A 448,363-nucleotide genomic window follows, 5' to 3' on the forward strand; every position below is an offset into this window, starting at 1 on the left:
AACGCAATCCCCGGGGAGAGACCTGATGAGCACCTTTGATGACCGCGAAAACGCGTTTGAGAACAAGTACGCCCATGACGCGGAAATGCAGTTCAAGGCTGACGCGCGCCGCAACAAGCTGTTGGGCCTGTGGGCGGCAGAATTGATGGGCAAATCCGGCGACGATGCCGCTGATTATGCCAAAGAAGTGGTCAAGTCTGATTTTGAAGAGGCCGGTGACGAAGATGTCTATCGCAAAGTGTCGGGCGATCTGGGATCGTTGGCGGACGAGGCGACAATCCGCGCCAAAATGGCGGCGCTGATGGTCGAAGCCAAGAGCCAACTCATGAAGGAAACCAGCTAAATCAATATTTTGACTGGCCAAATTCAACTGCCCAAACGCGCATGGTTCCGGCTGTGCGCGTTTTTAATTGCTCAAATTGATCACTTAACGCATCGGTCATTTCAGCGTCCTAGAGTGAGGCTCGGGTCAAGGGGGGTCAAAGGGGCGCAGGCGTGGTTGGTAACGGGTTCACGGCGCAGACTGCGCCTCAGATTTGGGCCAGACGTGCTGCGCGTGCCATTGTACCGGCGGCGATTTTATTGTTTTGCGGCTGGGTTCTGTCGCAAAAGCTAAGCGTCGAATTGCTTTTGTCACTGCCTGAACGGCTTGGGGATATCGCCCCATGGCAATGGCTGTGCGCAGCCGTTTTGACAACGCTCAGCCTCTACAGTGTGGGGCGTTACGACGTTCTCGCGCACCGCTTTTTGCGCACCGGCTTGCCGGAACGCAACGCCCGCTGGACCGGCAGCATCGCCATCGCTGTTGGTCAGGCACTTGGGTTTGGCCTGTTCACCGGCGCGTTGGCACGCTGGCGCATGATGCCCGCATTGGGGCCGGTCAAAGCCTTCAGGCTTTCCGTTTTCGTCTCCATCTCTTTCATCATTGCATGGGTTGTGGTGACAAGCGTGGTGAGCCTCGTCCTGCCTGCGCCGACATGGGCCAAATGGGTGGCCGCGCTGGGTTGCGCCTGCGCCTATATTGGCATGATCGCTTTGTTCTTCTGTCCCGAACTGCGCATTCGGAGCCTGCGCCTGCGCTTGCCGGGATGGCGATTGAGCGGTGGGATACTGTTCTGGGCCTTTGTGGACACATTGGCCGCTGCTGGCGCGCTCTACGTGATGCTGCCTGCGGGTACGGTCGGCTTTGCCACGTTCTATCCTGTGTTCCTGATTGCGATGGGGGCCGCCCTTCTGTCGAACACACCCGGCGGGCTCGGTCCGTTCGAGGTGATCATGCTGTCCATCCTGCCCGGTGTCGGGATCGACGTCGCGCTGACCGCGATCCTTGGCTACCGCATTGTGTATTACGCCATACCGGCGGGCCTTGCGGCACTGGCCTTGATACGTCCGTTCCACGATGCAAGGCCCCGGCGCCCGTTCCTCCGGTCCTCTATCGCCACGGCGCCACGCAGCGAAGTGGGCGTTGTGCGCCAAAACGGGGGCGCGCTGCATGACTTTGGCAACACCTCTCTGGCACTGTGGCCAACGGGCCAGACCATGACGCTTGTGGCCGATCCCCTGTCCGGCAAGGTGGAGCACGGCCTTGGCATGTTGATGGAACGGGCGCGCGACACCGCCGCGATTCCGATGGTTTACAAGGGCGGTGCGCGGCTGGCGGCCACCGCCCGGCGCGCGGGCTGGTCCGTGTTGCACATTGCAGATGACGCAATTGTTCCGCTGGACAGGTTCGACGTGAACACGCCCGAGCGTCGTACCTTGCGGCGCAAGCTGCGCGCAGCCGACCGCGTGGGTGTGGAACTGTGCGTCGACCAACCGCTGCCGCACAAGGATCTCGCCTATATCGACGCACATTGGCAGGACCAACATGGTCGGGCACGCGGTGGCAGCATGGGACGCTATTGCCCGAACTACATGGTGGATCAATGGGTTGCGGTGGCGCGGATCAACACGCGATGCGTCGCCTTTGTCACGGCGCACATGGCGCGCGATGAATGGTGTCTTGACCTGATGCGGCACACCGATGACGCGCCTGACGGGACCATGCACGCGCTCGTCCATGCCGCAATCGAAGCCGCGCAGGCGCAAGGGGCCAAGCGGTTCTGTCTGGCGGCAACCCCCGCCTGCCCCGACCCCGGCTCCGCTTTTTGGCGATGGGCGATGATGCAGTTTGTACAGGTCGCGGGTGGGGTTGGATTGCGGCAGTTCAAATCCAACTTTGGCCCGGTCTGGCGGCCCCGCTACGCGGCATCGACGACGCCTTATGGGCTGTTCATCGGGTTGGCCGACATCTTGCGCACCATCCAGTTTCCCGGTCCCGTCACAACTGCCACCACAAACGCAGCTCATGATTTAGATGAGAATTATGAAGTGGCTTCACATCGCGCGGCATGAGACACCCCAACCCTGACATCAAAGAGGCGTCTCATGTCCAATCCCCTGCTCTCCCTGCTCAATGAACGCGGCACGTTGCTGGCGGATGGGGCCACGGGCACCAACCTGTTTGCCATGGGGCTCGAAGCAGGCGATGCGCCCGAACTGTGGAACACCGATGCGCCGGACAAGATCGTCGCGCTCTACCAAGGCGCAGTGGACGCGGGCAGCGACATTTTCCTGACCAATTCCTTTGGTGCGAATGCGTCACGGCTTAAACTGCACGACGCAGGCCACCGGGCATTTGAGTTGAGCAAGGCTGCCGCCGAGATCGGGCGCAATGTGGCCGACAAAGCGCCGCGCACCGTGATCGTTGCGGGATCGGTCGGTCCCACGGGCGAGATCATGGAACCCGTCGGCGCGCTCAGCCACGCGCACGCAGTCGAGATGTTCCACGAGACCGCTGCCGGTCTCAAGGCGGGTGGTGCCGATGTCGGCTGGGTCGAGACGATTTCGGCCCCCGAAGAGTTTGCAGCCGCCGCCGAAGGCTTTGCGCTGGCAGGGCTGGATTGGGTCGGCACCATGAGTTTCGATACCGCAGGGCGCACCATGATGGGTGTCACCAGCACTGATCTTGCCAGCCAAGCCGCGACCCTGCCCAACCCGCCGCTCGCCTTTGGTGCCAATTGCGGCACCGGCGCATCGGACCTGTTGCGCACGGTCTTGGGCTTTGCCGCCACCGGAACCGAACTGCCCATCATCGCCAAGGGCAACGCAGGCATCCCCAAGTTTCACGACGGCCACATCCACTACGATGGTACGCCCGACCTGATGGCTGACTATGCCGAACTGGCGCGCAATTGCGGAGCACGGATCATCGGCGGGTGCTGCGGTACAACGCCGGATCATCTGCGCAAGATGCGCGCCGCGCTCGACACCCGCGCCAAAGGCCCCGCGCCGACATTGGACGAGATTGTGGCGGCACTTGGCCCCTTCAGCTCTGCCAGCGATGGCACCGGCGACGACACGCCTCCGGCGCGCAAACGCCGCGGCCGCCGCGCGGCCTAGAACAGGCTGAGCTGATCGGACGGGGGAACGGGCGGCAAGAACAGATCGGTCCGCATCGGCGGCGCCTCAGTTCGCAGCCCCAACCGTTTGACAGCCAGATTGAACCGATGCGCCACCATCTCTGCATAGCTGCCCGTGCCCCGCATCCGATGCCCCCAGCGGGCATCGTAATCCTTGCCGCCGTGCATCTCGCGCAGTTTGGACATGACCCGACCCGCACGGTCAGGATAATGCGCGGCCAGCCATTCCTGCCAGAGCGGCGACACCTCCTGCGGCAGGCGCAGCATGATCCAGCTTGCCGTGCGCGCACCAACCGCCTTGCCTGCGGCAAGGATCGCCTCAAGCTCGGGATCGGTCAGCGCCGGCACCATGGGCGAGGCCATGATGCGCACCGGCACTCCGGCCGCACTCAACCGTTCGATCATGCGCAACCGGCGTTCGGGCGACGGTGCGCGCGGCTCCATCCGGCGGCACAAATCCGCATCCAGCGTTGTGACCGACACGCCCACCCGCACCAGCCCGCGCCGCGCCATCGCGCCCAAAATGTCCAAGTCCCGCTCGATCAGCGTGCCCTTGGTCACAATCGCGACCGGATGCCCACAGTCCGCCAACACCTCAAGACAGGCGCGCATGATCCCATGCTCTTTCTCGACCGGCTGATAGGGGTCGGTGTTCGTCCCGATGGCCATAGGTGCCACAGTGTAGGTTTTGCGCCCCAGTTCCTTGCGCAGCACCGCGTCGATGCCGGGCCGCGCCACCAGCCGCGTTTCAAAATCAAGCCCCGGCGACAAGCCCAGATAGGCATGTGTCGGACGCGCGAAACAGTAGACGCAGCCATGCTCGCATCCACGATACGGGTTGATCGAACGGTCAAAAGGCAAATCCGGCGACCTGTTGTAAGTGATCGCGCTGCGCGGACGCTCAACACTTACTTGGGTGCGCAAAATCGGCTGTTCCTCGTCCCGGTCCCACCCGTCGCTGTCACCATGGCGCGTCACGGTGCTGTAGCGGCTGTCGGCGTTGCTCACCGCCCCACGCCCGCGCGCCAGCTGAGTCCGAAGGTCCTGTTCCATGGCGCGACAATAGAACACATCGTGAACATACGCCACTATAGACTGCCCATACCCCGCCTTAACATGCCGTGGCATACGAAAGTGACACGCCGCGTCGCCCTTGGTGCGGGCCATGTCGCAATTCGGACAGTCGCACCGCGACAATCTGCCCGATAACCCCGGAAACAAACGGCCTTTTAGCCCGCGCGCCAGCAAAGGAACGCAAAATGTCAGAAGAAGACGACATCGTCCTGTCCGAACTCGACGACGAGGAACTGGTCCAGCAGATGTTCGACGACCTCTATGACGGCCTCAAGGAAGAGATCGAAGAGGGCGTCAACATCCTGCTGGAACGCGGCTGGACCCCGTATGACATCCTGACCAAGGCGCTTGTGGGCGGTATGACAATCGTTGGGCACGATTTCCGCGATGGCATCCTTTTTGTGCCCGAAGTGCTGTTGGCGGCCAATGCCATGAAGGGTGGCATGTTCATTCTCAAGCCGCTGCTGGCCGAAACCGGTGCTCCGCGAGTGGGCAAGATGGTGATCGGCACGGTCAAGGGCGACATCCACGACATTGGCAAAAACCTTGTGTCGATGATGATGGAAGGCGCCGGTTTCGAAGTGGTCGATCTGGGCATCAACAACCCGGTCGAAAACTATCTTGAGGCACTGGAAAAAGAACAGCCTGACATCCTCGGCATGTCGGCCCTGCTGACCACCACCATGCCTTACATGAAGGTCGTGATTGACACGATGGTCGAACAGGGCAAGCGCGACGATTACATCGTGCTGGTGGGCGGCGCGCCCCTTAACGAAGAGTTTGGCAAAGCCATCGGCGCAGACGCCTATTGCCGGGACGCCGCTGTTGCGGTCGAAACGGCCAAGGAATTCGTAGCGCGCAAACACAACCAGATGGCAGGCTGATGTTCCCTGCGGGTTTCGATCCGCAACCGGTACTGACAGGGCGTACGCTACATCTGCGCCCGATGACGACGGACGACCGTGATCCGCTTTTTGCGGCGGCGTCCGATCCTTTGATCTGGGAACAGCATCCGGCGCGCAACCGGCACGAACGCGCTGTGTTCGACCCGTATTTTGACGCGCAACTGGCGCGCGGCTCCGCGCTCGTGGTCGAGCGGCGCACAGACGGGCGCGTGATCGGTACGTCGTGCTACTATGTCACGGACGAGGTGCCGCCCGCGGTTTCCATCGGTTTCACCTTTCTCGAACGCGCGCATTGGGGCGGTGCGACAAACCACGAGATGAAGACGCTGATGCTGGATCATATCTTTGTCAGCCTGGACACCGCATGGCTGCACGTGGGCACGGACAACATCCGGTCTCAAAAGGCGACGGAAAAACTGGGCGCCACCCTGCGCTACCAAGCGGATCTGGATCTGGGCAACGGGCCGGCGCGCTATTTGTGTTATGCTCTGCCGCGTTCGGTCTGGCGCGGCCAATGACCCTGCCTGACGACACAACCCTGACCGAAGCGGGGCTGCGCATCAGCGGGTCGGGCCGCATCCTGCTGATCGCATGTGGCGCGCTTGCGCGCGAAATCCTTGATCTCAAACGCGCCAATGGCTGGGACCATATGGACCTGACCTGTCTGCCGGCCAAACTGCACCTTTATCCCGATCAGATCACCGACGCCGTAAAGGCCGCCGTTGCGCACCACCGTGATGCCTATGACGACATCTTTGTCGTCTACGCCGATTGCGGCACGGGCGGGCAATTGAAAACGGCGTGCGACATGATGGGCGTTGAGATGGTTCCAGGCCCCCATTGCTATAGTTTTTTCGAAGGGAACGAACGCTTTGCGCGACAAAGCGAAAGTGAAATCACCACGTTCTACCTAACGGATTTCCTCGTCCGTCAGTTTGAGGCTTTTGTCATCAAACCCATGGGCCTCGACCGTCACCCCGAACTCCGCGACATGTATTTCGGCAATTATGAAAAACTTGTCTACCAAGCCCAAACCGATGACCCGGCCCTCACGCAAAAGGCCAAGGCAGCAGCAAAAACACTTGGCCTGTCCTTCGAACGTCGTTTCACAGGCTACGGCGATCTCGCCACGGAACTGGCAAAACGCTGATCCTGCCCCGTCTCTGTCCCCAAAAATCCCGGGGAGTTTGAGGGGCAGCGCCCCTCATCCAAAAAATGAATCGCGTCGCGCGGCAGCGCGTCCGTGGGATCACGCCGTGGCGGCGACACTGCGAATACGCTCAATCATTGCCCGCAACCCGTTGGACCGCTGCGCTGACAAATGATCGTTGAGCCCCAACCGCTCCATCTCGGCCCGCGCATCCACATCCAGCACATCTGCGACCGGCAAGTCGTTGTAGAGCTTGCGCAGCACTGCGATCAGCCCGTTCACGATCATCGCGTCGCTTTCGCCATCAAAGCGGAACACCCCGCCCTCAATCTGCGGATGCAGCCACACCTGGCTCGCGCAGCCGTCGACCTTGGTCGCAGGCACCTTCAGCGCGTCAGGCAGCGGGTCCATTGCCTTGCCTGCGTCAATGACAAACCTGTACCGGTCTTCCCAGTCATCCAGAAACGCGAAATCCTCAACGATCTCTTCGAATGCCGCACTTGCCATATTTGCCGCCCCTTCTGCTTGCCAATCCACGTAAGGAGCGGCGCGCCAAAGGTCCAGCCCTGCAAAGGGACGCTTTTCATCGCGCTCCGCATCCGCTACCACTCGTGATCAAAGTCCACAGGGGCAGAGCAGTCCGATGACCAAGCTAACCATCCTTATCCTTGTCGCTGCCATGACATTGGGGGCGTGCAGTACACGGCTGAATCCGTTTAACTGGTTTGGGCGTGGCCAGTCCGAGCCCGTCCAGTCACCACAAGACACCAAAGAGAAAAACCCCTTGATCCCGGAAAGCGAGCGGTTGCGGCTGAACCTTTTTGGGCTGCGCAATGCCGATGACGCCGAATATCCGGGCGGCCCGATTGATCAGGTCAGTGATCTGGTGATCGAACGCGTGCCCGGCGGCGCTGTGATCCGGGTGTCGGGCGTGGCGGATTATCAGGGCGCGTATGGCGTGCGGCTGCAACCCGCGAATGAGGACGAAGTGTCCGAAGACGGCGTGCTGACCTATCGGCTGGAGGTCATCCGGCCAAACAGCGCGCGTGTCGGCGGCCCTGAACGGGTGCGCACGGTAACAGCCGCCCGTCGTGTGACCGACAACCAATTGGTCGGGGTTCGGACCATCCGGGTTGAAGGCCTGCGCAACGCCCAGACGTCGCGGCGCCGCTAGAATCCGGATCTACTCGTCCAGCGGGACGATACGCACGCTTTCGCCCTTGGCCGCCAGCGCGACGCGGCCATCACACAGGCGCAGCGCGTCCTCGCCAAACACTTCTGACCGCCACCCCTTCAGTGCCGCGATATCGCGTTCACCCGCCGCCAAGGCGTCGAGATCGGACGCGGTCGCAATCAGCTTTGCCGCCACACCGGCGCTTTCTGTCTTTGCCTTGAGCAGCACGCGCAGCAAATCCGCCAGCGCCGGGTTCACCTGTAGCTTTTCGCGGCTGCGGTCGGGTTGCGGCATCGCATCGGGTGACATCGACAACCCGGCCTTCACCGCCTTCAGAATGCCGTCGGCAATGTCCCCCTTGCGCGCTTCACGCAGCAACAGCCGGGACCGGCCAAGGTCTTCGAGCGATTTGGGCTTGTTGCTGGCCAGTTCCACAAGGGCATCGTCCTTGTAGACACGGTTGCGGGGGATGTTGCGGTCCTGCGCGTGGCGCTCGCGGAAGGCGGCAAGTTCCTTGACCAGCGCTAGAAACTTTGGCGAATGCGTCCGTGTCTTGACCCGTTTCCACGCATTCTCCGGCTGCACGATGTAGGTGTCACCGCTCAGCAGCGTGGTCAGTTCCTCTTTGACCCAGCGCGCGCGCCCCGTTTCTTCGAGCTTGGCCGCCAAAAATTCGTATATCTGGCGCAGGTGCGTAACGTCGGCCAGCGCGTAGGTCTTTTGTGCATCCGTCAACGGACGCCGCGACCAGTCGGTGAACCGCGATGTTTTGTCCAATGACTGCCGGGCAATCTTGCGCACCAGCGTCTCATATCCGACCTGTTCACCAAAACCGCAGACCATCGCGGCCACCTGTGTGTCAAAAAGCGGATCCGGCAGCACCTGCGCATCCACATAAAAGATCTCAAGGTCCTGCCGTGCCGCATGAAACACCTTGACCACCGATGTATCGCGGAACAGATCATACAGCGGCTCTAGCGACATGTTGCCCGCGAGCGGATCCACCAGCACCGCACCGCTGTCATCGGTGCCGGGCATGGCCAGCTGGATCAGGCACAATTTGGAATAATAGGTCCGTTCGCGCAGAAATTCCGTGTCCACCGTGACGTAGTCATGTCGCGCCGCCTCTGTGCAGAATGCAGCAAGTTCGTCGGTGGTGGTGAGAGTCTTCATCTGCGGTATCTTCTTGTTTTTGGGCGATATGCACCGATCGGTTGTACGGGTCTATACCATTTACGCCCGTCTTGGCTAGAGCATCAGCGGGTCGGTGTTCCTACCCGCAAAGCGGCGCAGCACCGCGGGATAGAGACGGTGCTCCTGCACCAAGACCCGCGCCGCAAGCGTTTCGGGCGTGTCATCGGGATGAACGGCCACACGCGCCTGACCAAGCACAGGACCATCATCAAGCGCGGGCGTGACCAGATGCACGGTGCAGCCATGTTCGGTGTCTCCTGCTTCCAGCGCGCGGGCATGGGTGTGCAGCCCCTTGTATTTTGGCAGCAGCGACGGGTGGATGTTCAGCATCCGGCCTGCCCATGGCGCGACAAATCCTTCGGTCAGCACCCGCATGAACCCGGCAAGGCAAATAATGTCGAGCGCATGTGGTGCCAGCGCCTGTGTAATCGCCGTCTCAAAACTTGCGCGTTCCCTGCCATAGGGACGGTGATCGATGACTTCTGTTGCGATGCCTTGCGCGCGCGCCCACGCGATGCCCCCCGCATCCGCATTGTTCGAGACAACCACAGCGGGCCGTGCCGGATGATCGCCAGTCATATCGTTGACCAGCGCGCGCATGTTCGATCCGCCGCCCGAGACAAAAATGCCGACCCGTTTGGTCAAAGAAGCCGCCCGGAATAGGAAACGCCCTGCCCGGCTGTCACGGTGCCGATGCGCATGACACTTTGGCCTTCGGCCTCCAGCGCGGCGGTCACTGCGGTCTCTTGCGCCGCATCCACCACCACCGTCATGCCAATGCCCGCATTGAACGTCTTGAGCATTTCGGCCTCCGCGATGCCGCCTTGTGCCGCAAGCCAGCCAAAGACGGGCGGCAAGGTCCAGCTGTTCAGGTCAATCTCTGCGCCCAGCCCCTCGGGCAACACACGGGGCAGATTTTCGGTCAATCCACCGCCGGTGATATGCGCAAACCCGTGTACGCCGCCCGCCGCAATGGCTGCCAGTGCGGCTTTGACGTAAAGCCGCGTGGGCGTCAGCAACGCCGCGCCTAATGTACCCGCGCCCCACGGGCAGGCCGCGTCCCAATCAAGGCCCGAAGCCTCCACCACGCGGCGTACCAGCGAATACCCGTTCGAATGAACCCCGTCCGAGGCCAGTCCAAGGATTGCGTCGTCCGCAGCAACGCCATCAGGAAGCGCTGTGCCGCGCTCCATCGCGCCAACAGCGAAACCGGCAAGATCAAAATCTCCCGCCGGGTACATGCCCGGCATCTCTGCCGTTTCGCCACCCAACAGCGCACATCCCGACGCAACACAGCCCGCCGCAATGCCTTCGACAATGCGCGCCGCCTGTTCGACCTCCAGCTTGCCGGTGGCAAAATAGTCGAGGAAAAAGAGCGGTTCGGCACCCTGACACACAAGGTCATTTACGCACATAGCCACCAGATCAATGCCCACGCCGTCCACATGGCCCGTGTCGATGGCAATGCGCAGCTTGGTCCCGACGCCGTCCGTGGCCGCCACCAGAACCGGGTCGCTGAACCCGGTCGCTTTGAGGTCGAACAGGCCACCAAATCCCCCAAGTGCAGAAGCCACGCCAGACCGCTTTGTGCGCGCCGCCGCGGGTTTGATCCGCTCCACCAACGCATTGCCTGCGTCGATATCCACGCCCGCCTGGGCATATGTCAGCCCGTTCTTGCCATCCTGCGTCATTGCGCGCCCCTCGTAAAATGTTGCGCCCCCGTAGCAAGGCGGGCGCGCGGGGTCCAGTGCGCAGCCTAGCGGGCCGCCTTTTCCTGCCGTTTGAGCTCTTGCCGCTGGCCCAGTCCCATAAAGAACCGGGCGATCAAGACGTAGATGACAATGACCCCCACCATAATCGCCCCGAACACCGCCGGATTGAACGCAGAGATCATCGACAGGATCGACACGCCCGTCAGCACCCCCGCAAGGGCAAACAGACCAAAGCCGACCGCCACGTTGAGCAATATGCCCAGCACAGCCAGTTTCCACATCCGTCCGCTGGCCAGCGCTGTTCCGGTCGTCTTTGCATGATATGCGCCGATATAGAGCGCGGGCACAGCCGCCGTGACCGCCGCAACACCGGAATTCAGTGTGTAATCCGCAACCATCAGCAACACGATGTTCAACAGGTAGAGCGCGACAAGTGCGGCGGCGGTTGCAACGGCGTAGCGGCCCAAAAGGGCGAAATCGGTCATCGGGGTGGCCTGTCCTTGGTATGGCATCAACGTCCCAAGCCCTACCGCACAGAATGCGCGTTGCAAACCGCTCTCGCCCTCTTGACCCTTATCGCGCTGCCGCCTACCCATGCCCACATGGCGGGCCTGTAGCTCAATTGGTTAGAGCAGAGCGCTCATAACGCTTTGGTTGCGGGTTCAAGTCCTGCCGGGCCTACCATAACAAACTCAAATTCCCCCGCCGTCCCCGGTGGGACGGCACAAAGGGGCTTTCATGAAAATCGCGCTTGTGTTTTGTGGCCAACCCCGTGCTTGCAGGGAATCCTTTGACTATTTCGACCGCAATCTGTTGCAACACGAAGACGTGGATGTGTTTGGCGCATTCTGGCGCGCGCCTCAGAAACCAGACTTTGGCGATTGGACTTTTGATGATCTGCGCATGGTCGATCCCGCACCTTACGCGGCAGAACGCGCGGCGCTGCTGGAACGCTACACCCACGAACACAGTATTTTTCACCCATCCGAGAACGTGATTGCCATGTTTCAAGGGTTCGCGCTGTGCAACAAGTTTGAGTTTGATGAATATGACGTGGTGATCCGCGCCCGGACGGATTACGCACTGAACCGGCGGTTCGATTTCGAAGCACTGGATATGAACCAGTTGCATATTCCGAACGATGGAAAGGCTGTGGTGACGTTGACGCAAAACGATCAGTTCGGGTTTTCCAAGCCTGAGGTGATGCGCGTCTATTTCAACAGCTTAGACAGCCTGCCGTCGTTCATCGCCGAGAACCGCGTTCTCGTGGCCGAAGCGGTGCTGGATTATCACATGCTGCGCAACGGGTTTGATGCGTCAGACGTGCAGACCCATGATATGAACCTGCCCTTTGCCCCAAAAGGAATGGACAAGGCCTATCACAGCCTCATTCGGACGGATTACCACGACTGGCGCGGTGTCGATATCTCGAACCCAAAGCGTGGGAAGCTGCGCCGCTCTATCGCCAAGCGGGTTGCGAAACTGCGGCAGGTTCTGGTCTGGGAAAAGCCGCGCTGACGGCAAACGCCCCTTTACGCTTTGCGCACGTGCCAGCCGACTTTCATGGTCACCACGGTGTCGCCGTCGCCGTCACGGATGTCCACATCAATGTCAAAGGCGACCTTGCCCTCGTCCTTGAGCGTCTGAAGCAGCGTGGCACCGGGTGCGTCGGTGCGTGCATGTGCGGTTAGCGTGCCTTTGGCGATTTTCACGTAATAGATCGTCGCCCCCGACGCTACGGGCCGCACTTCGAGGATCACGGGCGCAAGCGCACCGGCAAGGGCCGCGCCTGATGCGGCCTCACCCAAGGTGAACATCGCGCCGGCGTGCTGGGTCTGGATGTGGTTCGACGTCTCTGTCCTTTGGTCCAGCGTCGCGGTCGCCGTGCCGTCGGCAATATCGCCCAGCACCACCCCCACATGATTGGCAAAGGGGATGACCGTGCTCAGATGTGTCCGGATCATGTCATAGGGGTTCATCGCGCGGGGCCTTTCGTCGGGAGATGTCGCGACGGATCAAGCCATGGTGCGCCTTACAATGGCAAGCGTGCCGCCACGGCACATGCTCAACGCGCGATCACAATGTCCGCGCGCAAACCGCCCAACCGCTCGCTCTGGCCCAGACGCAACACACCGCCATGCCCGCGCGCGATGTCCGTGGCGATGGCAAGGCCCAGACCGACGCCGCCGCCTTTGTCCTGATTGCGCGCCGGGTCAAGCCGGGTAAAGGGGCGCTGCGCATCCGCGCGCTGATCTTCCGGGATTCCGGGCCCATCATCCTCGACCCGGAACCGCAGGGATTTTTCCGTCAATGCCACCGAAAGCTCCACATTAGAACCGTAGCGAATGCCGTTGCTGATCAGATTGCTGAGCGCCCGGCGCATCGCGACAGGCCGCAACATCACCTCGCCCGCACCCTTGGTGCGTGCCATGCGCACAGGCTGACCCACACGCTGTGCGTCCTCCACCAGTGACTGCGCCAGCGCGATCGGGTCCACCACTTCGGGCTGCCCCTCGCCCTCCCCCTTGGAGAAATCGAGAAAGGCGTCGATCATGTTCTGCATGTCGTCCACCTCAGGCGTGATCATCTTGCGCGCCTCGTCATCCAGCATCGACAGGCTGAGGCGCATCCGGGTCAGCGGCGTGCGCAGATCATGGCTGACCCCCGACAACATCAAGGTCCGCGTTTCCATCTGCCGCTCGATCCGCGCTCGCATATCCACAAAGGCGGTGCCCGCAGCGCGCACTTCGGTCGCACCCGTGGGCGAGTATGGCATATGACGCCCACGCCCAAACGCTTCTGCCGCACGGGCCAGCCGCTTGATCGGGCGCAGCTGATTGCGCAGATAGATAAAGGCGATAAGCGTCGTCAGGATCGAAAAAAAGCCGAGGTAGACCAACAATTGATGCGGATTGCGCGCCGAAATGCGCCGCCGGTCAAAGGTGATCGAAATTGGCCCTGCATCACTGTCCAGCGCGATCCGCACGATCTTGTCCGCCGACAGGTCAAAGGACCTGATCTCGGGCACTTGCGTTCCCAACCTGCGGATGATCACACGGCCCGAGAAATCCTCCCAGCCGCGCAAGTTCGGGGCATCCAGCGCTTCGGGGGCGACGCTGCGCACCACCATGTTCAGCGGCGCGATCAGGCGGGCCACCGCGTCTTCGACGCTCTCGCCCGGCGCGCGCATCTCAAGCGCCGAAAGCACCAGTTCGATCTCGCGCGCGACCGTGTCGGACATCTGCTCGGTCACGTCTTCGAAATGGCGCTGCACAAAGACAATGGCGACCACCACCTGCACCACCACCACGGGCAGCAAAAGGATCAGCGCCGCCCGTCCATAGATGCCGCGCGGCATATAGCGTTTGAGCCAAGCAAAGAACATGCGCTAGACCCTAGCGACGCTTGAACCCGGACGAAAGGCTTGGCCGTGACCCCACCTGACGATTTCGATCCTGCGATCGGCATGGCCGAAATGCTTGAACCGGGGCTGCGTCGGATCGTGGCGCCCAACCCTTCGCCTATGACCTATCGCGGGACGAACACCTATGTGCTGGGCACGTCTGATCTGGCGGTGATTGATCCCGGCCCGCGCGATAAAGCGCATATGGACGTAATCATGTCCGCTGTCGCAGCGGGTCAGAAAATTTCCCACATCTTCGTGACGCACAGCCATCTGGATCACTCTCCGCTGGCGCGCGACCTGTCCAATGCGACCGGGGCACCCGTCTATGCGTTCGGGGATGCACGGGCCGGACGCAGCGCAGTGATGCAGGCGCTGGCCGCGACCGGCTATGGCGCGGGTGGCGAAGGCATTGATGCGGAATTCGCACCGGACAAGGCAGTCGCAGACGGTGAAACGATACGGGGCCGTGATTGGGCATTGGAGGTGATCCATACGCCCGGACATCTGGGCAATCACATCTGTCTGCGTTGGGGTGACGCCTGCCTTACAGCCGATCATGTGATGGGTTGGGCGTCGTCGCTGGTGTCGCCCCCAGACGGTGATCTGACGGATTTCATGGCGTCCTGCGCACGGTTGGCGGGCCATGACTGGCGCGTGTTTTACCCCGGCCACGGCGCACCGATCCATGACCCTAACGCCCGGTTGACCTGGCTGATCGAACACCGCCGCGCGCGGGAGGCTGCAATCCTGACAGCGCTTGCCGCAGGTCCGGCAACGGCGTCAGCGCTGGCGCAAGCCATCTACACGGATACGCCGCCAGCGCTGCTGCCCGCCGCAACCCGAAATGTGCTGGCGCATTTGATCGACCTGACGGGAAAATCGCGCGTCGCACCCACGGGCGACTTGGGCAACGACACCACGTTTTCGCTGGTGTAATCGCCCGGAAAATTTTTCCATATCCCTGCCCCAAACCCTCTGGACGCGCGGAATCGCTGTTGCTATACGGCGCAAACCGTTCCGGCGTAGCTCAGCGGTAGAGCAGTTGACTGTTAATCAATTGGTCGTAGGTTCGATCCCTACCGCCGGAGCCAAAACACCTAATTTATCAACGCCTTACCTGTCAATCAACGCCTTGTCTGCGGCGTTGGGAAACACGTTGGATATCAGTCCGGGTAACGCACAATCCGGCGTGGCTTGCGTTTGGTCTCGTGATTATCGGTCATGGATTCGGTCCGCCGGTGCATGTGTGTTGGTTCAGTCAACTGAACCGGCAGCACGGGTGTCCGCGCTCTCCAAACTGTCCGAACCGGGCATACCTGCTCTGGAGCGGTAGTGAAGCCAGCACAGATATCAAAGGTTGGAAAATCTCGTGCGCATATCTGCTGCGCACTCAGTATCGGGACTTTCTATACCGGGGCGCGTGTCGAGGTCTGAGATGCGGCCAAAGATCACATGAGGGCGGAAGATGCTTTGCCGCCCTAACCCAACCGATCCGTCGCGCATTCGCGTGGACGCTGCAAAGCGGCACCACATGAGTTCCAAAAACTCCAACCCAGAAAACCGGTTATCACCGTTGGCGCAGGCAGAGCACGGGCGTAACGCAGACCGGGACGACTTAGCGGTCAGACGAAAGATGTGTGTCGCCCAAGAGCATCGCCCCGGAAGGTGAAACCCAGCTTACAAATGCGGGCGGGCGGCTGCGTGCGACGCGCTGTCCTGCACCATGTTCCGGTTCTTTGACCCGTGGCGATGAACAAGTTTGTTGATCTTGCCGCGAAATGTCTGGCCAGCTTGCGCCGTCGGGTGCAGCGTCATCTGATCGGCGATGCCTGGGTGCAATGCCGCAATTTCCGCACGATCCTTCTGACTGAGCATATTGAGAGATTCGTCGCCCAGATACATGGTCTCGACAAAAGTGCCGTTCGCGACCACCAATTCATGGGTCCTGCACAAGATATGAACGTAAGTCACACCGGCGTCGGGGAGGTAGTGTTCGACGCCCGGGATGCCGAGCAGCTTCTTGGCCGGGACCATGATTTCAGATTGTCCGGTCATGCGCTCCACGATCTTCGAAGACACAAGCACACGGTGCTGAGGCGAGACGACGAGCGCATGGACGGGTGTACCCGCACCCAAAGCGCCTGCCGCGATCAGGATCGGTCGGGACTGAGGGTGGAGGGCGAGATGCTGGTAGTGCATCGTCCGCGATCCAACCCACACCACCTCTTGCAGACCGTTTTCACGGGTTTGAACCTTGTCACCCGGCCTGATATCCGCCGCCGCGCGTGCCCCTTGGCAGGTGTTGATCAGCGTCCCGGCGGCAAAGCACACATAGAGATCTTCGTATTGTGCCTGTGGCGTTCCGTCGGTGGAAGCAAGGGTATAGGTCTCTCCCTTGATGGGTTCAAAATCGAAGACGAAGGCTTCGATATCCGCAAGATCAGAGTTGTTTTTGGTAATGGCGTACATTTTTCCAACAGTGACGCCGTTGGAATCCTTTATGTTGTACGCGTATTCCGGGTTGACCCACGTTTCGTCGACATTGACACCGTCGATTTCCCCGAAAATCCGGTTGTTCGTGTTGCCGTGGTCGCCAAATTGACCGCTAAATGTGTCGGTGTCGCGGTAGGTGACCAAATCACCGCCACCGTTAAAGGTGAAGGTTTCCCCGACCGGCGTACTCGACGTGCCCGTCTGCGGAACGCCCGGAAATATATCGTTCCACGAGAACACAAGCAGTGTATAGTCTGTCATTAATCTACCCCTAATACCAATTACACCAACGCATGTGATGCGTGCTTTGGCGTAGAGGCCAAGCGTGAAGATCGAGTTTAGGTCCAATGATTGTCGCCCGCCGGGTGCCCGACGCCGCAGGGTTCCGGGCAGAGTTTTATGGAAATCCGAATTGTACCCGGCATCGGAAAAGGGCTGTTGGGGCCGACTGGCGTGCGCCCCACCGCCACAGATCATTGATCTGTATGGGGCTGATTGCAGCGGCTGTTTTTGGCGTTTAAGCGCAAAAAAGCATAGATATAGCAATCCAAAGGACCGCCTAAAATACAAGGCGGTTTTTGGCGGGTTACAATTGGGGGCAACAGGTCAGGCAAACACTGACGCTTAATAGGTTGCAATTATCTCTAAGCTGACATTCATTTCTGAACTTTGGCACCATCTTTGCATCCAACCAACGTCGTCAAACCAATCGCCACAGCCAATTCCCTCATGACGGCATGACCTGTGTCGCGGGCGCGGGCAGAGCGAACAGAGCGCCGGTATCAGCAACACCCACGCTAGGCATCACGAAACTGAAAGCGTAACGTTGTGGCCATGACATCCAATGACACTCCGCCCCCTTATGCCGCCCGGCTCAATGCGTTCAAGATCGGGGCGGCCGCCTATTGGCCAGGCAAGAACACTGTCACAACCGCTGATCTGCTGGGCCGCGCGGCGACAGCCGGTCTGACCGCAGCGGACCTGAACTACCCGGACCATTTTGTCGACGACACTCCGGCAGAGCTACAACAGGCGTTGCAGGACAATGGCATGGTGCTCAACGGGATGGCGATGCGATACTACACCAATCCCGGCTACAAACTCGGTGCATTCACGCACCCGGATGCAACCGTGCGGCGCGGCGCCATTGACGAGACCAAGCGGGGGCTGGATGTGCTGGCCCAAATGGGTGGTCGCCTGATGACCCTCTGGATGGGGCAGGACGGGTTCGATTACTCGTTCCAGATGGACTACGGTCAGGCATGGGATGCCACGCTGGATGCAATGGCCGAAGTCGCGGACCACAATCCCGAAATCGACATCGCCCTTGAATACAAACCCAATGAACCCCGCGCCTTTGCCCTGATGCCGGATGCGGCCACCACGCTGCTTGCCCTGCGCGAGGTAAACCGGCCCAATACGGGTGTGACGCTGGATTTTGCGCATGTTCTGTATGCGGATGAAATGCCCGCCTTTGCCGCGGCTCTGATTGCGCGGCATTCGCGCATCCTTGGGGTGCATCTGAACGACGGCTACGGCAAATGGGACAACGGGTTGATGGTGGGCGCAGTGCATCCGATCCAGACGGTTGAACTGTTGGTGGAACTGACGCGCTCGGGCTACGACGGAGCGATCTATTTCGATACGTTTCCCGACCATTCCGGCCTTGATCCCGTGGCCGAGGCGGAAACGAATATTCAGGTGGTGGATCGTCTGCGCGCCATTGCTGCACGCCTTGTCGGCAACCCTTATCTGGAACATGCCATCTCGCGGCAGGACGCACCCGCGGCCATGCGCATCGTACAGGCGGCGATGCTGGGATGACCATTTTGGTCGCAGGTTCGCTGCACCTTGACGTGGTGCTGCGCGCGCCGCACCTGCCCGCGCTGGATGAGACCGTGACCGGATCCGATGTGCAATATGTGGTTGGCGGCAAAGGGGGCAATCAGGCGATGGCGGCGGCGCGGATGGGGGCGCGTGTCGGATTTGCCGGGCGCGTTGGCAGCGACCAGTTCGGTGGCATGATACGCGCGGCGCTTGTGGCAAGCGGTGTGTCGGATGCGCAGGTGCAACAAGACAGCGGGGCCAGCGGCATGAGCGCTGCCATCGTTGAGGACGGCGGCGAATACGGGGCGGTCATCGTGTCGGCAGCCAATCTGCGGATCGAACCGGACCTGATCCGCATTCCCGCAGGCACGACGCATCTGCTGCTCCAGAACGAAGTGCCGGAGGCCGTGAACGTCGCCGTGGCGCGGCAGGCCCGCGCATCAGGGGCTCGTGTCTGGCTGAACGCGGCACCTGCCCGGACGCTATCGCCCGAACTGATGGACATGGTCGACCTGTTGATCGTGAACCGGATCGAGGCCGCGTTCTACGGCTCTTTCATGCCGCGTATCCTGACGACCTTGGGGGCCGATGGCGTGGCATACGGCGACAACACCTATCCGGCGCACCCCGTAGACGTCGTTTCGGCCCATGGCGCAGGCGATATGTTCGTGGGCGCGCTGGCGGCCCAATCGGCCCGTGGCACGCCAATACCGGAGGCCATCGCCTTTGCTCAGGCCGCTGCGGGCTTGCACGTGTCGACCCGTGTCGACGGGCGCAATGCGCTGACGGCGGCCCGCGTTCGTCAGTTCATGGCAGGTTCGCCCAGCCGGTAAAACGCGGTCGCTGTCCCGCCAAAGATCATGGCCCGTTCCGCATCGGACAGGTGTTCGGTCAGCGCCTGCGCCATGTTGTGCCAATCCGCGTAGTCCGCCTGCAACCGACACACGGGCCAGTCCGACCCCCACATCACCCGCTCCGCGCCAAATGCGTCGAGGACATGGCGGGCAAAGGGGCGGATATCGGCGACAGCCCAGCCGTCATCCGCCTCCGTGACCAAGGCGGAAAACTTGACGCAGCCCGCCGTTTGCTCTGCCAGCGCCGTGATGCCTGCCGCCCAATTGGTGAACGCATCCTCACCCGCCTGCTGATCGCGGATTTGCGGCTTCATGCAATGGTCATAGACAATGCGCAGCTCGGGATAGCGCTGCGCCAGTGTCAGAAAATTCGCGATATGCTGGGGGAACCCCAGCGCATCAAAGCTGAGGTCCAGATCAATGAGCGCCGAATAGGCCCATTGCACGTCGTCGCGCAGCATCCAATTGACGTCCGGAATGTCCTGTATCATGGGCCGCACGCCGCAGAATTTCGGATGCGCGGCAAGGCGGTCCAGATGCGCGCGGTGGTTTTTGTCTTCGAAATCCACCCATCCCACAACGCCCTTGATGGACGGCGTCGCATCCGCGAGGCCCAGCATATACTCCGTCTCGTGAACGCTTGCTGCGGCCTGCACCAAGACGGTGCCGTCAATCCCGTGGCGCGCCAGATGCGGCGCCAGATCACCGGGCCCGTAGACTCGGTTCAGCGTCGCATTGTCCTTGGGCATCCAGTCATAGTCGCCCCGCGCGGGCTGCCAGAAATGCTGGTGCGCATCGATTTTCATGTGGGCGCGTCCTGCCGCATCAACCCTTCGGATTTGAGGTCCGACCACAAGCCTTGAGGAATTTTGGCACGGGCTGCGGCGGCGTTACCCTCCATCTCTGACACGCCTTGACCGCCGGGGATCACCGTCACATGCGCCGGGTGCAGCAGCGGGAACTGGAACGCCGCGTCCACCAACCGCACGCCATGCGCGTCACAAACGCGCTCAATCGCGCTCACCCGGTCCAGCACCTCTTGCGGGGCCACGTCGTAATTGTACCACGCCCCCTGCCGCGCGCCGGTGGCCAGAATGCCCGAATTGTAAGGCCCGCCGCCCACAATCCCGATGCCACGCGCCTCACAAAGCGGCAAAAAGCTGTCGAGCGCGGTCTGCTCCAGCAGCGTGTAGCGCCCTGCCAGCAGGAACAGGTCAAAATCTCCCCGCTCGGCCAGCGTCTGGCACACTTCCCATTCGTTAATCCCGCCACCAATGGCCGTGATCAGCCCCTGATCGCGCAGGGACACCATCGCGTCATAGCCGCGCCCGCCAAAAAACTCCTCGATCCGCATGTCCGACATTTCCTTGGACCCGTGCGAAAAGATGCACAGATCATGGACATAGAGGATGTCGATCCGGTCCACGCCCAGCCGTGAAAACGAATGTTCGAACGACCGCATGACACCGTCATAGGTGTAGTCATACTGCTCGCGCCGCTGCGGCACCTCGAACCACTTGCCTTCGCCCGACCGGTGTTCGGGTGCGCAGTGCTGGATCAACCGCCCGACCTTGGTCGACAGCACGTAATCATCGCGGGGCTTATCGCGCAAAAACGGGTTGAGGCGGGTTTCGGACAGACCCAACCCGTACAGAGGCGCGGTATCGTAGTAACGCACCCCCTTGTCCCAAGCCGCATCAAGGGTTGCGCGTGCGTCCGCATCGCTGATCGCACGGTAGAGGTTGCCCAATGGTGCTGTGCCAAAGCCCAGTTCGGTGAATGTCAGCCCACCATTGCCAATCCGGTCCCAGTGTCGTGTTTTCAAATCCATGGCCGTCTCCCCGATGCGTCAGCTTTGACCTTAGCGCAGTTTCTTTTTGCCTGAACAGCCCGGCGTTCCTAATGTCGGCGGGGGAGGACAGCAGATGACAGAGAATTTTGCCCACGTCTTTGGGGCGGCCAAGCCGGTCATTGGCATGGTCCATATCGGCGCCCTGCCAGGCGCGCCGCTGCACGATGCGTCTTTGGATTTGCTGGCCGCCGCGCGCGCCGATCTGGTGGCATTGCAGGATGCAGGATTTGACGCGGTGATGTTCGGGAATGAAAACGACCGCCCCTACGAATTCAACGTGGACACTGCGTCTGTGGCGACGATGGCGCATTTGATCGGCCAATTGCGGTCGGAAATCACGGTGCCCTTTGGCGTCAACGTGTTGTGGGACCCGATGGCGACCGTGTCCCTTGGGGTGGCCACTGGTGCAGATTTTGTCCGCGAGATTTTCACGGGCAGCTATGCGTCGGACATGGGGCCGTGGACACCGGATGCGGGCAAGGCGATGCGCTACCGCAACCGGCTGGGGCGGCCCGACATGGCAATGTTGTATAATGTGTCGGCGGAGTTTGCGCATTCGCTCGACCAGCGCCCCCTGCCCGACCGGGCGCGCAGCGCAGTGTTTTCGTCCGTGCCGGACGCGGTACTCGTTTCGGGCCAGATCACCGGCGAGGCCGCCGCGATGTCCGATCTTGAGGCGGTCAAAGCCGTGTTGCCGGACACGGCGGTTATGGCCAACACCGGGGTGAAACACGATACGGTGGCGGATGTACTGGCTGTGGCCGATGGGTGCATCGTGGGGTCATCCCTCAAGGTGGACGGTGATACATGGAACGCGGTCGACCCCGAACGCGCCCGCGCCTTTATGGACCTTGTTCTGCAGGCTCGCGGATGAAGGCGCGTCTGAAAACCGATCTAATAGACCTTATGGTCGTGCCGGGGCTGTCAGGGCACGAGGACCGCGTGCGCCGTGCCATCCGCACCCGACTGGACGACATGGAGATCAACAGCACGACCGACCGCCTTGGCAACCTGACAGCGCATTTCCCGGGCACAGGTCCATCGGTCATGCTGTTTACTCACATGGATCAGCTGGGCTTTGTGGTGCGCCGCATCGAGGCGGACGGGCTGTTGCGGCTCGAGCGTCTGGGCGGAGTGCCCGAGCGCGCGCTGGCCGCCCAAGAGGTGCTTGTCTGCGTGGGCGAAGGGCGCGACGTTCCGGGCGTGATCGCCAACAAGAACCACCACGCAACGGCCCCGGATGAGAAATACACCGTCACCCCCTATCGTGATCTCTATGTAGATGTGGGCCTGCGGTCGGCGCAGGAGGTCGCGGGCGCTGGCATTCGCATCGGGGCGCCCGTTGTCTATGCACCACGTGCCGTTGCGCTTGCCAATGACCGGATTGCAGGCACCAGCGTCGACGACCGTGCGGGCTGCGCTGTCCTGCTGGAGGTCGCACGCCACCTCAAGGCACGGGAAACCGGCCCGCCGGTGCATCTGGCCTTTACCGTGCAGGAGGAATTCAACCTGCGTGGGGCCCTGCCCCTCGCCCAGACTATCGAGCCTGACATTGCCATTCAGATCGACCTGATGCTTGCCGCCGACACGCCGGATATGGGGGAGCATGGAGATATCGCATTGGGTGGCGGGCCGGGCATCAGCCTGTATTCGTTTCATGGGCGCGGCACTTTGAACGGGGTCATTCCACATCCGGCCATGGTCGATTTGTTCGAACAGACGGCGCACGCGGAGGCGATCCACCTGCAACGCAGCGCGCAGGTCGGTGTGCTGACGGACCTGTCTTATGTTCAGCTTGTGGGTCAGGGCGTTGCGTCTATCGATGTGGGCTTTCCCATGCGCTACGCGCACTCTGCCCGCGAAATGTGCGACTTGGGTGATTTGGTACACCTGACCCAATTGCTGACAGCGGCGCTGGCACGGATCGGGCCGGATTTTTCACTCGACAGGGATGATTACACCTGATGGCCTACACACTCGGGATCGACATCGGCACCTACGAAACCAAAGGCGTGCTGGTGGACGCGGCAGGTGCCGTTCACGCGCAAGCCTCCCGTGGTCACCAGATGCTGGTGCCGCAACCCGGCTGGGCCGAACACCGCCCCGAGGAAGACTGGTGGGGCGATTTTGTCTATGTCTGCCGCACGTTGTTGCGTGACAGCGGCGTGGACCCGGCTGACATCAAGGCCGTCGCGTGCAGCGCGATTGGTCCCTGCATGTTGCCGGTGGACGCGCAGGGCGCGCCGCTGATGAACGGCGTGCTTTATGGTGTGGATGGCCGGGCCGAGGCGGAAGTGCGCGCGCTCACCGACCGGATCGGCGAGGACACAATCATCGCGCGCTGTGGCAACGCGCTCACCTCGCAGTCGGTGGGTCCAAAAATCCTCTGGCTGAAACATAGTCACCCCGAGATCTATGCCAACACCGCTCATATCCTGACCTCCACCAGCTTTCTGGTGCAGCGCCTCACGGGTGAAGTGGTGATCGACCATTACACAGCGGCCAATTTTTCGCCGCTCTATGATGTCGAAACGCAGGATTGGATAGATGATCTTGCCGATGACATCCTGCCCCTCGACAAGCTGCCGCGCCTGATGTGGTCAAACGAGATTGCGGGACACGTCACCCGGGCCGCTGCCGAGGCAACGGGCCTTGTCCCCGGCACTCCGGTGACCGCGGGCACGATCGACGCCGCAGCAGAGGCGCTGTCAGTCGGAGTGGACCGCCCGGGCGATATGATGATGATGTACGGCTCAACCATCTTCATCATCCTGCGCGCGCAATCAAAGGTCACCGACCCGCGCATCTGGTATGCGCCATGGCTGTTTGCGGGGGAACATGCCTCCATGGCGGGGCTTGCGACCTCGGGCACCCTGACCCATTGGTTCCGCGATCAAGTGGCGCGCGATCTGGACCCCGCAGAGGCGTTTCCCGCCCTCGCAAACGAAGCCGCCGCATCGCCGCCCGGCGCCAATGGATTGCTGATGCTGCCCTATTTCTCGGGCGAACGGACGCCGATCCATAACATCCATGCCAAGGGCGCGCTCTTTGGATTGAACCTCACACACACGCGCGGCGACATGTACCGTGCCCTGATCGAAGGGATTGCCCACGGCACGCGCCACGTGACCGACACCTTCGCGGAACTGGGCCAGTCCCCGACCCGCCTGCTGGCCGTGGGTGGCGGCACCAAGAATGCGCTCTGGCTGCAAGCCACGTCCAATATCACCGGCATCGACCAGATCGTGTGCGAAAAGACCGTAGGCGCCAGCTATGGCGACGCGTTTCTGGCGGCGCTTGCCATCGGCACGGTCGAACGCCCCGAAATCAGCACATGGAACCCCGCCGCGCACAGCATCACGGCCACGCCGTCCGCATCCTATGACGCGGCGCATGACCTGTTTCTGCGGCTCTACGCCCAAACCAAGGACATCGCGCGCGCATTGGGCTGAAGGTCCCACTGGCGTGTATGGGGGCGGTTCAGCGACCAATGGCGCGTTTCGTCCACGATTTTGTCCTGCGACATATGGTGGCGGCTGCGCGCCTGCCCGTTTGCGATCTGGCTTGAATCCAGCGCCCCGACACACCATCCCGGGTCACACAGCACACGCCGCAGGTGTTCACAAAATTTTATTAGATTGCGTGGTTTAGTCCACAAAATGCGCTGTTTTTTGGTCATCCGCGCGTGCGGCGATCCTTACCCGTCGCAAGACCAAGGGATCGCGTTCCCCCCGCTGCGCGCCAAGGAGATCTGAAATGCCCGAGATGCTATGTCCAGTCCTGAGGCAATCGAACGGGTGGCATCTCGCATGGGTTGTGTGAAAGCGCGTTCGGATCATACTGTAGCGCGTAACAATTCGCATTTTAAGCACGAGGAAGTTGTATTGAGCTCGGCAACACGCGACGTTGATATCGACAATGCGCTGAAAAATTGTGCCGAGGAACCCGTTCACATTCCGGGACTGATTCAGTCGCACGGTGCAATCGTGGCTGTCGACAACGAAACACTGCGCCTGACCCACGCCAGCGAGAACCTCGAAGAAGTGACCGGCATCGCACTGAGCGACGCGTTGGGAAGCAGTATCTACGACGTTTTCCCCTCAGGGCTGCGGCACGACATGGTCAACAACCTGCTGCCCACCTACCTCAATCTCGACACGCGGCAGATCGACCCGTTTACACTCAACGGACACGCGTTGCTCGCGGGCAGTTCTCAGGCGGTCGGCAGCACGATTTTTGAGTTTGAACCCGCCGACATCCAAAGCAGCTTTACTGACAATGCCATGCAACAATTGGCCTTTTTGACACAGCAGCTGCACACGGTTCACGACGCGGACACCCTGTTTGCCAAAAGCGTGAAGCTGTTGCAGGTCTTTACCGGCTATCATCGCATCATGATCTACGCCTTTGACGGTGAGGGCAATGGCACTGTCTGCGCCGAGGCGCTCGCCGGGGGGCTGGAGTCACTGCTTGGACTCAATTTTCCGGCGTGGGATATTCCGTCACAAGCCCGCGAAATCATGAAGCGCACGCCCTTTCGTTACATCGCCGATGTGGACACGGCACCGGTGTCCGTCCTTGCCGCAGAGCAAGACAGCGCCCCGCTTGACATGACCCACTCGCATTTGCGCGGCGTGTCAGAAGTGCATCTTCAGTATCTGCGCAATATGGGGACCGCTGGGTCACTTACCCTGAACGTGGTTGCGGGCGACGCGCTCTGGGGCATGATTGCGCTGCATCACGAGACACCCCGCCTGCCCGACCAGCAAACCCGCGAGATTTGCAGAAATTTCGTGCGCTTCTTTGGGCTCAAGCTGGATTCGATCCTGCAACGCGAACGGTTGCAACGCCTGCACCGCGCCGATCAACTCAGCCGGGAGCTGACAGAGACGGCAGCCGCCGGCGACGCGGATATCCGGTTCAACACCAAACTGCTGGAAGGTCTGACAGACGCCATGCGAGCGGACGGGGCGATCCTGTCCAAAGACATGCAACTGCGGACCTGCGGACTGGTGCCCCCCGAGGCTGGCCTCCAGGCGCTGTTGAAATTGGGCCAGACTCTGGACGAGCCGCTGCATTCCTCCGCTCTGCAATCGCAACACCCGGAACTGGCCCGCGCCCTTGGCCCGGACATTGCCGGGCTGCACATGACGCCCATGCGGGGCGACAGCTTTGTCGCGTTCATTCGGCGTGACCGCGAGCGTCAGGTGACATGGGCCGGCGCGCCGACCAAAGACATCGAAGGCCAAGGCGCCAATGCGCGGCTCCGCCCCAGAGGGTCCTTTGAGACCTACAAGGAGACAGTGCGCGGCACGTCCACGCCATGGCAATCCGAGGATCATCAGGTGGCGCGCGACGTGTGGTCCATCCTGATCAACTCAGAACGCAATGCGCTGATCGAAAAGACCTCGCGCCAGCAAAAAATCCTGATCGACGAGTTGAACCACCGGGTGCGCAATATCCTGTCGCTGATCCGCTCCCTGTCGCGGCAATCGCAGCATAGCGCAGACAGTATCGAAGAATACGTCCAAACCCTCGAAGCCCGGATTGAGGCGGTCGCCACAGCGCATTCGCTGGCCGTCGAACAGCCCACAGCCTATGTCAGCATTCGCGATATTCTCGAATTGGAGGCGGAGGCGCACAGTGTCGCGCGCACACGCGTGACGATCACTGGCGAGGATATTGGGCTGAACCCGGAAATGGCTCCGATTTTTGCGCTGGTGATGCACGAGCTGATGACAAACGCGTCGAAATACGGCGCGCTGTCAGATGAACGCGGTCAGGTCGACATCCAACTGGATTTGGATGGTGAGGAACTGATTTTGTCCTGGCGTGAATCCGGCGGCCCAGAGGTCCATCCGCCCACCCGGCAGGGCTTTGGCACGAACCTTCTTCAGAATGCGGTGCGAAACGAACTGCGCGGCACCATCTCGCAGGATTTTGCCAAAGACGGCTTTACCGCGGCGCTCAGATTGCCGGGCGATATGCTCAGCACCATGCGGTATGTCGGGCTCACCAGCAGCAACCAATCCAAACGCAACATCACGCAATCGGACGGCACCACGGCGGCATCGACGCGGGCGGCCCAGACGTGTTTGCTTGTCGAAGACAGCTTTGTTGTGTCGCTCGATACCATGCAGGTCATGAATGCCGTCGGCTTTGACGAGGTGCATACCGCCATGACGATCAGCGACGCGCGCGAGGCTATCGCCCTTGCAAAGCCCGCGTTTGCGATCCTCGACGTCAACCTGTCCGCTGGGCAGACATCCTTTGGCGTTGCGCGCGATCTTAAGGAATTGGGTGTGCCCTTTGTCTTTGTCACCGGATATGGCAGCGAAGGCGTTCCCGCAGACTTATTCCCGGATGTACAGGTTCTGAAAAAGCCATTGCGCAGCGCATCACTGGAACAGGCGCTGCAGGCGCTGGGGCTATGATGCAGGCCGAGCGCATAAATGTCCGAAAACACCTCGCCCATGTGACCGATGATGTGCATCAGGCGCTGCACCATGACCCGTTGCTATCACGTCTGATGAACCCCGGCCTGACCGCCTCCGACTATGCGGATGCACTGGCGGTTTTCCACGGTCTCTACGCGGCGGTAGAGCGGGCGCGGACGCAGATGGACGTGTATCCGGAATTCTCTGTGCACCGAGAGTGCCATAGCTTGGAGCAGGACTTGCGGCACCGTGATGGGCCGTCCTTGGGTTCGCCGCGTTTCCGGCTGGGATGCGAACACGCCGTGCTGGGCGCGCTTTATGTGGCGCATGGCGCAGCGTTTGGCCGCAACAGCATGAGGTCGAACATCCTGCACGCCCTGCCCCAGCGCCGACACCATTTCGTGGGTCTGTCACCATCAGCCGATCTGTGGACGTCCCTCCTGAAAGAACTGGACATGCGCGGACAAGTGAGTGCTGATCTTGTCCGGATCGAACAGGGAGCGGACCGGACTTTTGCCTATGTGTCGCGGTTAAGCCGCAATATTGGACGGGCCTGACGCCAACAGCCAGCAAAGGGTTGTTACTTGACCGCCCCGGCTGCCATTCCCTTGATGATGTACTTTTCTAGGAAGATCGCCACGACAATCAGCGGCAGGATTGCAGCCGAGGACAGCGCCGCCATCGACCACCAATTGATGCCCTGCGAACCGGTTTGGCTCGCCACCATCACCGGAAGGGTCGTGGCATTCGTCGAACTGAGCAGAGCGGCAAAGAAATATTCGTTCCAGCACAGAACAAGGCTCAGGATGAATGCCGCGACCATCCCCGGCAGCGCGATGGGCAGCACAATCTGCAAAAACGCGCCCCAGATGCCCAAACCATCGACCAGTGCCGCCTCCTCCAATTCCACCGGAATGCCCTGAAACTGGTCCCGCATGATCCAGATGACGATGGGCAGCACCATCAGCGTATACAGCAGGATCAGGCCGATCTGACTGTCGAGCAAGTCCAGTGAGCGATAGAGCACGAGGAAAGGCAGGGCCAGCACCACGGGCGGCAGGATCATCTGGCTGAGGAAAAAGAACGAGATGTCCGAATTGCGCATGAACCCAAAACGGTAATTGAACCGCGACAACCCATAAGCGGCAAGTGAGCCCAAGATCACAGCCAGCAAAGAGGCCGATGTCGCAATAATCGTGCTGTTCCAAAACCGTTTCAGAAATTCCTCGCGCACGGTTGAAACCTCGCCAATAAGGCGTGGCGACAGGCCCAGCGACTCCCACCCTTTCCAGCGTGGCGTGTAATCGTACCACGGCACCATGTTGCCGCGCATCACGTCCGGGGCCAGTTTGAACGAGGTGGTGAGCGTCCAGTAGATCGGGAAAAGGCAGATGACCGCCCAAAGGATCAGCGCGCCGTAAATCGCGATCCGGCTGGCCCACCATTTGGTCTGCGCACCGCGGTCGCCCTCGTGATCCTTGAACACGGGCGTCATGCGGGCCGCTCCATCCAGCGGCTCACCAGTTTGAGCAGCAAGGTGACAAAAATGATGATCAGCACAAGATAGACCATCGCCAGCAGCGTCCCGTAGCCGACATTCGACCGGTCACGATATTCGCGAAAGATAAAGCTGGTGACGGAATCCGTTGCCCCACCCGGCCCGCCGGAGGTGACGTTGATGATGATATCGGCCAGCTTCAGTTTAAAGATGATGCGGATCACAATGGCCGTCAACGACACGGGCAACATCAACGGAAAGATCACCTCGCGGAAGCTTTGCCAACCGGTGGCGCCGTCGACCTTGGACGCCTCGATCACCTCACGTGGCAGCGCCTGCAATCCCGCCAGCAGCATGATCATCATGAACGGGATGAAGGTCCACGCGTCCATCGCCATGATCATGAAACGCGCAATCTCGGGACTGCCGAAAAAGCTGGGTTCGAACCCCAACTCGCGCACCACGCGGCTGATGGGGCCAAACCGGACCTCCAGCATGGATTTGCCAATCATCCACGACACAGCCACCGGGCTGAGCATCAGCGGCAACAGGAACACCACGCGAAAGAATTTGCGCGCTCGGATTTGCGCGTTCAGCAAAAGCGCAAGGCCAAAGGCAATCACATATTCCACGCTGACTGCGAGGACGTAATAGACCATGTTTTTCAGCGCGTTCCAGTAGAACTGATCGTTCCACATCTGTACCACGTTGTCCCAGCCATTGGGCTGCGGTCCGTTCACGGATGCAAGGTTCCAATCGGTGAACGAAATATACAGGGCAAAGAGCAGCGGAAACACCACAAGGCTGATCACAAAGAGCGCCGCGGGAAGGACAAACAGCGTCCGTTTGCCCGCCTCACCCCGCACCATCACCTGTGCCGCACACAGCGCCGTCGCCCAAAGCATGTAGGCATAAAGCACCGGTCGCCAGTTGCTGAACCCCGCATCAATGCGCCCGGTTTCATGGGCGAACTGCCAAACTGCGAGCGCAACACACAGCGCCGCCGCGCCCCAAACCATGAGTTTCCCCATACGCTTGCGGGTCTCCGAGATGTCGTCGGCCGTCACCGTATGAAGAAGGTCGCCTTCGGTCGTCATGGCGCGACGTTAACGAGGACGCAACCGGCTGTTAAGTACGAAAGTCAGAAACATGGCGCAGGCCGCAAGTTGCCCGCGATGTACGCCACGCCCGGCAATCAAACGCACTGAAGGGGCGCGGCGGCGAATGGGTCCTTGTCAGGGCACGTTCGGCGGATCAAAAGCCTGAAGATCACCAAAGGAAACAAACGTGAAACCCGAGATTGAATTTGCCCGGCTGCCAAAAATCAAGCCAACGGAGATCGCCGCGCATATGTCTGATCCCCGCCTGGCCGAGCATATGCCTCTTTTGACATTTGACTGGGATGAGGCGACGGCGGCGGGATTTGTTGCAAAAAAGGAAGAACACTGGGCGCGTAACGGCCTTGGACATTGGGCGTTTCTCGCCGATGGTCAATATGTCGGCTGGGGCGGCTTTCAGAAAGAGGGCGATGAGTGGGATTTCGGATTGGTGCTGAAACCCGACCGGTTCGGCCTTGGCATTCGCATTGCACGAAAGGCGCTTGAGTTTGCCGTGGCCGACGAACGCATCCCATTCGTCACATTTCTGCTGCCACCATCCCGGCGGAACATCGGCGCGCTGAAAAGGCTTGGCGCGCGGCACATTGGCGAGGTCAATTACGACGGCGCCAGGTTTCTCAAATTCCGTCTCGAAACAGACCTGACGTAACCTCCCGCATGGCGGATCGTGGCCAATGCAAAGCGCGGCACGTATGCCGCGCTTTGCAGAGTTTTTCTTGCGAGATTACAGGCCCAGAGAGGCCCTGTAGATCGCGATCTGGCTGTCGCGCCCGATCTGGTCCGTGATCTCTTCCCAAGCGGCGGCGATGGCGTCTGCCGTCTCCTGTGCGGAGCCGTATTGACCCGCGTAGCCTTTGGCCAACTCGTCTTCGGCAACCGAATAGTACTGGAAGATACCCGGAATGCGGGGTTCGATGGCAGCGTTCGGGTGGTTGTAGCTGTCTGCGTTGGAGCCGAGGTAATCCTCAATGAACGCGCGGTCATAACCTGCCTCTTCCCACTCTTCGAACTGAAAGTGCGAATTGCGATATGGCTGGAAGCCCGACGGATAAGCCGACGCCCAAAGCGACAGGTCCTTGCCACCCAGATGGGCCGCAGCGGACCAAGCCGCTTTCTTCTTCTTCTCGTCGCCTTCGACCGTGGCCATGACGTATACACCCCAGCCGATATAGGCCATGTTGGGTGCCTCGTTGCGGGTGTCTTCCCATGCGCCGGCTTGTGCGTTGTAGACGCGGTCCGAGGCCGGGTTGATGCCAAAGCCCACAACATCCCCCACCACGGACGTATCCGAAGTGCGCGCGCTTGAGCCGACGTCACCCCACCACATCAGCATGGACCCGGTGCCCGCAAGGAACTGTTGGAAGGCGGTTGTGCCGGGGTCGGCGTTGATCTGATCGGCAGGATATGCGCCCGCCTCAATCAGGTCCATCACGTCCTGAATGGCCTGCACCCAGGCCGGGTTGTTGACCATCGGCGTCATGGTGTCGGGGTCAAACAGCCACGCAGGCGAATTGGGGTGCTTGGCGTAGGCCGCCGCACGGTTTTCGAGGAAATAGAAGCCAAAGCCGCCCCACCCTTTGAGCGGATCAAGATAGCCATGCGCGGGCAGACCGGTCAGCGGGTCTTCCTTGCCGACCAGATCCTTGGAAACCTGATTGATCTCCTGCCATGTGGTGGGCACTTCGGCACCGCCAATGCCGTCGGGACCAAAGTAATCCTTGCGATAGGCAAAGCTGTGACAGTCGCCGTCAATCGACACCCGGTACGTCTTGCCGTCCCATGTGCCCACGGGCGCTTTGAGGTAATCGACATAGTCGTCCATGTCGATCTGTTCCTTGACCCAATCCGGCATCTCGGAAGCGAGGCCCTTACCCAACACGTCCCCTTCGAACGGGGCACCCATCTCGATGATGTCGAAGTCGACCGTGCCCGTGGCAATCGACTGTTGCAGGCGCGCGTTGTAGTCGGCCTGCGCAAGGTCGATCCAGTTGATCTTGGCCCCGGTATACGCCTCCCACGGTTTCAGGAATCCGCGGAACAGGAAGTTGTGCAGGTTTTGGTTGTTCAGCCCCATGAACGTCAGTTCAACCCCGGCAAATTCGCCTTCGGCCACGTTCTCTTTGGTGGCGCCGAGGCACATTTCACCGACCTTCTGCCAATCGCTGTCGGTGGGCGATCCGGCACCCACGCCGGGGATTTTGAGGATTTCGGCGCGGACATTGGCATGTGCCGCCGCCGCGGCCTTGCCCGCAGGCAGCATCGCCGCCGCCCCCAGAGCCGCCGTGCCTTTGAGCATCTGGCGCCGGTTCATCTTCTGCGCGGCTTTGATGCAGTTATACAGGTCCGTCTTCATCTTCATCCTCCCTGGATCGGTGACACATTTCGTCCTTGGGCAGATGATAAAGCGCGTTTTTCTTATAGGTTTTCCGAATGATAGCGCTCCGCACTCCCCCCGCGGAACTTTCACTATGCGTGAGATTTACGTTAAGTCAACAAAAGCGGCCTCAGACACGTGGACAAGGAAAATCCCTTTCACTAGCATCAAGGCTCAATGGGGGGACAGCCGCGCATGGCAGGCGTCAAGATACACGATATCCGCAAATCCTACGGCGCGGTCGAGGTCATTCACGGCGTGAATGTTGACATCGGCGATGGGGAGTTTGTTGCCCTTGTGGGCCCTTCGGGCTGCGGCAAGTCCACGTTGCTGCGTATGATCGCCGGGCTGGAGCCGATCAACGGCGGCACGATCGCCATCGGGGAGCGTGTGGTGAACAACCTGCCGCCCGCGCAGCGCGACATTGCGATGGTGTTCCAGACGTATGCACTATATCCCCACAAATCCGTGGCCGAGAATATGGGCTTTGCGCTCAAGGTCGCCGGGGCTGACAGGGCCGAGATCAAGCGCCGCGTGGCTGAGGCCGCCGAAATCCTCAGCCTGACCGAATATCTCGACCGCAAGCCGCGCCACCTGTCCGGTGGCCAGCGCCAGCGGGTGGCCATGGGGCGCGCCATTGTGCGCGATCCGCAGGTGTTCCTCTTTGACGAGCCGCTGTCGAACCTCGATGCCAAGCTGCGCATCCAGATGCGCACAGAAATCAAGGAACTGCACCAGCGGCTCAAGACCACGACGATCTTTGTCACCCACGACCAGATCGAGGCGATGACACTGGCCGACCGGATCGTTGTGATGCAGGCAGGCAATATCGAACAGATCGGCACCCCGCTCGACCTTTATGACAACCCGGCCAACGAATTCGTTGCGACGTTTATCGGCGCGCCGTCGATGAACCTGCTGGACGCTGAATTGGTGGACGGCCAGATCAGGGTCAGCGGTCAGGTTTTCCCCGGCCCCGCTGGCGCGGGCAAGGTGCGGCTGGGCATCCGGCCCGAACACTTGTCACTGGCAGACACCGGGCTCGAAATGCAGGTCAAGGTGGTAGAACCCACCGGGTCCGAAACGATGGTCTTTCTGACCTGTCAGGGCCAGGACATCACGGCCGTCTTTCGCGAACGCCACGCGTTCGAGCCGGGCCAGACGGTGCACCTGGCCCCCGACACCGAGTACCTGCACGTGTTCAACGCAGACAGCGGCGCGCGTATGTCGTGATTTCGCTTGGGACTGTCAGCTTTGGGGACAAAGCCAACCTTCAATCGAAAGCGCGAATTTCAGCTTTTGGATCACCCGCCAGCCACGATAGGATCACCCGCTCGCTTAACGTCACGCGCCGATCTTTACTCCTTTAAGAAGGACATCGTCCAAGCTCTCACCATGCAGCACAGAGATATCTCCGGTGGCTTCGAGCACAGCGGCGCGAACTTCGCTGAAATGCAGCACATTTGCCTCGCGAAGCTTGGCGATTACGTCACCGCGCGAAGTTCTGGTGCGTGTGAGTGCGGTTTCCAGAAACTCACCGTCGCGCATCAGTAGCGTAGGTGTGTTGTCTATGATGCCCTCCAAGTCATCACGTTCGGCGCGAATGCGAGACACGGCATACTGGACACCTAGGAGGGCTGAAATGGCGATCAGCGCTTGCACCATCGCACTCCAACTCGTGGCTTGCACACATCCCGCGAGAAGCGAACCAATAGCGACGGTGGTGACGAAATCGAATGAAGTCATTTTGGAGAATGCGCGCAGGCCGACGATGCGCACGCTTATCACCACCCATGAAAGGCCGACAAGGGAAAGCAATGTGCCCCGCAGGAATACGTCGAGAGCGGAAATGTCGGTGAACATCAGCTTGCTTTCTGCTGCTTGGAGCGTTGGTAGAAAAGGTGTGCGAGGGTCAAAATGAGCACGAAGGAGACTGCGCCGAGGTAACGCTCGTAAATGCCGTCGATGTCCGTGGGTAAAAAGAAGAACACGGGAGCCGAAACAACCCAGACGATGCCGGTGGCGATCAGGATCGTACGGTAGCGTGGACTGGCCCGTGCCGCTCCGCGTGCCAGAGCAAAGCAAGCGACGGTCATTGCGACGCCCAAGCCGTAGACAAGATAGATATGGATCACCCAGCCATCACTGTCGTTATCGCCGTATTCGTTACGGGCACCGATTAAAAACACCAACAACCCAAAGACAATGAGTGCAATGATCCCGACGCTCCAGTCCCATGCGCCGAGATGAACGTGCGCGGAGGACACAGCGAGGCCAATTAGCGCGGCGGAAAAGGCGTACAGACCGATATCGACGATGAATTCGTAGCGCCCCGCGCCCAGATCGCTGATTGTATCGGCAATCCAGTCATGGTTTGGAACGACAAAGTCTGCGATGAGGATTGAGGCAGCCAGCGCAAGGCAGCCAAAGACCGAAAGAAGGCTAAGGGACAAAAGAAGGAGCGGTTGCTCGTTCACTTCTGGTGGCATCTGTCGGTCGGTTTCGGTGGTCGGCGGCATTTCGGCTCCTGGCACACGGTATGCGCGTTACGTAGTCCGACGTCGGACCTTTGAAACCCAGGCATCGGGAGCGGACATTCGTGCGGCTTTCAGCATTGGTCAAAGAGGGCCCCAAACCCGCCCTTGGGTCTGAACACATCCTCGGCTACCGTGTTCCAAAAGCGGAGGACATTATGCTCAAAGGAATTGCCCCCATCCTGAACGCCGACGTGCTTTATGCTTTGCGCGCCATGGGCCACGGGGATGACCTGATTGTCGCTGACACGAATTTTCCATCCGACAGTGTTGCGCGCGACACGACGCTGGGCGAAGTGCTGCGCATCGACCGGCCTGCGGCCGAGGTGGTGCGCGCGGTCCTGTCCGTTTTTCCCATCGACACATTTGTCGATGATGCCGCTGCACGTATGGAAGTGGTGGGCGAGCCAGAGACCATCCTGCCCGTCATGAAAGAAGTACAGGCCGAGGTTACCGCGGCAGACGGCCCCACCATGATGAGCATCGAGCGTTATGCTTTTTATGATCGCGCAAAACAGGCCTATGCGGTGATCCAGACCGGCGAACGGCGTTTCTACGGCTGCTTTGCCCTGCGCAAGGGCGTGGTTGGGCCGGACGAGGACTGAGCCATGGGAACGGTTGTGATTCTGGGTGTCTTTGTCGCCGATACTGCGTACCGCGCCGCGCGGATGCCTGTGATGGGCGAGACGATCATGGGCACCGCCTTTGCCCTTGGCCCGGGCGGCAAGGGATCCAATCAGGCGGTGGCCTGCGCCCGTCTTGGGGTCGACACGCATTTCATCTCGAACCTCGGTCAGGACGACTTTGCCAAGCTGGCGCTCGACACATGGGCGCAGGCCGGTGTTGTCCCGCACGTGCGCCAGATTGCCGAAAGCTATACTGGCGCCGCCCATATCTTTATCGAAGAGGCCAGCGGCGACAACGCCATCATCGTGGCCCCCGGCGCGGCGGCTCTTATCTCCCCCTCTGATGTTGAGGCGCAGGCGGACCTGATCCAAGGGGCCGACGTTTTTGTCACCCAGCTGGAACAACCGATGGACGCGGCAGTGCGCGCCTTGGAGATTGCGCGCGCCGCGGGCGTCACGACGGTGTTGAACCCTGCCCCTGCCGCTGAATTACCAGAGGGAATGCTGGCCCTTTGCGACTATGTCACCCCGAATGAAACAGAATGCGAAGCGCTCACCGAGATTGCCGTCACGGATGAAAAACAGGCCGAACAGGCCTGCGCTGCCCTGATGACCAAAGGTGTCCGCACCCCGATTATCACCATGGGGCAACAAGGCGCGTACCTTGCCGGTCACGGACTGGTCCCGGCGGTGAAGGCCGGCCCAGTGGTGGAAACGACCGGCGCGGGCGATGCCTTTAACGGTGCCTTTGCCGCGGCACTTGCCGACGGGCAAAGCGCGGTCGATGCGGTGCGGTATGGGTGCGCAACCGCAGGCATATCGGTCACGCGCCCCGGCACCGCGCCCTCCATGCCCACCCGCGACGAGGTTCTGGCCCACCTCTGACCGCACGGACCATCGGCAAGAAACCGGACACCCTCAGCAAAACCGTCGCACAAACGGCACCGTTCTGGCACACTCGGACAAGTTGCACTTGGGAGGGCGCAGAATGCTGGACAATACACTCGACACCGAAATCCAAGGTTTTCTGGACAATTTTGGCGGCGCTTTGGCGCGCGGAGATATCGACGCGGCCGTCGCGATGTTTCAGACAGATTGCTATTGGCGGGACCTCGTCACTTTCACTTGGAACATCCGCACCATGGAAGGTCCGGATCAGGTCCGCGACATGCTGGCAGCGCAGCTTGGCACCACAAAACCCAGCCAATGGCGCATCGCGGACGGCGAGCCGGTCACTGAAGATGGCGGGATCACCACCGCATGGATCACATTCGAAACGGACGTTGCCCGTGGCTATGGCCTGATCCGCCTGCGCGACGGGCTGATCTGGACACTGCTGACATCCATGACCGAACTGAAAGGCCACGAGGAACCTCTGGGCTACGAACGCCCGCTGGGGGCGAAACATGGCGCTGGCAAAGGACGGCTCAGCTGGGCCGAAGAGCGTGAGAAGGAACAGGCCGAACTGGGCTACACCACCCAGCCCTATACCGTGATCATCGGTGGCGGACAGGGCGGCATCGCCTTGGGCGCACGGCTGCGCCAGCTTGGCGTGCCCACGATCATCGTTGAGAAAAACGCACGTCCCGGCGACAGTTGGCGCAAGCGCTACAAATCGCTCTGCCTGCACGACCCGGTCTGGTACGACCACCTGCCCTACCTGCCCTTCCCGCCGAACTGGCCGGTGTTTTCGCCCAAGGACAAGATCGGCGACTGGCTTGAGATGTACACACGGGTCATGGAGCTGAATTACTGGACGCAATCGACCGTGCATCACGCCGAATTCAACGAAAGCACAAAGGAATGGGCCGTCACCGTGGACCGCAACGGCCAAACGGTCACCCTCCGCCCCAAACAGCTGGTCTTTGCCACCGGCATGTCGGGCAAGGCGAATGTCCCCGATTTCCCCGGCATGGATACGTTCAAAGGTGACCAGCACCATTCGTCGCAACACCCCGGCCCGGACAAATACAAGGGCAAGAAGGCCGTCGTGATCGGGTCAAACAATTCCGCCCACGATATCTGCGCCGCACTTTGGGAAAACGATGTGGATGTGACGATGGTCCAGCGGTCGTCGACCCATATCGTGCGGTCCGAACCGCTGATGGAACACGGGCTGGGCGATCTGTATTCCGAACGCGCGGTAGAGGCCGGTGTAACTACGCAAAAGGCCGATCTGATCTTTGCCTCCTTACCATACCGCATCCTGCACGAGTTCCAGATACCGGTTTATGACAAGATCAAGGAGGTCGATGCAGAGTTTTATGCAGGTCTCGAAAATGCAGGCTTTCAGCTGGACTGGGGGGCGGACAATTCGGGTCTCTTTATGAAGTATCTGCGCCGCGGCTCCGGCTACTATATCGACGTCGGTGCCAGCCAGCTTGTCATCGACGGAAAGATCAAATTGCAGGCCGGACAGGTCAGCGAGATTGTACCGGATGGTGTTATCCTTGAGGATGGCACAAAGCTTGAGGCGGACCTGATTGTCTATGCCACCGGCTATGGCTCAATGAATGGCTGGGTGTCGGACCTGATTGATCAGGACACCGCAGACAAGGTTGGCAAGGTCTGGGGATTGGGGTCGGACACGCCCAAGGACCCCGGCCCGTGGGAAGGCGAACAGCGCAACATGTGGAAACCGACCCAGCAGGAGGCGCTGTGGTTCCACGGCGGCAACCTGCACCAGTCGCGCCATTACTCGCAGTTCCTGTCGCTACAGATCAAAGCACGGATGGAAGGCATCAACACGCCTGTTTACGGGCTTCAGGAAACGCATCACCGCGGCTGATGTGATAATATCCAGACCGGGCCGTCCCGTGTGAAAACCACGGTGGAGGCCCGGTCAACCGCAGTGCATTGTCCCGCAGGTCAGACGGCGCAGTGCGGCCATCGCCTTAGCGTGGCATTAAATTACTCATTATATTCAACGCCGTGAACGATTTTCACGGGCGACATGTCACACATCGCCGATGCGGTTCGTCAAAGAGGCATAGGAACACTGCACTCAGGAGACTGACCATGACACCAACGCACGCCATCACATATGAACACGCCATTCCGGACATCCTTCAGGCCATGGCCAATGTACACGGCGTTATCGCCGCCCATGGGCTGGACCCATCACTTTGCCACCTCGTGCGCCTGCGGGCCTCTCAGATCAACCGCTGCGGTTACTGTGTCAAGATGCATACCCGCGACGCCCGTCGCGACGGTGAAACGGCGGATCGGTTGGACCGCGTGATCGTCTGGAACCACGTCAGCGATTTCACCGAGCAGGAACAGGTCGCGCTGGAATGGACCGAGGCGCTGACCCAGATGGATGCCCGGACGGATCTGGGCACCCTGCGTGCCCGGTTGCGCGATCATTTCTCCGATGCTGAAATCGGCGCGCTGACGGCAGAAATTGCCATGATCAACCTGTGGAACCGGATCAATGTCTCAAAACACTGACACCCCGGATGCCGCTTTGTTCGACAGCCTCAGACCGCGGCTGACCGGCCTTGCCTACCGCATCCTTGGCTCGCTCAGCGATGCGGAGGATGTGGTGCAGGACACCTTTGTGAAATGGGCGCGCGCAGACCGTCCGTCTATCGACAATCCAACCGGCTGGCTTGTCACCGCCTGCACGCGGCGTTGCCTCGACGTACGGCGGACAGGCGACCGGGCGCGTGTGGATTATGTCGGGGCGTGGCTGCCAGAACCCATCCAGATATCGACGGACATGGACGCCGAAGCACGGCTGACGCTCAGCTCAAGCCTGTCGATGGCCTTTTTGACGATGCTGGAACGGCTGACGCCAAAGGAACGTGCCGCATTTCTGCTGCACGACATATTCGACCTGCCCCACGCCGACGTGGCGCGGACTCTCGATGTGACTGAGGCCAGCAGTCGCAAGTTGGTGTCCCGCGCGCGCGGCCATGTGGGCCGGTCTGTTGTGCGGCACGACGTGCCGGTGGATCGCCAGATGGCGTTTCTGTCTGCGTTCCAGAACGCTGTGCAGGCCGGCGATGTTGGCAGTCTGTCGTCTATGCTGGCCGCAGATGCGCGGCTGCGTGCGGATGGTGGCGGCAAGGTGCCTGCGGTGCTTGAACCTGTTGTAGGGCGCGCGGCGCTATGCGCCTTTTTGGCCAACGATCTGGGAACCTATTGGGGCGGTCATGACTGGACAGTTGCAGACCTGAACGGCGCACGCGGTATTTTCATCGGCGTGGACGGGCGCATCACTGCCGCCGTGTCCTTTGCCTACGATCAGGATCACAGGGTCGATGACATTTTTATTGTTCGAAACCCTGACAAGCTGACGCGGCGGGACGCAGTTTACATTCACTAGGCCGCGCCCCGCCCCCCCCCTCACCCGACCGCAACGGCGCAGCCTGTTTCCCGCAGGCTGCGCCGCTTTTTGTCTTGCCACAGGGGGTCGATGTGCAACGCAAGCGCGGGGATTGACATTTAGGATGTTGTTCATCATCTATTTAAGAGTATACTCATAATCCAAGAGATATCCATTACACCGAACCACATCACGTTTTACCAACGCGCCCGCTGCCGGGCGCGCACCAATCAACGCGCCTGAGACGGGTGAAAACACCCCCGGACCGCCGCACAGTCCCACATCAAACTGAAAGCCACACCATGACTGACTTCCTCATCTTTTATGTCCGCACCTTCGCAGTCGCCCTGCCCCTGATCGCCCTCGCAATCATGATGATTGGCGCAAGCCGGGCCAACCTGACCGGGCAACAGACCGGCGTGGCTGTTGCTGTGGTGGCCTTTGTTTTTGGGCTTTGGTTTGCGATTGTTGTTCCGCCGTCGGAAAATGATGTGCTGAACGTCCCGCCGACATTGCAGGACCCGCCGGTTGTGCTCGCCTTTCTCTTTGGTGGGGCTGCGCTGGTCTGGGCATTGGCATGGCTCGTTCCGCTGGGGCGGCGCATCACGATGGCCACGCCGCTGGCCGCCATTGCTGCATTTCAGATCCCCCGCATCATGGGCGGCGTGTTCCTGATCGGCTGGCTGGGCGGCAGTATCCCGGCGGAATTCGCTTTGCCTGCTGGTCTTGGCGACATCTGGGCGGGCATCGCGGGCTGGCAGGCCAGCAAGGCGCTGGCAAATGGTGCGCCCAATGCGCGCAAGCTGCTGATGCGGGCCAACATCATCGGCATTCTCGACTTTGTCTTTGCCGTCGCACTTGGCATCATGACGTCCGAAGGGTTTGCGCACCTGCTGTCGCACGACGCGCCCAATATCGTGAACGATCATCCGCTGGCACTGTTTCCCGCGTTTTTCGTACCGATTTTTCTTGGCTTTCACTTTATCTCAATCAGCAAAATTCGGGCGGACCGCGCGGCGATGAACGCGGTCAACCAAGCCCAGCACACTTAGGCGCAGATGTCGCAGGTGCCCGGGAAACCGGGCACCTCAGCCGCGTTTGGCCACCATGCTGGACACCAGAAACTGCCTTAGATGCCGCCGCGCCTTGTCCGCGCTCCAACCGCAATCGCTGGTAAGCAACCCCCAGACCTGAACGCTGGAATGAGCCCAGAACACCTCGCTCGCATCCCGTGCGGTCCAGCCATGGGGCAGAACGCCGTCCGCTTCGAGGGACGTAAACAAAATGGCCAGCCAACTGCGCAGCTCCTGCATCCGGTCCTCCCATGCGGCGGCGGATTCTGCGTCCGTGTCGCGCAGACGGATAAGGTCCTTGGCCACGGGGTAGATTTTGGGGACAAAATCAAGCCAGACATCCAAAGTCCGTTCAAGCCGCGCCTGCGGGTCCGGCAGTGCAAAGGCGTCAAACAGCGCCGTCTTGATGTCGAACCGGTCATCGGCCCTGCGCACCAGCGCGATCAACAACCCGCCGCGCGATCCAAAGTGCAGATAGATCGACTGGCGGCTGATGCCGACCTGCTTTGCAATGTCCGACACGGATACATCCGCGCCACGCCGCGACACCAGATCCCACGCCGCATCCAGTATTTCCGTTTTGGTCTGGGTCGCCACCCGTTTACTTGACACCTGTAAAGCTCCAGCTTACTTGACACATGTAAAGTACAGGAGAAGACCAATGAACACCACAGAAACCACACAGCGCATCACGGAAATCTACGGTGACGGGTCCGATGGCTCCTGTCCCACGCCAGACCAATGGCGCCGCGTGCTTGATCGGGACCCGGACGCGGCGCTGACGCTCATCAATTTTTTCAAGTTCCGGGACGTCGCTGACTACACCGATGACCGCCAAAGTTTTGACGACATGTCAGGCAACGCCGCGTTTCAGCGATACGCGGATGTCAGCATCCCCACCATGGAACGCAGCGGCGGGTCATTCCTGCTGGTGGCCCCGTGTGCGGGTACTTTTCTTGGCGCAGACGAAGACTGGGATCTGATTGCAATCGGGTCCTACCCAAACCAGCAAGCGTTCCTGAACCTGTATCTGGATGACGCTTACATTGCCGCCTTTCCACACCGGGCCGCTGCCGTGGCCGCACAAAAGGTCCTGATCGCGACGCCCTGACCGGACGGCGTGCGCGATGTTGCGCCCGTCATCGTCTCCGCCCCGGTTACGGGCCTTCAAACAACGCTTTGTCGGCCCGTGCGCCTTCGATCATTGCGTCAAACACCGCGCGGACCCGGCGGTTGCGGCGCATGTCCATGTGGCAAACGATCCACAAATCACCAACAGGCGATGCCAGCGCATCGCTCACCCGGCGCAAACCGGGCCAGACCTCACCTAAGATCATCGGCAGCACGGCCCGGTGTCCGCCATTTGCACACATGGACGCGCGCAGTACCAACGAACTGGCAAAGAATTGCGGCCCCTCTGCGCTATTCGGGTCAAAGGCCGGGGCACCGAAAAACGCGGCCAGACGCGGGTCACCCGCATGTCCTATATGATCTTGCTCGGTATCGTCCGTTCGGCCTTCGGCCATGTAGGTGGCCCAACGGATCGTGGCGAATTTCCGGCCAAACAGGGCGTTGGAACACAGGCGCTTGGGCCTGATGGCGACATCCGCCTCGTGCCGGGACAGATCCAGCATTCCGTCACTGCTGACCACCTGCATCCGCAGTTCGGGATGCGCCTGTCCCAGAGCCATGACATGGCGGGCCACAAAGAAGGACGACAGCACCTCGCTTGTCGTGATGGTCACCGATCCGGACAGCGCGCGGTCTTCTCCCTGAAACTGGCGCGAAACGTTTGCCGTTTCCTGCTCCATCCGTTCCGCGGCGGCAATGATCGTGGCCCCGTCATCCGTCGGTGTGTAGCGGCCTCCATCGCGCTGGAACACGGGCATGTTTAGCTGCGCCTCAATCGCGGCAAGGCGACGGAACACGGTGGATGTGGTCACGCGCAGGTCTCGCGCCGCCTCCGGCACACGCCCGTGCCGCGCGATATGCAGCAGCAGCCTGTAGTCGTCCCAGCCCATCATCTCTGTCTCATTTTTGCGAATCGTGGATGCAAATTCGTTCGTATACCCGCGCAAACGCGACTGTTACCCCAAGATGTGCAGCAACGATAGGAAGATCATGCCAAACATCACAATTGCAGGCGGCGGCTTTGCCGGGGTTTGGGCCGCGCTTGCCGCAGCAGCGACGCGTCACCGCAACACCGCGGACGCCATCGACATCACGCTTGTGTCCAAAGACGCCGACCTGTGTATCCGCCCCCGCCTTTACGAAGGCGCAAAGGCAGATATGCGCGTCCCGCTTCGGCCACTGCTCGACACGGTGGGCGTCACGTTCGCGCAACAGGATGTCAGTGGGATTTCGGACAGCGCGGTGCAGACGCGCGCGGGCGGCACGTTGGACTTTGACCGGCTGATCCTTGCCACAGGCAGCCATTTGGCAATGCCCCCGGTGCGCGGAGCGTCAGATCACGGTTTCGCGGTGGATGATTACGTCAGCACGGCCCGCCTGGACGCGCATTTGGACGGGTTGGATATGTCGGTGGCACGCGCCGCAACGGTGGTTGTGGTTGGCGCAAGTTTCAGCGGGCTGGAGATTGCAACGGCCCTGCGCGATCGTCTGGGTCCGGTGGCCCGCATCATCCTGTTGGATCAGGGGGCGGTCGCAGGCCATTCCTTGGGGTCCAACGTGACCAGCGCCATTGCCGAGGCGCTGTCGCGCGCCGATATCACCTTTGTCGGAGAGGAGACCGTTACCGAGGTCACCGCACGCCGCATCACGCTTGGCTCCGGCACCATCATTGAAACGGATACATGTATCTTTGCCACAGGGTTGCGCCCGTCCCCGCTGGTCCATGGTCTTGGCGCGCAGGCGTCAGATGGCCGGCTGCAGGTGGATGCCTTTTTGCGCCTGCCGTCACAACCCACACTGTTTGCCGCGGGCGATGTTGCAGCGGGTCAGGCAGATGCGGATCACATGACGCTCATGTCCTGCCAGCACGCCATGCCGATGGGAGTGGTCGCAGGTCAGAACGCCGTGCTGGACCTGCTGGGACAGCCGCTGATCCGCTATGCCCAGCCGGACTATGCAACCTGCCTGAGCCTTGGTCAGTCGGACGCGATCTTTACCCAAGGGTGGGACCGGACGGTTGTGCTGACCGGCACAGAGGGTGCCGCGATGAAGGCACAGATCAACGAAACATGGATTTATCCCCCCGCCTCCACGCTGGGCCGCGAGGCGATCTTTGACACCATTCTGCCCGTCAGCGCCTAGCGGCAGAAAACACATCTGGAAAAGAGAAAACCAATGACAGACACAAAAACCATCCTGATCACCGGTGCCAGTCGTGGTATCGGTCTGCTGGCCGCTCATGCGCTTGCCGCCAAGGGCCACCGTGTCTTTGCCGGTATGCGTGACATCGCCGGTCGCAACGCCGACGCGGCAAAGGCTATGCGCTTATCCGCGCTGGAAAACGGCTATGACCTCACGCCGATTGCGCTTGACGTAACTGACGATGCTGCCTGTCAGGCGGCCGTCGATGCGGTTGAGGCAACCGGCGCGCTTGACGTGCTGGTCAACAATGCGGGCGTTATGCCTGTCGGCCTGACCGAAGGTTTTTCAATGGAACAGACCGAAGCCGTCTTTGACGTGAACGTCTACGGGCTGATGCGCATGACACGCGCGGCACTGCCCGCGATGCGGCGTCGGGCGTCCGGTCTGGTGATCCACCTCAGTTCCTCTGCCGGGCGGTTCGGAATGCCGTTTTTTGGAATTTACTGTGCCAGCAAATGGGCAGTCGAAGCCTATAGCGAGGCGCTCCACAATGAGCTTGAGACCTTTGGCGTCGACAACGTCCTGATCGAACCCAGCGGTCATGGCACGGACCTTGTCGTCACCGCACCTGCGCCTGCGGACCAGGTGCGGATGGCCGAATACGGCGATCTTGCACATGGACGGGACAGGTTACTGGGTATGTTTGGACAAATGTTCGAGACGGACACAACTGGGACCGACGCCAACAACGTTGCCACAGTGATCGTCGATCTGGTCGAGATGACAGACCCACGCCCGATCCGCGTCCAAGTGGGGCATGACATGGGTGTCAGCGCCGTCAATAATGCGGTTGCGCCAATCCAGGCCAATCTGATCGACATGCTGAAACCAGTCTATACCGGGGTCGCGTCCGATGCCTGATCCGGGTGATCTGTTCCTGTTTGCCACAATCCGGCCAAAGCCCGCGCATTTCGACGATGCGCGGGCCGCGCTGGACAGTTTGGTGCCGCTGACACTGGCCGAACCCGGCTGCCGCGTCTTTGCCGCGTTTCAAAGCGGTGATGCAGGGCACCGTGTGTTGCACCTGTTCGAACGGTTCCGCGATCAAGCAGCGCTCGATTTGCATTACGCACAGCCTTACACGCGGGCGGTTTTTGCAAAATACGAGATGTGGCTGAGCGCCCCGGTGGACATCGTGCGGCTCAACCCGATCTCGCTTCAGGCATCGGCGCAGTTTCCGTGATGCCGTGCCCCGCGACCAGATCTGGCCCCACATGCCAGAGATACGGCCCAATTGTGAAACTTGTGACCGTGACTTTGGCCCGATATCACCGGGCGCTTGATCCGCGGGTATGACTGCACGTATTGCGTTGACGCATATCGGTGGCATGACTGACCGAGACGCGGCGCACGTCCAACCACGAGCAACCAACCCCCAAAACAGTATGGCAACCGGACCGCTCGCGGGGCCGCGATCAGCCTGCCTGCGCGGCACCTTGTGCAATCAACGCCTTGTAAGCCGCCCGCAGACGCAGAAAGACCGGCCCCGCCTGCCCCGCCCCGATCCTGCGGCCATCAATTTCGAACACGGGTGTCTGTGCGCCGAACGTGCCGGTCAAAAACGCCTCGTCCGCGCTGTAGGTGTCGACCAGCGAATAGTTGCGCTCGAACACCGGGATACCTTCGGCGCGGCACAGGTCGATGACCTTTTGCCGCGTGATGCCGTTCATGCAGTAATCCCCGGTCGAGGTCCAAACCGCCCCCTTTTTGACGATAAAAAAGTTGCAGGCGTTGGTGGTGTTCACAAATCCGAACGGGTCCAGCATCAACGCCTCGTCCGCGCCCGCGCGCACCGCATGGTTCAGCGCGATGATGCAATTGAGCTTGGAATGAGAATTCAGCTTGGCATCCTGCGTCAGCGGCAGACCACGATGGTGCGGTACGGTGTGCAGGGTGATGCCGCGGGTCAGGACGCTGTCGTCAGGCACGGAATGTTCCGCGATGATGACGATGGTCGCGCCCCACAAGCTGAGATGCGGATGCTGGAACGGCTTGGCCTTGCGCCCGCGCGTGACCATCAGGCGGATATGGGCATCTGTGGTCATACCATTGGCAGCCAGCGTGTCCCACACCGCAGTTGTCAGTGCAGTGCGGTCAAGGCCGATGTCGATTTCGGTATAGGCCGCCGCCTCGAACAGCCGATCAAGGTGGTCGTCAAAAAACGGGATATGCCCATCATAAAGCCGCAAACCCTCCCAGATGCCGTCGCCCAGCATGAACCCGCTGTCATAGACCGAAACCATGGCTTCGGCCTTGGGCACGATCTGACCATCCACGTAAATCAGGATGGCATCATTGCGGTCATCAGCGCTGGCGTCGTGGGTCGAAATGGGCATGGCGGCATCCGTTCTTTTCGCCATGAGCACGCGGCCAGTCCGGATCGTCAAGGCCAAAGGTTTGCACCCGCGCGGCACCTGCGCCACTGTCGCGCCATGACGGAGACCTACACCATATCCTCGGATCGCCTGACGGCCCTTTTTGACCCAATTGGCGCGCGCATACGGGCGCTGCATCTGGATGGCGGGCCGAACCTGATCCTTGATGCAGATGCGCCGGAATTTGTCGCCGCATATGGCGGTGTGCTTGTCGGCCCGGTGGCGAACCGGGTGCGGGATAGTCGGGTGCAGATCGGCGGTCACAGCTACCAGATGCCCCAGAACGAAGGGTCCACATGTCTGCACAGCGGCCCCGACGGGGTGCATGTACAAAGGTGGTCTGTCACGGCCCGAGGACCCGAACATCTGATCCTGTCACTGGTATTGGAAGACGGCGCATGTGGTTTGCCCGGCGGGCGGCAAATTACAGCCGCATTCACTGTCATTGGCCCGACCATGCAACTGAGCCTTCATGCGGTCACAGACGCGGCGACCCCAATGGCGCTGGCGCATCACCCCTATTGGGCATTGGGCGGACCTCCGGTGCTGCGCTGCGCGGCAGTGCATTACCTGCCCACGGATGCCGCGAACCTGCCCACGGGTCAGATTGCCCCGGTGGCAGGCACGCCCTTCGATTTCCGCGACGGGCGGTCTTTGCCGCCTGAGATTGATCACAACCTCTGTCTTGCCTCCGCACGGCGGGACAAGCCGGAGATCGTTGCCACGCTGACCGGGGACAAAGCGAGCCTGACAATCGAAAGCACCGAACCGGGCCTGCAAGTCTATTCCGGCGCGGGGTTGCCAGACATCCCCGGCACAGACATTGCCCCATACGCCGGGTGCGCATTGGAGCCGCAGGACTGGCCCGACGCTGTCAACACGCCAACCTTTCCACCGGTTTTGATCACACCCGATTCACCATACCGTCAGATCACACGCTATACCTTGCAGCCCGCCACATAATTGCCACATTTCAGCCATGCGCACGGCACAGTCCCGTGCTGAGGTTAATCTACCGCATCCATGCGGGCAGCAATAAACGAAAGGGCGTTGGTATGCCCAAGGATTCAAAGCAGCAACCGCCGAAACCGCAACCGTCGAAAGAGCCGCGGCCGACGCCGGTCATCACAGACTTCGCCAGCATCTGATCGACGCCGCATCGTGCGCCGGACCGTGACAGCGGGTCTTGCGCTGCGTAGACTTGGCGCATGAGCACCCCTGTTTCCAGCATCCGCAACCTCGGGCCCGCAATGGACGCTGCCTGCGCCAAGGCGGGCATTCCTGACGCCGAAACGCTGCGTGTGCTTGGGGCAGACGAAACCTATCGCCGCCTGCTGCGCTCGGGCGTGCGTCCGCATTTCATCGGCTATTACGTACTGGTCATGGGTCTTCAGGGCCGTCCGTGGAACGACTGCAAGGGCGACGAGAAAAAAGCGCTGAGGGCCCGTTTCGACGCCATCAAGGCCGAGGCGTTCGACAGCGGTCGGTCCGCCTTTGAAAAGGCGCTGGACGAGATTGGCGTGATCGAACGCCCCTAGCGGGTCATCCGGTAAATCGCACCGTTCCCAACGGAGATGAACAGGATGCTGCCATCGGGCGCCTCTATGATGTCGCGCACGCGCTCTGTTTCATCACCTTGTATCTGTTCCACCTCACGCGCGGTGTCACCGGAGATATCCAGCCGCGAGATATAGCCGAACTTGAGTGATCCCACGAACATATCGCCCCGCCAGTCGGGAAACATATCACCCTGATAAATCATCAGGCCCGAGGGCGCGATGGACGGGTCCCAATAATGTGCGGGCTGCTCCATCCCCGGTTTGGAGGTGCCTTCGCCGATCTCCTCACCCGAGTAATGCACGCCGTAAGAGATCACCGGCCAACCGAAATTGGCACCCTTGCGCACCCGGTTCACTTCGTCGCCGCCGCGCGCGCCGTGTTCCGCCGTCCAAAGCGTGCCATTTGCATCAAGGCCAGCACCCTGCGGGTTGCGGTGGCCATAGGACCAGATGTGCGGTTGCACGTCCGCCTGCCCCACAAACGGATTGTCGGCAGGCACCGTGCCGTCACGGGTCACACGCACGATAGCACCGTTGTGATTGCTGCGATCCTGCGCGGAAGGTCGGTCGCCACGATCACCGATGGTGACATAAAGCGTGCCATCGGTGGCCTCGACCACGCGGCTGCCGAAATGCCGCCCGCCGCTGAACCCGGGTGCCGCCACAAAAAGGTCGCGCAGATTTTCCAGACGGCGGCCATCCGCGCTCAGCTCCGCTGCGGCCAATGCGGTGCCCGCCCCGCCTTGTTGTCGCTTGGCATAGGTCAGAAACACCGTTCGGCTGGTGGCAAAGTCGCGCGCCAGCGTCACGTCCAGCAGGCCGCCCTGCCCCCGCGAGGCGACGCGCGGTGCACCATTAACACGCTGCGCACGACCCTCCACCACGCGCAACAGCACGCCGTCCCGTTCGGTCACAAGAAGGCTGCCGTCCGGCAATTCGGCCACGCCCCATGGCTGGTCCAACCCCGTCACAACAGGCGTCACAGTGACCGCCCCGCCGCCCGTATCCAGCGCAAGGGCCGCCACCGGCCACATCAGAAGCAGTGAAAGAACGGGCATACGCATCATGAATTCTCCTGTCAGGCATCTGTGTCAGAGGTAAGCACGGTTGACCCTGCGTCCACTTACAATCCCGTGTTCACGCAGGACTATTGCCACTTTTCTTTTGCGACAGGCCCGCCTAGGTTTCGGGCTAGGAAAATATTCCACAGGGAGAAAATCACATGAAACACCTGTTGATGGCCACAGCGGCCACGGCACTGATGGCGGGCGCAGCTGTTGCTGGCGGCCACGCAAAAGAAGTCAAAATCGGCGTCATCCTCGGCTTTACCGGCCCGATTGAATCGCTGACGCCCTCTATGGCGGACGGCGCTGAACTGGCGATGAAAGAAGTCACCGACAGCGGCCTGCTGCTCGACAGCGCCACCGTGACATCGGTGCGCGCAGATTCCACTTGCGTCGACGCAGGTGCAGCCACTGCCGCGGCAGAGCGTCTTGTGACCTCTGACAAGGTTGATGCGATCATGGGCGCGGACTGTTCCGGCGTCACTGGTGCGATCCTGAACAATGTGGCTGTGGCCAACGGTGTGGTGATGATCTCGCCCTCTGCCACATCGCCCGGCCTGTCGCACAATGACAACGAAGACAACGGTCTCTTCTTCCGCACCGCGCCGTCGGACGCCCGCCAAGGCGTCGTGATGACCGAAGTGCTGATGGAAGAAGGCATCAAGGAAGTCGCAGTCACCTACACCAACAACGACTATGGCAAGGGTCTGGCAGACAGCTTCCAAGCCGCGTTTGAGGCCGCAGGTGGCACCGTGACCATCAACGCCGCCCACGAAGACGGCAAGGCCGACTATTCGGCCGAAGTGGGCGCACTGGCCTCGGCTGGTGGTGACCGTCTGGTCGTCGCGGGCTATGTGGATCAGGGCGGTTCGGGCATCGTGCGCGCGGCTCTCGATTCCGGTGCGTTCGACACGTTCCACTTCCCCGACGGGATGATCGGCGCCAAGCTGCAGGAAAACTTCGGTGACGAGATCGAAGGCTCCACCGGCCAGCACCCCGGCACCGACAGCGAAGGCGCGGCGATGTTCACCGAGATGGTCGGCGATGCGTTTGACGCCACCTCGCCCTTTACGCCCGAAAGTTACGATGCTGCGGCGCTGATCATGCTGGCGATGCAGGCCGCAAACTCCAAGGACAGCAACGACTTTAAAGATCATGTGATGGATGTGGCCAATGCGCCCGGTGAACAGATCTTCCCCGGTCAGCTGGCCAAAGCGTTGCAGATCATCAAAGACGGCGGCGACATCGACTATGTGGGTGCGACAGCGGTTGAACTGATCGGCCCCGGCGAAAGCGCTGGCAACTATCGCCAGATCGTCGTCGAAGGCGGCGAGATCACGACAGCCAAGTACCGCTAAGCGATCCTGAATAGGACCAGAGCAGCCCGGGTTTTTCCCGGGCTGTTTCAATATCTTGAAGATCGCTCTTAAAGCGGCACGGGGATACATATGATCGTCGTTGACGATATTCACAAGCATTTCGGCGGCTTTCACGCCGTTGATGGCGCGTCGCTGTCGATTGACGCGGGGTCCATCACCGGGTTGATCGGCCCCAACGGTGCCGGAAAAACGACACTTTTCAACGTGATTGCTGGCGTTCTTAAACCTACTTCTGGCCGTGTGACCATGGACGGAGAGGACATCACGGGACTGCCGCCACATACGCTTTTTCACAAGGGACTGCTGCGCACCTTTCAGATTGCGCACGAGTTTTCGTCGATGAGTTGCCGCGAAAACCTGATGATGGTGCCGGATGCCCAATCGGGCGAAACGCTGTGGAACACGTGGTTCGGACGTCGCCGCATCGCGGACGAGGAACGCGCACTGCGCGCCAAGGCCGACGAGGTGCTTGAATTTCTGACCATCGAGCATCTGGCAGACCACAAGGCAGGGCAAGTGTCCGGCGGGCAGAAAAAGCTGCTGGAACTGGGCCGCACCATGATGGTCGATGCCAAGATCGTGTTTCTGGACGAGGTGGGTGCGGGCGTGAACCGGACGCTGCTGAACACCATCGGCGACGCGATCCTGCGGCTGAATGCCGAGCGCAACTATACCTTTGTCGTGATCGAGCATGACATGGATTTCATCGGTAAGATTTGTGGCCCGGTGATCTGCATGGCCGAAGGCCGCGTTCTGGCCGAAGGGTCGCTGGCCGAGATCAAAGCGAATGAACAGGTGATCGAGGCCTATCTGGGCACGGGCCTGAAGAACAAAGACAAGGTGGGCGCATGAACGGCGTGTGTGCGTGGGGGCCAGCCCCCACACCCCCGTGGTATTTTTGGTCAGAAGAAGCCGGGGGCGTACATGTCTGAGCCGTTTTTGATCGGGGATACGATGACGGGCGGCTACGGCGCGGGTCCGGACATTTTGCACGATTGCACAGTGGCCGTGGACCCCGGCGAGATTGCCGTGATCGTTGGACCAAACGGGGCTGGCAAATCCACGGCGATGAAGGCTGTGTTCGGGATGCTGGACGTGCGGCAAGGGTCGGTGCGGCTGGATGGCGAAGACATCACGGCCCTGTCGCCGCAGGACCGGGTTGCGCGTGGCATGGGCTTTGTGCCGCAGACGTCGAACATCTTTACCTCCATGACGGTGGAAGAGAACCTTGAGATGGGTGCCTTTATCCGGCGCGACGACTTTTCGGACACGATGCGCCAAGTCTATGACCTGTTCCCGATCCTGAAGGAAAAGCGCCGTCAGGCGGCGGGTGAATTGTCGGGGGGTCAACGGCAGCAGGTGGCCGTGGGACGGGCGCTGATGACCCAGCCCAAGGTGCTGATGCTGGACGAGCCGACGGCGGGGGTTTCGCCGATTGTTATGGACGAGCTGTTTGACCGGATCATCGAGGTGGCGCGCACCGGCATCCCGATCCTGATGGTGGAGCAGAACGCGCGCCAAGCGCTGGAGATCGCCGACAAGGGCTATGTTCTGGTGCAGGGCCGCAACGCGTATACGGGGACGGGCAAGGAATTGTTGGCCGATCCCGAAGTGCGCAAAAGCTTTTTGGGGGGATAACGATGTTGCGCCACATCCTCTTTCTCATCGTAGCCCTGTCGCCGTTTCCGGCAGCAGCAGATGGCCTTCAACGCATTGCGTGCAGTTTCACCGTGGAATGCGTGGATACCGAGCCGTGCGGCGAAACCGATTACGAGATTTCCGCGGTTTATATGCCTGATCCGTCGGGAAAGAGATTTCGTGCGGCCAATCCGACCGAGACGCCGCCGGACGCGTTCACTGTCGAGGTGTCGGATGTGGCGGGCGATTTTAAGGCGGCGCCGATCACAGCGGGTGGATTTGGCCATCCGATGACGGGTTTCGTGGCGTTCAACGCGCAGGCCACCCAGCGTTTGCTGACCATTGCAGAAGGCAAGGGCCGCTATTCGATCCACATGCGCGCGCAAGGTATGTCCTTGTATTACGAGGGCACCTGCGTGGAGGTAACGAACTGATGGACTTGCTCAACGCCTTTGTGGCGCTCTCCAATTTCGTCCTGATCCCCGCGATTGCTTATGGATCGCAGTTGGCGCTTGGCGCGCTTGGGGTCACGCTCATTTACGGCATCCTGCGGTTTTCGAACTTTGCCCATGGCGACACCATGGCCTTTGGCACGATGGCCACGATCCTGATCACTTGGGGTTTTCAGGCAATTGGTATCAGTGCGGGGCCGCTGCCGACCGCCCTGCTTGCCCTGCCCTTTGGGATCGCCGTGTGCGCCGGTCTTATCCTTTTGACGGATCGCGGGGTTTACCGGTTTTATCGAACACAAAAGGCCAAGCCGATCATCTTTGTCATGGTCTCCTTGGGCGTCATGTTCATCATGAACGGGCTTGTGCGGTTTATCATCGGCCCGAATGATCAACGCTTTGCCGATGGGGAGCGGTTCATCATTTCCGTCCGCGAATTCAAGGCACTGACCGGCCTCAAGGAAGGGCTGGCGTTCAAGACCACCCAAGGGATTACCGTGCTGACGGCGGTGATTGTGGTCGCGGCCCTGTTCTACTTCTTGAACCGCACGCGCACGGGCAAATCCATGCGCGCCTATTCCGACAACGAAGACCTCGCCCTGCTGTCGGGCATCAACCCGGAACGGGTTGTCATGGTCACATGGCTGATCGTGGCCGCACTCGCCACCATCGCAGGCGTGCTTTACGGCCTCGACAAATCGTTCAAGCCGTTTGTCTATTTCCAGCTGCTGCTGCCCATCTTTGCCTCTGCCATCGTGGGAGGTCTTGGCAGTCCATTGGGGGCGATTGCGGGCGGGTTCACCATCGCCTTTTCCGAAGTGATGATCACCTATGCATGGAAGAAGGTCGCCAACTACGCGCTGCCCGAGGCGCTGGCGCCCGATGGTCTCGCGCAGCTATTGTCCACAGACTACAAATTCGCCGTCAGCTTTGTCATCCTGCTGATCGTGCTGTTGTTCCGGCCCACGGGCCTCTTTGCGGGGAAATCAGTATGAGCGATACGGCACGCAATGTCCTCTACTTTGGCTTTGTCGCCCTGCTGATCATCGGCACCGGCTTTGTACAAAGCTGGAACTCGGCCCTGTTTGTCCTGAACTTTGGTTTGATTTCGGCAATCATGGCATTGGGGGTGAACCTGCAATGGGGGTTTGCGGGGCTGTTCAATGTGGGGATCATGGGGTTTGTCGCCCTGGGTGGTCTCGCCACTGTGTTGATTTCCATGCCACCTGTGGGCGAGGCTTGGGCCGCGGGGGGCTTGCGCGTCGTGCTGGCGCTTGTCCTCGGCGCTGCGACAATCGTTGGCGCGATCCTCGCCTATGGCGCGCTGCCACGGGGACGCGTGCGGGCCATCGGCATGATCGCGATCCTGATCATCGGGTTTTTCGTCTACCGCGCTGTATTCGACGGTGGTGTCGCCGCGGTGGAGGCCGTGAACCCCGCCAATGCGGGGTATCTGGGCGGGCTGGGCCTGCCTGTGCTGGTGGCGTGGCCTGTGGGTGGGCTGCTCGCTGCGGGGGCTGCATGGATCATCGGCAAGACGGCTTTGGGGCTGCGGTCTGACTATCTGGCCATTGCCACGCTTGGCATTGCCGAAATCATCATTGCCGTGCTCAAGAACGAAGACTGGCTGGCGCGCGGGGTCAAGAACGTGGTGGGCCTGCCCCGCCCCGCCCCCTACGAAATCGACCTGCAAAACTCGCCCGACTTTGTCGAACGCGTGTCAGGCTGGGGTCTTGATCCGGTGAAGGCATCGACCTTGTGGGTCAAGCTGATCTATGCCGGGCTTTTTGCCGCCGTCCTCGTGGTGCTGTTCGTTCTGGCGCAGCGCGCGTTGCACAGCCCATGGGGCCGCATGATGCGCGCCATCCGCGACAACGAGGTCGCATCGGAAGCGATGGGCAAAGACGTCAAGGCCCGGCATTTGCAGGTGTTTGTGTTGGGCTCCGCCATCTGCGGCATTGCCGGCGCGATGATGACAACGTTGGACGGGCAACTGACACCGGGCACCTACCAGCCGCTGCGCTTTACCTTTCTGGTCTGGGTCATGGTGATCGTGGGCGGGTCGGGCAACAATCTGGGTGCGGTGCTGGGCGGCTTCCTGATCTGGTGGCTGTGGGTCATGGTGGAGCCGATCGGCCTTGGCCTGATGCAATTGATCACGGCCGGTATGGCCGACGGCTATTGGCTGCGCGACCACCTGCTGGATTCGGCGGCACATATGCGGCTGTTGACCATGGGGTTGGTTTTGCTGCTGGTCCTGCGGTTCAGCCCGCGCGGTCTGATCCCCGAGAGATAACGGCATTGACTAAAATTTGAAGAAAACCGGGGTGATGGTTTTTCGCCTCTGTTAACGACTGTCGCTTATACACGGCACGCTGTGTTGTGCAGGGCGCGGGTTCATGTCTGGCTACTTTTCGGAAATCGACTATTTCGGCACAGACGCGGATGAATTCATTGAAATCGCAGTGCCGACTGGCACGGATATATCCAGCTATTCCGTTCTGCTTTACGGCTCTACCGGCGAGGTCCTGTACACCTTTGGCCTGGGCGCTGTTCAAACCACGATCAACGGGCATGATGTCTATGTCATCGACGCCAGCAATCCGGCCTTCGACTCCGGCGGCGATGCGACCGGGGTGATGTATCCAAACGATGCGCTGGCGCTTGTGGATGGCAGCAACACGGTGCTGCAATTCGTCTCTTGGAGCGGGAACACCCTTACGGCGACCCAAGGGGCCGCCAACGGGATGACCAGCACCAATGCAGGCAATGCAGAGGCGGCGAACCAGTCACTGCAAAGCGACGATGGCGGCAGCAGCTACTACGCCCAGACCTCGACGAACAAAGGGACAATTCCCGCCTGCTATGCGCGGGGTACGTTGATTGAAACGCCGCGCGGTGCCACGCGTATCGAATTTTTGCGACCGGGGGATCATGTTTGCACAGCCAACGGGGGTGCACAGGTGTTGCGGTGGGTCTGGACCCGAAAACAGATGTTTGCCAAAGGCGATGCAGCCCCGCCGATCTGCCTGCAAGCGGGATGCCTCGGGCCGGGCGTGCCCGCGCGCGATCTGGTCGTGTCTCGGCAGCACCGCATCGCCATCGGGGTGCAGGGACAGATCGACGTTGGCCCCCCTGCCCTTGCTCCGGCGCAGGCCTTGGTCGATCTGCCGGGTGTGCACGCAATGGCTGGCCGCCGTCAGATACAGTGGTGGCACCTGATCTGCGACCGGCACTGTCTGATCCGTGCAAACGGCGTTCTGTCGGAAACGATGTTGCTGGGACCGCACGCATACCGCGCGTTCAGCCGTGCAGAACGCGCGTCACTGCGGCAGGCCATGGGCCGGTCGTTCATATTTGGAGCGATGGCACCGGCCCTGCCCTGTCCTTCGGTCCGCGTGGCGCGCGACCGGCTGTCCAAAGCGCCGCTCAACGCCCTTTGAACAGCCCTCCAAGCACGCCGCGCACGATGCGACGACCGGTGGTGCCCGTCAGTTCCTTGACCACCATCTTGGTCATGGCCTCGCCAAAACTGGCCCCGCGCCGCGTCGATTTCGAGGTTGATCGGGACACGCGCGCGCCCGAAAACCGTCGGGCCGCGTTGAATTCGCGCAGAACGGGCTGCATCTCTTCTGCTTTTTCCTCGGCCTCCGCCGCCTCTGTCGCGGCCTTGTCCGCTCGCGCCTTGAGGATTTCAAACGCCGATTTCCGGTCCAGCCGCTCGTCATATTTTCCCGACATGTCGGACGCCGCCATGTGCGCGGTGCGCTCTGATTTGGTGATCGGCCCCAGTTGCGATGATGGCGGGCGGATCAAGGTTCGCTCCACGATCCCCGGCACGCCCTTTTTCATCAACATGGACGTCACCGCCTCGCCCACGCCGACTTCGCGGATTGCCGCTTCGGTGTCGAAGCGGGGATTTTCGCGGTAGGTTTCGGCGGCAAGGCGCAATTCCTTGCGGTCCTTGGCCGTAAAGGCGCGCAGCGCGTGCTGGATGCGGTTGCCCAACTGACCAAGTATATCCTCGGGCACATCCGCCGGGTTCTGGGTGATAAAGTAGACGCCGACACCCTTTGACCGGATCAGGCGCGCGACCTGTTCGACCTTATCCACCAGCGCCTTGGGCGCGTCATCAAAAAGCAGATGGGCCTCGTCAAAGAAGAAGACCAGCTTGGGTTTGTCCGGATCACCCACCTCGGGCAGTTCTTCAAAGAGTTCGGACAAAAGCCACAACAGGAAGGTCGCATAAAGTTTGGGGGAGGCCATGAGTTTATCGGCGGCCAGAATGTTGACCATGCCGCGCCCGTCCGCGTCAGTGCGCATCAGGTCCGACAGCGCCAGCGCCGGTTCGCCAAACAGCCCCGCGCCGCCTTGGTTTTCCAGCACCAGCAGCCTGCGCTGGATCGCACCGATGGAAGCAGAGGACACGTTGCCATAGCGCAGCGATAGCGATTTGCCGTTCTCGCCAATCCACACAAGCAGCGCTTGGAGGTCCTTGAGATCAAGCAGCGGCAGCCCCTCTTCATCTGCAAGACGGAAAGCGATGTTCAAGATGCCTTCCTGCGCTTCGGTCAGATCAAGAAGGCGCGCCAGCAACAGCGGCCCCATCTCGGACACCGTTGTGCGCACCGGATGGCCCTGTTCGCCAAACAGGTCCCAAAACGTCACCGGACAGGCGTGATACGTGTAATCGTCAAAACCGATCTTTTGCGCACGATCCGTGAACGGAACATGCAACTTGTGGGTTTCGGTGCCCGGTTTGGCGAGGCCGGACAGGTCGCCTTTGACGTCCGACAGGATCACCGGGACGCCTGCATTGGAAAATCCTTCGGCGAGGATCTGAAGCGTCACGGTTTTGCCGGTGCCGGTTGCACCTGCCACTAATCCGTGCCGGTTGGCGTACTTTAGCGTCAGTTCCTGACGCTGAGCGTAATCCACGCCCCCGCCGCCTATGAATAGCTTGTCGTTCATCATGTTAACTCTTTGTCCATGCACGGTTTCGCGACGACCATACAAAGTTAACCTTTTGACGCCATAGTGATCTTCGTTCCCGCCTACATGTCCTCCTGGCGCGGAACACTTCCTCCCTGTCAGACTGGCCGCGCCTTGTGCGCGGCCTTTTTTTATTTGTGCGCCCGACGTTTACCGACACGATATTAGCGGTTGACCGACGACTCACGCTTTCGTAACGTCTGCCCCATAAGTCGGCCAGTCCGACGGGGAGAGAAGAAGACGTGGGAAAAGGGGGCCGTTTGGTTCCCTTTTTCTGTTTTGGACAAGGCATTTATCTGCCAACCTGTGGGATCGTGAATTTCTTGACCGTTTCGCGCTGACATGGCCCGCGCGGCATGTTAGCTACGCTCGAAACGCAACACCTACAGGGAATATCATGCGCACTTCACTGTTTGCTCTCAGCCTTGCCCTTTTGGTCCCGTTCGGGGCATGGGCACAGTCCACGGACACCGAAGCCGCAGACACGGACACCCAGACCGAAGAAACCCAACAGGGTGACACGGGAATCGAGGACCAGCTGAGCCTCGGCGAGCCGGCCAATACCGAACCGCAAGTGGGCCAAACCTATATTCAGGAAAAGAATGGCGACTGGGAAATGCGCTGCATCCGGACCGAGGATGGCAACGATCCCTGTCAGATGTACCAGTTGATGACTGACAGCGAAGGCACACCGGTTGCGGAAATTTCGATCTTCCGCCTGCCCGAAGGTGGCCGCGCGGTTGCCGGGGCGACGATCATCGTGCCGCTGGAAACCTCGCTGCCGGAACAGCTGACCATGCGTGTGGACGCCGGTCAGGCGCGCCGCTATCCATTCGCCTTCTGCAACACGGTCGGGTGCTATTCCCGCGTGGGTCTGGTGCAGGAAGAGGTCAATTCCTTCCGCCGTGGCAATGCAGCGACCGTGACGATCGTGCCTGCGCTGGCGCCGGATCAGAAGGTTGAACTGAAGCTGTCGCTGTCGGGCTTTACCGCATCGTTCGAAAAGACTTCCGTCGCGCAACAATAAACTGCACGGACGGACCATGACAGGGCCGCGGTTGGCAACGCCGCGGCCTTTGCCGTTTCAGGGCGCCCGCTCCAGCGTGATACCGTCCATGGCCGCAATGCGGTCCAGATCGCGCGCATAGGTGTCGGCCCAATGTGTCACTTCCTCTGCGGCAAAGCTGGCAAAGCCGCGGGGTTCGCGGTCGTCGGCATGGGCTGCCACGACGCTTTGCCATTCGGTGCGCGTGATAGCCTCGTCCTTGGCATAGCGCGCCTGCAAAGCCACCAGCGCCGCTTCGGTCGCGCTGACGTTCATGTTTCGCACAGGCTCCTTGAGCGTCTCCGACGCCAGTACCGGCACCAAGCGCGCCAAAAGGGACGCGCTGGTGCCGCGCGCGGCGTAGGGCACCACCGTTAACCGTTCGGGCCGAAGCACATCCCGCAAAATGCCCACCAATTCCGGCCAACCGCGGTCCATCCGCATGTAATTCGGACGCAGCACGTCAAAGGGTGGCACCGGATTGTCTTCGGCCCGTTTACGAAACCCGGACACGAACAGCTGATCATAGGGCCGCACAACCAGCATCACATGCGCTATGGGGCCCGGCCACGCCTCGCGCAGCACGGCACAGCGTTTTTCGGCAGCCGGGTAAAACTGTCCCTTGATGAAATGCATCATACGGCCCGGTACATTCTCTTCGGACAGGATCAAGGGCAGTCCGCCCGAATGCGTCGACAGCAACCGCGTGGTCCGGATCGTCACCCGGCCCAGCTTGCTGTCACGTGGGCGCGGCAGCCGCAGCGCCAATGTGCCAGAAGGAATGTCATCGCGTGGGGGATAGGCCAGCGCATATCCGCGCGCCTGCACCAGCGCACGATTCTCGTGCAGGCACATCTGGAAAGATGACGTGCCCGTGCGGTGCGCGCCCGCATGAATATAAAGCGGCTGATCACTCATGGACCCGAGGGTTAAGCACAGGGCCCGGCACGCGCAAGGAATTGCGCAAGCGGGCGCGTCTGTTCTGGACATCAGGTGCCAAACTGGCCACGGTGCCGCGACATCAGAATGAGGCCCGAATGCCCCCGCGCAAAATCATCATTGATACCGATCCAGGACAGGACGACGCCGTCGCCATTCTGCTGGCGCTGGCCAGCCCGGACGAGATCGACGTGCTGGGTATTACGGCTGTGGCGGGCAATGTACCATTGGACCTCACGGCAAAAAATGCGCGCATTATCTGCGAGTTGGCGGGCAAAACGGATGTGCCTGTCTTTGCCGGATGTGATCGCCCGTTGGGCCGTGATCTGGTGACAGCCGAACATGTGCATGGCAAGACCGGGCTGGACGGACCGAACCTTCCTGACCCGACCATGCCGCTGTCCGATGGTCACGCGGTCGACTTTATCATCGACACGCTGCGCCGCGAAGAACCAGGCACCGTGACATTGTGCCCGCTGGGCCCGCTCAGCAATATCGCCACGGCGCTGCAACGCGCGCCCGAGATCGCCGAACGCGTGCAGCAGATCGTGCTGATGGGCGGGGCCTATTTCGAGGTGGGCAACATCACACCCACGGCTGAATTCAACATCTACGTCGACCCGGATGCAGCTGAAATCGTTATGAAATCCGGAATCGACATTGTGATCATGCCGCTGGATGTCACGCACAAAGCGCTGGTGACGCAAGCGCGCAACGACGCCTTTCGCGCCCTTGGCACACCCGTCGGCGTCGCAGTCGCCGAGATGACCGATTTCTTTGAGCGGTTTGACAAGGAAAAATACGGCTCCGCTGGCGCGCCGCTGCACGATCCTTGCGTCACGGCCTACCTGATCCGGCCCGACCTGTTCACGGGACGCCATGTGAATGTTGAGATCGAAACAGGTTCGGAACTGACGATGGGCATGACCGTGGCCGATTGGTGGCGCGTGTCGGACCGCCCGGCCAACGCGACGTTCATGGGTGATATCGACGCTGACGGCTTTTTTGCGCTGCTCACTGACCGGCTGGCGCGGCTGTGAGCGCCGCCCTCACCCTTGCGCTGCCCGAGCATTTTGACCGGCTCGACGCGCTGGTCGCAGCCTTTCACGCCGAAGAAGGCATCACGCTGAACGCCGAGGCGCGCGCGGCAGGTTTGAAACCGCTGCTTGACGGTATTCCGCACGGTGCGGCCTATCTGATTGGTCCGCCGCGCGCACCCATCGGCTATGTCATCGTGACCTTTGGCTGGTCCGTGGAATTCGGCGGCATGGACGGCTTTGTGGACGAGATCTTTGTCAGGCCCGGTGTGCGCGGTCGCGGTGTTGCCAGCGAAGTACTGTTGGCCCTGCCCCGCGCCCTTGCCGGTGCGGGGGTCAAGGCATTGCATCTTGAGGTCGCACAGGACAACGAGGCGGCGCAGCGCCTTTATGCGCGCTCCGGCTTTGGCTTGCGCAGCGGCTACCACCTGATGACCCGCAAGCTCTAGTCACCGATGAGCTGCACGCTTATGTGTGGGCCATGACCCTGCATATCCCCTTTGACAACAGCTATGCCGCGCTGCCCGATGCGTTTTACACGCGGTTGAACCCGACACCGGTCCGCGCCGCTGATACGCTCGCATGGAACGACGCGCTGGCGGGCGAATTGGGCATCTCCGGTCAGGACGCCGCCGTGTTCGCGGGCAATGTCGTGCCGGACGGGGCAGCACCACTGGCGCAGCTTTACGCCGGGCACCAGTTCGGCAACTACAACCCGCAGCTGGGGGACGGGCGCGCGATCCTGCTGGGTGAGGTGGTCGATGTGAACGGCGTGCGCCGGGACATTCAGCTCAAGGGGTCCGGCCCTACGCCTTACAGTCGCATGGGCGATGGACGGTCCTGGCTGGGTCCGGTGCTGCGCGAATACGTGGTGAGCGAGGCGATGCACGCGCTTGGCATTCCGACCACCCGGGCGCTGGCGGCTGTGGCGACGGGCGAGCCTGTGTTGCGCGAACAAGGGCCCTTACCCGGTGCCGTGCTGACCCGTGTGGCGTCCAGTCACCTGCGTGTGGGCACGTTCCAGATCTTTGCCCATCGCGGCCACATTGATGAGCTGCGTACGCTGACCGACTACGCCATCGCCCGCCACCACCCAGATGCGGACGGCCCGTTGGGCCTGTTGGCGGCGGTGTGCGCCGCACAGGCGGAACTGGTTGCGGCGTGGATGTCCGTAGGTTTCATCCACGGGGTGATGAACACCGACAATTGCACCATCTCGGGCGAGACAATTGATTACGGTCCCTGCGCCTTTATGGACGGCTATCACGAGGGGCGCGTCTACAGTTCCATTGATCAACAGGGCCGCTATGCGTTTGGCAACCAACCGCGCATCGCGGTCTGGAATATGGCGCAGCTTGCCACGTCCCTGATCCAGCTCTTTGACGACAAGGACGCCGCCATCGAACAGGCGACAGCCATCGTGCACGCCATGCCCGAGCAGGTACAGGCGGCATGGCTGCGCCGGTATGGGGCCAAGATCGGGCTGAGTGATGCCACGGCAGAGGATCAACCACTGATCGAGGACTTGCTTGCGCTGATGCAGGCGCAGGGGGCGGATTTCACCAACACGTTTGCGGCACTGGGCACCGACACCGCGCGGGACCAGTTCACTGACCGGGACGCCTTTGATACGTGGCAGGTCAGGTGGCGCGACCGGAACCCCGATATGTCCGTCATGGCGCAGGCCAACCCACAGATCATCCCGCGCAACCACCGGATCGAGGCGATGATCGAGGCCGCCGTCGCGGGCGACATGGACCCGTTCCAACGCCTGATGACGGCGCTGGCGCAGCCCTATGACGTGGCGGCTGCGTTCGACGATCTGCGCCGCCCACCCACCGACGACGAGATTGTGCCTGCCACCTTCTGCGGCACCTAACGGCGGTTAATCAGGACAAGGCCCACCGCAACAAGCGCCAGCGCCAGCCAGATGCGCAGCCCCGTCTCTTCGCCCAGCAACGCCCAGCCAAGGGCAACGGCAAAGACTGGCGACAGAAAGCTGAAGGAGGCGACGCCGGAGGCGGGATAAATCTTCATCAGCCAGAACCAGAACAGAAAACCAAAGCTGGCGATAAACACCATTTGGTAGCCAAGGCTGACCCAGTGGATCAGCGCCAGATCACGCACCAGCGGGCCGAAACCGGGTGCCAGTACGATCAAAACGGGAGCCGAAACCAAAAGCTGCCAGAAGAGCTGTTGTTCCGCCGGGATACGCGACAACGGCGTGACCCGCACGCACAGCGCAATGCCCGCCCAACACAGTGCCGCGCCCAACGCCATCAGGTCGCCCAACAGATTGCCCGGCCCCGACCCGCGATCCGCCAGCGCGATCACGACACCTGCCATGGCCAGGATAAGGCCGACGCCCCGCAGGGCGGTCAGACGCTCTCCGGGCAGTACAAAATGGGCAGCCAGCGCCAGCCAGACCGGCATGGAATAAAACACGATGGATGCGCGGGCCACGGTCGTGAGATCCAGCGCCGAGAACAGGAACATGAACTCAATCGCAAAGAGCAGACCGGCAATGATCCCGGCCATCCGCCCCTCGGACGGCAGGCGCAACGGCACGCCCCGCGCCCACATCCACAGTCCAAGCAAAACCAGCGCCCCGGCAGACCGCAGCCCGGCCATGAACACAGGTTGAAACCCGCCATTGGCAAACTTGATCACCACCTGATTAAACCCAAGGTTCAGCGAAAACAGCGTCAGCGCCACGATGCCGAACAGATCGATATGGGATTTGCGCTCCATGAGCGGGACTTGGCCGGGAGCGCGTCCAAAATGTCAATGCGCCGCAAATATTCCCCGCCCATGAGGGCCGCCCCTGTGCAAGGCTGGTGCCAATCGATTCTGAACGCGGGGGAAAGCGATATGAGCTTGATGAAAACATTGGCCAAAGTGGCCATCGGCGTAGCGGTGGCCAAGGGGGCCAGTGCCATGATGAACCGGTCGGGTGGCAGCGGTGGCGGCGCCGGGCTTGGTGGCTTGCTTGGCGGATTGCAAAGCGGTGGCGCTGGTGGTGCTGGTGGGATGCAGAACATGCTGGGCGGTCTGATGGGGGGGGCTGGTGGCAGTGGCGGCGGTCTCGGCGGCTTGCTCGAAGGGTTGAACGGATCACAAGGCGGCGGCGGTTTGCAGGGTATGCTGGGCGGTTTGGCCGCGGGCGGCGGTGCTGCAGGCCTGATGGGTGCGCTGGGCGGGCGTGCCGCGGCGCGACCTGCGGACAACGGCGCGAGCTTTGGGCAGGTGCTGAATTCGCAATTCGCCGAAACGCCCGAGCCCGAGATTGAACCCACCGCAGATCAGGAGGCCGCTGCGGCGCTGATGCTGCGTGCGATGATCCAAGCGGCGAAGTCCGACGGTCAACTGGATCAAGGCGAAGAAGACAAACTAATGAAGCAGTTGGGCGGCGATATTGATGCGGATGAGGCGGCATTCCTGCGCGCCGAGATGGGCAAGCCCGTCGATGTGGACGCGTTGGTCGCGGACGTGCCGCGCGGGTTGGGGCCGCAGGTCTACGCCATGTCCCTGCTGGCCATTGACCTCGACAATCAGGCCGAGGCTCAGTACTTGCATTCCCTCGCGCAAGGCATTGGAATGGATGCTGAAAACGTCAACGGTATCCACGGGCAACTGGGTGTGCCGTCGCTTTATGCCTGACCGCGCAGCGCCCTGCGTCACATGCGGCGCAGGGCGATGACCGCGTTCATGCCGCCAAAGGCAAAGGCGTTGCTGATGGCCACATTGACCTTGGCCTCGCGCGCCTCGTTCGGGACGACGTCCAGCGCGCATTCGGGATCAGGTTCCTCGTAGCCTATGGTGGGCGCGATCACACCGTCGCGTAGGGCCATGATGCAGGCGAGCAATTCCACCGCACCGGTGCCGCCGATCAGGTGGCCGTGCATGGATTTCGTGGACGAGATCATCAGGCTGTCGGCATGGGGGCCGAACACGTCCGCCACGGCGGCGCATTCCGTCTTGTCATTGGCGGCCGTGCCGGTGCCGTGGGCGTTGATATAGCAAACATCGGAGCGGTCGACCTTGGCATCTGCCAACGCGCCGGACATGGCCCGCGCGGCCCCGTTTTTGGACGGCATCACGATGTCAGAGGCATCCGACGACATGGCAAAGCCGATGACTTCGCACAGGATGTCCGCCCCGCGCGCGCGCGCGTGTTCGTATTCCTCGAACACGAAAATCCCGGCGCCCTCGCCTTGCACCATGCCGTTGCGGTTGGCTGAAAACGGGCGGCAGGCGTCCTTGGACATCACGCGCAGCCCTTCCCACGCCTTGACCCCGCCGAAACACAACATGGATTCAGACCCGCCTGTGATCATCACCGGGGCCATGCCGCTGCGCACCATCTGAAAGGCCTGTGCCATGGCGTGGTTGGACGAGGCACAAGCCGTCGCCACGGTAAAGGACGGCCCTTTGAGGTTGAACTCCATCGACACGTGGCTGGCGGCGGCGTTGTTCATCAGCTTGGGCACAACAAAGGGGTGCACCCGGTTCTTCCCCTCTTCGTAGACCAGACGGTAATTCTGGTCCCACGTGCTGACCCCGCCTGCGGCAGTGCCCAGAATAACGCCCGAGCGCGCAGCCTCGTCCCCCGAAAAGGTCAGGCCGGATTGCGCAATGGCTTCTTTGGCTGCGGCAAGCGTGAATTGGGTGAACCGGTCGTAGAGGCTCATTTGCTGACGGTTGTAGCGTCCCTCCGCCTCAAACCCCCGCACCTGCCCGCCGATCTTGACCGCGAGGCGATCCACGTCCTGAAATTCCAGCTCGCCGATGCCACAGCGCCCCTCGCGCATGGCTTCGAGCGTTTCGGGCACATCGTGGCCCAAGGCGTTGACCGTGCCCGCCCCCGTAATGACAACGCGGTGCATCAGGCTTTTTGCGCGGTGATCAGCGCCTCGATCCCGGTGATGATCGATTGCACGTTGGTGATGTCAAAGTCGCTTTCAGTCGGTTCGTTCGCGTTGAACGGGACCGAGATGTCAAACTCTTCCTCAATGGCAAAGATGCTTTCCACGAGGCCCAGCGAGTCGATGCCCAAATCTTCCAGCGAGCTGTCCATCGTGACATCGCCGGGTTCCAGAACCGCCTGCTCCGCGATGATCTCGATCACCTTGTCCTTGACGCTCATGTGCCTGCCCCTCTGCCGCTCACGGGTGTGATTTAGTCACTGGAGCCTGCGTTGAAAACCGCTTTCTTCAACGCCGTGACGTCCGCAAGCAGACGCGGCAGCCGGCGGACGTTCTTGAACGAGGACAGATGCGTCTTCATCTCGACCGCGGGGTATCCCAGCATAACCTTGCCATCGCGGACCGAGCTAAGCACCTTGGACGCCGCGCCACAGACCACACGGTCTCCGATGGTGATATTGTCCGACAGACCCACCTGCCCGGCAAAGACACAGAAATTCCCCACCGTGGTCGAGCCTGCGATGCCCACCTGACCGCAAATGAGGTTGTCATCGCCAATGACCACGTTGTGGGCAATATGCACAAGGTTGTCGATCTTGGTCCGGTGGCCAATGCGCGTGGGGCGAATGGTGCCGTTGTCGATGGCACTGTTTGTGCCCAATTCGACATCGTCGCCAATCTCGACGGCACCAAGGCTTGCGATGCGCGCCCAAGGCTGGCCCTGCGCGGCCCCCTGATCACCAAGGCTTTCGCGGACCTCTTCGACGCCACTTTTTTCGGGTGTGACAAAGGAAAACCCGTCGCCCCCCACCCGTGCGCCCGGCTGCGCAATGAACCTTGCGCCGATCCGGACCTGAGCACCGATGCTGGTGTGTTCGCGCAGATAGGCGTTTGGGCCCAGTTCCGCGCCCCATCCGACATAGCACAGCGGACCGATGGTGCTGCCCGTGCCAATGCGCGCCTCCGGTCCAATCACAGCCCCCGCCGCGATGGTGACACCGTCCCCGATGTCCGCCGTGGGGTCGACCGATGCGCCGGGGTGAATGCCAGACCCAAAGCCCTGACCAGGATCTGCGATGGCGGTCAGGCCCGACAGGGCAAAACGTGGCCGTGCAGGCCGAATGGCCGCCCGCAGACCCAATGCTTTCCAATCAGCGTCAGCCCAGAGCAAGGCCGCCTGCGCGGCCCCTGCCCCAATGGCATCGGCGTATTTCGGGTTACTGGCCAGCGCCAGATCGTCCGGACCGGCATCGCCCGGCTCAGAAAGGCCGGTGATCACGATATCCGGGTCACCCACCACATCCAGATGCAGGGCCGCCGCAATCTCGCCAATTGTGTATCGCATCTGCGTCCCCTTTGCCGTCAGGGGATGGATTTACCCCTGAACGGCGCGCAGGGCCACCCCGGCATTGCTGAGCGCGCGCCAGACCTTGGCGTCACGGCCATAGATGTCGCGGCGATACTGGGTGTGCCCCTTGGGCGTGGTGAACGCCGTGCGGTAGATGATGTGCACCGGCACTGGCGATTTCAGGTCCACCCGCGTTTCCTTGCCCGTAGCCAGCACGGACTGGAAATACTGTTCAGGATTCGACTGCTGTTTGGCCAGCAGCGTGTAGGCAAAGTCGAACGGGTCCGCCAGACGCACGCAGCCGTGGCTGTAGGCGCGCACCTCGCGGCCAAACAGATTCTTGGCGGGCGTGTCATGCAGGTAGATGTTGTGCACGTTGGGGAACATGAACTTGACCAGACCCAGCGCGTTGCCCTTGGAGGGCGGCTGGCGCATGGCAAAGGGGAACGTCTTTTCCGTGTATTGCGCAAAGTTCACGGCGCCGCGGTTTACCTTGCGGCCCCGGCTGTCCGTAATCTCGATATGTTTGACCGCGTTACGGTTGCGCTTGAGGGCGGGCAGATATTCCTTGGTCACGATCGAGCGTGGGACATACCAGCTTGGATTGATGACCATGAACTCCATCACGTCCGAAAACTCGGGCGTCGGGCGGTCATCCTTGTTGGCACCCACAACCGAGCGGGTCTGAAATGTCACTTTGCCGTTGTCGACAACCTTGGCCGAAAAGTCCGGAATGTTCACGAGGACGTGGCGCTTGCCGCGTTCCTGATTGACCCAGCGCTCCCGCTCCATTGCGACAATGATGGACTGCAAACGCGTCTGCACGTCCTTGTTCAGCTCGGTCATTGTCCCGGGACCAGCCACACCATCGGCCGCAAGGCCATGTGCAAGCTGAAACTGCTGCACGGCGGACTGAATGTTTGCGTCATAGGTCTGTGTGTTTGTCCGTTTGAGGAACCCCATGGCGATCAGCCGGTTGCGCATGATCGCCACCGCGTCGCCTGATTGACCGGGCTTGAGCGATTTGGCGGGCACCGTCTGGCCCCAGCCGCCTTTGGCCAGCAGCCGCTCCATGCGCAGCTTTTCCTTCATCAGGGCGTTGTATTCAGTGGTCTTCGGTGACAGCGCCTTGAAGAAACCCGAAGGCGAGGATTTCGTGAAATTCACCAGATAGGACGTCCGGTCACGGTAGGGCACCTGCCGCACGATGGCGCGGTCCACGCGGCTGGGCACCAGAACACCGGTTTGCAGATCGCGCGAGAATTGCAGGAAGGTACGGCTGATCTCGACCTCAACCTGACCACGGTCACGCGGCGTTTTCGCAGCTTTCATCTTGGCCTGAAGACCCGCCGCATCATAGCGGGCCGTGGGCAGGCCGTGATTGCCCGACTGGCTAAGCGCCTTGAAAAGAGCGACGCGACGTTGCCGTTCGCGCCCGCTTTTGCCGGTCCAAATGCTCTTGTACCCGTTGGCCTGATAGAAGGCTGCGATGTCAGCGTCACGCGCGGCAGCTTCGGCCACCGCCTGTTTGAATGCGGTCACCTGCGCGGTTGCAGCGGTGGGCAGGCTCAGGGTCAGCGCCGCAGCCATCGCAACGAGCGCAAACACCCATGCGCGGAAAATCGTCACTGTCATTGTGGTCCCTCATTATTCTGATGTGGCGAGCATCTTTCACTTATCCTAAACGCGCCGCGCGGCTGTCTATTCACAACTGAAAGAGCGTGCCGTCTTCGTCCGCCCGTGATGCAGTGATGCACCGGGTTCAAGAGGAATTCACGGTTTTTGCAACATCTTGGCAAAATTCTGCGCAACACTCTTGCGACAATAAAAATCCGGATTCAGCCCTTGGTAAACGAATCGCGTTATGCCATAAGAATGTTGCATCTGGGGATGAGATAGCAAAACCCGTGTAACATCACGGGTGGCAGGCGTACGGGACGGCGTAGAAATATGACGGATTATACCTCTCCGGGTTTGACCCGCCGGGCTTTGCTTGGTGCATTTGCAGCAACAAGCGTCGTGGCAGCTCCAACTTACTCCAAGGCCGCAGGTTTCTTGCGTGGATCGGGCGACATCCGCCGGTTGCGCATGTATTCAGGGCGCACTGGTGAACGGATCGACATGATTTACTGGCTCGAGGGCAAGTACATCAAAGACTCCGTCAAAGAGATCAATCACTTCATGCGGGACTGGCGCACCAATCAGGTCAAATCCATTGACCTGCGCACCGTCGATATCATGGCCGCCGCACACAACCTTCTGGACGCGGAAGAGCCTTATATGCTGCTGTCGGGCTATCGCAGCCCGCAAACCAACGCCATGTTGCGCTCGCGCAGTGGCGGTGTGGCCAAAAATTCGTTGCACATGAAAGGTCAGGCCGCCGACCTGCGCCTGTCCACACGGTCCGTCAGCCAGATGGCCCGCGCCGCAGCGGCCTGCCGTGGTGGTGGTGTCGGTAAGTATTCCGGCTCGAACTTTGTCCACATGGATTGCGGCGTCGTCCGCAGTTGGGGCCGCTAAGCCCTTACTGACAGTCCGACACCAGATCAAAGCGCTCTTCCGGGCGCTTTTTTTGTGTTGCGGTAAGGATGGCGGACCCTAGAGGATTCGAACCTCTGGCCTCTGCCTTCGGAGGGCAGCGCTCTATCCAGCTGAGCTAAGGGTCCAGTGATTTGCCTATACCCGGCGTGCCGATGCGCTGCAATTGCAAATCGCGCAGCCCGGGTCAGCCAAAGAGATCGTGTGCCAGTTCCAGCGCGTCGACCAGCGCATCGACCTCGGCCTTGGTGTTGTACATGCCAAAGGAGGCGCGACAGGTGGCGGTCAGTCCCATATGTTCCATCAACGGCCCGGTGCAGTGCTGGCCCGCACGCACCGCCACCCCCTTTTTGTCAAGGATCGTGGATATGTCATGCGCGTGCCCGGCCCCGTCAAGCGTGAAGGAAAAGATCGCGCCTTTGTCCGGCGTTGTGCCCTGTACCTGCAACCAGTTCAGCCCACCCAGCCGGTCAACGGTATAGTCGCGCAGCGACGCCTCATGCGCGGCGATGGCGTCCATCCCGTGGCCCATCATATAGTCCAGTGCCACGCCCAGACCGATCATCTGCACGATGCCGGGCGTACCGGCCTCGAACTTCATCGGTGGGTCGTTATAGACAACGGTGTCCTTGAACACGTCCTTGATCATGTCGCCGCCGCCGATAAAGGGCTGCATTTCCGCCATGCGCTCAGACGTGACGTAGATCGCGCCAGATCCCGACGGACCATAAAGCTTGTGCCCCGTGATCGCGTAGAAATCCGCGCCCAGATCCTGCACGTCTACCGGCATGTGGACGGCCGCCTGACTGCCGTCGACCAGCACGGGCACGCCGCGCGCATGGGCCGCCTCGCAGATTGTCTTGATGTCGACCACGGTGCCCAGCACGTTGGACATATGTGTGATCGCCACCAGCTTGGTCTGTGGGCCAATGGCGTCGATTACCTTTTGCGGGTCCAGCGCACCGGTGCTGTCCACATCGACCCATTTCAATTGCACGCCCTGCCGTTCGCGCAAGAAATGCCACGGCACGATATTGGCGTGGTGCTCCATCACCGACAGAACGATCTCATCACCCGCCTGCATCCGCGGCATGGCCCAGCCATAAGCCACCATATTGATGCCCTCGGTGGTGCCCGAGTTCATTACGATCTCATCCTCGGACCCTGCGTTCAGGAACCGCGCCAACTTGCCCCGGACGCTTTCGTAATTCTCGGTCGCGAGGTTTGACAGAAAGTGCAGGCCCCGGTGCACGTTGGCGTATTCCTCGGAATAGGCTTTGGTGATCGCGTCGATCACGACTTGCGGTTTCTGCGCCGACGCCCCGTTGTCGAGATAGACCAGCGGCTTGCCGTTCACCTCGCGGCTCAGGATCGGAAAATCGGCGCGGATCGCGTCAACGTCATACATTGCTCACCCCTCCTGCGAGGCCAAATAGTGTGATAATCAGCATCAGGCCCAACAGCAGACCCGCACTGACCGCAATCAGAATGCCAAAGGCACGCAACAGCGAGGCAAGGTGCAGGGCCGCGCTGATAAAGTGCAGCATGAGCCAAAAGGCGACGATCATCACAACCAGCGCCAAAAGCCCGGCCACGCCGGGCACCAGCATACTCAACGTCAGGATGACCAGTTGCGCCGCCACGCGCAGCGCTTGCAGCCACGCCATCAGCGCAATGAGATCGCCCAGATCACCCCTGCCCCCCATGGCGTTGCCCGCCCAATACAGCGCATGGACCATCACAATCAGCCCGCCCGCGGTCAGCACAAACAGCGCCAGCGGCCGCTGAAACAGTGCAAGCACCGGCACCGCTTCCAGCAATTGGGGGTCTGCGGGTGGTCCAAGGGTTGATACCGTGCCCACGATCAACGCGGTCAGCGCCGAGACCGCCAGCAGCGCGATGTACAATTCGGTGCGCGGCACCTGCCAGCTCATGATCCGCGCGGCGGCATCCTGCGGATTGCGCAAGGTGTCCACGGCAAGATCGGCCCAAAATTTCATGGCGTACGCTCCATCGCGATGCTGCCGCCGATCCAGAACCACATGAATATGCAGAACCAGATCAGCCCAACGCCCTGCAATTCGATCCCCGGCCCGACAAAACCCGCCGTCAGCCCGTGCAACAGCAAGAGCGGCGACGAGGCCAACAGCGCCCAGAACAACGCCAGCCGCGCGCCGTAGGCCGTGCCCTTGCCGCCCAGCACCCGCCCCACGATACGCGCCAAAAAGGCGATGCCGTAAAACAGGAGCGGCGCAATAAAGATCCACGCCATCAGGCTGCCGCCCAGCAACATGTTCAGTTCCTGTCCTGTCAGGTGCGCCTCACGCGCAAGGCGCGGCAGTTGCGCCACAAAGAACAGCGCGCAGGCCCCCATGATATAGGCCAGCGCGCGATCTTCGCGTGGCCCCATCGCAAGCAGACGGCGGATCACCGCGCCCGGCCCGCGATAGGTGGCGACGATATTGCGAGAAATGGACATGCTCAGCCGCGATGACGCTCCAGCCAGCCCTGCAAGCGGTCCACAAGTGCGTCGCGCAGGGCTTCGTCCTCAATCTCTTCGACCGCTTCGGCAAGAAAGGCCAGCGTCAGCAGGTCCGTCGCCTCGCTTTCCGGCACACCGCGCGACCGCAGGTAAAACAGCGCCTCTTCGTCGATCGCACCAGAGGTCGAGCCATGCGAACAGGCCACGTCGTCAGCATAAATCTCAAGCTCGGGCTTGGCGAGGAACTGGCTGTCATCGTCCAGCAGCAGCGATTGACTGATCTGGTAACCATCCGTTTTTTGCGCACCTTCCTTGACCAGAATTTTGCCTTGGAACACGCCCACGGCACCGTTGCGCAGAACCTTTTTAAAGACCTGACGGCTTTCGCAGCCGACCGCGTCATGAGTCACGAACACGGTGTCGTCGTGATGGAAATCACCGTCACCAACACACGCCCCCGCCACATGCGCAATCGCGTCGTCACCTGTCAATGTGATCACGCATTCGTTGCGCGTCAGCCGCCCATTCACCGTGAGGGTAAAGGATTTGAAGGTGGATTCCTTGCCCAACCGGGCAAAGCTGTGGGTGACCGCACGCCGTTCATGGTCGCGCCCCTGCGCCCGCACGTGGTGGAACGTGGCACCATCGGCCACATCAACCTCCATGCATTTGTTGAACCGTGCCGCGGCGGGACCGGTTTCAAGCAACGTCATCTCGGCGTCCGCATCCAGCTTGATCAGATGATGCAGGATCGCATCCGACGTCTCATCCTGATGCAAATATATGAAATTGATCGGCTTTTCCGCCTTGCCCGTCACGTGAATCAGCACGCCGTCGCTGGCATAGGCGGTGTTCAGGGCCGCCAGCGGGCGCGGCACGTAATGACCATCCGCCTCAAGCGAGCCATAGAGATCAGCCGCCCAATGGATGTCCGCGGGCTCTGCCAGCCGATCAATGCGCACGCCCGCCATCTCCAGATCGTCGGAGGCGTCTGGGTCAAACACGCCGTCGACAAAGACGACCTTGAGCCGGTCCATTTCGTCAAAAAGCGGGCCCTCGTCATTGTGAAACAGGGCCGCGTGCGGCGCGTCAGGTTGCACCAGCGTGTCGGGACGAGTGTATTTCCAATACTCGTCGCGCCGCTCGGGCAGTTGCATGTCCACCACGCGCTTGGCCGCAGCGTCACGTGCACTGTGCGACCACGCTGCGGCGTCCGGCTTGGCAATCGCTGCCAGCCGCGCGTCGGTTGCGTTTGTCTTGGGGGCCGGGTTCGCCATCTCAGGCCACCTCGGCCAGGATGTCGGCATAGCCGTTGTTCTCGACCTCGAGCGCCAGCTCGGGCCCGCCGGTTTTCACAATCTTGCCGTCCGCCATGATGTGCACGACGTCGGGTTTGATATGATCCAGAAGCCGCTGGTAGTGGGTGATCACCAGAAAACCCCGCCCTTCGGAGCGCAGCGCGTTCACACCTTCGGCCACCAGCTTCATCGCGTCCACGTCAAGGCCCGAGTCAGTTTCGTCGAGAATACACATCTTTGGCTCAAGCATCGCCATCTGTAGAATTTCGTTGCGCTTTTTCTCACCGCCCGAAAAGCCCACATTTACAGGTCGTTTGAGCATGTCAGCGTCGATCTTGAGATCTTTGGCCTTGGCGCGGATGTCTTTCAGGAAATCGGCGGCGCTGATTTCGTCTTGGCCGCGCGCCTTGCGCTGTGCGTTCACGGCCGTGCGCAGGAACGTCATGTTGCCCACACCGGGAATCTCGACAGGGTACTGGAACGCAAGGAACAGACCGGCTGCGGCCCGCTCTTCCGGCTCCATCTCCAGCAGGTCCGCGCCATCCAGCGTGGCAGCGCCACCCGTCACCTCGTAGCCGTCGCGGCCCGACAGGACATAGGACAGCGTGGATTTTCCGGACCCGTTTGGCCCCATAATCGCATGGACCTTGCCCGCCTCGACCTCCAGATCGACGCCCTTGAGGATCTGCTTGCCCTCTTCTTCCAGTTGCACGTGCAAATCGTTGATCTTCAGCATGATGTCCTCACATAGCAAAAGCCGGCCAGACAAATGCCTGACCCGCTGCATTACGGTTCGATTGATATTGTGTGCCTACTGCGGCACAGTCACGTATCCGGCCTGCGCAAGCGTCAGTGTCACATAGTCCGGTGTGTAGATGAGCGACCACAGCCAAGGCAGCGCGGCCATCATTTGCAGTTCGTAGCACGCCACGAGGACCGTGCTGAGTACGAACAAAAGCAGCGCGATCCACTGCTTGTTGAGAAACAGAACCAACGCCACAGCCGCCGAAGCGCATCCCGCCAGACCGCTGCGCCCCAACAAGGATTCGATCACGGCGAGGTCGTATGCACTTACGTCCCGGTTCTGCTCTATATAGTGAAACAGCGCCGCGTCCGTCCCGACATAGACGGCGATGGCCAGCAGGATCACCAGCGGATAGATCAACAGGCCGCGCGCGATCATCACGTCCAGCCGCACCGTGCGGCGTAGCTTGGCCGGAATTTCGGTGGTCACGGTCACGCCCTGCGCGGCATGATCCGTTGCAATCTTGGACAGGCGATCCTGAAAATTGGTGTGTGACACGGGCATATGGCCTTTGCGGAACTGATGCCGCACAGGAAACTGGCGAAACCTGACAAAAACGTGGCCTGTCAGGTGCCATTTCGGGACATATGCGCGTCACGGTGGGTCGCATCAGTCCAGCACCACCGCTGTGCCCGACACGCTGACCATCAACATGCTGTCGCCCACCACTTCGTAGTCGAGGTCGATGCCCACAACCGCATTGGCGCCCTGTGCCCGAGCGCGGTCCTGCAACTCGGCCATCGCCGTGTCGCGGGCGTCCTGCAACTTTGCCTCATACGCGCCTGACCGGCCCCCGACGATGTCGGTGATCCCGGCAAAGAAATCGCGGACCACGTTGGCCCCCATGATCGCCTCACCCACGACAATGCCTTTGTAGGCGGTGATCTTGTGCCCTTCGACGCTAGAGGTGGTGGTCAAGATCATGCCTCTTCCTCCGTTGCGGTCGAAAACAGCTGTTGCACGCCCAATGCAATGACCACTGCAAGCATCAACAGCGCAAACCACACCCAGAACGAGGTGAGCGCTCCGGGAGCCAACGTCGCCGCGACAATCATTCCGGACAGAACGGAGATGACAAAAGCCAGCCCGCCCTGCTGCGTGCCATCCATGTCGGACACAACACGTGTGCGGTACAGACGCTGCCGCGCAATTTCATCGTCGCCATGGACCGCCGTTTCATTGCTCATTTTTCATGGCTCCGAGTGTCTGCAACCGCCTGCCGCACCTCTTCTTCGGTGCGGGAATTGCCGTTGGTGTGTTCATCCGGCGCTGGCTCGACGACAAACAAGATCCAAGCCGTCCGAGCGGCGAAGGCGAACATTGTGCCGCCAATGAACCCCGCAAAGCCAAATCCCCAGATCGCGCCGACACATGCCCCTAAAACGCCGCCGAACGCCGCAAAGAACAACGTCTGTAACAGGCGTGTCGCGGAAGATGTCCGCTCGCGCGAACAACCTGGCGCATCCACGGCCGCTTTGGGATGGGTAGAGGTGCGCCCAACCAGACTGTTATCCTCAGTGCCGCCGTCCACGATTCAGCCCACTGACCCCTCAAGGGAGATTGCCACAAGCTGTTGCGCTTCCATGGCGAATTCCATGGGCAATGCCTGCAACACGTCCTTGCAGAACCCGTTGACGACCAGCGCCACAGCCTCTTCTTCATCCATACCGCGCGAGCGGCAGTAGAACAGTTGATCGTCGTCAACCTTGGACGTCGTCGCCTCGTGTTCCACGCGGCTCGAATTGTTCTTTACTTCGATATACGGAACCGTATGCGCGCCGCATTTGTCGCCGATCAACAGCGAGTCGCACTGCGTGTAGTTGCGCGAATTCTTTGCCTTGGGGTGCATCGACACAAGGCCACGATAGGTGTTCTGGGCCTTGCCCGCGCTGATCCCCTTGGAGACGATCCGGCTCTTGGTGTTCTTACCCAGATGCACCATCTTGGTGCCCGTATCGGCCTGCTGCATGTTGTTGGCGATGGCGATAGAGTAAAACTCGCCCTGACTGTCATCGCCGCGCAGAATGCAGGACGGGTATTTCCACGTCACAGCCGACCCGGTTTCGACCTGCGTCCACATCACCTTGGCCCGGTCGCCCCGGCAATCGGCCCGCTTGGTGACAAAGTTGTAAATGCCGCCCTTGCCGTTCTCGTCGCCCGGATACCAGTTCTGCACGGTGGAGTACTTCACTTCGGCATCTTCCATGATCACGATCTCGACCACGGCCGCGTGCAACTGGCTGGTGTCGCGCTGCGGGGCTGTGCAGCCTTCGAGGTAGGACACATAGCTGCCCTTGTCTGCGATGATCAACGTACGCTCAAACTGGCCTGTGTTCTCCGCGTTGATGCGGAAATAGGTCGACAGTTCCATCGGGCAGCGCACGCCCGGCGGCACATAGACAAAGGACCCGTCCGAGAACACGGCAGAGTTCAGCGTGGCATAGAAGTTGTCCGATACGGGCACGACCGAGCCGAGGTATGTCTTGACCAGTTCGGGATGTTCCTTGATCGCCTCGGAGATCGAGCAAAAGATCACGCCCGCCTTCTTCAACTCTGCCTGAAACGTCGTGCCCACGGACACGGAATCAAACACCGCGTCCACAGCCACCTTGCGGCCTTCGGCAGGTGCATCCTCGGCCCCTTCGACACCGGCCAGGATCATCTGTTCCTTCAGCGGAATGCCCAGTTTTTCGTATGTGGCCAGCAGCTTGGGGTCCACCTCGTCCAGCGACTTGGGCTTGACCTCCATCGATTTGGGCCGCGCGTAATAATACTGGTCCTGAAAGTCGATCTCAGGATAGTCGACCATCGCCCAATTGGGCTCTTTCATCTGCAACCAGCGCTCATAGGCCGCCAGCCGCCACTCGGTCATCCATTCGGGTTCTTCGTTTTTTTCCGAGATCAGGCGCACGATGTCCGGCGTCAGCCCCTTGGGGGCGTATTCCATCTCGATGTCCGTTTCCCAGCCATATTTGTAGGTGCTTACGTCCCGCACCGCGTCAACCGTCTCCTGATCAACACCGTCCTTGACCACAACATCGTCCACAACATTGTCCATATCAGACATTCCCTCTCGTGCTTGGGGGCTCAGGCCGCCCGCGCCTCGTGTTTCTTCAACTTTTGCGCCCATACATCGGCAAAGCGCAAAACATCCCGTTCCGTCGTTTCCAACCCCAGCGACACGCGCACTGCGCTTGCTGCATCTGCCTCCGAATATCCCATCGCGATGAGAACCCGGCTTGGCTTGACCTTGCCAGAGGAGCAGGCCGATCCCGCCGAAATGGCAAAACCGGCAAGGTCCATCTGCATGACCTGCGTCTCACCCTTCCAACCGGGTGTGATGAAACAGGACGTGTTGGGCAATCGTGACGACTCTTTCCCGACAAAAATAGTAGTATTCGAGGCGTCAGCAAGGGCACTTTCTAGAATATTTCTAAGTTTCTCGACCCGGTCCCATTTTCCATCGGCCAAATCTTGTTGTGCGGCCTGTGCCGCGGCACCAAATCCGGCAATGCCAATGACGTTCTCGGTGCCGGAGCGTCGCCCCATTTCCTGCCCGCCGCCCCTGATCTGTGCCGCCACGTCCAGCCCCTGCCGCAGCACCAGCGCACCGATGCCCTTTGGCCCACCCAGCTTATGCGCGGAAATCAGGCCCATCTCCGCACCCGATGCATCAAAACGGAACGGGATCTTGCCAAATCCCTGCGTCAGATCGCTTAGCGCGAGACCGCGGGGCAGCTCCTGCACAATTCCTGTTTCTGAGTTGGCCAGTTGCAAGGTAGAGGCCGCAGCCGTGTCCACAACGACACCGCCACCGGCGCGCACCGGCAGGGCTTCGGACACCCACGCGCCCACCGCGTCATGCTCAATCGCAGCCCCGTGCAACGACCGCCCGGCGCAGGCAAGGGCTGCGGCTTCTGTTGCGCTGGAGGTAAAAACAATGTCAGCACCCGCAGCCCCCAATGCATCCGATATCTGGGCACGCGCCTTCTCGACAATGGCTTTGGCCGCCCGACCTTCCGCATGGACCGACGACGGATTGCCCACCGCATCCATAGCGTCCAGCATCGCGTTGCGCGCCTCGACCCGCAACGGCGTGGTCGCATTGTGATCCAGATACACCCGGTTCATACTTCTTCTGACCAAAAATACCACGGGGGTCTGGGGGCTGGCCCCCAGTCGACATCAGCCATCATCGACCACCGCAAAAAGGTTGGGCACCGCCGGACAGGGCGCAAGCTCATTTTCCACCACGTCCGACAGCCGCGTTTGATGCAGGAACACGTAGACATGGGCGCTCAGGCCTTCCCATAGCCGGTTGGTCAGCGATTGCGCCCGCGACCCCGAAGCCGCACCGGACGCCCCTGCCCCTTTGTGCATCGCATCAACCGTCTCATCGACCGCCGCCAGAATCTCCGCCACGCGGATTTGCGATGCCGGTCGGGCCAGCCGGTAGCCGCCCCCCGGACCACGCACCGACGTCACCAGATCGGCCCGGCGCAGCTTGACAAACAGCTGTTCCAGATAGGGCAACGAAATATCCTGCCGCCCAGAGATATCACCCAAGCTCACCAGCGTATCTGTCGACTGCAACGCGATGTCGGCCAGTGCGACCATCGCGTACCTGCCCTTTGTCGATAGTTTCATCGCGCACGCCCCCGATTGACGTCACAGCCCGCAGGCCATACATGCTTTGCCACCGCAGGAATTGCGTCCTGCCCAGAAATTTAGAACCGTTCTAAGGTCCCTGACCCATTTCGTCAAGAAATCAGGACACCAAAAGACGCGACGAGGACAAAAATCGCACATGCCCGAGGTCATTTTCCCTGGACCCGAAGGTCGTCTCGAAGGCCGCTACCATCCACAAAAAGAGCGTGACGCGCCCATCGCCATCATTCTGCACCCGCACCCGCAGTTTGGCGGTACGATGAACCACAAGGTGGTGCACGCGCTGCACTACGCATTCTTCAAAATGGGTTTTACCGTGTTGCGGTTCAATTTCCGCGGCGTGGGGCGCAGCCAGGGTGAATACGATCAGGGCATCGGCGAGCTGAGCGATGCCGCCTCGGCCCTCGACTACCTGCAATCCATGAACAACAATTCCAAGCATTGCTGGGTTGCGGGGTTCTCGTTTGGTGCTTGGATCGGGATGCAGCTTTTGATGCGGCGCCCCGAGATCACTGGGTTTATCTCTGTCTCGCCGCCTGCGAATATGTACGACTTTTCGTTCCTCGCGCCCTGCCCGTCCTCCGGTCTGATCATCAACGGTGCCGCCGACCGTGTGGCCCCGCCCGCCGATACTGAGGCGCTGGTGGGCAAACTGCACGAACAAAAAGGTATCACGATCACCCACACCCAGATCGAAGGCGCGGGCCATTTCTTTGAGGAACCGCATCTCGACACGATGATCGGGCACACAACGGATTACGTCAAACGCCGCCTGACGGAGACGTCGCGTTAATGGCCGATCCCGTTGTCACGGAAATGGCCAACAAGCTGGCCGAAGAATGCCTCGCTGTTCAGAAAGAGGTGGATGACGACCGGTTGTTCATGAAGGTCGGCGAGGTGCTTGGCGCTTCGTCCCAGACGCTCGAAGAGGCTTTCGTGACGGCGATCCGCACACGTATGGCCAATGACGCAGGCCGCCGCTTTCTTGCGCAACAACTCAAATCACACCGCGCGCAGACGCCAGAGTGAGCAGGCTCGACCGGCAAATCGCCTTTCTGGTCGAGGCGGACCGGCTCAAATCCGTAAACCGCGCAACCACCTTGGCCGATGCCTCGCGCGTTGAAAACAGTGCCGAACATTCGTGGCACCTGTCGCTTTATGCGCTCGTCCTTGCGGATCATGCGGGACCCGACGTCGATATCGACCGGGTCATCCGAATGCTTATCCTGCATGATCTGGTCGAGATCGACGCAGGCGATGTGCCGATCTTTGCCGATGTGGACGCCGCGGCCCTTGCCGCGCGGGAACAGGCGGCAGCGGACCGCATCTTTGGCCTTTTGCCGCAAGACCAATGTGACCGATTGCGCGCCGTGTGGGATGAATTCGAGGCGGCAGAAACACCGTCAGCCCAATTTGCCAAGGCGCTCGACCGGTTTCAGCCGCCCATGCAGAACCTTGCATCCGGCGGCGGCAGTTGGACAGCATTCAACGTCACACCGGACAAGATCGAAGCACGGGTGGCCCCCGCCATCAAACGCGCGGCGCCGCGCCTGTGGACCTATGCCAAAGCGCGGATAGACGCGTTCTTTGCGCTCAGGTGATCACGTTCATGGCAGCCGATGCCGCGATACGGATCGGGCGCATCACCAGATCCAGAATGTAGCGCAGGAAGCTGACGGTCAGGTCTGCAATGGTCAGCGCACCACGGATCGCGGCCCCGGCGAATTTCAGCGCCAGCTTGGCAAAACGCACCAGATAATCGCCAATCTTCGCGGCAAAGCGCGCGCCGCTGCGGATCAGTTCGATCAGCACATCCGCAAGCGTGAACCCGATGGTGATCGTGGCCGAGATGATGTGCGCTCCGGCATAGAGAATGGCCTTGAGCGCTTTGGCGAGAAAGAAATACCCAAGGCTCGACCCGATACTGCCCACTTGGCCCTCGGCCTGTGTCAGCCAATAACCGGGGTCGGATTTCGAGGACATGCGCGATTCCGGCGGCCAGCCGGTCATCGGCATTTTCGGGATGTAATTGTCCCTCATGCTGTGGGCCTGCCCCGAGAACGCCTTGTTGTCGTCCACAAACCCTGTTGATCCAGGCCCCACATGGCAAAACGGCGACAGCGGGATCATCGGCACCGGGTCCGAGATCGAATAGACGCGCTTGAGCCGTTCACGCCCGATCATGCGCACCACATCCGACCCAAGGCCCAAGGATCCCACGCGCGGCGCACCAAAGGTATAAAGGTGCGAAGTGGCTGTGCCATTCTGTGCGAAATCTATCGCCGCCAGAGTTGCCAGTGCCCCGCCCAGAGAATGGCCGACAAAATGGATGCGGCTGGGGTTGGCACCGGTGATCATCCGCTGCACATCCGACCGCATGGCGGAATAAATGTCCATGAACCCCGAATGCACGAGCGATCCGGTGGGGCCCCGTGTCATCCCGATCTGGTAGTTCGAAATCCAGTCCTTGGAGGTGCCCATCTGCCCTGTCGTGCCGCGCATGGCGAAAATGTATTCGCCCTTTTGGCCGCCATGCCGCTCCAGCAATACGCCAAAGCCCGCCTTTTCCTTGACGATGCCGCCCGACTGGCTGACGACCGCCTCCATCGGGGTGACGTCAACGCTCAGCTTTGGGTCATCGGTTTCCGCATTTGCGTCGAACGCCTGTTCACGTTGCGCGAAGAGGTCGGCGTCTGCCTTCACATCTCTGGACGTGCTGGCCTTGGCCGCGGCCACGGCATAGGCACCTTCGGCAATAATGGCCGCGTTGCGACCGTGCATGTTGAAACTCATAAGAAAACCGTCCCCAGGTCTTTGGCCCGTCTAAAAGCTCAGTTCAATTGGCACTGTCCCCAACCAAGTGGCGTGTTGCCCGGCGCATTGCGCAAATCGCAGGTCACGGCGAATGTGGCCCCGCCGGTTTCATGCAGCGGATTGAGGCTGCGCGAGTTGATATAGAGGATTTCGACCTCCTCGCCGCCGACATCTGCATAGTATCGCTGAAGCACGACAGGTGTGGACAGACCCGAAAACCACCGCTTGCGCGGCGCTGGCACCGCGTCAAAACCAAAGCGGCCCGCGTCGTCGGTCCGCACCGTGTCACTTTGGGATTTGTCGTTGTAGCTCCATTCGCGGCGCACCGACGCGCCCGCCACCGGTGCCCCGTCAGATCCGATCAAAACCCCGGACATGGGCGAACAGATATATTGTTCGGCTGCGTTGGACATGGTTCCTCCGACAATGGCCCCGATCAGGACAACAGCACTGACAAGTATGGCGATGCGGCGCATGACAGCCCGTCCCGTTCCCCTGTGATTGCCTGCCAGCCTACGCAATCGTCTGCACAATCGCTATGGGGGATTTGCCTACCCCAAACGGAAACGGGCACCGCGATGGGTGCCCGTCTGTAGTCAGATGCGTTTGAACCTAAGCTAGCCGATGATCGCGTTCAGCGTGGCCGAGGGCCGCATGACGGCTGCGCACAGCCCGTCGTCGTTGCGAAAGTAACCGCCCGTGTCGGCAGGACGGCCCGCATGTGCGCCCAGTTCCGTCAGAATGGACTCTTCCTTTTCGGCAAGGGTTGCCGCGACAGGCGCAAACTCGGCTGCAAGATCGGGATCGTCGGACTGTTCGGCCAATGCTTCGGCCCAGTAACGGGCGAACCAGTAATGCGAGGCGCGGTTGTCCGGGAGGCCGACTTTGCGTCCGGGCGAGCGGTCGTGATCAAGGATACCTTGGGTTGCCGCCTCTGCCGCCGCGCCAAGCACGGCAGCCTTGGCGTTGCCCTTTGCATCGGCAAGGAAGTTGAGAGACTCGCCCAAAGCGCAGAATTCACCCATCGAATCCCAGCGCAGGTGATTTTCGGCGTGCAATTGCTGCACGTGTTTGGGTGCAGAGCCGCCCGCACCCGTTTCGAACAGACCGCCCCCCTGCATCAGTTTGACAATCGACAGCATCTTGGCCGACGTGCCCAGTTCAAGGATCGGGAACAGGTCCGTCAGGTAGTCCCGCAACACGTTGCCGGTGATAGCGATGCTGTCGCGGCCCGCAGTGATGGTTTCCAGCGACTGGCGCGTCGCCTCGCGCGGGGCCATGATCATGAATTTGTCCGCGACACCAGCCGCGTCCAGCGCGGGTTTGACATAGGCGATCAATTCGGCGTCATGGGCGCGGTTCGCGTCCAGCCAGAAAATCGCCTCCGACCCGGTCAGACGCTGGCGATCCATGGCCAGCTGAATCCAGTTCTCGATCGGTGCTTTCTTGACCGTGCAGGACCGCCAGATGTCGCCCGCTTCGACGCTGTGCGAATGCAGCGTGTCGCCATTTGCCAGCACGATGCGCATCGTGCCCGTGGCCGGGGCTTCGAAGGTGGTGGGGTGCGAGCCGTATTCCTCGGCCTTTTGGGCCATCAGGCCCACATTTGCCACCGCACCGGCTGTGGTCACATCCAGCGCGCCGTTGGCTTTGAAAAAGTTGATCGTTTCGTCATAGATCGTGGAATAGCAGCGGTCGGGGATCACGCAGTTGGTGTCACCATTGGCCCCGGTTTCATCCCACCCTTTGCCGCCTGCACGGATCACGGCGGGCATGGAGGCGTCGATGATCACGTCCGACGGGACGTGCAGGTTGGTGATGCCCTTGTCGCTGTCGACCATATACATCGACGGACGCTCCAGCGCGGCAATCTCCGCCTTGACCGCGTCCGCGTTGTCCATCGTGTCGATAGCCGCCAGCACGTCCCCGAGACCCGCATTCGGGTTGCCGCCCGCGGCCTTGATCGCGTCACCGTGATTGTCCCAAACCGGACCCAGCCAAGCCTTGACCGCGTGGCCAAAAATGATCGGGTCCGACACTTTCATCATTGTGGCCTTCATGTGCAACGAGAACATGGTGCCGTCCGACATGGTGTCCTTGATGGCGTCGCCAAGGAAGGACGACAACGCGGATGCGGACATAAAGGTCGCGTCAGCCACTGTCCCCTCTTCCAAAGGCCACGTCTCTTTCAGAACGGTCACTGTGCCGTCCGTCGCTTCGAATTCGATGCGCGCGTCACCGGCCTGTGCCGCTGTAATAGTCGTGGACACTTCGTTTGCGTAAAAATCCTGACCCGGCATCGACGACACTTTGGTCTTGCTCGACGCCTCCCACGTGCCCATGGAATGGGGGTTGGCTTGGGCAAAATTCTTGACCGCACGCGCAGCGCGGCGGTCCGAATTGCCCTCGCGCAGGACTGGGTTCACCGCCGAGCCCTTGATGCTGTCATAGCGGGCGCGAATGTCTTTTTCGGCGTCTGTCTGCGGGTCTTCGGGGTAGTCGGGCAGCGCATAGCCCTTGGCCTGCAACTCCTGCACCGCCGCCACCAATTGCGGCACCGAGGCCGAGATGTTGGGCAGCTTGATCACGTTGGCGCCGGGCGTTTTGACCAGTTGACCCAGTTCCGCAAGGTGGTCGTCCTGCCGCTGCGCCTCGGTCAGGTGGTCGGGAAAGGTCGCGATGATGCGACCCGCGAGGCTGATATCCTTCACCCCGACTTCGACACCGGCAGCCTGCGCAAAGCGGCGGATGATCGGCAGGAACGATGCGCTGGCCAGTTCCGGCGCCTCGTCAACCTTGGTGTAGATGATATCGGGGGAATTGGTCATGACGCACCTCGTTTTTCACAGGATTGGGACATGCGCACGGGCGGCGCACCGTTGCGCCGGGGCCTACCGAAGCCACGCGCCGAGGTCAATGCATACGAATGTATACAGACTGCGGCTTTTTGTGCCATCCCTGCCCCGGGAAATCTGTTAGAGACGCCGCAACAATACACAAAGGAGCCAGCCCATGTCCAAGATCAAGGTCGAAAACCCCATCGTCGAAATGGACGGGGATGAGATGACGCGCATCATGTGGGCCTTTATCAAGGACAAGCTGATCCTGCCTTATCTCGACATCGACCTGCTCTACTACGATCTGGGCATCGAGGCCCGCGACGCGACCGAGGATCAGATCACCATCGACGCCGCCGAAAAGACCAAGGAGGTGGGCGTCGCCGTGAAATGCGCCACCATCACACCGGACGAGGCGCGGGTCGAGGAATTTGGCCTCAAGAAGATGTGGCGCAGCCCGAACGGGACGATCCGCAATATCTTGGGCGGCGTGATCTTTCGCCAGCCGATCATCTGCAAGAATGTGCCGCGCCTTGTGCCGGGCTGGACCGATCCGATCGTGGTGGGCCGCCATGCCTTTGGCGACCAGTACAAAGCCACCGACATGAAGTTCCCCGGCGCAGGGACGCTAACGATGAAATTCGTGGGCGAAGACGGCGCGGTGATCGAACACGAGGTCTACAAATCCGATGGGCCGGGCGTGTTTATGTCGATGTATAACATCGACAAGTCGATTTATGACTTTGCCCGCGCCTCTTTCAACTATGGACTGAACATCGGCTGGCCGGTCTATCTGTCGACCAAGAATACGATCCTCAAACAATATGACGGGCGGTTCCTCGAGATTTTTCAGGAGGTGTACGACGCCGAATTCCGCGACCAGTTCGAGGCCAAGGATATCTGGTACGAACACCGGCTGATCGACGACATGGTCGCCTGCGCGATCAAGTGGAACGGCAAGTTTGTCTGGGCCTGCAAGAACTATGACGGTGACGTGCAGTCGGACGTGGTCGCGCAGGGGTTCGGCAGCTTGGGCATGATGACCTCGCAACTGATGACCCCCGATGGCAAGATCGTTGAGGCAGAGGCCGCACACGGCACCGTCACCCGCCATTACCGGCAGCATCAGGAGGGGCAATCGACCTCCACCAACTCGATCGCGTCAATCTATGCGTGGACCGGCGGGCTCAAGCACCGGGCCAAACTTGATGACAATGCGCAACTGATGGCATTCGCGGAGACCTTGGAAAAGGTGATCGTGGACACCGTGGAAAGCGGCCACATGACCAAGGACCTCGCCCTGCTGGTGGGACCGGATCAGGGATGGCTGACGACGATGGGCTTTCTCGAAAAGCTGGACGAGAACCTGCAAAAGGCACTGTGATGGCCTGCATGTGGCGTCGGTTGCCCGGCACGTCCCGGGGCCGCCGACCACCTGCGCCGCACCCTGCCCGACAAAGGATGCCCCCATGCCGCTGCACTACATCTATCTGATCGTTGCCGTTGCCGCCGAAACCATTGGCACAACCGCACTGCAAGCCAGCAATCAATTCACCCGCGCCGGTCCGACAGTGGTGGTTGTTCTGGCCTATGGCGTTGCGTTCTATTGTCTTGGCATCGCGCTCAAGCACATCCCCGTGGGCATTGCATATGCGTTATGGTCCGGCCTTGGCATCGTGCTGATCGCGCTGATCGGCTTTTCCATATTTGGCCAGACACTGGACGCCGCCGCCATCGTTGGTCTGGCCCTGATCATTGCGGGGATCATCGTGATCCAGCTGTTTTCGGACACGGCAACACATTGACCCTGCCCCGCCCCAAACTTGCAAGACAGCTCCTTCGCGGCTTTTATAGTGGCATTATCTCGCACAGGAGCGGCCATGCCTTATCAAAAAACATATACCACCGACGAAGCCCGGTTCATGCTTCAGGTCTACGAAGGTGCCCACGCATTCCGGGGTAGCAATGCTACCCACCAGATTCAGCGCCACGGCGCTGCGGCCCACGCATCGCTGCACGGTGGCGCGGGCTTTGATGCGCAGCGTGCGCGCGTCAACACGCCGGGACAACCCCGGACCACCGGCACATTCCATACCAAGGACGACCAAGTGGCCGCCCTCACTCACGCCCTGAACAGCGTGCCCGGCCAGACCGCCCTTGGGCAACTGGACGCCAATCCGGGCCAGCGCGAAATCAAATTTAACACCGGTCTGCCGCCGGGGCGGTTCCGGATGACCAACCACGCTGATGTCTCTTCGAACCTGGATGCGCACGGCAACGCGCTGCCGGGACATGTCGCCAAAAACAACGCCGCACGCATCGGTGCCGGGTCGACCCAGACAAGTGCGGCCGCGACAGGCATTTTTGTCTTTGCCATGCGTGCACCGGGCGGCAAGCTACAGATCCAGACCTGCTATCCAACCTGATCAAACCACCGGATCGACGGTCGTCCCCGTGTGATCCGGTGCCGCGTTCCTGCAGGGGGCGTTAGGGCTTTCTTTCTGCAACGCAGCGCTATATGGGCCGCATCAAAGCACCAATGAGGCCCGTCATGGATCTGCGCAACATCGCCATTATCGCCCACGTCGACCACGGCAAGACAACGCTGGTGGACGAACTGCTCAAGCAGTCGGGCACCTACCGCGAAAATCAGGCCACGACCGAGCGGGCGATGGACAGCAACGATCTGGAACGCGAGCGCGGGATCACCATTCTGGCCAAGGCGACCAGCGTCGAATGGAAAGACACGCGCATCAACATCGTGGACACCCCCGGACACGCCGATTTCGGTGGCGAGGTGGAGCGTATCCTGTCTATGGTGGACGGCGTGGTTTTGCTTGTGGATGCCGCCGAAGGGCCAATGCCGCAGACCAAGTTCGTGACGTCCAAGGCGCTGGCGCTTGGACTGCGCCCGATCGTCGTGCTGAACAAGGTCGACAAGCCCGACGCAGAGCCGGACCGGGCGCTGGACGAGTGCTTTGACCTCTTTGCCAACCTCGGCGCGGACGACGACCAGCTTGATTTCCCGGCCATGTATGCCTCGGGCCGCAGCGGCTGGGCGGACATGGAACTGGACGGCCCGCGCGCGGACCTGTCGGCGCTGTTCGACTTGATCGTGGATCACGTCCCTGCGCCCGCCCAGATCGCGGCACGGGACGAACCGTTCCGGATGTTGGCCACAACGCTTGGGTCCGACCCGTTCATCGGACGCATCCTTACGGGCCGCGTGGAAAGCGGCACGCTCAAGGCCGGGGAAACGGTCAAGGCCCTGTCGCGCGACGGCGCGCTGGTCGAAAACTTCCGCTGCACCAAAATTCTTGCGTTCCGGGGGCTGGGCCAGCAACCCATTGATCTTGCCGAAGCAGGCGACATCGTGACCCTAGCGGGCATGTCCAAGGCGACCGTGGCCGACAGCATTGTCGCCCCATCCGTGACCGAGGCGCTGCCCGCCCAGCCCATCGACCCGCCGACCATCACTGTGACCTTCGGCATCAACGACTCACCGCTGGCGGGGCGCGACGGCAAAAAAGTGCAGTCCCGCGTGATCCGTGACCGCCTGATGAAAGAGGCCGAAAGCAACGTGGCCATCAAAATCAGCGACACCCCCGGCGGTGACGCGTTTGAGGTCGCGGGTCGCGGCGAACTCCAGATGGGCGTGCTGATTGAGAACATGCGCCGCGAGGGGTTCGAACTGAGCATTTCGCGCCCGCAGGTCCTGTTTCGCGAGATCGACGGCGTGCGCCACGAACCCATCGAAGAAGCAACCATCGACGTCGATGACGAATATTCCGGTGCGGTGATTGAAAAGCTGACCGGCACCCGCAAGGGCAATCTGGTGGAAATGAAACCGGCAGGTGCCGGCAAGACCCGCATCGTGGCGCATGTGCCATCGCGCGGGCTGATCGGCTACCATGGCGAATTTCTGACCGACACGCGTGGCACCGGCGTGCTGAACCGTGTGTTCCACGAGTGGGCCCCGCACAAGGGACCCATTCCGGGACGGCGCGCAGGCGTGCTGATTTCCATGGAAAACGGCCAGTCGGTGGCCTTTGCACTGTGGAACCTCGAGGAGCGCGGGCGCATGTTCATTGGCGCGCAGGCGGACGTTTATACAGGTATGGTCATCGGCGAGCACTCGCGCGAAAACGACCTTGAGGTGAACCCGCTCAAGGGCAAGAAGCTGACCAACGTGCGCGCCTCTGGTACGGATGAAGCGGTGCGCCTGACCACGCCGATCACGATGTCGCTGGAAGAGGCGATTGCCTATATCGACGATGACGAGTTGGTCGAGGTGACACCAAATGCGATCCGGCTGCGCAAGCGGTATCTGGACCCGCATGAACGCAAGCGGATGGCGCGGGCGTCATAGGTCAGAACTGGGGCGCTGCCCCAGACCCCGTGGTATTTTTGGTCAGAAGAAACGGGTGAGCGGCGGATGTCTGCCGTTTGCGCTTAGTCCGTCGTTTCCACGATGAGCAGTTCCCGTTCCGAAGCGCCGCGGGCATGTTCAAGGGCGGCCTGATAGGCGTCGGAATGATAACAACGCTCTGCTGTTTCGACATCCGGAAAACGGGCCACAACATTGCGCGGTCGATCCTTACCTTCGAGTTGGACGTAACGCCCGCCGCGCGCGATGAAGGTGCCGCCGTGTTCGGCAATCGCCACGGTCGCGCCTGCGGCGTATTTCTTGTACGCCGCTTCGTCGGTGACGGTCACATGTGCAATCCAGAGTGCTGGCATTTTACCCTCCCATCGCGGCTTTGGCAGCAGCGATGGCTGCGTCCGCGTTGCTGACATCCTTGGCGCCGCCTTGCGCCATATCCTGCCGACCCCCACCGCCTTTGCCGCCCAATTCTGCGACAGCGGCCTTAACCAAATCAACCGCGCTGACGGTCCCGGTCTTGTCGTCGGTAACACCCGCGGCGACGGCTACTTTGCCATCTGCGTCCGCAATCAGCAGGATCGCACCCGAGCCGATGCGCGCTTTGTGCGCGTCGATCAAAGGTGGCAAGTCGCGTCCTGTCACACCGCTCAGGACCTGCGCGATGAACGCGGTGCCGTTCACATCCTGCGTGGCTGGACCGGTCGTGTCACTGCCGCCCATGGCAACCTCGCGGCGCAACTGGGCCACTTCGGCTGCAAGCGCCTTGCGCTCCTCAAGGAGAGATTTGACGCGCGCAGGCACGTCGGAGGCCTGCGCCTTGAGTTCAAGCGCGGTCTCGGCCAGCAACTGATCCTGATGGCGCAGATGATCCAATGCCGGTTGCCCTGTCAGCGCCTCGATCCGCCGCACGCCAGCGCTGGACGCACTGTCGCCCAGCGTCACAAAGGCGCCAATGTCGCCCGTCTGACGCACATGCGTGCCGCCGCAGAGTTCAAGCGAATAGGTGTCACCGCCCGTGCCTTTGCCAGAACCGGCCTGTGTGCCCATAGACACGACCCGCACCTCGTCACCGTATTTCTCGCCAAAAAGCGCTTGGGCGCCAAGCGCACGAGCATCATCCGGCGTCATTATCCGGGTGTCCACCGCCGCATTCTGGCGGATGTAGGCGTTCACCTCGGCCTCGACAGCGCTCAGTTCCTTGGCGCTAAGCGCCTTGCCGTGGGAAAAGTCGAACCGCAGCCGATCCGGTGCATTCAGAGAGCCACGCTGTGCCACGTGATCCCCGAGGGACGCACGCAGCGCCTCATGCAGGAGGTGCGTTGCAGAATGGTTCGCGCGAATGGCTGTGCGGCGTGCGTGATCTACTTCAAGAACTGCCGCTTCTCCTTTGGAAACATGACCTTTTGTAACAGTCGCAATATGAATGAACACATCCGCAGTCTTGCGTGTGTCGGTCACGCGCGCCTCGCCGCCTTCTGTTCGGATCAGCCCGCTGTCGCCAACCTGACCGCCGCTTTCCGCATAGAATGGGGTCTGGTTCAGAGCGATCTGCACTTGCGTCCCCTCGGCGGCCTTGTCTGTCGCAGCCCCCTCGACGACGAGTGCAACAATCTGCCCTTCGGCTGTCTCGGTGTCATAGCCAAGAAACTCGGTCGCGCCATGTTCCTCGGCCACATCAAACCAAATAGTCGCATCCGCAGCCTCGCCCGAACCCGACCACGCCGCGCGCGCCTTGGCCTTTTGTTCAGCCATGGCGGCGTCGAACCCGTCGGTGTCCACGCCGCGCCCCTTTTCGCGCAGCGCGTCCTGTGTCAGATCGAGCGGGAACCCATAGGTGTCGTAGAGTTTGAACGCCGTCGCACCTGGCAAATCGCCATCGTCGGGCAAAGCGGCCAGCTCATCGTCCAGCAGTTTCAGACCCCGATCCAAGGTTTGCTTGAACCGCGTTTCCTCTGCCTCCAACGTTTCGGTGATCAACGCCTGCGCCTGCCCAAGTTCCGGGTAAGCGGCGCCCATTTGCTGCACAAGGCTCGGTACCAGCCGGTGCATCACCGGATCTTTGGCCCCCAAAAGATGCGCGTGGCGCATTGCACGCCGCATGATGCGGCGCAGCACATAACCCCGCCCGTCATTCGACGGCATTACGCCGTCCGCGATCAGGAAAGACGTCGACCGCAGATGATCCGCGATCACCCGGTGATGCACGTTCTGGTCCCCGTACGGGTCCACGCCGGTCGCATCCGCGGACGCCTCGATCAGCGCTTTGAACAGATCGGTGTCGTAATTGTCATGGCTGCCCTGCAACAGCGCGCCAATCCGCTCCAGCCCCATGCCGGTGTCGATTGACTGCATCTCAAGATCGACCATGGAGCCATCTTCGAACTGTTCGTTCTGCATGAAAACGATGTTCCAGATTTCAATGAACCGGTCGCCGTCTTCTTCGGGACTGCCCGGCGGCCCGCCCCAGATATGGTCCCCGTGGTCATAGAAAATCTCGGTGCAGGGACCACAGGGGCCGGTTGGACCCATCTGCCAGAAATTGTCCGAGGTCGCGATGCGGATGATCCGGTCTTCGGGCACGCCCACCTTTTTCCAGATGTCGAACGCCTCGTCATCGGTGTGGTACACCGTGACATAGAGCCGGTCCTTGGGGATGCCGAACGCGCCAGTGATCAGTTCCCAGGCAAAGGGGATCGCCTCGTGTTTGAAGTAATCGCCAAAACTGAAATTGCCGAGCATCTCGAAAAACGTGTGATGGCGGGCGGTGTAGCCGACATTGTCGAGGTCGTTGTGCTTGCCGCCGGCGCGCACGCATTTCTGTGCGGTTGTCGCGCGCGTGTAGTCGCGCCGTTCCAGTCCGGTAAACAGGTTCTTGAACTGCACCATGCCAGAGTTGACGAACATCAGGGTCGGGTCGTTGCGCGGCACAAGCGGGCTCGACGGGACGATGGTATGCCCTTGTTTTTCAAAGTAATTCAGAAAGGTCGAGCGGATGTCGTTCAGCGATGGCATGGGTCATGTCCCGAAGGCTTTGGAAGGTCGCTCTGACATAGCCTTGGGCGCGGGGACTGTCCACAAACGAAACAGGGTGCCACCGTCGTGACACCCCGTTCCGGATACTGTCCGTACCACGTCTGGCACGTCAGGGACGTTTTGGGCCGAGTCCCCCGTGCCCGACGGTTTACGCCTCGAGGATATCGTCGTCCTCGACCTTTTCACTCTCCGGTATCTCGAAGTCGAGGCCATGTGCGGCGCGTATCTTGTCTTCGATATCGAGGGCGATGCGGCTGTTTTCCTTCAGGAAACTCTTGGCATTTTCACGCCCCTGCCCGATGCGTTCGTCACCGTAGCTGAACCATGCGCCCGATTTTTCGACCACACCGGCTTTGACACCGAGGTCCAGAAGCTCGCCCATTTTGGAGATACCCTCGCCATACATGATGTCGAATTCCACCTGTTTGAACGGCGGCGCCACCTTGTTTTTGACGACTTTGACGCGGGTCGCGTTGCCCACAACCTCATCGCGGTCCTTGAGCGCGCCGATGCGGCGAATGTCGAGGCGGACGGAGGAATAGAATTTCAGCGCGTTGCCGCCCGTGGTTGTCTCGGGCGAGCCGAACATGACGCCGATTTTCATCCGGATCTGGTTGATGAAGATGACCATGCAGTTCGAACGGCTGATCGAGCCGGTCAGTTTGCGCATGGCTTGGCTCATCAGGCGGGCCTGCACGCCCACACTCGAGTCGCCCATGTCACCTTCAAGCTCGGATTTGGGCGTCAGCGCCGCCACCGAATCGACGATGACCATGTTAACGGCACCGGACCGCACCAGCGTGTCCGTGATTTCGAGCGCTTGCTCGCCCGTGTCAGGCTGCGAAATCAGCAACTCGTCCAGGTTCACACCCAGCTTTTTGGCATATTGCGGGTCAAGCGCGTGTTCCGCGTCGACAAATGCACAGACCCCGCCGCTTTTCTGTTGCTCGGCCACGCAGTGCAGCGTGAGCGTGGTTTTGCCCGAGGATTCAGGGCCATATATCTCAACAATCCGCCCCATCGGCAGGCCGCCGATGCCCAAAGCGATGTCCAGACCAAGGCTGCCGGTGGAGCTGGCCTTGATATCCTGAATGGCGCCCTCATCACCCAGCTTCATAATCGAGCCCTTGCCGAACTGCCGTTCGATCTGGGCCAGTGCGCTGTCCAGCGCCTTTTGTTTGTCTGCCGATTTTTTGTCTGTCATGTTCAAAAGGTCTGCCGTCGCCATTGGTTTGGTCCTTTGTGTCATACCCCGGTCGGGGCGGCAATTGGTGCCGTGCTGCTTCGATGTTCTCTTTGTGTTCCTTATGAGATCAAAATGAGAACATTGCAATTAAAATTCTCCATAACCTACCTTTTGCCAAAGGTGGTTAAGGAGTAGTTTACGGCGCAGAGCAAAAGAAGACGGACGGGGTGGGGCTGCGCGTATGTTGGTGTTTTACAAGGCCAATCTGGTCTTTCTGTCGGTGCCCAAGACCGGAACGACCGCCTACGAAGAGGCATTGCGGCTTCATGCGGACATGGCGATCATGTATCCGCCGATGCTGAAACATGCACCTGTATATCGCTACAATCGGTTTGTCCGACCCATGTTTCTCAAGGTGTGCGACGCTGAACTGGAGGTGATGGCGGTGATGCGTGAGCCGATCAGCTGGCTGAGCAGTTGGTGGCGGTACAGGCAGCGGCCATTCATGAAAGACAAGCCAAACGCGACCCACGGCATCAGCTTTGATGATTTTGTGCTTGCCTATCTCAAGGGCAAGAAACCCGGATTTGCTGATGTGGGCAGTCAGGCACGATTTCTTGAGACGCAGCCAAATGGCACCGGGGTGACCCACCTGTTTCGCTACGAAAATCAAGAGCGGTTACAGGCCTTTTTGTCGGATCGGTTGGACCTCACGTTTGCATTGGAGCGTCACAACGTGTCGCCCTCCATTCCGGCCGAACTGTCCAGCGACGTCGAAGCGCGGCTGAGACGGAAATGTGCCGAAGAATTCGAGCTTTACGACAGCATTCCGGTGGCCTGACTGCGCCAGCTATCAGTGCAGCTGACTGTGGACCGTTTCGGCCAGATCGTTCAACGAGAACGGTTTGGGCAAGAAGACCGAATTCGGGATCCGCTCACGCTGATCATTCAACTTGTCTTCGGCATAGCCCGAGACAAACACGACCCGCACGTCGGGCCGGTCTTGTAGCGCCTCGCGCACCCAGCTGGGACCGTCCTTGCCCGGCATCACCACATCCGTGACAAACAGATCAACGTTGAGATCGACATCTTCCAATGTTTTGAGCGCCGCCTCTGCGCTGTCCGCCTCCAGCACCGTATATCCCCGCAGGCGCAATGCGCGGCTGGCAAAGGCGCGAACCGGTGCTTCATCCTCGACCAGCAGGATCACGCCATCTCCCTTTTGCGGGCTGGGCGCTTTGACCTTGGGTTTTTCCGGCACAGGACTGCTGGTGGTGCGTTCGAGCACCGGGAACATGATGGAAAAACAGGTGCCTTGATCCAGCTTGCTATCGACAAAGATAAACCCACCTGTCTGTTTTACGATGCCGTAAGCGGTGGACAGGCCGAGCCCGGTGCCCTCGCCTGTCCGTTTTGTCGTGTAGAACGGCTCAAACACCTTTTGCAGCTTGTCCGCCGGAATGCCGACGCCTTCGTCAATGACGCGCAGGCAGACATATTGCCCGACGGGGACCGATACCCGGTCCCGTTCAAGCGGTTCGTTGAGTGTCACACATTCGGTTTCAATCTTGATCTCTCCGCCAGACGGCATTGCGTCACGTGCGTTGACCACAAGGTTCATCAACACCTGTTCCAACTGGCGTTTGTCCGCGCGGATCGCTTTGAGAACGGGATCGTGGGTAAGGCTCAGACGCACCTTTTCGCCCACCAGACGGTTCAGCAGGTGGGTCAGGTCCGCCATGGTGTCGCGCAAATCCAATTCTTCGGTGCGCAATGTTTGTTTCCGGGAGAACGCCAGAAGCTGACCCACGAGCGCCGCTGCACGGTTGGCATTCTGGTTGATCTGCATGAGGTCGCCATAGTCGGCATCGCCCTGATCGTGACGCAACAACAGCAAATCGCAATGCCCCGAAATGGCTGTCAGCAAATTGTTGAAATCATGTGCCACACCACCGGCCAATTGCCCAATCGCCTGCATTTTCTGGCTTTGTACGAACTGCGCTTCAAGCGTCTTGAGTTCTGTCGCATCCGACAAGACGGCCAAAACCGAGCTTTCGCCGCCCTCTTTCATCTGGTTGAGCGCGACCTGCACAAAAGTCTCCTTGTCGGTGCGGCGCAAGCGCAGGAATTCGCTTTGCTGAACGGCGCGACCAGACACTGTTTCGTCCAGCCAATCCTCCAGCGGACGCCCCAGACCTTCCATCAGATCACCCAGATGAGCATCCCTGACCAAGGTCTCACCCACGAGGTTGGCCGCCATGCGATTGTAGCTTTGCACTTTGCCTTCGGTGGTAAAGCGCACCAGCGGCACCGGCAAATCCTCAAAATCGTGCCAATGGGAGGCAGGCGTGATCTCGGGCGCGGGCAACAGATACATTGCCTGCCGCCCAGCCCCTGCGTCCACGGATGTCACCAGCACATCAAGCGATCCGCCTTCGGTGGTGATGCGGTTGACCATCCCCATAGACACCGGCATCGCGTCGAACAGCCCGTCCAGCGCAGTGGCACGTTTGCCCACCAGCGTGCGCGCCGCGTCGTTCATATAGAGGATCGCATCATTGCGCCCCAGCATGATCATGGGAAGGCCCGGACCATCCGGGCTGCGTGTCGCCTCGGCCACGGGTTCCAGCCGCCACAACAGCCGGTCGTCACCCATATTGTGCACCGCAAGTCGCACCTGCCCGCGCCGCGTCACGATATCCTCACGCGCGGCTCCTTCGGCGTCGGCCACCGATTTGAGGCGAAACAGAATGCCACCGGGGTTGGCAAATGTCGTGCGCAATGTGCCAGCAAGGGTTTCGCCGCGCAGCGTCGCATAGCGCGCGCGCGCGGCGGCATTGGCGCTGAGCACCTCGCCATCGGCGCTGCACACAAAGCTGGGCGCGCTGTCCTTTTCGATGAACCCGGCGACGGCCTGCATTGTCCGGTCCTGTGACGCCCGGTCGCGGCGCAACACAACCAAAAGCGCCGCCCCCAGCAACAGCAGCGTCACCGACGCAGCCAACAAGCCCAATTGAATAAGGGGTTCTGGGGCCAACATCCCCATCACACCCAACAACAAGGATGCAATCAACAGGCTGCGCCCGCGTCCTGCACCAGACCGGGCAAAGCGGGCAAAGCCACCTGATTTGTCAGCCTGCGCTGCCACTGCGCACCTCCTGCACGTCGAATCGTTCCCACGTTTCTGCGCCGCCAGGGGTTAACCGCCACTTAACCACAGCCGGAGCCGTGCAGCTTCGGAACGGTAGTCGCTTACCTATGGTTGTGTCAAATGCTGCTATGCTCGCAAAAGACGAGCGAGGTAAAATCCGTCGCCCCAGTCATCCACCGGCCAATGCCAGTCGGCATCCAGCCGCCACTCTGGATTGCGGGCAACAAATGCGGCAGATTGTGCTGCGTTCTCTTCGACCAGCACGGAACAAGTCGCGTAGTAAAGCGCGCCGCCGGGCGTCACATAAACCTGTGCCGTATCAAGGATTTGCGCCTGAACCGTCGTCAGCTCTGCCAGACGGTCGGGCGTCAGGCGCCACTTGGCTTCGGGCGCGCGCCGCCATGTGCCCGCCCCGGAACATGGTGCATCACACAAAACCGCATCAAAGCGCCCCATTTGCGTCAGCTCAGACGGTTCAGACAGGTGGAGGTCATGTCCACCACGGGTCGCGCGGGCGGGCAAATCACGCATTCGGCTGGGGTCCGCATCATGGGCCGTCACTGTCCAGCCTGCCGCGGCAAGGGCAAGCGCCTTGCCGCCACCACCCGCGCAATAATCCAACACCCGCCCCGACCCGGCAATCTGAGCGACGGCAGCCTGACTGGCTGCGTCCTGCAACTCCACCAATCCGTTTGTATAGGCATCCGAATTGCGCAGCTTGCGCTCGCCTGCCTCTATGGTCAGTGCGCTGTCGGCACGGGGATTTGCGATGGTCTGGACACCTGCATCTGCCAGTGAGTGCACTGCATCCGCCACGGTCCCGCGCGATGCATTCACGCGCAGTGTTACCGGTGCGCGCCGCTGCAATGCCCGCGCGGTGCGGTCGGTATCCGCACCAAGGCTCGCATCAAACCGCTCAAGCAGCCAGTCTGGCAAATCGAGCGTTTCCGCGCGCGATGTCGGTGCTGCGCCGCTTCCCGTCTCTGCCTTGGTCACAGGTGCGGGCGCATGGCCGTTGCCATCAAAGAGCGTGGCAAGGTCCGCTCCTGCGTCCCGCAAACGCCCGATCATGCGCGCACGCCCTGTCTCACCGCCACCATAGGCCGCTGCGCTGCGCCAATGGCGCAAGACGTCAAAAACGTGATCCCGCACCGCTGCGCGGTCTTTGGACCCTGCATAACGACTGGCGCGCGCCCAGCGTGTCAACGCCTGTTCGGCGGGCGTGCCACCTGCAATGTGGTCAAGGATTTCGATGGCCGCCGCCACGCGCGCGCCGGGTGTCACAGGTCACCCATCACATGAATACCGTGACGCAACCTTCTGAAATTACATGGCACGGTAGTTGGGCGCTTCGCGGGTGATCTGCACGTCATGCACATGGCTTTCTTTCAGACCCGCGCCGGTGATCCGCACGAAACGGCAGTTTTTGCGCATCTCATCGACCGTGCCGCAGCCGGTGTAGCCCATGGCCGCCCGCAACCCACCCACAAGCTGGTGAATAACAGTGCCTGCGGGGCCTTTGTAGGGTACCTGCCCTTCGATCCCTTCGGGCACCAGCTTGTCACTGGCGGCATCCTTCTGGAAATACCGGTCGGCAGAGCCGCGCGCCATCGCCCCAAGCGAGCCCATGCCGCGATAGGATTTGAAGCTGCGGCCCTGATACAGGATCACCTCACCGGGGGATTCGTCCGTGCCTGCAATCATGCTGCCCACCATCGCGCAGGACGCGCCCGCCGCGATTGCCTTGGCAAAATCGCCCGAGAATTTGATGCCTCCGTCGGCAATCACCGGGACGTCACCTGCGGCGGCAGCGCAATCCATGATGGCGGTCAATTGTGGCACCCCCACACCCGCCACCATCCGCGTGGTGCAGATGGAACCGGGGCCGATGCCCACCTTGATCGCGTCAGCGCCCGCGTCGATCAGCGCGCGCGTGGCCTCGCCTGTGGCCACATTGCCCGCCACGATCTGCACCTCGTTTGACAGGGCCTTGGCCCGCCGAACCGATTCGGCAACACCTTCGGAATGACCATGGGCGGTGTCGATCACGATCATATCGACGCCCGCATCAACAAGCGCCTCGGACCGCTCGAATCCTGCGTCACCCACGGTCGAGGCCGCAGCGACGCGCAAACGGCCTAGCGCGTCCTTGCAGGCCGTGGGGTTCAACACAGCCTGTTCGGTATCCTTGAGAGTCAAAAGGCCTGTCAATTTGCCATCCGCATCCGTCACCAGCAGCTTTTCGATGCGCCGTGCTTTCATCAGGCTGATCGCTTCGTCCCGGTCTGCAGGCTCGTGCAGGATTGCGAGGTTGTCCGTGCTCATCATCACGCGCACAGGCGTGTCGTCGCGCGCGGCAAAGCGCATGTCCCGGTTGGTGACAATGCCCACAACGCGCCGCGTCGCATCGATCACCGGAAACCCGCTAAAGCCGTAGCGTTCGCTGAGCGCCTTGGCATCGGCGAGGGTCTGATCCGCCGTCAGGGTGATGGGGTTGTAGACAATCCCGCTTTCGAACCGTTTGACGCGGCGCACCTCTTGGCTTTGTGCCGCGATGTCCAGATTGCGGTGGATCACGCCCATGCCGCCCGCCTGTGCCATGGCGATGGCCATGCGCCCTTCGGTCACTGTGTCCATGGCGGAGCTCAGGAGCGGGATGTTCAGGTCAATGCGCTGGGTCACACGGGTGCGCGTGTCGGCAGCAGTGGGCAACACATTCGAGGCCGCCGGGACCAACAAAACATCATCAAAGGTAAGCGCCTCGCGAATCTCCATGGGGGTCTCCTTGGGAGGGTTCGTTTGGCGGTTTCATGTCTCATGCGCCGCACAGAAAGGAAAGGGCCAAAATGCGTGTCTTGTCCAATGGGGCACGCTCGGGCCAGAGTGCGCGCATGGACAAGGTGCTTTATGAAAAAGACGGGCGGATTGCCCGCATCACCCTGAATCGGCCCGATGTGCTGAACGCCATTGATGACGAGGTGCCGCATCTGCTGGCCGAGGCGGTCGCGCGGGCTGATGGCGATGACGGCGTGCATGTGATGGTGCTGTCCGGCGCAGGCCCCGCATTTTGCGCAGGCTATGACCTGACCTATTATGCCGAGGGCAATGGTGCGGGGGCGGTGACACAGGACATGCCATGGGACCCGATCAAGGACTACCAGTTCATGTGGTCCAACACGCAGGCCTTCATGTCGCTGTTTCGCGCGTTAAAGCCGGCGATTGCCAAGGTGCATGGCGCAGCCGTCGCGGGTGGGTCGGACATCGCGCTGTGCTCTGACCTCGTGTTCATGGCGGAAGATGCGCAGATCGGCTACATGCCTGCGCGTGTCTGGGGCTGCCCCACCACGGCGATGTGGGTCTACCGGCTGGGGCCGGAACGGGCAAAGCGGATGCTGTTTACGGGTGACAAGGTTACCGGAGCGGAAGCGGAGGCCATGGGGCTGATCCTGCGTGCCGTACCCGCAGATCAACTGGACGCGGAGGTCGAGGCCATGGCCGACCGCATGGCGCGGGTGCCAATCAACCAGCTTGCGATGCAAAAGATGGTGATCAATCAGGCGATCGAGGCGACGGGTCTGATGAACACCCAGCGTCTCGCCACGATTTTCGATGGCATCACACGGCATTCACCCGAGGGGCTGAATTTCAAAGCGCGCGCCGAAGATGTGGGCTGGAAGCAGGCCGTGCGCGAGCGCGACACAGGCAGCTACGACTGGACGCTGGATCGTCCCATCAACACCACACGACAGGACTGACATGGCACATGGATATGACAGCGGTCGGCTGAACCTGCCCTTTGTCGGCATCTCGACCTTTGGGAAGCGGCCCTATGTGGAGGACTGGAGCGCGCTGGAGGCGGACGTGGCCATCCTTGGCGCGCCTTTTGACGCGGGCACGCAGTGGCGGTCGGGCGCGCGGTTCGGGCCGCGCGCGGTGCGCGAGGCGTCGACCCTGTTCAGCTTTGGCCATGCCGGGGCCTATGACCACGAAGACGACGCCACCTACCTGCCCGAAAGCGTGCGCATCGTGGATATGGGTGACGCCGACATCATTCACACAGACACCGAAGGGTCCCACGCCAATATCGAGGCCGGTGTGCGCGCCGCCCTTGCCGCGGGCGCCCTGCCCGTCACCATCGGGGGCGATCATTCGGTTAACATTCCTTGCATCCGCGCCTTTGACGGACAGGGGCCGATCCATGTGTTGCAGATCGACGCGCATCTGGATTTCGTCGATGAGCGCCACGGTGTGCGGCACGGTCATGGAAATCCGATGCGGCGCGCGGCCGAATGCGGTTACGTCACCGGGCTGACCCAAGTGGGCATCCGCAATGTCAGTTCCACCGCCAAAGAAGGTTATGCAGATGCCCGCGCCATGGGCTCGGACATCCTGTCTGTTCGTCAGGCCCGCGCATTGGGGCCAAGAGCCGTGATCGACCGCATCCCTGAAGGCGCTCGGCTCTACGTCACGATCGACATCGACGCCTTCTGCCCGTCCATCGCGCCCGGCACCGGCACACCCAGCCATGGCGGGTTTCTGTATTACGATGTGCTGGAGATGTTGCAGGCCGCCGCCCGCCGCCACGACATCGTCGGCATTGATTTGGTCGAAGTGGCACCGGACTACGACCCCACGGGCAGCACCGCGATTCTGGCGGCACAGGTTTTGATGAATTTGCTGGGTTTCATCTTTGACGCGCGCGCAACGGCATAGGGCGGAGGGGGCGCTGCCCCCGCCCTACGGGCCCCCCGGAGTATTTTCCAAAGAGAAGAAGCAGGGCAAGTGGCGCATCAGGGCGGACCTGTGTCGCGGTTTGACTTTTCCTTTGCCGCCATGGGCCTATGCTGGCCGCAAGCAGAAATGAGGCGTTCATGAGCACCGATCCCCTTGTGGTTTTCACCCCGTCCGGCAAGCGCGGGCATTTTGCCGTGGGGACCCCGATCCTGACGGCTGCGCGGCAACTGGGCGTGGATCTTGACAGTGTCTGTGGCGGCCGGGGCATTTGTTCAAAATGTCAGATCACGCCGAGCTTTGGCGAATTTCCCAAACACGGTGTGACTGTGGCGGATGATGCCCTGTCTGCATGGAACAAGGTCGAGGAACGGTACAAATCAAAGCGCGGGCTGATCGATGGTCGCCGCCTTGGCTGTCAGGCGACCGTGCAGGGCGATGTTGTGATTGATGTGCCGCCCGAAAGTCAGGTGCACAAACAGGTTGTGCGCAAGCGCGCCGAAGTGCGCGACATCATCATCAACCCCTCCACCAAGCTGTTTTATGTGGAGGTGCAAGCGCCGGACATGCACGACCCGTCGGGGGATCTGGAGCGGCTGGTGGCGGCGATCGAACAGGACTGGGCCGTGACCAACATCCACGCCGACCTGCACATCCTGCAGGCCCTGCAACCGGTGCTGCGCAAGGGCGACTGGAAGGTGACCGTCGCGGTGCATCTGGGCGACAACGAAAACGCGCCGCGCATCATGCATGTCTGGCCCGGCTATTACGATGGCACGGTCTACGGGCTGGCGGTCGATCTTGGCTCGACCACCATCGCGGCGCACCTGTGTGATCTGGCGACGGGCGAGGTTGTGGCCTCGTCCGGCCTGATGAACCCACAAATCCGCTTTGGCGAAGACCTGATGAGCCGGGTCAGCTACGGCATGATGAACCCCGGCGGCGCGGACGAGATGACCGTGGCTGTGCGCGAGGGGCTGAACGCCCTGATGACCCAGATCGCAACCGAGGCCGCGATTGACAAGACGCTGGTGGTGGATGCGGTGTTTGTCTGTAACCCGGTCATGCACCACCTTCTGTTGGGCATCGACCCGTTCGAACTGGGCCAGGCGCCCTTTGCGCTGGCCACGTCCGACGCGCTGCGGCTGCGGGCTGACGACATCGACCTGAACATTCACCCCTCGGCGCGTGTCTACCTGCTGCCCTGCATTGCGGGCCACGTCGGCGCGGACGCGGCTGCGGTTGCACTCAGCGAGGCGCCGGACAAATCCGACGACCTTGTGCTGGTGGTCGACGTCGGCACAAATGCCGAGATCCTGCTGGGCAACCGCGACAAGGTACTGGCCTGTTCCTCACCCACCGGCCCTGCCTTTGAGGGCGCGCAGATCACCGCCGGACAGCGCGCGGCACCGGGCGCAATCGAACGGGTCGAGATCGACCCGGTGACCAAGGAGCCCCGCTTCCGCATCATCGGCGTGGACCTGTGGTCCGACGAAGAAGGGTTCACCGAGGCCGCCGCAGGCAGTGGCATCACCGGCATCTGCGGGTCGGGCATCATCGAAGCCATTGCCGAGATGCGGCTGGCAGGTTTGCTGGACGCCTCGGGCCTGATTGGGTCGGCGGCGCAAACGGGCAGCGACCGCTGCGTGCCCGACGGGCGCACACAGGCCTATCTTCTGCATGACGGCACTGCGACGGGCGGTCCGCGCATCACCATCACCAACCCGGACATCCGCGCCATCCAGATGGCCAAGGCAGCACTTTATTCCGGCGCGCGCCTCCTGATGGACAAGTTTGGCGTCGACACGGTGGACCGCGTGGTGCTCGCCGGGGCCTTTGGCGCGCATATCTCGCCCAAACATGCTATGGTGCTGGGCATGATCCCGGACGCCCCCCTCGACAAGGTGACCTCCGCAGGCAACGCGGCGGGTACTGGCGCGCGCATCGCCCTCTTGAACCGCGACGCGCGCGGCGAGATCGAAGAGACCGTGCGCCGCATCCACAAAGTCGAAACCGCGATCGAGCCGCGGTTCCAAGAGCATTTCGTCAACGCCTCGGCCCTGCCCAACAGCGCCGATCCGTTCCCCATCCTGCGCAGCATCGTGAACCTGCCCGAGGTGAGCTTTAACACTGGCGGCGGCGAGGACGGTGGCCGACGGCGGAGACGGCGGGCGTGAGGTGGCTGGCGGCCCTCTTTGCGCTGATATCCGCGCCTGTGCTCGCGCAGGCGGTGATCCCAAGAGCCGAAGGTGACGCCGCCCTTGCCGCTGCGCTGGCACAGCCCGGTCTGATCGTCGATGGCGTGGCCGTATGGCCCGTGGATTGGGACCGCGCCACGCCCACTGACCTGCTGGTGCAGGTGGTCTATGCCTCTGCCACGGGGGGGAACGCGACCGATCTTGAATACCGGATCGTGACACCATCACCCGACGGTCCCATCCTTGGCGCGCCCTTTGATCTGCCCGGCGATGGCATCAAAGAGGTGCAGACCCACCCGCAAGGCGCCTTGCTGACGCAATATGTCTATCGCGCCGGTGATCCGCGTTGTTGTCACTCGGGCCTTATCAGCACCATCCTGAGCCGGGGCATCCCGTGACGAATCTCGACCAGCAAGCGTTCTGGACCGACTCTGCCGGTCCGGCATGGGTCGCATTGCAGCGCGAAATGGACACGCTGTTGGCCCCGGTACTGGATGTGGTGATGACGCGTGCCAAACCCGGCGTGGGCGAACGCGTGCTCGACATCGGCTGTGGCACAGGCGATAGCGTGGCGCGGATTGCGCAGGCGGTCGGGCCGTCCGGCCATGTCACGGGTCTCGACATCTCGGAAACGATGCTGCGCCACGCCCATGACCGGCTGGGGTTTCTACCGCAGGCGCGCCTGCTGCTTGCCGATGCACAAACACACCGGTTCGAGCAAGGCTACGACGTGATCCTGTCGCGGTTCGGGGTCATGTTCTTTGACGACACCGCCACCGCATTCCACAACCTCTGGTCCACGCTGCTGCCGGGTGGGCGCATGGTGCTGGCTGCGTGGGGGGCCGCACCGGACAATCCGTGGTTCATGGAACCGGCCGCCGCTGCACGCGACGTGCTGGGCCCGGTGCCCAAGGTCGACCGCACCCTGCCCGGCCCGTTTGCCTTTGAGGATGCGGACGGTGTGCTTGCCACATTGCGCGGCGCTGGCGTCACGGACCCGACCGTTGAAACGCTTGACCTGATGCTCACACCGCACGGGACACTGGCCGATGCCGCGGAACTGTGCTGCCACATCGGCCCGGCGGACAGTGCGCTGCAGTACCACGAGGCCGACGCCGAGGGCAAAGCCGCCGTCAAGGCGGCCATTATCGGCCGATTTGCCAAGTTTGACGGGCCCAATGGGATACACATTCCGGCGGTGATCCATGTCTTTGAGGCGCGCAAACCCTCTTGACGCCCCAAGCCCGCTTGCCTATCCAGACGCCTCAGCGCGCGGGTATGGTGAAAAGGTATCACGGCAGCTTCCCAAGCTTTAGTTACGGGTTCGATTCCCGTTACCCGCTCCACACTTACCCACCTATAACATCCTGTTTTTATGACTATTTTTTAAGGCAGATGGACAGAAATCTTTCGTCGGTAGGTTGCCCACATGGGAAAAATCAGGAACAGAATTGAAGGTTCGGGACATTGAGTCCCGCAGAAAGTACCGCAGGTGTCAGCTTGAATTCAATTCGTGCAGCCATTGAACACGCCCGACTTGCGAGAAAACACCTCGAGGACGCCCGCCGCGAAGTGGGCACAGAGGCCGCGCGAGAAATGGCAATTGAACTGGTGGCCGAACTAGAGCGATTGGCCGCCGGGAAACCCCAGAAATAATTTCGAACACATATTGCACTTATGGGCGCGCGCCCATATGTTCCAGTTATCGAAACGGGACAAACAGGTCCCACAGATTGGAGATATTCGATGAACCTGCACGAACAACTGCGCCCTGAGAATGCCCGGAAAATCACTGTCAAAGGTGGCCTGGCAACATTCTACACGTACACCAACGGACGCGGGCAGCCTTGCGTAATGATCCTGAAAGGCCGCAGCCGCAAGGCAAAGCAATTCTGGTTTCGCTCTGACGCACGCCGCAGCGAATACATCGCACAACAAGTCCAGTCCATCTTAGCACGCAAGAGCGCGGCAGAGGAACGCCGCGCGGCCCGAAACAAGCCCCACAATTTGGAAACCGGCATTATTCTCTACACCAATTGGGGTTACGACCAGACCAATGTCGAGTTCTACGAGGTGATCGACGTCCCGTCCAAATGCTACGTGATCCTGCAAGAAATCGGTGCGCCTTTGGTCCGGGGCGAAGAAAGCTTCATGTCAGGCAACAAGTTCCCTGACCCCGAATTGAAAATGGGCGAACCGATCAGGCGCAAAGTCGATATGTCTGGCACCCGCCCAAGCGTCAGGATCAACAGCGTTGTTACCGCGTGGATCTGGGACGGTCAGGAAAAACTGTCGAGTTGGTACGCCTAAACACCGGGGGCATCAGCCCCCGACTTTCTCAACTTTTCTTTGTCGATTATACTTGCAAATATGGGCGTGCGCCCATATATTAATGTCATCGACAGGGACAACAGGTCCCACGAATGAGAAAAGGAGATTGTCGATGAAAACAGAAATCATCATCCCGAAAAATGACAATGACGGTTCCGACAACGGTGCGTTGATCGAAACCACCATTGCCAGCATGTGCAGCCTCTACGGCGGTGCCACAGTGTACGCCGCACAAGGATACTGGAGCAATGAAGCCGGTCGCCTGTTTCGCGATGATGTTGCCGTTATCGTCAGCGCCGCAACCGACAAGGCCGCAGCGCAAAAAGAACTCCGGGCACTGGCCCGCGACATTCTCAACGCCACGGACCAAGAGGCAGTGTTTCTGTCGGTCGGTGGCGATGCTGAGATTATCGAGTAACCAAGCAGGGGCGGCACCGCCGCCCCTCACCCACCCCCATCGAAGGATGAACAAATGCCTGTTGCAATTGTCATGTCAAACGGATCGGCAATCCCGGCGGTCCTCAGCGAGAACACCGAAAGCGCGTTGCTGGATGCCCTGCGCAACCTGTCTGACGCACCTGCACTGAAAACCGCCCATGAGGCGCGTCAATGGCTACAAAGCCTGCCAGCACCGTCCGGGTGGTTTGGTAGCCCAACAGAGGCGCGGGCACATGTTCAGCGGATGCACGAACCCGTTCCGGCCCCCAGCGGTGACGAAGTGCGTCACGCGCGCGAAAGCCTGTCCATGTCCAGGGCGGACTTTGCGACAGCGCTCGGCTTCGGCGGGAACACCAACACGCGCCACAAATTGATGCACGATATTGAGGTCGAGGCCGTGGATCGCAAGAGCGGCAGGCAGCGAGTTCTGAATGCGCAGGCAACTATGCGGATGCGGGCACTATTGTCCGATGCGAGCATCGATGCGGTTAAGAGCCACGACTGAACGGCCCTTAACCCTCCTTTAGTGAACAGTTTTCTTGCGCGCATCATGCACGACGAACATGCGGCAAAAACGGCTGCGCTTATCTTCAAACTCCGGCTCGCGACCCAGCTTGCGAAAAAACGCACGGCACTGCGCATCGGTTGCCGGACGCATATCGCATGACACTGACGCCTCGCAGTGGCCGTCCGGCCCCAGCGTCACAATGAAGGTTGTGTTCCCCAACTCACCCAGAAAGCTGCGCGTCCCGGGCGGCGCACAAGGGGGCGTGCCAGCGTTAGGATCTACAAGATGCATAACGCCGGATAGGTCAGCTTCAATCATAACGGCTCCCCTGCATTTGCGATGATCTCCACATCATCGACTGAGAATTCATCTTGGTCACGGCGGATTGAGCGAACCTTTGATGGATCGCCGCCAAGGCGAACAATCTCCGCACGATACCCGCGCAAAACCCCGTCCATATTTTGCAATGCCTCGCGCTGGCGCGTGATCACTCCGACAAGCTGCTTGCGAGAAGGATTACCCACTGGACGGCTCCCTTAGATTAACTGTGACTCTGCAAATTCTTGGGAGGCCGCGACGACACGTTGGCCAGTGCTGTATCGCATCCACCATGTGTGGTCGCATCCCATGCAAACTGCGCTGAACTTGTTTACGGAGTACCCCGCGCCTTCGTTGCCGCCCGTCGCTACCACAACCCCGTTCTCAAAATGAGTGTACGCAGGGACCTCGAAGTATTCATGTGCCGTCAAGCTGGTGCTCCCGCACTTCGGGCATTTAAGCGCCATCGCCAAGACCCTCCCTTTCTGATCCGGTGAAAGTGAAATCATCGAGCGCTTCCTCGACTGCCGATTGAACGGTTGCAACAATCTCAGACCGCATCCGCTTGGCCAGCTTTTGGGCCTGCCGGGCTGGATGCTCCAATGTAGGTATGACGCCATCCTGCAAATCTACCTGCCTGCGCAATTCACGCCAAACTGCGTCACATGCCGCGCCGTGCTTGTCTGACGCAGAAAGGACGTCGCACCGCCACTCGGGGCCGCTCTCAGCCGCTATGGCCATGCGCGCCAGGGCCAAGAGACGTATGTGATCGTCTTCTATATCCGCGATGGATTCAGGCACTTATGGCTCCATTTTGTGAATGTCAGCCACCCGCTGCCAGACAGCCCCAATGCCACCGCATTCGGAACACCCCGCGCCCAGATAACAGCCGAAGGTCTTTGAGTATGGATAGTCGCCCGTTTCAGCGCCTTGATTGGTTGAGTGGCAGCCGCTGCACGAATACCAGAACCCATCGTCAGCTTCGATACCCTCCAGCTTGAAATCAGTCTGCACGCTCGGGCCGCCGTGCTGATTGACTAGTTCTTTCAGTGCGGCGCTTAGCATTACGCCCAGCCATTCGCGGCGCTGTTCATCTTCTTCGCCTTCGCGCTGATGCAAAACCAAAGCAAAGCTCTGCACACCGATTGTGAGTGTCGGTTCGTCAAACAGACCATGTGCTACAAAATGATGGCCGTAGCGTTCAATCGCGTCGGAGTGGCGCTCCATGATTGAGGTCATGTCACCCATCGAACGGCTCCTTTAGTGAACAGTTTTCTTGCGCGCATCATGCACGACGAACATGCGGCAAAAACGGCTGCGCTTATCTTCAAACTCCGGGTCGCGACCCAGCTTGCGAAAAAACGCACGGCACTGCGCATCGGTTGCCGGACGCATATCGCATGACACTGACGCCTCGCAGTGGCCGTCCGGCCCCAGCGTCACAATGAAGGTTGTGTTCCCCAACTCACCCAGAAAGCTGCGCGTCCCGGGCGGCGCACAAGGGGGCGTGCCAGCGTTAGGATCTACAAGATGCATAACGCCGGATAGGTCAGCTTCAATCATAACGGCTCCTATTCTTCTGTCTCGATTTTTCCCCGCGACTTACCGCAGAGGTTTTTCAGATAGTCCCGCGATACCGGGTGCCCGACCAGTTGTTCTGCACCCGCCTGCACGTCCTTCAACTTCATGTACTTGCCGTCAGACATGGGATTGCACCACCACCCGCAGATGATCGAACGGTGTTCAGGCTTAGGGTCAGGATACTTTTTCGGCCTGCCCCGGTTCTTCTTTTGCTTAGCTGACGGGCGACCTGTCGGCTGAACTGCCTCAGCGTGAAAAACCGCCTTCTTTTCTGGGGTATCATACATGGCCGGCATATGCCCCGGCAGCTTGATAAGCACACCGGCCACCGCACACAACGTCAACCACTTCTCCCGCTCTTTGGCCCGGCCCAACACTCGCGCGTGAGCCATCAAAAGCGTGTCGCCCTCGCGCAGCGCTTTTGCCTCGAACATCTGCATCAGCTCTGATTTCTCGAACTCGATGATGCGGTCGTTCACGCCCTCCGAAAAGACGGCGCGTTGCTCCGATACGGACCCAACTTTGGGGTCGCGAGAAAGAATCGCACGATATGCCACACGAGCTTGTAAGCATTTTTACCCACTTTTCCAAACTTTTACCCATTTTCTGTATTTTTGGGTAAAAATCAAGGTTGAAGTGGGTAAATATATGCTCTATTTCTGGGTAAAATTCGAACCCAACTAGAGGACCGACTGATGATCAAACTTTCTGATTTGAAAGCTGGCGACACCATCACACTGGATGAAGGCTTTACCTGCCTAGACGCCGGAGACCACACCGTCCTAATGAACGACACGGGACCCTGCGTCCGTTGCTCGGAGGGGCTTCACTACCTTGATGCGCAAGAGGACATGCAGGGCGATCTTGTCGGCGTCATTGCGCACAAGCCCGCCAAGCGAGTCGGCCACATCTGAGAAAGGACCAGTTCTAGGCATCCGTCCGCACGACAATCTCGATGCCTGCCCCGACCGACAAGGAAAGCCCGACTGTGCCAGACATTCGGTACGCGGACATAGGAAGGGGGCGCTGCGGCGAAGAAAACGGGGCCTGTGCCGGGCCTCAAGATACCCCGCAGGGAAAGCCGTAACTGGAACGGCAGGCAGAGACACAAAGAAAGGACCCTCTACAGATCAACTCAAAATGTTCTGTTGTCATGCCGCGCCCGGTAAATTGAGTTCCAGGGATTGAAAAGTCCAAAAGTTCGGCCAGGATTATCTCATTGTTAATAAAAGGTTTTAAGCTTGACACCCCAGTGAATTTGGCCAGGTCGCTACTATCCGCGTTGGCAATTGATCTAACTGCACTTCGCAAAGAAATGACCGTCATTCGCGCTCCAGCCGGTATCCAACTCCGCGAACGGGCGTTATGGTCCACCCCATCACCTTTGCACTATCGCGACAGCGCGCCATCGCCTTTCGGAGCGCCTCGACCCCCTCACAATCAGAGCCGCGCACTTCGTCAAGGCTGGCGTTGAGCGCGTCCCGATCAACGGTATGACCGCAAGATTGCAAAAGCCGCCGCAACAACGCGGCGGGCGTCTTGGTTAAGCCGGTAGCGTCGATGATAACAGCTAAATCAGCCAGAAGGTTTGCCCGCTCAAAACTGAGCTGACTGGCCAGTTCGTCCGGGGTCATGCCGCTGCGCTTCTGTCATCCACAGCGCCAATAGACCGGCACCACGCGTCGATGATCTCAAGATCTGTACCAGTGGGCGCAACGTCCCAATACATGACGGCCGTGTGGTTGCCATTTGAGTAACGATTGGTTTGCCCGCTCCGCCCCCCCCAACACAGAGTACCCGCTGCGCCCGTTCCTGTGCGTGTTGTCGTAGCTGACGGCACGGACACACCGTTCGCGCGCATTCCGTTCGCATCGACATAGTTTGCGTGGATTGTGTAACCGCCCGCCGCACCCGGCAACGCGGTGATGAAATCAGGCTCATATTCCTGCGCTGTGATCAGGCGCTGGCCGTTTTCCCCGATGTAAAAATCTGTCTCACCGGACCTCGACAAAATAGTGAATGTGCGGTTGTCGAGGTCCGCCTGCACCGCAGTACCCCCGTCAGAAACGCGACCCACCGCCAAAAGTGCCCCGGCGGCGGTGCCTGAAACACCGGACGCCACCAACATGATATTGTTTTCGTCGTTGCCCCAGCAGAACCGCCGCCCCTGGAACACAATGCCTTTCACAACTCCTTCCGGCGTGGAGGCGGCCGCGACAACCCGCGCAAATCCAGTGCCTTCCGGGGACATTGGAATGCCACTTCCCATTTGACAAGGTAGCGACGTAAGCCAAGCACCATCGTTGTCGGCCGCCGACATCATGGCCGCGGCGTCAGGTTCGCCGTTTCGGACGCCCGAAGTCAGAAATGAGATATCCGCCGATTGTGTCGTATTGCTCACAGTCATGGCGGGGCCGGTATAATCCGGGTTCAAACGGTACATCGAATAGCACCGGGCTGGCTTGTTTGTCAGATTGCCGATGAAATCAATCCAAGACTTAGGGGCTTGGTCACGCGACTTTGCAACTCCCACGACCTCATGGGCGCGCGTGCCAATCTTGCGCAAACCAATGTTGCCGAAGTGGATATCTTCGGTGCTGTGCTGATCTACCGGGTCGCCGGGACCCTCGACATAAGCGGCATTTGGCAAACCCTGCGACAGGCTTGAGATTGCAGCCGCGATTTTCGGGCTGACAACCGAACCAGAAAACGACCACGGCGGCGGTGCCGAATTGAAAATGAACGGCATGTCCGGTTGCCCCCACGCGGCACGAAAGTCTTCGATGTAGCGGGCGCTCAGGTCGACCAGATCATGGTACTCCAATCCAGTGTCGTTTTCGTTGCCGATCTTGCCGAACGCAATGTCCGGCAGACGCGTCATGCCAGGGAACTCCGCCGCGATCAGGTCCGCAACCTGCGTGACGGTTTGCGGGTTTGTAACGTAGAGATAAATTGCGCCTCCCACCTTGGCGCCTGTGCTGCCGCTCCCATTGACGAATGCCGGGCCTACGCCGTCTGGGTGCAATGGGCCGAAATCACCTGTGCCGTCTGCCTTCAAACCCATGCCGCCAAACCCTTCGGAAATCGCGGCGACGTGCAACGTCCCTCCGTTTTGGGCCGTGTAGGCCGCCTGCAATTCGCGGATCAGGTTCGGCACCGCATTGGTCGTGATGCTGACGGAGCCGCCCATGCGCGGAAACGGTTCCTCAGACAAAATCGGCTCAAGGACAGGTAGGCCTGTGCCGTCTGGATCATTGATGTTGACCCAGTATCCATTGGCAACCGTATCCTCAGGCGTCCGCGTCGCGAGTGGATCGTCATCGGCACCACCCTGGTCGTTTGAGGCGCCTTTTATGTGGGCCAGCATGACGGCGTCGCCGCTCACGGGTGGACCGCCGCCGGAAAAAAGACCCGTGGCATAGGGCGACAATCCCGCGGGCAGGACGGGACTACGCATGGTCAACAACGACCTTGGAAACCGGATGCATCCGACCGATCATATACAGGTTCGGTCCGGCTCCGTGCGCGATTGCAGACGCTTCAACGTCGCGTTCGCCGGTGCCCGCCGTGTACATCACACCGGAATCGTAGTCGTTTTCGGTATTGCCGCGGAACACCTCCACGGCTCCTTCCGTGACGGACCATTTGATGACTGCGAACGCGCCATCATTCATCTGGACGGTCTCGCCAAACGCGACCGACAAAGGCTGCTGATTTCGGGGCATGTCTATCTCCTGCAATGGTATAGTTTGTCTGACCGGCCACGCGGGCCGGGTGTCTGTCGTGGTTTCAGGTGGATCGGCGAAGTCAGTTCTTGGGCGTTTTCCAGTGCCGCACCCAAGGATCGTTTCGCAGGCTTGCGGCGACGTTGCTGGTCGGATCAAAGATGCAGATCCAACCAAGAACACCAGCCGTGCCAACGTTAATGATCAGTGCAGGCGTCGGCAGCGCTCCACTGCTATGCAGAAGAAAGTCCAGCGCTGCACCTGCGATCATCAATCCGAAAACAGCAACTAGGACGGGCCGCCCTCGCAAAACTTGCAACAGCGAAAACACCACAGCGACCACCGCCAAAAGGATGCGGGACGCGTCAGCTACCAGTTCCATCAGCCTTTCCTTTCACTTGCTTGATGACAAGGTTCAGCCCAAGCTGGAGTAGTGCCAGCCCGCCGAACCCAACGACCATGGCGCTGACCTTTGTCCAATCTTCGGCCATACCCCCCATGAAACGGGCAATGGAACCGGCGAAGGCGTCAGCGGCGGCCTCCGCAAAAACGATGGCAACCAACAACGACACAAACGCCTCGAGGATACCTTTGGGTCTGATCGTGACAGCCGACGCGGCCCAGCCAATAAACCCATAAAACGCGTGTGACATTTGCTCAGGTGCCAACCCAAGCGATTCCCAGATGCTCATTATTGCCTCCTATTGTGCGCCTGCCGCGAACCCAGCGCGCAGTTCGTCGTACCAAGCCGCACAGCGGCGAATTCGTTCGTTTTGACTTGTCAACGCGTCGTCAAATTTCAGCACGGCGCTGTCGAGCCGATCGCGGTGTGAGACACCCGCGCCAAGGGTTTTTCGGCAATCGCTTGGATAGTCCGGCAGTACCTGACTTTGGCGAGCCTGTGCCTCGCGTTGCGCCGCCTGCGCCAATCGCGACGTGTCAGTTGGACCGCAAGCGGCGCAGCAGATCATCATCGACCACACCGTCAGGATTGACGTCTGTTTCATGCTCAAATGCCTCCAAATCAGCTTCAAAGCGTCGTGCTTCGCCCTCTGCGACTGCTGCGCGCTCCTGCAGATTTTCGTTCGCCGCAGCCGCAGCCGCGAGGCGTGCCTTCAACTGCGTCACCTCAGCCTCTGCCGCGCGCAATTCAGCTTCTTTCACAACGCCTTCCATCGCCTTGGCGACCGCTGCGGCCTTGTCCAGCCTGTGCGCACCCCAGAGGCCCGCAATTACAAACAACAAAAGCGCCACACGCACCTTTAGACCAAGAGGCGGGCGAATAAGGTTCAACAGCGCCAGCACGTCACACCTCGTTGACCGTGGTGCGTATCCCCACTGTGTCTGCGTGGAACCGGCGATCAGATGTCTGGTGGCCAAGTGGCCAGCGGGCCTGCAAAAAGCGCGTTTTTGCAATGCGCGACACCGTCACCGCATTTGATTGGTTTCCGCCTAAGACATGAAAGTGTGTATTGTCTTCGGCATGGTAAAACCCGACGTGCCCTTTCCACCCCTTCTTACTTCCACGCCAAAACACCAGCACCGCGCCAAACTGTGGGGGGCACGCGCGCCCAAATTTCATCCAGTTGCGCGCACCCAAAGGGTTCTCCGGCAAATCAATGTCGTGTTGCCACTGACGGAACGCGGTCGCGACAAATGCGCCGCACCACGGAATTTCTCGCGGATCAATCCATGCGACTGAACGATCGAACCATGCGCGCAATACTCCAAGATCCCGTGCCTCGTGCAATCCGCGAACGTGAGCGGCCTCAAGCATCCACGGTAGCGTGCTCCGCCCGTCTATGGCGCTCTTTGCACCAAACAAAGCGTCATAAGTCAGCGGGCCAAGATATGGCCGCGCACGCAAGCCGATTGACCTCTTAAAGTCAACGATTGCCGCGTCGGTCAGCGGACCGCGGAGGCCGTCAATCGCACCACCGTAAAACCCAAGACGGGCAAGCTGGTGCTGAACCATGATCCAGTCAATGTCCATTTCAGTCTCCACAAAAAAACCCGCACGAAGCGGGGCTGTTGTCACTCAAGTTTCAGCAAGAGGTCAGACGTTGTGCACAATGTCGAAAACAGCATCCATGCTCTCGTCAGTGACTCCGCGCGCTTCCATTAGGAGCGGCACCAAACGGTCCATACGCCCAATATGTGTTTGTGTGCGAACAGCGATGCGCACTGCCAATCGTTCATCGGGCGGCACTCCAGTTTCGATCGTATCTGCTACGAACTGCGGCATACCGGCACCTGCGGCCCAGTCTTCGGCCTCGATCTCTGAAATCCAGCCTTGAGACGCAGCGCGCAGGGCAAATTCTGTACGCGTCAGACGCGAAGTCCTACGCTTTTGCGACGCTGCTTCCGAAGAATCGACCTCCCATGCCTGCCCATTCCAAAAATGCGCAGGACCGGGTTTCAAAGGAACCTCTTGGTATCCTTTGGGGTAATTTTCGATCTGGGCCGTGGTCGGTTCCGACTTCGTCTGCCAATAACCGAGGTCGGGGTGAAAAAAGCCATGTTGCATTATGTATACTCCACCCAAGAACCTGCTGTTCCACCGTCAAGGCGATACCAATAATCTGGCGGCACGATGGCAAATGCACACTGAATGTAAGCGCCAAACTCACCAGTTTGCGCGACACGCACGTAGTTCGCAGGGTCTGGCCCTACCAAAAAACTGGTTGCTGAGCTGTTGTCGAGCAAATCGGTCAGCGCAATTCCCAAAGGACGATCAAGCGTGTTCTGATAATTTGTACCGCTGAAACGATTGGCCGTTTCGTCAACCAGCGTCGTCGAGCGGCCAAACGAAAGGGCCGAAATCGCTTCTTCGGTGCGCTGCGGCGTCATCAGCTTACTGGCAGAAGACCCGACCTGCGCTTCGACAGCAGATGCGACAGGCAAACGCGCGATGGCGAGCGTCCCTGCATTAAAATTGCTGACGTTGCGATAATATGCCCCGTGTTGGCCATCGAGTAGGTCAGCATCGATATCGGATCCAGCACCGTCTGCACCGGCCACACGCACAATTTTGCCATCCCAAAGAATTTCGCCATTGTCCTTGAGCTGCAACAGCTTTTCCTCACTCTCGGTTACGACGGCGATTCGCATTTCGTCTTCACGGCTTTGAATGAAGCCTTTCCGCTCCAACAAATTGTAGAAGGAAATCAATGGCCGCAGGTTCAAGCTGTCTCCAAACCGGATTTGTTCGTCCGCAGGCCTGCGCGCCAACATCAAGCCAGAAAAAATTGTGTTGATGTCCGACCTCATAAGCTGATTGCTTTGCAGCCCATCTAATTTGTCAGCATTCACCGCTACACATCCCTGGTCTGTAATGGTCGCGAGGGGGCGATCATCAGTTCCGTCAAACATCATCAAAGTCGGGTTAGGTACTGTTTCCTTCACCCACATCATTCCGTCGACTGCATAGCTTGGGCGGGACACGCCCTTATGAAGGCTATTCACAGCATCGCGAAAAGCGCCAAGCAATGCCGCCAATTGAGTACCTGTTGTGGGTTGTGGATCAATTGTTCCGAAATCATACTGCATGTGCTTTTTCCATTTCTGCCGTCATTCCTGCACCCGGCCGTATCCTTTGGCCAACCAATCGAACGTACATGCGACACCACTGCCACCGGCGTCGACAAACTGTTGAAAAAATCCCTGAGCGGTAACGGATGATCGCACCGATCGCGCGCCGGATGGCAGTCCCTGCCCATCTGCACTGATTGCAGGTCTGGCGGCAAAGGCAGGGTCGAATGTAATCTGCACACCGTCAGCGGGACAAACTATGTCCACGCCTTCAGCGACCCGATCCGGCATGTCCACGGTAACGGCAAGCTGCGTGACCCGAATTTCAATGGCGGGATCGTCCGAACCAAGAACAAGTCTGAACCTGAGCGCCCGCGCAACGTAGTCGCTGAGTTGGAACGGTTCCCAATCCGTCCAAGCAACGCCGACATCTCCCGGATCGTCTTGTGTTGTTGATATTTGCAATTGAATTGAATAGGCGTCTGGGCTTGCCCCCGCCAGGCTGTCCACCCCTTCGAGACTAGTCCATGAACCCATCGTGTTTGTGATCAATCCACCAAAACCTCGAACGTCTGCTGTAACGCGCGAAGAAAAAACCTGATTAAGGTCTACCACTTGATCAAAGAAATATGTCCCCGAAGCCACAACCGTGTCGTCGGCGGGATTTTTTGTACTCAATTCACCGCCGTCCACAAACAGCCCCGGAGTTTTGAAGCCCGCAAAACTCGGCGATTCAATTTTGGTCTCGACAACATTGATTGTCGCCAACCCAGCGCTTTGCACTATGACTTCTGTTACATCTGGACTTTCCCGGCCAAACAGCGAAACAGCCTTGAGAAGATATCGACCTGACCGTGCGGGAGTGACGTACTGGTTTCCCAAAATTTGCGGATTTATTAAAGCCGCCTGCCGCCACCCTCCAGAGACGTCAGGTGCCAAATACCGCAATTCGTGATGGGAGACGACAGCGGGTCCGATATCCCATGACAACGAAAGCTGCGACCCGGTTACAGCAGACTTGAAACCTGTCGGTCCTGGTGGCGTCTCTATTTGTACGTCTCGAAAAACAGTCTCACGCGCAGGCGGTGAAAGACCTGACGCATTGCGACTAACAACCTCGAAGGCGTGTGTGCCCAACTCGCGCACCTCGTACCGACCAACGGTCATTTGCGTGACATCAATTCGCTTTCTTACGCCGGTCGGCGTCGTGACGAAGACGACAAAATCGTCAGCGCTGAAGGCCGCCCCCTCGGTCCACTCGAGGTAGGCAAACACAGAAGCCGAGCGCTCGCCGCCCGCGCCTTCCAAAATTTCGATTCCGACCGTTGCGGACACGATGCGCGGGGTTGCAGGCCTCAACAATGTGTTGGGCACCACATTGGTGATAACGGGTGTGTAGGGCGGGATTTCGCCTTGATCAGCTTGCAAAACATCCGGTGCTGCGGGCACACCGCGCAAGGCGGCCTGCAAGTCGCCGCTGTGCCGGATCGAAGTTACCAAAACCTCCAGCGTCTCTTGCTGCATTTCTTCGATCGTGACCAGATCGCCCAAACCCATCTGAACCGCAGAAACTTGCCCCTGCACTGTCCAGATACCGTCAAAAGACGCCGGTGGTGCCGCCTCGAACGTCACGATCTCACCGTCCGCGCGGCGCAGGTTCACACGGAAACTTGCACCCACAGGCGAAATGAATTCGTCCAGTTTAAAGCTGACCAGATTGTTTGCCGGATCCGTGACGATATCAGTAATCCGGCCTGAACCTACCCCGACCTTGGGCACGTCATGCACCAACCGCACCTTGTCGCCCATGTTGCAGCGCAGATGATCTAGATCACTTTGCCATTCGAATGTCTCAGGCCGCAAAATCGCCTGCGCAAGGTGATACCGCAGCAGCCGCCACGCATTTCCGCCTGTTGCATCCTCTTCGGTAACAACCACGCCCCGGATTGTCATGGTCTCGAACTCGGTGGCGTTTGTCGCATCGTAACCGTCCGCGTAGGCGATGATTTCGTCCTGTTGCCAATCCAGCCGCTCCGACAGCACCAGACCGCGGAATCCGTGGATTTCTTTCGGGAAGTTTATGGAACCTTTGAAGCCATAGGAATTACGCGGGCTGAACTGCTGGACAACCGGCCCAGCACCACCGTCGCGGACGATGGAGAATTTCCAGTCTCGTAGCGTCCGGCGCGCGCGGCCGGTTGCACAGACCAAGTCCAGCACGTCGGCCATTGTGGTCTGTTGATCTATAACGGCGTCACATGTCCAATGAGGTTCCTGCTGAAACCAGTCCAGCAGGTCGTCCAACATGATCCGGTTTGCAGCAATCGGTGCACGCAACATTGGCCCCATTAGCGCGCGCGCGTAGATCCACGCCGGATGACGTACCATCTGCGGCGCGCTCCAATTCGCCCCGTCCCAGATCGGGGCCATCTGTCGAACAATCCCGTTCACGCTTTCCAGTTGCCCATTCAGTTGATCGCTGGCCTTGATCCGAACGGCCATCTCGGCAATGTCTGGGTGGCTTGGCAGCGCGCCTGACCGCACGGAACGGATTGCCGTCAGATAGCTGTCGTCACGAATTAGCGGATCGTCGCTGTCTTCTGACAGGCGCGTAACTTCAATGTCATATTCGCCTTCTTCCGGCAACTCGATCGTTCTGCTGAAAACCAACTGCGCTGTGGATGCGCCGGTATGATCCTCAATCCCCGCGTCGACCCACACGCTATCTCCGACTTTGCGGTATCGGATTTGAACGTGAACGGTGTGCAATTGCTTTTGGCTCTCGTCGTCAAAGCGAACAAGGCCCTGATAGGTTACATCGATCGAAACCGAGACGCATCGATCGCGGGTTACGCGCACCACGGACACGTCCTTTTGTAGACGCACCGAATAGCCGTCCTGCGCTATGTCGTCTGGATACAGTGTCATTGATTCATCACCGGAGCGCCATGCGACAACCAATGGCTCCAGATCCGGCATGAACGCGAGAGTTTGCGCCTCGTCCACGTTCACGAACTCCAACTCGACGCCGTCAAATTCCGTGATTGGTGTGGTGCCGATCTTGAGCGTTTCCAGTGCCACCGGGCCGTGGCCCCACGTGAAACGCCCGCGAAAGTAAATGTCCTCCCCTTCGCCCTCGGTATAACCACGCGCCGTCTTGGGCGGAAACATCTGGTGGCGGCCCAGCACAGTCGGGAATATGCCATACCGATTTTCAGCGTTCGACGCTCCAGTGATGGAAAAGTTCGGGTTGTCTTCGCGTGCGGCGTCAGGAACCGTTGGCGGCGGGACCAGCGCATTGATCAATAGTGTCCCTACGATTGTCACTGCGGAATATACAAGCGCATAGCCTAGAGTGCCTGCCGCAAGTCCGAACAGAGTACCTGCGACATATCCGGCCGCTGACGGCAAAATCGCCGAAAGAATCACTCCTGCAAGAGGTCCTTCGACTTTGGGGAATACCTCGACAAAGGCGCCCTGTTTCGGTCGAACATTGCCCCACTTTCGGCGGGGCACGATTGAGGTACGCGTTCCGAAACTGATCACCACGTTGATGTCGTTGAGAAAGCGCGGATCTATGCCCGCGCCGTCGACAATCTCGGCCACCGTTACACCTTCTGCCATTGTCAGGTGCCGACGCCATCGCGGGCCTGTACGCAGCGGGTGTGTGCGCACCACCGTGTCAAAAGAAGGTTCAGGGCGCATAGCGATACACCCCTTCTAGCCGCGCGCCCCAGGCGCTCACACGAAAATCTTCCAAAACGCTTTCGCTGACGTCTGCACTGGCGTGCAACATCCGGTTACTGTCCACGACAAAGCCAACGTGCATCGACAAACCACGCACATTGAACAATGCCGCGTCGCCTTCCTTGACGACACTGACCTTGCGCCAGTTTGGCTTGGCACCTTCCACAAGGCGTTTTCGCACCGCCGCTGACATTGTGCACAGCGGGTCGTCCAACATCCGACCGAAACGCGCACGCTGCAGTGCGAGAAACAACCCAAGACAGTCATAAGAGTCAGGTCCGCGCCCCAACGCTTCGTAGGGCAGACCAATCCAATCGTTTGTCCACATGTCAGAAAAGCGCCGGAGTCGTCGTTGTGTTCATGGTGAGGTAACCAAACTGCATATCAAGGATCGGCTCTACGCCGAGTGTGCCGCTGATCGATTGCGCGTTGTACTCAGCCACACGCATTTCCAGATCACCCGGCCCCATCTGAATGTGATCCGGGTCCGACGCCAGAACCCACATGATGCCAACCTGCACAGCGCCGCGAACCGCGCGCAGTGCTTCGACAAGGCGTCTGTCGGAATTGTCTGCCACCCATTCCAGAACCGGCACACCTTGCGCCTCTTCATCCGGCATACCAACCTCGAAGGCCAAAGGCTCGAAGACCTCGCCCATGTGCACAACCTGTTCCGTGTTCGGCACAAGTCGTATGGCGTCGGCCCAATCCACTTGCGTGAGACGAACAAGCGGCAAAATGACCTCGCCAGAGCTTTCCGCGTTTATCGCCTCGAGCATTTGCGTCGAAAGTGTCGTTCTCATGGCAACAGCTCCATTGTGGTCGTCAGGCTGTAGGCGTCTTTTCCGATCGGCGTGACAGAATACGGCACGCCAGTTTGCACGATGCGGAACCGACCGGCGGTCTCGTAAATCGGATGCGGCATGTTGAAGTCCAGCGCACCCATGGTCAGGTCGAAGCGGTAGAAGGCTTCGAAGGCCGAAATTTGGGTTTCTGTCATCGGCCGAAACTCCACCGAAAACGCCTGCGGGGCAGACGTAAAGCGCGGCCGCTGTTTGGCTGGGCCACTGTCCATTTCCGTCCGAAGTACGGCCCCGGCCGGTCCTTCCATAACCAGCGGATCAAAAAGGGGTCTGGGAAATGTTTCTGGCCAGTCGGGCATGGTTACGTCCCCCGCGCCTGACGTCGAAGCCCGAACACAGAATTCATCGGCCGGTCCAAACGGCCAGACAGCAACCCTTCTGCGACGGCGTCTATGACAAGAACTTTCAGCCCCTGACCATCCGGTGTCGGTTGTGCCTCGACGCGTGCAGACGTGGCGTGATTGTGGATCTCGACGTTCAAAAGCGGCGAACCCGAGATGGCCGGAGGGGGCATCGTCGAAACCAGCCCGCCTTGCGCAAAGCGCGGCACCGTCACCCCCGAGTTGATGGCGTGCAACAGTGGTAGCGTCCGGGGGGTGACAGAACGTGCGCGCACAACGAACTCACCATCTGACAGCCGCGCCGGAATACTGTCGGACGTGGCAGTGCCGGGGCCGCGGATCAGCCCCCCTGTTGCCGCTTCCAAACCAAAAAACTTTTTTACAAAAGCACCCAAGCCCCTGCCACTTTGGCCAGAATTTATCTCCAGACTTGCAAACTGTTCCCGCAAAAGATCAAAAGCGCGGTCATTGGCCAGTTGCAAAAGGCGGTCTTTTATCCCGCCGATCGCATCGCTCAAGTTGTCGGCGCTTTGGACGATCGAGAACATGTCTTCTGCAATGGTCTCAAAGGTTTCCGTGCCGGTCTGTCCGACGTCTTTCAGTGTTTTTTCGTATCTGACCAATTCCGAGTTGATCACCCGCTGCGCGTCAGCCTGGGAAAGTCCAAGTTCCCGAAGGGCGGGCAGAAGTTCACGCAGGCGTTCCCGCTCCGCATTCATCGACTCTTCGATGAAGAGTGCGCGTTGGCCATTCTCGGCAAGCAATGCCCGTGCGGCCGCAAGATCGCGCTCTTCCCTCGCGAGCCGTCCCGCGCCGCCGCTACGACCGCCAGAACGTGACCGTTGGTTCCGGCCATTCACGATGCTGGCCAACGCCCGATCTGTAATGGCCTTTTCTGCGTCTGTTTGCGCGGCGTCTCCGATCGCCTGCGGCGGAAGCGCGCCACTCGCAACACCTTTCCGAATGACACGTGTGGAAACATCGTTGGACAGTTTGAGGGCGTTGGCGAGGTTAAACGCCAGTCTGTTTGCCTCATCAGCAGCTTCGGAAATGCCACCTGACATGTCAGTGTCGCCAAAGGCTTCGGCGTCGCCGGTCAGCCGCTGAATAATCTTGCGAAGCTCTTCCCCGGTTGCGGTCAGAAGAGCCAACTGATCGTCAGCGAGCTGCGACGCATCTGCAGCGGCCAAAAGATCCTTGACTACATCTTCTGCGATAAGCACCAGGTTTGCCAATTCGCCACCACCTGCGGTAGCCAATTCATTCATAGCGTCACGAAACTCTTTTGCCGACGTTTCGCCTTCGGCAAACGCACGAACCACATCAAAAACTTCGGGTCGCAGGCGCTGCAAGTTCTGGAGGAACGGCTTCGATAGTTCCCCTTGCGCACTTTGCTGCGCACGTGCCAGCGCTTGTTGCAGGTCGCGGGCCTCTTTGGTCGCCTGAGCGATGGATATTCCGGCGATCGATGCGCGCATTTTGTCCAGGTTGCCGCCTGCTGTCGCATAGGCAGCTGCGAGACTATCAACACGACCTTTCAAGGCGCTGGTCGCCCGCTCAGCCGCCGCCGTGCGGGCGGACATAATGGCAAGCCCACCTGCGATCGCGGTGATGGCCAACCCAATTGGACCGCCGAAAAAAGCCATCGCGTTGGTCAATGCTCGTGTTCTCAGCGTCGCAAGACGCGTTTTGATAGACAACTGGCCTTGTGCCGCGGTCAACGCGCGCGTGGTCGCCAATGCTGACGTCTGCGCGCCCGTCAGTGCCGTGGCGGCACGTACCTGCCCGCGTTGGGCACGTTCCAATTCGAGCCTCGATGCCTTAGTGACGCGCCCTTGTTGGGCGCGTGTGCGTATGTCTGCCTGTGCGGCCCTGACACGCGCATCCGCCGCGTCCTTTTCGGCGCGATATTGAGCGAGATTTGCGCGCGACTGCGTTGCCTCTTCCTTGGCCACTGCCACCGCTGTTCGCCGCGCCTGTGCGGATGCAACGAATGCCGCCGTCACTGCGCCAACACCACGGTTTCCGGCAACGGTCAACGCGACGGTGCCTGCCACTGCGAGGATCTGGGCAAAAGTCTCGGCACCGGCACCCGCATCGCTCAGAAGTCGGCCAAGCGTCACCAAGACACCATTGATCGCGTCAGTCGCACCCAACGCCTCGTCGACGTTACCGGCGTAGACCGTCAAGCCCGTGGTCAGAACATTAAACGCCTCTTCGCCCGAAACGGACAACGATCCAAACTTTTGGTCTGCCGTACTGGCCAGATTGTCGAGGGCGTCCAGAACGATGTCGGTGGTCAACAACTGGTCTTCGGCAAACTCTTTCAGTTCCTGACGGGTGATCCCGGCCGACTGTGCAAGTGCGTCGAGGAATTCAACCGGGGCGTTCTCACGGATGGACCGGAATTCGTCACCGGACAACACCCCGGATTGAAGCGCCTGACCGAGCTGCAACGACACGGATGCGCGCTCAGTTCCGCTAGATCCGGCAGAAGCCAAGAGCTTCTGCAACGTCTCTACGCGGCGCGACGTCGTGTCGAGATCATCGCCCGTGGATTTGGACAACCGCTGGATGGCTGCAGCGGTGCCGCTGATCGCGCTGCGGGTTCGCAAGGCCACGTCGACCAATTTCCGTTGTGAGGCTTCGGATGTCTCGCCGATCGATGTCAGGCGACGCTCTACGTCGCGCCACCCTTCTGCATAAGACCGCAGTTGCGACAGTGCGGTGCCCGAAACAACCGAACCCAATCCAACAAGGGCGGTACGTTGGTTCAGAATGCTCCGCGTCGAACGCTCCCACCGTTGGTCGATGCGTCCGAGACGCTGGTTAACCAGCCGTTCTTGGCGGGCCAGCGTGCGGTCATACTCGCGTGCACCCCGACGAAAGCCGCGGGTGTCAGCGGTGTATTCCGTCAGAATTCTTTCGGTCGTCATTTTTGCTGTGCCTCAGCCTTTTTCTTGAACATGGCAAAAGCGGCCCAAAACTCCTTTGGAGTGGACCGCCAGAACTCAGTCGGTGCCCAGTTCATCTGGACCACCGCAAACGAATACGTCGTGGTCAACCAGTCGTCGGCTGATCGAACAGCCCCAGCATCGGGGCCACCTCTTCGTCGAACTTTTTTTTTGCCTCTGGCGGCGCATAGCTGCACGCCAGCAGAAACTTGCATAGCGACGTGCGCAAAGGCAGGCTGGTCAAACGCTCTTCGAACAGCGCATCCCCAAGAGCATCCACGCCGGAAAAACCTTCACCTGCAGACTCGCAGGCGTACCAGACAATCAAAACGGCCTCGTACATCTTCAAGCGCTGCGCCAGGACAAGGTCCAGAAGTTCGGGCACCGTCATGGTGGTCCGTTCTTCGATGTCCCGCATCGAACCATAGGAAGGCCTCATTGCATATGAGGCCCCCCCAAGAGTAATCGACAGACCATCCCGCATCAGGCTGTGATCCCCGGAACCGGATCATCGACAAAGCCCAGGCTGACGCTTTGCGAAATGACACCTTCCGTGCCAGCCGTTTCGGCACCAAGCGAAACAGAAGCGCTCCCGGAACGCATCTCGCCGCCTGTGTTCTTGTCACCGTACTCGACCGCAACCAGCTCACCCGTTTCCGACAGAGTACGCAGACGCGTGTGGATGGTCAGCGCGGGGCGTTCCTTCTCAAATGAAAAGGTCAGCGTTGCACCCGCTTCGGTCTGGTATGGGTGCGCGCCGTTTTTGGTGCGGGATACTTGCGTTTCCTTGCCGGTGTTGAATTCGGCCTCACCCTGATATGGGATCTCGACCATCGTTCCCGTACCGTCATCGATTTTGACCAGAAGGTCCTTTTGATTCACTCCCTGACCCATGTCAGTCTCCTATGTGTGTTGAAAACCGGCTGATCCTGTGCTGGTTCAGCGGATCATCGTCTGCGGCGCTGTTGCTGCTGATATGTTCGATCCCCGTCGCGCCTGGTAACGGGAACCAATCCTCGAGTGCGGCGACGACAATGGGCTGCAGGCGGGCGACATTCTCACCCCCGCGCCCGGTCACGTCGCCTGTGCTGTCGTCAAAAACGTGCACACTGAATTCATGCCGACCGCGCCGACCGGCCTTTGTGGCGTGCGGCACAACAAGAAAACCGTCGATGCGCACGTGTAGGCGTTCAGGTTCGCGTGGAACATGGTCAAACACGGGAACGTCAGCCCCGCCTATGCCCTGCCCCATCAAGGCGTCGGTCAGCCTCTGCCACACAGCCTGTTGCAATGGCCATTGTTGCTGGATTGTCATCTCAGACCCCGCGCACCCGGCCCCGACCATTGCGGCCAAGACTTGACGGCCCAGCCGCCAAACTCAGGGCACGTCGCATCCGGCGCTTGTGTTTCGGCGCCTGCTCTGCCACCGCCAAATCATGGAACGGTCGAGCGCTTGTGTACCGCGTCCCGTCATGCACGAAACGGGCGTAGAACGCCGCCCTCCGTGCAGAGCGTGTAATGTACCCGACCAAACCAGTCTGCTTGGCTTTGCGCACAGTTTTGGAATACCGACGGCGCAACAGGCCCGAGCGACGTTTGACCATAGCAGCAATGTTCGCGCGCCCCGCCCCATGGACTGCGTCCACCGTGTCCCCGATCGCGTCAACCGTCACCTTGTCCAAAAGACCCGGTCGCGCCTTTGCGCGGCGGCGCGCCCCTCTGAACCCCCGCGCACGGCTCATGTCGGTTGCCCCTCCTGCAGCACCATACTGATGCTGTTGTCGCGTATATCCGGGAACGCTGCGGATCGAACCGCAAACACGCGCCCATCAAGAGATTTGACCCGCCAGCCTGCGCGCACCTGTAGGGTGTCATCATCGGCGCGAACTTTGCACAGGTAATCTGGCACTTGCGTCATGTGACCGCCCACCTGCGCATCATCGTTGACACTTTGCGGCCGGACGGTGAATTCCGCTTTGCGATCGAAACGGGGTGTCCAGGCAGTTTCATAGCCCCCCGCCCCGTTGCTGACGTTGACACTCTCTTCGAACGTCAACGGCGTGTTCAATCGCCCTGCCTGCATAACAGATCAGCCCGCTTTCGCAGGCTTGTTGCCCGAAGGCTTGGCGACGTCATCGGCCACCTCTTCGACGCATTGAAGCGTTTTGCCGTCTGCAACATCGGCCGCGTCGACGGTATCCCCGACTTCATAGCGCTTGCGATTGCCGCTATCGTTTGGCTTCCCGACGAAGCCCCTGGTTGCTTTGAACATTGTGATGGTCCTTTCGTTCACTCACAGAAGTTTCGGTGTGGTTCCAGCAAGGCCTTGACGCCCATCGGAACCTCTGATGCGGTCGCGGCAATCACCGCCGCCTCGCGGAATCGGTAGTAGTGCGCGACCAAAAGCCGGACGGCCTGCAGGATGTCGGCAGGCCAGCCGCTGGGGAATTCACTGTCGAGATCCCGACGAACATACCGCACCACATGCGCTTCGGCGGCGTCGATATATGACTGCAACAAAACGTCGTCGCCGTTATGGTTCAGGGCGACATTGCATTGCGGCTTGACGTCCGCCGGGATCAATTGGCTCACGTCTTAGCAGCCTTATTGCCGTCGGCCTTCCCCGATACTTCGGACTTTTCATTCTCCACCGCCCGCACCAGCGCTTCGAGATCAGAAGCAACTTTGTCTGCGCGTTCGAGTGCTGCGTCGCGCTCGTTTTTGACTGCCTCGAGATCAGCCATGGCTTGCGTTGCCTCGTCGATCCGAACCTGTTCCGACTCGGCAAGCTTGGCAATCAAAACCGCTAAATCATCTTGCACTTCTGACAATTTCGCTTGGGCATCCCCGGCCTCCTCCAGCGCCTTGGCTTCGCCGGTCTGCGCCGATTTCAGCGCCGTCCGCAAATCGGCTGCTGTCGCCGCAGCATCCGGTGCGTTGGCTTGTGCGTTTGCCAGCTTCTCGGCCTTCTTCCGATCTTTCTGGACCTCGGCCTTGGTCATCGCTTTCAGTAGCGGTGGATCGCGATCCAAAAGCGGGCGAACGTGTTTCATCACTTTCGGGTTCTTTTCGTCAATGTCGTAGATGACACCGAACCGGAAGGTCTGGACGGACGTGTGGGCCGTCGACAAGCATTTTACGAACATGGTCGTCTCCTGTAAAAACGGCGACCAGAAGGCCGCCGTATGTTGCGTCGTGTTCGCGCGGATTACGCGAAAACGAAGTCCCCTTTGACCATGGCAAGGGCGCGCTTGATCGCCAGAGCAACACGCTTGCGGGCCTTCACCGTGATCATGTCTTCGATGAAGTTCTGGTCATGTTCGGTCGACATGATGACTTCGGTCTGGTTGCGATCGTAGAACGTCGCGGCCATCGGAAAATCCCCGGCCAGCCATTCGCCTGAAGACATCGAATTGGACTCGATCACGCCCTTGCCCCACAGTACCGGCGTGCCCTGAACACCGGGGTTCCCGTAGATGTAGCGATTGTCCGTGCCGCCAACTTTCAGCAGCTCGATGGCGGTCCAGTCGGTTGGGTTCAGCAGGAACTCTGTTGCCATGTAGTCTTCCAGAGTGATTTGAAGGATACCAAGGCGCAGACGGTCAACGTGGTTGACGTTCGGCAGACCTGCCGGGGCGGCAAATGCTGGTGCTGCGGGCAAAAGGCCTGTCAGGTTCTCGCCCAAACCATCGCCCGCGACGATCTGGCGTTCCTCTTCGAGGTCGATCAGGTAGCGCAGTTCGCCGTCAATTTCCGACTGCAGTTGATCCGCATCTGCCAGAGCCTCTTCGCTCAGGTTGGTGTGCGTGGCCACCTTCTTGACGCGCTCGACTGACTTTTCCCAGCCGAATTCCGACGGCCCACTTGGTGCACCTTCGGCGACCATGCCTGTTCCGTCCGTGCGCAGTACCTGACGACGGTAGTGCACCTGGTCGGACCCGACACTTGCGGGCGTCAACAGGCCACGCACCATCAGGCGGCGGCGCGGCATCCGTACCGGGTCACGCTCTTCTTCGTGGTAGATCAGCCCGCCACCGGATCCGGCCGCAGTTGTGATCGCGTTGGCCACATCGATCGACATCGTGCCGCCGGTAAAGGATTTGACCCTTTCGTTTTGCACAATGGCTTGGCCAAGGGTCATGGGCTTGGCACCACCGCCCTTGTTGCCTTCGGCCACCTGCTGCGAAACGTCCAGCACCTTTGTGTCCAGACCTTCGAGCATCTCCTTCAGTTCGTTGACGACTTTCATGGTCGCCGTTTGTTCAGACAGCAGCTTGTCAGCCGCAGCCTTGGTTTCGGCGGAAACCTCACCAGCCCTTTTTGCCTCGTTCAGGGCATTCTCGGCCGTCTGTTTCACTTCGCCGTTAAGCGTGTCGAGTTTTTGTTCGACAGTCTTCAGCAGCGTTTCCGGGTCGCCGGTTCCTTCGTTGCGAACTTGGCCAAGAATGGAGTCCGGGCGCGCGGCTGCAAGTGCCGCCAAAGAAATGGCGGGCATTGAAAGCTTTTTCATAGCTTACCTCGTTAGATGGAGTTCAGTTTGTCCAGCGCGGTCTGCGCCAACTCTGCAACGGCAGCGCGCGGCGTACCGGATGGGGCAGCGTCTTGCGTGCCCCCTTTCAGACCGGCGATTAGCGACCGCCGTTCCGATCTCGTGACGCCCTGACGGGCCAACAAAAGATCAACCTGACGCGTGGCCGCGACTGGGTTGTCTTTTGTGTTGTTCTGTGCGCCGCCTGCAATGGCATCGTCGCCAAGGATCGCATCCGCAAGGCCCAAGTCGACGGCTTCGGTCCCGCCGATCCACGTTTCCTTGTCGAGCATGGTCGCGATCTCTTTTTCAGCGATCCCGCTCCGGGCGTGATAGACCTCGGCCGCCGCCGCGTCGAAGGGTTCAAGCCAATCCGCGACCTCGCGGAACGCATGACGATCCCCTGCGGCAAGAACCCATGTGTTGTGGATCATCAGAAAGGCCGCGCGTGAAATCTGGATTTTGTCACCTGCCATCGCAATGATGGACGCGGCCGAAGCGGCGAGACCAAGGATCTTGATCGTCACGGCGCCCGGATGTTCGTTTAACAGGTTGTAAATTGCCAGCCCTTCAAAGAAATCACCGCCGGGGCTGTTGATCGACACGACGACGTCACGATCCCCAATGTTGCGCAACGCACCCGCGATACGCTTGGCCGTCACACCATCGCCAAACCAATCTGCGCCGATCGGGTCCAGGATCGAGATCGTTGCTTCGTCTTTGTCTGACCCAGCGGATTGAATGTCCGAATTCCAACGCTGAATTGCGCTTACGGCAATGTCGGCCTTTGCGCCTGGGCGGGTCGGCACCCGAGCGATGGGCAAATCACGTTTGGTCATTGTTGTCCCTTCCCAATAGTTCAAGCGGCACCATCTGTGCCTGCGCCAACAAGGCATCCGCGTTAGGATCACTGTGGCGTTGAAGGTTCATCCGCTCGCGCCGTTCGTTGGCCGTCATTGTCCCACCCATGCCGAGTTTCAGCATCAGGTCGCCCTTGGCTTTACTGTCCATTTCGATCATCGCGTCACGGTCGAACTTGAAAAACTCCCGGCGACGCGCCGCAGGCGGCAACAAATCCTTTTTCATCCGCTTTTCGAGCCGAACCAGAAACGGGTTGATGCCAAGTGTGCGCCAAGACAATAGAATTGCCTCAACACCACTGCCCCACATAGTCTGACCTTCGTTGGCGTGACCAATGACAATTGGCGGGACACCGAACCAACGGCAAACGTCTTCAATCCCAAAACGGCGCGTGTCGAGGAGCTGCGCGTCCTCCGGGTTCATTTGAAGCTGTTTCCAGTCCAGACCGGCTTCCAGAACCATCGTCTTTCCCGCTTTAGACGATCCGACATACTGTTCAATCAAAGTGTGCAGTTGGTCGCGTTGATCCTTTTTCAAGGTCTGTTCGGACTGCAAAATCCCGGCCGGTAGTGCGGCGTTGGAGAAAATCGACGCCGCGGTCTGATCAGCAGCCAATGCCGCACCGATTGAATTCGCACCGTAGCGGACAACGGACATGCCCAGGCCATCACCAGCACCAAAGCCGCGAAGGTGGAACACCTTATCAGCGGGCAGGTATTCGACCTTTCCGCGATCGACGATCCGATAACGAAACCCACCGCCTCGCAGGGCCTCTGCCGTACACCCCAAAAGAGGCTTTAGGCCAACGAGGCGATTCCCGATCATAAGCCGCTCGGAATAGGCATTTCCCTGCAGCAAGGTTTGGGCAATCACACCTTCCCAATACTCCGGGGCCGTTTGCTCTTGGTTCGGCGAATCCTTGACGATCTCGGCAACATCGTCCGCCAACGCGGTGCGCCCGCCGTTGCTGTCTCGCCGGTAATGTTCGACCGGCAGTGAAGAGATCATTTCCGCTGTCTTGCGCACGCAATCCCAAACGGCCGAATGTTCGAGCGATGATTTTGCATTGACCATCGGGCCTGCCTTGGACCGCGTCGCATTCATTGGCCATGGCGATCCGTTGGCGAATGGCGACCAGCCGGTTCCAAAGGTGTATTCCGCCTTCACGCCCCGCGCGGCCGCCTTCAAAAATCGGATCATGCGACAACCACCACGTTTGCAAGGAAATCATCCAGCCCGCCGCCCGATGGAACCGGGTTTTGCAGCATAAGCTGCGACGCGTTTAACAGACCCGCCACCACGTCGATCTTAGCCGCGCCCGCCAGTTCTTTCGTTATGTACTGGTTCGACCGCTTCAACTCGACTTTGGAGTTCCCGACGGACCACGCAAAAAGAGGTTGCCCGCCGTGTCGCATGATCCCGGATTTTAGCCGCAAAGGTATCGACTTGATCGACGCTTGCAACTGCCAGCCCTGACCTACACCCGTCAGAAACGGCTGACCCAAACCGGCCAGATCCAGTTCATTCTGCAGTTCAGGCAAACCTGCAATGTCAACGCCCACCGCATTCTCTTCTGGCATCTTGCCGGTTTCATGCAGCATCGTCACAATCGCCACGATGTCGTCCACGTGTTGGAACGGTGTTTTGCAAATGATCAGGTCGCCGTCCTTCTCGAAGCCTTCGAGAGCGGGCGCGATGGACTTGCGCAGCTTCAGAACTTCGGGCTGACACCACGCGCGACACCATGCCAGCAAGTTGCCTGTATCGATTTCCTTGCCAAGCGCGACCGCGCCGCACAGATCGTCATCACCGCCGCCATCAACGCCGAACGTGATAACCTCAGATCTCTCGATCAACTCGTCTAGCGTCTTCGGCCCTGTGTCTGCCTTGTCCCAATAGATCTGCGCGCGCCACCCGTCGTCGCCTTGGGCGGTGCCAATCTCGACATTGAAATGCTGACTGGCGACCAAGGACAAAGCTTCGGGGCCGTCGTCTTCTGCGGTTTCCAGCGCGTCACGCAAGAAATCGTAATCGACGCTGCGACCGATATGTGGATTGACGAAGTGCCATGTTTCTTCGTTCTTCCATCCGCCGTCCTTAACCACGTCCGCGGGCAGCTCGTAGATCAGCGCCAGCATGGGCCGTCGCAGTTGCCCGTCACGGACACGCCGCGCGGTTTTCAGTTCGGCTTTGAATACGCCGGTTGGCGGCTTCTTTGACTGTGTCGTGATCTGCAACAGAAAGTGCCGGTTCTGCGGATGGGACAACGCACCGCGGATTTCGACAAAAACACCTTTTGCGGCAGGTTTGGTTGCAAAGGCGTGTGTTTCGTCGACAAGGATTGTCGCGTTCTTCGCGCCAGTGACAATGTCCGTGTCGGCCGCCTTGATGATGATCTGCGACCTGATGTCTGGATTGAGGTTCTTGATCGTTCGCGTTGTCTCGCGTGGTTCTGAAAACAGCGGCCGGATCCGATCCGTCCTTTCGATAATGCCGGACGCAGTGCCGAACGCGAGTTGCGCCAATTTGATCGATGGCGCAATCAAGATGAATTCGGCAGACGGGCTGGTGTTCAGAATGCACGCCGTCACAATGATCGCAGCGGCGATGGCCGTTTTGCCGTTCTTCTTCGGGATCATCACAAAGAATTCGCGCAAGTAACGCTTTTTCAGTTCCGGGTCGTAACTGCCAAAAATCAAACGCACCAACGCGAATACCCATTCGTCGCACGTCTCCCCAAAAGTCGGAAAACCATCCAGGTCTGGATTGCGCAACGACTTGAATATCCGTAGCGCCTTCTCGGCGTATGCATCATGCAGCGGCAACACTGGAAGTGGTGGCTTTCCGCCCAGGATCAGGTCTGCCCAATTCGGAACGGCCGTCGACCAGTCGTCAAACTGATTGAGCGCAAGCATCGACATCAGTGTACCTTCACGGGGTTCAGAAGATCGTCGCCGTCGATCGCAGCCACCGCTGCGTCAACTCGTTGATCCTTCTTGTTTCGCGGCGCGGGTGCCTCGGGCTTCTCTGCGGGCTGTTCGTCGTCGCCTGCAGCATCCCGAGAAAGATCCTTGATCCTCTCAGCCTGCAGGATCGCGTTCATTTCCTTGATCGCCGTCACGTTGCCCTTTTCCGCGGCCTTATCGAGCCGCAACAGCGCCTTTGCCTTCTCGTCCGCAATGGCTCGACGCCGTGCGGCGCGGACGTCCCGCTTCACGCCGGACGAAAAATAATGCTTCCGCAGGGTGGGCATAGAGATGCCCAATTGTTCGGCAATCCGCGATACTTCCATTCCGGCGACAAGCAACAGTCTGACTTTCTTGACATTTTCCGCCGTTGGAATGTGTCCATTGGCCCCAGCCTTCCCGTGATTTTCGGGGATAGGGTCGCCAAGCAGGTCAAAATTGCCAGCCACAGAAAAAAATTCTCCCAATGAGTACGCCGCGGGTCTAGGTAAAAGCCGGATTTTGACTTTCGACCCGCCCCCCCGGAATTTTGGTTGTTTCAGGTCAGGCGAGGCCCGACCGTTCAAGGCTCTGCTTTACCTTGTCGTGGTACGCCTTCGAAACCGAATGAAGGTTGTTGGGATCCCAGAACAGCGTCATGTCACCGCGATGCGGCTTGATGTGATCCACAACCGGGCTGTTTGCCGCTGGATACTTGCCCAGCAGCAGGACGCCCGTACACTGGCACTTTGGCCACAGCAACGGCGCATCCTTGAACAGCACGTGCGGCGGCATGAGGTGCGGACGATCCGAAAGATCAACAGCGTCGCGACGCAAGACACGCAACCGCAGCCTTTGCCAGGCAGCAGTGTTGTAAGGACCGCTGGAACGCCGCGCGCGCGGGGCCTTGCCCTGCTTGGATTGTGCAAGCTTGGGTGCCGCAGTACCCAGCTTCGGCTTTAGCACTCGAAGCTTTGCCATGCGCGTCGTCTCACCTTGTCCGATTGGTTCGCCTAACGAAAAGCGCCCGTCAGGGGTGTGATCCCTGCGGGCGCAATTCGTGAGAATAATGATTCGATACTCGCCGGATGACCTAACTGTCAACAAGATTTTGTAGCACCCGAACTCAAATGCCCTGCATACGCCACAGGGCGGCGCACAATGCGGATTGAAGCGTTTTTGTGTTTTTCGCGCTGCGGGACCAACCGTGCGCGCCTAGCACCGGCCCAAGCGCTTGTCCGTGCAAACACACTGCATCGACCAACACGCGCACCGTGATCAATTTGCGGCCGATGTCGCGCAAGTGATAGGAGCCAACTGAAGTTTGGCCCTCATATATCGGTGCCTTCCGCTTGTTGCTCTTTGCAACACCGTCGCCAATGGCTTCGTGAAACCATCGCAGACGTTCTGCCTTTGCAATATAGGCGTCCATTGCATCGACCTTGCCACAACCGCCCAAAGCACCATCAAAAGCCGAACTGCCCTTCACACCGAAGCCGTGAACCTCTTCCGTGATCTCGCGATAGCTTCGCCCTGCGCTGACCATGGCGCGGGTGAACGGCCCACCCTGATCGCCAGATCGCCGATGCGCCTGTTCAGTCATACGATCAAAGACATCACGTTCTTGTGCGGGCGATCCGCTGACGTATCGAACCGGCGTAATTTCAAAGTCTTCTGTGCCAACTGCAATCCGCTGTAGTTCAGTGTACGGCTTCAACGTCGCGCGCGCAGGTGCGACATGGATCTCGGCACTTACATCTGCGGGCGCAGATCCACGAGACAACAGGCGCGCGCGCTCAATTCTGTCTGCCGTCTGAGTCTCTTTGCAACGATCATTGGGCCATGGTTCATCCTCCCGGACAATACCGGAAGGCGTTACATAGAAGTCGGGCTTGGGCCGCTCGCTCACAATCATCATCCACTTCTTTCTACATTTCGTCGTTTGAAGACAGCAAAGGTCAACATATTGACCGTGAAAAATGGCAGCGGGGCACCTGGGGCAGAACACGATCATTCCGGGGCAGAACAATACGATCCGACACAAAAGGATAACCCGCTGACAAATAGAAACAAAATGCGGCAGGCGGGGCGCGCGGGGCAGATGGGGCGCACTTTCCAACCTTACGCACAAGAACACCCCACCCCAGACCCCGAATAGTTCGCGCACGCACGTACCTTGCCAAAACATGCCCCAAGCGCCCCGCCTGCCCCATCGAAACTGTAAGGCTCTGTATTTTCGACGATTTACCCAAACCATCGCGCGCGCCGAAACGCCCCGGTTTGGGGCCGAAGTCGGCAAATTGCCCCAATTTCGAAGAAATCAGCTTGTAGGGGTGCGGGGTGATTTGGGTGGCTTGCGCGGGATATGCAGCCAAGGGCGCCATCAGATACTTCGATACCCGTCTGGGACGTCTCGATCGTCAGCTTGATTTGGTATGGGAAGACCCTTGCTGTCGCGCCCAGCCCGTTCGAGCTGGTCGCGCATATCAGCCGTCAGTATGACACCACTATAACCGCGCGTGCCGTTCTTCTTGTGTCCGGCATAACTCTTTTGGGTCTTGGGGTGCAGATACTTGTCCGCGCGCTCTTTTAACCGCCGCGATATCGTGCCGGGTCGCCATGCACTCTGATAGTTCTCCAACAGGAAAAGGTAACACGCGTCGACGATGTCGCGCGCAGACAGAAAGTCTGAACCGCCATCGATAAAGCAAGCGTTGGACAGGAAGTCGCCAATGGGATCGCTGTCCTTGCGATACTCTTCTGTCGCCTGCACCACTTGGGCCGGTTCTTGCAATCCGCCCTCAAGGTAGTCCAGCAAGCCCCCGATCATCCAATTGAATATACCGGATCGCTCCTGTTCGAAGAGTCGATCACCAAGCTTTTCATCGCGTTCTGCCTCTGGGATTTGAACGTCGAATGGACACAGCAGCGGGCGACGCCATATTCCGTCGTCGGTCCCGCGGATCTCCAGCTTGTGGTTCCCAGTAAAAGCCAACTTGAAGTAGGGCGTGAACGTGACGAAGTCCGAATGCAGATTGCGCACCAGCATCTCGTCGCCGCCGGTCATTTCCTTGACCTTGGCTTCTTGCAGCTTTTCGCCCTCTTCGGGTTCATTCGTGATCGCAGCGCGGGCACCGATCAATCGCATCAGGTCAGGCGTAGCGTCGGAACCGGACTTGCGGTTTTTGCCGGTCAGGCTTTCGATACGCACCATCGTGGCGTAGTCGCCCATCATCCGGCGCATAAGGTTTGCCAACAGTGATTTGCCGTTGGCGCCCATCCCGTACATGTAAAGGAACTTCTGAATAGGCAGGCCGGTCATACTGACGCCAAACCAGCGCTGGACAAAAGCACGCATTTCCGGCTCAGGCAAAACTCGTGTAAGAAACGCATCGAAGCCAGGGCATTTCGCATCCGGGTCATAGTCCACCGGCATCATCTTTGTGATGTACTGCGGCGCATTCCGGCCCGGCATGGCTACTTCTCGCGCGTGGTCGATCACGGCGAAATCCGCCTGTTTGCTGCCACCGTCTTCGCGCAAATCCTCAACACGGAAACACAGAATGCCTGTTGCCGTGTTGACGGTCAGCGGGTCAGCGTCCAGATCTTCCACGTCGCGATGCAAGCTTGTGATTGCCTCGCCCAGCATATTCTTGATTGCGCTGCTGTTCCCTGCGGAACGGGCAAATGTCTTGTGCCGCTGTCTGGTCGACCCGCGACCCCAAAGTTCACCGCTCAACTTGCTCTTTTCGGCGTTCAGTTCACTGCGTTTTTTACCGCGCTCTTCGTCCGATAAATCCGCATTGGTGTCGTCGAATGATCGCAGTTCCGACCGGATCGCCTCGATGCGCTCCACGCGCCCCTGCTCGGCAGAATTCAATTCCAGATAAGGGATTTCCCTTTCGATCCACTCGTGGATGCTTTGGGCGTGCCTGCGAACAGCGATGCCGTCAGGATCCAAACGCCAGCGCTTGTCGTCCCAAACATGCCAACCGACGCGCGGGACATACATCGCGTCGCCGCCACAATAGTGCGCGAAACGCTGACCGTTGCCGGTGTCATTTAGCGGTAGCTTTGCCCCTTCCACCTCGGGGCCGTCTGATGCCTTATCAACCGGGAGCGCGGGGGGCGTCACGTCGTCAGGTGGCCCGCCAAGCCCCTCGATCGGGGCTATGTCTTCGGCCCGTTCCAACGTCGCACGCACGCCTTCAAGGTTGGGTTCGTCAGTCATCCTGCGCCCCCGCGGTCAAAACGTCGTTCAGATCTACCCCATCGCCAGCGTGCACGATCTGTGCACGCAATCCTGGAACAGTGGCCATGGCGCGACGTAATCCGCATTCAAGCTTCGCGCGCGTAGCTTTCGCGTGAGAGTCCCCGTCCTGCACATAGATTTCGCGCGTGATCCAGGGCGGTGGCCGGAAGGCGTCGGTATCCGTCATGTCAGGCACGCCGGAAAACCGTGTCCCCTCTAATTTCGTCATGCGACCGCTCATATTGCCGAGATCCACACCCGCCCAAAACGCGGTTTGATCCAACCCCAGCACGTCACCCCACCCCACCAGCGCGGTCAGGGTGGTTTCAATCCCCTCACCAATCACCAAAGTTCTGAAACGCTTCGGCGTGTACAACCGTATCGCGCCGCCCTTTTTGGACCCGCGCACCATCTTGGACGGCAGGGCGGCGCCTTCGTGCTGTATCCGCGCCTTACCGTGTGGCGGTGACGTGTCGACCCATGTTTGGTGGACGGCCGATATGTCGCCGTTTGGCTGTCTGATTGCCGCAATCATGCACGGGCCTCGATGCGCCGTGACAAGCGCCCCGTCGATTTTCTTGACGTAGGGATGATCCCAGATAAACCGAAGATCGTTAGGCAAATGCCGCAACAGGTCCGGCGCGAAACCACGTGCCGTCAGATATGAACGGACGACACCCTGCGCACCCGGACGGCTCCGTTGCCAAATGCTCAGCGCGTCCCGGATGGCATTTTGCCTATACCTCGCCTGCGCTTGTTCCTGCTGTCGTTTCGTCTGTTCAGCCTTGGCCTCGCGCCGCGCAATTTCTTCTGGATCAATCACGGCCGGGGCATCACCGCATAGAAAGGTCAATGCCGCTTTGAAATCGTAGCCAAGCACCTGCATCACCAGCGCAATCCCGTCACCCCCACGCACGTCGCACTTCCGGCACTGAAATTTGTGGGAACGCAAATTTACCCCGAACCGATCGCGGCCGCCACAAAGCGGGCAAGGACCAATCAGTTCGCCCGACATTTGACGCAGCCCGACGACGCCAACCCGGTCGACCACGTCGCGCACGGGGATTGCTTTGGCTTCGTCCAACCTGATGTCAGAATTCGCGCTCATGGCTCAATCACCCGAGATTGCGCCTTGTCTCGCCAATCGTCATACCGCGCGGCCGCCGCTTCGCGGAAATATTGCTCCGTTGCGTATCGCAACGCCGTCTTGGCCCGCCCTAAATCACGCCCTTTTTGTGCATTGATCAATTCAGACGCCCGCCAACGGATGGATTCCAGCGACAGCTGTATATTCTTGCAGTCAGGCAGAACGTCGCGCAACAGACGGATAAGCTCTAGTTCGAGTTGACAGCTGACGACCTGCATCGACAGTTGGACAGACAGAGCGACCAATGCCTTTTCAGCGGCAAGTTCGATTTCGTTCACAACAAGCCCCCCTGTCGCGGGATAAGGTGATCCGGCAATGGCGGATAATCGCCAGGGCGCGTGAGTGCCTTTCGGCAAGGACCGATGCGGTCGACGACACCGCGCCCAAGGTGATCACGCTTAAACACAAGCCAACAATAGCTGGTCGCGCTAGACGGTTTCTTGATTTCGTGTTCACCCGTTTTCTCGTTAAACCGACAGACCGGAACGTCAGGATCAAGCAAAACGCCTTTCCACAACACAACGCGCTCAACAAAGGGCATGAACACAGCTTCGGGCGTGTCGCGAAAAAGCGCGTTGAAGCGCTCCAACCCCTCCACAAATGCGGTACGGACAAAAACAGCGACGCCAGCCCGCGCCACCTGCAACCCGCGCTGAATAAATTCCAGAGCCAGACGAAAAGGCGGGTTGGCGATGACCCAATCCACAACGGGATCCGATCCATCCCATGGGATCAGGAAATCACGCACCGCCTGTTGACCGCTCCAACCGTAATCGTGAACGTCTGTCGCATAGACCTCATTCAAGTATTCAGCCGCAGGCGTGGCCATGAAACCGCGATTGCAACACGGCTCCCATGCCGATTGCGACGACAACGGCTCACCCAAGCCAATCAGCTTTTCACACAGCGCACGCGTGGCCCAAGGTGGCGTCGGAAAATCGTCGAGACTATCGCGCGCTTCTTGGCGCTGCTGCATCACCGCGGCGGAGGTGTTAGCGGACATAACGCAGCCTCCGCTTGTCCCAAACCCAACCATCGTTCCCGGTCGGGCGTCGCAGTTCCACCAGTTGCTGAAGCACGTCGAAGCTGGACAAATAGGGGCACTGCATTACGCGTGTCCCCACAGCGGCAGCGGGGCGTGACAGTTCCCGCGCCGGTGGTTAGCGTTCAGACAGCGTCCAGAAGTGCGAGGAAAAGATTGATGAAACGACTTGTGTCTACGGTGCTGGCAACCATCACTTGCCTGTATGCCCACGGTGAACGCGCAACCGCAGGAACACCTAACACCGAACTGACAGCAAATATGATATTGTTTGCGCAGAACCTTGGATGCATCGGATTCAATGACGTTATGCAGTCCAAAGAAAAATTCGCGGAAGTCAGTATGATCGTTGCCGGGATCGTCGTCGGTGCCGCTGCGCAAAAGTATGGCGTCGGTCAACCAACAACCGAACAGATCGCTGCTTCGATGGCCTACGCTGTATTTGCGTGTGCAGAAAACGAAGGCAAATCCTTGTCCGAGGTAATGAGCGGCTTCTGAAACCGTCGCGACGATGGATGCGTGCAACGCTGCGGTCATTCTGCAGCGACCCTGGCGCGCTTTTGTTCTTCCAAAAGCAACTGAGTTTCCAACTCGTCCAACCGTTCCAGTTCTTCGCTTTCTCGATCACTGCGGCGACGAAGCTGACCAAGCTTCTTACTGTCCTTGAATGCGCGCCCACAGATTGTTGTGGCCATCAGACCGAAGCGTTCAGCCAGACTTTCTACTTTCTTTAGGACGGGATTTTCGGGTTCGCTCGACATGGCGTGAGCATATGGGCAATTGCCCGCATCTTGTCAAGCGGGCTATTCTATGTTTGTAATGGGCCATTGCCCACTGTAAATTTCACACATGAACACAAACCCTATTGCCAACCGCCTTGATGAACTCTTGGAACAACGAAACGAGACACGGCGCAGCATGGCTCTTGGCAGCGGCGTGCAATATGACCGACTGAACGTGCTTTGGCGACGCCCCGGCGCTAAGCCAAACGCAGACGACACTGCTAAGCTGGCGCGCTATCTGGAAACGACAGCAGACTGGATCCTTAACGGTGGTGACCAGCCGTCAACACACGCAGCCCTTCGCGCGCAAGCCTCTGAAGAATTAAGTCTTCTATCTGAGGCAGAGCTTCGTGCGCTGCTAATCGGGATACAAGCGCGTCGCGTTGCGTCCCGTGCGGCAAACGATTGATTTCTTCAAGCAAAACGACGGCAGAATCGAGCGTCATTACTGTCCCTTTGGGTTAAACATCTTTCACATTGTTGAGTGGCAGCTTGACGTTAATCCGCACGGTTAATTCTAGTAAAGCTTGCATTGTCCGCTGTCTGTAATTACAGACATACGATATGACAAACAACAATTTTTCGTCGCCAGAGGCAACGATAGCATATTACCTAAAGGAAACCTCGCAAAGCCTACGCACGCTAGAGGCGAACACTGGATTGAACAAATCTCGACTGTCCGACCTAAAAAACCAGAAGGGCAAAGGTCTCTTGGTAACAGAAGCAATTATCCTGGCGGACGCGCTTGGCGTTCCCCGGTCAAGCCTTGTTCCATTGGAAAGGTCACTGACTATCACCTCTTCGCAAAGCGAAGCTGCGGCAAAGCTTGGGCAGGCAATGTCGTCAGCCATTAAACAAAACGTAGACGCATTCGGTGATTTGCTTTCGACAGACGCGGTTGAGGCATGGTATTTCTCTACGGGCGGACGTCTCGTCGACATGCCAGAGATCACGCCCCACCTATTATTGTTTAAGACAACAAATCTGGACAGCAAGATGCCAGAAGTGTTGCAGGTCGGCGAAAGGTGTCTCGCGGCCGACCGCATCGGAACCGATTTGGCACGAGTTGAAAAATACATTGGCTACCTAAGCGAAGCCCGACCAGAAACCATTGAATGCTATAATCGTGCCGCCAGCGAGAACACGGTGCAAACTCACTACCGGACTGTTGCGTTTCGAAACGCGGATGTGCCTTACATATTGGTCTACAAGACTGTCCTCATGCCGGTGACTGACGTGACAGACAGGTTCATTTGGAACTTCTCAAAGTGCGTTTCGGTGCGTCCTGCAACCGCCGCAGAATTGGCGGATTCGTCAATTCCTGAGGGTGCCTGACATAGTAGGACAGCTGGCTTCGCCAATCATCGCGACTTAAAAGCGACAATTGTTCTGTGTCTTCGCGGCCGGGTGGTGGATTTGTCCAGATCTGCGCTCCTGGGATACTTCCTGAGACAAAACCGTATTGGTCTACCTTTCCAGCCAATGCGTGGCGTCGCCAGTGGAACGCATACATGAACTCCGCGTTTTGCCATTGAGCGAAAACCAAGCTATGGGCGTAGTTACAAAAGCACATGGTTTTGGCAGGATCGCCGCGATGGTCGACGTGAAACCAGAAATCACCGGCGTGAATGTTCGGACCTGTAACCTGATGGATACGGCGCGGTGCGTCTGGCCTGATCTTGGTCTCTGTCTTGCTGCCATTGAAATGTCGACGAAACAGTGATTCCAGATACGACGCCAATGTCTTTTGCCCAAGATCATCGAAGCGAAAGCCAAGCGTTCCAACCAATTGACCGTTGAACCTCAATACCACCCAACGACTGTTGGCCTCCGTAAAATCATTCATATGGTGCGACATCATTGGCGTTGGCGCATGACGCCCCGCGTCACGCATTTCACGCTCAAGATCGTCGTCTATGACAGTATCGGTCACGTAGTAACCGCGCTCAGACAGAACACCCAGGCACACCGAAGTCACCGAAAATAGTTCTGAATCGATCACGCCACGGCCTCCAATTACAGCTTGATTATTGCCCATATCACCTCTTTCCCATCACATTTTTTCGGCGGTTTTTGACCTGCCCATCATAATGTGGGCATTTTGTGAGGGCAATTGCCCGTATTTTTAGCTTGCATGTGGGCAATTGCCCAGCATATACGATATCACAAATCATGCGAGGTTCACATGTCCACAACAGACAACGTCGTCAAAATCCACACACGATCCAATGAAGGCGCTCCAGCCGGTAACGGTCAACGTCCCCGCGAGGACCTGACAGCCTGCCAATTACTGGATCTTCGCGACGCCTGTCTTTTGGCCCGTCGAATCTTCTACCGTGTCGAACAGGGGCAAACAGGTCTGAACCTTGTGCAATCATCAACCGGTTTGAACGGCGGCGACTTTGACCAAAACGACGAAGGTTACAGCTTTGTCTATCGCGGGTTTGCAGGCACGCGTTGCAAATCACCTTTCGGCGCAATCATCATTTGGGCACACCAAGTTGTCGCGGGGGATGTGCTGTGAACTTCGACATTCCCCGCATCCGCGCCACCGTCGATCTGGTCGAAAGCATCGCGCCCGAAGACCGGCTGTTGCACATGAAAAATCTCTGCGTCAACAACGGGATCTGGACCGTGCCCGAGGACCCAAAAAAATACGCGCCCGTGCTGTTTGAGATTGGGTTGTTCGGAGTTTCCGCAATCTCGGGCGACGTCGCTCAATTGCCACGCAATTGGTTATTCGCAGCCCGGAACGTGCTGGAACAACACGCACAGGAGGCCGCAGCGTGAAAACCATTGGCCAAATGCTCGAAGCGAACAACCGCGATGTCCGGCGACGCCGGTTCTGGGCGTGGTTCGATCAACAGCTTTTCCGGCTCAGCATCATTGCTGCCGTCTACGGCGCGGTATGGTTCCTTCTAATCACGGCGCGCGCAGCTTTGCTGCAGCAACAATGAATCGCCCGACAGTCGCGTATCCTCCCCAATGCGCGCACGGGCAATCGCAGGCCCGGTGACAGGCAAAGTCGTCACTCACGCGAAAAGGACACCGGGCCTGCATTTTAACCACAAGAGGACCACCCATGCAGCCAATGCGCATTTCGAACGCGACACGCACCCTTGCCGAAGATCAGGACGAATACATGGCTCTAGCCATCCGTGACGAAGTGATCGATGGGGTGAACCACATGACATCGCTTTGGGAACCAACGCCCGCAGAACTGGAACACCTCAAAGGTGGTGGCAGTATCAGGCTCACTATCCTAGGCACGATGCACCCGCCCGTGTCGATGTCCACGCAGCCCGCGCCTTCGGAACAATGACCCAAAACACAATAACCCTTGCCGATCCGCACGCGCGCGACCGCAAAGTGCAGGAAGTCGTGTTGCGCTTGGTCGAAGCCTTTGCCTTTCGAGAAGCGCGCGCAGTCCTCGACGCGCGGCTTAAACAGATTGCAGCGGCCAAGGATACACACATAGAACGGCTGTTTCTGGAGTGGCGGGAACAACCACCAGAAACACGCGGCGACTTCCTGACCTATGCCCACCACCGCCGTGAACCTCTTTTGGCTTCACCGGGCGATTGACGGCTTGCATGACTCACGCGAACGCTCAAACGCCCTTTACGCCCAAGCGCGGCAGAATGACGATGCATGGCGAGGCTGAACGCCTTCCTGCGCTGCGTCCGGGCTTCTGCGACTATTGCGGTAAGCCACTTTCAAAACAGGCAAAGGCGCGTCATGCACGGTTCTGCCAGGCGAAATGCCGCGAACACTGGTGGATCATGGCCCGCAACCGCGGCGCGCAGTTGTATCAGATGCTCAGGATCTGGCGACGCGATCGAGGTCGAAGCGGGACGCGCGGCGCGAGAATGCTGGGCCGTATCACCAGCCTTATCGACGCTTGGGTGCGTTTCGACAAGGAAGACGCAGAATGATCTGCAACACGAAAACCTGCCGGGGCGTGCTGTGAACCGTCTATTGACCCCATCCGAGGCGGCAGACGTGCTGCAGGTCTGTCAAAAGACCTTGCAACAGTGCCGGTCGTTGGGGTTACGGTACGTCCAAATAACGCGTGGCGCGATCCGGTATAAGCCAGAGGATCTACAAGAGTTCATCGAAGCGAGGACGATTCAAGAATGCCGTTCCGAAAAAAGGGCTCGAAAAACTGGCACTATGACTTCCAATTCAAAGGTCGTCGATTTTATGGGTCTTGCGAAACCGACAACTTCCAAGACGCGAAACTAGTTGAGGCCGAGGCGAGGACAGCCGCCAAAATTGCGCAACGCCCACGAACGGACTACACCTTATCCGAAGCGATCGGCACGTACTACACCGACATCTGTCAGCACCAGCCAAGCGCAAGCACCAGCTACTCGCAAGGCAAGATGGTCCTTGCAGATATAGATGGCGGAATATTCATTGGCGACCTCGACAACGGGGACCTAATGGCATTCGTCGCAAAATCGCGTGCGACGCAGTCAAACGGGTACGTCAACCGGAAGGTTGAATTCCTATCGCGAGCCATCAGGCACATGGGAAAATTCTACAAGGCCCGCCTGCCGGATCTCGACTACGCCGCCGTGAGAACGAAAGAACCGCAAGAGGTCGTGCGGGAACTGACCAAGGACGAAGAGCGGCGCCTATTCAAACACCTGCGACCTGACCTGCATTTTATGGTGCGGTTCGCCCTTATGACCGGCGCGCGACAAAAGGCAATTTTTAATTTGCGGTGGTCAGACATTGGTGACACCCACTTGACGCTGGCGGGCGAACACAATGGGAAACCGCCCTACAAGTTTCGCATTTCGCGGCCGTTGCGTGCGTTCCTGACAAGCCTGCCGAAGTCGAACGTGTTGGCGCATCGCGACTTTGTGTTCACATGGATTGATCGTCACGGAAACCGACGGCCATTCAACCAGAATAACCACTGGATGTGGGATCGGGCATTTGTCGCGGCCGAGATCGAAAACTTTAGGTTCCATGATTTCCGGCACACATTCGCCACACGCATGTTAAGGCACACCGGCAACCTGAAACTGGTGTCGCGCTTGCTGGGCCATCGAAGCATTGATACGACCGTCAAATACGCGCATGTGCTGGATGCCGATTTCGAGGATGCGCTTGAGGGCTTTTACAACCTCACTCCCGCAGAAATTCCCGCAGCTTCGGGAAAAAGTGAATAATTTCAACGTAGAACAAAAACTTCCCAAGCTTTAGTTACGGGTTCGATTCCCGTTACCCGCTCCAAAACTCTTCTACGTTTACTGCCGATCTGTGCATAAATGCGCAGGCATGACGCAATCACAGCTGCGTGCATCGCGGGCCCGCGGTCTTGCGACGCAACGGGTGTTCGTCCAACTCAACAGACATGAACACAACCGCTTCAAATCCGCCGTCCTTCTGGACCATTGCCGCCTCCCCCGCCGTTGTGCGGCGTGCCGCGCGCATCGCGCTTGTTGTCGGGGTCGTTATCGCCCTGATCAATCACGGTGACAAAATGATGTCTGCCGCGATGGACGGGATGAGTTGGTTGAAATGTGCGATGACCTTTTTGGTGCCGTATTGCGTATCGACATATTCCTCTGTGCAGGCCATGCGCGACCGGATGCGCGACGAAACAAGGCCTGTCTGATTTCTACAATGGGTTGAAAATACACACGTTTGGCGCAAAACACTGGCATCGCCTGCAATCTCAGGTAGGGTGACGCCAAGTCACGCCAGTGTGTGATGAGTGCGAGTGCCTCGTTTTTCACCAACACATTTTGAACATGTATTTCAGATGACGTCTGTCGCACGCGTAACCGAAATTTTCGACGATGTTCGAAGCACCGAGCGCATCTTGAGCGTCGAGTTCATGATCCGGTTTACGCTTGTCTTTGTCGCCTGCGGCTGTGGGTGGCTGCTGCTGGGTCTTGATCTGCTGCCCCTGTGGGTCATGGCCTACTATGCTTGTGTCATGTTGGAACGCCACGTTGTGTCGCTGCCCGTGGGCCGCGACCCGACGCGGGCCTTTGTGCGGCTGTGGCTTGTCAGCTTTGTCTTGGCATCCGTTTATGCGGCGCTGCCGGTCTATGTATGGTTCATGGACCATCAGGTCTGGCAATTCGCCACTGGCGTGCTGCTGACGGGTGCCGCGCTCAACATCTTTTTGCTGCGGGCGCGCAACTGGGTGCTGGGCCTTGCCTATCTGATCCCTGTCTGCGGCGCGACGTTCATTATCACGGCATCTTTCTTTGAGGCGCCGTGGGGTGGTCCGTTTTTCTGGTCGATGATGGTGCTGTGCACGTGCTTGGCCATCTATTTCGGCGTATGCCTGTGGGAGGCGGACCGCGCCAATGCCGAGTTGAAAAAGACGCGCGCGCAGTTCCTGCAAGCCCAAAAGGTCGAGGCGCTTGGCACGCTGACAAGCGGTGTGGCCCATGACTTCAACAATCTGCTTAGCGTGGTGCAAGGCAATCTGGAATTGCTGCAAACCTATCCCGATGCGCCGGATCGCGGCGAATTCCTCGATGCCGCCCTAGAGGCCACGCGGCGCGGGGCGCAATTGACGCGGCAACTGACCAGCTATGGCCGCAAGGCCGAGATGTGGCCAAAGCGGATGGCACCATCAGAGGCGCTGCACGGAATAAAAAAAATCGCCAAACGGGTGCTGCCTGCGAACATCGCGCTGCGGCTGCACCCAAGCCCAACAGACAGCACGATCCTGATTGATGAAACGATGCTGCAATCTGCGCTGCTGAACCTCGTCATCAATGCACGCGATGCCATGCCCGAAGGGGGGACATTGCGCATTGACGTAGTGGACCCCGCCCTTCCTCCGGATGACCTGTCGCCCGTCGCAAGCTCCGGCTACATCGCGTTTGAAGTCAGCGACACGGGCACCGGGATACCAGACGACATTCTGGCCAAGATCCGCGACCCGTTCTATTCCACCAAACCGAAGGGCGCAGGCAGCGGGCTGGGCTTGCCCATGGTCTGCGGGTTTGCCCAGCAATCGGGTGGCGATGTGACGATCACAAGCCGCGTGGGCAATGGCACGACTGTGTGCCTGATCCTGCCACGGGCCGCGCACTAGCCCATCAGCACGTCGCCATGCGCTTCGCGCAGCGTCCGTTTGAGCACCTTGCCCGTGGCGTTGCGCGGCAGGCTGTCGACAAAGATCACCTTGTCCGGCACCTGCCATTTGGCGATCTGGCCATCAAAGATCGACAGGATGTCCGCCTCGTCCGGGGTTTGCCCTTCGGCGGGCACAACGATCAGCACGGGCCGCTCATCCCATTTCTCGTGCCGCGCCCCGATGACGGCGGCATCTGCCAGCTTGTCGTGGCCAAGTGCGATGTTTTCGAGATCAACCGAGCTGATCCATTCGCCACCTGACTTGATGATGTCCTTGGACCGGTCCTTGATCGACAGATAGCCATCCGGGTCCAGCGTGGCGACGTCACCGGTTGGGAACCAACCGTTTTCCAGCGTGCTTTCGATGCTCTTGCGATAATAGTTGCTGAGAATCCAGTGCCCCCGCACATGCAGATCGCCCTGCGCCTCACCATCCTCGGGCAATGTGTTGCCCTGATCATCAACGATCTTCATCTCGACGCCCCATGGGGGACGTCCCTGATTTTCGCGCAGCGCCTGCTGTTCGGCGACGGGCAGGTCCAGATGCTTGGCCAGCGGCTGGTTCGAAGTGCCCAGTGGCGACATCTCGGTCATGCCCCAAGCGTGGATCAGTTCCACGTCATAGCGGTCGCGGAAGGTGGCAATCATGCTGGGCGGACAGGCTGACCCGCCCACCACCGTCCGCTTGAGACTGGTCAGCTCAGACCCGGCGGTACTAGCCGCGCCCAACAAACCCTGCCAGATCGTCGGAACCCCCAGCGCAATGGACACGCGGTATGTGTCGATCAGTTCCACCAGCGACGGGCCATCAAGACCGGGGCCCGGGAACACCATCCGCGCACCCACCTGCGCACAGGCATAGGGACAGCCCCACGCATTCACATGGAACATCGGCACCACGGGCAACACCACGTCGCGCGCCGAAAAGCCGATGCAATCGGGTGTGTTCGAGGCAAAGGCGTGCAGTACGGTCGACCGGTGGGAATAAAGCACACCCTTCGGGTGCCCCGTCGTGCCGGAGGTGTAGCACAGAGACGAGGCCGTATGTTCATCCAGCGCGGGCCATTCGAAATCCGGGGAACCCTTGTCGATCAACTCGTCATAAAACAGCAGGCCGTCGATGTCCTCCGCCAGCGCGTCGTCGCGGCCTTCCATCAGCACGATATGCTCGACCTCGGGAATCTGCGGGCGGATTGCCTTGACCAGCGGCACAAAGGTCCGGTCGATGAACAACACGCGATCTTCGGCGTGATGGATGATGTAAATCAGTTGCTCAGGAAACAGGCGCGGGTTGATCGTGTGGCAGACAAAGCCACCGCCGGAGACGCCAAAGTAGATCTCAAGATGCCGCCGGTTGTTCCACGCAATCGTGCCACACCGCGCCTGCGGACCAAGGCCCAGCTGCGTCAGCGCATCTGCCAGACGGCGGGCATTGCGCGCGACCTCGCCCCAGCTGGTTTCGGTTACGCCACCTGCGGTCTCCACCGACCAAAGGGCCGTCGCGCCATGGTACTTTGCCGCGTGATCCACCAGCGACGAAATCGTCAGCGGAAAGTTCATCATCTGGCCGTGCATCGGTGCCTCCCTCATACATGACGCATTCCACGCATCGTGCCTTGGGGCCGTGCACAGGTGCAAGCCAAATCAGGGGACGTGACCTGCCTAACCGCGCGCGCGCAACCAATCGACCAGCGCGGCTGTCGATGCGTCCTTGCAATCCGCAGATGCTTCGCCGTCGATGATCGGTTGCAGGGCCGTGGCCAGTTCCTTGCCCAGTTCAACACCCCACTGGTCATACGAGTTGATGCCGAGGATCACGCCTTCGACGAACACACGGTGCTCATAAAGCGCCACGATCTGGCCCAGCGTGAACGGATCAAGCTGTTCGTAGACCAGCGTGGTGGACGGGCGGTTGCCGTCGAACACGCGGTGCGCGGCCTGCCGTTCAAGACCTGCGCCCTCGAATTTATCCGCGATCTTGGCGCGCGCCTCATCCAGCGTGCGGCCCCGCATCAGCGCTTCCGACTGGGCAAGGCAATTGGCCATCAAGAGCGCGTGGTGATGCTGCAGGTCCGGTTCGTGCCCGCGCGCGGCCACAAGGAATTCGCAGGGGATCACGGATGTGCCCTGATGGATCAACTGATAGAACGCGTGCTGGCCATTGGTACCCGGCGCGCCCCAGACAATGGGGCCGGTGTCGCCCGGCACGCGGGTGCCGTCCATGGCAACGGATTTGCCGTTCGATTCCATCTCCAGCTGTTGCAGGTAGGCGGGCAACTGTCCCAGCCGCTGATCGTAGGGCAGCACCGCGCGGCTGGCATAGCCGCAGACCTGCCGGTGCCAGATGCCCACCAGCGCCAGCATCAGCGGCATGTTCTCCAGCCCTTCGGCGGCACAGAAATGCCGGTCCATGTCCTGCGCGCCGCGCAGGAAGGCGCGAAAACCCTCTGCACCAATGGCGATCATCAGGCTCAGGCCAATCGGACCCCAGACGGAGTACCGCCCCCCAACCCAGTCCTCAAAACCAAAGACACGTTCCGCCGGAATACCAAACTCGGCCGTCTTTTCGAGATTGGTCGACAGGGCCGCGAACTGCGCGGATGGGTCGCCGCCATGGTCCAGCATCCATGCCCGCGCGGTGCGGGCATTGGTCATCGTCTCGATTGTGGTGAACGTCTTGGAGGCGACAATGACGAGCGTCGTTGTAGCATCCAGCCCCCGCAGCACATCCGAAATATGCGCACCATCCACGTTGGACACAAAATGCGTGCGCGGCCCGTCGTGAAACGGGCTAAGCGCCTGCGCAGCCATCGCAGGCCCAAGGTCCGATCCGCCAATACCGATATTGACCACGTCCGTAATGGCGCTGCCGCGCAGCTCGGTCGCGTAACGCTCCATCCGGGCGAGCGTGTCCAGAACGCCGGGCATCACGTCCTGCCCGTCCACCATGACAGGGCCGCCATCAAGGTTGCGCAACGCGGTATGCAACACCGCGCGCCCTTCGGTTTCGTTGATCTTTGCACCCGCAAACATTGCGTCACGCCGTGCCGCCACCCCTGCCCCTTGGGCCAGTGCCAACAGCATGTCCCGCGTGTCGGCGTCGAGATTTGTCTTGGCATAATCAAAACGCATGGTCGCCGTTTCGACCGCAAAGCCGTCAGCGCGCGCGCCGTCGAAAAGGTCGAGAATGCGCCGCCCCTGCACGGCAGCGGCCCGCGCCTTCAATTCATCCCACATGGTCTTACTCCGCCCAGTGTACTGTCATGCCATCCAGAACAGCGCGCACCGGCGCCTCCACCGGATCAAGTGTCATTGCGCGGTCGAGGGCGGCACGTTTGTCCGCACCATAGATCACCAGATGTTTGGACATCGCCCCAGCCAGCGCCGGACCCGAAAACGAGATGCGCGGCTCCTGCCCGTCGACGGTGACCGGCACAACCAATGGCGCGTCTGCGGCCAGCATCGCCTCAAGCCCATCGGCCCCCGGAAACAGCGATGCGGTGTGCATGTCCGCGCCCATCCCAAGCAGCAGCAGCGAGATGGGCATTTCGCCGGCGAGGTCATCAGACAGCCCCGGTGCCGCTTCGGCGGGCGTCATGCCAGCGCGGTAAAATGGCACAAACCGTGCCGCACTGGCGCGCTCCACCATCAGACGTTCCTTGATCAGCTTGCCGTTGGAGCGGGCGTGATCCTCTGGCACCCAACGTTCGTCACTGAGCATCAGGTGCACGCGGTCCCACTCCAGATCGGCGGCGCACAACGTGTCAAAGATCGGCCCGGGCGTCGTGCCCCCAGGCACCACAAAAGACGCGAAAGGATGGACCAGCAAACAGTTCTTCAATTCGCTGGCCAGCACGTCCGCCAGCCCCATCACCAAAAGCTCGCGGTCAGGATATGTTTGCAGATTCATGGGGACACCTTTCTCCATACGCGTGTGTCGCGCGCCAGCAGTTGCACAGCATCCACCGGCCCTTCGCTGCCCGCATCATAGGTTTTGGGCACGTCACCGCGCGCCTCCCACCCTTGGATGATCGGGTCGGTCCACGCCCACGCGGCCTCGACCTCGTCGCCGCGCATGAACAGGGTCTGGTTGCCCCGGATCACATCCATGATAAGGCGTTCATACGCATCCGTCTGGTCCACCCCATCCGCACCAAGCGCGTCGGCAAAGGACATGTCCAGCGGCACATCCACCAGCCGCATCCCGCCCGGTCCCGGTTCCTTGATCGTAACGCCCAGAGTGATCCCCTCGTTCGGCTGCAAACGGATCGACAGGACATTGCGGTGATCCGATTGCTCGCCAAAGATCGAATGGTTCAGTTCTTTGAACACGACGGTGATCTCGCTCGACCGCGCTTTGAGCTGTTTGCCCGTGCGCAGATAGAACGGCGTGCCCGCCCATCGCCAGTTCGAGATGCCGACCTTGAGCGCCACATAGCTTTCCGTGCGCGATTGCGGATCGCCCGCCGCCTCACGGTAGCTGGGGTTGTCCGGACCCGCGTCATACTGCCCCCGCACAATATGGTGCGGCGCCACGGGGTCGAGTGCGCGGATCACTTTCAGCTTTTCGTCGCGCACCGCGTCAGGATCAAACTTGGACGGCGGCTCCATGGCGATCAGGCACAAAAGCTGCATCAGGTGGTTCTGCACCATGTCGCGCATCGCACCCGATTTGTCATAGTATTCGCCCCGCCCCCCGACGCCCACAGTCTCGGCCACGGTGATCTGGATATGGTCCACGTATTGGCTGTTCCACAGCGGCTCGAACAGCATATTGCCAAAGCGGACCGCCATCAGGTTCTGCACCGTCTCTTTGCCCAGATAGTGGTCAATCCGGTAAATCTGGCTCTCGTCAAAAAAGGCGGCCAGGTCGCGGTTCAGCGCCTTGGCCGACGCCAGATCGCGGCCAAAGGGTTTTTCCACCACGATGCGGCTGTCCTGATCGGTCAGACCGTGCTGGTTCAGCCGTTCGGCCAAATCGCCAAAAAGGCTGGGTCCAACCGAAAAGTAGAAGGCCCGCACCACACCGGTGCGCATCATCGCTGCCATCTCGCGCCAGCCGTTTTCGCCGCGCGCATCGATGGTCACATAGTCGAGCCGTTCGAGAAATCCGGGCAGGTCGTCCCGCGACGTGTCGCCCACAAACTCTTCCACAGCGTCTGCGACAAAGGCGCGATAGCCTTCGGCATCCATTTCGCCGCGCGCCGCACCGATCACCCGCGCATCCTCAGGCATCTGGCCCGCACAGAACCGCCGATAGAGGCCCGGCAGGATCTTGCGCCGCGCCAGATCGCCCGTGCCACCAAAGATCACGAGGTCAAAAGCCTCCACCGGGATAACGCGCGAGACCATGGGATACTCCTCAAAATGTTTGCGCTATCTGTAACAGATTCAACTCACTATACAACGGCCAAGGCGTCGCACTGCCCGCGCCTCGCCCACTCTATCACAAAGCCGTCAAACGCCCCACCACGGCTTTCCTCTTGCCGGTGTCAAAGCTAGGTCTACTGTCACCCGAACCTGACACCGGAAGACCCATATGAAAGACCTCGCTCTTGCCAACGCAGGCAAGTTCCAAGATCCCGACGTGACAGCCAAAGGCGAGGCGCGCGCCAAGGTGTCCCTGACCCACCCCGAAACGCTGTGGTTCAACACTGGCACGCTCTGCAATATCACTTGTGCAAATTGCTACATCGAAAGCTCGCCCACAAATGATGCGCTGGTCTACATCACCGCTGATGAGGTCGCGGGCTATCTCGATCAGCTTTACCAACGCAAATGGGACGTCCGCGAAATCGCCTTTACCGGCGGCGAGCCGTTCATGAACCCCGAAATCATCGAGATGATCCGCCGCCCATTGGCCTTGGGCTACGAGGTTCTGGTACTGACCAACGCCATGTCCCCGATGATGCGTCCCCGGATGCAAGAGGGCGTCACAGAGCTGGTCAAAGGCTACGGTGACAGGCTGACCTTCCGGGTCAGTCTCGACCATCATTCCGCAGCCATACACGATCTTGAACGGGGCGCGGGCGCTTTTGAGAAGTCGCGCAAGGGAATGCGTTGGCTGGCCGGGATCGGTGCGCGGCTTGCCATTGCCGGACGGATCGAACTGGCCGAAAGCGAGGCCGAGGCGCGCGCCGGATATGCCGCACTCTTTGCAGCCGAAGGGTTTGACATCGACGCCGCAGATCCCGGCATGACGGTCCTGTTTCCCGAAATGGACCCGTCTGTGGAAGTGCCCGAGATCACGACAGCCTGTTGGGGCATCCTGAACAAGCACCCCGATGCGGTGATGTGCGCCTCCTCCCGCATGGTGGTCAAACGCAAGGGCGCGGCAAAGCCTGCGGTGCTGTCCTGCACCCTTTTGCCCTACGATCCCCAGTTCGAGATGGGCGAAACCCTCGCCGAAGCCGAAGCGGACGTGTCACTCAACCACCCCCATTGCGCCAAATTCTGCGTGCTGGGCGGGGCCAGTTGTTCGGCCTGACGACGGCGCGCAGGCGCATCTGGATGCGCCTGTCCATAATGATGTGCGCGCGTCAGCGCGCGCCTTTGGATCACGGCAACGTCAGTTCAGGAAAAACTCGCCCGTCACATGCCGCCACTCGCCCGCACGCACCATCTTGCGGTGGGTAAAGCGCACCGAATGCAGCGGCCCTTCGATCTTGTCCTGCCAAAAGGCGATGAACTCAAACAGCTTTGGATGATCCGGCGCCACATCATAATCCTGCCAGACAAAGCTGTTCAGGACCGAGGTGTAGTCCGGCATTCGGTAGAACATCTCTGCCGTGGTCAGCCCATACCCTTTCAGCATCAATTCGGTCTCGTTTTGTGCCATTTTGCACCCCATTTTTCTGCCCGTATCCGCAGTGCAGCACAAAAGAACTAAATATCCAATAAAAACAATATACTAGCACCGGAGATCTGCGGCTGCTAACAACTTCCCCCTTCCGGCATTGCACCTTATCTGTGGTTTCTGATAGACTGAAACGCAAGATATAGCTACGCGACAGAACGGGCAGATACACGTGAACGACACGCCGCAACCCCCTGAAAATGATGATGATTTGACGCCGGAACGGCCCGCCTATGACGGGCCCAGCGTGTCCATCGAAGACGAGATGCGCACGTCCTATCTGGACTACGCCATGTCGGTCATCGTCTCCCGCGCCATTCCCGATCTGCGTGACGGCCTGAAACCGGTGCACCGTCGCATCCTGTATGCGATGCACGAGACCGGCAACACACACGACAAGAGCTACCGCAAATCCGCCCGCCCCGTGGGCGACGTGATGGGGAAATACCACCCCCATGGCGACAGCGCGATTTACGATGCGCTGGTGCGCATGGCGCAGGATTTTTCCATGTCCTTGCCCCTTCTCGACGGCCAGGGCAACTTTGGCTCCATGGACGGCGATAACCCCGCCGCGATGCGCTATACCGAAGTGCGCATGGACAAGCCTGCCGCCTTTGTGCTGGCCGATATCGACAAGGATACGGTCGATTTTCAGGACAATTACGACGGCAAGGACCGCGAACCAACTGTTCTGCCCGCCCGCTTTCCCAACATGCTGGTCAACGGCGCAGGCGGCATCGCCGTTGGGATGGCCACCAACATCCCGCCTCACAATCTGGGCGAAGTGGTGGATGCATGTCTGGCCCTGATCGAAGATCCGGATCTCAGCTCCGAGCAACTCATCGAATATGTCCCCGGCCCCGACTTTCCAACCGGCGGCATCATGCTGGGCCGCTCCGGCGCGCGCAAAGCCTACCTCGAAGGCCGTGGCAGCGTCATCGTCCGTTCCAAGACCCGGGTCGAAGAAATCCGCCGCGACCGCTACGCCATTGTCATCGATGAAATCCCCTATCAGGTGAACAAGGCCACGATGATTGAACGCATCGCCGAGGCCGCGCGCGACAAGCGGATCGAAGGCATTTCGCACGTCCAGGACGAATCCGACCGCAACGGCGTCCGTGTGGTGGTCGAACTGAAACGCGACGCCACGGCCGAAGTGGTGCTGAACCAACTGTTCCGCTTCACCCCTATGCAGACGTCCTTTGGCTGCAACATGCTGGCCCTGAATGGCGGCCGGCCCGAGCAGTTGACCCTGCGCCGGTTCCTGACCTCTTTCCTCGATTTCCGCGAGGAAGTCGTTATTCGCCGCACCGCGTTTGACCTGCGCAAGGCGCGCGACCGCAGCCATATCCTGTGTGGTCTGGCCGTTGCCGTGTCCAATGTGGACGAAGTTGTGGCCACCATCCGCTCCTCTGCCGATGGGGCTGAGGCCCGCCAAAAACTGATGGAGCGCCGCTGGCCTGCCGCCGATATCGAAGACTATCTGCGCCTCATCGATGACCCGCTGTCGAAAATGCACGACGACGGCACCTATAACCTGACCGAAGTGCAGGCCCGCGCCATCCTCGACCTGCGCCTGCAACGCCTGACCCAGATCGGGGTCAAGGAGGTGACAGACGAACTTGAACAACTCGCCGCAAAGATCAAGGAATACTTGGAAATCCTCGGTTCACGCGAGCGGATCATGGGCATCATCGCCACCGAGCTGAGCGAGGTCAAAGACCTTTTTGCCGTGCCCCGCCGCACCGAGATCGTCGACTGGTCCGGCGACATGGAAGACGAGGACCTGATCGAGCGCGAGGACATGGTCGTGACCGTGACCTCGGGCGGCTACATCAAACGTACGGCCCTCGCTGATTTCCGCAGCCAGCGCCGCGGCGGCAAAGGCGTCGCCGGGATGCAGACCAAGGAAGAGGATGTGATCACCACCCTCTTCGTGGCCAACACCCATACGCAGCTGCTGTTCTTCACCACAGACGGGATGGTCTACAAGCTCAAGACATGGCGCTTGCCGCTGGGCGGGCGCACGTCAAAAGGCAAGGCGATCGTCAACATCCTGCCAATCCCGCAAGGGGTCAGCATCGCGGCCATCATGCCCGTGGACCGCGACGAAGATGATTGGGACGATTTGCAGGTCGTTTTTGCCACCGATCACGGCACGGTGCGCCGCAACAAACTGTCGGATTTCACCAACGTCAAAGCCAATGGCAAGATTGCGATGAAGTTCGAAGGCGACAGTGAAGGCTGGACGCTGATCAACGCACGCATTGCGTCGAATGATGATGACGTGATGCTGGTCACCAATTCCGGCCGCGCAATCCGCTTCCGCGCCGACGATGTGCGTGTGTTCAACAGCCGCGCCTCAACCGGTGTGCGTGGCATCCGCCTGTCGGGCGATGATCGTGTCGTGTCGATGTCCGTGATCCGGCATTTCGAGGCAACCTCGGACGAACGCGCCGCCTATCTCAAGATGCGCCGCGCCATGGCGGGTATCGCAGATGATCCCGACGCCGTGGACGAGGAAGAAGGCAATGCGGACATGCCACTGCCGCAGGACCGCTATGCCGAGATGTCCGCCGCCGAAAACCTGATCCTCACCATCACATCCGGCGGCGCAGGCAAGCTGTCGTCGTCGCAGGATTATCCGTTGCGCGGCCGCGGCGGCATGGGTGTCACCGCTTGGGACAAACGGATGCAGACGGGCAATATCGTCGCTTCGTTCCCGGTGGAAATGGACGACCAGATCATGCTCGCCACGTCCAAGGGCCAATCGATCCGCGTGCCCGTGGATGGCATCAGCTTCCGCTCGCGCAGCGCAGGCGGGGTCAAGGTGTTCAACACCGGCAAAGGCGAAGAAGTCGTAAGCGTCGCTTGGATCGCCGATCAAGGTGAGGACGACGCAACAGACACCACCGAGGACTGAGGCCTGAACCATAGGGGCTCAGGCCTCAGGTGTTTCCCAAATATGGCGTGCGGGCCTTTGCCCGCTCCGCAGGGTTTGGAACGCTCAGGGCGATGTCGTGGTAGTGGCCGTGGTCGAACTGTCTGTGCCGTCACCGCCACCAGCCGCCAGTGCGATGGCCACAACGCCAATTGCCGCGGCACCACCTGCCGTGATCGTACCGCCTTGCAACGCGCCGTTGCCGCCGCCACCGCCACCGCCCGCATTGGCCCGGCGGCACAGCCGCGCGACGGTGCCGTCGACCGTTGTCGTATCCGGGCGACAATTATAGGCAACGCCGTCTGCGCCGATCACCCGCACGGAATACGTGGTGTCGCCTGTTGCCCCGCCGACGCTTGCTTGCGTCGTGGCCACGGGTTGCGCCTGTGCAGCCATTGCCGCAACACTCGCAACGCAGCCCATCAAAGCCGTTTTGTACCGATTCATCTTGCGTCCTCACCATTCAGTTCACTGACCGGCAAGGTAGCATGATGCGCAGCGACAGCACGGGGCAAAGCCCGTTAGACATATCAGACCAGCAGTTTAAAGCCGATAGAGCGTGCGGAATTTCGCCTGAAGGTATGCCAGCAATGGTTCTGGACCCGGCGACATGCCGCTGGCCTGCGCGATGGTGTCGCGCGGACTGCGCAAGCCGCCGTATTTTTGCAGATTTTCCCGCAGCCACCCCGTGGCCGCCGCCGTGTCACCCACAGCCAACTGGTCGTCCAGTCCCGGCACCGCCGACCGCAGCGCCTCGTACAGACAACCCGCATAGACATTACCAAGGCTATAGGTCGGAAAGTAGCCGAACAGTCCGACGGACCAATGCACATCCTGCAAAACGCCGTGTGATGCGCGGTCGACCGCATAGCCAAAGTCAGCCTCAAAACGGTCATTCCACGCCGCCTCGAGATCGCGCACGGTCAGATCGCCCGACATCAGCGCCCGCTCCAGATCAAACCGCAGAAGCACGTGCAGATTGTACTGCACCTCATCCGCTTCGGTGCGGATATAGCCGTTGGATACGGCATTTACCGCCGCGTAAAAGGCATCTTCGCTGTCGATGCCAAAATCGCCGAACGCATCCCGCATCTGTCCATAAAGCCAGCCCGTAAAGGCGCGGCTGCGTCCCAACTGGTTTTCGTAGATGCGGCTTTGGCTTTCGTGCACACCCATCGACACGCCCCGGCCCAGAGGGGTCAGCAGATAGGCCCGGTCGATGTTTTGTTCATAACATGCGTGCCCGACCTCGTGGATGGTCGAGTAAAAACAGTTGAACGGATCGGACGGGTTCGTCCGCGTCGTGATCCGGACGTCCAGACCGGACCCTGAAGAGAACGGGTGCACCGCCTTGTCGATGCGCCCATGCGTCTCATCATAGCCAAAAGCGCGGGCCAGGGTGGCACTCAGCCCAAGCTGGGCGGCCTCGTCAAAGGGTCCCGTGACGCCCTTGGGGGCGGGTTGGTCCAGAATGGCCGCCCGCAACTCGGTCAGACCGGGCCGCAGCGCGCCGAACATCGCCTCAAGGTCGGCGGCGGTGGTGCCGGGTTCGTAATCCTCAAGCATTGCGTCATAGACGTCACCGCCCTGCGCCAGTGCCTGACCTTCCTGCCGCTTGAGGCCGATAACTTCGTCCAGAACCGGGGCGAAGGCGGCATAGTCGTCGGCGGCCCGCGCCTCAGCCCATTTGCCCTGTGCGTTCGAAGTGACCTTTGCGATTGTCGCGGCGAGGTCTGCGGGCACTTTGGACGCGCGCTCAAAATTGCGGCGGATTTCCCGCACCTGCGCCTGCCCTGCGGTGTCCAGCACCGACACATCTATCGCCGCCAGCCAGTCGCCAACTTCGGGCGCGGTGCGGCGCGCGTGCAGTACTTTTTCCAGCGCCGCCATTTCTTCACCCCGTTGCGGCGCAGCGCCGCGGGGCATCACCGTTTCCTGATCCCAGCCAAGACGGCCTGCCACCTGACCCAGCGCCTGCGTATCATGTTCAAACGCAATCAGTTCATCATAGGCCGTCATCACGCAGTCCCCCGGATCGAAGTTGCAATTGGATAGGCCGCCAGAAAACGTGCCCGCAGGATCAACACCCACAGCACCACAGCGACAAACTGATGCGCAATCGCCAATGGCCACGGCGCACCGTACAGCACCGTCATAATGCCCAGCAAGACCTGCAAGGCCAGCATGGCGATCATAGCGTTGAACGCCGTGCGCGTGCGCATATGCGCCGACCGTCGACCACGCAGCCAGACGACCACCGCGAAAGCTGCCAGCAGATAGCCTGCAACGCGGTGGATGAATTGCACAAGACCCGGGCTTTCAAAGAAGTTGCGCCACAGCGGCTCCAGCACAAACGCAGTTTGCGGGAACACCTGCCCCCCCATCAGCGGCCAATCGGTGTAGCTGCGGCCCGCATCAATACCAGCGACCAGCGCACCGATCAGGATCTGCAAAAAGGCGAAATGCATCAACCCGGTCGAGATCGAGAACAGCCGCGCTTCCCTGTTCCGGCGCGCCTGCATCAGCTCACGTTCCTGACGGCCCAGTTGGAATGTAAACCATGCGATGAACCCCAGAATGACAAAGGCAAGGCCCAGATGCGTGGCAAGACGGTAGCTCGCCACGTCCACCATGCCTTCACCGCTGGTCACGCCGCTTGCGACCATCCACCAGCCGATCGCCCCCTGCAAACCACCAAGCACGCCAATGCCCAACAGCTTGGGCGTCCAGCCTGCCGGAATCTGGCGGCGCACAAGGAACCACAAAAAGCCCACGGCCCAGACAAGGCCAATCACGCGGCCCAGTTGCCGGTGCCCCCATTCCCACCAATAGATGACCTTGAAATCGGCCATGGTCATCCACTGGTTCTGGATGCGCCATTCGTCGATGGCCTTGTACTTGTCAAATTCGGATTGCCAGTCCGCCGCGCTGAGCGGCGGGATTGCCCCGGTGATCGGACGCCATTCCGTGATGCTCAGCCCACTATCGGTCAGGCGTGTCAGCCCGCCCACGGCGATCATCACCACCACAAGCACAAACAGGATCATCAGCCAGACGCGAATGGCACCACGTGCGCCGCCGCGGCCCTTGTCGATCACACCTGTTTCGGCCACCTGTTTTTCGGTGGTGCCAACCTCTTCGAAAATGCTGCGCTGTCTTGCCATGCCCGGCCCCATCTGATGTTACCGCGCAACCTATGTCGCGCCGTGCAGGGCGTCCAGCGTCAGCGCCGATTTGCCCAGCGGACCATCTGACGCAGCATCCCGTGCAAGGTCTGTGCATCGGACCGTGTCAGCGGCATCCGACTCCAGAGATTGCGTAGATTTACCTTCATGCTGGCGGCTTTGTGCTCGGGATAAAAGAACCCCGCTTCGTCCAGCCGTTCCTCGAAATGGCGGGCCAGATGGTCGATCTCTTCGACGCGGGCCCAATCGGTGCCCGCCATTTCGGTGGTCCGGTGCACGACGTCGGCGCTGGCCCGCATCCATTCATAGCCCACCAGCAGCACGCATTGCGCAAGGTTCAGCGACGGAAAGGCCGGATTCACCGGCACCGAAATGATCGCGTTGGCCTGCACGATATCCTCGTTCTCAAGCCCTGCCCGCTCGGGCCCGAACATCACGGCCACATGACCACCTTCGGCAATCCGGCGCGCGGCGTCCTGCATTGCAGCTTCCGGGCTCAGGACCTCCTTGGTCATGTCCCGTGGGCGCGCGGTGGTGGCATAGACATAGGTGCAGTCCGCCAGCGCAGCGGACAGATCGTCAAACACCGGCGCTGCATCCAGTACCCGCCCCGCCCCGCTGGCCATCGCAACGGCTGACGGGTTCGGCCAGCCGTCCCGGGGACCCACAATACGCATCCGGTCGAGGCCAAAATTCAGCATCGCCCGCGCGGATGCGCCGATATTCTCGCCCATCTGGGGCCGCGTCAGAACAAAGGTCGGTGTCATGGCAGGCGTCTATCCCGCACACCGCACCCAAGGCAAGGGCACGCGTCCGCCCCGTCTCTGTCCCAAAAAAATCCTCGCCGAAGGCATAAAAGTTTCAAATCCCAACGCTTTCCGCTAGTGCTGCGCCCAAACCAAAAGGACCACGCCAATGCGCCAGCCCGAGCAGCCACAACTCTACCTGCTGACCCCGCCCGTGATCGAACTGTCACAGTTCCCCGACATGCTGGCGCGGGTGCTCGACACGCATCCTGCCGCTTGCATCCGGCTGGCGCTGGCCACTCGGGACGAGGACAGGATTTCGCGCGCCGCTGACGTGTGTCGCGCGGTGGCCCATGCCCGCGATGTAGCCATTGTGGTGGACGATCACACCAGCCTTGCGACGCGGCTGGGGCTGGATGGCGTGCACCTCACGGATGCCGCCCGGTCTGTGCGCGACGCGCGCAAGGTGTTGGGACCGGACGCGATTGTCGGCAGCTTTTGCGGCACCTCGCGGCACGATGGCATGACCGCTGGCGAGGCGGGTGCCGATTACGTTTCCTTTGGTCCGCTCACCGCGCCGGGTGAGGAAGAGGCCGCGGGCACCGAACTCTTTGCATGGTGGACCGAGATGATCGAGGTGCCGGTCGTCGCCGAAGGTGGCATGACGCCCGCCCATGTGGCCGCGCTGGCGCAGATCACGGACTTTCTGGCCGTCGGAGAGGAGATTTGGGGCCACGACGATCCCGCCGCAGCCCTGTCCGATCTGTTGCAGCCCTTGAGTTAAAGCAACGTGCGTTCAATCACCCAATAGAGCGCGATGACAGCGATGATCAGCGACCCGGTCATCGACCACGCGCGAAACATCACCGGATATTCCTCGACCACGCCTTCGACCCCGTCGAGCTTGGCCATATCCGCTGCGCGGCAGCCCAGCCAAAGGGCAAACGCCGCCATGGCAATCACGGCCAGCTGGCCCAGTTCCACACCGACGTTAAATCCGATCAGCGCGGGAATGAACGTGCCTTCGGGCAGTCCAAACTCCCCCAGCACAGAGGCAAAACCCAACCCGTGCAACAGGCCAAAGCCGAACACGATCAGCGGACGCCATGTGTTCATGCCACGGGCAAAGATGTTTTCGACCGCGACATAGACAATCGACGCAGCAATCAGTGGCTCGACGATTGATCCCGGCACGTTCACCAATCCCAGCGCCCCAAGCGCCAGCGTCACCGTGTGCGCCAGCGTAAACGCACTGACCTGCCACAACAGCGGCCCCAGCCGCGTGGACAGGAAAAACAGGCCCAGCACAAACAGGATATGGTCAAGGCCTTTGGGCAGGATGTGGTCAAAGCCCACAGGGACATAATCGGCAAAGGTCTGCCAGCCCGTGGCTGCATCGCCACCAGCAAGCGCAATAAGCCCGCTCGACCCGCCGCCCGAGATCAGGCCGGTAAACGGCTCCTCGACCCCTTGTTGGCGCAGAATGAGATTGCCGGCCCCGTCCGGCCATTCCAACTGAATACCAGTGGCATCGCGTGGGATGTCGCCGGTCAGCACAACTTCGGACAAGCGCGGCAATTCAAGATTGCGCACTTCCGGAACGGTGACCGACACCAGCGACAGGTCAACGGACTGGAGCGTGCGCAGCATCGGCAACGCGTTCCACCGATCCACCAATTCTGGCATCCGCGCCGCGACCGCGTCCCCGGACAGCGCCCGCAGGGCATCATAATCCTCGGCGTTTTCAAGAGTGTCCGTGTCCAGAACACCATCAAGATCAATGCCGGACAACTGCGCCTCAATGTTCAGCCGCATGATCAGTTCGACCTGCCCGTCCGCTACGGTCAGATCGGCAATGCTGGGCACAACTTCGTGAGATGCGGCTTGTCCGACACTCAACGCCAGCCAAAGGCTTGACACCGCCGCCCAATGCCACAGGCTTGCGTACAGATTTTCCAAAGGCTTCGCCATGTTCCTCATCCGTCTCTTCCTCACTGGTTGGTGCGCCATCTTCGCATCCATTGCAACCGCCCACGAATTCTGGATCGAGGCGGAACGCTATCAGGTCCCCGCGGGCCAGAACATCGTGGCACGGTTCAAAAACGGTGAAACCTTCGAAGGTGTTTCACTGAGCTATTTCGACCGCAGCACGCAGCGCTTTGAACTGGTGACCGATGGGGTCGCCGCACCGGTGACACCACGTCTTGGCGACAACCCTGCGCTGGATGTTCCGGCACCCGGCGATGGGCTTGCCGTTGTGCTGCACGAAACGACCCCGTCCTTTGTGACGTATAAACGCTGGGCCAAGTTTCAGAAATTCGCCGATCACAAGGATTTTGCAGGCTGGCGGGCGCAACATGATGCGTTGGGATTTCCGCCGCCGCCCTTCAAGGAACGCTACACCCGTCACGCCAAGGCGCTGATCGCCGTGGGCGACGACGGCGCGGGCGCGGATGCGCGCTATGGCCTGCTGACCGAGTTTGTGGCGCTGACCAACCCCTATGTGCCCGGCTTTAACAATGTGATGCGGGTGCAGGTGCATTACGGTGATGCCACGCGGCCGGATGCGCAGGTCGAAGTGTTCGACCGTGCGCCCGACGACAGTGTGACGGTCACGCTGTACCGCACCGATGCCGACGGCATCGCGGCGGTCCCCGTTACGCCCGGCCACGACTATCTGTTCGATGCGGTTGTGCTGGAACCCATCGCCGGGGATGAGACCGCCGTCTGGGACACACATTGGGCGGCGCTGACCTTCTCGGTGCCCGCGCAGTAGCCCTTGTTCTTCGCAGGCGCGGGGTGCACAACCGCCCCATGACGCGCAGTCCTGATATCCTTTGCATCGGTTCGGTCCTTTGGGACGTGATCGGTCGCGCGCCGCTCGCCATGCGCCAAGGGTCGGACGTGCCGGGCCGCATCACCCGCCTGCCCGGCGGGGTGGCGATGAACATCGCCATGACGCTGGCCCGGTTCGGCCTGACGCCCGCCCTGCTGACCGCCATTGGACGCGACGCCGAAGGCGACGAGTTGATCAATGCCTGTACCGCGCGGGGGCTGATCACCGATACGGTCTACCGTTCGGACGATTTGCCCACTGACCAGTATATGGCCGTCGAAGGGGCCAACGGCCTGATCGCCGCCATCGCGGACGCGCATTCACTGGAAAGCGCGGGGGCAAAGATCCTGCGCCCGCTGCTGGACGGCACCATCGCGACCAGCGACGCGCCCTATAGCGGGCTTGCGGCCCTTGACGGCAACCTGACCATCGACCTGCTGAACGAGATCGCATCAAGCCCGGTTTTGGCGCAGGCAGACCTGCGCGTGGCGCCCGCCTCACCCGGCAAGGCCGAACGGTTGATCCCGTTTCTCAGCCACGGGCGTGGCACGCTTTATGTGAACCTCGAAGAGGCGGGGCTGTTGTGCCAGCGCAGCTTTGCCAGCTCTGCGGAAGCGGCCCGGGGCGTGCTTGACCGGGGCGCGGCCCGTGTCCTGGTGACAGACGGGGGCGACACGGCTACCGTCGGCGGTCCTGACGGGCTGCACAGCGCCACGCCGCCGCAGGTGCTGGTCACGCGGGTGACGGGCGCGGGCGATACATTCATGGCCGCCCATATCGCCGCCGAGATGCGCGGCGCGGCACCGGATGCAGCCCTTGCCCAAGCGCTGGAGACAGCGGCCAATTATGTTTCAGGAAAGACACCGGGATGACCCTTTTTACCCCTTCCCCCGAAGTGGCGCAGGCGCTGGAACAAGGCGCGCCTGTTGTGGCCCTCGAAAGCACCATTATCACCCACGGGATGCCGTGGCCGCAAAACCTCGATGTTGCCCGGCAGGTCGAGGCGGATGTGCGCGCCGCAGGTGCGGTGCCCGCCACAATGGCGGTGATCAATGGCACCTTGCATGTCGGGTTGACGGACACACAGCTTGAAACGCTGGCACAGGCCCAGAACGTGGCCAAGCTCAGCCGTGCGGATATGGCCGTATGCATGGCCGCAGGCGGCACTGGGGCCACGACTGTTGCCGCCACGATGATTGCCGCGCGCATCGCCGGTATCGCGGTCTTTGCCACCGGGGGCATCGGTGGCGTGCACAAAGGGGCCGAACACAGCTTTGACATCTCTGCCGATCTGATGGAACTGGCGCAGAGCCCCGTGACAGTTGTGGCCGCCGGGGCCAAGGCGATCCTCGACATCCCCAAAACGCTCGAAGTGCTCGAAACCCAAGGCGTGGCCGTGATTGCCTTTGGTCAGGACGACATGCCCGCCTTCTGGTCGCGCAGTGCCGGGATCAAGGCACCGCTGCGGATGGACAGCGCCGCCGACATCGCCGCAGCCCACGCCATGCGCGCCCGGCTGGGCCTGCCCGGCGGGCAGCTTGTGGCCAACCCGATCCCGACCAACGCCGAGATCGACCGCGAGACGCTTGCCCCGATTATCGCCCGCGCCGCGGCGGATGCGGAGGCGCATGGCATCACCGGCAAGGGTGTCACGCCCTACCTGTTGCAGCGTATCTTCGAGTTGACCGAAGGCCGGTCACTTGAGGCCAATATCGCACTGGTTCGCAACAATGCCCGGCTTGCGGCGGAAATAGCCACGAATTTGGGCAGTGCCACGCGCCAAACATGACCCAATCCGCGCAAGGCATTGTAGTTGCTGGCCCGCTCGCCTAACTAGGCAACGCAACTGCAGGCCGACCACATGAACACACCCTTTGACCCAGACACGCCCCGCCGCCCGGGTCTTATCGCGCGGCTTCGGGCGTCGTTCTTGACGGGGCTCGTGGTCATCGCTCCGGTGGGGCTGACCATTTGGCTGATCTGGACCGTGATCGGCTGGGTCGATGGCTTTGTCTGGCCACTGGTGCCGACCGCGTGGCAACCCGATTCCATTGTGAACTACTGGCTGGGCAATCCCCGCTTTGTTGTGGGACCCGACGGCACACGCGTGCCCAACGAAGACTGGGTCCGCGTGAATGTGCGCGGTGTGGGCGTCATCGTTTTCCTGCTGTTCACCGTGTTCATCGGCTGGGTCGCCAAAGGGTATATCGGCAGATCACTGATCCGCTGGGCAGAACATGTGGTCGAACGCACACCCGTGGTCCGGTCCATCTATTCCGGGATCAAGCAGATCTCTGAGACGGTGTTTGCACAATCCGAACGGTCCTTTGAACAGGCCTGCCTGATTGAATATCCGCGCAAGGGCATCTGGGCGATCGGGTTCATCTCTACAACCGCCAAGGGCGAGGTCAGCGCCAAGGGTGGCAACACCGGTGAGATGCTCAGCATCTTTGTGCCCACCACTCCGAACCCGACATCCGGCTTTCTGCTGTTTCTGCCCGAAGAGGACGTGATCCCGCTCGATATGTCGGTCGAGGATGCGGCGAAGCTCGTGATTTCCGCGGGCCTCGTCTATCCCAACGGCAAGGACCCGACCGAGCCGCCACGCTGATCCGGCGTCAGTTTTGCGGACGTGACGCGAGGTGCACCGCCACGTAGACCGCGGCTGCCGTCACAATCGCCATGCCCATCAAGCCCGCGATGCCGGGCAATTGGGCAAAAATCACCACGTCAAACAGCAGCGCCCAGATGAGGCTGGTGAAATCAAAGGGCGCAAGGGTGCTGATCGGGCTGCGCAGCACCGCCTCGTTCGCTGCGATATGCGCCAGCCCCCCCAACAGCCCCGCGACCACCAGCCAGAGCAATGCAGGCCCCGTCGTCTCCGCCCAGCCAAAGGGCAACGTCATCAGACCAACCACCGCCGAAGTAATGGCAAAATAGAACGCAATCGTCGCCGGACGTTCTGTGATCGTCATCCGTTTGGTGTGGACCCGGACAAAAGCCATCGTGACGGCATAGGCTAGGCCCGCCACAACACCGATCAGCGCGCCCTGCCCCGGACGCTCCAGCGCGTCCCACAACAGGCCCAACACGCCGCAAAATCCCGCTCCAACCGCCATATACAAACGCCAGCCGATCACCTCGTGCAGCCACAGCGCCGCAAGCGGCAGCACAAGGATCGGCGCCAGAAAGGCCAGCGCCTGCGCATTCGCCACCGGCAGGTAGGCCAGCGACACAAACGACATCGCCATGGAGAACGCGCCAAACAACCCGCGGGTCAGATGCAGGCCCGGGCGCGCGGTCTGCAAGGCTTGCGGGAACTCGGACCGCAAAGCGGTGTAGATCACGATCGGCACCAGCGCGATTACAGACCGCCAGAACATGATCTGGCCAATCGCGACGGTCTTGGCCGCCTCGTGTACTGCAGCGGACATGGCGGTGATCAGGAACGCGGCCAGCAGGCGGAGCCATATCCCATGCCGGACGTCAGTCATGTCGCGGTTTCCGATCCCGTGTGCTTGCCCGATTTCCGGGCCCACCGATTGCGCAACGTGCCAAAAAAAAACGCCAGCACGAAGCTGGCGTTAAGTTATTGAGGCAGGTTTCATACAGGCAAGAAACCTATCGAGCAGTGCCCTCTTTATACGCAAACCCGCCCGAAGAGTCCAAGCTAAAAGTTTGATAATGCGTAAATGTCCTGACGCCGCTAAGGTTAACAAAACAAGGGCTATGAGGGATTGTTGCCAAAATGGAGCAGGATTTTTTCCAAATCAAACGCCGCCCCCTGGCGGGGCTCAGCGCGATTCTGAGCGCGGTGCTTTTGACGGCGGGAATGGCGCAGGCGGACCCGGCACATGGCATAGCTATGTATGGTGCACCGCAACTTCCACAGGATTTTGTGTCCCTGCCCCACGCCAATCCGGACGCGCCAAAGGGCGGGGCGATCACGCTGGCCAACACCGGCAGTTTTGATTCGCTCAACCCCTACATCCAGAAGGGCAACGTGCCTTGGCAGCTGCGCTTTTTGACCCACGAAAGCCTGATGGGTCGCAACCGGGGCGAACCCTTTGCGCTCTATGGTCTGCTGGCCGAATCGATTGAGACGGACGAGGACCGCACATGGGTCGAATTCACCCTGCGCGAAGAGGCCCGATTCTCTGACGGCAGCCCGGTCACGGTTGAGGATGTCATCTGGTCCTACGAAACGCTTGGCACCCAAGGGCATGGCCGCTACCGCAGCCTCTGGACCCAGATCGAAACGCTGGAACAAACCGGTCCACGGTCGGTCAGGTTCACCTTCAACGCCGACAACCGCGAACTGGCCTTGCTGGCCGGGATGCGTCCGATCCTGCAAAAAGCACAATGGGAGGGCAAAGACTTTGCCGCGGCAGGCATCGCCGATGTGCCCATGGGCACCGGCCCTTATGTGATCAGCGATTACGAGGCCGCGCGCGGCGTAACGCTCACCCGCAACCCGGATTATTGGGGCGCGGATTTGAACTTTCGCCGGGGGACGTTCAACTTTGACGAAATCACCATCGATTTCTACGGCGACGGCGATGTGGTTCTCGAAGCGTTTAAGGCCGGTGACGTGTCCGCAATCCGCGAATTCAACGCGGAAAACTGGGCCAGCGGGTATGATTTCCCCCGCGTGGACAGTCGCGCGGTCATAAAATCCGAGATCCCGCACCAGAAACCGTCAGGCATCACCGGCTTTGTGATGAACACGCGCAAGGCCCCGTTTGACGACTGGCGTGTGCGCGAGGCGCTGATCACCGCGTTCAATTTCGAATATATCAACGACACGCTCACAGGCGGCGCGCAGCCGCGCATCACCTCGTATTTCTCAAACTCGCCGCTGGCGATGGAACCGGGGGCCGCCACGGGGCGCGTGGCCGAATTGCTCGCCCCGTTCAACGGCAAGGTGCTGCCCGGCGTCATGGAAGGCTACACGCTGCCCGAAAGCGACGGCTCCTTGCGCAACCGGCGCGGGCTGCGCCGCGCGCTGGTATTGATGGAAGACGCCGGCTGGACACCGCAGGACGGCACGCTGCGCAATGCCGAAGGGGATGCGATGGCGTTCACCATCCTGCTGGATCAGAACAATTCCGAACACCGGGCCATTGCCGATCTGTATATGCAGGGGCTCGAACAGTTGGGCATCGACGTGTCCGTCGAACTGGTGGACGGCGCGCAATTCACCGCGCGCACTGGCACCTACGATTTCGATATGACCTATCACCGCCGCGCCATGTCGCTCAGCCCCGGCAACGAACAGTATTTCTACTGGGGGTCCAAGGCCGCGGATGAGGACGGAACGCCCAACCTGATGGGGGCCAAAGATCCGGCGATTGATGCGATGATCAGCGCAATGCTGACCGCGACAACCCGTGACGACAGTATCGCGGCCACCCGCGCGCTTGACCGTCTGCTGACCGCAGGGCGCTATGTGGTGCCGTTCTGGCAGTTCACGGCAGGGCGCATCGCCCACGTGGCCGAGATGAAATACCCCGAAACATTGCCAATCTATGGCGACGGCCCGGACTGGATGCCGCAGTTCTGGTGGTACGAAGAATAACTCCATGCTTCGCAAACTGGTTGCCGAAGGGTTGGGCACCGCCCTGTTGCTGACAGGTGTCATTGGTTCGGGCATTATGGGCGAGGCTCTGGCCGGTGGCACCGTTGCGATTGCATTGCTGGCCAATGCCATTGCAACCGGTTGCATCCTCTATTGCATCATCACCGTTCTGGGACCGATTTCAGGCGCACATTTCAATCCTGCCGTGACGCTCGCCTTTGCCCTGCGGGGCGAGATCGATCCGCGCAGGGCTGCCGCTTATGTGGCGGTTCAGGCGGTGGGCGCGATCTTGGGCGTTTGGGCAACGCACGCGATGTTCGATCTGCCGATCCTGCAACTGAGTGAAACGATGCAGCGCGCCGGCCCGGCACAATGGTGGTCCGAGGCGGTCGCAACCTTTGGTCTGCTGTTTGTGATCTTTGGCGGGCTCAAGGCGCGGCCCGACGCGGTGCCGGTTCTGGTGGCGCTTTACATCACGGGGGCCTATTGGTTCACCGCGTCGACCAGCTTTGCCAATCCGGCGGTGACACTGGCGCGCGGATTTTCCGACACGTTTGCGGGCATCTATCCCGGACACATCGCGGCGTTTGTGCTTGTTCAATGTGCGGTGGCGGCCGTGTCGGTGCGACCGTTGCGCCGACTGTTCCAGTATTAGGTTGCCCTGTCACCGAATTGTTATAGTTTACGCCGCGTGGGAATGATCTGCCGGGGGTGTCTGGCGGAGTATCGCAAAAAACCGATTTCGGGGGACCTGCCATGAGCTGGAGTGATCTCACGCGCGACTGGGCCAGCAGCTATTCTGCGCTGCGGAACGAATTTCCGCACCTTGAACCCAGCGCCATGCCGTTTCTCAAAGCGGATCAGGACCGGTTCGAAAGCTATCTCGCTGCAACGCACGACATGTCTCTGAAAGAGGCGCGCGCCGCATTTGACGCCTTTCTTGATCGTCGCAAGGGCCGCCAGTCGGCCTGAGGTCAGGCCAGCGACGTCACCCAAAGGATCGTCGCATCCTCATCGCTCATCGAAATGACATTGTGCCCCATCGTGGCGTCGTAATAGGCGCTGTCGCCTCGACGCATTTCCACCGGTTCGTAAAATTCGGTGTACAAAAGCACGACACCCGTCAGCACATACAGGAATTCCTCGCCATCGTGGCGGACCCAGCCGTCAAACTCTTCCATTGTGCGGGCGCGCACGCGGGCGCGGTATGGCAGCATCGTCTTTTTGGTCAGCGCCTCTGCCAGCAACTCGTGCTCGTAAGTGGCGGTGGCCTGCGCGTTGCCCTCGCCCGACTTGGTCATGACCATGCGCCCGTTGATCTGTCCCTTTTCCGGCGGGGTGAACAACTGCGGCACGGAAATCTCAAGACCCACGGCCAGTTTTTTGAGCGCCTCGTAGGTCGGCGACATCTGACCGTTTTCGATCTTGGAAAGGGTCGACCGGGCCAAGCCCGCCTGCCCCGCCGCCTGTTCCAGCGTCCAGTCACGGGCCTTGCGCAATTCACGCACCCGCGCGCCCAGATCCAGCGGTTCGGACGCCTCATTCTGCCCGCCAGCGCGGGCAATCTGGATCAACGACTTGGGATCTTTGCCTTGCATGACGTCCTCTATAGGCGGGCGCCAGCGGGCTTGCAACGGTACGCGCAGACGTCTAGCGAGGCGTCATGCTGAGCCTTTTTGACAGCGGCCCATTCCAACCCTGCCCGGCTCCGTTCAACCTCGCCGGTCACGTGCTTGCACGTGCCGACGCGTTGGGCGGCAAGACGGCTGTCGCCGTTATCGGCGCGGGTGAGCCTGAGACGCTCAGTTATGCCGAACTGTTGGCAGCGGTTCTGGGCACGGCGGGTGGGTTCAAAACGGCAGGGTTCAGGCCCGGTGACCGTGTGCTGATGCGCCTCGGAAATACGCTCGATTTTCCGATTGCCTATCTTGGCGCGCTGGCGGGCGGGCTTGTGCCGGTGCCAACCTCATCGGCGCTCACTGAACCCGAGGTGGCCCGTATCGTGGCCGAATTGCGCCCGCGTGTCATCCTGCACGACCCGGATGTGGCCACCGCAACCGGCGCACCCCATATGGGCGTCCACACGCTGCGCGCCCTGCGCACCCATGCGCCGGGCAAGGTGCATCTGAGCGATCCCAACCGGCTTGGCTATATCGTTTACACCTCCGGCACGTCCGGCCAGCCGCGCGCCGTGGGTCATGCCCACCGGGCGATCTGGGCCCGCCAGATGATGTTTCAGCATTGGTACGGACTGTCCGAGACCGACGTGATCCTGCACGCCGGTGCCTTTAACTGGACCTACACGCTGGGCACCGGACTGATGGACCCGTGGACCGTTGGCGCCACCGCACTGATCCCCGCGCCGGGTACCAAACCCGAAGCCTTGGGTGATCTGCTGCGCCGACATGACGCCACCCTTTTTGCCGCCGCGCCGGGGGTGTACCGCCAGATGCTGGAACGGGGGGCGTTGCCAACCCTGCCCCGCTTGCGCCATGGGCTGAGCGCAGGAGAAAAGATGCCGTCCGCGCTGCACGCCCGCTGGAGCAAGGCCACTGGCACCCCGATCTACGAGGCCTATGGCATGTCCGAATGTTCGACCTTCATATCCTCGTCGCCGGGCACCCCTTGCACCGACACCGCACTGGGACGACCGCAACCGGGGCGCAAGGTGGCCATTCTCGGCTCCGAGGGGCCTGTGCCCGTGGGCACCAGTGGCACCATCGCGGTCCACCGGGACGATCCGGGCCTGATGCTCGAATATCTGAACGCGCCGGACGAGACGGCTGACAAGTATCAGGGCGACTGGTTCCTGACCGGCGATACCGGCCAGATGAACGCGGCCGGCGAGATCACCTATCTGGGACGCAGCGACGACATGATGAATGCAGGCGGGTTCCGCGTCTCGCCGGTGGAGGTCGAGATGGTCGTGGCCAACGCACCGGGCGTGGCCTCCTGCGGAGTGGCCGAGGTTGAGCTGGCACCGGGCAAACGGATCATCGTTGCGTTCTATACCGGGCGCGAAGCCACGGATGAGACGGTTCTGCATGATCATGCCGCCGCGCGGCTGGCGCGCTACAAACAACCGCGCGCCTATGTCCACTTGCCTCTGTTGCCGCTAGGGCCCAATGGCAAACTTGTCCGCCGCCGCCTGCACCAATTCTGGCCGAAATCAAGAAAGACACCCTCATGACAGACGCCATCAAACTTGACATCATGTCCGACCCGATCTGCCCTTGGTGCTATATCGGCAAGGCGCATCTGGACCGGGCGCTGGCGGCGCATCCTGACCATCCCTTTGTCATTGAATGGCATCCATTCCAGTTGAACCCCGACATACCGCCCGAAGGCATGGACCGTCGCGCCTATCTGGAGGCCAAGTTTGGCGGCAAGGACGGCGCGGTGCGCGCCTATGCGCCCGTGGTCGAGAACGCGGAAAAGGCGGGGCTCAAGATTGACTTTGAGGGGATGCAGCGCACGCCCAACACGCTGGACGCACATCGGCTGATCCACTGGGCCGGGATCGAGGGCAAGCAGACGGCGGCGGTATCGGCCCTGTTCAAAGCCTATTTCGTCGAGGCGCGCGATATTGGCGATCAAGAGGTGCTGGCCGACATCGCGGACGGCATTGGCATGGATGCGAGCGTTGTGCTGCGCCTGCTGGGGTCGGATGCGGACCGTGATGACATTGCGGCGCGCGATGCGCACAGCCGGTCGATGGGTGTGAATTCAGTGCCCACATTCATTGTCGCCCAACAGCACGCGGTGCCCGGCGCGCAGCCGCCCGAATTGTGGGCCAAAGTCATTGCCGAACTGACCCAGACCGAGGATTGATCACGTTTTGAGCCGCGGGCCGTTGATCGCGTAAAATTCAACCAGCGGTCGTTGCCATTCCTGTAACACGTCGCCAATATGACGTTCAGTCGCGTCAGCGATGCGGACATCAGGAAAGCGCGTGACCAAACCGGCAAAACAGAAGGTGGGCAAAGTCGAATTCATCGCCTTGATGGCAATGATGTTCGCCACAATCGCGTTTTCCATCGACGCAATGTTGCCAGTTTTGCCCGACATCGCGGCGGATATCGCACCGGGTGGCACGGCGCAGGCCGCCTTGATCCTCACGTTTTTTGTCGTTGGAATGGGACTGGGCACGTTTTTTATGGGACCGCTGTCGGACGCATGGGGGCGCAAGCCGGTGCTCTATCTGGGGCTGGGCATCTACGCGCTTGGGTCCGTGCTCAGCTGGGCGGCACCCACGCTCGAAATGATGCTGGCCGCGCGGGTTTTGCAGGGGTTGGGCGCAGCGGGGCCACGGGTCGTGTCTGCGGCAATCATCCGCGATCTTTATTCAGGGCGGCACATGGCCTCTATCCTGTCGCTGACGATGATGGTGTTCTTGCTGGTGCCCGGTATTGCGCCGCTGATGGGTGCGCTGATTGCCGATGCGTTTGGCTGGCGTGCGATTTTTGCCGCTTTTCTCATCTTTGGCGTTGTTCTTTTCCTGTGGTTCGGTCTGCGCATGTCCGAAACCTTACCGCCGCAGAACCGCCGCCCCCTGCGTTGGCCGCTGATCGTGGATGCCGTTCGACAGATGGTGGTCCATCCCACCGTGCGCCTGTCAATCATCGTGCAAACGCTGATGATGAGCATCCTGTTTTCGATCCTCACCATGGTGCAGCCGATCTTTGAAATCGCATTCGACCGGGCAGACACCTTTCCCTACTGGTTCGGCGCAATTGCGGTTGCGTCCGGCGTGTCCAGCCTGCTGAACGCTGCCATTGTCGGCAGGTTCGGGATGCGCCGTCTGGTGACGTGGGCGCTGGCCGTGCAAGTGATCGTGTCGAGCCTTTTTGTCCTGTACCTCGTGGCCGACTTGCCGGGCGTGTTTGCCGTCTATCTGGTCTGGCAGTGGGGTGTGATGTTTCAGGCCGGGCTAACGGTCGCCAACCTCAACGCCATCGCGATGGAGCCGATGGGCCACATCGCCGGTATGGCCGCTTCGGTGATTGGCGCCTTGTCCACCGTTCTGGGTGCGCTGATCGCGTCGCCCGTGGGCCTGCTCTTTGACGGGACACCGTTGCCTCTGGTCGCCCTTGTCCTGATCTTCTGCGTCACGGCCTCTGTGCTGATGCAGTTGATGCGCCGGGCAGAGGCGGCACTGGCCTAGGCTTTGGCCTTCTTCTTCTGGGCAACCACCTTCTCGGCAAGATCGCGTGCAATGGCAAAGGCCCCTTTGATCTTGTCTGCGTCGTTCTTCCAGTCGCGGCGCACGACGATCTTGTTGTCTTTGACCTTGGCCATACCGCGCTGATCCTGAATGAACTCCACCAGCCCCTGTGGCGAGGCGAACTTGTCATTGTGGAACTGGATCGTGGCCCCCTTGGGTCCGCCATCAAGCTTGGCTATGCCTGCCTTTTTGCACATCGCCTTGATGCGCACGACCAGCATCAGCGTGTTGACTTCGCGCGGCAGCTTGCCAAAGCGGTCGATCAGTTCCGCGGCAAAGCCTTCAAGTTCAACTTTGCGCGTCAACCCACTGAGACGACGGTACAATCCCAGACGCACATCAAGGTCGGGCACGTAATCTTCGGGGATCAGAACCGGCACGCCCAGATTGATCTGCGGTGCCCATTGCCCGTCATCCTCGGTCAGCCCTTCCATCTGCCCAGACCGGATCTTGGCAATCGCCTCTTCCAGCATCGACTGGTACAGTTCAAAGCCCACATCGCGCATCTGGCCCGACTGTTCTTCGCCCAACAGGTTGCCCGCGCCACGAATGTCGAGGTCTTGGCTCGCCAGCGTGAACCCCGCGCCCAGCGTGTCGAGCGAACCCAGCACGCGCAGACGCTTTTCCGCCGTATCCGTCAGCTTGGTACGCGGTTTGGTGGTGAGGTAGGCATAGGCCCGCGTCTTGGACCGCCCCACCCGTCCCCGGATCTGATATAGCTGCGCCAGCCCGAACATATCAGCGCGGTGGATCACCATCGTGTTGGCCGTGGGGATATCAAGCCCTGATTCCACGATCGTTGTAGCCAGCAGCACGTCGTATTTGCCGTCGTAAAAGGCGTTCATGCGGTCATCAAGCTCACCCGCCGCCATCTGGCCATGCGCGACGACATAGGACAATTCCGGCAGCTGCTCTTTCAGGAATTCTTCGATCTCCGGCAGGTCACTGATGCGCGGCACCACATAGAACGACTGCCCGCCCCGGTAATGTTCGCGCAACAGCGCTTCGCGGATGGTGACGGCATCGAACTCGGACACGTAGGTGCGGATGGCCAGCCGGTCCACGGGGGGCGTGCCAATGATGCTGAGATCGCGCACGCCTGTGAGGCTCAGTTGCAGGGTCCGCGGAATCGGGGTCGCCGTCAGCGTCAGCACATGCACATCCGAGCGCAATTGTTTGAGCCGCTCTTTGTGCGCCACACCGAATTTCTGTTCTTCATCAATGACCAACAGGCCGAGGTTCTGGAAACGCACCCCTTTGGCCAGCAGCGCATGGGTGCCCACCACGATATCCGCCGTGCCGCGCGACATCGCTTCGCGTGCATCGTTGGCGTCCTTAGTCGAGACAAAGCGGCTCAGTTGCCGCACCTCGATGGGAAAGCCACGGAACCGTTCGGCAAAGCTCTTGTAGTGTTGCCGCGCCAGCAGCGTTGTGGGCGCAATCACCGCCACTTGCACGCCAGACATGGCGGCAACAAAGGCCGCGCGCATCGCCACTTCGGTCTTGCCAAATCCAACGTCCCCGCAAATCAGCCGGTCCATCGGCTGACCACTGGTCAAATCCTCCATCACCGCAGCGATGGCGGCCAGTTGGTCGTCGGTCTCCTGATAGGGAAAACGGGCCGAAAACGCGTCCCACATGCCGGGCGGTGGTTCAAGGATTGGCGCCTTGCGCAGCGCGCGTTCAGCGGCAATGCGGATCAGCCTGTCGGCCATCTCGCGAATGCGCTCTTTCAGCCGCGCCTTTTTGGCCTGCCACGCGCCGCCGCCCAGACGGTCCAGCAGCCCCTCTTCGTGGCCATAGCGGCTGAGCAGTTCGATGTTTTCGACCGGCAGATACAGCTTTGAGCTTTCTGCATATTCCAGCAGCAGGCATTCATGCGCCGCCCCGGCGGCGGTGACGACTTCCATGCCCTGATACCGCCCGATGCCGTGATCCACGTGCACCACCAGATCGCCCGGGCTGAGCGATTGTGTTTCGGTCAGGAAATTCTCTGCACGGCGCTTTTTCTTGGGCGCACGGATCAGCCGGTCGCCCAACACGTCCTGTTCGGAAATCACGGTCAGGCCCGGCCCGGTGAACCCATGTTCCAGCGCCCAAACGACCAGATGCAGACCGCGTTTGCCGATGCGACGCGCGTCGCTGATCGGGATCGCTTCGGCCAGCCCCTCGTCCTCGATCAGTCCTGTCAGGCGTTCGCGGGCCCCTTCGGAATAGCTGGCAATGACCACCGGGCCATGCTCAAGCCGTCCTTTGACATGATCGGCCAACGCCCCGAAAAGGCTGATGGATTCCTGTTGTCGCTCGGGCGCGAAATCGCGCCCGATGCGCCCGCCTGCATCCGTGACACCCGGGCCCGTTGCCTGTGGCAGCGGTGTGAACTGCACGACACGTCGGTTGGCCACGGCGGCCTCCCACGCGGCGTCACCCAGATAGAGACCGCCCGGTGCCGCGGGTTTGTAGACCGAATCCAGCTTGGACCGGTTCTCCATCGCCAGCCGCCGCGTCTCGTATTGATCCGTGACGCTGTCCCAGCGCGCCAGCCGCATCGCGGTGGTTTGATCGTCCAGCGAAATCGACGCGTCCGGCAGGTAATCAAACAACGTCTCAAGTCGGTCGTGAAACAGAGGCAGCCAATGTTCAGCCCCCTGATGCTTGCGCCCTGCGCTGACTGCCTCGTAAAGCGGATCGTCGGTGCCAGCGGCCCCAAATTCCAGCCGGTAGTTCTGGCGGAAGCGGGTGATCGCGGCCTCATCCAGAATGACCTCGGACACCGGGGCAAGCTCGACCATGTCGAGCTTTTCGGTGGTGCGCTGGGTGGCAGCGTCAAACCGGCGCGCGCCGTCCAGCACGTCGCCAAAAAGATCCAGCCGCACCGGCCCCAGATCGCCGGGCGGGTAAATGTCGATGATGCCGCCGCGCACCGCGTAGTCGCCGGGTTCGGTCACGGTCGGGCTTTGCACGAACCCCATGCGCACCAGAAAGGCGCGCAACCCCGCCTCGTCCACCCGGTTGCCAACTGTTGCCGTGAATGCCGCCTCGCGCATCAGATCGCGCGCGGGCACACGCTGTGTCGCGGCATTCAGTGTTGTGAGCAGAACGAACTGCGACGGCATCCCATGCACCAACGCGGCCAGCGTCGCCATCCGCTGGGCGGAGATATCGGCATTGGGCGACACCCGGTCATAGGGCAGGCAATCCCAGCCCGGAAACACCAGAACCGGCATGTCGGGAGCAAAGAACCGCAGTGCCGCCTGCATGGCTGCCAACCGTTTGTCGTCGCGTGCCACATGAACCACGGGACCATGTGCCGCAACCTCGTCGAGGATCAGCTTGGCGTCATACCCTTCGGGCGCGCCGGATACGGTGAGGTGTTGCTTGGTGGTCATGTGGGATCGGTGCTCTGGCAGAGTGCCTCAATTGGCGCAAACCCCGCGCCTGTCAACCGCCGAAGGGGCCAACGGCCATGTTTTGATACATCCCCCACAACGCCGTCACAAAGATGGAGACCATGCCAATGGCCTGCACAATCGTGCGATGCCGCGACAGGTAGCGCCACAATTCCTCGCCTTGCGCCTCGCGTTCCTGAATGAGCCGCGCGGTCGAGAGGTTCAGTGCGCCCACCAGCGTCATCGGAAATCCGAGCAAGAACAATGCCTGCGCAAACTCCACGCGGTAGACGAACCCCAGCAGCGCAAGGCCCGTCAGGATGAAACAGACAAAGCCCAATAACCAAAGGCCCGACACCGTGCTGATATACAGCAGCCGGTTGGTGTTGATCCGCACGAGCGCCTCAAGGTCTTCGGCGGCCTGTCCGCCATTGCGCCGCGCGCGCGACACCAGATCGAACGGAACGCCAAGAATCCAGTGGCTGGCCGTCGACCACACCACAGCCAACGCGATCCAGAACCACAGGTTCGAGAATGAGCGCATGTCGATCAGTTCGAATATTGTGGTGTGCCAGTCCAAACTCTGTCCTCGGGCGGCCCTGTGCTGGGCTCTCGCATTCTGATTGACGCCCCTCTTAGCGCGGGTGCGGGGCGGTGCCTAGACTTGGCAAGCGCAAAAAACCGTGCCACCCATATACTGTCAACCAGACTGGACAGAACCGATGCGCCCGACCCAAGCTCCCTTCCCTGCCACCCGACTGCGCCGCACTCGGTCCTCTGAGGCTGTGCGCGGTCTTGTGCGACAAAACGCGCTGAGCGTCGAAGATTTCATCTGGCCGGTTTTTGTTCGTGCTGGCGAGGGGATCGAAGAGCCTGTGCCGTCAATGCCCGGCGTGTCGCGCCGGTCCGTGGACAAGATCGTCGACGCCGCCCGCGAAGCCGCCGATCTGGGCATTCGCGCCATCTGCATCTTTCCCTATACCGGGATCGAAGAGCGGACAGAGGATTGCGCCGGCGCATGGGACCCCGAAAACCACGCCAACCGCGCGATCCGCGCGATCAAGGCAGCCTTGCCCGATATGGCGATCATGACGGATGTGGCGCTGGATACATATAACATCAACGGCCACGACGGATTCGTCGAAAACGGCGAGATCGTGAACGACCGCACGGTCGAGGCGCTGGTCAAAATGGCGGTGCGCCAAGCCGAAGCGGGCGCTGACATTATCGGGCCATCGGACATGATGGACGGACGGATCGGCGCCATTCGCGACGGGTTGGAGGCTGGCGGGCATCGCAACGTGATGATCCTGAGCTATGGCGCGAAATACGCATCCGCCTTTTATGGCCCCTTCCGCGATGCGGTGGGCGCGTCCGGCGCGCTGACCGGCGACAAAAAGACCTACCAGATGGACCCTGCCAATTCGGACGAAGCGCTGCGGCTGATCGAACGGGACCTGAGCGAAGGCGCGGACATGGTCATGGTGAAACCGGGCCTGCCCTATCTGGACATCTGCCGCCGTGTCAAAGACGCCTTTGGCGCGCCGACATTCGCCTATCAGGTGTCGGGCGAATACGCGATGGTGCAGGCTGCCGCCGCGCAGGGTTGGATCGACCATGACCGGGTGATGATGGAAAGCCTGATGGCTTTCAAACGCGCGGGTTGCGACGGGGTTCTGACCTATTTCGCCCCGGCGGCGGCCCGGCTGCTGGCGCGGTCATGATCCGACACACGGGCAGTTGCCATTGCGGTTTTGTCCAGTTCGCGATCACGGCGGAGATCGACCACCAGCGGATCTGCGATTGCAGCATCTGCCACAAACGCGGCGCGCTGATGTTTCGTGTGCCCGAAGCCGCGTTGACGGTGCAGCGGCCGCTGGCTGACCTGACGCTTTATCAATGGGGGTCGCGCACGGCAAAGGACTACTTTTGCCCGCAGTGCGGCATCCTGCCATTCCGACGTCCCAGCGCACCTACAGCCGCCGAACGGACACGCGGCGTGGCTCCATTTGACGGCTGGGCGATCAACTTGCGCTGCCTCGACGGGTTTGATCCCGTGGCACTGCCCGTGCGCCACATTCCGGGGCGTGCCATTGCGCTAGACTGCTGAGCGCACGATTGCCCATGACCCACTGTAGGGCGTGACAGTCCCACGCGATAAGCGTATAGTTGCGCACAAGCGTGGAGAAACTGCGCAGAACACGAGCAACACAGGCGGTTTTACAATGAAGACATTCGGAATGTCTCGGCGCGGCTTTGCGGCTGGCGCACTTGCGAGCATGGGGTTCACGGCGGCGTGCGGCAACGGTGTCGGCAGCCGGGGCAGCACATTGATCGACGCGCGCGTCGATGCAACGCTTGAGGAAATGTACCGAACCTACCCCAACACGGTCACATTGTCGCAAAAGGCGAACGGTATGCTGGTCATGCCGCTGGTGACCGAAGCGGGCTTTGGCTTTGGCGGCGCATATGGGCGTGGAGCGCTGCGCGTCAACGACGTGACGGTCGATTACTATTCGCTGGTCAAGGGCACCGGCGGATTGCAGATTGGCGCACAGCAATTTGCGCATGTTCTGTTCTTTATGACGGATGCGGCGCTGGTTGAATTCCGCCGTTCGCCTGGTTGGGTTGCGGGGGCTGATCTGGAATACGTGGTATCGGACAAGGGCGAAAGCGTTGCCGCCGACACGACAACCGTCCTGTCGCCGGTTTTGGCCGCGGTGTTCGCCCAAGCCGGGTTGCGCATCGGTGCGACCCTCGAAGGCACGAAGTATACGCGCATCATTCCCTGAACCGACGCCTGATCGCGCGTTGCCTCCCGGATCTTTGGATACGGGTGGCTGCGCTGATCATGCGGCAAAATCGCGGTGGCCATGGCTATTCGGCGGCAACCGTGCGGATGTTAACCGGCGGACGACGATCCTTGCGACTGCGCAGCAGGTTTCCTGCGCGGTCCATAATGTCGTGCACCGCCCCTTCGACATCCGTCATCAGGTCGCTCAACTGCGTCTCGGCGCTGTGCAGGCGCTCGACGACGCCATCAAGCGCATCGGTGTCGCTGGACGATTTTGACCGTTCGATGTTGCACATGGTTCGCGTCATCTCGAGGCCAAAGACCATGCGGCGCATATCCTTGCTGATGCGGTCAAAGTATTCCGCGCGCCGCGCGACATCCTTGACCGCTTGCGCGGCCTTTTCCTCATACAGGGTCGCCAACCGCTCCAGCGCCTGAAGGTCTGCCGCCTTTTTCTCGGGACGGATGCCGGTTTCGGTGCGCAATTGCCGGGCCACCTCGCTGACCAGAATACCGGTGGCCGCCAGAAACTTGGCCTCACGCACCGGTGCCACAGCGCTTTCCGCCGCGGCAAGAAAATCCTTGAGCGATTGAGTAAACGTCTCTGTCATCATCTGGTAATTGGCGGAAATCACGCCGATCGGACCATCGCGGCCTTCCAGCCGCATGGCCTGCAATCGCATATTGTCGGGGATCTGGTTCGTCTGCAACAGCAGCGCGTCAAGGTCACGCCCAGCCGCGGCAATCGTTTCCACCGCGGCCTGAATGGCCGAGAGCGTCACAACCTCGTGCGGTTTCAGCTTTTGTAGATGGCTCACGCGGACCAAAAGTTCATGTTCTATCGCGTCTGCCATGAAGGCGTCGTAATCAGAAAACCCCATTTCTTCGATCCGGGACAGCAGTCGGCGCAGGCTTTCTTCGGGGTCGAGGCCCTCTGCCGCCTCTTGACGCGCGATGTCGTCATAGAGGGCCTTGATCTCGTCCACCTGATCCGACATCGGCTTGAGCCGCACAGACACGTACCCGTCCTCAAACGGCATTGATACGGCGAGGACGGCATAAGCATCGCCGCCCTTGGTCCGGTTCACCACGTAAATGCCCACCGGCTTGCCCGCCGTAATGCGCGACCACAGCAGCCGAAACACGGCACGCGGCATGGCGGGATGCCGCACGATCTTGTGCGACGCGCCGATAATCTCGGTCCAGCTGAACTCAGATACGATCTGAAAGACGCTGTTGGCAGACTGGATAATGCCACGGTCGTCGGTCCGCGAAAAAAACACATGTTCCGGGAGGAATTTTGCCGTCTCACGGGCCGTGGAAAGCAGTTCAGACATGAGGTTCCTTCGACGCATTGCCCGCGCAATCTGTCAGAGTGACCTTACGAAATCCTGAATGCGCCCATCAGCCCATGGCGCGCAGCCGTTTGATGAGGCTCGACGTGTCCCAGCGGCCACCGCCCAGCTTTTGGACGTCTTTGTAAAACTGATCGACAAGCGCCGTGACGGGCAGGCTTGCGCCGTTCTCATCTGCCGTATCAAGGCAAATGCCCAGATCCTTGCGCATCCAGTCCACGGCAAAGCCGTGGTCAAAATGATCGTCCAGCATCGTTTCATACCGATTGGCCATCTGCCAGCTGCCTGCCGCCCCCTGGCTGATCACCTCGACCACGGCGCGGCCATCCAGTCCCGCTTTTTCAGCGAAATGCAGCGCCTCGCTCAGTCCTTGAACAAGCCCGGCAATGGCGATCTGGTTGCACATCTTGGTCATCTGGCCAGCACCGGATGTACCAATGCGGCGACACAGTTTGGCGTAGACGTCCATGATCGGCTCGGCGCGCGCATATGCGCCTTCGTCGCCACCGCACATGATGGACAATTGCGCATTTTCCGCGCCCGCCTGCCCGCCCGAAATCGGCGCATCAACAAAGCTGATCTGCAACGCGTCAGCCGCTGCATAAAGTTCGGTTGTCACCTGTGCTGACACGGTGGTGTGATCCACAAATACCCCACCTGCATCCATGCCCGCAAAGGCCCCATCTTCCCCAAGGCACACGCCCCGCAAATCATCGTCGTTGCCCACGCAGGCCATCACGAAATCAGCACCTTTGGCCGCATCGTGCGGCGTGGTCGCCATAGCACCGCCATGGGTGTTGACCCAATCCTGCGCTTTGGCCGTGGTGCGGTTGTAGACAGTGACGTCGTGCCCGGCCTTCTGAAGGTGCCCAGCCATCGGAGCGCCCATCACGCCCAGCCCCAGAAATGCCAGTTTCGCCATATCCCAACTCCCTCGTGCCTTGCGCTTTGCTGCGACCCTACCTAACAGTCAGAGCCCAAGGGTCAACGGCGCATCAGTCAGAGGGGCAGCAGCAGCGATGGCAGTGGTCTTTCAGTGGTTGGTGCGCATCACGGCGGGGTTCATCGTGCTGACCGTGCTGGGCGTGAGCATGATCTACTACCTCGCGTCCCGGTCCCTGCCCGATTACGACGCCGTTGTCCGCGTACCGGCGGTAACGGCGCCGGTCGAGATCGTCCGCGACAACGCCAACGTGCCCCACATTTTCGGACAGACCGATCAGGATGTGTTCCACGCGTTGGGCTTTGCCCATGCGCAGGACCGCCTGTGGCAGATGATGATGATGCGGCGCACGGCGCAGGGCCGCCTGTCCGAACTGTTCGGGACGTCCACAGTGGACATCGACAGCTTTTTGCGCAGGCTCGACATCTACCGACTTGCCGTGCAGTCGGTTGCCGCACAGGATGCCGAAACGCTGGCGGCCCTTGAGGCTTATGCCGCGGGGGTCAACGCCCGCCTTGATCAGATCAACACCGAAGCGCTGGGACGCGGCGCGCCCGAGATGTTCCTGTTCAGTGCGCCGCTTGCCCCGTGGCGACCTGCCGACAGCATCGCCATTGTCAAGCTGATGGGGCTGCAACTGTCCGGCCACATGGAAGAGGAAGTGTTGCGCGCGCGCCTGTCACTGGCTTTGGACAACCCCGAACGGCTGGCCGATTTGCTGCCGGACGTGCCCGGACCGGGCGTGGCCAGTCTGCCGGAATATGCGGCCCTGATCCCCGGAGCGGAGCGAAATTTTGCGGCGGTGGACGCCACGCGGCACCCCCTGTCGCCCTTTCCAGCACGCGGCTTGGCCGGGGCGTCAAACGCGTGGGCAGCGGCGGCCTCACGGTCAGCCTCGGGCGGGACCCTGTTGGCCAATGATCCGCATCTGGGCCTGACCGCGCCGTCGATCTGGTATCTGGCGCGGCTCGAACTGCAAAGTGGCGGGATCATCGGCGCCACCATCCCCGGAATGCCTGCCGTTCTCACAGGCCGGTCCGACGTTCTGGGCTGGGGCCTGACGTCGGCCTATGTCGACGATCAGGATGTGCTGATCGAAGAGGTAAACCCCGACAACCCGACGCAATACCGCACGCCCGACGGCTGGAAAGACTTTGAAAGCCGCGCCTCCATTATCGAGATCGACGGCGCCGATCCGGTCACACTGACCCTGCGCTGGACGGACAATGGCCCGGTGCTGCCGGGCAGTTTCCGCAACCTCGGGTCGATCACGCCGCCGGGCCATGTCGCATCGCTGAGCTGGACGGTGCTGAGCCCGAATGACACCTCGCTGAGTGCGGCGATGGGCGTGATGAAGGCACAGACCGTGGCCCAGGCAATCACCGCCAGCGAAACCTACATCGCCCCGGCGCAGAACATGACCCTTGTGGACCGGGCGACCATCGCGATGAAGACGATCGGCGCGATCCCCAAGCGGGACGAGGCGCACCAAAGCCAGGGCCGTCTGCCCAGCCTCGGATGGCGGTCCGAGAACCGCTGGCAGGGCCGCATGGCCTACAGTGCCAATCCCGGTTTCGTGTCCCCCGTGGGCGGCATTCTGGGCAACACCAACAACAAGACGGTCGACCGCCCCTTTCCCAACCATGTAAGTTTCGAATGGGGCGACACGCAGCGCGTACAACGCTGGCAGCGCCTGATGCAGGCCCGCGAGGTGCACACGCGCGACAGCTTTATCGAGGCGCAACTGGACATCGTGTCCTTCACCGCGCGATCCCTCTTGCCGCTGATCGGGGCCGAGCTGTGGTTTACCGGTGAGGCCGCCCCCGACGGCACGCCCCAACGCCAACGCCAGCGCGCGCTGGCACTGCTGGCCGAATGGAACGGGGCAATGAATGAACACTGGCCCGAACCGCTGATCTACGCGGCATGGCTGCGCGCGTTGCAGGACCGGCTGGTGCGGGATGAACTGGGGCCCATGGCCAACACGCTGACCCATGTGGAGCCGCTGTTTATCGAACGTGTGTTCCGCGATGTGGATGGCGCGGGTGTGTGGTGTGACGTGGTGCAATCCGCCCCGGTGGAAACCTGCCCCGACATGGCGCGTCTGGCCTTGGACGACGCGCTGCTGCAAATCGGGGAGAAATACGGCACGCAACTCGAAGGGTTGCGCTGGGGCGATGCGCATCAGGCGACACATGACCATCAGGTTCTGGGTGACATTCCGCTGCTGCGGTATTTTGTGAACATCCGTCAATCGACGCCGGGCGGGGACAACACCCTGTTGCGGGGCAAGACGCGCGGAACGGGACCCGACCCGTTCGAAAACGTGCATGGCGCGGGCTATCGCGGTGTCTACGATTTCGCGGACCCCAACAGCTCGGTCTTTATCATCTCGACGGGTCAATCGGGTCATTTCCTGTCGCGCCACTACGACGACATGGCGCAGCTGTGGCGGCGCGGCGAGTATATCCCGATGTCACTGGACGAAGGGCTGGCACGGGCGGGTGCCGTCGGCATCACCCGGCTGGAGCCGCTGCGCCGGTGACGACGATACTGTTCAACAAACCCTACGGCGTGCTGTCGCAATTCACCGACAAGGGCACCGAAGGCTCAACACGGCCCACCCTGTCGGACTATATCGACCTGCCGGGCGTCTACCCTGCCGGGCGGCTTGACCGCGACAGCGAAGGGTTGATGGTGCTGACAAGCGATGGCGCGTTGCAGGCGCGCATCGCGCATCCGAAATTCAAGGCCGCGAAAACCTATTGGGTGCACGTCGAAGGGGATGTCTCGGACGATGCACTGGCTGCACTGCGCACGGGCATCCCCCTCAAGGACGGCCCCACCCGCCCCGCCAAGGCGCGCCGGATGGACGAACCCGCAGGGCTGTGGCCCCGCAACCCACCGATCCGCGTGCGCAAATCCGTCCCCGACAGCTGGCTGGAGCTGACCATCACCGAAGGCCGCAACCGACAGGTACGACGAATGACAGCCCATGTTGGATTTCCGACGTTGAGGCTGATCCGCGTGCAGATTGGCGCGTGGAAATTGGGCGATTTACCCCAAGGGAAATGGCAGCACGTCCAAATCACGCACTGACCACTGAACGACATGTCCGCCATGCTGGAACGCCGGTGCCCTACTGCGTCAGCCACAAATCGTTCCAGTTCCCTCGGAGTACTGGGCAACCAAGAATACGCCTTCAACCAGCATCAACTTGGGCCATGCTGTTGCTTGGCGTCGGCCACATCTCTTGGACATCCGTAAACCAATAGATGCCCGTCAGGTTCCTGGCGTCCGCTTCGTTCAAAAAGGCACCCGACGCGAAAAAGCTGCGCAGGCTACGAAGTTCGTGCCAGCGACCTGCGGTTCCGGTCTGTCCTCGAACATGCGGAACGGACTTTGATGCGTAAACGTGAACGCACTTGGATCGCCAGGTTTGGCGCGCCTGCTGTTCAAGAAGTGTATGCTTTCACTGGTTTCGTCGACCGTGTTCAAAATCTGACGGCATTTTGCGAAATCACAGCCGTTCCGATCAAACGCGCCGCCAGAGTCCATCACCTTTTGCATGTAGGCGATGCGCAAATTGGCGAGCGCATTTTTGAGATACTTTGCGACAGCATCCGCCAGTTCCGCGCCACGTGTCCGGTCTTCGGAAGGCAGCAAATCAGGCGTCTCAGGATCGAATGAAACAACAGCGCCCATCATATGCTCCCTTTGCGCCAAGCTGGCCTGCTGCCGGTTTAGTGGACACCGAGATAAGGTGTTAATGAAACTTGAGAATCTATATGACGAGAAGGATGTTCCGCCGCGAGTTCAAGCAGGATGCGGTAGAATTGGTAACGAAGCGCGGCGTGAGTGCGCCGCAAAATCTTCTGCCCATAAAATTGAGCAAATTAAAGCAGCGAATTGAAGACAGTCTTGCGGACAGCGCCAAGGGACGCGTCGAGGTCTGGAACACACGCTATCACAAGGCTCACGGCCAAGAGGGCGAAGCTTGGATTACGATTGATGGGCAACGCGCCCATAGCATGGGCTCGGTGACACATTTGGTCGCGTGGTATGAAAGACGTCGTGACATGCAAAATGTCCGTGGCTGCCTAGATTACAGAGATCGCGCGCAGATGGACGGCTATCGCGAAGCGAAAAGAGAAGCCAATAAGCAATTGCAGGCAGAAGGTGTGATACCGCATTGGGCATTCAACAACGCAGTTTTCGAGTATCTCCACATGTCTTTGGAGCAGGTTCTGAGGTCAGGCCAAATGATCGTTTGCGCATCGGGTATGTTCAACAAGCGACTTGGCAAGCGTCGTCTGCAGTCGATGAATGTGTCCAGGGAACATGAATTGATACAGGGTTTTTATCATGTTCGTTGCGCCTTCGAAGGGCTCCGAATTCGGCCCGCTCCAAAACCGGAAAGCTGACATAGACATGATTGCAGTAATCGGAACTGTGTGCGCGAAGCGGACAGGCTTCTAGGGCCAGTGCCAGGCTAAAAACCCATCGCGTCACAAGCCCTCGAACCGGGCCTTTTGGATAGCGGTCCAGCGCACACCGAGGGCAAAGCCGTCTTCGTCCTGCCGCTCTTGCTGCACCACGTCCTGTTCAAAGAGCCACGCGCGCTTGCGCCCCTCGGCAAACGGCAATGTCAGCGTCTCTTCTGTCACAGCCCCTTGCAGCGTCGCCGCCACCGTCGCCAGCAGCGTGCCCAGCCCCTCGCCGGTGATCGCGGACAAGGCCAGAACGGCGTCGTCCCGTTCTGCCCGGGCGCGCATCGCGTCTGCTTCGGCCTCGGGCAGCAAGTCCAGCTTGTTCCACACCTCGAACAGGGCGCGGTCGTCTCCGACCCCCAGATCCGCGAGGATCGCCCGCACATCTTCGGCCTGCGCCTCCGTCTCGGGATGCGAGATGTCGCGCACGTGCAGGATCACATCTGCCGCCAGCACTTCCTCCAGCGTGGCCCGAAAGGACGCCACCAGTTCCGTTGGCAGGTCCGAGATAAAGCCCACCGTGTCGGACAGGATCACCTCCGGCCCGTCGGGCAATTCCACCCGGCGCATGGTCGGATCCAGCGTGGCAAAGAGCATATCCTTGGCCATCACCTGCGCACCCGTCAGGCGGTTGAACAGGGTCGATTTGCCCGCGTTGGTGTAGCCCACAAGCGCCACGATCGGATATGGCACCTTGGCCCGTGCGGCACGGTGCAGGGACCGCGTTTTGACCACCTTGTCCAATTGCCGCCGCAGGCGCACCAACTGGGTGTCAATCGCGCGCCTGTCCGCCTCGATCTGCGTCTCGCCGGGACCACCCACAAACCCAAGGCCGCCGCGCTGACGTTCTAGGTGGGTCCACGCGCGTACCAGCCGCGTGCGCTGATATGACAGCGCCGCCATTTCCACCTGCAAAACGCCCTCGCGGGTGGCGGCCCGGTCCGAGAAGATTTCGAGGATCAACCCGGTGCGGTCGAGCAGTTTGACCTTCCACTTGCGTTCCAGATTGCGCTGCTGCACGGGCGTCACGGGGCCGTCGATCAGCACCAGTTCGACCTCTGCGTCATGCAGACGTTCTTTAAGCTCATCAATCTTGCCGTCGCCAAACAGCAACCCAGCGCGCGGGCGCGGCAGTGGCACGATCTCTTCGCCCACCACGTCCAGTTCGGGCAGCGCACGGGCCAATGAAACGGCTTCGGCCAGCGCAAAGCCTGCCTCGCGCCGGTCCGGATCGGATTTGATATCGGGGTGCAGGACCCATGCGCGGGTCAGCTGCGGTGCAGTCTCACTCAAGAGGCGTCTTCGCCCTCGTAGAGCGAAATCGGCTGGCTTGGCATGATGGTCGAGATTGCGTGTTTGTACACAAGCTGGCTTTGCCCATCCCGGCGCAGCAGGACACAAAAGTTGTCAAACCACGTGATAACACCCTGAAGTTTCACACCATTGATCAAGAAAATGGTCACGGGCACCTTGGTTTTGCGCACGTGATTGAGAAATGCATCTTGCAAATTTTGTCTGTCCGAGGCCATGTCGGTACCCTTTTATTCTTGCTTAGGTCTGCGGATCAGACCGTCCCTCCGGCGGGAGTATGTCGTTTGACAAAACAACATTCCACCCCAAAAAACAGTCCGTTACGGACCTATAGCAAGGCACCGCTCAGGCGCGCCACAAATCCGGTGTGAAAAGCGCGATGATGGCCAGCGTTTCCAGCCGACCCAATACCATGGCGGCGGCATAGATCGATTTGGCTGTCGTGTTCAACTCGCTCAGCCGGATTGGCACGTCCCCCGCCACCTCAAGCAGCGGGCCGGTGGTCGACAGCCCCGAGATAGTCATAACCAGTGACGTCTCGAAACTGAGGCCGGTGGCGGACAGCGTCACAGACACAAGCGCCAGCGACAGGGCAAAGAGCATAAAGAAGATCCACGCAATAAACGCCCCGTCCTTTTGCAGCCGCCGCCCCATGCTGCCTGCGCCCGAGACGGAGGATGGGTGCACCAGCCGCTCCATCTCGCGCAGACCGTTTTGGTAAAGCGCATAGACCCGAAGCAGTTTGACCCCCCCAGCTGTGGTGGCCACGCCGCCGCCGATCACGGCAAGGCCCAACAGCAGCAGGCCCGGCGTTTCCAGCCCGGACCAAGCCTGCGCCGCCCCCCAGTTTTGCGAGGCAAAGCCCGTGGTGGTCAGAAAGCTCAACACCGTAAAGGCCCCGCCCCACAGCGCGCGGCCCGCATCGGCCAAATCCTCTTCGGCGTTGACGTCAAACGCGCCCGCATAGTGGCGCAGAAACAGAAACAACGGCACGATCACAACCAGCGCCATGCCGATCCGAAACTCAGGATCGCGCAACAGGTTACTGGATCCGTCATTGACCGTGTCCGACGAAAAGGTCAGGCGCGACAGGGCAAACAGCATAAAGAGCAGCATCACAACCTCGCCCGTCAGGCCGGATGCTGCCCCGTCAAGCCCGCCAACGGGCGAAATGCCCGATGTGGCCATGATCGACATGGCATGGCTGATCGCGACCAGCGGACGATCCCCCGCAACCGTCAGCAATACCCACAAGAGCAGCGTCAGCCCCATATAAATTGGCACCAGAACCGCACTGACCTTGCCAATGCGCACCCGCACCTCCGGAGCCGTCATGCCCACATCCGTGTCCGCCCGCCGCCCCGGCTCTGCCCGCGCTGTCACCTCGAACCCGCCGAGGTTCAGCGGCGCCAGAATGGCCGAGGCCGACACCCACATCAAAAGCCCGCCCATCCAGCCCACCTGCGCACGCCACAAATGCAAGGCGGGGTTCAGCCGTTCCGGGTCTTCGAACAGGGTGGCGCCCGTGGTGGTGATCGCGCTCACCATTTCGATATAGGCGTTGAGGAAGGTGGTTGTGCGCAGCCCCTCATAGAACGGCACAGCAAGGATCGCAGGCAGCACGACAAAGGCGCAGAATAGCGTCACCAGCGGCCCAAGCATCCCGTGGCGCGGGTCACGGCCCACATGGGCAAAGCCGATGAGGCCAAAGATGATGAGCCCCAGCAAACCACTGTAGAGAAAGGCGCGTCCGGTCACCAATTCGCGGATCAGGCCCGCATAGACCGCCGGGACGAACATTGCCGCCGAAAAAATGCCCACCAGCAGCAAAAACAACGGCAGACGCAGAATGGCCGTGCCCAGACTGTCCCGTTGCTGTCCCCGCGGTGCCATCAGAAAAAGTCGATGGACACCTGCATCAGGCGCTCCACTTCCGGCACGTCCTTGGCCAGTGCAAAGATGGCGACGACGTCGCCTTCGTCGATGCGGGTTTTCCCGACGGGACGGATGACGTCGTTGCCCTTGCGCACGGCCCCGACCAGCACACCTTCGGGAAAGTCAATCTCGTTGATGCGTTGCCCTGCCATGGGCGAAGTGGACAGCACTTCTGCCTCGATCACCTCGGCGTCGGCATCACCGATGGAATAGACCGACCGGACGCGACCATGGCGGATATGGCGCAGGATCGACGACACAGTGGTGGCGCGCGGGTTGATGTATGCATCGATGCCAAGCGGGCCCATCATCGGCACCAGCGTGGGGTCGTTGATCAACGCGATAGCATAGGGGCAGCCTTCGGACTTGGCCCGCACCGCCGCCAGCATGTTGGTCTTGTCGTCATCTGTTACAGCCAGCATTGCGTCGGCCCGGCTCACGCCCGCCTCCGCCAGCAGCGCCACGTCCAGCCCGTCACCGTTGAGCACAATGGTCCGCTCCAGCGCTTCGGCGGCCAGTTCGGCGCAGCGGCGGTTCTTTTCGATCACCTTGGCGCGGATGCGGTTGGTGCGCCCTTCGAGCGCGCGCGCCACGGCAAGGCCCACATTGCCGCCGCCCACCAACACAACGCGTTCCTGTTTGCGCATCGTCTTGCCAAACACTTCCATCGTGCGCGGCACGTCATCCACATGCGCAAACACATAGGCCTCGTCACCGGCAAAAAGCTGATCGCCCGCCTCGGGCGCAAACAACGTGCCGTCGCGACGCACCCCCACCACCACCACGCGCAAGGTGGAAAAGAGGTCGGTCAACTGGCGCAGCGGCGTGTTCAGCACCGGGCAATCCTCATCCAGCGCGATGCCCAGCAATTGCGCCTGCCCGTCGATGAAAAGTTCGGTGTCAAAGGCGGCAGGCGCGCTCAGCCGTTGCAGCGCGGCGGCGGCCACCTCGCGTTCGGGGCTGATCACCACGTCAATCGGCATGTGATCGCGCCGGTAGAGATCGGAATAGATGGCCGTCAAATAGGACTGGCTGCGCAGCCGCGCGATCTTGCGATTGATCCCAAAGACCGAGTGCGCCACCTGACAAGTGACCATATTGACCTCGTCCGAATGGGTGGCCGCGATGACCATATCCGCGTCGCGCGCACCGGCACGGTCCAGAATGTCGGGATAGCTGGCATACCCCGCCACCCCCTGCACGTCGAGCGTATCGGTGGCGCGGCGCACCAGATCGGGATCACTGTCGACAACGGTGACGTCGTTGCGTTCTCCTGACAGGTGGCGCGCTATTTGCCAGCCCACCTGCCCTGCTCCGCATATGATGACCTTCATGCCCTGTCCCTTGGGGTGGCGTGGGCCCTGTCGCCCGCAATGTCAGCGTCCATAGGTGGCAGAGCAGACCGCCCGGGTCAATGTTTGCACACGTGTGCAAATTGGAATTGCCAAAGCGCGGCGACTCGGGCACGCTTTGCACATGCGCCTCTGGATCGCCCTTGCCTGTGTTTGTGCCATACCGGCCTGTCTGCCGGTCAACACCTACTACGCCGAAGGGGTCCGCATCGCTGACCTTGAACGTGACAACACAGAATGCGACGTGGCGGCGCTGCGCGATGCGCCGGTGGCCAATGTCGTCCGGCAAGGTCCGCCGCGCTACATCCGGCGGCGGCATTGTGACAGCCACGGCAATTGCCATGTCAGCGGCGGATATTGGGTGCCGGGGGACATCTACACCGTGGATGTGAATGCCGATCTGCGCGCCCGCGTCAAAGGCCAATGTATGGCCGACCGCGGCTACAGGCCGGTGGAACTGCCCGCCTGTCCGCAAGCTGTTGCCAATGCGGCACCGCCCGGACCCAGCACCATCTTGCCCCGCCTGACACCTCAGAGCTGCGCCATTCGCCGCGACGGCGGCGGGTTCCGCATTGTAAATCAAGGATAAAAATGACTGACCTTTCTCGCGCCAAGGCCTGTGTTCAGGCCCATCACGCGGCCCTTGCGCACGCCTCCGCCGATACTGTCGCACAGGCGCTGGACGACCATTTGGCCCCTGACGTGCTGTGGCGCGGGATGCATCCGTTCCACGAGCAAACAGGGCCCGCCGCAGTGGCGGATACCTTCTGGTCCCCGCTCCTGTGCAGCCTGACCCGCGTGCAGCGGCGCGAAGACATCTTTTTTGGCGGCGACAACACTCTGGATGCGGGCGGGACGTGGGTTGCCTCCATGGGGCACCTCATGGGTCTGTTCGATGCGCCGTATCTTGGCATTCCGGCCACGGGCAAAATCGTGATGCTGCGCTATGCCGAGTTTTCGCGCGTGACAGATGGCAGGATCACCGAACAGGCGATGTTCGTTGACCTGCTGCATCTGATGGCACAGGCGGGCTGCTACCCCCTGCCCGACATGACAGCGGCGCAGTTGGTGCAGCCGGGGCCGATGACCCATGACGGGCTGTTGCGTGACCCGCAGGACCCGGGAGAAGGCGCGGCGACACTGGCCCTGATCAACCGTATGATCCATTCAATCGACCACGCCAACACGGCAGACCGTCCCCCCACCCCACAAGAGGAACTGGCGCAGAACTGGCACGACGATATGGTGTGGTGGGGGCCGACCGGCATCGGTGCGACCTACACCATCGACCGCTACATCACGCAGCATCAACAGCCCTTTCGGCAGCAACTGGGCCACCGCACCTTTAACGGTCATATCTGCCGCATGGCCGAAGGGGCCTATGGCGGGTTCTTTGGCTGGCCGAACCTGACCATGGAATGCACAGGCCCCTATCTGGGCCTGCCCCCGTCGGGCCGCAAGGCAGACATGCGGGTGGTCGACATCTACCGCCGTGATGGCGACCGGCTGGCCGAGAACTGGATTTTCATCGATATGCTGCATTTCCTGAACATGCAGGGTCTCGACGTTCTGGCGCAGCTTTCGGTGCGGGGACGCTAGCGGGTTTCGCTTATTCTGCAGCCTGCGGCGTTTCTTCGACCTGCGCCACCCGTGCGCCACCCTTGGACGCGGTCACCACGCCCAACGACTTCAGCTTGCGGTGCAACGCAGAGCGTTCCATGCCGACGAAATTCGCCGTGCGGCTGATATTGCCGCCAAAACGGTTGATCTGGGTCAGCAGGTACTCCCGCTCGAACGCCTCGCGCGCCTCTCGCAGGGGCAGCGTCGCCAGCGCACCGGACAGCACAACGCGGCCCTCTTCGGCCTCGGGCTCCGCCGGTCCGGGCAGTTCGCGCGCCTCAATCGGTCCGGTCCCGTCGCCAAGGATCAGCACCCGTTCCACCATGTTCTTGAGCTGGCGGACATTCCCCGGCCACACCATTGTCTGCAATAGGGCCGAGGCATCGTCGCTCAGCTCGCGCTTGGGCAGGCCCTGCGCCCCATTGAATTCGTCAATGAAATGAGCGGCGAGCACCGGAATATCCTCGCGCCGTTCCTCAAGGCTGGGCACGGCAATCGGCACCACGTTCAGACGGTGATACAGTTCCTCGCGGAAGGTTTGCGCGGCTATCGCCTCGTCCAAGTCCCGATTGGTGGACGAGATCACCCGCAAATCCACGCGCACCTTGTCCGCGCCGCCGACGCGCTGAAACTGTTGATCGACCAGCACGCGCAGGATCTTGGATTGGGTGCCGATGGGCATGTCCGCGACTTCGTCGAAATAGACGACGCCACCATGGGCCTGTTCCAGCAACCCCTGCTCCACCCCGCGATCTGCGGTTTCGCGGCCAAACAGCACCTCTTCCATGCGTTCGGGTTCGACCCCGGCGCAGTTCACGGTGACAAAGGGCGCATCGGCCCGGTTCGAATTCGCGTGGATATAGCGCGCCGCCACCTCTTTGCCGCAGCCCGCAGGCCCCGTCAGCATCACCCGGCCATTGGACTTCGTTACCTTGTCCAGTTGCGACACCAGCGCACGGTAGCTGGCAGATGCCCCGATCATTTGCGCCGGCGCAGCCTCGGGACGCCGCAGGCTCTGGTTTTCGCGGCGCAGGCGCGAGGTTTCCATCGCGCGCCGGATCACGACAAGCAGTTGGTCGATATTGAACGGCTTTTCAATAAAGTCGTAGGCGCCCTGTTTGATCGCCGCCACCGCAATCTCGATATTGCCGTGGCCAGAGATGATGACGACCGGCACATCCGGGTTGTCCCGCTTGACGCTCTTGAGAATGTCGATCCCGTCCATCCGGCTGTCTTTGAGCCAGATGTCGAGGATGATCAGCGCAGGTTCCGCCGCATTGATTGCCCCCATCGCATCGTCCGAATTCCCCGCAAGCCGGGTGGCATAGCCTTCGTCCTTCAGAATATCGGAAATCAGTTCCCGAATATCGCGCTCATCATCTACAATCAGAATATCGCTCATACCGCTTGCTCCTGCTCAACTAACACCGGTGCCAGGGGCAGCGTGATCACCGCCATGGCACCGAAATGGGTTTGGCCCGCGAAGGGGGCCGCGTCTTCGAGGGTCAGTGTGCCCCCATGCTCTTCGATAATTTTCTTGACGATGGGCAGGCCAAGGCCGGTGCCCTCATCACGGGTCGTCACATATGGCTCAAAGAGCCGCGCCCGGTCTTCGGGCAGGCCCACGCCATTATCGGCGATGGTGATACGCGCGCCGCGCGGGCCGGTGTCCATCCGCACCTCAATACGCGGGACATGGCCCACCGGTGCGCCCTTTTGCCTAAGTGTTTCAATGGCTTCTCCGGCGTTCTTCACCAAATTTGTCAACGCCTGACTGATCATGGTCGCATCCACATCGGCCAGCACATCCAGCGCAGGCAGATCGTCCACAATTTCAACATCAGGCTGGCCCGCGCGCTGCAACACAACGGCATCGCGCACCAGCGTGACAAGGTCCTGACTGCTGCGTTCCGGCTCCGGCATTCGGGCGAATTTGGAAAATTCGTCCACGATCCGTCGCAAGTCTCCAGTCTGGCGAATGATCACGCCGGTCATCTGTTCGAGGGTATCGCTGTCTTCGCCCAGTTTGGGGCTGAACTTGCGCTTGATCCGCTCTGCGCTCAGCTGAATCGGAGTCAGCGGGTTCTTGATCTCGTGTGCGATGCGACGGGCCACATCGCCCCAGGCCGCCATACGCTGCGCCGACACAAGGTCCGTCACGTCATCAAAGGCAATCACGTAGCCTTCAAGCCGCCCTTCGGCACTGCGTCGCGTCGCCATGCGCACCAGCAGGTTCTCAAGACGGCCATTGCGCGTCACCTTGACCTCGCTTTGGGCAACCTCCTCCGGGCTGGCCTTGAGCAGCGCGAACTGAGCCGCAAACTCGGGGATAGCGACCGCCAGCGGCACCGCCTCCTGCGCGTCCTCCTGCCAATCCAGCAGGCGTTCGGCGGAACGGTTGGCAAAGGCCACCTTGCCCGCCGGATCGACCCCCACCACGCCCGAAGTGACGGAACTGAGCACAGAATCAAAGAGCCGCCGCCGCCGTTCGATCTGTTCGGTGTTGGCCAGCAGCGTCTGGCGCTGCCCCTTCAGCTGTCGTGTCATCTGGTTGAAGTAGCGGCCCAGCATGGCGATCTCATCATCGCCCTCCTCCTCGCGGACCTGCACGTCAAGGTCGCCGGACCCGACCCGCTGCGCCGCGCCGGTGAGCCGCCCCACCGGCCCGCTGAGCCGTTCGGCAAACCACAGCCCCAAGGCGATGGCCGCAAGGATCAGGATGACGGCAAAGCCCAGATACAGCAGACCAAACTGGAACAGGACACGCCCCCGCTCGCTTTCCAACTGTTGATACAGACGCACGGTTTCCTGCGTTTCATCCAGCAGCGACAGGATTTCGCCGTCCACATCGCGGCTGACATATAGAAATCGGTCCACATAGGATGCGAGCGGCACCAGCGCGCGAAATTCGTTCTGTGGCCAGTCCTCAAGGATTTGAATACCGTCCTCGATGGCTGCGGTGAAATCCTCTGGCGCGGGTTCTTCGTAGTCGAACAGATAGGACCGGTCGCCGCGTGCGCGGATGTCACCGGTGCCGTCGATGATATAGGCCTCGCGCAGACCGCGCTGGACCTGCAACTGTCCTTCGGTCAGCACTTCGCGGTCGCCCACCACCTGCGCACCGCGTACCGTATCGATGTAGCGCGCCAGCGCGCGCGCGTCGGCGGCTAGGTCTTCGCGCTGCTCTTCCTTGTAGGCCTGTGCGGCGGCAAGCGAATTGCCGACCACTTGGCTGACGCGGTCCGAAAACCAGCCCTCAAGACCGATGTTAAGCGTCAGTCCGGCAAACACCGCCACCGTCACCGTGGGGATCAGCGCCAGCAAGCCAAACACTGCGGTCAGACGTAGATGCAGGCGGCTGCCGGCGGATTTGGCGCGGCGCGCAGCCACCAGCCGCGCCACTTGGCTCATCACAACCGCCGCGACAACCAGCACATAGACGAGGTCTGCCAACAGAACGAGGCGCAGCGACAACGCCGAAGCGCCCTGATCAAACGGGCCAAGAACGAGGAACGTGGCCAGCGCCAGCACCGGCCCCATCACCGCGATAAAGAACGTGGCGGCGTTGCGCAGCCGTCGTCTGCGACGCAAACGTCCGAAACTCACCCACAGGGAGGTTCGTGTCGTAGATGCCACGTGGCACGCCCTCGATGATGTGGCGCTTACTGCGCCTTACCGCCATATCCAGTGATCACCCGCGCCCTTGCGGCGCGAATGCCACGGGTTGTGTGGCAGTATTACATCAACTTGCGTCGCCGTGTCACCTCTATATCGAGATCGGTGATTTTCTTGCGCAGAGTATTGCGGTTGATCCCAAGCAAATCCGCGCATTTCGCCTGATTTCCGCCGGTGGCATCCAATGCAATCTCGATCAGTGGCGCTTCGACCTCGCGCAGAATGCGTTGATAGAGGCCCGGGGGCGGCAACATGTTGCCGTGCAGATCGAAATACCGCTTGAGGTGACGTGCCACCGATGCGCCCAGCTTCTCGGTGTCACCGCCAGACCGCATCGGCTCCAGTTCGGGCTGGTTGCCCAGCACCTGTTCGACCTCGGTGGCGGATATTTCGGGCGCGCGGCTGGTCAGGCCAAGGCGCCGCACCGCGTTTTCCAACTGCCGCACGTTGCCGGGCCAGCTGTAGGTGCGGAATATCTCCGCCGCAGGTTCGGACAGCACCCGGTGCGCCTGCCCCGACTTTTCGCCGCGCGCCAGAAAATGCTCGGTCAGGACAGGAATATCATCCACCCGCTCGCGCAGCGCAGGCACGTTCAGCGTGGCACCGGACAGGCGGTAATAAAGGTCCTTGCGCACTTGCCCCGCCTCCATCGCGGCGGTCAGGTCGGATTGGCTGGTGGCGAGAAAACGGGGCACGTATTCGCCCGGCGTGTCCATCATGCGCACGATGCGGGCTTGTAGTTCTTCGGGGATATCGCTGATCTCGTCGATCAGCAGCGTGCCCCCCTTGACCCGGCTCATCACCCGCGCAGGCCCTTCGAGGTCCTGTAGATCAGCGGCGGTTACGGTGACGAATGGCAGCGTGCGCCGGTCCGAAAAATCATGGATCGCCCGCGCGATCAGCGATTTTCCCGTCCCGCTTTCGCCCCAGATCAGCACCGGCAGATCGGTGTTCATCACCCGCGCCACCACGCGGTAGAGCGACTGCATGATCGCCGTGCGACCCACCAGCGGCAACTCATCCGGGCGCTCATCCTCAACCGCAGGCGCACGCGACTGCCCGCGCAACTCCAACGCCTTGGCGGTGCGCTTCATCAGGTCCGGCAGGTCAAACGGCTTGGGCAGGTAGTCATAGGCCTCGGCCTCCGCCGCCTGAATGGCGGTCATGATCGTGTTCTGCGCGCTGATCACGATCACCGGCAGGCCCGGACGGTCCTCGGAAATCTTGGGCAACATCTCCAGCCCGTTGCCGTCGGGCATCATGACGTCCGAGATCACCACATCGCCCTTGCCCTCCCCCACCCAGCGCATGAGCGTGGTCAGCGACGAGGTCGCGTGCACCTTGCACCCGGCCCGCGTCAGGGCTTGCGTCAGAACGGTGCGGATCGTGCGGTCGTCATCGGCGACAAGGATGGTGCCGTCCATGGGTTAGTCCTCCGAATTGGATGCAAGGAGCGTGCTTTTGGGCGCGCGGGGCAGTGACAGGCGGAACACGGTGCGTCCCGGTACAGATGTGACGGAAATCCAGCCGCCATGGTCCGAAATGATTTTGCTGACCAGCGCCAGACCCAGACCGGTGCCGTTTTCCTTGCCCGATACAAACGGATCAAAGATATCAGCAGCGATGCCGTCCGGCAGGCCCGGACCATCGTCGATGATCTCGATCTGCAAGGGCAGCGACTGGCCGCTGCCATCGGCGCGGCGCAGGCGAAAGGAATGTTCGAAATAGCTGTGCAACCGGATTGTACCGCCAGCGTTCCCGGCCGCCTCGGACGCGTTCTTGAGCAGGTTCAGAACCACCTGCAACAACTGGTCCGGGTCGCCAAAGGCCAAGGGCAGCGAGGGGTCGTAATCCTCGATAATGGTCATGCTGGCCCCAAACCCCAGCAGCGCCGACCGGCGCGCCCGGTCCAGAACGTCGTGGATGTTGACCGCCTGCAAATCAGGGGGCGACAGGTTGCCGAACTGTTCGACCTGTTCCAGCAGTTTGACGATGCGCCGCCCCTCTTCGACGATCAGGTCGGTCAGTTCGAGGTCCTCGGGCTTGAGGTTCATACTGAGCAATTGCGCAGCCCCGGTGATCCCAGCGAGCGGGTTCTTGATCTCGTGTGCGAGCATTTCCGCCATGCCAATGGCGGACTTTGCGGCGGATTTGACCGAATGGTTCTGTGTCATGCGCCCCGCCAGTTCGCGCGGGGAAATCATCATCACCATGTGATCGGCGGCCCCCTGAAGCGGGGCAATCTGCAAGGCGCATTGCAGCGGCGGGCGCTGGCCGTTGCCCACATCGACATCGTTCACAAACAGCGGCGTGCCGTTCTTGCGGGCGCGCGCCAGACTGTCCTCCAGAGGTGCATCGACGGCCAATTGGTCCCAGAGCGGCAGGCCGATCATGGATTTGGCCGAGGCGTTAAAGAACCCTTCGGCGGCCGAGTTGATGTCGACAATTTCATCGCCCGGTCCAATCACAATGGTTGGCACTGGCAATGAGGCCCAGAGATCGCCAACCGCTGTCATGCCGCCGCCATCCCGGCATCCGGCATCAGGGCACGCGGCAGCAGGTCCATGGCCTCCTTGGGTGTCTTGGCGGTCAGAACCGCGCGCCGCAGCGCCGGTGGTGTGCCCGCGTGATCCATGTACCAGCCCAAATGCTTGCGCGCGACGCGCAGACCCAGCGGTTCGCCGTAAAAGCGCAGCATATCCTCGTAGTGACGCAGGACCAGCGTCGCCAGAGCGTCCCCCTTGGGCACTTCCGGCGCAGGTGTGCCATAGAGCGTGTGCGCGACCTGTGCCAACAGCCACGGCTGTCCTTGCGCGCCCCTGCCAATCATGACGCCGTCCGCCCCGGACTGTGCCAAGGCGCTGCGCGCTGTTTCGGCATCGACAATATCGCCATTGGCGATGACGGGGATGTGCACAGCCTCTTTGACTGCGCGGATTGCTGTCCAGTTTGCGCGCCCTTTGTAAAACTGGCAGCGTGTCCGGCCATGGATCACGATCTGGCGGATGCCTGCCGCCTCGGCCCGTGCCGCAATTTCGGGCGCGTTCATCAGCGCATCATCCCAGCCCAGCCGCGTCTTCAGCGTCACGGGGATGTCGACCGCGCCCACCACCGCATCAATCAGGCGCAGCGCGTGATCCGGCTCGCGCATCAAGGCCGAGCCGGAATAGCCGTTTACCACCTTTTTGGCGGGGCACCCCATGTTGATGTCGATCACCCGCGCGCCCTGTCCGGCCACCATGCGCGCGGCCTCTGCCATGGGCAGCGGCTCGCGCCCGGCAAGCTGCACGGCTGTGCCTGCGGCTCCCAGACCCAGTTCGGCCTTTTCGCGGCTGCCGGGACGTGCGTTGAGCATGTCGTGGCTTGCCACCATTTCCGACACGACAAGACCCGCGCCGAACTCGGACACGATGGTGCGAAACGGCAGGTCGGTGATTCCGGCCATGGGTGCCAGCATCACGGGTGCGGCCATGTCGAGGGGAAAGCGGTTCATGCGGGCGTGCTTAATCCTTGTGCTGTTATCCGGGCTATAGGAGCCGGACGTTTTGCTCAATGAAAGCAGCCCCCAACAGCGCTGCATCAAATTGCGTTTGCCTAAAATATAGGCAACTCCCACGCCCATGGACAGCGCAGACCCCAGTGCCTATGCAAGTGCCATGACCCGTTCAGGCCCAGATGCACACAGTGCCGCCGCCGTGATCGTGGCCGCCGGGCGCGGCACACGCGCGGGCGGTGACGCCCCAAAGCAGTGGCACCAGCTGGCGGGGCAACCGGTGATTGCCCATACGCTTGACGTGTTCCGCCGCCACGCGGCGATCTCGCAAATCGTTCTGGTCACGCATCCCGACGATGCGGACAGGCTGGCGGCACTGGATACGGGTGGCGTGCAGATCGTGCCGGGCGGCGCGGACCGGGCCGCGTCGGTGCGGGCCGGGATAGATGCGGTCACGGGCTGCGACCGGGTGCTGATCCACGACGTCGCCCGCCCGCTGGTCGCAGGTGCCGTCATTGATGCGGTGCTGGAGGCGCTTATGTCCCATGACGGTGCAGCCCCTGCGCTGCCCGTTACAGACGCGCTGTGGATGGGGGCCGACGGCATTGTCACCGGAACACGGGACCGGAGCGGCCTTTACCGCGCGCAAACGCCACAGGGATTTGCACTGAATGCCATCCGGGCTGCACATGCGGCGCACGCAGGCGGTGCTGCCGATGATGTGGAAGTCGCACGCGCCTATGGCCTGAACGTCGCCATTGTGCCGGGGGACGAAGACAACATAAAGATCACCATGCCCGGCGATTTTGCACGGGCGGAACGGCTGCTGTGGGGGCGGAATGGACATTAGGCTGGGGAATGGGTTCGACGTTCATGCGTTTGGACCGGGCGATCACGTGATGCTGTGCGGGGTTAAAGTGCCGTTCACCCAAGGCCTCGTTGGGCATTCGGACGCTGATGTGGGCCTGCACACGATCACCGATGCGATTTATGGTGCCGTGGCCCAAGGCGACATCGGCACGCATTTCCCCCCGACTGACCCCAAATGGAAGGGCGCGGAAAGCCATATTTTCCTGCGCCACGCTGTCGATCTGGCAGCCGAAATGGGGTTTATCGTGCAAAACATCGACTGCACGCTGATCTGCGAGTTTCCCAAAATCGGGCCACATGCCGCCGGGATGCGTGTGCGGGTCGCGGATATTGCGGGCATTGACGCGGGCCGTGTGTCCATCAAGGCGACCACAAGCGAAAAGCTGGGCTTTACCGGGCGCGGCGAAGGCATCGCCTGCATCGCCACAGCCGCCCTGTTGGGCGCATGATCGCGCGCGCCATTGGCACGGTCTGCGGCGTGGGCAACCTGCGCCCTGCACCGGGCACGTGGGGTTCCGCCGTTGCGTTGCCCGTGGCGTGGGTGATCCATGTCGTGGGCGGCTTTCCCCTGTTTCTGGCAGCCGCGGGTCTGGTTTTTGTCATGGGATGGTGGGCCACGGCGCAAATCACACGCGGCAGCGACGACCACGACCCGTCCGAAATTGTTGTGGACGAGGTGGCAGGCCAGTGGATCGCCCTGTTTCCGCTGTCCTATGCGGCAAGCACACGCGGGCTGGATATTCTTGATCTGTGGCCCGGTTGGGTGTCCGCCTTTGTGCTCTTTCGTCTGTTCGACATCTGGAAACCATGGCTGGTGGGCTGGGCCGACCGGCGGGGCGACGCGCTTGGCGTGATGCTCGACGATGTGATTGCCGGGGTTTTTGCCGCTGTGGGCGTGATCGCGATGGCCGCTCTCGCCCACGGGGTGCTGATGCGATGACCCACGCCGCCGACATCCTGCACCGCGCCGCGGCGCAAGGTATCATGATCGCCACGGTCGAAAGCTGCACAGGTGGCATGGTCGCCGCCGCACTGACGGATATCCCCGGATCGTCCGCCGTGGTCGAGCGCGGGTTTGTCACGTATTCCAATCAGGCCAAGGTCGATCTGGTGGGGGTCAGCCCGGCAACACTCGACGCTTACGGCGCCGTGAGCGAAGCGGTCGCCGCGGAAATGGCGAGCGGAGCGCTGGCCCACGCGCCCGTGCAACTGGCCGTCTCGATCACGGGTATCGCCGGTCCAGGTGGTTCAGAACACAAGCCCGAAGGCCGTGTGTGCTTTGGCATCGCAACCCCTGATGGCACGCAAACCGAAACCGTGGAATTCGGCGCATTGGGGCGCGACGCGGTGCGACAAGCGGCCTGCAATCACGCCCTGTCGCTGCTCAGCGCCGCTTTGCGCCGCGACTAAATTTACAGCATCACGCCGCGCAAAGCGCACAAATTTTCATCATTTTGCAATTTGCCCACAAAACAACCCGCCCCGCGGGCTGTTGCCTCTTTTTTCCGCATGTGACCTCCGCCACAGCGCCGTGCAACAGACCAAGAACCCAAAACGGGAGGGGACAATGAACGGAGCCGATACCGCCTGGATCATCGTGGCAACTGCACTGGTGCTGCTGATGACGCTGCCGGGCCTTGCGCTTTTTTATGGGGGCCTTGTGCGCGCCCGCAACGTGCTGAGCGTGTTCATGCACTGCTATGCCATCGCGTGCCTGATGAGCGTGCTGTGGTTCGTGCTGGGCTATTCCATCGCCTTTGGCGGCGGTGACAGCGGATATTGGGGCGGCCTCGACAAATTGCTGCTGAGCGGCGTGACCGCTGACAGCCTCAGCGGCACCCTGCCCGAAGTGTTGTTCTTTGCGTTCCAGATGACATTCGCCATCATTACGCCCGCGCTGATCGTGGGTGCGTATGTGGAACGTGTTGGTTTTGGCTTTGTACTGCTGTTTTCAGGGCTCTGGATGCTCTTGTGCTATGCGCCGGTGGTCCATTGGGTCTGGGGCGGCGGAATGCTGGCTGATGGTGGCATCTTTGGGGAAACCGGCGTCAAAGACTTCGCGGGCGGCATTGTGGTGCATGAAACGGCGGGCCTTGCTGCGCTGGTGTTGGCCGTCTTCCTTGGGCCGCGCAAAAACCAAACCGTGCCGCCACACAATCCCGGCATGGTGATGATGGGTGCGGCGCTGCTTTGGGTCGGCTGGTTTGGCTTCAATGGCGGGTCGCAACTGGCCGCCGATGGCGGCGCGGCCATGGCGCTGACCGTCACGCATATCTCTGCGGCCACCGCGTCGCTCACTTGGGCGCTGTGGGAAAAGATCAAGTTTGGCAAAGCCTCTCTCGTGGGCATGGTCACCGGCACCATCGCGGGCCTCGCCTCCATCACGCCAGCCTCCGGCTTTGTCGGTCCGATCGAGGCGCTGATCATCGGCGCGGTCGCGGGTATCCTGTGCCAAGAGGCGGTCGTGCTGATCCGCAACGTGCTGAAAATAGACGACACGCTGGATGTGTTCGCCGTGCATGGCGTCGGCGGCATCTTTGGCACGGTCATGATCGCAGTGTTTGGCGCAGGCGCATGGGCCGCACAGCTTGGATCGCTGGTCATCGTCGGCGTGTTCACCGTGGTTGTGACCGTCGTCCTGATCTTTGTGGTCAAGGCCATCACGCCGCTGCGCGTCGACGAAGAAACCGAGACAAATGGCCTCGACCTCGCCGTGCATGGCGAACGCGCCTACGACGTCAGCAGCTGAGCGAAACGCGTTAGGTCATCACCCTCGATGGCCTGCCACAGATCATCCGCCCGTGCGCCCACCAGCGCGCGGGCTTTTTGCTGGCACCGGTCTGCCCGTGTGGCGGGATCGGTCGCAGCCAAGTCCGTGGTGATGATCGCGTCGCCAACCGTCACGCGGGCCTGCATCTCCGACAGGGTTGGATCCCCGACCACCGCAACACGCTTGCGCCACGCCACAAGGTCCGGATCTCGCGCGCAGGCATCGGTAAATTGCGCTATGTTCGCTGTTCTGATCCCATGTGCAGCCATTGCAGCCACATGGGCGTAGCTGAACTTTGCCTCAAGCCCGGTGGTTGGATCGGGCTTGTTGCAAACAGACAGCCAGCGCGGATGCGTCTCGATACGCACCATGTCTGCCACCCGCAAACCCTCGACCTGCGCCAACGCCTCCAGCGTCGCGTGCAACCCGTGGCAACAGGCGTGAAATTTGTGCGACACGTCACACATACGCCAGGCAAAGGGCACATCATCTCCCGCTCCGTGATGCGTCTCGCCAAAGCCGAGCGGGCCGTCCAGCCCATCGGCAGCAGACGTCATGCCCGCCGCCGCCCATTGCGCCGCTTCCACCCCGGCCCGCGCCGCCAACCCGGCATTGAGCGGCTTGCCCATTGTCCCGAACTGCGATTTGAGCCCCGACGCCATGGTCGACGCCAGCCCCAGCGCACGGCGCATCCGTTCATCCCCGAGCGCCATCAGCCGACCCGCGGCAATCGTCGCGCCAAAGGTCCCGGCGGTCGCAGTCTGGTGATAGCCCACCTGATAATGCCCCCGGCCCAGCCATAGGCCAACGGCAACCGACGCCTCTGCCCCCACCAAGGCTGCATCAATCATTGCGGACATCGACACGCCGCGCGCCTCTGCGATGGCCAATGCGGCGGAGACGACAACCACCGACGGATGCCCGATATGTGCAAAATGCGTATCGTCGTAGTCCAAGGCGTGCGACAGCGTGCCGTTGACCAGCGCCGCGTCCGCTGCGTCGCTCGTGCGCCCATCAAACCGCGTGCACGGTCCCTGCCCTGTCAGCGTGTTCGCCCATGTGTCAAAACCGCCCTCGGCCCGGCCCGCCATGCCACACACCGCCCAATCAAGCACCGACAGCCGCATGACCGCCCGCTCGGGCGCCCGCGTCTCCGCCTGCGCATAGTCTTGCAACAGCGCGGTGATCCCACCCCGTCTCTGTCCCAAAAAATCCTCCCCGAAGGGTCGGCCCGCCAAAAGGCCGCCCCTCACCCGTAAAGCGCTGCGGCCCGCCGTTCGAACGCGCGCACAATGCGCTGCATCGCTTCGTTGAACACAACGCCAATGATGCCTTGCAGGATCGCGTTCTTGAACTCGAAATCCACAAAAAATGTCACGTTGCAGCCGCCTTCCGCTTCGGAAAAGGCCCAGTTTGACTTCATGTAACGGAATGGACCGTCAAGATACTCTGTCTCGATCCGGTGCGTGCCGGGATACAGCACAACGCGCGACCCGAACCGTTCGCGGAACACTTTGAAGCTGATGACAAGGTCCGCCTCCATCACCTCATGGTCATCCCTAGGCGTGATCTGGCGCACGCGGGCTGCGGCACACCACGGCAAGAACTGAGGATAAGACGCCACATCCGCCACCAGATCATACATCTGTTGCGGTGTGTAAGGCAGGAAGCGGGTTTCGGAATGGGTCGGCATCACGCTATGGGTTTAGGACAGGTGCCGTGCGATGTGTCGCGCAAACGGTGTGAAATCAAGGGGGGTGCCATGGCACAGCGGCCATATGTCATAGACCAGATGATCTCGGCCAAGGCGATTGCCGCCCGGATCGAAGCGCTGGCCCGCGAGATCGAAGCCGAGTTTGAGGGCACGGACAAACTGGTCGTGGTGGGCCTTTTGCGCGGCTCCTTTGTTTTTATCGCTGATCTTGTGCGGGAACTGGACCTGCCGATCGAGGTTGATTTTCTTGAGGCGTCATCCTACGGCGACAGCACCGAATCCAGCAGGGAAGTCCGCATTCTCAAGGACTTGCGTGGCGCAATTGAAGCCCGCGACGTGCTGGTGGTCGAAGACATCGTAGACACAGGCCACACCATGCATCACGTCAGCACACTGCTTGCCTCGCGCAAGCCCCGGCGGCTCAAGACCATCGCCTTGCTGGACAAACCGGCGCGGCGCGAACTGTCGTTCAAGGCCGATTGGACCGGTTTCGAAATTCCTGATGAATTTGTGGTGGGTTACGGAATTGATTACGCGCAGCGCAATCGCAACCTGCCCTTTATCGGCAAAGTGCGGTTTACCTGAACAGACGCCGCGTGACGTTGCCGACGGTTTCGCCCTGCACCAACGCATCATGCAGCGCGTATTTCGTCGGATCACCGCCCTCCACGGCGTCAATCGCCGCAAGTGCGTCCCGCAAATGCGCTATCGCAACGCTATGTTCTGCCGGGTTCAGGTCAAGGACGATCTGTTCCAGCGTTGATCTGATGTGTGTCACATCGGCCATTCGGCGCACCCCCAGTGCCGCTGAAGCACGTGGGTTTATGGTCATCCGCGGGACCGGAAGTGTCAACGCAAACTTACACCACCATGGGTTGTATTTTTTGGCCGGAGCGCACTCTGTCCGGCTCAGCCGCGCGCGGTTTTGCCCTGCCGTGCGGCCCGCATTTTGGCGAAATCATCACCCGCATGATATGACGAACGGGTCAGAGGCGTTGCGCTGACCATCAGGAAGCCTTTGCCATAGGCGGCCTTTTCGTAGGCCGAGAACTCTTCTGGCGTCACGAAACGATCGACGCGGTGGTGTTTGGGCGTGGGCTGCAAATATTGGCCAATGGTCAGAAAATCGATATCGGCGGCGCGCATGTCGTCCATCACTTGCACCACCGCCTGTTTGTCCTCACCCAGCCCGACCATAATGCCCGACTTGGTGAACATCATCGGGTCCAGTTCCTTGACTCTTTGCAGCAGGCGCAGCGAATGGAAATAGCGCGCGCCGGGCCGCACCTCTGGGTACAGGCCTGGCACGGTTTCCAGATTGTGATTGAACACATCGGGCCGCGCTTCGACCACGACCTCCAGCACAGACGGGTCGCAACGGATAAAGTCCGGGGTCAGGATTTCGATGGTGGTGTTGGGGCTGCGGTGCCGGATTGCGCGGATGGTCTGGGCAAAATGATCAGCGCCGCCGTCCTCGATATCGTCGCGGTCCACCGACGTGATGACCACATGGTTCAGCCCCAGCTTTTCCACGGCGTGGGCGACGCGGCCCGGTTCGAACACGTCGAGGTCCTCGGGCGGTTTGCCGGTGGCAATGTTACAAAACGTGCAGGCCCGTGTGCAGACCTCGCCCATGATCATCATGGTGGCGTGGCCCTGGCTCCAGCATTCACCGACATTGGGGCAGCCCGCCTCTTCGCAGACGGTAACAAGGCCATTGTCGCGCATGATCTTGTGCGTGTCCTTGTAGCCTTGGCTCACCGGGGCCTTTACCCTGATCCAATCCGGCTTTTTCGGCTGCGGATTGTCCGGGCGGCGCGCCTTTTCGGGGTGCCGTTGCTCTGGTATTTTCAGATCGCGCATCGCAGTGTCCACAAAATGGTTCAGCGTTAAACCAATTGTAACATAGTCTGTGCGGCGGAAAATACCCTGCGGTGCAAAGCCGCTATGCGCCGATCCGTGGCACACGCCCCGGATACCGCGAAAAAGATGGCGTCGCGGGGAGGAAGCGCGACGCCATCTGTCCGAACCGTGGAAAGGTCAGCCGATCAGGCCGCCCCCGGGTCCGGTCGTCTCTTCGTAGTGCTGCTTGAGCCGCATCAGCGCGATGCGCAGCACGATCTTGCCCGACCGGGCCGACCAGCCCAGCCGCTTTTCTGTGGATTCCAGCCCTTCAAGAAAGCAGCAGCAGCGCAATACCACATCCGACAGACCCGGCCCCAGATCGCTGAGCGCATCACCCACCCGGCGGCGGGCCGCATCCGGGCCGCTGCCCACGCCGCTGTCTGCGGCAAAGCCGCCGCGCGCGCCGCCCGTCAGGAACCGATCCCAATTCTGTGACACGCGTGGCCCCATCTGGGCCAGTTCGAAATCCTCCCGCAGACGCTCACCGGCATTGACCAGATCATCGCTCAGAAAGGGCGAGCCATCGCGGTCCCGCCGCCGCGCCAACGCGGTCAGGGGGGATTCGGACATGTTGTAACGCACGCGACGGCTTTGCCCGGTATCGGGATCGCGCACATCGCGCTCGCCCCAGTTGCGGTGCTGTTCGGCAAAGGGTGCCGCCGCCTCGGCCATGCCGCGCGCCGTGTCTTCTGTACCGTCCATCATCTCGTTCAGCGCGGTGCGGCCCGTTCCGGTGATCTTGTACCGCGTGATCCGACCGGCGGTCTCTGCGCTGATCCATTCCTGTAACGCCATGGCCTCGGCCACTTGCCGGTCGACCACCGCAGTGCGCGTGCTGGCCCCGGCAGCGCCGTCCCGCACCACAACCGCTTTTTCCATATCGATGGCCACAGCCAGCACCGCGCCCTTTTCGCACAGGCGGCGCAAGATGCGCTGCGCCTCCTGTTCGAACAAGGCGCTGTCGGGGGCGATGTCTTGTTTGGCGGCGTGCATGGGGCTCGTGTCCTTTTGCTGCGTGTACGGCGAAACCGACGACCGTTCTTTCATACCGGTGCCCAACTTGCGCAGAACGGCGTCGATCAGGGGATCATCACGGCGGGTTTCAAACCGCCGGATCTGGCGCAGAACGGTAGAGGCATGGCACCCCGTCTGCCGGGCCAGTTCCCGGATCGGGAACCCCGCCTCTGTATGGGCAAGGTAGTTGCGTGCCGCAGGCGGCACCCATCCGGGCAAACCCGCCAATCCGGGTTGTGCACCATTTCTGTGCAGCATCATGTCCATTTCCGTCCTTCAGACCTGCCAGTTGTCCCGGCTTTATCCACAATTTGTCCACACAACCTAAGGATGCATTGGTTACCCATAAGTTAACAATCGTCGGTCCCAGCAGCATTGTTTCCAAAAGATAAACACTTGCTAAACCAGCGGACGCCCCTTCGCGGCGACACGCAACACCCGCTAGAGTTGTGTAACGGTAAGGCTCATCGACCAGCCCGCGACGGGTTGGCCTCACGCCAAGTGGAGCTTAGAAATGCAAGACGTCCTGACCATGCTGCAAAGCCTGCACCGCCCTCGCCTGCTCATGCGGGCGGCCCGAATCGGTGCCGAGGACTACCGCCGCGGCGCGCATCTGCCCCGGCTGCTGGGATATGGGAATCTGCCGCGCCATACGCAGGCGTTGCTGCGCTTGATGGAAATCGAGGCCGAGCTGAACGCCCAGCGCATCGAAGACGAATCTGCGTATAACCTGTTGCGGCACATCGATATTCTGATCGCCATCGTAGGCGAGGCACGGATCATGCAGGCGGCCCAACCGGCCGCCTGATCGGGCACATCACATAAAGCTGTCGGGCTCCGCCGCCTTGCGCTGCGCAACATAGGCGTCCAGCGCTTCGCGGGTGGCGACGTCCATGTCTGGCGCCTGATAGTCGTTCAGCAACCGTTCCACCCGCAGCCGGGCCAGTTCAATCGTGTCGCGCGCGCCCTCGTCTTCCCACGTCTCAAAGGGCTTGTAGTCGAGAAGGTCGGACTTCCAAAACGCCTGCTTGAAATTCGCCTGCGTATGGGCGCAGCCAAGGTAGTGCCCGCCCGGACCCACCTCGCGAATGGCATCCATGGCCTGTGCGTTCTCGTCTATCTGCACGCCTGCTGCGAGGTGGTGCAATGTCCCTAACTGGTCTGCATCCATCACGAATTTCTCGTAACTGCTGACCAGCCCACCTTCGAGCCAGCCGCACGCGTGCAGCATAAAGTTCACACCCGCCAGCAGCCCCATGTTCAGGGAATTCGCCGTCTCGTAAGCCGCCTGCGCGTCCGGCAGTTTCGAGCCGCAGAACGACCCCGCGGACCGGAATGGCAGACCCAGCCGCCGCGCCAGTTGCCCAGCGCCATATGTGATATGCGCAGCTTCCGGGGTGCCAAAGGTCGGTGCGCCCGAATTCATGTCGATGGACGTCACAAACGCCCCCATGATCACCGGCGCCCCTGCCCGGCATAGCTGGGAATAGGCGATACCGGCCAGCACTTCGGCCATCACCTGCGTCAGCGTGCCCGCCACGGACACAGGCGCCATCGCACCCCCCACGATAAAGGGCGAAATGATGCACGCCTGGTTGGCTTGTGCGTAAACCTCCAGTGCGCCCATCATAACGTCATCGAATGTCATGGGCGAGTTGATGTTGATCAGCGAGGTCATCACCGTGTTCTCGGCGACAAAATCCTTTCCGAACAGAATCTCGGACATCTCGACCGAATCACGCGCCCGGCTGGGTTCCGTGACCGAGCCCATGTAGGGTTTGTCCGACAGCGTCATATGCGCGTGCAGCATGTCGAAATGCCGTTTGTTCACCGCCACATCCGTGGGCTCACAAACCGTGCCCCCCGAGTGGTGCAGCCACTTGGACATGTACCCGAGTTTCACGAAATTCTGGAAATCCTCAATCGTCGCATAGCGCCGACCGCCATGGGCGTCGCGCACAAATGGCGGGCCATAGACCGGGGCCAGAACCAGATTGCGCCCGCCGATCTCGACCGACCGGGCCGGGTTGCGGGCGTGCTGGACAAAGCGTGACGGCGCTGTTGCGCACAATTGCCGTGCCAGACCGCGCGGAATGCGCACCCGGTCCCCGTCGACATCCGCGCCCGCATCGCGCCAGCGCTGCAACGCTGGCGGATTGTCGGGAAAATTCACACCGACCTCTTCGAGGATCGTCTCGGCATTGGTCTCGATGATATCGAGCGCTTCTTCGGTCAGCACCTCGAAATTGGGAATGTTGCGCTCGATGAACTTCGCGGTCTCAAAGGACACCGCGCTGCGCTCTGCCCGCCGTGCCGCACCGCCGCCACCGCGTCCGCGCCGTCTTGCCGATCCATCCGCCATGCCATCATCCCCTTTTCGCTCGTCGTGGATCGGTGATTACCGCATCCCCCGAACCCGTGCGCGCGGTTAACGCCACAGCAGGGAAAAAAGCGACATCCCCTGCTTCTTCTCTTTGCAAATACTCACATGTCCGACGCTTGCCACCGGCGCACCCCCCGCATATTGCATTTCCATGACCAGCCAGACCCATGACCGCCTTCTCATCATCGACTTTGGCAGCCAGGTGACGCAGCTTATCGCGCGCCGCCTGCGCGAGTTGAACGTCTATTGCGAAATTCACCCCTACCAGAATGTCACGATGGACTTCGTTGCGGCTTTTGCGCCCCGCGCCGTGATCTTTTCGGGTGGTCCCGATTCGGTGACACGCGACGGCTCCCCCCGCGCGCCGGAGGGCATCTTTGCGCTTGGCGTGCCCATCCTCGGCATTTGCTACGGCCAGCAGGTGATGATGCAACAGCTGGGCGGCGAGGTGCTGGGCGGCAAAATATCGGGCGGTGGCGGCACGGCAGAATTCGGCCGTGCTTTCGTGCAGCCCGCAGGCAGCCTGCCCTTGCTGGACGGATGGTTTGCCGAAGGTCCCGAACAGGTCTGGATGAGCCATGGCGACCACGTCGCACGCCTTGCTCCGGGGTTCGATGTCTATGGCACCTCGCCCAATGCCCCTTATGCCATCACGGCGGACACCAGCCGGAATTTCTATGCCGTGCAGTTCCACCCGGAAGTTCACCACACCCCCAAGGGCGCCATGCTATACGAAAACTTTGTGCGTCTGGCCGGGTTCAAGGGCGACTGGACCATGAATGCGTACCGCGAGGAAGCGGTGCAGAAGATCCGCGATCAGGTCGGCGACGCCAAGGTCATCTGCGCCCTGTCCGGTGGTGTCGACAGTTCTGTGGCCGCTGCACTGATTCACGAGGCTATCGGTGACCAGCTGACCTGCGTCTTTGTCGACCACGGCCTGTTGCGCAAGGACGAGGCCGAAGAGGTCGTGGGCATGTTCCGCGACCACATGAACCTGTCCGTGATCCACGCGGACGAGACCGAGCTTTTCCTCGGCGAACTTGACGGCCAATCCGACCCCGAGACCAAGCGCAAGATCATCGGCAAGCTCTTTATCGACGTGTTCCAGAAATACGCGGACCAGATCGACGGTGCGCAATTCCTTGCCCAAGGCACGCTCTACCCGGATGTCATTGAAAGCGTGAGCTTTTCCGGCGGGCCTTCGGTCACGATCAAGTCGCACCACAATGTCGGTGGCCTGCCGGAAAAGATGGGACTGAAACTGGTCGAACCGCTGCGCGAACTGTTCAAGGACGAGGTGCGCGCACTGGGCCGCGAACTGGGTCTGCCCGCGCATTTTATCGGGCGCCACCCCTTCCCCGGTCCGGGCCTTGCCATCCGCTGCCCCGGCGAGATCACGCGCCCCAAGCTGGAGATTCTGCGCGAGGCGGATGCCGTCTATATCGATCAGATTCGCAAGCACGGCCTTTACGACGATATCTGGCAGGCCTTCTGCGCAATCCTGCCGGTTCGGACCGTGGGTGTTATGGGCGATGGCCGCACCTACGACTATGCCTGCGCCCTGCGCGCCGTCACATCCGTGGACGGCATGACAGCCGATTATTACCCGTTCAGCCACGATTTTCTCAGCGAAACCGCGACCCGCATCATCAACGAAGTGCCCGGCATCAACCGCGTGACCTACGATATCACGTCCAAACCGCCGGGAACCATCGAATGGGAGTAACTGCGCCGTGAGGAAACTCTTTCCCAAAGGGGTCCGGCATCTGGCCGCAGTTTTGCGGGACGCGCCGCGCATTCCGCTGGCAACACTTGCCGCCGCTTTGGCACAATTGCGCGCACCGCTTCCCGTCCTCGGAGAGACCGAAGGCGCCATCGGCAGCTACACCGGCGTGCGGGGCGAACACCATTTCGAGATGCTGGCGCGGGCCGAGTTTTCCGAAGAGCACTTTCGCCAGTTGACCAATGCGCTGCTGAAACCCGGCGACGTCGCCATAGATGTTGGCGCGAATGTGGGCACACATACGGTTCATCTCGCGCAGCTTGTCAGCAACGGGCATGTTTACGCATTCGAGCCGCAATCGCTGACCCACGCCATTCTGCGGGCCAATATCGTGCGCAACAAGTTGCGCAATGTCACGACCTTCCCCTTTGCGGCATCGGACACGACGGGCAACGTGCTGGCCATGCATCTTCCGGTGGCCTCGACGTTCAACAGCGGCATCGCCGCGGTCAGCGACGGTGGCAAACTTGGCGACAAAACGATCACTTACCGGATCGACGATCTGGACATACCCCCGACCCGCTTTATCAAGATCGACGTACAGGGTTCGGAACTGCGCGCGTTGCAAGGGGCTGCCGCACTGATCGCCCGCGACACACCCATCCTGTTTGTCGAGTTGGAAGAACAGCACCTCAAGGCGCTTGGAACCGATACGCAGCAAGTGATGGAACATCTCTTGGGTCTCGACTATGTGCTGTTTCGCGTGTTGACCGATTATCCGTGCGACCACGTCTGTGTGCCCGCGTCAGAGGTTGACGATTTTGAGGCGCACATTTTGCCAAAGCTGGCGTTCGAGACGCAAAAGATTGCCGGGCGACGGGTCGCGCTGCGATTTGAGGGACGCAAACCGCAAAACTACGCCGATGTCAGCGTGATCGCGTGAAACCGGCCGATCCGCGCGCACAACGCTCATGACGCCGACGATCAAGGCCGCCGTGTGGATGATCGGCACGATCACGTCCTTTTCCGTTATGGCCGTGGCCGGGCGCGAGGTGAGCCATGCGCTCGATACGTTCGAGATCATGATGTACCGCAGCCTTGTGGGTGTGATCATCGTCGTTGTGTTTGCCACAGCAACCGGCACGTGGCGGCAGGTGGAAACCGCGCGGCTGGGCACGCATCTGGCGCGCAACGTGGCGCATTTCACCGGGCAAAACCTGTGGTTTCTGGCCGTGACGCTGATCCCTCTCGCGCAGGTCTTTGCGCTGGAATTCACCACACCGATCTGGGTGATCCTGCTCAGCCCATTGGTCTTGGGTGAACGGCTGACCCTTGTGCGCGCCGTTGCCGCCATTTTGGGATTCGTCGGCATACTGATCGTGGCACGCCCGGACATGGCCGGGATCAACACAGGAATCATCACGGCGGCGTCCTGTGCGATCTTCTTTGCGATCACGATCATGCTGACCAAACGGCTAACACGGAACGAACAAATCGTGTCGATCCTGTTCTGGCTGACATCCATGCAGTTGGTCATGGGACTGGCCACCGCGGGATATGATGGTGATATCGCCTTGCCCGATCTGACAACCGGCCCTTGGGTGGTGCTGATCGGCCTTGCCGGTCTTCTGGCGCATTTCTGTCTGACCAAGGCCTTGTCCATCGCGCCCGCGACCGTTGTTGTGCCCATCGACTTTGTCCGCCTGCCAACCATCGCCGTGGTCGGGATGCTGGTCTATGGCGAGGCCATCGACATCTGGGTTCTTGTCGGCGCGGTGATCATTTTCGGCGGAAACTATCTCAACCTGTGGTGGGAAACGCGCACATAGCCGCCGGTTGTGTCCGAGGGGCCACAGTTTTATGACGCTCCGTCACTTGGCCCAAAGTGCCCTTGGGTAAATATTGACGGGAAGGGCTTGAAATTGGCCTATTGCGTCCCAACGCCGCACCCACTCCACACCCGCGGCCTTGGGAGGAATAACAATGAAAAACCGTGCTCTCGCGGTGGCGGCGCTCGCCGTCTCCGCAACATCGGTGCAGGCCGCTGGTCTGGATCGCTCAAACCAAAGCGTTTTGCCGATCTTCAATGACGACAACACGTTCAGCTTCAGCCTTGCGCATGTGAACCCCAGCGTGACCGGTACGGACGCACAAGGGGCGAGCTACGATGTCGGCGAATCCTACGAACAGACGACTTTCAGCTATACCAAAGATCTGAACGACAAGTTCACGCTGGGTTTCATCATCGACCAGCCCTATGGAGCGGACGTCTTCTACAACGGTGACCCGACCACAACAAACCTTGGCGGCACCGGCGCAGATTTGTCGAGCGAAGCGTATACCCTTGTCGGCAAATACCGCTTTAACGACCGCGTCAGCGTGTTCGGCGGCATCAAAGCCCAGACCATCCGCGCAGGCGTCAACCTGAGCGGCGATTCATATTCCAGCGCGATCGCGACCTCTGCCGTGGCGAGTGTTGCCGGTGTGGACGCAACCACGCTGGGCGCTGCCCTCTTGGGTGACCCAACGGCTGTTGCCGCATTGGGCGGCCCTGCGGTTGTCGGTGCTTTGGGTTTGCAAGTCGGCGGACAGATTGCTCAGTTTGAGGCCGATGGCGGCTATTCGTTCGAGATGGGCGGCGAGACAGAGTTTGGCTGGCTTGTTGGTGCAGCCTACGAAATTCCCGATATCGCGCTGCGTCTGGCGTTCACCTATCACGCAGAGATCGAATACACAGGCAGCACAAACGAAGTGCTGCTGGGCAACAATATCGCGGGCACCACCGACTTTGTGACCCCCGAAGCGATCAATATCGACTTTCAGACCGGGATCGCGGCGGACACGCTGCTGATCGCCTCCTACCGCTGGACTGCGTTCGAAGATGTCGATCTGGTTCCCACCGGTCTGGGCAGCGACCTTGTCAATCTCGACAACGGGCAACGCTTTACCCTCGGTGTGGGTCGCCGGTTCAACGAGAACTTCTCGGGGACTGTGGTTCTGTCCTACGAGCCCACAGGCGACGACGATCTTGTGTCGCCCCTCGGCCCGACTGATGGCCTGTATGGTATCTCCGTTGGTGGTCGTTATGAAAAAGACAACCTGACCGTTTCAGGCGGCATCAATTACTCGTGGCTCGGCGACGCCCGCCCCGAAGTGGGTGGCCAACCGGTCGCGACGTTCGATGGCAACTCGTCGGTTGCTGTTGGTCTTAACGTCCAGTGGACATTCTAAGCCAAACATAGACCGTGACACAGAAAACCCCGGTTGGTTCCGCCAGCCGGGGTTTTTCTTTGCACAAGAAACGGGTGGCGGGGGGCCAGTGCGACTGTCATTGAATGCCCATGATGACACAAAAATCACTTTCCGGACGGGCATGGGCTGAACTTTTGCTGCTTGCAGCGATTTGGGGTGGGTCGTTCCTGTCCATCCGCATCGCTCTTGATGAGGTTGGCCCGCTCACCTCCGTTGCGCACCGCACCTTCTGGGCGATGCTGGTGCTTTGGGCAGTTGTGGGAGTCATGCGCCTGCCGGTGCCCCGTGATCCGCGTATTTGGCTCGCCTTTCTCGGTATGGGCCTTTTGAACAACGTGATCCCGTTTGGCCTGATGGCATGGGGGCAATTGTACATCGAAACCGGGCTCACCTCGATTCTGAACGCAGCCACTGCGATCTTTGGCGTGATCGTGGCTGCCCTTTTCTTTGCCGATGAGCGTATGACGCTGCGCAAAGGCATTGGCGTCACGCTGGGCTTTCTCGGGGTGGCAACCGCCATCGGCCTTGAGAATTTTCGCAATTTTGACCTGCGCAGCCTTGCACAGATTGCGATTATCGGCGGCACGATCAGCTATGCGCTGGCTGGCGCCTTTGCCCGCCACTTTTTTGCGGGACTGTCCCCGCAAATGTCTGCCGCCGGGATGTTGACCGGGGCGACGATTATGACCGTTCCGCTGGCATGGGTGGTCGAGGGCCCCATGTCCCTCGGGTTGCAGACCGACACAATTCTCGCAATCGGATACTATGCAATCATCGCCACGGCGGGGGCTTATCTGCTGTATTACCGTGTGCTGGCTATGGCGGGTTCCGGCAACCTGATGCTGGTCACGCTGCTGATCGCCCCGGTCGCGATTGTGTTGGGTGCGCTGGTCCGGAACGAAGCGCTGTCGCCCAACGCCTTTGCCGGTTTTGGCCTGCTGGCCCTTGGCCTGATCATCCTTGACGGTCGCGTCTGGCACCTGCTGCGCCGCCGTGCCGTTGACCGCCCCAGCGGCCACAGCTAGGACACCGGCAACGAAACCGGGGATGACGGGGGCCTTCATGCTCTACAAAGATGCCGATGCGTGGCGCGCCGCCAAAAACCGGCGGGTGATGGTGTTTGGCATGTCGGGCCTTGGCAAGACGCATATGTCCACGACCCTGCGCGCGTCCGGCACCTGGTTCCACTACTCCATCGATTACCGCATCGGCACGCGGTACATGGGCGAGTTCATCACCGACAACGCCAAGGCCGAAGCGATGAAGGTGCCGTTCCTGCGCGACCTGTTGATGAGCGATTCGATCTATATCGGCTCCAACATCACCTTCCACAACCTCAGCCCGGTCTCGACCTATCTGGGCAAGCCCGGCGATGCGGCCAAGGGCGGGCTGCCCATCGCCGAGTATCGCCGCCGGCAAGAGCAGTTTCGCCGCTCCGAAATCTCGGCGCTGGAGGATACCGGCCATTTCGCGGAACGGGCGCAGCGGCTTTATGGCTATCCCAGCTTTATCTGCGACACGGGCGGGTCAATCTGCGAGTGGGTGGACCCGGCCAACGACCGGGACCCGCTGATGACCACGCTCAGCACCGTGTGCCTGCCCATCTGGATCAAGGGAGACGCGGCCCACACCGCCGCCCTGATCGAACGGTTCGACCGCGCGCCCAAACCCATGGCCTACCAGCCGGGGTTCCTGCTGGACTGTTGGACCGCCTATCTGGCCGAAACCGGCCTTGCCGAAGACGCGGTGGACCCTGACGCCTTTGTCCGCTGGACCTATGCGCGCGCTCTTGCCCATCGCCAGCCGCGCTACGAGGCGATGTCGCGCTGGGGTGTGACCGTGACCGCGGACGAGGTCGCCTCGCTCAAAGGTGAAGCGGATTTCACCGATCTCATCGCCGCAGCCCTTGAGCGCAAGGCTGCCGCCAATTAAGTCTGCGCTTCGCACTTACCCGGATCGAACAAATGCCCATCAAACTGCCCTCCACCCTGCCCGCCTATAACGTGCTCACGCGCGAAGGCGTCATGGTGATGGACGACGAGCTGGCCGCGCATCAGGATATACGCCCGCTCAAGATCGGGCTGCTGAACCTGATGCCCAAGAAAATCCAGACCGAGACGCAGTTTGCCCGCCTGATCGGCGCCACCCCCCTACAGATCGAACTGACGCTGATCCGCATGTCCGATCACGAGGCCAAGAATACCGCCTCGGACCATATGGACAGCTTTTACCGGACGTTCCGCGACGTGCGGGACGAGAAATTCGATGGGCTAATCATCACCGGCGCACCGATCGAGCATCTGCCGTTCGAAGAGGTCAGCTATTGGGACGAACTGTGCGAGGTAATGGACTGGACCCAGACGCACGTGCATTCCACCTTTGGCGTATGCTGGGGCGGGATGGCGATGCTGCACCATTTCCACAATGTGCCCAAGCACATGCTGGACCAAAAGCTGTTTGGTGCCTTCCGCCACACGAACCTAGCGCCCGCTTCGCCCTATTTGCGCGGCTTTTCGGATGACTGTGTCGTGCCCGTGTCGCGCTGGACCGAGGTGCGGCAAGCCGAAGTTGAGGCTGCGGGCCTGCCTGTGCTGCTGGGCTCGGACGTGACGGGCCCCTGCCTGATCGAGGATCCGGCGCACCGCGCGCTCTATATTCTCAACCACTTTGAATATGACAGCGACACGCTCAAACAGGAATACGACCGCGATCTGGCCTCCGTACAGGTCGAAGGGGCCGAGATCGAGGTGCCGGTGGGCTATTTCCCCAACAACGACCCGGCCCAGACCCCGGCCAACCGGTGGCGCAGCCACGCGCATCTGCTCTATGGCAACTGGATCGCAGAGATCTATTTGACCACCCCGTACGATATGGACCGGATCGGGCAGGAACAAACCGACCTGCGGGGGTGACATGAAAACGGCGTTGATCCTTTTGGTTGCGGTGATTGTCATCACCATTGGCGCAGTGCAGTACCTTGCCGCCAAACGGGAACGCGAGGCCGCGGCCGCCTACCCGCCCCAAGGCCAGTTGCTGGACGTGGACGGTGTGACGGTTCACGCCGAACAGGTGGGCACCGGCCCGGATGTGGTGCTGCTGCACGGCGCATCGGGCAACACCCGCGACTGGACCTTTGCCTTTGCCGACAGACTCAAGGACCGTTACCGCGTGACGATGCTGGACCGGCCCGGTCTGGGCTGGACCGAACATGTCGCCCCGCATCACGCCCGCGCCTGGAGCAGCGCGCACGCCAATCCGACCGAACAGGCGCAACTGCTCAAGGCGGCGACGGATCGGCTGGGCGTCGACACGCCCATCGTTGTTGGCCATTCCTTTGGCGGGATCGTGGCGCTGGCATGGGCGCTTGAATTTGATGATCTTGCGGGCATCGTATCTGTCGCAGGTGTCGCGAACCCGTGGCCCGGATCGCTTGACTGGACTTACAACCTGAACGGATCTGCTGCGGGCGGCGGACTGGCTGTCCCGCTGTTTTCTGCCTTTGTCCCAGAGCCTTATGTGAAAAACATCGTGGCGAACATCTTTGCGCCGCAAACGGCACCCGAGGGCTATCTGGACCATGTGGGTCCCGCCCTGACCCTGCGCCGCGCGTCAATGCGCGCCAATGCGCGGCAGGTGAACTGGCTGCGCCCCCACGTGGTCGAGATGTCGGCCCGCTATGGCCAGATCAACGTGCCGGTCGAGATCGTGCACGGCGACGCCGACAGCATTGTGCCGCTGGAGGTGCATTCTGCCAAGCTGCCGAAACAGATTGGCGGTGCCAACCTGAGGATCTTGCCCGGTGTTGGTCACATGCCGCAACACAGCCACGCGGACGAAGTTATTGCGGCGATTGACCGTGCTGCACAACGCGCAGGTTTGCGTTAAGCCCCGCGCTGCCCCATATTGCATGTTAAGAGCAGTAACTTGGAGCAGCCCATGAGCCTCCCTTTTGACGGCGCGATCACCGATTTCTTTGAGAACGGTGCGCCGGACGACATCCGGACCAAGCTCCGCACCGCGGACAAGAGCGATATCCTGACCCCGTCCTATCCCCATTCCGAGCGTATGAAGCGCAAGGTCTACGAGGACGAGATGGACGCCCTGCAAATTGAACTGGTCAAGATGCAGGACTGGGTCAAGGAAACCGGCGCCCGCGTCGCCTGCGTGTTCGAAGGTCGCGATGCCGCCGGAAAAGGCGGTACAATCAAACGGTTCCGCGAGAACCTTAATCCACGGGGTGCGCGCGTTGTCGCGCTGTCGAAACCATCGGAAACCGAACGATCAGAATGGTATTTTCAACGCTACATCCGGCAGTTGCCTGCGGGCGGTGAGATCGTGTTCTTTGACCGCAGCTGGTACAATCGCGGCGTTGTGGAAAAGGTCTTCGAGTTCTGCACAGATGCGCAGCGCGAACACTTCTTTGCGCAGGTCAAACCGTTCGAGGATATGCTGGTCGAAGACGGTATCCACGTCTTTAAATTCTGGCTGAACGTCTGCCGCGCCGAACAATTGCGCCGGATCATGGCGCGCGAAAACGACCCGCTGAAACAGTGGAAACTAAGCTGGATCGACGTGGAGGGCCTCAAGAAATGGGACGCCTATACGGATGCGATCCGCGAAACGCTGGAACGGTCGCAATCGGATCACGCCCCGTGGACCATCGTCCGGTCCGACGACAAGAAACGCGCCCGCCTGAACGCGATCCGCACCGTGCTGCACGGGCTCGACTACACTAACAAGGACGCCCAAGCCATTGGAAAGATAGACAAAGGCATTTGTGGCGGCCCGGACATCTGGGATGCCTAAACGCGGTTATCACCATGGCAATCTGCGGCAAGCGTTGATCGAAGCGGCCTTGCAACTGATCGAGGACAAGGGCCCCACAGGCTTTACCCTGTCCGAGGCAGCCAAGCAGGCTGGCGTAACGCCTGCTGCTGTGTACCGCCACTACGAAGGCCGAGAAGACCTGATCGCGGAATGTGCGCGGCAGGGCTATGGCATCTTTGCTGACCTGATGGAGCACGCCTATCAATCGGGCCAGCCATCGGCGTTGGCTGCGTTTGAGGCGACGGGGCGCGCCTATCTCGCCTTTGCCCGGCGGTTTCCGGGGCACTATATTGCCATGTTCGAGAGCGGGATTTCCACCAATCGCACGCCGGAATTGGCAGATGTGGCAACCCGCGCCAATGCGGTGCTTGAAAAGGCGGCAGGCGATTTGTCCAAACACATCCCCGAAGACAAGCGCCCCCCCGCGTCGATGTTTTCCGCCCATATCTGGGCGATGAGTCACGGTGTTGTCGAACTTTTTGCGCGCAACTCTCCCGGTCGCGCCTCGCCCTTTCCGCCCGAAGATCTGCTGGAGACTGGCATCGGCATTTACCTGCGCGGCCTTGGACTGATCCGCCCCGACAATTGAAAGATGTGATTTCTCTTTGTGATTGAACGCCTCCGTGCAACCGTTGCTGTGTTGAACGGAAAGGATAGTCATATGCGATTTCATTTCGCCCTTTTGGTCGGGGCCGTTTTTGGCCTGTCGGCCCCTGCACAGGCGCAAGTCTACGCTGCATGGACCCAAGCTAACGGCACATTTGCCAGTGGTGCCGGGTCATCTGCCTTTGTGGACATGAACCTGTCATTGCGCGTGGTTATCGAAACCAACGATCCAAACACGTCTTGCCCCGCTTATGCCGCGCGGCTGACGCGCAATGGAATGGCGACGTCGGAACCATTGGCCTTTTCCAAACGCACCAACAATCCCGACAGCAACCGGTTTCCCGTCATCGTTTGCGAGGCGGCCGCGCCCACCGGCGTCACCGGGTTTGCCCTTGTCCAAAGCGTCACCGACACAAGCCCGGTGACCTTTACCGACAGCGCCAGCCAGCCCGTGATCCTGTCCGCCGCACAGCGCGTGGGCGCATCCGGGCCGCCCACCTTCGTGGCATTCGGCGACACAGGTTGCCGTGGGATTTACAACGCCAGAGGCGCGCAGGAATGCGCCGAGGACAAACAAAAGAAAACGAAGCTGACCAAGTTCATGTTCAAGGAGGTCGCCGAACAGGCCGCGGCCCTAAACCCCGATTTCGTCGTGCACCTTGGCGATTACCGCTATGAAAAGGAAAGCAACCGAACGATGGACATGTGGGACAGCGACTTTTTCGAGCGTGTCCGCCTTGGGCTGTTGGCGCAGGTGCCGTGGGTCTTTGTGCGCGGCAACCACGAGGAATGTTCGCTGGCCGGGCTTGGCTGGTTCTTCTTCTTTGCCGCGGATCAAAGCAGTTGCGGGACAGGAAAAACGCTTTACCCAAGCTGGTATTTCGATGTGGCCGACAGATCGGCGGGCAATGCAAACCCGCACCGCTTCGTCATCATCGACACCGCACCCACCGTCCACAGTTCGGGCCGGACCCATACCATCGCGGTAGCGGACATGAGCGACGCTGTAAACGCGGCGCAGAGCACATCCAGCGCGTGGTTCCTGATGCACAAGCCGCTTTGGGCGGTGGACGACTATCCGAACCCGCCCGAACAGGCCGATCACCGGACGGGCTATGTGTTGCAGGCGGCGATGAATGCGGTCGGATCAAGCGACTGCACGACCTATAACTACCAGTCCTGCGGATTGAAGGCCGTGCTGGCCGCCCATCTGCACATCCTGCAAAACAGTGTCGCCGTGGGCGGCGCATTGCCCCAGCAAATCGTGGTGGGCAACAGCGGCGTGCGGATGGACCACGCGGTCGCACCGCAAGGGTGTTCGTTCTCCATGGCACCGCTGGGCTTTGGCAGGAACAACGCCACAGCGCTGGTGCTAAACGTACGGGGGCGGACAACCCGCGTGGACAACAGCGCTTTTGGTTTTGCGCATTTCACGCGGGACAGTTCGGTGCAGCAATCGGGATGGGCCGGGCTTGCCTACTATGTGGACAGCGCAACGCCGCAACCGCTTGGATCGCTGAGCGGCACTGCCAGCAACACCCGCCTTCCCTGCCAGCACAACTGAACCAAAAAGGCCGCCCCAACCGGAGCGGCCTTTCCAAAATCGTGTAACAGCGGCTTAACGCTTGGAGAACTGGAAGCTCTTCCGGGCTTTGGCCTTACCGTATTTCTTCCGTTCGACCACACGGCTGTCGCGGGTCAGGAAGCCTGCGGCTTTCAGGGCGCCGCGCAAGCTGGGATCATACAGTTGCAGCGCCTTGGAGATGCCGTGCTTGACCGCACCGGCCTGACCGCTGAGGCCGCCGCCTTTGACGGTGGCGGTCACGTCGAACTGGTCTTCGGTACCGGACACAGTGAACGGCTGGCGCAGGATCATTTGCAGCACGGGGCGCGCAAAATACGTGTTCAGCTCTTTGCCGTTCACGGTGACCTTGCCGGAGCCGGGCTTGATCCAGACGCGGGCGACCGCATCCTTCCGTTTGCCGGTGGCGTAAGAGCGGCCAAACTCGTCACGGACGGGTTCGCGCGGGGTCAGTTCGACCTCTGCCGGGGCGGCATCGCCTGCCACGGCTTGCAGATCTTCGAGTGTGTTGATTTCGTCAGCCATGTCTTATGCGCTCCGCGTGTTCTTCTTGTTCATGGATTTGACATCCAGAACTTCGGGGCTTTGTGCCTCGTGCGGGTGCTCGGCACCGGCATAGACACGCAGGTTGGTCATCTGCTGGCGGCTCAGGCGGTTGCCCGGAAGCATACGCTTGACGGCCAGGGTCACGACCCGCTCGGGGTGCGCGCCTTCGAGGATCTGCGCCTTGGTGCGCGACTTGATCCCGCCGGGGTGGCCAGTGTGCCAGTAATGGTTTTCGTCGCGCTTCTTGCCGGTCAGCTGGATCTTGTCAGCGTTGACGATGATGACATTGTCACCACAGTCCATGTGGGGCGTAAAGGACGGCTTGTGCTTGCCACGCAGGCGCATGGCGACGATCGAGGCAAGACGGCCCAGCACCACGCCTTCGGCGTCGATGATGATCCATTTCTTGTCGATGTCCGCAGGTGTTGCGGTATAGGTTTTCATGTGTGCATCCGGAATAAGAGGGACGTTCGAGATTGCGCGGTTATATGGAGGGCTGCAGGGCACGTCAACGCGTGAAGTGGACTAATTTCCCAATGCAAACAATGTCTTGAAAATAAGGTATCATATTACCCCACCGCGATACGCCTTGATCTTGCATTTCCGCACGACCCCGGCCAAAACCAGTTCACGATGTATGTTTGTGTGCGAGCCCTTCTATGGAACACCTGATTGGCCCGGTCCTTGGCGGGTTGGCCCTGTTGGCGGCGTCAACCGCCTTTGGCATCCCGATGATCCGCAAGATCGTGACGGTGCGCGAGGCCAAGCACGAACTCCGCGCAGGCTCAGCCGGTTTTCTGCGCAGCATCGCGGGTTGGGCGGTTGTGGTGATATGGCTGCTTGCCACGTGGTACGTCGCGACAATCGTTGGCGACTGGTTTGCAACAGGTGATCTGGGCGGTGCGGTGGAACGGTCCATGCGGCGCTTGCAGATCGTCTTTGAAATCGTGATTTCACTGATGGCTCTCAACTGATGCAAAGCGCAGAGGTTCTTCAGAAAGAGCTGCAATGCAGCAAGTGCGGCGGGCAGTGTACCTATCAGCCCGCGCAGCAGTGTCTGGTCTGTGAAAGCTGCGGCACGCCCGTGCCGTTGGAGACGGACGCGGACGAAGCGGCCAGTGCCGAGTTTCCCTACGACCCCAACGCCGTCGAAGCGGACCCCAAGACCGTGGACGCCAGCACCGTTCATCACTGTGAGACCTGCGGCGGCGATGTGGTGTTTGTGGGACGCGCGCTGAGCGAGCGCTGCGCTTATTGTGATGGACCTGTGGTGCTGCGCGAGGGCGACGCGGCGTTTCAGACCATGGCGCTGATCCCCTTTCGCGTTCCACAGGGCGATGCGCAGGACTATACCGAAGCGTGGGTCAAAGACCGCTGGGCCGCGCCCAATGATCTGAGCGCAATTGTTGCCAAGGGGCGGGTTGCGGGAATTTATGTGCCCTTCTGGACCTTCGACAGCACCGAGGCGATTGAATACTGGGCCAGCTACCGCGTGCGGCGCGGCAAGCGCATGGTGACGCGACGCACGACCGGCTCCATGTCGACGCAATTTAATGACCTTTTGGTTCCCGCCTCACCACATGTCACGCCGTTGATCCGCGACGGCATCCTGCATGATTTTGACCCGCGCCGGTTGCGACCTTTTCGGGCAGGTTACATCGCGGGCTTTGCCGCCGAACAGCACCACCAGACGGTCGAGGATGGTTTGTGGTCCAACAAGGATGACAAGGACCTCTTGATCCGAAACCGGATCAAGACCCAGGTGGGCAAATCAGGCGTTCACAACATTTTTTACGACACAAAGACCACCGGCATCCACTATCGCCGGATTCTGCTGCCGGTGTGGATCATGCATTATGAGTATCAGGGCAAAGCCAAAAAGGTCGTGGTGTGCGGCATCGACGGGCGCGCCTATGGGGAACGCCCTTTTTCTACGTGGAAGCTGGGAGGTTTGTCGGCGCTGGTCAGTTCCGTGACCATTGCCATTGGCGTCGCTTGGGGCGCGGGTGGGTGGTTCTAGACGCCGATCACGTCGGGCGGATTGTCGAGGAGTTCGCGCAACCGGCCCAGCCCGGCCTCAAAGCTCTCCAGGCTCAGCCCGGCATTGATCGCAAACCGCACCGCATGGGGCGCACGCGCATCGCGACAGGCGTATTCTTCGGCGGCGCGGATGCGCACCCCCTGCCCTTCGGCCGCCTGCACAAACGCGCCTGCGCGCCAGCCTTCGGGCAGATGCAGCCAAAGAAATGGCACATCCGCCCGCCAGATCAGATCAAAACTGCCCAGAATATTCACTGCACGCTGCACATAGGTTCCGATCCCCACCCGCGCCGCGTCCATGATCGCGGGAAGCTGCGGATGCACCAGCAATGCCGCGCACAAATCCGTCAGCGGCGTCGCCAGACCAAAGAACGAGTATTCAGAGGTGCGCCGCAACGCTGAGGCCTGACCGGGTGGCGCGACGGCAATGCCCAGACGCAGCGCGGGTGTGATGGATTTGGAGATCGACGAGATGTACCAGCTGCGCTCAGGCACAATCATGCGGTAGCATGTGGCCTGCGCCGGGCCGAGGCGATAACAGTCGTCTTCGAGAATTTGCAGATCACAGCGTTCCGCCACTGCGGCAAGTGCTTCGCGGCGGCTCTGACCGGTAAAGGCGAGCGTCGGATTATGGACCTCCGGTGACGTACAAAACACCTGCGCGTCATGGGCGCGTGCAGCAGCCTCAAGCGCTTCGGGAATGACGCCATCGCTGTCCATGGCCACCGGGATCACATCGGCGCGCAACAATTCGGCGGCACGACGAAAGCCGGGATAGGCCAGTTCTTCGACCAGCACCACCGGACGGCGGCCCTTGAGCAGGGTTTGAAAGATCATCAGGATCGCGTTCTGTCCGCCATTGGCCAGCACCACGTCATCGGGTCCAAATGACCCAAGCGGCGCCGTTCCCAGCCATTCCGCGGCGGCTGCGCGCGCAGGCCGCCCGCCGGCGCGGGTTGGATAGTGCATCAAGCCCGATGGCGGGTCCTGCGCGACATCTGCCAGCAACTGCCGGATCAGCGTCGATTGCCCCACATTGGGCAGGTGCGGTGAAAACAGGTTCACATGCCAGCTTTGTGCTGTGGAATTGTGTGGCGTGCTGTCAACTTCGATGGGGATATCGGCCAGCAACGGCGCCTTTTGGTCAGGCTTGGCCACAAATGTGCCCCGCCCCACTTCGGCCAGCAGCGTGCCATCGTCCGTCAGCATCGTATAGGCCCGTGCCACCGTGCCCGGCGTGATACCCAGCCGCCATGCCAGATCACGCACCGGAGGCAGTTTATCGCCCGGACCGAGGGCCCGCGCCGCAATGGCGTCGCGAATGGCCTGCATGACGGCCTTGTATTTCGGTCCCGGTGCCTGCAACAGGTCGGGCTGCCAAATTGTATCCATTACAATGTTTCCGTAGCGTCCAAAGATTTCATATTGTATCTAAATATTCATGGCAATACCGCCATATTGTGTCAATACAATTTAGGAGATTTCCCATGGCACAGCAGATCCAATCCCCCGCAACCCACCTTGCATACCTGACGGCTCAGAACCGCATTCCGGTCGCCTCGGTCGTGGCAGTGCGCGTGGCGGTCCTGCTGTCGAAATGGGCCATGCATCGCCGCTCGCGTCTGGCGCTCAAGGATTTGCCAGACCATCTGTTGCGCGACGTGGGACTGACACGCGCCGAGGCTGATACGGAATCTCGGCGGGTGTTCTGGCGGATGTGACATCCCCGTGGCACCGCCAGATCTCTTCCTTGCGGCCGGGCCTGTCCCGGCCGTTTTTTCATTGGGCTTTCAGAATGTGCGCCGCAGCGCCACCATCACTTGCGTGACCGGCCCGGCCTGGGGGGCGTCATCGGCCAGCCACCCCGTCTTTGTCCGCCCATCAAATCGGCCCAGACGGGTCAGCGACAGACCATTATCCGCCGCCAACCCGGCAAAATAGGACAGCGGCGCGTGATTGATGGCATAGACGTCACGCCAAGCGCCGGTCACTTCGAACCCGGGCGCATCATCTTGAATTCGCAAGGTTATCCACGCCTCACCCTGATCCGCCAACCGCTTACCAAGCGCCGCGAACCCCGCTTTGACCAACGGTTCGGTCAGATGGATGAACACCTGAAACGCCCATATCCTGTCAAAACGCACCTCATCTGGGATTTCATCCGCACCGAATGTGGCGCTCTGGACGATGCGCGGCGTCCGGTTTTCAAGGTTGAACTCTGACACCAGCGCGCGCGCACCGGCAATACAATCTGCGTCAACGTCGATGCCCGTATATTGCCCCGGCGCCAGTGTTGCGATCAGCGGCAGCCCGGCCCTGAGCGGGCCGCATCCCAGATCGAGAAAACTATGGTCGGACCGCAGCCCCAGTTCAGCCAGCAGACGCAATTGCAGGTCACGCCGTGCCGTCCACCCATCCGGCGGGCCCACCAGCGCTTCGAGCGCGGCCATGCGATCCGGCGGCAGGCTGTCGAACCGCACTGTATCCCAGACCATGCCAGTCATCACATGGTCACGTCTGCCGCCGACCCGCGTGGCGGAATGGCATAGGTCAGGCTGGCGCGCGCCACCGGTTTGTCCATGCCTTCGGAATGTATCAATACATCTGTCACAGAAAGCTGTTTGCCCAGCTTCAACACCCGCCCGGTGCCCAGCAAATCCACCCCCGCAGCCGGTTTCCGCATAAAGTCGATGGAACAATTCGTTGTTACGGCCAGCGCACGCGGCCCGATCTGCGCCAGCGTCGCCACATAGGCCGTCACATCTGCAAGCCCGAACATCGCGGGCCCTGACACGGTGCCGCCGGGCCGCAGGTGCTTGTCCGAGACATTCAAGCGCAGAACCACCTGATCCTCGCTCACCTCTTCCACATGAAATTCACCCGCAACCTCGAGAAATACCGTCTCGAGAAATTGGTTCAAATCATCGGCTGTCATGACAAGCGACATGCTTTCCCTTCCCCTAATGCTGCCCTAGGGTTGGCCGCAAATATGCGGGAGGACAAGATGGCACTTCTGGAACGTCAGGTCACCGATGCGGTGGCGCATCTGACAATGAACGCACCCGAACGGCTGAATGCGTTGTCTGATGAAATGCTGGCAACGCTGCACGAAGCGCTTGACGATATCGCGGCGGATACGTCCGTTCGGGCTGTCATTCTGTCCGGCGCAGGCAAGGCGTTTTGCGCGGGCCATGACCTAAAGCAGATGACAGCCGGACGGCAGGTCGAGGATGGCGGGCGCGCATATTTCACGGATCTTTTTGATCGGTGCACCGGGGTCATGACCCGCATCCGCACCCTGCCCCAACCGGTCATCGCCCAGGTCCATGGCATCGCCACTGCCGCCGGTTGCCAATTGGTGGCGACCTGTGATCTGGCCGTTGCCGCGCACGGCACACGGTTTGGGGTGAACGGGGTCAATATCGGATTGTTCTGTTCCACCCCGATGGTGCCGCTCAGCCGCAACATCCCGCGCAAGCACGTGTTCGAGATGCTGACCACCGGGCATTTCATCGAAGCGGACCGGGCCGTCGAACTGGGGCTCATCAACCGCGCCGTTCCACAAGACACGCTCGTGACAGACACCAAGGCGCTGGCCGACACCATCGCGTCAAAGCTGGCCACAGCGGTGAAAATCGGCAAGTCGGCCTATTACGATCAGATGGAAATGCCTGTCGCGGACGCCTATCAGATGACCCGTGATGTCATGGTCGAGAACATGATGCACCGCGATACGGAAGAAGGCATTAACGCATTTATCGAAAAGCGGTCGCCAGACTGGTCACAATAATGGCAGATTTCCGCTGGCGGTTTCGGCGGTTTTTTGCCGAAAAACCAAGGGATTCCGCCTGTTGTTTCGTTACAGTCACCAAACAGTTTCCAACTCTGCGCTAGCGAATTGGGCGGAAATGGGGCACATTTGAGGCACGGTTAACAACCGATGACGATTTGGGTCGCCGCAGGTCCTCAGGTCCCTCCAGGTCAGCCTCTCTCTGACCGACCTACCGCCGCGGCGACCCCAAAAATCCCCAACAGCGTCCCAACTCAAATGCGCAGACCTGCGGCGCGTGCCGACACCTATACGGGCGGCGTGCAGTTTTCGGCGCTCAGATCCTTGACCGGATCATCCGGCGCGCAGGCCTCTCCGGATACCGGGTAGGTGTCAGGGGTCTCGCAAGCGGCAAGCACCCCGAGTGCGGCCAGACACAAGCAAAGCAATGCGCGTTTCATCGTATTCTCCATTCTTGATACAGGGGTGTACTTAACCGCACGCGTCGCGCGCCGATTGATCTTTGTCATCTGCGGCAATGATTGCGCGGCGCGGCGCGGTGGCCTACATGGCGCGCATGGACAAGACATTACATATCGTGGGCGGTGGCATGGCCGGGTCCGAAGCGGCGTGGCAAGCGGCACAGCTGGGCATTGACGTCGTCATTCACGAGATGAGGCCAAAGGTCGGCACCTTTGCCCACCAGACGGGCCTGCTGGGTGAAATGGTATGTTCCAACTCCTTTCGCTCCGATGACAGCGAACAGAACGCCGTGGGCCTGCTGCATTGGGAAATGCGTGCGGCAGATGGTTTGATCATGGCCATGGCAGACCAGCATCGCCTGCCTGCCGGTGGTGCATTGGCGGTGGACCGGGACAACTTTGCCCAATCAGTCACGGACGCATTGACGGCACATCCCAATATTTCCGTCGCTTTTGGTGAGATCACCGACCTGCCGGATGACGGCCATTGGATTATCGCGACCGGGCCACTGACGTCGTCGACACTGGGACAGGCCATTGCCGCAGAAACCGGGGCCGAGGCGCTGGCCTTTTTCGACGCCATCGCCCCCATCGTCTATGCCGACAGCATCGACATGAGCCAGGCGTGGATGCAGTCGCGCTATGACAAGGGCGAAACCGAGGAAGAGCGCACCGCCTATCTCAACTGCCCCATGGACCGTGACCAGTACGAGGCGTTCATCGATGCCCTGCTGGCCGCAGACAAGACCGAATTCCACGAAGGCGAGACCGCAGGCTATTTCGACGGTTGCCTGCCGATCGAGGTCATGGCCGAACGCGGGCGAGAGACGCTGCGCCACGGCCCCATGAAACCTGTTGGCCTGACCAACCCCCATGCGCCGGATGTCAAACCTTGGGCCGTGGTGCAGCTGCGCCGCGACAACAAGCTGGGCACTTTGTTCAACATCGTGGGGTTCCAGACCAAGATGAAATACGGCGCTCAGGCGGACGTGTTCAAGATGATCCCGGGCCTCGAAAATGCGCGCTTTGCACGGCTTGGCGGCATCCACCGGAACACATTCCTCAACAGTCCGACACTGCTCACGCCCGACATGCGCCTGCGCTCGAAACCGCATATCCGCTTCGCGGGCCAGATCACCGGGGTCGAAGGATATGTGGAATCCGCAGCGATGGGCCTGCTCGCTGGCCGTATGGCCGCAGCGCAGATCATGGGCCAGAACCTGCCTGTCCCACCAAACACCACAGCGATGGGCGCGCTCATCACCCACATCACCGGCGGTGCAGAGGCCAAGACATTCCAGCCAATGAACGTCAATTTCGGCCTCTTTCCTCCCGTCGAAGGTCTGCGGGGGGGACGCCGGGGGCGCAAGGATCGCTACAAGGCCTACACCGACCGCGCCAAAATCGACTGGCACGGCTGGCTCGCTCCTCAAGCGAAAGCAGCCTGATCTTCTTCTGACCAGAAATACCACGGGGTCTGGGGCAGCGCCCCAGTCCATCCCACGCCACCCACTGGACGGCACAAAGGTCACAGGCCTATCCTGCACGTATGACCAAATTCCTCGACAAGGCCTATCAGGCCCGCGACGCCGCATCGACCCGCGCCCTCTACGACGACTGGGCCGCCAGCTACGAAGCCGAAGTGTCCGCAAACGGATACGCCACCCCGTCGCGCTGTGCTGACGCACTCAAGGCTCACGTGAACGATCTCACCGCCCCGATACTTGACTTTGGATGCGGGACCGGGTTGTCCGGGCTTGCGCTGAAATTGGCCGGGTTTGATGCCATTGACGGCGTGGACCTGTCCGCAGAGATGCTGACCGAGGCGGGGACCAAGGGCGTCTACCGCGACTTGAAACAGATCGAGGCTGGCGCGGACCTGCCGCGCACGGACTATACCGCCATCGCCGCCATCGGTGTGATCGGAGCAGGCGCGGCACCGATCACCGTACTGCACCAGTTGATGCGCGCGCTGCCACGGGACGGCAAGCTGGTCTTTTCCTTCAATGATCACGCGCTGGAAGATCCCGTACACGAAGGCGGCGTCGCGGAATGGACCGACTGTGGCGCAGCGCGCCTGCTGTTCAAGGAACATGGCCCCCACTTGCCCGGCATTGGCCTCGGCTCCAAAGTCTACGTGCTTGAAAAAGCGTGACGTTCACAACCCGCTTTGCCCCGTCGCCGACGGGCCCCCTGCATCTGGGCCACGCCTATTCGGCGATCCTCGCCCATGATATGGCGCGCCAAAACGGTGGTCGCTTTCTATTGCGGATGGAGGACACCGATCTGCAACGCTGCAAACCGGAATGGGAGGCGTTGATCCTTCAGGACATGGCGTGGCTGGGCCTCCGTTGGGACGGGCCGGTGCACCGGCAATCGGACCATATCGCGGATTACAACAGCCGGATCGAAACGTTGATTGCGCGCGGGCTGCTTTATCCATGTTCCTGTAGCCGCGCCGACATACGGGCCGCCCTCTCCGCGCCGCAAGAGGGTGCGATCCCAGCCGTCTATCCCGGAACGTGCCGGGGTCGTGGCATGGACAGCAGGCACCCCGACGATGCACTCCGCCTCGACCTCACCGCCGCCTTTGACGTGTTGCGCGACGCGGATCTGCGCTTTGAGGAAACCGGCCCCACGCACAAAGGGCACCACACAGTCACCATGGATCAGGCGCAGAAGCAGATCGGGGACATCGTCCTCAGCCGCAAGGGCGAAGACATCGTGGCCTATTTCCTCGCCTCCGCCTTCGACGATGCCGATCAGGGCATTACGGATGTGGTCCGCGGCGAGGATCTGTTTGCATTCACCCCGATCCAGGTCCTGCTCCAGCACCTGCTTGACCTACCCACTCCGCGCTACCACCACCACCAACTGATCCGCGACGACCAAGGCAAGCGGCTGGCCAAACGTGACGACGCGCGCGCCATTTCCAAATATCGCGCCGATGGCGTCACGCCTGATCAGATGCGTTCGATCTTGTCGCTGCCACCCGCGTCCTGAACCGGAGGGCGTGTCAGCCGCCGGGCGACATCAACTCCACCTCGGAACCATCTGTCACATCAGTATAAAAACAGCTGCGCCGCCCCGTATGGCAAGCCGGTCCCGTCTGGTTCACCTGCACCAGCAGACAGTCCCGGTCACAATCAACGGCCATCGATACCAGTTCCTGCACATGCCCGGATGTCTCTCCCTTGATCCAAAAGGCGGCACGCGACCGCGACCAGTATGTCACCCGCTTTGTGGCCAATGTGCGGGCCACCGCCTCGGCATTCATCCATGCCATCATCAGCACCTCGCCCGAGGTGGCGTCCTGTGCAATCGCCGGAATAAGACCACCCGCATCAAACCGCAGGCGGGTCGGGTCAAACGGCACCGGGACATTTTGTTCAGACATGCGAAAACCCTTTTGCATCATCGCGGTGGCCGCTTATGTAAGGGGGATCACACCAGAGGACCAGCGCCCATGCCGGCCGATACCGACCTGATCAAGCTCTACTCCAACCGCATTCTGGCGCTTGCGGCGGACATTCCGCATCACAGCCGCCTTGAGGCTCCTTTGGCCACGGTCAAGAAACGCTCGCCCTTATGTGGGTCCGCCGTCACGGTAGATGTCTGCGTCGAAGATGGCCGCATCAGCGCCTTTGGTCAGGACGTCAAGGCCTGTGCCTTGGGTCAGGCGGCAGCGGCTGTGACAGGTGGTGCCGTGATGGGCCGTTCGCTTGAAGAATTGCACGCCGCGCGCGACGCGTTGCGCGCCATGCTCAAATCCGGTGGCCCCGTGCCTGCCGCGCCTTTTGACGGGTTCGAAGTGCTTGAGCCTGCGCGTGATTACAAAAACCGCCACGCCTCCATCCTGCTGTGTATCGAGGCCACGACCGAAGCAATGGCAAAGGCCTTGCAGTCTGACTGCGCCTGACATCGACTGATGGTTAGTCAAATCTGAAGGTTTCGGGCCTAGCACTCTGCGCCAAGCAGACTGCAAGAGGGGCCCGATATGACCGATCAGGCGACAAGACCGCGGATTGAAAAGATGGACGGGCTCGCCACCGCGGCTGCCACCATCGGGCACGAAGTTGTTGATATTGCCGGTGTCCTTGACCTTGTCGAAGAACAGGCACTTGGGCAAAGCGCAGCCCTTGGCACGTTGGAACAGCGCGCGCGCCAGATCGTCGACGCCAACAGTGCTGTGCGGGATTCGGCGGACGCGCTGCGACAAAACACGGCTGCGGTCACGCAGGATGTCACCACGTCCGGTCAACTGGTGCGCGACCTCGGTGCGCAGTCGCGTGAGGTTGCTGGCTGGGTGCACGCCTTGTGTGAGCGCAGCGATGAGGTCGGTTCAACCCTCAAAGCGGTGAAGAACAACAACAGCCAGATCGCGGCCATCGCGATGCAGGTGAACACCCTTGCCATCAATGCCAAGATCGAGGCCGCGCGCGCAGGTGAGAGTGGTAAGGGTTTCGCGGTTGTGGCCGAAGCCATCAATGAGCTGAGCCAGAAAACCCGCAGCGCGGCAGAGCAGATTTCCGCCAATATCGAGGCGCTGACAAGCTGGATCGGAACGCTCGGGGTCGAGGCGCGCGATGTGGCCGACATCGCCTCTGATGTGATGACGCAAAGCGACGCAACCGATCAGGCCCTGAACCGCACGGAAATTGCCATCACCTCCACCGGGCGCCAGGCCGAGCGGATCGCAGAAGAAGCCGCGCGTGTGTCCGCCGCCGTCGAAGATTTCGTGCCTAATTTTTCGCAAATCAGTGCCGGAATCACAGAGACATCGAAGGGGATCGAACAGGCCCATGGCCGCGTCCTGCGCCTGATCGACACATCCGAGGAGATGGTGCAATCGACCGCCGCTCTTGGGGGCATGACAGAGGATGCGCGGTTTATCGAACATGTGCAGCGCGTCGCCGCGCAAATCTCGGACACATTGGAACAGGCGTTGTCGAACGGGCGGCTGAGCGAGGCGCGGCTGTTCGACCGGACCTACGAACCGGTTCCCGGCACAACGCCTCAACAGGTACGCACCGGTTACGTTGACCTGTTCGACCAATTGCTGCCGCCGATTCAGGAACCGGTGCTGGCGTTCGACCCAAAGGTCGTGTTTTGCGCGGCGGTGGATGTGAACGGCTATCTGCCCACGCACAATCGCAAATTCTCGCAACCGCAAACCGACGACGCGGTCTGGAACACCGCCCATTGTCGCAATCGGCGCATTTTCGATGACCGCGTGGGCCTCAAGGCGGGACGGAGTACTGCGCCATTCCTGTTGCAGGTCTACCGTCGGGACATGGGGGGTGGCGACTTCAAGATGATGAAAGACTTGTCTTGCCCGATCCGGGTCAATGGCAAACATTGGGGCGGCCTGCGCCTCGCCTACACGTTCTGATCGGTAAGATGTCGCGACGGGACTGTGTTACCGTTCCCGGACGTCCCTTTTGGGTCAAACCGCAGTGTTAAAAAAAAAAGCCGCACATCCCGGGCGGGATGGCGGCGTAAGGAAAGCGTCTCTTGCGCGGGACAGATCCGGATTTCCCCGCGGCAGACGGGGGACAGAGGCTGGCAGAGCCGCCGTCATGCACCAAATGGGACGGGCGCGTATCGGATCGACGCAAGGTCGCAGGCAGAACTCAGATCAGTTGAGGCAGGTGCAGACCCACCACCAGCATCACCATCAGCGCAGCCGCCCCTGCCGCATCCTGAAGCAATGTGCTCTGGCTGCGATTGGCGATGGCTTTGATCTGGCGAAGTGTGGTCATCTCTGCATCTCCCTCATTCGAGTTGCCGCTTTGTTCTCATATTGCGCTGCCCGCGTAAAGAACTTTTTAAGAACATTTGCGAACTTTTTGGCATCGAGTGGCTAACCCACTGAAATCAAACGGATCGCCTCGTCCTGCCGCATCAACCACAACAGAACACGCGCAGCCTCGCCCCGCGCAGTGTTCAAATGCGGATCCTCCGCCAACAACTTGCGGGCGTCGGTCTGCGCGATGGCCATCAGCCCCGCCTGCCGCTCCAGATCGGCCACTTTGAACCGCGGCACGCCTGATTGCGCTGTTCCGATCAGATCGCCGTGCCCCCGCATTTCGAGGTCGGTTTCGGCGATACGGAACCCGTCTTCGGTCTCTCGCAATACCTCAAGACGCCGCCGCCCCGTGTCGGACAAGGGCGGCTGATAGAGCAGCAGGCAGGTGGACGCCGCCTCGCCCCGGCCAACGCGGCCCCTCAACTGGTGCAACTGCGCAAGCCCAAAGGTTTCGGCCCGCTCGATCACCATGATCGTGGCATTGGGCACGTTCACCCCGACTTCGATCACCGTTGTGGCCACCAGTACGCCCGTTTCGCCAGCCTGAAAGCGGGCCATGGCCGCGTCCTTGTCCGCCGGGGGCATCTGTCCATGGACCAGCCCCACGCGCCCCTCACCCAAAACGGCGCGCAGACGTTTGAACCGCTCTTCGGCGGCGGTCAGATCGACCGCCTCGCTTTCTTCGACCAACGGGCAGACCCAATAGCATTGTCGCCCGTCATCCATCGCAGCCCGCAGCCGCTCCACGACTTCGTCCATGCGCCCGGTGCTGACCAGCGCCGTCTGGATCGGTTTGCGCCCGGGTGGCTTTTCATCCAGCACTGACACATCCATATCGCCGTACTGCGCGAGCGCCAGACTGCGCGGGATCGGTGTGGCGGTCATCACAAGCACATCCGCCGAAGCCCCCTTTTCCCCCAGCGCCAGTCGCTGCCTTACGCCAAACCGGTGCTGCTCATCGACAATCGCAAGCCGCAAATCGGCAAATGCGACATCGGCCTGAAACACCGCGTGCGTGCCTACCAGAACCTGAATGTCGCCGCGCGCCAGCGCGGCCAGCTTGGACCGGCGTTCCGCCCCCTTGTCCCGGCCTGTGAGCAATTCCAGAACCACGCCCGCCTCTTCGGCCAGCGGTTGCAATCCCTCAAGGTGCTGACGGGCGAGGATTTCTGTCGGGGCCATCATGACGCCCTGCCCGCCTGCTTCGACGGCGATCAGCAGCGCCATGAACGCGACAAGCGTCTTGCCCGCACCCACATCGCCTTGCAGCAACCGGTTCATCCTGTGGTCCTGTGCCATATCCGCTGCAATGTCCGCGACGGCGCGTTCCTGCGCCCCCGTCAGCGTATAGGGCAACGCCGCGCGCACCCGCGCCTGCAACGCGCCTGTCCCCTGAGACGCCACGCCCGACACCCGCCGTTCGGACGCGCGGGCCAGTGCCAAGGTGAGCTGGTGCGCCATCAACTCGTCATAGGCCAGACGCGTACGTGCGGGGGCGGTGGCGGCCAGATCCTCTTGGCTTTGCGGATTGTGCGCGGCCGTCACCGCTGCGCCGAAATCAGGCCAGCCTGCTAGCGCCACTTGGGCGGGGTCAATCCATTCCGCCAGATCAGGCACGCGGTCCAGCGTGCTGCGCGTGGCCTTCCACATCGTCTTTTGCGTTATGCCTGAGGTCAGCGGGTAGACCGGCTCGAAGGGCGGAATATCCCCGGCCTCTTCGACGGGCAGGATATGGTCCGGGTGGACCATGTTGGCGATGCCATCAAACATTTCCACCTTGCCGGACACAATGCGCTCAGACCCGGTTGGCAGCACCTTTTGCAGATAGTCACTGCGCCCGTGAAAAAACACGAGCTGAAAGCTCGTGTGCGCATCCTCGACATGGATGCGATAGGCGCCGCCGCGCGACCGCGCGGGCGTGTGCGGACCGACGCGCACCTTGACCGTGATCGTTGTGGGATAGGCCGCCCCCTGCACCGTGTCGCGCAGCGCCCGGTCGACACCGGATTGGGGCAAAGTGAACAGCAGGTCGCGCGGGGCGGCAACGCCAAGCGCCTCAAAATGCTGCGCGGTTTTGGGGCCAACGCCTGTGAGCGTGTCCAGCGCCGCAAAAAGCGGAAACAGGATCTCGGGACGGCTCATGAGGCGCCGATCAGGTCCAGCCAGCCGTCCTCATCCAGCGTCTCGATGCCCAGTTCTGCCGCTTTCTTTGCCTTGGACCCCGCACCCGGTCCAGCGACCAGCAGGTCGGTTTTTGCGCTGACGGAGCCGGACACCTTGGCGCCAAGAGCCTCGGCACGCGCCTTGGCCTCGGCGCGGGTCATCTTTTCCAGTGTGCCGGTAAAGACGACGGTCTTGCCCGCCACGGGGCTGCCATCGGTGTCCGGGCGTGCCGCCTTTTCGATTTGCAACTGCGCGACAAGCCGGTCGATGCTGGCAATCTCCGCCTCTTGGTTGAACGTGGTGGCGAGCGCGCGCGCCATGACGCCGCCAACCCCGTCGATGGATATCAGATCGTCCCACGCCGCATTGCCCTCCTCGGCTGTGCGCATGGCCGTGCTGAAGGCATCCCAGCTGCCGTAATGTATGGCCAGCAAGTTCGCTGCGGCCTCGCCCACATGGCGAATGCCAAGGCCAAAGATCACGCGGGCCAGACCGATCTGGCGCTTTTCGTCGATCGCATCAAACAAGTTGGTCGCCGATTTCTCACCCCAGCCCTCACGGTTCTTGAGCTGCTGCATTCCCTGCCCGTATCGGTCGCGAAGGGCAAAGATATCGGCAGGCTCTGCGATCCAGCCGTCGGCGTAGAACTGTTCGACTTGCTTTGCGCCCAGCCCTTCGATGTCGAAGGCTGCCCGGCCGACGAAGTGTTTTAGCTTTTCCACTGCCTGCGCCGGACAGATCAGACCACCCGTACAACGCCGGATCGCGTCGCCCGGCTCGCGGATCGCCGCGCTGTGACATTCAGGACAAAGGTCAGGCATTTGGTACGGCTGCGCACGTTCGGGGCGTTTCGACAAATCCACATCGGCCACTTTGGGTATCACGTCGCCTGCGCGGTAAACCTGCACCCAGTCGCCCACGCGGATGTCCTTGCCGTCGCGGATCGTCTCGCCCTTGTTGTCCCGGCCTGAGATGTAATCCTCGTTGTGCAGCGTGGCATTCGACACCACCACACCGCCCACAGTTACGGGGGTCAGACGGGCCACGGGGCTTAACGCGCCGGTCCGCCCAACCTGAATGTCAATCGCCTCAAGGCGGGTCCACGCCAACTCTGCCGGGAACTTGTGCGCGATGGCCCAGCGGGGTGTGGTCGAGCGGAAGCCGAGGCGGCTTTGCAACGCAAGGTTGTTCACCTTGTAGACGACACCGTCGATATCATAGCCCAAGATGGCCCTTTGAGATTCGATTTTGCGGTAATGCGCAATCATCTGGTCAGGAGATTCGCACAACGCGGTGAGCGGATTGGTCTGAAAACCGAGTTGCGCGAGCCGGTCGATGGCGCCTTTTTGTGTTTCTGCCAGTGGTGCCGACAATGCCCCCCACGCATATGCAAAAAACCGAAGTGGCCGCGCACGGGTGATTTCGGCGTCCAGCTGGCGCAGTGATCCGGCGGCAGCGTTGCGCGGGTTGGCAAAGGTTTTCTGGTTGGCGTTTTCCTGCCGGGTGTTCAGCGCTTCGAAGTCTTCGTGCGACATGTAGACCTCGCCGCGCACCTCCAGAACATCCGGCGCCCCGTCAAGATCCTGAGGGATGTCCGCGATGGTGCGCGCATTGGCGGTGACATTCTCCCCCACCGCTCCATCGCCGCGCGTTGCGGCCTGCACCAGCTTGCCCGCCTCATAGCGCAGCGACAGGGACAGCCCGTCAATCTTTGGCTCTGCGGTGTAGGCAAGCCCGTCTTCGGCGTTCAGACCAAGGTATTTGCGCACGCGCCCGTCAAAATCCGCAACATCCGAGTCGTCGAATGCATTGCCCAGCGACAGCATCGCGACCGCGTGGGTGACCTTGGAAAAGCCGTCTGCCGGGGCCGCGCCCACTTGTTCGCTGGGGCTGTCGCTGCGTTTGAGGTTCGGAAACCGCTCTTCGATTGCTGCGTTGCGCCGTTTGAGATGGTCGTATTCTGCATCCGAAATCTCGGGGGCGTCTTCGGTATGGTAAGCGCGGTTTGCGGCATCAAGCAGTTTTGACAGACGCTCCAGTTCCTGCGCGGCCTGATCTGCGGTCAAGGCGTCGATATCGATCTCTGCGGTCACGGCGACCCTCTCAGCGTTGGGTTTGATGACAGAGATAAAAGTGCTGGCAGGTGGGGTCCAGCACTTCCGCACTTCCGCACTTCGGCGCGGGTGGAGCGGCTGGGTCCACGAAAAAGGCCAGCGCAACCCCAAGTCGCGCTGGCCCTCACGTGAGTGGCAGGGTGTCGGTTTTCTAGGCCCCGATGGCCAGTCTTTCGTCGTCTTCGGATTGCGCCGGTTCCGGGTCACGCAAAACATATCCGCGGCCCCAAACCGTTTCGATATAGTTTTCGCCGCCGGTTGCCGTGCTCAACTTCTTGCGCAACTTGCAGATGAACACGTCGATGATCTTGAGTTCCGGTTCGTCCATGCCGCCGTAAAGGTGGTTGAGGAACATTTCCTTGGTCAGTGTTGTGCCCTTGCGGAGCGACAACAGTTCGAGCATCTGATACTCTTTGCCGGTCAGGTGCACCGTTTTGTTGTCGACGCTCACCGTCTTTGCATCAAGGTTGACCGCGACCTGTCCGGTGTTGATCACCGACTGCGAATGCCCCTTGGACCGGCGGATGATCGCATGGATGCGCGCCACCAATTCCTCGCGGTGGAACGGCTTGGTCAGATAATCGTCTGCGCCAAAGCCGAAGCCCTTGATTTTATTCTCTGTATCGTCCGCACCCGACAGGATCAGGATGGGTGTTTCGATACGCGCCATACGCAACTGGCGCAGCACTTCGTGCCCATTCATATCGGGCAAATCGAGGTCAAGGAGGATCAGATCGTAATCATACAGCTTGGCAAGGTCGATCCCCTCCTCGCCCAGGTCCGTCGCATAGACATTGAGGTTGGCATGGGTCAGCATCAATTCGATGCTTTTGGAGGTGGTAGGATCATCTTCTACAAGCAGGACGCGCATTCGGCAGGTCTCCGGGTTACGGGGGGTAAACTCGCTTGACATCACCGTGACGAGAAAAGGTTAACCACACGTTACCCCTGTCTCAGTTTTATCAAGACAACTTAAAGTTGTCTATATTTTTGAACGCTTGTCGCCTTCAGCGCGTCTTCGCCATGTTCAGACACGGCACGCACCCACTCGGTGAATTCTTCCGCGCTGATGCCATAGCGCTCTAGCGCCGCCTCTTGCGTCATCAATCCGTACAGTACACCCCGCACCACCGCCGCCTTGCGCGATGCCACCCAGCGACGGGTGTTTACGGGCGGCATATCCGCCTGCGTCAGAACCGTTCCGTCCGGCAAGGTCACCGCTCGGGGACCGTCCACTTTCTTCAAGTACATCGCACTGCTCATATTTGCTTTGGGCCGAGCATTGCCGCCTGCGTTTAAAGTAGGGTTAAACGCACTCTTGAGACTGTGTCGGATTTTCATATATCTGTCGGCAACTTCCTCGGAGACATCTCATGCTCGACCATTCCGGTCCGCTCAACTCGCTGGGCTTTGCCAAAGCGCCCGAAGACACCCGCGTGGTCGTGGCCATGTCCGGTGGTGTCGACAGTTCCGTCGTGGCCGCCGAGCTCAAGGCGCAGGGCTATGATGTGGTGGGCGTGACCCTGCAGCTATATGACCACGGCGCGGCATTGGCCAAGAAAGGCGCGTGCTGTGCAGGCCGTGACATCCACGACGCGCGCCGTGTGGCCGAAGAGATGGGCTTTCCCCATTATGTGCTTGATTACGAAAACATCTTTCAGGATGCCGTGATCGACGAATTCGCGGACAGTTATCTGGCGGGCGCGACCCCTGTGCCCTGCATCCGGTGCAACGAACGGGTGAAATTCAAGGACCTGTTGGAGACGGCGCGCGACCTCGAAGCCGATTGCATGGCCACCGGACACTATATCCAGCGCAAGGTCGGACCGGCTGGTGCCGAACTGCATTGCGCCGCCGATGCAGGTCGCGATCAAAGCTATTTTCTGTTCTCCACAACGCCGGAACAGCTGGACTATCTGCGCTTTCCTCTGGGCCACCTGCCGTCCAAGGATGACACGCGCACGCTGGCTGCAAAATACGGATTGGCCGTGGCCGACAAGCCCGACAGCCAGGACATCTGTTTTGTCCCAAACGGCGATTACGCGGCGATCATCCGCAAATTGCGGCCCGAAGCGGCGGCCCCCGGAGACATCGTCGACATCAAAGGACGCGTGCTGGGACAGCATGATGGTGTGGTGAATTACACCATCGGGCAGCGGCGCGGTCTGGGCATCGGGGGGCTTGCGGACCCGTTGTTCGTGGTCAAGCTGGATCCCGAAGCAAAACAGGTCATCGTCGGTCCGCGCGACATGCTGGCCACCCGCACCGTGCCGGTGCGCGAGGTGAACTGGCTGGGCGATGCCCCCTTTGACAGCCGCGCAACATGGGATGTGGCGGTCAAAGTGCGCTCCACGCGCCCGCCCACAGACGCTGTGATTCGTCCCACGGGGCCGCACACGGCAGTGGTCGAACTGGTCGCCGCCGAAGCCGGGGTGTCACCGGGACAGGCCTGCGTGTTCTACGACCGGGGCAGCAGCCGCATCTTTGGCGGCGGGTGGATTCACCAAGGGTAGCCGCACAGACCGCGGCGCGGCTCAGGCTTCGGCCTTTTCCGCCAGCATCAGCCATTCCTCTTCCGCCGCCGAAAGCCGCAACTGGCGCTCTGCCAGCGCTTCTGTTGCCTTGCGGAATTTGACCGGCTCACAGGTGAACAGATCCGGGTCCGACAGCAACGCCTGCACTTTGGCAATCTCGGCCTCCAACCGTTCCATCTCCGCCGGCAGTGCATCAAGCCGGTGCTTTTCGGTAAAGCTCAGCCCACCACTGCGCGCTTCTGGCTTGGTTTTAGGCTTGGGCGCGGTCATCTTGGGTTTGTCCGGGCCTACCTCAGGCGCATCCGCGCCGCGCTGCACCCGGTAGTCACTCCATCCGCCCGCATAGACCGTTGCGCGCCCGTCCCCCTCCATCGCCACGGTTGTGACCGCCACGCGATCCAGAAAATCACGGTCGTGACTGACCAGCAGCACAGTGCCGTCATATTGGTCGAGCAGGTCTTGCAACAGGTCGAGCGTTTCCACATCAAGATCATTGGTCGGCTCATCCAGCACCAGCAGATTGCTCTGCCTTGCCATGATCCGGGCCAGCAACAACCGCGCTTTCTCCCCGCCCGAAAGCGACCGCACGGGCGCACGGGCCCGCGCCTCGTCAAACAGGAACTCCTTGAGATAGCCCACCACATGACGCGGCGTGCCGCGCACCATGACCTGATCCGCCTTGCCACTCACTCGCATTTCGGGATCGCTGGTCAGGCTGTCCCACAGGCTTACGTCCGGGTCGAGTTGCGACCGCGCCTGATCAAAGACCGCCAGTTCAAGGCCTGTGCCAAGGGTCACGGTGCCTGTATCCGGCGGCTCTTGCCCGATCAGGGTTTTGAGCAAGGTGGTTTTGCCCACACCGTTGGGTCCGACAAAGGCAATCCGGTCCCCGCGCAGCACGCGCAGATCGAAGGGGCGAAAGATGAGTTTTTCACCATAAGACTTTGAAATACCGCGCGCCTCGATCACCTTGCGACCCGATTTTGGTCCGGCGTCCAGCGCCATGGCCGCCGCCCCCTGCCGCTTGATCTGGGCTGCGCGTTCGGCGCGCAAATCCTGCAACGCCCGCACCCGACCCATGTTGCGTTTGCGCCGCGCGCTGATGCCTTCGACCGCCCAGCGGGCCTCCGCCTTGATCTTGCGGTTGAGCTTGTGGCGGGTCTGGTCCTCTTCCTCCCAGACGGTATCCCGCCACGCTTCGAATGCGGAAAACCCCTTCTCCTGACGCCGGACCATTCCCCTGTCAATCCAGAGGGTTGCACGGGATAGCTCACGCAAAAATGCCCGATCGTGGGAAATCAGGACATATGCGGCCCGCGTCGCCTTCAATTCAGCCTCAAGCCACGCAATCGCTTCGATATCCAAATGGTTTGTAGGCTCGTCCAGCAACATCAGCGCCGGTTCTTCTGCCATCAAACGCGCCAGCGCCGCACGGCGACGCTCGCCGCCCGATGCCGTATCCACCGCACGCGCGGGATCGAACTTCAACCCTTCGCCTGCCCGTTCAACCTTGTACAAATCCGACGGTGCCAGCCCGTGAACGGCAAAATCCCCAAGTGTCGCAAATCCCGACATATCAGGGTCTTGCTCCATATACCCCACAGATACACCCGGACCGGCCACGATGTTGCCGCTGTCCGCTTCGACCAGACCGGCCATAACCTTCATCAACGTCGATTTGCCCGACCCGTTGCGCCCCACCAGCGCCACACGGTCACCGGGCTGCACGACCAACGACAGATCGGCAAAAACAGGATCACCGCCAAAGGTCAGCGAGATATCGGAAAGCTGGAGCAAGGGGATACGGGCCATACCGCGCAGCTAGTCGGTCCGCATGTGCCCGTCAACCAGCCCCCCTTCTTCTCTTTGGCAAATACTCCGGGGGGTCTGGGGGGCTGGCCCCCCAGCCGGTCGGATCCGGGCACCCCGATCCGAAATCCTACCCCAACACGGCCCGCAACAGGCGTTTGCGCGCGGGTGGGATCGCGCCGATCTCCAGTCCGGTGAACACATGCAGCGTGTTCATCTGGACATCGACAACCGCGTGATCGCTCACCCAGCCGCCCATCAGCAGGTAGGTCCGCAGCAGCGGGGGCATCCGCAGCATTGCCTTCTTTGCATCCGGTTTCCGCCGCAGACGCGCGGCATAGCGGAACACATTGGGGGCCTTGACCCGCGGCAGCCAGCGTTTGGGCGCCAAATGCCGTGCCTTGAGCATCGCAAAAGCATCAAGATAATCGGCGGTCTCCGTTCCGGCAAAGGACGAGCAACCAAAAAGCAGTTCCACCCCATTGTTATCCACAAAGGACGTCATGGCCCCCCACGCCACCCGCAGGATATCGGGATCCGCAGCATCGGGGTCCACGCAAAACCGGCCCATCTCGACCATCTTGCCGTCATACGCCTCCAACGCGCTCAACCCGTAATACTGCGCCGAATAGCTGCGCGAAATCTCGGCACCGGTCAGGGGCAACATGCGGAAACAACTGACCAAAGCGTCGTCACAGACACGGTGGATCAGGATATGCGTGCAGATGGCGTCAAACGCATCCACGTCCCACGGCTTCGACAGTCCGAAACACCGCGCCCGCAATGCTTGTGCCGCCTGCACATCCGCAGCTGTCTGAGCAATGCGCACGGCGTAGCGACCACGTTTGAGCTTGATCACAGCAGCGCCCTCCTGCCTTGCCTGTTGCGGCGGCCCATAGCATGGGCCCGGTGACAAAGCCGTGACGGTATCAGCTGCCAAACGCTCCTTGCGTTGGCAGGATCCGGCCAAAGCTGCCCAAAAGCTGTCGCAGGAACGGCGTGTCGGTCACACCGCTGTCCGTCACACGGCGTTCCAGCACGACAACGCGCCCTGCTTCCAGCCCGAAACGTTCGATGTTCTGCAACACGCCTTCTTCGTCAAAGCTGATGGCGAGCACCTGACGATCCACCACTTCGGGGCGGCGCGGACCAAAGGTGCGCACGGTGTGGGCCACGTAAAAGAAATCGCCCCCCTCAAGCACACCGCCCGCCGTGGGCGTGCCGACCACGTCCTCGACGCTGGCGCGGGTGTCGATCCCCACCACCAGTTCCTGCAGGTCTTCTTCGGGCGGGATATAGCCATGGTTCCGGAATTGCGCAGAACAGGCGGCCAACGCCAGCGATGCTGTTAGCAGGATCGGAATGGTCCAGGTCCGCATGTGCGCTCCCATCGTCTTTTTGGCGCCCCTCTTGCTCAGGAAGGGCCGTGCTTTTATCTCGCTTACCCAAGACCGCGTCTTCATTCAAGAAACGAAAGCATATTCCATGTCAGGCTCTGCCCCTTCCCGGGACGCCCTTCGGGTGTCCGAACTGCCGCAAAACGCCACAACCGCCTTCGAGGTCGTGCCGGATGCGGCGGCCCTGACGGCTCTGGCGGACACGCTGGGCGTGGATGCTGTGCGCAAGGTGCGGTTCACCGGGACCGTTGCGGGGCAAGGCAAGGCGGACTGGGCGCTGCGCGCCAAGCTGGGTGCCACCGTTGTGCAGCCTTGCGGTGTGACACTCGCGCCGGTGACCACGCGGATCGATGTGGACGTGGCGCGGCTCTATGTGCGCGACTACGCGGAACCGGACGCACCCGAAGTCGAGATGCCCGAAGACGAGACAATCGAACCGCTGGGCGCGTGGATCGACCCACACGCCGTGATGGCCGAAGCCCTCAGCCTCGAAATCCCCGAATTCCCCCGTGCCACAGATGCCGAACTGGGCGAAGTCGTCGCAACCGAGCCGGGCAAAGAGGCGCTGAGGGATTCGGACCTCAAACCCTTTGCCGGACTGGCCGCCCTCAAGGCGCAACTGGACGACAACAGCGACTGATCCCCCTTGCGCTGGCCGCAAAGATGGGTATTTTGCCGCGCTCACGATATTTTGGGTTGGACATGCCCACAGGCTTTGCCTAAACGCACGTCACGCCCGCAGAATGGACGACCGAAAACCGCGCCCACGGATGGGCGACCCGAAACATGCAGCCGCGCGACATGCGTGCGGCCCTGCCCGAACCTCGAAGGCCCACCACAATGGCTGTGCAACAGAATAAAGTGTCGAAGTCGCGTCGCAACAACCGCCGTATGCACGACAGCTTGACCCCCGCGAATCCCAACGAGTGTCCCAATTGTGGTGAACTCAAGCGGCCCCACCACGTGTGCGCGGCGTGCGGTCACTACAATGACGACGAAATTGTCGCCATGACCGAAGAGGTCGATCTGGAAGACGACGCGGCCTAAGCGACCGCAGGAGCAAAGGCAGGCAGCGCACATGACGGCCCAAAAGACCGATCTGGCCGATCAAAGCACTGCAACCGCCTTTCCTATTACGCTGTCTGTTGACGCGATGGGCGGGGATTCAGGCCCCGCCGCAATTGTGTCTGGCTGCGCGATTTCCGCCAAGAAAAACCCCCGCCTTGGGTTCATCCTGCACGGCCCCGCCGATGAGCTGGAAAAGCTCGTTGCGCGACGCAAACCCTTGGCCGGTCGCGTCACCATCCGCGATGCCAAGGGCATCGTGACAATGGACGACAAGCCCAGCCAGGTGGTGCGCTCGGGCAAGGATACGTCCATGTGGTCCGCCATTGATGCCGTCCGCTCGGGCGAGGCAACGGTGGCTGTCAGTTGCGGCAACACCGGCGCGCTTATGGCCCTGTCGATGATCCGCCTGCGCAAATTGCCCGGTGTGAACCGGCCCGCAATTGCCGTGCTTTATCCCAGCCGCAACCCCCAAGGGTTCAACGTCATGCTGGATGTGGGCGCGGACATCCGGGCTGAGGCGTCGGACCTGCTGCGCTATGCGCTGATGGGCGCGTCCTATGCCCGTAACGGGCTGAACCTCAGCCGCCCGCGCGTGGGCCTGCTGAATGTCGGCACCGAAGAGCACAAGGGGCGCACCGAACTAAAGGCCGCCTATGACCTGATCGCGGAAAACGCGGATGCGGCGGATTTCGACTTTGCCGGCTTTGTCGAAGGCGGCGATATCTCGGGCGATGTGGTGGACGTGATCGTGACCGACGGGTTCACCGGCAACGTCGCGATCAAAACGGGCGAAGGCACCGCCGCCCTGATCGGCGACCGCCTGCGCGAGGCGTTCCGCCACACGCCCCTGTCGCGGCTGGCGTCGATCCTTGCGCTCACATCGCTGCGGCGTCTGAAAAAGCGGATCGACCCGCGCCGGGTCAATGGCGGCGTGTTCCTTGGCCTGAACGGCACAGTGGTCAAATCACACGGCAGTGCCGACTCGACAGGCGTCTCCGCAGCGATCAAGCTGGCGGCACAACTGGCCGAACTCGGCTTTAGCGACAAGCTGGCTGCACGCATCGCAAAAGCGACGCAGCTGGCAGAGGAGAGCGAGCGATGACGATCCGGGCCGTGGTGCGCGGCGCGGGGCACTACCTGCCCGCGCGCGTTGTCGAGAATTCGGAATTTGAGGCGACGCTGGACACCACAGACGAGTGGATCAGGTCCCGCTCCGGGATCGAACGCCGTCATTTTGCCACGGAAACGGACACCACATCCTCCATGGCCACCGCGGCCGCGCAGGCGGCGCTGGCTGATTCGGGGCTGGAGGCGTCGGATATCGACGCCATCGTGCTGGCCACATCCACCGCCGATCTGACATTTCCGTCTGCCGCCACGATGGTGCAGGCGCAGCTTGGCATGACGGGCGGCTTTGCCTTTGACGTACAGGCGGTGTGCGCGGGCTTTGTCTATGCGCTCAGCAACGCGAACGCGCTGATCCTGTCGGGTCAGGCCCGGCGGGTGCTTGTTATCGGGGCGGAGACGTTTTCCAAGATCATGGACTGGACCGACCGCAGCACCTGCGTGCTGTTTGGCGACGGCGCAGGTGCGTTGGTGCTGGAGGCCGAAGAGGCTGCGGGCGAGGCGTCAGACCGGGGCATTCTGGCCTGCGATCTGCATTCGGACGGACGGCTTCGCGATTTGCTGTATGTCGATGGCGGGGTGAGCACGGGGACCAGCGGATACCTGCGTATGCAGGGCAATCAGGTGTTCCGACACGCCGTCGAAAAGCTGGCCGCCACTGCGCATACCGCGATGGACCGGGCCGGTGTGACCGCAGATGATGTCGATTGGATCGTGCCGCATCAGGCCAATATCCGCATCATCCAAGGCACCGCCAAAAAGATGAACGTGCCCATGGACCGCGTTGTGGTGACCGTGCAGGATCACGGCAACACTTCTGCCGCGTCTATCCCGCTGGCCTTGTCCGTGGGCCGTGCTCGGGGCCAGATCAAGGACGGCGACCTGCTGGTGACCGAGGCCATCGGCGGCGGTCTGGCCTGGGGGGCTGTGGTCCTGCGCTGGTAGCACCGGCTGGGCCTTGCGCATTTTTCCCACATGGCGCGATTTCGCGCCGTTCAGCGTCATCCTGCAACCACTTGATATTGACTCGGAATTTCCGGTCAACCTATGGTCGGTCAAAAGGGGGACCTGATGACTGACAAGACTTTGACCCGCATGGACCTGAGCGAAGCAGTGTTCCGTGAGGTGGGCCTGTCGCGCAACGAGAGCGCGCAACTGGTGGAGAGTGTCCTGGATCACATGTCAGATGCGCTGGTGCGCGGTGAACAGGTCAAGATTTCGTCCTTTGGCACCTTTTCGGTCCGCGACAAGTCGGCCCGCGTTGGCCGCAACCCCAAGACCGGCGAAGAGGTCCCGATCAATCCCCGCCGCGTGCTGACCTTCCGTCCCTCGCATCTGATGAAGGATCGTGTGGCGGCGGGCAACAAGTCCTGAGCCCATGGTCAACAAATCCGCCGACGCCTTCCGCACCATCTCCGAAGTGGCCGAATGGCTTGGCGTTCAGACCCATGTGCTGCGGTTCTGGGAAAGCAAGTTCAGTCAGGTAAAGCCCGTGAAACGTGCGGGCGGACGGCGGTACTACCGCCCTGCCGACATGTTGCTGTTGGGCGGCATTCGCAAGCTGCTGCATGAGGACGGGATGACCATCAAGGGCGTCCAAAAGATCCTGCGCGAAGAGGGTATGGCCCATGTCGCGGACATGTCGCGTCCGCTGGACGAAGTGACGGCGGCGCAGGTGGACGGCGATCTGGTTGCAGACGGCGATGCGGTTGAGGCTGAAATGGCCCCCGCAATCGAGGAGGCACCGGTCGTTGATCTGGCCCCCGAACCGGTCGAAGAGACTGCGCAACCGACACCCGAACCAGACGAAATTGCCGCTGCGGACGATGTGGCAGAGCCGGAACCGCACGCCGATGACCTCTTTGCCGTGCCCGATACCGCAGGTCCGGACGCGCAGGTCGAGGCCGAGACGGACGACGTGCCCCTGGCAGAAGAGGACGCCGCCCCTGCCCCGGCAGAGGATCAAGCGCCGTCCCTGCCTGCCTTCATGCGCAGCCCGGCCCCCGCCGCGCCCGAGCCGGAGTCGGAGTCCGTGGACGTGCCCGAAACGGAGCCTGTGCCCGACACGCTTGAGGCCAGCGCACCTGCCGGTCTGCCCAGCTTTATGGCGCCGCCCGAACACCCGGCACCCGAAATCCAAGAACCGGAACCCGCGCCCGAACCCCAAGCACCCAAACCAAGCATCATCGACGTGCCAGACGACCCGGACCCCGCGACGCTGACCGCCAGCCCTTCGGCGCTTGGCCTTGCCGCCCGCTTATCAACGCTCAGCCCCGCGCAACGGGACGCCATTGCACCGCTCGTGGCCGAGTTGGTCACGTTGCGCGACCGCATGGCAAGCGCGCGCGGCGACAGCCGCTGAACAGCGACACACAGGATGCCAATTCGCTCTTGCCCCCGGCCAGAAATCGGGTATGACACAGCTCACGTCGGGCTATGGCGCAGCCTGGTAGCGCGTCCGTCTGGGGGACGGAAGGTCGCAGGTTCGAGTCCTGCTAGCCCGACCAACACCACCCCGCCCCGCACCCCAGGGGCTGTCACATGTGCCGCATGTGACCCGTTGATTTCCATGAGGCTCTCATGACCGGGGTTCTGTCAGACACGCAAATCTCCGGCCTGATCGACAGTGGCGCGTTGTCCGCCGATCCCGCGATTATCCCTGCACAGTTGCAACCCGCCAGTCTCGACTTGCGGCTGGGTCCGGTGGCCTACCGCGTGCGTGCCTCGTTTCTTGCCGGTGCGGGGCGCTCTGTGGCCGACCGGTTGACAGAGTTTGAAATGCACCGCGTGGACCTGTCGAACGGGGCCGTACTGGAAAAGGGCTGCGTTTACGTCGTTCCGCTGATGGAACGGTTGTCCCTGCCACAAGGCGTTCAGGCCGTGGCCAACGCCAAAAGCTCGACCGGGCGGCTGGATTTGCTCACACGCACGATCACTGACGGCGGAACAGAGTTCGACCGCATTGCGCTCGGCTATAACGGCCCGCTTTATGCAGAGATATGCCCGCGGTCGTTTTCCGTACTGGTGCGTCCGGGGATGCGGTTGAACCAAATCCGGTTCCGCGATGGACAGGCGGTGCTGAGCGACGCGGCGCTGAGCGCGCTGCACGACGCCAGCCCGCTGGTGGATGGCGAAGCGGTGATTGACGACGGTCTGGGCTTTTCCGTGGACCTTGCCCTGCCCGACACCACGCTGGTGGGATACCGGGCGAAGCCGCACACGGGCGTGATTGATCTGGACAAGATCGGGCATTACGACCCGACAGAATTCTGGGAAGAGGTGCACACGCGGGATGGTCATATCATCCTTGATCCGGGTGCGTTCTACATTCTGGTGAGCCGCGAGGCGGTGCATATCCCGCCGGACTATGCTGCCGAAATGGCGCCCTATCTGGCCATGGTGGGCGAGTTCAGGGTGCACTATGCCGGGTTCTTCGATCCCGGTTTCGGACACGATGCCGCCGGTGGCTCGGGGTCACGCGGTGTGCTTGAGGTCCGCTGCCACGAGGCGCCGTTTGTGCTGGAGCATGGACAGGTTGTGGGCCGGCTGATCTATGAGAAGATGTCAGAACGTCCTGCGCAGCTATATGGCGCAGACATTGCGTCGAACTATCAGGGTCAGGGCCTGAAGCTCAGCAAACATTTCCGCGTCTAGCGTTTAGGCCTGCCCGTCTTGTTCGGCGGCACGCCGGGCTCGGCGTTCCGCGCGGATGCGCTGTTTCGGCGTCATCTGGTCTGGCGGGATGTCTTCGAGCCGTTGTTTTTTCGCAGCGCCGCCGCCCTTGGAGACACGGTTCATGCCCGCATCAATGCCCTTGTTGATCGCTTTGCGCATGATGATACGCATGACCATATTGATGATCTGGTTGACGTTCATGGACCTGCTCCGCCCCGTTTCGTTGCGGTCAATATAGCGCAGAATGCGGCAAATATCAGGTCAGTCCTCAAAAAGCTCGGACTGGCCTTCTTCGCTTTCGTCTTCGGGATCGCTTTCGGGGCCGGGCAAGGTGCCGGGCGGCGGGCGGTTTTCCAACAGGCCAGCGGCGCGCAATTCCTTGAGGCCGGGCAGATCGCGCGCATTCTCAAGGCCAAAGTGGTCCAGAAAATGCTGTGTCACCACAAAGGTCACAGGACGGCCCGGGGTCATCTTGCGGCGACCAAAGCGAATCCATTCCATCTCCAGCAATTGGTCCACAGTGCCACGACTGACGCTGACGCCCCTGATTTCCTCAATCTCGGCCCGTGTGACGGGCTGATGATAGGCAATGATAGCCAGCGTTTCGATCGCGGCGCGGGACAGTTTGCGCGTCTCCACCGTTTCCTTTTGCATCAAAAAACCCAGATCGGCCGCGGTGCGGATCGCCCATGCGTCGCCCACTTTCATCACCTGCACACCGCGCCCCTCGTAGCGTTTGCGCAGGTGTACCAGCGCCTCTGCCGGATCGCAGCCATGCGGCATACGAGATTCCAGTTCCCGGACGGTCACAGGTTCTACACTGGCAAAGAGGATCGCTTCGACCATGCGTTCCTGTTCACCCATCGGGGGTGCCTCAAACAGGCTTTCTTCAATTTCTTCAGGGTGTTCCATCACGCTTTTCATCTTTCTTGCGCACCTGAATCGGCGCGAATGATTCCGTCTGGCGGATCACCAGATGCCCTTCCTTCACCAGCTCCAAGCTCGCCGCAAAGGTCGCAGCGGTGGCCGAGCGCCGTTTGACCGGGTCCAGTTCCCAACCTTCGGGCAGGTAAGACAGGATATCCGTCCACTCGCCCGCATACCCGATTAGCCCCCGCATCCGGTCCAGCGCCTGTTCCATCGTGAATACAGCGTCACGGTCCATCACAAACGGGCGGAAATCGTCGCGGGTGCGGATGCGGGCATAGCCTTGCATCAGGTCAAGCAGGGTCGCGGAGTATGTGACCCGCCGCACGCGCGTCACCTCTTCGGACTGGCCGCGGGCAAAGAAGTCGCGTCCCAACTGATCGCGCGCCATAAGGCGGGCGGCGGCATCCCGCATGGCTTGCAGGCGTTCAAGCTGAAACGCCAGATGAGCGGCGAGTTCCTCGCCCGACGGCCCGTCTTCGGTCGGATCGGGCGGGAGAAGCAGGCGGGACTTCAGAAACGCAAGCCACGCGGCCATGACGAGATAGTCCGCCGCCAGTTCCAGACGCAGCTGCTTGGCCTTTTCGACAAATGCCAGATACTGGTGCGCCAGTTGCAGGATCGAAATCTGGCGCAGATCGACCTTTTGCGTCCGGCCCAGCGTCAACAGCAGGTCCAGCGGTCCTTCATACCCGTCGACGTCGACAATCAACGCCTCGGCGGCGAGGCGGTCGGAAACGGAAAGTGTGTCTTCTTCGAAGCTGTCTTCAGCCATCCAAACGCCCGCCCAAAAGCGCCTCAAGTTCGGCGTTCAGGTCGGCAATGTCAATGTCATCAGGGGTGCAGCGCGCCGCCAGAGCAGCTTCGGCACGTGTTTGAGCGGCATCGCTCATTTGGCCTGCGGCATTTGCCACTTCGATCCGTACTGCGAGCGGGTCATTGCAGTGCAGGATCACGTCGCAACCCGCCGCGAGAGCCCGTTTGGCGATGTCGCCCTTGGTGCCTGACAACGCCTTCATCCCGATGTCGTCGGTCATGATCAGGCCGTCAAAGCCAATGTCACGGCGGACCATATCCATCGTGTCGCGCGACAGGGTCGCGGGGTCTTCGTCGATGGCGGAATAGACCACATGGGCCGTCATCCCCATGGGCAGATCATTCAATGCGCGGAACGGGGCAAAGTCGAATTCGCGCAATGTATCAAGGTCTTCATCCACACGTGGCAGGTCGTAATGGCTGTCCAGATCGGTGCGCCCGTGCCCCGGAATGTGTTTCAGGACCGGCAACACACCACCATCAAGGTGCCCGTCCGCCACAGCGCGCCCGATCTCTGCTATTGCGGACGCGTCCGTGCCGTAGCAGCGGTTTTCGAGGAATCTGTGCGTCTTATCCACCACCAGATCGACCATCGGCGCGCAATTGCTGTCGATGCTGAGCGCCTTCAACTCTGCCGCGATCAGGCGATAGCGCAGGTACATCGCACGCGGGGCATCGTCACCTGCGGCACGGACAAAGTCCAAAGGTGCCGCCCATTCGCGCCATGTGGGGCTGCGCAGGCGCTGGACGCGCCCACCCTCCTGATCAATGGTAATCGGCGCTTCGCGGCCCACCGCATCGCGCATCTCGGAGCACAGGCCATAGACTTGATCGGGTGTGTCTACATTGCGGGCAAAGAGGATAAAGCCAAACGGGTCAGCGTCACGAAAGAACGCTTTTTCATCCTTGGACAGGCGCAGCGCATCCGCGTCGAGGATGGTAGCGCCGAAATTCATCGTGTCACGACCGGGATACAGTCCGCACCTTCGGCAACCAGCGCCGAACAGAACCTGCGCGCATCGCTGAGGTCGGTGAACCCATGGGCGCGCAAACGATAGAACGTGCGGCCACCGCTTTGAGCCTGCTGGATCACCCGGTCCTTGCCGCTCATGTAATCGCCAAACCGGGCCAGCATCTTGTCCCATTGCGTGCGGGCAATGTCTGGGCTGTCAAAGGCACCAAGCTGGACCAGTCGTGTGCCCGCAGGCAATGCGCTGGCTTCGAGATCTTGTGCACTTGCGGGTGTTGCGGCAGGCGTGCTGGCCGGGATGACGACGGCCGGTGCCGTGCGCGGGCGCAACTGTGGCCGGATGGACGATTTGGGGCCGGGTCCCTGCACCACCGGAGCGGTCGGCGTCACCTGTGGCACCTGCGCTGCCGTGATGGAGGCGAGCACCGGTTGGACTTCGTTGTCGAGGGTGTCGATGGGTGTGGCATCTGCGGTCAACTGGCTGACCAGCGCGTCGATCTCTCCGGCTTGCAGCGCCTGCGTGACGTCCACCGCGTCTTGGTCGAGGCTGGCGGCGACATCCAGCGGTGCGGGCTGTTGCACCGGTGCAACCGTTTCGATCATTGGTGCGTCTTCCTCGGCCAGCTCCATCGGTTGCGGCGCAAGGACAAGGCGGTCGGCAGGTGCGGCGGCAGATCCCGCCGCGGCCACTTCGTTCACCGAAAGGCCGGTGTTTTGCGCCAACTGGCCGCCGGGATCGGCGGGACGGACGCGCATATCGCCTTCGGCGGCGCGCACCACCGGGATGCCCGACACATCGCGCATCACAAGGTTGTATCCCCAGACACCAACCCCTGCGATCAGCGCTACGGACGCCACTGAGCCAGCCAGATTTGTCATTTTCTTGAAGGTGTTAGAATGCGGCGCAGCCTGCGCGTGCGGAACGCTCGCACCCACGTAGCCCACGTTATGGGTATAGTGCATATTTGCCATTTTTGCCTCGTCGCCCGCGCGGATACGTGCCCACGCAGGTCATCTTGATTGGTTTGCCTGTGTGCCCCTGTTGCGGGACGTCAGCGCAGCTCGTTGGCTGGCGTTACACCCAAAATACCAAGGCCGGCGGATATAACAAGCATTGTGGCCCGCGCGAGGGCGATTTTTGCCTGTGTGGTCGCGGCGTCGTCCTGGACGAACCGCAATTCCGGCAAATCATTGCCCTTGTTCCACAGGCCGTGGAACGTGCCCGCAAGGTCATAGAGGTAAAACGCAACCCGGTGCGGTTCGTTGGTGCGCGCCGCCGTTTCCACAAGGCGTGGCCATTCCGCCAGCTTGGCGGCAAGGCCCAATTCGGCCTCATGGGCGATGCGGGTCAGATCGGCGGATTGCAGCGTGGCATCATCGGCGGCAATCCCCGCCTCCGCTGCTTTGCGCAGCACGGAGGCGCCGCGCGCATGGGCGTATTGCACGTAAAACACCGGGTTTTCGCGGGACTGTTCCAACACCTTGTCGAAATCAAAGTCGAGCGGTGCGTCGTTCTTGCGGGTCAGCATGTGGAACCGGGTCACATCCGGGCCGACCTGATCGACCACATCGCGCAGGGTGACAAAGGTCCCTGCCCGCTTGGACATTTTGAACGGCTCGCCGTTCTTGAACAGTTTCACCAACTGCGTGAGCTTGATGTCCAGCGGCACTTGGCCCTCGGACAGGGCCGACACCGCCGCCTTCATCCGTTTGACATAGCCCCCGTGATCCGCGCCAAAGACGTCGATCAGAGCATCAAAGCCGCGCTGCACCTTGTCGTAGTGGTAGGCAATGTCAGGCGCGAAATAGGTCCACGCCCCGTCAGATTTCATCACGGGACGATCCACATCATCACCGTGTTCGGTGGATTTGAACAAGGTCTGTTCGCGCGGCTCCCAGTCTTCGGGCTTTTTGCCCTTGGGCGGCTCAAGCACACCTTCGTAGATCAGACCCTTGGACCGCAGATCGTCCAACGCGGCCTCGATCCGTCCGGTGCCGTACAGCGACTTTTCAGAGTAAAACACGTCCATTTCGACGCCGAGCGCCTTTAGGTCGGACCGGATGAGGTCCATCATCGCCTCAGTGGCAAACTCGCGCACATCTGTCAGCCAGAACTGTTCGCCCTTGTCGACATATGCATCGCCCACCTTGTCCTTGAGCGCCTCGCCGACCGGGATCAGATAGTCGCCCGGATAGGTGCCATCCTCAAAGGCGACGTCCTGCCCATGCGCCTCAAGATACCGCAAGTAAACCGAACGGGCGAGCACATCGACCTGCGCGCCGCCGTCATTGATGTAGTATTCGCGCGTCACGTCGTAGCCTGCGTAATCCAGCAGCGACGCCAGCGCGTCTCCAAAAACTGCGCCCCGCGTGTGACCGACATGCAGCGGCCCGGTGGGGTTGGCCGAGACATATTCCACGTTCACCTTTGCGCCCCGCCCCAGATCAGACCGGCCAAAGGTGTCTCCGGCCCGCAGCACTGCGCCGATCACCTGCTGCCAGACCAATGGCGCCAGCCGCAGGTTCAGGAAACCCGGCCCTGCGACCTTGGCACTGGTGATGCGCGGATCGTCGGCGAGCCGCGTGGCCAACGCCTCGGCGATATCGCGGGGCTTCAGCCCTGCCGGTTTGGCCAGCACCATCGCGGCATTGGTTGCCATATCGCCATGCGCTGCATCGCGCGGCGGCTCGACCGTGACATTTGCGGTGCTCAGCCCTTCGGGCAGCGTGCCTTCGGCGGTCAGAGTGGCCAGCGTGTCGATCACGAGCACGCGGATATCGGCAAAGAGGTTCATGCAGCTGTCCTGAATTGGTCGCGTGGCGGTGTATCAGGTGCGGCGGTCAGGTCAATGTTGATGTCGCGAAACCAACCGCCAGCCATCTCCCGCGTCGGGCACCATAGTGTTCAGCCAAGGAGGCGCGCGTGCTCCTGAAAGGCAAAGCGGTCGGTCATACCCGACACATAGTCACAGACAATGCGCGCCAATTGCGTCTCGTTCCCATCCGCCCGAGCGACGTCTGCCTGCCAGCGATCCGGAAGCAGGCTGGGGTCATTGAGGAACACGGGAAAGACATCGTGGATGATCTGCGTCACCTCTTCGCGCTTTTCCATCACCGACGGCGCGCGGTACATGTTGTGAAACAGAAAATGGCGGATGACCTGCAAATCGGCCCACATCGCGTCCGAGAACCGGATGACGGGGCGGCCCAGATGCCGGATGTCTGCAACGTTACGTGCCCCGCACCCGTCGAGGCTGGCGCGCGACGTGTCGATCACGTCGCTGACCATCGCACCAAAGACACGGCGCAAGCCCTCGTGTCGGCGGCGCATGGCGTCCAGCCCGGGATATTGCGCGTCCACAGCAGCAAAGGCATCGCTGACGATGGGCAAGGAGCACATCGCCTCTTCGTCGATCAGGCCTGCGCGCAACCCGTCATGCAGATCGTGGTTGTTGTACGCAATGTCGTCGGACAGTGCCGCCACCTGCGCCTCGGCGCTGGCATGGGTGTCGAGTTCCAGATCGTGGAGCGCCGTGTACTCCGCCAATGCATAAGGCAGGTCGCCCGTTACCGGGCCGTTGTGCTTCGCGATACCTTCCAGAGTTTCCCAAGTGAGGTTCAGCCCATCGAAATCCGCATAATGACATTCCAGCCGGGTCACGATCTTGATCGCCTGCGCATTGTGGTCGAAACCGCCATAGGGGGCCATCAGCACATGCAGCGCATCCTCTCCGGTATGGCCAAATGGCGGGTGGCCCAGATCGTGGGCCAGCGCGACCGCCTCTGTCAGACCGTCGTTCAAACCCAATGCGCCGGCAATGGTGCGCGCCACCTGCCCCACCTCAATCGAATGGGTCAGTCGGGTGCGATAATAGTCGCCTTCATGCTCCACGAACACTTGCGTCTTGTGCTTGAGCCGCCGAAAGGCCGACGCGTGAATGATCCTGTCCCGGTCGCGCTGAAACGCGGACCGAAAGGCACTCTCTTCTTCCTGAACACGCCGTCCCCGGGCATGGGCGGGATCAGAGGCATAGGCGGCCTGCATGGGTGGTGGTCCTTGTCGCCTGTTCCACCCTTGCATATATTGCACATGCAGCACGAAGAAAACCCAAGCGGAGCACGGTCATGAACCTGCCACCCACTGTCACCCCCCGCGCCTTCGAGCGCCTGTCCGAGATCGGCGCGGCCGCAGACGGCAAAGCATTGCGCGTGGCCGTCGAAGGGGGCGGATGTTCGGGCTTTCAATACGAGATTGCCTTGGACGACCCCAAGGAGGATGATCTGATCCTCGAAGACGGGGGCGAGCGGGTCGTTGTGGACGCGATCAGCCTGCCGTTTCTGGCCAACGCCGTCATTGATTTTTCCGAAGAGCTGATTGGCGCTCGGTTCGTCATCAACAACCCGAACGCCACCAGTTCCTGCGGCTGCGGCACATCGTTCTCGATGTAGCGTTCAACGCGTCGGCGTGCCCGCCCGCGCAAAGGTTTCAAAGAACGGCTCGAACCGCGGCGCGCTTTCTGCGGCTGCGATGATCGCGGCGGCCTCGGGCGGTATCGCCTCCAGCACCGCATCGCGCATGTTGTGCCAATGGGGCTGGCGCGCATCCGCCAGCGACATCAGAACCGCCGACATCGGTCGCAGGGCACTGTCTGCCGCCGCGCGCGGCGCAAAGACGGCGCGACCTTGGGGCACAACAGCCCCGCTGTCATCATGTCCCATCACCGCAACTGCCCACAGCGACACAAGATATTCGTGATACCCATCGGACAGGGATGCATCCGCATCATGCTCCACCCGATAGTCTTGCAAATGGTCGCGCACTGCATTTTCCCACAGTTCGCACGGCTTTTGACGTGCTTGACGCAAAGCCACGCAAATCTCGGCCAGCAAATCCATGTTCTGGTCGAGATAGGCCAGAATTCCCGCATATTCGAGGCTGCAAATCGCCGACTGTGACAGCTGCGGATCGCGGCGGCCATATTCCGACAGATAGAACACGATATGGGTCAGTTCATAGGCAGCCTTCTTGTTGGGCAAGGCAAAGGTGGCCGAACGTTCAGTGAATGCGCGCAACCGGTCGTCCAGCCCCGCATCCGCCGCCGCGCGCACTCCGCGACGCGCCAACAGACGGCGCGCCTCGGCACGTTGCAGATCGCTCAGTTCTGCATCAGCAAGCCCCTGGCGAGCCACGGTCTCGCACAGGTGTTGCATCTGCTCTCCGGGCAGCCCGAGGTCTTCGAGATCAAGGCCGATGGACAGCAAAAACCGATAGTATTGCGGGAAAAACGTCAGTCGTTCGGGCAGGCTCTGATAGAAACCGGCCAACGGGACCAATGCGTCCGGCGTCACGCGTTGCCCGGTGCATTCGAGTATGTTCAGCAGTTCCGCGTTCTCCTTAAGCCAGAACACGTCATCGCGGATACGCCGATGTTTGGCAAAGCACCCGATCAGGGCCGGTGTCCGCTCGGCCAGACGCAGGCGTCGCGGCGGGACGTTCAGGGAAATGATGTTGCTCATAGTGTCTCTCCTTGTCTGATCGTCCCGCCCGCTGTCACTCACGAGCCAGAAGAAAAGAGGCCGGTGACATCACCTGCTTGCGTGGCGCTTGCTGTGGGGGCCGAACCGGATGAGAACATCCCCGTCGCGTCGCCTGCTGTGGTGACGGTGCCCTGCGGTGCGGACCCGGATGAAAACATCTCAACCGCGTCGCCGGTGCTGGTCTCGGACGTCAGCGGCGCAGAGCCGGACGAGAACATTTCAACCGCATCACCAGCAGTGGCATCCGTCGTCATGGGGGCCGAACCGGACGAGAACATGTGCACGCCGTCACCGGTTGCAACACCGCCCGTCACGGGTGCAGAACCGGACGAAAACATCTCAACCGCATCGCCGGTCAGACCGTCCGTTGCCGTAGGCGCGGAACCCGAGGAGAACATTTCGATCCCGTCACCCGTATGCAGGGCGTCGCAGGACAAAACACTGATTTCACGGACAGATTTGAGAAGTGCAGTCATTGGTATTCTCCTTCGTAGCGGGCTTACTCACCCTAAAGTTGCAATACCCAATTTGTTGCAGCCTAAAATTGCGTACCGCCAGACAAAAATGCAGCCCGAGGCACAGTCCCGGCGGGTTGTCCACATAAGGAAAACAATAGAAGTCGTTGAGTGATCTGCGCTTTGCCCAGAGGCATCCATGGGCAAAAAAACTTATCCACAGCACTGAAATTACTACCGTTTTAGGCGAGTACTGCGAGAATTACTCTCTTTTAACCCGAATCAATTGGTTAAGAAATAGTTAATTTACCGTGCGCGGCGCAACGGCCACCCTTGCCCATGTGCGCAGGTTGGGTCACATCTGGTCAAAACCGGGAGGCGCACATGAAAGTCGCGACATTCAACATCAACGGAATAAAGGCCCGGATCGAAGCCCTGCCGCGCTGGCTGGACAGCGCTGACCCGGATGTTGTGGTCCTGCAAGAGATCAAGTCAGTGGACGACGCCTTTCCCCACGCGCTGTTCGAGGACCGCGGCTACAATGTTGAAACCCACGGGCAGAAATCGTTCAACGGCGTGGCCCTTCTGTCCAAGCTGCCACTCGAAGATGTGACCCGCGGCCTGCCCGGCGACGAGAGCGACGAACAGGCCCGCTATATCGAGGCAACGGTGATGGGCGACACCACCGCCATCAGGGTGTGCGGGTTGTACCTGCCCAACGGCAACCCCTGTCCGGGACCGAAATACGACTACAAACTGGCGTGGATGGAACGGTTGCGCGCCCGTGCGGCGGCCCTGCTCGCGGCAGAAACCCCGTTCCTGATGACAGGCGACTACAACATCATCCCGCAGGCCGAGGATGCGCGCCGCCCCGAGGCGTGGCGCGAGGACGCGTTGTTCCGTCTCGAAAGCCGCACCGCTTTTCGGCGTCTGACAGCGCTTGGCCTGACCGACGCGTTTCGCGCTCGCACCTTTGGGCCGGAGCATTATTCATTCTGGGATTATCAGGCCGGGGCATGGAACCGCGACGATGGCATTCGCATCGACCATTTCCTGCTGTGTCCCTATACATCGGATTTGCTACAGGATTGTCAGATCGACAAGGCGACGCGCGGCGAGGAAAAACCATCCGACCACGTGCCTGTCTGGGTCGATCTCGCCGCCTGAACGCTCACATATGAGGGCGCCGCGGCGCGGTCGGTAAAGACGCAAATGTAGTCACCGGATAAGGACCGTGCTGCGTTGGGCCCACAAATATATGGGCAACTGTTCGTTGATCAGGACCCGATCGTCGCCTCCCAGCCCGCGCAAGACTTCGAACAGGTAGGTGACGCCGGTATAGGCAACGAAATCCGCGTTCATCCTGTCGCGAAAGGCTGCAACGCCAAGGATTGGCGCGTCGACACGTTTGTCATTGCCAGCTACCGCCGTGCCTGCGCAATTCCAGCCTGCGGTGTTGCCGACGCCCACGCAGTTCGGTTCGACCGAAGTGATGTTCTGATCCGCATCAAAGCCGCAAAGGTTGTCGGAGCCAAACATGTCCACCCCCACCGCAAAGCGATGATCCGTGTCCGGCCGCACAAACTGCGCCGTCCCGGATGGCTGCACAGTCTTGCCATGGATGATCTGCATTTGCCGGTGCGCACTGCCCATCGTGCCAACCGCCGGGCGCGTGTCAGAACGGTATGAGAGGGGTCAAAGGGACGGCGGGTGGGGCGCATTTGCGCGCAGGCGCAAACAGCGTCACCCGTCGTCCAGTGATCACGCCTGCAACTCTGCGTCCCAGTACAGGAAATCCATCCAGCTTTCGTGCAGATGGTTCGGCGGGAACTTGCGGCCCATGTTGCGCAACTCTTCGGCCCCCGGCTGCCGTGGCGGTTTGCGCAGCGACATACCAGTGCGGTGCAACGCTTTGGACCCTTTGCGCAGATTGCACGGACTGCACGCCGCCACCACGTTCTGCCAGCTTGTCACGCCACCGCTCGCCCGTGGCACCACATGATCAAAGGTCAGATCCCCCCGCGCACCGCAATACTGACAGCGGAATTCGTCGCGCAGAAATAAATTAAAGCGCGTGAAGGCCACGCGCTTTTGCGGTTTGACGTAGTCTTTGAGAACGACAACCGATGGTATCCTGATCTCTGTACTTGGGCTGCGCACCACCTCTTCGTACTCGGCCACGATATCGACCCGGTCCAACCAGGCGGCCTTGACCGCCTCCTGCCACGGCCACAGCGACAAGGGATAGTAGCTCAGCGGTCGGTAATCCGCATTCAGCACCAACGCCGGGTGCTGTTTCAGCGCAGAGGGGCTGCGCACAAATTCCGTCCTGAAATCGCCGTCCATGAGTGACTCCGTCCTCGCCCTGTCTGCCCCTGAGGCACCAGAGCGGGGATCCCGCCCCGGCTTTATGTGGTGACTATATCTTGTGGAAACGCGCTGGCAAGCCTTTGCAGACCCACGAGATGTCGCATCCCCGATAGGCCCGTTCCGTGACAGGCATATGACGCTATTCCACGGGTCCAGCCTGTTGCGATGCGGCCATGAAAAACCTGCAAAAGGTAAGGAATTCACCACTCGTCCTCGTGCGCGCCACACCCCATGTCATGGACAGGCCAATACTCAGGCCGCCTACGAAGCATATTATTCACATTTTCACTCACGGAGCGCGGTGCGTCTCATGTCTTTTCTGTCCTTCTTTCACAAGCCGGCCCTGACCGACCTGTTGTCCTGCCTTGGCGCGGAACACCCCGGCTCGGATCAGCCCGAACGGTTTCAATTCGATCTCTCACACGGTGTGCAATCCTGGTACGATACCGAACACACGGCGCGGTCGGGGTTTGGGACCCTGACGGCATCGCGGGCTATTACCATGTCCGGTGTTCTGTTCTGGCGCGTCTGTGACCCAAATCGCGGCCTTGTTTATCAGGCGCAAGCCGAAGACCCCAACACAGCCATGGATATGGCCTTGCGTGCATGGGATGCGGCGCGCCAGTTGCGCGACGCCCCCGCCGCGTTGCACCGGTTGATCGCAGAACTGCGCCGGGGTCACGTCGATTTCCGGGTCGAACTGTCGGACGCCCTTGCCACGCCGCTGTCTATCTTTGGCTTTCGCGCGCTGCTGGACGCCTCCGGCTTGTCGGACCTGAGCCGCATATCGGCCCAGTCACTGCTGCGTCTGATCAAATCCGAACCGCTGGTCATGCACGTGATGCACGCCGCGTGGGCGCGCCAGCAAGCGGCACCTGCGCCGGATGAACCTGTCGGCTATGAAGCGATGTGCTGAACCGCCAGTCGGTCGGGCTAGAGACCCAACTTGTCCCGCATAAAGGCAAGCGCCACGCTTAGCCCGTCAGGCGCAATGCCGTGCGCTGTGCCCTTCATGACGTGGGCGTAGACGTCTTTCCACCCCGCTCCCTGCAAGGCTTCGGCGGCTTCGGGCAGCGACTGGGGCGGCACCACGTCGTCCTGATCGCCGTGGATCAGCAGCACGGGCGGGCGGCTGACCACCTCATCGGCGAGCAGATCAGGGCGCAACAGGCGACCGGAAAATGCGACGATCCCCGCAACCTCGTCCTCGCGGCGCGGGGCCACCTGCAGTGACATCATTGTCCCCTGCGAGAAACCAAACAGGACAACCTGTTCCGGCAACACGTCTTCGTCCACCATCAGCGCATCCAGAAACGCGTCGAAATCGGCGGCAGCGGCGAGCAATCCGCGCTCGGCCTCTTCTTCGCTGGACCCATCAATCCACGGGATCGGAAACCACTGGTACCCGTTGGGCATCATCGGGATCGCCTCGGGCGCGTCCGGTGCCACAAAGAGCGTATCGGGCAGATGCTCTCCCAGCGGTTCGGCGAGCCCCAAAAGGTCCGCACCGTTTGCGCCATAGCCGTGGACAAACACCACGATGGATCGCACGTCGCCCGATTTCGGCTCGACCCGCTCTGCCTGCAATACTCGTGTCATGTAACCCCCTCACGCCCCTTTGCGACCCGGTAGTAGGTGAAGAACAGCCGCGCGGCAACCGCGCGCCACGGGCTCCAAGCCTCTGCCATTTGGCGCAATGCCCGCTCCTTTGGGCGGTCGGGCAAATCGTAGATCATGCGCGCGGCTTCCTGTAGGGCCAAATCCCCCGGTGCAAACACGTCCGCGCGTCCAAGGCTGAACATCGCATAGATTTCCGCGGTCCAGATGCCGATACCTTTGACAGCCGTGAGGGTCGCGATCACTTCGGCGTCTGGCACGTCCCGCAAGGCGGCATAGTCGATCCCCGCCTCGGCCAGCGCCGTCGCATACGCGATCTTCTGTCGGCTGAGGCCAACGGCCCGCAACCCGTCCTCTCCTGCGGCCAGAACAGGCGCGGGCGCCGTCAGCCCCGCCGCTTCGATCCGCGCCCAGATCGCGGCGGCAGACGCCGTCGAGACCTGTTGCCCGACGATGGCGCTGAACAGCGCCGCGAACCCGTCCGGGCGACGGCGCAGCGGCAACGGCCCTGCAATATCAAGGGCGCGGGCAAGTGCGGGGTCCGTCCGGGCAAGCCACGCCGCCCCTTCGGCCACATCGGCATCCGTGTCGATCAGACGGCCCGTCACAGCGCACCGGCCCAATCACGCACCGCGTCGAGTGTTGTCATGGGCGGGCCGAATTCCCATGCTTCGGGCTGCATCATGATCACCGGCAGGCCCATGCTCCGGGCAGCTGCGACCTTTGGGAAACTGCCCGTGCCGCCGATATTGCGGGCCAGCACCACGTCGATCCCCAGCCGGTCGAACAGCGTGACCTCCGCGTCCACCTCGAACGGCCCTGCCCCGAAAACAAAGGTGCAATTGGTGGGGGGCACATCGTCATGCTGCTGCAACTGGCGCAGGAAAACAGGGCCGTCATGGTGCGCAAGCACATCGGCGCTGTCGCGCCCCGTGGCGGCAAAGACGCGCGCGCGGGCGGGCAAGGCGGCGACGGCAGCTGCCAGATCGGGCACCGGCGTCCAGTCATCCCCCACACCGGGTGCCCATAAAGCGCGGCCAAAACGGCACGCCGCGCGGCCCGCAGCCAACGCTTTTGCAATGGCGCGCGTCTCACGGTCAAAGACATGTGTGGTATCCAGCAGCCCATCCGCCCAAGCGATCCCATCGCGCAACGTGGCACAACGCGGCAGGTCCGGTTCGGCAGGCGCGCGCGCCCAATGCACCTGCACGGCGTGCCCGGCCCCGGTCAACGCCTCTGCCGCCTGACCTGTTTCCCGCGCGCCGCCCAAGAGCATCACATTTGCCATGTCCGCACCCTAGCCCCACGCACCAGACGCGCAAGGGGATGTGCGCCCATGCGGCGCGCTGTCTCTTGCAGGGGGCCATGCTCCGGTCTACGGATCGGGCATGAGCATGACCGAAGACCCCCGCGCCTATCGCAACGTGGCCGTTCTGGTGGCCGCACAGGCTTTCTTGGGCAGCCAGATCACGATGATCTTTGTGATCGGCGGTCTCGCGGGCACGATTCTCAGCCCCTATGCCTGCCTCGTCACCTTGCCCATCTCGCTCATCGTTTTTGGGTCGATGACAACCGCGCCTTGGCTCAGCCCGTTGATGCAGCGTGCGGGACGAAGGACGGGATTTTTGATTGGGGCGGCGGGCGGCCTTGTGGGGTCCGCCATCTCGGCCTACGCGCTGACCATCGACAATTTCTGGATTTTCCTTGTGGGGTCATACTTTACCGGTATCTACATGTCGTCGCAGGGCTTTTTCCGCTTTGCCGCAACGGACACGGCGTCAGATGCGTTCAAGCCCAAGGCGATTTCCTATGTTATGGCGGGCGGTCTGATCTCGGCGCTGATTGGCCCGCAAATCGTGGGTTACATGACCGCGGACAATCCTGACGCGACGGCCATGCGATATTTTGACATCTATATGGTCGCGATGGGCCTGAACGTGCTGGGGATGCTGCTATTTTTCCTTTTGGACATCCCCAAGCCCCCAGCCCCCAGCGCCGATGACAAACCCATGCGGTCCAAACGCGCGCTGCTGTCCGAGCCGCGCATTCTCGTCGCCGTCATTTGTGGCGCAGTGTCCTATGCGCTGATGAACCTTGTGATGACCTCTACGCCGCTGGCGGTTGTGGCCTGCGGCTACACCGAACCGGATGCGGCCAATGTGGTCACCGCCCACGTGCTGGCGATGTTTGCACCGTCCTTTTTCACCGGGCACCTGATCGCGCGCTTTGGCGTCGAACGGATCACCGGGCTGGGCCTGATCATTCTGGCGCTGGCCGGTGTTGTGGCCCTGTCTGGCGTCGCACTTGGCCAGTTCTTTGGCGCGCTGGTCCTGCTGGGGCTGGGGTGGAACTTTGGGTTTATCGGCGCGACCACGATGCTGACCACAGCCCATGGCGCCGAAGAGCGGGGGCGCGTGCAGGGCATGAACGACCTCATTGTATTCGGATCGGTCACCTTTGCCTCGCTGGCGTCGGGCGGGCTGATGAATTGCGCCGGTGGTGATGCGGTGCAGGGCTGGGCTGCGGTCAACCTCGCCATGGTGCCGTTCCTTGTGCTTGCAGGCGGCTCGCTGATCTGGCTGGCGCTCAAACCCAAACCGGCGACCGCCTAAAGCCAGAGCCTGCCGGTCAGCACCGACGCGCTCAGCCGCGAAGGCGGCACGCCCGGTGGCAGCCGTCCGTCCGCGACCGCCATCGGATCGGAGACGACCCGCGCCAATGTGGCGCGTGTCCCGATTGCGGGCCAAAGGGCTGCCCGCGCCGACGCGGGCACATGCGGACGCACCAGCCGCGCCTGCGCGCGTTTTGCCAGCGCCTTGAGACCATCTGCCGTGCCATCGATCAGTGGGATACGTCCGGCATCCGCCAAGGCTGGAACCGCGCGCAAAAACGCCGCCACCCCCGCCGCAAACGCCAGATCACGAACCTCATTTTCGGCCCGCTCCGTCGCACCAAGCACCCGTGCCGCGGCCCACATCAGGTGGCCCGCGGTCTCATTTATGTAAACGTCGAAATGCGCCTGATCCTCGAACGCATCGCGGTAAATGTCCCAGCGGCGCGCAGCAACCAGTTGGTCCAGCATCGCCGCTGCGTCCGGTGCCAATACATCGGCCAGCGGAGATGTGACCTCATGCGCGCGCACGGGCCGACCTTCGGCAATCTCTTCGAGCGCGTCGCGCCACCATTGCAGGCGCATTTCGGCAATCATCGCCTCTTGGGTGACCCAAGGCGCACGCGACACCTCGGCGTTGAACGCGTACAGCGCAAAGAGCGGCGCACGCGCTGGCAAAGGTGCGGCCATAACCGTCCGAAACCGCAGAGGGTCGCTGCGTTCGACAATGCGCGCGCAGGCGATGGCCGCCTCGGACAGGCTCATACGGGTGCCACGATCAGCAGGGCATAAGCGACCTCGTCTGATGCCGCGCGCCAGCGGTCGATCTCGGTCTGGCTTTCTGCGATGGCCGCCTGCACCGCCGCCGTAGTGTCCTGATCCCGCAAGGTATCGATGCGCACCTGCATGGGGTCATAGTAGGCTTGCCACGGCGCGCCGATGATCATGCGGTGGGCCATCACGTTGTACCCGGCTGCCGTCACCTGATCCTCGATCCCTTGCGGGTCGGTGACTTCGGGATACTCCTCCCAAAACCGCATCACAGCTTCGGAGGGTGGCGTTCGCGGCAGCACCGGGTGCGAAAATGCAATCCGCCCGCCCGTATTCAACGCGCCGTGCCAGCCGCGCAGCCCATCGGTTACGCCCAGAAAATAGAGAGCGCCCGCACACCAGATCAGGTCATAGATCCCGTCAGGTGCCGCCATGTCGCCCACCTGCGCCGTGACGCGCGGACCAAAAGGCGCCGCACGCTGCTGCGCCAACTCGATGAATTGCCCGGTCTTGTCGATGGCGGTGATCTCCGCCTCCGGCAGTCCCTCGGCAAGGGTCACCATATCCGCGCCCGGACCACAGCCCGCATCCAGCACATGCACGTGCCCATGCAGCCCGATGGTCTGCACCGCCCACTGCACGTCTGCGGGCGCACCCGGCCCCTCGCGCGGCAGGCCATGGTGCACTTGCAGAAACGCGTCCCATTCCTCGGGCGTCATGTCACGCCGTCCCGCACCAGTTTCCAGCGGATCGCGTCCAGCAGCGCCTCGAACGAGGCGTCAACGATGTTGGCCGACACCCCCACGGTCGACCAGCGCCGCCCCTGCCCGTCCTCGCTGTCGATGATGACGCGTGTGACGGCCTCAGTCCCGCCTTGGGTGATCCGCACCTTAAAGTCGACGAGGCGTATGTCTTCCACGTGGCTCTGGTAGCGGCCCAAGTCCTTGGCCAGCGCCTTGGCCAGCGCGTTCACGGGGCCGCGGTCGGTGCCGGTTTCGTCCATGCTCTCGCTCACCGACAGCATCTTTTGTCCGTCCACTTTGACCACGACAACCGCCTCGGACAGCGACACCATCTGATTGCGCTTGTTCTTGCGCCGCTCGATCGTCACCCGGTAGCGCTTGACCTCAAAGAACTCCGGCAGCAGGCCCAGTTCGTCCCGCGCCAGCAGTTCGAACGAGGCTTGCGCCGTGTCGTAGGAATACCCGTCGGCTTCGCGCGCCTTGATCCGGTCAAGGATACGGGCGAGGCCCGGGTCCTTGGGTGCCACGTCCAGCCCCATCTCAGCCAGCCGCTTGCGCAGGTTCGACTGCCCCGCCTGGTTTGACATCGGAATGATGCGCGCGTTGCCCACCGTGCCGGGGTCGATATGTTCGTACGTTGTCGGGTCCTTGAGGATCGCGGAGGCGTGCAGCCCCGCCTTGTGGGCAAAGGCCGACGCGCCCACAAAGGCCGCCTGTTTCTGCGGCACGCGGTTGAGGATATCGTCCAGCATCCGTGACGTTCGCGTCAGCCCCGCAAGCGCTTCGGGCGTCACGCCGGTCTCAAACCGGCTGGCATAGGGTTCCTTGAGCAGCAGGATCGGGATCAGTGCGGTCAGGTTGGCATTGCCACAGCGCTCGCCCAAACCGTTGAGCGTGCCTTGAATCTGCCGCGCGCCCGCATCCACCGCCGCGAGGCTCGCCGCCACCGCGTTTTCGGTGTCGTTGTGGGTGTGAATGCCCAGCCGGTCACCCGCGATGCCGCTGTCGATCACTGCACGCGTGATCATGTGCACCGCGTGCGGCAGCGTGCCGCCATTGGTGTCGCAGAGCGCAATCCACCGCGCGCCCGCATCATAGGCTGCATGGATCGCCTCCAGCGCGTAGTCGGGATTGGACGTGTAGCCGTCAAAGAAGTGTTCCGCGTCAAAGATCGCCTCGCGCCCCTGCCCCACGATATGAGCAAAGCTGGCCGCGATGTTCTGCGTGTTCTCGGCCAGCGAAATGCCCAAGGCCTTGTCCACGTGGAAATCATGGGTCTTGCCGACAAGGCAAACCGCAGGCGTGCCCGCGTTCAGAACGGCGGCCAGCACGTCGTCGTTCTCGGCGCTCATTCCTGCGCGCTTGGTCATGCCAAAGGCGGTGAAGGTGGCGCGGGTCTTGGGGGCCGCGTCAAAAAACGCGCTGTCCGTCGGGTTCGCCCCCGGCCAGCCGCCCTCGATATAGTCGACACCAAGCGCATCCAGCGCAGTTGCGATCTGCTGCTTTTCCGCGGTGGAAAACTGGACACCTTGGGTCTGCTGCCCGTCGCGAAGGGTCGTGTCGAACAGAGAGAGGCGTTCTTTAGACATCGATTGCCTCCAACTTCGCCGGATCAAAATCAGGTCCAGCCAACAGGTTGACCCCAGCCTTGGTCATACGGACTTCAATCCCTGCGTCCACCAAAGCCAACTTGATCGAATCTACCTTCGAAAAATCTTTGCTTTGCATTGCCGCTTCGCGCGCATCAGCAAGCGCCTGCTCAAAGACGGCAAGGTCCACTGCCGGGGATGTATCCCATCCTCCGATCTCATCGGTCAGCAACCCGATCATGTTCCCGGTTGCTTTCAATGCGCGCACCTCACCCTGCGCCGCCAGACTGTGCATACGCATAATTACGTCAGAGATATTCAGGTCGTCGGAAAGAGCTGTCGTGGCATATTCTTGCGCCGGGTCAAGCTCCACATCTGCGGTCAAGGCCCGCCACTTCCGCAATGTCGCCTCTGCCTCCGCCCGCTTCTTCTCTGTCCAATCCATTGGCTTGCGGTAGTGCGTCGACAGCATCACAAACCGGATCACCTCGCCCGGCACGCCATCCTCCAGCAAATCCCGCACGGTAAAGAAGTTGCCCAAACTCTTGGACATCTTCTTGCCCTCGACCTGCAACATCTCGTTGTGCATCCACACATTGGCAAAGCCATGCCCGGCGCAGCGTGACTGCGCGATTTCGTTCTCATGATGCGGGAATTGCAGGTCGTTGCCACCCCCGTGAATGTCAAACCTATCGCCCAACAACTCATACGCCATGGCCGAGCACTCGATATGCCAGCCGGGCCGCCCGCGTCCCCAAGGCGACTGCCAACCGGGCAACTCATCATCCGACGGCTTCCACAGCACGAAATCCATCGGGTCTTCCTTATAGGGCGCGACCTCGACCCGGGCGCCTGCAATCATGTCGTCGACCGACCGGCCCGACAGCTTGCCGTAATCCGTGTATGTGCGCACGCGGAACAGGACGTGCCCGTCGTTCTCGTAGGCGTAGCCGCCCTCAATCAATCCGGCAATCATGTCGATCATCTGCGCAATATAGGCTGTCGCCCGCGGTTCGTACGTGGGACGCAAGGCCCCCAGCGCGTCCATGTCCGCGTGATACCAGCCTATCGTCTCATCCGACCGTTCGCGCACCAATTCTTCCAATGTGCCCGGTGCACCCGCCTCCTTGCGCGCCAGCGCGGTGGCGTTGATCTTGTCATCCACATCCGTGAAGTTGCGCACATAGGTCACGTGATCCGCGCCGTAGGTTTGGCGCAGCAGGCGATACAGAACGTCAAACACCAGAACGGGCCGCGCGTTGCCCAGATGCGCGCGGTCGTAAACCGTGGGACCGCAGAGATACATGCGCACGTTCTTGGGGTCGATCGGCGCAAAGGGATCCTTGCGGCGGGTCGCGGTGTTGTAGAGGGTGATGCTCATGGGCAAGTCTCGCGCAGGTGTTGGCGCGGGCCTAGCAATTCTGAGATGTCATGAAAACAAAAGAACCGGCCCGCTGAAGCTTCAGCAGGGAATGCAGCAGATGATGCAAATGGTCCGGGTCATGGGCACAGGCCTAGCCTGTGCGCAATGGTGGGGTCAAGGCTTGTGTCACGGTCCCTGCCGGTACAGCATGGGTATATGACACGCGACGACGTTGACACAATCTGCGCGGCCCTGCCCGGCGCATGGTTTGCCAGCCACCACGACGGCGGACTGGATGCGTGGAAAGTTGGTGACAAGATGTTCGCCACCATCGGCATGGTGGGTGACGGCGTGTCGGTCAAATGTGTCGATACCGAAATCGCCCAGATGCTGATCGATGCAGGTGCAGCGATCAAGGCCAAGTATTTTCACCGCTCATGGGTGCGCGTGCCCTTTGACGGCGCCGACCCCGAGGCAATGCGCGCCCGCATTCACAGCTCATACGCCCTGATCCGCGCCAGTCTGCCGAAAAAACATCGGGCGGCGCTGCCCGCATGGGATGCTGAGGGCTGACCCCCACACATATCCTTCTTCTCTTTCCAAATACTCCGGGGGAGGCGCAGCCGGGGGCAGCGCCCCCTGCCCCGTTGACAATCGACACCACCTCTGGCCCGGTGCGCGACATCGGACAAGGGAGCGGCAAATGGGCCTGTCACAGCGCATCACCACACTGACCGGAGGCGGCTCGGACGGCTGGGACGTCTTTATCAAGGCGCGACGCATGATCGCTCAGGGGATATCCGTCACCGAACTGACCATCGGTGAACATGACATCCGCACGGCGGCCCCAATCCTGCAAGACATGCACCGTTCAGCCATGGCGGGGCACACAGGCTACGCTATGGTGCCCGGCACAGATACGCTGCGCGACGTGGTGGCGCGCCGCACGGCGGAACGCACAGGTGTGCCCACAACCCGCGACAATGTGCTGATCACGCCGGGCGGGCAGGCAGCCCTGTTCGCAGCCCATGCCGCCGTCTGCGATCCGGGCGATACCGCGCTGTACCTCGATCCCTATTACGCGACATATCCCGGCACGCTGCGCGGTGTGTCCGCCATCCCCAAAGCGATCCGGACCCGAGCCGAAGATGCGTTCCAGCCACGGGCCACCAATATCGACGCCGCCGCAAATGGGGCGCGCAGCCTGCTGATCAACTCGCCCAACAATCCCACCGGCACAGTCTATTCCCGCGCCACGCTCCAAGGCATTGCAGAGGTCTGTCAGCGCCACGATTTGTGGCTGATCTCGGATGAGGTCTATGACACGCAAGTTTGGGACGGCGCGCATCTGAGCCCGCGCGCCCTGCCCGGAATGTCCGCCCGCACGCTTGTCGTGGGTTCGATGTCCAAAAGCCACGCCATGACCGGCGCACGCTGCGGGTGGATCGTCGGCCCGGCCGAGGTGATCACCCACCTGATCACCTTTGCCACACACACAACCTATGGCGTGCCCGGCTTTATTCAGGACGCATCCGTCTTTGCCCTGAACCAAGGGACGGATTTCGAAGATGAGATCGCAGAACCGTTCCGACGCAGGCGCGCGCTGGCGCAGGCAGTGCTGGCGGGGCAGAACACCATTGGTCTGATCCCGGCGCAGGGCGCGATGTATTTGATGCTCGACATACGTGCGACAGGGCTAAGTGGCGACGCATTTGCCAATGCTTTGCTGGATCAGCACCAAATTGCAGTCATGCCGGGCGAAAGTTTTGGCGCGTCAGCCGCAGGGCACGTGCGCGTCGCCATGACCATCGACGACCGCGCGTTCGAGGCGGCGCTGCGTACGTTGTGCACATTTGCAGACGGGCTGGCAGGCGCATAGGAGAGGTAGATGAGATACGTCCTGCAAGCTGTTGTTTTTTATTTGTACCTTGGCGTATCCATTGCCCTCGGGCAAACCTTACCGGACTACAGCTCCACGACCGTCAACGACTTTGCCGACCTCTTGCCAGCCCCGGCAGAGGCGGAACTGCGCGCCAAGCTGGCGTCCCTCAAACGCGACACCGGCATCGAAATGACGGTTGTCACCTTGCCGAGCCAATCACCCTATGCCCCGACCATGACGCTGGAACAGTTTGCCACCGCGCTGTTTGACCATTGGGGCGTCGGCGATGCACAGCGCAATGACGGGATCATGGTGCTTGTGCTGCGCGATGATCGCGCCATGCGGATCGAATTGGGCATGGGTTTCGCACAGGACTGGAACGGCCACGCGGCCCGGATCGTCAAACGGGACTTTCTGCCCCGGTTTCGCGATGACCAATATGCGCTTGGGATCATGAACGGTTCAGATGCTGTGATTGACGACATCGCGCGCCCATTCAGTGCAGGTGCAGACCGCCCCCCGAAAGATATCGGTTCTTACATCGTGATCGGGGTGCTGGGCCTTTTCACAGCGACTTTCGTCGGGTTCCGGTCCATTCTTGACTTGGGCACGCGCCTGCGCACGTGCCCGCAATGCGGCACCAAAGGCACGCTGCGCGTGACCCGCCGGACCACCATGCGCGCCACCCGCATGACGCCCGGCCAAAAGGAAAAGGTGACCTATTGCACCAATTGTGACTACAAGACCGTGGCGTGTTGGAAAACGGCACGTCTCAGCAGCAAATCGTCCAGCAGCCGTGGCGGCTCTTTTGGCGGCGGGCGTTCCGGCGGGGGTGGCGCGTCAGGCCGATGGTAGGGATCAGAACCGGATCGACCCGCGCAGGGTAAAGGTTGTCGCATCCGCGCCAACGCCGGTCCCGCCAATATTGTCGAACTCATGTTCCAGCAATTCGGCACCAAACGTGTACTGATCGGTGATCTGATAGGCAAAACCGATGCCATAAAACTCACCGCTTTCTGATCCGATGGATGTGTCCACCTCCGCAACACCGGTGGTGAAATAGGCCAATGTCTGGCCGAAATCATAGCCCGCCTGCAGCTTGAGCCGCGCCACGCTGTCCACCGTCGCTGCGCCGTTCAGGTCGATGTCGCCGGCGTCGTAATCCACTTCGCCACCCAGAACAAAGGTGCCGAAATCATAGCGGTAACCACCGTGGATACCGTAGATATAGTCGTCGCCATCAGCGCCGCCGGACCCATCCACGTCACCATAGCCCAGTTGCAGACCGGCGTAGCCCCCGGTCCAGCTGCCACCAGTGGTGGCAAAGGCCTGCGCGGGCACGGCGCCAGTGGTATCAGCCGTCTGTGCCAAGGCGGTCATCGGCGCCGCGGCCAGTGTCAAAGCGAGTGCAGTCAATCGGTACATCAGAGGACTCCTTTGGGTGCCTGTGTTTGTCTGTCAAAGACACGTAGGCAGTGCCCGCGCAGTTCCAAACGGGTCGGCGTCACACTGCCGTGACGCGGCTGTCACATGGCAAACATCCGCCGCGGCGCAACGTCGCAAACAGAACAGACCGTGTCGGTGTCTGCGTGCACCGTATGCGCGTGCATCGCGGCGTTGGGAGGCGTCAATGCAAGGCAACAGATCAAAGATCGCGCTGATTGCGCGCACAATCGGGGCGGAACGCGGCAGGGCCGCGCGGGGGCGTCCCTGAACCGGTGTCGTGCTGAACCCCTGACCTTTGTCCCTGTTCCCGGATCCACACCATGAATGACCAATCCCCCTCACGTTCCGGCGGGCGCGCAGCGCGCCGTGCCGCCCGCGCAGCCCCCCTCGCCGATCATCTGCGCCCTGTGCGCCCCGGCCTAGAAGGCGGGCGCTACAGTCCCCTCACCGATGCCGAGGTCGAGCGCATCCACCACGCCGCCCTCGACGCATTGGAACAGATCGGCCTTGCCGATGCGCCCGACAGTGGTGTCGCTTACCTGACCGGCGCAGGCGCGGTGCAAGGCGAGGATGGCCGCATCCGTTTTCCCCGTGCACTGGTTGAGGACACGCTGGCCCGTGCCAACCGGTCAATCACCCTACACGGGCGCGACCCGGCCCACGACATGCACCTGACCGGCACACGGGTGCATTACGGCACCGCCGGGGCGGCGGTGCATCTGGTGGATGTGGACGGTCGTCACTACCGCGAAAGCACGGTGCAGGACCTGCACGACGCGGCCCGCATCTGTGACGCGCTGGACAACATCCACTTTTGCCAGCGCCCCATGGTCTGCCGCGATATCCCCGACACGGTGGAGATGGAGTATAACTCGGTCTACGCCTGTGTTTCGGGCACAACCAAACATATCGGGACCAGCTACAGCGAGCCGCATTGCGTGCCGCCTGCCATCGACATGCTGCACATGATCGCAGGAGGGGAGGACGCGTGGCGCGCCCGGCCTTTTGTGTCAAACTCCAATTGCTTCGTCGTCCCACCGATGAAATTCGCCACCGAAAGCTGTCAGGTGATGGAGGCCTGCATAAAGGCCGGTATGCCGGTGCTCCTGCTGTCGGCAGGCATGTCCGGGGCCACGGCCCCATCGACCATCGCCGGGGCCATCGTGCAAGCGGTGGCCGAATGCCTCGCGGGCCTTGTTTATGTGAACGCGGTCAAACCGGGCGCGCCTGCGGTCTTTGGCACGTGGCCCTTTGGCCTTGACCTGCGTACGGGTGCGATGTCCATCGGGTCAGGCGAACAGGCGTTGCTGACCGCGGGTTGCGCGCAAATGCACCGGTTCTACGACCTGCCCGGCGGTGCGGCGGCGGGCGCGTCGGATTCCAAACTGCCCGACATGCAGGCGGGTTGGGAACAGATGAACACCAATGTCATGGCCGGTCTGTCCGGACTGAACATGGTCTACGAAGCCGCCGGTATGCACGCCTCCCTGCTGGGGTTCTGCCACGAGTCGCTGATCCTTGGTGATGATATCATCGGTCAGGCGCTGCGCTGCGTGCGCGGGATTGAGGTGACGGACGAAACGCTGGCGCTGGATCAGATGGCGCAGGTCTGCATGGGCGGCCCCGGCCACTATCTGGGCACCGACCAGACCCTCGCCCGGATGCAAAGCGATTGCGTCTATCCGACCTATGGCGATCGTACATCCCCCAAGGAATGGGCGGAACTGGGCAAACCCGACCTGATCGCCAAAGCGACGGCGCGCAAGAATGATATTCTGGGGCAACGTCCAGCGGCGGCGCTCGACCCAGCGCTTGACGCCGCTATCCGTGATAAATTCGCCATCCACCTGCCCGCGTGGAGCTGACACCCCGTCTCTGTCCCAAAAAAATCCTGGGGGAGCGCCAAGGGCGCGGGGGCAAAGCCCCCCAAACCCGTTTCCCAAAAAGAAGTGAGGCCCGGCCCCTGGGGGGAGACCGGACCTCACGCCCCCACACATCCGGGCGATGTCGCTTGGCAACACACATGACACCGCTCGGAAAGCCTGGGTGACCAGGGTTAGCCGTCAGTCGGCGGCATCAGACCTGCCTCTTGGGCGGCGGCCACTTCGTTTGCGTCCAGTGCGCCATCCGCGTTCAGATCCATCGCGGTGAAGGCGTCAGACGTCACGTCCGGAAAGCTGGCCTGAACCTCGTCGATGGTCAGGACGCCGTCTCCGTTGGTGTCGAGCTCTGCTGCGCTCTGAGCCATTGCCAGAGGGGCGGCCAGGACAGCCAGAACAGTCAGAGATGCAAATTTGGTCATAGGGAACTCCCTTAGAGGTTTCACTGCGAAGGTCCGTGAGTGGGTGCCTTCCCCCTGTATGAGCGCCAGATGCCCTGTCCCGTCCCTGCGTCTGGGCAACAGACCAGCACCGCGCGAGCGCCTGCCGATATCGGGTATGGCGATGGGCAAGGGACTGCCCAAAAAGGGGTCAAAACGCCGATCGGCGAAAACCCCCGGGGTGGTCACAGGCGTCCCGCGCCCCCATCCTTTGATGCATGAGCACACCCACACACCACACAGATGCCAGCCGCCTTGTGCCGCTGATCCCCGCCCTCACCCGCCGCGCACGCAAATTGGCGCGCAGCCGCGCCGAAGCCGAAGATCTGGTGCAGGATACATTACTGAGCCTGTGCCAACGGCTGCACGAACAGGCGCGCATAGACGACCTTCCGGCCTATGCTATGCGCACGCTGGGCAATCGCGCGCAGCGCGGCTGGCGACAGACACCGACGCAGGAACTGGAAGAGGACGACGCGCTGATCCTGCCGGATGCCCATATGCGACTTGATTGTGCCGATACGCTGGCGGCGGTGGCCACCCTGCCCACGCCCCAGCGTCAATTAATGGAATTGGTGGCAGCGGGCGAAACCTCCCCGCGTGCGCTGGCGATGGCAACCGGTTTGCCGCTGGGCACGGTGATGTCGCGCCTCGCCCGCGCCCGCGCCAAACTACGGCTGACCCTCGACGCGGAATGACCAGCCAGGTGTCTGGGCCTGCGTCCCCCTATGCGCCCGTCCCGAATGACCCGCTATACGCGTCGTTCTCGCCGGACAACGCCCGTCCATCCTCTTGGTCTGCGCACAAGAAAAAACGGGGGGCCGAAGCCCCCCGTGTAGTTTCGCCGTACAGGCTCAATATGTTAACCGCCCGGTACTTTTCTGCCTGCGGCCTGTACGTCGTCAGGAGCGAACGCATCCGCCCCGGAAAAGGTGGGGGGACGTAACGTACCGCCCCACCCGTCTCGTCGGGAGCCTGACCGGCCAAACCGGCCCGGCCCCCTCGCGCCCCATCCCCGGGACGCGTAACTCTTGCTCAGCTACACCCGGAGGTGCCGCCGCATGTGTTGCACTTCATGCAGGTGCCGTTGCGCACCAGCGTGTAGTTGCCGCATTCGCCACAGGCCTCGCCTTCGTAGCCCTGCATCTTGGCCTTGGTGCGCGCGTCCAGCGTCGTGGTCGCCGCTGTCACAGTGGTGGATGACACAGACATGCCAGCGTTGACCGCCACTTCGGGCACCAGCGTTTGCAACGCGGCTTCGGCGTCGATTGCTGCCTCGGCCATGCCACCTTGCAGCACAACAAGGTCCTGCGGCAGTCGCTTGCGCAGGTAGCCGGTCGAACTGATCTGTTTCAGCACCTCCAGCGACTTCGACGCCGCGGTCTCGGAAATTTCAGAGACGTTGCTCACGCCTTCCTCTTCGCCGCGACCAATGTCGTCAAACGTGGCCCCTTCGGGTTTCACATGCGCAAGATCCGTGCGGTCGAGGTAGGACACAGCCAATTCGCGGAACACGTAGTCGAGGATCGACGTAGCGTTCTTGATGCTGTCGTTGCCCTGAACCATGCCTGCCGGTTCGAACTTGGTGAAGGTGAAGGCGTCCACGAACTCTTCGAGCGGCACGCCGTATTGCAAACCCACGGACACGGCGATGGCAAAGTTGTTCATCATCGCCCGGAAGCCTGCGCCTTCCTTGTGCATGTCGATGAAGATTTCGCCCAGGTTGCCGTCTTCGTACTCACCTGTCCGCAGATAGACCTTGTGGCCGCCTACGATGGCTTTCTGGGTGTACCCTTTGCGGCGCTGAGGCATCTTTTCGCGGTGCGATTTGACGATCTCCTTGACGATGATCTTTTCGACCACCTTCTCGGCCAGCACGGCGGCCTTTTCGGTCACCGACCCGCTTTCCAGCACTTCGGCGGCCTCGTCGTCATCCTCGACCAGTGCCGCGGCCAGAGGCTGCGACAGTTTCGAGCCGTCACGGTAAAGCGCGTTGGCCTTCACCCCCAGCGACCACGACAATTCATAGGCGCGTTGGCAATCCTCGATCGTCGCATCGTTGGGCATGTTGATCGTCTTGGAGATTGCGCCCGAGATGAAGGATTGTGCCGCGGCCATCATGGTGATGTGGCTGTCAACGCTCAGGAAACGCTTGCCTTTCTTGCCGCACGGGTTGGCGCAGTCAAAGATGTGGTAGTGCTCTTCGCGCAGGTGCGGGGCGCCTTCCAGCGTCATGGTGCCACAGACGTGGTCATTTGCAGCATCAATGTCGGCTTTGGAGAACCCCAGCGATTTCAGCAAATCAAAGGTCGGGTCGTTCAACTTGTCCGCCGGGATGCCCAGCACGCCTGTGCAGAACTCTTCGCCCAGCGTCCACTGGTTGAACACGAACCGGATGTCGAACGCGCTTTCCAGTGCAGCGTCCACCTTGGCCAATTCGTTTGCGCCAAAGCCGTGACCGGCCAGCGTGGTGTGGTTGATCGCCGGAGCGTTCCCGATAGAGCCGTGGCCCACCGCGTAGCTGACGATTTCCTCGATCTGGGCCGAGCCGTAGCCAAGGTTTTCCAGCGCCGCAGGCACCGACCGGTTGATGATCTTGAAATACCCGCCACCGGCCAGCTTCTTGAACTTCACCAGTGCAAAGTCGGGCTCGATCCCGGTGGTGTCGCAGTCCATGACCAGACCGATGGTGCCGGTGGGCGCGATCACGGTGGATTGCGCGTTGCGATACCCGTTGGCCTCACCCAGTTTCAGCGCCTCGTCCCAGACCGCCATGGCCATGTCGATCAGTTGCGGATCGGGGCAGTTCGCGTGGTCCAGAGCAACCGGCTTTACCGCCAGCTTTTCATAGCCTTCAGTGGCGCCATAAGCGGCCGTGCGGTGGTTGCGCATCACCCGCAGCATGTGGTCGGCGTTTTTCTTGTAGCCGGGGAACGGCCCCAACTCGCCCGCCATTTCGGCGGATGTTGCGTAAGACACGCCGGTCATGATCGCCGTCAGCGCACCGCACAGCGCGCGACCTTCGTCGCTGTCATAGCCGTGGCCCATGTTCATCAGCAGACCGCCGATGTTGGCATAGCCCAGACCCAGCGTGCGGAACTCATAGGACCGCTGGGCGATTTCCTTGGACGGGAATTGCGCCATCATAACGGAGATTTCCAGCGTCACGGTCCACAGGCGGGCCGCGTGCATATATTCCTCTACCTGAAACTGGCCGTCCTTAAGAAAGGTCAGCAGGTTCATCGACGCGAGGTTACAGGCCGTATCATCGAGGAACATGTACTCGGAACACGGGTTTGAGCCGCGGATTTCACCGTCTTCGGGGCATGTGTGCCAGTCGTTGACCGTGTCATGGTACTGAATGCCCGGATCGGCACAGGCCCATGCGGCGTGGCCCACCTGCTCCCACAGTTCGCGCGCCTTGACCACTTTGGTGACCGAACCGTCAACGCGGCTGATCAGTTCCCAGTCGGCGTCCTTTTCAACGGCTGTCAGGAAGGCGTTGGTGACGCGGATCGAGTTGTTGGAGTTTTGGCCGGAGACGGAGTTGTACGCCTCGCTGTCCCAATCGGTGTCATACGTGGGAAACTCAATGCTGGTGTGACCCTGACGGGCATAATCGAGCACGCGCTTGATATATGTCTCGGGGATCGCAACTTTCTTGGCCGCTTTGACTGCGTCCTTCAAAGCATTGTTTTTCTTGGGATCGTAGGCGTCTTCGACAGCACCGTCCCACGTACCGATCGCCTCAAAGATGGCGTTCAGCTTTTGCTCGTGCATCTTGGAGCCCGCGACGATGGACGCCACTTTTTGCTCTTCGAGCACCTTCCAGTTGATAAAGTCCTGAATGTCAGGGTGATCGGCATCGACGATCACCATCTTGGCTGCTCGACGGGTTGTCCCGCCCGATTTGATCGCGCCCGCGGCCCGGTCACCAATCTTCAGAAAGCCCATGAGGCCCGAAGACTTGCCGCCGCCCGACAGCTTTTCGCCTTCACCGCGCAGGTGAGAGAAGTTGGTGCCTGTGCCGGAGCCGTATTTGAACAGACGTGCCTCGCGCACCCAGAGGTCCATGATGCCACCTTCGTTCACCAGATCGTCTGACACGGACTGGATAAAGCAGGCGTGGGGCTGCGGATGCTCGTATGCGGATTTGGATTTGGTCAGCTTGCCGGTGAAGGGATCGACATACATGTGACCTTGCGCGGGTCCGTCGATGCCGTAAGCCCAGTGCAGGCCCGTGTTGAACCACTGGGGCGAGTTCGGTGCGGCGCGTTGCGTGGCCAGCATGAACCGCATTTCGTCGTAATAGGCTTGCGCGTCTTCTTCGGTGGAAAAGTATCCGCCCTTCCAGCCCCAATAGCACCATGCACCTGCGAGACGGTCAAACACCTGCTTGGAGGACGTCTCACCGCCCATCTCCGCGCCCTCGGCTGGCACCGACCGCCACAGGAATTCCGGCACGCCGTCTTCTTCGACCTTGTCTACCGATGACGGTACGCCTGCCTTGCGAAAGTATTTCTGCGCGATGACATCACTGGCGACCTGGCTCCAGGTTGTGGGCACTTCGACATCGTCGAGGCGGAACACAATGGTGCCGTCCGGATTGCGGATTTCGGACGCCGTGGTCACAAAATCCAACGCCGCATATGCGTCCTGACCTGCCGTGGTGAATTGTCTTTCAATTTTCATCGCGCTGCCTCGTATCCAGCATGTTCATTCCTGAGCTTCCCCGACGTTGCGGAGTGCCCTGTTCTCGCCGACGCTTGGGGCGACAGATACCGACGTCTGACCGCTGTTTGCTGCGTGTCAGTCCGCGATGGATCATATCCTGAGGCGTACCAAACCTGTCCCTGCGCCTGCCGCCTCACCCTTAGTGTTGGCCACTAAATGTTGTGGTGTGCTGCTTGGCTTGCACAAGGTGACGTATCCAGCCCCCTGCCGTCAACGAGAAATTTAAACTTTTTTTGACGATATTTTCTTGACGGAGTGAGCCGGTTTTGCGTTGCCACTTCACGTCTGATTCACCGTGCGCAACCGTTTTGTGCAAAGACCTATTCCGTCCTTTCACCGGCGCGGAAAATTCCGTTTTACGCGGCAGGCTTAACCCCGCCTGTGGACGCTTTGGGTGAAGTTATCCACAAGCGGCACCCGTTACACGAGAAAGGTTTTGCCGCGCTGCGGAAAATGTGATGGTCTCCAGATACCCAACCCGAAAGGCACGAGATGCGACCAATTCTGCCCCTTTTGCTGGTCGCAGTGACGGCCTGCGCACCACAATATGTAGAGACGGTCGTGACAGATGACCAAGACCTGCCCGTGCGCCGTGCTGTTTTTGCCGAAGAGCCGCAGCCGCTGGACGCGGCATTCCGGTCTTCGTGCGACTCACCCGGGGATGAGCTTCGGCAAATCTCGCGTGCGGTTGTGCAGTGCCGCATCCCACCGCCCCCGGATGTGGCCGCGTTTCTGGTGCTGCAATATGACGGCGCCCTCGTGGCACCCACTTTGGTGGTGCAAAAGGAAACGGCCCGCGACGCGGCAGACGCCTTTGTGGTCGAACTGAGCTATTTTGCCGAAGTGATCCAGAAATCGGGCAACCCGCGCCGCATCTACTTCAAACAGCGGTCGCTGGACGGTCTGATGGACGAATTGCTCGCCGCGACCGGGGGCACTGTTGCCAATCGTTGAAACTGGTCGGAGCGAGAGGATTCGAACCTCCGACCCCCTGTACCCAAAACAGGTGCGCTACCAGGCTGCGCCACGCTCCGACCGTGCGCCTCTCATAGACATGCTTTTCAGGATTGAAAAGGCCTAGCAGGGCCATGCGGCGCGGGCTTGTCGAAAACTGGGGTGGCGCAACTGGTCGCCCACCTCCAGACCCAGCTGTCGCGCCAGCCCGCCATTGATCTCAAGAACGTGGGTAAGGCCCTGCCCGCCCTCGATCGGAGTTTCGTCCAGCGGCTGTGCCCGATGGTGGATGTTCCGCACGACGCCGGTTGCATCCACGAACAGCATGTCGAGTTCAATCAGCGTATTGCGCATCCAGAACGACAGACGCTGCGGTGCGGGGTAGATGAACAGCATCCCCGCCGACATCGGCATCGACGGGCGATGCATCAGACCCATGGCGCGTTCCTGCGGATCGTCGGCCAGTTCGACCGCAAATCGGGCTTCGCCAAATGCGCCGCGAATCCAAACCGTGTCTTCGACACAGGCCGCCGCAGATGCGACGGCGCTCACCATCCAGATGATAAGGGCCAGTGCTGCGCGCACGCGGTCTACTCCTCGTCGTCGCGCGGAAGTGCCGCCTCCCAGGCCAAAACCTCGGATGCCATGCGGCCGCGCTTGCCATCAATCACCCGCATCGCCAGCGCTTCGCCGGGTTGCAGGTCCGACAGACCCGACCGGCGCAGCACTTCGACATGCAGAAACACATCTTCGGCGCGGCCGAACACATTGGCAAAGCCGAACCCCTTGCCCTTATCGAACCATTTGACGCGACCGGGCTCAAGCGGTGATTGCGCGACGGTGTCAGGGTCCAGTTCGGCAATATCGGAAAGCGTAGATACCGTATCCTGCAACGGCGGGACGATCTGTAGGACTTCGACAGCCTGCACGCCGCGTTCGGTCGATTGGACGCGGATATTTACCCGCGCGCCATCCGCAACAGATGATTGACCAAAATTCCGCAAGACGTTCACGTGCAAAAGGATATCGGGGCCACCAGTATCGGCCACGACGAATCCAAAACCTTTAACGGGGTCGAACCATTTGACGGACCCAGCTACGAGGTCCGCTTCTTCATTTTCATTTTGCACGACGTGACTTTCGTTGAGTTGTGTTTTGTCGCACCCAAGACTTGCGCTATTTTGCGGACCCTTTTCAAGCAGTAAAAATCGTTAAAAATCAACATAATGCATTTCACGTGACGTGAAATTCAGGGGTTGAGCCGTGTCACTTGCCACGCATCAGCGGTGTTTTTCCGCTCCCAGCGGAACCGATCATGCAGGCGGAACGCACCGTCGGCCCACAGCTCGATTTCAAGCGGCGCGATCCGGTATCCACCCCAGAATGGTGGGCGGTCAGGGTCGGTGCCGTGGCGGGCAGTGACCCGTGCCACCTCTGCCATCAGGGCCGTGCGGCTGGCCAATGGGCGGCTTTGTTGCGACGCCCACGCGCCCAGACGCGATTGCAGCGACCGGGACTTGTAATAGGCATCCGCCTGCGGCCCGTCTTCTTTACTGACCAGCCCGCGCACCCTTACCTGACGACGCAGTGATTTCCAGTGCAACACAAATGCGGCCTTACCCGCGCTGTCCAATTCCCCGGCCTTGGCGCTTTCGTAGTTTGTGTAGAACACAAACGCGTCCGGCTCGATCTCCTTGAGCAGGACCATGCGCGCATTGGGCAGCCCATCCGCGTCCACCGTCGACAGCGCAATGGCGTTTGCGTCATTGGTTTCGGACGCTTCGGCCTCCTTCATCCAGCGCTGGATGATCGCAATCGGGTCATCGCCCTCGAAAATGCCGCTGCGCTCTGCCATCGCTTGTCCTTTGTACTCTACCCTGATCAGCTAGTGTAGCCGTCCGCGCAGTTCAACGCGTTGGCGTCTCTTGATGCAATGCGACGCTTGGCCTAAAGCTGAGCGCCATAATGCTTTTGGGGGCAGTACAATGACGACAGGTTTAATGGCCGGCAAAAGAGGCCTGATCATGGGGCTCGCCAATGACAAGTCGATCGCGTGGGGGATTGCGCGCGCTTTGCATGGTGCCGGGGCGGAGCTGGCCTTTTCCTATCAGGGCGAAGCACTGAAAAAGCGGGTCGACCCGCTGGCGGGACAATTGGGCAGCGATATCGTACTGCCCTGCGACGTAAGCGATGGCGCATCTATCGACGCACTCTTTGCCGATCTGAAAGAGCGTTGGGGCAGTCTTGATTTCATCGTCCATGCCATCGGCTTTTCCGACAAGAACGAATTGCGCGGGCGCTACGTCGACACCAGCCGCGACAATTTCACCATGACCATGGACATCTCGGTCTATTCTTTCACCGCTGTCATGCAGCGTGCGGAAAAGTTGATGAAGGACGGCGGCAGCGCCGTCACGCTCACCTATTACGGGGCCGAACAGGTGATGCCACATTACAATGTGATGGGTGTGGCCAAGGCCGCCCTGGAGGCGTCGGTAAAATACCTCGCAGAGGATCTGGGCAAAGACAACATCCGCGTCAACGCCATCAGTGCGGGACCCATCAAGACGCTGGCCGCCTCCGGCATCGGCGATTTCCGGTACATTATGAAGTGGAACGAATACAACTCGCCCCTGCGCCGCAACGTGACCATCGACGACGTGGGCAAATCGGCCCTGTTCCTGCTCAGCGATCTTGGTTCGGGGACAACGGGCGAAAACCTGCACGTGGACGCGGGCTATCACGTGGTGGGAATGAAGGCGGTCGACGCCCCCGATATCGAAAAGGGCTAAGCGATGAGCCTCACACTGGCAGAGCTGTTGGCGTTCAACACTGTTTTGCTGGCGGCGCTCGTGTCGCCCGGGGCCGCGATGCTCTTTATCACCAAGGCCACGGTAACCGGCGGCCGCGGTGCGGGCATCGCGACGGGGTTCGGTCTTGGCACGGCGGCAGCGCTTTGGACGCTTGCGGCACTGCTGGGGCTCGAAGCGGTCTTTACCCTCTTTCCCTGGACCTATACCGCGCTGAAGATCGGCGGCGCGCTCTACCTGATCTGGATCGCGGTGCAGACATGGCGGCACGCGCGCGCGCCGTTGGGCGATGCCCCCGCGCCTCGGGGCCGGGCAGTGCTGTCGGGGATGCTGCTGAATTTCGGCAATCCCAAGTCGATGCTTTTTGCCGCTGCTGTGATCGTCGTGGTCTTTCCACAAGGGCTCGCGGCGGCAGATATCGCGGTTATTGTCGCCAATCACTGGGCGCTAGAGTTGATCTTTTATACGGGCCTCGCGCTGGCACTCAGCACGCCGGGTTTACGTCGCGGCTATATCAACCTCAAACCCGTTCTTGACCGCATTGCCGCGACGCTTCTGGGCGCGCTTGGCCTGCGCCTGATTCTGGAGAAATAGACCATGGCAGACCGCCTCCCCCACGAAAAAGGGTTCCACGTCAGTTGGGACCAGATGCACCGCGACAGCCGCGCATTGGCGTGGCGGCTCGACGGGCAAGGTCCCGACGATGGCGCGTGGCGCGCCGTTGTGGCGATCACCCGGGGCGGCATGGCGCCCGCCATGATCGTGGCGCGCGAGCTGGACATTCGCACCGTGGATACGATCAGCGTCAAATCCTACCACTCGGGCGGCGGCAAGGCCGACCAGCGGCGCGAGGCCGAAGTGCTCAAATCCCCCGACGCAGAAATGATGGGCGACGGCACCGGGATTCTGATCGTCGACGACCTCGTGGACAGCGGCAAGACGTTGGAACTGGTGCGCAGCCTATACCCAAACGCCCATTTCGCCACCGTCTACGCCAAACCCTCGGGCGAGCCGCAGGTGGACACGTTCATCACGGGCGTCAGTCAGGACACGTGGATCTTTTTCCCATGGGACATGGCCCTGCAATACGTCGAACCCTATCGCGGCACGGACTGACCTTCGAAACCTTGGCGCCACACGTCCCCGTCTCTGTCCCCCAAAAATCCCCGCCGGAGGCTCCCTCCGCCAGCAAAGAGCACGACGAGATGCCTGCAACCCGCACCTCCGCCACCTTCCCGCCTCCCGTGATGGAGGCGCGCCGCTGGATCGAGGGCGTCACCTTTCCCGATGACCGCCCGCTCATCAATGTCAGTCAGGCCGCGCCGGTCGATCCGCCCCCACCTGCATTGCGACAGGCCATGGCCGATGCGGCGCTGACGCGCGACGATCTGCACCTTTATGGCCCTGTCCTCGGTATGCCAGCCCTGCGCGCGGCCCTCAGCCAGCAAATCAACCGGCACTATGGCGCGACGACCACAGCCGACAACGTCGCCATTACTTCGGGCTGCAATCAGGCCTTTGCCGCGGCCATCGCCAGCCTGTGTGACGAGGGCGACGAGGTGATCCTGCCGACACCATGGTATTTCAATCACAAAATGTGGCTGGACATGGCAGGTGTCACAGCCGTCCCCTGCCCCGCTGGCCCGGACATGGTGCCCGACCCGGCCACTGCCGCAGCGTTGATCACGCCGCGCACCCGCGCCATCACCTTGGTCACGCCCAACAACCCTGCGGGCGTCGAATACCCGGCGGGCGTCGTATCAGCCTTTTTTGATCTGGCGCGGGCGCACGGTCTGGCGCTGATCGTTGATGAAACCTACCGCGATTTCGACAGCCGGTCCGGTCCGCCCCACGACCTGTTCCAGCGCGATGATTGGGACGACACTTTCATTCACCTCTATTCATTCTCCAAGGCCTACCGTCTGACCGGCCACCGCGTCGGCGCCTTGGTCACGTCCGCCGCCCGACTGGCCGAAGTGGAAAAGTTTCTCGATACGGTCGCCATCTGCCCCGGCCAAATCGGACAATACGCAGCGCTCTGGGGCCTCGACAATCTGGGTCAGTGGGTCGCGGGGGAGCGGGACGAAATCCTCGCCCGGCGGCGCGCCATCGCGGACGGGTTTCGCGTGCTGGCGGATCAGGGCTGGGCGCTGATGGGGCTGGGTGCATACTTTGCCTATATGCGGCATCCTTTCGCGGCCAGCGCAGCCGAGATTGCGCCGCAACTGGTGCAACAGGCGGGCCTGTTGTGCCTGCCCGGCACCATGTTCTGGCCCGACGGTTCCCCCGAAGGCGCACAGCAATTGCGCATCGCCTTTGCCAATCTGGACGCAGACGGGATCGACGAGATGTACAAAAGACTGTCAGCGGTGCGGTTCTGACACCACCTGCTCTTGCCCAGCCCCCGTCCCGCCGATAGACACCTTTGAAATCAAACGATCACGAGGCGGATCATGGCCAAAGGCTCGAACAAACTGTCGCAAACCGCTGTGTGGATTCTGCTGGGCCTTTTGATCATCGCCCTCGGCGGGTTCGGGGCCACCAACCTCAGCGGCAACATCCGCACCATCGGTCAGGTGGGTGACAAACATATCGACGTCCAGACCTATGCCCGTACCCTGCAACAGGAAATTCAGGCGGTCAGCGCCGAAACCGGCGAGCCGCTGACATTTGCCCGCGCGCAGTCCATCGGCCTTGATCAGGCCGTTCTGGCCCGTCTGGTGCGCGCCCGCGCGCTGGATCACGAGGCCGACGTGATGGGTCTAAGCGTGGGCGACGAAGTGATCCGCGACGAAATCCTGAACATTCCGTCTTTCCGGGGTCTCGACGGGTCGTTTGACCGCGAAGCCTACGCGTTTGCCCTGCAAAACAACGGCACCAGCGAGGCGCAGTTTGAGACGCAGCTGCGCGAGGAAGTCGCGCGCACCTTGCTGCAAGGTGCTGTGATGTCCGGCGTGACCATGCCCGACACCTATGCCAAAACCATCGTGTCCTTCCTTGGTGAGACCCGCGATTTCACATGGGTCCGGCTTGATCTGACCGATCTGGCGGAACCAATCCCGGAGCCGGACGACGCCACGCTGCGCGCCTATTACGAAGAAAATATCGACGATTTCCAATTGCCCGAGGCCAAGCGCATCACCTATGCGGTGCTGCTGCCCGAACATGTTCTCGACACCGTGGACATTCCCGAAGACCAGTTGCGCGCCGAATATGACGCCCGCATCGACCAATACGTGCGCCCCGAGCGGCGGCTGGTCGAGCGGCTGGTTTATCTGGACGAAGCCGAAGCAGAGCGCGCGGCGGCCCAGCTTGAGGTTGACGGCACGACATTCGAAGCGCTGGTCGAAGCGCGCGGCCTGACGCTGGATGACGTGGATATGGGCGATGTGAATCGGTTGGAACTGGATGCGGCGGGCGAAGCTGTGTTCAACGCCAATGTCGGCGATGTGGTTGGCCCCCTCGCCTCTGACCTTGGCCCGGCCCTGTTCCGCGTCAACGCGGTTCTGCCCGCCCAGACCACCACGTTCGAGGACGCGCGCGATTTCATTCAGGAAGAGCTTGCCAGCGATGCGGCCCGCCGCCAGATCGCGGTGCTGGCCGAAGAATACGACAACATGCTTGTCGGCGGTGCCACAATCGAAGAGCTGGGCACAGACACCGAGATGCGCGTGGACACGATCGACTGGTGGTCCAGCAATGGCGAAGGTATCGCGGCCTATAACGGGTTTACCGATGCCGCCCGCGCACTGACCGAAGACGACTTTCCCGAAATCGTGCAACTGGACGATGGCGGCATCGTGGCACTGCGTCTGGACGAGGTGCTGCCGCGGCGGCCTCTTCCCTTTGATGAGGCCAAGCTGAACGTGCAGGGCAACTATGAGGCCGGGCTGACGGAGGCTGCGCTGACACAACAGGCAGAGACGGTCATCCCCGCGCTGGAAGCAGGCGAAAGCTTTGCCGCCCAAGGGCTCGACAGCATCGTCGAGACGGAACTGGACCGCGGCGCCTTTGTCCAAGGCACCCCGCCCGCCTTCATGTCCGAAGTGTTCGATATGGAACCCGGCGAGGTGCGCACATTGTCCGCCTTTGGAGCGCTGATCATCGTCCGGCTGGACGCCATCAACCCAATCGAGAACAACGAAGAAGCACAGGTCGAAGTGGCCCGGCTGAACGAGGAGATCGGGCAGATCGTGGCTGGCGAAATCTTTAATATCTTCGGCGAAGATGTCGTTCTGCGCGCAGGCCCGCAGATCAATCAACAGGCGCTGGACGCCGTGCATGTGAACTTCCCCTAAGCTATGGCCATGATCCCCGAATATGACGCCTTCGCAAAGGCTTACGATGCGGGGCGGAACCAAGTTGTCTATACGCGGCTGGCCGCCGATCTCGACACGCCCGTGTCCCTGATGCTCAAGCTGACGGGCGCACAAAAGGACGCCTTTGTACTGGAATCCGTGACCGGGGGCGAAGTGCGCGGACGCTATTCCATCGTCGGTATGAAGCCCGACCTGATCTGGCGCTGCGATGGCGAGACGGCGCACATCAACCGCTCAGCCCGCTTTGACCCGGACAACTTCACCGCCGTTGCGGGCAATCCGCTCGACACGCTGCGCAGTCTCATCGCGGAAAGCCGGATCGACCTGCCCGACGACTTGCCACAGGCCGCCGCAGGCCTTTTTGGCTATCTGGGATATGACATGGTGCGCCATGTGGAACATCTGCCGGATGTGAACCCCGATCCGCTGGGCCTGCCGGATGCGCTGATGCTACGCCCATCGGTTGTGGCGGTGTTGGACGGGGTCAAAGGCGAGGTCACGGTCGTGTCTCCGGCATGGGTCAGCGACGGCCAATCCGCGCGCGCGGCTTATGCACAGGCTGCCGAACGTGTGATGGATGCCGTGCGGGATCTGGAACGCGCAATGCCGATGGAAACGCGCGATCTGGGTGACGCGTCCGAGCCATCAGAACCGGTGTCGAACTTTACCAAAGAGGCCTACAAGGCTGCCGTGGAAAAGGCCCGCGAGTACATCGTCGCGGGCGATATCTTTCAGGTGGTGCCAGCGCAGCGCTGGACACAGGAATTCCGCGAGCCGCCCTTTGCACTCTACCGCAGTTTGCGGCGCACAAACCCGTCGCCGTTTATGTTCTATTTCAATTTCGGCGGCTTTCAGGTGGTCGGAGCCAGCCCGGAGATCCTCGTGCGCGTCTTTGGCCGCGAGGTGACAATCCGCCCTATCGCGGGTACGCGGCCACGCGGAGCGACGCCGGAGGAGGATCGCGCGCTGGAAGCGGACCTGCTAGCCGACAAAAAGGAGCTGGCCGAGCACCTGATGCTACTGGATCTGGGCCGCAATGATGTGGGCCGCGTGGCCAAGATCGGAACAGTCCGCCCCACAGAGGAATTCATCGTCGAACGCTATTCCCACGTGATGCACATCGTGTCGAACGTGGTGGGTGAATTGCACGAAGACAAAGACGCGCTTGACGCGTTCTTTGCCGGGATGCCCGCAGGCACGGTGTCCGGCGCGCCCAAGGTGCGCGCGATGGAGATCATTGACGAGTTGGAGCCGGAAAAGCGGGGGGTGTATGGCGGCGGCGTGGGCTATTTCAGCGCGGGCGGCGACATGGACATGTGCATCGCGCTGCGCACGGCGGTGGTGCAGGACCAAAAGCTCTATATTCAGGCCGGGGGCGGTGTCGTCTATGACAGTGACCCCGAGGCGGAATACATGGAGACCGTGCACAAATCCGGTGCAATCCGGCGCGCGGCGGCGGATGCGGCCCGGTTTTCGGGTGGCAACCGGTGAGCGCCTCCTTGCGGTTGCGGCACCATGTGACGGATCGGCCCTCCGGGGGGGATTTTTTCAGGACAGAGACGGGGACGCGCCGCGCATTGAGATCAGGCCATGGCGCGTGACCCATTTGTCATAGGCGGGCAGTCTGTTGTGCCCGGGACAAAAGCCTCGGTGGCCTTGCCGGTGTCGGCCATGCCGGATCACACACAGGTCGATCTGCATGTGGAGGTGATCCATGGCAAGCGCCCCGGACCCACGATGTTTGTCAGCGCCGCGGTACACGGGGACGAGGTGATTGGCGTCGAGATCGTGCGGCGTCTTTTGCGGTCGCCGCAATTGAACAGTCTGCGCGGCACGTTGCTGGTTGTGCCCATCGTGAATGCCTACGGGTTTTTGGCCCACTCGCGCTACCTGCCGGACAGGCGGGACCTGAACCGCTGTTTTCCCGGCTCGACCGCTGGCTCTCTTGGGGCGCGGCTGGCGCATATCTTTTTGAACGAGGTTGTGTTGCCCTGCGATTTTGGCATCGACCTGCATTCGGCTGCGGTCCACCGGACCAACCTGCCGCAGATCCGGGTGACGCCGGGCGACGCGATCACCGCCAGAATGGCGCGCGATTTCGGTGCGCCTGTGATCCTGACATCCCCCCTGCGGGACGGATCGTTACGTGGCGAAGCAGCGGCACGCGGCACGCCCGTGCTGCTCTATGAGGCGGGCGAAGGTCTGCGGTTCGACGAATTTGCCGTGCGGGCGGGTGTCGCGGGCATCCTGCGGGTCATGCGCGCGCAGAACATGGTGCCTGCCAAAGGCATTGCACGGGCCCGCACCCCATCGCTGGTCTGCCGCAGTTCCAGTTGGTTGCGCGCGCCCTCTGGCGGGCTCTTGCGGACCTTTCGGGCCGAGGGCGATCTGGTGGCAGAAGGCGATGTGCTGGCCGCCGTGGCGGACCCCGCAGGTGCCGCCGAGACCGAGTTGCGGGCGCCCGGCCCCGGCATCCTGATCGGACGCGCGGTGCTGCCAGTGGTGAACGAAGGCGACGCGGTGTTTCACCTCGCCACGTTAAGCCCGCAGGCGGATGTGGACACGGTCGAAGCGCTGACCGCACAGCTCGAAGCCGATCCGATGTTTGACGAAGACGAAATCATCTGACGACCGCTTGATTTGGTGCACCTACTGCGCCGCCTCTGCCGCCGCCAGCGTTTTCAACACATGAGACACCGGCGCAAGGGCAACACGCTGCGCGCGGTCCTGCAATCCCCAAAGCAGCAGCGCCGAAATCGTGTCGGGCCGCAGCCGGCCCACCATGATCACGCCGCCTTCCTGATCTGCGCGAAACGCCGCTTGATCCAGAAACCGGCGGATCACGGTGGGCGTCTGCCCGGCGCTGTCAAAGTCGCGAAAGATCAGGCCCGCAGGCACGCCCGCCCGCACCGCCAGCTTTTGCGCCGTGTTCAGCCCCTTGGATTGCAGCACCAGACCGTGACCGCTGGCCAAGACGTATTCGGCCACCTGATCGGAGGCTTCGCGGCTTTCCTGAAGGCCGGTGCCCACGCCTTCCATGACGGCAACCGCTTGCGGCACGGCGGCGATGGCCGCCGACAGGTTCACTTCGGTATCGCTGCCCGTTGCACCTGCGGGCAAATCCAGCAGCGCCATGACCTCGAACCCTTGCGACCGGAATTCCGCCGCACGTTCCGCCGCATCCGGCAATTGCGCGTCCACGGCAAAGGTCAGTGGGTAGGGAAAGCTTTTGAGAGCGGCAAGACCCACGGGACCACCTGTCAGGTCAGTGCCGGTGTCCATCAGAACAATCGACATAACCGGTTTGTCTTCGGGGTTTTCGAACGCTGCGGCAAATTGTTCGATCGGGGGTCCGACTACATCCACCGGCACCTCTTCGGCTTCGGCAGGTGTGTCTGTCCGGTCCACCAGTGAAGTCGCGGGCCGCCCGATTGTCGGGCGCCCGGCATCTTCTGTTGTGTCTTGGGTCGCGTCCGCCTCCGGCGTTTCGGGCGCCTCGGTCACGTCGACCTCGGGCTGGGCCGCGGCTGGCGCCTCGGGCGAGGCCGGGCTTTCGGGGGGTTGCGCCGTGTCCGGTGCGTCGGGCCGGGTGACACTGGCCGTGTCGGGCGCGGGCGCTTCGGCGGCGGGCGTTTCGGGCGCGTCGTCCGCTTCGGGGGCAAAGGCGGTTTCGATATCGGGCACATCCGGTGCGGGCGGCTGCGCCGGGTCGGTCGAAATGGACAGCTCTGCCCCGGTGTCAGGGGCCGCAACAAGGGCGCCCTGCGGGCTGGGCAGCACCGGTGCCTCACTGTCCACAGCCACGGCGGCGCTGTCTGCGGCGGCTGCGGGATCGGTCAGATCATCTGCGGCCCCGGCCTCCGGCACGGGCGCGGTGTCGGAGCCTGCCGCCTCTGCGGCGGCCACGTCGTCAGCGTCCGGGCTGGTCACCTGTGGAGCCGTCCCGTCAATCGCCAGATCGGCATCCGTCACAGCCGTAGCATCAGCGGCATCTCCGGGTGTCGGTGCTGCGGTGGCCACAGGGCTGTCCGCACCGGCGCGCGGTGCCTGCGGCGGATCGCTGAGAACCGACGCAACGCCAGCCCCCAGCACACTCACCACACCGCCCACGACAAGGCCGCCCAAAAATCCTCGTGCCATCGCTCGTTACTCCGCCTGCTGTCCCCGTGCGCCCCCGCTTTGCGGTGTGGCGCATCTGCCCTGCCCGGACCCGACCGCTGCCCTTGACGGCACCGGCCAAGCCTGAACATGTTGGCGCGACTATAAGCCCCCGCGCGGCCCTTGAGAACACCGAAGACGACCATGCTGCTTTTGATCGATAACTATGACAGTTTCACCTACAATCTCGTCCATTATCTGGGCGAGCAAGGCGCCGACGTTGTCGTGCGCCGCAACGATGCGCTTGACGTGCAAGAGGCCATGGGGATGCGCCCGGATGCGATCCTTTTGTCCCCCGGACCCTGCGATCCCGATCAGGCGGGCATTTGTCTGGCGCTGACGGCAGCGGCGGCGGAAACCCGCACACCGTTGATGGGAGTGTGCCTTGGCCACCAAACCATCGGCCAGTGCTTTGGCGGCAAGGTGGTGCGCGCCGACGACATCGTGCACGGCAAGCTGGGGACCATGCATCACGACGGCAAGAGCGTGTTCAAGGGCCTGCCTTCGCCCTTTCAGGCAACGCGGTATCATTCGCTCACCGTTGAGCGTGCGAGCCTGCCGGAGTGCCTCGAAATCACGGCAGCGTTGGAAGACGGCACCATCATGGGGCTGGCGCACAAGGAATTGCCCATTCACGGCGTGCAGTTCCACCCCGAAAGCATCCGTTCCGAACATGGGCACGCGATGCTGCAAAATTTCCTCGATCTTGCGCCGGTGTCGGCATGAGCGATGCGCTGAAGCCGCTGATTGATGCGGCGGCCAACGGCCCGCTGACGCGCACGCAGGCCGAAGCCGCGTTTGAAATTTTGTTTGAGGGGGACGCAACGCCCTCGCAAATCGGCGGCCTGCTGATGGCCCTGCGCACCCGCGGCGAGACGGTTGATGAATATGCCGCCGCCGCCGCCGTGATGCGCGCCAAATGCAAGCCGGTCCGCGCGCCCGCTGGTGCCATGGACATCGTGGGCACGGGCGGTGACGGCAAGGGCACGCTGAACATCTCCACCGCGACCGCCTTTGTGGTTGCAGGCGCGGGCGTGACCGTGGCCAAGCACGGCAATCGCAATCTCAGCTCCAAATCCGGCGCGGCGGACGCGCTGACCCAGATGGGCCTGAACGTCATGGTCGGACCGGAAGTGGTGGAACGCTGCCTGAACGAAGCCGGGATCGGCTTTATGATGGCCCCGATGCACCACCCGGCCATCGCCCACGTCATGCCCACCCGGGCCGAACTTGGCACGCGCACAATCTTTAACATCCTCGGGCCGCTCACCAATCCTGCGGGCGTGACACGGCAATTGACCGGGGCATTTGCCCGCGACCTGATCCGCCCCATGGCCGAAACTCTGGGCCAGTTGGGATCGGAGGCGGCATGGCTTGTCCACGGCTCCGATGGTACGGACGAATTGACGATCACCGGTGTCTCGTGGGTTGCGGCGCTCGACAATGGCACCGTCACTGACCGGGAAATCCACCCGGAAGATGCAGGCCTGCCCGTCCACCCGTTCGAAGCCATCCTCGGCGGCACACCCGAAGAGAACGCGACCGCCTTCCGGGCGCTGCTGGATGGACAACACGGGGCTTACCGCGACGCCGTGCTTTTGAACGCTGCGGCGGCGCTGCACGTTGCGGGCGCCGCCTCCGACCTCAGGGACGGGGCAGAACAAGCCGCCGCTGCCATTGACAGCGGTGCCGCCAGCGCCAAGATCAAGGCCGTTGCAGACATCACGCAGAGCGCGGGCTAGGCCCGTCTCTTTCCCGAAAACATCCCGGGGAGTGTGAGGGGGCCCGGACGCGCATCCTTGATGCGCTGACGGGTTTGCGGCATAGCCGCTGACAGCCCCCTCACTCCCGAAATCAGACAAGAGCGCACCATGACCGAAACGATCCTCGACAAGATCAAGGCCTACAAGCTCGAAGAGATTGCCGCCGACAAGGAGGCCATGCCGCTTGACGCGGTCGAGGCGGAGGCACGCAATGCCCCACCCGTGCGCCCCTTTGCCGACGCGCTGCAAAAGGCCAGCCGCGAAGGGTACGGGTTGATTGCCGAGATCAAAAAGGCGAGCCCATCCAAAGGGTTGATCCGCGCGGACTTTGACCCACCAGCCCTCGCCGAAGCCTATACCGCCGGTGGCGCGACCTGCCTGTCCGTTCTCACCGACACACCCAGCTTTCAGGGGGACAAGCAATTCCTCGTAGATGCCCGCGCAGCCTGCGATCTGCCGGTGTTGCGCAAGGACTTTATGTACGACACCTATCAGGTGGCCGAGGCGCGCGCTCTTGGCGCCGATTGCATCCTGATCATCATGGCCTCAGTGAGTGACGCCCAAGCCGCCGAGCTTGAAGCGGCGGCGACCGATTGGGGCATGGACACGCTCATCGAAGTGCACGACGCCGAAGAACTGGAGCGCGCCAGCGCCCTCGCCAGCCCATTGATCGGCATCAACAACCGCGATCTGCGCACGTTCGAGACGTCCCTTGACGTCACGCGCACATTGTCCAAGCGGGTGCCCGTCAACCGCACCATTGTCACGGAAAGCGGGTTGAACACGCCGCAGGAACTGGCCGACATGGCCATGTATGGCGCGCGCTGCTTTTTGATTGGCGAGAGCCTGATGCGTCAGGACGATGTGGCGGGTGCGACCCGCACGCTACTCGCCAACCCACTGACATCTGGCGGGGGGATGTAATGCCGCTCACCCATTTCGACGATACAGGGGCTGCGCATATGGTTGACGTGTCCGACAAGGACATCACCGACCGCGTTGCGGTTGCGCAGGCGCATATCACCATGGCGCAGGACACCTTTGACCTGATCACGCAAGGCCGGGCCAAAAAGGGCGACGTGATCGGCGTCGCGCGTCTTGCTGGCATCATGGGCGCCAAGCGGACCGCAGACCTCATTCCCCTGTGCCACCCCCTGCCCATTTCCAAGGTTGCCATTGACCTTGAACCCGACGCGTCCCTGCCCGGCCTGCGCATTACCGCCACGGTCAAAACCACCGGCCAGACAGGTGTCGAGATGGAAGCGCTCACCGCCGCCTCCACCGCAGCGCTGACGGTCTATGACATGGCCAAGGCCGTCGACCGCGCGATGGAAATCGGCGGCCTGCGCGTTGTGCTCAAGGATGGCGGCAAATCGGGGCGCTATGAGGCGGAATGACCCCGAACGCGCGATCTCTGGAGCTTTTCTTTGTTGATGGACGGCCTGACGGTCTTCTGACGGCGCAAGTCTTCAATTGGACGGGTCACGTTCTGCGCATACCGCGAACACAGATCTCCGAAGGGCTTGCGCGGCATGAGGCAGGGCACACAGGTGTCTACATTCTTCTTGGCGACAGTGGCGGCGCGCCGCTTGCCTATATTGGTGAGGCCGAGAACATGCGCCAGCGCCTTCAGGCACATGTGGCCGGCAAGGATTGGTGGGATGTGGCCATTCTTGTCTCCACCACGGATGATCAGTTGCACAAAGCGCATGTCAAATACCTCGAAGCGCGCCTGGTAGAGATTGCCAAGTCCATCGGCCACGTTCCCCTGGACAACAGCACGTTGCCGGCCCGACCCAGCCTGACCGAGGCCGCCCTTGCAAATATGGAGAGCTTTCTTGGCTTTCTGGGCATAGTCTTGCCTGCAATCCGCGTGGACATGTTTTTGGACAAGACCCGCGCCGAGAAACCTGTTGCGGAAACGAATGTGCAAACACTGCCGACATTTGTATTGCGCACCCCCAAGCATCACATCGAAGCGTTTGCAGTTCTCGAAAACGGAGAGATAGTCGTCCAGAAGGGCAGTTATGCACGCGCAGAATGGGCTGGTAGCGTCGACACCAAGTCCCACTATTTCAACCTTCATGCAGAGCTGTTGCAAAGCGGCGTGCTGGCACCCGAAGGTCCGCGCGCCATATTTACCCAGAACTACGCGTTCAGCAGCCCCAGCGCGGCAGGTGCTGTGATAAATGGGCGATCAACCAATGGCAGAACGGCGTGGGTCGAACAGTCGACGGGTGCAACATTCGCCGAATGGGAAGCAAAACGACTTGAGGCGACATTGCCATGATCTCCGTCGCCGAGGCCCTCGATCACCTCTTTGCCCTTGCGGACCCGTTGCCGGTTGAAACCGTGGACCTGCGTGCAGCCGCCGGGCGGGTGTTGGCGCAGGATGTCTTTGCCACACGGACGCAACCGCCCTTTGATGCCTCGTCCATGGATGGCTACGCGCTCAAATCCGTCGAAGCGGACCTGCACGCGCAGTTCAAGGTTGTCGGCGAAGCTGCCGCAGGTCACGGCTGGGACGGTACGCTGGGCGCGGGCCAAACCGTGCGCATATTTACCGGCGCACCGGTGCCTGCGGGCGCGGACCGTGTTGTGATACAGGAAAACGTGACCCGTACGGGCGACCTGATCACCATCACGGACGACAGTGACACCAAAAGCAACATCCGTCCTGCCGGTATCGACTTTTTCGAAGGCACGGACATGTCCGCCCCACGCCGCCTGTACCCCGGTGATGTCGCCCTGCTCGCCTCGATGAATGTCGCGCGGGTGCCGGTGGCGAAACGGCCCGTCGTTGCCCTGATCTCCACCGGGGACGAATTGGTGATGCCGGGCGAAGACCCCGCGCCGGATCAGATCATGGCCTCCAACACCTTTGGTCTCGCGGCGAAGCTCGACGCCCTTGGCGCGGAGGCTCGCATTCTGCCCATCGCCCGCGACAACGTAGCATCGTTGCGCACCGTGCTGGGCTTGGCCCGTGGCGCTGACCTTGTGGTAACCATTGGCGGCGCCTCCGTTGGGGATCATGACCTGGTGGCGGGTGTCTCTGCCGAAATGGGCATGGATCAGAGCTTTTACAAAGTGGCGATGCGCCCGGGAAAACCGTTGATGGCAGGACGGCTGAACGGCACGCCCATGGTAGGCCTGCCCGGCAATCCAGTCTCAGCCATGGTGTGCGGCACAGTGTTTTTGGCCCCGATGCTGCGCGCGATGATGGGGCTGCCCGCAACCCCTGCCCCGCAGGTCCGGCGGACGCTCTCCGCACCGCTTGGGGCCAACGGCCCGCGGGCCCATTATATGCGCGCCATCGTGCAGGGCGACAGCGTCGCGGACGCAGGCGCGCAGGACAGTTCCCTGCTTAGCGTTCTGGCCTGCGCCAACGCCCTGATCGTGCGCCCCCCACATGACCCGGCCCGCGCCACGGGCGAGGTCGTCGATGTCATCCTCCTTGACAACAGTTGACACAAAACGGGAACGTCCGTAGAACAAAGCTAAAATACGGCCGTCAAATGACGGTTTTGGCCATGGAGGACCGGGCATGTTGACGAAAAAGCAGCTGGATCTGCTGGAGTTCATCCACAAGCGTGTGCAGCGCGACGGTGTACCTCCCAGCTTTGACGAGATGAAAGAGGCGCTGGACCTTCGGTCCAAGTCGGGGATTCACCGGCTGATCACTGCACTGGAGGAGCGCGGCTTTATCCGCCGTCTGGCGCATCGCGCCCGCGCCATTGAGGTGGTCAAGCTGCCCGACAGCATGGCCAAGAAGGGCGGATTTACCCCCCGCGTGATCGACGGCGACCGGCCCGACGTCCCGCCGCCTGCTGCGGCGCAGCCGGTTGAGGCCGCCCATGCGGTCGAACTGCCGGTGATGGGCCGCATCGCGGCAGGTGTGCCGATCTCGGCCATTTCCGAAGTGTCGCATTCCGTGGCCGTGCCGGGCCAGATGCTCTCTGGTCAGGGCGATCACTATGCGCTCGAGGTCAAGGGCGACTCGATGATCGAAGCTGGGATCAACGATGGCGACGTTGTCGTGATCCGCGAGACCTCGCAAGCAGACAATGGTGATATCGTTGTGGCGCTGGTCGAAGATCACGAAGCCACGCTGAAACGCTACATGCGCCGCGGCGACACCATTGCGCTGGAGGCGGCCAATCCGGCCTACGAAACGCGGGTGTTCCCGGTGGGTCAGGTCAAGGTTCAGGGCCGTCTTGTCGGATTGATCCGCACCTACTGACGGGGCGCTACGGCGCAATTCGGGCAGGCCTCAGGGCCTGCCTTTTTCGTTTTGCAGGGCCAGTTTGTCCGTGGCCGTTCGCCATGTCAGCGTGGGCACATCCATATCGCTCCAACTGGACCATAGGCGATCCCCGGCCCGGTCCCGCGCCGTCACGATCCGCGCACCGGATCGCGTCCCGTAGAGCGCCACCGCTCCTGTCGCGCGCAATACATCCGGGTCGAGGACAAGGCACGGCGCGGTGGACGGCAAGACATCACTGGCCACCACTAACGCGCCCGGCGCACAGCCCGAAAACGTCCCGATCGCCCGTTTGCCGTGAATATGCGTCACCGGCATCACGCTGCCATCCCAGCGGGCAAAAGCAGCCTCTTGATCCGCACCATCGCCGTCATTCTCCAACCAGTTGCGGGCAACGAACCCCGCCCCTTTGCCCCGGCTGAGCGCGCGGCCATCCTGCGTGCGCACGCCAACGAGCGTGCCCGTGTCCGACACCAGAATGTCTGGCCGCGTATCGACTTGCCACAGCGCGAGGGCGGCGATGATCGCGGCAAGTCCGGCAAACCGCCCGCGCCCCTGCCACAGGATCACGAACAAGGCCCCCAGCGCCATCACCGGCAGCACCGCAGCCTGCGGCCCTGCCACAAACCGCTGCGCGCCGCCAAGGCCCGCGACCCAGTCCGCAACCCACAGAATCCATTGCAGCCCAAGGCCCATGACCCACAGCCCAAGCGCCTCGGCCCCGAACGGTGCCAGCAGTGCCGCCAGCACGGACCCCGGCACAACGATGGTCCCCATCAGCGGCACCGACGCGAGATTGGCCAACAGCCCGTATTGTGCCATCGCGTTGAAATGCGCGGCACCGATCGGTGCGGTTGCCAATCCTGCCACGGCCGAAGAAATCACGAGACCAAAGAACGCTTGCACCCAGCCCCGCCCGCGCAGCCACGGCTTGTCCCGCAGCCAGCCGAACACAGCAACAAGGGCCGTGGTCGCCGCAAAGGACATCTGGAACCCCGGCCCCAGCAATGCCTCTGGCTGCCATGTGAGGATGATGAGCGCGGCAATGGCCACGCCGCGCAAAGAAATTGCCCGCCGGTCGACGAGAATGGCACAGAGCGCCACAGCGACCATGACAAAGGCGCGTTCCGTGGCCACGTTGCCGCCGGACAGTGCAAGGTATCCCGTGGCGGCAACAAGCGCACCACCCGCCGCCATCTTGCGCGCGGGCAAGCGCAGCGCAATCGGCGGGATCAGCGCAAAAATCAGGCGTAAGAGGCCAAAGACAAAGCCCGACAACAACCCCATATGGAGCCCCGAAATGGCCAGCAGATGCGCCGTGTTTGCGGCCCGCAAATCTTCCAACGCGTCCTGACTGATGCCGCTGCGGTCGCCAGTTGTGACCGCCGCAGCAAAGCCGCCCACATCACCCGGCAGATGCGCGCGCACCGCATGTGAAATGTCCATGCGGAGACCAAAGACAACCTGACGCAAGTCGAACTCTGCCGCGCTGGCCGCCATGAGGGGCACACGGGTATAGCCCACAGCACCCAGTTGCGCGAACCATGCATGACGTTGAAAATCAAAGCCGCCCGGTTCCACCGGCCCGCCCGGCGGACTGAGATGGGCGGTGGTCATCACGCGTAAACCGGGTGTCGGAGCCACGCCCAAGTCCGGGTCACCATGCAGCGAAATGCGCACCCGCAACGGTGTTCTGTCCGGGGCGACCCGGTCCAGTTTGACGTGATCCAGCGTTAGCCGCACCGCGTCCGATCCGCTACGGTCCATGCCCACGATGCGCCCCTCGACGGGGCCATAGTAGCGCCAGTCGATCACTGGCCCGGCAAGGCTATGCGTGCGAAACGCAGCGACGCAGAATCCAAAGGCGATGATCGCCAGCAAAATCGCAAACGGCCCAAGTGTCTCACCCACCCGCCGCATCAGCGCAAAGGCGGCGATGCCGCAACAGGCAACGGCCACGATCAGGATACCGGACGGCTCGAATCGCAATCCGAAAAAGACGGCAATCCCGACGGCCATGCCCACCGGCAACCATCCAAAGAGATGACCGCGCTGCTGCGCGATTCCGTGCTGGAACCGTGTGACCAGCCCCATGCTTGCCCCTTTTGCTCATGCCGCGTATCAGGAGCGCAAAGCTATCCCCTTCATGGTTACCAAGAGGTAAACGCTCATGTCCGAGCCCCGTCCGGTCGTCACCCGCTTTGCCCCCTCGCCCACCGGGTTCCTGCACATTGGTGGTGCGCGCACTGCGTTGTTCAACTGGCTTTATGCGCGGGGCCGCGGCGGCACCTTTCTGCTGCGGATCGAGGACACGGACCGTGCCCGTTCCACACCCGAGGCAACGCAGGCGATCCTAGACGGGATGGCGTGGCTGGGGCTGGACCACGATGGCGACGTGATCAGCCAGTTCGAACGGGCTGACCGGCACGCCGAAGTCGCCAATCAACTGCTGGCCGAAGGCAAAGCCTACAAATGCTTTGCCACACAGGACGAGATTGCAGCCTTTCGCGATGCCGCCCGGGCCGAGGGGCGGTCGACCCTGTACCGTTCGCCCTGGCGCGACGCGGACCCGGCCAGCCACCCCGACGCGCCCTTTGTCGTGCGCATCAAGGCACCGCGCGAAGGTGAGACCGTGATCCGCGATGCGGTGCAGGGCGACGTAACCATTCGCAACGATCAGTTGGACGACATGGTCCTGCTGCGGGCGGATGGCACGCCGGTCTACATGCTGGCGGTGGTCGTGGATGACCACGACATGGGTGTGACGCACGTGATCCGGGGCGACGACCACCTCAACAACGCGGCACGCCAGATGATGATCTATGATGCAATGGGATGGGACGTGCCGGTTTGGGCGCATATCCCGCTGATCCACGGACCGGATGGCAAGAAATTGTCCAAGCGTCACGGCGCATTGGGTGCGCAGGAATATCGGGTGATGGGCTACCCGGTGGCGGGAATGCGCAACTACCTTGCCCGGCTGGGCTGGAGCCATGGCGACGACGAATTCTTTACTGACGCTCAGGCGCGCGCGTGGTTTGACTTGGATGGCATCGGGAAAAGCCCCGCACGCTTCGACGTCAAGAAACTGGAAAATCTGTGTGGCCTGCACATGGCGCAGGCTGACGATGCTGCATTGCAGCAGGAAATCATCGCCTTCTGCGCGGCAGCAGACCTGCCAGCGATCACAATTTCTCAGGCAGAGGGGCTGAATGCCGCACTCCCCTTTGTCAAAGAGCGCGCCAAGACATTCCCCGAACTCCTTGATAAAGCGCACTTTGTTCTCACAGAACGCCCGATAACCCCGGATGACAAAGCCGCAAAAGCGCTTGATCCGGTATCCCGTGGTATACTGGGCCAATTGACGCCGCACCTGCAAACCGTTACTTGGGACCGTGACGCTTTGGAGGTGGTCCTGAACGATTTTGCTGCGGCACAGGACACCAAATTCGGCAAGCTTGCGGGGCCCCTTCGGGCGGCTTTGGCGGGGCGGGCCGTAACGCCTTCTGTCTTTGACATGATGCTGGTTCTGGGGCGCGAAGAAACCCTTGCCAGGCTTGAGGATGCTGCCGCCTGACCGGGTTCACACTTCGTTTATGGTGCGCAGTCTAACGATGGGGCCACGACTTGTGGCCTGCGGCGGGTTTCACTCGCCCTGCGACGAAAGGAACGACCCTGATGGCTGACGCACCGAAATCCGCAACCCTGACAATTGGTGATGACACCTACGACCTGCCGATCCACTCGCCGACGGCAGGCCCTGATGTCGTCGATATCCGCAAGCTCTACGGTCAGGCAGGTGTGTTCACCTACGATCCCGGTTTCACGTCTACAGCAAGCTGCGACAGCACGATCACGTTTATCGATGGTGCCGAAGGCGTGCTGCTGCACCGCGGCTACCCGATCGACCAACTGGCCAGCAAATCGCACTATCTCGAAGTGTGTTACCTGCTGCTTTATGGCGAACTGCCTTCGGCCAAGCAGCTTGAAGAGTTCGAAAGCCTTGTGACAAACCACACGATGCTGCACGAGCAGATGCAATATTTCTACCGTGGTTTCCGCCGTGACGCGCACCCGATGGCGATTATGACTGGCGTTGTGGGTGCGATGTCCGCATTCTACCACGACAGCACCGACATCCATGACGAACATCAGCGCGAGGTCGCCTCGATCCGGCTGATTGCCAAGATGCCGACCATCGCGGCCTGGGCCTACAAGTTTTCCATCGGGCAGCCGTTCATTTATCCGCGCAACGATCTGGACTATGCGTCGAACTTCCTGCGCATGTGCTTTGCCGTGCCTGCAGAGGATTACGAGGTGAACCCGATCCTGAGCCGGGCGATGGACCGCATCTTTACCCTGCACGCGGATCACGAACAAAACGCGTCGACCTCGACTGTGCGGCTGGCGTCGTCGTCAGGGGCCAACCCCTTTGCCTGTATTGCCGCCGGTATCGCCTGCCTCTGGGGGCCTGCGCATGGGGGCGCAAACCAAGCCTGCCTCGAGATGCTCAAGGAAATCGGCTCGCCAGACCGCATCCCCGAGTTCATCGCGCGCGCCAAGGACAAGAACGACCCGTTCCGTCTGATGGGCTTTGGCCACCGCGTCTACAAGAACTTTGACCCGCGCGCGACCGTAATGAAACAGTCCGCTGACGAGGTGCTGGAACTGTTGGGCGTGGAAAACAACCCCGTTCTGGCCGTGGCCAAGGAACTGGAAGCCGCCGCACTGGCCGATCCGTATTTTGCGGAGAAAAAGCTGTTCCCGAATGTCGACTTCTATTCCGGTGTGATCCTCGAAGCGATGGGTTTCCCGACGTCGATGTTCACCCCCATCTTTGCGCTCAGCCGCACGGTGGGTTGGATCAGCCAGTGGAAAGAGATGATCGCCGACCCACAGAACAAGATCGGTCGCCCGCGTCAGTTGTATTTGGGCGAAACCGCGCGCGACTATGTGGATATCGAAAACCGCTAAACTGCGCTAACAGCTCGCAAATAAACAGTATTCTCGGGCATTGTTCGCCAATTGCGGACAATGCCCAAGTTCATTTGACCCCAAAGCGCATCACCTGCTAGGCCTGAGCAGGGATACTGTGGGGAATGGTTAAATGCTGGGATTGATGCTGGTCGGGCTGCTGGGTGTGGCTTTGGTTGTGAACCTCGTGGACGACGATGATGACACCAAAACAGTCACAAGCGAAAATGAGACCGATACCGGAACCGAAGGCAACGACATTATCCAAGCGACGTCGGGCAACGACACGATTTTTGCCCGCGCGGGCGACGATATCGTCCTTGGCGGCGACGGAAGTGACAGCGCCTTTGGATCAAGCGGCGAAGACATTCTGGTCGGCGAAGCTGGCAATGACTTTCTCCGCGGCGGCAGAGACGACGATTTGTTGTTTGGCAGTGAAGGCGAAGACACGCTGCTGGGCGACGGTGGTGACGACCTGCTGGACGGCACCGATATTGTTGATGCTGCGGGCCTGATTGACGCGGCCCTTGCCGCCGAACTGAGCGGTCAAACGCTCACCGATGCCCAGATCGCGGCATTCGTCGACATCAACGCCGAAACAGGCGGTGCAGATGACCTGAGTGGCGGCGCTGGCAATGACGAGATCTTTGCCGGGAACAACGATGTTGTGGACACGGGCACCGGATCCGACACGCTGTATCTTGGCGACTGGATCGACGGATTGACCGACGAAGCCGATCCGGCCCAGCCGCCATTGCCGCTGATCGACGGGTTCACTCCGTCCGAAGACGCGATTGTGTACTTCTACGAAGGCGCACTGCCAACCGCGGTTGGATTCAGCGAAGAAGACAACGGCGGCAATCTGATCATCGACGGCGAAGTAGTGGCACGGTTTATCAACACGGACTTTGCCAGTCTCTCGACCGAAACGATCCAGTTTGTCCAAATCTGATCCGGCGGGGCGCGTTTAGCGCCCTTCGAACCCCGGTTTCCGCTTTTCGACAAAGGACAGCACGCCTTCGCGGAAATCGCGGGTCTTGCCGCACGCGCCCTGTTCGGTTGCCTCGGTCGTCAGTTGCGTGTTCAGGTCATTGTCCCAACTGGCGCGGATCACCCGTTTGACCGCAGCAAAGGCTTGCGTGGGTCCTGTGGCAAGGTGTGTGGCCCGGCCCATCCAGTGCGCGGCAAATTCCGCATCCGGCACAGCTTCCCAGATCATCCCCCAATCGTCGGCTTGGCGTGCGCTGATCTTGTCCGCGAACAAGGCCGCGCCCATCGCCTTGGCCATGCCCATGGTCCGGGGCATCACGTATGTGCCTCCTGCATCCGGGATCAGGCCGATCCGTGTAAAGGCCTGAAGGAAATACGCACTTTCGGATGCGATCACCACGTCGCAGGCCAATGCCAGATTGGCCCCTGCCCCGGCGGCAGCGCCGTTTACGGCGGCGATGGTGGGCACGGGGCACTGCATGGTGGCTTCGAGCATCGGCTGGTATTCGTCGCGCAGCGTCCGTTCCAGATCGATATCAGCGGCGTTGGCGCGGTCGCCCAGATCCTGACCGGAACAGAATGCGCGCCCGGCGCCCGTCAACACGACAACCCGCGCCGCCTTGCCGCCCGCGATCACCGCATGGGTGATCTCCGCCCGCATCTGAGTGCTGAGCGCATTCATCACGTCAGGCCGGTTCAGTGTGACGGTGGCGATACCATCCGCAAGGTCGTAGGTGATCGTCTGATAATTCATGGCAGCCTCCACGCGTGCATGGCCCTGCATACCAAACCGTTCGGTTCAGAAAAGCCCAAACGCGGGGTCACTCGTCCATAATCTCGCGCAACCGGCGGGATTCGTCTGCACTCAGCCCCGCTTCGGTGGGTGCCGGTGCCGAACTGCGGCCCCGCAGATAGACCACGCCAATGCCCATGGCCATCAGCAGCATGAGCGGGCCAGCCGCCCATAACAGCCAATTGGCACCAGAGGTGCGCGGCGTCATCAGAACAAACTCCCCATACCGCTCGACAAAGAAATCGACGACCTCGTCGCGCGTCTTGCCCGCGGCCACCTGTTCGCGGATCACCTGCCGCGCTTCCACCGCCCACGTGGCGTTCGAAGAGGCGACGGATTCGGATTGGCACACCACACAGCGCAATGCGTGGTCCAACTCGCGCGCTTTGGCCTCCAGCGTGGGATCCTCCAGCATCTCTGACGGATCAAGTGCAACTGCGACGCTCGCAAACACCACCCAAAGAATTGCCGCAATCCGGATCATTCCGCGGGCACCCCTTGCGGTGACTTGCGCGCGCCCGCCGCCACCCGGAAGCGCCGGTCGCTCAGCGACAGGAACCCCCCCAGTGACATCAGCGCGCAGCCAATCCAGATCCAGTTGGTCAGCGGTTTTATATAAGTGCGCACCGCCCAACCGCCGCTGTCCTGCGGATCGCCGATCACCACATAGACGTCGCGCGCAAGGTTATAGTCGATCCCGGCCTCGGTCGTGGGCATCTGTGCCACTGGATATATGCGTTTCTCGGGGCGCAGTTGCCCAATCTCGCGCCCGTCCTGCGCAAGGGTGATAAAGCCCATGGTGGACAGATAATTCGGCCCCTCTACCTGCCGCACATCGTCGACGGTCAGCGTATAGCCGCTCACCTCGAACGGCTCACCGATTTGCGCCACGCGGATATCTTCGGACTGCCACGAGGTGATGCCTGCGACCCCCAGCATGGTCACACCCAGGCCCGCATGGGCCACTGCCTTGCCCCAATCCGCACGTGGCAGGCGGAACAAACGCGCCAGATTAAAATTTTGCCCGGTGCGTGACGCCAGATCAATCGCAGCGCCCATCACCAGCCACGCCCCCAGAAACGCGCCCATTGGGCCGATAAGGCTACGCCCTGTATTCATCGCCCATGCCAGCCCGCCAAAGGCGATCGCCAGCACAAACGCATAGCGCAAGGGCCGCGCGGCACGGGTGATGCTGGCCCGCTTCCATGGCATCATCGCGCCGATCGGCAAGATCAGACCCAACACCACCATGAACGGCGTGAACGCCATGTTGAAAAACGGTGGCCCTACACTCAGCTTGCGGTCAAAAAACATTTCGGCCACCAGCGGCCACATCGTCCCGATAAACACCACAAAGCAGCTCACCGCGAGCAGCAGGTTGTTGGCCAACAGCGCGCTTTCACGGCTGACAACGCCAAACACGCCCTTGGCCTCCATCGTGCCTGCGCGCAGGGCGAACAGGATCAGCGCGCCCCCCATGAAAAAGCCCATGATCATCAGGATAAACACACCCCGTTCCGGATCATTGGCAAAGGCGTGAACAGATGTCAGCAGGCCCGAACGGACAATGAACGTCCCGATCAGCGAGAAACCAAAGGCAAGAATGGCCAGCAGGATGGTCCAGCTTTTCAGCGCTTCGCGTTTTTCCACCACGATGGCCGAATGCAAGAGTGCCGCCGCCAGCAACCAAGGCATGAACGATGCGTTTTCCACCGGGTCCCAGAACCAAAAGCCGCCCCAGCCAAGCTCGTAATAGGCCCACCATGACCCAAGCGCGATGCCGATGGTCAAAAACACCCACGCCGCCAGTGTCCAGGGCCGCACCCAGCGGCCCCAAGCAGCGTCCACGCGCCCTTCGATCAGCGCCGCAACGGCAAAGGAAAACGCCATGCTCAGGCCCACATAGCCCAAATACAGAAATGGCGGATGAAAGGCCAAACCGGGGTCCTGCAACAGCGGGTTCAGGTCCTGCCCATCAAAGGGCGGCACAGCAAGGCGCACAAACGGATTGGAAGTGAACAGGATAAATGCCAGAAAAGCCACGCCAATGGCCCCCTGCACCGCCAGCACCCGCGCCCGCATCGTGGGCGGCAGGTTGCCCCCGAACCATGCGGCCATTGCGCCAAACAACGCCACGATGAGCACCCACAGCAGCATCGACCCCTCGTGGTTGCCCCACGTGCCGGAAATCTTGTAAATCAACGGCTTGGCCGAATGACTGTTCAGAACAACCAGTTGCAGTGAAAAATCCGAGACGACAAAGGCCCACATCAACGCGCCAAAGGAAAAGGCGATCAGCAGGAATTGCGTGATTGCCGCAGGCTCGGCCATCGCCATCCATCCCGGGTCGCGACGCCATGCCCCAATCAGCGGCAGCGTGCTTTGCAAAATGGCCACCGCAAAGGCGAGAATGAGGGCAAAATGTCCAAGCTCTGTCAGCATGAGGAAACTATATGCCGACATCGTCCCCGCGCCAATGGGTCAGCACATATGTCGCAGGGCAAATCCGTCACGTGGTCGTGACGGGTCACATGTTTCTTCTGACCCAAAATACCACCGCCGGAGGCTCCGACATCTCAGGCCGCGCGCCGCCACTCGTCCAGTGCGGGGTTTGCGTCCGGCACCAGCGCCGCGACGCTCAGTGTCACATCGGTGCCCGTGTCCGCGACCCCCGCGCTGTCGGCGCGCAGCGCGCGCAAGGCAGAGACGTTGGCCATTACCTGCGGCACATGTGCCATCGTCTGCACGATCTGGCGTTGAAACTGCTGCGATTTCACCTGATGCCGCGCGCCAAAGTAGAACGACACGATGACCCCCAGCAGCCACCACAGCGGCTCCGGCACCAGCGCGATGCCCTGCATCCGCTCCGCAAACCACAGCGGTTCAACCATCGCCGACACAAAAAGACCCAGCGTCCCAAGCGCCAGCGCCGGACGCGGCAAGCGGTTCACCCCGTCCATGAAGCGGTCAAAGCCCCCCTGGCGCGCAACCTCGAACTCGCGGGCATAGGCCCGCATGGCCTCGCTCTGGATGTGGTGGCTGCGCTCTGACCCGGCCTCGGCATTCTCGCGGAACACTTCCACGGTGTCCTTGACCATATTGCGATTGCCGCCAAAGAGCAGCGCAAACACCCGTTCGATCATCCCCATGTCGCAATCCTCGCCTGAAACTGTGCCGCGCTCATATGAAAGCGTGGCGCGATGAACTCTTCGGCTCTTTTGATCCAGCCGCCCTTGCCGCCTGCCCGTGTGCGGGCGTATTTGCGGCTCGCCGGACGACGGTCCGCAATGCGGAAATAGTAGTTGCGCCGGGCAATGCCGTAGGCATCCACTATGTGGCCCGGTGCTGCGTCCCACGCAGCATGGGCAGCACCGATGCTTTGCGGACCCAGTGCGCCATCCACGACACAAGGGTGCCCCATCTCGGTCAGCAGGCGTTGCAGGATCTTGATCGCGTTGCCACCTGCGTTGACATACATGTCAAACACCGTCGCGTGCAGCGCTTGCGGCAGTTCACCAATCCGTGGACGCTCAAAATAGTGGTTGATGAAGATGTCGATGGCTTGCGCGCGGGACAATCGCTTGACGTCTGCCGCGTCAACATCTCCGTCCCGATCCAGATCAAGGCCCAGCCGACGCATTGTGTGTATGGTGACACCGAAATTTGTGGCCCCACCCGGATCATCCGGATCGTCCACATACCCGCCTTCGCGGCGCACAATTTCGGTCGCAATTTCTTCAACGCATTGCATCATCGGCCCCTTCGCCTCGGTCGCAGAGGCAAGGGTGATGCAATGTTGGTTAACGGCGCTTAACCCGAGCGCGCGCTAGCTCTTGGGTTCTTTGTAGACGCCCTGTTCCTTGAGCGCGTCCACAACCTCTGCCGGCATGTAGGTCTCGTCGTGTTTCGCAAGGATTTCAGTGGCTTCAAAGACACCGTTCACATAACGACCTGTGCCGACCATACCCTCGTTTTCAGTAAACAGGTCGGGCAAAACGCCAGTGTAGACCACGGGCACCGTGGCGCCGCCATCTGTCACTTCGAATCGGATCGATTCGCCCTGCCCGCGCACAATCGACCCCTCGGCCACCAAACCGCCGATGCGGAACACCTCAGTCGGGCCGGGCGGTTCCGCGATGATCTGGCTGGGCGCGCGAAAGAAATTGATACCGTCTCGCATGGCATACCCGATCAGCGCGGTGGAGGCCGCCAACACGACAGCCGCCAAGGCGATGATCTGAATACGTCTCTGTTTCTTCAGGCTTTTCATGAACGCTCTATGGGAACAGCGGGGCCATCATCAGCCCCTCGGTCTCTTCAATACCTAACATCAGGTTGGCGTTTTGCAACGCTTGGCCCGATGAACCCTTTGTCAGATTGTCAAGCGATGCCACGACAATGGCCCGCCCCGGTAACCTGTCTGCGGCGACCCCGATATGGCAAAAGTTCGAACCGCGCGTGTGGCGCGTGCTGGGCGCTTCGCCAAATGGCAGCACTTCGATGAACACCTCTTCGGCATAAGCCGACGCAAGCGTCTCATGGATCTGCTGCGCATCCCCTTTGACATAGGCGGTGCCGAGGATTCCGCGATTAGCGGGGACGAGGTGCGGCTGAAACTGGATGCGCACGTCCCGTCCCGCGACCTTGGAAAACTCCTGATCGAATTCCCCCTGATGCCGGTGTGTGCTGCCAAGCGCGTAGGCATGATAGCCCTCGCTCAACTCTGCATGGAGCAGGTTTTCCTTGAGCGCCCGGCCCGCACCTGAAACGGCGGCCTTGAGGTCCAGAATGATCTCGTCGAGATCAATCACACCTGCCGCAATCAGGGGCCGCAGCGCAAACTGACCGGTGGCCGCGTTACAACCGGTCCCGGCGACCAGCCGGGCCGCCGCAATCTGTTCGCGGTAGAATTCAGTCAGGCCGTATACTGCCTCTTTCTGCATCTCGACCGCGCTGTGTGGATTGCCGTACCACTTTTGATATTGCGCCGGGTCCTCCAGCCGGAAATCCGCACTCAGGTCCACGATCCGGAGATCACGCGGCAAGCCCGAGATCACCTCTTGGCTGGTCTTGTGTGGCAGCGCACAAAACGCGAGATCAATGCCGGACCAGTCGATCTGGTCAAAGCTCACCATCGGGGGCACATCCAGATGACGCAGGTGTGGGTAGACCTGCGCCAAGGTCTGTCCCGCTTTGGAAAAGGCTCCCAAAGCCTTGATTTCAATTGAGGAATGCCCAGCGATCAATCGGATCAGTTCTGCCCCGGTATAGCCGGAGGCGCCAAGAACGGCGATGGAATATGTCATGTGTCTACGTCTCGGAAATAGGTGTCAGATCAGGCGGCAGAAAACGTGATCTGTCGTCGCAAGAACTGCGTGGCGTGCTGGCTGACTTTGGCCGGGTCGCCCGTGGTCAGGTAGGCGGTTGTACCGCTGCCCATCTTGTCCGGGTGCCGGTCGAGGTAGTCGGCAAGGCTTTCGCCGACGAGCCCGGCTTGCGAAAACACTTTCACATCCGCGCCAAGCGCATCCTGAAAAACGTCCTGCATCAGCGGGTAATGCGTGCAACCCAAAATGGCGGCCTGTGGCTCGGGCATCTTACGTTTGAGCGCGTCCACATGCGACCGCACCAGCGCGTCGGCTAGGATCATGTCGCCATCTTCGATCGCGTCCACCACGCCGCCACAGGCCTGCGCCTCCACATCGACGCCAATGGCGCGAAAGGCCAGTTCGCGCTGGAACGCGCGGCTCGCCACGGTTGCGGGAGTTGCAAAGAGCGCAACATGTTTCGTGGCCACTTCACGCGGGGGCGAATTGTCGCCCCATTGCCGTTCGGTCAGCGCCTCGATCAGTGGGACAAACACGCCAAGCACCCGTTTGTCGGACGGAATCCACCCCTCTTGCATCCGGCGCAGGGCGGCCGCCGACGCGGTGTTGCACGCAAGGATCACCAGATCACAGCCCGCATCGAACAGCCGCTGAACCGCCGCACAGGTCAGGTCATAGATGTTGTCCGCCGTCCGAACGCCATAAGGCGCATTGGCACTGTCCGCGAGGTAGATGAACTCCACTTCGGGCAACCGCTTTTGCGCGGCGTCCAGAACGGTCAACCCGCCCAGACCGGAATCAAAAATGCCAACAGCCATGATGCGCCTTACGTGCGATGCCGTTCTTCGAATTCGTAGCCCAGATCAAACAGTTTCACCGGGTTCGGGTTCAGCTCATACGTGGCTTTGCGCAAGAACTCCATCATCTGTTTGGGGTCCCGCGCCATTGGGTCCAGAACATCCCGCCCAATCGGTTCGCCCACGACAACGCGCACCGGTGTGTCGACGCGTTTTTTGAACTCCTTGATCAGCAGGCCAAGTCGCAATGTGTTCGACAGGTGGCTTGCGATCTGGAACAGACGGCTCGTGTGCCCGTCAAAATACAAGGGCACCACGGTCGCGTCGGATTTCGCAACCATACGCGCCGTAAAGCCTCGCCAACCCGGATCCATTGGCCGGGAAAACGGTTTTGCCGCTGTGCTGACCGTGCCACCGGGAAAGATGCCAATGGCCCCGCCTGCGCCCAGATAACGCAGTGCCTCCTTGCGGGTGGCGATGTTCATCGCCATTGCCTCGCGATTGTCGTCAAAGCTGATCGGCAGCAGGACACGGTTCAGTTCTTCGGCCTTTTTGAAGACCGAGTTGGCCATGATGCGAAAATCGCCGCGCACCGTGGACAGGATATGGCCCATCATCAGGCCATCAAGGATGCCGTAGGGGTGATTTGCAATCAGGATCAATGGCTTGTCCTGAGGAATATTCGAAAGATTTCCGCCGATCACATCAAGGCTGAGGCCATAGCGTTCGACCATGACGGCCCAGAAGTCCCGCCCCGCCGCCACTTCATGTTCGTAGCCTTCGGCGCGCTTGATAAGGCGCAAGCGACCTGTGGTGTTCTCCAGAATGCGGATCACGGCACGCCCGCCCTTGGTCTCTGCCGAATGGGCATAGGAGATTTCGCGGGCAATCTGGCGTTTGCGGTTTGGCATTGGGTCCCCGAAAGCATGACGGCGGTTGCGCACGTATGTAAGCCGCCGGCGCGATCCTGCCTAGCCTTTGTAATGGATATGCGACGCCATCACTCAGCCGCCTGTGCCTGATGCGGTCCACCGGCCCGAATAACCGCCAGCAACTCTTCGCGCCGTTTGGCGGCCTTTGCTTCGTTCTGGGCCTTGACCGGGCCGAACCCGCGGATGTGCAGCGGCAATTCGGCCAAGGCAACAATCGCGTCGCGTGTGTCCGGTGTCAGCGCTGGCAAAACGGTACGCATGTCGGCTTCGTATTGCTTGATCAGCGCACGCTCCATCCTGCGCTCCTCGGTCCGGCCAAAGGGGTCAAGCGGCGTGCCGCGCAGCGATTTCAGCCGCGCCAGCAGGCGGAAGTTACGCATCATGCCGGGCCCGTATTCCTTTTTCAACGGACGCCCGTCCGGGCCCATTTTTGACAGCATGGGCGGAGCGAGGTGGAATTTCATCGTAAAATCCCCCTCAAACGTCTCGCGCGCCTTGGCTTCGGTGTCCAGATGAAGGCGGGCCACCTCGTATTCGTCCTTGTAGGCCAGCAGTTTGTGATACCCCTTGGCCAACGCTTCGCGCAGGCCCGCATCCTCGATCGCGTCCACCATCTTGCGGTAGCGTTTGGCGAGGCGCTTGGACTGGTATTTGCTCAGGTGATCGGCGCGGAAGGCTATCTTGTCCTCAAGCGATTTGGGCATCTGAACCACTTTGGGAGTCGCGATTTGGGCCGCCTCTTGGGGGTGCAGCACGGCCCAGCGTCCAATGTCAAAAGCCCGCAGGTTCTTGTCGACCGCGGCGCCGTTTAACTCAATCGCCGCGCGGATCGCCTCAAGGCTCAGCGGCATCAGCCCGCGCTGCCACGCCGCGCCAAAGACCATCATGTTGGAAAAGATGCTGTCGCCCATGGTCGCGCGCGCGAGGTCCGAGGCGTCGAACATATCGAGCCGCTCGCGCATCCGCGCCTCAAGCGCGAGGGCAAGCCGGTCCGTGGGCAGGCTGAATTCCGTGTCGCGGGTAAAATCACCGGTGATGATCTCGTGGCTGTTGACCACGGCGCCAGTGCGGCCCGTGCTGGTCAGGCCCAGCGTTTTGGACCCCGCGCTGACCACCAGATCACCGCCAATCAGCGCGTCCGCCTCACCGGTGGCCACGCGGATGGCGCTGATGTCTTCGGGCCTTTCAGCAAGGCGGCAATGGATGTGCACCGCGCCGCCCTTTTGGGCGAGGCCCGCCATCTCCATCAGCCCGGCACCCTTGCCGTCGATATGCGCGGCCTGTGCCATCACGGCCCCGATGGTAACCACACCCGTGCCGCCAACTCCGGTGACCACAACGTTCCACGTGCCGTCGATCTGCGGCAGGTCCGGTTCCGGCAGGTCCGGCAAGTCGAGCGTCGCGGTTGCGGCCCTTTTTACTTGCGCCCCTTCGAGGGTCACGAAGCTGGGGCAGAACCCCTTGAGGCAGGAAAAATCCTTGTTGCAGCTTGACTGGTCAATCGCCCGCTTGCGGCCAAGTTCCGTCTCCACCGGCGTGATGGAGATACAGTTCGACTGCACTCCGCAATCCCCGCAGCCCTCGCAGACATCCGTGTTGATGAACACGCGGCGGTCCGGGTCTGGGAACGTGCCGCGTTTGCGGCGGCGGCGTTTTTCGGCTGCACAGGTCTGGATATAGACGATAACCGACACGCCTGTCGTTTTGGCGAATTTTTCCTGCACGGTCTGCAAGTTGGCGCGTTCCTGCACCTCGACATCCTTGGGGAAGCGGTCAAAATCCACGTCTTCCTTGTCGTCATAGACCACGGCCACGTGGTCGCAGCCCATGGCGCGCACCTCGTTGACGATGCGGTAGGGGCTGAGGTCGCCGTCATTTCCCTGCCCGCCCGTCATGGCGACGGCATCATTGTAGAGGATCTTGTAGGTGATGTTCGTGCCCGCCGCCAAAGCGGCACGGATGGCCTGAACACCCGAATGGTTATAGGTCCCGTCGCCGAGGTTCTGGAACACGTGGTCGCGCTTGGAAAACGGCGCCTCGCCGATCCAGTTGGCCCCTTCGGCACCCATATGGGTGTAACCGGTGGTTTCGCGGTCCATCCATTGCACCATGTAGTGACAGCCGATGCCCGCATAGGCGCGGCTGCCCTCGGGCACCTTGGTGGACGAGTTGTGCGGACAGCCCGAGCAGAAATAGGGGATGCGTGCCGCGATCTCTTCGGCGTTGTCGGACCGGCGGGCTGCGTCCAGCGTTGCCAGTCCGCCCGTGATGCCGTCCGTCTCGCGGCCCTCTTCGATCAGGATTTCACCCAGCTTGGTCGCGATGTGCACCGGATCAAGCGCACCACGTGTCGGAAACAGTTCTTCGCCTTGCGCGCCTTTGCGCCAGCCATAGACGCGGCGCCCCCGGCGGTCGTCAAAAATCGCCTCTTTGATCTGCACCTCGATCAGCTTGCGCTTTTCCTCGACGACGACAATCAGGTCGAGCCCTTCGGCCCAATCGTGAAAGCCGCGCATGTCGAGCGGAAAGGTCTGCCCGACCTTATAGGTCGTGATGCCCAGCCGTTCTGCTTCGGCCTCATCAATGTTCAGCAGGCTCAGCGCATGGACAAGGTCCAGCCAGTTCTTGCCCGCCGCGACAAAGCCAATCTTGGCCCCGGGTTTGCCCCAGACACGCTTGTCCATCTTGTTGACGTGGGAAAACGCCTCTGCCGCGAAGCGTTTATAGTCGATCATCCGCGCCTCTTGCGCGGTCGGGTCATCCACCAGCCGAATGTTCAACCCGCCCTCGGGCATGTCAAAATCTGGCTGCACAAAGGACAAGCGGTGCGGATTGCCATCCACGACGGACGTCGCCTCGACCGTGTCTTTCATCGTCTTGAGGCCGACCCAAAGGCCGGAAAAGCGGCTGAGCTGCCAGGCATAGAGGCCATAATCCATGATCTCCTGCACACCGGCGGGCGACACAACCGGCATATAGGCGTCGATCAGCGCCCATTCAGACTGGTGCAAAACGGTCGAGCTTTCGCCAGTGTGATCGTCCCCCATGGCCACCACGACGCCGCCATGTTTCGACGTGCCCGCCATATTCGCGTGCTTGAACGCATCGCCGGACCTGTCCACGCCCGGCCCCTTGCCGTACCAGAGGCCAAAGACGCCATCATGGGTCCCCTCGCCCCGCAATTCTGCCTGTTGCGATCCCCAGAGCGCGGTTGCGGCAAGGTCTTCGTTCAGACCGGGTTGGAAGGTAATGTCATATTCTGCAAGCGGTTTCAGCGCCCGCGTCATCTGCATATCCACCGCGCCCAGCGGTGAGCCGCGGTAGCCGGTCACGTAGCCCGCGGTGTTCAGCCCCGCAGCGGTATCGCGCGCCTTTTGCATCAACATCAGCCGTACCAAGGCCTGCGTGCCGTTCAGGAGCACCGGGCTTTTGTCCAGATCATATCGGTCGTTGAGCGTGATCTTCTGCGTTGTCATCTCTTGGCCTCCCTGCCGCGATCAGTGTTGCACAGATTTGATCTGATATTAGGTCACAATTACTGACCTTACAAAGCAATTTTTCGTCACGTCGCTCAAAGCCCATCGGGCCGGTCAGGAAAACCATACCCACGTACCGCCGAATAGACCGCCCGGACGCCGGGTTACCCTTGTGAACCTTGCTTCACGATCCAGCCGCCCAGCCCGGAGACACAAACAGATGCCAGATACGGACCCCAAAGAAACGACAAACACAGACGCAGGCACGGATGTCTTTGACGAAATGTTTGCGGACGATCCGGATTTCGCGGCGCAGCTAAAGGCGGTGGAAACAGATCGCGACAAGTTCCAGTTGAACCTGCTCAAGAATAAGCGCGACAAAATCGCGGAGAAGCTCGTGCAGACGGTCTATTACTCGAAAAGCATCTTCAGCAAAGAGTTCGAGAACGATTGGCTGATCCCGTCCAATGGCGGCGTCATGACCAAAACCTCATGCTTCAGCAAGCCAAAGGCGCCGGGTCAATGGTACAAGGTCGATTTGGCCAAGTACGGATACCCCGGCTCTGTGCAGGGCTGGAAGATGCATGTGGGCTGCCACCCCCTTGATCTGATCGCGTTTTTCTCAACCCTTGCGCCGGTGTTGAACCAGCACAAAATCATGCACAAATTTCACAGCTTTGCGACCCAGTACGGACATGAAGTTGGGCACAACGTCGCTTATGAACAAGGCGAGGGCAAAACCTGCGTGATCTATCCGGACAACCCGCAACACCTGGTGCGCATTGTCAATCTGGTCGAGGCCGAGATCATCCGGGCCAACGCAAAATACATGGCCGACACATCAGGAAAGGTCGGACCAGCGTTCCGGCCCTATCCCGGCGGCGTGCCCGGCACCATGAACGTGGGGCGCACCGGATTTATCGGTGTACGGTACGGGGGCTTCGTCGGCCCTCTGGCGGATCAAAGCAAGCTGTACAATGTCCGCACTCTTGAGGTCAAAGACGACCCGCGCGGATTAATGCCTTATCCCGACTTCATCACAACCGTCCCGACCGAAATTCAGCACATCAAGGCGCGCTAGGTCTGGTGTACCGCGGCTTTCGCTGCATTTTTGGCCGTCCGAAGGTCGATCCCGGTTGAGACGCGCGCCCATTCGCGTAATGTGCGCGCGATGGATTGGGACAAACTTCGCATATTTCACGCCGTGGCCGACGCAGGCAGCCTGACCCATGCGGGCGACCGGCTGAACCTCAGCCAATCTGCTGTCAGCCGCCAGATCCGCGCGCTGGAGGAATCGCTGAACGCGACCCTGTTTCATCGTCACGCGCGCGGTCTGATCCTCACCGAACAGGGCGAGTTGCTGTTTGACGCGACATCCGCGATGAACAAACGGCTCGATGCGGCGTCGGCCCGCATTCGCGACAGCGAAGAAGAAGTGTTTGGCGACCTGCGCGTCACCACCACCATCGGTTTTGGCACATTGTGGCTGGCCCCGCGTCTGGCCAAGCTCTACGAGCAATACCCCGACCTGCGCGTTGATCTGATGCTGGAAGAGCGCGTGCTGGACTTGCCCATGCGCGAGGCCGACGTGGCCATCCGCATGAAAGAACCCAGTCAGGCCGATCTGATCCGCAAACGGCTTATGACGGTCAAAATGCAGGTCTTTGCCACCCAAGCCTATCTGGACGAAAACGGCGTTCCCGAAGTGCCCGAAGATATGTCCATGCACCGCCTGATCTGTCAGAGCGTGAATGCGACCCAAGTCGGTGCAAGTGCCAGTCTTGCCCAGCATCTGCTGACCTACGACGTGCGGTCGCTGCTGACGGTCAACAATTACTTTGGCGTCCTTCAGGGCGTGTTGCAGGACCTTGGTCTGGGGATTCTCCCCGACTATGTGTCGCTTGACGAAGACAGGTTGATCCGCGTTCTGCCCGAGATTCAGTCGGCAGATGTGCCTGTTTTTTTGGCATATCCAGAAGAACTGCGTCAGTCCCAGCGGATTGCCGCGTTCCGTGATTTCGTCCAAGAAGAGATCACAGCGTACCGCAAGGGCCTGAAAGAAAAGCAGATTGTCTGATTTTTAGGCAAAAGCTATGCATTTCGTGCATATCGGGCATGAAAAACCGTCAGTGCCCGCGACTTGATTGTGAACTGCACTCTGACTAATTCGGGTGATGAAGAGAGCGGCGCGTTTCGCGTCATCTTCATACCTCCCTGTTGGACTTGGCCGAGCTTCGTGCTCGGCCTTTTTTTGTTCTGCCCCTTGATCAACTGCGCCCCGCCCCGCACGGTGTGATGCAATAAAATGCCAGCGTCGGTGCGCCCACGCGGTGACAAGAATACGTGGGGGGCCACTATGCGTGTTGTTTCAAGTCTGTTGTGGGCGCTGTTGGTCTGCGTGCTGGCCACAGCGGCCCCTGCGCAATCGCTTGTTCCGGGATCAGGCAGCGCCGTGCAAGACGCCGTGCCCGCCCTGCCCGACCCGCTGACCGAAGATGCCGCAAACGCGCTGCTGTCGCGGCTCAGCGATGCCGAGGTGCGCGCCCTGCTGCTGGATCAACTCAACGCGCAGGCAGTGGATGATGCCGCCGGTGCCGCCGATGAGATAGACGACTTTATCTACCATGCCACGCTTGGCGCGTTCGAGCAGATCACAATCGCGGTTCAACGGTTGCCCCTGCTTTTCACAGAACAGGCCCGCGCCTTTTCCACCTTTGCCAGCTTCGTGGGGGGAAATGGTCTGCTGGCGATGGCCGGATATTTTGTCATGGTTCTGGCGGGGGCCTTTGGGATTGAGTTTGCCTTTCGCCGGTTGATCCGGAGCTGGCTGGTTCTGCCGCCGGTCAACGACCGGTCGCCCAACATCCGCGCCGCCGTTGTGCCGCTGGCCAAACGTCTGACCAGTGAAATCGTGTCTGTTGCAATCTTCATGGTGGCGGCCAGCCAGATCACCCGCTACGCGGTGCCGGGCTATTATCATCCGTTTTTTATGCTTGTGGGACCTTGGCTGATCGGCCTGCCGCGCATGGCCGCCGCTGTGGGGCGGTTCTTTATGGCGCCCAGCGCCCCGGACTACCGGATCGTGACCGCAACGGATGCAACCGCGCGCGCGATGGTGTTTCACATGTTCTGGCTGGGCATGGTTGTGGGCATCGGTCAGGTGATTGTGCCATTCAACGTGGCCAATGGCGTACCTGTGGGCGAAACCCGCATCGGAGGGTGGATCAATTTCACGGTCCACCTGTATGTCGCCCTGCTGTTCTGGCGCTACTGGGACGAAGCCGTGGACATGATGCGCGGCGGCTATGACGATCTCAGTCCGGCCGAAGACTGGATCGCGCGCGCTTATCCCGCATTTGGCATCATCGTGGCGCTGACAACATGGTGGGTGGTCAATATCGTTGTCAGCTACGGCAATTTTGCTTTGCTGGACAGCGTGCCCCAGTACAAGACCATGGTCCTGCTGACCTTTGCACCCGCCATGGACACGGCCATTCGCGGGCTGGTGCGCCACCTCGCTCCGCCCATGACCGGCGAAGGCCCTGTGGCTGAACGGGCCTATGTCTCGACCCGCAGGTCTTATGTGCGCATTGGCCGGGTTGTTGTGTTTGGTCTTGTGTTGCTGGCCGTGGCGTCCTTTTGGGGGATGTCTGCCACGACATTGGCCAGTGCCGGTGTCGGGGAACGCGTTGCCGCCAACCTGATCGAGTTCCTTATGATCCTGTCGGTGGGCTATCTGGTGTACGAGGTTGTGTCGCTGTTCATCAATCGCAAACTGGCCGCTGAACAGACCGCCGCCGGATACAACCCGGACGAAGAAGAGGTTGGCGGCGAAGGCGGGGGCGCTGGCGGTTCGCGGCTGTCCACGGTGCTGCCGCTGATCCTCGGTGTCAGCCGAGCCGCGATCATCGTTGTTTTCCTCCTGCTTGGTCTGGGCAATGTCGGCATTGATACAACGCCGCTGCTGGCCGGTGCCGGTATCGTCGGTCTGGCCATCGGCTTTGGCGCGCAAAAACTGGTGACCGACGTGGTATCGGGCATCTTCTTTCTGATCGACGATGCGTTCCGCACGGGGGAATATGTCGAAGTGGATGGCACCATGGGCACGGTCGAAAAAATCTCGATACGGTCGATGCAACTGCGCCACCACCGCGGCCCCGTGCACACGCTGCCCTACGGCGAAATCCCCAAGATCACGAACTATTCCCGAGACTGGGTGATTATGAAGCTGCGCTTTACCGTGCCGTTCGGCACCGACCCCAACAAGGTCAAGAAGATCTTCAAGACCATTGGGGCCGAGATGATGGAAGACGAATTGTTCAAAGGCGACTTCCTGCAACCTTTCAAGTCACAAGGTGTTCTGGAATTTGACGATGTGGGCATCGTGATGCGCGGCAAATTCATGGCCAAACCCGGCACCCAGTTCACCATCCGCAAAGAACTGCTGACCCGCGTGAACAAGAAGTTCGAAGAAAACGGCATCGACTTTGCCCGCCGCGAGGTGCGCGTGGCCATTCCGGGTCTTGATGACCATGACAAGCTGGACAGCGACGACCGTGCGGCCATCGCCGGGGCCGCCGCAGAAGCGGCGCAAACCGCAATGGATCAGGCCGATGCTGCGGCAGCGGCAGGCGGTGCGGGTGGCGGAAAACCCGGCGATTGATCGCGCAAAGCCGTGACTGCGCAATCCGGGTGGCCGTGTCGCACGTATCTTGACCATACCAGTTCGGAGGATACACAAATGCGCCGCTTTTTCACGACCGTCAGCCTGCTGGCCGCACTCACGACGCAAGCAAGCGCAGAACTTAGCACCGCTGAACGCGACCTGCTGCGCCAGTCGCGCAACGCGCCGGTGCTCACATCTGACGGCGCGCTGGTAGGGGAAACCGATGGCGGGTCTGTTACCGCCGACAGAATACGGCTGTTTCTGGATGCGGTGCCCGGATCCGTCTTTAGCCGATTGGGCAAACCGATTGTCCTGAACACGAACGCCACTGACATCACGTTGATCAATGATGCGTGGGTGTTGTCGTCGGATCGGTTGCGCGTGCGGACCCGCGCCAATTTCGTCCAGACCGAAGACGCCCCGATCACCATCAACCTGCCACGCCGGTGACGTTGCCCCACGGGTTGCGCAAAAAACATGGCGGTATGACCGACTAAACCGCCGCCCTTGCGCGTTACCTTTGTACTGACACATGCAAAGGACCCCTACGATGACACGCTCCCCCCTCTTCCTGTCCGCCCTGATTGCGCTTGGCCTGTGCGTACAAGCCACAAGCAGCCATGCCGAACTGTCCGCCGCCGAGGCGGTCCAGCTTGAAAAGCTGCGTGGCGTGCCCGTGGTCTCGCTTGACGGCGCGCTGGTGGGCACGATCGATGGTGCTTCGGTCAATGGCGACCGTGCCTCGATCTTTTTGCGCCCTTCGCAGGGCTCCCTGTTTCGGCTGCGCGGCAAAGACGTTGTTATCCGCACCCCCACCAGCGAAATCAGCCTGCAGGCCAACGCCATCGTCCTGAACTCTGACGCTCAGCGGATCAAGATTAAGGCGACCAAGGTCAAAAAGGATGATGACATGATCGACATCATCCTTCCCCGGCGCTAAGCGCCACAGGCGGTGCGCCCAACCCCTCAGGGCGCACCGCAGACCAAATTGTTACGTTTCGCACATCCGCGTGACGCCCCCTTTCAAGCGCTTCTTGCACCCTCCACCTCATGCCCAACGCAACAAGGAGGATTTGACATGTCCCGTTTGAAAACCGCTGCCACCGGCATCGCCACCGCTCTGTTTCTGACCCTGCCCGCAGGCATGGCCGCCGCCGAACTGAGCCAGTCTGACATCGCCACCATCACCGGCCAGAGCGGACTGCGCGTGGTGACATCCGATGGTGATTTCGTGGGTGTCAGCAACGGTGTGCGGGTGGGATCCAGACACACGCGCCTGTTTTTGTTCAATCGCACAGGGTCCGTGTTCCGGTTTCGCGGGCGCGACGTGGTCATCACGACATCCGCTGATCAACTCAGCCTGCGGGACGGCGTACTGGTGTTGGACGCCACGACGCAGCGCTTGCGCAACAAGGCGCAAACGCCCGCATCTGACAGCTCCGGGCCGATCACAATCTTTCTCCCACGTCGCTAAGTCAACACGCCCCCTTCCCCCTCCTCCCCGGCGTCGTTAAGAACGCGCCAACTTGCGAAACGGCCGGGGGATGCGGGACATGACGGAACCAGCGATCACAGAGGAACTGATAGCGGCTCACGGGCTCAAGCCCGACGAATACGCGCGCATCCTCGAGATCATAGGTCGTGAGCCCAGCTTTACCGAACTTGGCATCTTTTCGGCGATGTGGAACGAACACTGTTCCTACAAGTCGTCCAAGCTGCATCTGAAAAAATTACCAACCACCGGACCGCAGGTGATCTGCGGCCCCGGCGAGAATGCAGGCGTGGTGGATATCGGTGACGGGCAAGCCGTCGTCTTCAAGATGGAAAGCCACAATCACCCGTCCTACATCGAGCCCTATCAGGGCGCCGCCACCGGTATGGGCGGCATTCTGCGAGATGTGTTCACCATGGGCGCACGCCCCATCGCCTCGATGAATTCGCTCAGTTTCGGCGCGCCGTCCCATCCCAAGACGCGCCAACTGGTGCATGGCGTGGTCGAAGGCATCGGCGGCTATGGCAACGCTTTTGGCGTGCCGTGTGCGGGTGGCGAGGTCCGGTTCGATCCGGCCTATAACGGCAATTGCCTTGTGAACGCCTTTGCCGCCGGTCTCGCGGATGCGGACAAAATCTTTTACTCCGCCGCCTCAGGCGTCGGTATGCCTGTCGTCTACCTTGGGGCCAAGACGGGCCGGGACGGTGTGGGCGGTGCAACCATGGCATCAGCTGAATTCGACGACACGATCGAGGAAAAGCGGCCCACCGTGCAGGTGGGGGATCCTTTCACGGAAAAGCGCCTGATGGAGGCCACGCTTGAGCTGATGGCGACAGGTGCAGTGATCTCCATTCAGGATATGGGGGCTGCGGGCCTGACCTGTTCGGCGGTCGAAATGGGCGACAAAGGCGGTCTGGGGGTCAAGCTGAACCTCAACGCGGTGCCCGTGCGCGAAGCGAACATGACCGCCTACGAGATGATGCTGTCAGAAAGCCAAGAGCGTATGCTGATGGTGCTGCGTCCCGAGCTTGAGGCCGAGGCCAAGGCGGTATTCGACAAATGGGACCTTGATTTTGCCATCGTGGGCGAAACCATCCCCGAAGACCGCTTTGTCATCGAACATGACGGCGTGGTCAAAGCGGACCTGCCGCTGTCCAAACTCTCGTCCGAAGCCCCCGAATATGACCGTCCTTGGGTCCCAACCCAAGCCGCCGAAGCTCTGGGCGACGTGCCCGGTGTCGATCCCGTCGACGCGCTCAAGGCGCTGCTGGGAAGCCCGAATTACAGCGCCAAGGCATGGGTTTACGAACAATATGACACCATGGTCATGGCCGACAGCGCCCGTATCCCCGGCATGGGCGCTGGCATCATGCGCGTACACGGCACCGACAAGGCGCTGGCCTTCACGTCAGACGTCACACCCCGTTACGTGCAGGCCAATCCGGTCACGGGCGGCAAACAGGCCGTGGCCGAAGCCTACCGCAACCTCACAGCCACCGGAGCCACGCCGCTGGCCACAACCGACAACCTCAACTTCGGCAACCCCGAAAAGCCCGAGATCATGGGCCAGTTCGTCGGCGCGCTCGACGGCATCGGCCAAGCCTGTCGTGCCCTGAATATGCCAATCGTGTCCGGGAACGTATCGCTTTACAACGAGACTGATGGCAAGGGCATCCTGCCGACGCCGACCATCGGCGCCGTGGGCCTGATTGCCACGCCGGACGAGATGATCGGCTGCGATGTGCGTGACGGTCACGTGGCGCTCCTTGTGGGTGAGACCACAGGGCATCTGGGCCAATCGGCCATGCTGGCAGAAGTCTTTGGCCGCACCGAAGGGGACGCCCCTCCGGTCGATCTCGAAGCTGAAAAACGCCATGGCGACTTCATCCGCGACAACCGCGATTACATTAACGCCTGCACCGACCTCAGCGACGGCGGCCTAGCGCTCGCTGCCTTCGAAATGGCCGAAGCGGCGGGCGTCGGCGTCTGGCTCGACAGCGACGACAGCGCGTTTCTTTTTGCCGAGGATCAGGCGCGCTACCTGATTGCGTGCAGCTTTGACAAGGCCGAAGCGCTGATGATCGCCGCAGGCCGTGCGGGCGTGCCAATCCAGTCGGTGGGCAAATTCACGTCCGACACGGTCTGGTTCTCCAACACGGCCAGCGCGCCGCTTGCCGAACTGTCCGCGCTCTACCGCAGCACCTTCGCGGACATTTTTGCCTGAACCTTGGTTTCGGAGCCGCCCTCGCTTGATCTCCAAGAGACGGGGACGGCGGGCCTTGCCAAGCAAAATCGCCGAGGGGCCCCGCCCCGCGGGGAGACGGCTATTTTGCTTGGCAAGGTCAGACGGCTCTGTCACGCCAGAGATCAGGCGAGGGCGGCTCTGACACCTTGGTTTTGGTGAGCCCCGAAGCGCCAGATAGGTCATGGCGTGCGCGCGTATGCGCGCTCAATCTGGCAACATCCCCAGCAGGCGGTCCCGTTCGCCCACATCGTCCCGGCGTGTGATCATCGCGGCCAGATCCTCGAGCGAGGCCACGGAATGGCCTGCGCGGAACGCATCCACATGCGGCAGCATCGCCGCAATGCCCTGCGCGCGCGGTGCAAATTCTTCCCAACGTAACAAAGGGTTGATCCAGATGAGGCGCTTGGCCGACAGGTGCAGCCGCTCGATCTGACGTTCCAGAACCTGCGGGTCGCCCCGGTCCAGCCCATCGGTGATCAACAGCACCACCGCCCCCTGCCCCAGCACCCGCCGCGACCAGTCGCGGTTGAACGCCTCCAGACAGGCGCCGATGCGCGTGCCGCCTTCCCAATCCTGCGCCTCGGCCCCTGCTGCGCGCAGGGCCGCATCCACGTCGCGCTGATGCAGGTGTCGCGTGATATTGGTCAGCCGTGTGCCAAAGGTAAACGCGTGGACCCGCGCCCACCCCGCCCCCTTGGCATTCGACACCGTATGCAGGAAATGCAGCACCACGCGGCTATACTGGCTCATGGAGCCCGATATATCGCACAGCGTGACGAGGTTCGGATAGCGCAGCTTGGGCGTTTTCCATTTCAGATCGCGCAAATCCCCGCCCCGACGCATGGACGCGCGCAAGGTGCGCGCCGGGTCAATACGGCCCCGGTTCGCCGCGCGCGTCCGGCGCGACGCAATTGGGTCCACAGGCATCTCCATACGCGACAGCATGGCTTTGGCCCGCGCCATTTCGGCGGTGCTCATTTGTTCGAAATCCAGCGTCTTGAGCCGTTCCTCGTTCGACATGGTGAGCGAGGCGTCAATCTCGATTTCTGTCCCGTCCGGCTCGTCCTCGGGCAGGTCCACATCCGCGCCTGCGCCGTTCAAGAGCGCCTCTGCCGCGCGTTTTTCTGCGGCTTGAGCGCTGCGGTCCTCCTGTACGCCCCGGATCGCAGGCAGCATGGCGGCCATCATATGCTCCAGATAACGCGGATCGCGCCAATAGAGGCGAAAGATCTGCGCAAAGACCGACCTCTGTTCGGGCTTGGAGACAAAACAAGCGTGCAGCGTCCAGTAAAAGTCGCGCTTTTCCGTGAAACCGGCCGCCGTCACCGCCTCAATCGCGTTCAGCACCCGACCGGGTCCAATGGGCAGACCTGCACGGCGCAGGGCACGGGCAAAATGCGTGATGTTGCCCGCAAGGCGCGGGTTCTCTGGCAGCTCAAGTGGTGCGTATTCAGGCATCCCAGTGCTCCAACCACTGGCAAATCGCGTCCCCGGCCTTGTTTGCGGTCATCTCGGTCACGTCCAGGACCACAGCCCCGTCCGGCACAAAAAGCGCCTGCCGATCCCGCAGGGATTGCAGCACCTGACCGTCTGTCAGTTTGGCCCCACCGCGTCGCGCAGGGTCTGTCAAACGGCGCTGGTTTTCCGCAACTGACAGTGTCAGCACGAAAACACGCAGAACCGCACCCCGATCCCGGGCAAGGTCCAGTGTCGGCTGGAACAAGGGCACAGCTGCGGGTTCATCCGCCAGCGCGTCCGTGAGGATGATCGGCACATCCCGCGGCAACGCAAGTGCATGGCCAAAGATGACGCCTCGCACCTCTTCGCGCATGGCGACGCTTTCGGGCGTGTCGCGGGCGTAAATCGCGCGGGCGGCATCCAGCATCAGATGATTGTGGATCAGCCGGCCACCAAACCGGTCGGCCACCACATGTCCAATTGTCTGTTTGCCTGCGCCGGGCCAGCCGCCAATATGGATCACGGGCGCGACCGGCATGGGGCTATGCAGGCTCCAGTGACGCTTTGGCCTCGTCCAACAGACGCTTGGCTTCTGAGCCTTGCAGCTTTTGGATGTCGTCCTGATATTTCAGGATCGCCCCCAACGTATCCGCGATCACTTCGGGGCTGAGGGTCAGAACATCAAGCGCAAGCAGGCATTTGGCCCAGTCGATGGTTTCCGCGACGCCGGGTTTCTTGAACAGGTCCTCGGTGCGCAGCCGCTGGACAAACGCCACGACCTCGCGGCTCAGTTCTGCCGCCGCTTCGGGCGCGCGGGCCTCGAGGATCTGCATTTCGCGGTCGAAATCGGGGTAGTCGACCCAATGATAAAGGCACCGCCGCTTGAGCGCGTCATGGACCTCGCGGGTTCGGTTCGAGGTCAGGATGACGATGGGTGGTTCCGGCGCGGAGACGGTGCCCAATTCTGGGATCGTCACCTGAAAATCCGACAATGCCTCCAACAGAAACGCCTCGAACGGTTCATCGGTGCGGTCCAGTTCGTCAATCAGAAGGACCGGCGCGCCGTTTTCATCTGGCCGCATCGCTTCGAGCAGTGGGCGTTCGATCAAATAGTCATCCGAAAAAAGCTCCGTTTGCAGCGCGGCACGGTCCGCACCGCCTGACGCTTCGGCTGTGCGAATGGCGACCATCTGCGCGGCAAAATTCCATTCGTAGACGGCCGACGACGCATCCAACCCTTCGTAACATTGCAACCGGATCAGGCGTCGGCCCAGTGACGCCGACAGCGCCTTGGCAATTTCCGTCTTGCCCACGCCCGCCTCCCCTTCAAGGAACAGCGGTCGGCCCAGCGACAGGCTTAGGAAGACGACAGTGCCCAAGGCCCGGTCGCAGACATATCCGTGGTCCGCCAGCATCGCCTGGACCGCGTCAATCGAACTTGGTTGGTGCATCTTTGCCTCCCCTGCGTCCAACGTGCACCCACCACCCCCAAGGTCAACCCCGCGTCGTTGACCTGATTCGCGCAAAATGGCATGGTGCCCAGAGAAAATTAATCATCTCGGGGCACAAATAGCCCGAGAGACCAAAGTGGCAGGCGGTATGACTTTCAGAACGGGAGCGGACGCATCATGCGCATAACGGCGGTGACCTGTGTCAAGAACGAGGGCCCGTTCCTGTTGGAGTGGATTGGGTTTAACCATGTGATCGGCGTCACCGATCACCTGTTCTACTCCAACGATTGCACGGACGCGACCGACCGGATGCTGGACAAGCTGATGGAACACGGCGTGGTGCAACATCTGCCCAACCCCGCCAAAGGCCGGTCCCTGCAAATGGAGGCGTTGACGGATTCGCGTGAACAAAAGATCACACAGCAGGCCGACTGGCAGTGGATCGCGGATGTGGACGAGTTCCTGAACATCCATGTGGACGGGCATACAATCCCTGACCTGATCGAAGCTTGCGGCGACCCCCGCGCCATTTCCATCACGTTTCAGTTCATGGCCAATGGCGGCGTCGTGGATTTCGAAGACCGCCCCGTAATCGAACAATTCACCAAATGCCACAATCCCGACCTGTGGTGCGGCGACACCGCGATTGAGGTCAAGACATTGATGCGCAAGGATTTCCCATTGCGCCGCTTTGGCGCGCACCGGCCTTTTGTGCTGCGCGACCTGCCGCGCGGACAGCGCAAACCGGCATGGACCGACGGCGCAGGCCGTCAGGTGCCGCCCGTGTTCATGAAGGCGGGCAACAAACGCCGCATTCACCGATTTCCGGCCAAGGGTGCGCGGCGCTTTGCGACGCTCAACCATTATGCGCTGCGTTCGCTCGACAGCTACATGGTCAAGAATGACCGTGGCGACGTGAACCGCGACTACCGCTATTTCGACGATGTTTATTGGCGCGAACGCAATGACGCCTCGTGGGAAGACGACAGTATCCTGGGGTATCTGCCAAAATTGCGGGCCGAAATGGACGCGCTGATGGCGCTGCCCGGCATCCGTGATCTGCACGAAGAGGCGGTGCATCATCACGCCACCCGCGCCGCTGAATTGAAAGAGATCGAGACCTTTCAGGACCTGCGCACCATGGTGCAGAACGCCAGCCTTTATGCCCCGCAAGAGGCGGCTTTGCGCGAATTGATCGGGTTGCCGGCATGAGCGCGGGTTTTGTGATCAACCTCGGGCTGCCGAAAACCGGGACAACGACGCTCAGCCGCGCGTTGCGGCGGTCTGGCCTCAAGGTCGCGGACTGGCGGGTGCGACCGGCGCAGACAGACAACGAAGCGCATCACAATCAGCTCGTGGGCGAGCTTGTCTACAAAGGGTATTTCGAAACCGGCGACCCCTTGGCCGAATTCAGCGATTTCGGCGCCATTACCGAGATGAGCGCGATTGTCCCGGGACACAATTTCTGGCCGCAAACAGACTGGGGCGTGCTGCGCGCGATCATGGACCAGCACCCGGATGCACGGTTCCTGCTGTCGGCCCGCGATCCCGAGAAAACAGCCGAAAGCATGTTGCGCTGGAACAGTCTGGGCAAGCGGCGCTTGCCCCGCCAATATGTGCCCGGCCTTCCGTTTGGTTATGGCAAGACCGTGCCGGAAATCCAGCGTTGGATCGAAGGACATTATGCGTTCTGCCGACACGTGTTTGCCGGTACGGACAAGCTGCTGGAATTCAACGTGGCAGATGTGGATGCACCCGAAAAGATCAGTGCGTTTCTGGGCCGCGACCTGCCGTGGTGGGGCCGCGCCAACACCAACGCGGCGGAACAGGACGCCACCGACGCAATGACCCAAGAGGCGTAGTAAAGATATGCGGATCACCGTTCTGATCGGACCAACCGAAGAGGGTTCTGCCCGCTTCCGCACGATCCTCAAAACCAAATCCCAGATGCTGGAGAAGCATGGGGTGATCGTGCCCGACTGGAACCACATCCGCGCCTACATGGCCGTGGCGGACGAGGATCAATCAAGCATTGTGCGCTTTAAGCGCGGGTTCGAACGGCGCGCGGCACAGGATGCGCTGTTCGGTGAGATCACCCAGCAACTGGCGGATGCGGCTGAGAAAAAGCCGAAACACCTTGTGCTTTCCTCGGGTCACTTTGGCGGCCTTCTGTGTCAGGATACCGAGCTCAAGCGCCTGCACGATCTGCTCTCCCCGCACAGTGACGACATCCATATCGTTGCGCATGTAAGCGAACAGGCGCGTCTGTTGGCGGCGCACTATTCGAACCGCGTGCTTGAAGGGCGCCGCTTTGACCTGACGCCGGAACTGGCGTTGGCCGACAGCGATCAGCCATGGTGGGATGGCGCGCTTGCCCGCTACGAAGCGGCGGATCCGCTGTTTGGTCTGTTCAACCATGTGCAGCACCCGCCGCATTGGCTGGACTACAAGGCGCTCTTGGCCTTCTGGGAAGGTGTGTTCGGCAAGAAATCCGTGACCCTGCGGCCCTTGGACGTCGACCACCTGTATTCCGAAGACGGTGGCGAGGAGTTGAACGCGATCCTTGGCACGGACATCGCGATCGGCAAGGTCGATGCCGAACGTCCCGACAGCGTCCCGCCTGCCCCGATGGTGACGCGTACACGGCAATTCAACGACGTGTTGATCCGTTACATGCAAGCCACGGACCTGCACATCCCACGAGATTTCTGGCGGTTGTTGCGGGCTGAGTTTGCAGTGGGCGGCAAACCCATTGATCCGGGCAGCCTGCACGCCGTTTCAAAACGGTTCAAGACTGACAACACTGCCCTGATCCGCAAATTTCCCGACCTCAAAGAGGTGCTGCGGGACGTGCCGGACAAGACAGACAACTGGACCGAAGCCGACCCCAAACGCGGTTTCCGCGCCACGCAGTACCTGACCGCATTCGATTTTCGCCTGCGCCGCAACGGTGTGAACGCCACCGAACTGCGCGCCAGCCGTGACGCGGCCACGCACACCGCCTCCAAATTCGACGAGATCCTGCCGCAGGCCGCGGAGGACGACGCGGCCAAGGATGCCCGCGCGCGCCTCTTGAAGATGGTTGAGGTAAACCATCAAATCGTGCTGTCGACCCAGATCAACCCGCACAACGGCCTGATCAAGCTCAAGGAAGACGAAGAGGCGCAGCCCTACAAACCGATGAAGCCGCGCAAGCTGCCCAAAGTATCGTCAGGCCGCGTGATCGTCGGCTGCATGAAGAACGAAGCGCCCTATATCGTCGAATGGGTCGCCTATCACCGCGCCATCGGTGTGGATAATTTCCTCATCTATACAAACGGTTGCGAGGACGGGACATCCGAAATCCTAGACCGGTTGCAAGAGATGGGCGTGCTGCAGCACCGCAACAATGACGACTGGCGCGGCAACTCGCCTCAGCAATTCGCGCTGAACCAGTCGCAGAAAGAACCGGTGATCCAAAACGCCGAATGGATCATCCACATCGACGTGGACGAATTCATAAACGTACGCACCGGCAACGGCACGTTGGACGATTTCTTTGACAAGGTGCCGGATGCCACCAATGTTGCGATGACCTGGCGGCTTTTTGGGCACAATGGCGTGACCGAACTGAGCGACGATTTTGTGATCGACCAGTTCGATCACTGTGCCCCCGCCTATTGCCCGAAACCGCACACGGTCTGGGGCTTCAAGACGATGTTCAAGAACATCGGTGCCTATCGCAAATTCAGTTGCCACCGCCCAAATCAATTGCAGGAAGAGTTCGAGGACAAAGTGCGCTGGGTCAACGGCTCAGGCCATGACATGACGCGGGACGCTGCGAAAAACGGCTGGAGAAGCTCCAAGAAAACAATTGGTTACGATCTGCTTCAGCTCAACCACTACGCGCTGCGCTCCGCCGAAAGTTTCCTGATCAAACGTCAGCGGGGTCGCGCGCTGCACGTCGATCGGTCCATCGGGATCAATTACTGGATCCGCATGGACTGGTCCGATTTTCGCGACCTCACGATCAAACGAAACGTCCCGCGCCTGCGCGCGGAATATGACAGACTGATGCAGGACGACAGATTGCGCGACCTGCACCAAACCGGCCTCGCCTGGCACCGCGCCAAGGCGGACGAGTTGCACGACATGCCAGAGTTCCAGGAACTCTATGCGCAGGCGCTCAAGGTCAAACTCACCGAAAGCGAGCGTGTGGCCTATGCTCTCGCTCTGGATATGGAGAGCTAGTGATGGACGGCGCGACCACCCCGACAGTTGATTTCATCAAATCCGGCAGTCTCAAGTTTCCCAAGCGACCGGACGTCCTGCCCCCACGCATCCGGCGCGCGCTGCGCATAGGCGCCTACGAGACTAAGGAAGCCAAGGCGGTCCTGCGGGTGGTGCGCGAGGGGGACACAGTCATGGAACTGGGTGGCGGCGTCGGTTTCATCTCGTCTCTGATCGGGACAAACCGCAAGGTTGATCACATCCATGTGTTCGAGGCCAACGGAACGCTTGCTGGCTATATCGCCGAAACCCACGCAGCCAATGGGGTCGACAACGCCACGGTGCACCATGCCATTCTGGGCAAGCGCAAGGGGACAGCCCCATTTTTTGTGCGCGGCTCGCTAATCGCGTCGTCTCTGGACGAGATGGACGGCAAGGGCGTCGTGCGCACCGAAACGGTAGACGTGCGCAACGTCAAATCCGAGATGAAAGCGATCAAACCCGACGTTTTGGTCTGCGACATCGAAGGGGCGGAGGCTGACCTGATCCCGCTGATGGACTTGTCCAATTTGCGCGCAGCAGTGGTCGAACTGCACCCGCAATGGATCGGCCCCGAAGGCGTCTCGGCCGTGTTTCAGGCGTTCATGGCGGCTGGACTGGCCTACTTTCCGAAACTGTCCAATCAGAAGGTTGTCACCTTCCGCAGGAGCTGGCTGGTCAAGTGAGCCACCTTGCCATTCTGACGGTCCGCAACGAGGCGGCATTTCTGCTGGAATGGCTGGCGCATCATCGCGCCGTGGGATTTGACGATTTTCTGGTCTTTTCAAATGACTGCGATGATGGCACGGATGCGATGCTGGAACGGTTGCAGGCGCTAGGCTGGCTCACGCATGTCCCCAACCCCGGTCCCTACGACAAGGGGGGCATCCAGTTCACCGCAATGAAGGCGGCGGCCAAAATGGATCAGTTGCGCAAGGCCGACTGGATTTTGCCGCTGGACGTGGATGAATTTGTCAACGTCCACACCGGCGACGGCACCCTGTCTGCCTTGCACGCCGCTCTGCCCGAGGCGACGGCAATTACGCTCACATGGCGGATTTTTGGCAACAACGGGCAGGTCCGATTTGCCGACCGGCCCGTGACCGAATGCTTTGCCAAGGCCGCGCCTGACATCCTCTACTGGCCGTGGCGCGCGTCGATGTTCAAAACGCTCTATGCCAATGACGGAACGTATCGCAAACCCGGCATCCACCGCCCCCGCGATCCCGTTAAAACCAAGCTGGAAGGCGCGCGCTGGTACGACAGCCATGGCCGCGCGCTGGATGATCAGTTCAAGACGCGGCGCATTTTCTCGAACTTTGGCCGCCCGAATTACGGGCTGGCGCAGATCAATCACTATCCGCTGGGCAGCATGGAAGGCTATGTGCTCAAGGCGGACCGCGGGCGTGCTGTGCATTCGGACGATCTGCTGGGGCTGGATTACTGGGTCGAGCGTAACTTCAGCACCGATGCCGACGACAGCATCCGCCGCTATGACACCGCGCGGGATGAAAGCCTCGCCACACTCAAGGCCGATGACACCCTTGCCCGCCTGCACGACGCCGCCGTTTCATGGCGCAAGGCGCGCTTTGACATCCTGATGGAGCAAGAACCGTTTCGCGCGCTTTTTGGACGCTTGCTGATGACGCCCCCCACCCTGCCGGTGCCCGCAAATGCCGCACAATTCATGGTGAATTACGCCAACAAAGCACGCAGTTCAGAACACCAGGTGGCACAGTAGCCCCTAAAATTTTCCTCAATTCTGCCTATTTTGCCTCGTATCCCCGGGCTGAACCCGCACGTAATGCGGGACGTGAGGACGTAACGATGCAGGACAACGTACAGGTGTTTGACCCTGATCTTGCCGATCTGCCCAAGCGCGGATGGCTCAGCAAACTTGCCGAAATCGCCGAAGCCGAAGGTTTCTTTCAACCCTTGGGCAAGCGCCATTTCGCCACCCATATCCGCCGTGGCGACACACTTATCGTGACGTTCGAGACCGTGCAGGGTATCCGCGCATTGTCAGAGACGGCGGAACCGCTCGGATGGTCGATGGTGCGGGACAACGATTGGTCTAACCTGTGCATCGTGTCCGATGGCGACACGTGGTTTCGTGACCGCAACGTCTTTGGCCTCTTTGACCGTCTGATCGACGACGGCTTTTTCGATGAATTTGACAACATCCTGTTCTACGGCGCGGGTCCCTGTGCCTATGCCGCCGCTGCCTTCTCTGTGGCCGCGCCGGGCGCGCGCGTGGTGGCGATCCAACCACAGGCCACGCTTGATCCACGCGTAACGGAATGGGACGACCGGTTCACCGAAATGCGACGCACCGATTTTACCTCGCGTTATGGCTATGCGCCCGACATGCTTGATGCATGTGCACACGCCTTTGTCCTCTATGACCCATCCGAAACGCTTGATGCGATGCACGCGGCCTTGTTCACGCGCACCGGTGTGACCAAGCTGCGGATGCGGCATATGGGCGACGCGATCCAAAGCGACATGATGCAGATGGGCATCCTGTTGCCGCTGCTGAAACAGGCCGCAGAACATGACCTGACCCAAGCGCGCTTTGCCACGATGTTCCGCGCGCGCCGCACGCACCGCCCGTACCTGCGCCGCGTGATGGCCGCGCTCGATGCCCGCGAACGCCCAGAACTGGTCGAGATGTTGGCCCGCAATGTCACCAACCGGATGAAAGCGCCCCGCTTCCAGCGCCGTCTGGCCGAGATCGAGGCGCAGCAGGACGACGACGGTGCAGGCGACACCGACGCAGCCGCCCTTTAACGCGGCAAGGCGGCGTGCTAGTCCCGCCGCCATGACGTCTCTGACCCTTGCCCGCCCCGACGATTGGCACCTGCATCTGCGCGATGGCGCCATGCTGCGCGCCGTTCTGCCCTGGACCGTACGCGATTTCGCCCGCGCCATCATCATGCCCAACCTCGTCCCTCCCGTTGTGACGGGCGCGCAGGCCGCCGCTTACCGCGATCGTATCCTCGCGGCTGTGCCGGATGGCGCGCAATTCGAGCCGTTGATGACGCTGTACCTCACCGAAGATACCGATCCAGACGACGTTGCCGCAGCCCACGCCAGCGGTCTGGTGAAGGCTGTCAAACTTTATCCCGCCGGTGCCACAACCAATTCCGCCTCCGGCGTGACCAACTTCGACAAGGTCCGCCCCACGCTCGAACGTATGGCCGATATCGGACTGCCCCTCTGCGTGCATGGCGAAGTCACCGACGCCGACATCGACATTTTCGACCGCGAGGCTGTGTTTATCGACCGCGTGCTCGACCCGATCCGGCGCAACACGCCCGGCCTTCGGGTCGTGATGGAACACATCACCACATCCGACGCCGTGGCCTACGCACGCGCCCAAGACGACAGCCTCGGCGCTACGATCACCACACATCACCTTGTGATCAACCGCAACCACATCCTCGCCGGGGGTATCAAACCGCATTACTACTGCCTGCCCGTGGCCAAACGCGAGGTACACCGCCTTGCCCTGCGCGATGCCGCAACCTCCGGCGCGCCGCGGTTCTTCCTCGGCACGGACAGCGCGCCGCACACCGACGCGAACAAGCTTCTGCCCTGCGGCTGTGCGGGGTGCTTTACTGCCCCAAATACCCTACCTATCCTTGCACACGTGTTCGAAGCAGAGGGCGCTCTCGACAGGCTGGAGGCGTTCACCTCCCGCAATGGGCCTGTCTTTTACGGCCTTCCGGTCAACACGGACACCGTGACGCTCACCAAATCCCCGCCCAATCTGCCAACCCATATCGATACCGAAGACGGCCCCGTAACCGTTTTTGACCCGGGCTTTGCGCTTGAATGGCGGGTATCCTGATCTTCTTCTCTTTGTAAATACTCCCGCCGGAGGCGTCCGCCGCGCCCCATCCGAAACAACGCCAGAAAGACAGCACGATGATCCCCACCAGCTACCCCACACAGGATGACATTGCCCGCCTCACCGCGCGGATGCTGCTTGAGATCAAGGCCGTGCATTTCAATGCGGCTGAGCCGTTCACTCTGGCCTCCGGCCTGCCCAGCCCGACCTATATCGACTGCCGCAAACTGATCTCGCACCCGCGCATCCGTGCGACATTGATGGACTTCCTCACCGTCACCGTGATGCGCAATGTGGGCTTTGAGGCGTTCGACAATATCGCAGGTGGCGAGACGGCAGGCATCCCCTTTGCTGCCTTTGTGGCCGAACGTATGGCGCTGCCGATGACATATGTGCGCAAAAAACCCAAAGGATACGGTAAAAACGCCCGCATCGAAGGTGACATGACCGAGGGGCAGCGCGTCTTGCTGGTGGAAGATTTGACCACCGATGGTGGCTCGAAACTCAGCTTTGTGGATGCGATCCGGGACACCGGCGCGACCTGCGCACACACTGCGGTAATCTTCTACTATGGTATCTTTCCCGAGACCGAAAAGACCCTTGGCGATCATGGCGTTGCCTTGCATCACCTTTGCACGTGGTGGGATGTTTTGGCCGAAGCCAAGGCCCAAGAGGCCTTCGACGCGCGCACGCTGGATGGGGTCGAAGCCTTTCTTCAAGACCCCCGCGCATGGCAAGCAGCCCGAACGTAGGCGCACGGGTTCAATACGCACCCGTCCAGCATAGTCCACAGAAAATTCGCGCTGTGGATACATGTGCACAAACATGATTCCTTTGCCCTCACGGCCCCACATATGGTAGGCTGACAAACCAACGCGGACATATGTGGAATTGTGTAAACCGGCTTTTGCACTGATCCACGGGGTTATCCCCAAAGTTACTCCGCCTTTTCAAACACCCTGCGTTTGTGGCACCACCAGCCCAACCCGGGGGGAACGGGCGCACATAAATCGAGCAGGGGTGGGGCATGAACGAGATCGCAGCGATCAATCCAACAGGTGTGGCGGTACAGGATGCCGAAACCATGCCCCACTCCATCGAGGCCGAGCAGCAATTGCTGGGCGCGATTCTGACCAATAACGACATCTATGACCGCGTGGCGTCGGTCATTACGGCGGAACATTTTTATGATCCGGTGCACGCCCGCATCTTTGACATCGCCGCCGCACGCATCGCCAAGAACAACCTTGCCAGCCCTGTGACGCTCAAGGCGTTCATGGAGGATGACGAGGGATTGAAGGAGCTGGGCGGACCGGCCTATCTGGCCCGCCTCGCGGGGGCGGCCATCAGTGCCTTTGCCGTGCGCGACTATGCCCAGATGATCTATGATCTTGCGGTGCGCCGCGACCTGATCCAACTGGGCCGCGACATCAGCGCCAAAGCAGCAAAGGTCGACGTCGCATCCGAGCCCAAGGAACAGATCGTCGAAGCGGAACAAGCGCTCTACAAACTGGCCGAACAAGGCACGTCCGAAGGTGGTTTCCAAAGCTTTCTCAAGGCCGTAACGGACGCAGTCAATGTCGCGAATGCCGCCTACCAGCGCGAAGGCGGGCTGGCCGGTATCTCCACCGGCCTGATCGACCTCGACAAAAAGCTGGGCGGGCTGCACCCGTCCGACCTTCTGATCCTTGCCGGTCGTCCGTCGATGGGGAAAACGTCACTTGCCACCAACCTCGCCTTCAACATTGCCAAGGCCTACAAAAAGGGCCTCAAGCCCGACGGCTCCGAAGGCGCCATCGAAGGCGGCGTGGTTGGGTTCTTTTCCCTCGAAATGAGTGCCGAACAACTCGCCGCCCGGATTCTGTCCGAAGCCGCCGAAGTGCCCAGTGAACAAATCCGCCGCGGTGACATGACCGAAGCCGAATTCCGCCGCTTTGTCGAAGCGGCCAAGGCGCTTGAGGCCTGCCCGCTTTTTATCGACGACACGCCCTCGATCCCCATTGCCCAACTGGCCGCCCGCGCCCGCCGCCTAAAGCGGACACACGGTCTGGACATGTTGATCGTGGACTACATCCAGCTGGTGCGCGGCACCTCCGACAACCGCGTGCAAGAGATTGGCGAGATTTCCATGGGGCTCAAAGCCATCGCCAAGGAACTGAACATCCCCGTCATCGGCCTGTCGCAGCTGTCGCGTCAGGTGGAAAGCCGCGAGGACAAGCGCCCGCAGTTGTCGGACCTGCGGGAATCGGGTTCGATCGAACAGGATGCGGACGTCGTGATGTTTGTGTTCCGCGAAGAATACTACAAGGAACGCGAAAAACCGGGCGATCACGATCTCGAAGCGATGGCCGCATGGCAAGAGGCGATGGAACGCCTGCATGGCCGCGCCGAGGTGATTATCGGCAAGCAGCGCCACGGCCCCATCGGCTCCATCGACCTCAGCTTCGAAGGACGCTTCACGCGCTTTGGAAATCTTGTGCAAGCCTGGCAACAGGGCGGCGGCGATCAGGAATTCTGAGGCAGACCGCCTGCATAACCCACAGTTGACTGGACAGGCGGTGCACCCGCCGTCGAAGATGTGGCTATGCGCCACCTGACCCTGATCCTGCTGCTCTTGTGCGCCCCGCTTGCGGCGCAGACCCGTACCGAGGTCGACGTGGAGTTGTTTCTGGCGGTCGACGTGTCCCGCTCCATGCAACCGTTCGAGTTGGAAATTCAGCGGCGTGGCTATGCCGCCGCTTTGTCCAGCGCCGAGGTTCAGGCCGCCATTGCGCGCGGGCCGCTGGGTCGCATCGCCATAACCTATGTGGAATGGGCAGGCGTCTGGGATCAGCGGACAATCGTGCCATGGACGATGATCGCAACTCCCCAAGAAGCACAAGAAATCGCTGACACGCTGACCGCGCAGTTCGACGAAGGGTTGCGCCGTACCTCCATATCGGCCGCGTTGATCCACGCCGCGGCCTCTATCGAAGCCAATCGATTCAAGGGGTTGCGCCGGGTTATAGATGTGTCCGGCGACGGACCCAACAATATGGGTGCTGGTGTGACAGATGCCCGCGACCGCGTGTTGGCCCAGGGCATCACGATCAACGGACTGCCTTTGATGACACGGGACGACAGTCTTTTCTCACGCTGGGACATCCCCGATCTTGATGCCTACTACACCGCGTGCGTAATCGGTGGCACAGGCGCGTTCATGATCCCCGTCACCAACTGGGCAGAGTTCGAGGACGCCGTGCGCCGCAAGCTGGTGCTGGAAATCAGCGCCCTGCCCGCACGCCTGTACCGCGCACAGGCAACCGCCCCCTACAATTGCCGCATCGGCGAAGACATCTGGGAGCGGAACCGCGCCATTTTTGCCGAACCGTGACCATGCACATGCGTTTTCCCCCTTTTCCAAGGGCTTCGGGACTGCCAAACAGGCGCGCATGACATCTGCGACGCTCACAATCGACCTTGGCGCCATCGTGCGCAACTGGCAGGCTCTCGACGCACAAACCGAATGTGAGACCGCCGCCGTGGTCAAGGCCAGCGGCTACGGCCTCAGCGCTCCACATGTTTCCAACGCATTGGCGGCGGCGGGCGCGCGCCACTTCTTTGTCGCGACAGCGCAAGAGGGGGCTGACCTGCGCGCCCATCTGGGCTTCGGTCCTGAAATCCACGTCTTTTCCGGCCACATGGCAGGCGATACCGAAGCGATCCGCACCGCGCATCTGATCCCGCACCTGAATTCGGTCGACCAGATGCTGCGCCACGTTGAGGCTCTGCCGGGCGCACCCTTTGGCATCCAGCTCGACAGCGGCATGAACCGGCTGGGCATGGAGCCCGGTGAATGGTCTGCCGTGCGTGATATTGCGGTTGCGCAAAAGCCGGTGCTGCTGATGTCACATCTGGCCTGCGCCGACGATCCGGATCATCCGATGAACGCGCAACAGCTCAACACGTTCCGCGACATGACCGACGGGATCGACATCCCCCGGTCGCTGGCCGCCACAGGCGGTGTCCTTCTCGGGCCTGACTATCATTTCGACCTCACGCGCCCCGGCATAGGTCTTTATGGCGGGCTGCCCTTTGTGGATGCCGAACCGGTCGTCACCCTCGACATGCCCGTGATCCAGATCCGCGATGTGGCGCCGGGAGAAACAGTGGGATATGGCAACACGTGGACCGCAAGACGCCCCTCGCGCATCGCAACCGTGTCTGGCGGCTATGCCGACGGGCTGATCCGCGCCATCGGACCGCACACGACGCTTTACGCAGGTGAGACCGCCTGCCCCGTCGTGGGACGCGTGTCCATGGACCTGATCACGGCTGACGTAACCGAAATGCGCCACGATCCAGAGATGTTGCAATTGCTTGGACCACATACATCCGTCGATACGCTGGCAGAAGCCGCGGGAACGATCGGCTACGAAATCCTGACGGCCATGGGCGGGCGATACCAAAGGGACTACGTGGAATGAGCGTGCTGGCGGCTCTGGGCCGACGCGTGCTCGCCCTTCTGGCCGCCATCGGTCGTGTGGCGCTTTTTGGCGGTGCAACAGTGACACATCTGGTGCGCCCACCGTTCTACCCGCGCGAATTTGGCCTCGCGCTGCTGAATATCGGCTGGCTGTCCCTGCCCGTGGTGGGCCTGACCGCGCTCTTCACCGGGGGGGCGCTGGCATTGCAAATCTATGCAGGCGGTGCCCGTTTCAACGCCGAAGCGGTGGTGCCGCAGATCGTGGCCATCGGCATGGTACGCGAACTTGGCCCCGTACTCGTGGGCCTGATGATCGCTGCGCGCGTCACCTCCTCAATCGCCGCCGAAATCGCGACGATGAAAGTGACCGAACAAATCGACGCGCTCGTCACGCTCAGCACGCATCCGATGAAATACCTAACCGTGCCGCGCGTTCTCGCCGCCACGTTGGTGGTCCCGTTGCTTGTAGGCGTGGGTGACATCATCGGGGTCTTTGGCGGCTACGCCGTCGCCACGGGCACACTCGGCTTCAACGCGGCGACCTATATCCAGAACACCGTGGATTTCCTCGAGGCGCGCGATATCGCCTCATCTCTGGCAAAAGGGGCCGTGTTCGGTTGCATTGCAGCCCTCATGGGATGCTATTTCGGTATGCAATCAGGCCGCGGCGCCCAAGGCGTGGGCCGCGCCACCAAAGGCTCCGTCGAAGCTGCCGCCGTCCTTATCCTTGCCGCCAATTTCGTCCTAACGGGGGTCTTTTTCTCGGTATGACCTCCCCTTCTTCTCTTTCCAAATACTCCCGCCGGAGGCACCCGTCCCAACCCATAGGGTGCGCCGCATGATCAAACTCGAAAACGTCCACAAGAGCTTCGGGCAAAACCATGTCCTGCGCGGCGTGAACCTCGAGGTGCCCAAAGGCACCTCGCTTGTGATCATCGGCGGCTCCGGCACCGGCAAATCGGTTGCCATCAAATCCGTTCTCGGCCTCGTCATCCCGGACCAAGGCACGATCACCGTCGACGGCACCGACGTCACCAAGGCGGACCGCGACGCCTTCCTCGCACGTTTTGGAATGCTGTTTCAGGGCTCCGCCCTCTTTGATTCGCTGCCTGTCTGGCAAAACGTAGCCTTTCGCCTGTTGCGGGGATCTCTGGCGAAACCCAAGGATGAAGCCCGCGCGATCGCCATCGACAAACTGCGCCGCGTGGGCCTCACGGCAGACGTGGCCGACCGCTTGCCTGCAGAACTCTCCGGCGGAATGCAGAAACGCGTGGGCCTTGCCCGCGCCATCGCCGCTGATCCCGAGATCATCTTTTTTGACGAACCAACCACCGGCCTCGACCCGATCATGGCCGGTGTCATCAACGATCTCATCCGCGAAATCGTGACCGAGATGGGGGCCACCACCATGACCATCACCCATGACATGTCATCGGTCCGCACCATCGCCGACACCGTCGCCATGCTGCACGGTGGCAAAATCCGCTGGACCGGCCCGGTCGCTGACATGGACAGCGCTGACGATCCCTACCTGCAACAATTCATCAACGGACGTGCAGACGGCCCCATCGAGGCCGTGCGCTGACCAAGGGGTCGGCGGGTGGGCGCCTTTGCGCAGCAAACAGACCCACCCGACGACGCAGCCAAAGGACACCATATGCATCGCTGGGTGAATCTGTCGCTTCTCGTGCTCTATCCCGTCTCGTGGTTTGCGCCCCTGATGAAGGCGGGGCTGCTTCCGCTCTTCAATCTCAAGGAAATCTCGGTGATCACCGGGCTACAGTCGCTTTGGGGGTCGGATGTGTTCCTTGCCCTCGTGGTCACGGTCTTTGCCCTCTTTGCACCCTACCTCAAAACCATCGGCCTCGCGCTGATCCACTGGCGCCTGCTCAGCCCGCGGGTCGAGCCTGTGCTGGCGCTGCTGGGCAAGCTGGCCATGGCGGATATCTTTCTCATCGCTCTCTACATTACGCTTGCCAAGGGCATCGGAGTGGGCCGGTTGGAGACCGCATGGGGTCTCTATCTGTTCACCGCCTGCATCGTTGCCTCGCTCTGGGTCAGCTTCGTCACGGAACAAAAGCGGCGCTGACCGTCGCATTGTCCACAGAGGGGAAACAATAACCAGCCTTGGCCCGGCCCATCGGCGGATTTTTGACTGTTTTTCCGGCCCTTTAGCGGTAAGCTGCGCAGGTGGTGAATTGTCTTCTGGGGGGAAGACCGTGGTACATGTCATTCAGATCGGGCGGCGTGTCGCGGCCATCATGCAGCGCGCAGCACTGGCGCTTTTCGCTCTTCTCGCAGTCGTTCTGGTCGCGGCAACCGCGCTCGCCGCGTTTGGTGTCGTCCCGTGGGTCGATCTCGCGGTCAGCTGGAATGGTGCGCCCGTGCCATCGGCAGGCATGTTCGCCCAGATCGGCCTCACCATCTTTGCTGTCACCTTGTGCGTCTTCCTGCCTGCGAACGCCCGCATCCTGCAACTGGAAACCTCGCACCGGCAATTCAGTATCAGCATTGATGACATCACCCGCGCCTATCACGCGGCGCATCATGCCGACCGCTCCGGCGCTTTTACCCTTGGCGATGCGTTCGAAAGCACCCGCGACCGGCTGGCCTTTCTGCGTGACCATCCAGACCTCGGAATGCTGGAGCCCGAATTGCTCGAACTGGCGGCCAAGATGTCCCACATCAGCCGTGATGTGGCCGAGGCCTATTCCGACGAAAAGGTCGCCCGCGCCCGGTCTTTCCTGCAAGAACGCCAGTTTGAGATCGAGCGTTTCAACGAGCGTCTCGATCATGCCCGCGCTATCCATGGCGAGTTTTCCACGTGGATCAACCGCCTCGAACTGGAAGAGAACGTGGCCCGGGCCCATCTCGAACGTCTGCTGGACGAGATGGAGCGGCTCCTGCCCGAACTGAACCAGCCTCAGGTCACCCCCAGCAATGTGGTCACCCAACTGCCCATGCGTGCCGAATAGCCCGATCAGGGCTTGTCGCAGCCGCCCCGCGCTGGCACATCAGGCGGCATGGCCAAAACCACCACATCCTACACCTGTACCGCGTGCGGCGCGTCCTTTACCAAATGGTCTGGGCGCTGTGACGGCTGTAGTGAATGGAACACCATCCAAGAGGATGCAGGTCTGTCGGCCTCTCCGGGCAAGGGGCTGGGTGCCAAACGTGGCTCCACCGTCACTCTTACTGATCTCAGCGCCGAAGAGACGCCACCGCCCCGCACCAGATCCACAATGGACGAATTGGACCGCGTACTGGGTGGGGGCCTTGTGCCTGCCTCGGCCATCCTTGTGGGCGGCGATCCGGGCATCGGAAAATCCACGTTGCTGTTGCAGGCGGCGGCGCGGTTCGGACAGGCGGGGCTAAAGACGATCTATGTCAGCGGCGAAGAGGCCAGCGCACAGGTGCGGATGCGCGCGCAGCGCCTCGGCCTTGGCGACGCGCCGGTAAAACTCGCCGCCGACACCAATCTGCGCAATATCCTGACCACATTGGAACAAGAGGCCCCCGGCCTTGCCATCATCGATTCGATCCAGACCATGTGGCTCGACACCGTCGACAGCGCCCCGGGCTCTGTCAGTCAGGTCCGCGCCGCTGCCCATGAACTGACCACCTTTGCCAAACGCAAGGGGATCAGCGTCGTGCTTGTCGGTCACGTCACCAAAGAGGGGCAAATCGCAGGTCCCCGCGTGGTCGAACACATGGTCGACACCGTGCTCTATTTCGAAGGCGAGCGCGGCCACCAGTTCCGTATCCTGCGTGCGGTCAAAAACCGCTTTGGCCCCGCCGACGAGATCGGTGTGTTCGAGATGACCGGCGCGGGTTTGGCCGAGGTGACCAACCCATCGGCCCTGTTCCTGTCCGAACGCGGCCAGCCATCCCCCGGATCAGTCGTCTTTGCCGGGATTGAAGGCACGCGGCCGGTCCTGTGCGAATTGCAGGCGCTTGTGGCCCCCTCACCCCATTCCCAACCCCGCCGTACGGTCGTGGGCTGGGACGGCGGCAGGCTCGCCATGATCCTCGCTGTGCTCGAAGCGCGCTGCGGCATTCCGTTCAACGGCATGGATGTTTACCTGAACGTGGCAGGCGGTATGAAGATCAACGAACCCGCCGCCGATCTGGCCGTGGCCGCCGCGCTGCTGAGCGCGCGCGAAGACGCCGCCCTGCCACCCGACACGGTTGTATTTGGCGAGATCAGCCTCTCTGGCGCGCTCAGACCGACGCCCCAGACCGAAAACAGGTTGAAAGAAGCGCAAAAACTTGGTTTCACCTCGGCCATCGCTCCGAAAGGTGGCAAAGCCGGAGGAGTGTCCGGCATGGCGCTGCAACAAATGGCAGACCTGACCGGGTTTGTGGGCGAGGTGTTTGGCGCAGGCTGACACCAAGGGCAGAACTAAGAGGGCTGAGACCATGGAAGGTTTTACCATCATCGACGGTGTTGTCGCCGTGGTCATCATCCTGTCAGCGCTGCTGGCCTATGGGCGCGGCTTTGTCCGAGAAGCCATGGCCATCGCGGGCTGGATCGCCGCTGCCATTCTGGCATTTCTCTTTGCGCCACGGGTGGAACCGCTGGTCCGAGAGATCCCCGTCATCGGTGATTTCATCGCGGACAGCTGCGAGTTGAGCATCATCGGGGCCTTTGCCCTCGTATTTGCGGTGGCGCTGATTGTCGTGTCACTCTTTACCCCGCTGTTTTCATCGCTCGTTCAACGCTCTGCGTTGGGGGGGATTGATCAGGGCTTGGGCTTTCTCTTTGGCGTGGCGCGCGGCATCCTGCTCGTCGCGATTGCCTTTTTCGTCTACGACACTGTGATCACTGGACAGGAATTCACTATGGTGGATGAAAGCCGTTCAGCGGCAGTGTTTGGTCGGTTCACCACCTCGATCGAGGATCAGAACCCCGAAGAAGCGTTGGGCTGGATCACGCGTCAATACGAGACGCTTGTGGGCAACTGTGGCGAATAAAGACGTAATCACAACCAGAACCCGAACAATTTGTCCAAAATTGCCCTGATTTAATCGCGGTCGGAACACAGTGCGCTGGCACCCGTGACACAAGTTCAATCAGTGTCCGGTACAACATGGCTTTGCGCAGTTTTTTCGCCTTCGACAACGAAGGCCTCGTCGTTCAATCCAGCTCGTCAGCTGCCATTGTCGGCAACCCGATCATCAACAATTCCAGCACGCCAAACGGTACGGTCTTTACCTTTACCCAAGGCAGCGGACGCACCATCACGCTCGATGACACGGGCGGCAGCGTCGACACGTTTGAGGATGACCAATCCGGCAGCCACACAATCACCGAAGGCTTTGGCATGGTCCCCGACGGCGCCGCCGTCGAAGCAGAATCGATCATTCAGCTGCGCGCGCTCGATTCCCTTGGCAACCCGACCGGCCCCACCATCAACATCACAGTCTTTTCCCAAGGCGGCGTGACCGGCAATGTCTGGGGCTTTGCCACCGACACCCCGCTGCAAGACGGCGTGTCCTATGAAAAGATCAGTGGCAACAACAACGGCTCCTCCAGCTACGCCAACTTTGTCACCTGCTTTGGACCCGGAACGCTGATTGAAACTGTGGATGGGGAACGGCCCTTGTCCGCACTGCGTGTCGGCACACAGGTTTGGACGCAAGACGGGTTTCAGGCCATTGCGTGGATCGGACGCACCGTTGTGCCCGGCTTTGGTGCCAAAGCCCCCGTTACAATTGCCGCTGGCGCGCTTGGCAATGATCGGCCGCTGATCGTTTCGCAGGAACATCGCCTGTTTTTTGCCAATGAAGCAGCCGAGTTGCTGTTCGGTGCGCCCGAAATCCTGATTTCCGCGAAACATCTGTGCAGCCGTCCGGGGGTGTCCATCACGCCCACGCCGTTCGTCACCTACACGCATTTCATGTTTGATACGCACCAAGTCGTCCGCGCCAACGGTCTGCTTGCCGAAAGTTTCTTTTTGTCGGAACTGTCAGTGTCTGGCACCGCCCAAGCCGCGCGCACAGAGCTTGAGGCGCTGTTTCCCTGCCTTGCATCGGCGGTGGCCCGGTTCGGCTCTACCGCAGCGCTCTGCCTCAAACGGCACGAAGCGGATGTGTGGTGCCGTTTGGCCGCCTAGAGCCAAAGATACTGCTTCTGCCGGCGGGCATTTGTACGCAGCGGTCCCGACCCAAACCGATGCAAGAGCCCACAGGACACGTACCTGTGCCTGATCCTGTCGTGACATGGGCTGTCCGCCTTGCTAAGGCAGGTGAATAGCGCGAAGCCGGATTCGGAGCTGCCCCTCGTGACAGACCTTCAGATGCCCCCTGCCCATCCTTTCGACGATGACAAGTTGAAGGAGGAGTGCGGGATATTCGGTGTGCTTGGCACGCTCGATGCCGCCAATTTCGTGGCCCTCGGCCTGCACGCGCTTCAGCATCGTGGGCAAGAGGCAGGCGGCATCGTCGCTTATCACCCCGATCAGGGCTTCAATTCGGCCCGTCGCTTTGGCTATGTGCGTGACAGCTTTACCTCGCAAAAGGTGATGGAGACGCTGCCCGGCTCGCTGTCCATCGGCCATGTCCGCTATTCCACCGCAGGCTCCAAGGGTCAGACCGCGATCCGCGACGTGCAACCGTTCTTTGGTGAATTCGCCATGGGCGGTGCGGCCATCGCGCATAATGGCAACATCACCAATGCCGACGCCCTGCGCCGCGAACTGATCGAGCGCGGCTCAATCTTTCAGTCGTCGTCTGACAGCGAATGCATCATTCACCTCATGGCGCGCAGCTTGCAGCGCAACATCCCCGAACGGATGGAAGACGCGCTGCGCCGCGTCGAAGGGGCGTTTTCCGTGGTCGCCATGACCCGCACCAAGCTGATTGGCGTGCGCGACGCGCTGGGTGTGCGCCCGCTGGTGCTGGGCAAACTCGACACTGGCTATGTGCTCAGTTCCGAGACCTGCGCGCTCGATATCATCGGCGCCGAGTTTGTGCGCGAGATCGAACCGGGCGAGATGGTCGTTATCACCGAAAACGGGATCGACAGCCGCTTTCCCTTCCGTCCGCAAAAATCGCGGTTCTGCATCTTTGAACACGTCTATTTCAGCCGCCCCGACAGCATCTTGGGTGGCCGCTCTGTCTACGAAACCCGCGAAGCGATTGGCCGGGAACTGGCCAAAGAGGCCCCCGTCGACGCGGACCTTGTGTGCCCCGTCCCCGACAGCGGCACGCCTGCGGCCATCGGTTTTACACTGGAATCGGGCATCCCCTACGCCATGGGCATCATCCGCAACCAGTATATGGGCCGCACATTCATTGAACCGACGGAGCAGATCCGCAATATGGGCGTCCGGCTGAAACTAAACGTGAATCGCGCCCTGATCCGGGGCAAACGCGTGATCCTCGTGGACGACAGCGTGGTGCGCGGCACCACGTCGCGCAAGATCAAGGAGATGATCCTTGATGCCGGTGCCGCTGAGGTGCATTTCCGCATCGCGTCACCGCCCACAGCCTGGCCCTGTTTCTACGGCGTCGACACGCCCAACCGCGAAAAACTGCTGGCCGCCACCATGTCCGAGGATGAGATGTGCGCGCATCTGGGCGTGGACAGTCTCAAATTCATCTCACTCGACGGCCTCTACCGCGCCGTGGGCGAGGCCAAGGGCCGCGATGCCAACGCACCACAATATTGCGACGCGTGCTTTAGCGGCGAATACCCGGTGGAACCTGCCGACATGATCGAAAAAGGTTTCGAGATGAAGGCCGCAGAATAGCTGTTGCCGGAAATTGGCAGGACCGGCCCGCATACTGCTTCACATGCCGCCGATCGCACCTGACCTTCTGAACACATTTGGCCTCTGGCCTGACCGCGCGCAGGCTTGCGCGCTTGATATTCGGACCTTGTGCTGGCGCGTGGCCAAAGCGGCGCAGACAGGGCCCTTGTCCGAAGGGTTAAAGTGGGGCCAACCCGCGTGGCGCCCGGTCAAGGCGCGCATGGGCAGCACGCTGCGGCTGAGCTGGCGCGCGGATGCGCCGACGCAGCTTGACCTGTTTGTCGATTGCAAGACCGATTTGGCCGCCCGGATCACCCGCGATTTCCCGGACGCCTTCGACAGTGACGCACGGCGCAGGCTGACCCTGCAAACCACTGAACCGATGCCCGACGACGCGTTGTGGCATCTCGCACGGCGGACCTTTACCTACCATCGCGACAAACCGGCATAAGCCTGCCGATGACGCAGCGGCAGCGCTCACAAGCCCGTCAGACCGCCTTTTGGCCAAATGCACCCCATGTTAGCCGCCTGCCTTCCGACATCCGTGCAGGAGACCCGAGGCATGAGCACCGAAACCAACACACAGACCGCATCCTTTGCCACGGAACGCCGTGCGCTGCCCTTGCGCCAATTGGCGTTGATCGGGGTTGCAGGCACCGACGACGCGCGGCGCGCATTGCTGCGCACACCGGCAGGCCAAATCCGTCAGGTGCAGGTGGGCGACGTGCTGCGCCAAGGCACCGTGATGGCGATTGCCGCGGATGCCATCACATTTGCCGGTACAAGCGGGCGCACGACCGTCCTGCAAATGCCTGCGCAGGCTGACCTGCGCCCAGCGGCTTGACGCCCTGCGCACGACGCGTCACACCAAGCCCATGACCGAGAAAACTGCCCTCATCACCGGCGCATCGCGGGGCTTGGGCCACGCGCTGGCCCTCGCCCTTGCGCCGACACATCACATCATCGCAGTGGGCCGCACCACCGGCGCGCTCGAAGAACTGGATGACGCCATCAAGGCCAAGGGGGGTGCGGCGACGCTTGCGCCCATGGACATCAACACCGATGCAGCGATGCAAACGCTGTGCCGGGGCATCTACGACCGCTGGGGCAGCCTCGATCTGTGGGCTCACACCGCGGTTCATGCAGCCCCGCTGGCCCCGACATCCATGATCGACGCCAAGGATATGAACAAGTCGGTCGCAGCGAACGTCACAGCCACGGCCACGTTGATCACCTATATCGCGCCGCTCTTGGGCAGTGACGGTCAAGCGCTCTTTTTCGACGACACACGGGCGGGGGAAAAGTTCTTTGGGGCATATGGCGCCACCAAGGCCGCGCAAATCGCCATGGCGCGCAGTTGGCAGGCCGAAACGGTCAAAACCGGACCACAGGTCCACATCGCTGCACCTGCACCGATGCCCACGGCCACCCGCGCACGTTTTTTCCCCGGTGAGGATCGCGCCGCACTGGCCGATCCCACAGCCGAAGCGGCGCGCATCCTCGGCACACTCAACGCTTGAACCTGACCGGCAGCCGTGGCCCAATGCGGCCATGGCCCGGCTCCTGCCCCGTTTTGACAAACCACGCCCTGCCGCAGACGGCGTGATGCAGCGCATTTACGATGCCGCCGCCACCGGTTGGCAGGACGGGATCGCCAAGCTTGGCTTTCTCGACGCCTATGCGCAACTGATGCAGGCCGCGCCGGGCAAGCCCACCCCCCGCGTTATGGATGTAGGCACCGGCACTGGCGCGTTTGCGGCGGCATGGATCGCCGCCAATGGTCGCCCGCGCGCTCTCACCTTGCTGGATTTGTCGCCTGTGATGCTCGACACGGCGGCGGCACGGGTGCCAACCGACCGCGCAATCGCCGCCTCCATCGGCGCACCCTTGGAGGATGTGCCTTTGCAGGATGTTATTCTCTGCGCCCATGTGATCGAACATCTGGACGATCCGGCCACCGCGCTCGCATGGCTTTATGCGCGCCTCGCCCCCGGCGGTCTGCTGGTGCTGGCCCTGTCAAAGCCGCACTGGTGCACTGCGCTGGTCCGCTGGCGCTGGGGCAATGCCGCGTTTTCCCCGACCCAAGCGCGAGAGATGCTGGACCAGGCAGGTTTTGCCCAGATTGCCACGCATCCGTTCCAGAGCGGCCCGCCGTCGCGCGTGTCCTGCGGCTACACCGCCCTGCGGCACTGAACTGAGTCCGGTGCGCAACGTTCCCCCGTCTCTGTCCCAAAAAAATCCCCGCCGGAGGCTCCCGCAGTTGCCCCCGGCGCCGCTGCTCGCCTACTAAGGCCCAAAGGGGCATATCATGCGCATTCTCATCACCAATGACGACGGCATTTCCGCACCGGGGCTCCGCGTGCTGGAAACCATTGCTCACGCCATGTCCGACGATGTCTGGACCGTGGCCCCCGCGTTCGAGCAATCTGGCGTCGGACATTGCATCAGCTATGCCCGACCGTTCATGATCCAGCAGATCGCTCCCCAGCGCTTTGCGATCGAAGGCAGCCCAGCCGATTGCGTGCTTGCGGGGATGCACGACGTTCTGCCTGCCCCACCCGACCTGATCCTCTCCGGGGTGAACCGGGGCAACAATTCGGCGGAAAACGCGCTCTATTCCGGCACCTTGGGCGGCGCAATCGAAGGCGCTCTTCAGGGCGTGCTGTCCATTGCCCTGTCGCAATATTACGGCCCCGGCAATCGGGACCTTGCCGATCCGTTTGAAGCCAGCGCTGTCCATGGTCGCGACGTGATCGAGCGGATTGTCGCTGCCACTCCGACACAGGAACCGGGCTACCGGCTGTTTTACAACGTCAACGTCCCGCCCGTCGCTGCGGCAGAGGTCAAGGGGACCAAGCTGTGCCCACAGGGGCTGCGCCCGGGGCTCGGCTTTCACACCGAACCCACAACGTCGCCATCCGGGCGGCAGTTCATGTGGATTCGTGGCGGCGACCAGCACCGGCAAACCCGGCCGGGTACAGATGCGGCCTACAATCTCGACGGCTACATCTCGGTCACGCCCATGCGCGCGGATTTTACGGCACATGATATGCTGGACCAGCTTGCCGGGATCGCCACATGACCGACGACGATCTCGCCACGCGCAAGATGCAGTTCCTGTATGCCCTGCGTTCACGCGGGGTGACGGACAATGCCGTCTTGCAAGCGATGGAAGAGATCGACCGCGGCCCCTTTGTGCGCGGGCTGTTTGCCGAACGCGCCTATGAGGACATGCCCCTGCCCATCGCCTGTGGCCAGACCATCAGCCAGCCGTCGGTGGTGGGGCTAATGACGCAGGCCTTGCAGGTCACGCCGCGCGACAAGGTGTTGGAGATCGGGACAGGCTCGGGCTATCAGGCGGCCATTCTCGCCAAGATCGCGCGCCGGGTCTACACAATCGACCGCCACCGGCGTCTGGTGCGCGAGGCGCGCGCCATTTTTGAGGAACTCGACCTGCACACGATCACCGCCATCACGGGCGACGGCAGCCACGGCCTGCCCGATCAGGCCCCGTTTGACCGTATCATCGTCACCGCCGCCGCCGAGGATCCGCCCGGCCCGCTGCTGGCACAGCTCAAGGTCGGCGGGATCATGGTGCTGCCCGTGGGGCAGTCCGATGCGGTGCAAAGCCTGATCCGCGTGCGCAAGCACGAGACGGGCCTCGAATACGACGAATTGCGCGAGGTTCGGTTTGTCCCCCTGCTCGAGGGCTTGGGCAAAGAGTGAAACTGGTGTAAAAGGCACCCGACCGGCAAGACCTCGATCAAACAGGGGCCCGGAAGAGGACGATGCAGATGTTTCCCAGATTTTCGACGCGGCGAGCGCCGCTGATCCTGTCCGCCTGTGGTCTGACGCTGCTGGCCGCCTGTGACGAACCGCTTGATTTCGACCTGCGGGGCCTTGGCGGCGGGTTCACCACCAGTCAGGCAGCGCAAAACGCAACCGAGGACAGGCCACGCGCGGACAGTCGCGGTGTGATCTCCTACCCGAACTATCAGGTGGCCGTGGCCGAACGCGGTGACACGTTGACCGATGTGGCCACGCGCGTGGGACTGCCTGCGGATGAGCTTGGCCGTTTCAACGGGATCGAACCGGATGTGCCCCTGCGGCAGGGTGAGATCATCGCCCTGCCCCGCCGCGTGGCCGAACCCTCGCCCGCCACAGGTGCCGTTGGCACCGGACCGATCCAGCCCTCGCCGGTGGACGTGACCACGCTGGCAGGCAACGCCATCGACAACGCCGCCCCCACGCCGGTGACGCCCGCGCCTGCGACGACGCGGCCCCTGCCCCAGACCGGTCAGGAACCGATCCGCCACCGCGTCGAACGCGGTGAGACCGCCTTTACCATTGCGCGGCTTTACAATGTGCCGGCCAAGTCGCTGGCCGAATGGAACGGGCTTGGTGCCGACTTTGCCGTGCGCGAAGGTCAATTCCTGCTGATCCCAGTGGCCCGCGTGGCCGCGCCACGCCCGGCGGCATCGACCAATACGGACGACGCTACTACGGCGCCGGGACAGGGCTCGCCCACGCCCACGCCCCCCAGCGCCGCACAACCCCTGCCAAGTGACGAAGACACCGCAATCGCGTCGCCTGCGCCTGCCGCACCGCCTGTTGCGGATGTGGGAAGTGCCACGCAATCGACCAATAAGGGTGAATTTGCCTATCCGGTCGTGGGCAGTGTCATCCGCCCCTATGCCAAGGGTCGCAACGAAGGCATCGACATCAAGGCGGCCCCCGGCACACCGGTGAACGCCGCCGCCGCAGGCACCGTCGCCGCCATCACCCAAAGCGCCGAAGGCGTGCCGATCATCGTCCTGCGCCACGAGGCCAACCTTCTGACCGTCTATGCCAATGTGGACAGCGTAAAAGTGTCCAAGGGCGACACAGTGCGCAAAGGCCAACCCATCGCGGCCTTGCGCGACAGCGCAAGTGAGGCGTTTGTGCATTTCGAAGTACGTGACGGTTTCGACAGCGTCGATCCCACCCCCTTCCTCGAATAAGGCAAAGCTGCGGCGGTTTCCCCAATCGCGTGTGAAACCGCCGCATTTGCCGCAAAAACACCTATAATTTAACTAAAACGGCAACGTATGGCCCTACCCGTGCCCTGTTGCGCAGTCAGAAACAATCCAACGAAACGAATTGGATTGGTTCAGGATCATGCCGGTCTTCTACGGTTACACCTTTGCCCTGCGCGGCATCCAGACGACCGTCAACGGGTCGCCCAACAACTATGCCTTCGCGCCCACAGGCACGTGGAGCTATTCCGGCAACACCACATATTTCGTGGTCGAGGAGAATGACGGCGCAACCACATTCAACGGCGACAGCATCACAAATGAAGAAGTCGATCCCGACGAACGGTTTGGCGGCACGTGGGAACAGACGGCTTTTGTGGACGGCGTCGAACGCCAGATCATCTGGGACTACACCTTTGAGGTGACGGACGGCACCACAACATGGCGCATCGGCGTCATCGACGTGGATCTCAACAACGACAATGATCTTGCCGACGGCACCGATGCCGGTGCCGATGATGAGGACGGCTATTTCCTTGTTTTTCCCGACGGGATGCCCCCCCCCAATACCGATCTGACCATTGGTGCCGTTGTCGAGAATGACGCGGGCACACCACATCTGGACTTGGGTGCGCAAATCGTCTGCTTTGCCGCCGGGACCGAGATCGAAACGCCGGATGGCCCGCGCCGTGTCGAGGATTTGGATGCCGGTGATCTGGTGATCACCGCAGCAGAAGGCGCGCAGCCCATTCGCTGGGCCGGAACGTCCACCGTGGTGGCGCAAGGGGACCTCGCCCCGATTGTCATCACGCGCGGTACGCTGGGCAATGATCGTGATCTGGTTGTCTCTCCCCAACACGCGATCTTGCTCAGCGACTGGCGGGCCGAACTGCTCTACGGGCAGGAGGAGGTGCTGGTGCGAGCTAAGGACTTGCTGAACATGGACGGCGTTTACCGTAAATCCGGCGCGTTGATCACCTATTGCCATATCCTGATGGACCGTCATCAGGTTGTGCGGGCGCATGGCATCTGGAGTGAAACGCTCTATCCCGGCACGGTGGCACTGGAGGCGGTGAACCCGGTGGCACAGGCGGAACTGGCCGCGCTGATCCCGGACCCCGGTGCATATGGTCCAACTGTGGCGCCCTGCCTGCGCAGTTTCGAGGCCGCGCTGCTCGCCGCCTAGATCGTGACGCCCCGACGTCCGGCCAAATCGCAGAAGTACTGCCACGCGACCCGGCCTGACCGGGACCCGCGCGTGGCCTGCCATTCAATCGCTTCGGCCCAAAGCGTGTCGTCGTCAATTTCGACCCCGTAAGCGGTGCAATAGCCCCGGATCATTGCCAGATACTGATCCTGATCACAGGCGTGAAAGCCCAGCCATAGGCCAAACCGGTCCGACAGCGACACCTTTTCCTCCACCGCCTCGGAGGGGTTGATTGCCGTGCCACGCTCGTTCTCAATCATATCGCGCGGCATCAGGTGCCGCCGGTTCGACGTGGCATAGAGGATCACATTGTCAGGCCGCCCTTCGATCCCGCCATCCAGCACCGCCTTGAGCGATTTGTAGTGCTGGTCATCGTGGCTAAAGCTCAGATCGTCACAATACAGGACAAAACGCGCCGTCTCTGCCTGCCGCAACAGGTTCAACAGCCGACCCACCGATGGCAGGTCTTCCCGGTGCAGTTCCACAATCTTGAGAGACGGGAAATCAGCTTCAAGTGCGCCATGTACTGCTTTGACAAGGCTGGATTTACCCATGCCCCGCGCGCCCCACAGGAGCGCGTTGTTCGCTGGCAGACCTTGTGCAAACTGCCGCGTATTGGCCAGCAATGTGTCACGCGACCGCTCCACCCCCAGCAGCAGGTCCAGCGGCACCCGCGCCACGTCGGCCACAGCCTCCAGCCGGTCCGGCCCCGTTTGCCAGACAAACGCGCTGGCGCTGCCGAACTCTGGCGCGGCAAGTGGCGCGGGCGACATGCGTTCCAGCGCCTCGGCGATACGCTCCATCGGATCGTTGATCATCCCGCCGTGCAGCATCACTTCAGGTCTTCCTCGGGCACATCGCCAAGGTCATCCTCGTCATCGTCGAAATAGCCCTCTTCGCGCAACCGCGCGTCGCGCTTGTCTTCGACCCGTCGGACCAACTGGATTGAGATTTCGTAGAGGCCATAGACGACGACGAACAAAATGCCTTGGGTGATCACATCGGGCGGAGTCACAAGGGCGGCAAGCACCAGAATGCCCACAACCGCGTATTTGCGCACATTGCCCAGACCTTCGGAACTGACCAGTCCGGCCTTACCCATCAGTGTCAGCAACACCGGAAGCTGGAAGCACAGCCCAAAAGCCATGATAAATTTTAACGTGATATCAAGGCTTTCGTTGACTTTCCCAAAGAAGGTGATGCGGATACCTTCGGCCTCGGGTGCAGGCGCATTCACGGCACCCTCTGCCCCGGTGATACGCCCGAACATCTCGGTCAGCACCGACGGCACATCCACAAAGCCCAGGAAAAACGCCATGGCGAGCGGCGTGACGACAAAATGCGCAAACGAAGCACCGAGGATAAACATCACCGGCGATGCGACCAGAAACGGCAGAAACGCGTTCTTTTCCTGACGGTAGAGGCCCGGCGCCACAAAGCGCCACATCTGGTATCCGATCACCGGGAACGCGAGCGCGAACCCGAACACCATCGAAATGCGGAACAACGTGAACAGGTATTCCTGCGGGCTTGTGTATTGCATCGTAGGGGCAGGATCCCCCAGTTCGATCAGTGTTTCCTTGATCGGGTCCAGCAGGAATTGCAGGATGGGTTCGGCCACGACGAAGGCCAGCACAATCCCGATCAGAAACGCAATCACCGACCGGATCAGCCGTGTGCGCAGCTCAGCCAGATGCTCGATCAGCGGGGCGGTGCTGTCCTCAATCTCTTCGGTCTGGCTCACGTATCAGCCTCTTTGCTTTTGGGCGCGGCATCAGCTTCCAGCGCTTCGGCTTTTTTCAGCGCCTCTGCCGCCTCTTTCTGCATACGCTCTGCGTTTGCGCGGGCTGTCGCGGCCTGAATTTTCTTGGACGTTTCCATGCGTTCCGCCGTCCGCGCGGCCTTTTCCGCCGCCAACTTGCCGGTTTCGCTGTTGGGATCGAGGTCGAGGTCCTTCAGCGATGAGGTCATGTCACGCGCCGCATCCTTGACCCCGTCCATCGCGGAACCCACCGGGTTTGTCGCCGACTTGATGGTCTTTTGCAGGTCCCGCACGCCGGATTCGTCCGCCGCCTGGTTCATCGCCGTCGAAAACTCCCGCGCCATGCCCCGCGCCTTGCCGACCCAGCGGCCCACATTGCGAAACACAACCGGCAGGTCCTTGGGGCCGATGACGAGCAGCGCCACCACACCCACAACCAACATCTCGGTCCAGCCGAGGTCGAACATGGATCAGACCTTGTCTTTTTCGGACTCGGGCGTGACGTCCTTGGCCTCTTCGGCCTGCGCCGCCTCAAGCTCTTCTTTGCCTTCGTTCACGCCCTTTTTGAAGCTGGTGATGCCCTTGCCGACCTCACCCATCAGGCTCGAAATCTTGCCACGGCCAAAAAGCACCAGCACCACAACCGCGATCAGCAGCAGGCCCGGCAATCCGATATTGTTCAGCATGTCTTTGCTCCCATCTCAGGCGGCATGACGCCGCGTGTCGGACGCCGGTGTAACCGACGTGCCCCCGCACGGGAAAGGTGTCGGGCCTTCACATCCGCTTCGGTGCGGCGGAAATCCTGAAAAAATGCGCGTGGCGCTTGTCCAACTGACAGGTTTATGTCAGTTGGACACAGATACACCCAGCGCACCACAGCATAAACAGGAGTATAACATGCGTGCGCCCATAACCCTTGCCACCCTCTTTGCCGTCACTGTGCCCCATGCCGCTTCCGCCGAGGGCACCAGCCCCGCGCCTCTGCCTGTTGCCGAAATTGTCACATTTCGTCTGGTCGAAGGTACGGACCCCGCCGCATTTGTGGCCGCAGCCAAAGCGATGGGGCCTTTCCTGCGCGGCACGGGCGCCTTTGTGCGACGGACCCTGTCTGTGGACAACGACGGGCTTTGGACCGACCACATCCTCTGGTCGTCGCAGGACACCGCCATCGCCGCGTCCAACGCGATGTTCGAACAGCCCGAAGCACGTCCCTTTATGGCGATGATCGCGCAGGACGGCCTCGTGATGCGCTATGCGCCCGTGCAGATGCAACAGGAGTGACATGCGCCGCACCGACCGCCTCTTTGAACTGATCCAGATTCTGCGCGACGGGCGACTGCACAAAGCGCAGGACATGGCGGACGCTGTGGGCGTGTCGGTGCGCACCCTCTACCGGGACATGGACACGTTGCAGGCCTCCGGTGTCCCGGTCGAGGGCGAGCGCGGCGTGGGTTACATGATCACCTCCGCCATCAGCTTGCCACCGCTGACGCTGACCACGGACGAGCTTGAGGCGCTGAACCTCGGCATGGCCATCGTGGCCGAAGCGGCAGACGAGACACTCAAAACCGCGGCCCTCAGCCTTGCCGCAAAGGTCGACGCCGTCCTGCCCGAACGCACGATTGCCGAAGCCGACAAATGGAAATTCGCCGTCTACCCCTTTGCCGATGCTGCCCGCGGGGCCGCGCACATGCCCACGCTGCGCGCCGCGATCCGTGCGCGGCAAAAACTGCGCCTCACCTACCATTCCAAGGGCGACCGCATCAGCACCCGCACCGTCCGGCCGCTGCATATGGAGTATTGGGGCCGCGTCTGGACCCTGACCAGTTGGTGCGAGTTGCGCGACGCATTCCGCGTCTTCCGCGTCGACCTGATCCAAAGCGCAGAAGCGTTGCCCGAGATGTTCGTAGACGAGCCCGGCAAGCGTCTGGCCGATTACGACCCGTCCCTGTGATGGTTGTTGAGGCCTTGAGAATTCGGAATACACAAGTGTTCCCAGTCCAACCTGTCAGTTCAGGTTTTCCGTTGTATGCGGGTGCGGAAAAAGAAACTATGCGCCAGAGTAAATCTTAACACTGCGGACGTTTGCGAAATACAGCAACGTGCGCCTGCCGGTTTGTATTTTGGAGCCGAATTCCGAAGCCTGTGCAGTCGGCTCTGGCACCCAGTCTCGCGACCATTGCACAGCGCTTTGCGATGTTCGGCCAACGGGGTGGATTGCGTATCGCGCTCTTGCACTGGGGCGGCCCCTCGCCCGTACAATTGCGCTGGTGTTGATCAACACGTGCCTCAGGGCGTCCAGAGCAACTGGATACGGAGATCAGGCTGCAAAGATCACAGTGCTGATACGCCTATGACAACAGGATGAAAGCCGATGAGTGCGGCGAACAGGACGACCCCAAGGGCAAGCCGGACCGCAGCGCCAGACCATGACACTGGCCTGCCGAGAGCCGGAGACTGGAACACGGTTACGTACAACCGATCCCACCGCTCCGGTCCCATCGCCCGATGTCTGCGGCGGTTAACCTGTCCCTGGCGGCCCACGGCAAAACCCCAAAAACGCCGAACAAAATGACGTAGGCGAGGTCGCCATAAGGCAGAATGTGCAGGAACGTTCAAAGCGCCAATGCCGTCAGCAGCGGGTGCCGGACCAACCGCACAATGCCGGGACGCGCGGGCTCAAACCTGTCGTTGTCCGCCCGGCCAAACGAAAACGGACCAAGACGCCCGTTGTAAAAGAAAAGGATCAGGCAAACCGCCATCATGCCTGTATGCATGAGGTGTTGGTGCCAGCCATACTGGGGCCAAAGCTCGACATAGGGGACCGCGCCGGCGGCCCATATCAGCAAGCCCAACATTGAAAGCGACAAGATCGAGTAAGATATGCCGAACCCGTTAGGGCCGACTTGCGCCACAATACGCGACTAAATGGCGGGCCGTACCGGTAATCAAATGCGACGCAAGAAACAGGGCAAATACGCCGATGAAACCCGCCCACGTCATGTGCCGTGATCAGGCTTTGGCCGCAAAAGCATCGGACCATAGGTCAGGACGAACCCGCCAAAGGCCAGCAGCCAAAACACACCGGAGAGCGTGCCGAGCCCGAGATGCAGCGGCGACAAAAACCGCGTCAACGCCGCTGCAAACACACACAGAAAGATTGCCACAGTCGCCTTGCCCGCCCGCAATTCGCGGCCCGTATGGCCGAGCGTGGCGCGAGCCATGACCGCCAGTGTCATCGCCCCAATCGCGCCCGCCATCCACAGATGCTGTGCCCCCGCAGTGCCGGGGTGGCCCATGATCTGTTCAAGGCCAAGCGCGAATGCGCCCAGCGGAATGAAACCATAAGCGGCGTGCAGGACACACACCAAAGGTTCGGTCAGCGTATGATGCCCCTGCCACCGCGCCAACCGGATCAGGTGGACACCGCCGAACACCAGCAGACAGATTCCGGTCGTGACCGCAAAGGGCCGGAAAATCCAGACCGCAAGGATCGGCAGGCTCAGCAATAGCGTGAGCTTGTCGAAACGCTGCATCGGGGCAGCGGGACGCGCCGGGTGCTCTGCGCGGACCAGCCAGTTGCGGGTAAAGGACGGGATAATCCGCCCGCCGATGACGGCGATCATCATCACCGCCGTCGCAAGGCCCAGCCGCAGCCCATAACCCTGCGCAGCATACACACCAACAAGCGCCTCGTAGTGAAACAGCGCATTGGCCAGCACAAAGACGGCCAGCAGGGCCAACACGATCAGGTTGCGCCAGTTCCTGCCTGCGATGATCTCGCGCAGGATCAGCCCGCCAAGCACAATGGGAAAGGCAAGGTCGATTGCCGGGGCCACAAGCGGTGGAAGGGCCTCTGAAAACAGGATCACCACCCGCCCTGCACACCACAGCGCAAAAAGCCCCGCCAACCGCCAGCCGACAATGGGCAGGCGTTCGGTCCAGTTGGGCACAGCCGTCAGCAGAAACCCGGCAAGCACCGCGCCAAGGTAGCCAAACAGAAACTCATGCCCATGCCACGTGCCGCCGTCAAAACGGGTGGGCAGGTCGATCCCCCCCGTCAGTACCCCCAGCCACAGGCCCATCGCCACAACACCCCACATCGCTCCAAACAGGAAAAACGGGCGAAAGCCAAAGCTGAACAGCGCCGGACCTTGCCAGCGGCGCATTTGCTCTGCGGACGATTGCGCCATTAGGGCCGCTCCGTCCGGACACGGGATATGGTCAGAACCGTCCCGTCACTGGCGCAGGTCAGGCGCACCCTTTGACCGGCATGGAAAAAGGTCAGCCTGACCTTGCCTGCGTCCTCGCCCTCCCCGGTTTCGAAACGCGAGGTGATCTCGCCTCCACGCATCAGCGCCTGAACCTCTTTCGGAGGCAGACCCAGCAATTCGCCAAGATCACGGGCGTCAATCGTGGGCTGGTCGCCGGTCATGTCGATTTTCACTGCTGCGCTCCTCGGTCTGCCATGTCCATCAGATGACGGATGTGTTTGGCAAAGTACCATGTCGCGGGAATGCCCAGAACCGCTCCGATCAGGATCGAAAGGCCGGTGGACAGGATCGGGCCACCGATCCAACTAAAAATAAGGGCGGCAAAGAATACGTTGACCGCCGCCGCACCCGCCCCAAAGGGATAGAGCACAAGGGCGATCTTGCGCGTAGACCATCCCGTCCGCGTCATCTGCGCGACACCAGCCACTGTACCGCCACCATGCTCAGCACCAGCGTGATGCAGGCCAATGCGTACCAGAATTCGGCTGTTGCCGATTGCGGCTGGGGAATCGGTCGGTCAAAGCCTTCGGCAGACAGCCGCGCACCCGCAAGGACAAAGGCGCCCGTGAGGGGAATGAAAAATCGCATGTCAGGTCTCCTGTGTCAGTGTTCTGTAAATGTCGGGCAGCGCGCGCAGCAGCCGTTCGGGGTTCGGCAAAAGGGCAAAGCCGCCGCGTCCGAAAATGCGCGCGAACCAGTCCTGTCCGTCCTCGTCGATCACCACGCCATGCAGGCTTTGGCCCGCCGCGCGGGCCTCGCGCACGGCCATGTGGCTGTCCTCTATCCCGTGCTGGCCTTCGTAGTGGTCCAGATCATTGGGCTTGCCATCGGTCAGCACGATCAGCAGCCTGCGGGCGCTCGGTTCCTCCGCCAACGCAGCGCTGACATGGCGGATCGCGGCGCCAAGGCGGGTATAGTGGCCGGGCTTCAGCGCGCCGATATTGGCGGTGATCGCAGGTGACATCGGGTCGTCGAACCCCTTGCAGCGGGTCAGGAACACCCGGTCCCGGCGGAGCGATGAGAACCCCCAGATGCCACACCGGTCGCCCGCCGCGTCGATCCCGGCGGCCAATGCCGCCATCGTGTCGCGGGCCACGTCGATGACCGACATGTCGCCAATCGCCGCTTCGGTTGATCGCGACGTGTCGATCAGGAACGCGACCGACACGTCGCGATCCATTTGCCGTGCGGCTTGCCAGATACGGTCGGACCCGCGCCCGGTCGCCACCATATCGGCCCGCGCCGTCAGCACCGCGTCAAGGTCAAGCTCTGCCCCGTCGATCTGGCGAGGTTGCAGCACGCGGCGTGGGAGCAAGGCCTCGAACTGGCGGCGGACTTCACGGACATAGCGGGCGTTAGGCGTGTAGGTCGCAGCACCCGCCACCGCGGGCGCATCAAGCACCCGGCAGTGATCTTGCATATAGCTGCGCGACCGGTGGTTCCATTCGGGATAGCTGTGCTGGCCCGCCAGCGCCTCGTGATCGGCATCGGCAGGCGACAGGTCAAGGTGCAGGCGCAGGCGCGTGGCCACTTTGCGGTCCTGTTTCGACAGGGTGATCCGATCCTGATCGTCAGCGGCCTTTTGCGCGTTCTCGTCGTCGTCGTCATCGACGCTGCGGTTGATGTTCATCGACTCAACCCATGACAGGATCGATTCAAAGCGGTGAATGATAAAGCTGTCCTTGCGGTTGTGCTGGTCCTGATCCTTGCGCTCTCCCAGCTTGCGGTTGCTGCGGGCGGTACGGGGCGCCGGTGCGCCCGGATCCGCCTTGGCGTCTTGGGCCGCCAACCCACCCGACCCGGGCCGTTCAAAGCGCAACCAGATCGGGACCGGCGCGCATGGCATATGGTTGCGCAGGCCCGGGTCGACGCGATCAAGCGCCGGTGCCTGCCCACGCAACTGGTCACGGATCGCCTGTTCCAATGCGGCCTCCTGCGCGGGGCGGCGCATGTCTGTCCGGGCGGCGGCACAAAACGCGGCCATCACGCGATAGCTGTCGCGCAAGCCCGGGCAAGCCGCATAGGCCCTGCCCGCCGCCACCCCATTCGCGCGAATATGCGCACAGTCCCGCGCGGGGCCGTCGCCATCTGGGACGAAGCCATCCATGGGGGTCACAGCGGCAAGTGCCGTCAGCCAGAAATACGCCGCGCGGTTGAGGTCCGCATTAGGGAACGCCTCTATCACCGGCGGCAATGCAAGCCGTTCCCCGTCAAAGCGCGCGACCCATTCCCGGTCGCCCCCGGCCCCAAGTTTGCGGCGCACAACCTGACGGTGCTGCACCCCGCTTGGCGCGGCTTCCGCCAGTTCGACCCCCGCTGCCCCGCCAAGCGCCCGAAACAGCACGGCAAGGCTGGGCCGGACCGCGGCCAGCGCGACGCCCGCCTCAGGGTAGGTGACGCCTGCGCCGATCCCGCTGGCCATGTCGTGCCAAAGGTTGCCCACCGTTTCTTCGGGTTCCATGAGGTCGCGCAGGTGCATGGCCCTCACCCGTAGATCGTGCTGACCAGATCGCGCAGCGCTTGCTGCACGTCCGGCTCATCGCTCAGCGGCTCTATGATTGCCGCGTCAAGCGCTTGGGCGACGCCCACACCACCGGCCATCAAAGTCGCGGCATATATCAGCAGACGGGTCGACACGCCTTCCTCCAGGTCCATGCCGCTCAGGTTGCGAATATGGCCCGCGAGCCGCACCAGCGGCGCGACGCGGCCCGGTTCCAGCCTGCTTTCCGCGGCAACCACCGCGATCTCGGTGTCCGCCTGTGGAAAGTCAAAGCTGATCGACAGGAACCGCTGCCGGGTCGACGGTTTCAACCGCTTCAGCACGTTCTGGTAGCCGGGGTTGTAACTGGCCACCAGCATGAACGCCGCAGGTGCCACCAGTTCCTCGCCCGTGCGGTCGATCATCAGCGTGCGCCGCGTGTCCGTCAGCGGGTGCAACACCACGGTGACGTCCTTGCGCGCCTCCACCACCTCGTCGAGATAGCAAATACCACCGTCGCGCACGGCGCGCGTCAGCGGTCCGTCGACCCAGACGGTCTCGCCGCCTTTCAGCAGATAGCGCCCGATCAGGTCCGCCGCCGACAGATCGTCATGGCAGGCGACAGTATACAGCGGCTTGCCCAGACGCGCCGCCATGTGTTCGACAAAACGTGTCTTGCCGCAGCCGGTCGGCCCCTTCAGAAGAAGGGGCAAACCGTTGTCATGGGCCGCCTCGAACAGGTCGCATTCGCGGCCCGTCGGCTGGTAGAACGGCAAACGCGGTGGGGTTGCGACATTCATGGCCTATTCTCCCGGCACGGGGTTGGCCGGACCGGGTGCGATGACCTCGGCCTTGCGCACCACCAGCAGCGCATAAATGAAAAGAAGCGCACCCAGAACGACGGCCAAACCTGCGCCGAACCGCATCAGGTAGAAGATCGCAAGATCGTCCTGCACCGTCATGTAATAGTCGCCGATGACCCGCTGCATATGCGTCTGGATTGTCCCGGCGAAGGTCAGCACAAAGGTCATAAAGGCCATGCCGCCGGTCATCAGCCAGAACGAGACCATGTTGAGCACCTGATTATAGGGCGCGCGCTGCCGCAGCATCGGCATGGCGTAGGTAAAGATCGCAAGGTTCAGCGCCACATAGGCTCCGAAAAACGCAAGGTGCCCATGGGCTGCGGTGATCTGCGTGCCGTGACTGTAAAAATTCACACCGTGCAGCGTGTGCAGAAACCCCCAGACGCCCGCCCCGAAAAAGGCAACCGTCGCGGACCCAAGCGACCACAGCAGGGCGGCTTTGTTCGGATGGTTCTTGCGGCCCTTCCAGACCATGACAAAGGCAAAGCTCATCATCAGAAAGAACGGGATGACTTCAAGCGTCGAAAAGATCGAACCGACCCACTGCCAATAGCCCGGCAATCCAATCCAGTAAAAATGGTGCCCGGTCCCGAGGATGCCGGAAAACAGCGCGGTCGCCACGATAACATACAGCCACTTTTCCACCACTTCGCGGTCCACACCCGTCAGTTTCAGAAGCAGGAAGGCGAGGATTGCGGCCATCACCAATTCCCATGTCGCCTCCACCCACAGGTGCACAACGAACCACCAATACATCTTGTCGAGGCTGAGGTTGTCGGGATTGATAAAGGCAAAAACCCAAAGCAGCGACAGCAGCCAAAGGCCCATCAGCAGCACACTGGTGATTGCAGTCTTTTTGCCCGCCAGGACGGTCATCGAGATGTTGAGCAGGAAAATAAGCGCCGCAACGAGGATGCCGAACTTTACCCAGAGCGGTTGTTCAAGAAACTCGCGCCCGCCATGGATACCAACAAGATAAGAGCCGACAGCACCCAGCGTGCCCACCAGCAGAATGACCAATTGGATATAGGCCAGTTTGGCCGACCATATCTCGCGCTCGGATTCCTCCGGGATTAGGAAATAGGCCGCGCCGAAAAAGCCCAACAGCAGCCAGACGATCAACGCGTTCGTGTGGATCATGCGGATGACGTTGAACGGCAAAAGCTCGGACAGGAAATTGGGCGAGACATAGATCCAGCCCGCAAGAAGCCCGCCCAGCACCTGAACGCCGAACAGCGCCATGGCAGCGAGAAAGTACCAGTAGGCCACGTTCTGTGATTGATATTTCATTCTGTGTTCCTTTTTTGTGGCGCAATTGCTCCGAAAAGCGGGGTCCACTGTTCGGATTGCGCTCGCCTGCTTATCCGGCGTCGTTGGGCGGCCAGCCCTGCGTGTCGGTCTGGTCCGCCCAGCGCAGGAATTCGGCAAGTCCGCGAATGTCCTCGTCGGTCATCTCGTATTTGGGCATCTGCCTGCGGCCTTCGATGCCGGTGGGCTGGCTTTCGATCCATGCCTTGAGGGTTTCGAAAGCGTCTTCGGGACTGTCGAGCACACCCCAGCGCGTCATCACGTTGCCAACTTCAGGCGCAAAATATGCGCCCTCGCCGTGCAGGCTGTGACAGTTGATGCATGAGTGTCTTTCCCACACATGTTTGCCGTGGATCACGGCCTCGCTCAGGTCCATGCCTGCGGTCGACGTGGTGACCACGTATCTGTGCGAGTGAACGGTCATCGCTACGAAAACCAAGACGAAGAATATCGAGCCCCCGTAGAAGATGTTTCGCGCCCGTGATTTTGTCAGAATGTCCGCCATGAGCCGGTCTCCTTGGTTGCGGGATGACCGATCACTAGCGTGGCGCGATGCGCACAAGTTTGTGCCAGCGCAACGTTTGGCGTCTTTGAGTGGCTAGTCTCGCCCCATCAGGAGAGACCGATGCGAGAGATGAAAATCGACGATCCCGATATGCCGCTGGCAGACCTCATGACGCGCTGGCCCGAGACCATCCCCGTTTTCGCGCGTCACAGGATGCTGTGCGTTGGCTGCCTCGTCAGTCCGTTTCACACCCTTGTCGATGCGTGCCGGGAATACGATCTGGACGAAGACGCCTTTGTGGCCGAGTTGTTGGCGGCAACCGGCCTATAGCCCGGACTTTGGCTGCGAAATGACAACCAGCGCGTGCGGGTCCAGCACGGTCACGCGCTTGCGTTTGCTGCGCACAAGCCCCTGTTTTTCCCACGCGCTGAGCAGGCGGCTTGCCGTGTGCAGCGTCGTCGCGGTGAGTTCGGACAGATCCTGCCGCGTGATGGGAAAGTCAATCTCGATCCCGTCCAAAACCTTGCGGCCTGACTGATTGATGAGCCGCAGCAGGGCGTTCGCCACCCTCTGTTCGACCTGTTGGGTTGCCATCTCCATGACCCGGTTGTGTATCTCGCCCATCCGGTCACCGACGGTTTTGTATGTCTCTGTGGCAAAGCCCTCGTAATCCGCGACGAAACTCTCCCACAGCCGCATTGGCCAACTTAGAGCGATCGACTCGGTCGCGGTCACTGCGGTGGCAGGGTACGTGTCACGCCCCACCGCCTTGGCAATCCCCAAAAGCTGCCCCGCCGGGATATGCAGCGCCGTCACCTGCTCCCCCGATTGGGTCACCCGGACCACGCGCACATAGCCATCGAGCAGCATAAAGAACCTCTCCGCAGGCGCGCCCTCATCAAATATCGCGACCCCCGCGTCGTACCGGCGCGCGGTGGCCTGATCGAGGATCGTGCGGATGTGCCGCCGCTCGAGCCTTGAGAACGGAGGCAAATGCGTCAGCAGGCTTTCGTCAAGCCGCGGCAATATCTTGTGCGGTTGCAACTCGGTCATTCCGGGCACTGTCGCACAGTTACCATAGGCAGGACAGATACTTGTCGGTGGCGCCACACCGCTGCGCGCATCGGCGCAAAGTTTGAGCCAGCGCAAACTCCCGTTTTCTCCGTCCGATAGATTTGGCTTCAACGCACACCGCGAACTGAAAGGAAAACACAGATGTTTCGCACAGTTGTATCCGGCCTGACCCTCGCCGCCCTGATGGGGAGCGCGGCGTTTGCCGAAACCTTCGAGGTTCAAATGCTCAACAAAGGGTCCGACGGTGAACGCATGGTCTTTGAACCTGCGTTCGTGCAGGCCCAGCCCGGCGACACGATCAAATTTCTAGCCACCACCAAGGGCCACAATGCCGAAGTGAACAAAGGTATGCTGCCCGACGGTGCCGAAGCCTTCAAAGGCAAGATCAACGAAGAGATCGAAGTCACGCTCGACACCCAAGGCGTCTACGGCGTCATCTGCAAACCGCACTTTGCCATGGGCATGGTGATGACCATCGCTGTCGGTGATGCACAGGTCCCTGCGGATTTCTTCGAAGGCCGTGTGCCACCCAAAGCCAAAGAGCGTTTCGAGGCTCAACTCGGCAATCTCTGAACATTTCCAGTCGTCAGCGGGCGCGGTGTCGCGCCTGTCGACCAGCCAAACCCCATAGGAGGGCACCATGACCAAACGCATCAACCCCGGACTCGTGAAGACCAGCCGCCGCAATGTGCTGCGCGGCAGTGTGCTTGCGGGCGCAGCCGCCATGACAGGGGCCGCTGCAATGTCAGCGCCGCGCGCACCCAAACTTCACGGGGTAAACGCAACGTCCAAGAACCTGTATCGCGTCGCAGGGACAGAAGACGCCGCAACCAATGCGAAACCTGCCGATCTGTCGGGCTACACACGGGTCAAACAGGAACTGGTGGCGCCCCCCTTTGCACCTGAACACGAACAGGTCGCCACAGGTGGCCCAAAGATCGTCGAAATCACAATGGAGACCGAAGAGCGCCTGATGGTCGTCGACGAAGACAACGGCGCAAGCGTCTGGGCGCTAACCTATAACGGGTCGGTTCCGGGGCCGCTGATCATCGTCCACGAGGGCGACATGGTCGAACTGACCCTGCGCAACCCGACCTCCAGCATGATGGAACACAATATCGATTTCCACGCCTCGACCGGCGCTTTGGGTGGCGGTGGCCTGACCCATGTCTATCCCGGCGAGGAATGCATGTTGCGCTGGAAGGCGACAAAACCCGGCTGTTTCACCTATCACTGCGCACCGGGCGGCGACATGATCCCCTATCACGTCACCCACGGCATGAACGGCGCCATCATGGTGCTGCCGCGCGACGGGCTCAAGGACAAGGACGGCAACCCGCTGCGCTACGACCGCATCGCCTATTTCGGCGAGCAGGATTACTACCTGCCCAAGGATGAAAACGGCGACTACCGCACCTATGAGGCGGCGGGCGATGACTATGCCGACAGTCTTGAGGTGATGCGCGGTCTGATCCCGACCCATTCGGTGTTCAACGGTGCCGTTGGTGCCCTGACCGGGGAAGGCGCAATCAAGGCCAATGTGGGTGAAACCGTCCTGATGATCCACAATCAGGCGAACCGCGACTCGCGTCCCCACCTGATCGGCGGGCACGGCAATTATGTCTGGGAATCGTCCTTTACCGACGCGCCGCTTCAGGACATGGAAACGTGGTTTGTGCGGGGCGGCAGCGCTGTGGCCGCGATGTATACGTTCGAACAACCGGGCGTTTACGCCTACGTCAACCACAACCTGATCGAAGGTGTGATGCTGGGTGCAACCGCGCATGTCGTTGTCGAAGGCCAGTGGGACAACGCACTGATGGAGCAGGTCGTCGCCCCACGTAGTTTCGAAACCTAAGAAAGGGAGAATGACCGATGTCCGCCGCTGCAAACCCGGAAACAAGACGTGGAAAGACGTTCGTTCGTTTTGCCATCCTCAGCCTTGCAGCGGCAGGCATCGCTTGGGTCGCGCTTTTGCAGCGCGGCCCGGACCCCGCCTATGTGCCCGTAATGGCCGAACAGGCTGTGGTCATGCCCGACGGACGTGCGCTCTATGTGCAAAAATTCGAAGTCACCGTGGCCGAATGGAACAGATGCGCAAACGATGGTGCCTGCGCGCTCACCCTGCGCTCAAGGCCCGACCAAGATCCGGTCACAACGCCTGCCACCGGGCTGAGCTATGTTGACGTTCAGCAATATGTCGCATGGATTAACCGCAAAAGCCGTCACATCTTTCGGCTGCCCACTGCGGGCGAATGGGATGTATTGGCCGCCGCGGTTCTTCCCGACAAGCCCGATCCACTCTTTACCGACCCCTCCCTGACATGGGCGTCCAGCTACCTCATCGAAGGCCTCGCCCCACGGGCGCTCAAGCCTCAAGGCAGCTTTTCTGCCTCCCCCCAAGGCGTTGTCGATCTTGATGGCAGCGTGTGGGAATGGACGATGGAATGCTATGACGGGCTGGACAACGGAACCGCCACCGATCGCTGTCCCGCGTTTTTTGTGGGTGGCGAACACCTCGCAGCGATGTCCTATCTGATCCGCGACCCCGCGCGCGGCGGATGCGCCGTCGGAACCCCGCCCGCACATCTCGGGATGCGTCTGATCAGCGACAAAGCTGTCTAAGCGGGACACGCCGGCCTTGAGAGCGTCCGTACAAGACGCGCACATGAGGGTCAGCGTTCATCGAATTTCGCCGTCAAATGACCACTTCGGGTCCGTAACTGCAAAGAACAATACCCTCGATGCTGGAGTAAAAAACCCATTCTGCGCAGGTCCGCTTCGGTCCGCGCACCTGATTTTGAACCATTCCGAGCCTGCCGCTGGTTTGGGTCCGTCACGCGTTAGCGCTTGGGCAGAAACACCTCGATCGCGGCGACGGCCATGACGTGCACCTCGTCGCCCACAGGTACGTCCAGCCCGCCCTGCTTCGGTACAACTTCGACCACCCCGTAAGGCAGCAGACCCGCGATCAGGTCCACGTCAACCGCTTCAGGCCGCGGCACTGCAACGTGGACAACGATCCGCATCGCGCCCCGGTCGACACCCAATGTGCCAAAGATCGGCAGTGACGCACCTTGCAGCGCCTGTTCGACCGCACGGCGTGCAGCCTTGGTGTCGTCGCGCCCGTGCAGGTCCACACCCTGCGCCATTTCGATGATCAGCCGCTGTTCAGTCATCAGATTTCTCCACCGACACCACCAGTGCGGCCTGAGCCATCACGGTCGGCGCACCCGTCCCCTCGGGCCGTGCCACGTCCAGCCCGCCCTTGCGGATCTGAAACGCTGTCGCGCCGTAGGGGAACACATCCGCCAGAACCGACACATCCACCAGTTCGGGCTGCGCACAGCCGATATGCACCGCGATGCGCATGTCCTCTTTGGCCACGCCCATATATTCTGCAAGGTTGATGGAGTTGCGCCAAAGCGCCGCCCGCACCGCCCGCGCCGCAGCCTCGGTGTAGCTGCCCCGGCGCAAGGACGTGCCCAGACCAAATTCCACGATCATTGGCCCCATCAGGCGTCCTCCTCCACGGGAAATACAAAGCATTTGTCGCGCCGGATGCGCAGCCACATCACCGTCTCGGGCTGCGGCAGGAACACGCCCGGCACCGTCGCGCGCATGATCGTCCCATCGTCGTCCAGCCGGAATTCCACGAGGCTTTCATGCCCCATGAATCGCGCCCGGATCACCTGCGCGCGCGCCGCCGTGCCTTCGGCGGCGGTTGGCGCCGGGCCAACCCCTGCCCGGTCAAAGTCGATCTTCACGTGCTGGGGGCGGAACACGATGTCGACATCCGTCCCATCCGGCACGCCGGGGGCAAGGAAGCGACCAAAGGCCGTCATCGCAAGCGCACCTTCAACTTTGGCCCGCAATTTGTTGGCATCACTGAAAAAAGCCACGGATTTCTGATCTGCGGGCCGGGTGTAGACGTTGTAAGGCGCGCCGCGCTGTACGATCTGTCCATCGCGCATTAACGCGATTTCGTCCGCCATGCGCATCGCCTCATCCGGCTCATGCGTGACCAGCAGAACGGCGGTGTCTTCTTCCTTCAGAATGGCAAGTGTTTCGTCCCGGATGCCATCGCGCAACCGGTTGTCGAGGCCCGAAAACGGCTCGTCCATCAGCATGATCCGGGGCCGCGGGGCCAGCGCCCGCGCCAGCGCCACGCGCTGCTGCTCTCCGCCGGACAACTGATGTGGATAGGCATCGATGAACCGTCCCATATGCACCCGGTCCAGCATCTCCGCGACCCGTGCGCGTTTTTCAGCCCGCGTCCCCACCAGCCCGTAGGCCACGTTGTCGGCCACGCTCAAATGCGGGAACAAGGCAAAGTCCTGAAACATGAGGCCAATCTCACGCCGTTCAGGCGGCACGCGGAACACCGTGTCACAGATCAGCGCGCCATCTACGTGGATCTCACCGCTGTCCTGCATCTCGACGCCGGCGATCATCCGCAGCGTGGTGGACTTGCCACAGCCCGACGGGCCCAGCAGGCATGTGACCTGCCCCGCCTCGATGCTCAGCGACACCCCATCGACGACCCGCCGGTCGCCAAATGTGCGCACAAGGTTGCGAATTTCCAGCCGTGGTGCGGTCACCGTGACACATTCCCGATTAAAACAGTCGGTGGCGTATCAGGCCCGCCGCGCCCCCGCAAGCACTGCGGCAAATCCCACCGCCAGAACGACCAAGCAAATCACCAGCAGCTGTTCGTATTTGTGCCCGTCGGGCAGCACGCCCGCAAACAGTGGCCAGCCGCGTCCAAAATAGGCGAAGGCTCCCGCTGCGGCCGCCCCAAACGCCATGAGATACGCCCAAAGCGCCACGCGCCGTCGCATGACCAGCCCCACAATCAGCACCGGCGTCAGGAACAGCGAAGCGGTGCCGCTGACGGCGACCGCATCGAACAGCGTCGCATTGCCCCACACCGTAAGCAACGCGCCCAACGCCATGAACACCACCATGACCACACGCCCGCCGCGCAATGACCGGGGCGCCCAGCGCAACTCTTCAACCACCAGCCGGGCTGCGGAGGCCAACGCTGAATCAAGCGTGGACAGCGCCGAGACCAGCAGCGACAGCATCAGCGCGGCAAAAACCCATGTGGGAAACATCTGTCCCCATGTGCCGATCAATTCGGACTGGTACGCGGCCCCGACGAGGCTGGCCTGAATGCCAAAAAACCCGAACCCCACAATCAACAGCGTCGACAGCCAAAACGCATGGAGAAATGACCGCCGTGTCGTGTCCTCGTCCGCGAGAAAACCGCGATCCATCATCACCGGATCATGCGCGGGGTAGGAAAACACCTGAAGCGCCGCCACCGCCAACAACACCCAGCCGTTATATGCCCCTGCCGTGCCGGGCGCAGTTAAAACCGCACCCCAAGAGAATTCGGCGCAAAGAATCAGATACAAAAACGCCACAGCAAATACGGCCAGAAACACCGCCATTTGCGCCACATCCGTCCGTAGGGCAGCCCCCAACCCGCCCCATGCCGAATAGGCAAGACCGACCACAGCCACGACCAGAATAGCTGTGGTGCCGCCACCCGCAATCACTGCGCTGGCGATCAGGCCGACGACCAACAGATTGGCAAACACTTCCGACAGAAGCCGGAGCGCGATCACGACGTTGTAGGCGCTTGTGCCCACAGGCCCGAACCCCGCCCGCAACCAGTCTTGCACCGACGTGGCCCCGCGCGCGCGCAGCCGTCCCACGATGAACCCGCCGGTCAGGAAACTGCCGTAATACGCGGCATAAGCCAGCGTCCCGGCAATCCCATAGAAATAGCCGAGGATTGCGGCATTCATCAGGCTGCGGGCAAAAATCCACGTGGTGACCTGACTGAGGACCAGCACCCACAAGCCCGGTGCCCGTCCCGCCATGCGACCAGAGAAAAACCCCTCTACGCTCGCCCGGTGCGGGGCGGACAGCACGCTGACCCCGATCAGCAATGTAAACAGGGCGATCAGGAGCAATGGAGACATGAAAGAGGTCTTTCCGCAGGCAAGGTGACCTGCGGCCTAGCAGGCAGGCCAAGCCCGCGCTACCGGGGGTGACGCGGTTGTGAACCTATTGGTTCCTTTCGTGATCAGCGTGCTTGGATGTCAAACGTACCGCTGGCGCGGTCCACTCCGTTCACCTGCACCACCAGCCCGTGTGTGCCGGGATGCAATTCGAATGTGGTCGCGTTGGCCTTTAGCATATGCGCCTTTGTCAGGATCAACGGCTGGCCCTCTGTCACGCGGGCGACTTTCAGTTTGAACACTTTTTCACCGCTGCGCCCGCCGGGGCGGGCAAAACGGATGCGGTAATCGACGATGACCGGTGTCACATCCTGCGCAGACAACGCCACGCGAAACCGCAGCGCGTCGCCCAAATTCACCTCCGGCGTCTCAATGACCAAATCCGCCGCGACGTCGGCGTCACTGCGATACCCCAGCATCTCCATCGCGCCCGGATGCCCGTCCTTGACCAACGTGCGCAGCGCGTGACGCCGCATCCAGTCGCGTTCCTTGGCAGACTGCGTGGCATCCGCATTCCACGACCTCAGGCGCCCCAGTACCGCCTCTGGCTCGGATTTGGCGACGTCATTCAGGTGATTGGCCACCGACCGCGTGACGAACCGCGTCGGGTCCGCCTGCAGGCGGTCCAGCAAAGGCAGGGTTTGGTCGCTGGTCAGGTCCACCTTGCGCGCCCACGGCAGTTTGGGCCGCGTGCCTTCGCTCACCAGACGGCGCACGTGGTAATTGTCATCCTCGGCCCATTTGCGGAGCCGCGCCAGCGTCTGCTCCGGCCAACGGTTGAGGAACGGGCGGATGTAGAACTCCATCGAAAACCGCTGGGTCGCGGCGTGGAGCAGGTCAAGCGCCCGCTCCCGGTGATCCTCCAACCCGTGGCGCGCCGCCAGCACGCCGGGCACTGCATGGATAAAGCGGCCAAAGTCATCGTCGCGCAGGCCGGGGTCCAACCGGGGCGGCAGTGCCGCCTCCAGCTGGTCGGCCATGGTTGGAAAATCCGGTGCCAGATAGGGCTCCAGACAATCGGCGAACCAGTCAAGGCACGCCACCAGCGTACGCTCTTTGACGCCCGAAAGGGCGGCGGTGTGAAACGCGTCGCGGTCAAATCCCGGCACTGCGGCGGCGAAGTCATCCGCCAAATCCCCCAGACTGTCCGCATTGAACAGCTGATCCTTGAGCGAGAATGTCGGCGCGGCTTTGGCCATGGCGGGCTCCTTGTCTGTGTAGCGCCAAAGATGCACGACATTCGTGCCACGTTTTGGCAGCAGGCGCGGCGCGCCCTAGATCGTTGCCAAGGTCGCCCCGCCATCCAGCAGCAGATTCTGCCCCACAATGAAACCGGCATGTTGCGAGCACAGGAATGCGCAGGCTGCGCCAAACTCTTCGCGCGTGCCGTAGCGCCCGGCGGGAATCGTTGCCGCGCGCTGCGCGCGCGCTTCGTCCAGTGTGATGCCTTGGGCGGCCACCACCCCACCATCCAGCGCGTCCGCGCGGTCTGTTGCGTGAATGCCGGGCAGCAAATTGTTGATCGTGACGCCCGATCCGGCCACTTGCCGCGACGTGCCCGCGACATAACCCGTCAGTCCCGTGCGCGCGGAATTGGACAGGCCCAGCACCGCGATCGGCGCTTTCACCGATTGCGAGGTGATGTTGACGACCCGCCCCCAACCGCGATCCATCATGCCCGGCACAAGCGCCTTGATCAGCGCAATGGGGGCCAGCATGTTGGCGTCCAGCGCTTTGATGAAATCGTCACGGTCCCAATCCGTCCACATGCCCGGTGGCGGGCCGCCCGCGTTGTTCACCAAAATGTCCACATCCCCGGCGGCCTCCAGAACCTGCGCCTGTCCCGCATCTGTTGACACGTCTGCGGCCACGGTTGTCACCTCGACACTGTGCGCCGAACGAATGGCCTCTGCCGAGGCCTCCAGCGCATCGGAGCCGCGCGCATTCATCACCAGATGCACGCCCGCTGCCGCGAGCGCCTCAGCGCAGCCCTGGCCCAACCCTTTGGATGATGCACATACAAGCGCGCGCTTGCCAGCAATTCCCAGATCCATGATGTCTCTCCCCATTTGGATGTTTGACCAGAGGTAACGCGCCGCTCAACAATGCGCCAGCAAAACGCCGAACCGTTGACCGAACAGCGCCACAATCCTAGGCTAAGCGTTCTCGAAACCCCGAGCACACGCCCATGACACCGACCAACGCCAGCCCCGCCCAGAGCCTGCCCGTGTACCGCGCCGATGCGCTGCACGTGAGCGATGGTGCGAACCGGGGCGACACGCTGGGCTGTGGCGATGACCTGATGCTAGACGACGTCTATACGCTGGCACCGGATGCCGCGACCGAACGTCTGTCCCTGCACGCCACGGATGCCGCTCATATGACCGTTGCGGCCGACAGCCCGCTGGGCACTCCGGGCGCGGCCATCCACCTTGATTGTGCCATAACGCTGATGCCGCCCGACGGGATCGTCACCGACGCTATCGTGCTGGTCGAGGTCGACAGCGATGGTAATATCGAGGCAGTGTACCTGCTGCCGCTGGCAGCACTGCTGCCCATGACGCCCTATGCGCTGGTTGGCATCGACCCCGCAGGGGCGCGCGAAAAGTTTGCCCACCTTGCCTGCGCGCGGTTCACCCGCGGCACCCACATCACTATGGCATCGGGCGCGCAAACACCGATTGAGGATCTCAAACCCGGCGACCGCGTTCTGACCCGCAACGACGGGGTGCAGGCGCTGCGCTGGATCGGCCAGTCCACCGTGCGCGCAGTGGGCGATTTTGCCCCGATCCGCATCCGGGCGGGCACGCTGAACAATCTGCACGATCTGGTCGTGTCGCCCGATCACCGCCTGTTCATCTATCAACGCAGCGACAAGCTGGGCGCGGGCCGCTCTGAATTGCTGGTCAAGGCGCGGCTGCTTGTGAACGGCGACAGCGTGGTGGTGCAGGACGGAGGCTTTGTCGACTATTTCGAACTGCTGTTCGACACGCACCAGATCATCTATGCCGAGGGCATTGCCGCGGAATCCATGCTGGTCAACACCCGCACCACGCCGGTGGTCCCGGATGAGGTGCGCGCCGTGATCGCGCCACACAGCCAAAACGGGCTGTCCGGGCTCGACGTGACCGAAACGCTGCTCGACCGGCCTGATGCCGCCGAAATCCTGCGCCGTGCATCAATGCGCTAAAGCGCCGGGCGATTGAGCAAAATCAAGGCGTCCTGATCCCCTGCCCGCCACCATGTGTCCAAGCGAAACACAAGGGACGTGCGATGCCAAAGCTGACCAACATTCTCGTGGCCACAGACATGTCACCACGGTCGGACCGCGCGGTGCGCCGGGCGTTCGATCTGGCGCGCACGCACGGCTTGCCGGTGACCGTACTGATGGTGCTGGACGACGCCATGCCTGCCGATCTGACGGACATGTTGCACGCCAAGGCCGAGATGGAACTGGACAGGTTTGTGGCCACCCTCGGTGACGGCGTGGCCCATGACATTGTGATCCGCGTGGGCGACCCGACACATGAAATCCTGCACTACGCCCACAATGATGCGCTGTGCCTGCTGGTGATGGGTATACACCGCCCCCGGCCCTTTCTTGACACGCTGCGCGAAACCACAATGCAGCGGATTGTAAGGCGGACGTCAAATCCCGTGCTGCTGGTCAAGGATGCGGTCGATCACAGCTATGACAAGGTGGTGGCGGCCTGCGATTTCTCGCCTGCAAGTACCGCGTCCCTCAAACTTGCCCTGTCGCTCAACCGACATGCAAAGGCCCGGCTGATCCACGCGCTGCATGTGCCCTATAGCGGAATGTTGGGCCAGACATCTGCGGCGGCGGCAGACCTTGCCAATGCCTTCCACAAGGAGGCGGTCACTCAGGACGTCGCGTGGCGCGCCACAGCCGACTTGCCCGCGGGCGCGGGCAAGACCGAGATCATGCCGGGATCACCCTATCCCATCCTGTGCGGCCTCGCGGATTGCGGCGATGCGGATCTGATCGCCGTTGGCGCGCACGGTCGCGTGGGGTCGGCCCGTGCGATTTTGGGTTCATTGTCGATCGATCTGATGCGTGACCCGCCCTGCGATGTTCTGATCGCGCGACCTTGAGCCACAACATACTTTGCCGGTCTGGCGGCTGCCGGGGATATGGCGGGCCATCTGTGTAGAAACGCGCCACATCAGAAACGATGCAGCGCGGCTGAAGCCCAACCGCGCGCACCATCTGTACCGAAGCGCCGGTCACAGCCGGACACGGTGCACCCCACCGCATCCGGTTGCGCCGCCAAAGCGGATCACGAGGCGTAAAAGAACTCCTCCCGCGCGATCTTGCCACCCGCCACGTGGTACACGGCGACCTCTTTCATGTCCGAGACTTCGCCGGTTTCCTTGTTCTTGGCCTTCACCTCGAAAATCACGGCAAAACGGTCGTCACCATGGGGGTATGGGTCCGACACGTCGGTTTCGAGCATCTCGAACGTGCTGTCCCACCATGCGTGCTTGCCCTTGAGCGCGGCCATGCCGACGGCTTCGCGGCCCATGCCGTGATCCACAGGTTCAACCGATACGACGTCTTCGGCATACAGCGCGCCGAGGTTTTCCGTTTCCTTGCCGGTGCGGCATCCGTCCACCAGTTTTTGCGCGATCTCGTCGAGGGTCATGGGTCTGTCCTTCCAATTAAGTGAATGCCCACTGCCTAGCTCCCAATGCTGACAGATTTTGTCACCAGGCTGTCAGGGCGCACCGAAATGGCGCGTGGCGTGTGTCGGCATGTGTGCCGCTGCTTGTCCCCTTGGGTTCGCCCCGATATACGGCGCTCATGTTGGACAACCGCCCTGAATTGCCGCCCGAAATTGCCCGCCGCCGGACCTTTGCGATCATCTCGCACCCGGACGCGGGCAAGACCACATTGACCGAGAAATTCCTGCTCTTTGGCGGGGCCATTCAGATGGCCGGTCAGGTGCGCGCGAAAGGTGAGGCGCGTCGCACGCGGTCAGACTTTATGGCGATGGAAAAGGACCGCGGGATTTCTGTCTCGGCCTCGGCCATGTCCTTTGATTTCACAAGCAAAACCAACACGTTCCGGTTCAACCTTGTAGACACACCCGGCCACTCGGACTTTTCCGAAGACACCTACCGGACACTCACCGCAGTGGATGCCGCGATTATGGTGATCGACGGGGCCAAGGGTGTGGAAAGCCAGACACAAAAGCTGTTCGAAGTGTGCCGCCTGCGCGACCTGCCAATCCTGACGTTCTGTAACAAGATGGACAGGGAAAGCCGCGACACCTTTGAGATCATTGACGAAATCCAAGAAAACCTCGCCATTGACGTAACGCCTGCGTCTTGGCCGATCGGCGTTGGCCGCGACTTTATCGGCTGCTACGACATCCTGCGCGACCGGCTTGAACTGATGGACCGCGCCGACCGCAACAAGGTCGCGGAAAGCATTGAGATCAACGGCCTCGACGATCCAAAACTGGCGGATCACGTGCCCGAAGCGCAGTTGAACCAACTGCGGGAAGAGCTTGAAATGGCGCGTGAATTGCTGCCCCCGCTGGATGCTGAGGCGATGTTGCAGGGTACGTTGACCCCGATCTGGTTCGGTTCGGCGATCAATTCCTTTGGCGTCAAGGAACTGATGGAAGGCATCGCGCGCTACGGGCCGGAGCCGCAGATTCAAAGCGCAGAGCCGCGCCAGATTCTACCAGAGGAATCAAAGGTTTCCGGCTTTGTCTTCAAAGTGCAGGCCAACATGGACCCCAAGCACCGCGACCGCGTGGCCTTTGTCCGCATGGCCTCTGGTCACTTCAAACGCGGCATGAAGCTGACCCATGTGCGGTCGAAAAAACCGATGGCCATTTCAAATCCGGTGATGTTCCTCGCCTCTGACCGTGAATTGGCCGAAGAGGCATGGGCCGGTGATATCATTGGCATCCCCAACCACGGCCAGTTGCGCATCGGCGACACGCTGACCGAGGGCGAGGCGCTGCGTGTCACCGGCATCCCCAGCTTTGCGCCGGAACTGCTGCAAGGTGTGCGCGCGGGTGATCCGCTCAAGGCAAAACATCTGGAAAAAGCACTCATGCAGTTTGCCGAGGAAGGTGCCGCCAAGGTGTTCAAGCCGTCCATCGGGTCAGGCTTTGTCGTCGGTGTTGTGGGTGCGCTGCAATTCGAAGTGCTCGCCAGCCGGATCGAACTGGAATACGGGCTGCCCGTACGGTTCGAACAATCGCAGTTTACCTCGGCGCGGTGGGTGAACGGTGACAAACAAGCCATTGATAAGTTTACAGATTCCAACAAGCAACACATCGCGCACGACCATGACGGCGACATCGTTTACCTCACGCGGTTGCAATGGGACATCGACCGGGTGGCGCGCGATTATCCGGACGTGACCCTGACTGCCACCAAGGAGATGATGGTCTGAACGGAGCCGACACACCCACGCTCACCGTGCCGCAACCCGTCAACCGGGACGCAGCCACCCTGCGCTGGGGCATCGTCACCACTGTAAAGGCGCCGCTGCTCCAGATCGCCCGGTTTTCGGCCTATCATCTTGATCTGGGTGTTCACCGGATGCACATCCATCTGGACACGCCCGACCCAGCCATCGCCGCGCGTCTGGCCCACCCGCGTATCCAGTTTATCCAATGCGATGCGACCTATTGGCAAGACCGCCCGGATCGGACAACGTCCACCCACCAGATGCGACAAATCTACAATGCATCAAGGGTTTACCGGGCAACGTCCCTTGATTGGCTGGCCCATATCGACGTGGATGAGTTCATCCTTGCCCCCGGCCCCTTGCCCGATCTGCTGGCACGTGTCAGCGCCGACGACACGCACGTCAACCTGTCCCCGGTCGAGATGATGGACACGCAGGGCGATCCGCACCATTTCAAACGCTACGCACGGGCCAGCAAGCGCCGCGTGATCTACCCGACCTTTGGCGAGTACATCAAAGGAGGCTTTCTCAGCACCACATCGCCCAAGGTATTCGCCCGGACGGGGTTGCAGAATGTCAGCCTCGGTATTCACGCCTTGCGCCATTTCGGGAACAAAGTCTGGAGCGGCGCATCGCTGCCGGGGTTGGAGTTGGGGCACGCCCATGCCCCCGATTTCGAGACGTTCCGGCGGCACATGACATACCGGCTGGACAAGGGCAGTTATCACAATCGCAAGGGCAAGATGAACCCGATTGGCCTGTTGATCCGCACCTTGCTGGAGGACCCCGATCCCGACGCCTTGCGCGCGCTGCACCGCGAATTGTCGAGCCCCACACCAGACCGGCTGGAGCGGTTGAACGACGCTGGACTTTTGCGCACCGAAACGCTCAACCTTGATGCAAAGGTCGCGCAGCATTTCGGCACGTTGGAGGGGTAGATCATGGCCAGATGGGGCATATCCACGACGATCCTTGCCCCCGTGGATGATATCCTGCGCTTTGCCGCTTATCACCTCGAACTGGGCGCGCACCGGCTGTATCTGTACCTTGATGATGACAATGCAGAGGCGTTCAAGGCGCTGAAAGCTCATCCGAAAATCCGGGTGCAGACCTGCGACACAGCACATTGGAAACGTCTGATCGGCAAGCACCCTGCGCGGCATCAGGTGCGCCAGACGCTCAACGCGACCCACGCCTACAATCGCAGGACCGAGGTGGATTGGCTGATCCATATGGACGTGGACGAATTCCTCGTTCCCGCCCACCCCTTGCCCGACATGCTGGACAGATTGCCCCCGGACACACGCGCCGCCCGCGCCCGTCCGATGGAGATGCTGGGCGGCAGCCATGACGCGTTCAAGGCGTTCATCCCTGCAGGTCCTGACCGGCACCGTATCGTTGCGGCGCTCTATCCCAATTTTGGCCGTTACCTGAAAGCAGGCTTTGTCAGCCACGCAGCAGGCAAGGTCTTTGTTCGCACAGGTCAACCCGACATCTCCGTTCAGATTCACGATGCGCTGCACAATGATGTGCGCCTGCCTGCCACCGAACTTGTGCAGGTTGACCTCGCCCATTGCCACGCCGCATCTTGGGAGGCGTGGCGTGCCGCGTTTGCCTACCGCCTGCAAAAGGGCTCGTACCGGCCCGAGATCAAGGCAGCCCTGCCGCCCGAGGATGGCGGACTGTCAATCCACGACATGCTGTCAACGATCCAGGCGCAGGATGGCGACGCAGGTCTGCGCGCCTTTTATGACGAGGTGATCGGCGACAGTCCGGATTTGCGCGCCCGCCTGCACGCGCAGGGGCTGTTGCGCCTGCATGACCTGTCGCTTGGCGAACACATGCGCACGCATTTCCCTGACATGGCGATTTGACGCGCATAAGCGCCTCTGTTATGCACGCGCAGCATGTCGGGGCGAGGTTGCCCCTTTGGGCCACGCGGGCCGACATCAATGATGCAGCGGGCCAAGTCAGTGTCCGCAACTCACGGACATAAATGACAAAATTCTCTGATCTGGATCTCAATCCAAAGGTTCTGAAAGCGGTCGAAGAGGCCGGTTACGAAACACCCACACCCATTCAGGCAGATGCGATTCCGCACGCTCTTGCCGGGCGCGACGTGCTGGGCATCGCTCAGACCGGCACCGGCAAAACTGCCAGCTTTACGCTGCCGATGATCACCGCGCTGGCCCGGGGGCGCGCACGCGCGCGGATGCCTCGCAGCCTTGTGCTGTGCCCCACGCGTGAACTGGCCGCACAGGTGGCCGAGAACTTCGACACCTATTCCAAATACGTCAAACTGACCAAGGCACTTCTGATCGGCGGCGTCAGCTTCAAGGAACAGGATCTGGCCATCGACAAGGGCGTCGACGTGCTGATCGCCACACCGGGCCGTCTGCTCGACCATTTCGAACGGGGCAAGCTGATCCTGTCGGACGTCAAGGTCATGGTGGTGGATGAGGCCGACCGGATGCTTGACATGGGGTTCATCCCCGACATCGAACGCATCTTTGGCCTCACGCCGTTTACACGCCAGACGCTGTTTTTCTCCGCCACAATGGCGCCCGAGATCGAGCGGATCACCAACACCTTCCTGAGCAATCCCGCCCGGATCGAAGTGGCCCGTCAGGCCACCGCTTCCGAGACGATCGAACAGGGTGTTCTGATGTTCAAAGGCTCGCGTCGTGACCGCGAGGCGTCGGAAAAGCGCAAGGTGCTGCGCGCCCTGATCGACGCCGAGGGCGACAAGCTGACCAACGCGATTATCTTCTGCAACCGCAAGACGGATGTGGATATCGTCGCCAAGTCCTTGAAAAAGTACAAATATGATGCGGCTCCGATCCATGGCGATCTGGACCAGTCACAACGCACGCGTACGCTGGACGGGTTCCGCAACAATGAACTGCGCATTCTGGTGGCCTCTGATGTGGCCGCGCGCGGTCTTGATGTGCCGTCGGTCAGCCACGTGTTCAATTTCGACGTCCCGGGCCACCCGGAGGACTACGTGCATCGCATTGGCCGCACCGGTCGCGCGGGCCGCGAAGGCAAGGCCATCACCATCTGCATCCCCCGTGATGAAAAGCAGTTCGACGCGGTCGAAAAGCTGATCCAGAAGGAAATCCCCCGCCTCGACAACCCGCTGAAGTCCGAAAAACCCGAGGTGGAAGAGCCCAAAGAGCCCACCGAAGACAAGCCCAAACGCACCCGATCGCGCAAACCTCCGAAATCCGAGGACAAGTCCGAAGCGCCGGTCGAAGCAGCAGCGGAGCTGCAAGAGACCAAGCAGGACGAGACACCCAAACCTTCGCGCAGCCGAGGCGGTCGCGGTCGGTCGTCAGGTCGCGATGATCGCGGCGGGAACAAGGTTGTCGGTCTTGGGGAACATACGCCCAGCTTTATCGAACTCAGCTTTGAAGAGCGGATGGCCAGCTAGCCATCCGTTCACCGGACCAAGCCGCGTCCCGCAAACACCTCTTTTGCAAACCCGACAGGTGTTCGCAATTGCGGGACGAACCGGTCGTTCATGGCGGCACCCCTAGGGCTTCGCTAGCATCGGCAGTATGCGACCCCATTGCGATTCCCGAGGCTGCCCTGACGGTTCAAATCCAAGCTTCGTGTACACTGCAATCGCCCGCTCATTGTCCGGGTGAGGGTCAGTCGCAATTATTGGCGCACCCTTGTCAAAAAGGACTCTCATTCTTGCACCGATGAAAGCAGTCCCGTGCCCAACTCCAATCATCTTGGGATCGCCAATGTACTGATCAATCCCTCGTGCGCCCTTTGGAAGCTCTGCAAAGTGATGATCCTCCCACCCGTGGACGGAATAATCCTGCATGAAGGCAAATGGCCGTTCCTCGAACGAGACGACGAAACGAGAAACGCGAGGATCGTTTAGTCCTTCCTGATCATATGGTTCGTCTAGATCCCACCATTCGCGGACATGTGGCTGCATTTGCCACGCCAATAACATTGGCAGATCGCCCATAGTCACGCGGCGGAAATCGTAATGTCTGGCGACTGTCATTCCGACACTATAGCACGTCACTTCACTGTAGGTCTGGCCTCTCAGCCACCAATTGCAGCGACTCCGACGCCTGGCTCAGTGCATCCGGCTGACGACCACCGTCACCTCCGGCTTTTTGCCGATCTCGTCCTGCGCTGTTTTACGCACAACCCGCCGCAACGCATCAGACAAGCTGTCATCGTCGCGCAATGTTTTGGCATCCGCACGGCCCAAAAACTGGCTCAAATCCGCTTCGAGCACATCCACCAGTGCCGCATTCGACCGACCTGTTTCCGGCAGGCCCATCAACTCGCACCATGGATCACCCAGCGGTTCATCCTCTTCATCAAGGATCAGCGTCACCGTCACGTGCCCATTCAGCGCCATGCGAATGCGGTCACGCACCACACCGTCCAGCGCGCCAATCTGTACGGAGCCGTCCAGATAGGTTCGGCCCGTTTCAACGTAACCCGCAACCTTGGGCGCATTGCCGCTGAGGTCGATCATCATCCCATTCACCGCCAGAACGCCGTGGCGCCCCTTGGATTCGGTCAGCTTTACATGTTCGCGCAAGTGCCGGTGTTCGCCGTGCATGGGCACCACGATCTGTGGCTGCACGATGTCCTGCAATTGCTCTAGGTCCGGGCGGTTGGCGTGGCCCGACACGTGGTACAGGCCAGAGGAGTCATCCACCACGTCCACACCCTTTTCCGAGAGCATGTTCATGATGCGGATGACGCCTTTTTCATTGCCGGGAATTGTCTTGGACGAGAACAGGAACAGGTCCCCTTCCTTCAGCTCCAACCCCATGTATTTTCCATTGGCCAGCTGCGCCGAGGCCGCGCGGCGTTCACCCTGCGATCCCGTCACCAGAAGCATCAGGTTCTCGCGCGGGATGTTCTTGGCATCCTCGGGGCTGACGGTTGTGGGGAAATCACGCAGCACGCCCGTTTCCACCGCTGCCTCGATCATCCGCCGCATTGCGCGGCCCAGAAGGACAATTGACCGACCCGCCTTGGCCCCCGCCTCGGCCAGTGTTTTCACGCGGGCAACATTGGAGGCGAACGTCGTTGCCACAACCATGCCCGTGTCATGGCCCCGCACCAGCTTTTCGATCTCGGGCCCAAGGCTCATCTCGGACCGGCCCGGATGGGGCGAAAACACATTGGTCGAATCGCAGATCAGAGCCTTGACTCCATCCTTTGACACCTCGGCCCAAAGGTCCGGATCAAAGGGCTCGCCCACAATCGGCGTCGGGTCCAGCTTGAAATCGCCCGAGTGGATGACGCGGCCATCAGGCGTGTCGATCACAAGTGCTGCACTTTCGGGGATCGAATGCGACATCGGCAAAAAGCCCACCTTGAACGGGCCCGCCTGCACCTGATCGGGCCAAGCTGCCGCGATGCGCACGGCCTCGTCCGGATGGCCATACTCGGCCATTTTGCGCCGCGCGATATTCGCCGTGAAGGGGCGCGCATAAATTGGCGCGCCAAGCCGCTCGTAAGTGTGGGACACAGCGCCCACATGGTCCTCGTGGGCGTGGGTTACAAAAATCGCCTCGATGCGATCACGGCGCTCGGCCAACCACTCAACGTCCGGCAGGATCAGGTCCACACCGGGCGAGCCGTCCATGTCGGGAAAGGCCACACCCATGTCGACCACGATCAACCGCTCTTCATCCTGCGCCCCATACCCGTACACATAGGCATTCATACCAATTTCACCCGCCCCACCAAGGGGAAGGTAGATCAAACGTTCACTGCTCATTGTGTCAGCTGTTTTCCTTGTTGTAGCGATAGATGACCGTCAGGCCATGCATCGTCAAATCATCTTGATAGTCGTCAAACAGGGTCTCGGTCGCTTGGAATAGCGGCGCCAGACCTCCGGTTGCGATCACGCGCATGTCGCGGGCGCGTTCCGCCTTGATCCGGGCACATATCTCACGGACGAGGCCCACGTAACCCCAAAAGACCCCTGACTGCATACAGGCGACCGTGTTTGTCCCCACCACAGCTTGCGGCTTGGTGATATCGACATGCGGCAGAGCGGCGGCGGCATTGTGCAGCGCCTCAAGGCTCAGGTTTACGCCCGGCGCGATCACACCGCCCACGTAGGCCCCGTCGCTCGCCACCACGTCAAACGTGGTCGCGGTGCCGAAATCCACCACAATCAGATCGCCGCCGCAGCGGTCATAGGCCCCTGCCGTATTGACCAGGCGGTCGGGCCCAATCTGCGTGCCTTCGTCCACCCGCGGATCCACAGGCAGCAGGCAGTCAGATTTGCCCACCACGTAAGGGCGGCAATTGAAGTAACGGTCGCACAGGACCCGAAGGTTGAACACGACCCGCGGCACGGTGGACGAGATGATCACATCCGTGATCTCCACATCCAGCTTCTGGAACCCCATAAGCGAAGACAGCCAGACATAGTATTGATCCGCCGTGCGCTGCCATTCCGTGGACGTACGCCAGGTGGCAATAAACGCCGCCCCGTCCCAGATCGAGAACATGGTGTTGGTGTTGCCGCAGTCGATGGTCAGAAGCATGTGCGCCCCTTCAGAAATAGACATCCGCCGCCGGGATGTGCACCCGGCCCTTGGCCGTCTCTAGAACAAGTTGCCCATCGCCGTCCACGTCGACGAATGTGCCGGTCTGGCTGTCATGTGTCGTACGCGCCGTGATGACCTCACCCAATCGCGCGGCATGGGCCAGCCACGCTGTGCGAATGGGCGCAAATCCGTAGGTGGTAAATTGCGCTTCGTGCCGGGCAAAGGCATCCGCAAGCAGGTTCAAAAACGGTTCCGCCGCCACGTCCACACCCAATGACCTGAGCGCGACGGGCGGCACCGCCCCCGGTTCCACCTCATCCGCGGACGGAGCGGCCACAAGGTTCACACCCACGCCAATGGCCAAATGCGCGGGCCCGACCGTCTCCAACAAGATCCCGGCCAGCTTTCCGCCGCGCAGCAACACATCGTTGGGCCATTTTAGCGCAAAGGCATCCTCGCGCCCTGTCGCGGCCACACATGCGTCTCGCAATGCCAGCGACATTACAAAGGACCGCAGCGCCGCCTGTCCCGGAGGTCCGGCCACCGGCATCACGAGGGTTGCGGCAAAATTCCCGACGGGCATCGCCCATGGACGCCCACGCCGCCCGCGTGCCGCCGTTTGTCGATGTGCCAAAATCCACGCAGGGCCTGCCAATTCCGGCGCCACGCGCGCCGCCTCGCTCAACGTGGAATCAACGGATTGCAACACGATCCGGCCATAGCCCAAGGGCCACCCCGTCTCTGTCCCAAAAAAATCCCCCCCGGAGGGCCGATCTGCCACGAAGCGCCTAGTTCACCAGTACGGTCGCAGCCGCAGCCGCAGCACTTTCGACGCCAAACATATTGATGACCGGCAAGATCGACACAAACATCAGCACCGCAGACGCCATCAGCATCCCCCACAGCACCGGACTTTTGCCGCCGTTCAGACCCTCTTCCTGCGTGTCGCCAAAATACATGAAAAACACGATGCGAAGGTAATAATAGGCCCCGATCACTGACGCGACCACACCGGCAATGGCAAGCCATTCCAGACCACCTTCATAGGCCGCACGCAGCACATAGAGCTTGCCAAAAAAGCCCAGGAAGGGTGGCACACCCGCAAGCGAAAACAGCAGCACCAGCATCGCCAGCGCCTTGGCAGGCTCCTGCCGGTGGTACAGACGCAGCGCATTGATATCCGTGACCGGCTGGCCGTCCTTTTCCATCATCAGGATAAAGGCAAAGGTGCCCACGTTCATGGTGACGTAAATCGCCATGTAGATCAGCATCGCCTGCACACCCAGCACCGTGCCCGCAGCCAACCCCATCAGCGCGTAGCCCATATGGGCGATGGACGAAAACGCCATCAGGCGTTTGATGTTGGTCTGCCCGATGGCCGCGAATGCGCCAAGGAACATGCTCAGTACCGCCAAGAGCGCCATGACCTGCTGCCAGTCAGCAATCGCGCCGCCAAAGGCGTCGTGCATGACGCGGGCAAAGAGCGCCATGGCCGCCACCTTGGGCGCGGTGGCAAAAAAGGCCGTGACCGGCGTGGGCGAGCCTTCATAGACGTCTGGCGTCCACATGTGGAACGGCACCGCCGACACCTTGAAGGCAAAGCCTGCCATGAGGAACACGAGGCCAAAGAGCAGGCCCAGCGACGCGCCCTCGCTCGCCACTTCGACAATACCCGAAAACAGCGTGGTTCCGGTGTAGCCGTAGACCAGCGATGCGCCGTAGAGCAGCAGGCCCGATGACAGCGCGCCCAGCACGAAGTATTTGAGGCCCGCCTCGGTGGATTTTACCGAATCCCGGCGCAGCGAGGCCACAACATAAAGCGCCAGAGATTGCAGTTCGAGCCCCATATACAGGGCCATCAGATCGCCTGCGGACACCATCATCATCATGCCCACTGCGGCCAGCGCCACCAGCATGGGGTATTCGAACCGCAAAAGGCCGCGGCTCGACATATAGCCTTCGCTCATCAGCAGCACGGCGGCAGCAGACACGAGGATCGTGACCTTGGCAAAGCGTGAAAACGCATCGTCCACGAACATCCCGTTGAAGGCCACATTCGTGCCCGCACCGGTGAACCCGATCCAGACGGCAATGGCGAGAAACACGGCTGATGTCGCCCAGAGCAGTGGCGACGCCATTCCGTCCTTGGACGTGTAGACCGCCATGATCAGTCCCAGCATGGCAAAACACGCCAGCAGGATTTCCGGCAGGATGATTGTAAGGTCGGCTGCCATCGCGCCCACTCCTTAGTTCGAGGCCACTTGCGTCGCGGCCTCAGCCGCGGCAAGCGCCGTATCGTATTGGTCCACAAGTGCCGCGACCGACGGGCCAATCACGTCGAGGATCAGCGCCGGGTACACGCCCAAAAGCAGCGTCATCACCACCAGCGGGGCAAAGATTGCGCGCTCGCGGCGGGTCATGTCGGTGATGCTCTTGAGGCTCTCTTTGATCAAGTCGCCCATCACCACCCGGCGATAAAGCCACAGCGCATAGGCTGCTGAAAAGATCACACCGGACGTCGCCACCAGCGCCACCCAGGTGTTAACCTGGAACACCGCCATCAGCGTCAGGAATTCGCCCACAAACCCGGAGGTGCCCGGCAAGCCCACATTGGCCATGGTGAACAGCATAAAGATCAGCGCATAGGCCGGCATCCGGTTCACGAGACCGCCATAGGCGTCAATCTCGCGCGTGTGCATCCGGTCATAGATCACACCCACACAAAGGAACAGCGCGCCCGAGATGAAGCCGTGCGACAGCATCTGGAAGATCGCGCCATCAATCCCCTGCTGGTTCGCAGCAAAAATCCCCATGGTGACAAAACCCATGTGGGCGACCGACGAATAGGCGATCAGCTTTTTCATGTCCTCCTGCACCAGCGCCACGAGCGAGGTGTAGACAATGGCAATGGCGCTCATCCACAGGACCAGCGGCGTCATCACTTCGGACCCGACCGGGAACATCGGGATCGAGAACCGGATAAAGCCGTAGCCACCCAGTTTCAGCAAGATCGCCGCCAGCACAACCGATCCCGCCGTGGGCGCCTGCACGTGCGCATCGGGCAGCCATGTATGAACCGGCCACATCGGCATTTTCACGGCAAAGCTGGCAAAGAAGGCGAGGAACAGCAGCGTCTGCAACCCGCCCACGATCTGAACGCCCAGCAGGCTGAAGCTCTCGAAGGCAAAGTTGTGGCTTAGCAGCGCCTCGATATCGGTGGTGCCCGCGTCCGCGTACATGCCCACCATCGCCACCAGCATCAGCACCGAGCCGAGGAAGGTGTAGAGAAAGAACTTGAAGCTCGCATAAATGCGGTTCGCCCCACCCCAGATGCCGATGATCAGGAACATCGGGATCAGACCCGCCTCGAAGAACAGGTAGAACAACACCAGATCGAGTGCGATGAACACGCCCAGCATGAGCGTTTCCAACAGCAAAAAGGCGATCATGTATTCTTTGACCCGTGTGTTTACATCCCACGACGCCGCAATCACCAGCGGCATCATGAAGGTGGTCAGCATCACAAACAGCACACTGATCCCGTCCACACCCATCTTGTAGGTCAGGCCCATGATCCACGTCGTCTCTTCGACAAACTGGAAGCCGGTGTCGTTGCGATCAAACCCGAACAGGATGAACAGGGACACAAGGAACGTGGCGGATGTGGCGAACATGGCCACCCACTTGGCGTTGCGGTTGGCCGCTTCGTCATCACCGCGCAGGAAAATGGCGAGGATCAGCGCCGCCAGCGCAGGCGTGAAGGTAACGATGGAAAGAAGGTTGTCCATCAGAACAATCCCCCGAATAGATTGGTAAAGAAGGCCACAATCAAAAGCAGCGGCAAGAGGACCACGATCACGGCGGCAATCAGCGACACATAGGCCATCGTGCTCACAAACAGCCCTGCGCCTGCAACCACGAGCGCCGACCGCGCGAGGCCACGTTGCCACCATTGCGGCGCGCCCAGAAAAAACGCGGCCACGGCCATCAACAGGGTCAACCCGCCGACCATGGCCCAGAATTCCATTGGAAGTGCCTGAAGCATCAGTTCGCCCCCCCGCTCAAGGTCATCCAAGTGATGAGGATGGCAATCCCGATCACCATGGCGAAGGCATAAGTAAAGATGTAGCCGGACTGCGCCCGTCCCGCGAGGCGGGTAAAGAACGGAACGATGCCCATCGACACGCCATTGATCGTGCCGTCAATGACGTCACCGTCGCCCTTTTTCCACAACTGCTTGCCGATCCACAAAGCAGGTTGGATGAAAACGAAATCGTAGATCTCGTCAAAGTACCACTTGTTCTTGAGAAACAGGTACAGCGGGCGCTGGTTTTCGGCCAGCCGCTTGGGCAGCGCGGGGTTGCGGATGTAGAACCAGAAGGCAAACACGAACCCGATCAGCATCGCAACAAAGGGCGACAGCTTGACCCATGTGGGCACGTAATGTGCTTCGTGGATCACGGTGTTCTCAGGTGCCATGTAGACGCCTGCGTCGCCCGGCGCTCCGGCCATCACGTATTTCAACTCGGACGCTTTGGGGCTGCGTTCGGCCACGGCTGTCTTGATGTCTTCCGCAGGCGCTTCGTATTCGCCGCCAAAGAATTTGATGATCTCATTCGGTTTGCCGAAGAAGCTGGAATACCAGATCGCACCGGCAAAGATCGCACCAAGGCTCAGCACGCCCAGCGGGATCAGCATGACCATCGGGCTTTCGTGCGCGTGCTCATGGGTGTGCTTGTCGCCGCGCGGCTCGCCCCAGAAGGTGAGGAACATCACGCGCCACGAGTAGAACGATGTGAAGAGGGCCGCGATCACCAGCGCCCAGAACGCAAAGCCGGAGCCTGCGGCATAGGCGCTCTCGATCACCGCATCCTTCGACGCGAACCCGGCAAAGCCGATCCAGCCCGACAGCGGGATGCCCACGCCTGTGATGGCAAGCGTCCCGATCAGCATGGTCCAGAACGTGTAAGGCAGCTTTTTCCGCAGGCCGCCATAGTTCATCATGTCCTGTTCGTGGTGCATCCCGTGAATAACGGACCCTGCGCCCAAAAACAGCATCGCCTTGAACCAAGCGTGCGTGAACAGGTGGAACATGGCGACCGGATACGCGCCCACACCCGCCGCCACAAACATATAGCCCAGTTGCGAGCAGGTCGAATAGGCGATCACGCGTTTGATGTCCGTCTGCACCAGACCCACGGTTGCCGCAAAAAACGCGGTCGCAGCGCCCAGCACGGTGACAAAGGCCATCGCCTCGGGCGCGAACTCCATCAGTGGCGACATGCGGCAAACAAGGAACACGCCCGCCGTCACCATGGTCGCGGCATGGATCAGCGCCGACACGGGTGTCGGGCCTTCCATCGCGTCCGGCAACCATGTGTGCAGGAACAGTTGCGCCGATTTCCCCATCGCGCCGATAAACAGCAGGAAGGCCAGAAGGTTCGCCGCGTTCCATTCCGTCCAGAGGAAGGTCAACTGCGTCTCCGCCAGCTCGGGCGCTGCGGCAAACACGTCATCAAAGTTGATGCTGTCGGTGAGGTAGAACAGGCCAAAGATCCCCAGCGCAAAGCCAAAGTCACCCACACGGTTCACGACGAAAGCCTTGATCGCGGCGGCATTGGCCGACGGCTTGCGGTAGTAGAACCCGATCAACAGGTAGGAGGCAACGCCAACCCCTTCCCAGCCAAAGAACATCTGCACAAGGTTGTCGGCGGTCACCAGCATCAGCATGGCAAAGGTAAAGAACGACAGGTAGGCAAAGAAGCGCGGCTTGTAGCTTTCGCCCTCGCGCCATTGCGGATCGTTATCCATATAGCCAAAGGAATAAAGGTGGACGAGCGACGACACGGTCGTGATCACCACCAGCATGATCGCGGTCAGCCGGTCCAGCCGGATCGCCCAGTCGGTGCTGAGGCTGCCGCTTTCGATAAAGCGCAGGATCTGGATTTGCTCGGTCGTGCCGTCAAAGGTCAGGAACACGACCCACGACAGGATTGCGCTCAGGAACAACAGGCCCGTGGCGATCCACATGGCCGCCGTCTCGCCAAAGATGCGCCAGCCAAAGCCACAGAGGATTGCGCCAACAAGCGGGGCAAAGAGGATGATGGTTTCCATGGTGCCCTTACCCTTTCATCACGTTGACGTCTTCGACGGCAATCGTCCCGCGGTTGCGGAAGAAACAGACGAGGATCGCCAGACCAATCGCCGCCTCCGCTGCGGCCACAGTCAGCACAAACAGCGTGAACACCTGTCCCACGAGGTCGCCCAGAAAGCTGGAAAACGCCACGAGGTTGATGTTCACCGCCAGCAGCATCAACTCGATGCTCATCAACAGGATGATGATGTTCTTGCGATTGAGAAACAGCCCGAAGATGCCAATGACGAACAGCGTCGCCGCAACAGTGAGGTAGTGTTCAAGTCCGATCATCGGTCTGTCCTAGTCTGTGCCGCCGGTTAACCCGCCAGCTTGAATTCCGTCTTGTCACCCCGGTCGTCGGGGTAGAGGGCGGCGCAGGCGCAGGGCTCTGCATCCAGTGTTGTGATTTCGATGTCCTTGGCCGTGCCGTCCAAGTCGGCGGCTATGCGGTCAAAGGTGGCAAAGGCGCGCGCTCCATTTTCGTGTTGCGCGAGGATGCGCAGCGCTTTGGCGGTTTTGTCGAACGGCAGCCGTGTGCCCATGTTGTCCTCGGCCGTGCGAAAGGTCAGCGCCGCACCTAGACCGCAATCCACAATGGCAAAGGACGTGGCGGTGCCTTCCTGGCTCCACCAGTCGCGCCACATCACACGCCCCTCGCCCAGATCGCGATGATCCGCCTCGCCCCCATGCGAGATATGCGTGGTCCGGTCGCAGTCGGTCAGGGTCAGGGCATGTCCGGTGCTGGCGCACAGGATCAGGATGCAGGTCACCGCGGTCTTCATGCGTCTCCCTCACCATACCACTGACAGCCACAGGTCACTTCGGTCTCGCGCAATTCCAGCACATCACCGGAATAAAGCGCATGGGCCGCGCGCCGAACGTCATTAAAGGTCACGGGCTGGTCCGCCTGCACATCCGCGCGCAAAAACTCCGTCGCGGCAAGGGCTGCGGACACAACCGCCAGTTCCGGTTGATCGTTGATAGCCAAGAACCGGCCAGTCGCGCAGTCAACAAGGCGCACACCGTTAAAGTCGTGCAACGCTTTGATCGTGGCGTTGCGGTGGCCATAGACGCCGTCGGCCTGTGGCTCAAACGGGTCCATGTAATTTTCCAGCGTCACAATGCTCTTGCTGGTGCGTGCAAACTTCAGCGTATCGCCAACACGCATCTCGCCTTCCTCAACACCATGGCAGGGCGGCAGCGGCGTGAGCGCAGCGCCCATGTGGGACGTCGCGACCAGCAGCAAGGCACTCAGGGATATGACGGCGGCGCGCGGCATTGTCGGTCTTACAGCCCCTGCCCCGGTTTGACGTCCTTCAACTCCATCGCCTTGGCCGGGTCGCGGTACATCTGGGCCAGCACGTCCTGACGCTTGACGTCCTCGCGGTGGCGCAGGGTCAGAACAATCGCGCCAACCATGGCAACCAGCAGGATCAGGCCTGACAGCTGGAACAGCAGGAAATACTGATCATAAAGGATCATGCCCAACGCTTCGGTGTTGTGGCGATCCACTGGCATCACCTGCGCGCGCATACCCTCAGCAGCCGCGTTCGATTCCCATGCGCCAAAGGCCATGACGAACTGCATCAGGATCACCACGCCGATCAGCAGCGCGAGCGGCATGTAGCGCGCCATCTCTGCCTTCAGCTCGGCAAAATCAACGTCCAGCATCATGACAACAAACAGGAACAGCACCGCGACCGCGCCCACGTAGACGATGATCAACAGCATCGCCACGAACTCCGCCCCCAGCAATACAAACAAACCCGCCGAAGACAGGAACGCGAGGATCAGCCATAGGACCGAGTGCACCGGGTTCCGGCTGACCACGGTAAAGAGGCCGCCTGCGATCACACTGACCGCAAAGAGGTAAAAGGCAAATACACTCATGTCTTGTCCTCGTCATCGTCCATGACCTCTTTGGCCAATCCCATGGCACGGGTCATTGCAGGCACACCGGCGAACATCGCCATAAGGCCCAGTGTCTCGGAAATCTGTTGGTCGGTGGCCCCGGCTTCGCGGGCGTGGCGCACGGTCTGGCGGATCGCTGCGTCGGCCTGCGCGCCTTGCATGGTCAACCCCGCAAGGGTCAGCAGCAGGCGCGTGCGCGCATCAAGTCCGTCCTTGTTGATCGCATTGCCAAACCACGTCTCCATCACGTCCTTGGGCATGGTCGGCCACAGCGTTTCGAACATCTTGGGGTCGAACCCTTTGGCCGGGTCGAACGCCGCCATTTGCGGAAACGCTTTGGTCATCTCCTGCATCTGGGCCATCATCGCGGCAAAAGGGTTCTTGTCGTCACTCATCTTCGGCCTCGAACACTTCGATTGCCGCGTTCATCCCGTTGATCATCGCCGGGAACCCGCCATAGAGCGTCATCTGGTAGATGATCTCGCAGATTTCCGCCCGGCTGGCGCCAACGGCACGTGCGCTTGCGATATTGACCTTGAGCTGCGGTCGGGTCTGACCACCTTGCGCGGTCAGCGCCGCAACGGTCGCAAGCAACCGGGTCTTTTCGTCCACCACGCCGCGCGCATAAAACGTACCATAGGGCACTTCGACGACCATGCGCGACAGGCCGGGCACAAGCGCGTCATAGCGCGCCGCCAACGCGGCTTCCATGCCGGGGTTCACCTGCTCCGACAGCGCCTTGCCGCGCTCATATGCGGTTTCAGCGTTCATCTGTAAGGTGCGTCGATCTCAAGGTTGCGGGCAATCTCGGCTTCCCAGCGTTCGCCATTCTCAAGCAGTTTGTCCTTGTCATAGAACAGCTCTTCGCGCGTCTCGGTGGAGAACTCGAAATTCGGCCCCTCGACAATCGCGTCCACCGGGCAGGCCTCCTGACAGAAACCGCAATAGATGCACTTGGTCATGTCGATGTCATAGCGCGTGGTGCGGCGGCTGCCGTCTTCGCGCGGCTCAGCATCAATGGTGATGGCCTGCGCGGGACACACCGCCTCGCAGAGCTTGCAGGCAATGCAGCGTTCTTCGCCGTTTGGATAGCGGCGCAGCGCGTGTTCGCCCCGGAACCGCGGGCTCAGCGGGCCCTTTTCATGCGGGTAGTTCACCGTCGCCTTGGGGGCAAGGAAATACTTGAGCCCCAGTTTCATCCCGACCCAGAAATCCTGTAGCAAGAAGTACTTGGCGGCGCGGCCATAATCGATCTGCGTCATCTCTCATTCTCCTCCGCTTGGGTCATTCTGGTGCATATAGGCCCAGGCCTTGAGGGCCGAGACGACCTCGCCCTGGTCCGCTTTCTCAAATTTGCCATCCGTGTCGGTGGTGCCGACCGCAAATTCCGACGTCACAAAGGCGACGAGGTCGTCAAGGTGATGTTCCGGCGCTTCGTTGATGGCTTTGGCGAGGCTCATGAACTAGCTCCCCACGGCCCAGCGGGCATAAATGCCCCAGAACCAGTCGAACTTGGCCGCAAAGGCGACAAACACGACCCAGAACAGCGAGAACGGCAGGAACACTTTCCACCCCAGCCGCATCAGCTGGTCATAGCGGTAGCGCGGCGTGATCGCCTTGACCATCGCGAACAGGAAGAAGAAGAAGCCCATCTTGGCCACCATCCACAGCGCCCCATCCGGGATGCCCGGGATCGGCGACAGCCAGCCGCCAAAGAACAGCAGCGAGGTCAGCGCACACATCAGGAAGATGGCGATATACTCACCGGCCATAAACAGCAGGAAGGGCGTGGACGAGTATTCGACCTGATAGCCTGCGACCAGCTCCGATTCCGCCTCTGGCAAGTCGAAAGGCGGGCGGTTTGTTTCGGCGAGGGCACTTATAAAGAAAAGGAAAACCATCGGCAGATGTGGCAGCCAGTACCAGCCGAAAAAGCCGTATCCGGTGTCTTGCGCGGCGACAATCGCGCCGAAATTCATCGACCCCGTCGACAGGATCACACCGATGATGATCAAGCCGATGCTTACCTCGTAGGAGATCATCTGCGCCGCCGACCGCAGCGAGCCAAGGAACGGGTATTTGGAGTTCGACGCCCAGCCGCCCATGATCACGCCGTAAACCTCAAGCGACGAGATGGCGAAGACATAGAGGATCGCGACGTTGATGTCGCTCAACACCCAGTTTTCGTTGAACGGGATCACCGCCCAGGCGACCATGGCCAGCACGAAACTGGTCATAGGGGCCAGCATGAACACCGTCTTGTCGGCACCGGCGGGCACCACGACCTCTTTGACCACGTATTTCAGCGCGTCAGCGACGGTTTGCAGCAGGCCATACGCCCCAACCATGTTGGGGCCGCGCCGCATCTGGACCGCCGCCCAGATCTTGCGGTCGCCATAGACGAGGAACAGGAGCGAGATCATGACAAATGCCACAACCGCAAGGACCTGGGCCAGGATGATGACGGCGATGCCGCCGGGGGTCGTAAAGAAATCAGCCATCAGTCCTCACACCGTCGGAATTCCCTTCTCCGCACAGGCAGCGGCCACGACTTCGGCGTCGATGGTCCGGATGCCCTGCGGCAGCGCTGGCGAGATGGTGTAAACAGCATCCGCCGTCCACACGCCAGCCTCTTCGTTGACATTCGTGCGCAAATGCCGCGCAAATCCCCAGCCGCGGATCAGCGTATAGCCTGCCGCGGCGCATTCCGCATAGTTCGCCACATCCCGCGAGGTGATCGCGTTGGTCATGGACACGTTGAACTGCACCAAGTCTTCGGCCAACAGCTGCGTCTCAACACCCCGGTAGTCCGGGATGAACTGATCCGCCGTTGGCACCGTCTCGCAGGCCGCAAGTGGCATCAGGGATATGAGCCACGCGGCCTTCATTCACACCACACCGTCGGTTGACGGAATCCCGTTACAATCCAATCATCGCCCCGCGTTTCGCCGAACAAAGTGTACAAACAAGTCTGCTCGTAAGGTTGGTATGACGTTGAAGTCGTTGTCACATTGGCCCAACCTGCGGGCCCTGACACGGTACCATAGTTTGTATTGGTAATCGGGATAGAGCCCGAAGACGTAATCGACCATTGAAACGCGCGACGTCCATCGGGCAAATCAAACACAGCAGTTGGTCTGCCATAATCAAGCATAGGCTCCGTTATGGACTTACCGACATAACTCTCCAATACCTGAGATGCGCACCCACCAGCAATGAGCAAGCTCGCAAACCCCAACAGTCTGATCACATTAAAGAGTTTCATTCAGCGGCCATCGCCTCGGATTTGCGCGCCTTGGCGTTGGCGCTCAGTTCGGCCATCAACTGGCTGGACCGGGCAATGGGGTTGGTCAGGTAGAAATCACTGATTGTCGAGACCAGCGCGCCGCCGTCGATCTTGCCCTGCGCCAGCGTCTCGCCCGAGTTCTCCGCCACCACGTCAATGTCGCCAAGATGCGGGTGCTCAGCGACGATGGCCTGCCGCAGCGCGCCAAGGCTGTCATAGGGCAACGTGGCATCAATCTCGCCTGACAGCGCGCGTAGAATGGCCCAGTTTTCCTTGGCCTCACCGGGCGCAAAGCTGGCGCGCGCAGCCAATTGCGGACGTCCTTCGGTGTTGACGAACAGCCCGCCCTCTTCGGTATAGGCGGCGCCCGGCAGGATCACGTCCGCGCGGTGTGCGCCGCGGTCGCCGTGGCTGCCCTGATAGATCACGAACGCGCCGTCCGCGATCTCGATCTCGTCCGCGCCGAGGTTATAGACCACGTCCGCCCCGTCGATGGCCGCCATGCCGTCAGGGTTTGTTGCGCCGACATCCATCGCGCCCACGCGTGCCGCAGCGGTGTGCAGGATCATCAGGCCCGACTTGGTGCTCTCGGCCAGCGCCTGCGCGCCTGCAAGGATCGCCGCACCATCCGCGCGGGTCAGCGCGCCCATGCCGACGATGATGACCGATGGTTTTTCCTGAACAGCCGAATGATCGCGTTTCAGCAACTCGTCGATGATGGTCGCATCAGTACCGATATGGTTCGCCTCGTAGGTCAGGTTTGGCATCTCACCGATCACGCCGACATTCGCACCCTGGCTCCATGCCTTGCGGATGCGCGCGTTCAGCACTGGCGCCTCAAGGCGCGGATTGGTGCCGATCAGCATGATCGCTTCTGCGGTATCAATATCCTCGATCTTCGCGGTGCCCACATAGGCCGAGCGATTGCCGGAGGGCAGTTGCGCCCCGTCCGTCCGGCATTCGACAATACCGCCCTGCCCTTGGACCAACTGTTTCAGCGCAAAGGCCGCCTCGACCGGGGCAAGATCGCCCACGAGGCCTGCCAGTTTGCTGGCCCCTTTGATCGCTTCGGCCGCCTTGCCCAAGGCCTCGGGCCATGTGGCGGGGCGCAGCTTGCCGTTTTCGCGCACATAAGGTTTGTCTAGACGCTGGCGGCGCAGCCCGTCCCAGACAAAGCGCGTCTTGTCCGAAATCCACTCCTCGTTGGTGCCGTCATGGTTCAGTGGCAGGAACCGCATCACTTCGCGGCCCTTGGTGTCCACCCGGATCGACGACCCCAGCGCATCCATTACGTCGATGCTCTCGGTCTTGGTCAGTTCCCACGGACGCGCCGTGAACGCATAGGGCTTCGACACCAGCGCACCCACCGGGCACAGGTCAATTATGTTGCCTTGCAGGTTCGAATCCAGCGTCTCGCCCAGATAGGACGTGATCTCACTGTCCTCACCCCGGCCTGTCTGGCCCATCTGGGTGATGCCCGCCACTTCGGTGGTGAAGCGCACGCAGCGGGTGCAAGAGATACAGCGCGTCATATGCGTCTCGACCAGCGGACCGAGGTCCAGATCATCCACCGCGCGCTTGGCCTCGCGGAAGCGGCTGAAATCCACGCCATAAGCCATGGCCTGATCCTGCAAGTCGCACTCGCCGCCCTGATCGCAGATCGGGCAGTCCAGCGGGTGGTTGATCAGCAGGAACTCCATCACGCCCTCGCGGGCTTTTTTGACCATGGGCGAGTTTGTCTTGACCACCGGCGGCTGGCCTTCGGGGCCGGGGCGCAGGTCCTTGACCTGCATCGCGCAGGAGGCGGCGGGCTTGGGCGGGCCACCCACAACCTCGACCAGACACATGCGGCAGTTGCCCGCAATCGACAGACGTTCGTGATAACAGAACCGGGGGATCTCGATCCCCGCCTCTTCGCAGGCCTGGATCAGGGTCATCGCCCCATCCACCTCGATCTCGTTTCCGTCGATGACGATCTTGCGCAGATTGCTCATGTATCAGTTCATCCTTAGCAGCGCGCCGATCTGGCCGCCTTTTTCAATTTCGACCCGTCCAAGGGCGCAATACGTGTCCTGTGCGCCCGCCCGCACACCCGCATCGCGCAGGTACTGGTCCCGCTCCGCCTTGAGCCGCGCCTTTTCCACGTCCGATTTGCGATAGGCGTCGATCTCGGCATCCGAATAGCCCAACTTGCGCGCCGTGCCCTTTAGGCCATTGAGCACGCTGACGGCACGGATCAGGCGGGCGGAAATGTCGGGGCAGTTCTTGCGAATTTCGTCGGCGATGCCGACGGCAAGGATCGTGCCATCAATCTCGGGCACCTCCCGCAAGGGGGGCTTGGCCGAGACGGTGCTTGCTACCAGGGCAAGTGTGAAGGCTAGTATCATTGCGCGCATCTTTTCTCTCCACGTTGCTGTCGCTGGGACGTATGTGGAAAAGCACCCATCTGCTATGCAATAACAACGCCCGGCACAAGCCGGTAGCGCGCAAAATGTCGCCTTTTTCGGTAACGAATTATTCGGGAGTACAGGTGCCGCGCAACACCAGACGGTCGCCCGCAATGGTCAGTGTGCCGTCCTCGGCATCCGGCCCGGCAATCCATGTGATATCGGACGACCCGAAATTCTTGATGCAATACCGCACCGCCTCGTAACGGCCCGCGTCGCGCGCACCCTCCAACGAGGCCGAAACCGGGCTCACCGCCACCTCGAAATCATCGCGCTGCCGGTCGATATTCGACGCGTTCGAACGGAAAAACACACCGTCAAACGCCACCCTGTCTGCGCGCCGCTCCTGACAGGCGCTCACCAGCAGCACGGCGATGAGGGCAAGGGGGGCAATTGAGGTCCGGGTCATGGTCGTCTCCACTGGTGGGCGCGACATGGGTGCGTCAAACGAACCGGTTTTGCAAGGGCTTAGACGCTGAACGCCTCTTCACGCTCTGCCATGGTCATCTTGGTCATGGCGCTGGTGTTCAGCTCGTGCAGCGGGCGGATGTAACAGCTGACCACAGCCCAGCCCCGTTCCATATCGGTAAGCTGCGACACAAACTGATGCGGGTTGGCCTTGATCATGTCGCGCACTTTTTGCGCCATGGCCTGATCGCTGTCCGAGTCGTTCCAGCTGCGGTTGGCGCTGTGACTGATCCGCCCAAGTGCGAGGAAATCACCGGCAGGCGCTTGGCTCTTGGGCAGCAAGTGGTCCACGTCCCGGCCCAGCGATGTGCGCGGCATCACCGCATCAAACGCATCGCGGTAGGTGCCATAGGACCGCTCTACATAGACCGTGGCCCATTTATTGCGCGCCAGAACAAAGACCTTGGACGGATCGCGACGCCCGATGCGAAACACATCAAGACCGGACAGCAACGCATCCGCCTTGCCAATGGCCGGTGCCGGCCATTTGATCCCCTGGGCGCGCATCGCGGCCCCATATTGGCGGGCGGTGGTGGGAGGAGCCATGAGATGTTCTCGTGAGTGGTGGCGTCGCACGGTCATCGCACAGCGCGCAGTCAACGAAAACGGTGGAATTCCCTACCTTGCGACGTGTTTCCAGCCAAAGGCGTGATCGCTGTCGCCATGTTCGGTGAGGTGGTGCAGCCGCCCGACCGCTTCGGCGACCGACGGGATATGTCCCTCCGGCGCCCACCACATCACCAGCCGCGTGCCCTGTTCGGCGTCGTCATACCATTCGGCCTTGCGGTCGTAGAACTGCTTGTGGACGGTCTGGAACACAAAGTGGCGAAAGCTCTCCACATCCTGCCAGACCGACAGGGTCGAGGCCGTGCGCGGATTGCCCCCCAGCACGCCTTGCACATCCAGCTGGGCGGCCTCCATATCCTCGCTTTCCATGTGCCAGACGTATCCGGGCGCACGCCGGGCAATGTCATAGACACGGTCGAGATTGTCCGCGAAATCCGCGACACGCGGATCGTCCCAGTCGTATTTCAGGATACCGATGTTGAATTCAGCGAGGGGCATAGCCAACCACGCTATTGCGCCCACTGAAAAAGGAGATCTCCGGACCATTCAAGAACCTGACCCGCACGCACCATGCTGCTCGTGGTATGCGCATTCATGTCGGAGCGGTTTTTGGGCAGGTATACAGTTATTGCCTGTGCATTCGACATCACCAGCTGGCGATGCGCCGTCGACGTTTTGACCTTGCCATCGGCATAGCTGCAAACAATCGTTGTTTGCGCCATCAATGCACGCGCACCTTTAAGCTTGAAATTGTCTCCGCCCATCCAGCGCCCTTTGCGCACGGACAGACCCTCCGGTGCAGTCACATAGCAGTTTTCTGACTTGCCCGCGTGCAGGGCTATGCCGAGTCGCGGTTCACGTGCATCGGCTTGGCTGGCAAGCGCTGCAATCATCGTTGCAGCGATAAACACCTTGGCGCGCAGCATTACTCCGCCGCGATCCGCTTGTGCGCAATGCGGTCTTCGATCTCACCCCGGAAATTCTTAATCAACCCCTGGATCGGCCACGCCGCCGCATCGCCGAGTGCACAAATCGTGTGCCCTTCGACCTGCTTGGTCACGTCCAGCAGCATGTCGATTTCCTCGACCTCCGCCTCGCCTTTTACCAGACGGTCCATGACCCGCATCATCCAGCCGGTGCCTTCGCGACACGGCGTGCACTGGCCGCAGCTTTCGTGCTTGTAGAATTTCGACAGCCGCCAGATCGCCTTGATGATGTCCGTGCTCTCATCCATCACAATCACGGCGGCAGTGCCAAGCGACGAGCCCTTTTCCTTGAGCGCGTCGAAATCCATGATTGCGTCTTTCATGTTCTCACCGCGCACGCAGGGTACGGACGAGCCACCGGGGATCACCGCCTTGAGGTTGTCCCAGCCGCCGCGAATGCCGCCGCAATGCTTTTCGATCAACTCTTCAAAGCTGATGCTCATCGCCTCTTCGACGACGCAAGGATTGTTCACATGACCCGAGATCGCAAAGAGCTTGGTGCCCGCATTGTTCGGACGGCCAAAGGACGAGAACCACGACGCCCCGCGCCGCAGGATCGTGGGCACAACAGCGATGGATTCGACGTTGTTCACCGTGGTGGGGCAACCATAAAGGCCCGCGCCCGCCGGGAATGGCGGCTTCATGCGCGGCATCCCCTTCTTGCCTTCCAGCGATTCCAGAAGTGCTGTTTCCTCGCCGCAAATATAAGCCCCTGCCCCGTGGTGCAGGTAAATGTCGAAATCCCAGCCCGACCCGGCGGCGTTCTTGCCCACCAGCCCGGCGTCATAGGCCTCGTCAATCGCGGCTTGCAGCGCTTCTTTCTCGCGGATGTATTCGCCGCGGATGTAAATGTAGCAAGCGTGCGCGTTCATCGCAAAGCTGGCAATCAGGCAGCCTTCGATCAGCGTATGCGGATCGTGGCGCATGATCTCGCGGTCCTTGCAGGTGCCCGGCTCCGATTCGTCAGCGTTCACAACCAGATAGGCCGGACGCCCATCGCTCTCCTTTGGCATGAAGGACCATTTCAGCCCGGTGGGAAAGCCCGCGCCGCCGCGCCCGCGCAACCCGCTGTCCTTCATCTCTTGGACAACCCAGTCGCGCCCCTTCTGGATCAGCTTGTCGGTGCCGTCCCAATGCCCACGGCTTTGTGCCCCTTTGAGCGTGCGGTCGTGCATCCCATAAAGGTTGGTAAAGATGCGATCCTTGTCGTCCAGCATGGGTGTCATCCTTTGCCTATCGCGCGCCTTGCCCGCGCGCGTAAATCAGTCCCGGCTCTTTTGCCAAATCCGCACGGCCACCACCAGTGACCAAATGAACGCAGCCAGCGCAAAAAGCAAAATAAGGATCTCGAACCGCGCGGGCAGGCCAAGGCCTGATACGATCACCGGCGCAAAGATCGACAGCAAAGCGGCCCCCGCAATGACGAGGGCCGCGATACGGCCCTGCCGGGCCAGTTTTGGGTCCAGTGGTTTGGTCACGGGTTAGTAAACGTCCCCGTCCTCAACCCGCTTGGAAAACTCGGTCTCGCCACCAGCGGCCAACACCTTGGCCTGCGCGATCCAGTCGTCGCGTGTCACGCGGCCCTTGAATCCGACCAGATTGGCGTTGACCCACGCCACCTCGTCTGCGGACCATCCGGCGATCTGGTCAAAGTGGTAAAAGCCCATGTCGTTGCACATAGCCTCAAGCTTGGGACCGATGCCCTTGATTTCCTTGAGGTTGTCAGCCTTGCCACCACGTGGCCCGTCCAGCGCGGCGGGTTTGGTGCCCTCGCCGGTGCCTTCCTTGACCCCATCCCCGTCGTAATCCGGCGTGGATGCGGCGGCCTCGTCCGTTTTGGCTGCGCCCTTTTTCTTGGGGGCCGCCTTTTTCTTGGCGGCTGGTTTGGGTCTGGCGGCGGCTTTGGCTTTCGGCTTGGCCGCGTCGCCTTCGTATTTCCATTCCCCCTTGCGCGCGGCAAGGTCCGCCTCTCCCGCAAGGGCAGCACTGGGCTGAACACCACCCGAAACGGTCGGCGCCGCAGGGGCGGACACCGGTGCGGCCTGTGTGGCTGCCGCTGCTTCGGCAGAGCGTGCAGCGGCGGCGGTGCGCGCCTCTTCGGCCTTGGCGGTTGCGGCATCCTTGCCACCCACTGTCGCCGTGCCTGCCGCTGGCAGAGGCCGGCAGATGATCCAGTTCAGCAGCAGCCCGGCCACGGCAAACACCACCGCGCCCACGAAAACGCCTTGCATAAAGGACCAGCCGCCTAGGACCCACAATAGAACGGCGGCCAGAAAACCACCCAACGCTGCCACCAGCCAACACCCCAATGCGCAGCTGATCATCCCCTGATTGTTGTCCATGCGAGTCCCTCTTCGGTCGATCTGTTACTTGCTTACTTGTTATAGATACCGTCTTTTTTCGCGCGTTGGGAAAATTCTGTACCTTCCCCGCTGGCAAGGGCCTGCGCCTGCCGCACCCAGTCATCCCGCGTGGCCCGCCCCTTGAACCCTTCGAGGTTCTGATCGACCCAAGCCAGTTCTTCCGCGCTCCAGTTGGCGACCTGATCGAAATGGTAAAACCCAAGGCTGTGCAGCAGCTTTTCCAGCTTTGGTCCAACGCCTTTGATCAGTTTGAGATCGTCCGGCCCGCCATCGCGCGCCGCGTCCAATGTGGCGGGTTTGGTCCCTGCGCCTTGGGTCGGTTCGGCCTTGGCCGGGGTTGGTCTGGCCGTTTCGGTTTTCACTTTGCCCGGCACATTCTGCCGTTCGGTCACACCGGTGCGCGGCGTCTTTGCCTTGCCTTTGGGCTTGCCCGTCGCATTGGCCGACTTGTCGCGCCATGGCGCGATCAGGGGCACTTCGGTGCCGTCGATGCGCTTGACCGTGTCCCCGATATCGGTGGCAAGCTGCACGGATGCGTTGTATTTGGTATGCCCGCTGTCGAATTCCTTGAGCGTCGTCAGACCGGACAGCGGCTCGGCTGCGTAGCGGCCATTTTGCGGCCCCGGTGTCGGCACCTCGCCACGGCCAAGCGCGTCGATGATTTCACCCATGCGCGCGGCGGTCAGATCCTCGTAATAATCCTTGCCAATCTGCGCCATGGGCGCGTTGGCGCAGGAGCCGAGGCATTCGACCTCTTCCCAGCTGAATTTGCCATCGGCGCTCAGGCGATGCGGCTTGGCCGCAATCTTGTCCTGACAGACGGCCACAAGGTCCTCGGCCCCGCAAATCATGCAGGACGTGGTGCCGCACACCTGAATATGCGCCACAGAACCAACGGGTTGCAGCTGGAACATAAAGTAGAACGACGCCACTTCGAGCGCGCGGATATAGGCCATGTTCAACATGTCGGCGACGGCTTCGATCGCGGGGCGGGTCAGCCAGCCTTCCTGTTCCTGCGCACGCCACAGCAGCGGGATAATGGCGCTGGCCTGACGGCCTTCGGGATATTTGGTGATCTGTGCTTCGGCCCAAGCAAGGTTGTCAGGCGTGAAGGCAAAACTGTCAGGCTGTTCAGCGTGAAGACGGCGGAGCATGGTTTTTTCCCCTGGTCAGCATGGAGACTGTCGGAGCCTCCGGCGGGCGATTACGTGGTGAGACGGCGCAGGATCACGTCGTCATGATTTACAGGCGGGCGGGAGGAGCAAGAGCGTCTCCTCGTCCGAGGCGAAGGTGGCAATGCCTTCGGCCATCATCTCGCGCGAAAGGCGGATGGCGGTGGGGCGGTCGATGCCCAGTTCTGGCATCTGCTTGTTGGCTTGGGCGGTGGTCATCATGCAGCCATTTTTCTGCATGGCCTCGATCAACGCGGCCTTGGCATCGTCAGCATGGACAGCGGTCGCCATCAGACCGCACGCCGCGGCAATCAGGGCCGCGCAGCGTCGGGTGGTGTGTGTTTGGCAAAACATCAGGCCGACCCCTTTCGGTGTTTCAGGTAATAGAGGCTGGCCAGACCAGCGAGGATGCCCACAGCGATATGCGGCAACGGAGCGGCATTCCAGTACAGCACCCCATCAAACAAGCCCAGCCCCGCAAACCCGGCAAGCAGGAAGAACAGCACCTTGGCATCGCCATAAAGCAGCGCCGCAATCAGCAAAGCCCCAAAGAAGAAATAGCGCCCGCCCATCACATAAGGCAGCGCTTGCAGCTGGTGGTAGGTCCCCGCCAATGCGGCGTCGGGCGCAAACAGAAACCACACCCCATAGGCCAGCAGGACAGCGCCGCAAAGCAGGCCAAACCCCTGTATCGCCGTTGCAAGCGTCACCGTTTCGCCCCCTCGTGCCCCACAGTCCGCACCTGTGTTCCAGCCGCGCGGTCCGTCGCGCGGACACACCCGGATACATATCCGTAAAGGGCGTTCGCCAGCGGCCGTGTCACCACCGCATCGCGAATATTGCTGGCTGGGCAACCAAGATATGTCATCAAATCACTGCGCGCTGACACCGGACCGCAACCCGGTTCCGCGCCCCGAACGTGGGCCGCAGCGGGGCGCGTCAAATCCGATGTAAGCGCCAGCGTTCTCACCGGTCGATCTCTCCGAACACGACGTCCATCGTGCCGATAATCGCAGCCACATCCGCCAGTTGGTGCCCCTTCGAGATGTGGTCCATCGCCTGAAGGTGCAGGAAACCGGGTGCCCTCAGCTTGGCCCGGTAGGGTTTGTTAGATCCGTCGGCAACAAGGTACACGCCGAACTCGCCCTTGGGGGCCTCAACCGCGGCATACACTTCGCCTTCGGGCACGTGGAACCCTTCGGTGTAGAGCTTGAAGTGGTGGATCAGGCTTTCCATTGAGGTTTTCATGTCCGTGCGCGATGGCGGGGTCAGCTTGCCACGGGCAAGGATATCACCGGGGCAATCGCGCAGCTTGGCGATGGCCTGTTTGATGATCGACACAGATTGGCGCATCTCTTCCATGCGGCACAGGTAGCGGTCATAGCAGTCACCGTTTTTGCCGACCGGGATCTGAAAATCGAATTCGTCATAGCATTCGTAGGGCTGCGACCGGCGCAGGTCCCAGGCAAAGCCTGACCCGCGGACCATCACGCCCGAGAACCCAAATTCCAGAATATCCTCTTCGGTGACGACACCGATATCGGCGTTGCGCTGTTTGAAGATGCGGTTTTCGGTCAGCAACCCGTCAATGTCGTCCATGACATTCGGAAATTCATGTGCCCACTGCTCAATATCATCCAGCAGGTCGGGCGGCAGGTCCTGATGCACCCCACCGGGGCGGAAATAGGCCGCGTGCAGACGCGCACCGCAGGCCCGTTCATAAAAGATCATCAGTTTTTCACGCTCTTCGAACCCCCAGAGCGGCGGCGTCAGCGCGCCCACGTCAAGCGCTTGGGTGGTGACGTTCAGCAGGTGGTTCAGCACCCGCCCGATCTCGCAATACAGCACCCGGATCAGGGATGCGCGGCGCGGCACCTCGACCTTGCACAGCTTTTCAATGGCCAGACACCACGCGTGTTCCTGGTTCATCGGCGCCACATAGTCGAGCCGGTCGAAATACGGCAGGTTTTGCAGGTACGTGCGGCTTTCCATCAGCTTTTCGGTGCCACGGTGCAGCAGGCCGATATGCGGGTCGCACCGTTCCACCACCTCGCCGTCCAGCTCCAACACCAGACGCAGCACGCCATGGGCCGCCGGGTGCTGCGGGCCAAAGTTGATGTTGAAGTTCCGGATCTTCTGTTCGCCCGTCAGGGCGTCGTCGAAATTGGAGCCGTCCATCATGATGCCACCATACTTGTCTGATAGGTCTCTTGCCACCGAGCGGGCAAGCGTCCCATGCGGGTTTGAATGTCGTCGTATTGCGGGCGCAGCCGTTCTGCAAGCTGCGCGCGCTCTTGCGGTGTGATTTGCGTGCTTTGGGTTGCGTTGACCTTGCGGTCCGGGCCTTGCAACGGGCCGCTGATCCCGAGGAAATCAGACAGTTGCGTCAATGTCTCGGGCACAAACAGCTCTTCGAAGAAGAGCACCAGCCGCCGCGCTTCGGGCACTGCGGCATAAAGGCGCGACAGGGTCCCGGCATAATCCGAGCGGGCCATTTCCGGGCTGTCGTCCTGTTCCGACAGCACCTCGGCCATCAGTTCGGCGCGGGCCAGACTGGCGTCGCGGCCCAACAGGTTGCGCCGTGCCAGCGTCATGCCGATATTGGACCAGAGCCGGTCAACAGGATCGCGCAGGATCATCAGGAATTTGGTGTGGCCCCCGTTCAACGCGGCCATGCTGGACAGGCTTTGTGTGTCGAGCAGCGCATAGGCTGGCGTGATGTCGGCCACCACGCGAACATCTGCACCGGCGCGGCGCTGCATCAACGCCTCGTATCCGGCGTCGTCTCGCGTTTGTGCGCCGATCAGCGCAATCCAGCGGTCCAGTTCTTCGACCCATGCGCGGGCACGGGCACGCGCGTCTTCATTGGGCGCATCGCGCACCGCCGCGCGTTTCTTGGCGCGCACCACCAGCATCTGGTCGACCGCCCACATGGACGACCCAAATGCGAGACTGTCGAAATAGTGCGCTTCTTTGGCGGGCGGCATCGCGGCGTGCGGGTGCTTGCGCAGGGCGTGGGCCAACCAAGTGGTCCCCGCCTTGGCCGCCCCAATCCCGTATAGGAACGCGGCCCCCATCCCTCAGCGCTTTTCCAGGTCCTGCAGCCGGATGGCCATGAACCACAACAGGGCAATCTGCCCAATGGGTGCCACAACGCACAGGAAGGCCCAGTACTGGTTGATCCCGAAATGTGGCAGCAGCTTGAACATGGGAATGATCGTCGCCGCGATCACAAGAAGCCAGATCAGCATCTCCACTACCCCACCCTCATCCGACTGCGCAAAACGCCGGGATGGATGATCGCGCAGCGCAGGGCGCGTGTCACAGTTGTCATGTGGCACCCTCTTCTTTCTTTTCATCGCCGGGCAGGATGTATTCCGCCCCTTCCCACGGGCTCATGAAATCAAACTGGCGGTATTCCTGAACAAGGCTGACGGGTTCATAGACCACGCGCTTTTCCGCCTCATCGTACCGCACTTCGGTATAGCCTGTCGTCGGGAAATCCTTGCGCAACGGAAAGCCGCGAAAGCCATAGTCGGTGAGGATGCGCCGTAGGTCCGGGTGACCCGAGAACAGCAGGCCAAACATGTCGAACACCTCGCGTTCGAACCAGTTGGCCGAGGGGTGGATGCCCGTGATCGAGGGCACCATGTCCTCTTCGCGCACGCTGACGCGCAAGCGGATGCGGTGGTTCTGGTACATGCTCAGCAGGTGGTAGACCACGTCGAACCGCTTGGCCCGGCCTGGGTAATCCACCGCCGTGATGTCCACCAGCGTGGAAAACTTGCAAGCGCTGTCGGTCTTGAGGAACTCGACAAAGCCGGTGAGGCTGGCGGGTGCCACATCCACGTTCAGCTCGTCATGGGTCACGTCCCAGGCCAGCACGCAATCGGTACGCTTGGCTTCGAGATAGGTGCCAAGTTCTGTGAGGGCGTCGGTCATAGGTTCCCCTTAGCGGACGATTGTGCCGGTGCGGCGGATTTTGCGTTGCAGCTGTAGAATGCCATAAAGCAGCGCTTCGGCCGTCGGCGGGCAGCCGGGGACATAGACGTCCACGGGCACAATGCGGTCGCAGCCGCGCACCACGGAATAGCTGTAGTGGTAATAGCCGCCGCCATTGGCACAGGAGCCCATAGAGATCACATAGCGTGGCTCGGGCATCTGGTCGTAGACCTTGCGCAGGGCGGGCGCCATCTTGTTGGTCAGCGTACCCGCCACGATCATCAGGTCGGACTGGCGCGGCGACGCGCGCGGCGCGGTGCCGAACCGTTCAAGGTCGTAGCGGGGCATCGACGTGTGCATCATCTCAACTGCGCAGCAGGCCAGACCAAAGGTCATCCAGTGCAAGCTGCCCGTGCGCGCCCAGTTGATGATGTCGTCGGTTGAGGTCAGCAGGAACCCCTTGTCCTGCAACTCGGCATTCAGGGCCTGCGTGCCATGCTCTTTGTCGCCGCCGGCATAGGCCGGGCCAAGCGATCCGGTGTCCGTCACTGCCATTCCAGCGCCCCCTTCTTCCACTCGTAGGCGAACCCGATGGTCAGGACGCCCAGAAAAACCATCATGGACCAGAACCCGGCCATGCTGATGTCCTGGAACGCAACGGCCCACGGAAACAGAAAGGCGATCTCGAGATCAAAGATGATGAAGAGGATCGACACGAGGTAGAACCGGACATCAAATTTCATCCGCGCATCGTCGAACGCGTTAAAGCCGCACTCGTAGGCCGACACCTTTTCAGGGTCCGGGTTGCGCACGGCAAGAACGACAGCGGCGAGGATCAGAACAAGACCGAGGCCAATGGCGACGGCCAAAAACACGAGAATGGGGAGGTACTCCCGCAGCATCTCTTCCACGTTGGGCTCCTTTACCTGCGCATCTGTGTCTGCGCCTGGGGTCAAGTGGCAATGTTGACGTCCTCGGGTTTACGCGCGCTGCACGGCAGCGTCAATAAAGCCAAAGGTCAAATCCGCATGAACCCGGCGGGCAATATCGCCGCACATTGCCCGCCGTTCCCGATAAAGCCGCGCCGCAGCGCGCCGTGGATCAAAACAGCAGGATATCGGACGACCCCGCCCCACGGCGCAGCGCGTGGACATCTTGCAGCGTTGGGTCCGCCATCCACGCCTCTGCCGCTTCTGTATCTGGGAACCTCAGCACGGCGATCATGTCCGGCACAATCGGTTGCCCCTCCAGCACTTTTGGACCGGCGGCGGCGTGCACAACCTCCCCCCCGTGTTGTGCCAGCGCGTCAGCGGCCTTGGTGCGGTATTCGGCGATTTTCTCGGCATCGGTGATACGGAGCATGGCAATGGCATAAGCAGTCATCTCTGGCCTTTCCTGATTGAGACCCGGCCACGCTATGCGCCGCACTATTGTGCGAAAACCGGCAATCTGCGATATACCCCTGTGCAGGAATGATCAGGAGAGGGGATGCCAATGGACTGGGGTGATCTGCGCTTTGTGCTGGAAACAGTCCGGCATGGCGGGCTGAGCGGTGCCGCCCGCGAGTTGGGGGTGAACCACGCCACGGTCGCCCGCCGCATCGCCGCCGCCGAGGCCGCGTTGGGTGCCCCGCTGTTCGACCGCAGGCCCACGGGGTATGTGCCGACCGAGGCCGGACAGGACGCCGCCCGCGCCGCCGCAGTGTTCGAGACCGAACACGCCACGCTCAGCCGCGCGATTGCGGCGCGCGAGGACAGCCTGAGCGGCCCGCTGACCGTGACCGCGCCGCAGTTGATGATCCAAGCTGTGCTTGCGCCGATCTTTGGCGACTTCGTCAAACAATATCCCGGCATTGCCCTGACCGTTCTGGGGGCCAATGCGACGCTGAACCTTGCCCACCGCGAGGCGGACGTGGCGATCCGCATCGCAAATGACCCCGATCCGGATCTGGTCGGGCGGCGCGTCGCATCCCAAAGCTCTGCTGTCTACGCGCATCGCGACTATGTCGCAGAGGTGGTGGCCAAAGGGGCGACCGGCCTCGACTGGTTGCGTTTTGTGCATTGGGAACGGCCCCCCAAACCGGTGATGGAGGCGTATCCGGACACTTCCGTCGTGATGTATCTGGATGACATGGTGGCAATGATCGGCGCAGTGCGTGCCGGTTTGGGCGCCACCCGCATGGCCTGTTTTCTGGGCGACACCGATCCCGACCTTGCCCGCATTCCGGGGCTCGCGCTGATGCCCTATCCTTCGGTCTGGGTGCTGACCCATGCCGACCTGCGGCACGTGCCGCGCATCGCGACCTTTTCCCGCTTTGTCTCGGATGCACTGCGCGCGCGGCGGCCCCATTTTGCGGGCGACGCCCCGGAGGCCTGTTAGCTCCCGGTCACCCAAGACGCGGGCCGCTTTTCGAAAAAGGCGGCGACGCCTTCGCGTGCAGCGTCAGTCTCCCATTGACGTCCCAGTGCGGCCACGGATTGGTCGATCTGCTCTTGCGTGATCCCCTGCCCCAAACTGCGCGCCAACGCCTTGGCAGCGGCAACCGCACCGGGGGCGCAGGACAGATAGGGTGTGATCTCAGCCTCGATTGTCGCCTCAAGCGCATCCGCAGGCACAGCTTGCGCCAACAGTCCCAGCCGCACCGCCTCGGCCGCATCAAACACCCGGCCCGACATGAACACGCGGCGCGCGCGACCCTCGCCCATGCGGGCAATCACGTACGGCCCGATGGTGGCCGGGATCAATCCCAGCCGGGTCTCGGTCAACGCGAATTTCGCGCGGTCGGCACCAAGCGCTACGTCACAGACCGCCGCCATGCCGACACCGCCGCCAAACGCGTTGCCATGCACAACGCCGATCAATGGCTTGGGCAGCGTGTTCAGCGCCCACAGCATGTCGGCCAAACGCCGCGCCTCGCGCGCCCGCGCGGGCCCGTCGGCCCCCATCTGGGCCTGCATCCAGTTCAGATCACCGCCCGCGCAAAAGCTCTTGCCCGCCCCGCGCAACACTACCACCCGCACCGCATCGTCCTGCCCAAGCGCCTGTGCAGCGTCGGTCAATGCGGTCATCGTTGCGGCATCCAGCGCATTGTGCTTGTCCGCACGATCCAGCGTCAGCGTGGCCACGCCACGTGCGTCGGTCTCAACGGTTACAGTGTCCGCCACGGATCAGTCCCCCCGGCGCAAGTCGCGGGCAAAATCCGCCGCTGCATTCACCGCCTCCAGATCAAGGCCGGTCTCATAGCCCAACCGCTCCAGATGTGCCGCAACCTCTTCGGTCGCGACATTCCCGGCGGCACCTCGCGCGTAGGGACATCCCCCCAAACCACCCACGCTGGCATCGAACACCCGCACACCAAGGCTCAGCGAGGCGTCGATATTGCTCAGCGCCTGCCCGCCCGTGTTGTGATAATGCCCCGCAAGGCGGCCAACTGGCACCACGTCCCGCACCGCCATCAACATGCGCACGATCCCGTCCGGGGTGGCCCGGCCCAACGTGTCACCCAGCGATATCTCGTAGCATCCCATGGCAAAAAGCCGATCCGCCACGCGCGCCACCGCACTGGGGTCCACCGGTCCGTCATAGGGGCATTCCACCACGCACGACACATAGCCCCGCACCGGCAAATCAATTGCCCGCGCCGCTTCGATCACCGGGGCAAACCGTTCCAGCGCGCCGTCAACGCTTGCGTTGACATTGGCCTGCGAGAACCCTTCGGAGGCGCTGCCGAACACGGCAACCTCGTCGGCCCCTGCCGCCCGCGCATCGTCAAATCCACGCATATTGGGCGTCAGCGCGCCATAGCGCACGCCGGGTGCGCGGGTGATGCCCTGCAAAACCTCGGCGCTGCCCGCCATCTGTGGCACCCATTTCGGGCTGACAAAGCTGGCGCATTCGATCCGACGGAAGCCCGCAGCGCTCAGCCGGTCGACCAGCGCCACCTTATCCGCCACCGAAATCTCGCCCGGCTCGTTTTGCAGGCCGTCGCGCGGGCCCACTTCGTAAATCTCAACCGGTCCCAGCATCTAAACCTCCCAAGCAGGGTAGAAATCCCGCGTATATAGCCGCGTGTCGGCGTCCGGCAGGCTTGCCTGAAACCCCGCCCGTTCCGTGATCCGCGCGTACCAGCGCGCGGTTTCGGGGTAATCGTCCAGAGCCGCAAAATGCCGCGCCATATAGACCGCCTGCCCCACCGACACATCTGCCGCCGAAAAACCCGAGGTCAGCAGGTAGTCGCGGTTTTCCACCGGCGTGGACAGCCGCGCCTCGATCGCGTCATAGCATTTGCGCACCCGTGCCGCCTCCAGCTTCATCACGATGGGGCTGCGCATCGTGTCATCATAAAGCGCCACGTGCTGCTGGGTCAGTGCCGCCGTGTGCTGGCTTATGGTCTCGGCAAAGTTCACCCAGACCAGCCACGCCATCCGGTCCGGGCTGCCGGGGCTGCGGCCGAGCCCGTCGGGGCTGAACCGCTCGCAAAGGTACTGCGTGATCGCGCCGGTCTCGAACATCCGCTCGCCGTCAATTTCCAGCGCGGGCACGCGGCCCGCCGGGCTGACGGTCAGGAACTCGGGCCGCCGCAGGGATTTGTCGAACGGGTGGATGGCCACGCGAAACTCGATGTCCAATTCGTGCAGCAGCCACAGCGTGCGCATTGAACGCGTCTGCGGACAGTGGTGCAACGTGATCATGCCTCGTCCTCCAACCGGATCAGCGCGGCCCCTGCCGTGACCTGATCGCCCTGCGCCACCAGCACCTCCGCCACGGTCCCGTCGCGCGAGGCGGTCAGCCCATGTTCCATCTTCATCGCCTCAAGCAACACCAGCCGGTCGCCCTTGGACACCTGAGCACCCTGCGCCGCAAAGACATCGCGGACAAGCCCCGGCATCGGGGCCTCGATCAGGTTGGCGTCGCCACCCGCATCGCTTTGCACCTGCAAAAGGTCCACCGCCTCAAAGGCCAGCGCCCGGTCGTCGAACACCGTCACGGCCCTGTCGTGCTGCACTGCGCGCGGCACGGGGCGCGTCCCGCTCCACCACGCGCCATCCCGGCGCACAACCTCATGTGCCGTGCCGTCCACATGCCAGACCTGCCGCGCATTGCTGAAAGCTTCGACCTGCGGGTCCAGACGCGCGTCCCCCTGCCCCAGCGGCACCGTCCGCAACAGCGGCTGCCACAAGGCAAAGCCCCTGCCGCCGCCCGGCTGATCCAGCCCGCTCACGCACATTGCCGCGGCGATGATATGCAGGGGCTCGGTGCCCTGCTCCGCTGTCAGCGCGTCAATGTCCCGCGCAATCAGGCCGGTGTCGACCTCGCCCGCGGCAAAGCCCGCGTGCCCTGCCAACGCGCCCAGAAAGGACAGGTTCGTGACCGTCCCGGCCACCTCGGTCCCCGCCAGCGCACGCGCCAGCTTTTGCAACGCCACGGACCGCGTGCGCCCGTGCACAATCAGCTTGGCGATCATCGGATCGTAGTGCGGGCTGATCGTGTCGCCCGCACGCACGCCGCTGTCGGCGCGCGCATCCGCAGGGAAGCGCAGGTGAGACAGCGTGCCGGTCGCGGGCAGGAACCCTGCGGGCACGTCCTCGGCATAAAGCCGCGCCTCAAAGCTGTGGCCGTCAATCGCCAGATCCTCCTGCGCGCAGGGCAACCCCTCTCCGGCGGCGACCCGCAACTGCCATTCCACTAGGTCAACGCCTGTGATCGCCTCGGTCACCGGATGTTCGACCTGCAAGCGCGTGTTCATCTCCATGAAAAAGAACCCGTCGGGCCGCAGCGCGCCGCTGCCATCGACAATGAATTCGACCGTGCCCGCGCCCTTGTAGCCAATTGCCTCCGCCGCCTTGACGGCAGCGGCACCCATCGCGCTGCGCAATTCGGACGTCATGCCGGGGGCTGGCGCCTCTTCGATGACCTTTTGGTGGCGGCGTTGCAGGGAACAATCCCGCTCGAACAGGTGCAGCGCGCGGGTGCCGTCGCCAAAGACCTGCACCTCGATATGCCGGGGCTGCGCCACGAATTTCTCGACCAGCACATCCGCATTGCCAAAGGCAGTGCGCGCCTCGTTCCGGGCCGAGGCCAGCGCATCGGCAAAGCCGCCCGCCTCGTCCACGACCCGCATCCCCTTGCCGCCGCCGCCCGCAACAGCCTTGATCAGCACCGGATAGCCGATCTTGTCCGCCTCCGCCGCCAGCAGCGCGTCGTCCTGATCCGCCCCGTGATAGCCGGGCACAACCGGCACGCCCGCCTCAATCATCAGCGCCTTGGCCGCATCCTTGAGACCCATGGCCCGGATCGCATCCGCAGACGGACCGATAAAGGTCAGCCCCGCCGCCGCGACCGCCTCCACGAAATCCGGGTTTTCGGACAGAAACCCATAGCCAGGATGGATCGCCTGCGCGCCGGTCGCCTGTGCCGCCGCGATGATCGCATCGCCCCTCAGGTAGCTGTCCGCAGGTGCCGGGCCACCGATATGCACCGCGGCATCCGCCATGGCCACATGGCGCGCTGATGCATCCGCATCCGAATAGACCGCAACACAACGCACACCCATCCCTTGGGCCGTCTCCATGATCCGGCAGGCAATCTCGCCCCGGTTCGCGATCAGGATCGTGTCAAACATGGGCCAGTCCTTTCCAGCACAATGCCGCCGGTTTCCGTTGCGGAGACCGCGACCATCTGCAACAATTGCGGGAATATTTCACGTAACGGCTGATAACCCGTCGGCTTTTTTCCCCATGGGCCCCAGGCCCGCATTTGAACGGAGTATTTTGATGTCTGGACAATACAGTGCCACCGGCACACTGAAATCCGAACATATGTCGGTGTTCGAAGACAACGGCTTTACCCTCAATATCCTTCTGGACCTGTCGCACAACACAACGATCGAGACCGAGAGCAAAGGGCGTAAGGGCCAGGCGGTGATTGCCAAGGCAATCGAACTGGACTGCCAGATGGACAAGGGCGCGACGCCGGACTACGCGCAGTTTGTGACTGATTGTTCTGCCGAAGGGGCAAGCTCGCCCTTGCGCAGCTTCATCGACCTGATCAAGGGCGAGGCGCGCGGCGCCGGGATCACGCCCCAAGCGCATCTGCAAGCGCTGCTGACCCGCAGCAAGATCAAGATCGAGTTTCCGGAGTTTGACGATTCCATCGCCGCCCTCGACAGCCTGTACGAAGGCACGACCGTCGGCAATGCCGTGGCCTGCGCGCGCGCCGGATCGAAGGCGGCCTTTGACGGGCTGTCGAGCTATGTGCGGACGTGTATGGGCATGTATCAACGGACGACGTCCACGTCCTTTACCCGCCAACCCAGCGCCGACCAGACCGAGCGCAAGGCGTACCCTGCCACCTGGGACTGATCGCAGGGACCCACCCAGACTGTTCGCAAACAGCACGCGCATCACATGCGGAACACGCCAAAGCGTGTCTCCTCGATGGGGGCGTTCAGCGCCGCGCGCAAGCTGAGGTGCAGCACATCGCGGGCGCGGCGGGGATCAATGATGCCATCGTCCCAGAGCCGCGCCGAGGCATATAGCGGATGGGATTGCTCCTCGAACATGTCGATTGTGGGTTGCTTGAACGCGGCCTCCTCGTCTTCGGACCACGTGCCTCCGCCCCGCTCGATCGCGTCGCGTTTGACCGTGGCCAGAACGCCCGCCGCCTGTGCGCCGCCCATGACCGAGATGCGGGAGTTGGGCCACGACCACAGGAAGCGCGGGGAATATGCCCGCCCCGCCATGCCGTAGTTGCCTGCGCCAAATGAGCCGCCCACCAGCATGGTGATCTTGGGCACCGCCGTGGTGGCCACGGCTGTCACCATCTTGGCCCCGTGGCGGGCAATCCCTTCGTTTTCATATTTCTGACCGACCATAAACCCGGTGATGTTTTGCAGAAACACCAGCGGGATTTTGCGCTGCGAACACAGCTCGACGAAATGCGCGCCCTTTTGGGCCGCTTCGGAAAACAGCACACCGTTATTGGCGATGATGCCCACGGGCAGCCCCTCGATATGGGCAAAGCCGCACACCAGCGTCTCGCCGAACCGCGCCTTGAACGGGTCGAACCGACTGCCGTCCACAATCCGCGCGATCACCTCGTGGATGTCGTAGGGCGTGCGCAGGTCGGCGGGCACGACGCCAAGGATCTCTTCGGGATCGTAGGCGGGCGGTTCGGGCGCTTGCTGGGCCGCGTGTCCCGGTGCAGGGCCAATGCTGGCCACCGCCTGCCGGGCAAGCGCCAGCGCGTGGGCGTCATCCTCGGCAAGGTAATCCGCCACGCCCGACAGCCGCGTGTGCACGTCCCCGCCCCCCAGCGCCTCTGCGCTGACCACCTCGCCCGTCGCCGCCTTGACCAGCGGTGGCCCGGCCAGAAAGATTGTGCCCTGTTCCTTGACGATAATGGTGACGTCGGACATGGCGGGCACATAGGCCCCTCCGGCAGTGCAAGACCCCATCACCACGGCAATCTGCGCGATACCTTTTGCGCTCATCTGCGCCTGATTGAAAAAGATGCGGCCAAAGTGGTCGCGGTCGGGGAACACCTCGTCCTGATTGGGCAGGTTCGCCCCCCCACTGTCCACAAGGTAGACGCAAGGCAGATGGTTCTGCTCTGCAATCTCCTGCGCGCGCAGGTGCTTTTTGACCGTCATGGGATAGTAGGTGCCGCCCTTTACCGTGGCGTCGTTGCAGATCACCATGACCTCGCGGCCATGCACCAACCCAATGCCCGCGATCACACCCGCGCAGGGCGCGGCATCGTCATAAAGCCGATGCGCCGCCGTCGCACCCACCTCAAGGAACGGTGAACCGGGATCAAGCAGGTTCGCCACCCGATCACGCGGCAGCATCTTGCCGCGCGACAGGTGCCGTTCGCGCAACCGTGCGCCGCCGCCTGCCGCTGCAAGTGCCGCCGCCTCTTTTACAACGCGCACTGCGTCGAGATGGGCGGCGCGGTTGTCCTTGAACGCTTGTGACGTCGGCAACGCCTGCGATTGCAGCTTCATGCGGTCTTCCTTTCGTATGGGCGGGCGGCCACAGCGTTCAGCACCGCGTTTTTGGTCGCGTTTCGCGGCTGCGCTTGACACAGATCATGGCGACATGCTGCGGCGCGGCGCAAACTGGTCCTGTTCAATCGAAAAGGATCAGAACCATGACACGTTTCTGCGCGACGCTTCTCCTCACCGCGTTGGCCGCAACATCCGCAACCGCGCAGTCGCAGGGCGACTGGACGCTTGGCGTGGGCCTTGGTGCCGTGCTGCCGAAATCCGACAATGGCACTGTGGCCAGTACCGCCGCAACGGTGGATGATGGCTATGCGCTGACCATCACCGGCGAATACTTCTTCCGCGACAACTGGGGGATCGAATTGCTGGCGGCGACGCCCTTTGCCCACGACATCACGCTGTCTGGCATCGGCTTTGCCGGATCGGTGGATCACTTGCCGCCCACCCTGTCGCTCAATTATCACTTTCCGACGCAGTCGGCATGGACGCCCTATCTGGGCGTGGGTGTGAACTACACCACCTTTACGGATGTGGATTCGCCGCTGGGCGATCTGGATCTGGACGACAGTTGGGGCCTCGCCGTGCAGGCGGGTGTCGATTACGCGATCAGCGACAAGGACGCGTTTCGCGCCAATATCCGCTGGATCGACATTGACAGCGATGTGACCCTGAACGGGGTCGATATCGGCACGGCGGAGATTGATCCGATCGTGGTGAACTTTGCCTATGTGCGGCGGTTCTAAGGGCACATGCCGGGTCATGCTTCGCCCTCCTGAGCGGCGCGGGCCTTGAGCGCCTTGCGGATCACCTTGCCCGTGACGGTCATGGGCAAGGCTTCCAGAAATTCAATCTCGCGCGGGTAGGAATGTGCGGCCAGACGGTTGCGCACATAGTCCTGCAACGCCTTTGCATCCGGTTGCACGCCGGGTTTCGGCACCACGTAGGCTTTGACGATTTCATTGCGCAGCGGGTCGGGTTTGCCAACCACGCCCACAGTCGCCACGTCCGGGTGGGTCAGCAGACAATCCTCGATCTCTGCCGGGCCGATCCGATAACCGGCGGAAGTGATCACATCATCATCGCGTCCAACAAAGCGGATGAACTCTCCGTCATATTGACCGCGGTCACCGGTCAACAACCAATCTCCGCGGAATTTCTCTGCCGTGGCTTGCGGGTTGTTCCAATAGCGCAGCATCATGGACGGCGCGCCGCGCCTGACCGCTATATCGCCCTCTTCATCCGTTATATTGCCCTGACCGTCGATCACCGCCACTTCAAAGCCCGGCACGGGCTTACCCATGCAGCCCGGTTTCGCCGCGAATTGGGCACCACAGGACGACACAACCATGTTGCATTCGGTCTGACCGTAGAACTCGTTGATGGTCACGCCCAATGCCTCGCGACCCCAGGCCAGCATCTCCGCGCCCAGCGGCTCGCCGCCGCTTGCAACCGATCTCAATCCGTCGATTTGCGCGCCTTCGGCCTTGAGCATCCGCAGCGCCGTGGGCGGGAAAAAGACGTTGCGCGCACCCCCACGCGCGACAATGTCCGCGCAAGTGCCCGCATCAAATTTACCAGCCCGTGCCGCCACAACCGGCACACCCAGCGCAAGCCCCGGCATCAGCACGTCAAAAAGACCTCCGATCCACGCCCAGTCGGCAGGTGTCCACAAGCAGTCGCCCGGCTGGCCCAACACGTCATGGCTGAGCGCCACGCCCGGGATGTGCCCGTCCAGCACCCCGTGTCCGTGCAAGGCGCCCTTGGGCTTGCCCGTGGTGCCAGAGGTGTAGATCAGCACCGCCGCGGTGTCCGTGGTGACATCAGCAATCGAAACGGGCGCGCCCGCGCAACCGGCGGTCGCGGTTTCCCAGCACTGCGCCAGATCACCGACCAGAGCCGCACCTTCGGCGTCCGTCAACACCAGATCCAACCCGCTGTCGGATATCCGCGATGAGAGCGCATCGCGCTTGAAGAGCTTGAACAGCGGCACAGAGATTGCGCCCACCGACCAGATCGCCAGATGTGCCGCCGCACACCACGGGGTTTGCGACAAGAGCACGCCAACCCGGTCGCCCGGCTGCACCCGCGCGGCCAGTGCCCGCGCCAGCCCGTCTGCCATCGCGCGCAAGTCACCATAGGTCACGTCGCGCCGCGCATCACCCGTCAGATCAATCAGCGCCACCGCGTCCTGCGGATGATCGAGGCACTGTGCCGCCATGTTCATATGCCGCTCTCCTCGATCACGCGCACCCGGCCCAGCCGGTCCACGGCATAGAGGACGTCCGCGCAGCGCACGTGGAACACCGCGCGCCCCTCGCCCGGCAGGCCAAGGCAATCGGTCACCGCACCGCCGTGCATGTCCACATGGCGTTGGGCCACAGCCTCGATCACGGCACTGCTGTCCAACGTCACCTGCCGCTGGCCCAGCCAAAAGCCGCCAAACCCCGCCAGCACCACCAGCGTCGCTGTCGTGATCAGGACCGAGCGGGGCATCAGCCCATCGCCGCGACCAGTTCGCGGCCCACCAGCATCCGGCGGATCTCGGACGTGCCGGCACCTATCTCCATCAGCTTGGCATCGCGGAAGATGCGCGCCACCGGCGCGTCATTCAGGAAGCCCGCCCCGCCCATCGCCTGCACGGCCTGATGCGCCTGCTTCATCGCCTCCTCCGAAGCATAGAGACAGCACGCCGCCGCGTCCTGCCGCGTGACCGTGTCCCGGTCACAGGCGCGCGCGACCTCATAGACATAGGCGCGCGCCGAATTCATCGCCGTATACATATCGGCAATCTTACCCTGCATCAGCTGGAACGACCCGATGGGCTGGCCGAACTGACGACGTTCGGCCATGTACGGCATGATCTCATCAAGGCAGGCGGCCATGATGCCCAGCCCGATGCCCGCCAGTACCACACGCTCGTAATCAAGGCCCGACATCAGCACGGCCACGCCGCGCCCCTCCTCGCCCAGCACGTTATCAAAAGGCACTTCGACATCGTCAAAGATCAGTTCGGCCGTGTTCGACCCGCGCATCCCCAACTTGTCGAAATGCGGCGAGGTGCTGAATCCGGTCATGGACTTTTCGATCAGAAAGGCAGTGATCCCACGCGATCCGCCATCCGGGTCCGTCTTGGCATAGACCACCAGCGTGTCGGCGTCGGGGCCGTTGGTGATCCAGTATTTCGTGCCATTCAGAATGTAGCGGTCGTTGCGCTTTTCCGCGTGCAGCTTCATCGACACGACATCCGACCCCGCCCCTGCTTCGGACATGGCAAGCGCGCCGACATGCTGGCCACTGACCAGTCCGGGCAAGTATTTTTGTTTCTGCGCGTCGGTGCCGTTCAGCTTGATCTGGTTGACGCACAGGTTCGAATGCGCCCCATAGCTGAGCGAGACCGAAGCGGAGGCCCGCGCCACCTCTTCGACGGCAACGGTGTGGGCCAGATACCCCATGTTGGCACCGCCATAGGCCTCGTCCACGGTGATGCCCAACAAACCAAGCTCTCCCATTTCGGGCCAGAGTGTCGGCGGAAACGCATTATCGGCGTCAATCTGCGCCGCCATAGGTTTGACGCGGTCCTGCGCCCAGCGGTGTACCATCTCGCGCAGGGCGTTCACATCGTCGCCCAGATCGAACTGCATGGAATGGGTGAACATCGCGCGACTCCCCGTTATTGAACGATTGTTCATTTTAGGGTCAGCAAGCGGCGTTGGTCAAATCAAAAGAGATCGGATGTAGTTTGCACATGCGTCTTGGCTGTGCGGTCACAAGGACGCAGCACGCCACTGCGCGCCTGACGGCTCTGGATTGACGCGGCTGGCTGCGGCACGATCCGGTGGGCCGCGGCCAGCCGGTTCCCCGTGACCCCCTAGCCAAGGGCTTTGTAGGTGATCACGTCCACCTCAACTTTGGCATCGGCCATCAATTGCGACCGTACGGTCGAACGCGTTGGGCCACCGTCGGGAAAGACCACGGCATAGACCGTGTTGAAGGTGCAGAAATCGCGCGGGTCCTCCCACCAGCAATTCGCCTTGACCAGGTCGTTACAGGTGCAACCCACCATTTCGAGGACGTTTCGTTCCGTCTCCCCGGTGCGGCGCATCTGTGCTTAGATACCGCCCGGTTCGACCTCGCCCCGGTTGTTCATCGCGATCTGGCCCGAAACATAGACAAATCCGCCCGCCCGCACGGCAGGCGAAAAGGGCAGCGTCTGTCCGTCCACCCCTGTGCGGTCATTTCCGATACGTTTAATGGTCATGTGGTTTCCTGTTTCTGCTGAGAGTTCCGTGTCACCAGACTTGCCCACGTGCGACGACCGGTGTCCGTTCTACGTGCGCGTCGCCCCGGATCAATTCCACATGGTCCAGCATGTTGGCGACGACACAGGCATGGTTGGGCACAATCCGGACCTGTGTGCCGACCGTCAGGCCGATCTCCGACGCCGTCAGCACCCCATGTTCTTCGGACAGCCCGGCCACCGTGATGTCGGGGCGGCCTAGGACATGGCCGTGCCCCGCAAGGCCCAGCAGGTCCGAGGTGAGCACCTTTGATCCGGCGTCTATCACCGCGCGGGTCTGCGTTGGCACCGAAATGACAGTGGCAAGAACGGTCAGCGCGCAATCCGACCAGCGTGCCACGCCACGCGCCACCAAAGACCGGTCCATATAGGCGTAGGTGCCGATCCGGTATTCCGTTGCGACGCTGACGGCCTCGGCCCGCCACATGCCGGGCGATCCGCCGTTGGACACAACTGCGACCGGCTGGCCCGCATCCTCGATGAGAGCTTTTGCACGGCTCAGCCAATCCTGAACCTCTGCGTCGCGCCCATCGGGCGGGTATGTCATCAGCCCGGCAAAGGACAGGCCCGGCGCCTCCGCGATCCGCTTGGCCAGCGATAGGGCGGCCTCCGGTGAGACAACGCCGCACCGGGCAGCACCGGTGTCGCATTCCACAAGCACCCGAAGTGGATCCGTTGCGTCGACAAATGTGGCGGCGAGACCTTGGACCACAGTGCTGTTGTCCGCCACAACCGTGAGCCGCACGCGCTTGGCCAGCGCTTGCAGCCGGGCGAGCTTTTGCGGCCCGAGGACATTGTAGGTCAGCAACACATCATCGATGCCACCTTGAGCAATCATCGCCTCTGCTTCGCTGATCTTTTGGCAGGTGACGCCGATGGCCCCTGCCGTGATCTGACGTTGGGCTAGCATTGGCAGCTTGTGGGTCTTGATATGTGGGCGCACGGCCAGATCGTGGGCATCGCAATGTGCCTGAAACCGGTCGATATTAGCCTCCGCGATATCAAGGTCGACAAGAACCGCTGGGGTGTCGATTTTGGCAAACATCATGCTGCCTCCGTTCCATGGGGTCCCCGACCTTGGGCCAGATTGCGCGCGTGAGCAACTTATAGTCGTTGTTGCGCGGGTTGTTGGGGTATGGGCCGTCTAGGGCCGCGTAGAGAATTTCGGCGGCAACCGAGGCAAAGGCACCATAACAGTGGTTTGTGGATTTCAACACAAGCACTTGGCGCGATGTATGGGTCTATTCCAAGTTTCAAAAACAGATTGGGCGAAGCCGCCTCTGCGCGGTTCGAATTCAGGACCACATCTGTCCCCGCGACGCGGACAGTCGCGCAATCACCCAAAGGAACCACAGACGTGTCAAAGCTTTGCACGGCATCGCGTTTCAGTGTGAAAACGGTGACATCGGCGTCGATGAGATCACCGGCAACGGCGGGCATCTTGCCGCCAAATCGGAGGGGAAAGCACGCACTCTCACCTGCTGTGTGGCACAGGCGCACTGCCATCGCGACCCAGATCGTGCCAAGGGCGGTTGTTGGTCGACCCGGCGTCAGCGCTGCGCGCAACATGATCGTGCAGGCGCCTGCGACACCGCCGCCGGGGTTGCACCACACATCTGCAATGACAATCGGCCCCCTGTCGGCACGGGCTGCGATTTGCAGGGCCTCCTGTGCTGGCAAAAACCCGGGCGTCGCGCGCGCCCGGAAGGAAAACAATTCCAGCCACAAATCGCGTGCAATGCGGGCCGCGTGGTCGGCATCGCTGTCAATGATTGCGATGATCTTGGCCCCGAGGTCAGGCGAACCGCCGGCCAAGAACCCGTGGACAACAGACAGCGACATGGCCTTGCCCTCTGCTTTCATCGCGCACAGGTGATCGACAAAGCTGCACATGGATTCACGGCTGGTGGGCAAACGTCGAACATTCGCACGCCGAAGACGCGCACCAGCGGCGCAATTTCGCCCCGCGCGGTGCGCAGGGTCAAATCCACGCACGCCTCGGCGGTATCGACGAAATCCGTGTGCGGAAACGCGTTGAACACGGTGATGATGTCCGCGCGGTCCACGCGACGGGCGCTGAGATGGCTGTGCGGGTCAAAGGTGACACCTAGGGTGGCGTCTGATCCGGCAGTATCGCGCACGGCTTCGATCAGAGCCCCTTTGCAGTCGGCGAAACGATCTGCAATCATCGCACCGTGCAGACCAAGAACCACGGCATCGACCGGCAGCACGGCAAGGAATTGATCCAGCACCTCGTCCCGCAGCCGCTCCCAAGTGCTGGCATTGACCAGACCACCCGGCTCCGCCTCTGTTGCGGTCCCCTCGATCAGCTCAATCTCAACCGTCGCGTCACGGGCGCGCAGGGCCGGAAACACCGCACTGGACAATGCCGGTGTCTGAGGATGCGCACCGGGTCCGGCAGGCCATCGCGGCGGCCTGTCGGCGTTGCAAAGACGGGCGTTGCGCCCGTCCGGGTAGATCAGTCGAGATAGGTTATGGCGTTTGCCGCATCGACGGCCGCCTTGAACGTATCCGGCAATTCCACGGCCTTGGCGTCGAGGTTTTCGTTCACATGCGCCTCGAATGCGGCTTGTGCGGCACCCGCCATCGGCTGATGTTGCGCCTCCGTCAGGGCGGTGACTTCCATCTTTTCCATCAGCCCGGCCAACCCGCGATCCGACGCCCCGATGATCCGGCCGGGCCCGCGGCTGGCGATCACGCAGTTTTCGGCGGCAGCGTGGATGGTGGCACGCGGATACCATCAAAGTCGACCAGATCGGCAATGAGACGCTTGAAGTTGGTCACGGCAAAGAACCCGCCTGCGTCCGGGCCGCCGAGCATAACCACATCGCCCCGTGCCGCGTCGATATCTGCGGCAAACGCTGTGCCGAAGTCTCCATCGAACAGCTCGTCGGTCGCAGCATTGCCCGAAAAGCCAAATGGCAAGTTCAGCACGTCGATGCGGGGATAGTAGCTGGCCAGCGCGCCCGAGGCGACACTTGCCGCGCAGGCGAGGGTTGCGAGTGTCGTCTTCGTGGTTGGTCTCCCTAGGGTTTCAGGTTTGGTGTCTATCCGGCAAAGCCGAGGTGTCGGGGCAAGAGCAGGGCCGCGTCTGCCCAACAGTCAAAGATGACGCCTGCGTGAACCGGCTTCGGTCCGTCGCTTTCGATCAGCGGCACAAACACGGGGGCCGGAATGATCAGGATCGCGGTAATATCTATCATCATGCCCACCACCAGCAGCAGACCAATGACAATCGCGATCACCGCATACCGGTTGTCGCTGAGGCTTAGCACCGTTTCCGCGATCGCCTGCGGGATGCGCTCAAATGCGCACATTCGCCCGATCACACACCGCGCTTGTCATGCAGACGAGGCCGATCAACAGGCCCGGCGGAACACCGGCTGCAAAACAACCCGACAATCGACACGCTCATCCGCGACCCGTAGACCATCATCTGCCCCGATGGCAAAGCCAATCGGCATTCCAAAACCGATACAAAGTACAAAGGCTGCCCCGCCCGCATTGGAAGTCTCCTTCTGTGGGGATCAATTCCAGATGCCCGTCCAGGTCGCGGATCAGAACTAGACCCATCTGGACCGATGCGATGACAACCGCGACGGGAACGGCGCAAGGCTCATCTCAGAGATCATGGCCTGACGCGGTGCGCCGCTTTGCGCAAACGGAATGCCGTAGAAAAGGACTCAGACGAACAACGCAAGCGCCAGCAGGGCCATGGCCACCATCAGCGCGCGTCACACTCGCCCGGGAAGCACGGCAATTGCCAGTGAAAGTAATAACGGTCGATGCCACCCAGCCCGACATTCAGGACAAGCATGAGGAGCAGGACCGCCACGATGGCCTCGGTCTGCGTATGCAGTCAGTCACGCGCTTTTGCAGCCCGCGCGCGTCGCTCTGTTCAAAGCTTGTCTTGAATTCGGTTTTTCCGAAGCTGGGCGTGAACCACGAAACTCGTTTTTCTATGCTCAAGATTGCCGCGTACGGGCGTCCAAAGACCTGAAACATCAATCGAAAATATCAGCCTGCATGACGCCGATCAAAGTTTGTAACAAGCCCGACTGAACTCAGGTGATATCGAAACAACGGGCCACATCCGCCTGTCCGTCGTTGTTTCCGCCCGGTGCAATATGGACAGGATATGCGCCACGCAGAAACAGCGTGTGGCCAACGCTACGGGTGTCGGCGAACCCACGGTCGTGCGAATGTGCCGGACCCTTGGGTGCGAGGGATGCGGAGATTTCAAACTGCGGATCGCCCGAATTCTGGCGGTCCGCCTCCGCTATCTGGAGGCCGATACATCTGGCCAGGGTCAGGGCGACAGCGCGATAGACCGGGGTCTATCCGCCGTAGCGTTCCGCGACAGTTACATGTTCCAGATACGCGCCGCCACGCTTTGACGTGCGGATGTCCTCCGTGCTGTTTCGTCGGGCGCAGAGTCAGACGCCGTCGTTACGGCCACGCGGATTGCGGCGGATTGCGAGGCGCGCACCATGTGTCAGACGAAATTCAGGAAGGCGCTGGCCGACGTCTCGACATCGCGCTTTAGGTCGATTTGCCCGAGGATACGGACATGTCTCAACCAACCGCGTCATGCCAAGAATGGCTTGCGCTGCTAGACACGCTGGCCAAGCGGGTTGCCCAAAGGAATGCCGACGCGACCATGAAAAACCGGCGTCGCATCCCCGCGTCTCCGACGGCGTATCACGGGCGCACCCGCCGGGGGACTGGCCGGGCTGTCTCATGCATCCGGGATTGACCAGTGCCGCACGGGCGGATCAGGTCACGCCGATGCGGACGCCTGATACACCGCCGAAACCTCCGCGCGGATAATCCGGGCGATAAGCGTGCAATCGTCGATGCTGAACGTCAGGGGCACACGCATATCGACGATGCCGGCAAGGACACGGTCACTGGCCGCCATCGGTTTTGACGGGGCGTAGCGCCAGCTGTCGTAACGGCTGGTAAAGGCGACGGGTTCGGGGGCACCGAACCATTTCAGCTCGACCCCGCGCGCGCCGCAGCGTGCGATCACGTCGCGCACAGCCGACCCCGCCCAGTCCAGCAGCAGAAACTGGATGGAGGAGCCGACGATGCTTTCTGCCTCGGGACGCTCCACCACGGTGAGGCCGGGCGTGCCACGCAACCCATCTTCGAGTGCGTGGTAACGGTCGTTCCAGCGTTGCACCTGTTTGGGCAGGTCTGCCAGTTGCGGACGCAGGATGGCGGCGCGCAGATTGTCCATGCGGCCCGATATGTTGGGCGTGTCGTATTTGATGTCGTCGAACACATGCGCCGGTGGGGCGGCGTTGTGACGTTCGAACAACATGTAGCTGCCGGACAGCATGATTGACCGGGCCGCGATATGCGGATCGTCCGTGACCAACAGCCCGCCCTCGCCCGAATTGATGTGCTTGTATGTCTGGCAGGAATAGCACCCAACCGCCCCATAGCGGCCCGACGGCTTGCCGTTCCACGCGGCCCCCATCGTATGGGCGCAATCTTCGATCACTGTGACGCCTGCTGCATCGCACATCGCCATCAGACGTTCCATATCGCAGATATGACCACGCATATGGCTGAGCAGCAGCACGCGCGCCTCACCCAGTTTTGCCTCAAGATCATCAAGGTCGATGGTCAGCGCCTCGGTCACGCCGACGAACACCGGCACAGCCCCTACGGCCGCAATCGCGCCCGGCACGGGGGCCAGTGTAAACGCATTGCTCAGCACCTTGTCGCCATGTGTCACGCCGACCGCGCGCAGCGCTGTTGCCATCGCATAGCCGCCCGAGGCCACGGCAAGGCAATATTGCGCGCCGACAAGCGCGGCAAATTCCTCTTCGAGCCGTGCGGTTTCCGCCACCTCGCCCGGACCGGTGTTATAGCGGTGCAGGCGTCCATGGCGCATGACCGCCACGGCGGCATCAATCGCCGCCTCTGGGATTGATTCCTGCTGGGTGAAACTTCCGGTAAAACGCTCTGTCATATACCGTGTGTGAGGGCGCGCAGGCGCAAGGTCAAGCGGCGCTGCCCGGATTTGAAAGCGTGAAACCGCGGGTTTACGTCTTCAAGCAGCGGCAAGCCGCGACACGCAGGCGTGCAAGTCGGCGTAATCATGCAGCAGCGCCTCCGGGTCGAGCGCGGCCATGTCCTCGCCCGAGGGGCCAAATGTCACCAGTATAGACGGCACGCCCGCCGCACGCGCGGTGTTGCGGTCAGTGTCGCTGTCGCCCACCAGCAGGCAATCCTGCGGGCCGTGACCCAGACGCGCTGCTGCCTCGACCAGCGGCGCGGGGTCGGGTTTGCGCACCGGCAATGTGTCTGCGCCGACAAGGCTGCCGAAGGCAGTCAGCACGTCCAGCTCGGTCAGCAACTGCCGTGCCAGCCCCTCGGGTTTGTTGGTGCAGATGCCGACACTGTGTCCGGCGATTTTCAGCGCCTCAACCGCATCCATCGCGCCGGGATATAGCGTTGTATGCTCGGAAATGGCGGCGCCATAGGCTTCGAGCAGGACGGGATAGTACCGATCGACCACCGCCGCATCGAAACGGCCCAGCCGTTCAAGCCCGACGGTCAGCATCCGCCGCCCGCCGCGCAGGGCCACGCCTGCGTCCTGCGGGCCCAGCACGTCGCCCGCCCCCATATCGAGAAAACAATGGTTGGCGGCGGCCAGCAAATCGCCGCTGGTGTCCGCCAGCGTTCCGTCCAGATCAAAGATTACCGCTGTCATGCTCCGCCCTTCCTGTTGCAAGCCGCAACAACCTTTTACCCACGCCCGCTTGCGCCTTTGCGACCAGCGGATAAACAGGGGCTCACAAAAAGACAAAGACAATCGGCCACAAAGAGGCAGAGAATGAGCGTTGCATTGATCATCCTGGCTGCGGGCAAGGGGACCCGAATGAATTCGGACCTGCCCAAGGTCCTGCACCCTATCGCGGGCGCGCCCATGCTGCATCACGCGATGCAGACCGGATCGGCACTGGACCCCGCGCGCACCATTGTCGTGGCAGGTCACGGCGCGGATCAAGTGCAGGCAGCCGCGTGGAACTACGACACGCAGGCCGAGGTGGTGATCCAAGCCGAACAGCTGGGAACGGGCCACGCGGTGGATCAGGCGCGCGACGCTCTGGCCGGGTTCGACGGCGACGTGGTTGTGCTTTTTGGCGACACGCCGTTCCTTCAGCCCGAAACGCTGGAGCGGATGCTGGCGGCACGCAAGGATCACGACGTGGTTGTGCTGGGCTTTGACGTAGCCGAGTTGCAGCCGCGCTACGGGCGGCTGGTTATGGAGGGCGACCGGCTGCTGCGCATCGTGGAATACAAGGACGCAACCGAGAATGAGCGGCAGATCCGCTTTACCAACAGCGGGCTGCTGGCGTGCGACGCGGCAACCCTGTTTGACCTGATCGCGGGGCTCAGCAATGACAACGCATCGGGCGAATACTACCTGACGCAAGTGGCCGAACTGGCCAACGCACGGGGTCTGTCCGTGACCGCCGTGAAATGCAACGAGGCCGAGACGCTGGGCGTCGACAGCCGCACCGATCTGGCCGCGGCCGACGCACTGTTTCAGACCCGCGCACGGGCGGCGCTGCTAGCCGATGGCGTGACGCTTGCGGCGCCGGACACGGTTTACCTGTCCTTTGACACGGTTGTGGGCCGCGACGCGCTGATCGAGCCCAACGTGGTCTTTGGCCCCGACGTGACCGTGGAAAGCGGGGCGACGATCCGCGCCTTTTCCCATCTGGAAGGCTGCCACGTGGCGCGCGGGTCCATCGTGGGGCCCTATGCCCGCCTGCGCCCCGGCGCGGAACTGGCCGAGGACGTGCGGGTCGGCAACTTTGTCGAGATCAAGAATGCGACGCTTGCCGAAGGGGCCAAGGTCAACCACCTGAGCTATATCGGCGACGCGTCCATTGGCGCGGCCAGCAATATCGGCGCGGGCACGATCACCTGCAATTATGACGGCGTGATGAAGCACCGGACCGAAGTGGGCGCGCGCGCCTTTATCGGGTCCAACACGATGCTGGTGGCACCCGTATCTGTCGGGGACGAGGCCATGACAGGCTCCGGTTCGGTCATCACCTCAGACGTCGAGGACGGCGCATTGGCCATTGCCCGTGCGCCGCAGGTCGAAAAACCGGGCATGGCCCGCAAATTGTTCGAAATGTTAAAGGCCAAAAAGGCCAGGCAGCAGCGAGGCAGCTGAAAATGTGTGGAATTGTCGGGGTGCTGGGAAACCACGAAGTCGCGCCCATCCTTGTCGAGGCGCTCAAGCGGCTCGAATATCGCGGCTATGACAGCGCCGGTATCGCCACCGTAAACGGTGGCCGTCTGGATCGCCGTCGCGCGGTGGGCAAGCTGGTCAACCTCAGCGACACGCTGGTGCATGAACCGCTGGCGGGCAAGTCGGGCATCGGGCACACCCGCTGGGCGACGCACGGGGCTGCGACGGTGGGCAATGCGCACCCTCACCATGCCGGTCCCGTGGCCGTTGTACACAACGGCATCATCGAGAATTTTCGGGAATTGCGCACGGAACTGGCCGACGCAGGCTATGCCGCACAGTCCGAGACCGACAGCGAAACCGTGGCCTTGCTGGCGCAGCGCTTTATGGCCGAGGGGGCCAGCCCGCAAGAGGCGGCGTTTCAGGCCATTGACCGTCTGGTCGGTGCCTTTGCGTTGGCGTTTCTGTTTGACGGCGAAGAGGACCTGATCATTGCCGCCCGCATGGGGCCGCCGCTGGCCATTGGTCATGGCGATGGCGAGATGTTCGTAGGTTCGGACGCCATTGCGCTCGCCTCGCTCACCGACCGGATCACCTATCTGGAGGACGGCGACCGCGCGGTGGTGACGCGCGCCGGTGTCACGGTCTATGACGCGGCAGGCAACCGCGCCAACCGCGCGGTCAAACAGGTGAGCATCGATGCCACCCGCCTCGACAAGGCCGGGCACAAGCACTTTATGGCCAAAGAGATTGCCGAACAGCCGACCGTGCTGGGCAACACGCTGGCCAATTACCTGACCGATGCGGGCGAGATCATCCTGCCCGATCCGGGGCTTGATTTTACCGCCTATGACCGGCTGACCCTCGTGGCCTGCGGCACGGCATTCTATGCCTGCCTCACGGCGAAATACTGGTTCGAACAGGTGGCCCGCATTCCGGTTGAGGTCGATGTGGCCTCCGAATTCCGCTACCGCGAACCGCCCATTCCCGGCCGTACGCTGGCGCTGTTTGTCAGCCAGTCGGGCGAGACGGCGGACACGCTGGCCGCCCTGCGCTATTGCCGCGACCGGGCTGACACGATTGTATCGGTGGTCAACGTCCCCGAAAGCTCCATCGCCCGCGAGAGCGATCTGGCGCTGCCGATCCACGCCGGTGTCGAGGTCGGAGTTGCCTCGACCAAGGCGTTTACCTGCCAACTGACTGTGCTGCTCTTGCTGGTGCTCAAGGCGGCTGCCGCGCGAAGCCAATTGAGCCCGGACGCGCTGGCCAATCATGTGGCGGATCTGCGCACCCTGCCCGGTCTGATCAATCAGGCCATCGCGCAAAATGGCGACATCCAGCGCACCGCGCGCCGCCTTTCAGAGGCGCAAGATGTGCTGTTTCTGGGCCGTGGGCAGATGTATCCTCTGGCCCTCGAAGGTGCGCTAAAACTCAAGGAAATCAGTTACATACACGCCGAAGCCTATGCATCTGGTGAGCTCAAACATGGCCCCATTGCGCTGATCGACAAGAACGTGCCGGTGGTTGTCATGGCCCCGCGCGATGCGCTGTTCGACAAGTCGGTGTCGAACATGCAAGAGGTGATGGCGCGCAAAGGCAAGGTCGTCCTTGTCTCAGACACGGCAGGGATCGAAGAGGCGGGCGATGGCACATGGTCGAACCTGACGATGCCCACCTGCCCCGACCTTCTGGCCCCCATCCTTTATGCGGTGCCAGCACAGCTTTTGGCGTACCAGACGGCGGTCGCCAAGGGGACGGATGTGGACCAGCCCCGCAACCTCGCAAAATCCGTGACGGTGGAATAGATGGCCAAGCAATTTGACCGGATCAGCGATGATCATCAGGGCTTTATCGAAGCGCAGCACATGTTCTTTGTAGGCAGCGCGGCGGCAACGGGGCGGGTCAATATCTCGCCCAAGGGAATGGACAGCCTGCGCGTGCTGGGCCCGAACCGGATCGTCTGGCGCAACCTGACCGGGTCCGGCAACGAAACCGCCGGGCACCTTGCCCAGATCAACCGTATGACCCTGATGTGGTGCGGGTTCGAAAAGCGGCCCATGATCCTGCGCACCTATGGCACGGCACAGACGCTGCATCCCCGGGATGATGGCTTTGCCGCGCTCAATGCGTTGTTTCCCGCCAATACAGGCGCACGCCAGATTTATGACGTGACAGTCGATCTGGTGCAAAGCTCCTGCGGCTTTGCGGTGCCGTTCTACGATTATGCGGGCGAGCGGGAGGTGCTGGCCGACTGGACCAAAGGCAAGGGCCCCGAAGGCATCGACACCTATTGGCGCGAGCGCAATCAGGCGACGATTGACGGCGCGCCGACGCATTTTCTGGCCGACCCGGAATGACGCCCGACGCCGCGCTGGCCGAGATCGGTGCCCACGCAGACGCGGACCGCGCGGCAGGTGCAAAGGCATATCACAAATCCCCGCGCGCGCATCTGGGCGTGCCCAATCCCGTGCTGAACGAGTTGACCAAGGGCTGGCGCCAAACGCTTGATGTCGAGACCCGCGTGACACTCGCGCGCGGCCTTTGGGACAGCGACATTTTCGAGGGGCGGCTGGCGGCCAGTAAACTGCTCACTCAGGCGCGCATCCGCCCGGACGACGGCGTATGGGCGCTGATTTGCTCATGGGTGCCGCAGTTTGATGGCTGGGCCGTTGCGGATCACGCCTGCATGGCAGGGCAGCGGCGTCTGCTGGCGGAGCCTGCGCGGCTTGATGTGGTTGAGGGGTGGACGGGTTCGGACCACATGTGGACCCGCCGCGCCGCCCTTGTGATGACCCTGCCCTGGACCAAGCAGAACCATCCGAAACCGGCAGAAGAAGCGGCGCGCGACCGCATCCTGAGATGGGCGGCGGACTATGTCGGGGACCGCGACTGGTTCATTCAAAAGGCCATCGGGTGGTGGCTGCGCGATCTCAGCAAACATGACGCACCGCGGGTGCGGGCGTTTTTGGACCAGCATGGCGACGCGATGAAACCCTTTGCCCGGCGCGAAGCCGCCAAGTATCTCGACAAGGTCTGAGCCAGATCAGGCGGCTCGCTAGCCCGCCAACACATCGACCTCCGGCAGACCGGTGAGGGGCGCACCCAGTGCCTGCATCGCTTGCAGTGACAATCGGCTGCCCGCCGTCGCCGGACCATCAATGGGAATCAACGTGACCTGCACGCTTTTGTTCGTCTGCGGATAATACACGGTGCCGGGCTGTTCCGTCTGCACCAGAGGCGTTTTGAGCCACAGCCCCGGTTCCGCGGCGTTGCCCAGCGAGGCAACCGTGCGCCCCAGCGTGCCAATCGACACCTCCGGCGCGGGCGCTGCGGCTGCCGGAACGCTGGTGCCGGGCCGCGCTTGCGGGCGCACTTGGGCGTCCGATGTCACGCCTGCCGCAGCCTCAACCGCCGGTGTCGACGTGTTGCCCTGCACCCGGTCCAGCACCGCACACCCCGACACCCCAAGGCAAAAAACCACGCATAAAACCCGAACCATGACCGTTCTCCTACCAATTGCCGACCATTGCCCCCTTGCGGGACGCGTGCCGCGCACATACCACTTAACACTATGAGTGCGCCATTGATCGACCCCTTCCAGCGGGCAATCCGCTATTTACGTGTCTCCGTCACGGACCGCTGCGATTTCCGCTGCGTCTACTGCATGTCGGAAAACATGACCTTCCTGCCAAAGAAAGAGCTGCTGACGCTCGAAGAACTGGATCGGATGTGTTCGGCCTTTGTGCGCCTTGGCGTGGACAAGCTGCGGATCACCGGGGGTGAGCCGCTGGTGCGTCGCGAGATTATGACGTTTTTCCAATCGATGGGCCGCCATCTGGACAGTGGCGCGCTCAAAGAATTGACGCTGACCACCAATGGCAGTCAGCTGGAACGCTTTGCCGCTGATCTCTATGCGGCGGGTGTGCGGCGCGTGAACGTGTCGCTGGATACGCTTGACGAGGACAAGTTTGCCGCAATCACCCGCTGGGGCCGACTGGCGCAGGTGCTGCGCGGCATCGACGCGGCGCTGGCGGTGGGGCTGCGGGTCAAGATCAACGCGGTCGCCCTCAAAGGTTTCAACGAGGAAGAACTGGAAACCATCACCGCATGGTGCGCGACGCGCGACATGGACCTGACGTGGATCGAGGTGATGCCCATGGGCGACCTCGGCAACGAGGACCGGCTGGGCCAGTACTGGTCGCTCAAGGACGTGCGCGCACGCTACGCCCAAAGCTATACGCTGACCGATCTGGCTGAACGCACGGGCGGGCCCGCGCGTTATGTCCGGCTTGAGGAAACGGGGCAAAAGATCGGTTTTATCACCCCGCTCAGCCACAATTTCTGCGAAAGCTGCAACCGCGTGCGCCTGACCTGCACCGGCGAGATTTACATGTGTCTCGGCCAAGAGGACATGGCCGATCTGCGCGCGCCCTTGCGCGCCCACCCCAACGAGGATGCCCCCCTCGAAGATGCCATCCGGGCGGCCATCGCCCTTAAACCCAAGGGCCACGACTTTGACTATTCCCGCCAACGTGCGGATGGACAGATGCCCCGTCACATGAGCCACACCGGCGGCTGACATGCCACGGGCGACAGCGCTTTTTCGCCTCTATCAGGCGGTCACGGCGCTGGCCGTTCCCTTTGTTGCCCGAACCACGATCCGCAAGTTGCAACGCGCAGGCGTGCCCACAGAACGCGCGCATGAACGGCTCGGCCACTGGACGGCTCACCGGCGCCTTGGCCCGCTGATCTGGTTTCACGGCGCGTCGGTGGGCGAGGCGAAATCTGTTCTGCCCCTGATGCACCACATCGCAGAAACGACCCCGCAGGTGCGCCTGCTGCTGACCTCTGGCACCGCCACCTCGGCCCAAGCGGTCGCGCCTCGGCTGCCCAAAGGTGCGGTGCATCAGTTCAGCCCGCTGGACGCTGCCGGTCCTCTGGACCGGTTTCTGGCGCATTGGCGGCCCGATCTCTGCGTGCTGGTCGAATCCGAGCTGTGGCCCAATTTGCTGGACCGCTGCGCGCGCAGGGACCTGCCCGTCGCCCTTTTGAACGCACGGCTCTCTGACAGCAGCGCGCGGGGGTGGTGCAAGTTCCCCGACACCACTGCCTATGTGCTGCGCGGCATCCGCTTTGCGCACTGTCAGGATCAACGCACGCGCGCGCATTTGCGCGCCATGGGTCTGCCCTTTGCCCAATCCGGCGCAAATCTCAAATCGCTTGTCTCCGCCCCGCAGGTGGCCCCCGGCACCCGTGATGCGGCTTTTGAGGCGCTTGGTGGCCGCCCCGTCTGGGTCGCTGCCTCCACACATCCCGGCGAAGAAGCACCAGTGCTGGCCGCGCACAAAACGCTGTTGGAGGAGCATCCCCACCTGTGCCTGATCCTTGTTCCCCGCCACCCCGAGCGCGCCGGTGATGTGGCTGGGCTCATTTCCGAGGCCGGGCTTGGTTATGTCCAGCGCAGCGCAGGCGGTGCACTGTCCGACGGCGCGCAGGTCTACCTTGCCGATACAATGGGCGAAATGGACCTGTGGTACACGCTCAGCCCCATTGTGTTCTTGGGTGGCTCGTTTTCCGATGACGGGGGGCATACGCCATTCGAACCTGCCGCTGCGCATACCGCCATTCTGCACGGCCCTCGCTATGCCAATTTCACCGAAGCCTACGCCGCCTTCCAGCGCGCGAATGCCAGCGTTGAGGTGGCAGATGGCCCTGCCCTTACCACAGCGGTAAGCGAATTGCTGACACATCCCAGCCGCGCGGCGCAACTGGCCGCGGCGGCGCGGCCTCTGGCCCGCGACGGGGCGGATGTCCTGCCGCCCCTTGCGCAAGATCTGTTTGCGCTTGCGGAGATCGAGGAGACCTCGCACCATGCCTGATCTCTCCGCCATGGACGTCATCGCGCCCAACTTCAAACGGCGCCTGTCCGGCGTGACGTCGACCGTGGTGCGGCTGGTGCCGCTGCAGGCACAACACATCGCGATCACCGCCTGTGCGCCGGTCATGCCTGACCACGTGCCCAATGTGCATTGGTCCAAATTGCTCACCATGTCGCGGCACGGCCCCAGTGGACCGCGCGTCTGGCACGCCCGCCGAAATGTTGAAATGATTGCGGGTCTGGCCCTGCGCGCTATTGGCAAAGACCTTCGATTGCTTTTCACCTCCGCAAGCCAGCGCCAACATACGGGCCTGTCCAAGGCGCTGATCAGGCGGATGGATGCCGTTATCGCCACTTCGGCCAAGACCGCCGCCTATCTCGACCGTCCGGCCACCGTGATCCATCACGGCATCGACACAGAGGTGTTTTGCCCGACAGCGGATCGCGTTGCCCTGCGGCGCACACTTGGCCTGCCCGAAGGCCCCCTGCTGGGCTGTTTCGGGCGCATCCGAACGTCCAAAGGCACGGATCTATTCGTCGATGCGATGATCGAGACGCTGCCAAATCACCCAACAGCCAATGCCATTGTCATGGGGCGCGCGGTGCAAAAGGACATGGGCTTTCTTGATGGGTTAAAGGCGCGCGTGGCCAGTGCGGGCCTTGATGACCGTATCCTTTTCCTGCCCGAAGTGCCGGTATGGGAGACGCCGAAATACTATCAGGCGCTTGATCTTTATGTGGCACCGCAACGGTGGGAAGGCTTTGGCCTCACCCCACTGGAAGCGATGGCCTGCGGCGCGCCGGTTGTGGCCACCCGCGTTGGCGCGTTCGAAGAACTGATTGCAGACGGCGACACCGGGACGCTAGTGGACATCGGTTCCGTGCCGCAGATCGTGGCGGCGATAAACGCACTCCTCACTGCGCCTGATACGCTGGCGCAGTGGTCGGACGCGGCGCGTGACCGCGCCGTCACCGGGTTTCAGTTGCAACACGAGGCGGACGCAATCACAGCACTCTATCGTCAGCTTCTGGGTGCCTGAAAGGGACGGTGGGTGGGGCGACCCGCGTATGCGGGAGCGTCACCCGCCGTCCTCACATCATGACGCGATCGGCATCCGCTGCTCCACGATTTCGGCCCACCACGAACAGCCCGCAGGGATCGCTGCATCGTTGAAATCATATTCCGGGTGATGCACCATCGCGGTGTCGCCATTGCCGATCAGAATGTAGGCGCCGGGCCGCTCTTCGAGCATAAAGGCAAAATCCTCGCCCCCCATAACCAAGGGCGCTTCTTCGCACTGCCCTGAGACTGTCCGCGCCACATCTGCGGCAAAGGCCGTCTGGTCGTCGTGGTTCACCATCACCGGATAATTGCGCTGGTAATCCACCCGCACCACACCGCCAAACGTGGCCGCAATGCCGTTGCACACCTCATTCACCCGGGTCTCCGCAAGGTCGCGCATCTCTGCGCTCATGGTGCGCACGGTGCCCATGATTTTGACCTTTTGCGGGATCACGTTGAACGCATTGGACGACGTTTCGAATGACGTGATCGACACCACAACGCGGTCAATCGGATCGGCATTCCGGCTGACGATGCTTTGCAGCGCGGTCACCGCATGGGACGCCATCAACGTGGTGTCGATGGTCTCTTGCGGTTTGGCGGCGTGTCCGCCGCGCCCTTCGAATTCGATGTCCAGCAAATCCGTTGCGGCAAAAAACGCGCCAGGCCGAATCGCAAACTCGCCCACGGGTCGCCCCGGCCAATTGTGCATCCCGTAGACCTCGTTGATGCCCCAACGCTCCATCATGCCGTCTTCGCACATTTCGCGGCCTCCGCCCCCGCCTTCTTCGGCGGGTTGAAAGATCACGACCGCGGTGCCGTCGAAATTCCGCGTCTCGGCCAGATATTGCGCAGCCCCCAGCAACATTGCCGTGTGGCCGTCATGGCCGCAGGCGTGCATCGCCCCCTCTATCTTTGAGGCGTAGGCCACGCCGGTCTGTTCCGGGATTGGCAGCGCGTCCATGTCCGCCCGCAGGCCGATCACGCGGCCAGAGCCATTGGCCCGGCCCTTGATCACCCCCACGACACCGGTGCGCCCGATCCCCTCAACCACCTCGTCACAGCCGAATTCCCGCAATTTCTCCGCCACCAGCGCGCTGGTGCGGTGCGTCTCGAACAGGATTTCGGGATGCTGATGCATGTCCCGCCGCCAGGCGGTGATGTCATCGTGAAGGTCGGCAAATCGGTTTTTGATCGGCATGAAGTGCTCCTGTTGTCAAAGCGCAGGGCCAAGGCGCATGGGGGTTCCGTCGGAAAATCTGTCACATCTGAAACGCCCCAGATCATGGCCCGGATCGCCGCCAGTGACCAGAGCCGAAAGCACCCGCCCCACACCCGGACCGATGCCGAATCCATGCCCGCTCATCCCTGTGCCCACGGTCAGACCGGGCAAGGCGGCAATCCGGTCGATGACCGGCACGACGTCCGGCATGGTGTCGATCATCCCGGCCCACGCAGCCTTGGTGCGTGGCGTGCCAAGATCAGGGAACATGGTCGCAAAATCGGTGCAGAGCGCGCGCACTTTGGCGGCATTTGGTTCCGGGTTCAGAATGCGCTGCTGTTCAAACGGGCTCACCGCATCTTCGGCCCAATGGCGCGGCGTGCCCCATCCGTCCGGAAAACCGTTGGGCGCTTTGGGCAGGAACCGCGTGCCAAAAGGATCAGCCCGCAATTGCGTCAGGTATTTGGGCAAGGCGCGAAAGGCATCCGGTCCCACAAACAGTTCGTGAAACCCACCTGCTGCGACCGAATATCCCCCGTCGGCGCGCGGTCGAAAGGCGATCCGGCTGTCTGTCGCACCACCTGCGTAAGCCATGGGTGCCGCGTCGAGGGCCGCAACGGTCGCGCGCACGGAAAGCTGCGGCAAAGAGACCCCGTGGCGGCGCAGCAGCAGTGCGGACCACGCCCCACCTGCCAGCACAACCTCCGGTGCCGCAATCCGGCCCTGTTCCGTAACGACCCCTGTGATCCGTCCCGCTGCGATGTCGAACGCGCGCACCGCGCAATTTTCAACCAGCGTCGCACCCGCCCGCGCGGCAATTCCAGCCAGCGCCGGCACAGCGACCCATGGTTCGGCACGCATGTCCGTGCGCGTGTGCATCGCCCCTTTGTAGCGGCGCGCCATACCGGGGATCAGCCCCTGAACCTCCGCATCGGAAAGCAGGGCGGTGTCCACACCGCAGGCCCGTGCGTGCGGCTCCCATGCCGCATATCGCGCCATGTCCGCGTCGGTTTCGGCAAGATAGGTCACGCCCCCTTGGGTGAGGCCGATGTCCACGTTGGTTTCGGTCGCCAGCGTCTGCCACAGCGCGTTTGCCTCGACCATAATCGGCAACTCATCGGGATCACGCCCCTGTTGCCGGATCCAGCCCCAGTTGCGGCTGGACTGTTCGCCAGCGATGCGCCCCTTTTCCAGCAGCACAACCCGCAGACCGTCCCGTGCCAGAAACAAAGCGGTGGTCACACCAATGACGCCCCCGCCAATGACAACGACATCCGCCTGCGCAGGCGCAGGACCGGGCCATGTGATGGGTGATTGCGCGGAAATCGGAAATCCGGTCACCGGAGCACCGCAGGCGTTCTGGCCACAGCCGGGCCGGTATCCCGACGGGTCGGCGCGCGCTCAGCCAAGTTGCTGTAACAGGTCACGCATAAAGGCGTGACCCGCCTCGAACTGGGCGATGGTGATGAATTCATTGGGTTGATGCGCCTGCGCGATATCGCCGGGGCCGCACACCACCGCCGAATAGCCCGCCGCCTGAAACTGCCCCGCTTCTGTGCCGTAGCTCACCACATGAGTGCCGTTGTCCCCGGTGATGCGCCGCACCAGCGTTTCTGCTGCGCCGTCTTCCTCGGGAACCAGCGGGGGCACGTCAAACCGCATCTTAATGTCCACGCCTGTGTCGGGATGGATGGCCTGCATCCCCTGCTCGATCTCCGCCACATGGGCCAGATACGCCTCCTTGAGGGCCACAGTGTCGTCGCCGGGCACTGCACGAAAATCCATGGAGAACGTACAATCCTTGGCGGTGATGTTATGTGCGGTGCCCCCCGACACCTGCCCCACGTGCCAAGTGGTAAAGGGTGGATCGAACATCGCGGCCAGCGCAGACGGTTTGGCCGCCGCATTCTCCGCGTTGCGGTGGTTGGCAAAGTCGATGATCCTTGCCCCCTCGAGGATCGCGCTGACCCCCTGCGGCAGAAGTGACGAATGCACCTCGAACCCTTTCACGTGGGTGTCGAACCCCTGCCCGCCTTTGTGCCCTGTCACCGCGCGCATCATCGACGGCTCACCGACGATGACCGGACCACCCTTGGGCACAACACCCTGCATCGCGTCGATCATCGGCGGCGCGCCAAGGCAGCCGATCTCTTCGTCATAGCTGAGCGCCAATTGGCAGGGTTTGCCCGCGTGGTGCGCTTCGACCAGCGTCCAGATTGCCAGCGCATCAAACCCTTTCATATCGCAGGTGCCGCGCCCGAAATACTTGCCGTCGCGCGCCACCACGTCAAACGGGTCCGTATCCCACGCCTGCCCATCGACCGGCACCACATCCGTGTGACCGGACAGGACCACCGCCCCTTCGACCTCAGGGCCCACATGCGCAAACAGCGCCGCCTTGTCGCCATCGGGATGGTAATGGCGGTGGCAGGTGATGCCGTGGCCATTCAGATACTCTTCCACCCAGTTGATAAGCGGCAGGTTGGTGTCACGGCTGACCGTGGGAAAGCGGATGAGTTTGGTCATCAGCTGCACGGGGGACAAACGTGTGGTCAAATGGCCTCTCCGAGGACGAGCGGCGTGCAATCGTCGTCCGCGCGGTGAAATTCCGGCGGGCCGCAATCCTGATTGAACGGGGCGCGCACATGGCGGTCTGGCAATATGTCCACTTTGGGTTTCAGCACCGGATAAAGTTCATGTTCTCCGTCGAAGCCGATGCAGAACGATCCTTTGCGTTCGGGATGGGTCAGGCCAGCATGGTCCGACGCTTCAACCAGATGGATCGCAGCATCGTCCCGCTGCAAAACCGCGGAATTGTCCGCGCGAATTTCAACCTCAAAGCCCAGACTGTCCCGATAGAAACCCGCCTGCGCCTCCGGCGACGCAGACGGCTCAAAAGGCGTGATCCGGGTCAGGCGCATTCCGATCAGTAGCCGCTGTCGGTTGTCAGAACGAAATGACCGGGTTCGACCTCGTTGTATTCGGACGGGGCCGCCACATAATCTACTGGATGAATAGGCGACGGGATCGGCTTGAAGTTAAGGTCTTTTTCCGATTTTCGCTGACGTGGATCAGCGATCGGCACCGCCTTCATCAGCGCTTGGGTATAGGGGTGCTGCGGATTTTCGAACACGCGGGCGCGCGGGCCCATTTCCACGATACGGCCCAGATACATCACACCGACATGGTGGCTGACACGTTCCACCACGGCCATGTCGTGACTGATAAAGAGATAGCTCACGCCCAGTTCGGCCTGCAATTCCATCATCAGGTTCAGGACCTGCGCCTGCACCGACACATCCAGTGCCGACACAGCTTCGTCCGCGATGATCAGCTTGGGCTCCAACGCAAGCGCCCGGGCGATGGCCACCCGCTGGCGTTGCCCGCCCGAAAGCTCGTGCGGGAAGCGGCGCATGAAACTGCGCGGCAATTCCACCCGGTCAAACAGCATCTCCACCCGTTTTTGCACGTCGCCCCCGGTGAGCGTGCCGAAATTGTGGATCGGTTCGGCCACCTGATCCGCCAGTTGCATCTGCGGGTTGAGCGAGGCGAACGGGTCCTGAAAGATCATCTGCATATCGCGGCGCGCATCGCGCAATTCACGGTCGTTCAGCGCCATGATGTCTTTGCCGTCAAGGATGATGTGCCCCGCCTCCGGCTCCACCAGCCGCAGGATGGACCGACCCGCCGACGACTTGCCACAGCCGCTTTCGCCCACAAGGCTGAGGGTCTGGCCCTTGTTGATGGTAAACGACACGTCCTCGACCGCGTGCACATTCGCAACAAGCCGCCGGAAAAAGCCGCCTTTGACCGCAAAGCGCGTGGTCAGCCCGCGCACTTCGAGAAGGGTTTGGTCCGTGCCGGGGATCGGCGCGATTTCGGCCTGATCCCGGCCCAGCAGTTTCATCGGTTCGGGCGCGGCTTTGCCACGCATCTCGCCCAGCTTGGGCACGGCGGCCAGCAGGGCCTGCGTGTATGGATGCTGCGGGTTCTCAAAGATTTCTTCGACCGTGCCTTCTTCGACTTTGTTGCCACGGAACATGACCACAACGCGGTCGGCCATCTGGGCCACCACCGCCATGTCGTGGGTGATGAACATCACGGCCGTCCCCGTCTCGCGTTTCAACCGGTCGATCAGGGCGAGGATTTCGGCTTGAATGGTCACATCCAGCGCCGTTGTCGGTTCGTCCGCGATCAGCAGACGTGGCTCGCAGGCCAATGCCATGGCGATCACCACACGCTGGCGCATCCCGCCGGACAATTCGTGCGGGAACTGGCGCAAGCGGCGCTCCGGCTCGGGGATGCGGACCTGACGCAGCAATTCCAGCGCGCGGGCTTCGGCCTGTGACTTGGACATGCCTTTGTGCAAGCGCAGCCCTTCGGTCAGTTGCCGGCCCACGGTGAACACCGGGTTCAGCGCCGTCATCGGCTCCTGAAAGATCATGCCGATCTCGTTGCCGCGGATCGTGCGCATCAAATCCTGTTCGGTTGCAGCCAGATCGACCGCATCCGCGTCCTTGCGGTCAAAGATCAGGCTGCCGCCCGCAATCGTGCCGCCCCCGAACTCCACCAGTCGCATCAGCGACAGTGATGACACGGATTTGCCCGACCCGGATTCGCCGACAACACAGACCGTTTCCCCCGGATTAACCGAGAACGAAACGTCCTCGACCCCGACCACCGTGCCGTCCTTGGTTTCAAATTCGACGCGCAACGACTTGATGTCAGCAATCGGCGTCGGTCCCTGTTGGTCCAGCATGGCGCTCTCCGGTTGTGCCCGCACGGCGAGATTGGGCGAAGGGACAGGCACTGTCAAACCCGCAGGGTGCAAATCGCGCGGTGAACGCCACGCAAGGCTTGCAATTTCGGCAGGTTCTGTTTCGATATCGGTGTGCGGTAAGGGGGCAATGCGTAAAAACTACGGCGAAACCGTAGGTTACGTTACATAATCGCTTTAATCCCCCTTGTCTCGTGAAATGCGCGGCGGCCAACGCGGCGCGGCTATGATGTGCAGGTGCGCCTGCCGTCCAACAAGGAGTTAAACATGACACTGAAATCCCTTTTGATGGGTGCTGTGGCCTCGGCTGCGCTCGCGCCTGCCGCATTCGCCGAACGTGGCGCGGACGGCGAAGTGAGCATCATCTATTGGCAAGCGCCGTCGATCCTGAACCCATTCCTGTCCGGCGGGACCAAGGACGTGGAATCCGCCTCTCTGGTGCTGGAACCGCTTGCCCGCTATGACGAAACTGGCGCCCTGACGCCGTTCCTTGCCGAAGATATCCCCACCGTGGGCAATGGCGGCGTGAGCGAAGACCTCACGACAATCACATGGAAGATCAAGCCCGGCCTGCTGTGGTCCGACGGCACGCCTGTGACCTCCGCCGACGTGAAATTCACCGCTGAATACTGTATGCACCCCGAAGGCGGCTGTGCGCAGTTGGCGTTCTTTGACGGCGTGGAAAACGTGGAAACACCCGACGATCTGACGGTCAAGGTGACGTTCAACCAGCCCAAGCCCAATCCCTATGGCCCGTTTGTCGGCGGTCAATCGCCGATCATCCAAGCCGCGCAATTCGCAGATTGCCTTGGCGCCAAAGCGCCGGAATGCACCGAAGCGAACTTTAACCCCATTGGCACCGGCCCCTTCGTCGTTGACGAATTCCGCCCCAATGACACGATCCAGTATTCGGCGAACACGAACTACCGCGACCCCAGCAAGCCCGCCTTTGCCAAGGTGAATTTCAAAGGCGGTGGCGACGCGCTGGCCGCTGGTCGCGCCGTGCTTGAAACAGGCGAGTTCGACTATGCCTGGAACCTGCAACTGGCCCCCGACGTCATTGCCAACCTCGAAGAAGGCGGCAAGGGCAAAGCCATCGCAGGCTTTGGCCCGTTGGTTGAACGTCTTGAGATGAACATGACCGATCCGTCGCCCGACCTGCCCGAAGGCGAGCGTGCAACGGTGGCCCATCCGCACCCGTTCCTGAGCGATCCGGCGGTGCGTGCAGCCCTGTCCATGGCTATCGACCGTCCGCTTCTGGTCGAGATCGGCTATGGCAAGGCGGGCAAGCCCACCTGTGACCTCGTTCCGGTGCCGGACAACTATTCGGCGGGCAACACCCACTGCTTTGAGCAGGACATCGAAGGCGCCAAAGCGATGCTGGATGAGGCCGGTTGGGTCGACAGCAATGGCAACGGCACCCGCGACAAGGACGGTGTGGAACTGAGCATCCTGTACCAAACCTCGACCAATGCGGTCCGTCAGGACTTCCAAGCGCTGATCAAGGAATGGTGGAGCGAAATCGGTGTTGAAACCGAGCTGCGCAACCTCGACGCATCGGTGTTCTTTGGCGGCGACCCCGGCTCGCCCGACACGTTCCAGAAGTTCTATGCGGACGTGGAGATGTACGCCAACACCTTTAACGGCACCGACCCCCAGCAATATCTGGCGGCCTACCGTTGCGGCAACGAACCCAAGCCTGACAGCCAGTGGCAGGGGGAGAACATCAACCGCTTCTGCGACCCGGCATATGACGAGCTGATCGACGAACTGGCCCGCACCGGCGACATCGCCAAGCGCGGCGAGATTGCCATCAAGATGAACAACATGCTGACCAAAGACACCAACACCATCGTGCCGCTTGTGCACCGTGGCCGTGTGTCAGCACATGCAAGTTCGCTGGGGGGCGTGATCCTGAACGTCTGGGACAGCGAGCTGTGGAACGTGGCCGACTGGCACCGCGTGAAGTAATCGCGACAAGGGTGGGCGTTTTGCGCCCACCCTATTCCAACGACAAAAAGACCCCGACAAGAGGCTTTGCGTTATGCTGACCTTCACGATCCGCAGATTGTTCCTGTCGATCCCGACGCTGATGTTCATCAGCCTCGTCATCTTCATGCTGCTGCAACTTGCACCCGGCGATCCGATGGCGCAGGTGCCCCTGACTGTCCCGCCAGAGGTCAAGGAGAAGATGCGCGAGGCGCTTGGCCTTGGGCAGCCGCCCCTGATCCAGTATTGGAAGTGGATGGTCCAGTTCTTCTGGATCGAACCGCAGGTGCTGATTGACCATTGGTTCGGCACATCGTTTTCCGCCGATGCACAGCGCGTGATCTCGTGGCAGACCCGCAGCCCGGTGATGGACATCGTGGTCCAGCGCATTCCGCAGACCCTGTGGGTTGTCGGCCTGAGTTATATCGTCGGCATCGCCATCGCGCTGCCCATCGGCATCTATTCGGCCTACAAGCAATATTCCGTCTTCGACCAGTCCGGCACGTTCATCACGATGATCGGCTTTTCGATCCCGCCCTTTTTCACCGGTCCGCTTCTGATCGTGATCTTTTCGGTTCAACTGGGCTGGTTCCCTTCGATCTATGACACCACGCACGTGGTCACGGATTGGGCCAGCTTCAAAGTGCAGTTCAACCAGATGATCATGCCGGTGATGGTGCTGGCGCTGCAAACAACGGCGCAGATCAGCCGCTACATGCGGTCATCCATGCTCGACAATCTTGGGCAGGACTATGTGCGCACCGCCCGCGCCAAGGGTCTGCGCGAGGGCGTCGTGGTCATGGTCCACGTCCTGCGCAATTCGATGATCCCGGTCATCACCGTGATTGCCTTGGGCATCCCGTCGATCTTTGGCGGCGCGATCATCACCGAAAATGTGTTCAAGGTGAACGGGATCGGGCAGTTGCTCATCACTGCGCTCTTCGCGAATGACATCCCGATGGTGATGACGCTGACGTTCATTTTTGCGATCCTGATCGTGCTTTTTAACCTGATTGCCGACGTGCTTTACGGCGTGCTCGACCCGAGGATCCGCTATGACTGATCAACCGATCCCTGCCGGACCCGATATGGAAATCGACGCCCTTGCCGCCTTGCAGGACAAGGAGCCGCCACAGGCCCCGCGCAGCCAGTGGAAGGACGTCTGGGACCAGTTCAAACGGCACAAGGGCGCGTTGTTTGGTGGCGGCTTCCTGATTTTTATCACACTTGCCGTGCTGCTGGGTCCGTTCCTGTGGCAGGTGGATGCGACCAAGATCGACATCCGCAACAAGAACATGCGGCCCATCTACGTCGCACTTTGGGACAGCGCGGCGAATGTGGGATGGAACAAGCCGCTGGGCTCGGATCAGCTGGGGCGCGATATCCTCGCACAGCTGATTTCGGGCGGCCGCGCTTCGATGGCCGTGGGATGGGCCGCGATGGTGCTGGCGCTGGTGATCGGCACATCCGTGGGTGTGCTGGCGGGCTATTTCCGCAAGCTGGACTTCTGGCTGATGCGGTTCACCGATCTGGTGCTGTCGCTGCCGATCCTGCCCATCCTGCTGGTGGCCGTGACCCTGTTCCGGCAACCGCTGAACAACACGTTTGGGCCTGAGGGCGGCATGTTCGTTCTGATCGTGAGCGTCGTGGGCCTGACCTCGTGGATGCAGACCGCGCGCATTGTGCGCGGCGATATCCTCGCGCTGAAGGAACGCGAGTTCATCCTCGCCGCCCGCAGCATCGGCACCACACCGGCCAAGATCATCCGACGGCACCTGCTGCCCAACGTGATCTCACCCATCATGGTGTCGGCCACGCTGGGTCTTGCCACAGCGATCATCACCGAAAGCGCACTGAGTTTCCTCGGCGTCGGCTTTCCGTCGGACTTTCCGACATGGGGTAAATTGCTGGCCGATGCCGTGCAACGGATGGAGCAATACCCCGAACGTGTGGTGCTGCCCGGTATCCTGATCTCGCTGACCGTGCTGGGGGTGAATTACCTTGGCGACGGGCTGCGCGACGCGCTCGACCCCCGCATCCGCGGGCGCTGACAGTTACAGCGCGTGGTGCAGGCGGGGGCTTTCGCCTGCACCAACCTCCCCCCCCACCCCCGAAAGGAATCCCAATGAAACTGCCCCTGACAGGCACATGCCTGTGCGGGGCGGTACAGGTGACTGTATCCGCTCTGCCCCTTATGACCATGGCGTGCCATTGCCGCGATTGCCAAAAGCTGAGCGCCGGTGCGTACACGCTGACCACAATGGTGCCCCGCGACAGCTTTTCCTGCACCGGAGACCTTGTCCGTGGTGGCCTGCATTCGGACGGACGGGCGCATTACAATTGCGCCTCATGCCTGACCATCGTGTATTCGCAGGTTGGCATCGCCCCGCAACGGGTCAATGTGCGTACCTCTGTGCTGGATGACGGCGCCGCGTTGGTGCCGTTCATCGAGGTGATGACCGAAGATAAGATGCCGTGGGTCAACGTGCCTGCGATGCACAGCTTTGCCCGTGCGCCCGCATCGCTGGACGCGCTGCACGC

470 protein-coding genes, 6 tRNA genes and 1 pseudogene (1 of these 477 cut by a window edge) are annotated in these 448,363 nt (G+C 61.3%); 222 read left to right on the forward strand and 255 right to left on the reverse strand.

The window, feature by feature from the left end:
- Positions 1-25 precede the first annotated feature (25 nt).
- The 3 genes from Q1A85_RS06115 (at position 26) to bmt (ending at position 3,441) form a co-directional block, all read left to right on the forward strand.
- Entirely contained in the window at positions 26-343 is a 318-nt protein-coding gene (locus tag Q1A85_RS06115) for a DUF1476 domain-containing protein (RefSeq protein WP_299686460.1), read from the forward strand.
- A gap of 152 nt (positions 344-495) precedes the next feature.
- Positions 496-2,394, forward strand: a complete 1,899-nt coding sequence (locus Q1A85_RS06120) for a phosphatidylglycerol lysyltransferase domain-containing protein (protein WP_299686462.1) — start codon at positions 496-498, stop codon at positions 2,392-2,394.
- 33 nt (positions 2,395-2,427) lie between these two features.
- Positions 2,428-3,441, forward strand: coding sequence for a betaine--homocysteine S-methyltransferase (gene bmt, locus Q1A85_RS06125; RefSeq protein WP_299686464.1), 1,014 nt, complete (start codon positions 2,428-2,430; stop codon positions 3,439-3,441).
- Here the strand turns inward: bmt and Q1A85_RS06130 are convergent.
- Positions 3,438-4,514, reverse strand: coding sequence for a PA0069 family radical SAM protein (locus tag Q1A85_RS06130; RefSeq protein WP_299686466.1), 1,077 nt, complete (start codon positions 4,512-4,514; stop codon positions 3,438-3,440). The genes bmt and Q1A85_RS06130 overlap by 4 nt on opposite strands.
- Positions 4,515-4,720: 206 nt before the next feature.
- Between Q1A85_RS06130 and Q1A85_RS06135 the strand changes: the two genes are divergently transcribed.
- From Q1A85_RS06135 to Q1A85_RS06145, 3 genes are read left to right on the forward strand one after another with little or no spacing between them, the layout of a single operon-like run.
- Entirely contained in the window at positions 4,721-5,419 is a 699-nt protein-coding gene (locus Q1A85_RS06135) for a B12-binding domain-containing protein (RefSeq protein ID WP_299686468.1), read from the forward strand.
- Positions 5,419-5,958: a GNAT family N-acetyltransferase gene (locus Q1A85_RS06140; protein ID WP_299686470.1), complete on the forward strand. Its 540-nt coding sequence runs from the start codon at positions 5,419-5,421 to the stop codon at positions 5,956-5,958. The genes Q1A85_RS06135 and Q1A85_RS06140 overlap by 1 nt, the downstream gene beginning before the upstream one ends.
- Positions 5,955-6,590 carry a DUF1638 domain-containing protein gene (locus Q1A85_RS06145; RefSeq protein WP_299686472.1) on the forward strand — a complete coding sequence of 212 codons (636 nt, stop codon included), beginning with the start codon at positions 5,955-5,957 and terminating at the stop codon, positions 6,588-6,590. The genes Q1A85_RS06140 and Q1A85_RS06145 overlap by 4 nt, the downstream gene beginning before the upstream one ends.
- Positions 6,591-6,689: 99 nt before the next feature.
- On the opposite strand, the gene Q1A85_RS06150 is transcribed toward Q1A85_RS06145, so the two are convergent.
- A complete protein-coding gene (locus Q1A85_RS06150) occupies positions 6,690-7,097 on the reverse strand; it encodes a SufE family protein (RefSeq protein ID WP_299688529.1) in 408 nt (135 codons plus the stop codon).
- Positions 7,098-7,233: 136 nt separating this feature from the next.
- On the opposite strand from Q1A85_RS06150, the gene Q1A85_RS06155 reads away from it, so the two are divergent.
- Positions 7,234-7,764 (forward strand): hypothetical protein, encoded by a 531-nt coding sequence (locus Q1A85_RS06155; RefSeq protein ID WP_299686473.1) that lies wholly within the window; start codon positions 7,234-7,236, stop codon positions 7,762-7,764.
- Between the two features lie 9 nt (positions 7,765-7,773).
- On the opposite strand, the gene rnd is transcribed toward Q1A85_RS06155, so the two are convergent.
- The 4 genes from rnd to Q1A85_RS06175 all read right to left on the reverse strand — a co-directional run bounded on the left by rnd (position 7,774) and on the right by Q1A85_RS06175 (position 11,155).
- Positions 7,774-8,937, reverse strand: coding sequence for a ribonuclease D (gene rnd, locus Q1A85_RS06160; RefSeq protein ID WP_299686475.1), 1,164 nt, complete (start codon positions 8,935-8,937; stop codon positions 7,774-7,776).
- A 75-nt stretch (positions 8,938-9,012) separates the two neighbouring features.
- Positions 9,013-9,603 (reverse strand): phosphoribosylglycinamide formyltransferase, encoded by a 591-nt coding sequence (gene purN / locus Q1A85_RS06165; protein ID WP_299686477.1) that lies wholly within the window; start codon positions 9,601-9,603, stop codon positions 9,013-9,015.
- On the reverse strand, positions 9,600-10,649 hold the full coding sequence (gene purM, locus Q1A85_RS06170) for a phosphoribosylformylglycinamidine cyclo-ligase (protein ID WP_299686479.1): 1,050 nt from the start codon (positions 10,647-10,649) through the stop codon (positions 9,600-9,602). The genes purN and purM overlap by 4 nt, the downstream gene beginning before the upstream one ends.
- A gap of 65 nt (positions 10,650-10,714) precedes the next feature.
- The gene (locus Q1A85_RS06175) at positions 10,715-11,155 is read right to left on the reverse strand and encodes an ABZJ_00895 family protein (protein ID WP_299686481.1); all 441 of its coding nucleotides are present in this window, start codon (positions 11,153-11,155) and stop codon (positions 10,715-10,717) included.
- A 122-nt stretch (positions 11,156-11,277) separates the two neighbouring features.
- On the opposite strand from Q1A85_RS06175, the gene Q1A85_RS06180 reads away from it, so the two are divergent.
- Positions 11,278-11,354: transfer RNA gene (locus tag Q1A85_RS06180), tRNA-Ile, on the forward strand.
- Positions 11,355-11,408: 54 nt separating this feature from the next.
- Complete coding sequence (locus Q1A85_RS06185; RefSeq protein ID WP_299686483.1) at positions 11,409-12,188, forward strand: hypothetical protein; 780 nt, start codon at positions 11,409-11,411, stop codon at positions 12,186-12,188.
- Positions 12,189-12,202: 14 nt separating this feature from the next.
- Here Q1A85_RS06185 and Q1A85_RS06190 read toward each other — a convergent pair whose 3' ends face one another.
- Complete coding sequence (locus Q1A85_RS06190) at positions 12,203-12,649, reverse strand: DUF4442 domain-containing protein (protein ID WP_299686485.1); 447 nt, start codon at positions 12,647-12,649, stop codon at positions 12,203-12,205.
- Positions 12,650-12,735: 86 nt separating this feature from the next.
- Complete coding sequence (locus Q1A85_RS06195; protein ID WP_299686487.1) at positions 12,736-14,055, reverse strand: ATP-binding protein; 1,320 nt, start codon at positions 14,053-14,055, stop codon at positions 12,736-12,738.
- A 45-nt stretch (positions 14,056-14,100) separates the two neighbouring features.
- Here Q1A85_RS06195 and Q1A85_RS06200 point away from each other — a divergent pair, with 45 nt between their 5' ends.
- Both Q1A85_RS06200 and Q1A85_RS06205 read left to right on the forward strand, forming a co-directional pair.
- Positions 14,101-15,012, forward strand: a complete 912-nt coding sequence (locus Q1A85_RS06200) for an MBL fold metallo-hydrolase (protein WP_299686489.1) — start codon at positions 14,101-14,103, stop codon at positions 15,010-15,012.
- Positions 15,013-15,092: 80 nt separating this feature from the next.
- Positions 15,093-15,167: transfer RNA gene (locus tag Q1A85_RS06205), tRNA-Asn, on the forward strand.
- A gap of 586 nt (positions 15,168-15,753) precedes the next feature.
- Here Q1A85_RS06205 and Q1A85_RS06210 read toward each other — a convergent pair.
- On the reverse strand, positions 15,754-16,809 hold the full coding sequence (locus Q1A85_RS06210) for a Hint domain-containing protein (RefSeq protein ID WP_299686491.1): 1,056 nt from the start codon (positions 16,807-16,809) through the stop codon (positions 15,754-15,756).
- A gap of 594 nt (positions 16,810-17,403) precedes the next feature.
- Here Q1A85_RS06210 and Q1A85_RS06215 point away from each other — a divergent pair.
- A complete protein-coding gene (locus Q1A85_RS06215; RefSeq protein WP_299686493.1) occupies positions 17,404-18,393 on the forward strand; it encodes a sugar phosphate isomerase/epimerase family protein in 990 nt (329 codons plus the stop codon).
- Entirely contained in the window at positions 18,390-19,229 is an 840-nt protein-coding gene (locus Q1A85_RS06220; protein ID WP_299686495.1) for a PfkB family carbohydrate kinase, read from the forward strand. Before Q1A85_RS06215 ends, Q1A85_RS06220 begins: the two co-directional genes overlap by 4 nt.
- Here the strand turns inward: Q1A85_RS06220 and Q1A85_RS06225 are convergent.
- Both Q1A85_RS06225 and Q1A85_RS06230 read right to left on the reverse strand, forming a co-directional pair.
- A complete protein-coding gene (locus Q1A85_RS06225) occupies positions 19,199-20,056 on the reverse strand; it encodes an amidohydrolase family protein (RefSeq protein ID WP_299686497.1) in 858 nt (285 codons plus the stop codon). The two genes, Q1A85_RS06220 and Q1A85_RS06225, sit on opposite strands and share 31 nt — an antisense overlap.
- Entirely contained in the window at positions 20,053-21,081 is a 1,029-nt protein-coding gene (locus Q1A85_RS06230) for an aldo/keto reductase (RefSeq protein ID WP_299686499.1), read from the reverse strand. Before Q1A85_RS06230 ends, Q1A85_RS06225 begins: the two co-directional genes overlap by 4 nt.
- A gap of 94 nt (positions 21,082-21,175) precedes the next feature.
- Between Q1A85_RS06230 and Q1A85_RS06235 the strand changes: the two genes are divergently transcribed.
- The 5 genes from Q1A85_RS06235 to Q1A85_RS06255 all read left to right on the forward strand — a co-directional run bounded on the left by Q1A85_RS06235 (position 21,176) and on the right by Q1A85_RS06255 (position 28,096).
- The gene (locus Q1A85_RS06235; protein WP_299686501.1) at positions 21,176-21,976 is read left to right on the forward strand and encodes a BtpA/SgcQ family protein; all 801 of its coding nucleotides are present in this window, start codon (positions 21,176-21,178) and stop codon (positions 21,974-21,976) included.
- The gene (locus tag Q1A85_RS06240) at positions 21,973-23,067 is read left to right on the forward strand and encodes a M20/M25/M40 family metallo-hydrolase (RefSeq protein ID WP_299686503.1); all 1,095 of its coding nucleotides are present in this window, start codon (positions 21,973-21,975) and stop codon (positions 23,065-23,067) included. Before Q1A85_RS06235 ends, Q1A85_RS06240 begins: the two co-directional genes overlap by 4 nt.
- A complete protein-coding gene (locus Q1A85_RS06245; RefSeq protein WP_299686505.1) occupies positions 23,067-24,554 on the forward strand; it encodes an FGGY-family carbohydrate kinase in 1,488 nt (495 codons plus the stop codon). The genes Q1A85_RS06240 and Q1A85_RS06245 overlap by 1 nt, the downstream gene beginning before the upstream one ends.
- 432 nt (positions 24,555-24,986) lie before the next feature.
- On the forward strand, positions 24,987-27,536 hold the full coding sequence (locus tag Q1A85_RS06250) for an HWE histidine kinase domain-containing protein (protein WP_299686507.1): 2,550 nt from the start codon (positions 24,987-24,989) through the stop codon (positions 27,534-27,536).
- Positions 27,533-28,096 carry a hypothetical protein gene (locus Q1A85_RS06255; RefSeq protein ID WP_299686509.1) on the forward strand — a complete coding sequence of 188 codons (564 nt, stop codon included), beginning with the start codon at positions 27,533-27,535 and terminating at the stop codon, positions 28,094-28,096. Before Q1A85_RS06250 ends, Q1A85_RS06255 begins: the two co-directional genes overlap by 4 nt.
- A gap of 23 nt (positions 28,097-28,119) precedes the next feature.
- Here Q1A85_RS06255 and Q1A85_RS06260 read toward each other — a convergent pair whose 3' ends face one another.
- On the reverse strand, positions 28,120-29,034 hold the full coding sequence (locus Q1A85_RS06260; RefSeq protein ID WP_299686510.1) for a carbohydrate ABC transporter permease: 915 nt from the start codon (positions 29,032-29,034) through the stop codon (positions 28,120-28,122).
- Complete coding sequence (locus tag Q1A85_RS06265) at positions 29,031-30,134, reverse strand: sugar ABC transporter permease (RefSeq protein ID WP_299686511.1); 1,104 nt, start codon at positions 30,132-30,134, stop codon at positions 29,031-29,033. Before Q1A85_RS06265 ends, Q1A85_RS06260 begins: the two co-directional genes overlap by 4 nt.
- Before the next feature lie 253 nt (positions 30,135-30,387).
- On the opposite strand from Q1A85_RS06265, the gene Q1A85_RS06270 reads away from it, so the two are divergent.
- A complete protein-coding gene (locus Q1A85_RS06270) occupies positions 30,388-30,804 on the forward strand; it encodes a GNAT family N-acetyltransferase (RefSeq protein WP_299686512.1) in 417 nt (138 codons plus the stop codon).
- A gap of 75 nt (positions 30,805-30,879) precedes the next feature.
- Here the strand turns inward: Q1A85_RS06270 and Q1A85_RS06275 are convergent, their stop codons facing one another.
- Positions 30,880-32,508: a substrate-binding domain-containing protein gene (locus Q1A85_RS06275; RefSeq protein WP_299686513.1), complete on the reverse strand. Its 1,629-nt coding sequence runs from the start codon at positions 32,506-32,508 to the stop codon at positions 30,880-30,882.
- 216 nt (positions 32,509-32,724) lie between these two features.
- On the opposite strand from Q1A85_RS06275, the gene ugpC reads away from it, so the two are divergent.
- Positions 32,725-33,762, forward strand: a complete 1,038-nt coding sequence (ugpC, locus tag Q1A85_RS06280) for a sn-glycerol-3-phosphate ABC transporter ATP-binding protein UgpC (RefSeq protein ID WP_299686514.1) — start codon at positions 32,725-32,727, stop codon at positions 33,760-33,762.
- A 111-nt stretch (positions 33,763-33,873) separates the two neighbouring features.
- Here the strand turns inward: ugpC and Q1A85_RS06285 are convergent, their stop codons facing one another.
- Both Q1A85_RS06285 and Q1A85_RS06290 read right to left on the reverse strand, forming a co-directional pair.
- Complete coding sequence (locus Q1A85_RS06285) at positions 33,874-34,392, reverse strand: YetF domain-containing protein (RefSeq protein ID WP_299686515.1); 519 nt, start codon at positions 34,390-34,392, stop codon at positions 33,874-33,876.
- A complete protein-coding gene (locus Q1A85_RS06290) occupies positions 34,392-35,048 on the reverse strand; it encodes a DUF998 domain-containing protein (protein ID WP_299686516.1) in 657 nt (218 codons plus the stop codon). The genes Q1A85_RS06285 and Q1A85_RS06290 overlap by 1 nt, the downstream gene beginning before the upstream one ends.
- A gap of 173 nt (positions 35,049-35,221) precedes the next feature.
- On the opposite strand from Q1A85_RS06290, the gene Q1A85_RS06295 reads away from it, so the two are divergent.
- The 6 genes from Q1A85_RS06295 to Q1A85_RS06320 all read left to right on the forward strand — a co-directional run bounded on the left by Q1A85_RS06295 (position 35,222) and on the right by Q1A85_RS06320 (position 41,071).
- Entirely contained in the window at positions 35,222-35,668 is a 447-nt protein-coding gene (locus Q1A85_RS06295; protein WP_299686517.1) for an RbsD/FucU domain-containing protein, read from the forward strand.
- Positions 35,669-35,671: 3 nt separating this feature from the next.
- The gene (gene rbsK, locus Q1A85_RS06300; protein ID WP_299686518.1) at positions 35,672-36,574 is read left to right on the forward strand and encodes a ribokinase; all 903 of its coding nucleotides are present in this window, start codon (positions 35,672-35,674) and stop codon (positions 36,572-36,574) included.
- A 103-nt stretch (positions 36,575-36,677) separates the two neighbouring features.
- Complete coding sequence (locus Q1A85_RS06305) at positions 36,678-38,477, forward strand: NAD(P)/FAD-dependent oxidoreductase (RefSeq protein WP_299686519.1); 1,800 nt, start codon at positions 36,678-36,680, stop codon at positions 38,475-38,477.
- A 230-nt stretch (positions 38,478-38,707) separates the two neighbouring features.
- Entirely contained in the window at positions 38,708-39,139 is a 432-nt protein-coding gene (locus Q1A85_RS06310) for a carboxymuconolactone decarboxylase family protein (RefSeq protein ID WP_299686520.1), read from the forward strand.
- Positions 39,123-40,019 (forward strand): RNA polymerase sigma factor SigJ, encoded by an 897-nt coding sequence (sigJ, locus tag Q1A85_RS06315; protein WP_299686522.1) that lies wholly within the window; start codon positions 39,123-39,125, stop codon positions 40,017-40,019. The genes Q1A85_RS06310 and sigJ overlap by 17 nt, the downstream gene beginning before the upstream one ends.
- 302 nt (positions 40,020-40,321) lie before the next feature.
- Positions 40,322-41,071 (forward strand): hypothetical protein, encoded by a 750-nt coding sequence (locus Q1A85_RS06320; protein ID WP_299686524.1) that lies wholly within the window; start codon positions 40,322-40,324, stop codon positions 41,069-41,071.
- A gap of 36 nt (positions 41,072-41,107) precedes the next feature.
- Here the strand turns inward: Q1A85_RS06320 and Q1A85_RS06325 are convergent, their stop codons facing one another.
- Positions 41,108-41,704: a TetR/AcrR family transcriptional regulator gene (locus Q1A85_RS06325; RefSeq protein ID WP_299686526.1), complete on the reverse strand. Its 597-nt coding sequence runs from the start codon at positions 41,702-41,704 to the stop codon at positions 41,108-41,110.
- Positions 41,705-41,753: 49 nt separating this feature from the next.
- Here Q1A85_RS06325 and Q1A85_RS06330 point away from each other — a divergent pair, with 49 nt between their 5' ends.
- Positions 41,754-42,203, forward strand: a complete 450-nt coding sequence (locus Q1A85_RS06330) for a DUF1330 domain-containing protein (RefSeq protein WP_299686528.1) — start codon at positions 41,754-41,756, stop codon at positions 42,201-42,203.
- Between the two features lie 46 nt (positions 42,204-42,249).
- Here Q1A85_RS06330 and Q1A85_RS06335 read toward each other — a convergent pair whose 3' ends face one another.
- Entirely contained in the window at positions 42,250-43,116 is an 867-nt protein-coding gene (locus tag Q1A85_RS06335) for a LysR family transcriptional regulator (RefSeq protein WP_299686530.1), read from the reverse strand.
- Between the two features lie 97 nt (positions 43,117-43,213).
- On the opposite strand from Q1A85_RS06335, the gene Q1A85_RS06340 reads away from it, so the two are divergent.
- The 3 genes from Q1A85_RS06340 to Q1A85_RS06350 are packed head-to-tail and all read left to right on the forward strand — an operon-like array spanning position 43,214 to position 45,608.
- Complete coding sequence (locus Q1A85_RS06340) at positions 43,214-44,365, forward strand: FAD-dependent oxidoreductase (protein ID WP_299686532.1); 1,152 nt, start codon at positions 43,214-43,216, stop codon at positions 44,363-44,365.
- A 33-nt stretch (positions 44,366-44,398) separates the two neighbouring features.
- The gene (locus Q1A85_RS06345; RefSeq protein ID WP_299686534.1) at positions 44,399-45,286 is read left to right on the forward strand and encodes an SDR family oxidoreductase; all 888 of its coding nucleotides are present in this window, start codon (positions 44,399-44,401) and stop codon (positions 45,284-45,286) included.
- Complete coding sequence (locus Q1A85_RS06350; protein WP_299686536.1) at positions 45,279-45,608, forward strand: putative quinol monooxygenase; 330 nt, start codon at positions 45,279-45,281, stop codon at positions 45,606-45,608. The genes Q1A85_RS06345 and Q1A85_RS06350 overlap by 8 nt, the downstream gene beginning before the upstream one ends.
- Before the next feature lie 232 nt (positions 45,609-45,840).
- Here the strand turns inward: Q1A85_RS06350 and Q1A85_RS06355 are convergent, their stop codons facing one another.
- Entirely contained in the window at positions 45,841-46,785 is a 945-nt protein-coding gene (locus tag Q1A85_RS06355; protein ID WP_299686538.1) for an aminotransferase class IV, read from the reverse strand.
- Between the two features lie 72 nt (positions 46,786-46,857).
- Between Q1A85_RS06355 and Q1A85_RS06360 the strand changes: the two genes are divergently transcribed.
- Together Q1A85_RS06360 and Q1A85_RS06365 are read left to right on the forward strand one after the other, a co-directional pair.
- On the forward strand, positions 46,858-47,763 hold the full coding sequence (locus tag Q1A85_RS06360; RefSeq protein ID WP_299686540.1) for a galactose mutarotase: 906 nt from the start codon (positions 46,858-46,860) through the stop codon (positions 47,761-47,763).
- A gap of 245 nt (positions 47,764-48,008) precedes the next feature.
- Positions 48,009-48,338 (forward strand): TfoX/Sxy family DNA transformation protein, encoded by a 330-nt coding sequence (locus Q1A85_RS06365; RefSeq protein ID WP_299686542.1) that lies wholly within the window; start codon positions 48,009-48,011, stop codon positions 48,336-48,338.
- Here the strand turns inward: Q1A85_RS06365 and Q1A85_RS06370 are convergent.
- Entirely contained in the window at positions 48,335-49,426 is a 1,092-nt protein-coding gene (locus Q1A85_RS06370) for a PQQ-dependent sugar dehydrogenase (protein WP_299686544.1), read from the reverse strand. The two genes, Q1A85_RS06365 and Q1A85_RS06370, sit on opposite strands and share 4 nt — an antisense overlap.
- A 155-nt stretch (positions 49,427-49,581) precedes the next feature.
- Here Q1A85_RS06370 and Q1A85_RS06375 point away from each other — a divergent pair, with 155 nt between their 5' ends.
- The 7 genes from Q1A85_RS06375 to Q1A85_RS06405 all read left to right on the forward strand — a co-directional run bounded on the left by Q1A85_RS06375 (position 49,582) and on the right by Q1A85_RS06405 (position 56,332).
- Positions 49,582-50,781 (forward strand): ABC transporter substrate-binding protein, encoded by a 1,200-nt coding sequence (locus tag Q1A85_RS06375; RefSeq protein ID WP_299686546.1) that lies wholly within the window; start codon positions 49,582-49,584, stop codon positions 50,779-50,781.
- 90 nt (positions 50,782-50,871) lie between these two features.
- Positions 50,872-51,654 (forward strand): ABC transporter ATP-binding protein, encoded by a 783-nt coding sequence (locus tag Q1A85_RS06380; RefSeq protein ID WP_299686548.1) that lies wholly within the window; start codon positions 50,872-50,874, stop codon positions 51,652-51,654.
- A 72-nt stretch (positions 51,655-51,726) separates the two neighbouring features.
- Entirely contained in the window at positions 51,727-52,440 is a 714-nt protein-coding gene (locus Q1A85_RS06385; protein WP_299686550.1) for an ABC transporter ATP-binding protein, read from the forward strand.
- A gap of 2 nt (positions 52,441-52,442) precedes the next feature.
- Entirely contained in the window at positions 52,443-52,874 is a 432-nt protein-coding gene (locus tag Q1A85_RS06390; protein ID WP_299686552.1) for a hypothetical protein, read from the forward strand.
- Positions 52,874-53,884, forward strand: coding sequence for a branched-chain amino acid ABC transporter permease (locus Q1A85_RS06395; RefSeq protein WP_299686554.1), 1,011 nt, complete (start codon positions 52,874-52,876; stop codon positions 53,882-53,884). Before Q1A85_RS06390 ends, Q1A85_RS06395 begins: the two co-directional genes overlap by 1 nt.
- Complete coding sequence (locus Q1A85_RS06400) at positions 53,881-55,185, forward strand: branched-chain amino acid ABC transporter permease (protein WP_299686556.1); 1,305 nt, start codon at positions 53,881-53,883, stop codon at positions 55,183-55,185. The genes Q1A85_RS06395 and Q1A85_RS06400 overlap by 4 nt, the downstream gene beginning before the upstream one ends.
- 103 nt (positions 55,186-55,288) lie before the next feature.
- Complete coding sequence (locus Q1A85_RS06405) at positions 55,289-56,332, forward strand: Hint domain-containing protein (RefSeq protein ID WP_299686558.1); 1,044 nt, start codon at positions 55,289-55,291, stop codon at positions 56,330-56,332.
- Here the strand turns inward: Q1A85_RS06405 and Q1A85_RS06410 are convergent.
- Positions 56,319-57,860 carry a helicase HerA-like domain-containing protein gene (locus Q1A85_RS06410; RefSeq protein ID WP_299686560.1) on the reverse strand — a complete coding sequence of 514 codons (1,542 nt, stop codon included), beginning with the start codon at positions 57,858-57,860 and terminating at the stop codon, positions 56,319-56,321. The genes Q1A85_RS06405 and Q1A85_RS06410 overlap by 14 nt on opposite strands.
- A 418-nt stretch (positions 57,861-58,278) precedes the next feature.
- Between Q1A85_RS06410 and Q1A85_RS06415 the strand changes: the two genes are divergently transcribed.
- Positions 58,279-58,908, forward strand: a complete 630-nt coding sequence (locus Q1A85_RS06415; RefSeq protein WP_299686562.1) for an invasion associated locus B family protein — start codon at positions 58,279-58,281, stop codon at positions 58,906-58,908.
- A gap of 57 nt (positions 58,909-58,965) precedes the next feature.
- Here Q1A85_RS06415 and Q1A85_RS06420 read toward each other — a convergent pair whose 3' ends face one another.
- Complete coding sequence (locus tag Q1A85_RS06420) at positions 58,966-59,844, reverse strand: hypothetical protein (protein WP_299686564.1); 879 nt, start codon at positions 59,842-59,844, stop codon at positions 58,966-58,968.
- Positions 59,845-59,963: 119 nt separating this feature from the next.
- On the opposite strand from Q1A85_RS06420, the gene Q1A85_RS06425 reads away from it, so the two are divergent.
- The 3 genes from Q1A85_RS06425 to Q1A85_RS06435 are packed head-to-tail and all read left to right on the forward strand — an operon-like array spanning position 59,964 to position 62,781.
- Complete coding sequence (locus Q1A85_RS06425) at positions 59,964-60,905, forward strand: nucleoside hydrolase (RefSeq protein ID WP_299686566.1); 942 nt, start codon at positions 59,964-59,966, stop codon at positions 60,903-60,905.
- Positions 60,902-61,351, forward strand: a complete 450-nt coding sequence (locus Q1A85_RS06430; protein WP_299686568.1) for a GNAT family N-acetyltransferase — start codon at positions 60,902-60,904, stop codon at positions 61,349-61,351. Before Q1A85_RS06425 ends, Q1A85_RS06430 begins: the two co-directional genes overlap by 4 nt.
- A gap of 32 nt (positions 61,352-61,383) precedes the next feature.
- Positions 61,384-62,781, forward strand: coding sequence for a protein adenylyltransferase SelO (locus Q1A85_RS06435; protein WP_299686570.1), 1,398 nt, complete (start codon positions 61,384-61,386; stop codon positions 62,779-62,781).
- Here Q1A85_RS06435 and Q1A85_RS06440 read toward each other — a convergent pair.
- Positions 62,778-63,653, reverse strand: coding sequence for a DMT family transporter (locus Q1A85_RS06440; protein ID WP_299686572.1), 876 nt, complete (start codon positions 63,651-63,653; stop codon positions 62,778-62,780). The two genes, Q1A85_RS06435 and Q1A85_RS06440, sit on opposite strands and share 4 nt — an antisense overlap.
- A gap of 120 nt (positions 63,654-63,773) precedes the next feature.
- Between Q1A85_RS06440 and Q1A85_RS06445 the strand changes: the two genes are divergently transcribed.
- Positions 63,774-64,562 (forward strand): DUF533 domain-containing protein, encoded by a 789-nt coding sequence (locus tag Q1A85_RS06445; RefSeq protein ID WP_299686573.1) that lies wholly within the window; start codon positions 63,774-63,776, stop codon positions 64,560-64,562.
- A 17-nt stretch (positions 64,563-64,579) separates the two neighbouring features.
- Here the strand turns inward: Q1A85_RS06445 and Q1A85_RS06450 are convergent, their stop codons facing one another.
- Genes Q1A85_RS06450 through Q1A85_RS06465 form a run of 4 tightly spaced genes read right to left on the reverse strand, consistent with a single transcriptional unit; the run spans position 64,580 to position 68,765 of the window.
- A complete protein-coding gene (locus Q1A85_RS06450) occupies positions 64,580-65,788 on the reverse strand; it encodes a beta-ketoacyl-[acyl-carrier-protein] synthase family protein (protein WP_299686575.1) in 1,209 nt (402 codons plus the stop codon).
- Complete coding sequence (locus tag Q1A85_RS06455; protein WP_299686576.1) at positions 65,788-66,048, reverse strand: acyl carrier protein; 261 nt, start codon at positions 66,046-66,048, stop codon at positions 65,788-65,790. The genes Q1A85_RS06450 and Q1A85_RS06455 overlap by 1 nt, the downstream gene beginning before the upstream one ends.
- A 32-nt stretch (positions 66,049-66,080) precedes the next feature.
- The gene (gene lpxD, locus Q1A85_RS06460; protein ID WP_299686578.1) at positions 66,081-67,172 is read right to left on the reverse strand and encodes a UDP-3-O-(3-hydroxymyristoyl)glucosamine N-acyltransferase; all 1,092 of its coding nucleotides are present in this window, start codon (positions 67,170-67,172) and stop codon (positions 66,081-66,083) included.
- Between the two features lie 30 nt (positions 67,173-67,202).
- Positions 67,203-68,765, reverse strand: a complete 1,563-nt coding sequence (locus tag Q1A85_RS06465; protein WP_299688532.1) for a L,D-transpeptidase family protein — start codon at positions 68,763-68,765, stop codon at positions 67,203-67,205.
- A 360-nt stretch (positions 68,766-69,125) separates the two neighbouring features.
- Here Q1A85_RS06465 and Q1A85_RS06470 point away from each other — a divergent pair, with 360 nt between their 5' ends.
- Positions 69,126-69,695: a DUF882 domain-containing protein gene (locus Q1A85_RS06470; RefSeq protein WP_299686580.1), complete on the forward strand. Its 570-nt coding sequence runs from the start codon at positions 69,126-69,128 to the stop codon at positions 69,693-69,695.
- A 69-nt stretch (positions 69,696-69,764) separates the two neighbouring features.
- On the opposite strand, the gene Q1A85_RS06475 is transcribed toward Q1A85_RS06470, so the two are convergent.
- The 13 genes from Q1A85_RS06475 to Q1A85_RS06535 all read right to left on the reverse strand — a co-directional run bounded on the left by Q1A85_RS06475 (position 69,765) and on the right by Q1A85_RS06535 (position 78,945).
- Positions 69,765-69,841: transfer RNA gene (locus Q1A85_RS06475), tRNA-Arg, on the reverse strand.
- Between the two features lie 59 nt (positions 69,842-69,900).
- Positions 69,901-71,121 (reverse strand): cysteine desulfurase, encoded by a 1,221-nt coding sequence (locus Q1A85_RS06480; protein WP_299686582.1) that lies wholly within the window; start codon positions 71,119-71,121, stop codon positions 69,901-69,903.
- Positions 71,114-71,713: a Yip1 family protein gene (locus Q1A85_RS06485; protein ID WP_299686584.1), complete on the reverse strand. Its 600-nt coding sequence runs from the start codon at positions 71,711-71,713 to the stop codon at positions 71,114-71,116. The genes Q1A85_RS06480 and Q1A85_RS06485 overlap by 8 nt, the downstream gene beginning before the upstream one ends.
- Positions 71,710-72,192 (reverse strand): YIP1 family protein, encoded by a 483-nt coding sequence (locus tag Q1A85_RS06490; protein ID WP_299686586.1) that lies wholly within the window; start codon positions 72,190-72,192, stop codon positions 71,710-71,712. The genes Q1A85_RS06485 and Q1A85_RS06490 overlap by 4 nt, the downstream gene beginning before the upstream one ends.
- Before the next feature lie 2 nt (positions 72,193-72,194).
- Positions 72,195-73,472: a Fe-S cluster assembly protein SufD gene (sufD, locus tag Q1A85_RS06495; protein WP_299686588.1), complete on the reverse strand. Its 1,278-nt coding sequence runs from the start codon at positions 73,470-73,472 to the stop codon at positions 72,195-72,197.
- 1 nt (position 73,473) lies between these two features.
- Positions 73,474-74,229: a Fe-S cluster assembly ATPase SufC gene (gene sufC / locus Q1A85_RS06500; RefSeq protein WP_299686590.1), complete on the reverse strand. Its 756-nt coding sequence runs from the start codon at positions 74,227-74,229 to the stop codon at positions 73,474-73,476.
- A 75-nt stretch (positions 74,230-74,304) separates the two neighbouring features.
- Positions 74,305-74,796 carry a hypothetical protein gene (locus Q1A85_RS06505; RefSeq protein ID WP_299686592.1) on the reverse strand — a complete coding sequence of 164 codons (492 nt, stop codon included), beginning with the start codon at positions 74,794-74,796 and terminating at the stop codon, positions 74,305-74,307.
- A gap of 111 nt (positions 74,797-74,907) precedes the next feature.
- A complete protein-coding gene (locus Q1A85_RS06510) occupies positions 74,908-75,222 on the reverse strand; it encodes a heavy metal-binding domain-containing protein (RefSeq protein WP_299686594.1) in 315 nt (104 codons plus the stop codon).
- Positions 75,219-75,485, reverse strand: a complete 267-nt coding sequence (locus Q1A85_RS06515) for a hypothetical protein (RefSeq protein ID WP_299686596.1) — start codon at positions 75,483-75,485, stop codon at positions 75,219-75,221. The genes Q1A85_RS06510 and Q1A85_RS06515 overlap by 4 nt, the downstream gene beginning before the upstream one ends.
- A complete protein-coding gene (locus Q1A85_RS06520; protein ID WP_299686598.1) occupies positions 75,482-75,829 on the reverse strand; it encodes a hypothetical protein in 348 nt (115 codons plus the stop codon). Before Q1A85_RS06520 ends, Q1A85_RS06515 begins: the two co-directional genes overlap by 4 nt.
- 3 nt (positions 75,830-75,832) lie before the next feature.
- Positions 75,833-77,365 carry a Fe-S cluster assembly protein SufB gene (gene sufB, locus Q1A85_RS06525; protein ID WP_299686600.1) on the reverse strand — a complete coding sequence of 511 codons (1,533 nt, stop codon included), beginning with the start codon at positions 77,363-77,365 and terminating at the stop codon, positions 75,833-75,835.
- A gap of 20 nt (positions 77,366-77,385) precedes the next feature.
- Positions 77,386-78,429, reverse strand: a complete 1,044-nt coding sequence (locus Q1A85_RS06530) for an aminotransferase class V-fold PLP-dependent enzyme (protein ID WP_299686602.1) — start codon at positions 78,427-78,429, stop codon at positions 77,386-77,388.
- Positions 78,430-78,483: 54 nt separating this feature from the next.
- Positions 78,484-78,945, reverse strand: coding sequence for an Rrf2 family transcriptional regulator (locus Q1A85_RS06535; protein WP_299686604.1), 462 nt, complete (start codon positions 78,943-78,945; stop codon positions 78,484-78,486).
- 160 nt (positions 78,946-79,105) lie between these two features.
- On the opposite strand from Q1A85_RS06535, the gene Q1A85_RS06540 reads away from it, so the two are divergent.
- From Q1A85_RS06540 to Q1A85_RS06550, 3 genes are read left to right on the forward strand one after another with little or no spacing between them, the layout of a single operon-like run.
- Complete coding sequence (locus Q1A85_RS06540) at positions 79,106-79,759, forward strand: alpha/beta hydrolase (RefSeq protein WP_299686606.1); 654 nt, start codon at positions 79,106-79,108, stop codon at positions 79,757-79,759.
- A complete protein-coding gene (locus Q1A85_RS06545; protein WP_299686608.1) occupies positions 79,759-79,995 on the forward strand; it encodes a hypothetical protein in 237 nt (78 codons plus the stop codon). Before Q1A85_RS06540 ends, Q1A85_RS06545 begins: the two co-directional genes overlap by 1 nt.
- A complete protein-coding gene (locus Q1A85_RS06550; protein WP_299686610.1) occupies positions 79,992-80,567 on the forward strand; it encodes an HD family hydrolase in 576 nt (191 codons plus the stop codon). Before Q1A85_RS06545 ends, Q1A85_RS06550 begins: the two co-directional genes overlap by 4 nt.
- Here the strand turns inward: Q1A85_RS06550 and Q1A85_RS06555 are convergent.
- The 3 genes from Q1A85_RS06555 to Q1A85_RS06565 form a co-directional block, all read right to left on the reverse strand.
- Positions 80,560-81,759: a lipase family protein gene (locus Q1A85_RS06555; protein WP_299686612.1), complete on the reverse strand. Its 1,200-nt coding sequence runs from the start codon at positions 81,757-81,759 to the stop codon at positions 80,560-80,562. The two genes, Q1A85_RS06550 and Q1A85_RS06555, sit on opposite strands and share 8 nt — an antisense overlap.
- Positions 81,760-81,797: 38 nt before the next feature.
- Entirely contained in the window at positions 81,798-82,256 is a 459-nt protein-coding gene (locus Q1A85_RS06560) for a carboxypeptidase-like regulatory domain-containing protein (RefSeq protein ID WP_299686614.1), read from the reverse strand.
- Positions 82,257-82,397: 141 nt separating this feature from the next.
- Positions 82,398-84,608: an NADP-dependent isocitrate dehydrogenase gene (locus tag Q1A85_RS06565; protein WP_299686615.1), complete on the reverse strand. Its 2,211-nt coding sequence runs from the start codon at positions 84,606-84,608 to the stop codon at positions 82,398-82,400.
- Positions 84,609-84,792: 184 nt separating this feature from the next.
- Here Q1A85_RS06565 and Q1A85_RS06570 point away from each other — a divergent pair, with 184 nt between their 5' ends.
- The 4 genes from Q1A85_RS06570 (at position 84,793) to typA (ending at position 88,986) form a co-directional block, all read left to right on the forward strand.
- On the forward strand, positions 84,793-86,001 hold the full coding sequence (locus Q1A85_RS06570; RefSeq protein WP_299686617.1) for an NADP-dependent isocitrate dehydrogenase: 1,209 nt from the start codon (positions 84,793-84,795) through the stop codon (positions 85,999-86,001).
- Between the two features lie 85 nt (positions 86,002-86,086).
- Entirely contained in the window at positions 86,087-86,422 is a 336-nt protein-coding gene (locus Q1A85_RS06575; protein ID WP_299686619.1) for a multidrug efflux SMR transporter, read from the forward strand.
- 75 nt (positions 86,423-86,497) lie between these two features.
- The gene (locus tag Q1A85_RS06580) at positions 86,498-87,043 is read left to right on the forward strand and encodes a hypothetical protein (protein ID WP_299686621.1); all 546 of its coding nucleotides are present in this window, start codon (positions 86,498-86,500) and stop codon (positions 87,041-87,043) included.
- Between the two features lie 125 nt (positions 87,044-87,168).
- The gene (gene typA / locus Q1A85_RS06585; RefSeq protein ID WP_299686623.1) at positions 87,169-88,986 is read left to right on the forward strand and encodes a translational GTPase TypA; all 1,818 of its coding nucleotides are present in this window, start codon (positions 87,169-87,171) and stop codon (positions 88,984-88,986) included.
- Positions 88,987-89,069: 83 nt separating this feature from the next.
- Here the strand turns inward: typA and Q1A85_RS06590 are convergent, their stop codons facing one another.
- From Q1A85_RS06590 to recA, 3 genes are all read right to left on the reverse strand, one after another.
- On the reverse strand, positions 89,070-89,357 hold the full coding sequence (locus Q1A85_RS06590) for a DUF1330 domain-containing protein (RefSeq protein WP_299686625.1): 288 nt from the start codon (positions 89,355-89,357) through the stop codon (positions 89,070-89,072).
- Position 89,358: 1 nt separating this feature from the next.
- Entirely contained in the window at positions 89,359-92,013 is a 2,655-nt protein-coding gene (gene alaS, locus Q1A85_RS06595; protein ID WP_299686627.1) for an alanine--tRNA ligase, read from the reverse strand.
- 169 nt (positions 92,014-92,182) lie between these two features.
- Positions 92,183-93,262 (reverse strand): recombinase RecA, encoded by a 1,080-nt coding sequence (gene recA / locus Q1A85_RS06600; protein ID WP_299686629.1) that lies wholly within the window; start codon positions 93,260-93,262, stop codon positions 92,183-92,185.
- A gap of 199 nt (positions 93,263-93,461) precedes the next feature.
- Between recA and Q1A85_RS06605 the strand changes: the two genes are divergently transcribed.
- The gene (locus Q1A85_RS06605; protein ID WP_299686631.1) at positions 93,462-94,061 is read left to right on the forward strand and encodes a gamma-glutamyl kinase; all 600 of its coding nucleotides are present in this window, start codon (positions 93,462-93,464) and stop codon (positions 94,059-94,061) included.
- 12 nt (positions 94,062-94,073) lie between these two features.
- Here the strand turns inward: Q1A85_RS06605 and Q1A85_RS06610 are convergent, their stop codons facing one another.
- From Q1A85_RS06610 to guaB, 3 genes are all read right to left on the reverse strand, one after another.
- Positions 94,074-96,266, reverse strand: a complete 2,193-nt coding sequence (locus tag Q1A85_RS06610) for an ATP-binding protein (protein WP_299688535.1) — start codon at positions 96,264-96,266, stop codon at positions 94,074-94,076.
- Positions 96,267-96,497: 231 nt separating this feature from the next.
- A complete protein-coding gene (locus Q1A85_RS06615; protein WP_299686633.1) occupies positions 96,498-97,655 on the reverse strand; it encodes an RsmB/NOP family class I SAM-dependent RNA methyltransferase in 1,158 nt (385 codons plus the stop codon).
- 42 nt (positions 97,656-97,697) lie between these two features.
- A complete protein-coding gene (gene guaB / locus Q1A85_RS06620) occupies positions 97,698-99,146 on the reverse strand; it encodes an IMP dehydrogenase (RefSeq protein ID WP_299686635.1) in 1,449 nt (482 codons plus the stop codon).
- Positions 99,147-99,262: 116 nt separating this feature from the next.
- Between guaB and Q1A85_RS06625 the strand changes: the two genes are divergently transcribed.
- From Q1A85_RS06625 to Q1A85_RS06665, 9 genes are all read left to right on the forward strand, one after another.
- Positions 99,263-100,126 (forward strand): crotonase/enoyl-CoA hydratase family protein, encoded by an 864-nt coding sequence (locus tag Q1A85_RS06625; RefSeq protein WP_299686637.1) that lies wholly within the window; start codon positions 99,263-99,265, stop codon positions 100,124-100,126.
- Between the two features lies 1 nt (position 100,127).
- The gene (gene speB, locus Q1A85_RS06630; protein ID WP_299686639.1) at positions 100,128-101,084 is read left to right on the forward strand and encodes an agmatinase; all 957 of its coding nucleotides are present in this window, start codon (positions 100,128-100,130) and stop codon (positions 101,082-101,084) included.
- Between the two features lie 158 nt (positions 101,085-101,242).
- Entirely contained in the window at positions 101,243-103,279 is a 2,037-nt protein-coding gene (locus Q1A85_RS06635) for an ASKHA domain-containing protein (RefSeq protein WP_299686641.1), read from the forward strand.
- The gene (locus Q1A85_RS06640; protein WP_299686643.1) at positions 103,276-103,698 is read left to right on the forward strand and encodes a hypothetical protein; all 423 of its coding nucleotides are present in this window, start codon (positions 103,276-103,278) and stop codon (positions 103,696-103,698) included. The genes Q1A85_RS06635 and Q1A85_RS06640 overlap by 4 nt, the downstream gene beginning before the upstream one ends.
- Entirely contained in the window at positions 103,695-104,534 is an 840-nt protein-coding gene (locus Q1A85_RS06645) for a class I SAM-dependent methyltransferase (protein ID WP_299686645.1), read from the forward strand. Before Q1A85_RS06640 ends, Q1A85_RS06645 begins: the two co-directional genes overlap by 4 nt.
- A 38-nt stretch (positions 104,535-104,572) precedes the next feature.
- Positions 104,573-104,646: transfer RNA gene (locus Q1A85_RS06650), tRNA-Gly, on the forward strand.
- Positions 104,647-105,046: 400 nt separating this feature from the next.
- Positions 105,047-105,610, forward strand: coding sequence for a hypothetical protein (locus Q1A85_RS06655; protein WP_299686647.1), 564 nt, complete (start codon positions 105,047-105,049; stop codon positions 105,608-105,610).
- A gap of 133 nt (positions 105,611-105,743) precedes the next feature.
- A complete protein-coding gene (locus Q1A85_RS06660) occupies positions 105,744-106,049 on the forward strand; it encodes a DUF3574 domain-containing protein (protein ID WP_299686648.1) in 306 nt (101 codons plus the stop codon).
- A 54-nt stretch (positions 106,050-106,103) separates the two neighbouring features.
- On the forward strand, positions 106,104-106,574 hold the full coding sequence (locus Q1A85_RS06665; protein WP_299686650.1) for a hypothetical protein: 471 nt from the start codon (positions 106,104-106,106) through the stop codon (positions 106,572-106,574).
- A gap of 317 nt (positions 106,575-106,891) precedes the next feature.
- Here Q1A85_RS06665 and Q1A85_RS06670 read toward each other — a convergent pair whose 3' ends face one another.
- The 3 genes from Q1A85_RS06670 to Q1A85_RS06680 all read right to left on the reverse strand — a co-directional run bounded on the left by Q1A85_RS06670 (position 106,892) and on the right by Q1A85_RS06680 (position 108,955).
- Entirely contained in the window at positions 106,892-107,101 is a 210-nt protein-coding gene (locus Q1A85_RS06670) for a hypothetical protein (RefSeq protein ID WP_299686652.1), read from the reverse strand.
- Positions 107,102-107,696: 595 nt separating this feature from the next.
- Positions 107,697-108,143: a hypothetical protein gene (locus tag Q1A85_RS06675; RefSeq protein ID WP_299686654.1), complete on the reverse strand. Its 447-nt coding sequence runs from the start codon at positions 108,141-108,143 to the stop codon at positions 107,697-107,699.
- Positions 108,144-108,466: 323 nt separating this feature from the next.
- Positions 108,467-108,955, reverse strand: coding sequence for a hypothetical protein (locus tag Q1A85_RS06680; protein ID WP_299686655.1), 489 nt, complete (start codon positions 108,953-108,955; stop codon positions 108,467-108,469).
- A gap of 216 nt (positions 108,956-109,171) precedes the next feature.
- On the opposite strand from Q1A85_RS06680, the gene Q1A85_RS06685 reads away from it, so the two are divergent.
- On the forward strand, positions 109,172-109,390 hold the full coding sequence (locus tag Q1A85_RS06685) for a hypothetical protein (RefSeq protein ID WP_299686656.1): 219 nt from the start codon (positions 109,172-109,174) through the stop codon (positions 109,388-109,390).
- Positions 109,391-109,798: 408 nt separating this feature from the next.
- On the opposite strand, the gene Q1A85_RS06690 is transcribed toward Q1A85_RS06685, so the two are convergent.
- The 32 genes from Q1A85_RS06690 to Q1A85_RS06845 all read right to left on the reverse strand — a co-directional run bounded on the left by Q1A85_RS06690 (position 109,799) and on the right by Q1A85_RS06845 (position 138,373).
- Positions 109,799-110,110, reverse strand: coding sequence for a helix-turn-helix domain-containing protein (locus Q1A85_RS06690; protein WP_299686658.1), 312 nt, complete (start codon positions 110,108-110,110; stop codon positions 109,799-109,801).
- Positions 110,107-111,933, reverse strand: a complete 1,827-nt coding sequence (locus Q1A85_RS06695) for a hypothetical protein (RefSeq protein ID WP_299686660.1) — start codon at positions 111,931-111,933, stop codon at positions 110,107-110,109. Before Q1A85_RS06695 ends, Q1A85_RS06690 begins: the two co-directional genes overlap by 4 nt.
- The gene (locus tag Q1A85_RS06700) at positions 111,926-112,201 is read right to left on the reverse strand and encodes a hypothetical protein (RefSeq protein WP_299686662.1); all 276 of its coding nucleotides are present in this window, start codon (positions 112,199-112,201) and stop codon (positions 111,926-111,928) included. Before Q1A85_RS06700 ends, Q1A85_RS06695 begins: the two co-directional genes overlap by 8 nt.
- An 82-nt stretch (positions 112,202-112,283) precedes the next feature.
- Positions 112,284-112,583: a hypothetical protein gene (locus Q1A85_RS06705; RefSeq protein WP_299686664.1), complete on the reverse strand. Its 300-nt coding sequence runs from the start codon at positions 112,581-112,583 to the stop codon at positions 112,284-112,286.
- A complete protein-coding gene (locus Q1A85_RS06710; protein WP_299686666.1) occupies positions 112,567-112,893 on the reverse strand; it encodes a hypothetical protein in 327 nt (108 codons plus the stop codon). Before Q1A85_RS06710 ends, Q1A85_RS06705 begins: the two co-directional genes overlap by 17 nt.
- 247 nt (positions 112,894-113,140) lie before the next feature.
- Positions 113,141-113,506: a hypothetical protein gene (locus Q1A85_RS06715; protein WP_299686668.1), complete on the reverse strand. Its 366-nt coding sequence runs from the start codon at positions 113,504-113,506 to the stop codon at positions 113,141-113,143.
- 1 nt (position 113,507) lies between these two features.
- The gene (locus Q1A85_RS06720; protein WP_299686670.1) at positions 113,508-114,194 is read right to left on the reverse strand and encodes a peptidoglycan-binding protein; all 687 of its coding nucleotides are present in this window, start codon (positions 114,192-114,194) and stop codon (positions 113,508-113,510) included.
- Positions 114,195-114,257: 63 nt separating this feature from the next.
- The gene (locus Q1A85_RS06725) at positions 114,258-114,728 is read right to left on the reverse strand and encodes a hypothetical protein (RefSeq protein WP_299686672.1); all 471 of its coding nucleotides are present in this window, start codon (positions 114,726-114,728) and stop codon (positions 114,258-114,260) included.
- Positions 114,728-115,750 (reverse strand): hypothetical protein, encoded by a 1,023-nt coding sequence (locus Q1A85_RS06730; RefSeq protein WP_299686674.1) that lies wholly within the window; start codon positions 115,748-115,750, stop codon positions 114,728-114,730. The genes Q1A85_RS06725 and Q1A85_RS06730 overlap by 1 nt, the downstream gene beginning before the upstream one ends.
- Positions 115,751-115,771: 21 nt before the next feature.
- Positions 115,772-119,338, reverse strand: a complete 3,567-nt coding sequence (locus Q1A85_RS06735) for a hypothetical protein (RefSeq protein ID WP_299686676.1) — start codon at positions 119,336-119,338, stop codon at positions 115,772-115,774.
- Between the two features lie 88 nt (positions 119,339-119,426).
- The gene (locus Q1A85_RS06740) at positions 119,427-119,807 is read right to left on the reverse strand and encodes an NlpC/P60 family protein (protein WP_299686678.1); all 381 of its coding nucleotides are present in this window, start codon (positions 119,805-119,807) and stop codon (positions 119,427-119,429) included.
- Between the two features lies 1 nt (position 119,808).
- On the reverse strand, positions 119,809-120,282 hold the full coding sequence (locus Q1A85_RS06745) for a DUF1833 family protein (protein WP_299686680.1): 474 nt from the start codon (positions 120,280-120,282) through the stop codon (positions 119,809-119,811).
- Complete coding sequence (locus Q1A85_RS06750) at positions 120,279-120,641, reverse strand: hypothetical protein (protein WP_299686682.1); 363 nt, start codon at positions 120,639-120,641, stop codon at positions 120,279-120,281. The genes Q1A85_RS06745 and Q1A85_RS06750 overlap by 4 nt, the downstream gene beginning before the upstream one ends.
- Positions 120,642-120,643: 2 nt before the next feature.
- Positions 120,644-123,619 carry a tape measure protein gene (locus Q1A85_RS06755; RefSeq protein WP_299686684.1) on the reverse strand — a complete coding sequence of 992 codons (2,976 nt, stop codon included), beginning with the start codon at positions 123,617-123,619 and terminating at the stop codon, positions 120,644-120,646.
- A gap of 124 nt (positions 123,620-123,743) precedes the next feature.
- Positions 123,744-124,076, reverse strand: coding sequence for a hypothetical protein (locus Q1A85_RS06760; RefSeq protein WP_299686686.1), 333 nt, complete (start codon positions 124,074-124,076; stop codon positions 123,744-123,746).
- 44 nt (positions 124,077-124,120) lie between these two features.
- Positions 124,121-124,531, reverse strand: a complete 411-nt coding sequence (locus Q1A85_RS06765; RefSeq protein WP_299686688.1) for a hypothetical protein — start codon at positions 124,529-124,531, stop codon at positions 124,121-124,123.
- 1 nt (position 124,532) lies between these two features.
- On the reverse strand, positions 124,533-124,952 hold the full coding sequence (locus Q1A85_RS06770) for a hypothetical protein (protein WP_299686690.1): 420 nt from the start codon (positions 124,950-124,952) through the stop codon (positions 124,533-124,535).
- A gap of 423 nt (positions 124,953-125,375) precedes the next feature.
- A complete protein-coding gene (locus Q1A85_RS06775; RefSeq protein ID WP_299686692.1) occupies positions 125,376-125,720 on the reverse strand; it encodes a head-tail adaptor protein in 345 nt (114 codons plus the stop codon).
- A 6-nt stretch (positions 125,721-125,726) separates the two neighbouring features.
- Complete coding sequence (locus tag Q1A85_RS06780) at positions 125,727-125,909, reverse strand: hypothetical protein (protein ID WP_299686694.1); 183 nt, start codon at positions 125,907-125,909, stop codon at positions 125,727-125,729.
- Between the two features lie 17 nt (positions 125,910-125,926).
- Complete coding sequence (locus Q1A85_RS06785) at positions 125,927-126,229, reverse strand: head-tail connector protein (protein ID WP_299686696.1); 303 nt, start codon at positions 126,227-126,229, stop codon at positions 125,927-125,929.
- Positions 126,226-126,783 (reverse strand): hypothetical protein, encoded by a 558-nt coding sequence (locus Q1A85_RS06790; protein WP_299686697.1) that lies wholly within the window; start codon positions 126,781-126,783, stop codon positions 126,226-126,228. Before Q1A85_RS06790 ends, Q1A85_RS06785 begins: the two co-directional genes overlap by 4 nt.
- Positions 126,784-126,845: 62 nt before the next feature.
- Positions 126,846-128,147: a phage major capsid protein gene (locus Q1A85_RS06795; RefSeq protein WP_299686698.1), complete on the reverse strand. Its 1,302-nt coding sequence runs from the start codon at positions 128,145-128,147 to the stop codon at positions 126,846-126,848.
- Positions 128,148-128,158: 11 nt separating this feature from the next.
- The gene (locus Q1A85_RS06800; protein WP_299686700.1) at positions 128,159-129,004 is read right to left on the reverse strand and encodes a head maturation protease, ClpP-related; all 846 of its coding nucleotides are present in this window, start codon (positions 129,002-129,004) and stop codon (positions 128,159-128,161) included.
- Positions 128,991-130,226 carry a phage portal protein gene (locus Q1A85_RS06805; RefSeq protein WP_299686702.1) on the reverse strand — a complete coding sequence of 412 codons (1,236 nt, stop codon included), beginning with the start codon at positions 130,224-130,226 and terminating at the stop codon, positions 128,991-128,993. The genes Q1A85_RS06800 and Q1A85_RS06805 overlap by 14 nt, the downstream gene beginning before the upstream one ends.
- Entirely contained in the window at positions 130,223-131,947 is a 1,725-nt protein-coding gene (locus tag Q1A85_RS06810) for a terminase large subunit (protein ID WP_366140566.1), read from the reverse strand. Before Q1A85_RS06810 ends, Q1A85_RS06805 begins: the two co-directional genes overlap by 4 nt.
- Positions 131,947-132,459: a hypothetical protein gene (locus Q1A85_RS06815; RefSeq protein WP_299686704.1), complete on the reverse strand. Its 513-nt coding sequence runs from the start codon at positions 132,457-132,459 to the stop codon at positions 131,947-131,949. Before Q1A85_RS06815 ends, Q1A85_RS06810 begins: the two co-directional genes overlap by 1 nt.
- Before the next feature lie 76 nt (positions 132,460-132,535).
- The gene (locus tag Q1A85_RS06820) at positions 132,536-132,952 is read right to left on the reverse strand and encodes a hypothetical protein (protein WP_299686706.1); all 417 of its coding nucleotides are present in this window, start codon (positions 132,950-132,952) and stop codon (positions 132,536-132,538) included.
- A 145-nt stretch (positions 132,953-133,097) separates the two neighbouring features.
- A complete protein-coding gene (locus Q1A85_RS06825; protein ID WP_299686708.1) occupies positions 133,098-133,889 on the reverse strand; it encodes a hypothetical protein in 792 nt (263 codons plus the stop codon).
- Between the two features lie 465 nt (positions 133,890-134,354).
- Positions 134,355-136,202, reverse strand: coding sequence for a DNA primase family protein (locus Q1A85_RS06830; protein WP_299686710.1), 1,848 nt, complete (start codon positions 136,200-136,202; stop codon positions 134,355-134,357).
- Positions 136,195-137,331: a hypothetical protein gene (locus tag Q1A85_RS06835; protein WP_299686711.1), complete on the reverse strand. Its 1,137-nt coding sequence runs from the start codon at positions 137,329-137,331 to the stop codon at positions 136,195-136,197. Before Q1A85_RS06835 ends, Q1A85_RS06830 begins: the two co-directional genes overlap by 8 nt.
- Positions 137,328-137,648, reverse strand: coding sequence for a hypothetical protein (locus Q1A85_RS06840; RefSeq protein WP_299686713.1), 321 nt, complete (start codon positions 137,646-137,648; stop codon positions 137,328-137,330). Before Q1A85_RS06840 ends, Q1A85_RS06835 begins: the two co-directional genes overlap by 4 nt.
- Complete coding sequence (locus tag Q1A85_RS06845; protein WP_299686715.1) at positions 137,645-138,373, reverse strand: hypothetical protein; 729 nt, start codon at positions 138,371-138,373, stop codon at positions 137,645-137,647. The genes Q1A85_RS06840 and Q1A85_RS06845 overlap by 4 nt, the downstream gene beginning before the upstream one ends.
- A gap of 198 nt (positions 138,374-138,571) precedes the next feature.
- Between Q1A85_RS06845 and Q1A85_RS06850 the strand changes: the two genes are divergently transcribed.
- Complete coding sequence (locus tag Q1A85_RS06850; protein WP_299686717.1) at positions 138,572-138,910, forward strand: hypothetical protein; 339 nt, start codon at positions 138,572-138,574, stop codon at positions 138,908-138,910.
- 35 nt (positions 138,911-138,945) lie between these two features.
- Here the strand turns inward: Q1A85_RS06850 and Q1A85_RS06855 are convergent, their stop codons facing one another.
- Positions 138,946-139,173, reverse strand: coding sequence for a hypothetical protein (locus Q1A85_RS06855; RefSeq protein ID WP_299686719.1), 228 nt, complete (start codon positions 139,171-139,173; stop codon positions 138,946-138,948).
- Between the two features lie 88 nt (positions 139,174-139,261).
- On the opposite strand from Q1A85_RS06855, the gene Q1A85_RS06860 reads away from it, so the two are divergent.
- Both Q1A85_RS06860 and Q1A85_RS06865 read left to right on the forward strand, forming a co-directional pair.
- The gene (locus tag Q1A85_RS06860; protein WP_299686721.1) at positions 139,262-139,603 is read left to right on the forward strand and encodes a hypothetical protein; all 342 of its coding nucleotides are present in this window, start codon (positions 139,262-139,264) and stop codon (positions 139,601-139,603) included.
- 155 nt (positions 139,604-139,758) lie between these two features.
- Positions 139,759-140,529, forward strand: coding sequence for a hypothetical protein (locus Q1A85_RS06865; protein ID WP_299686723.1), 771 nt, complete (start codon positions 139,759-139,761; stop codon positions 140,527-140,529).
- Here Q1A85_RS06865 and Q1A85_RS06870 read toward each other — a convergent pair.
- The gene (locus Q1A85_RS06870; protein ID WP_299686724.1) at positions 140,444-141,232 is read right to left on the reverse strand and encodes a hypothetical protein; all 789 of its coding nucleotides are present in this window, start codon (positions 141,230-141,232) and stop codon (positions 140,444-140,446) included. The genes Q1A85_RS06865 and Q1A85_RS06870 overlap by 86 nt on opposite strands.
- Before the next feature lie 147 nt (positions 141,233-141,379).
- Between Q1A85_RS06870 and Q1A85_RS06875 the strand changes: the two genes are divergently transcribed.
- From Q1A85_RS06875 to Q1A85_RS06915, 10 genes are all read left to right on the forward strand, one after another.
- Positions 141,380-141,718 (forward strand): hypothetical protein, encoded by a 339-nt coding sequence (locus Q1A85_RS06875; RefSeq protein WP_299686725.1) that lies wholly within the window; start codon positions 141,380-141,382, stop codon positions 141,716-141,718.
- Positions 141,715-141,984: a hypothetical protein gene (locus tag Q1A85_RS06880; RefSeq protein WP_299686726.1), complete on the forward strand. Its 270-nt coding sequence runs from the start codon at positions 141,715-141,717 to the stop codon at positions 141,982-141,984. The genes Q1A85_RS06875 and Q1A85_RS06880 overlap by 4 nt, the downstream gene beginning before the upstream one ends.
- Positions 141,981-142,151 carry a hypothetical protein gene (locus Q1A85_RS06885; protein ID WP_299686728.1) on the forward strand — a complete coding sequence of 57 codons (171 nt, stop codon included), beginning with the start codon at positions 141,981-141,983 and terminating at the stop codon, positions 142,149-142,151. The genes Q1A85_RS06880 and Q1A85_RS06885 overlap by 4 nt, the downstream gene beginning before the upstream one ends.
- A 125-nt stretch (positions 142,152-142,276) precedes the next feature.
- A complete protein-coding gene (locus Q1A85_RS06890; protein ID WP_299686730.1) occupies positions 142,277-142,516 on the forward strand; it encodes a hypothetical protein in 240 nt (79 codons plus the stop codon).
- The gene (locus tag Q1A85_RS06895; protein WP_299686732.1) at positions 142,513-142,779 is read left to right on the forward strand and encodes a hypothetical protein; all 267 of its coding nucleotides are present in this window, start codon (positions 142,513-142,515) and stop codon (positions 142,777-142,779) included. Before Q1A85_RS06890 ends, Q1A85_RS06895 begins: the two co-directional genes overlap by 4 nt.
- 8 nt (positions 142,780-142,787) lie before the next feature.
- Positions 142,788-143,129 (forward strand): hypothetical protein, encoded by a 342-nt coding sequence (locus Q1A85_RS06900; RefSeq protein ID WP_299686734.1) that lies wholly within the window; start codon positions 142,788-142,790, stop codon positions 143,127-143,129.
- Between the two features lie 31 nt (positions 143,130-143,160).
- Positions 143,161-143,439 carry a helix-turn-helix domain-containing protein gene (locus Q1A85_RS22960; RefSeq protein ID WP_366140567.1) on the forward strand — a complete coding sequence of 93 codons (279 nt, stop codon included), beginning with the start codon at positions 143,161-143,163 and terminating at the stop codon, positions 143,437-143,439.
- On the forward strand, positions 143,331-144,377 hold the full coding sequence (locus tag Q1A85_RS06905; RefSeq protein WP_299686736.1) for a site-specific integrase: 1,047 nt from the start codon (positions 143,331-143,333) through the stop codon (positions 144,375-144,377). The genes Q1A85_RS22960 and Q1A85_RS06905 overlap by 109 nt, the downstream gene beginning before the upstream one ends.
- A gap of 185 nt (positions 144,378-144,562) precedes the next feature.
- Positions 144,563-144,826 carry a nitrate/nitrite transporter NrtS gene (gene nrtS / locus Q1A85_RS06910; protein ID WP_299686738.1) on the forward strand — a complete coding sequence of 88 codons (264 nt, stop codon included), beginning with the start codon at positions 144,563-144,565 and terminating at the stop codon, positions 144,824-144,826.
- Between the two features lie 147 nt (positions 144,827-144,973).
- A complete protein-coding gene (locus Q1A85_RS06915; RefSeq protein WP_299686740.1) occupies positions 144,974-146,269 on the forward strand; it encodes an ATP-binding protein in 1,296 nt (431 codons plus the stop codon).
- On the opposite strand, the gene Q1A85_RS06920 is transcribed toward Q1A85_RS06915, so the two are convergent.
- From Q1A85_RS06920 to zwf, 4 genes are all read right to left on the reverse strand, one after another.
- The gene (locus Q1A85_RS06920; RefSeq protein ID WP_299686742.1) at positions 146,266-147,885 is read right to left on the reverse strand and encodes a long-chain fatty acid--CoA ligase; all 1,620 of its coding nucleotides are present in this window, start codon (positions 147,883-147,885) and stop codon (positions 146,266-146,268) included. The genes Q1A85_RS06915 and Q1A85_RS06920 overlap by 4 nt on opposite strands.
- 87 nt (positions 147,886-147,972) lie before the next feature.
- The gene (gene pgi / locus Q1A85_RS06925; protein ID WP_299686743.1) at positions 147,973-149,547 is read right to left on the reverse strand and encodes a glucose-6-phosphate isomerase; all 1,575 of its coding nucleotides are present in this window, start codon (positions 149,545-149,547) and stop codon (positions 147,973-147,975) included.
- Between the two features lie 4 nt (positions 149,548-149,551).
- On the reverse strand, positions 149,552-150,220 hold the full coding sequence (pgl, locus tag Q1A85_RS06930) for a 6-phosphogluconolactonase (RefSeq protein WP_299686744.1): 669 nt from the start codon (positions 150,218-150,220) through the stop codon (positions 149,552-149,554).
- Positions 150,217-151,662 (reverse strand): glucose-6-phosphate dehydrogenase, encoded by a 1,446-nt coding sequence (zwf, locus tag Q1A85_RS06935; RefSeq protein WP_299686745.1) that lies wholly within the window; start codon positions 151,660-151,662, stop codon positions 150,217-150,219. The genes pgl and zwf overlap by 4 nt, the downstream gene beginning before the upstream one ends.
- 187 nt (positions 151,663-151,849) lie before the next feature.
- Between zwf and Q1A85_RS06940 the strand changes: the two genes are divergently transcribed.
- Entirely contained in the window at positions 151,850-152,797 is a 948-nt protein-coding gene (locus Q1A85_RS06940; protein WP_299686746.1) for a radical SAM protein, read from the forward strand.
- An 81-nt stretch (positions 152,798-152,878) separates the two neighbouring features.
- On the opposite strand, the gene Q1A85_RS06945 is transcribed toward Q1A85_RS06940, so the two are convergent.
- Positions 152,879-153,148, reverse strand: a complete 270-nt coding sequence (locus tag Q1A85_RS06945) for an usg protein (protein WP_299686747.1) — start codon at positions 153,146-153,148, stop codon at positions 152,879-152,881.
- Between the two features lie 190 nt (positions 153,149-153,338).
- Here Q1A85_RS06945 and gyrA point away from each other — a divergent pair, with 190 nt between their 5' ends.
- On the forward strand, positions 153,339-156,089 hold the full coding sequence (gene gyrA, locus Q1A85_RS06950; protein WP_299686748.1) for a DNA gyrase subunit A: 2,751 nt from the start codon (positions 153,339-153,341) through the stop codon (positions 156,087-156,089).
- 84 nt (positions 156,090-156,173) lie between these two features.
- On the opposite strand, the gene Q1A85_RS06955 is transcribed toward gyrA, so the two are convergent.
- The 4 genes from Q1A85_RS06955 to Q1A85_RS06970 form a co-directional block, all read right to left on the reverse strand.
- Positions 156,174-156,554, reverse strand: coding sequence for a hypothetical protein (locus tag Q1A85_RS06955; protein WP_299686749.1), 381 nt, complete (start codon positions 156,552-156,554; stop codon positions 156,174-156,176).
- 96 nt (positions 156,555-156,650) lie between these two features.
- Positions 156,651-158,126 carry a carboxypeptidase M32 gene (locus Q1A85_RS06960; protein ID WP_299686750.1) on the reverse strand — a complete coding sequence of 492 codons (1,476 nt, stop codon included), beginning with the start codon at positions 158,124-158,126 and terminating at the stop codon, positions 156,651-156,653.
- Complete coding sequence (gene ctaA / locus Q1A85_RS06965) at positions 158,126-159,271, reverse strand: heme A synthase (RefSeq protein WP_299686751.1); 1,146 nt, start codon at positions 159,269-159,271, stop codon at positions 158,126-158,128. The genes Q1A85_RS06960 and ctaA overlap by 1 nt, the downstream gene beginning before the upstream one ends.
- 59 nt (positions 159,272-159,330) lie before the next feature.
- Positions 159,331-160,059 (reverse strand): RNA methyltransferase, encoded by a 729-nt coding sequence (locus Q1A85_RS06970; protein ID WP_299686752.1) that lies wholly within the window; start codon positions 160,057-160,059, stop codon positions 159,331-159,333.
- Between the two features lie 148 nt (positions 160,060-160,207).
- Here Q1A85_RS06970 and Q1A85_RS06975 point away from each other — a divergent pair, with 148 nt between their 5' ends.
- Positions 160,208-160,822, forward strand: a complete 615-nt coding sequence (locus Q1A85_RS06975) for a thiamine phosphate synthase (RefSeq protein ID WP_299686753.1) — start codon at positions 160,208-160,210, stop codon at positions 160,820-160,822.
- Here the strand turns inward: Q1A85_RS06975 and Q1A85_RS06980 are convergent.
- Positions 160,819-162,009 carry a HupE/UreJ family protein gene (locus Q1A85_RS06980; protein WP_299686754.1) on the reverse strand — a complete coding sequence of 397 codons (1,191 nt, stop codon included), beginning with the start codon at positions 162,007-162,009 and terminating at the stop codon, positions 160,819-160,821. The genes Q1A85_RS06975 and Q1A85_RS06980 overlap by 4 nt on opposite strands.
- Here Q1A85_RS06980 and Q1A85_RS06985 point away from each other — a divergent pair.
- From Q1A85_RS06985 to Q1A85_RS07000, 4 genes are all read left to right on the forward strand, one after another.
- Complete coding sequence (locus tag Q1A85_RS06985; protein WP_299686755.1) at positions 162,008-162,814, forward strand: DUF4198 domain-containing protein; 807 nt, start codon at positions 162,008-162,010, stop codon at positions 162,812-162,814. The two genes, Q1A85_RS06980 and Q1A85_RS06985, sit on opposite strands and share 2 nt — an antisense overlap.
- Before the next feature lie 38 nt (positions 162,815-162,852).
- Positions 162,853-163,746, forward strand: coding sequence for a PfkB family carbohydrate kinase (locus Q1A85_RS06990; protein ID WP_299686756.1), 894 nt, complete (start codon positions 162,853-162,855; stop codon positions 163,744-163,746).
- A complete protein-coding gene (locus Q1A85_RS06995; protein WP_299686757.1) occupies positions 163,743-164,663 on the forward strand; it encodes a pseudouridine-5'-phosphate glycosidase in 921 nt (306 codons plus the stop codon). Before Q1A85_RS06990 ends, Q1A85_RS06995 begins: the two co-directional genes overlap by 4 nt.
- Before the next feature lie 72 nt (positions 164,664-164,735).
- Positions 164,736-165,485, forward strand: coding sequence for a DUF502 domain-containing protein (locus tag Q1A85_RS07000; protein ID WP_299686758.1), 750 nt, complete (start codon positions 164,736-164,738; stop codon positions 165,483-165,485).
- A gap of 7 nt (positions 165,486-165,492) precedes the next feature.
- Here the strand turns inward: Q1A85_RS07000 and Q1A85_RS07005 are convergent, their stop codons facing one another.
- Complete coding sequence (locus Q1A85_RS07005; RefSeq protein WP_299686759.1) at positions 165,493-166,368, reverse strand: DMT family transporter; 876 nt, start codon at positions 166,366-166,368, stop codon at positions 165,493-165,495.
- A gap of 254 nt (positions 166,369-166,622) precedes the next feature.
- Here Q1A85_RS07005 and Q1A85_RS07010 point away from each other — a divergent pair, with 254 nt between their 5' ends.
- The 3 genes from Q1A85_RS07010 (at position 166,623) to Q1A85_RS07020 (ending at position 169,424) form a co-directional block, all read left to right on the forward strand.
- Positions 166,623-168,452, forward strand: coding sequence for an extracellular solute-binding protein (locus Q1A85_RS07010; RefSeq protein ID WP_299686761.1), 1,830 nt, complete (start codon positions 166,623-166,625; stop codon positions 168,450-168,452).
- Between the two features lie 4 nt (positions 168,453-168,456).
- The gene (locus Q1A85_RS07015) at positions 168,457-169,107 is read left to right on the forward strand and encodes an aquaporin (protein ID WP_299686763.1); all 651 of its coding nucleotides are present in this window, start codon (positions 168,457-168,459) and stop codon (positions 169,105-169,107) included.
- 101 nt (positions 169,108-169,208) lie between these two features.
- Positions 169,209-169,424, forward strand: coding sequence for a hypothetical protein (locus Q1A85_RS07020; RefSeq protein ID WP_299686765.1), 216 nt, complete (start codon positions 169,209-169,211; stop codon positions 169,422-169,424).
- Between the two features lie 2 nt (positions 169,425-169,426).
- Here the strand turns inward: Q1A85_RS07020 and Q1A85_RS07025 are convergent, their stop codons facing one another.
- The gene (locus Q1A85_RS07025) at positions 169,427-170,050 is read right to left on the reverse strand and encodes an XRE family transcriptional regulator (RefSeq protein ID WP_299686767.1); all 624 of its coding nucleotides are present in this window, start codon (positions 170,048-170,050) and stop codon (positions 169,427-169,429) included.
- A gap of 65 nt (positions 170,051-170,115) precedes the next feature.
- Between Q1A85_RS07025 and Q1A85_RS07030 the strand changes: the two genes are divergently transcribed.
- The 3 genes from Q1A85_RS07030 to Q1A85_RS07040 all read left to right on the forward strand — a co-directional run bounded on the left by Q1A85_RS07030 (position 170,116) and on the right by Q1A85_RS07040 (position 173,616).
- Positions 170,116-171,642 (forward strand): class I adenylate-forming enzyme family protein, encoded by a 1,527-nt coding sequence (locus tag Q1A85_RS07030; protein ID WP_299686769.1) that lies wholly within the window; start codon positions 170,116-170,118, stop codon positions 171,640-171,642.
- Positions 171,639-172,283, forward strand: coding sequence for a DsbA family oxidoreductase (locus Q1A85_RS07035; protein ID WP_299686771.1), 645 nt, complete (start codon positions 171,639-171,641; stop codon positions 172,281-172,283). The genes Q1A85_RS07030 and Q1A85_RS07035 overlap by 4 nt, the downstream gene beginning before the upstream one ends.
- Positions 172,284-172,404: 121 nt before the next feature.
- Positions 172,405-173,616 carry a multidrug effflux MFS transporter gene (locus Q1A85_RS07040; protein WP_299686773.1) on the forward strand — a complete coding sequence of 404 codons (1,212 nt, stop codon included), beginning with the start codon at positions 172,405-172,407 and terminating at the stop codon, positions 173,614-173,616.
- Here the strand turns inward: Q1A85_RS07040 and mfd are convergent.
- Both mfd and Q1A85_RS07050 read right to left on the reverse strand, forming a co-directional pair.
- Entirely contained in the window at positions 173,613-177,065 is a 3,453-nt protein-coding gene (gene mfd, locus Q1A85_RS07045; RefSeq protein WP_299686775.1) for a transcription-repair coupling factor, read from the reverse strand. The two genes, Q1A85_RS07040 and mfd, sit on opposite strands and share 4 nt — an antisense overlap.
- A gap of 52 nt (positions 177,066-177,117) precedes the next feature.
- Complete coding sequence (locus Q1A85_RS07050) at positions 177,118-177,645, reverse strand: component of SufBCD complex (protein WP_299686777.1); 528 nt, start codon at positions 177,643-177,645, stop codon at positions 177,118-177,120.
- A 142-nt stretch (positions 177,646-177,787) separates the two neighbouring features.
- Between Q1A85_RS07050 and hemB the strand changes: the two genes are divergently transcribed.
- From hemB to Q1A85_RS07065, 3 genes are all read left to right on the forward strand, one after another.
- Positions 177,788-178,789, forward strand: a complete 1,002-nt coding sequence (gene hemB, locus Q1A85_RS07055) for a porphobilinogen synthase (RefSeq protein ID WP_299686778.1) — start codon at positions 177,788-177,790, stop codon at positions 178,787-178,789.
- On the forward strand, positions 178,786-179,175 hold the full coding sequence (locus Q1A85_RS07060) for a GFA family protein (protein ID WP_299686780.1): 390 nt from the start codon (positions 178,786-178,788) through the stop codon (positions 179,173-179,175). Before hemB ends, Q1A85_RS07060 begins: the two co-directional genes overlap by 4 nt.
- Positions 179,176-179,290: 115 nt before the next feature.
- Positions 179,291-179,857 (forward strand): YSC84-related protein, encoded by a 567-nt coding sequence (locus tag Q1A85_RS07065; RefSeq protein ID WP_299686782.1) that lies wholly within the window; start codon positions 179,291-179,293, stop codon positions 179,855-179,857.
- 85 nt (positions 179,858-179,942) lie between these two features.
- Here Q1A85_RS07065 and Q1A85_RS07070 read toward each other — a convergent pair whose 3' ends face one another.
- Both Q1A85_RS07070 and Q1A85_RS07075 read right to left on the reverse strand, forming a co-directional pair.
- Complete coding sequence (locus Q1A85_RS07070) at positions 179,943-181,196, reverse strand: PAS domain-containing protein (protein WP_299686784.1); 1,254 nt, start codon at positions 181,194-181,196, stop codon at positions 179,943-179,945.
- Between the two features lie 67 nt (positions 181,197-181,263).
- Positions 181,264-182,184, reverse strand: coding sequence for an NAD(P)-dependent oxidoreductase (locus Q1A85_RS07075; protein WP_299688540.1), 921 nt, complete (start codon positions 182,182-182,184; stop codon positions 181,264-181,266).
- A gap of 49 nt (positions 182,185-182,233) precedes the next feature.
- On the opposite strand from Q1A85_RS07075, the gene Q1A85_RS07080 reads away from it, so the two are divergent.
- Both Q1A85_RS07080 and Q1A85_RS07085 read left to right on the forward strand, forming a co-directional pair.
- Positions 182,234-184,702 carry a penicillin acylase family protein gene (locus tag Q1A85_RS07080; RefSeq protein ID WP_299686786.1) on the forward strand — a complete coding sequence of 823 codons (2,469 nt, stop codon included), beginning with the start codon at positions 182,234-182,236 and terminating at the stop codon, positions 184,700-184,702.
- The gene (locus Q1A85_RS07085) at positions 184,699-185,256 is read left to right on the forward strand and encodes an rRNA large subunit pseudouridine synthase E (RefSeq protein ID WP_299686788.1); all 558 of its coding nucleotides are present in this window, start codon (positions 184,699-184,701) and stop codon (positions 185,254-185,256) included. The genes Q1A85_RS07080 and Q1A85_RS07085 overlap by 4 nt, the downstream gene beginning before the upstream one ends.
- Before the next feature lie 207 nt (positions 185,257-185,463).
- Here Q1A85_RS07085 and Q1A85_RS07090 read toward each other — a convergent pair whose 3' ends face one another.
- Complete coding sequence (locus Q1A85_RS07090; protein WP_299686789.1) at positions 185,464-185,862, reverse strand: hypothetical protein; 399 nt, start codon at positions 185,860-185,862, stop codon at positions 185,464-185,466.
- Positions 185,863-185,957: 95 nt separating this feature from the next.
- Here Q1A85_RS07090 and Q1A85_RS07095 point away from each other — a divergent pair, with 95 nt between their 5' ends.
- Positions 185,958-186,581, forward strand: a complete 624-nt coding sequence (locus Q1A85_RS07095; protein ID WP_299688600.1) for a hypothetical protein — start codon at positions 185,958-185,960, stop codon at positions 186,579-186,581.
- Positions 186,582-186,665: 84 nt separating this feature from the next.
- Here the strand turns inward: Q1A85_RS07095 and hflX are convergent, their stop codons facing one another.
- The 4 genes from hflX to trkA all read right to left on the reverse strand — a co-directional run bounded on the left by hflX (position 186,666) and on the right by trkA (position 191,227).
- Positions 186,666-187,940, reverse strand: a complete 1,275-nt coding sequence (gene hflX, locus Q1A85_RS07100; RefSeq protein WP_299686791.1) for a GTPase HflX — start codon at positions 187,938-187,940, stop codon at positions 186,666-186,668.
- Positions 187,937-188,176, reverse strand: coding sequence for an RNA chaperone Hfq (hfq, locus tag Q1A85_RS07105; RefSeq protein WP_007119530.1), 240 nt, complete (start codon positions 188,174-188,176; stop codon positions 187,937-187,939). Before hfq ends, hflX begins: the two co-directional genes overlap by 4 nt.
- A 127-nt stretch (positions 188,177-188,303) precedes the next feature.
- Positions 188,304-189,851 carry a potassium transporter TrkG gene (locus Q1A85_RS07110; RefSeq protein WP_299686793.1) on the reverse strand — a complete coding sequence of 516 codons (1,548 nt, stop codon included), beginning with the start codon at positions 189,849-189,851 and terminating at the stop codon, positions 188,304-188,306.
- Positions 189,851-191,227, reverse strand: coding sequence for a Trk system potassium transporter TrkA (gene trkA / locus Q1A85_RS07115; RefSeq protein ID WP_299686795.1), 1,377 nt, complete (start codon positions 191,225-191,227; stop codon positions 189,851-189,853). Before trkA ends, Q1A85_RS07110 begins: the two co-directional genes overlap by 1 nt.
- Positions 191,228-191,369: 142 nt before the next feature.
- Here trkA and Q1A85_RS07120 point away from each other — a divergent pair, with 142 nt between their 5' ends.
- Both Q1A85_RS07120 and Q1A85_RS07125 read left to right on the forward strand, forming a co-directional pair.
- A complete protein-coding gene (locus tag Q1A85_RS07120) occupies positions 191,370-191,834 on the forward strand; it encodes a hypothetical protein (protein ID WP_299686797.1) in 465 nt (154 codons plus the stop codon).
- Positions 191,835-191,836: 2 nt separating this feature from the next.
- Entirely contained in the window at positions 191,837-192,844 is a 1,008-nt protein-coding gene (locus Q1A85_RS07125; protein ID WP_299686799.1) for an ester cyclase, read from the forward strand.
- A gap of 10 nt (positions 192,845-192,854) precedes the next feature.
- On the opposite strand, the gene Q1A85_RS07130 is transcribed toward Q1A85_RS07125, so the two are convergent.
- The 5 genes from Q1A85_RS07130 to dusB form a co-directional block, all read right to left on the reverse strand.
- On the reverse strand, positions 192,855-194,267 hold the full coding sequence (locus tag Q1A85_RS07130; protein WP_299686801.1) for a sigma-54 dependent transcriptional regulator: 1,413 nt from the start codon (positions 194,265-194,267) through the stop codon (positions 192,855-192,857).
- Positions 194,264-196,501, reverse strand: a complete 2,238-nt coding sequence (locus tag Q1A85_RS07135; RefSeq protein WP_366140568.1) for a PAS domain-containing sensor histidine kinase — start codon at positions 196,499-196,501, stop codon at positions 194,264-194,266. The genes Q1A85_RS07130 and Q1A85_RS07135 overlap by 4 nt, the downstream gene beginning before the upstream one ends.
- A gap of 101 nt (positions 196,502-196,602) precedes the next feature.
- Positions 196,603-197,964: a response regulator gene (locus Q1A85_RS07140; protein WP_299686802.1), complete on the reverse strand. Its 1,362-nt coding sequence runs from the start codon at positions 197,962-197,964 to the stop codon at positions 196,603-196,605.
- A 3-nt stretch (positions 197,965-197,967) separates the two neighbouring features.
- Positions 197,968-199,056, reverse strand: coding sequence for an ATP-binding protein (locus Q1A85_RS07145; protein ID WP_299686803.1), 1,089 nt, complete (start codon positions 199,054-199,056; stop codon positions 197,968-197,970).
- A complete protein-coding gene (gene dusB, locus Q1A85_RS07150) occupies positions 199,053-200,033 on the reverse strand; it encodes a tRNA dihydrouridine synthase DusB (protein WP_299686805.1) in 981 nt (326 codons plus the stop codon). Before dusB ends, Q1A85_RS07145 begins: the two co-directional genes overlap by 4 nt.
- A gap of 163 nt (positions 200,034-200,196) precedes the next feature.
- Here dusB and ispD point away from each other — a divergent pair, with 163 nt between their 5' ends.
- The 5 genes from ispD to Q1A85_RS07175 all read left to right on the forward strand — a co-directional run bounded on the left by ispD (position 200,197) and on the right by Q1A85_RS07175 (position 203,652).
- Positions 200,197-200,883 (forward strand): 2-C-methyl-D-erythritol 4-phosphate cytidylyltransferase, encoded by a 687-nt coding sequence (gene ispD, locus Q1A85_RS07155; protein ID WP_299686807.1) that lies wholly within the window; start codon positions 200,197-200,199, stop codon positions 200,881-200,883.
- The gene (ispF, locus tag Q1A85_RS07160; protein ID WP_299686809.1) at positions 200,873-201,352 is read left to right on the forward strand and encodes a 2-C-methyl-D-erythritol 2,4-cyclodiphosphate synthase; all 480 of its coding nucleotides are present in this window, start codon (positions 200,873-200,875) and stop codon (positions 201,350-201,352) included. Before ispD ends, ispF begins: the two co-directional genes overlap by 11 nt.
- Entirely contained in the window at positions 201,349-201,843 is a 495-nt protein-coding gene (locus tag Q1A85_RS07165) for a phosphatidylglycerophosphatase A (RefSeq protein WP_299686811.1), read from the forward strand. The genes ispF and Q1A85_RS07165 overlap by 4 nt, the downstream gene beginning before the upstream one ends.
- Positions 201,840-202,313, forward strand: coding sequence for a CinA family protein (locus tag Q1A85_RS07170; protein WP_299686813.1), 474 nt, complete (start codon positions 201,840-201,842; stop codon positions 202,311-202,313). The genes Q1A85_RS07165 and Q1A85_RS07170 overlap by 4 nt, the downstream gene beginning before the upstream one ends.
- Positions 202,314-202,470: 157 nt before the next feature.
- Entirely contained in the window at positions 202,471-203,652 is a 1,182-nt protein-coding gene (locus Q1A85_RS07175) for an ammonium transporter (protein WP_299686815.1), read from the forward strand.
- On the opposite strand, the gene Q1A85_RS07180 is transcribed toward Q1A85_RS07175, so the two are convergent.
- Together Q1A85_RS07180 and Q1A85_RS07185 are read right to left on the reverse strand one after the other, a co-directional pair.
- Complete coding sequence (locus Q1A85_RS07180) at positions 203,634-204,881, reverse strand: MmgE/PrpD family protein (RefSeq protein WP_299686817.1); 1,248 nt, start codon at positions 204,879-204,881, stop codon at positions 203,634-203,636. The genes Q1A85_RS07175 and Q1A85_RS07180 overlap by 19 nt on opposite strands.
- A gap of 41 nt (positions 204,882-204,922) precedes the next feature.
- A complete protein-coding gene (locus Q1A85_RS07185; RefSeq protein WP_299686819.1) occupies positions 204,923-205,366 on the reverse strand; it encodes a type II toxin-antitoxin system RatA family toxin in 444 nt (147 codons plus the stop codon).
- Positions 205,367-205,435: 69 nt separating this feature from the next.
- On the opposite strand from Q1A85_RS07185, the gene hpt reads away from it, so the two are divergent.
- Positions 205,436-205,972, forward strand: coding sequence for a hypoxanthine phosphoribosyltransferase (gene hpt / locus Q1A85_RS07190; RefSeq protein ID WP_299686821.1), 537 nt, complete (start codon positions 205,436-205,438; stop codon positions 205,970-205,972).
- Here hpt and Q1A85_RS07195 read toward each other — a convergent pair.
- The 3 genes from Q1A85_RS07195 to Q1A85_RS07205 form a co-directional block, all read right to left on the reverse strand.
- Positions 205,965-206,174, reverse strand: a complete 210-nt coding sequence (locus Q1A85_RS07195; protein WP_299686822.1) for a hypothetical protein — start codon at positions 206,172-206,174, stop codon at positions 205,965-205,967. The two genes, hpt and Q1A85_RS07195, sit on opposite strands and share 8 nt — an antisense overlap.
- A gap of 122 nt (positions 206,175-206,296) precedes the next feature.
- Entirely contained in the window at positions 206,297-207,286 is a 990-nt protein-coding gene (gene lipA, locus Q1A85_RS07200) for a lipoyl synthase (protein WP_299688546.1), read from the reverse strand.
- Positions 207,287-207,427: 141 nt separating this feature from the next.
- Positions 207,428-208,567 (reverse strand): DUF6456 domain-containing protein, encoded by a 1,140-nt coding sequence (locus tag Q1A85_RS07205; RefSeq protein ID WP_299686823.1) that lies wholly within the window; start codon positions 208,565-208,567, stop codon positions 207,428-207,430.
- A 253-nt stretch (positions 208,568-208,820) separates the two neighbouring features.
- On the opposite strand from Q1A85_RS07205, the gene Q1A85_RS07210 reads away from it, so the two are divergent.
- A complete protein-coding gene (locus Q1A85_RS07210) occupies positions 208,821-209,114 on the forward strand; it encodes a DUF6477 family protein (protein WP_299686824.1) in 294 nt (97 codons plus the stop codon).
- A gap of 9 nt (positions 209,115-209,123) precedes the next feature.
- Here Q1A85_RS07210 and Q1A85_RS07215 read toward each other — a convergent pair whose 3' ends face one another.
- Entirely contained in the window at positions 209,124-210,668 is a 1,545-nt protein-coding gene (locus Q1A85_RS07215; protein WP_299686825.1) for a trimethylamine methyltransferase family protein, read from the reverse strand.
- Between the two features lie 172 nt (positions 210,669-210,840).
- On the opposite strand from Q1A85_RS07215, the gene guaA reads away from it, so the two are divergent.
- The 11 genes from guaA to Q1A85_RS07270 all read left to right on the forward strand — a co-directional run bounded on the left by guaA (position 210,841) and on the right by Q1A85_RS07270 (position 222,661).
- Positions 210,841-212,415 (forward strand): glutamine-hydrolyzing GMP synthase, encoded by a 1,575-nt coding sequence (gene guaA / locus Q1A85_RS07220; RefSeq protein WP_299686826.1) that lies wholly within the window; start codon positions 210,841-210,843, stop codon positions 212,413-212,415.
- A gap of 7 nt (positions 212,416-212,422) precedes the next feature.
- Entirely contained in the window at positions 212,423-213,355 is a 933-nt protein-coding gene (locus Q1A85_RS07225) for an FkbM family methyltransferase (protein WP_299686828.1), read from the forward strand.
- A gap of 28 nt (positions 213,356-213,383) precedes the next feature.
- The gene (locus tag Q1A85_RS07230; protein ID WP_299686830.1) at positions 213,384-214,241 is read left to right on the forward strand and encodes a DMT family transporter; all 858 of its coding nucleotides are present in this window, start codon (positions 213,384-213,386) and stop codon (positions 214,239-214,241) included.
- Positions 214,242-214,395: 154 nt separating this feature from the next.
- Positions 214,396-215,643 carry an outer membrane protein transport protein gene (locus Q1A85_RS07235; RefSeq protein WP_299686832.1) on the forward strand — a complete coding sequence of 416 codons (1,248 nt, stop codon included), beginning with the start codon at positions 214,396-214,398 and terminating at the stop codon, positions 215,641-215,643.
- A gap of 110 nt (positions 215,644-215,753) precedes the next feature.
- Positions 215,754-216,689, forward strand: coding sequence for a DMT family transporter (locus Q1A85_RS07240; RefSeq protein ID WP_299686834.1), 936 nt, complete (start codon positions 215,754-215,756; stop codon positions 216,687-216,689).
- 37 nt (positions 216,690-216,726) lie between these two features.
- Complete coding sequence (locus tag Q1A85_RS07245; RefSeq protein WP_299686835.1) at positions 216,727-217,596, forward strand: ATPase; 870 nt, start codon at positions 216,727-216,729, stop codon at positions 217,594-217,596.
- Between the two features lie 32 nt (positions 217,597-217,628).
- Positions 217,629-218,576, forward strand: a complete 948-nt coding sequence (gene metA / locus Q1A85_RS07250; protein WP_299686837.1) for a homoserine O-succinyltransferase — start codon at positions 217,629-217,631, stop codon at positions 218,574-218,576.
- Position 218,577: 1 nt separating this feature from the next.
- Complete coding sequence (locus Q1A85_RS07255; RefSeq protein WP_299686839.1) at positions 218,578-219,549, forward strand: alpha/beta hydrolase; 972 nt, start codon at positions 218,578-218,580, stop codon at positions 219,547-219,549.
- 51 nt (positions 219,550-219,600) lie between these two features.
- Entirely contained in the window at positions 219,601-220,470 is an 870-nt protein-coding gene (gene ppk2, locus Q1A85_RS07260; protein WP_299686841.1) for a polyphosphate kinase 2, read from the forward strand.
- Complete coding sequence (locus Q1A85_RS07265; protein ID WP_299686843.1) at positions 220,463-221,080, forward strand: TetR/AcrR family transcriptional regulator; 618 nt, start codon at positions 220,463-220,465, stop codon at positions 221,078-221,080. Before ppk2 ends, Q1A85_RS07265 begins: the two co-directional genes overlap by 8 nt.
- A gap of 72 nt (positions 221,081-221,152) precedes the next feature.
- Complete coding sequence (locus Q1A85_RS07270; RefSeq protein WP_299686845.1) at positions 221,153-222,661, forward strand: metallophosphoesterase; 1,509 nt, start codon at positions 221,153-221,155, stop codon at positions 222,659-222,661.
- Positions 222,662-222,715: 54 nt separating this feature from the next.
- On the opposite strand, the gene rpsI is transcribed toward Q1A85_RS07270, so the two are convergent.
- Positions 222,716-223,204 carry a 30S ribosomal protein S9 gene (gene rpsI, locus Q1A85_RS07275; protein ID WP_299686847.1) on the reverse strand — a complete coding sequence of 163 codons (489 nt, stop codon included), beginning with the start codon at positions 223,202-223,204 and terminating at the stop codon, positions 222,716-222,718.
- Between the two features lie 3 nt (positions 223,205-223,207).
- Positions 223,208-223,669 (reverse strand): 50S ribosomal protein L13, encoded by a 462-nt coding sequence (rplM, locus tag Q1A85_RS07280; protein ID WP_299686849.1) that lies wholly within the window; start codon positions 223,667-223,669, stop codon positions 223,208-223,210.
- Positions 223,670-223,884: 215 nt separating this feature from the next.
- Here rplM and Q1A85_RS07285 point away from each other — a divergent pair, with 215 nt between their 5' ends.
- Both Q1A85_RS07285 and Q1A85_RS07290 read left to right on the forward strand, forming a co-directional pair.
- Entirely contained in the window at positions 223,885-224,199 is a 315-nt protein-coding gene (locus tag Q1A85_RS07285) for a hypothetical protein (RefSeq protein WP_299686851.1), read from the forward strand.
- Positions 224,199-225,245 (forward strand): hypothetical protein, encoded by a 1,047-nt coding sequence (locus tag Q1A85_RS07290; protein ID WP_299686853.1) that lies wholly within the window; start codon positions 224,199-224,201, stop codon positions 225,243-225,245. Before Q1A85_RS07285 ends, Q1A85_RS07290 begins: the two co-directional genes overlap by 1 nt.
- Here the strand turns inward: Q1A85_RS07290 and Q1A85_RS07295 are convergent.
- Positions 225,242-226,657 carry a PLP-dependent aminotransferase family protein gene (locus Q1A85_RS07295; RefSeq protein ID WP_299686855.1) on the reverse strand — a complete coding sequence of 472 codons (1,416 nt, stop codon included), beginning with the start codon at positions 226,655-226,657 and terminating at the stop codon, positions 225,242-225,244. The two genes, Q1A85_RS07290 and Q1A85_RS07295, sit on opposite strands and share 4 nt — an antisense overlap.
- A gap of 95 nt (positions 226,658-226,752) precedes the next feature.
- On the opposite strand from Q1A85_RS07295, the gene Q1A85_RS07300 reads away from it, so the two are divergent.
- Positions 226,753-226,986 carry a DUF1127 domain-containing protein gene (locus tag Q1A85_RS07300; RefSeq protein WP_299686857.1) on the forward strand — a complete coding sequence of 78 codons (234 nt, stop codon included), beginning with the start codon at positions 226,753-226,755 and terminating at the stop codon, positions 226,984-226,986.
- A 69-nt stretch (positions 226,987-227,055) separates the two neighbouring features.
- Here Q1A85_RS07300 and Q1A85_RS07305 read toward each other — a convergent pair whose 3' ends face one another.
- Positions 227,056-227,769 (reverse strand): class I SAM-dependent methyltransferase, encoded by a 714-nt coding sequence (locus Q1A85_RS07305; protein ID WP_299686859.1) that lies wholly within the window; start codon positions 227,767-227,769, stop codon positions 227,056-227,058.
- Positions 227,769-228,212 (reverse strand): PaaI family thioesterase, encoded by a 444-nt coding sequence (locus tag Q1A85_RS07310; RefSeq protein WP_299686861.1) that lies wholly within the window; start codon positions 228,210-228,212, stop codon positions 227,769-227,771. Before Q1A85_RS07310 ends, Q1A85_RS07305 begins: the two co-directional genes overlap by 1 nt.
- Before the next feature lie 42 nt (positions 228,213-228,254).
- Between Q1A85_RS07310 and Q1A85_RS07315 the strand changes: the two genes are divergently transcribed.
- Positions 228,255-229,055, forward strand: a complete 801-nt coding sequence (locus tag Q1A85_RS07315) for an enoyl-CoA hydratase (RefSeq protein WP_299686863.1) — start codon at positions 228,255-228,257, stop codon at positions 229,053-229,055.
- A 287-nt stretch (positions 229,056-229,342) separates the two neighbouring features.
- Here the strand turns inward: Q1A85_RS07315 and Q1A85_RS07320 are convergent, their stop codons facing one another.
- Positions 229,343-229,495: a hypothetical protein gene (locus tag Q1A85_RS07320; protein WP_299686865.1), complete on the reverse strand. Its 153-nt coding sequence runs from the start codon at positions 229,493-229,495 to the stop codon at positions 229,343-229,345.
- 116 nt (positions 229,496-229,611) lie between these two features.
- Between Q1A85_RS07320 and trmFO the strand changes: the two genes are divergently transcribed.
- From trmFO to gluQRS, 3 genes are all read left to right on the forward strand, one after another.
- A complete protein-coding gene (gene trmFO / locus Q1A85_RS07325) occupies positions 229,612-230,964 on the forward strand; it encodes a methylenetetrahydrofolate--tRNA-(uracil(54)-C(5))-methyltransferase (FADH(2)-oxidizing) TrmFO (protein ID WP_299686867.1) in 1,353 nt (450 codons plus the stop codon).
- 101 nt (positions 230,965-231,065) lie between these two features.
- On the forward strand, positions 231,066-231,671 hold the full coding sequence (locus Q1A85_RS07330) for a methyltransferase domain-containing protein (RefSeq protein WP_299686869.1): 606 nt from the start codon (positions 231,066-231,068) through the stop codon (positions 231,669-231,671).
- Entirely contained in the window at positions 231,668-232,519 is an 852-nt protein-coding gene (gene gluQRS / locus Q1A85_RS07335) for a tRNA glutamyl-Q(34) synthetase GluQRS (protein ID WP_299686870.1), read from the forward strand. Before Q1A85_RS07330 ends, gluQRS begins: the two co-directional genes overlap by 4 nt.
- A gap of 13 nt (positions 232,520-232,532) precedes the next feature.
- On the opposite strand, the gene hisI is transcribed toward gluQRS, so the two are convergent.
- Positions 232,533-232,892, reverse strand: a complete 360-nt coding sequence (hisI, locus tag Q1A85_RS07340; protein ID WP_299688549.1) for a phosphoribosyl-AMP cyclohydrolase — start codon at positions 232,890-232,892, stop codon at positions 232,533-232,535.
- 90 nt (positions 232,893-232,982) lie between these two features.
- Here hisI and Q1A85_RS07345 point away from each other — a divergent pair, with 90 nt between their 5' ends.
- Complete coding sequence (locus tag Q1A85_RS07345; protein WP_299686872.1) at positions 232,983-233,435, forward strand: iron-sulfur cluster assembly scaffold protein; 453 nt, start codon at positions 232,983-232,985, stop codon at positions 233,433-233,435.
- Positions 233,436-233,513: 78 nt separating this feature from the next.
- A complete protein-coding gene (locus Q1A85_RS07350) occupies positions 233,514-234,908 on the forward strand; it encodes a methyl-accepting chemotaxis protein (RefSeq protein WP_299686874.1) in 1,395 nt (464 codons plus the stop codon).
- 241 nt (positions 234,909-235,149) lie between these two features.
- Here the strand turns inward: Q1A85_RS07350 and Q1A85_RS07355 are convergent, their stop codons facing one another.
- The 5 genes from Q1A85_RS07355 to Q1A85_RS07375 all read right to left on the reverse strand — a co-directional run bounded on the left by Q1A85_RS07355 (position 235,150) and on the right by Q1A85_RS07375 (position 240,853).
- Positions 235,150-235,278 carry a hypothetical protein gene (locus Q1A85_RS07355; protein ID WP_299686876.1) on the reverse strand — a complete coding sequence of 43 codons (129 nt, stop codon included), beginning with the start codon at positions 235,276-235,278 and terminating at the stop codon, positions 235,150-235,152.
- 101 nt (positions 235,279-235,379) lie between these two features.
- Positions 235,380-237,467 carry an ATP-dependent DNA helicase RecG gene (gene recG, locus Q1A85_RS07360; protein ID WP_299686878.1) on the reverse strand — a complete coding sequence of 696 codons (2,088 nt, stop codon included), beginning with the start codon at positions 237,465-237,467 and terminating at the stop codon, positions 235,380-235,382.
- Entirely contained in the window at positions 237,464-239,581 is a 2,118-nt protein-coding gene (ligA, locus tag Q1A85_RS07365) for an NAD-dependent DNA ligase LigA (protein ID WP_299686880.1), read from the reverse strand. The genes recG and ligA overlap by 4 nt, the downstream gene beginning before the upstream one ends.
- Positions 239,582-239,753: 172 nt before the next feature.
- Positions 239,754-240,473, reverse strand: a complete 720-nt coding sequence (ctrA, locus tag Q1A85_RS07370; protein WP_299686882.1) for a response regulator transcription factor CtrA — start codon at positions 240,471-240,473, stop codon at positions 239,754-239,756.
- Positions 240,474-240,574: 101 nt separating this feature from the next.
- Complete coding sequence (locus tag Q1A85_RS07375) at positions 240,575-240,853, reverse strand: DUF1153 domain-containing protein (RefSeq protein WP_299686884.1); 279 nt, start codon at positions 240,851-240,853, stop codon at positions 240,575-240,577.
- 122 nt (positions 240,854-240,975) lie between these two features.
- Here Q1A85_RS07375 and mnmA point away from each other — a divergent pair, with 122 nt between their 5' ends.
- Positions 240,976-242,115, forward strand: coding sequence for a tRNA 2-thiouridine(34) synthase MnmA (gene mnmA / locus Q1A85_RS07380; RefSeq protein WP_299686886.1), 1,140 nt, complete (start codon positions 240,976-240,978; stop codon positions 242,113-242,115).
- A 21-nt stretch (positions 242,116-242,136) separates the two neighbouring features.
- Here mnmA and Q1A85_RS07385 read toward each other — a convergent pair whose 3' ends face one another.
- The 3 genes from Q1A85_RS07385 to bamE all read right to left on the reverse strand — a co-directional run bounded on the left by Q1A85_RS07385 (position 242,137) and on the right by bamE (position 245,324).
- Positions 242,137-243,948, reverse strand: a complete 1,812-nt coding sequence (locus Q1A85_RS07385) for an ATP-binding cassette domain-containing protein (protein WP_299686888.1) — start codon at positions 243,946-243,948, stop codon at positions 242,137-242,139.
- Between the two features lie 127 nt (positions 243,949-244,075).
- Positions 244,076-244,804 (reverse strand): GNAT family N-acyltransferase, encoded by a 729-nt coding sequence (locus Q1A85_RS07390; RefSeq protein ID WP_299686890.1) that lies wholly within the window; start codon positions 244,802-244,804, stop codon positions 244,076-244,078.
- Between the two features lie 70 nt (positions 244,805-244,874).
- Positions 244,875-245,324 (reverse strand): outer membrane protein assembly factor BamE, encoded by a 450-nt coding sequence (gene bamE / locus Q1A85_RS07395; RefSeq protein ID WP_299686892.1) that lies wholly within the window; start codon positions 245,322-245,324, stop codon positions 244,875-244,877.
- A gap of 106 nt (positions 245,325-245,430) precedes the next feature.
- Here bamE and Q1A85_RS07400 point away from each other — a divergent pair, with 106 nt between their 5' ends.
- From Q1A85_RS07400 to Q1A85_RS07435, 8 genes are all read left to right on the forward strand, one after another.
- A complete protein-coding gene (locus Q1A85_RS07400; protein WP_299686894.1) occupies positions 245,431-245,982 on the forward strand; it encodes a DUF177 domain-containing protein in 552 nt (183 codons plus the stop codon).
- Positions 245,983-246,182: 200 nt separating this feature from the next.
- Positions 246,183-246,389, forward strand: coding sequence for a 50S ribosomal protein L32 (gene rpmF / locus Q1A85_RS07405; RefSeq protein ID WP_299686896.1), 207 nt, complete (start codon positions 246,183-246,185; stop codon positions 246,387-246,389).
- Positions 246,390-246,420: 31 nt separating this feature from the next.
- Entirely contained in the window at positions 246,421-247,512 is a 1,092-nt protein-coding gene (gene plsX, locus Q1A85_RS07410; RefSeq protein ID WP_299686898.1) for a phosphate acyltransferase PlsX, read from the forward strand.
- Complete coding sequence (locus Q1A85_RS07415; protein WP_299686900.1) at positions 247,509-248,480, forward strand: beta-ketoacyl-ACP synthase III; 972 nt, start codon at positions 247,509-247,511, stop codon at positions 248,478-248,480. The genes plsX and Q1A85_RS07415 overlap by 4 nt, the downstream gene beginning before the upstream one ends.
- Positions 248,481-248,606: 126 nt before the next feature.
- Positions 248,607-248,909, forward strand: a complete 303-nt coding sequence (gene ihfA, locus Q1A85_RS07420) for an integration host factor subunit alpha (protein ID WP_076627506.1) — start codon at positions 248,607-248,609, stop codon at positions 248,907-248,909.
- A gap of 4 nt (positions 248,910-248,913) precedes the next feature.
- Complete coding sequence (locus tag Q1A85_RS07425; RefSeq protein WP_299686902.1) at positions 248,914-249,897, forward strand: MerR family transcriptional regulator; 984 nt, start codon at positions 248,914-248,916, stop codon at positions 249,895-249,897.
- A gap of 68 nt (positions 249,898-249,965) precedes the next feature.
- Positions 249,966-250,042, forward strand: a tRNA-Pro gene (locus Q1A85_RS07430).
- Positions 250,043-250,115: 73 nt separating this feature from the next.
- Positions 250,116-251,189: a 2'-deoxycytidine 5'-triphosphate deaminase gene (locus Q1A85_RS07435; RefSeq protein ID WP_299686904.1), complete on the forward strand. Its 1,074-nt coding sequence runs from the start codon at positions 250,116-250,118 to the stop codon at positions 251,187-251,189.
- 3 nt (positions 251,190-251,192) lie between these two features.
- Here Q1A85_RS07435 and Q1A85_RS07440 read toward each other — a convergent pair whose 3' ends face one another.
- The 7 genes from Q1A85_RS07440 to Q1A85_RS07470 all read right to left on the reverse strand — a co-directional run bounded on the left by Q1A85_RS07440 (position 251,193) and on the right by Q1A85_RS07470 (position 257,968).
- Positions 251,193-251,411, reverse strand: coding sequence for a hypothetical protein (locus Q1A85_RS07440; RefSeq protein ID WP_299686906.1), 219 nt, complete (start codon positions 251,409-251,411; stop codon positions 251,193-251,195).
- 60 nt (positions 251,412-251,471) lie between these two features.
- Positions 251,472-252,122, reverse strand: a complete 651-nt coding sequence (scpB, locus tag Q1A85_RS07445; RefSeq protein ID WP_299686907.1) for an SMC-Scp complex subunit ScpB — start codon at positions 252,120-252,122, stop codon at positions 251,472-251,474.
- The gene (locus Q1A85_RS07450) at positions 252,109-252,912 is read right to left on the reverse strand and encodes a ScpA family protein (RefSeq protein WP_299686908.1); all 804 of its coding nucleotides are present in this window, start codon (positions 252,910-252,912) and stop codon (positions 252,109-252,111) included. The genes scpB and Q1A85_RS07450 overlap by 14 nt, the downstream gene beginning before the upstream one ends.
- The gene (gene nagZ, locus Q1A85_RS07455) at positions 252,905-253,909 is read right to left on the reverse strand and encodes a beta-N-acetylhexosaminidase (protein ID WP_299686909.1); all 1,005 of its coding nucleotides are present in this window, start codon (positions 253,907-253,909) and stop codon (positions 252,905-252,907) included. The genes Q1A85_RS07450 and nagZ overlap by 8 nt, the downstream gene beginning before the upstream one ends.
- The gene (locus Q1A85_RS07460; protein ID WP_299686911.1) at positions 253,906-254,895 is read right to left on the reverse strand and encodes an SPOR domain-containing protein; all 990 of its coding nucleotides are present in this window, start codon (positions 254,893-254,895) and stop codon (positions 253,906-253,908) included. Before Q1A85_RS07460 ends, nagZ begins: the two co-directional genes overlap by 4 nt.
- An 80-nt stretch (positions 254,896-254,975) precedes the next feature.
- A complete protein-coding gene (gene argS, locus Q1A85_RS07465) occupies positions 254,976-256,718 on the reverse strand; it encodes an arginine--tRNA ligase (RefSeq protein ID WP_299686913.1) in 1,743 nt (580 codons plus the stop codon).
- 110 nt (positions 256,719-256,828) lie between these two features.
- On the reverse strand, positions 256,829-257,968 hold the full coding sequence (locus Q1A85_RS07470; RefSeq protein WP_299686915.1) for a deoxyguanosinetriphosphate triphosphohydrolase: 1,140 nt from the start codon (positions 257,966-257,968) through the stop codon (positions 256,829-256,831).
- Between the two features lie 80 nt (positions 257,969-258,048).
- Between Q1A85_RS07470 and Q1A85_RS07475 the strand changes: the two genes are divergently transcribed.
- Positions 258,049-258,372: an iron-sulfur cluster assembly accessory protein gene (locus tag Q1A85_RS07475; protein WP_299686917.1), complete on the forward strand. Its 324-nt coding sequence runs from the start codon at positions 258,049-258,051 to the stop codon at positions 258,370-258,372.
- A 3-nt stretch (positions 258,373-258,375) separates the two neighbouring features.
- Here the strand turns inward: Q1A85_RS07475 and Q1A85_RS07480 are convergent, their stop codons facing one another.
- Positions 258,376-259,440, reverse strand: coding sequence for a hypothetical protein (locus Q1A85_RS07480; protein ID WP_299686919.1), 1,065 nt, complete (start codon positions 259,438-259,440; stop codon positions 258,376-258,378).
- 38 nt (positions 259,441-259,478) lie between these two features.
- The gene (locus tag Q1A85_RS07485) at positions 259,479-259,937 is read right to left on the reverse strand and encodes a DUF6749 domain-containing protein (protein WP_299686921.1); all 459 of its coding nucleotides are present in this window, start codon (positions 259,935-259,937) and stop codon (positions 259,479-259,481) included.
- A gap of 363 nt (positions 259,938-260,300) precedes the next feature.
- Between Q1A85_RS07485 and xth the strand changes: the two genes are divergently transcribed.
- The gene (xth, locus tag Q1A85_RS07490) at positions 260,301-261,083 is read left to right on the forward strand and encodes an exodeoxyribonuclease III (RefSeq protein ID WP_299686922.1); all 783 of its coding nucleotides are present in this window, start codon (positions 260,301-260,303) and stop codon (positions 261,081-261,083) included.
- Between the two features lie 51 nt (positions 261,084-261,134).
- On the opposite strand, the gene Q1A85_RS07495 is transcribed toward xth, so the two are convergent.
- A complete protein-coding gene (locus Q1A85_RS07495; RefSeq protein WP_299686924.1) occupies positions 261,135-261,548 on the reverse strand; it encodes a hypothetical protein in 414 nt (137 codons plus the stop codon).
- Positions 261,549-261,677: 129 nt separating this feature from the next.
- Positions 261,678-262,262, reverse strand: a complete 585-nt coding sequence (locus Q1A85_RS07500) for an HNH endonuclease (protein WP_299686926.1) — start codon at positions 262,260-262,262, stop codon at positions 261,678-261,680.
- A gap of 334 nt (positions 262,263-262,596) precedes the next feature.
- Between Q1A85_RS07500 and Q1A85_RS07505 the strand changes: the two genes are divergently transcribed.
- Complete coding sequence (locus tag Q1A85_RS07505; protein WP_299686928.1) at positions 262,597-263,202, forward strand: hypothetical protein; 606 nt, start codon at positions 262,597-262,599, stop codon at positions 263,200-263,202.
- 17 nt (positions 263,203-263,219) lie between these two features.
- Here the strand turns inward: Q1A85_RS07505 and Q1A85_RS07510 are convergent, their stop codons facing one another.
- The 3 genes from Q1A85_RS07510 to Q1A85_RS07520 are packed head-to-tail and all read right to left on the reverse strand — an operon-like array spanning position 263,220 to position 265,191.
- Positions 263,220-263,885 (reverse strand): alpha/beta fold hydrolase, encoded by a 666-nt coding sequence (locus tag Q1A85_RS07510; protein WP_299686930.1) that lies wholly within the window; start codon positions 263,883-263,885, stop codon positions 263,220-263,222.
- Positions 263,882-264,511, reverse strand: coding sequence for a DNA-3-methyladenine glycosylase 2 family protein (locus Q1A85_RS07515; protein WP_299686932.1), 630 nt, complete (start codon positions 264,509-264,511; stop codon positions 263,882-263,884). Before Q1A85_RS07515 ends, Q1A85_RS07510 begins: the two co-directional genes overlap by 4 nt.
- Entirely contained in the window at positions 264,508-265,191 is a 684-nt protein-coding gene (locus tag Q1A85_RS07520) for a precorrin-6A/cobalt-precorrin-6A reductase (RefSeq protein WP_299686934.1), read from the reverse strand. Before Q1A85_RS07520 ends, Q1A85_RS07515 begins: the two co-directional genes overlap by 4 nt.
- Positions 265,192-265,291: 100 nt before the next feature.
- Here Q1A85_RS07520 and Q1A85_RS07525 point away from each other — a divergent pair, with 100 nt between their 5' ends.
- Positions 265,292-266,515 (forward strand): MFS transporter, encoded by a 1,224-nt coding sequence (locus Q1A85_RS07525; RefSeq protein WP_299686937.1) that lies wholly within the window; start codon positions 265,292-265,294, stop codon positions 266,513-266,515.
- On the opposite strand, the gene Q1A85_RS07530 is transcribed toward Q1A85_RS07525, so the two are convergent.
- The 4 genes from Q1A85_RS07530 to cysS are packed head-to-tail and all read right to left on the reverse strand — an operon-like array spanning position 266,512 to position 270,998.
- Positions 266,512-267,279 carry a squalene/phytoene synthase family protein gene (locus Q1A85_RS07530; protein ID WP_299686939.1) on the reverse strand — a complete coding sequence of 256 codons (768 nt, stop codon included), beginning with the start codon at positions 267,277-267,279 and terminating at the stop codon, positions 266,512-266,514. The genes Q1A85_RS07525 and Q1A85_RS07530 overlap by 4 nt on opposite strands.
- Positions 267,276-268,004: a class I SAM-dependent methyltransferase gene (locus Q1A85_RS07535; RefSeq protein WP_299686940.1), complete on the reverse strand. Its 729-nt coding sequence runs from the start codon at positions 268,002-268,004 to the stop codon at positions 267,276-267,278. The genes Q1A85_RS07530 and Q1A85_RS07535 overlap by 4 nt, the downstream gene beginning before the upstream one ends.
- Positions 268,001-269,617, reverse strand: coding sequence for a citramalate synthase (gene cimA / locus Q1A85_RS07540; RefSeq protein ID WP_299686942.1), 1,617 nt, complete (start codon positions 269,615-269,617; stop codon positions 268,001-268,003). Before cimA ends, Q1A85_RS07535 begins: the two co-directional genes overlap by 4 nt.
- Positions 269,610-270,998 (reverse strand): cysteine--tRNA ligase, encoded by a 1,389-nt coding sequence (gene cysS, locus Q1A85_RS07545; RefSeq protein WP_299686944.1) that lies wholly within the window; start codon positions 270,996-270,998, stop codon positions 269,610-269,612. The genes cimA and cysS overlap by 8 nt, the downstream gene beginning before the upstream one ends.
- 198 nt (positions 270,999-271,196) lie before the next feature.
- On the opposite strand from cysS, the gene Q1A85_RS07550 reads away from it, so the two are divergent.
- The 3 genes from Q1A85_RS07550 to Q1A85_RS07560 all read left to right on the forward strand — a co-directional run bounded on the left by Q1A85_RS07550 (position 271,197) and on the right by Q1A85_RS07560 (position 273,717).
- Positions 271,197-271,553 carry an MmcQ/YjbR family DNA-binding protein gene (locus Q1A85_RS07550; RefSeq protein ID WP_299686946.1) on the forward strand — a complete coding sequence of 119 codons (357 nt, stop codon included), beginning with the start codon at positions 271,197-271,199 and terminating at the stop codon, positions 271,551-271,553.
- Positions 271,554-271,683: 130 nt separating this feature from the next.
- A complete protein-coding gene (locus Q1A85_RS07555; RefSeq protein ID WP_299686948.1) occupies positions 271,684-272,859 on the forward strand; it encodes a pyridoxal phosphate-dependent aminotransferase in 1,176 nt (391 codons plus the stop codon).
- A gap of 9 nt (positions 272,860-272,868) precedes the next feature.
- On the forward strand, positions 272,869-273,717 hold the full coding sequence (locus Q1A85_RS07560) for a YgcG family protein (RefSeq protein WP_299686950.1): 849 nt from the start codon (positions 272,869-272,871) through the stop codon (positions 273,715-273,717).
- Between the two features lie 3 nt (positions 273,718-273,720).
- Here the strand turns inward: Q1A85_RS07560 and Q1A85_RS07565 are convergent, their stop codons facing one another.
- Positions 273,721-274,287: an outer membrane beta-barrel protein gene (locus tag Q1A85_RS07565; RefSeq protein ID WP_299686952.1), complete on the reverse strand. Its 567-nt coding sequence runs from the start codon at positions 274,285-274,287 to the stop codon at positions 273,721-273,723.
- 341 nt (positions 274,288-274,628) lie between these two features.
- On the opposite strand from Q1A85_RS07565, the gene Q1A85_RS07570 reads away from it, so the two are divergent.
- On the forward strand, positions 274,629-276,173 hold the full coding sequence (locus Q1A85_RS07570; RefSeq protein WP_299686954.1) for a trimethylamine methyltransferase family protein: 1,545 nt from the start codon (positions 274,629-274,631) through the stop codon (positions 276,171-276,173).
- A gap of 191 nt (positions 276,174-276,364) precedes the next feature.
- On the opposite strand, the gene Q1A85_RS07575 is transcribed toward Q1A85_RS07570, so the two are convergent.
- Positions 276,365-276,610, reverse strand: a complete 246-nt coding sequence (locus tag Q1A85_RS07575) for a hypothetical protein (protein ID WP_299686956.1) — start codon at positions 276,608-276,610, stop codon at positions 276,365-276,367.
- 236 nt (positions 276,611-276,846) lie between these two features.
- On the opposite strand from Q1A85_RS07575, the gene Q1A85_RS07580 reads away from it, so the two are divergent.
- A complete protein-coding gene (locus Q1A85_RS07580) occupies positions 276,847-277,326 on the forward strand; it encodes a sigma-70 family RNA polymerase sigma factor (RefSeq protein ID WP_299686958.1) in 480 nt (159 codons plus the stop codon).
- Between the two features lie 337 nt (positions 277,327-277,663).
- Here Q1A85_RS07580 and Q1A85_RS07585 read toward each other — a convergent pair whose 3' ends face one another.
- Positions 277,664-281,320, reverse strand: a complete 3,657-nt coding sequence (locus Q1A85_RS07585) for a vitamin B12-dependent ribonucleotide reductase (protein ID WP_299686960.1) — start codon at positions 281,318-281,320, stop codon at positions 277,664-277,666.
- Positions 281,321-281,854: 534 nt separating this feature from the next.
- On the opposite strand from Q1A85_RS07585, the gene Q1A85_RS07590 reads away from it, so the two are divergent.
- Positions 281,855-282,316, forward strand: coding sequence for a hypothetical protein (locus tag Q1A85_RS07590; protein WP_299686962.1), 462 nt, complete (start codon positions 281,855-281,857; stop codon positions 282,314-282,316).
- Positions 282,317-282,319: 3 nt separating this feature from the next.
- Here the strand turns inward: Q1A85_RS07590 and Q1A85_RS07595 are convergent.
- The 4 genes from Q1A85_RS07595 to pdxH form a co-directional block, all read right to left on the reverse strand.
- A tRNA-Pro gene (locus Q1A85_RS07595) sits at positions 282,320-282,396 on the reverse strand.
- A gap of 43 nt (positions 282,397-282,439) precedes the next feature.
- Positions 282,440-282,871 carry a DUF192 domain-containing protein gene (locus Q1A85_RS07600; RefSeq protein WP_299688552.1) on the reverse strand — a complete coding sequence of 144 codons (432 nt, stop codon included), beginning with the start codon at positions 282,869-282,871 and terminating at the stop codon, positions 282,440-282,442.
- A gap of 35 nt (positions 282,872-282,906) precedes the next feature.
- Complete coding sequence (locus Q1A85_RS07605; RefSeq protein WP_299686963.1) at positions 282,907-283,446, reverse strand: cold-shock protein; 540 nt, start codon at positions 283,444-283,446, stop codon at positions 282,907-282,909.
- A gap of 119 nt (positions 283,447-283,565) precedes the next feature.
- Positions 283,566-284,171 (reverse strand): pyridoxamine 5'-phosphate oxidase, encoded by a 606-nt coding sequence (pdxH, locus tag Q1A85_RS07610; RefSeq protein WP_299686964.1) that lies wholly within the window; start codon positions 284,169-284,171, stop codon positions 283,566-283,568.
- A gap of 130 nt (positions 284,172-284,301) precedes the next feature.
- Between pdxH and fabI the strand changes: the two genes are divergently transcribed.
- The 7 genes from fabI (at position 284,302) to Q1A85_RS07645 (ending at position 292,073) form a co-directional block, all read left to right on the forward strand.
- Positions 284,302-285,108, forward strand: a complete 807-nt coding sequence (gene fabI, locus Q1A85_RS07615) for an enoyl-ACP reductase FabI (RefSeq protein WP_299686965.1) — start codon at positions 284,302-284,304, stop codon at positions 285,106-285,108.
- 3 nt (positions 285,109-285,111) lie between these two features.
- Positions 285,112-285,720 (forward strand): LysE family transporter, encoded by a 609-nt coding sequence (locus Q1A85_RS07620; RefSeq protein ID WP_299686966.1) that lies wholly within the window; start codon positions 285,112-285,114, stop codon positions 285,718-285,720.
- Between the two features lie 3 nt (positions 285,721-285,723).
- A complete protein-coding gene (gene gpt / locus Q1A85_RS07625) occupies positions 285,724-286,242 on the forward strand; it encodes a xanthine phosphoribosyltransferase (protein ID WP_299686967.1) in 519 nt (172 codons plus the stop codon).
- Between the two features lie 89 nt (positions 286,243-286,331).
- Positions 286,332-287,507 (forward strand): aminotransferase, encoded by a 1,176-nt coding sequence (locus Q1A85_RS07630; protein ID WP_299686969.1) that lies wholly within the window; start codon positions 286,332-286,334, stop codon positions 287,505-287,507.
- Between the two features lie 72 nt (positions 287,508-287,579).
- Positions 287,580-289,424 carry a peptidylprolyl isomerase gene (locus tag Q1A85_RS07635; protein ID WP_299686971.1) on the forward strand — a complete coding sequence of 615 codons (1,845 nt, stop codon included), beginning with the start codon at positions 287,580-287,582 and terminating at the stop codon, positions 289,422-289,424.
- Positions 289,425-289,427: 3 nt separating this feature from the next.
- Complete coding sequence (gene trpE, locus Q1A85_RS07640; RefSeq protein ID WP_299686973.1) at positions 289,428-290,936, forward strand: anthranilate synthase component I; 1,509 nt, start codon at positions 289,428-289,430, stop codon at positions 290,934-290,936.
- Positions 290,937-291,035: 99 nt separating this feature from the next.
- Complete coding sequence (locus tag Q1A85_RS07645) at positions 291,036-292,073, forward strand: succinylglutamate desuccinylase/aspartoacylase family protein (RefSeq protein ID WP_299686975.1); 1,038 nt, start codon at positions 291,036-291,038, stop codon at positions 292,071-292,073.
- 21 nt (positions 292,074-292,094) lie between these two features.
- Here the strand turns inward: Q1A85_RS07645 and Q1A85_RS07650 are convergent, their stop codons facing one another.
- Positions 292,095-293,585 carry a polysaccharide deacteylase family 2 protein gene (locus Q1A85_RS07650; protein WP_299686977.1) on the reverse strand — a complete coding sequence of 497 codons (1,491 nt, stop codon included), beginning with the start codon at positions 293,583-293,585 and terminating at the stop codon, positions 292,095-292,097.
- A gap of 162 nt (positions 293,586-293,747) precedes the next feature.
- On the opposite strand from Q1A85_RS07650, the gene Q1A85_RS07655 reads away from it, so the two are divergent.
- The 7 genes from Q1A85_RS07655 (at position 293,748) to lexA (ending at position 299,606) form a co-directional block, all read left to right on the forward strand.
- Positions 293,748-294,329: an aminodeoxychorismate/anthranilate synthase component II gene (locus Q1A85_RS07655; RefSeq protein WP_299686979.1), complete on the forward strand. Its 582-nt coding sequence runs from the start codon at positions 293,748-293,750 to the stop codon at positions 294,327-294,329.
- Complete coding sequence (gene trpD, locus Q1A85_RS07660) at positions 294,326-295,345, forward strand: anthranilate phosphoribosyltransferase (RefSeq protein ID WP_299686981.1); 1,020 nt, start codon at positions 294,326-294,328, stop codon at positions 295,343-295,345. The genes Q1A85_RS07655 and trpD overlap by 4 nt, the downstream gene beginning before the upstream one ends.
- 129 nt (positions 295,346-295,474) lie before the next feature.
- Positions 295,475-296,290: an indole-3-glycerol phosphate synthase TrpC gene (gene trpC, locus Q1A85_RS07665; RefSeq protein WP_299686983.1), complete on the forward strand. Its 816-nt coding sequence runs from the start codon at positions 295,475-295,477 to the stop codon at positions 296,288-296,290.
- Positions 296,290-296,763, forward strand: a complete 474-nt coding sequence (moaC, locus tag Q1A85_RS07670; RefSeq protein ID WP_299686985.1) for a cyclic pyranopterin monophosphate synthase MoaC — start codon at positions 296,290-296,292, stop codon at positions 296,761-296,763. The genes trpC and moaC overlap by 1 nt, the downstream gene beginning before the upstream one ends.
- A complete protein-coding gene (locus Q1A85_RS07675) occupies positions 296,760-297,656 on the forward strand; it encodes a GIY-YIG nuclease family protein (protein ID WP_299686988.1) in 897 nt (298 codons plus the stop codon). Before moaC ends, Q1A85_RS07675 begins: the two co-directional genes overlap by 4 nt.
- Positions 297,653-298,834, forward strand: a complete 1,182-nt coding sequence (gene glp, locus Q1A85_RS07680; RefSeq protein ID WP_299686990.1) for a gephyrin-like molybdotransferase Glp — start codon at positions 297,653-297,655, stop codon at positions 298,832-298,834. The genes Q1A85_RS07675 and glp overlap by 4 nt, the downstream gene beginning before the upstream one ends.
- Positions 298,835-298,910: 76 nt before the next feature.
- Entirely contained in the window at positions 298,911-299,606 is a 696-nt protein-coding gene (gene lexA / locus Q1A85_RS07685) for a transcriptional repressor LexA (RefSeq protein WP_299686992.1), read from the forward strand.
- Between the two features lie 30 nt (positions 299,607-299,636).
- Here the strand turns inward: lexA and Q1A85_RS07690 are convergent, their stop codons facing one another.
- Positions 299,637-301,721, reverse strand: a complete 2,085-nt coding sequence (locus tag Q1A85_RS07690; RefSeq protein ID WP_299686994.1) for a ComEC/Rec2 family competence protein — start codon at positions 301,719-301,721, stop codon at positions 299,637-299,639.
- A gap of 76 nt (positions 301,722-301,797) precedes the next feature.
- Between Q1A85_RS07690 and gltX the strand changes: the two genes are divergently transcribed.
- From gltX to Q1A85_RS07705, 3 genes are all read left to right on the forward strand, one after another.
- Positions 301,798-303,204, forward strand: coding sequence for a glutamate--tRNA ligase (gene gltX / locus Q1A85_RS07695; RefSeq protein WP_299686995.1), 1,407 nt, complete (start codon positions 301,798-301,800; stop codon positions 303,202-303,204).
- A 101-nt stretch (positions 303,205-303,305) separates the two neighbouring features.
- Positions 303,306-304,601 (forward strand): citrate synthase, encoded by a 1,296-nt coding sequence (gltA, locus tag Q1A85_RS07700; RefSeq protein ID WP_299686998.1) that lies wholly within the window; start codon positions 303,306-303,308, stop codon positions 304,599-304,601.
- Between the two features lie 133 nt (positions 304,602-304,734).
- Entirely contained in the window at positions 304,735-305,553 is an 819-nt protein-coding gene (locus Q1A85_RS07705; RefSeq protein WP_299686999.1) for a hypothetical protein, read from the forward strand.
- Positions 305,554-305,568: 15 nt separating this feature from the next.
- Here the strand turns inward: Q1A85_RS07705 and Q1A85_RS07710 are convergent, their stop codons facing one another.
- From Q1A85_RS07710 to Q1A85_RS07755, 10 genes are all read right to left on the reverse strand, one after another.
- Positions 305,569-306,345 (reverse strand): enoyl-CoA hydratase-related protein, encoded by a 777-nt coding sequence (locus Q1A85_RS07710; protein WP_299687000.1) that lies wholly within the window; start codon positions 306,343-306,345, stop codon positions 305,569-305,571.
- A 67-nt stretch (positions 306,346-306,412) separates the two neighbouring features.
- Positions 306,413-306,868: a cytochrome c-type biogenesis protein gene (locus tag Q1A85_RS07715; protein ID WP_299687002.1), complete on the reverse strand. Its 456-nt coding sequence runs from the start codon at positions 306,866-306,868 to the stop codon at positions 306,413-306,415.
- The gene (locus Q1A85_RS07720) at positions 306,865-308,826 is read right to left on the reverse strand and encodes a heme lyase CcmF/NrfE family subunit (RefSeq protein ID WP_299687004.1); all 1,962 of its coding nucleotides are present in this window, start codon (positions 308,824-308,826) and stop codon (positions 306,865-306,867) included. Before Q1A85_RS07720 ends, Q1A85_RS07715 begins: the two co-directional genes overlap by 4 nt.
- 134 nt (positions 308,827-308,960) lie before the next feature.
- On the reverse strand, positions 308,961-309,533 hold the full coding sequence (locus Q1A85_RS07725; RefSeq protein WP_299687006.1) for a holin family protein: 573 nt from the start codon (positions 309,531-309,533) through the stop codon (positions 308,961-308,963).
- The gene (locus Q1A85_RS07730; protein WP_299687008.1) at positions 309,524-310,135 is read right to left on the reverse strand and encodes a holin-associated N-acetylmuramidase; all 612 of its coding nucleotides are present in this window, start codon (positions 310,133-310,135) and stop codon (positions 309,524-309,526) included. Before Q1A85_RS07730 ends, Q1A85_RS07725 begins: the two co-directional genes overlap by 10 nt.
- A gap of 75 nt (positions 310,136-310,210) precedes the next feature.
- Positions 310,211-310,654 (reverse strand): cytochrome c maturation protein CcmE, encoded by a 444-nt coding sequence (ccmE, locus tag Q1A85_RS07735; protein ID WP_299687010.1) that lies wholly within the window; start codon positions 310,652-310,654, stop codon positions 310,211-310,213.
- A gap of 7 nt (positions 310,655-310,661) precedes the next feature.
- The gene (gene argC, locus Q1A85_RS07740) at positions 310,662-311,690 is read right to left on the reverse strand and encodes an N-acetyl-gamma-glutamyl-phosphate reductase (protein ID WP_299687012.1); all 1,029 of its coding nucleotides are present in this window, start codon (positions 311,688-311,690) and stop codon (positions 310,662-310,664) included.
- Positions 311,691-311,719: 29 nt separating this feature from the next.
- On the reverse strand, positions 311,720-312,529 hold the full coding sequence (locus tag Q1A85_RS07745; protein WP_299687014.1) for an aspartate/glutamate racemase family protein: 810 nt from the start codon (positions 312,527-312,529) through the stop codon (positions 311,720-311,722).
- Between the two features lie 8 nt (positions 312,530-312,537).
- The gene (locus tag Q1A85_RS07750; RefSeq protein WP_299687016.1) at positions 312,538-313,419 is read right to left on the reverse strand and encodes a lysophospholipid acyltransferase family protein; all 882 of its coding nucleotides are present in this window, start codon (positions 313,417-313,419) and stop codon (positions 312,538-312,540) included.
- Positions 313,420-313,508: 89 nt separating this feature from the next.
- Positions 313,509-316,916 carry an indolepyruvate ferredoxin oxidoreductase family protein gene (locus Q1A85_RS07755; RefSeq protein WP_299687018.1) on the reverse strand — a complete coding sequence of 1,136 codons (3,408 nt, stop codon included), beginning with the start codon at positions 316,914-316,916 and terminating at the stop codon, positions 313,509-313,511.
- A 220-nt stretch (positions 316,917-317,136) separates the two neighbouring features.
- Here Q1A85_RS07755 and Q1A85_RS07760 point away from each other — a divergent pair, with 220 nt between their 5' ends.
- The 7 genes from Q1A85_RS07760 to purL all read left to right on the forward strand — a co-directional run bounded on the left by Q1A85_RS07760 (position 317,137) and on the right by purL (position 325,298).
- Positions 317,137-317,997, forward strand: coding sequence for a hypothetical protein (locus Q1A85_RS07760; protein WP_299687020.1), 861 nt, complete (start codon positions 317,137-317,139; stop codon positions 317,995-317,997).
- 90 nt (positions 317,998-318,087) lie between these two features.
- Complete coding sequence (locus tag Q1A85_RS07765) at positions 318,088-318,993, forward strand: LysR family transcriptional regulator (protein WP_299687022.1); 906 nt, start codon at positions 318,088-318,090, stop codon at positions 318,991-318,993.
- 279 nt (positions 318,994-319,272) lie between these two features.
- Positions 319,273-321,579: a mechanosensitive ion channel family protein gene (locus Q1A85_RS07770; RefSeq protein ID WP_299687024.1), complete on the forward strand. Its 2,307-nt coding sequence runs from the start codon at positions 319,273-319,275 to the stop codon at positions 321,577-321,579.
- A 78-nt stretch (positions 321,580-321,657) separates the two neighbouring features.
- The gene (locus tag Q1A85_RS07775; protein ID WP_299687026.1) at positions 321,658-322,032 is read left to right on the forward strand and encodes a hypothetical protein; all 375 of its coding nucleotides are present in this window, start codon (positions 321,658-321,660) and stop codon (positions 322,030-322,032) included.
- Positions 322,033-322,132: 100 nt separating this feature from the next.
- Entirely contained in the window at positions 322,133-322,522 is a 390-nt protein-coding gene (locus Q1A85_RS07780) for a hypothetical protein (RefSeq protein ID WP_299687028.1), read from the forward strand.
- A 138-nt stretch (positions 322,523-322,660) separates the two neighbouring features.
- Entirely contained in the window at positions 322,661-323,056 is a 396-nt protein-coding gene (locus tag Q1A85_RS07785; protein ID WP_299687030.1) for a hypothetical protein, read from the forward strand.
- Positions 323,057-323,135: 79 nt separating this feature from the next.
- Positions 323,136-325,298 (forward strand): phosphoribosylformylglycinamidine synthase subunit PurL, encoded by a 2,163-nt coding sequence (gene purL, locus Q1A85_RS07790; RefSeq protein ID WP_299687032.1) that lies wholly within the window; start codon positions 323,136-323,138, stop codon positions 325,296-325,298.
- A gap of 225 nt (positions 325,299-325,523) precedes the next feature.
- Here purL and Q1A85_RS07795 read toward each other — a convergent pair whose 3' ends face one another.
- The 3 genes from Q1A85_RS07795 to Q1A85_RS07805 are packed head-to-tail and all read right to left on the reverse strand — an operon-like array spanning position 325,524 to position 328,228.
- Entirely contained in the window at positions 325,524-326,777 is a 1,254-nt protein-coding gene (locus Q1A85_RS07795; protein ID WP_299687034.1) for a VWA domain-containing protein, read from the reverse strand.
- Positions 326,770-327,315 (reverse strand): hypothetical protein, encoded by a 546-nt coding sequence (locus Q1A85_RS07800; protein ID WP_299687036.1) that lies wholly within the window; start codon positions 327,313-327,315, stop codon positions 326,770-326,772. The genes Q1A85_RS07795 and Q1A85_RS07800 overlap by 8 nt, the downstream gene beginning before the upstream one ends.
- A gap of 4 nt (positions 327,316-327,319) precedes the next feature.
- Positions 327,320-328,228, reverse strand: coding sequence for a MoxR family ATPase (locus tag Q1A85_RS07805; RefSeq protein ID WP_299687038.1), 909 nt, complete (start codon positions 328,226-328,228; stop codon positions 327,320-327,322).
- A gap of 177 nt (positions 328,229-328,405) precedes the next feature.
- On the opposite strand from Q1A85_RS07805, the gene Q1A85_RS07810 reads away from it, so the two are divergent.
- The 27 genes from Q1A85_RS07810 (at position 328,406) to Q1A85_RS07940 (ending at position 354,749) form a co-directional block, all read left to right on the forward strand.
- Complete coding sequence (locus Q1A85_RS07810; protein ID WP_299687040.1) at positions 328,406-329,440, forward strand: glycosyltransferase family 2 protein; 1,035 nt, start codon at positions 328,406-328,408, stop codon at positions 329,438-329,440.
- Positions 329,437-330,090: a sulfotransferase gene (locus Q1A85_RS07815; RefSeq protein ID WP_299687042.1), complete on the forward strand. Its 654-nt coding sequence runs from the start codon at positions 329,437-329,439 to the stop codon at positions 330,088-330,090. Before Q1A85_RS07810 ends, Q1A85_RS07815 begins: the two co-directional genes overlap by 4 nt.
- Before the next feature lie 7 nt (positions 330,091-330,097).
- A complete protein-coding gene (locus Q1A85_RS07820) occupies positions 330,098-332,458 on the forward strand; it encodes a glycosyltransferase family 2 protein (RefSeq protein WP_299687044.1) in 2,361 nt (786 codons plus the stop codon).
- 2 nt (positions 332,459-332,460) lie between these two features.
- Positions 332,461-333,162, forward strand: coding sequence for an FkbM family methyltransferase (locus tag Q1A85_RS07825; RefSeq protein WP_299687045.1), 702 nt, complete (start codon positions 332,461-332,463; stop codon positions 333,160-333,162).
- Positions 333,159-334,217 carry a glycosyltransferase family 2 protein gene (locus Q1A85_RS07830; RefSeq protein ID WP_299687047.1) on the forward strand — a complete coding sequence of 353 codons (1,059 nt, stop codon included), beginning with the start codon at positions 333,159-333,161 and terminating at the stop codon, positions 334,215-334,217. The genes Q1A85_RS07825 and Q1A85_RS07830 overlap by 4 nt, the downstream gene beginning before the upstream one ends.
- 86 nt (positions 334,218-334,303) lie before the next feature.
- Positions 334,304-335,266, forward strand: coding sequence for a phosphoadenosine phosphosulfate reductase (locus Q1A85_RS07835; protein ID WP_299687049.1), 963 nt, complete (start codon positions 334,304-334,306; stop codon positions 335,264-335,266).
- Positions 335,267-335,297: 31 nt separating this feature from the next.
- Positions 335,298-336,329: a dihydroorotase gene (gene pyrC, locus Q1A85_RS07840; RefSeq protein WP_299687051.1), complete on the forward strand. Its 1,032-nt coding sequence runs from the start codon at positions 335,298-335,300 to the stop codon at positions 336,327-336,329.
- A gap of 77 nt (positions 336,330-336,406) precedes the next feature.
- Positions 336,407-337,081 (forward strand): orotate phosphoribosyltransferase, encoded by a 675-nt coding sequence (locus Q1A85_RS07845; protein WP_299687053.1) that lies wholly within the window; start codon positions 336,407-336,409, stop codon positions 337,079-337,081.
- Between the two features lie 275 nt (positions 337,082-337,356).
- A complete protein-coding gene (locus Q1A85_RS07850; RefSeq protein WP_299687055.1) occupies positions 337,357-338,847 on the forward strand; it encodes a replicative DNA helicase in 1,491 nt (496 codons plus the stop codon).
- A gap of 66 nt (positions 338,848-338,913) precedes the next feature.
- On the forward strand, positions 338,914-339,702 hold the full coding sequence (locus Q1A85_RS07855; RefSeq protein ID WP_299688555.1) for a DUF1194 domain-containing protein: 789 nt from the start codon (positions 338,914-338,916) through the stop codon (positions 339,700-339,702).
- 58 nt (positions 339,703-339,760) lie between these two features.
- The gene (gene alr, locus Q1A85_RS07860) at positions 339,761-340,795 is read left to right on the forward strand and encodes an alanine racemase (RefSeq protein WP_299687057.1); all 1,035 of its coding nucleotides are present in this window, start codon (positions 339,761-339,763) and stop codon (positions 340,793-340,795) included.
- Complete coding sequence (locus Q1A85_RS07865; RefSeq protein ID WP_299687059.1) at positions 340,792-341,565, forward strand: ABC transporter permease; 774 nt, start codon at positions 340,792-340,794, stop codon at positions 341,563-341,565. Before alr ends, Q1A85_RS07865 begins: the two co-directional genes overlap by 4 nt.
- 67 nt (positions 341,566-341,632) lie before the next feature.
- Positions 341,633-342,379 carry an ATP-binding cassette domain-containing protein gene (locus tag Q1A85_RS07870; RefSeq protein ID WP_299687061.1) on the forward strand — a complete coding sequence of 249 codons (747 nt, stop codon included), beginning with the start codon at positions 341,633-341,635 and terminating at the stop codon, positions 342,377-342,379.
- 72 nt (positions 342,380-342,451) lie between these two features.
- Positions 342,452-342,883, forward strand: coding sequence for a paraquat-inducible protein A (locus Q1A85_RS07875; RefSeq protein WP_299687063.1), 432 nt, complete (start codon positions 342,452-342,454; stop codon positions 342,881-342,883).
- Positions 342,884-343,013: 130 nt separating this feature from the next.
- Positions 343,014-343,769, forward strand: coding sequence for a DNA repair protein (locus tag Q1A85_RS07880; RefSeq protein ID WP_299687065.1), 756 nt, complete (start codon positions 343,014-343,016; stop codon positions 343,767-343,769).
- A 48-nt stretch (positions 343,770-343,817) separates the two neighbouring features.
- Positions 343,818-345,182: a DNA repair protein RadA gene (gene radA, locus Q1A85_RS07885; protein ID WP_299687067.1), complete on the forward strand. Its 1,365-nt coding sequence runs from the start codon at positions 343,818-343,820 to the stop codon at positions 345,180-345,182.
- A gap of 31 nt (positions 345,183-345,213) precedes the next feature.
- Positions 345,214-345,768, forward strand: a complete 555-nt coding sequence (locus Q1A85_RS07890; protein WP_299687069.1) for a CvpA family protein — start codon at positions 345,214-345,216, stop codon at positions 345,766-345,768.
- A gap of 116 nt (positions 345,769-345,884) precedes the next feature.
- A complete protein-coding gene (locus tag Q1A85_RS07895; RefSeq protein WP_299687071.1) occupies positions 345,885-346,910 on the forward strand; it encodes a Hint domain-containing protein in 1,026 nt (341 codons plus the stop codon).
- A 183-nt stretch (positions 346,911-347,093) separates the two neighbouring features.
- Positions 347,094-348,548, forward strand: coding sequence for an amidophosphoribosyltransferase (gene purF / locus Q1A85_RS07900; RefSeq protein WP_299688558.1), 1,455 nt, complete (start codon positions 347,094-347,096; stop codon positions 348,546-348,548).
- A gap of 43 nt (positions 348,549-348,591) precedes the next feature.
- Complete coding sequence (locus Q1A85_RS07905) at positions 348,592-348,999, forward strand: hypothetical protein (protein ID WP_299687073.1); 408 nt, start codon at positions 348,592-348,594, stop codon at positions 348,997-348,999.
- A 111-nt stretch (positions 349,000-349,110) separates the two neighbouring features.
- Positions 349,111-349,392 carry a pilus assembly protein PilP gene (locus Q1A85_RS07910; protein ID WP_299687075.1) on the forward strand — a complete coding sequence of 94 codons (282 nt, stop codon included), beginning with the start codon at positions 349,111-349,113 and terminating at the stop codon, positions 349,390-349,392.
- A gap of 31 nt (positions 349,393-349,423) precedes the next feature.
- Positions 349,424-350,068 carry an SDR family NAD(P)-dependent oxidoreductase gene (locus Q1A85_RS07915; protein WP_299687077.1) on the forward strand — a complete coding sequence of 215 codons (645 nt, stop codon included), beginning with the start codon at positions 349,424-349,426 and terminating at the stop codon, positions 350,066-350,068.
- Positions 350,069-350,099: 31 nt separating this feature from the next.
- Positions 350,100-350,741: a class I SAM-dependent methyltransferase gene (locus Q1A85_RS07920; RefSeq protein ID WP_299687079.1), complete on the forward strand. Its 642-nt coding sequence runs from the start codon at positions 350,100-350,102 to the stop codon at positions 350,739-350,741.
- 115 nt (positions 350,742-350,856) lie between these two features.
- The gene (gene surE / locus Q1A85_RS07925; protein ID WP_299687081.1) at positions 350,857-351,630 is read left to right on the forward strand and encodes a 5'/3'-nucleotidase SurE; all 774 of its coding nucleotides are present in this window, start codon (positions 350,857-350,859) and stop codon (positions 351,628-351,630) included.
- The gene (locus tag Q1A85_RS07930) at positions 351,627-352,274 is read left to right on the forward strand and encodes a protein-L-isoaspartate(D-aspartate) O-methyltransferase (protein ID WP_299687083.1); all 648 of its coding nucleotides are present in this window, start codon (positions 351,627-351,629) and stop codon (positions 352,272-352,274) included. The genes surE and Q1A85_RS07930 overlap by 4 nt, the downstream gene beginning before the upstream one ends.
- A 68-nt stretch (positions 352,275-352,342) precedes the next feature.
- Positions 352,343-353,548, forward strand: coding sequence for a peptidoglycan DD-metalloendopeptidase family protein (locus Q1A85_RS07935; RefSeq protein WP_299687085.1), 1,206 nt, complete (start codon positions 352,343-352,345; stop codon positions 353,546-353,548).
- A 157-nt stretch (positions 353,549-353,705) separates the two neighbouring features.
- Positions 353,706-354,749, forward strand: a complete 1,044-nt coding sequence (locus tag Q1A85_RS07940) for a Hint domain-containing protein (RefSeq protein WP_299687087.1) — start codon at positions 353,706-353,708, stop codon at positions 354,747-354,749.
- On the opposite strand, the gene Q1A85_RS07945 is transcribed toward Q1A85_RS07940, so the two are convergent.
- Genes Q1A85_RS07945 through Q1A85_RS07960 form a run of 4 tightly spaced genes read right to left on the reverse strand, consistent with a single transcriptional unit; the run spans position 354,746 to position 357,218 of the window.
- Positions 354,746-355,588, reverse strand: coding sequence for an ATP-binding protein (locus tag Q1A85_RS07945; RefSeq protein WP_299688561.1), 843 nt, complete (start codon positions 355,586-355,588; stop codon positions 354,746-354,748). The two genes, Q1A85_RS07940 and Q1A85_RS07945, sit on opposite strands and share 4 nt — an antisense overlap.
- A 14-nt stretch (positions 355,589-355,602) precedes the next feature.
- Positions 355,603-356,514, reverse strand: a complete 912-nt coding sequence (locus tag Q1A85_RS07950) for a twin-arginine translocase subunit TatC (RefSeq protein ID WP_299687089.1) — start codon at positions 356,512-356,514, stop codon at positions 355,603-355,605.
- Positions 356,511-356,999, reverse strand: a complete 489-nt coding sequence (gene tatB / locus Q1A85_RS07955) for a Sec-independent protein translocase protein TatB (protein ID WP_299687090.1) — start codon at positions 356,997-356,999, stop codon at positions 356,511-356,513. The genes Q1A85_RS07950 and tatB overlap by 4 nt, the downstream gene beginning before the upstream one ends.
- A gap of 3 nt (positions 357,000-357,002) precedes the next feature.
- Complete coding sequence (locus Q1A85_RS07960) at positions 357,003-357,218, reverse strand: twin-arginine translocase TatA/TatE family subunit (RefSeq protein WP_299687091.1); 216 nt, start codon at positions 357,216-357,218, stop codon at positions 357,003-357,005.
- 211 nt (positions 357,219-357,429) lie between these two features.
- On the opposite strand from Q1A85_RS07960, the gene Q1A85_RS07965 reads away from it, so the two are divergent.
- Positions 357,430-357,813 carry a hypothetical protein gene (locus Q1A85_RS07965; protein ID WP_299687094.1) on the forward strand — a complete coding sequence of 128 codons (384 nt, stop codon included), beginning with the start codon at positions 357,430-357,432 and terminating at the stop codon, positions 357,811-357,813.
- Between the two features lies 1 nt (position 357,814).
- Complete coding sequence (locus Q1A85_RS07970; RefSeq protein WP_299687096.1) at positions 357,815-358,486, forward strand: YafY family protein; 672 nt, start codon at positions 357,815-357,817, stop codon at positions 358,484-358,486.
- 661 nt (positions 358,487-359,147) lie between these two features.
- Here the strand turns inward: Q1A85_RS07970 and Q1A85_RS07975 are convergent.
- The 9 genes from Q1A85_RS07975 to Q1A85_RS08015 all read right to left on the reverse strand — a co-directional run bounded on the left by Q1A85_RS07975 (position 359,148) and on the right by Q1A85_RS08015 (position 365,961).
- Positions 359,148-359,447 carry an NnrU family protein gene (locus tag Q1A85_RS07975; RefSeq protein WP_299687098.1) on the reverse strand — a complete coding sequence of 100 codons (300 nt, stop codon included), beginning with the start codon at positions 359,445-359,447 and terminating at the stop codon, positions 359,148-359,150.
- A gap of 84 nt (positions 359,448-359,531) precedes the next feature.
- Entirely contained in the window at positions 359,532-360,725 is a 1,194-nt protein-coding gene (locus Q1A85_RS07980) for an NnrS family protein (protein ID WP_299687100.1), read from the reverse strand.
- A complete protein-coding gene (locus Q1A85_RS07985; protein ID WP_299687102.1) occupies positions 360,725-360,979 on the reverse strand; it encodes a DUF6522 family protein in 255 nt (84 codons plus the stop codon). The genes Q1A85_RS07980 and Q1A85_RS07985 overlap by 1 nt, the downstream gene beginning before the upstream one ends.
- Complete coding sequence (locus Q1A85_RS07990; RefSeq protein WP_299687104.1) at positions 360,976-361,215, reverse strand: NnrT protein; 240 nt, start codon at positions 361,213-361,215, stop codon at positions 360,976-360,978. The genes Q1A85_RS07985 and Q1A85_RS07990 overlap by 4 nt, the downstream gene beginning before the upstream one ends.
- Positions 361,212-361,394 (reverse strand): protein NnrT, encoded by a 183-nt coding sequence (locus tag Q1A85_RS07995; RefSeq protein WP_299687106.1) that lies wholly within the window; start codon positions 361,392-361,394, stop codon positions 361,212-361,214. Before Q1A85_RS07995 ends, Q1A85_RS07990 begins: the two co-directional genes overlap by 4 nt.
- A 1-nt stretch (position 361,395) precedes the next feature.
- Positions 361,396-363,285: a VWA domain-containing protein gene (locus Q1A85_RS08000; protein ID WP_299687108.1), complete on the reverse strand. Its 1,890-nt coding sequence runs from the start codon at positions 363,283-363,285 to the stop codon at positions 361,396-361,398.
- A gap of 5 nt (positions 363,286-363,290) precedes the next feature.
- Entirely contained in the window at positions 363,291-364,085 is a 795-nt protein-coding gene (locus Q1A85_RS08005; protein ID WP_299687110.1) for a CbbQ/NirQ/NorQ/GpvN family protein, read from the reverse strand.
- A gap of 3 nt (positions 364,086-364,088) precedes the next feature.
- Positions 364,089-365,438 (reverse strand): cbb3-type cytochrome c oxidase subunit I, encoded by a 1,350-nt coding sequence (locus Q1A85_RS08010; RefSeq protein WP_299687112.1) that lies wholly within the window; start codon positions 365,436-365,438, stop codon positions 364,089-364,091.
- A 70-nt stretch (positions 365,439-365,508) separates the two neighbouring features.
- Positions 365,509-365,961, reverse strand: coding sequence for a cytochrome c (locus Q1A85_RS08015; protein ID WP_299687114.1), 453 nt, complete (start codon positions 365,959-365,961; stop codon positions 365,509-365,511).
- A gap of 120 nt (positions 365,962-366,081) precedes the next feature.
- On the opposite strand from Q1A85_RS08015, the gene Q1A85_RS08020 reads away from it, so the two are divergent.
- Positions 366,082-366,291: a DUF1858 domain-containing protein gene (locus Q1A85_RS08020; RefSeq protein ID WP_299687116.1), complete on the forward strand. Its 210-nt coding sequence runs from the start codon at positions 366,082-366,084 to the stop codon at positions 366,289-366,291.
- Here the strand turns inward: Q1A85_RS08020 and Q1A85_RS08025 are convergent.
- Positions 366,286-367,014, reverse strand: a complete 729-nt coding sequence (locus tag Q1A85_RS08025; protein ID WP_299687118.1) for a Crp/Fnr family transcriptional regulator — start codon at positions 367,012-367,014, stop codon at positions 366,286-366,288. The two genes, Q1A85_RS08020 and Q1A85_RS08025, sit on opposite strands and share 6 nt — an antisense overlap.
- A gap of 162 nt (positions 367,015-367,176) precedes the next feature.
- Here Q1A85_RS08025 and Q1A85_RS08030 point away from each other — a divergent pair, with 162 nt between their 5' ends.
- The 3 genes from Q1A85_RS08030 (at position 367,177) to Q1A85_RS08040 (ending at position 369,660) form a co-directional block, all read left to right on the forward strand.
- Positions 367,177-367,608 (forward strand): pseudoazurin, encoded by a 432-nt coding sequence (locus Q1A85_RS08030; protein WP_299687120.1) that lies wholly within the window; start codon positions 367,177-367,179, stop codon positions 367,606-367,608.
- A gap of 67 nt (positions 367,609-367,675) precedes the next feature.
- Complete coding sequence (gene nirK / locus Q1A85_RS08035) at positions 367,676-368,893, forward strand: copper-containing nitrite reductase (protein WP_299687122.1); 1,218 nt, start codon at positions 367,676-367,678, stop codon at positions 368,891-368,893.
- Between the two features lie 17 nt (positions 368,894-368,910).
- Entirely contained in the window at positions 368,911-369,660 is a 750-nt protein-coding gene (locus Q1A85_RS08040; RefSeq protein ID WP_299687123.1) for an SUMF1/EgtB/PvdO family nonheme iron enzyme, read from the forward strand.
- 218 nt (positions 369,661-369,878) lie between these two features.
- Here Q1A85_RS08040 and Q1A85_RS08045 read toward each other — a convergent pair whose 3' ends face one another.
- The 6 genes from Q1A85_RS08045 to Q1A85_RS08070 all read right to left on the reverse strand — a co-directional run bounded on the left by Q1A85_RS08045 (position 369,879) and on the right by Q1A85_RS08070 (position 375,121).
- Positions 369,879-370,214 carry a Lin0512 family protein gene (locus Q1A85_RS08045; protein WP_299687125.1) on the reverse strand — a complete coding sequence of 112 codons (336 nt, stop codon included), beginning with the start codon at positions 370,212-370,214 and terminating at the stop codon, positions 369,879-369,881.
- Entirely contained in the window at positions 370,207-370,551 is a 345-nt protein-coding gene (locus Q1A85_RS08050; protein WP_299687126.1) for a Lin0512 family protein, read from the reverse strand. Before Q1A85_RS08050 ends, Q1A85_RS08045 begins: the two co-directional genes overlap by 8 nt.
- Positions 370,551-371,636, reverse strand: coding sequence for an ABC transporter ATP-binding protein (locus Q1A85_RS08055; RefSeq protein ID WP_299687128.1), 1,086 nt, complete (start codon positions 371,634-371,636; stop codon positions 370,551-370,553). Before Q1A85_RS08055 ends, Q1A85_RS08050 begins: the two co-directional genes overlap by 1 nt.
- Before the next feature lie 36 nt (positions 371,637-371,672).
- Positions 371,673-373,028, reverse strand: a complete 1,356-nt coding sequence (locus Q1A85_RS08060) for a sodium:proline symporter (protein WP_299687130.1) — start codon at positions 373,026-373,028, stop codon at positions 371,673-371,675.
- A 104-nt stretch (positions 373,029-373,132) separates the two neighbouring features.
- A complete protein-coding gene (locus tag Q1A85_RS08065; protein WP_299687132.1) occupies positions 373,133-374,266 on the reverse strand; it encodes a DNA alkylation repair protein in 1,134 nt (377 codons plus the stop codon).
- A gap of 75 nt (positions 374,267-374,341) precedes the next feature.
- A complete protein-coding gene (locus Q1A85_RS08070; protein WP_299687134.1) occupies positions 374,342-375,121 on the reverse strand; it encodes an SDR family oxidoreductase in 780 nt (259 codons plus the stop codon).
- A 134-nt stretch (positions 375,122-375,255) separates the two neighbouring features.
- Between Q1A85_RS08070 and Q1A85_RS08075 the strand changes: the two genes are divergently transcribed.
- Together Q1A85_RS08075 and Q1A85_RS08080 are read left to right on the forward strand one after the other, a co-directional pair.
- Positions 375,256-376,257 carry a Hint domain-containing protein gene (locus Q1A85_RS08075; protein WP_299687136.1) on the forward strand — a complete coding sequence of 334 codons (1,002 nt, stop codon included), beginning with the start codon at positions 375,256-375,258 and terminating at the stop codon, positions 376,255-376,257.
- Positions 376,258-376,340: 83 nt separating this feature from the next.
- Positions 376,341-377,180: a universal stress protein gene (locus Q1A85_RS08080; protein ID WP_299687138.1), complete on the forward strand. Its 840-nt coding sequence runs from the start codon at positions 376,341-376,343 to the stop codon at positions 377,178-377,180.
- A gap of 185 nt (positions 377,181-377,365) precedes the next feature.
- Here the strand turns inward: Q1A85_RS08080 and Q1A85_RS08085 are convergent, their stop codons facing one another.
- Positions 377,366-377,731: a nuclear transport factor 2 family protein gene (locus tag Q1A85_RS08085; RefSeq protein ID WP_299687140.1), complete on the reverse strand. Its 366-nt coding sequence runs from the start codon at positions 377,729-377,731 to the stop codon at positions 377,366-377,368.
- 158 nt (positions 377,732-377,889) lie between these two features.
- On the opposite strand from Q1A85_RS08085, the gene Q1A85_RS08090 reads away from it, so the two are divergent.
- From Q1A85_RS08090 to Q1A85_RS08105, 4 genes are all read left to right on the forward strand, one after another.
- Positions 377,890-379,500: a peptide chain release factor 3 gene (locus Q1A85_RS08090; RefSeq protein ID WP_299687142.1), complete on the forward strand. Its 1,611-nt coding sequence runs from the start codon at positions 377,890-377,892 to the stop codon at positions 379,498-379,500.
- A gap of 26 nt (positions 379,501-379,526) precedes the next feature.
- A complete protein-coding gene (locus Q1A85_RS08095; RefSeq protein WP_299687144.1) occupies positions 379,527-380,456 on the forward strand; it encodes a glycosyltransferase family 2 protein in 930 nt (309 codons plus the stop codon).
- A gap of 3 nt (positions 380,457-380,459) precedes the next feature.
- Entirely contained in the window at positions 380,460-381,392 is a 933-nt protein-coding gene (locus tag Q1A85_RS08100) for a glycosyltransferase family 2 protein (protein ID WP_299687146.1), read from the forward strand.
- 122 nt (positions 381,393-381,514) lie between these two features.
- The gene (locus Q1A85_RS08105) at positions 381,515-382,951 is read left to right on the forward strand and encodes a DEAD/DEAH box helicase (RefSeq protein ID WP_299687148.1); all 1,437 of its coding nucleotides are present in this window, start codon (positions 381,515-381,517) and stop codon (positions 382,949-382,951) included.
- 102 nt (positions 382,952-383,053) lie between these two features.
- Here Q1A85_RS08105 and Q1A85_RS08110 read toward each other — a convergent pair whose 3' ends face one another.
- The 37 genes from Q1A85_RS08110 to Q1A85_RS08290 all read right to left on the reverse strand — a co-directional run bounded on the left by Q1A85_RS08110 (position 383,054) and on the right by Q1A85_RS08290 (position 410,730).
- Positions 383,054-383,542 (reverse strand): GNAT family N-acetyltransferase, encoded by a 489-nt coding sequence (locus tag Q1A85_RS08110; RefSeq protein ID WP_366140572.1) that lies wholly within the window; start codon positions 383,540-383,542, stop codon positions 383,054-383,056.
- Between the two features lie 75 nt (positions 383,543-383,617).
- On the reverse strand, positions 383,618-385,288 hold the full coding sequence (locus Q1A85_RS08115) for a ribonuclease J (protein ID WP_299687149.1): 1,671 nt from the start codon (positions 385,286-385,288) through the stop codon (positions 383,618-383,620).
- 4 nt (positions 385,289-385,292) lie between these two features.
- On the reverse strand, positions 385,293-386,066 hold the full coding sequence (locus Q1A85_RS08120) for a type III pantothenate kinase (RefSeq protein WP_299687151.1): 774 nt from the start codon (positions 386,064-386,066) through the stop codon (positions 385,293-385,295).
- 10 nt (positions 386,067-386,076) lie between these two features.
- Positions 386,077-386,796, reverse strand: coding sequence for a biotin--[acetyl-CoA-carboxylase] ligase (locus tag Q1A85_RS08125; protein ID WP_299687153.1), 720 nt, complete (start codon positions 386,794-386,796; stop codon positions 386,077-386,079).
- A gap of 61 nt (positions 386,797-386,857) precedes the next feature.
- A complete protein-coding gene (gene nuoN, locus Q1A85_RS08130) occupies positions 386,858-388,303 on the reverse strand; it encodes an NADH-quinone oxidoreductase subunit NuoN (protein WP_299687155.1) in 1,446 nt (481 codons plus the stop codon).
- A gap of 12 nt (positions 388,304-388,315) precedes the next feature.
- On the reverse strand, positions 388,316-389,857 hold the full coding sequence (locus Q1A85_RS08135; protein WP_299687157.1) for an NADH-quinone oxidoreductase subunit M: 1,542 nt from the start codon (positions 389,855-389,857) through the stop codon (positions 388,316-388,318).
- Positions 389,857-390,114 (reverse strand): hypothetical protein, encoded by a 258-nt coding sequence (locus tag Q1A85_RS08140; protein WP_299687159.1) that lies wholly within the window; start codon positions 390,112-390,114, stop codon positions 389,857-389,859. The genes Q1A85_RS08135 and Q1A85_RS08140 overlap by 1 nt, the downstream gene beginning before the upstream one ends.
- Complete coding sequence (gene nuoL, locus Q1A85_RS08145) at positions 390,114-392,183, reverse strand: NADH-quinone oxidoreductase subunit L (protein ID WP_299687161.1); 2,070 nt, start codon at positions 392,181-392,183, stop codon at positions 390,114-390,116. The genes Q1A85_RS08140 and nuoL overlap by 1 nt, the downstream gene beginning before the upstream one ends.
- A gap of 7 nt (positions 392,184-392,190) precedes the next feature.
- Positions 392,191-392,496, reverse strand: coding sequence for an NADH-quinone oxidoreductase subunit NuoK (gene nuoK / locus Q1A85_RS08150; RefSeq protein ID WP_187428658.1), 306 nt, complete (start codon positions 392,494-392,496; stop codon positions 392,191-392,193).
- Positions 392,497-392,522: 26 nt separating this feature from the next.
- The gene (locus Q1A85_RS08155; protein ID WP_299687164.1) at positions 392,523-392,987 is read right to left on the reverse strand and encodes a hypothetical protein; all 465 of its coding nucleotides are present in this window, start codon (positions 392,985-392,987) and stop codon (positions 392,523-392,525) included.
- Positions 392,984-393,484 (reverse strand): hypothetical protein, encoded by a 501-nt coding sequence (locus Q1A85_RS08160; protein WP_299687165.1) that lies wholly within the window; start codon positions 393,482-393,484, stop codon positions 392,984-392,986. The genes Q1A85_RS08155 and Q1A85_RS08160 overlap by 4 nt, the downstream gene beginning before the upstream one ends.
- 8 nt (positions 393,485-393,492) lie before the next feature.
- Positions 393,493-394,095, reverse strand: a complete 603-nt coding sequence (locus tag Q1A85_RS08165; RefSeq protein ID WP_299687167.1) for an NADH-quinone oxidoreductase subunit J — start codon at positions 394,093-394,095, stop codon at positions 393,493-393,495.
- Positions 394,092-394,511 carry a carboxymuconolactone decarboxylase family protein gene (locus Q1A85_RS08170; protein ID WP_299687169.1) on the reverse strand — a complete coding sequence of 140 codons (420 nt, stop codon included), beginning with the start codon at positions 394,509-394,511 and terminating at the stop codon, positions 394,092-394,094. The genes Q1A85_RS08165 and Q1A85_RS08170 overlap by 4 nt, the downstream gene beginning before the upstream one ends.
- Positions 394,504-394,887: a carboxymuconolactone decarboxylase family protein gene (locus tag Q1A85_RS08175; RefSeq protein ID WP_299687172.1), complete on the reverse strand. Its 384-nt coding sequence runs from the start codon at positions 394,885-394,887 to the stop codon at positions 394,504-394,506. Before Q1A85_RS08175 ends, Q1A85_RS08170 begins: the two co-directional genes overlap by 8 nt.
- Entirely contained in the window at positions 394,884-395,378 is a 495-nt protein-coding gene (gene nuoI, locus Q1A85_RS08180; protein ID WP_299687174.1) for an NADH-quinone oxidoreductase subunit NuoI, read from the reverse strand. The genes Q1A85_RS08175 and nuoI overlap by 4 nt, the downstream gene beginning before the upstream one ends.
- Positions 395,379-395,381: 3 nt before the next feature.
- On the reverse strand, positions 395,382-395,576 hold the full coding sequence (locus Q1A85_RS08185) for a hypothetical protein (protein WP_299687175.1): 195 nt from the start codon (positions 395,574-395,576) through the stop codon (positions 395,382-395,384).
- Between the two features lie 3 nt (positions 395,577-395,579).
- Positions 395,580-396,617 (reverse strand): NADH-quinone oxidoreductase subunit NuoH, encoded by a 1,038-nt coding sequence (gene nuoH / locus Q1A85_RS08190; RefSeq protein ID WP_299687177.1) that lies wholly within the window; start codon positions 396,615-396,617, stop codon positions 395,580-395,582.
- Positions 396,618-396,623: 6 nt separating this feature from the next.
- Complete coding sequence (locus Q1A85_RS08195; RefSeq protein WP_299687179.1) at positions 396,624-397,004, reverse strand: hypothetical protein; 381 nt, start codon at positions 397,002-397,004, stop codon at positions 396,624-396,626.
- 373 nt (positions 397,005-397,377) lie between these two features.
- Positions 397,378-399,396, reverse strand: a complete 2,019-nt coding sequence (gene nuoG, locus Q1A85_RS08200; protein WP_299687181.1) for an NADH-quinone oxidoreductase subunit NuoG — start codon at positions 399,394-399,396, stop codon at positions 397,378-397,380.
- Positions 399,397-399,399: 3 nt separating this feature from the next.
- Positions 399,400-399,789: a DUF5333 domain-containing protein gene (locus Q1A85_RS08205; RefSeq protein ID WP_299687183.1), complete on the reverse strand. Its 390-nt coding sequence runs from the start codon at positions 399,787-399,789 to the stop codon at positions 399,400-399,402.
- Positions 399,790-399,916: 127 nt separating this feature from the next.
- Positions 399,917-400,258 carry a hypothetical protein gene (locus Q1A85_RS08210; protein WP_299687185.1) on the reverse strand — a complete coding sequence of 114 codons (342 nt, stop codon included), beginning with the start codon at positions 400,256-400,258 and terminating at the stop codon, positions 399,917-399,919.
- A gap of 59 nt (positions 400,259-400,317) precedes the next feature.
- Positions 400,318-400,863 (reverse strand): hypothetical protein, encoded by a 546-nt coding sequence (locus tag Q1A85_RS08215; protein WP_299687187.1) that lies wholly within the window; start codon positions 400,861-400,863, stop codon positions 400,318-400,320.
- A gap of 72 nt (positions 400,864-400,935) precedes the next feature.
- Positions 400,936-401,382, reverse strand: a complete 447-nt coding sequence (locus tag Q1A85_RS08220) for a DUF3291 domain-containing protein (protein ID WP_299687189.1) — start codon at positions 401,380-401,382, stop codon at positions 400,936-400,938.
- An 11-nt stretch (positions 401,383-401,393) separates the two neighbouring features.
- Positions 401,394-401,810 carry a hypothetical protein gene (locus Q1A85_RS08225; protein WP_299687191.1) on the reverse strand — a complete coding sequence of 139 codons (417 nt, stop codon included), beginning with the start codon at positions 401,808-401,810 and terminating at the stop codon, positions 401,394-401,396.
- Positions 401,810-403,087, reverse strand: a complete 1,278-nt coding sequence (gene nuoF / locus Q1A85_RS08230; RefSeq protein ID WP_299687193.1) for an NADH-quinone oxidoreductase subunit NuoF — start codon at positions 403,085-403,087, stop codon at positions 401,810-401,812. Before nuoF ends, Q1A85_RS08225 begins: the two co-directional genes overlap by 1 nt.
- 45 nt (positions 403,088-403,132) lie before the next feature.
- Complete coding sequence (locus Q1A85_RS08235) at positions 403,133-403,348, reverse strand: DUF5337 domain-containing protein (RefSeq protein ID WP_299687195.1); 216 nt, start codon at positions 403,346-403,348, stop codon at positions 403,133-403,135.
- A 3-nt stretch (positions 403,349-403,351) separates the two neighbouring features.
- Entirely contained in the window at positions 403,352-404,212 is an 861-nt protein-coding gene (locus tag Q1A85_RS08240; RefSeq protein ID WP_299687197.1) for a hypothetical protein, read from the reverse strand.
- A gap of 32 nt (positions 404,213-404,244) precedes the next feature.
- The gene (gene nuoE / locus Q1A85_RS08245; protein WP_299687199.1) at positions 404,245-405,387 is read right to left on the reverse strand and encodes an NADH-quinone oxidoreductase subunit NuoE; all 1,143 of its coding nucleotides are present in this window, start codon (positions 405,385-405,387) and stop codon (positions 404,245-404,247) included.
- An 81-nt stretch (positions 405,388-405,468) separates the two neighbouring features.
- The gene (locus tag Q1A85_RS08250; protein ID WP_299687201.1) at positions 405,469-405,696 is read right to left on the reverse strand and encodes a hypothetical protein; all 228 of its coding nucleotides are present in this window, start codon (positions 405,694-405,696) and stop codon (positions 405,469-405,471) included.
- A gap of 62 nt (positions 405,697-405,758) precedes the next feature.
- Positions 405,759-406,115, reverse strand: a complete 357-nt coding sequence (locus Q1A85_RS08255; protein ID WP_299687203.1) for a hypothetical protein — start codon at positions 406,113-406,115, stop codon at positions 405,759-405,761.
- 256 nt (positions 406,116-406,371) lie between these two features.
- The gene (locus Q1A85_RS08260; RefSeq protein ID WP_299688567.1) at positions 406,372-407,583 is read right to left on the reverse strand and encodes an NADH-quinone oxidoreductase subunit D; all 1,212 of its coding nucleotides are present in this window, start codon (positions 407,581-407,583) and stop codon (positions 406,372-406,374) included.
- Entirely contained in the window at positions 407,583-408,482 is a 900-nt protein-coding gene (locus Q1A85_RS08265; protein ID WP_299687205.1) for a sulfotransferase, read from the reverse strand. Before Q1A85_RS08265 ends, Q1A85_RS08260 begins: the two co-directional genes overlap by 1 nt.
- A 3-nt stretch (positions 408,483-408,485) precedes the next feature.
- Entirely contained in the window at positions 408,486-408,656 is a 171-nt protein-coding gene (locus Q1A85_RS08270) for a hypothetical protein (RefSeq protein WP_299688603.1), read from the reverse strand.
- A 79-nt stretch (positions 408,657-408,735) separates the two neighbouring features.
- Positions 408,736-409,347, reverse strand: coding sequence for an NADH-quinone oxidoreductase subunit C (locus Q1A85_RS08275; RefSeq protein ID WP_299687207.1), 612 nt, complete (start codon positions 409,345-409,347; stop codon positions 408,736-408,738).
- A gap of 9 nt (positions 409,348-409,356) precedes the next feature.
- Positions 409,357-409,902, reverse strand: a complete 546-nt coding sequence (locus tag Q1A85_RS08280; RefSeq protein ID WP_299687209.1) for an NADH-quinone oxidoreductase subunit B — start codon at positions 409,900-409,902, stop codon at positions 409,357-409,359.
- A complete protein-coding gene (locus Q1A85_RS08285) occupies positions 409,893-410,258 on the reverse strand; it encodes an NADH-quinone oxidoreductase subunit A (RefSeq protein ID WP_039687742.1) in 366 nt (121 codons plus the stop codon). The genes Q1A85_RS08280 and Q1A85_RS08285 overlap by 10 nt, the downstream gene beginning before the upstream one ends.
- A 190-nt stretch (positions 410,259-410,448) precedes the next feature.
- A complete protein-coding gene (locus Q1A85_RS08290; protein WP_299687227.1) occupies positions 410,449-410,730 on the reverse strand; it encodes a DUF1330 domain-containing protein in 282 nt (93 codons plus the stop codon).
- A 105-nt stretch (positions 410,731-410,835) separates the two neighbouring features.
- Between Q1A85_RS08290 and Q1A85_RS08295 the strand changes: the two genes are divergently transcribed.
- Complete coding sequence (locus tag Q1A85_RS08295; protein ID WP_299687229.1) at positions 410,836-411,726, forward strand: LysR family transcriptional regulator; 891 nt, start codon at positions 410,836-410,838, stop codon at positions 411,724-411,726.
- Here the strand turns inward: Q1A85_RS08295 and Q1A85_RS08300 are convergent.
- Genes Q1A85_RS08300 through Q1A85_RS08315 form a run of 4 tightly spaced genes read right to left on the reverse strand, consistent with a single transcriptional unit; the run spans position 411,723 to position 415,969 of the window.
- The gene (locus tag Q1A85_RS08300) at positions 411,723-412,511 is read right to left on the reverse strand and encodes a crotonase/enoyl-CoA hydratase family protein (RefSeq protein WP_299687231.1); all 789 of its coding nucleotides are present in this window, start codon (positions 412,509-412,511) and stop codon (positions 411,723-411,725) included. The two genes, Q1A85_RS08295 and Q1A85_RS08300, sit on opposite strands and share 4 nt — an antisense overlap.
- A gap of 3 nt (positions 412,512-412,514) precedes the next feature.
- Positions 412,515-413,372, reverse strand: coding sequence for a hydroxymethylglutaryl-CoA lyase (locus Q1A85_RS08305; protein ID WP_299687232.1), 858 nt, complete (start codon positions 413,370-413,372; stop codon positions 412,515-412,517).
- Positions 413,373-414,038: a glutathione S-transferase family protein gene (locus tag Q1A85_RS08310; RefSeq protein ID WP_299687234.1), complete on the reverse strand. Its 666-nt coding sequence runs from the start codon at positions 414,036-414,038 to the stop codon at positions 413,373-413,375. It lies immediately after the preceding gene.
- Positions 414,035-415,969, reverse strand: a complete 1,935-nt coding sequence (locus Q1A85_RS08315) for a biotin carboxylase N-terminal domain-containing protein (protein ID WP_299687236.1) — start codon at positions 415,967-415,969, stop codon at positions 414,035-414,037. Before Q1A85_RS08315 ends, Q1A85_RS08310 begins: the two co-directional genes overlap by 4 nt.
- A gap of 151 nt (positions 415,970-416,120) precedes the next feature.
- On the opposite strand from Q1A85_RS08315, the gene Q1A85_RS08320 reads away from it, so the two are divergent.
- Positions 416,121-416,708, forward strand: coding sequence for a hypothetical protein (locus Q1A85_RS08320; RefSeq protein WP_299687238.1), 588 nt, complete (start codon positions 416,121-416,123; stop codon positions 416,706-416,708).
- Between the two features lie 41 nt (positions 416,709-416,749).
- Here Q1A85_RS08320 and Q1A85_RS08325 read toward each other — a convergent pair whose 3' ends face one another.
- Positions 416,750-418,351 (reverse strand): carboxyl transferase domain-containing protein, encoded by a 1,602-nt coding sequence (locus Q1A85_RS08325; RefSeq protein WP_299687240.1) that lies wholly within the window; start codon positions 418,349-418,351, stop codon positions 416,750-416,752.
- Positions 418,352-418,497: 146 nt separating this feature from the next.
- On the opposite strand from Q1A85_RS08325, the gene Q1A85_RS08330 reads away from it, so the two are divergent.
- Positions 418,498-419,094, forward strand: a complete 597-nt coding sequence (locus Q1A85_RS08330) for an OmpW family outer membrane protein (protein ID WP_299687242.1) — start codon at positions 418,498-418,500, stop codon at positions 419,092-419,094.
- Positions 419,095-419,108: 14 nt separating this feature from the next.
- On the opposite strand, the gene Q1A85_RS08335 is transcribed toward Q1A85_RS08330, so the two are convergent.
- From Q1A85_RS08335 to Q1A85_RS08385, 11 genes and pseudogenes are all read right to left on the reverse strand, one after another.
- Positions 419,109-420,575: an AMP-binding protein gene (locus Q1A85_RS08335; RefSeq protein ID WP_299687244.1), complete on the reverse strand. Its 1,467-nt coding sequence runs from the start codon at positions 420,573-420,575 to the stop codon at positions 419,109-419,111.
- Positions 420,572-420,844, reverse strand: coding sequence for a hypothetical protein (locus Q1A85_RS08340; RefSeq protein ID WP_299687246.1), 273 nt, complete (start codon positions 420,842-420,844; stop codon positions 420,572-420,574). The genes Q1A85_RS08335 and Q1A85_RS08340 overlap by 4 nt, the downstream gene beginning before the upstream one ends.
- Positions 420,844-422,007 carry an isovaleryl-CoA dehydrogenase gene (locus Q1A85_RS08345; RefSeq protein ID WP_299687248.1) on the reverse strand — a complete coding sequence of 388 codons (1,164 nt, stop codon included), beginning with the start codon at positions 422,005-422,007 and terminating at the stop codon, positions 420,844-420,846. The genes Q1A85_RS08340 and Q1A85_RS08345 overlap by 1 nt, the downstream gene beginning before the upstream one ends.
- A 212-nt stretch (positions 422,008-422,219) precedes the next feature.
- Positions 422,220-422,453: a Rid family hydrolase gene (locus Q1A85_RS08350; protein ID WP_299687250.1), complete on the reverse strand. Its 234-nt coding sequence runs from the start codon at positions 422,451-422,453 to the stop codon at positions 422,220-422,222.
- 6 nt (positions 422,454-422,459) lie between these two features.
- Complete coding sequence (locus Q1A85_RS08355; protein WP_299687252.1) at positions 422,460-422,609, reverse strand: hypothetical protein; 150 nt, start codon at positions 422,607-422,609, stop codon at positions 422,460-422,462.
- Between the two features lie 31 nt (positions 422,610-422,640).
- Positions 422,641-423,696 carry a D-TA family PLP-dependent enzyme gene (locus Q1A85_RS08360; protein ID WP_299687254.1) on the reverse strand — a complete coding sequence of 352 codons (1,056 nt, stop codon included), beginning with the start codon at positions 423,694-423,696 and terminating at the stop codon, positions 422,641-422,643.
- Positions 423,697-423,752: 56 nt separating this feature from the next.
- Entirely contained in the window at positions 423,753-424,217 is a 465-nt protein-coding gene (locus tag Q1A85_RS22965) for an MlrC C-terminal domain-containing protein (protein WP_366140579.1), read from the reverse strand.
- A 141-nt stretch (positions 424,218-424,358) separates the two neighbouring features.
- Positions 424,359-425,023: pseudogene (locus Q1A85_RS08370) on the reverse strand (M81 family metallopeptidase); the annotation flags it as partial.
- Between the two features lie 104 nt (positions 425,024-425,127).
- Positions 425,128-425,367 carry a hypothetical protein gene (locus tag Q1A85_RS08375; RefSeq protein WP_299687257.1) on the reverse strand — a complete coding sequence of 80 codons (240 nt, stop codon included), beginning with the start codon at positions 425,365-425,367 and terminating at the stop codon, positions 425,128-425,130.
- Positions 425,364-425,594 carry a hypothetical protein gene (locus Q1A85_RS08380; protein WP_299687259.1) on the reverse strand — a complete coding sequence of 77 codons (231 nt, stop codon included), beginning with the start codon at positions 425,592-425,594 and terminating at the stop codon, positions 425,364-425,366. The genes Q1A85_RS08375 and Q1A85_RS08380 overlap by 4 nt, the downstream gene beginning before the upstream one ends.
- Positions 425,595-425,716: 122 nt before the next feature.
- Positions 425,717-425,986, reverse strand: coding sequence for a TRAP transporter large permease subunit (locus tag Q1A85_RS08385; protein WP_299687260.1), 270 nt, complete (start codon positions 425,984-425,986; stop codon positions 425,717-425,719).
- A 449-nt stretch (positions 425,987-426,435) separates the two neighbouring features.
- On the opposite strand from Q1A85_RS08385, the gene Q1A85_RS08390 reads away from it, so the two are divergent.
- Both Q1A85_RS08390 and Q1A85_RS08395 read left to right on the forward strand, forming a co-directional pair.
- A complete protein-coding gene (locus tag Q1A85_RS08390) occupies positions 426,436-426,669 on the forward strand; it encodes a hypothetical protein (protein ID WP_299687261.1) in 234 nt (77 codons plus the stop codon).
- Between the two features lie 127 nt (positions 426,670-426,796).
- Positions 426,797-427,066, forward strand: coding sequence for a hypothetical protein (locus Q1A85_RS08395; protein ID WP_299687262.1), 270 nt, complete (start codon positions 426,797-426,799; stop codon positions 427,064-427,066).
- A gap of 383 nt (positions 427,067-427,449) precedes the next feature.
- Here Q1A85_RS08395 and Q1A85_RS08400 read toward each other — a convergent pair whose 3' ends face one another.
- Both Q1A85_RS08400 and Q1A85_RS08405 read right to left on the reverse strand, forming a co-directional pair.
- Positions 427,450-428,652 carry an aminotransferase class I/II-fold pyridoxal phosphate-dependent enzyme gene (locus Q1A85_RS08400; RefSeq protein WP_299687263.1) on the reverse strand — a complete coding sequence of 401 codons (1,203 nt, stop codon included), beginning with the start codon at positions 428,650-428,652 and terminating at the stop codon, positions 427,450-427,452.
- Positions 428,653-428,733: 81 nt separating this feature from the next.
- A complete protein-coding gene (locus Q1A85_RS08405; RefSeq protein WP_299687264.1) occupies positions 428,734-429,396 on the reverse strand; it encodes an HAD-IA family hydrolase in 663 nt (220 codons plus the stop codon).
- A gap of 123 nt (positions 429,397-429,519) precedes the next feature.
- On the opposite strand from Q1A85_RS08405, the gene glmU reads away from it, so the two are divergent.
- From glmU to Q1A85_RS08425, 4 genes are read left to right on the forward strand one after another with little or no spacing between them, the layout of a single operon-like run.
- On the forward strand, positions 429,520-430,875 hold the full coding sequence (gene glmU, locus Q1A85_RS08410; RefSeq protein ID WP_299687265.1) for a bifunctional UDP-N-acetylglucosamine diphosphorylase/glucosamine-1-phosphate N-acetyltransferase GlmU: 1,356 nt from the start codon (positions 429,520-429,522) through the stop codon (positions 430,873-430,875).
- A gap of 2 nt (positions 430,876-430,877) precedes the next feature.
- On the forward strand, positions 430,878-432,698 hold the full coding sequence (gene glmS, locus Q1A85_RS08415) for a glutamine--fructose-6-phosphate transaminase (isomerizing) (protein ID WP_299687266.1): 1,821 nt from the start codon (positions 430,878-430,880) through the stop codon (positions 432,696-432,698).
- Positions 432,699-433,250 carry a pyridoxamine 5'-phosphate oxidase family protein gene (locus Q1A85_RS08420; RefSeq protein ID WP_299687267.1) on the forward strand — a complete coding sequence of 184 codons (552 nt, stop codon included), beginning with the start codon at positions 432,699-432,701 and terminating at the stop codon, positions 433,248-433,250. It abuts the gene before it with no gap.
- Positions 433,247-433,930 carry a DNA alkylation repair protein gene (locus tag Q1A85_RS08425; protein ID WP_299687268.1) on the forward strand — a complete coding sequence of 228 codons (684 nt, stop codon included), beginning with the start codon at positions 433,247-433,249 and terminating at the stop codon, positions 433,928-433,930. Before Q1A85_RS08420 ends, Q1A85_RS08425 begins: the two co-directional genes overlap by 4 nt.
- An 18-nt stretch (positions 433,931-433,948) precedes the next feature.
- Here Q1A85_RS08425 and Q1A85_RS08430 read toward each other — a convergent pair whose 3' ends face one another.
- The gene (locus Q1A85_RS08430; RefSeq protein ID WP_299687269.1) at positions 433,949-434,392 is read right to left on the reverse strand and encodes a hypothetical protein; all 444 of its coding nucleotides are present in this window, start codon (positions 434,390-434,392) and stop codon (positions 433,949-433,951) included.
- Positions 434,393-434,464: 72 nt separating this feature from the next.
- Between Q1A85_RS08430 and moaA the strand changes: the two genes are divergently transcribed.
- The 3 genes from moaA to Q1A85_RS08445 are packed head-to-tail and all read left to right on the forward strand — an operon-like array spanning position 434,465 to position 437,811.
- Positions 434,465-435,472, forward strand: coding sequence for a GTP 3',8-cyclase MoaA (moaA, locus tag Q1A85_RS08435; RefSeq protein WP_299687270.1), 1,008 nt, complete (start codon positions 434,465-434,467; stop codon positions 435,470-435,472).
- A 1-nt stretch (position 435,473) separates the two neighbouring features.
- The gene (locus tag Q1A85_RS08440) at positions 435,474-436,772 is read left to right on the forward strand and encodes a 3-deoxy-D-manno-octulosonic acid transferase (RefSeq protein WP_299687271.1); all 1,299 of its coding nucleotides are present in this window, start codon (positions 435,474-435,476) and stop codon (positions 436,770-436,772) included.
- Entirely contained in the window at positions 436,765-437,811 is a 1,047-nt protein-coding gene (locus Q1A85_RS08445) for a glycosyltransferase family 4 protein (protein ID WP_299687272.1), read from the forward strand. Before Q1A85_RS08440 ends, Q1A85_RS08445 begins: the two co-directional genes overlap by 8 nt.
- Before the next feature lie 57 nt (positions 437,812-437,868).
- Here the strand turns inward: Q1A85_RS08445 and Q1A85_RS08450 are convergent, their stop codons facing one another.
- Genes Q1A85_RS08450 through Q1A85_RS08470 form a run of 5 tightly spaced genes read right to left on the reverse strand, consistent with a single transcriptional unit; the run spans position 437,869 to position 443,815 of the window.
- Positions 437,869-439,035 carry a M20 aminoacylase family protein gene (locus tag Q1A85_RS08450; RefSeq protein WP_299687273.1) on the reverse strand — a complete coding sequence of 389 codons (1,167 nt, stop codon included), beginning with the start codon at positions 439,033-439,035 and terminating at the stop codon, positions 437,869-437,871.
- 15 nt (positions 439,036-439,050) lie between these two features.
- Positions 439,051-440,397 (reverse strand): FAD-binding oxidoreductase, encoded by a 1,347-nt coding sequence (locus Q1A85_RS08455; protein ID WP_299687274.1) that lies wholly within the window; start codon positions 440,395-440,397, stop codon positions 439,051-439,053.
- Positions 440,398-440,457: 60 nt separating this feature from the next.
- Complete coding sequence (gene argE, locus Q1A85_RS08460; RefSeq protein ID WP_299687275.1) at positions 440,458-441,612, reverse strand: acetylornithine deacetylase; 1,155 nt, start codon at positions 441,610-441,612, stop codon at positions 440,458-440,460.
- Positions 441,609-441,977: a hypothetical protein gene (locus tag Q1A85_RS08465; RefSeq protein WP_299687276.1), complete on the reverse strand. Its 369-nt coding sequence runs from the start codon at positions 441,975-441,977 to the stop codon at positions 441,609-441,611. Before Q1A85_RS08465 ends, argE begins: the two co-directional genes overlap by 4 nt.
- Before the next feature lie 5 nt (positions 441,978-441,982).
- A complete protein-coding gene (locus tag Q1A85_RS08470; protein WP_299687277.1) occupies positions 441,983-443,815 on the reverse strand; it encodes an ABC transporter ATP-binding protein in 1,833 nt (610 codons plus the stop codon).
- A 285-nt stretch (positions 443,816-444,100) separates the two neighbouring features.
- Between Q1A85_RS08470 and Q1A85_RS08475 the strand changes: the two genes are divergently transcribed.
- The 4 genes from Q1A85_RS08475 to Q1A85_RS08490 form a co-directional block, all read left to right on the forward strand.
- Positions 444,101-445,804: a peptide ABC transporter substrate-binding protein gene (locus Q1A85_RS08475; protein WP_299687278.1), complete on the forward strand. Its 1,704-nt coding sequence runs from the start codon at positions 444,101-444,103 to the stop codon at positions 445,802-445,804.
- A 73-nt stretch (positions 445,805-445,877) separates the two neighbouring features.
- Positions 445,878-446,885 carry an ABC transporter permease gene (locus Q1A85_RS08480; protein ID WP_299687279.1) on the forward strand — a complete coding sequence of 336 codons (1,008 nt, stop codon included), beginning with the start codon at positions 445,878-445,880 and terminating at the stop codon, positions 446,883-446,885.
- Positions 446,878-447,873: an ABC transporter permease gene (locus Q1A85_RS08485; protein ID WP_299687280.1), complete on the forward strand. Its 996-nt coding sequence runs from the start codon at positions 446,878-446,880 to the stop codon at positions 447,871-447,873. Before Q1A85_RS08480 ends, Q1A85_RS08485 begins: the two co-directional genes overlap by 8 nt.
- Positions 447,874-447,947: 74 nt before the next feature.
- Positions 447,948-448,363: the 5' portion of a GFA family protein gene (locus tag Q1A85_RS08490; RefSeq protein ID WP_299687281.1), read on the forward strand. The gene runs 34 nt beyond the window's last position; the window shows 416 of its 450 coding nt (coding positions 1-416); the start codon lies at positions 447,948-447,950; the stop codon falls past the right edge of the window.

This window comes from uncultured Tateyamaria sp., assembly GCF_947503385.1.
Classification (GTDB): Bacteria; Pseudomonadota; Alphaproteobacteria; order Rhodobacterales; family Rhodobacteraceae; genus Tateyamaria.

Excerpts from the sequence above, each read along its gene's own strand:
- Q1A85_RS06115 (WP_299686460.1), top strand. The coding sequence starts at position 26 with ATGAGCACCTTTGATGACCGCGAAAACGCGTTTGAGAACAAGTACGCC.
- bmt (WP_299686464.1), top strand. The coding sequence starts at position 2,428 with ATGTCCAATCCCCTGCTCTCCCTGCTCAATGAACGCGGCACGTTGCTG.
- Q1A85_RS06130 (WP_299686466.1), bottom strand. The coding sequence starts at position 4,514 with ATGGAACAGGACCTTCGGACTCAGCTGGCGCGCGGGCGTGGGGCGGTG.
- Q1A85_RS06135 (WP_299686468.1), top strand. The coding sequence starts at position 4,721 with ATGTCAGAAGAAGACGACATCGTCCTGTCCGAACTCGACGACGAGGAA.
- Q1A85_RS06140 (WP_299686470.1), top strand. The coding sequence starts at position 5,419 with ATGTTCCCTGCGGGTTTCGATCCGCAACCGGTACTGACAGGGCGTACG.
- Q1A85_RS06145 (WP_299686472.1), top strand. The coding sequence starts at position 5,955 with ATGACCCTGCCTGACGACACAACCCTGACCGAAGCGGGGCTGCGCATC.
- Q1A85_RS06150 (WP_299688529.1), bottom strand. The coding sequence starts at position 7,097 with ATGGCAAGTGCGGCATTCGAAGAGATCGTTGAGGATTTCGCGTTTCTG.
- Q1A85_RS06155 (WP_299686473.1), top strand. The coding sequence starts at position 7,234 with ATGACCAAGCTAACCATCCTTATCCTTGTCGCTGCCATGACATTGGGG.
- rnd (WP_299686475.1), bottom strand. The coding sequence starts at position 8,937 with ATGAAGACTCTCACCACCACCGACGAACTTGCTGCATTCTGCACAGAG.
- purM (WP_299686479.1), bottom strand. The coding sequence starts at position 10,649 with ATGACGCAGGATGGCAAGAACGGGCTGACATATGCCCAGGCGGGCGTG.
- Q1A85_RS06175 (WP_299686481.1), bottom strand. The coding sequence starts at position 11,155 with ATGACCGATTTCGCCCTTTTGGGCCGCTACGCCGTTGCAACCGCCGCC.
- Q1A85_RS06185 (WP_299686483.1), top strand. The coding sequence starts at position 11,409 with ATGAAAATCGCGCTTGTGTTTTGTGGCCAACCCCGTGCTTGCAGGGAA.
- Q1A85_RS06190 (WP_299686485.1), bottom strand. The coding sequence starts at position 12,649 with ATGAACCCCTATGACATGATCCGGACACATCTGAGCACGGTCATCCCC.
- Q1A85_RS06195 (WP_299686487.1), bottom strand. The coding sequence starts at position 14,055 with ATGTTCTTTGCTTGGCTCAAACGCTATATGCCGCGCGGCATCTATGGA.
- Q1A85_RS06215 (WP_299686493.1), top strand. The coding sequence starts at position 17,404 with ATGACATCCAATGACACTCCGCCCCCTTATGCCGCCCGGCTCAATGCG.
- Q1A85_RS06220 (WP_299686495.1), top strand. The coding sequence starts at position 18,390 with ATGACCATTTTGGTCGCAGGTTCGCTGCACCTTGACGTGGTGCTGCGC.
- Q1A85_RS06225 (WP_299686497.1), bottom strand. The coding sequence starts at position 20,056 with ATGAAAATCGATGCGCACCAGCATTTCTGGCAGCCCGCGCGGGGCGAC.
- Q1A85_RS06230 (WP_299686499.1), bottom strand. The coding sequence starts at position 21,081 with ATGGATTTGAAAACACGACACTGGGACCGGATTGGCAATGGTGGGCTG.
- Q1A85_RS06235 (WP_299686501.1), top strand. The coding sequence starts at position 21,176 with ATGACAGAGAATTTTGCCCACGTCTTTGGGGCGGCCAAGCCGGTCATT.
- Q1A85_RS06240 (WP_299686503.1), top strand. The coding sequence starts at position 21,973 with ATGAAGGCGCGTCTGAAAACCGATCTAATAGACCTTATGGTCGTGCCG.
- Q1A85_RS06245 (WP_299686505.1), top strand. The coding sequence starts at position 23,067 with ATGGCCTACACACTCGGGATCGACATCGGCACCTACGAAACCAAAGGC.
- Q1A85_RS06255 (WP_299686509.1), top strand. The coding sequence starts at position 27,533 with ATGATGCAGGCCGAGCGCATAAATGTCCGAAAACACCTCGCCCATGTG.
- Q1A85_RS06260 (WP_299686510.1), bottom strand. The coding sequence starts at position 29,034 with ATGACGCCCGTGTTCAAGGATCACGAGGGCGACCGCGGTGCGCAGACC.
- Q1A85_RS06265 (WP_299686511.1), bottom strand. The coding sequence starts at position 30,134 with ATGACGACCGAAGGCGACCTTCTTCATACGGTGACGGCCGACGACATC.
- Q1A85_RS06270 (WP_299686512.1), top strand. The coding sequence starts at position 30,388 with ATGTCTGATCCCCGCCTGGCCGAGCATATGCCTCTTTTGACATTTGAC.
- Q1A85_RS06275 (WP_299686513.1), bottom strand. The coding sequence starts at position 32,508 with ATGAAGACGGACCTGTATAACTGCATCAAAGCCGCGCAGAAGATGAAC.
- ugpC (WP_299686514.1), top strand. The coding sequence starts at position 32,725 with ATGGCAGGCGTCAAGATACACGATATCCGCAAATCCTACGGCGCGGTC.
- Q1A85_RS06285 (WP_299686515.1), bottom strand. The coding sequence starts at position 34,392 with ATGTTCACCGACATTTCCGCTCTCGACGTATTCCTGCGGGGCACATTG.
- Q1A85_RS06290 (WP_299686516.1), bottom strand. The coding sequence starts at position 35,048 with ATGCCGCCGACCACCGAAACCGACCGACAGATGCCACCAGAAGTGAAC.
- Q1A85_RS06295 (WP_299686517.1), top strand. The coding sequence starts at position 35,222 with ATGCTCAAAGGAATTGCCCCCATCCTGAACGCCGACGTGCTTTATGCT.
- rbsK (WP_299686518.1), top strand. The coding sequence starts at position 35,672 with ATGGGAACGGTTGTGATTCTGGGTGTCTTTGTCGCCGATACTGCGTAC.
- Q1A85_RS06305 (WP_299686519.1), top strand. The coding sequence starts at position 36,678 with ATGCTGGACAATACACTCGACACCGAAATCCAAGGTTTTCTGGACAAT.
- Q1A85_RS06310 (WP_299686520.1), top strand. The coding sequence starts at position 38,708 with ATGACACCAACGCACGCCATCACATATGAACACGCCATTCCGGACATC.
- sigJ (WP_299686522.1), top strand. The coding sequence starts at position 39,123 with ATGTCTCAAAACACTGACACCCCGGATGCCGCTTTGTTCGACAGCCTC.
- Q1A85_RS06320 (WP_299686524.1), top strand. The coding sequence starts at position 40,322 with ATGACTGACTTCCTCATCTTTTATGTCCGCACCTTCGCAGTCGCCCTG.
- Q1A85_RS06330 (WP_299686528.1), top strand. The coding sequence starts at position 41,754 with ATGAACACCACAGAAACCACACAGCGCATCACGGAAATCTACGGTGAC.
- Q1A85_RS06335 (WP_299686530.1), bottom strand. The coding sequence starts at position 43,116 with ATGATGGGCTGGGACGACTACAGGCTGCTGCTGCATATCGCGCGGCAC.
- Q1A85_RS06340 (WP_299686532.1), top strand. The coding sequence starts at position 43,214 with ATGCCAAACATCACAATTGCAGGCGGCGGCTTTGCCGGGGTTTGGGCC.
- Q1A85_RS06345 (WP_299686534.1), top strand. The coding sequence starts at position 44,399 with ATGACAGACACAAAAACCATCCTGATCACCGGTGCCAGTCGTGGTATC.
- Q1A85_RS06350 (WP_299686536.1), top strand. The coding sequence starts at position 45,279 with ATGCCTGATCCGGGTGATCTGTTCCTGTTTGCCACAATCCGGCCAAAG.
- Q1A85_RS06355 (WP_299686538.1), bottom strand. The coding sequence starts at position 46,785 with ATGGCGAAAAGAACGGATGCCGCCATGCCCATTTCGACCCACGACGCC.
- Q1A85_RS06360 (WP_299686540.1), top strand. The coding sequence starts at position 46,858 with ATGACGGAGACCTACACCATATCCTCGGATCGCCTGACGGCCCTTTTT.
- Q1A85_RS06365 (WP_299686542.1), top strand. The coding sequence starts at position 48,009 with ATGAGCACCCCTGTTTCCAGCATCCGCAACCTCGGGCCCGCAATGGAC.
- Q1A85_RS06370 (WP_299686544.1), bottom strand. The coding sequence starts at position 49,426 with ATGATGCGTATGCCCGTTCTTTCACTGCTTCTGATGTGGCCGGTGGCG.
- Q1A85_RS06375 (WP_299686546.1), top strand. The coding sequence starts at position 49,582 with ATGAAACACCTGTTGATGGCCACAGCGGCCACGGCACTGATGGCGGGC.
- Q1A85_RS06380 (WP_299686548.1), top strand. The coding sequence starts at position 50,872 with ATGATCGTCGTTGACGATATTCACAAGCATTTCGGCGGCTTTCACGCC.
- Q1A85_RS06385 (WP_299686550.1), top strand. The coding sequence starts at position 51,727 with ATGTCTGAGCCGTTTTTGATCGGGGATACGATGACGGGCGGCTACGGC.
- Q1A85_RS06390 (WP_299686552.1), top strand. The coding sequence starts at position 52,443 with ATGTTGCGCCACATCCTCTTTCTCATCGTAGCCCTGTCGCCGTTTCCG.
- Q1A85_RS06395 (WP_299686554.1), top strand. The coding sequence starts at position 52,874 with ATGGACTTGCTCAACGCCTTTGTGGCGCTCTCCAATTTCGTCCTGATC.
- Q1A85_RS06400 (WP_299686556.1), top strand. The coding sequence starts at position 53,881 with ATGAGCGATACGGCACGCAATGTCCTCTACTTTGGCTTTGTCGCCCTG.
- Q1A85_RS06405 (WP_299686558.1), top strand. The coding sequence starts at position 55,289 with ATGTCTGGCTACTTTTCGGAAATCGACTATTTCGGCACAGACGCGGAT.
- Q1A85_RS06410 (WP_299686560.1), bottom strand. The coding sequence starts at position 57,860 with ATGAACGACAAGCTATTCATAGGCGGCGGGGGCGTGGATTACGCTCAG.
- Q1A85_RS06415 (WP_299686562.1), top strand. The coding sequence starts at position 58,279 with ATGCGCACTTCACTGTTTGCTCTCAGCCTTGCCCTTTTGGTCCCGTTC.
- Q1A85_RS06420 (WP_299686564.1), bottom strand. The coding sequence starts at position 59,844 with ATGAGTGATCAGCCGCTTTATATTCATGCGGGCGCGCACCGCACGGGC.
- Q1A85_RS06425 (WP_299686566.1), top strand. The coding sequence starts at position 59,964 with ATGCCCCCGCGCAAAATCATCATTGATACCGATCCAGGACAGGACGAC.
- Q1A85_RS06435 (WP_299686570.1), top strand. The coding sequence starts at position 61,384 with ATGACCCTGCATATCCCCTTTGACAACAGCTATGCCGCGCTGCCCGAT.
- Q1A85_RS06440 (WP_299686572.1), bottom strand. The coding sequence starts at position 63,653 with ATGGAGCGCAAATCCCATATCGATCTGTTCGGCATCGTGGCGCTGACG.
- Q1A85_RS06445 (WP_299686573.1), top strand. The coding sequence starts at position 63,774 with ATGAGCTTGATGAAAACATTGGCCAAAGTGGCCATCGGCGTAGCGGTG.
- Q1A85_RS06450 (WP_299686575.1), bottom strand. The coding sequence starts at position 65,788 with ATGCACCGCGTTGTCATTACGGGGGCGGGCACGGTCAACGCCTTGGGC.
- Q1A85_RS06455 (WP_299686576.1), bottom strand. The coding sequence starts at position 66,048 with ATGAGCGTCAAGGACAAGGTGATCGAGATCATCGCGGAGCAGGCGGTT.
- lpxD (WP_299686578.1), bottom strand. The coding sequence starts at position 67,172 with ATGCGATACACAATTGGCGAGATTGCGGCGGCCCTGCATCTGGATGTG.
- Q1A85_RS06465 (WP_299688532.1), bottom strand. The coding sequence starts at position 68,765 with ATGGCTGCGGCGCTGACCCTGAGCCTGCCCACCGCTGCAACCGCGCAG.
- Q1A85_RS06470 (WP_299686580.1), top strand. The coding sequence starts at position 69,126 with ATGACGGATTATACCTCTCCGGGTTTGACCCGCCGGGCTTTGCTTGGT.
- Q1A85_RS06480 (WP_299686582.1), bottom strand. The coding sequence starts at position 71,121 with ATGTATGACGTTGACGCGATCCGCGCCGATTTTCCGATCCTGAGCCGC.
- Q1A85_RS06485 (WP_299686584.1), bottom strand. The coding sequence starts at position 71,713 with ATGAAATTTTGGGCCGATCTTGCCGTGGACACCTTGCGCAATCCGCAG.
- Q1A85_RS06490 (WP_299686586.1), bottom strand. The coding sequence starts at position 72,192 with ATGTCCATTTCTCGCAATATCGTCGCCACCTATCGCGGGCCGGGCGCG.
- sufD (WP_299686588.1), bottom strand. The coding sequence starts at position 73,472 with ATGGCGAACCCGGCCCCCAAGACAAACGCAACCGACGCGCGGCTGGCA.
- sufC (WP_299686590.1), bottom strand. The coding sequence starts at position 74,229 with ATGCTGAAGATCAACGATTTGCACGTGCAACTGGAAGAAGAGGGCAAG.
- Q1A85_RS06510 (WP_299686594.1), bottom strand. The coding sequence starts at position 75,222 with ATGATCTTGACCACCACCTCTAGCGTCGAAGGGCACAAGATCACCGCC.
- Q1A85_RS06515 (WP_299686596.1), bottom strand. The coding sequence starts at position 75,485 with ATGAGCAATGAAACGGCGGTCCATGGCGACGATGAAATTGCGCGGCAG.
- sufB (WP_299686600.1), bottom strand. The coding sequence starts at position 77,365 with ATGTCTGATATGGACAATGTTGTGGACGATGTTGTGGTCAAGGACGGT.
- Q1A85_RS06530 (WP_299686602.1), bottom strand. The coding sequence starts at position 78,429 with ATGAACCGGGTGTATCTGGATCACAATGCGACCACGCCGTTGCGGGTC.
- Q1A85_RS06535 (WP_299686604.1), bottom strand. The coding sequence starts at position 78,945 with ATGAAACTATCGACAAAGGGCAGGTACGCGATGGTCGCACTGGCCGAC.
- Q1A85_RS06540 (WP_299686606.1), top strand. The coding sequence starts at position 79,106 with ATGCCCGAGGTCATTTTCCCTGGACCCGAAGGTCGTCTCGAAGGCCGC.
- Q1A85_RS06545 (WP_299686608.1), top strand. The coding sequence starts at position 79,759 with ATGGCCGATCCCGTTGTCACGGAAATGGCCAACAAGCTGGCCGAAGAA.
- Q1A85_RS06555 (WP_299686612.1), bottom strand. The coding sequence starts at position 81,759 with ATGAGTTTCAACATGCACGGTCGCAACGCGGCCATTATTGCCGAAGGT.
- Q1A85_RS06560 (WP_299686614.1), bottom strand. The coding sequence starts at position 82,256 with ATGCGCCGCATCGCCATACTTGTCAGTGCTGTTGTCCTGATCGGGGCC.
- Q1A85_RS06565 (WP_299686615.1), bottom strand. The coding sequence starts at position 84,608 with ATGACCAATTCCCCCGATATCATCTACACCAAGGTTGACGAGGCGCCG.
- Q1A85_RS06570 (WP_299686617.1), top strand. The coding sequence starts at position 84,793 with ATGTCCAAGATCAAGGTCGAAAACCCCATCGTCGAAATGGACGGGGAT.
- Q1A85_RS06575 (WP_299686619.1), top strand. The coding sequence starts at position 86,087 with ATGCCGCTGCACTACATCTATCTGATCGTTGCCGTTGCCGCCGAAACC.
- Q1A85_RS06580 (WP_299686621.1), top strand. The coding sequence starts at position 86,498 with ATGCCTTATCAAAAAACATATACCACCGACGAAGCCCGGTTCATGCTT.
- typA (WP_299686623.1), top strand. The coding sequence starts at position 87,169 with ATGGATCTGCGCAACATCGCCATTATCGCCCACGTCGACCACGGCAAG.
- Q1A85_RS06590 (WP_299686625.1), bottom strand. The coding sequence starts at position 89,357 with ATGCCAGCACTCTGGATTGCACATGTGACCGTCACCGACGAAGCGGCG.
- alaS (WP_299686627.1), bottom strand. The coding sequence starts at position 92,013 with ATGCCATCGCTGAACGACATCCGCTCGACCTTTCTGAATTACTTTGAA.
- recA (WP_299686629.1), bottom strand. The coding sequence starts at position 93,262 with ATGGCGACGGCAGACCTTTTGAACATGACAGACAAAAAATCGGCAGAC.
- Q1A85_RS06605 (WP_299686631.1), top strand. The coding sequence starts at position 93,462 with ATGTTGGTGTTTTACAAGGCCAATCTGGTCTTTCTGTCGGTGCCCAAG.
- Q1A85_RS06610 (WP_299688535.1), bottom strand. The coding sequence starts at position 96,266 with ATGGGGATGTTGGCCCCAGAACCCCTTATTCAATTGGGCTTGTTGGCT.
- guaB (WP_299686635.1), bottom strand. The coding sequence starts at position 99,146 with ATGGAGATTCGCGAGGCGCTTACCTTTGATGATGTTTTGTTGGTCCCG.
- Q1A85_RS06625 (WP_299686637.1), top strand. The coding sequence starts at position 99,263 with ATGGACAAGGTGCTTTATGAAAAAGACGGGCGGATTGCCCGCATCACC.
- speB (WP_299686639.1), top strand. The coding sequence starts at position 100,128 with ATGGCACATGGATATGACAGCGGTCGGCTGAACCTGCCCTTTGTCGGC.
- Q1A85_RS06635 (WP_299686641.1), top strand. The coding sequence starts at position 101,243 with ATGAGCACCGATCCCCTTGTGGTTTTCACCCCGTCCGGCAAGCGCGGG.
- Q1A85_RS06655 (WP_299686647.1), top strand. The coding sequence starts at position 105,047 with ATGAACCTGCACGAACAACTGCGCCCTGAGAATGCCCGGAAAATCACT.
- Q1A85_RS06660 (WP_299686648.1), top strand. The coding sequence starts at position 105,744 with ATGAAAACAGAAATCATCATCCCGAAAAATGACAATGACGGTTCCGAC.
- Q1A85_RS06665 (WP_299686650.1), top strand. The coding sequence starts at position 106,104 with ATGCCTGTTGCAATTGTCATGTCAAACGGATCGGCAATCCCGGCGGTC.
- Q1A85_RS06675 (WP_299686654.1), bottom strand. The coding sequence starts at position 108,143 with ATGGGTGACATGACCTCAATCATGGAGCGCCACTCCGACGCGATTGAA.
- Q1A85_RS06685 (WP_299686656.1), top strand. The coding sequence starts at position 109,172 with ATGATCAAACTTTCTGATTTGAAAGCTGGCGACACCATCACACTGGAT.
- Q1A85_RS06690 (WP_299686658.1), bottom strand. The coding sequence starts at position 110,110 with ATGACCCCGGACGAACTGGCCAGTCAGCTCAGTTTTGAGCGGGCAAAC.
- Q1A85_RS06695 (WP_299686660.1), bottom strand. The coding sequence starts at position 111,933 with ATGCGTAGTCCCGTCCTGCCCGCGGGATTGTCGCCCTATGCCACGGGT.
- Q1A85_RS06700 (WP_299686662.1), bottom strand. The coding sequence starts at position 112,201 with ATGCCCCGAAATCAGCAGCCTTTGTCGGTCGCGTTTGGCGAGACCGTC.
- Q1A85_RS06705 (WP_299686664.1), bottom strand. The coding sequence starts at position 112,583 with ATGGAACTGGTAGCTGACGCGTCCCGCATCCTTTTGGCGGTGGTCGCT.
- Q1A85_RS06710 (WP_299686666.1), bottom strand. The coding sequence starts at position 112,893 with ATGAGCATCTGGGAATCGCTTGGGTTGGCACCTGAGCAAATGTCACAC.
- Q1A85_RS06720 (WP_299686670.1), bottom strand. The coding sequence starts at position 114,194 with ATGGACATTGACTGGATCATGGTTCAGCACCAGCTTGCCCGTCTTGGG.
- Q1A85_RS06725 (WP_299686672.1), bottom strand. The coding sequence starts at position 114,728 with ATGCAACATGGCTTTTTTCACCCCGACCTCGGTTATTGGCAGACGAAG.
- Q1A85_RS06730 (WP_299686674.1), bottom strand. The coding sequence starts at position 115,750 with ATGCAGTATGATTTCGGAACAATTGATCCACAACCCACAACAGGTACT.
- Q1A85_RS06740 (WP_299686678.1), bottom strand. The coding sequence starts at position 119,807 with ATGTGGACAAACGATTGGATTGGTCTGCCCTACGAAGCGTTGGGGCGC.
- Q1A85_RS06745 (WP_299686680.1), bottom strand. The coding sequence starts at position 120,282 with ATGAGAACGACACTTTCGACGCAAATGCTCGAGGCGATAAACGCGGAA.
- Q1A85_RS06750 (WP_299686682.1), bottom strand. The coding sequence starts at position 120,641 with ATGCCCGACTGGCCAGAAACATTTCCCAGACCCCTTTTTGATCCGCTG.
- Q1A85_RS06755 (WP_299686684.1), bottom strand. The coding sequence starts at position 123,619 with ATGACGACCGAAAGAATTCTGACGGAATACACCGCTGACACCCGCGGC.
- Q1A85_RS06760 (WP_299686686.1), bottom strand. The coding sequence starts at position 124,076 with ATGAGGCCTTCCTATGGTTCGATGCGGGACATCGAAGAACGGACCACC.
- Q1A85_RS06765 (WP_299686688.1), bottom strand. The coding sequence starts at position 124,531 with ATGGGTCAGGGAGTGAATCAAAAGGACCTTCTGGTCAAAATCGATGAC.
- Q1A85_RS06770 (WP_299686690.1), bottom strand. The coding sequence starts at position 124,952 with ATGACAATCCAGCAACAATGGCCATTGCAACAGGCTGTGTGGCAGAGG.
- Q1A85_RS06775 (WP_299686692.1), bottom strand. The coding sequence starts at position 125,720 with ATGCAGGCAGGGCGATTGAACACGCCGTTGACGTTCGAAGAGAGTGTC.
- Q1A85_RS06780 (WP_299686694.1), bottom strand. The coding sequence starts at position 125,909 with ATGTTCAAAGCAACCAGGGGCTTCGTCGGGAAGCCAAACGATAGCGGC.
- Q1A85_RS06790 (WP_299686697.1), bottom strand. The coding sequence starts at position 126,783 with ATGTTCGTAAAATGCTTGTCGACGGCCCACACGTCCGTCCAGACCTTC.
- Q1A85_RS06795 (WP_299686698.1), bottom strand. The coding sequence starts at position 128,147 with ATGAAAAAGCTTTCAATGCCCGCCATTTCTTTGGCGGCACTTGCAGCC.
- Q1A85_RS06800 (WP_299686700.1), bottom strand. The coding sequence starts at position 129,004 with ATGACCAAACGTGATTTGCCCATCGCTCGGGTGCCGACCCGCCCAGGC.
- Q1A85_RS06805 (WP_299686702.1), bottom strand. The coding sequence starts at position 130,226 with ATGATCCGATTTTTGAAGGCGGCCGCGCGGGGCGTGAAGGCGGAATAC.
- Q1A85_RS06810 (WP_366140566.1), bottom strand. The coding sequence starts at position 131,947 with ATGTCGATGCTTGCGCTCAATCAGTTTGACGACTGGTCGACGGCCGTT.
- Q1A85_RS06820 (WP_299686706.1), bottom strand. The coding sequence starts at position 132,952 with ATGGCAAAGCTTCGAGTGCTAAAGCCGAAGCTGGGTACTGCGGCACCC.
- Q1A85_RS06825 (WP_299686708.1), bottom strand. The coding sequence starts at position 133,889 with ATGATGATTGTGAGCGAGCGGCCCAAGCCCGACTTCTATGTAACGCCT.
- Q1A85_RS06830 (WP_299686710.1), bottom strand. The coding sequence starts at position 136,202 with ATGACTGACGAACCCAACCTTGAAGGCGTGCGTGCGACGTTGGAACGG.
- Q1A85_RS06835 (WP_299686711.1), bottom strand. The coding sequence starts at position 137,331 with ATGAGCGCGAATTCTGACATCAGGTTGGACGAAGCCAAAGCAATCCCC.
- Q1A85_RS06845 (WP_299686715.1), bottom strand. The coding sequence starts at position 138,373 with ATGTCCGCTAACACCTCCGCCGCGGTGATGCAGCAGCGCCAAGAAGCG.
- Q1A85_RS06850 (WP_299686717.1), top strand. The coding sequence starts at position 138,572 with ATGAAACGACTTGTGTCTACGGTGCTGGCAACCATCACTTGCCTGTAT.
- Q1A85_RS06855 (WP_299686719.1), bottom strand. The coding sequence starts at position 139,173 with ATGTCGAGCGAACCCGAAAATCCCGTCCTAAAGAAAGTAGAAAGTCTG.
- Q1A85_RS06860 (WP_299686721.1), top strand. The coding sequence starts at position 139,262 with ATGAACACAAACCCTATTGCCAACCGCCTTGATGAACTCTTGGAACAA.
- Q1A85_RS06865 (WP_299686723.1), top strand. The coding sequence starts at position 139,759 with ATGACAAACAACAATTTTTCGTCGCCAGAGGCAACGATAGCATATTAC.
- Q1A85_RS06870 (WP_299686724.1), bottom strand. The coding sequence starts at position 141,232 with ATGGGCAATAATCAAGCTGTAATTGGAGGCCGTGGCGTGATCGATTCA.
- Q1A85_RS06875 (WP_299686725.1), top strand. The coding sequence starts at position 141,380 with ATGTCCACAACAGACAACGTCGTCAAAATCCACACACGATCCAATGAA.
- Q1A85_RS06890 (WP_299686730.1), top strand. The coding sequence starts at position 142,277 with ATGCAGCCAATGCGCATTTCGAACGCGACACGCACCCTTGCCGAAGAT.
- Q1A85_RS06895 (WP_299686732.1), top strand. The coding sequence starts at position 142,513 with ATGACCCAAAACACAATAACCCTTGCCGATCCGCACGCGCGCGACCGC.
- Q1A85_RS06900 (WP_299686734.1), top strand. The coding sequence starts at position 142,788 with ATGACTCACGCGAACGCTCAAACGCCCTTTACGCCCAAGCGCGGCAGA.
- Q1A85_RS06905 (WP_299686736.1), top strand. The coding sequence starts at position 143,331 with ATGCCGTTCCGAAAAAAGGGCTCGAAAAACTGGCACTATGACTTCCAA.
- nrtS (WP_299686738.1), top strand. The coding sequence starts at position 144,563 with ATGAACACAACCGCTTCAAATCCGCCGTCCTTCTGGACCATTGCCGCC.
- Q1A85_RS06915 (WP_299686740.1), top strand. The coding sequence starts at position 144,974 with ATGACGTCTGTCGCACGCGTAACCGAAATTTTCGACGATGTTCGAAGC.
- Q1A85_RS06920 (WP_299686742.1), bottom strand. The coding sequence starts at position 147,885 with ATGCACGGCCAGATGATGAACTTTCCGCTGACGATTTCGTCGCTGGTG.
- pgi (WP_299686743.1), bottom strand. The coding sequence starts at position 149,547 with ATGTGGGATGAATTGAAGGCGCGGGCCGCTGCCGTGCAGGGGCGGCGC.
- pgl (WP_299686744.1), bottom strand. The coding sequence starts at position 150,220 with ATGAATCTGCAAACATATCCTGACCGCGAGCTTTTGGTGATGGGGCTG.
- zwf (WP_299686745.1), bottom strand. The coding sequence starts at position 151,662 with ATGGTCTCGCGCGTTATCCCGGTGGAGGCTTTTGACCTCGTGATCTTT.
- Q1A85_RS06940 (WP_299686746.1), top strand. The coding sequence starts at position 151,850 with ATGAAAGACCTCGCTCTTGCCAACGCAGGCAAGTTCCAAGATCCCGAC.
- Q1A85_RS06945 (WP_299686747.1), bottom strand. The coding sequence starts at position 153,148 with ATGGCACAAAACGAGACCGAATTGATGCTGAAAGGGTATGGGCTGACC.
- Q1A85_RS06955 (WP_299686749.1), bottom strand. The coding sequence starts at position 156,554 with ATGAATCGGTACAAAACGGCTTTGATGGGCTGCGTTGCGAGTGTTGCG.
- Q1A85_RS06960 (WP_299686750.1), bottom strand. The coding sequence starts at position 158,126 with ATGACGGCCTATGATGAACTGATTGCGTTTGAACATGATACGCAGGCG.
- ctaA (WP_299686751.1), bottom strand. The coding sequence starts at position 159,271 with ATGGCAAGACAGCGCAGCATTTTCGAAGAGGTTGGCACCACCGAAAAA.
- Q1A85_RS06970 (WP_299686752.1), bottom strand. The coding sequence starts at position 160,059 with ATGACACCGACCTTTGTTCTGACGCGGCCCCAGATGGGCGAGAATATC.
- Q1A85_RS06975 (WP_299686753.1), top strand. The coding sequence starts at position 160,208 with ATGCGCCAGCCCGAGCAGCCACAACTCTACCTGCTGACCCCGCCCGTG.
- Q1A85_RS06985 (WP_299686755.1), top strand. The coding sequence starts at position 162,008 with ATGTTCCTCATCCGTCTCTTCCTCACTGGTTGGTGCGCCATCTTCGCA.
- Q1A85_RS06980 (WP_299686754.1), bottom strand. The coding sequence starts at position 162,009 with ATGGCGAAGCCTTTGGAAAATCTGTACGCAAGCCTGTGGCATTGGGCG.
- Q1A85_RS06990 (WP_299686756.1), top strand. The coding sequence starts at position 162,853 with ATGACGCGCAGTCCTGATATCCTTTGCATCGGTTCGGTCCTTTGGGAC.
- Q1A85_RS06995 (WP_299686757.1), top strand. The coding sequence starts at position 163,743 with ATGACCCTTTTTACCCCTTCCCCCGAAGTGGCGCAGGCGCTGGAACAA.
- Q1A85_RS07000 (WP_299686758.1), top strand. The coding sequence starts at position 164,736 with ATGAACACACCCTTTGACCCAGACACGCCCCGCCGCCCGGGTCTTATC.
- Q1A85_RS07005 (WP_299686759.1), bottom strand. The coding sequence starts at position 166,368 with ATGACTGACGTCCGGCATGGGATATGGCTCCGCCTGCTGGCCGCGTTC.
- Q1A85_RS07010 (WP_299686761.1), top strand. The coding sequence starts at position 166,623 with ATGGAGCAGGATTTTTTCCAAATCAAACGCCGCCCCCTGGCGGGGCTC.
- Q1A85_RS07015 (WP_299686763.1), top strand. The coding sequence starts at position 168,457 with ATGCTTCGCAAACTGGTTGCCGAAGGGTTGGGCACCGCCCTGTTGCTG.
- Q1A85_RS07020 (WP_299686765.1), top strand. The coding sequence starts at position 169,209 with ATGAGCTGGAGTGATCTCACGCGCGACTGGGCCAGCAGCTATTCTGCG.
- Q1A85_RS07025 (WP_299686767.1), bottom strand. The coding sequence starts at position 170,050 with ATGCAAGGCAAAGATCCCAAGTCGTTGATCCAGATTGCCCGCGCTGGC.
- Q1A85_RS07030 (WP_299686769.1), top strand. The coding sequence starts at position 170,116 with ATGCTGAGCCTTTTTGACAGCGGCCCATTCCAACCCTGCCCGGCTCCG.
- Q1A85_RS07035 (WP_299686771.1), top strand. The coding sequence starts at position 171,639 with ATGACAGACGCCATCAAACTTGACATCATGTCCGACCCGATCTGCCCT.
- mfd (WP_299686775.1), bottom strand. The coding sequence starts at position 177,065 with ATGACCACCAAGCAACACCTCACCGTATCCGGCGCGCCCGAAGGGTAT.
- hemB (WP_299686778.1), top strand. The coding sequence starts at position 177,788 with ATGCGCCCGACCCAAGCTCCCTTCCCTGCCACCCGACTGCGCCGCACT.
- Q1A85_RS07060 (WP_299686780.1), top strand. The coding sequence starts at position 178,786 with ATGATCCGACACACGGGCAGTTGCCATTGCGGTTTTGTCCAGTTCGCG.
- Q1A85_RS07065 (WP_299686782.1), top strand. The coding sequence starts at position 179,291 with ATGAAGACATTCGGAATGTCTCGGCGCGGCTTTGCGGCTGGCGCACTT.
- Q1A85_RS07070 (WP_299686784.1), bottom strand. The coding sequence starts at position 181,196 with ATGTCTGAACTGCTTTCCACGGCCCGTGAGACGGCAAAATTCCTCCCG.
- Q1A85_RS07080 (WP_299686786.1), top strand. The coding sequence starts at position 182,234 with ATGGCAGTGGTCTTTCAGTGGTTGGTGCGCATCACGGCGGGGTTCATC.
- Q1A85_RS07090 (WP_299686789.1), bottom strand. The coding sequence starts at position 185,862 with ATGGGCGCTGTTGTTTCATTCGATCCTGAGACGCCTGATTTGCTGCCT.
- Q1A85_RS07095 (WP_299688600.1), top strand. The coding sequence starts at position 185,958 with ATGTTCCGCCGCGAGTTCAAGCAGGATGCGGTAGAATTGGTAACGAAG.
- hfq (WP_007119530.1), bottom strand. The coding sequence starts at position 188,176 with ATGGCCTCGGACAGACAAAATTTGCAAGATGCATTTCTCAATCACGTG.
- Q1A85_RS07110 (WP_299686793.1), bottom strand. The coding sequence starts at position 189,851 with ATGGCACCGCGGGGACAGCAACGGGACAGTCTGGGCACGGCCATTCTG.
- trkA (WP_299686795.1), bottom strand. The coding sequence starts at position 191,227 with ATGAAGGTCATCATATGCGGAGCAGGGCAGGTGGGCTGGCAAATAGCG.
- Q1A85_RS07120 (WP_299686797.1), top strand. The coding sequence starts at position 191,370 with ATGCGCCTCTGGATCGCCCTTGCCTGTGTTTGTGCCATACCGGCCTGT.
- Q1A85_RS07125 (WP_299686799.1), top strand. The coding sequence starts at position 191,837 with ATGACTGACCTTTCTCGCGCCAAGGCCTGTGTTCAGGCCCATCACGCG.
- Q1A85_RS07130 (WP_299686801.1), bottom strand. The coding sequence starts at position 194,267 with ATGAGCGATATTCTGATTGTAGATGATGAGCGCGATATTCGGGAACTG.
- Q1A85_RS07140 (WP_299686802.1), bottom strand. The coding sequence starts at position 197,964 with ATGGACGGCACCATCCTTGTCGCCGATGACGACCGCACGATCCGCACC.
- Q1A85_RS07145 (WP_299686803.1), bottom strand. The coding sequence starts at position 199,056 with ATGACAGCGGTTGGCGATCTCTGGGCCTCATTGCCAGTGCCAACCATT.
- dusB (WP_299686805.1), bottom strand. The coding sequence starts at position 200,033 with ATGAACCGCTTTCCCCTCGACATGGCCGCACCCGTGATGCTGGCACCC.
- ispD (WP_299686807.1), top strand. The coding sequence starts at position 200,197 with ATGACCCGTTCAGGCCCAGATGCACACAGTGCCGCCGCCGTGATCGTG.
- ispF (WP_299686809.1), top strand. The coding sequence starts at position 200,873 with ATGGACATTAGGCTGGGGAATGGGTTCGACGTTCATGCGTTTGGACCG.
- Q1A85_RS07165 (WP_299686811.1), top strand. The coding sequence starts at position 201,349 with ATGATCGCGCGCGCCATTGGCACGGTCTGCGGCGTGGGCAACCTGCGC.
- Q1A85_RS07170 (WP_299686813.1), top strand. The coding sequence starts at position 201,840 with ATGACCCACGCCGCCGACATCCTGCACCGCGCCGCGGCGCAAGGTATC.
- Q1A85_RS07175 (WP_299686815.1), top strand. The coding sequence starts at position 202,471 with ATGAACGGAGCCGATACCGCCTGGATCATCGTGGCAACTGCACTGGTG.
- Q1A85_RS07185 (WP_299686819.1), bottom strand. The coding sequence starts at position 205,366 with ATGCCGACCCATTCCGAAACCCGCTTCCTGCCTTACACACCGCAACAG.
- hpt (WP_299686821.1), top strand. The coding sequence starts at position 205,436 with ATGGCACAGCGGCCATATGTCATAGACCAGATGATCTCGGCCAAGGCG.
- Q1A85_RS07195 (WP_299686822.1), bottom strand. The coding sequence starts at position 206,174 with ATGGCCGATGTGACACACATCAGATCAACGCTGGAACAGATCGTCCTT.
- Q1A85_RS07205 (WP_299686823.1), bottom strand. The coding sequence starts at position 208,567 with ATGATGCTGCACAGAAATGGTGCACAACCCGGATTGGCGGGTTTGCCC.
- Q1A85_RS07210 (WP_299686824.1), top strand. The coding sequence starts at position 208,821 with ATGCAAGACGTCCTGACCATGCTGCAAAGCCTGCACCGCCCTCGCCTG.
- Q1A85_RS07215 (WP_299686825.1), bottom strand. The coding sequence starts at position 210,668 with ATGGCGGATGGATCGGCAAGACGGCGCGGACGCGGTGGCGGCGGTGCG.
- guaA (WP_299686826.1), top strand. The coding sequence starts at position 210,841 with ATGACCAGCCAGACCCATGACCGCCTTCTCATCATCGACTTTGGCAGC.
- Q1A85_RS07230 (WP_299686830.1), top strand. The coding sequence starts at position 213,384 with ATGACGCCGACGATCAAGGCCGCCGTGTGGATGATCGGCACGATCACG.
- Q1A85_RS07235 (WP_299686832.1), top strand. The coding sequence starts at position 214,396 with ATGAAAAACCGTGCTCTCGCGGTGGCGGCGCTCGCCGTCTCCGCAACA.
- Q1A85_RS07240 (WP_299686834.1), top strand. The coding sequence starts at position 215,754 with ATGATGACACAAAAATCACTTTCCGGACGGGCATGGGCTGAACTTTTG.
- Q1A85_RS07245 (WP_299686835.1), top strand. The coding sequence starts at position 216,727 with ATGCTCTACAAAGATGCCGATGCGTGGCGCGCCGCCAAAAACCGGCGG.
- metA (WP_299686837.1), top strand. The coding sequence starts at position 217,629 with ATGCCCATCAAACTGCCCTCCACCCTGCCCGCCTATAACGTGCTCACG.
- Q1A85_RS07255 (WP_299686839.1), top strand. The coding sequence starts at position 218,578 with ATGAAAACGGCGTTGATCCTTTTGGTTGCGGTGATTGTCATCACCATT.
- ppk2 (WP_299686841.1), top strand. The coding sequence starts at position 219,601 with ATGAGCCTCCCTTTTGACGGCGCGATCACCGATTTCTTTGAGAACGGT.
- Q1A85_RS07265 (WP_299686843.1), top strand. The coding sequence starts at position 220,463 with ATGCCTAAACGCGGTTATCACCATGGCAATCTGCGGCAAGCGTTGATC.
- Q1A85_RS07270 (WP_299686845.1), top strand. The coding sequence starts at position 221,153 with ATGCGATTTCATTTCGCCCTTTTGGTCGGGGCCGTTTTTGGCCTGTCG.
- rpsI (WP_299686847.1), bottom strand. The coding sequence starts at position 223,204 with ATGGCTGACGAAATCAACACACTCGAAGATCTGCAAGCCGTGGCAGGC.
- rplM (WP_299686849.1), bottom strand. The coding sequence starts at position 223,669 with ATGAAAACCTATACCGCAACACCTGCGGACATCGACAAGAAATGGATC.
- Q1A85_RS07285 (WP_299686851.1), top strand. The coding sequence starts at position 223,885 with ATGGAACACCTGATTGGCCCGGTCCTTGGCGGGTTGGCCCTGTTGGCG.
- Q1A85_RS07290 (WP_299686853.1), top strand. The coding sequence starts at position 224,199 with ATGCAAAGCGCAGAGGTTCTTCAGAAAGAGCTGCAATGCAGCAAGTGC.
- Q1A85_RS07295 (WP_299686855.1), bottom strand. The coding sequence starts at position 226,657 with ATGGATACAATTTGGCAGCCCGACCTGTTGCAGGCACCGGGACCGAAA.
- Q1A85_RS07300 (WP_299686857.1), top strand. The coding sequence starts at position 226,753 with ATGGCACAGCAGATCCAATCCCCCGCAACCCACCTTGCATACCTGACG.
- Q1A85_RS07305 (WP_299686859.1), bottom strand. The coding sequence starts at position 227,769 with ATGACTGGCATGGTCTGGGATACAGTGCGGTTCGACAGCCTGCCGCCG.
- Q1A85_RS07310 (WP_299686861.1), bottom strand. The coding sequence starts at position 228,212 with ATGTCGCTTGTCATGACAGCCGATGATTTGAACCAATTTCTCGAGACG.
- Q1A85_RS07315 (WP_299686863.1), top strand. The coding sequence starts at position 228,255 with ATGCGGGAGGACAAGATGGCACTTCTGGAACGTCAGGTCACCGATGCG.
- Q1A85_RS07320 (WP_299686865.1), bottom strand. The coding sequence starts at position 229,495 with ATGAAACGCGCATTGCTTTGCTTGTGTCTGGCCGCACTCGGGGTGCTT.
- trmFO (WP_299686867.1), top strand. The coding sequence starts at position 229,612 with ATGGACAAGACATTACATATCGTGGGCGGTGGCATGGCCGGGTCCGAA.
- Q1A85_RS07330 (WP_299686869.1), top strand. The coding sequence starts at position 231,066 with ATGACCAAATTCCTCGACAAGGCCTATCAGGCCCGCGACGCCGCATCG.
- Q1A85_RS07345 (WP_299686872.1), top strand. The coding sequence starts at position 232,983 with ATGCCGGCCGATACCGACCTGATCAAGCTCTACTCCAACCGCATTCTG.
- Q1A85_RS07350 (WP_299686874.1), top strand. The coding sequence starts at position 233,514 with ATGACCGATCAGGCGACAAGACCGCGGATTGAAAAGATGGACGGGCTC.
- Q1A85_RS07355 (WP_299686876.1), bottom strand. The coding sequence starts at position 235,278 with ATGACCACACTTCGCCAGATCAAAGCCATCGCCAATCGCAGCCAGAGC.
- recG (WP_299686878.1), bottom strand. The coding sequence starts at position 237,467 with ATGAGCCGTCCCGAGATCCTGTTTCCGCTTTTTGCGGCGCTGGACACG.
- ctrA (WP_299686882.1), bottom strand. The coding sequence starts at position 240,473 with ATGCGCGTCCTGCTTGTAGAAGATGATCCTACCACCTCCAAAAGCATC.
- Q1A85_RS07375 (WP_299686884.1), bottom strand. The coding sequence starts at position 240,853 with ATGTACTTGAAGAAAGTGGACGGTCCCCGAGCGGTGACCTTGCCGGAC.
- mnmA (WP_299686886.1), top strand. The coding sequence starts at position 240,976 with ATGCTCGACCATTCCGGTCCGCTCAACTCGCTGGGCTTTGCCAAAGCG.
- Q1A85_RS07385 (WP_299686888.1), bottom strand. The coding sequence starts at position 243,948 with ATGGCCCGTATCCCCTTGCTCCAGCTTTCCGATATCTCGCTGACCTTT.
- bamE (WP_299686892.1), bottom strand. The coding sequence starts at position 245,324 with ATGCGGACCTGGACCATTCCGATCCTGCTAACAGCATCGCTGGCGTTG.
- Q1A85_RS07400 (WP_299686894.1), top strand. The coding sequence starts at position 245,431 with ATGTCAGGCTCTGCCCCTTCCCGGGACGCCCTTCGGGTGTCCGAACTG.
- rpmF (WP_299686896.1), top strand. The coding sequence starts at position 246,183 with ATGGCTGTGCAACAGAATAAAGTGTCGAAGTCGCGTCGCAACAACCGC.
- plsX (WP_299686898.1), top strand. The coding sequence starts at position 246,421 with ATGACGGCCCAAAAGACCGATCTGGCCGATCAAAGCACTGCAACCGCC.
- Q1A85_RS07415 (WP_299686900.1), top strand. The coding sequence starts at position 247,509 with ATGACGATCCGGGCCGTGGTGCGCGGCGCGGGGCACTACCTGCCCGCG.
- ihfA (WP_076627506.1), top strand. The coding sequence starts at position 248,607 with ATGACTGACAAGACTTTGACCCGCATGGACCTGAGCGAAGCAGTGTTC.
- Q1A85_RS07425 (WP_299686902.1), top strand. The coding sequence starts at position 248,914 with ATGGTCAACAAATCCGCCGACGCCTTCCGCACCATCTCCGAAGTGGCC.
- Q1A85_RS07435 (WP_299686904.1), top strand. The coding sequence starts at position 250,116 with ATGACCGGGGTTCTGTCAGACACGCAAATCTCCGGCCTGATCGACAGT.
- Q1A85_RS07440 (WP_299686906.1), bottom strand. The coding sequence starts at position 251,411 with ATGAACGTCAACCAGATCATCAATATGGTCATGCGTATCATCATGCGC.
- scpB (WP_299686907.1), bottom strand. The coding sequence starts at position 252,122 with ATGGAACACCCTGAAGAAATTGAAGAAAGCCTGTTTGAGGCACCCCCG.
- Q1A85_RS07450 (WP_299686908.1), bottom strand. The coding sequence starts at position 252,912 with ATGGCTGAAGACAGCTTCGAAGAAGACACACTTTCCGTTTCCGACCGC.
- nagZ (WP_299686909.1), bottom strand. The coding sequence starts at position 253,909 with ATGAATTTCGGCGCTACCATCCTCGACGCGGATGCGCTGCGCCTGTCC.
- Q1A85_RS07460 (WP_299686911.1), bottom strand. The coding sequence starts at position 254,895 with ATGGCAAATATGCACTATACCCATAACGTGGGCTACGTGGGTGCGAGC.
- argS (WP_299686913.1), bottom strand. The coding sequence starts at position 256,718 with ATGAACCTCTTTGCCGATATCCGCGTGCTCGTGATCGACACGCTGGCC.
- Q1A85_RS07470 (WP_299686915.1), bottom strand. The coding sequence starts at position 257,968 with ATGCAGGCCGCCTATGCCTCTGATCCCGCCCATGCCCGGGGACGGCGT.
- Q1A85_RS07475 (WP_299686917.1), top strand. The coding sequence starts at position 258,049 with ATGAACCTGCCACCCACTGTCACCCCCCGCGCCTTCGAGCGCCTGTCC.
- Q1A85_RS07480 (WP_299686919.1), bottom strand. The coding sequence starts at position 259,440 with ATGAGCAACATCATTTCCCTGAACGTCCCGCCGCGACGCCTGCGTCTG.
- Q1A85_RS07485 (WP_299686921.1), bottom strand. The coding sequence starts at position 259,937 with ATGACTGCACTTCTCAAATCTGTCCGTGAAATCAGTGTTTTGTCCTGC.
- xth (WP_299686922.1), top strand. The coding sequence starts at position 260,301 with ATGAAAGTCGCGACATTCAACATCAACGGAATAAAGGCCCGGATCGAA.
- Q1A85_RS07495 (WP_299686924.1), bottom strand. The coding sequence starts at position 261,548 with ATGCAGATCATCCATGGCAAGACTGTGCAGCCATCCGGGACGGCGCAG.
- Q1A85_RS07500 (WP_299686926.1), bottom strand. The coding sequence starts at position 262,262 with ATGGACGGCGATTTCAGGACGGAATTTGTGCGCAGCCCCTCTGCGCTG.
- Q1A85_RS07505 (WP_299686928.1), top strand. The coding sequence starts at position 262,597 with ATGTCTTTTCTGTCCTTCTTTCACAAGCCGGCCCTGACCGACCTGTTG.
- Q1A85_RS07510 (WP_299686930.1), bottom strand. The coding sequence starts at position 263,885 with ATGACACGAGTATTGCAGGCAGAGCGGGTCGAGCCGAAATCGGGCGAC.
- Q1A85_RS07520 (WP_299686934.1), bottom strand. The coding sequence starts at position 265,191 with ATGGCAAATGTGATGCTCTTGGGCGGCGCGCGGGAAACAGGTCAGGCG.
- Q1A85_RS07525 (WP_299686937.1), top strand. The coding sequence starts at position 265,292 with ATGAGCATGACCGAAGACCCCCGCGCCTATCGCAACGTGGCCGTTCTG.
- Q1A85_RS07530 (WP_299686939.1), bottom strand. The coding sequence starts at position 267,279 with ATGAGCCTGTCCGAGGCGGCCATCGCCTGCGCGCGCATTGTCGAACGC.
- Q1A85_RS07535 (WP_299686940.1), bottom strand. The coding sequence starts at position 268,004 with ATGACGCCCGAGGAATGGGACGCGTTTCTGCAAGTGCACCATGGCCTG.
- cimA (WP_299686942.1), bottom strand. The coding sequence starts at position 269,617 with ATGTCTAAAGAACGCCTCTCTCTGTTCGACACGACCCTTCGCGACGGG.
- cysS (WP_299686944.1), bottom strand. The coding sequence starts at position 270,998 with ATGAGCATCACCCTCTACAACACCGCGACCCGCCGCAAGGATCCCTTT.
- Q1A85_RS07550 (WP_299686946.1), top strand. The coding sequence starts at position 271,197 with ATGACACGCGACGACGTTGACACAATCTGCGCGGCCCTGCCCGGCGCA.
- Q1A85_RS07555 (WP_299686948.1), top strand. The coding sequence starts at position 271,684 with ATGGGCCTGTCACAGCGCATCACCACACTGACCGGAGGCGGCTCGGAC.
- Q1A85_RS07560 (WP_299686950.1), top strand. The coding sequence starts at position 272,869 with ATGAGATACGTCCTGCAAGCTGTTGTTTTTTATTTGTACCTTGGCGTA.
- Q1A85_RS07565 (WP_299686952.1), bottom strand. The coding sequence starts at position 274,287 with ATGTACCGATTGACTGCACTCGCTTTGACACTGGCCGCGGCGCCGATG.
- Q1A85_RS07570 (WP_299686954.1), top strand. The coding sequence starts at position 274,629 with ATGAATGACCAATCCCCCTCACGTTCCGGCGGGCGCGCAGCGCGCCGT.
- Q1A85_RS07575 (WP_299686956.1), bottom strand. The coding sequence starts at position 276,610 with ATGACCAAATTTGCATCTCTGACTGTTCTGGCTGTCCTGGCCGCCCCT.
- Q1A85_RS07580 (WP_299686958.1), top strand. The coding sequence starts at position 276,847 with ATGAGCACACCCACACACCACACAGATGCCAGCCGCCTTGTGCCGCTG.
- Q1A85_RS07585 (WP_299686960.1), bottom strand. The coding sequence starts at position 281,320 with ATGAAAATTGAAAGACAATTCACCACGGCAGGTCAGGACGCATATGCG.
- Q1A85_RS07590 (WP_299686962.1), top strand. The coding sequence starts at position 281,855 with ATGCGACCAATTCTGCCCCTTTTGCTGGTCGCAGTGACGGCCTGCGCA.
- Q1A85_RS07600 (WP_299688552.1), bottom strand. The coding sequence starts at position 282,871 with ATGGTGAGCGCCGTCGCATCTGCGGCGGCCTGTGTCGAAGACACGGTT.
- pdxH (WP_299686964.1), bottom strand. The coding sequence starts at position 284,171 with ATGGCAGAGCGCAGCGGCATTTTCGAGGGCGATGACCCGATTGCGATC.
- fabI (WP_299686965.1), top strand. The coding sequence starts at position 284,302 with ATGACGACAGGTTTAATGGCCGGCAAAAGAGGCCTGATCATGGGGCTC.
- Q1A85_RS07620 (WP_299686966.1), top strand. The coding sequence starts at position 285,112 with ATGAGCCTCACACTGGCAGAGCTGTTGGCGTTCAACACTGTTTTGCTG.
- gpt (WP_299686967.1), top strand. The coding sequence starts at position 285,724 with ATGGCAGACCGCCTCCCCCACGAAAAAGGGTTCCACGTCAGTTGGGAC.
- Q1A85_RS07630 (WP_299686969.1), top strand. The coding sequence starts at position 286,332 with ATGCCTGCAACCCGCACCTCCGCCACCTTCCCGCCTCCCGTGATGGAG.
- Q1A85_RS07635 (WP_299686971.1), top strand. The coding sequence starts at position 287,580 with ATGGCCAAAGGCTCGAACAAACTGTCGCAAACCGCTGTGTGGATTCTG.
- trpE (WP_299686973.1), top strand. The coding sequence starts at position 289,428 with ATGGCCATGATCCCCGAATATGACGCCTTCGCAAAGGCTTACGATGCG.
- Q1A85_RS07645 (WP_299686975.1), top strand. The coding sequence starts at position 291,036 with ATGGCGCGTGACCCATTTGTCATAGGCGGGCAGTCTGTTGTGCCCGGG.
- Q1A85_RS07650 (WP_299686977.1), bottom strand. The coding sequence starts at position 293,585 with ATGGCACGAGGATTTTTGGGCGGCCTTGTCGTGGGCGGTGTGGTGAGT.
- Q1A85_RS07655 (WP_299686979.1), top strand. The coding sequence starts at position 293,748 with ATGCTGCTTTTGATCGATAACTATGACAGTTTCACCTACAATCTCGTC.
- trpD (WP_299686981.1), top strand. The coding sequence starts at position 294,326 with ATGAGCGATGCGCTGAAGCCGCTGATTGATGCGGCGGCCAACGGCCCG.
- trpC (WP_299686983.1), top strand. The coding sequence starts at position 295,475 with ATGACCGAAACGATCCTCGACAAGATCAAGGCCTACAAGCTCGAAGAG.
- moaC (WP_299686985.1), top strand. The coding sequence starts at position 296,290 with ATGCCGCTCACCCATTTCGACGATACAGGGGCTGCGCATATGGTTGAC.
- Q1A85_RS07675 (WP_299686988.1), top strand. The coding sequence starts at position 296,760 with ATGACCCCGAACGCGCGATCTCTGGAGCTTTTCTTTGTTGATGGACGG.
- glp (WP_299686990.1), top strand. The coding sequence starts at position 297,653 with ATGATCTCCGTCGCCGAGGCCCTCGATCACCTCTTTGCCCTTGCGGAC.
- lexA (WP_299686992.1), top strand. The coding sequence starts at position 298,911 with ATGTTGACGAAAAAGCAGCTGGATCTGCTGGAGTTCATCCACAAGCGT.
- Q1A85_RS07690 (WP_299686994.1), bottom strand. The coding sequence starts at position 301,721 with ATGGGGCTGGTCACACGGTTCCAGCACGGAATCGCGCAGCAGCGCGGT.
- gltX (WP_299686995.1), top strand. The coding sequence starts at position 301,798 with ATGTCCGAGCCCCGTCCGGTCGTCACCCGCTTTGCCCCCTCGCCCACC.
- gltA (WP_299686998.1), top strand. The coding sequence starts at position 303,306 with ATGGCTGACGCACCGAAATCCGCAACCCTGACAATTGGTGATGACACC.
- Q1A85_RS07705 (WP_299686999.1), top strand. The coding sequence starts at position 304,735 with ATGCTGGGATTGATGCTGGTCGGGCTGCTGGGTGTGGCTTTGGTTGTG.
- Q1A85_RS07710 (WP_299687000.1), bottom strand. The coding sequence starts at position 306,345 with ATGAATTATCAGACGATCACCTACGACCTTGCGGATGGTATCGCCACC.
- Q1A85_RS07715 (WP_299687002.1), bottom strand. The coding sequence starts at position 306,868 with ATGATCCGGATTGCGGCAATTCTTTGGGTGGTGTTTGCGAGCGTCGCA.
- Q1A85_RS07720 (WP_299687004.1), bottom strand. The coding sequence starts at position 308,826 with ATGCTGACAGAGCTTGGACATTTTGCCCTCATTCTCGCCTTTGCGGTG.
- Q1A85_RS07725 (WP_299687006.1), bottom strand. The coding sequence starts at position 309,533 with ATGGGGATGATCGAACGGGTGTTTGCGCTGCTCTTTGGCGGCAATCGC.
- Q1A85_RS07730 (WP_299687008.1), bottom strand. The coding sequence starts at position 310,135 with ATGCAATGCGTTGAAGAAATTGCGACCGAAATTGTGCGCCGCGAAGGC.
- ccmE (WP_299687010.1), bottom strand. The coding sequence starts at position 310,654 with ATGAAAAGCCTGAAGAAACAGAGACGTATTCAGATCATCGCCTTGGCG.
- argC (WP_299687012.1), bottom strand. The coding sequence starts at position 311,690 with ATGACATATTCCATCGCCGTTCTTGGCGCCTCCGGCTATACCGGGGCA.
- Q1A85_RS07745 (WP_299687014.1), bottom strand. The coding sequence starts at position 312,529 with ATGGCTGTTGGCATTTTTGATTCCGGTCTGGGCGGGTTGACCGTTCTG.
- Q1A85_RS07750 (WP_299687016.1), bottom strand. The coding sequence starts at position 313,419 with ATGCCAAACCGCAAACGCCAGATTGCCCGCGAAATCTCCTATGCCCAT.
- Q1A85_RS07755 (WP_299687018.1), bottom strand. The coding sequence starts at position 316,916 with ATGACAACGCAGAAGATCACGCTCAACGACCGATATGATCTGGACAAA.
- Q1A85_RS07760 (WP_299687020.1), top strand. The coding sequence starts at position 317,137 with ATGCCAGATACGGACCCCAAAGAAACGACAAACACAGACGCAGGCACG.
- Q1A85_RS07765 (WP_299687022.1), top strand. The coding sequence starts at position 318,088 with ATGGATTGGGACAAACTTCGCATATTTCACGCCGTGGCCGACGCAGGC.
- Q1A85_RS07770 (WP_299687024.1), top strand. The coding sequence starts at position 319,273 with ATGCGTGTTGTTTCAAGTCTGTTGTGGGCGCTGTTGGTCTGCGTGCTG.
- Q1A85_RS07775 (WP_299687026.1), top strand. The coding sequence starts at position 321,658 with ATGCGCCGCTTTTTCACGACCGTCAGCCTGCTGGCCGCACTCACGACG.
- Q1A85_RS07780 (WP_299687028.1), top strand. The coding sequence starts at position 322,133 with ATGACACGCTCCCCCCTCTTCCTGTCCGCCCTGATTGCGCTTGGCCTG.
- Q1A85_RS07785 (WP_299687030.1), top strand. The coding sequence starts at position 322,661 with ATGTCCCGTTTGAAAACCGCTGCCACCGGCATCGCCACCGCTCTGTTT.
- purL (WP_299687032.1), top strand. The coding sequence starts at position 323,136 with ATGACGGAACCAGCGATCACAGAGGAACTGATAGCGGCTCACGGGCTC.
- Q1A85_RS07795 (WP_299687034.1), bottom strand. The coding sequence starts at position 326,777 with ATGCCTGAATACGCACCACTTGAGCTGCCAGAGAACCCGCGCCTTGCG.
- Q1A85_RS07800 (WP_299687036.1), bottom strand. The coding sequence starts at position 327,315 with ATGCCGGTCGCGCCCGTGATCCATATTGGCGGCTGGCCCGGCGCAGGC.
- Q1A85_RS07805 (WP_299687038.1), bottom strand. The coding sequence starts at position 328,228 with ATGCACCAACCAAGTTCGATTGACGCGGTCCAGGCGATGCTGGCGGAC.
- Q1A85_RS07810 (WP_299687040.1), top strand. The coding sequence starts at position 328,406 with ATGCGCATAACGGCGGTGACCTGTGTCAAGAACGAGGGCCCGTTCCTG.
- Q1A85_RS07815 (WP_299687042.1), top strand. The coding sequence starts at position 329,437 with ATGAGCGCGGGTTTTGTGATCAACCTCGGGCTGCCGAAAACCGGGACA.
- Q1A85_RS07820 (WP_299687044.1), top strand. The coding sequence starts at position 330,098 with ATGCGGATCACCGTTCTGATCGGACCAACCGAAGAGGGTTCTGCCCGC.
- Q1A85_RS07825 (WP_299687045.1), top strand. The coding sequence starts at position 332,461 with ATGGACGGCGCGACCACCCCGACAGTTGATTTCATCAAATCCGGCAGT.
- Q1A85_RS07835 (WP_299687049.1), top strand. The coding sequence starts at position 334,304 with ATGCAGGACAACGTACAGGTGTTTGACCCTGATCTTGCCGATCTGCCC.
- pyrC (WP_299687051.1), top strand. The coding sequence starts at position 335,298 with ATGACGTCTCTGACCCTTGCCCGCCCCGACGATTGGCACCTGCATCTG.
- Q1A85_RS07845 (WP_299687053.1), top strand. The coding sequence starts at position 336,407 with ATGATCCCCACCAGCTACCCCACACAGGATGACATTGCCCGCCTCACC.
- Q1A85_RS07850 (WP_299687055.1), top strand. The coding sequence starts at position 337,357 with ATGAACGAGATCGCAGCGATCAATCCAACAGGTGTGGCGGTACAGGAT.
- Q1A85_RS07855 (WP_299688555.1), top strand. The coding sequence starts at position 338,914 with ATGCGCCACCTGACCCTGATCCTGCTGCTCTTGTGCGCCCCGCTTGCG.
- alr (WP_299687057.1), top strand. The coding sequence starts at position 339,761 with ATGACATCTGCGACGCTCACAATCGACCTTGGCGCCATCGTGCGCAAC.
- Q1A85_RS07865 (WP_299687059.1), top strand. The coding sequence starts at position 340,792 with ATGAGCGTGCTGGCGGCTCTGGGCCGACGCGTGCTCGCCCTTCTGGCC.
- Q1A85_RS07870 (WP_299687061.1), top strand. The coding sequence starts at position 341,633 with ATGATCAAACTCGAAAACGTCCACAAGAGCTTCGGGCAAAACCATGTC.
- Q1A85_RS07875 (WP_299687063.1), top strand. The coding sequence starts at position 342,452 with ATGCATCGCTGGGTGAATCTGTCGCTTCTCGTGCTCTATCCCGTCTCG.
- radA (WP_299687067.1), top strand. The coding sequence starts at position 343,818 with ATGGCCAAAACCACCACATCCTACACCTGTACCGCGTGCGGCGCGTCC.
- Q1A85_RS07890 (WP_299687069.1), top strand. The coding sequence starts at position 345,214 with ATGGAAGGTTTTACCATCATCGACGGTGTTGTCGCCGTGGTCATCATC.
- Q1A85_RS07895 (WP_299687071.1), top strand. The coding sequence starts at position 345,885 with ATGGCTTTGCGCAGTTTTTTCGCCTTCGACAACGAAGGCCTCGTCGTT.
- purF (WP_299688558.1), top strand. The coding sequence starts at position 347,094 with ATGCCCCCTGCCCATCCTTTCGACGATGACAAGTTGAAGGAGGAGTGC.
- Q1A85_RS07905 (WP_299687073.1), top strand. The coding sequence starts at position 348,592 with ATGCCGCCGATCGCACCTGACCTTCTGAACACATTTGGCCTCTGGCCT.
- Q1A85_RS07910 (WP_299687075.1), top strand. The coding sequence starts at position 349,111 with ATGAGCACCGAAACCAACACACAGACCGCATCCTTTGCCACGGAACGC.
- Q1A85_RS07915 (WP_299687077.1), top strand. The coding sequence starts at position 349,424 with ATGACCGAGAAAACTGCCCTCATCACCGGCGCATCGCGGGGCTTGGGC.
- Q1A85_RS07920 (WP_299687079.1), top strand. The coding sequence starts at position 350,100 with ATGGCCCGGCTCCTGCCCCGTTTTGACAAACCACGCCCTGCCGCAGAC.
- surE (WP_299687081.1), top strand. The coding sequence starts at position 350,857 with ATGCGCATTCTCATCACCAATGACGACGGCATTTCCGCACCGGGGCTC.
- Q1A85_RS07930 (WP_299687083.1), top strand. The coding sequence starts at position 351,627 with ATGACCGACGACGATCTCGCCACGCGCAAGATGCAGTTCCTGTATGCC.
- Q1A85_RS07935 (WP_299687085.1), top strand. The coding sequence starts at position 352,343 with ATGTTTCCCAGATTTTCGACGCGGCGAGCGCCGCTGATCCTGTCCGCC.
- Q1A85_RS07940 (WP_299687087.1), top strand. The coding sequence starts at position 353,706 with ATGCCGGTCTTCTACGGTTACACCTTTGCCCTGCGCGGCATCCAGACG.
- Q1A85_RS07945 (WP_299688561.1), bottom strand. The coding sequence starts at position 355,588 with ATGATCAACGATCCGATGGAGCGTATCGCCGAGGCGCTGGAACGCATG.
- tatB (WP_299687090.1), bottom strand. The coding sequence starts at position 356,999 with ATGTTCGACCTCGGCTGGACCGAGATGTTGGTTGTGGGTGTGGTGGCG.
- Q1A85_RS07960 (WP_299687091.1), bottom strand. The coding sequence starts at position 357,218 with ATGCTGAACAATATCGGATTGCCGGGCCTGCTGCTGATCGCGGTTGTG.
- Q1A85_RS07965 (WP_299687094.1), top strand. The coding sequence starts at position 357,430 with ATGCGTGCGCCCATAACCCTTGCCACCCTCTTTGCCGTCACTGTGCCC.
- Q1A85_RS07970 (WP_299687096.1), top strand. The coding sequence starts at position 357,815 with ATGCGCCGCACCGACCGCCTCTTTGAACTGATCCAGATTCTGCGCGAC.
- Q1A85_RS07980 (WP_299687100.1), bottom strand. The coding sequence starts at position 360,725 with ATGGCGCAATCGTCCGCAGAGCAAATGCGCCGCTGGCAAGGTCCGGCG.
- Q1A85_RS07990 (WP_299687104.1), bottom strand. The coding sequence starts at position 361,215 with ATGACGCGGACGGGATGGTCTACGCGCAAGATCGCCCTTGTGCTCTAT.
- Q1A85_RS07995 (WP_299687106.1), bottom strand. The coding sequence starts at position 361,394 with ATGCGATTTTTCATTCCCCTCACGGGCGCCTTTGTCCTTGCGGGTGCG.
- Q1A85_RS08000 (WP_299687108.1), bottom strand. The coding sequence starts at position 363,285 with ATGCACCTGCGCGACCTCATGGAACCCGAAGAAACGGTGGGCAACCTT.
- Q1A85_RS08005 (WP_299687110.1), bottom strand. The coding sequence starts at position 364,085 with ATGAATGTCGCAACCCCACCGCGTTTGCCGTTCTACCAGCCGACGGGC.
- Q1A85_RS08010 (WP_299687112.1), bottom strand. The coding sequence starts at position 365,438 with ATGAAATATCAATCACAGAACGTGGCCTACTGGTACTTTCTCGCTGCC.
- Q1A85_RS08015 (WP_299687114.1), bottom strand. The coding sequence starts at position 365,961 with ATGGCGGACATTCTGACAAAATCACGGGCGCGAAACATCTTCTACGGG.
- Q1A85_RS08020 (WP_299687116.1), top strand. The coding sequence starts at position 366,082 with ATGCGAGAGATGAAAATCGACGATCCCGATATGCCGCTGGCAGACCTC.
- Q1A85_RS08025 (WP_299687118.1), bottom strand. The coding sequence starts at position 367,014 with ATGACCGAGTTGCAACCGCACAAGATATTGCCGCGGCTTGACGAAAGC.
- Q1A85_RS08030 (WP_299687120.1), top strand. The coding sequence starts at position 367,177 with ATGTTTCGCACAGTTGTATCCGGCCTGACCCTCGCCGCCCTGATGGGG.
- nirK (WP_299687122.1), top strand. The coding sequence starts at position 367,676 with ATGACCAAACGCATCAACCCCGGACTCGTGAAGACCAGCCGCCGCAAT.
- Q1A85_RS08040 (WP_299687123.1), top strand. The coding sequence starts at position 368,911 with ATGTCCGCCGCTGCAAACCCGGAAACAAGACGTGGAAAGACGTTCGTT.
- Q1A85_RS08045 (WP_299687125.1), bottom strand. The coding sequence starts at position 370,214 with ATGACTGAACAGCGGCTGATCATCGAAATGGCGCAGGGTGTGGACCTG.
- Q1A85_RS08050 (WP_299687126.1), bottom strand. The coding sequence starts at position 370,551 with ATGGGGCCAATGATCGTGGAATTTGGTCTGGGCACGTCCTTGCGCCGG.
- Q1A85_RS08060 (WP_299687130.1), bottom strand. The coding sequence starts at position 373,028 with ATGTCTCCATTGCTCCTGATCGCCCTGTTTACATTGCTGATCGGGGTC.
- Q1A85_RS08065 (WP_299687132.1), bottom strand. The coding sequence starts at position 374,266 with ATGGCCAAAGCCGCGCCGACATTCTCGCTCAAGGATCAGCTGTTCAAT.
- Q1A85_RS08070 (WP_299687134.1), bottom strand. The coding sequence starts at position 375,121 with ATGGATCTGGGAATTGCTGGCAAGCGCGCGCTTGTATGTGCATCATCC.
- Q1A85_RS08075 (WP_299687136.1), top strand. The coding sequence starts at position 375,256 with ATGACACCGACCAACGCCAGCCCCGCCCAGAGCCTGCCCGTGTACCGC.
- Q1A85_RS08080 (WP_299687138.1), top strand. The coding sequence starts at position 376,341 with ATGCCAAAGCTGACCAACATTCTCGTGGCCACAGACATGTCACCACGG.
- Q1A85_RS08085 (WP_299687140.1), bottom strand. The coding sequence starts at position 377,731 with ATGACCCTCGACGAGATCGCGCAAAAACTGGTGGACGGATGCCGCACC.
- Q1A85_RS08090 (WP_299687142.1), top strand. The coding sequence starts at position 377,890 with ATGTTGGACAACCGCCCTGAATTGCCGCCCGAAATTGCCCGCCGCCGG.
- Q1A85_RS08100 (WP_299687146.1), top strand. The coding sequence starts at position 380,460 with ATGGCCAGATGGGGCATATCCACGACGATCCTTGCCCCCGTGGATGAT.
- Q1A85_RS08105 (WP_299687148.1), top strand. The coding sequence starts at position 381,515 with ATGACAAAATTCTCTGATCTGGATCTCAATCCAAAGGTTCTGAAAGCG.
- Q1A85_RS08110 (WP_366140572.1), bottom strand. The coding sequence starts at position 383,542 with ATGACAGTCGCCAGACATTACGATTTCCGCCGCGTGACTATGGGCGAT.
- Q1A85_RS08115 (WP_299687149.1), bottom strand. The coding sequence starts at position 385,288 with ATGAGCAGTGAACGTTTGATCTACCTTCCCCTTGGTGGGGCGGGTGAA.
- Q1A85_RS08120 (WP_299687151.1), bottom strand. The coding sequence starts at position 386,066 with ATGCTTCTGACCATCGACTGCGGCAACACCAACACCATGTTCTCGATC.
- nuoN (WP_299687155.1), bottom strand. The coding sequence starts at position 388,303 with ATGGCAGCCGACCTTACAATCATCCTGCCGGAAATCCTGCTGGCGTGT.
- Q1A85_RS08135 (WP_299687157.1), bottom strand. The coding sequence starts at position 389,857 with ATGGACAACCTTCTTTCCATCGTTACCTTCACGCCTGCGCTGGCGGCG.
- Q1A85_RS08140 (WP_299687159.1), bottom strand. The coding sequence starts at position 390,114 with ATGCTTCAGGCACTTCCAATGGAATTCTGGGCCATGGTCGGCGGGTTG.
- nuoL (WP_299687161.1), bottom strand. The coding sequence starts at position 392,183 with ATGGAAACCATCATCCTCTTTGCCCCGCTTGTTGGCGCAATCCTCTGT.
- nuoK (WP_187428658.1), bottom strand. The coding sequence starts at position 392,496 with ATGATCGGACTTGAACACTACCTCACTGTTGCGGCGACGCTGTTCGTC.
- Q1A85_RS08155 (WP_299687164.1), bottom strand. The coding sequence starts at position 392,987 with ATGAAGACCGCGGTGACCTGCATCCTGATCCTGTGCGCCAGCACCGGA.
- Q1A85_RS08160 (WP_299687165.1), bottom strand. The coding sequence starts at position 393,484 with ATGCCGCGCGCCGCCGTCATATCCCTGAGTGCCTTGCTGCTGGTCGCG.
- Q1A85_RS08165 (WP_299687167.1), bottom strand. The coding sequence starts at position 394,095 with ATGAGTGTATTTGCCTTTTACCTCTTTGCGGTCAGTGTGATCGCAGGC.
- Q1A85_RS08170 (WP_299687169.1), bottom strand. The coding sequence starts at position 394,511 with ATGAGTGACGACAAGAACCCTTTTGCCGCGATGATGGCCCAGATGCAG.
- Q1A85_RS08175 (WP_299687172.1), bottom strand. The coding sequence starts at position 394,887 with ATGAACGCTGAAACCGCATATGAGCGCGGCAAGGCGCTGTCGGAGCAG.
- nuoI (WP_299687174.1), bottom strand. The coding sequence starts at position 395,378 with ATGACGCAGATCGATTATGGCCGCGCCGCCAAGTACTTCTTGCTACAG.
- Q1A85_RS08185 (WP_299687175.1), bottom strand. The coding sequence starts at position 395,576 with ATGAGCCTCGCCAAAGCCATCAACGAAGCGCCGGAACATCACCTTGAC.
- nuoH (WP_299687177.1), bottom strand. The coding sequence starts at position 396,617 with ATGGCTGATTTCTTTACGACCCCCGGCGGCATCGCCGTCATCATCCTG.
- Q1A85_RS08195 (WP_299687179.1), bottom strand. The coding sequence starts at position 397,004 with ATGAAGGCCGCGTGGCTCATATCCCTGATGCCACTTGCGGCCTGCGAG.
- nuoG (WP_299687181.1), bottom strand. The coding sequence starts at position 399,396 with ATGAGCAATCTGCGCAAGATCGTCATCGACGGAAACGAGATCGAGGTG.
- Q1A85_RS08205 (WP_299687183.1), bottom strand. The coding sequence starts at position 399,789 with ATGATACTAGCCTTCACACTTGCCCTGGTAGCAAGCACCGTCTCGGCC.
- Q1A85_RS08210 (WP_299687185.1), bottom strand. The coding sequence starts at position 400,258 with ATGACCCGGACCTCAATTGCCCCCCTTGCCCTCATCGCCGTGCTGCTG.
- Q1A85_RS08215 (WP_299687187.1), bottom strand. The coding sequence starts at position 400,863 with ATGGCTCCTCCCACCACCGCCCGCCAATATGGGGCCGCGATGCGCGCC.
- Q1A85_RS08220 (WP_299687189.1), bottom strand. The coding sequence starts at position 401,382 with ATGCCCCTCGCTGAATTCAACATCGGTATCCTGAAATACGACTGGGAC.
- Q1A85_RS08225 (WP_299687191.1), bottom strand. The coding sequence starts at position 401,810 with ATGCTGCGCGCCAAGGTGTTTATCGCTGCAACGATGATTGCAGCGCTT.
- nuoF (WP_299687193.1), bottom strand. The coding sequence starts at position 403,087 with ATGCTGGACGACAAGGATCGCATCTTTACCAACCTTTATGGGATGCAC.
- Q1A85_RS08240 (WP_299687197.1), bottom strand. The coding sequence starts at position 404,212 with ATGGACAACAATCAGGGGATGATCAGCTGCGCATTGGGGTGTTGGCTG.
- nuoE (WP_299687199.1), bottom strand. The coding sequence starts at position 405,387 with ATGCTCCGCCGTCTTCACGCTGAACAGCCTGACAGTTTTGCCTTCACG.
- Q1A85_RS08250 (WP_299687201.1), bottom strand. The coding sequence starts at position 405,696 with ATGGCGACCGCTGTCCATGCTGACGATGCCAAGGCCGCGTTGATCGAG.
- Q1A85_RS08260 (WP_299688567.1), bottom strand. The coding sequence starts at position 407,583 with ATGGACGGCTCCAATTTCGACGACGCCCTGACGGGCGAACAGAAGATC.
- Q1A85_RS08265 (WP_299687205.1), bottom strand. The coding sequence starts at position 408,482 with ATGGGGGCCGCGTTCCTATACGGGATTGGGGCGGCCAAGGCGGGGACC.
- Q1A85_RS08270 (WP_299688603.1), bottom strand. The coding sequence starts at position 408,656 with ATGCTGATCTGGCTTCTTGTGATCGCGGCGACGATCATTCCCATGTTC.
- Q1A85_RS08275 (WP_299687207.1), bottom strand. The coding sequence starts at position 409,347 with ATGACCGACGCCCTCACAGAACTTGGCACCTATCTCGAAGCCAAGCGT.
- Q1A85_RS08280 (WP_299687209.1), bottom strand. The coding sequence starts at position 409,902 with ATGGCAGTGACGGACACCGGATCGCTTGGCCCGGCCTATGCCGGCGGC.
- Q1A85_RS08290 (WP_299687227.1), bottom strand. The coding sequence starts at position 410,730 with ATGACTGCTTATGCCATTGCCATGCTCCGTATCACCGATGCCGAGAAA.
- Q1A85_RS08295 (WP_299687229.1), top strand. The coding sequence starts at position 410,836 with ATGCCAATGGACTGGGGTGATCTGCGCTTTGTGCTGGAAACAGTCCGG.
- Q1A85_RS08305 (WP_299687232.1), bottom strand. The coding sequence starts at position 413,372 with ATGCTGGGACCGGTTGAGATTTACGAAGTGGGCCCGCGCGACGGCCTG.
- Q1A85_RS08310 (WP_299687234.1), bottom strand. The coding sequence starts at position 414,038 with ATGATCACGTTGCACCACTGTCCGCAGACGCGTTCAATGCGCACGCTG.
- Q1A85_RS08315 (WP_299687236.1), bottom strand. The coding sequence starts at position 415,969 with ATGTTTGACACGATCCTGATCGCGAACCGGGGCGAGATTGCCTGCCGG.
- Q1A85_RS08320 (WP_299687238.1), top strand. The coding sequence starts at position 416,121 with ATGTCTGGACAATACAGTGCCACCGGCACACTGAAATCCGAACATATG.
- Q1A85_RS08325 (WP_299687240.1), bottom strand. The coding sequence starts at position 418,351 with ATGAAGCTGCAATCGCAGGCGTTGCCGACGTCACAAGCGTTCAAGGAC.
- Q1A85_RS08330 (WP_299687242.1), top strand. The coding sequence starts at position 418,498 with ATGACACGTTTCTGCGCGACGCTTCTCCTCACCGCGTTGGCCGCAACA.
- Q1A85_RS08335 (WP_299687244.1), bottom strand. The coding sequence starts at position 420,575 with ATGAACATGGCGGCACAGTGCCTCGATCATCCGCAGGACGCGGTGGCG.
- Q1A85_RS08340 (WP_299687246.1), bottom strand. The coding sequence starts at position 420,844 with ATGCCCCGCTCGGTCCTGATCACGACAGCGACGCTGGTGGTGCTGGCG.
- Q1A85_RS08345 (WP_299687248.1), bottom strand. The coding sequence starts at position 422,007 with ATGTTCACCCATTCCATGCAGTTCGATCTGGGCGACGATGTGAACGCC.
- Q1A85_RS08350 (WP_299687250.1), bottom strand. The coding sequence starts at position 422,453 with ATGCGCCGCACCGGGGAGACGGAACGAAACGTCCTCGAAATGGTGGGT.
- Q1A85_RS08355 (WP_299687252.1), bottom strand. The coding sequence starts at position 422,609 with ATGACCATTAAACGTATCGGAAATGACCGCACAGGGGTGGACGGACAG.
- Q1A85_RS08360 (WP_299687254.1), bottom strand. The coding sequence starts at position 423,696 with ATGATGTTTGCCAAAATCGACACCCCAGCGGTTCTTGTCGACCTTGAT.
- Q1A85_RS22965 (WP_366140579.1), bottom strand. The coding sequence starts at position 424,217 with ATGTTGCGCGCAGCGCTGACGCCGGGTCGACCAACAACCGCCCTTGGC.
- Q1A85_RS08385 (WP_299687260.1), bottom strand. The coding sequence starts at position 425,986 with ATGTGCGCATTTGAGCGCATCCCGCAGGCGATCGCGGAAACGGTGCTA.
- Q1A85_RS08395 (WP_299687262.1), top strand. The coding sequence starts at position 426,797 with ATGGACAGGATATGCGCCACGCAGAAACAGCGTGTGGCCAACGCTACG.
- Q1A85_RS08400 (WP_299687263.1), bottom strand. The coding sequence starts at position 428,652 with ATGACAGAGCGTTTTACCGGAAGTTTCACCCAGCAGGAATCAATCCCA.
- Q1A85_RS08405 (WP_299687264.1), bottom strand. The coding sequence starts at position 429,396 with ATGACAGCGGTAATCTTTGATCTGGACGGAACGCTGGCGGACACCAGC.
- glmU (WP_299687265.1), top strand. The coding sequence starts at position 429,520 with ATGAGCGTTGCATTGATCATCCTGGCTGCGGGCAAGGGGACCCGAATG.
- glmS (WP_299687266.1), top strand. The coding sequence starts at position 430,878 with ATGTGTGGAATTGTCGGGGTGCTGGGAAACCACGAAGTCGCGCCCATC.
- Q1A85_RS08420 (WP_299687267.1), top strand. The coding sequence starts at position 432,699 with ATGGCCAAGCAATTTGACCGGATCAGCGATGATCATCAGGGCTTTATC.
- Q1A85_RS08425 (WP_299687268.1), top strand. The coding sequence starts at position 433,247 with ATGACGCCCGACGCCGCGCTGGCCGAGATCGGTGCCCACGCAGACGCG.
- Q1A85_RS08430 (WP_299687269.1), bottom strand. The coding sequence starts at position 434,392 with ATGGTTCGGGTTTTATGCGTGGTTTTTTGCCTTGGGGTGTCGGGGTGT.
- moaA (WP_299687270.1), top strand. The coding sequence starts at position 434,465 with ATGAGTGCGCCATTGATCGACCCCTTCCAGCGGGCAATCCGCTATTTA.
- Q1A85_RS08440 (WP_299687271.1), top strand. The coding sequence starts at position 435,474 with ATGCCACGGGCGACAGCGCTTTTTCGCCTCTATCAGGCGGTCACGGCG.
- Q1A85_RS08445 (WP_299687272.1), top strand. The coding sequence starts at position 436,765 with ATGCCTGATCTCTCCGCCATGGACGTCATCGCGCCCAACTTCAAACGG.
- Q1A85_RS08450 (WP_299687273.1), bottom strand. The coding sequence starts at position 439,035 with ATGCCGATCAAAAACCGATTTGCCGACCTTCACGATGACATCACCGCC.
- Q1A85_RS08465 (WP_299687276.1), bottom strand. The coding sequence starts at position 441,977 with ATGCGCCTGACCCGGATCACGCCTTTTGAGCCGTCTGCGTCGCCGGAG.
- Q1A85_RS08470 (WP_299687277.1), bottom strand. The coding sequence starts at position 443,815 with ATGCTGGACCAACAGGGACCGACGCCGATTGCTGACATCAAGTCGTTG.
- Q1A85_RS08475 (WP_299687278.1), top strand. The coding sequence starts at position 444,101 with ATGACACTGAAATCCCTTTTGATGGGTGCTGTGGCCTCGGCTGCGCTC.
- Q1A85_RS08480 (WP_299687279.1), top strand. The coding sequence starts at position 445,878 with ATGCTGACCTTCACGATCCGCAGATTGTTCCTGTCGATCCCGACGCTG.
- Q1A85_RS08485 (WP_299687280.1), top strand. The coding sequence starts at position 446,878 with ATGACTGATCAACCGATCCCTGCCGGACCCGATATGGAAATCGACGCC.